Raw genomic sequence first — 461,373 nt, 5'->3', positions numbered from 1 at the left:
TTCGAATAGTGGGACATGAGGCCCACATGCGGCAGGATGGCGGTGCGCGGCACGCTGCCGAGTTCGGCGCGGTCGTCGACCGGGAAACCGCACAGAGCCAGGAAACACTGCGAGGTCGGATCCAGGCCGTGTTCCTCGAAACGCACGAAATGCCGCGACTTCTGCCACATGCCGAAGAGCAGTGAAATGAAGCGATGGTTGAACAGGTCCAGAAGGTCTTCCAGCGAAGACGGGGTCTCGTCCCGCTCGATGATCCGTTCGGTCACGTAGGGCGGCAGCGGCGAGGCGGGGCCGTAGAGCCCGAAGAAGTTTACCCTGACATCGTAGCGATTGTGTTCCGCGTCGAACTCTATGCTGGAGACGTCGCTCGGACCGAAGCTGAGCGACCGTGTGGCGCGGAACCGGAGGACCTCGTTCTCCGGATCGTGGCCCGGGCCCATGTGTCGGATTTCGGGATGCAGCAGGCTGATCAGGTAAAGCGCCTGGAAAAACTGGGTGCGCGCCAGCTTGTCGACGAGCATCGCGTCCGGCACGGGAGGGGCAGCAGATGGGGTGTCTTGCTCGCTCATACCAGGTGGGCATCTCCGGAGGTCGGGCTCCAGCGGTGAATGACATTGGCGTCCGTTCCGATCACCGTCAGCTGGTGCAGGCTGTTGATGCTGGCGTAGGATTTCAGGAACCGGTCAAGCACGGTGCCGAACAGGTAGAGTTCCGCCTCGCCGCCCAGGGCGGTCTCCGCCAGTGACAGGACGATCTCGTAGGCGCGCGTCGGCCGCCCCTGCCGGAAAATGTCGACGGTCCTGCGCTCGAATTTCTGGAAATTCTGCAGCAGCAACTCGCGCTGCAAGGCAGCCTGCTTGTCGATATAGGCCCTGAAATCATATGCGCCGACAACGGTTTTCAGCGCTTCCACATCGATGAGAGAGGCATAGTTGCGCGACAGGTTCGCGATCAATGTCCAAAGAACCTGGTTGTCGAGCGGCGGCGGCACTTCCGACAGTATCGGCGTGATGTTTCGAAATTCCAGCTTGGCCGGCGTGGACGAGGTCGGTTGATTGACGGTGCCGACCCCGAACCGTGCGGCATGGTCGCCATTGGAGCACAAGAGCCGCAGGGAGACCGTTTCTGTCGGCGGCAGACCGTTTTCATTCAGCCGCGTAACGAACGAAATATAGTGATCGACGCCATTGCCGAGCACGGACGGCCGGATCCCGGTGCGGTAATAGAGCTTGTCCTCTTCCTGCGACGCGGCGTCGTGGGAAAAGGACTCGAATGCCTGATAGTTCACCTTCCGGCTCGAGCCCTGCACCCAGCCGGTCACGTCGGAGACATGGTGCACGCTGAACATGGCGCGGTTGCCCGAAGCGCGGACGGGATACTCGGTCCTGTCATGGGCGACGTGCAGCGCCTGGCCTTCCGTTTCGAACAGGTTGATGGCCGGAACCGTGTTGAGGGAAATGGCCTCCCGCGAAATCCGGTCCTGGTTGGCGAATTTCTGCCGGAAATTGAAAATGAGTTCGAATTCGTCGACGGGAAGGTCGGCAAAGGCTTCCAGCCCGTGAAGACGGACATACATGAACTTGTCCGGACAGGCGAAATATTCCTGCATGATCCGGAAACCGTCGAAGGCGCCATCGGGGTAGGGCAGCGTCGCCTGGTCGCGCGCGAAGCCGATCGGTTCGACGCGGATGGCCGAGCGGACCGGTTGCCCCTTGGCGGGCACGAAGTCCACCGAGGTCAGCCGGTTGCACAGCTGCAAATAGAGCTGCCGGGACAGGCTGACATCGTTGCTGGCTCCCAGAAACAGTTGCAGCGGACCCTCGGCGAGCGCCCGGAGATTGTTGCCGGCCGTTCTCCGGAAGCCAAGGGTCAGCTTGGCGCTGTCGCGGCGGTTTTCCAGATCCGATGCCGTCAATTCGATCGGCAGCACTTTCAGGCTGCAGCGGGTCTGGAACCGGACAGCGGTTCCGTCCAGCGGGCTGGTTTGCACGAAGGTCCCGCGCGGCACGTTGGTCGACAGGTCGGAGGATTCCGGGACCGGCTTGAAAACCATGTGGGTAATGGGCGGAACCGGCCGCAGGTAATGCGGCCATATCAGCTTCAGGAGGTTGAGCGAGACCTCCGGCATCTCCGCGTCGAGGCGCTGGCGCAGCCGGCCCACCAGAAACGCGAAACCTTCCATGAGCCGTTCGACATCCGGGTCGATCGGGTCTTCCGACAGGAATTTCGACAGCCGCGGGTTGGCTTTGGCGAACACACGGCCCATTTCCTTCAGGTAGTTCAGTTCGTCGCGATAGTAGGAATTGATCGCCATGCCCGCTATGTGCCCCCGGTTCCGCTCGAGCGTCTTATGCGCTGACCCGGATCTGTCCGCTGTTGTCGAGAATGGAATCGAACCGGATCCGCTTCCTGCTGCCGCCCAGATCCAGTTCCGCCTCCACGTTGAATATGAAATCGAGCGGCCGTTCGGGGTCGTCGACGGCACGCACGATCGGATTGCGCAGCCGGGGCTCGTAGTCCCTGATCTGCCGTTCGATGTTCCGGCAGATTTCGGTGGCCGTGTCCTTGTGCGACCGTGAGATCGAGTTGAAATCGGTCAGCCCGAAATCGGGGCAGGTCTCGCAGCATCCGGCCGTGCTGTTGAGAAGGATGCGCAGGTCCTCCAGCACGCTTTCCAGAACCGCGGCCTCGAATTCATCCACATTCCGGTAGTGGGTGCCGGTTACGTCGTTCTCGAGCCGCTGAAACAAGCTCACAGCCATCCGGAAGAGTTCTCCATCCAACGAGGGTCCTGCCAGACCCCAAAACAGGCACCGGTCCCGGGACGTGTCCCGGGGCGGCACCTGTCAGAGTTTCGTTTCCGTGATCCCGCCGGGATCAGGACTTGTCCAGCTTGCCCTTCAGGGACAGGGTGAAATCCGCCCCCATGTATTTGAAGTGCGGCTGCACCGCCATGGAAACGCTGTACCAGCCCGGTTCGCCCTCGACATCCGACACGTTGATCTCCGCCTTGCGCAACGGCCGGCGGGACCGGACGTCGGCGGAGGGATTGTCCTGGTCGGACACATACTGGCGGATCCACTTGTTGAGCTCGGATTCAAGCTCGCCGCGATCCTTCCAGCTACCGATGTTCTCGCGCTGCAGCACCTTGATGTAGTGCGCCAGGCGGTTGATGATCATCATGTAGGGCAGCTGCGTGCCGAGCTTGTAGTTGAGTTCGGCGTCCTTGCCTTCCGGGGAGTTGCCGAAGAATTTCGGCTTCTGCACGGAATTCGCGGAGAAGAAGGCGGCATTGTCGCTGCCCTTGCGCATGGTCAGCGAGATGAAGCCCTGCTCGGCGAGCTCGTATTCCTTGCGGTCCGATACCAGAACCTCGGTCGGGATCTTGGACTGCAGCTGACCCATGGCCTCGAACGTGTGCACCGGCAGGTCCTCGACGGCGCCGCCGGACTGCGGTCCGATGATGTTCGGGCACCAGCGATACTTGGCGAAGCTGTCGGTCAGCTTGGTCGCCAGCGCGAAGGAAGCGTTGCCCCAAAGGTAGTTGTCGCTGTTGCTGTCGGCCTCCTCTTCGTAGTTGAAGGCCTTGACCGGGGACGTTTCCGGGCCATAGGGCGTGCGCAGCATGAAGCGCGGCATGGCCAGGGCGAAATAGCGGGAATCCTCCGATTCGCGGAAGGAGTTCCATTTGGCGTATTTCGGGCCCTCGAAGATCGATTCCATGTCCTTGAGGTTCGGGATCTCCTCGAAGCTGTCGACACCGAACATGGCGGGCGAGGCGCCGGCGATGAACGGCGCATGCGACATGGAGCCGACGCTGGCGCAATACTGGGCCAGCTTGATGTCCGGAGCATTCGGCCCGAAATCGTAGTTGGAAACGATCGCGCCCACCGGCTGGCCGCCGAACTGACCGTATTCCGCCGTGTAGATATGCTTGTAGAGGCCGGACTTGACGACTTCCGGGCTGTCCTCGAAGTCTTCGAGAAGCTCGTCCTTGGTGACGCTCATCATCTCGACTTTGATGTTCTGGCGGAAGTCCGTCCGGTCGATGACGAATTTCAGGCTGCGCCAGGCCGATTCCATTTTCTTGAAATCGTCGTGGTGCAGGATCTGGTCGACCTGGGTGGAGAGTTTCTGGTCGATTTCCGCGATCATCATGTCGACTGCGGCGCCATTCACCTGGCCGCCTGCCGAAGGTTTCAGAAGTTCGGAAATGAAGGCGGCCACGCCCTTGCGGGCGACGTCGTAACCGTCATCGGCGGGCGTGAGCTTGGTCTCCTGAAGGATCTGGTCCAGAAGAGACGCGTCGAGCTCTTCGGTCTGTGCCGCGGCGTCTTGCTGTGCGTCGGTGTCTGTCATGTTTCAGTCTCGTCAGCTAGAAATGGGATAGGGGTTCGAAGAGGCCGGGCAGGTCACTCGGACTTGTCTTCCGAACCACCGGTCGCATTGGTCAGCTCCGCCAGAAGTTTCTCGCGCGCCGCTTCGTCGCCCAAAACGCCCTGGATTGCCTTGCGGAAGGCCGGGACGTTGCCAAGCGGGCCCTTGAGCGATACCAGGGCTTCACGCAGCTCGAGCAGCTTGTTGAGCTCGGGTGTCTGGCGCACGATCGATTCCGGGGTGAAATCGCTCAGGTTCTGAAACTTCAGGGACACCGCCAGATTGTCCGGTTCCTCGCCTTCCGGCGTGTCGACCAGCTTGTTTTCCGTGGCCAGATCCAGGCTGAGATCATGGCTTTTCATGACCTCGTTGAAATTGTCCTTGTTGATGTTGATGAGCGTCCGGTCTTCGATTGGCGTGTCGTCAGGGCGCTGCGTGTAGTCGCCGAGCATGACCATTTTCAGCGGCAGCTCGATTTCCTCTTTGGCATCACCTGTTGCCGGCTTGTATTTGATGTTCACCCGTTCCTTGGGTGCGACCGAAGCTTCTTTCGACATTTAATGTCCCCCGTGGTCAGACCGGCTGTCGAGCGCTGCAAACAATTCTTCCGGCGCCTTCTTGCCTCGAGATCAGATAATTCCCGTTTGGTTCCTAATGCGACTATGTGTCAGTTCTGTTTAGATGTCTGAGAATTTTGGCGTTTCAACTTAAGGATACGTTAAGATTACTTTCGGCCCGTCAATTCAGCTGCCGTTCCCACGTCCAGCAGCGAGAGTGTTTCCATGACGCTGGTTCGAATCTGGAGAGCTTCAGCGTCCGGCAGAAACTGTTTCACATTCTTGTGCCCGAGGCTCTGCCAGGAGAGCCGTGCGAGAGCGACCGCTAGATCCGGTTCCCAGTGTGCCAGATCACGTTCCGCAGCGATAGTCCGCAAGGAGCTGAGCAGGGCAAAAAGCGGTTGAATCAACTCGAACCGAAGGCAGAAGTCTCCGATCCTGAGCTGTGTCCGGAACCAGTCGCGTCCGGCCCCGCGCGTGGCCAGGTGTTGCTTGAGCGTGGCAAGGCCGGCGGTTGTCTTGCCTGCAATCGCAAGTTGGCACGCCTCGGAGAAGACGCGGTCCAGCTCGGAACTGCCGCCGCCACCGCTGCCTTCACTACCGGCCTGCACGTCCTGCGCGATCCAGTCCCTGGTTTCCACGCCGGCAAAGGCGGTGCCGTCGCTGAAGGTCATGGAGACAAGGTCCGGAAAGCGTTGCAGCAGGCAGGACAGTTCTCCGGTCACCAGTCTGCGGGCGGCCGCGTACGCGTCTCCGGCCTCCTGCATGGCCGTCGCCAGATGAAACTGGGCGTCCAGCCAGAAGGGAGAGGCGATGAACGCGGATTCGGCCGACGCGATCAGGCCTTCGTGGTTGCCGGCGCCTTTCAGGGCCGCGAGCTCGGATATCTTGGTCTTCTGCGGTGGCGGCAGCGCGGTCTTGCCGTCGGTGCTCGGCGGCAGTGTCTCGATCCGGCCCCACAGGGCGAAACGGGCGGCGTAATAGCCGCGCGCGTCGGTCGGCGCCTGGTGCCTGACCGCCGTCGCCGCCTTGGTGGCGGCGTTGAAAACGGCCTGCATCGCCGAGGCGGCACTGGACGTGTCCACCGCGATTTCCGCTGCCGGTGCCGCCGGGGCGGCTGCCGGTTGTGGCGCCGGCCGGGCAGGCGCCGGCGCGGCCTGGTCGGCGGCGGGGGCCGGAGCTGGAGCCGCGGCCTCTGCGGGCGCTTCATCGGCCGGAGCTTCCTCCGGTTCCCGTTCCGGTGCGGCGGCGGCTTCCGCCGCCTTCCTTTCCTCTTCCAGCGCGGCCCTGGCGTCCTTGGCGTAGGGGCGCAGGGCCCGCACCAGCGGACCCAGCGCAACCTGGGACTTGGTCATCTTCTGCTCGAGCGCCGTATCCAGCTCCAGCAGGGCGTCGTTGGCGATGTAGATTTCCCGGTTGAACTGGCCGTCCGGGTTTCTGGCCTCGACCATCGGGGCGAGTTTTTCGGCAAGCCAGTCATAGGCGCCGGCCCGGCCCCGTTCGCGGCGCACGGGCGGGACCATGGTTTCCCAATGGGCCTCGGACATGTCACGCAGGATGACCAGGCCCGTTGCAAGCCCGGGATAGCCTTCCTCCTCGAACAGCCCGAATGCCAGACGGGTCGCCAGGACGAGATCCTTTGACGTCGTCTGCAGCACCTTGATGGTCTCTTCGTTGAGCTGCTTCCACTTGACGGCGTTCGGTCCGCCGGTTTCCATCTTGCGGAATTCGGTTTCCAGTTCCTCGAATTCCGGGGAGTCGCGAAACTCCTCCTGGGCGTCCGGATTGTCCAGCGCGGCGCGGCCCACGCCGGCCCGGGGGTCGTCGAGTGTTGCCAAAGGGTCAGCGTCGGCCATCGGGGCACTCCGGATCAAGGGAACGGACGTTAGAGCATCCGATAACTATACTGATTCGCAATCTCATAGCGTTTCAGGTGCGGCACCTTTATAAAGTGTACAGGTTTGCGGCTCAATTTATGCTCGAACGCAGCGAAACAGGTGAAACACTTATCGCACGGCGCGCTTTGATCCACAGCGGCGCCTGTGCATATCCGGGAACTGGAAATGACCGCAGAAGTCGCAGACATCACGATAGATCATGAAACCGGCGGCGGATTTGCCGTCGTGCGTCCCGCAGGCAAGCTGGACACATTGAGTGCAAAGACGTTCGAAGCCTATCTGAAGAACCTTGTCGACCAGAAGGCGGGAACGCTCCTGGTCGACATGGAAAAGGTCGACTATGTCACCAGCTTCGGTCTGAGGTCCCTTCTCATCATCGCCAAGCTGCTTGCGCCGTCGGGAAGCAAGCTTGTCCTTTTTCAGGTGAACCCTTCGGTTGTCGACGTCCTGAAAATTTCGGGATTTCTGAAAATTCTTGCCGTCGCCGACACGCTGGAGGCAGCGAAGGAGCTTGCCGGACGGCCGGGCTGAAGGACGACCTGGCCGTGAGCGACAGTCGACCGACAGGGCACCAATCAGTGGCACATGTGGAAACAGTAACAGTTCGAAACGACCTGGCGGACCTGCCGGCTGTCTATGCCGCGGTGGAGGCCCTCGCCGCGGGTGCCGACCTGCCGGACGCCGTTCGCCGGACACTGTTGCTGATTGTCGAGGAACTGTTCAGCAACACGGTTGCCTACGGTTATCCGGAAGGCCGCGCGGACGAGATTGCCATTTCCGCCGCCCTGGAAAAAAATCATGTCGAGCTGACACTGACCGACCGCGCGGCGCCCTATGACAATGGCGCGGATCCCTTTGCTCCGGACCTCGCCGGGACAGTCGAACAACGGGACATCGGGGGCCTGGGCCTGTTTCTCGTGCACCAGTTGTCGGACGAGGTGCGCCATGAGCGGGTCGGGGACACCAACCGCACGACCGTCCTCGTTCCGCGCGCCGGTGAGGACTAGGCCGTAGTGACCAATTAACGATTGGCAGCGCCGCCCGAAAATTGGTCACACGGCCTAGCGGCCGCACACTGGAGACGGAGGTCCCGCCGAAACCGCGGTTGCCTAGAAAGAAAACTCCATCATGGAAAAATCATCCGGAAGCGGCGCCTTGTCGTTGAACTCGGCGAGCCAGTCGTAGATCGACCGGGACACCGGGGCATCCGTGGTCCGGATCTTGTCGGCCAGCTGAGCCCAGGTCAGTGTCGTTCCCGTCTCGTCCTCGATCTCGTAGGTGCCGTCGCTGATCACCAGCAGCTTGTCCCCCGGCAGCATCCGGAACGAGCCGCCGTCGAAGGCCATGTCCGGCATGGCGCCGATCACCATGCCGTCCGGTGTGCCCAGGCCGGTCACGTCAAATGTGCCGGAGGCCGGCCTCAGGTGGATGGCGGCGGGATGGCCGCCGGAGGCGTAGGACATGAGCCCGCTCGAGCGCTGGTAGACGCCGTACCAGATCGTGAAGAACATGTTGTTCTGCCGTTCCATCGGAAAGGCGTTGTTGAGTTTTGCCAGGACGTCCGATGGATTGCGAAAATCCGTGCCGACCAGCGCATTGGCCCGCAGCACGTTGATGATGGCGACCGACAGCAGCGCGGCCCCCACCCCGTGGCCGCACACGTCGATCAGGTAGATCGCGAAATGGTCGTCATCCAGATCGTGATAGCCGAACGAATCACCGCCGAGTTCGGTCGACGGCACCAGCAGCCAGTCGGCATGCGGGGACACCGGCCTTTTTTCGGGCAGGATCGAATAGACATAGTTGCCCGCGTCGCGAAGTTCCGATTCGAGCCGTTCCTGGGTTTTGGTCAGCAGGATGTTGTATTCGGCCAGCTGGTCTTCCACGGCTTCGCCATGCTCGATGGTGGCTTCGTAAAGCAGCTTGAGATCGTCGTGTTCGGCGCGCAATTCCTCAAGTTCCTTGCGCAGCAGGGCAAGCTCGTCCGCGGGGTTCGAAGCGGCGGCCTCGGCACCGAATTTGTTGCTAGGGGTCATGATATACCTACGATGCCGTCAGGGAGACGGGGCGGAAACCTTAGATCAAGACTTTGGTTCCATATTAATCAGGCAGAAAACAATGGGGCAATCGCTGTTGATATATCCTTGTTAATGAGCGACACCGTATTGTTAAATACACGAATTATCTATGACACGCGTGATATCGGCCGTAATTTCCGTATTCTTTGTATAACTGTACCGTACCGTGACCAAGGTGCGATGGATTACGCCAACGGGGGAATAACAATGCAGGCACCTTCTGAAGGCTTGTCACAAAATTCCGAATTGCCGCAGATGATTCACCTCGACCTGGATATCAAGGATTTCTGCTCGGATTGGACGCATTGCGATCTCATGTCCGGCTATATCGCCCGCATGGTGAGCCACAACCGGCTCGACTCCCTGCTTTTTTCGAACCTGTATTCCTCTGCGCTCAACGAGTTGCTGGAAGCCGTCTACCGGACGCATGGTGACAGCGGAAAGATGGAATGTGCGGTTCAGCGCCGGGGCAACCTGGACAGGGTCATCCTGACCTTCCCGGCGGACGAGGCGACCTATGATGTCTACAGGGACGTGATCGGGAAAGCCGGAGGCGACGATGCCGAAGCCCTTTACCTGGAAGCCCTGTTTGCGGACGAGGAGCCTGGTGCAAGCCTCGGCCTCCTGGAGTTGAGCGTCGATTACGGTGCCAGGCTTGCCATTGACAGATGTGAAGACGGACGGATGCGTCTGATTGCGGACCTTGCGCTCGAGGACGAAAAAGAATGATCGCAGAGAATATGACGCAGGCGTTCCAGTGGACCTACAACGAGAATGATCAGGAGTTCTCCCTGCACGGCAGCCTGCGTCCGCAACGTGCGGACGAACTGAACCACTGCATCGCGGCGCTTGAACAATCCGTCTCGGGCGTGAACGGGCTGTTCTATGTGAATGTCCGGCGGCTGGTACGCATGAACAACGTCGCGTTCCATGCGCTCGGCTGCAAGATCCTGGACATGGTGCGAAAGCGCAGCGACCTGAAGGTGCATGTCACGACGTCCAGCGTGGTCGGTTGGGCGACCCGGAAATTCGCGGTCCTGGAGACCATGTCGGACAAGATCACGGTCAGTGAATACGACAATGAATTCTATCCGGGCCAGACATTCCTGGAAGAGGGCGGTTTCATTCCGATCCTGCGCACGCAGACCAAGCTGACCTGGCACCATGAGCGTGACCTGCTGGGACGGCATGGTCTGGAACCCGGCATGCAGGTTGCCGACATCTGCTGCGGGATCGGCGATTTCGCCGTTCTCATGCAGAAGGAATACAAGCCTGACCGGATCGTTGCGCTCGATCACAGCCGGTCCAGCCTGGACTACGCGCGCAAGGTGGCCGGCGATTTTGGCGTACGCGGCATCGACTACGTCTTCGGCGACGCCTCGGACATGCTGCTTGAAAGCAACCAGTTCGATTTTGTCACCTGCCGCCATTCCCTGCAGGTGTTCGACCGGCCCGAACTGATCCTCAAGGAACTGCTGCGGATCTGCAAGCCGGGCGGCCGGGTCTACATCACCAATGAGAAGAATTCCCATTGCCTGGGTGAACCGCGGTCCGAATCGATCCAGCGCACCTATTCGGAACTGGCGCGCCTGTGGGCGCATTTCAACATGGATATCGAGCTGGGTCCCAAGAGCCGGCGCTACCTGATGGATGCGGGCTTCGAGGACATCAGGATGGAATCCTTCATGGTGACCAATCTTGACGGCAATCCGCAGGACTTTGCCGACATCATCCAGTCCTGGGAAGATGTCTATGCGGGACAGATGGCCGTGGACCGTGGCGACAGCGAGGAGCAGATCCGCGAGTTCCGGCAGGGCTTCCAGGATCACATTTTTGCCGCGCTGCATCCCAAGGGCTATGCGGGCTGGCCGATTTGGGTGGCCTCTGGACGGAAACCGAAATGAGTGTGACACACGTGACCCAGGAGACCCCGGAAAATCAGGAGCCGGAAGCGATTGGCCGGTTTTCCCGGCACAGCTTCCGGGCGAAATTCATCGCGGTGGTGAGCGCCGCGGTCCTGTTCGATCTGATGCTGGCCGGCGGGGTCGCCATCTGGAACGTGCAGCGCCTGTCGAAGGATGCCACGGAAAAGGTGGAAACGGGTCTGACCGACGCCACCGAGGAATACCTGCGGACATATATCGACACCACGGGCCTGCGCACCGAACTGCTGCTTGACCAGGTGTTTTCCGAAGTCGAAGCGCTGGGCGCCTCGATGCAGACCCTGATCGACAATCACGACACCGGAGCCGAGATCGGCCTTGCCGTGGAAGGCGATCCGGTGCTTGGCGACAAGCTGGTCTACAACAAGGAGGCCGGCTGGGCGCAGAATTCTCCCGGAGAGTCGGTTGTCAGCGTCTGGGGTTATCTGCTTGACGACGAAGGCAATCCACTTCCCGAAGTCGCCGAGGAGATCGCCGACAGCTCCGCCTTCAACCTGATCGCGCCGGGCATGATGAAGACGGGGTCGCCGAAGCTGCAACTCTATTATGTCGGCCCCAAGGACAAGCCGATCATGCGCACCACGCCCTATACGGAGCAGGCGCAGACCTTCGACAAGCTCTACCCGGGACACAACGAAGCCAATTTCTGGGATTTCTTCTTTCCCGGCGTCTATGAAGGCTGGCAGGACTGGCTTGCCGACCCGGCCAACCGGCCGGTACCCCGCGACATAGTCGGCACGGCTCCCTATATCGACGCCATCACCGGTGCCAAGATCGTCAGTTTTTTCTTCCCGCTCTGGAACGCGGAGCGCACGGACGTCGCCGGCATGACCGCGGTCGACATCACGCTCGACCAGTTGTCCAGCCTGGTCGAGAACGTGAAGATCGCCGAGACCGGCTTCGGATTCCTGAGTTCCTCATCCGGCAACATCCTTGCCGTCAGCGAGGCCGGCGCCAAGACCCTTGGACTGGTGTCCGTCGGCGGTGAAGGCCAGGGCGTGACCGGCATCAACCGTTACCTGTCCCAGAGTGAATATCCGGAAGTCGCCAACATGGCGCTGCCGCATGACACCGGCACGGTGCTCGAAACCATCCATCTCGGCGTGGAACAGCATGGCGGGGCCGAGGCCCGCGAAGGCTATCTGGTCGTCCTGAAGGAACTGGCTCCGATCAACCTGTGGGACGGCGAGAAGATCGTCGCGGAAAACCTCACCCTCGGGTTCATGGTCGCCACCGACGAGATCTACGCGCCGCTTGACGAAGTGCGCCAGGAGCTCTCCGACGCGACGCAGCGGATCGTGTCCTGGCAGATCACCGCGTTGCTGTTCAGCCTGCTGGTGGTGACGCTGGCTGTCTACGCCATTTCCGGTCGCATCACGAAGGGCCTGTCCGAACTGGCCGGTGCGGCCAGGGCGCTGCAGAACAAGGACTACTCCGTGCGCGTTGCCATCCCGACCCGGGACGAGGTGGCGGCGGTGGGCCTTGCCTTCAACAACATGGCCGAGGAAATCAGCTACCACACGGAAAATCTCGAAAATCTCGTCGAGGAGCGTACCCGGAAGCTGGAGACTGCCAACAGCGAGATCGTCGCGCTCAACGAGCGCCTGAAATCGGAAAACCTCCGGCTCGGTGCGGAGCTGGACGTTGCCAAGCGGATCCAGGAGATGGTCCTGCCGCGGCGCAGCGAACTGGAAGTCATCCCGCAGATCGAAATCGCCGCCTTCATGGAGCCGGCCGACGAGGTTGGCGGCGACTACTATGACGTCCTGTTCGACGGCGACCACATCAAGGTCGGCATCGGCGACGTCACCGGTCACGGGCTGGAAAGCGGCGTCTTGATGCTGATGGTGCAGTCGGTCGCCCGTGCCCTCCAGGAACAGGGCGACAGGGACCCCGTCGCCTTCCTCGACGTGCTCAACCGGGCCGTCTACAAGAACATCACGCGGACGAATTCGGACAAGCATCTGACCCTTGCCTTTGTCGATTACGAGAACGGCAAGGTGACCCTGTCCGGCCAGCACGAGGAGGTGCTGATCATCCGCGCCAATGGCGACACCGAGCGGATCGACACGATCGATCTCGGTTTCCCGGTCGGCCTCGAAGCGGATATCCTGCCCTTTGTGGCGACCCTCGATCTGGCCTTCGGGCCGGAGGATGTCCTGATCCTGCATACCGACGGCATCACCGAGGCGGAGAACGAGAAGGGCGAAATGTTCGGCCTCGACCGGCTCAGCCAAAGCGCACATGACAACCGCGAAAAATCGGCAAAGGGTATTGCCGAAGCGGTCATAACTGATGTCAAGTCGCATATTGGCAACTACAAGGTATTTGATGACATCACGCTCGTTGTCCTGAAGCATAGGTAAGGCATGGTCGAGGATTTTGGACAGGCCGTCGTATCGAACGGTGGCAATGCAACGCGGTTTTGTCTCACTTTGAGGGCCGAGCCCCTTGAATTGAGCTGGCACCATTGCGGTGTCACATCAGATTTTTTGGGCGAATATTTCAGCCGTTCGTGTGGCCGAGGCATAGATGCTGTCGATGCACGCCACAGCATCAGCTACATGATCAACGAGATCCTGGAAAATGCCGTCAAGTTCCGCCATGGCGGCGACATAGAGATCCGCAGCAGTCTTGAAGAGGACCTGTTCGAAATCCAGATCGTCAATTGCGTTGATCCGGAGACCGCAACAAAATTTCAGACTCATCTTGCAGGTTTGCTCGAACGCGAGCCGGGGGAGCTGTTGTTGGAACGCATTGAAGAAAATGCACTTAACCCGGAATCCTCCGGGTCGGGGCTGGGTCTGCTTACACTGATGAGTGATTACGGAGCCAAAATGGGCTGGTCTTTCGCGTCTGAGCGTGTAAGTGAAGGCGTTGAGCTCACAACCTATGCTTCTTTGCGACTTGCCTGATCGCCGAAATATTCCGAAGGAAGAGACCAAAATGGAAATCAGCACGAACGATTACCGCGTTTGGACTGAAGGATCCGCCATCCACTACGAGGGTACGATGCGGCTTTCCGGCACGGACGCCTATGCTCCTATCCTGGAAATCATGCACGCCGTTCTCGAAGCGAAGCCGGAAGTCATCACGCTGGACCTGACCGGGCTGGAATTCCTGAACAGTTCCGGTATCAACCTGCTCGCGAAGTTCACGATCGAAATCAGGAAACAGCCGGATGTCGGTGTCAGGGTTCTGGGCTCCAAGTCGATCCCCTGGCAGTCCAAGTCGCTCCGCAACCTGCAGCGTCTGCACCCGGCGCTGGAATTGACGATTTCCTGATCTCCAGGAGGAATGGCAAGGCTGCCGCCATGCACATGCAACGGACGTCCAGACCGAGCACCGTGGCCAGTCAGGTTTCGGGCGCGCTTGTTCTCGCCGTGATCCTTTCCGCCTGCCAGTCGTCCAGCAAGAATCCCAAGCTTGAAAGCCAGTATGTCGGCCAGAGTTCCGCGGCGTTTTTTGAGGCCTACGGACCGCCCGACCAGGTGATCGGCCTCAAGCAGAAGATGAAGACCGATTCAACGGGCCGGATCGTCAAGCAGACGGATCCGAAGGAACTCGTCTACTACTGGTCGTCCGCCCGCACGACACCTTCCAAGGTCCCCAAGCCCACCAGCGGCATCTGCAACCTGGCCATCCTCACCAGCGCGGACGGCAAGATCCTGCGGATCGAGGTACAGGACGAAAGCGGAAACATCGAAGCCGTCAAGACCAACTGCGAAGCCCTGATCAAGTAGGGTCCGAGAAGGTTATTATGGCCCGGGTCCCGGCTCCGGGTTACAGTCCGCAACAAGGTTCGGTCCGCGACTGAGCAAAGGGGGCGGCCATGTTCTGGGATTGCATGACACCAGTGATCACGACACGCCTTCAGAGGGCGGTCGACGCGGGCTACAGCCTGTTTGAACCCTACCGGCTGACCGGCACGATCATACATTGCAGCTGTCCCGTCTGCATGACGTCGGAAGTCGCGGAAGAACTGTCGACGCTCCCCCTCAGGGAAATCAGTTCAGAGCTGCTGGCCGAATACACGAACTCCGCCCATGGCAATAACGGGGGCCGGGCCGAACCAGAGTTCAAGCACTTCCTGCCCAGGTATCTCGATCTCATTGCCCAATGCGAACCGCCCTCACCCCTCGGGTTGGAAACCTGTCTGACAAGGCTTCGCGGCTATCGGAAGGCCTGGCCGGAAGCTGAATGTCATGTGCTTGACGAATTCTTCGATGCCTTCGCGGAGGCGAGTGTTCAGCAGTCCGAGTTGCTGGAATGGCCGGTCGGCTATCGGCTCGCGTTCGATCTCGGCGCCGTTCTTGTGATGGTTGTCGAGGCCGGCGGTGATCTGGACCGCGTGCTTGCGACCATCGACGCGGCGGAGTCGCCCCTGACGGCCGTTCATCTGGCAAGCCTGCGCCTGGAGATTCGCGAAAGAGCACGTGGTCCGGTCTACAAGAACGCCTATCTGGAGGACCATCCGAAAGTTGCCGCGAAAATCGGTGCCTGGCTGCGGCGGGAGAGTGTCACGGCGCGTATCTTGAACGCGGCGGGACAGACGGGGGACCAGGCCTATGATGCCATTCTGGACCTCGCTGTCTGAAGCGACATCGTCATCGTTCGCAGGGAACGAAGAAGGCGCTTTGGAGGAATTCGAGGACCGTCTGCTCGCAAACCTCTGGACGCATAACCGGGGCGTGCTGCAGGCGCTCGGCCTGGACCCTCGCCGGTCCGTTCTCTTTGATGACCTTCCGGAGCTTCTGGCGAGGGCCTGCGACCCGCAAAGTCCGGTCATCTACCGCCCGGCGCTCAGGGAATTCGCCCTGGCGGAACTCTCTGGAGGGACTGCCCTGGTGATCCGTCACTGTCCCTGGTCCGGTAAATTGCTTCCTGCCTCCGTCTCGGATGACTGGTTCGATCTTCTCACGGCGGAACTGGGCACCGATGACTGGAGGACGGAGGAAGCCAGGTCCCGGTTGCCGGAAGCCTATTTTGCCGAGGACTGGTGGATTGCCCGCCATCTGTGACGTCACGACCGAAAGCGGATCTGCAAGGTTGCTGACAGGCCTGTCCCGATGCCCGTGACTGCTTCGGCCAACGCGGCAGGCGGTCACAGCAATTCCTCGAGCCGCGCGATCGCCGCCGGTATGGGTTCGATCATGGGAACGGGCAACCCGGTTGCCAGGACCCTCGCGGCGGTGGCCAGCGGGCCGCCTCCCACGACAATCGCCTCGGCGCCGTCCTGCCCGATCGCAAGATCGATTGCCTTTGCCAGCTCTGCCAGCAGATCGTCGGGTCGCGACATCAGGCGAACCGGGTCGCCGCTGGTCAGCCGGACGGAAACAAGTTGGTCGGCTGCTCCATAGATGCGGGCCCGACGCCGAATGGCACCGGCGAGGCGGGGCGTCGTGGTGACGACGGAATACCGCCACCCTTCCACCATCGCTGCACACATGCTTGCTTCGGCAATCCCGACCACCGGCACGGGCAGCAGCCGGCGGATCCGTTCAAGTCCGGGATCGCCGAAAGCCGCCACCACGACACCGGCAACAAGCGGGTCAAGGCGGGTGGCAATCTCTTCGACCGCATGCCCTGCCGTGATCAGCTTTTCCTCGTCCTGGATCAGCGCCGCGCCGAACGGCGCCGTATGCGCTTCTATCCGGAAATTCCGGGTGCTGTCCTGCGCGATCACCCGCATGGCCTCGGTCGTGTCCGTCGAGGTGTTCGGGTTGATCAGGGCGACGCGCGTGGCCGCAGTCCAGGACCCGCTGCCTGGGGCGGGCTCAGTCACCCGGTTTCTCGCGCGCCACATGAAGCCCGGTGGCGGAAGCTGCCAGCGTGCCGTCCTTCACGACGGTTTGCCCCCTCACCATCGTCAGCACCGGCCAGCCCGTCACCTTGAAACCCTCGTAGGGTGTGTAGTCCGCACCGTGATGCAGGATGTCCTGGGAAATCGTCCTTTCCTGTTCGGGATCCCACAAGACGATATCGGCATCCGCGCCGATTGCGATGGTGCCCTTGCGCGGATAAAGGCCGTATTGCCTGGCATGGTTGGTGGATGTCAGCGAGACGAAGCGCTGCAGGCTGATCCGGCCCTTTCCGACGCCTTCGGAAAACAGGATCGGAAGCCGTGTCTCGACCCCCGGAATTCCGTTCGGGATCCAGCGGAAGCTCTGGCGGCCCTTGGGGTGCTTCTTGCCGGACGTGTCTTCATAGCGGAACGGGCAATGGTCCGAGGAGAACAGGTCGAAGATACCCTGTTCGATGCCCTCCCAGCAGGCAACCTGGCTGGCCTTGTCCCGTGGCGGCGGAGAACAGACATTCTTCGCACCTTCCGGAATGTCGAGATCTTCCGCGGTCAGCACGAGATACTGGGGGCAGGTCTCGCCGTAGACCTTCAGCCCACGTGCGCGTGCCCTTGAAATTTCCTCCATGGCCTCGCGGTTCGACACATGAACGATCACCAGCGGAACCCCGGCGATTTCCGCCAGGCTGATGGCGCGGTGGGTGGCTTCCCGCTCAACCGGGATCGGGCGGGTGGTGGCATGGAACCGGGGAGCCGTGTTTCCGGCCATTTCCGCTTGGTCGCGCAGGAAACCGATCGCGTCGTCATTTTCCGCGTGGATCATCGCGCGCGCCCCGGAGCGCTTGGCGGCGGTCATCGTTTCCAGAATTTCCCGGTCCGTCAGCTTCAGGCCTTCGTAGGTCATGAACATCTTGAACGAGGTGTAGCCTTCTTCGGCAAGCGCCGGCAGTTCCTGACCCAGCACATGCGGTGTCGGATCGGAGACGATCAGGTGAAAGCTGACATCGACGTGGCAGTTGCCGTCCGCCAGGCCATGATACCAGGCCAGCGCGTCCCGCAGGCTCTGGCCCTTGTCCTGAAAACAGAACGGCATGACGGTCGTGTTGCCGCCGAAAGCTGCCGAGCGGGTCGCGCTGTCGAAGTCGTCGGCCATGACGACGCCTTCGCCCGAGGGCTGGGAGATGTGGACATGACTGTCGATGCCGCCGGGCATCACCAGCAGGCCGGCCGCGTCGATCGTGTCCGGACAGTCGCCGAGGTCCTCGGCGATGGCAACGATCCGGCCCGCCCGGATGCCGATGTCGGCGTCGAACGTGTCCGAGGCGGTGACGATCGTTCCTGCGCGGATGACGGTATCATAAGGGCTCACGAGGCTGTCTCCTGCGGGTGCATGTGTTCAAGCCAGTGCTGCGCGATCGCGCGCCGCGTGGCAAACCAGGCGCCTCCCTTCCGGGCGGCATGGTCGAGAAAGTCCGACAGTCCCCCGATGCGGGCGGGTCTGCCGATGATCCGCAGGTGAAGACCGATGCTCATCATCCGGGGCGTCTGCGCGCCCTCCTGCCACAGCCAGTCATAGGCCGCGCAAAGATAACGCGCGAACTCGCTTCCGTCCCTGAAACCGTTGGGCAGCTGGAACCGCATGTCATTCGTGTCCAGCGCGTAGGGCATGATCACGTGAGGCCGGCTGGTGCCCTCGATGACGCGCGGCAACTCGTCGTCATAGGCGTCGCTGTCGTACAGGAAGCCGCCATGTTCCACGAGAAGCTCGCGTGTTCGCGGGCTCGCCGCGGTTCGCGTGTGCCAGCCGACAGGGCGCGTGCCGGCGGCTTCTGCGAGAGCCGCGACCGTACGGGCTATTCGGTCGCGCTCCTCTTCCGGGGAAAGGCCCTGGTGGCCTTCCCACCGCCATCCGTGGGCCGCGACTTCGTGGCCCCGGGCGACAGCGTCCCGGAACAGCCAGGGATAGAGCTGCGCGGTCTCACCGGTTGCGCTCAGGGTCGCGGCGACACCGTGCGCCTCGAGGAGTTTCGCGATGCGCCAATAGCCGACCCGGGGACCGAAATCGAAGTGACTTTCCATGGCGATGTCCGGATAGGGGAACGGTTCCGCCGTCATGTCGAAGATGCGGTCGTTGACGGCATCGCCGCGCCGGACCGAAAATTCCGAGCCTTCCTCCACATTGATCACGATGGAGACGGCGACCCTGGCACCGTTCGGCCATTCGACGACCGGCGGATTGGCCCCGTAGCCAAGATAGTCCCTGTGATAGCTTGTCATGCTGCATCCGGCTCAGTTCAGGTCCTGGAAGAGACTGCCCCAGCCTTCGACACGCGCCGGGTCGGCGCCGCAGACCTTCATGGATTTCCAGACCGCCGTCTGGACGGTGTCGTAGATCGGGAGACCGAGGTCCTTCTCGAGTTTCTCGACAACGCCCGCCCCGCGCAGGTTGGTGCAGAAGATGATGATCGCGTCCGGCTTTCCCTCGGCCGCGACCTCTCGCGTCATGGTCTCGATGTCTTCCTCGGACACATCGGAAAAGGAGAAGTTGACCTTGAGGTTCAGGTGACGCTCGGCCGTGCAGGTGAAGCCGGAGCGTGCATAGTTCTCGATGATCTTCTCCTGAACATCGTCCAGATAGGGTGTCACAAGACCGAAGGTCTTGACGCCTGTGCGCTCGAAGATCTCGTTGATGGCGAGAACCGAGGAACACGCCGGCACGCCCGTACGCTCGGTAATCGCGGCACACAGGGCTTCGTCCCGGTCGAATCCCAGCCAGCCGGCGGACGTGCCGTTCCAGCAGATGCACCCGACCAGCGCGTCCGCCAGAAGATCCGAGGCCGCGAGCATCGGCTCGTTCTCGAACTGGCCGAGGGCATTGTCGCCAAGGGAGATTTCCGTCACGCGAAACCGTCCGAAATGGGCTGTGGTGTCATCGATGCCGTCAACCATGGCGGTGGTCAGCGGCTCCAGGACGGTGTTCGAGGACGGGGTAAGCATTCCGAGGAGGTGACGTTTTGCTTTTGTCATTTGGGGTTTCCTGATCAGAAGTCGGCCATGCGGCGTAGGCCGACCAAGCGGTCTGCGATGACGAGAACAATGATGGTGAACAGTATGAGCAGCGAGGAGATCGCCGCGATTGTCGGATCCGGCCGAACCTCCAGATATTCCAGGATCTGGATCGGCAGGGTCTTGTTGCGCGCATCCGTCAGGAAGATCGAGATCGGGTAGTTGTCCATCGAGGCAAGAAAGGCAAACAGGCCGGAGCTCAGATAGGCCGGGCTCAAGACCGGCACGAGCACCTTGAGCAACGCCTTCGGATAACTCAGGCCCAGGGTCCTGGCCGCGTCGATCAGGGAAAAATCGAACAGGCTGAGACTCGCCTGCACCGTGCGCATCACAAACGGCAGGGTCACGATGACATGGCCGAGAATGAGGCCCGTATAGGCGTCGCGATAGCCGATCTCGCGCAGGAACTGCAGCAGCGCGATGCCGATCACAAGACCGGGCATCATCAGCGGAGACACGACAAACGTGGAGATCGTCTCCCTGCCGGGAAACCGGCCGCGGACGACCGCGATGGCGGCCAGGGTGCCCAGCACCAGCGAAATGCCCGTGGAAAACAGGGCGATCTGGACGGACAGGCTGAGCGAGGGCAGGAACCCGCGCTTGTCCGCAAGGCTCTCGTACCAGCGCAATGACCAGCTCGGAGGCGGCAGGTCGAACACGGGCGAAGAGGAGAAGGAAACCGCGATGGTCACGAACAGGGGGGCCATGAGGTAGATGCACACGGCACAGCCGATCACCCAGACGAGGACCCTTGCGATGCGTTCAGTCCAGGTCATGCGTTTGCCCTCACCTTGCCGGCCACCCACTGGCTGGCGACGATCACGATCAGCGAGAACACCAGCAGGACGACCGCGACGGTCGAGCCCAGGGTTTCATTGCGCAGATACAGATAAGACCGGGCGATTTGCTGGGACAGGGTCATGAACCGCTCGCCGACCAGCAGCGTCGGGATCACATACATCGCCAGCGCGAGAGAAAAGACAAACGCAATGCCGGCTATGACGCCAGGAATCGTGAGAGGCACGATGACCTTCCAGAATACGTAGAGCGGGGAACCGCCGAGCGTCCTGGCCGCTTCAGGGAGCCTGGGGTCCATCAGCCGGATGACCGAGTAGATCGGCATGATCATGAAGGGGACGAACACGTTGACGGCACCGAAGACGAGTCCGGTCTCGGTGAAGATGAGCCGCACGGGCTCGTCCGTCAGGCCCAGCATCATCAGTGTCTGGTTCAGGACACCGTCGCTGCGCAACACGATCGTCCACGCGAAGGCCTTGACCACGATGCCGACGGACAATGGCAGGATCAGCGAGATCAGGAACACGACCTGAACCCACCCTTTCGACCAGGCCAGGGCGAAGGCCGCCGGATAGCCGATCAGCAGGCAGATGCCGGAGGTGAGCAAAGCGGTGCGGAGCGTGTTCCAGATGATGTACCAGTTGAACGGGTCGCCGAAAAAATCGACATAGGCGGATACCGTAAAGGCGTCCGGGATCCGGAAACTGGCAAGGAGCAGCAGTCCCAGCGGGAGCGCATAGAGCACCACGAGATAGCCGACACCGGGAACGGCCAGGAGCCAGGTGCGGTCGGCTTTGCCTTTTGCCCCGGTGCCCATCATGCCGCCCCCGGAAAAACGAGCGTCTTGTCCGTCGCCCAGACGGCGGAATAGGTCTGCCCGACATTCAGGTTATCGGCCAGGTCCGGAGAAAGCTCGATTGCGAGTTTTTCTCCGCCCGCGCCTGAAAACAGGGCGTGCGACCGGGCACCGACATAGATCCGGTCCTTCAACGTGACCGGAAAAACGTTCATCCCGTCCGGCGTGGTTCCGTGTTCCGTGATGGACAGGTCCTCCGGCCTCATGGCGACGACAACATCCGCCCCCTTGCGGAAGTGACCGGCAACCCTGACCCGCGTCTCGCCCACGCGAACCGACAGCGTGCCTTCTTCCTGTGCCGCGACCACGCCGGAAAGCTGGGAAGACGCGCCTATGAAATCGAGCACAAACCGCGATTTCGGGTTCTTGTAGATCTCCTTGGGGGCACCGAACTGTTCGATGACGCCCGCATTCATGACCGCGATCCGGTCGGACATGACCAGCGCCTCGTCCTGGTCATGAGTGACGAAAACGGAGGTGATGCCGAGGTCCCTCAAAAGGGACTTCAGCTCGATTTGCATGCCTTCGCGCAGCTTGCGGTCCAGCGCGCTGAAGGGCTCGTCAAGAAGCAGGATGTCCGGATGCGGCGCAAGGGCGCGGGCGACCGCGACACGCTGCTGCTGGCCGCCGGAAAGGGCGGACGGATAACGCCCGGCGATATCCGGCAGCTTGATCAGGTCCAGGAAGCGCGCAACCGTGGTATCGGCCTCCGGTTTGGAAACACCTCTGGCCCTCAGGCCAAAGGCAATGTTCTCCGCCACGGTCAGGTGCGGGAACAGCGCATAGTTCTGGAAGACCACGCCCACGTTGCGCCTGTGCGGCGGCAGGCCGGAAATGACCTTGCCGTCCAGAGTGATCGTACCGCCGTCGACGGGCAGCAGCCCGGCGATCATGCGCAAAAGCGTTGTCTTGCCGCAACCCGATGGCCCCAGCAGGGAAACGAACTCGCCTCTGCCGATCGTCAGGTCCAGATTTTCCAGGACACGTGTGCCCTGGAAGCTCTTCGAGACCGATCTGGCGTCCAGATAACCCGGATCGTCACTCATGGAAGTCATTCGCAGTGTTCCGTTTCGTGGATGCGCCAGGGTCTCAAGCCGCAATCTCGCGGTCGAAACGTTCGATCCAGTCGCGCCGGTTCTTGGACACCGCGCCCCAGTCCGGTGAGAACGCCTTGACGTCCGTCGGCACGCCCTCTCCGGCGGCAACAGAGGTGTTCGTCGGAAGGGCGAAGGTCTCCTTGATCATGGCGCCCTGCAGGTCCGGTCCGAGCATTTCGTTGACAAAGGCCAGTGCCAGCTCTTCTTCCGGACCACCCAGGACCCGGGCGATACCCGACGGCATGGCGCCAATGCCTTCCTTGGGGGCGGCCAGGTCGACGGGAGCGCCTTCGAGCTTGCGCGGGATGGCGATGGAGGAGAACGAGCCTGCAAGAAGGGACGCTTCGCCCTGTTCCAGCAAATTGAAGCTTGGCGGCATCTTGGTATAGATCGTGAGCAGGTTCGATTTCAGTTCCGCGAGTTTGGCAAAGGCGGCGTCGACGTCATACTGGGCTTCCTCGAGCGGTTTGCCGGTTGCCAGATGCGCCGCGAAGAAGAACGTCCAGAGGCCTTCGGTGTTCTGCAGGGACGGGATGATGACCTTGCCCTTGTAGGCCGGATCCCACAGCGCCTCCCACGAGGGAACCTCCTCGACCGAGCCGGTGTTGAAGGCGACGCCGCACCAGGGCTGCTGGTAATTGGCCCACATGCCGTCCATGTGAATCGCGTTGTCCTTGATGGCGCCCAGGTTGCCGATCGAGGACGGATCAAGCTTTTCAATCAGTTGTTCCTCAACGGCCTGGATAAGGACGGGATCGTCCATCATCACCACCGAAAGATAGGGCTTGTCCTTGTTGGACCGCATCTTTTCGAGATTGACCGAGGACTTGGTGCCTTCGAGGATCACCTTGCAATCGTATTTGGCCTCGAACAGCGGCAGGACGGCCTTTTCCATCCAGCCGACATGGCCACCGGCACAGCCGACGATCATTTCCTTGGTCTGTGCGCGTACGATTGCCGGTGTCGCCAGCGTGCCGAGCGCGGCCGCACCGATTTTCAGAGCGCTTCTGCGGGTAAAGGTAGTCTTGCTAATCATGATACTTTCTCCACCATTGGGAAGTCAGGCCAGGTCGGTTATGCAAGGGAAGGGCCAATTGTGCACATTTTTGTTTTTATTATTTTTTTCAGCATGTTAAGTAACCTCTCGGCAGGCAGGAATTCTTGAATCAAATTTTGTGCACATTTTTAGATCTATAATGTGCACAAAATTCAAACAGAAGAAGCGGAAGATCGTGGCAAAAGGTTTGAGACGCGGTGCAAAGGCAACTCCGGATCTCGACGAGACCGTCTACGGGCGCATTTCCTCGGCGCTCATGGAGGGCAAGCTCAAGGCGGGCAGCAAGCTTGCCGAGCACAAGCTTGCGGAGGCGCTGGAAGTCTCGCGCGAACGCGTCAGGAAGGCCCTTCACCGTCTCGCGGCAGAGCGCCGTATCGAGATCATTCCCAACCGGGGGGCGTGGGTGCCGCGCCCGTCCGCGGATGAGATCAAGGCTGTTTACGAAGCTCACAGGGTGCTTGAGTCCGGTGTGCTCATGCGGTTGTGCCAGTCCGTTACCGAGGAGATGCTGGCGAAACTGGAAGCGCATCTCGACCAGGAACGCGATGCGGCGGTGCAGGGGGACCGCCCGCGCTCCGTCCAGTTGTCGGGCCGGTTTCACATCCTTCTGGTGGACATGCTCGGCAACGACGAGCTGTCCCGGTTCATCCGCGACCTGCTGAGCCGGTCGTCGATCATGGTGTCGCTTTACGAACAGGCCAACCAGTCTGCCTGCGGCGTCGACGAGCATGCCGAGATCGTCGAGGCCTTGCGCGCGCGGGATCCCGAAAGGGCGATTGCCCTGTCCCATTCCCACTTTGCCCATGTCGAGCACCGCCTCAGTCTTCAGGACGCCGTCAGCGCGCCGCAGGACTTCGCGTCCATTTTCGCAAGCTAGTTCGCACGCCGGCGGCTCCGCGAGCGCGCGTAACTGGCGCCTGGTCGTCTTGCTGATTTCGATCGCCATTGTTCCTGGTCCACTCGCGGTTTCTTGCATTGCAGGAACAAAGCAACAGCCGGGCCAGTTGCCCGCCATGGCACGACGGCGGAAATCAACCGCCTGAAAACAAACGCCAATTCCGGAGACGATCAGCGCGCGATTGCGAACCGGCCTGTCAGGTTTGTTGTCTGAATTCTGTATACTGTATACAATTTCATCATAAGAGGTTGATATATAGGCATTTCCGTTTTGCCTTTCTGGTGCTTTCTGGCAGAATGAATTTGTATTCAACCCGATTCAAAAAAAATTATGGCACTTGCATCTTCACCACCATTCAGACGCACGCAGCTCCATCAGGACGTGGCCGATCATCTCAGGGCGCTGATCCTCGACGGGCGCCTCAAGGATGGCGAACGGATCGTGGAGACGGCGCTGTGCGAAAAACTGAACGTCTCTCGCACGCCGTTGCGCGAGGCGATCAAGACGCTCATCCACGAAGGGCTGATTGAGCATCAGCCCAACCGGGGCGCACGGGTTTCCAAGGTGACACCCGAGGAACTCAGGCAGCTGTTTGAAGTGATGTCCAGCCTTGAAATGCTGGCGGCCGAAATCACCGCTCGTACGATAAAGCCTTTGGAATTCAAGCGTTTGAAGGCTTTGCACGACAAGATGGCAAAGCATCATGCCGCAGGAGAGAGACATCAGTATTTTGCATTGAACCACCAGATCCACCTTCGGATCGTCGAGCTCTCGGGCAACGCGATCCTGATCGAAACGCACTCCGCGCTGATGATCCGTGCCCGCCATTTCCGCTATCAGGCACTTGCCGGGAATGACCGCTGGGCGGAAGCGATGGAGGAGCACAATCGGATCATGGATGCGCTTGAGGCCGGCGACGCGGAACTCTGCGGCCGGCTGATGAAGCGCCATGTCGGCAGGACCGGCGAGGTTGTCGAGGCGACTTTTCCGGAATAGCGAGCCGGCCGGCGCTGGCCTTCCCGAGCAATTGGCACAGCACTTGCTGAGCACCCTCCGTCACAGAACAAGGAGGGCGTTATGCGTCAACTATTAGCAGCACTCGCGCTGGGCGGCCTGGTGGCCACACCTGTATCGGCTGAAACCATCGAGTTGAAAGTGCTTGGGCAGCCGGGAAGCACCGGACTGATCCAGAAAAACCAGGAAGTTCCGTTCTTCGAGAATTTTGCCGAGGAGACCGGTCTCGACGTGAAGGTGAACTTCCAGCCGCTCGACGCCACCGGCATCAAGGATACCGAAGAACTCCGCGTTCTGAAGAGCGGCCTGTTCAACATCATTTCCCTGCGCATGTCCCAGGTCAGCCGGGACGAGCCGACCATACTGGGTCTCGACCTTGTCGGCCTGAACCCGACCTACGAGGCCGGCAAGAAAACGATGACCGACTTCTCGGAGATCGTCGACAAGCGCCTTCAGGAAAAGTTCAACACCAAGCTCCTCGGCATCTGGCCGTTTGGTCCGCAGGTGCTGTTCTGCAAGCCGGAGATCTCAAAGCTCAGTGACCTGAAGGGTTACAAGGTCCGCGTCTATGACCAGAACCTGGCAAAATTCGTCGAAAGCGTCGGCGGCACTCCGGTTCCGCTCGGGTTCACGGAAGTCCAGCAGTCCCTCGCGCGCGGCGTCGTCGATTGCGCGATCACCGGGCCCAGCTCCGCGAACTCGGCGGCCTGGCCGGAAGTCACCACCCATGTGCTGCCGCTGGCCTTCCAGATCGCACTCAACGGCTACGGCATCAACCTGGACACCTGGAACAAGTTCAGCGCGGAAGACCAGGCCAAGATCGAAGCCGCGTTCGACAAGCTGACGGCCGATATCTGGACCTATTCCGAAGAACTGTTCGACGATGCGATGCGGTGCAATGTCGGCAAGACGCCGTGCGAGCTCAACAAGCCCTATGACCTTGTTGAAGTGCCGATCACCGAGGAAGACCTGGCCATCGTCGAAAACGCCGTCAAGGAACTGTCCTTCCCGGCCTGGGCCGAAGTCTGCGACGCAACCAACCCGACCTGTTCCGACGACTGGAAAGCCACCGTCGGCAAGCGCCTGGGTATGTGATTTCGGAACGGCGCGCCGTTTCCGGCGCGCCGTTTTTCTCCAAGACTGGACGAGCGCTTCATGCAATTCATCATCAGATATGTCAGCTGGACCTTCGGGTTGATGCTCCTTGGGCTGTCATTGTTCGTTTCCCTCGAAACCCTGAGCCGGAAACTTTTCAATTTTTCCTTCCAGGGAGCGGACGAACTTGGCGGTTACGTGCTTGCGATCTGCGGTTCTCTGGCCTTCACCATCGCCTTGGTGGAGCGCGGTCACATCCGGATCGACTTTCTGCATGAAAAACTGCCGGCAAGGGTGCAGGCGGTTTTGAATGTCCTGGCCGCCCTTTGCATGTTTGCCTTCGGCGTGTTTTTCGTCCGCTACTGCTACCCGGTCATCCGCGACACACTGGAATATGGCAGCACGGCAGCGACACCCTGGGCAACGCCCCTGATCTACCCCCAGTCGCTCTGGTTCGCGGCCCTGTGCGCGTTTTTCGTGACCGCGGTCCTGTGGGCGGGCTACGCGCTTTACCTTCTTTTTTCCGGCCAGATTGAAAAGCTGAACGCCAACTTCGGCCCGAAGGGGGTCTCGGAAGAACTGAAGGACGAACTCGCAGATCTCCAGGGCAGATAGACACTCATGGCCGTTTCAACGATTCTCATCGCGTTCTTTCTCATGCTCGCCATCATGCTGGCGGGCATGCCCATCGCTGCCGTCATGGCAATCGCCGGCATCGTCGGCGGCGTGCTCGCCTTCGGCTGGCCGCTGGTGGAAAGCATGGGCGCCGTCGTCTGGGGTGTTCAGAACGAAAACCTGCTCACCGCGATCCCGCTCTTCATCCTGCTTGGCGAGCTGTTGCTGCGCAGCGGCATTGCGGACCGGATGTACGGCACAATGTCACTCTGGCTGGGCGTGCTGCCGGGCGGTCTGCTGCATACCAATATCGGCTGTTGCGCGCTGTTCTCGGCCACGTCCGGGTCTTCGGTGGCAACGGCGGCCACGATCGGTACGGTTGCCATGCCGACACTCGATTCACGCGGATACGACAAGGCCAAGTCGCTGGGCAGTCTTGCCGCCGGCGGAACGCTCGGTATTCTCATTCCGCCGAGTGTCAATCTGCTGGTCTACGGCTCCATGGCGGAGCAGTCGATCGGCCAGTTGTTCGTCGCCGGGATCGTTCCCGGAATGCTGCTGACGCTGTGTTTCATGGCCTATATCGCGTTCAATCACCGCCATGAGAGGGCCCAGGCCGCCGTCACCATACCCTTGTCGGAAAAGATAAGGGCGTCCACCGCGCTGATCCCGCCGATCGTGATCTTCGTGATCGTGATCGGCAGCATCTATGCCGGCATCGCCACCCCGACGGAATCGGCCGCGCTCGGCGTCACGACGGCCCTTGTTTTCGTGGTTCTGCACGGGCGGCTCAGCATCGAGTTCCTGAACCGCTGCTTCATGCAGACGGCCAAGACAACCGGCATGGTCCTGCTGATCGTGACAAGTGCCTTCATGCTGAACGTGACGCTGTCCCTGACCGGCGCGGCGCAGTCGATGACCAGCTGGATCGCTTCGCTCGGGCTATCCGCCTTTGGCCTGCTTCTGGCCCTGGTTGTCTTCTATCTCGTGCTCGGCATGTTCATGGATGTGCTGTCCATGCAGGTGCTCACCATTCCGATTGCCGTGCCCGTCATCACGGCGGCAGGTATAGATCCGATCTGGTTCGGGATATTCGTCGTCCTGATGTGCGAACTCGGCCTGATCACACCACCGGTCGGAATGAACCTTTACGTTGTGCATGGTGTCCGCCTGGACGGCGGTCCCTTCATGGATGTCGTCAGGGGAGCGGTTCCCTATGTCCTGATCATGCTGGCGTTCACGTTCCTGATGATCCTTGTGCCCGACATTGCGCTCTGGTTGCCGAGGTCCATGTTCTGATGACGGATTTCTGGCGAAAACCTCTCGATCAACTGAGCCGCGACCTGGCCGCCGGTGCGACGACGTCCCTCGAACTGGTCCGCGGGTTCCAGGAGCGGTCGAGAAGGCTCCATCCGGTGCTGAATGCCCTGGTCACGGAAAATGCGGAAGCGCTGAACGAGGCGGCTGAAAGCGATCGGCGACGGCAGGCAGGAAAGGTGCTGGGGCCGCTCGATGGCATACCCATCGCCGTCAAGGACAACATCCTGACCAAGGGGCTGCGCACGACCTGGGGCAGCCCGGTCTATTCTGACTACCTTCCCGAAACGGACGAAACACCTGTCGAGCGGCTGAAAGCCGCGGGAATGATCGTGCTGGGCAAGACCAATGTTCCCGAGTTCACGCTCGAAGGCTTCACCAGCAATCCGCTGTTCGGCACGACACCAAATCCCTGGAACCTGGCGGTTACGCCGGGCGGCTCCAGCGGCGGCTCGGTTGCCGGAGTCGCCGCCGGGATCTTCCCGGCCGCGCTCGGAACAGACGGCGGCGGCTCGATCCGGCGCCCGTGCGGTTACACGGGCCTGTTCGGACTGAAGCCGACCATTGGCCGGATCGCGCGCGCACAGACCCTGCCGCAGGTTCTGCTCGACATGGAGGTGGTCGGGCCGATCACCCGCGATGTCACGTCGTCCGCCATGCTTTTTACCGCGATGGAGGGGCCGCACGCTGCGGATCCCAGATCCAGGTTGCCCGAAGAGCCGGATCGTCATGTCGCGCTGGACACCGGTCCCCCTCCGCTCAGGATCCTTTGTGTCGAGCGGCTGGGCGACGCCCCGCTGGATCCGGAAATTGCCGCAAGCACACGGGCCTTCGCGGAGCGTCTGCAGGCCCTGGGCCATCACGTGTCGCAAGGGCCAATGCCGTTTGACCTCTCCGGCCTGAATGCGGGCTGGACCAGGATCGGTCAGGCCGGTCTCGGGTTCCTGGCGCGGACGCTGGGGACCCGTTTCGAAGCCGCCAGCCCGAAATACCGGGAGATCGCGGAGGCGAGCAGGCAGGTCGGCTCGGACGAGCTCTTCGACATTCTGGACGGCATTGCGCGCCTGCGTGAGGAAGCCGCTTGTTTCTTTGAAACCTGCGACGTCATCCTCACTCCCGCCTCCGCGGCAATGCCCTGGCCTGTCGGTTCGGATTTTCCGCCGGAAATCGACGGCAGGCCCGTGGGGCCACGCGGTCACGCCGTCTACACGGGCTGGGTGAATGCCATCGGACATCCGGCCATCGCGTTGCCTGCGTCGCCGTCGGCAAACGGCCTGCCGATCGGCGTTCAGCTTGTCGGCGCGCACAATCGCGACTGGCTCCTGATGAGGCTGGCCAGGCAATACGAGAAGTCTCATTCGTGGCATGCCTCCTGGCCACCTGTCGGGGAAGGGAGCTGAGGCCGTGAACACCACGAAGGAAACGCGGATCGCGAACGCGGTCGACATCCTTGCGGGCCTGCGCGCGCAGCACGCGGCCATGGAACGCCTCCCGGACCATGTCCGTCCGCAAACACCGGCTGAGGCCTACGAGATACAGGCTCGGCTCGCGCGTGCCGCCGCGACGGACGGGATGCACTGGAAGGTTTCCGCCTCGGGCCCGCTCGGTCCCGCCGCCGCGCCGGTGTTCGGCGACCGGATCCTGACCTCGCCCGCGACTGTCGGCACCGCCAACCGGCTGGAAACCGAGATTGCTCTCAAGCTGGGACGGGATCTGCCGTGCCGGCCGGAGAGACCGTATTCACGTCAAGAGGTGCGCGCCTGCGTGGAGGCCTTCGCCATTGCGTTTGAACTCGTCGACTGGCGGCTGACCGCCGGAGACCTGAGCTTTCCGGAGCGCCTCGCGGATTGTTTCGCCAATGACGGCATGGTGATCGGAGATCCGGCCCCGCTGGAAGTCCTGTCCGCTTCGCCGGTCACGCAGACAACGCTTTTCAGGGACGGAGAGCCCGAGCCCTTCACTCCGGTCGACATCGATCCGGTCGGATCCCTGCTGGCCTATGCGAATGCCGGCGGTGACAGGCTTGGCGGCTTCAAGGCGGGACAATGGGTGCTCACGGGCTCCATGACGGGAATGCAGGCCTGCGGTTCCGCGTCAGCCTGGAAAGCCTGTTGGGCGGACATTTCGGAAGTTTGTCTGACCCTGGCGTGACGGGTGACCGGCACTCTGCCGGCTGGAGCGGTGAAACCGGCTCTCCAGGCCCTTATTCCTTGATGAGCTCGTCTTCCCGGTAGGTACCGCATTCAATGACCTTTTCCCGGACCAACCGCTCCACCGCGTCCCGGCTGAAACCCAACTGTTCCTGCAGGATTGTCAGGCTGTCCTCGCCAAGCACGGACGGTGCGCTGGAGGGGGCCTGGGACCGACCGTCAAACAGGACCGGGTTTTTGACCAGACGCAGATCTCCGGCGAGAGGATGTGAAACGGTTTCGACAAGGTCCCGCGCCTTGACATGGTCCTGCTCAAGGGCCTCCGCGACGTCCAGGATCGGCGCATTCGGAACGTCGAAGCGTGTCAGCCTGTCGAGCCAATAGTCGGTCGAGTGCGCGCTCATGCGTGCGTTGATGAGCGGCTCCAGCTCGTTCCTGTTGGTCAGGCGGTCCTGGTAGAGCGCAAAGCGCGGATCTTCGATCAGATGGCCCAGCTCGAGGCAGTTGGCGAAATTTTTCCAGAAACGGTCTGTCAGGCAGGCAACGATAACGTGGCCGTCACGGGTTGCGAACGACCCGTAGGGAACGATGCTCGGATGCTGGGTTCCAACGGGCTGAGGCGCGGAACCGGTGACGAAGTAGATCTGGGACAGGTAGCCCAGCATGGCGATCAGACCGTCAAGCATGGCGACGTCGACACGTTGTCCGAGACCGGTGACGGAGCGCTGGTGGAGGGCGGCCAGGATGCCGAAAACGGAAAAGATGCTGCCCGCCATGTCGCCAAGGGGCAGGCCCAGCTTGTTGGGGGCGGCGCCCGGTTCCCGGTTGATGCTCATGACACCGGACAGGGCCTGCGCGACGATGTCGAAGGCAGGTTTGTCCGCCAGCGGACTTTCCGTGCCGAAGCCGGTAATGGAACAATAGATCAGGCCGGGATTGCCGGCGCGCAAGGTCTCGTAGCCGAGCCCGAGCCGGTCCATCACGCCTGGCCTGAAATTCTCCAGGACAATGTCGCAACCGGCCGCCAGTTGCTTCGCGATTTCAATGCCTTCTTCCGTCTTCAGGTTCAGCGCAAGGCTCTTCTTGCTGCGGTTGAGGGCAATGTAATAGTGGCTGAGCGGGCCTTGGAAAGGCGGGAAGTTCCGCGTCTCGTCCCCCGTTCCGACGGGCTCGACCTTGATCACCTCCGCCCCCATGTCCGCCAGGACCATGCTGGCATAGGGGCCGGACAAGATCCGCGAGAAATCCAGGATCTTCAGACCGGCGAGAGGTCCGGACCGGGGAGCTTGGGTATCTTCTGTCTTGTTCGCGGTCATTGTGTGTCCCTGGAAGCGCCAGAACTGGGGCGGATGATTTTCATGATGGCGGATGCGCTTGCGACTGCCCGGCCTGCGGCTTGGACGTCAGCATCGAGGAACAGCATGGATCCGGTCCGGTGCCGGATGACCGCGCTGGCTTCCAGCCGGTCGCCTTTTCTTGCGGCGCCCAGATACCTGATGTCCATCTGCACGGTTGCCGTCGGCGCGCGTCCGCTTGCCTCCCAGGCGACCATGGCAAAGGCGTGATCGATCAGGCTTGCGGTCACACCGCCGTGGACCAGCCCGATCGGATTGAGGTGCCGGGCATCCGTATCGAGCCCGTATCGCCATTCCTCCTGTGAACGCGTGGCCAGCAGCGGTCCGATACCGTCCATGAAGCCACCGATTTCCAGAGGTTTCCAGCCGGTCACCTCGCCGCACTCATCTTCGCCCGCACCGGTCATTGCCTATCCTCCCAATTCCATCTGGCTTTTCGAGATCTCGTCGCGATAGGCGAGCATTTTCTCCGCGATCCTGTCTGCGCCCGTTGCCTGGATGCGTTCGGAAATACCGATCGCCACCAGGCTACGGAACATCTGGCCCCTTGTGTCGAACATGGGGACCGCAACGACGGTAACACCGGAAATGTAGGTCCCCGAATCGACCGCGTAGCCGTTTTTCCGGGCACTGGTCACTTCTGCCAGCCAGGTCTCGTAAGCCGGCGGATGATCCCAGCTCAGCTCGTCGAAATCCGCGCGCAGTTTCGCATCGTCCACACGGTTGAAGGCGGCAAAACAGCGTCCAGTCGCGCTGATGAGCGCGGGGAAACGGCTGCCCAGGTCCACCTGCAGGCGGAAGGGCATGCTGGACTGGGACATGGCGACCACGACCATGTGCACGGGGTCCGTCAATTGGGTCGCGATTCCGGTCACGCCGAACTCTTCGGACAGCTGGTCGAGATGGGGCTGGACCAGGGTGGTGAAGCTGTTGCGCTGCAAGGCGGAGCGGGCCAGGGGAAGAATGCCCAAGCCTATGGAATACAACTTCTTTTCCGGGTCGAACACGACAAGCCCCTCATCCTGCAGCGCGCGCAGAATATGCAGGCAGGTGCTGGGGATCAGGCCCAGGGAGCGCGCCAGCGGGTTGACGCCCACCGGCTCCGGCTCCCTGGCCAGTTGCCGGAGGATGGCAACCGCGCGCGTGACCGCCGGGACCTGCCGTTTTCGAATGCCCTTTTTTGCGTCCTGCATGTCTTCACCTGTATGACTTGATTTCATTGTCTATATACAATAAAAGAATCATATTGACAATAATCATCTGTCGCCCCTAGCCTTGTCAACGTGGTTGGGACGCTTTGCCGTCCAATCGAAAAAGGTTTGGGAGGAAGCAAGCGCATGACGCGGCTGACGGAGTACACGTCCTATTCAGATGCCATCGGGCATTTCTCGAATGCGGCGCTTTGGGAGCTCTTCGACGGAGACAGGAACCGGCTGAACATTGCGCATGAATGTGTCGACCGGCACGTGGATGGCGACAAGGTCGCGCTTCGTATCGCGCATGCCGAAGGTCACGACGAACTGATCACGTTCGATGAACTCAGCCGCCGGTCCTCGCAGGTCGCGCATTACCTGAAAGGGCGCGGCCTCGAGAAGGGCGACCGGGTCGCGGTCATGATCGAGCCGTCCCTGGCGTTCTATTGCGCCATTTTCGGCGTCATCAAGGCGGGCGCGGTTGCCGTTCCCATGTTCACCCTGTTCGGACCGGAAGGCATCCGGCTTCGGCTGGACGACTGCACACCGGAACTGGTTTTCACCAACGTGGAAAAGGCGGCGGAAGCGGAAGAAGCGGGCGCCAAGGATGTCGTTGTCATCGACGAGGCGTTCCTGGAAGACCTGGCCGCGTTCCCCGAGCACTTCGCGTGGGACACAAGTGGCGAAGACCTCGCTGTCCTGCAATATACGTCCGGCACCACCCGGCTTCTACCGGCAGCCGTACGTCACAATCATCGCTCCATCGTCACACTGATGGTCGCCGCGCTATATGCAACGGGTGTCAGGCCCGGCGACCGGTTCTTCTGCCCGTCATCTCCGGCCTGGGGGCACGGGCTCTGGCACGGCACCCTGGCCCCGCTCGCCCTGGGCGTGGGCACGGGAACGTTCAGCGGTAAATTCGATCCGGTTCGGCTGCTGAAGGCCCTGTCGGATTTCGAAATCACCAATCTCTCCGCGGCCGCCACCCATTACCGGATGATGCGCAATTGCGGGGAGGCGGAAAACCACACCTACGCCTTCAAGAAGCTCTCGTTCACCGGCGAGCCGATCGACAGCGAAACCGCGCGCTACATCGAACGGCTGTTCGGCACCAAGGTGTGCAGCATGTACGGCACCACGGAAATCGGTGTCATCCTCGCCAATTATCCTGGCGCGGAGGATTTCGAGGTCAGGGAAGGGTCTCTCGGCAAGCCGGTTCCGGGCGTGGAAGTCGCGGTTCACGATGCGAACGGCAAGCCGTCGGCGCCGGGCGAAATCGGTGAACTGATGCTGCGGCGGAAGGACGAGTGGTTCCCGACCAAGGATCTCGGCCGCGTCGACGAGGACGGCTATTTCTATCATGCCGGCCGCGCGGACGATGTCATCATTTCCGCGGGCTGGACCATGAGCGCGGTCGAGATCGAAGACACCATCCTGCGCCATCCCGCCGTCGCGGAAGCCGCCGCGATCGGTGTTCCCGACGCGGTGCGCGGACAGGTCGTCAAGGCCTTCATCGTCCTGAAGGGCGCGGAGGCCGGCGACCTGGTTCACGAGATCCAGGATCTCGTTCGCAACAATCTCAGCCGGCACGAATACCCGCGCCAGGTCGAGTTCGTGAAGTCCCTGCCGAAAACCCCGGCAGGCAAGGTCAATCGCAAAATTCTCAGAGATGCAGAGGCCAGGGAAGCGGCGGGTGCCGCCTGACACCGCTGCCTGAAAGTTCACTTGATATGGAGGAAGCCATGAACGAAATCGTGCATTCACGATTCCCGAAAATCACCCCGGAAGGTCTGGAAGACCTTCGTTCCCGCATCGGCGTGAAAATCGAAAACACCGTCGAGCCATGGTGTTACGAGGCGACCCGGGACAACATCCGCCACTATGCGCACGGCATCGGCGATGACAACCCGCTGTGGTGTGACCCGGACTACGCCAAGACCACCAGATACGGCGACGTCATCGCCTTGCCGAGCTTCCTGTTCGCGACGAGCCGGATCATTTCGGGCTATGTCGGCGGTCTGTCCGGCGTGCATGCCATGTGGTCCGGCGCGGACTGGACCTGGCACAAGCCGATCAGTCGCAACACCACGATCCGCACCGAGGCCTATCTGAAAGACCTGATCGAACACGACACGCGGTTTGCCGGTCGTGCGGTCCAGCAGATCTATCACGTGGATTTCTTCGACGCCGACACTGACGAACTGCTGGCAAGCGCCGACAGCTGGTGCTTCCGCACCGATCGCGACCACGCACGCGAAAAGGGCACCAAATACACGGAGGTCCGCTCCCGCGAAGCGCGTGGCTACACAAAGGACGAGCTCGAGAGCTTCTTCAAGTTCTATGAGCAGGAAGAGATCAGGGGTGCCGTCCCCAGATACTGGGAAGATGTCGTGGAAGGGGAAGACCTGCCGACGATGGTCAAGGGACCCATGACCGTGACCGGGTTCATCGCCTACGCCCAGGGCTGGGGCGGTCTCTACATCCGCGCGAACAAGCTCGCCTGGCGCCAGCATGTCAACCATCCCGGCCTTGGCATCGAGAACAAGCGCGGCATTCCCGATTGCCCGGAGCGGGTTCACTGGGAAGAGGACTTTGCCCTGGAAGTGGGCGCGCCCGGCGCCTATGACTACGGCCCCGAGCGCTGCTCCTGGCTCACCCACCAGGTCACCAACTGGATGGGCGACGACGGGTTTCTGCGCCAGTCCAAATGTCAGGTCCGCCGGCACAATCCGGAAGGCGACATCGTCCTGATCAAGGGAACTGTCTTGCGCAAATTTGTCGAGGACGGCCGGCACCTTGTTGAAATTCAGCAACGTGCCGTCAACCAGGATGACGAATTATCCGCAATCGGATCGGCAATCGTGGAGCTGCCGACGCGGTGACGCGTTTCGGGCGGTGATTCAGGCGACTGGGAGGAGAGCTTGAAAAACTTCGGGAGATATCTGGCTCGGGTCGAAGACATCCTGCACTACGCGGGATGCCTGGCCCTGCTGACTGTGGCGGTCCTGCTGAATGCCGACATCCTGTCGCGTCTGGTCTTCGGCATTCCCGTCCAGATCCAGTTCGAAATGACCGAGCTCTATCTCATGCCCGCACTGGCGTGCCTTTCACTGTCCCGGGTGTTCCGGGACGGTGGCCACCTCGCCCTCGACATCGTTCCCGAAGGCGGGGCCGGATCTCCCTGGCGGTTCGTGAGGATCGGCCGAATGCTGCTGGCCGCGGCATTCTTCGCCGTCGTCACCTGGATGTCCGGACAATTTGCCTTCCGGGCCTTTGCCCGGGGGGAAATCGAATTCGGCGTGATCGACTGGCCGCTTGGCTGGGCCTATCTCACCGTCCCTCTTGGGTGCTGCGTCCTGATGGTGCGGCTTGTCTATGAAACAATCAGAGAAGGTGGTCTCAACACCTCGGCTTGAAAGTCTTTCAGACGGGAGGAATAGAAATGAAGATTGCAAAAACGGCATACGGCCTGCTGGCCGGTCTGCTTGCACTCGGCGCTGTCCAGGCAAATGCGGACACGCTCAGGCTCGGTGACTTCCAGTCCACCACCCACATCGTGTCGGTGGAAGGAACCACACGCTGGATGAAGGCCGTCGAGGACGCCACCGGCGGCGAAATCACGTTCGAACATTATCCGTCCGCGCAGGCCGCAAAGGCCGCCGCCCAGCTGGATGCGGTCAAGGCGGGCATTCTCGATGCGGCCCTGATCGGCACGCCCTATCACAGCGAGGTCCTGCCGCTGAATTCGGTGGTCGCCCTGCCGGGTTTCTACAAGTCCGCGGTTCACGGCACCGAAGTCCTCCAGAAAATGCTGGCCGAAGGTCCCCTTCGGGACGAGTTGATCGACGCGGGCGTTGTTCCCATTTTCGGTTTTGTCCTGCCGCCCTACCAGGTGCTGGCGAATGACCGGCTGGGCATGCCGGACACCTGGGCCGGACTCGACATCCGCACCAGCGGCTCGACCCAGGCCATGACCGCGCGCAGCCTCGGCGCCGTGGGGGTCAGCATTCCGGGACCCGAAGTCTATACGGCGGTGGAACGGACCCGCCTTGACGGCGTCCTGTTTCCGCTGGCTTCGGTTCCGGGCTACAACCTCCAGGAAATCGTCAGCCACATTTCCAAGAACGGGTCCTTCGGCGGCTACAGCTTCGTCATGGTTATCCAGAAGGCCCGCTTCGACGCGCTCTCAGAGGGTGCCAGGAAGGCCATGTTTGAAGCAGGGCAGGAGATCGCGCTTCACGTGGCCGCCGCACAGGACGCCTCCATCGAGAAGCTTGTCGAGGAATGGACCGCGAACGAGATCGAAGTCTACGACTTCACCGACGAGGAGCTGGCGAGCCTCAAGGCGGCCATGGCAGAGGTTTCGGCGGATTGGCTGGAGCGTGTCGGCGGTGGAAGTGACACGGCGAAGGCCGTGCTGGAAGAATACGGAAAACTGACGGGTCAATAACGTCAGAGCGTTACCTAACATCACCTGGCGGCCGGAGACCGGCCGCCTCTTTTCCCGCCAAGGTCTGTCAGCGGATGCTCTCCTTCTTCGCACTTCTCGTTATTCTAGCCGGCTTGATGATCCTGCGCATGCCCATCGCCTTTGCCATGGGAATCGCCGGGTCCGTGGGGCTTGCCGTTCAGCTTGGCACACAGCCCGCGCTCTCCGTTCTCGAGCGCACCTTCTTCGACACGGCCTCGTCCTTCGTGCTCGTGGCGATCCCCCTCTTTATCCTGATGGCGGAAATCCTGACCGCAGGCGATGTCACACGCAGGGCCATCGTCGCGTGCCAGGCCTGGGTGGGACACCTGAAAGGTGGTCTTGCCATGGCCACGGTCGGTGCCTCCGTGCTCCTGGCGGCCCTTGTGGGAAGCAGCACCGCCTCGACCGCCGCCATGTCGGCCTCCGCCTTTCCCGAGATGCGGCGGCACAAATACAATGACCGCCTGTCGGCGGCGGTCGTCAGCGTCGGCGGGACATTGGCCGTGGTGGTGCCCCCGAGCATCGTTCTCGTGGTCTATGGCGTCTTGACGGAAACCTCCATCGGCAAGCTCTTCATTGCCGGGGTCGTGCCCGGCCTGCTGACCGCCCTCGGGCTTGCCGCCGTCATCAAGGTCATCGCCCATCGCACGGACTATGCCCCCGAAGGGGAACCGTTCGAATTGCGCAAGGCAACGCGCAGCAGCTTTTACGTCGTGCCGATGGTCCTGCTGATCGCCGCCGTCATCGGCGCGATCTACTGGGGCCTGGCCTCGCCGTCCGAAGCCGCGGCCCTCGGCGTTCTGGGATCGGTCGTCATCTGCCTCGCGCAGGGCACGTTCCGGATCCCTGCTTTCGGCGGGTCCCTGAGCAAGGCGGTCAAGGCAACGGTCATGATTGTCGCGATCGTGGCCTGCTCGGCGATCTTCGCAAATTACCTGACCTTCACACGGGTCACGCAGGCGATCCTGGAAGCCGTCTCGACCACCGAACTGCCCCGCTACGCCATTCTCATGATCATGGTTCTGGTTCTGCTGGTCATGGGCATGTTCATGGATCAGCTCGCGATCCTCTCGCTTGCGATGCCGCTGGCCTTTCCGGCCGCGATGGCGCTGGATTTCGATCCGGTGTGGTTCGGCATCATCGTCACCAAGACGGTGGAGATCGGGCTGTTGACGCCGCCCCTCGGCCTCAATGCCTATGTGGCCTCCGCGCAGACGAGGGTGCCGCTGGCCACCATCTTCCGCGGCCTGATACCGTTCATCCTGGTTGAAATGGCGGTGCTCGGACTGCTGATCGCCTTTCCGCAGATCACCCTCTGGCTGCCGAGCCTGATGTAGGCCGTTTGACCGGATCGCCTGAAAAGATCCCGTTTGGAGAGTGCCGGCTTGCGCCATGCGGATTCAGGACCCGAGGCCATCTGGGCCAGTCACGACCGGACGGCCTCAGGCCTGGTGCCCGGCATCATTCGCACATACAGGACACATCGGGAGCCCACCCTTCGGGCAAAGGGTCCGGCCGGTCAATTCGGACTGAACCGCAATTGAGGTCCCGAACGCCGCGTGCAAAAAGACCCGGAAGTCCGTCGGGGTAGGGCACGAGACCCATCACCTTGCCGTCGGCGCCGAGCCGCCAGGCATTGGCCCGCCCTGCCGCTTCCGGCGCGGGGTCGAGATCGGCCGGTGTCGGGCGCAGGTCATATTGCAGTGCCGTACCGAATTCGCCAGCGTTCTGTTTCAATACGATGCCGTCGAGCGTGACGCCTGAAACCAGACCGGCACGTTCGGCCCAGAGATTGATCGCTCCCGGGGCCCGGCCCGTGATGTCGCGGACCTCGATGTCGCTCACGGCACCTGCCGGGCGGATCCCGGGACGACGGTCGAGCGCGGTGATCGTCAAGGGCTCGCCGGAGCCCCAGAACCCGTCCGGCGTTTCAAAACAGTCCAGCCGGATGCGCGCGAACCGGACCCGGGAGATCGAACCGCCATCGCGCGAAAAAATGCCGAGCGCCCTGTTGGAGGCCTCGACCACACAGTCCTCGAAGCTGATATCGGCGAAATCGGCATGGCTCTCGGTACCTATCTTGAGCGCGCAGGACCGGCTTTCGACGACACAATCGCTGATCCTGATATTCCGGCAGTCACGCGTCGTACCGCCGCCCGCACGCGCCGAAGTCTTCAGCACGATGCCGTCATCGGCCGTGCGAATCTCACAGGCCGTCACGGTCACGTTCTCGCAGCCATCAAGCACCAGCCCGTCGGTATTCGGCATCCGCCGGTCATTTTCCACGCGCGCGCCGGAAATGGTCACGTCGATGCAATCGACAAGATGCAAGGTCCACATGGGAGAATCATGGACGGAGATACCGCGCAGCGTGACCTCGTTGCATTTGTCGAATACCAGAACCCGCGGGCGGAACTGCGCCGGAATGCGCGTGCCCATGCGTTCGTCCTCTCCGGTTGAAAAATGCCCTGCGCCCGAGCACTCGATCCGGCCCTCCCCGCAGATCGTGATCCGTGCCGCCTCCGAGGCCACGATCATGGCCCGGTCCGATTGCTCGGCCTCCACATTGACCGTGGTGCCGCTATAGGCTTCGTAATCCGGCTGGAACGCAAGCACCGCCCCGGCACCGAGTTCCAGCAACGTGTCGGACCACAACCGCACCCCCTTGAGCCGATGCCGTCCCGCACCGAGACATACATGCACAGGCCCCGTGCGCGCGCGGTCGAGCGCCGCTTGTAGCCGCGACGTGCCGTCCCCCTCGATCGCCTCCAGATCGATACGATGCCGTTCCTGGGTCTTCATTCCAAACTCCAATGGAATATTTTTCATACTGAATTCATTCGGAAATTTTGGAAAATCGATGCAGATTTAACATTATTCCCTTGTTATGACTTGTAATATTGGATTAATCGCCACTCGACAATTCTGTAATTTAATGAAAAAATTTCACCTACCAGGGAGACGAAACATGCCAACAATCGCGCAGCTGGACCATCTGGTGGCGACGCTCGAGGCCGAAGCCTGGTGCGAAACCGGGCTTGATGTTCCGCTGCGTTGGGCCGAGGCCGCACCCGCAGACCGGGACCATATGCTCGACGGTCCTCACCACGACTGGCGCAGCGTCGGTCCCGCCACGATCTGGGGCCGCCCGCAAAGCTATTTCTGGTTTTCCGGACGTTTCACGGTGCCCGAAGCTCTCGAGGGTGCCGATCTCTGGCTCCGCATCGACGCGCAATTCGGGCGCGTCATGGGCCGTTCGGATCCGCAATGCCTCGTGCGGATCAACGGCGAAATCGCGCAGGGCGGCGATTATAATCACCGGTTGGTCCGGCTTTCGGACGCTGCCCGGACGGGGGCCCGTTTCGACATCATGATCGAGGCGGGCACGATCGAGGATCGCCACCAGATCGGTTTCGCGCTCACCGTGCTGACCCGTGACGCCGAGATGGAGATGCTTTTTTACGATCTCGCGACACCTCTCGATGTCGCCCGGCACCTGCCTGAAACGGATCACCGGCGTGATCGGATTCTCGGTACGGTCTACGCGGCGCTTAACGTGGTCGATCTGCGCCCCGGTAATCCGGATCGCCGCGCCGGCAGTGTTCGGGCCGCGCGCCAGGTCGCCCGCAGCATCTACGAAACCGCCGACACGGAAGCCGTGCCGACAATCACGGTGACCGGCCATACGCATATCGACGTCGCATGGCTGTGGCGGGTACGCGAAACCCGCCAGAAAATGGCCCGTTCCGTCGCCACGGTCCTGGGGCTCATGGAGGAGTATCCCGACTACATCTTCATGTATAATCAGGGTTTTCTTCTCGATGCGCTGGCACGCGATTACCCTGAGCTCTTTCAACGCCTCAAGGCGCGCCAGGCAGGCGGACAGGTGGAGATAGAAGGGGCCCTGTGGCTGGAGCCGGACGCCAACATGACCGGGGGCGAAAGCCTCGTGCGCCATATCCTCAAAGGTATCCGCTATCATCAGGAAACGTTCGGCATACGTCCGCGCATCGTGTGGCTTCCCGACACATTCGGCTACTCCGCCGCGCTTCCCCAGATCATGGCACTGGCCGGGCTCGACGTGTTCGTCACGCACAAGATGAGCTGGAACGACACCAACCGGATGCCCCACGAGATCTTTTGGTGGGAAGGGCTCGACGGGACCCGCGCGCCTACCTATTTCCTCACGACCCAGCCGGTCGAAAGCACCTCGATCGGAACCACCTACTGCCCCGACCTGCGGCCCAGTCATGTCATGGGGGCCTGGCGCCGCTTCAGCCAGAAGGCGGACCATGACAGGCTCTGGCTGGTCTATGGTCACGGCGACGGCGGCGGCGGTCCGACCCGCGGCATGCTCGAGCAGATTCGCCGGATGGAGAGGGGCATCCCGGGCTGTCCGCGTGTCGAACACGGGCCGATGGGGCCGTTCTTCACCGACCTGGTCGAACGGATGCAGGCCGATCCGGGCGCCTATCCGGCGTGGGTCGGCGAGCTTTACCTGGAATTTCACCGGGGCACGTTCACCTCCGTTGCCGAGGTCAAGCGCAACAACCGGCGCGCCGAGGCGGTCTTGCGCGATCTGGAAGCGCTGGCGGTTCTGGCGATGGTGCGCGCCGGGGTGGACGCTCCCCGGACCGAACTGGCCGCGCTTTGGGACATCGTTCTCCTGAACCAGTTCCACGACATTCTGCCCGGGTCCTCGATTGCGGAGGTCTATGCAGACAGCCGCGCGGATTTCGAGACATTCTTCGCACAGGCCTCTGATCTGGAGGCGCGGCTTGCAGCAGAGCTCGGCGGGGACATCGTGCTCAACGCGCTCGGGGCACCGCGCGGCGGGCTGGTGAGTTTCGATGCCCGGGAGAGCTGCGCACTGGACGGGGCGCCCTCGCAAGTCATCAACCGCGCCGACGGCACCGTCGCCCATATCGCGCCCCTGCCCCCGGTGCCTGTTGCGGGTGCGCGCCGCGTGACGCTTACGCCCGCTCCCGCCGCCACCGGCACGGGTGGGCTTTCGGTCGGCACCGGCCATCTCGAAAATGTCCATCTGCGGGCGGAGTTCGACACCGCCGGCCGTCTGACGTCACTCAGCGACAAGGGGGCGGGCCGCGAGATCCTGGCTGGACCGGCCAATCGGCTTGTGGCCTTTCGCGACCGTCCCGCACAATTCGATGCCTGGGACATCGACCCGACGTATCTGGACCAGATGTGGGAAATCGACGATCTGCAGCGCTGCGAAGTCGTCGAAACCGGCCCTTACCGGGCAGCGCTCCGGCTGGAATGGGCGTATGAGCGCTCGCGTATCGTGCAGGTGATTTCGCTCGGCGCCGAGGCGAGGGAACTCGAGGTCGATTGTTATATCGACTGGGCCGAGCCCCACACACTCGTCAAGGCGGCCTTCCCGCTGGCACTGCGCACAAATGCCTCCGTTGCGGAGACCCAGTTCGGCCATGTGACCCGCGCCAGCCACCGCAACACGAGCTGGGACCAGGCGAAATTCGAACTGCCCATGCTGCGCTGGGTCGCGATGACCGACGGCGATTTCGGCCTGGCGCTCTTCAACGACTGCAAATACGGCTACGACGCGGAAGACGCGACCTTGCGCCTGACGCTGCTGCGGGCGCCGACATGGCCTTGGGACGGTGCCGATATCGGTGTGCATCGCCTGCGCTACGCCATTGCCTTGCACCATGGCATTGCCGAGCTTCCCGCGCGCGCCGAGGCGTTCAATCACCCGCCGAGGCTCTTGCGGGGCGGTGCAGGAGCGATGGCGGATCTGGAGGGGATCGTCTCGCTTGACGGTGATGCGGTGGCGCTCGAGGCAATCAAGCCCGCCGAAGACGGCGATGCCATCGTTCTGCGGCTCTGGGAGCGGCACGGCGCACACACACGGGCGCGCCTCCGCTTCGATGCCTGCATCGCGTCCGTCTCCTTTGCCGATCTGCTGGAGACGCCACAAGCGGAAATCGCACTCGACGGCAAAAACGAGACGGAGATTGAATTTGCCCCGTTCAAGATCGTTACGCTCCGCCTGGAACGGCGGCGGACCCGGGCACAGGACACAGGAGAAAACTAGATGACAGGCAAGAAGGTCGGCATCCGGGAAATTGCCGAAGCGGCCGGCGTGGCGATGTCCACTGTATCCCATGTCCTCAACGGCACGGCGTCGATCTCGGACGAGGTGCGCGACCGGGTGCTTGAGGTGGCGAAGTCCCTGGGCTACCTGGCACGCCGCCAGGCCAAGGGAGCGATCGCCACGATTACCAAGGTGATGCTCGCGGCGCCAGAGGATGCGTTGCCGCACAATGATCTCAACCTGGTTTCCTGGACCATTCTTTCGAGTCTCTCACGTGAGTGCGATGCGCGCGGTATCCACGTCACGCCCTTTGCACTGCACAGCAAGGTCGGTCCGTCCGACCTCGTCGCCGCGGCGCGCGAAGCCGGCGTTGACGGGCTGGTGCTGCTCAACGATGACGACGAGGCACTGCTTTCTGCCGTGGCCTCGAGCGGCATGCCCGCGGTGCTGATCAATGGCGAAGACCCCAACATGCTCATCGACAGCGTAACGCCGGGCAACCGCTTTGCCGCGCAGAAGGCGACGCGCCGGCTCATCACGCGCGGCCACCGCGACATCCGTCACCTGACCTTCGCCGGGCGCAAGACCATGCGGCGCCGGCAGGACGGTTTTCTTGATGCGTTGGAGGAGGCGGGAATCGAGGCGGCGCCGGACGGCGTGCTCGTCGCGCGCAGCTTTGAACCCGCCTGCGGCGAGGAGCGGATCGCAAGGTGGCTTTCGCAGGAGAATGGTCCGGGCACCGCAACGGCGCTTTTTTGCGCTGCCGACAACCTTGCCTTCGGCGCGATCCGGGCGCTGCGTGCGGCGGGCTATCGGGTTCCCGAGGACATCTCGGTCATAGGGTTCGATGGGGTCGCCCTGGGCGAATTCCACGACCCGCCGCTCACAACGGTTGCCGTCCCGATGGACCAGTTTGCCGCGGAAGCCCTCTCTTTGCTGCAGCAGCGAATCCTGGCGGGGCGGGGACAACGTGCCGCCCGCAGGGTTGAGCTGGGTTGCAACGTGATCGAGCGCGCCAGTGTCCGGGATGCGCACGCTGTGAAAAACGATGCCGTCTAATGAAAATTTTTTCAGTTTGATTTTCATGAGCCCGCAATAGTACTTTGCATAAAGACGACGCAACCACGCTATGCAAATGAATATTTTTGCATCAAGAAACAAGTCGATCTGACGGGAGGAAAGGGAATGAAAAAATTTTCGTACACACGCTCGCTACGCCGCGTGACGATCGCAGCCCTTTTTGCAAGCTCGAGCCTGGTCTCGGCAGCTTGGGCATTCAATGAGGCTCCGATACTCGCCGAGCGGGTCGCTGCCGGCGACCTGCCGCCTGTGGAAGAGCGCTTGCCTGTGAAACCCACGGTCGTGACCGCGATGGAGGTTGGGCAGTATGGCGGCAAGTGGCAGCGCGCGTTCAAGGGGCCGGGCGACCGCTGGGGCCCGACCAAGCTCATGGAAGAGCGTGTACTCAAATACGCTACCGACGCTGATGGCAATGTCATCCTGACACCGGCCTATATCGAGAGTTATTCGGTCAATGAGGACAGTTCGGAGTTCACCTTCACCCTGCTTGAAGGGTTGAAGTGGTCGGACGGCCACCCGGTGACCACGGAGGACGTCTCCTTCTGGTACAACGACATCTTCCTCAACAAGGAGCTGACCCCGAATTTCGAAACCTATCTGGCGCCGGGCGGCGAGCCGCTGGAAATCGAGATCGTCGACGGACGCACCTTCAAGGTGAAATTCGGTCAGCCCTACGTCTACTTCCTGAATATCCTGGCGCAGGATTCGACCGGTGGCCCGAGCCTTGACCGGCCGTCCTTCATCGCGCCCGCGCATTATCTCAAGCAGTTCAACAACCATCATGCGACCGCGGAGGAGCTTGCCAAGGCCGCCGCCGACTATCAGGTCGAGGACTGGACCAAGCTCTGGGGATCCAAGGGCAGCGTGACTGCGTGGTGGTTCAACGAGGACCTGCCGGTCATCACCGCGTGGAAAGTGCAGGGCGGCGTCAATGGCGACAAGGTCACCATGGTTCGCAATCCCTACTACTGGGCCGTCGATCAGGAGGGTAACCAGCTGCCATATATCGACGTGATCGAGCATCGTCTGTTCGAGGCGCAGGACGCGTTCAACCTGATGATCGTGCAGGGCCAGATCGACATGCAGCAACGCTATGTCACGGCGAACGATTTCACCTTCTACAAGGAAAACGCCGAAAAGGGCGGCTATGACGTCAAATCCTCGCGTTCCGCCAACGTCTGGTCGCTGGTGCCGAACCTGACGGTGGAGGACGAGGTTCTGCGCGGGCTCTTCGAGACCGCCGAAGTGCGCCAGGCGCTCTCGATCGCGGCTGACCGGGAGACGATCAACGAGCTGGCCTTTTCCGGACTTGGAGAGCCGCGCAGCGCCTCGCCGATCTCCGGTTCGCCCTATTTCGACGCCGAACTCGAAAGCCATTGGACCGAATACGATCCCGATGCCGCCAACGCGCTTCTGGACGCGGCCGGTCTGACCGAGCGCGACGCGGACGGCTATCGCCTGCGCCCGGACGGCGAGCGCTTCACCATCGTGGTGGAGAACAACAATGACGCCTACACCAACGTTCTGGAGATCCTTTCCGAGAACTACGCCGATGTGGGCGTGGAGCTGCTGCCGCGTCTTATCGACCGGACCCAGTGGGACGACAACCGCAAGAACAACAATTTCCAGATGCAGCTGGTGCCGTTCGACCGTCTTTCGATCGTCCCTGCCGATCCGCGGATCATGATGGGCAGCGACTTTTTCGCCAACGAATACTTCACCTGGTATCGGACCGGCGGCGAAAGCGGCATTGAGCCGGCTGCGGATCATCCCATCCGCGACGTCTGGGCGGCATGGGACCGTGCCACCAGCGCTGCCTCGATCGAGGACGCAGATGCGGCGACGATGGAGATGATCTCGGGCTTCGTGGACGCGGGCTGGGTCATCGGCCTTGTCGGCGAAGTGGCGACCCCGGTCATCGTCAAGAACAGCTTCCACAATCTGCGTGACGGCTTCGTCGAGGACAACATCACGCGCGGGATCGGCATTGCCCGCACCCAGCAGATGTGGATTAGCGAATAAGCTTACCCCCAGACTTGCCCCGGACCGGCCATCTGTGCCGGTTCGGGGTTTTCAATTCTGCGTTCGCGGTCCCGTCAATCGGGCATCGCCGGACGTTCCGTTTTCCAACTCGTGAAGATCGGTGCCAGATGTTCGGATTTATCGTCAAGAGGATGCTTTGGGCGCTGCCTGTTCTGGTGGTCGTGTCCTTCGTGTCCTTCCTGATCATCCAGCTTCCTCCGGGCGACTACGTCACCGCCATGGTGGCGGAGATGCGCAACAACGGCGAATTCGTCACGCCGCTTCAAGAAGAGGAAATCCGTACCGCGCTGGGGCTCAACGATCCGATCGTCATCCAGTATTGGCGCTGGATATCGGCGATCCTCCTCAGGGGCGATTTCGGCCAGTCCTTCCACTGGAACGCGCCTGTTTCCGAACTGATCTGGGACCGCCTGGCGATCACGCTCATTCTGTCGACACTGTCGCTGATCTTCACCTGGATCATCGCCATTCCCGTCGGCGTCTATTCCGCCACCCGGCAGTATTCGGTCTTCGACTATGTCTTCACCGTCTTCGGGTTCCTGGGCAAGGGCATCCCCGATTTCCTGCTCGCGCTTGTGCTGATGTGGATGGGCTTCGCCTGGCTCAACATGGATGTGGGCGGCCTCATGTCGCCCCAGTACGAGGGCGCGCCGATGAGCTGGGCCAAGGCTCTCAACATCCTTGGCCATATCTGGATCCCGGTCGTCGTGCTCGCCACGGGTGGTGCCGCGGGGCTGATCCGCGTCATGCGCGCCAACATGCTCGACGAGCTTGGCAAGCCCTATGTCGAGACCGCCTATGCCCAAGGCCTGTCGGAGCGGCAGGTCGTCTGGCGCTACCCGGTGCGCGTGGCGCTCAATCCGTTCATTTCGACTGTCGGCTGGGCGCTGCCGGCGCTGTTTTCGGGTGACGTGATCACGGCGGTGGTGCTCAACCTGCCGACGACAGGCCCGCTGCTGCTGCAGTCGCTCAAGATGCAGGACATGTATCTCGCCGGTTCCTTCATTCTGATACTCAGCGTTTTCACGGTCATCGGCACGATGGTCTCCGACATCCTGCTGGCGTGGTCCGATCCGCGCATCCGCTACGCGTGAGGGCTCCGTCATGACCGATCAGATTCAAGACCCGATCCATTCCGCGCCTGAAACCGAGGAAAACCTCTACACCGCCAACGCCTGGACCCTGATCTGGTGGCGGTTCAAGAAGCACAAGCTGGCCGTCGTCTCGCTGGTCTTCCTCGTCTTCGCCTATCTCACCGCGATCTTCGCCGAGATCGTGGCTCCCTACGCGCCCGGCGAGATCGAGCGGCTTCAAACCTTCGTGCCGCCACAAACCGTTCGCATCTGGCACGACGGCGCGTTCCACCGGCCCTTCGTCTATGAGCTCAAACGCACACGCGACAAGGAAACCGCCCGGGTGACCTATCAGGAAAACCGCGACAAGCCCCTGCCGATCAAGTTCTTCGTCAAGGGCGACCGCTACGAGTTCTGGGGGATCTGGGAGGCCGATCTCCATCTGTTCGGCATCGAGCACCGCAAGCAGAAACTCACCCTCCTGGGCACTGACAGCCTTGGGCGGGATCTGTTCTCGCGGCTCGTCTACGGCGCGCGTGTCACGCTCTCCGCGGGGCTTGTCGGGGTGATTTTCGCCTTTGTGCTGGGGCTCTTTTTCGGCGCGATCTCGGGCTATTTCGGCGGCATTCTCGATGCCTCGATCCAGCGCCTGATGGAGTTCATCCGATCGGTGCCGACGATTCCGCTCTGGATGGGGCTCGCCGCCGCTCTGCCGATCGCATGGGACCCGCTTTTTGTCTATGTCCTCATCACCCTCATCCTCGCCCTGATCGGCTGGACCCATCTGGCACGCGTCGTGCGCGGACGCTTCCTGTCGCTCCGGACCGAGGATTACGTCATGGCTGCGCGACTTGCGGGGGCCAGCGAGTACCGGGTGATCACCAAACACATGCTGCCTGCCATGACGTCCTACATTATCGCGGCCATGACGCTCGCGGTGCCCGAAATGATCCTCGGGGAAACGGCGCTTTCTTTTCTCGGGCTTGGCCTCCGCCCCCCGGTGGTTTCCTGGGGTGTGCTGCTGCAGGACGCCCAGAACCTGCGCTCGATTTCGCTCGCCCCGTGGCTGCTGGCACCCGGTGCCGCGGTGGTTTGCGTGGTGCTGGCGTTCAATTTCCTCGGCGATGGTCTGCGCGACGCGGCCGACCCCTACGGCCATTGAGGAGCGAAACGAGTGAACAACGACATGTCTCTTCCCGCCGAGCGCCTCCTGGACCTGCGCGACGTCAAGATTTCCTTCGACACCCGCGACGGGCGCGTCGATGCGGTCTCGGGGGTCACCTATCACGTGAACCGGGGCGAAGTGCTCGGCATCGTCGGTGAAAGCGGCTCGGGCAAGTCCGTCACCGTTCGTGCGGTGATGCGGCTCCTGGCGCGCAACGCGGTCGAGGGGCCGGGCGGCTCGATCCGATTCTGCCATGACGGCCGCACCGAGGAGCTGTCCGGCCAGCGGCGCGACAGCCGGCTCATGCGGCGGCTGCGCGGCGGCCAGATCGGCATGATCTTTCAGGAGCCGATGACGGCGCTTTCGCCGGTTCATACGGTCGGAACCCAGATCATGCGCACGGTTCAGCTCCATCGCCGCTGTTCCCGGTCGGAGGCGCGCGCCCGCGCCATCGAGCTTCTGGGCAAGGTGCAGCTTCCCCATCCCGAGCGCATGGTCGACCGTTATCCGCACCAGATGTCGGGCGGCATGCGCCAGCGGGCGATGATCGCGCTCGCGCTGTCCTGCGACCCGGCTTTGCTGATCGCCGACGAACCGACGACCGCGCTCGATGTGACGACCGAGGCGCAAATTCTCGACTTGCTGAAGTCGCTGCAGGAAGAGTTCGGCATGGCGATCGTCTTCATCACCCATAATTTCGGTGTCGTCGCCGATATCGCCGACCGCGTTGCGGTGATGTATCTGGGCCGCATCGTCGAAACCGGCGCGGTCGAGGACATCTTCTATGCGCCCAAGCACCCCTATACCCGCGCGCTGCTGCAGTCCATTCCCCGTCTTGGTCAGAAAAAGGTCCGCCGGCTCAAGACGATCCGCGGCTCCGTGCCCGACCCGTACAACATCCCGGCAGGCTGTCCGTTCCACACCCGCTGCGACTTTGCCAGATCAACCCCCTGCGCGACGGGCCTGCCGCCGCAACGCAGCTTCGCGAACGGCCAGAGTGCACTCTGTCACTTCGCCGGAGAGCTGCCGGAGGTGTCCGAATGAGCCACATTCTTCCCCCTGAGGCCCTGCCTGACGACGTCCTGATGAGGGTGCGCGGCCTGACCAAGCATTTCCCCGTGCGCAGCGATGGCAAGTCCCATGTCCTGAAGGCCGTTCAGGATGTGACTTTCGACATCCGCAAGGGGGAAACCTTCGGGCTCGTGGGCGAAAGCGGCTCCGGCAAATCGACCGTGGCCCGGCTCATGTTGCGGGCCTATTCGCTCACCGGCGGACAGGTCCTCTTCCGACGTACCGACGGTTCCGTCGCCGATATTTCGGCACTCGACGACAAGGCCCTTCGCAGCATCCGCCGCGAGATGCAGATGATCTTTCAAGATCCCTATTCCTCGCTCAATCCCCGCATGACACTCCTTGAACTCGTCGGCGAGCCGATGCTCGTGCACGGTTATTCCAGGGACGCCATTGCGGCGCGCGTGGCGCAACTCCTGCGCGCCGTCGGGCTGCGTCCCGAATATGCCGCGCGTTACCCGCACGCCTTTTCCGGCGGCCAGCGCCAGCGCATCGGCATCGCCCGCGCGCTCGCGCTCTCGCCCGCGCTCATCGTTGCGGACGAGGCGGTCTCGGCGCTGGATGTCTCGGTCGCGGCGCAGAACATCAATCTCCTGCAGGACCTGCAGGAAGAAAACGACCTGACCTATCTCTTCATCACGCACGATCTTGGCATGGTCGAACATATCTCCGACCGGATCGCCGTGATGTATCTCGGACAGATTGTCGAGATGGGCGAGACGGAGGCGCTTTTCGAGCGTCCCCGCCATCCCTATACCGAGGCGCTTCTGGGCGCCGTGCCCCAGCCCGATCCGGCCAAGCGCAGGTCGGGCAAACGGGTGGTGGTCAAAGGCGAGGTGCCCGACGCGACAAATCCGCCGCCGGGCTGCGCCTTCCATCCGCGCTGCCCCTATGCGAGCGAGCTTTGCTCACGAACGGAGCCGCCGCTGGCGGAGATCGATGGCCGGCAGGTGCGCTGCCATCACGCGACCGAACTAACCTTGCGCGGGGTGACGGAATGACGCTGTTCTCCGTGTCCTTGCCCGCTTTGACGCGTGCCGGAACGGGCACCGACGCAGAGCTTGCCGCACGTCATGCGCCGCTGCTTCACGTGGACCTGCGCGAGCCCGCGCCGCCGCTTGCAATGGGCTATTCCGTGCACCGCGCGCCCGCGCAGTCACCATCCTCGAAATTTCATCTTCGCCCGCCCGAGGGCGGAACAGTCATCGAATATGCAATCTGGCACGACTGGGACATTCAGCATCTCTACGATCTCGAACATGTCTGGGTCCATCTCGACCGGGAGGGGGAAGTGGTCCGCGTCGAGGGGTCCATGCACGGCTTTCGTGTCTCGCTCGACTACGGATCCGGTCTTCCGGCCATGGAGGGCGCGCGGCCGCATCTTTTCATGGAGCCGGGCAAACATGCGATCTGGGCCGAGGCGCGGCCCATGTCCTTCATCGCCGGTGCGATGATCCGCACACTGTGCGGCGCCGAGGCCGGGCGTGACGGGGTGCATCTTGGCAATCCTTTCGCCGAGGCCGGGGCCTATGCTGCCGATGCGCGCGCGCATCGCCTTGCCCGGCTCGCCATGCGCCGCGCGGCATTCGAGCCGAGCTTCGAATTCGAGCCGGCACCAGAGCCCGCGCTCACCGACTGGGCCACGCTCGCAGCATGGATACCCGCCCGGATGCGGGAGCTGATCTCCGCGCTGCCGTGCAAGGTGCCTCATTTGGAGGGTCTCTTTCTCGATTGCGGCGACACGCTGATCGACGAGACGACCGAGGTCAAGCGCCCCGGCACCGAGGTTGTGCTCGAGGCGGAGGAAATCCCCGGTGCGATGGATGCGGTGCGCGCGCTCGACGCGATGGGCTACCCGCTCGTGCTGGTGGCGGACGGGCCGCGTGAAACCTTCGAGAACCTCCTCAAGCCCCGCGGGATCTGGCACCTGATGCAGGCCCATGTGATTTCAGGCGATGTCGGTGAATTGAAACCCGCGCCGGTCATGTTCGAAACGGCGCTCCAGGGCCTTGGTGTTCAAAGGCGGAGCCGCGTCGTCATGGTCGGGAACAATCTTGAACGCGACATCGCAGGCGCCAACGCCGCGGGCCTTGTGAGCCTCTTCGTCGCCTGGTCGAAAAAGCGGAGCCACGCGCCCGCCTCGCCCGCCGAAACCCCGGATTTCCGGATTGACCGGCTTGAAGAGCTTCCCGGGATGATCGACGCCATCGAACTGGCGCTGGAGACGCTGTCGTGAGTGCCCGTTTTCCCGTCCAGCCCGGCGAAACCGTTACCGCTTTTGCCCTCGGACCGCTGACGGCGCGGCCCTTCGCGGGCACACCCGCGCCGCTCGAGGACCGGGTGGACTACCGGTTCGTCAACGGTTTCGTCGATGTCGGCGACCTGCCCTGCCGGACCGCGACCTGGGACGAGGTGGCGACCCGGCAAATGCCGCCCATGCCCGAGGTTCCCGACACCGACATTTCGCTGCCGGGCTTCAACCGGCGGCTCGATTTCTCGGGGTTCTGGCATCTTCCGCACCGGCTCGCCCGCGGCGCGCGTACCCGGCTGATCCCGTCCGGCGACGGCGCCGCGCCCTTTCGGCTTGCAACCTGTGGCGGGGTCCATGTCTGGGTCGACGGGGCCCATGTCGCCGCGTTCGAGCCCTATCGCCGCAACGAGGTGCAGGAGACCGCGCTCACCTTGCCCCTGCGCCCCGAGGGCAGCGAGGTCGTGCTGCTCATCGAGGAGATGGCCGAGCGCGACACAAGCTATTTTGTCGAGCTGACCTGGGTCGGTGAGGGCACGCTGACCAGCGAGGTGCCGAGCCAGGCAGACCCGGAAACCCTCGATCTGCTGATGGCGCTGGCGCGCGATATCCGCCCGGATGCGGTCGTCTTTTCCGGCGACGCGCCGGTCACCCTTCGCATCGACGCACCGGCGCCGCGCGACGTGGCGGTCCGGGCATCTGTGCCGCCCAGTGTCCATCTCACCCATCAGCCGCCGCTTTTTAAGACCGATCTGGTCCTTGCGCGCGGTGCCGATACGCTCAGCTTCGACACGACCGGACTTGGCGACGGCTATCATCCGCTCGACTTGACCTTCTCCATCGGCCAGACCCGGCTGCATCGCCGGATTGCCTTTGCCCGAATGGCGGATCTCGCCAAAGCCCACCTGCCCGGCACGCTTGCCGCGCGCAAGCGCGCGGCGCTCGCTCATGCCGCCGATCACGGCGAGCCGCGCATCGGCCGCCTGCTTGCCGCCTGCGCGCTCGGACGCGACTGGGACACCACGGCGGAGAGCATAATCGCCGACACGCTCGACGGAATAACCACCCGGCGCGACTGCTCGGACTTTGTCATGGTGCCGTTGCTCTGGCTTCTCCACGACCACGCTTCCGCGCTGCCCGAAACCGTGGCCGACGCCGCCCGCAAGGCCGTTCTGGGCTATCGCTACTGGATGGACGAGCCGGGCAACGACACGATGTGGTTCTGGTCAGAGAACCATGTGCTTTGCTTCCATGTCAGCGAATATCTTGCCGGCCGGCTTTGCCCCGAGGCGGTCTTTCCCAACAGCGGCATGACCGGGGCCCAGCATGCCGTGCTGGCGGCCCGGCGGCTCGGACGCTGGTTGACGTCGGTTGAGGAGCACGGGCTCGCGGAATGGAATTCCGCCGCCTATTACCCGATCGACTTCATCGGACTTCTGGCGCTCGCGCATTTGGCCGAAGGCGATATTCGCAGCCGGGCACGGGCCATTCTCGACAGGCTTTTCACGATGATCGCGCTGCACACGTCCGGCGGCGTGGCGGCCGGTTCCATGGGGCGCGCCTACGACAAGGAACTCAGGGCAGGGCCGCTCACCGAGCTCGCGCCCTTCGCCGCCGTCGCCTTCGGGCAAGGCTGGCTGGGCAAAGGCGTCGCGGCCCTGCCGATGTTCTGCCTGTCTGATTACGCACCGCCCGAAGATCTGGCTGCCCTTGCCGCACCCGCGCCCCGCACGGCCATCGAAACGCGCTACATCCAGGGTTTCGGCGATCAGGGCCGGCTGGCGACCTTCAAGACCGCCGACATGCAACTTTCCGCCGCGATCGACGCCATGCCTGGCGCATCCGGCCATCAGCAGCACCTCATCGACCTGCAAGCTGCCCATCATCCCTTCGCCCGCATCTGGATCAATCACCCGGGCGATGACGATCCCTGGGGCGCCGAAAGGCCCTCCTACTGGGCCGGAAGCGGGATCATGCCGCGTCTCGGCATGGCGGGCGAGACCGCGCTGTTGTTCAGCGATCTCGGCGCGGACCCGAGACTGGCTTTCACCCATGCCTATGCGCCCCTTGCCGCCTTCGACGCCCACGTGGCGGGGCCGGACTACCTTGTGCTAGCCTCGGGGCGTGGCGCAGCCGTCCTCAAGGCCACCGGCCCGATCGAACCGGTCTCCACCGGGCCCGGCGCCGGGCTCGAATGGCGCTGCGCCGGCCGCCGCACCGGCTGGGCACTGTGGATCGCGGCCCATGACGGCGACTCCCTCGATTCACTGGCAGCCTGCGCGGCCGACTGCCGCCTGTCGTTTGTTGAGGGAACCGCCGCCCTTCGACTGACGCGCGCGGGAAGGCCCGACCTGACACTCGACTACGCCACAGGTCTCACCTGCGGCGACACGCCTTGCCCCTTCCCGACACATGCCCGCGCACCCAAGATTTCCACCCGCCGCTTTCCCGAAGCCTGAACGCCAGAGAACGAGGATTTCCATGCATCACAGCCAGGACACTCTCCTTTCCCGATTGACCAGCGTGGCGACTGGGTTGGCGCGGCTGCGGGGCATCAACGACACCGCACCGCTCGACGGCGACGGGTTCCGGCTGCAATTCGACGAATGGGACTGGGAAATTGGCGTCGGCGTCTACGGGCTGTTCCGCCACGCGGAAAGCACGGGGGACAAAGGGCTCATCGCGGTGCTGGCGGACTGGTACGACTGGCAGATCTCGCGCGGCCTGCCGCCGCGCCAGGTCAACTCGACCGCGCCGATGCTGGCGCTGGCCTGTCTGCTCGATCATGTCGACCGCCCCGACTGGGAAGCCCTTGTTGCCGACTGGGCGGACTGGCTCATGACCGGGCTGGCGCGCACCGAGGATGGCGGTTTTCAGCATGTGGTCAAGGAACGGGCCAATGACGGCGAACTTTGGGATGACACGCTCTTCATGACGTGCCTTTTCCTTGCCGTTGCGGGCAAGCGCATGAACCGGCCCGACTGGACCGACGAGGCCGTCTATCAATGCCTCGTGCATGCCCGCTATCTTTCCGATCCGGTCACCGGGCTCTGGTATCACGGCTGGACCTTCAACGGACGGCACAATTTCGCACGGGCCTTCTGGGCGCGGGGCAATTCCTGGATCACCATCGCGATCCCCGAACTGTTCTCGATCCTGCCCGGCATATCGGGCCCCGAACGCCGTTTTCTCACCAACGTACTGCGCGCCCAGGTCACGGCGCTGGCGGCGGCGCAAAATGCCGACGGCTATTTCCATACGCTGCTCGACGACCCCGGTTCCCCGATCGAGGCATCGGCCACGGCCGGGATCGCTTACGGCATTTCGCGGGGGATCGAACAGGGGCTTCTTGCGCCGGAATATTCCACGGTCGTTGCCAGCGCCCGCCGCGCGGTGCTCGACTGTATCGGCGAGGACGGGATCGTCGCCCATGTCTCCGACGGCACGCCCATGGGACACACGCTGCAGTTCTACAAGGACATTCCCAATATCCCGACCCCCTACGGACAGGCGCTGACCATGCTCATGTTGATCGACGCGTTCGGTGAAGGAGCGCGGGCAGCCTAGAACGCCGGGTCGTAGCCGAAGTAGACCGGGCCGGTCAGCGCGACCATCGTGCCGCTCTGGCTGGTGCAGTAAGGTGCCGGGGGAAAGGGGGTCTGCGGTCCCTCGATCTCGGCGCGCAGATAGGCGCGGATGCCCGGTTCCAGCGAAAGCGTCGCCTCGGCCGCACCCGTCACCGGATCGGTCCACAGAAGCGCGACCTCCTTGCGGTTGCAGATGATCCGCACCCGGTAGCGCGCCTCCTCGATCCGGCCTCCCGAAAGCGTTACCCGCACGGTGACGGAGCCGCCCGATGCGGGGGCGATATCGCCCATGAAGAGGGTTCCGTCGCGGTTCGTGACGATCAGTTCGGCGCGCGGAGCGTAGGGATTGGCGCTCACGCTCGTGCGTCCGGCCTCGAGCGCGGCAAGGATCGCCTCCGGGCTGCGATCCTGCGCGAAGACCCATGTCGTCGGCGTACCCGGCGCATTGCCGAGTGCCTCGACGCTTTCCGGCCGGTCCATGTCGCCGTTCTCCGGGACCCCGTGATGGGCATCCGAGCCGCCGCGAGCCGGCATGATCCGTCCCGACAGCAGCACGTCGTCCCAGATCCTAAGACCCGTCACATTGCGCGCCCATTGGCTGGTGTTCCAGATCTCGATGCTGTCGGCGAGATCCCAGGAAAAACTGTAGATGTTGCGCGTGTCGGGATGGTTGGCGGAAAAATGCACGCCGAGTTCGGTCTTCAGCGCCCGGATATCCCAGTCCCGCGCATCGCGCGCGTCGAAAACGCGTTGATGATCGTAAGGCCTGGCTGAAAGGATGTTGGCATGGCCCCGCGCCGCCGTCAGCTCGGCTCCGTAGAAGAGGGTCAGTTGATCGGAGCGAAAGTCCGGATCCGCCCAGGTATGATCGGCAACCGCACCTGCCACATGGACATCGTGATCCGTGATCGCCAGATAGTCGAGCCCGGCTCCCCTGGCAGACGCGATGATGCGTGCGATCCCGTGGTGGGTGCTATCGGTGGAATGGCGCGAATGCATGTGCCAATCGCCCTTGAGCCATATGCCGGTTTCTAGCATCGCTTACCTCTGTGATTCACCGGATAAGCTATAGGTTTCAAGGGTCTGGCGAAAGACCAATTGCTTAAAGTTTCAATGGAAATTTCGCAGATCCGTCTCAAGGCCGGCCGATGCAGACGGCCCGGTTTGAGGAGGTCGCGCCCAGGCCGCTGTGACCGGGCCGCGATCCGCCGCAAGTCCCTTGAGCGCAGCGCTCTGACGGAAACAATCCGACGGGTTGAAGCGGGCCGGATTTGCCGGAACCCGTTTGTCTTGGGGTCTGCGGCAGAGAGCGCCGGCAAACGGGCGGTCCATACCACCCGCTCGGTATTCCGTTTTGGGTCGGGGAGGCAATCGGCAGACCTCTGAAATTCGGCGCGCGCCCGCAGACCGGACGATGCGCTTCGTTGAAGCAAACCACCGCAGCAGGGGGCAACCGAGCTCCGTCCCGTGGTGCGTCCTCCCGTTGATTGCCATGCGGCGTCCGGGGGTAAGAGCAAAGATCACCCGGGTCATTTCAGCCTCCAGACAGTCTTTTGCCGTCCGCTTCCGTTTGAAAACTGGACCGGTCTCCGTTCGGCTCCCGGGAATTTTGCCCGTCATTTCAATGGGTAGGGACGTCCGGCAACAAGTATATCATATATATCTTGTATACTAGTTATTTCGGCGATAGTTTGAGCCGGTCGTTGCTGCCTCCCGGGTTGGCGACCTTTCGATCCAATGGAGGTGGATTGACTGGGCAGGACCCGGGAAAAGGTGGTTTCAAGCAGGCCGTCGCTTTGGTCGCCGGGCTTGGTTCCAACTGCTGAATGCCGGTCGGAATTGACACTCACCGCAACAGGCAGCGCAGCACGACTGTGCAAGGGAGGAAATGCAAATGAAAATAGGCAAGCTTTTTAAATCGATTAAAATCACCATGGCCACGGTCGTTGCCATGGGGTTTGTTTCTCCGGCGCTGGCGGAATATCCGGACCGGCCCATAACCTTCATCGTGCCCTGGGGAGCGGGCGGCGGAACCGACGCCGTCGGACGCATTCTGGCATCGCTTCTGGAAAAAGACCTCGGCCAACCGGTAAATGTCGTCAACCGCACAGGCGGCTCGGGTGTCGTTGGCCACTCGGCCATCGCGACGGCAACACCGGACGGGTATACGATCGGAATGCCGACCGTCGAGATCACCATGATGCACTGGGCCGGGCTGACGGACCTGAGCTACAAGGACTACACGGTGCTTGCTCAGGTCAATCTCGATTCCGGCGGTCTGATGGTGAAGGCCGATTCAAACTTCGAAACGGCCGCGGACTTGCTGGCGGCGATCAAGGACAGCCCGGAGGGGACGTTCAACGGCTCGGGCACCGGGCAGGGCGGCATCTGGCATCTGGGCTATGCCGGTTGGATGCTTTCGGAAGGCGTCGATCCCGCGGTCGCTCCCTGGGTCCCCAGTCAGGGCGCTGCACCCGCGCTCAAGGACATGGTCGCCGGTGGCATTACCTTCGTGACGTCGTCGCTGGCTGAAGGACGCGCCCTGATCGAAGCGGGTGAAGTGCGTGCGCTGGCCACGATGGGCGAGGAGCGCCTGGAGATCATGCCGGACGTGCCGACCCTGAAGGAGGCAACCGGGTCGGACTGGACCGTCGGTGCGTGGCGCATGGTTGCAGGTCCTGCCGGACTGCCGGACGAGGTGACCAGCGTGCTCGTTCCGGCCCTGGAGAGGGCCTACAATTCCGACGAATATCGCGAGTTCATGGAAGGGCGCGGCTTCGGCATGATCTGGCGCCCGGCTGAAGAGGCGGCGGCTTATATGCAGGCAGCGGACGAGAATTTCGGCGTTGTGATGAAAAAAGTCGGGATTGCCAACTGATCCAAACGCGCTCTGTCCCGGTTCCCGACCGGGGCAGAGTTTTCAGGGGGCAGGATCGTGAAAGTAAATGATGCAATATCGGGCGGCTTTTTCGTCCTTTTCGCCGCTCTGGTTTTCTACCTCACCAGGGACTTCCGGGTCATGCCGGGGCAGAACTACGGCGCCGCGTTCTTCCCGCGCACCATTGCGGGGGCAATGGCAGTGCTGGGACTGGTGATGGTGTTTCAGGGCGTGCGGAACAGGGGAACAGAACCCTGGGCAACGGCGTTCGACTGGATTGGATCGCCGCGTCTTGTCGCCAATTTTCTTTTGATTGTCGGCATTCTGGTTTTCTACATCCTGCTGTCGGATTGGCTGGGGTTCCCGATAGCGGGTTTCGTCTGCATCTTCTCGATGTTGATGTGGTTGCGGGGTCCCGGGCACTGGTTGGGGTCGCTGGCACTGTCCATCGCGGTTGTCGTCGCGCTGCAATATGCCTTTGGCGAGGTCCTGCGTGTCCCCCTGCCCTGGGGATTGTTGCAGGACTACAGGTGGTAGGCATGGACCATTTCCTCACTGCCTTGCCGATCGTGCTGGATCCCTATGTTCTGACGGTCATCCTCCTGTCCGGACTGTTCGGGCTTTTCATGGGGGCAATTCCCGGTCTTTCGGCGACAATGGCCACCGCGCTTCTGGTGCCGATCACATTTTTCATCCCGCCCGTTCCGGCCCTTGCCGCCATCGTAACGGCCACGGCCATGGCCATTTTTGCGGGGGACATACCGGGGGCTCTCCTGCGAATTCCGGGCACCCCCGCTTCGGCTGCCTACACGGACGAGGCGTTTGCCCTGACCCGGAAGGGCAAGGCCGAGCTGGCGCTTGGCACCGGCCTGGTCGCCGCGGTCATCGGCGGCATGTTCGGAGCGGTGGCGCTGACGTTTTCAGCGCCCATACTGGCCAAAGTGGCGCTGAAATTCTCTTCCTATGAGTACTTCTGGCTGGCCTGCCTTGGCCTGACCTGTGCAGCGTTCATATCGGGCTCGAACCCGGTGAAAGGGGCGATTTCCCTGTTGATCGGCCTGTTGGTGGCAACTGTCGGGCTTGATCCGATGTCGGGCCAGGCCCGGTTCACATTCGGATCGGTTGAGCTGATGGGCGGGATCAACTTCATTCCCGCGATGATCGGCATGTTCGCGCTGGCCGAAGTCTTGCGCGTCGTCACGGCAACCAGACCACCTGACGCCGTCAGGCAGGCATCGATCGGCAACGTGTTTGCCGGACTGGGCGCGATCATGTCGAAATATCGAATGAACCTGCTGCGCGGGTCGGTGATCGGGACGCTGGTTGGCGCCTTGCCCGGGGCCGGGTCGGACATCGCCGCGTGGATATCCTACGCGGTTTCGAGACGGTTTTCGAAGGAACCGGAAAAATTCGGGACAGGCCATGTCGAAGGGCTGGTGGATGCGGGGTCTTCGAACAATGCGGGGCTGGGCGGAACCTGGGTGCCCGCGCTTGTTTTCGGCATTCCGGGCGATTCGATCACCGCGATCGTGATTGGCGTTCTTTACGTGAAAGGCATGAATCCCGGACCCACCGTGTTCCTGGATCAGCCTGAATTGATCTACGCGGTGTTCATTTCGTTTTTCGTGGCGAATTTGCTGTTGTTGCCGCTCGGTTATCTGGCAATCAAGTCCTCCAAGCAGCTGTTGCGTATCCCGCGCTCGGTGCTGATGCCGATCATCCTGATGTTCTGCATGGTCGGCACGTTTGCGATCAACAATTCGGTATTCGGCATCGTCGTGTTGCTCGTTTTGGGACTTGTTGCCTATCTCATGGAGGAGAACGGCTTTCCCATCGCTCCGGCCATCCTGGGACTGGTTTTGGGGCCGTTGCTGGAGGACGCCTTCATGACCTCGATGATCAAGGCAAACGGTCAGTTCGCGACCTTCTTCGAGCGACCGATCTCAGCCGGGTTGGGGATCGTCACCATCGCAATCTGGCTTTCGCCGCTGGTGCTCGGCCCGGTGCGCCGGCGACGGAAGGCCGCGGCCGCCACGCAACAGCTCGATCCGGAGACCTGACAGCAGGACTGAACGGCTCGGCTGTGCCGGACCGGGGAAAATCCGGCCCGGATCCCGTCAGGCCTTGCTGTAGCGACCATCGAAACTGTTTTCAACTCCTCCCCGTTCCTGCCCCGTCCTTCAGCCGCGCCAGCTCGCTCGTGAGGAAGATCCGCTCCTCGGTGGACGGATGGCAGTCGAGAGCGGCTCTCAGGGCGCGGACGGCATCGGCTCGCCGGCCGGCTTCTTCGGACAGGCCGGCGTATACCGCGTGAAACGGCAGGTAGTCCGCCAGCGTTTCCACCAGTTCCTGCAACTCGGCCAGGGCGCGATCGGGGCCCTGCAGGCGCGACAGGGCGACGAGCCGGTTCAGGCGAACGACCGGCGAGGGCTCCAGCGCTTCCAGAGCCAGGTAGAGACAGTGGATTTCTTTCCAGTCGGTGTCTTCGGCGCGGGCGGCCGCGTTGTGAACAGCCGCGATGGCCGCCTGAACCTGAAACGGGCCGACCTGTCCGCTGCGCAGGGCGTTTTGCAGGTATTGCGCTGCCTGGGCGATCGCGCCGCGGTCCCAGAGCGTCCGGTCCTGATCCGGAAGCGTGACAAGGCTCCCCGCCGCATCCAGCCGGGCGCCCATGCGCGCGGAATGGCCCAGGAACAGTGCCAGCAGTCCAAGGCTTTCCGGTTCGCCCGGGAACAGCGAAACCAGAAGGCGGGCCAGCCGGATCGCCTCGCGGACAAGGAGCGGCTGCAGATGCTGTTCGTCGTGGCTGGCGCCGTAGCCCTTGTTGAACATCAGGTAGAGCGCCTTGCGCACCTGGGCGATGCTTCCGGCCCGCTCGCCGGGCTTGATGTCCGCCTCGCCGGCGCCAAGCCGTGCCTGCGCCCGGGCCCGGGCCCGCGATATCCGGCGCTGCATCGTATCGGCTGACGTGACATGCGCCCGGGCCAGGTCGTTGATCCCGAGCCCCAGCACATGGCGAAGGCAGAGCAGCACCTGATCGCCCGGTTGCAGGCTCGGATGGCAGCACAGAAACAGCAGCCGCAGCACGTCGTCCCTGAAGCGCGCCTTGTCAAGCGCCTCCTCGGCCTGTGGCTGGCTGCCGTCGGCGAGCCTGAAGGCAGCCTCCAGAGGTTCCTCCGCCTGCCTTGCGCGCTGGCGATACACATCACGGGCCGCGTTGCGCGCCACGTGCAGCAGCCAGGCGGTCGGATCCCGCGGGATTCCGTTGGCCGGCCAGTTCTTCGCCGCGCGCAGGGCCGCCGTCTGGAACGCGTCCTCGGCCATCTCGATGTCACGGCACCAGGCCACCAGCGCCGCAACCGCGCGTGGCCGGGCCGCCGCCAGATGCGCGGCGATCGCGGCACGGTCAGCCATCGGTGGTGACGGCCCCCCTGGCCCAGGCGACCGCGCGCACTTCCATTGTTGCAACGCCTGCCGGCAGCTCGCGCGCAGCCTGCTGCGCATAGCCGACATCGTCGCATTCGATCAGATAGAACCCCAGGAACTGTTCCTTGGACTCCGCAAAGGGGCCGTCCAGCAATTCCGTCCCCTTGCCGGCATCGCGCAAATGCGTCGCCGTGGAGGGAGGCATGAGCTGAACCGAACCGCGATATGTGCCCTCGGCCTCCAGCCGGGTCTTCAGGTTGTTGTGTTGCTGTATCAGCGCATCCTGCGCCTCCGGCGAGAGGTTCTCGGTCACGCCTTCCGCGCCGAAGATCAGGATGGAATAGAGCATGGTGGCCTCCTTTTGTCCGATTTCCGAAGCTCCCGCGAGCGGGAACCGCGGTCATGATGCGCGCGGCCTGCAACGCGGATCAAGCCAGCGATGAACCAGGGCCAGAGCCACCCCGAAGAGAACGAATTGTATCGCCAGGTACAGGGTTTCGACCGCGACGAAGGTCGATTTCGGGAGGAAGCCGCATTTCGCCGCGTCGCCGATGACATGCGACGACCAAAGAAAGACGAAGGCCGTGCCGCAAAGCATCGCGATCGCGCGGCCCAGACCGCGGCCCTCGACAACAGACTGAAACAGGACACCCAGAATGATCGCCTGCGTGACAATCGCCACGAAGCCAAGCGGGACATCCGCGTCTTCGGGGCTGGGCCAGTTCAATGAGACGTATAGCGGCGCAAACAGTTTCAGGTGCCAGACAACGGCAAATCCCAACGTCAGCACGACATAGAGAACAGCATCGGCCAGCGCGAGCATGGGGCGTGAAAATGTCATGAGCGTCGTCCTTTGTTTCCGGTTCATCGCGAGGACGACGGCCGGCACCGATTTCGGACCGCTCCGGAAACTTTTTTTCAAGCGCTCTACACGGAGCCCCTGGATCGGCGTGGTTTGCGAGCGGAAGTCATGGGAAGCGGATCACGAAACACGTTTCGGATACGGCCCGCTGAGCGGCTCCCGGACTTGCGAAGCCTGCTTTGCCGATGCCGTGGCAGGCGGTCTTGAGGGAGCAAATAGCGACGCGGAACGCTCAAACACCGACCGCAACAAACAAGAACCGGGACAGTGCCATCGGACGGGTGCCAGTTCGACGGACCTGGTACCAGACCGCCCTTTCGGCACCTGCACGCTGTGGCAAGCCCTTGAAAGCGGACCACGCCCTGGAACCGTCTCCCGGACCAAGGCGTGCCGCAGCAGGACAGATTGCAGTCGAAGGACCAGGTGAACAGGACGTCGCCCTGATCGAGATCGGACAGCAGAACGTTTTCCGGTGCGATCACCGTCCCGCCGAACCCGACAGGCGCACCGGAACCCTCGGCCTCCAGTACCTTGCTCCGAGCAGGCGGAAGCCGAGCTCCCCGATCCAGCCGTTCAAGCGTGGGACCCGTTCACGTTTCTTTCCATTGTTCGGTTTGTGCCGCTACGAATGCGTGTCGGGCACCCTTGTGACAATGCGAATTTGCGGTGGCCGCTTTGCAAAAAAACACATCGCATGCGGCTTATCCAAGTCTTTTGAGGCCCGACCTGAGACATGGGTGACAAAACGTCCGGAGACAAAGGTAACGCTTTCCGTTTTTGGGAGGTGTCTAAAGTGGAGGAAGCCGCACGGCTGCTCGAAACCCATCCTCAGGACGTCAATGCTTGAACCGGGGGCGACCGACGAGACCGAAATTCGCCCGAACTCAGAGTTTGCAACGGAGCCCGTCTGACCGGTGCGCCGCTGTACCGCGTCACCGGCCACGTCAATATCCTCGAGATGAACGGTGACAGCTACCGCCTCACCCAAAGCCGTGCCCGAAAGGCAGGTTGACCCCACCCGGAACGTCGCCGCGCACGCCTGCCCCCCCCGGCTCGGGCTACGCCCTGCCGGCGGTCTCAGGCGTGAGCAGCAAGCCGTTGACTTTTACTCCGCCCATTTTCCTGTTCATGCTTCGCCGTTGACACCGCTCTTTTCGATTTATGGCGCAATGTTCTGAATTGTTACAATGTGAAGTCCGTAAGCGGAGAAATAGTATTTTTTGTTGTTTGAGTTGTGAGTGGCTCGGTAGGTAAAATTTGCTCAATAATTTTACCAAAAGAGGGCCGAGATCGTGACCAGAATATCTCAGCAAACGGAGTTCGAAGTCGCAACCGTGGAGCCGGTTCTGCAAGTTGAAGCGGCTGCCGTTTTCAAAAATATTTGCAAGAACTACAAGCTTGATCGTGTTCTTGTTAACGCGCTTCGTGATGTTTCTTTTACCATTCCAAAGGGCGAGACAACATTCGTCACCGGACCGTCGGGCAGCGGCAAGTCAACCCTCCTGAATATCCTGGGCCTGATCGACCGGCCGACTTCCGGTACGCTGTCCCTGCTGGGGCAAGACGTGACCGGGCTCAGCGATGCCCGGGCCGCCGACTTCCGGTCCCGGCACATCGGTTTCATCTTCCAGTCCTTCAACCTCATCCCGGTGCTGAGTCTCCTTGAGAATGTGGAGTTTCCGCTGCTGCGCCACAGGCTAAGCAGCCGCCAGCGCCGGGAAAGGGCCGCGGACTATCTTGCCGCGGTCGGCCTCGGCGATCTGACAGACCGACGGCCCGGTGAAATCTCCGGCGGACAGCGCCAGCGCACGGCGATCGCCCGTGCCCTGGCCACGGAGCCGGACCTCATTGTGGCCGACGAACCAACGGCGAACCTCGACAGCCGGACATCGCGTGAAATCATCACGCTCCTCGACCGCATGAAATCCGAATTCGACACGTCGGTTGTCATCTGTACCCACGAGACCGATCTGATCACGCCGCAAAGCTGCCGGATCGAAATCGTCGACGGTGAACTCTGCTAGAGGCTGCGTATCATGATCTGGACCATCGCATTTCGGAATCTCGTCAAGAATGCACGCCGGTCAATCATGACCGCGCTGGCCATCGGGGTCGGCGGCCTTGCGGCGTTGCTGTTCGGCGGCTTTGTCACCTCCATCTGGTTCGGGGTTCAGACCTCGATGATCCAGCAACAGGGGCATTTGCAGATCTATCGGAACGGCTACCTGGAATACGGCGCGGCCAATCCTGAAGACTACACGATCGGCGACTGGCCGGAGATTGCCGATCTTCTGCTGGCGGACGTCGTGATCCGCGACAGCGTCGAAGTGATCACGCCGCGGATCGACCTCGCGGGCGTCGCCGGCAACGCGGTTACCGGAAACTCCAAGACCTTCATCGGCCAGGGTGTCTATCCGTCGAAGATCGACAGGATGCGGCAATGGGACGGCTGGCAGATCGGCCAGGCAACCCCGGCCACGGGCCTGAACGACACCGAGAACGGGACCGTTGTCGTCGGCCTCGGCATGGCCCGCATGCTGGGGTTCTGCGACCGGTTGCAGGTCGAAAATTGCCGGGATCGTCCTGAGGCGCCGGCACAGGCCGCGAGCACGCCTGCCGGCACGGATATCGATGCGCTCGTCTCCGGCGACCGGGAACTGGCCGACCTGTCATCCTCCGGCTCGGCGCGGCCGCCGCTCAACCTTATGGCCGCCACGACGGAAGGCGCTCCGAATATTGTCCGCGTCGGCATCGATTCCGCACAGGCGCAGGCCATCCGCGCCGTCGACAACGCCTTCGTGCTCATGCATTTCGAGCAGGCGCAGACGCTGCTTTACGGGGAACGCCCCGAGGCGACCGCGCTCATGCTGCAGGTGAAGGCGCCGGAACTGGTCGATGCGGTCAAGGCCCGTGTCGCGATGCTCCTGCAGGACGCCGGGACGGATCTGACAGTCTATCATTTCACCGAGGTGGATCCGACCTTCAACCGTATCTTCGGCATGTTCTCCTTCATTTTCTTCGTGATCTCCCTGGTCCTGTCGATCGTGATCGTCTTCACCATCGTGAACACGGTTTCCATGACCGTGGTGGAACGCGTGAAGGAAATCGGCACCATTCGCGCCATCGGATTCCGAAAGAGCTTCGTCAAAAAGCTGTTTCTCGCCGAAAGCGCCCTGACCGGCCTGTTCGGCGCGGCTGTCGCGCTGATTCTCGCGGTGGCGGTTTCCAGCTTTGTCAATTCCGCGGGGCTGCAATGGACGCCGCCAAGCAACGCGACGCCGCTCACCGTCCAGTTGATGGTTCTGAAAAATCCCGTGTTTGCCGCTTCGGTCTTCCTTGCACTGATCGTGCTTGCCGTCCTCGCGGCGGTCCTGCCGACCTTCCGCGCAGCCCGCATGAACATTGTCGAAAGCCTGCACCAGTCCTGAGCAGGTCCGCACCAGGAAAGGAGAATCGGAAATGACCTTCAATCGCCGCGAATTCAATCGGCTGCTCCTGACGGCAGCGGCTTCAGCCGGGGCCACGGGACTGACCGTTCCGGCCCTCGCGGCCCCGGATGCCAAGACCATCCTTGGACAGTCGGATGCGATCCGGAATCCGCAGACCTCCTTCGTCGTCGACGTCCATCTGCTGAATTACGAAAACGGCAAGCTGGACGGGCAGACCAAGGTCACCACGCATTCCCGAAAGCAGGGCGGTCAATTCCAGACACTGGTCTACATCACCGCGCCGAGCATCGATCGCGGCAAGATCCTGCTGCGCAATGGCAACATCCTGTGGCTATACGATCCCAAGTCACGGGCATCCGTGCGGATTTCGCCGCGCCAGCGGCTGCTTGGCAATGCCTCCAATGGTGACGTTGTCAGCTCCAACTTGGTCGGCGACTACAATCCGGTGCTGGAGGGTACCGAGACAATCGCCGACGGCGACCGGCAGAACCGCAACTGCTATCGGCTGAAGCTGTCCTCCGCCAGCAGTTCGACGCCCTACAGCGCCGTCACTTTCTGGGTGGATGCGGCGACCTCCAGGCCCATAAAGGGCAAATACTACACGAAAAGCGGCTCTCTCATCAAAGTCGCCTGGTACCGTTCCTGGAAATCGCAGATGGGCGAGGTTCGTCCGACCGAAGTCGTGATTGCAGACGCGTTCGATCCGAAAAAGGTGACGCTGATGCGGATGAACGCCTTCAGGCCGCGCAACCTGCCCCAGTCCTGGTTCCGCAAGGAGTGGCTGCCGCGATTTGAACTGCAGGGCAGTTCCTGATGATGAAGCCCTCGGGTGTTCTATGCGCAGCCGCGGGTCCGTTGCTTCTGAGCACCGGACTGGCATTTGCGCAGGAGTTCGACCTACCTCCCGTCCTGGAAGGCGACAGCGTTGTGGCCGCTCCGGTAATTGAAGACGAAGGCCCTGCCGCCGATGTGGGTGTGGCGTCTCCTGAGCCCGATGACATCCCGCTGCCGGACATTGCGGTCGGGGAAATCCCGCCAATCGAGGACAGTGTCGAGGCCGAGGTGACCGAGGCGGAGACGTCTCCCCCGGTGCTGGCCTCGAAGACCTCGTCGTTGGAACTCGAACTGCGCGGTTTTCGCAATGAGGATCAGCAGGGCGATGACATCTATGCCGGCCGGTTCTCGGCGCACTGGTTCGGCCGGAACAGCCTGAGCGAAAACACGGCGCTCCTGTTCAATCTGCGTGCCCGGGCCGCCAAGATCGAGGCGGAACCTTTCGAGGTCGAGGACGACACGCGCCTCGATGTACAGGAACTGGGATTTGCCTGGGACACGGGCAAGAACCTCTCGCTTGAGGCCGGCCGGATCAACATCCGGAACGGCGTTGCCCTCGGTTTCAATCCGACCGACTGGTTCAAGGCCAACAGCCTGGTCACGATCGACAGCCAGGACCCCGGCGACCGGCGGGAAGAACGGCTGGGCACGGTCGTCGTCAACGGCGCGACCAGCATCGGCAACACGCTCGTGCAGGCAGGCTACCGGCCGGAAATCTCCGCAGCGCAGGACACCGTGATCACGAACGCCGACATCGTCGGACTGAATCTGAACCGGACCAATCCGAGCTATGCAGCCTACGCCAAGGTCTCGCCGGGATTCGGCGGAAACATCTCGTTCACCGGCAATGTGATCGTCGAGGACGACCGGTGGGGCGGCGGCGCCGAAGTCAGCGGCGCGCTCGGCAACAACCTTGTCCTCTACGGGGAAACCTTCATTCAGGACCGAATGAACCTGTCCGCGGAGGCCCTGGAGGACGGATCGGGAAGCGCGGCCTTTCGGCGGGGTATCGGTGCCGACCAGGGGTTCTTCGTGGCCGCCCAACTCGCGGTCGGCGCAACCTGGTCCTTTCCCGAGGTGCTCGCAAAATCCGAGGATATCTCCCTTTCGCTCGAGTACCACTACAACGGTGCCGGCCTCAACAACCGGGAACTCGATGCCCTGGCGGATGCGTCCGGATCCGATCTTGCAGCGGCGGGGGCCGTCCATTCCTTTGCTTCGCGGGAGCAGGAACCGCTTGCGCAGCATCAGCTTTTTGCACGTTTTGCGTGGAACGATTTCTGGAACGACGCCGATTTCACGGCGATAGGCTACTACGTTCCGCACGATCACAGCGGACTGGCGCAGATTGCCGCAAGCTATCCGTTCAACGACAATCTTGAACTCAGCATGCGGGCGTTTTCCGTGTTCGGTAGCGACACGTCGGTCTACGGCTCAAACCCGCTTCAGAACTCAATCCAGCTTGCGGTGAAATACACATTCTGATCGAGGGGCGGGGGCGCGCGAAAGGAAGGCTCGATTTGAAAGTACTGATGATCGATGACGATGTTGAGCTGGGAGACGCCATGAAGCCGGTACTTGAAAAATACGGAATATCGCTCGTGCAGGCTGAGACACCGCAAAAGGGATTGGAAATGCTCGCCAGTTGTGGTCCCGATGTTGTGCTGCTCGACATGATGCTGCCGGAGATGGACGGAATGACCGTCTGTCATGAAATCCGGTCATCGGACTTTCCGAAGCGGGACATTCCCATCATCGCATTGTCCGCGCGTGCCGAACTGACCGACCGGATCGTCGGCCTGGAAAGCGGCGTGGACGACTACATTGCCAAACCCGTCGAACTCAGGGAGTTGGTCGCCCGCATCCGGGCGGTGAAGCGCTGGCCGGCTCCGTCAGGAAAACCGGAGCTCCCGGCCGCGGTCGTCATCGATGAGACCCGGATGGTGGCAAGTCACGACCGTTTCACGGTCGATCTCACAGATCTGGAGATACAGATCCTGAAAGCGCTGTCAGACGCAAAGGGAAACGTTCTCAGCCGGTTGCAGATTCTGGAGCGTATCCGCCATTCCGAATACAGCGATCCGGCGATCATAGATACGATCGTCTACAGGCTGCGCCGGAAGTTCCGGCTGGCAGGGTCCCCGGATGATCTCATCCTCACGGTGCGCGGCCGCGGTTATCGCCTCGTTTACAGCAGGGTCTAGATGAATCACTTGATGGCACGGCTGAGTAAATGGATTGCCTCGCGTTCGGTGTTCAGCTTGCTCCTGATTACGACGGTCGCGTCGACGCTCACGTTGACTTTCGTGCTCATTCTCGCCCTTCAACGCGTCGCGGATGAACATCCGCGGCGGTACCTCGCGCGTGCCCTGTTCCACGCCCTGGTGACGCAATTAAACGAAGCCGGACCGCAACCCCTGTCCGTTAACGGTGTCAAACTCATCCAGATGAGCCCGGAAGAAGCGGGATCGTCCGAGTTCCGAGATCTCTATCTCATGGCGCAGGAGGACCCGGATGGCATCGCCATATCGCCTCACAACGACTACTACGCCGCCGGCGGCATCGAAGGGGACATGTTCATCGTCCTGCCGCGTTTCGGTGCCGCCATCTCGACCTTTGCATTGTTTCTGGTTGGCGTTGTCATCAGCGCGATCGTCGGCGTCATCCTGCTGATCTATTTCCTGATGCGCAGGCTCACACGGCCCTTCATCGTGCTGAGCAACGGTATTTCGAGGGTCGAGGAGGGAGACATGAGTTACCAGATCCCTCTGAACGAGACTTTCGGCGAATTCCGCACGTTTGCGATAGGATTCAACAATATGGTGTCAGAGTTGCAGCGGATCCACGAAGCCCGCCGGCACATGCTGCTGGCCTTGCCGCACGAGCTGCTGACACCGCTGTCCCGCCTGAAGGTCCGCAAGGACCTCGTGGAAGACGAGACCCTTCGGACCAAGATCAACAAGGACATTTCGGTGGTGGAGGAAATACTGGCCTCCATTCTGGCAACGGAACGCCGACATTCGAATGAGGATTCGGCCGAACTGGTCGAAATTCTGACATTTGCCGATGAACAGATCGCGCTGCAGGTGGATGATCGCGACAAGATCAGGGTCGAGAACAATACTGGGTTCGACGTCGCGTTTTTCGACCCCTTCGTTGTCAGCGTCCTGTTGAAGAACTTCGTTTCCAACGCGGTCCGTTACGGCGACGGTAATCCGATCACGGTGCGCTTTGCCCGCGACACGAATGACCCGGCGGCCCTTTGCATTTCGGTCCAGGATCAGGGTATCGGCATCGCGGAAGACCAGTTGAAATACCTGACGGAACCTTTTTGGCGAGTTGACGAGTCCAGGGGGAGGGCATCCGGCGGTTACGGCCTCGGCCTTTACCTGTGCCGAACGATCGCCGAGGGCCTTGGCGGACGCATGTTCATCAAGAGCTCATTGGGCGAGGGGACGACCATTTCCGCCATCATACCCAATGCCATTTGCAAAACGATCGAGGACATGGCCAATGACAAAATCGACTCTTGCAGAAACCTCGTTTTTTGATTTTTCCGCGCCCGAGATATCACGGTTTGTCGAAAACAATGTGAGTGATACCGGTGCGGACAAGCGGACACGTGCCGTCGAGCTTTACTATGCCGTCCGGGACAAGCTGTTCTACGAGATCTACGATGCGGATTTCTCTCAATCCGGCATGAAGGCGAGCGCGATTTTGCGGAAGGGAGCCGGCTTGTGCATACACAAGTCCATTGTATATGCCACGCTGCTTCGCAAGATCGGCATTCCTTCGCGGCTTTGGCTGACTGACGTCCGCAACCACCTTTGTTCCGAACGCCTGTCCCGCATCATGGGAGACACCGTTTTTCATTATCACTGCCTGGTGGCCCTGCAGCTCGATGGAAGATGGATCAAGTCGACACCGGTGTTCAACAAGCGCCTGTGCCAGCTCTTCCGGATGACACCTCTGGAATTCGACGGATATCGCGACAGCCTGCATCATCCCTTCGACGAAAACGGGCATCTCCATATGGAAATCCTGCGGGATCACGGTGAATTCGACGACCTGCCCCACAGCATGATCCTGGAAGGCATGCGGGAAAAACACGGCGAGCTGTTTGCCAGTTCCACGAGGTTCCTGTCCGGATCGCTGAAACAGGATGCGGTCGCGCGGACCGGTTGACACATTTCGTCGATCACCTTGCGGAGGCGGCCCGGCGGGCCGCCTTTTTTGTGTTTCAAAATCCTGTGACGGTCTTGCCCGGTTCGTCACGGGTTTTGCGATTTGATGCGTGCCGGCAATGCTTCTCATGGGGGCGCCGGGTCGGATGTTTCAGACCGGCGTCCATGTCTCACATTTTGTTGCATAGGGAATTTAATTTTACAAAAAAGCAAACTCAAGTGATTTTGATTATTATATACTTTTTAGAGTTCAGGATATTAAGAATAATCTTGAATTGACTACTATAAGGTGAGGTAAATATGATCATTAAATCTATCGATTCGTTGTCGAATACTGATCGTGATGTCGCCTGGGGCAATGGTCAAAGCCGGCGACTGCTGCTTGAATCCGATCGTATGGGGTATTCCCTCACCGATACCATCGTTGAGGCGGGCACGTCTTCGCTGCTTGAATACAGGAACCACCTGGAGGCTTGTTATTGCATCGAGGGCGAGGGCGAGGTCATTGACCAGGTCACCGGGGCGGTTCACCGGATCACTCCCGGGACCATGTATGCGCTGGACAATCACGAAAAGCATGTGCTGAAGGCCGACAAGACCATGCGTCTGGTGTGTGTCTTCAATCCGCCTCTGCAGGGACCTGAAAGACACAGTCTCGGAGCCGAGAGTTCTGCTTACTGATGCAACTCAACTTGCCAGGGGATTGGTCTTGATGAAAGCTTCCATAGTGATTTCAGCAATTGCAATGGATCTTGCAGACGAGAAGAGCCTCCCGCCCGGACTGCAGGCGCCGGACGAGTCCCTTGGCGATTTTTCTTTGATCCGGCTGGATCGCGGTGCCTTCGAGGCACACAGGAAAAGGGAGCGGCAGCGGCATACGCCGGTGTCGTTCCGAATGTCACAGCTTGTGACTAAGCTGTTGTCAAACGCGGCCCTGTCGAAGGAGGCGGCGGCGGGGGCCGCAACGGGCCTGGTGTCCGGGTCCCGGTACGGCTGTTCAATCGTGTTCGACATGCACCGGCGCCTGGCCAGGTACGGTCCAAAGGGAATTGACGCCATCCGGTTTGCGCAGGCAACGCATAATTACCCGGTCTCGTGCTGCGCGATCGAGTTCGGGTTCAAGGGACCATGCACGGCAATGGTCAGTTCCCGGGCCGCAGGCATGGAAGCCTTTCAATGCGCATGCGACTGGTTGCTGGATCGGCGCTGCGACCGTGTGGTCGTGACCGCGTTCGAGGATTTCGGTTCGCCGGTCGACGATCATATCCGCAGGACAGCCACGCAGTCCGGCCCCGTGTTCGAAGCCATGGTCTGCCTAATGCTGGAGCGAAAGGAGCTGGCGGAGGCCCGCGGCCTGACCGCGCTGGCCGACCTCACGGGGACTGCCATCCTCAACCGCGTGTCCGGAAATTGCGGCTCGGTCGGTAAGCGCCTCTTCGGTCGCGATTTGCCGGAGTTCGGATTTGCAGTCAGCCGCAGCCCGGCGGATTTTCGTGACCGGTGCAATCCGGCTTCCAGCCTGGACGCGGGAGAATGTATCGGCGCAAGCGGCCTGGTGGAGCTTGCCCAGCTGCTGGGGGGCGGAAGCCTGCTGCAAGACAAGACAACGCCCCGGCACTGGATGGTCGGGGCCTGCGATCCGCTTACCGGTGGTATCGCCGCCGGTATCAGGCTGCACTAGGCGATGGAGACGAACTTGAAATCCGGCGTCGCCATTACCGGGCTTGGAGTCGTGGTACGTGATGCCATTGGCGTACCGGCATTTACCCGCTGGCTCATGGCCGGCGGCGGACTCCCGAACAGGCCGGTCCATTTCGACACGGAACCCTTCCGGGCCAAGAAGGCCTATGCGACGCATCCGGACGCCGTCCGCGCAGCACTTGCCGGCTGTCTGGACCGGTACGGCCTGCCAATGCTGCCGGAGGCCGAACTGGAATGCGCGGCCAACGGCCTGCTGGCTGCGGCCGAAGCACTGGAAAGCGCCGGTGTGCTCGGAGGAGACACCAGCTCCTGCGGGATCGCGCTGGCGACGACCAGCGGCGGACTGATGGATCTGTTCCTCGACAGTCTTGCGGATGACAGCCGCCTGCAAGAGCAGGACAGCGGTTATCTGGATGCCGCTTTGCCCGCCGCGTCCGCGAGCATCCTGGCACGGACCTTTGGTCTCGACGGCCCATTCGCCAATTTCTCCTGCGCTTGCGCGAGTTCGTCGCTGGCAATCTCCTATGCCTTTTCCCGCGTCAGGAGCGGAGACGCTCCGATGATGCTGGTCGGCGGGTCCGACCGGATGCGGGCGGCAGACTATGCGGGGTTCAATGCCCTCAGGGCAATGGACAAGGAAAGCTGCAGGCCCTTCGACAAGGGGCGGCGTGGCATGGTTATCGGCGACGGCGCAGCGATGCTGCTGCTTGAAGACGAGGCCCACGCCCGAAAGAGGGGCGTCGAGCCGATTGCGTATCTGATCGATGTTGGTCTGAGCATCGATGCGCATCACATCACGCATCCCAGTCCGGACGGACTGTCCCAGGCGATGAGCCAGGCCCTGCAAAGGTCGGGCATCGCGCCCGAAGCCATCGGCTACATCAACTGCCACGGGACCGGTACCCCCGTTAACGACAAGGCCGAGACTGAAGCGCTGAACCGGATTTTCGCAGATTCCAAGAAGCGCCCGGTGATCAGTTCCACCAAGGGGGCAACGGGGCATCTGCTCGGTAGCGCCGGCGCCATCGAGGCGCTGATCACCGTGCTTGCCCTGCGCACCGGAACGGCGCCGGCGATGAAGACCACCGCGACGCCGGAGGAGACAGGGTTTCCGATGCCCGGCCCCGACCGGCCGGAAAAATTCATTGGAAATTTCGCCATGAGCAACTCGCTCGGTTTCGGCGGCATCAACTGCAGCCTTCTCTTCCAGGCACAGGGGCTAGATCTTTCATGACCGTTTTGCTGACCAAAACCGCAAACACGCCCCACAGAACGGACCTGGTCGCGGATCTTTGCGCGGGACTGGAGCGTTGGGCGGAGACGTTGAACCGCGACTGGATCGACGACGACCAGGACGGACGGTTCGATCCGGACCGGTGGCAGGCGTTGTGCGATGCCGGACTGACCGCGCTGACAGTGCCGGAGGACTTTGGCGGCCTGGAGTTGAGCGCCACCGAACTTGCCGAAGTGCTGCTTTGCTTCGGCCGGCTCTGCCCGGACAGTGGTCTCGGGTTCACTCTGGCCAGCCATTTCTGCAGCACCTGTATCCCGATCGCGAAATTCGCCGGCCCGGAGCTTCAGGAAAGGCTTTTGCCGGGGCTTGCCGCGGGCAGCTTGATCGGTGCGCATGCCATCACGGAGCCTGATAGCGGGTCCGATGCCTTCGCCATGAAGACGACGGCAGCCCGGGAAGGGGACAAGTATCTTCTGAAAGGCGAGAAGTGCTTTATCTCCAACGCCCCGATTGCGGATTTCTGCGTTGTTTACGCAAGAACCGATCCGCAAAAGGGCGCCCTGGGAGGGTTCAGCGCACTTCTGGTGAATTGTGCCGCGGACGAGGTCACGATTGGCAAGCCGCGCCGCAAGCTCGGACTCAGAACGGCCCCCATGGCGGACATGCACTTTGACGAGGTCCGGATCGGCGAATCGGACCGTATCGGACGCGAGGGGCAGGGTTACTCGATCCTCGACTACGTCATGAAGTGGGAAATCATCTGCATCTTCGCATTGCAGATCGGAGAGATGCAGACCCAACTGCAGCGGTGCATCGAACATGCGAAATCCCGGCAGCAGTTCGGGAGTTCAATCGGCAGCTATCAGGCGGTCTCGCACCGTATCGCGAATATGCACCTTCGGGTGGAAACCTCGCGCAACTGGCTGCAGCGCGCGGTCGAGGCCATCGGTGGCGGTGGTCGGGCCTCGCTCGATATTGCCGCGGCCAAACTGGCGATTTCCGAAGCAAATGTCGCCAACTCGCTGGATGCGATCACGCTGTTCGGCGGCGCCGGATACATGGCCGAAACGGGCATCGAGGCAGGTCTGCGCAATGCGGTGGGCGGTCTCATCTATTCAGGGACGTCGGATATCCAGCGCAATCGCATCGCCGCGATGCTGGGGCTTTAGGGAGGAGGCCATGTTTCAAGCGGCCACAGCAAATGCGCCCATGACGCCGCAGACCCTGGCCGCACGGCTGATGGACCGTCTCGAGGCCTGGGCACCCGGACGGGTCGAAGGCGCGGCGGACGCTGTGCCCTTTTCCAGGATTCGAGACGAGGCTCTTGCCGTGAGCGCCATGATTGCGGGCACCGCCCCGGGGCCGGTTGCCATTTGCACCCAGAAACAGCCTGCGGCAGTCTCGGCGATACTCGGTGTTCTGCATGCCGGCAGGGCCTACTCCCCCCTTGACCCGACGCATCCCGCGCGTCGCTGGACAGACATTCTCGAAAGACTTCAACCGGCCGCGATCCTTGTCGACATGGCTGCGCGCGACAAGATCGACACCTGGGCCGCGCGCGCGGACGTTCCGCTCCTGCCACTTGTGCCCGCAAACCTTTCCACCGGTTCGGGGTGCGGCCAGGTTGCGGGCGAATGTGCGGCCGTTCTGCACACGTCCGGTTCGACCGGTGTGCCAAAGCAGGTGCGTATCGGCGCGAACGCGATTTCGGTGTTCTGCGACTGGGTCCGTTCCGAATTCAGCCTGACACCTGCGGACGTGTTGCTCAGCCATGCGCCATTGGCCTTCGACCTGTCCTTTCTGGATATCTTTGCCGGCCTGGCGGCGGGAGCGTCCGTGGTTCTGGCAGACGCGGCCGCGGCCCGCAGCGGAGCACGGCTGTGCCGGCTGATCGCCGAAACCCGGGTGACCTTCCTGCATGCGACACCGTCTGCGCTGGGATTGATCGCGGACGCAGCGGGCGGGCGGACGTTTCCACTGGTGCGCTGTGTTCTGTTCGCGGGCGAACCAATGCCGGCATCCCGTCTCAGCTTGCTTGCCCAGGTGTTTCCCAACGCACGGCTGACAAACATCTACGGCTGCACGGAGACGAACGACACTTTCTTCTACGATGTTCCCGCGGCGGGAAGTCCCGATCCGCTGCCGCTCGGCCGGCCGCTGCCCTACACGGACCACGTTGTCATGGCGGACAACGGACATCCGGTTCCCGCGGGAGAGGAGGGGGAGCTATGGGTGCGCTGCCCGACCATGATGATCGGATATTCGGACCCGGACCTGACGGCCCGCGCGACCGGCACCTTCGAGGGGCGGACCTTTTACCGGACCGGTGACCGGGTTCGAACCGGGGAAGACGGTCTTGTCTATATTCTGGGACGCATCGACAGCGTGCGAAAGGTCAACGGCTACCGTATCGACCTTGCCGAAATCGAGGCGTGCCTGTCGCGACATCCGGGCGTGCGCGAAAATGCCGTGTTCGTCGGTCCCAACGGTCAGCTTGCCGCGGTGCTCTCCGGTAACGAGTTGCAGGTGAACAGCGTGGCTCTGCGCCTGCATGCCATGCAGGCGCTGCCCGCCTATGCGATCCCGAAATCCTTTTGCCTCACGCCGGATCCGCTTCCCAAGAATTCCAACGGCAAGATCTGCCGGAAGACTATCGCTGCCTCCTATTTCGAGGCTGCGGTCCAGACCGCCTAACAACGAATATTGGAGACCAAGATGACCAGCCTGACCGTAATCCGCGAGTTCATCACCACAGAATTTGCTCCCGACATCAAACCTGCAGACCTGCCGGACGACCTCGATCTCATCGAAAGCGGCATTATTGACAGTCTCGGCGTGCTGAAACTGGTTGCGTTTCTCGAGGACGAGATGGGCTTGGCGATTGCGCCGGAAGAACTGGACGTGGATCTCTACAAGTCCCTGAGTTCCATCGGTTCGCTGCTGTCGGCAAAAGTCCAGACAGCGCCTGCCTGATCCGGCAACCGGGAGGGAGACATGTCCCAAGACGCGATTGCTGCCGCGCTTGTCGCCGGCCAAACACCCGGGATCGACGCCATGGTGGACTATTGGCGCGAAACCGATGGGGGGCTGCGGCCGAAACAGGAAACCATTGCCGTTCTTGCCGCGCTCTCGGCCGCCCCGTTCACCTTTGAAAGGGTGCTTGCGTTCGTTCGCTATCTCGACGTGGCCTATCCCCGGATCGACCTGCCGGTGTCGCACAAGGCGGTGAACATCGTTGGCACCGGCGGCGGTCCCGCCACATTCAACATTTCCACGACGGCGGCATTTGTCGCGGCGGCATGCGGGGCTACGGTTCTGAAGTCCGGGTCCCCCGCCTACTCCAGCCGGGTCGGTTCGTCCGACGTTCTGAAGGCGCTGGGGCTCGGCAAGGCGCACTCGCACGATGCTTTGGCGGAAGATCTTGAGACGATCGGGATCGGCTTTGCCGACGCATCGGTCTATGCGCCGCTCTGCCGGAGGCTTGCGGTGGCGGCGATGCCGCTGCCCTTCAAGATGATCGGCCGTTTCGTCAATGCCCTCGGACCGTTGATCTGCCCCTACAGGACGCGGGGAGCCGTGGTGGGAACCTCTTCACCGGATCTTTTCGACATTGTCCGCCGGACAGCGGCGGAGACGGACCGGGTCGTTTTGACGGCGCACGCCCTGTGCGGGGTCGACGAACTCGTGTCGGTCGGACCGGTGCGGCTCGCCTGGCCGGGGAAAAGCGAGCCTGACCTTCTGGACCCGCGAGACCTCGGCCTGCCGCCCGGGCGCGTCGGGATGCTCGCCGGCGGGGAGCTTGAACACAATGCGGCGCTGCTTCAGGCGGTTCTCGCAAACGAAGGCCCCGCGGAAGCGACGGCGACCGTTGCGCTCAATGCGGCTGCGGTTCTTTGCATCGGCGGCGAGGCGGGAACGCTGCGGGAAGGGCTCGATCTGGCGCAGGAAGCCCTCAGAAGTGGATCGGCGCTGCGGAAACTCGCCGACGCACGAGACCTTGTGCAGGCCCGAACCGGAACCGGGAGGCATGTCGCTTGAAACTTGAATTTGCCGCAGCGCTGGCTCGCGCCGAGGCGCCGTTGATCGCGGAAATAAAACCTGCCTCACCGAAGGATGGCGACCTTCTGAGGCAGATGCAGGTCGGCGAAATCGCGCGGGATTATGCCCGTGCGGGTGTCGCGTGCCTGTCGGTCACGACCGGCAGGTGGCACAACGGCTCCGTCGGCATGATCAGGGAAATCGCCGAAACCGGATTGCCGGTTCTGCGCAAGGATTTCATCGTGTCCGCCCGGCATCTGCGGGACAGCCTTCAGGCCGGTGCGTCGGCCGTTCTGCTCACCTGTTCGCTGCTGCGCAACAAGGATGTTGTCCGGCTCGCTGCAATGGCTCTGGATCTTGGCCTGACACCTTTTGTCGAGGCCGCGAACGAAACCGAGCTTGACGGGCTGGACTTGCCGGGCGGATCGGTGTTGGCGATCAACAACCGGAACATCCGCGTCCGGGAAACCGACGATGGCGGCGTTGAACACAGCCTTGCGCTCTACCGCAGCGCCAGGGCCCGGCATGCCGGGCTTTTGGTCAGCGCGAGCGGATTCCGGACCCCGGCGGATGCCCGGAAAGCCTGCATGTGCGGTTTTGACGGCATTCTGGTCGGCACCGCATTCATGAATGGCGACAACGGTCCGGGCAATACCGCAGGACTGTTCATGGATGCCATGGCGCAGGCCAGAGCACCGGCTTCATGAGCTCCATTCCCCACCGGCCGAAGATCGGCACGGAGCTTATTGCCATCGCGGTAAACGCGCCGTCGGATTGCACGACCCTGCGATCCTCGCTGGAAACGCGGGGATACATCGTGTTTCAGAAACGGGGGCTGAAGGACGTTGCCGACATGGTGCGCAACGCCACCGCGACAGCCGTGCTCATCTCGGAAACGGTTTCCTTTGAACACAGTTCCGCGATCTGCCGCACCGTGCGCCGGATCAGCCAGGTCATTCCAATCATCATTTTGCATCGGGGGCTGGACCTCGAGCAGCGATTGGAACTGTTTGCGGCAGGCGCCGATCACTGTGCCCAGCTGCCGGTCCCCGTCGATACGATCCTCACCACGATCCAGGTGGTGTCCCGTCACTTTTGCAGGATTTCGGATGTGCTGCGGTTGCCCGGAGCAACCGGAGCATAGGATTGAAGAAGCCGGTGCCGCAGTCTGAGGCGGCCTTGTCCGGGCTGGCGAACCGGAACAGCGCCATCAGATGAGATGCCGGTTGTCGTGCGTGTCAGTCACCGATCTGGGAACGCGCATTGACGCCCAGCCGCCGCACCCAGATCGCGAGCAGTGCGACAACCAGACCTCCGGCGAGAATACCTGCAGAAATCGCGAAGGGGACGGTGTTTCCCCAGCTTGCGGCGCTCGTGGCGAGGACAACCGCAAAGACCTGTCCGCAGTAGATTGCCGACGCAACCCAGCCCGATTTTGCTTCCCGGTCGGGGGCCCCGGTCCGGCCCATCACAACAAGGATGGCGAGCGGCAGGATCAGGCCAAACCCGCTGCCGACAAGAACGGCCGCCAGCGTCGCGGCCAGCGGGCCGTCCGCCAGGGTCATCAACAGATTGCCGAGCGCCATGGCACCAGCGCCGGATGCCATCATGTTCCTGCGGCCGAGAAGCCGTGACAGTTTCGGGGCCAGCATCGCACATGGGGCGCTCGCCAGCGTTCCGCCGGCAATTGCAAGTGCGGCCTCGGCCGGGCCCGCCAGGACACCTTGAAGAAAGGGCACCTGGGTGGGCAATAGGTAAAAACACCCCATTGCGAGCACGATCATGCCGAGCATCGGCAGATCGTCTTGAATTCCGGCGCCGCCATGCTGCTTGGCCGGAGCCTCAAGGACATCACCCCAGTCCAGGCGCCAGGCAAGAATTGCGACAGGCACGGCTAACAGGTAGATCGCGAAGGCCAATCGCCAGCTCAGCGTTGCCAGAAGCCCGCCGCAGACAATGAAAACCACCCCGGAGAGCGTATTGCAGGCGGTCTGCGCGGACATCATGCGGCCTCTGGCCGGCCCCTCGAAGAAGCGGACGATGGCGGCGGTTGCCGAACAGAGCACGATCGCCGTCGCCACGCCGAGCAGGCCGCGCGTGACCAAGAGCCAGCCGTAGGAATTCGCCAGGCCACCCAGGGCGCCGGCAACCGCAAGCAGCGCCAACCTGAAGCACAGAACGATGCGGGGTGAAATCCAGGAGGACATCCGGCCGATCAGCGGGCCCGCGAACAGAACGACGATCGCCGGCAGGATCAGAACGAACCTGTCGATCCCCTTTCCGCCTCCAGACGTCAGGGCGAGGTGCAGTTCGCCAAGAGCCGGGGCGATCGCCGCACCGCTCATCACCGTCATCGCGCCCGCCGCCAGGATCAAGGGTGCGCGCAGCCCGGAAGCCGCGGCGGACATCATGCGGCCTCCCGCTTGGGTTCTTCCAGGTTGAAGCGCTGCACCGCAAGGTCCGCGGATGTCAGGCAGCCTTCCATGGTGTGCCCCTCGAGATAGTCGCCGGCGATTTCCAGGCCCTGTATCGTTTCGATCCCCCTCAGGAGATCCCGCTTCACCCGGCTGAAATGCGGGGCATAGCCGCAAATTCCGCCCTCGTGGCGAGTAACGAGGCACTTTGTCCTGTTGGCCCGGATCGGCAGGCGGCGCGAGAACTCCGCCTCGGCAAGGTCGAGCAGGGCGTCGTCGTCCTGGTCCAGCACGTCACGGGCCGCCCGGCCGGACAGGGTGAAGCGGACGTGATAGGGCTGGTGCAGCCGGTTTGCGGAGCAATGTCCAAGCGGCGAACCGGCGTCAAACATGATCGAGTGGATATTGTCGCGAAACACATCCTGATCGTAGACCGCGTTGATCAGAGCCAGGGGATGATACCGCACGGCGTCCGCCGCGACACGGGCATAGGCCGGCAGGCAAACGATCCGTTTCAGGACGTGAAGGGGCGCGCAGGACAGAACGCGCGTCGCGGTGACCCTGCTGCGCTGCCCGGTCTGCGAAACGAGCTCGAGTCCGGCAACCTGGCCGTTTTCCGTGACGATGCGTTCGACCCGCTCGCCGAACTGGATCGACTTGCCTTGTGCAAGGCAATCGTGCAGCCGTCCGATGCCGCCGCGTATCGCGCGGTGCTCGCCTTTGCCGAAACCCGAGGCAAACAGCATCAGCAGCGAGGGGTAGAGTTCATCGGGTTCCGCCGCACCCATGATGATCGAGAACAGTCTGAGCGGACCGTCGCTGAGGGTCCGGGTGAAGTGGTTGTCGATGGTTGAATGATCCCAACGACGCTCGATTTCCTCGATCAGGCCGGACGTGTAGTTGAGCCGGTCCGCATTGGCGCGGGCCTTGGCGAGGAAGCTCCTGAACTGGAGCGCGGATTTCAATCCAAGGCGGGCTGCCAGACGCAGGTCACCCGAAAGGGTCTTGCTCTTTTCCAGTGCGATCAGCCTGTTTTTCAGGACAATGTGGAAACCGGGGTGCTGCGGTTCAAAATCATTCAGGCCGAATTCGGTCAACAGGGCGGTAAATCGTGGCCAGGCTGTTGAGAAATTCTTGCCGCCGACCTCGAAAGCATGGCCGCCGCTGCGGATGCAGCCGGCGCGGCCGCCAATGCTGTGTCCGGCCTCGTGGATGACCGATGGAATGCCCTTGCGGGAGAGGTAGTGGGCCGCGCCAAGTCCCGAAATGCCGGCGCCAATAATGTGTACAGGTTCCATAATCCTGGTTCCTATCTGTTCAGGCGGATTTGCGGCGCATCCCGGTCCGGGCGGTGAGGATGCTGCAGTGCGCGAAGGTGCTGCCGCAGACGGCAATGTTCGCTGTCCGTGAAGCTCTTCCATTTTGGGAAAACATGAAATCGGCGGTGCCCTCGACCGTCATCGGCAGCGAACTGTCCCGAACGGGCAGGATCTGCGAAAACGTGACACCCGTGAGGATGTCACGCATGCGGCCAGGATCCGGGTGCTGCGCGTTGAGGTAGCGCTGAACCTGCATGAAACACTCCAGCATGAACAGCGGGTGGACTGTGCAGATGCTGTCGGTCAGCAGGCAGTTTCCGGATGCGGACAGGATGTGCGCCCTGACACTGGAGGCCGTCACCTGCGGTTCGGAAATCAGGACATTCTCAGGGTTCGACTTGTTCAAGGGACCCGGCGGACAGGGGTGCACCTCGGCCCGCCGAGCGCATCTGCCGGCAAAGTCGCGGTCGAAATCTACCAGTTCCACGCTGACATGCGCACGGGTCCTTCCATCTTGGGCCAGCGCGACGTCGTACCGCGTGCGGCCGCTCGCCTCTGTCCTGTCGGCGCTCAGGTCAATCGTTTCGTTGAACAGGGCGTATTTCTCGAACCGGGCGGTGACGGAACCGACGAATTGGGGGCGTCGCGCATCCGACTGCGCGAGCTGTGTCGCGCCCTCAAGGAGCAGCAGCCCCGGGACGTGGTCGAGCGGGTGATCGAAGAAAAACGGATGCTGGCGGTCCACGACCAGTTCGGCCGTCAGCCGCCGGTCGGTGGCAAGGTTTCTCAGGACATGGTTGCGCGGGTCCTGTCGCCGGTCGAGAGCCGTCATGCCGGGACGCCCGCGTTCAGGGCTTCCATGAGTTCCCGTGCCGGGCGCACCGGGTCGCCGGTCCGGATTCCGCTTTCGACCGCGGCCGATACCGCGCTTCCGACGATCGCTATGTCGCAGCCCATCGAGAAGGCGTCCGAGACGTTGGCGGGGGTCTTGAGGCCGAAGCCGAGCGCGATCGGCAGGCGCGTCCGCAGCTTGAGGTCGGTGATCCGCAGGCGAAGGCCGGCGTCGGGCCCTGCCTGCCCTCCCGACCGGCCATAGGCCGAAACCAGATAGATGAAGGCGCTGCTGTGCGCGAGAACCTTGCGGCAGACATCGTCTGCGGAATTTACATAGAGGGTTCCCACAACCGGGATCATTCCGTTGGCGGCGCTGATGAATTCCGGTGCGAGGCGGGGCGGAAGACCGTGCGGAAGGATAGCGGCGGCACCAGCCTCGCGTGCTTTTTCGCATACCGGTGCAAAGCCGTTGGGCAGGAGCGTGTGCGAACAGTCGGCGAGCAGGACGATATCCATGTTGTGGCTGAAATCGCGGATGACGGCCAGGACGGCTTCCAGGTCCGTTCCGGCGGCAAGGCCCCTGGCATGCGCACGCTGCAAGGTCGGACCATCCGTAAAAGCTCTGTGAAAGGGGACGCAGAGTTCGACCATGCCGATGCGCAGATCGACGCATGCCTGCAGCAGGGAACGGGTTGTCTGCAGATCAGGATCACCAGCCATGATCAGCGGGCACAGACTGCGCGTTTCGGGGTCCGGCCGTTTGAGAAGCTGCGCCATGGCGGTCATGCCGTTTCCTTGAACAGGCCGGCCGGCCGAGAGGCGGTGACGAGCAGGCGGCTCGCCTTGCGGGCAATCTTGCCGAGGTGCCGCGCGGCAGTGTCGATGTCCGCTGTTTCGACCCGGCCACCTTCCGACAGCAGGGAGACGCGTTCGACATTCAGGCCGCCCGCCAGCCAGATGCGGTGTCCGGCGAGGCGACCCATCCATTTTTCGGCAACGGAGTCCGGCAGAGGCTGGCCCGTGCTGCCGATCCTGGACGGATCCTGGTACCTGTCCGCCAGGAAAATATCTGTGCCGAGCTTCGCGTAGGCCTCGATCCAGCGTTCCTCAAGACAGGATCCGTCATCCTTCAGGTGAAGTGTCTTGATTACCGTGTAGCCGGCTTGCTTGAGAAGGGCCACATCCCTGGGCGCGTTGAAACCGTGAAGCTGGACATGTCGAACCCGGGTCTCCTTAAGGAGGTTGACCAGCCCGGCGACAGGCTTGCGAACGCACACGGCCACCGGAATGATGCGCCGGCAACGATCCGCGAGCGTGTGGAACAGAGTGTCGTCCAGATTGTAACGGTGACCGTCGATACCGGTCCAGAGACCCGTGTAGCGGGCACCTTCCTGTTGCAGAAGCTCAATCTCTTCCAAAGTCGTCGCGCCGCAGATCTTGATATCCATTGAACAAATCCAGAGGTATGAACGATTGGCAATAATGCCGGTGCCAGTTCTTTGAACGCGGAAAAATCTAGCGAAATCAGCGACAATGCGGTGTCGAAATTTTTGGAAATGTATTTTTGGAAAACGTCATATAAGGCGACACAAAATCATATTTACGAATTTTGCGGTGTCTTTCTGGAGGAAATCTGACTGAAGGCCCGGAAAGTATTGATTTTATTTCTTTGGTCGTCTTCTCTTTCGTTTGTGACGCAGTAAACATGATATGACAATTTGAAAAATCGTGTGATTTTGCGGCAAGTATTTGTGCATTACAGGTTTTTATTTCCAGCAAGCTTTGCCGCAGTGTGTCTCCCGTGATCGAGCGCCCACAGAGCGTTCAGTTATTGTCATCGGGGGAATTCAGATGAAACTTCTTGCCAAGTCACTTTCCATGGCGGGCGCTCTGCTTTGCCTTTCCATGTCGGCACCGGTTCTGGCGGATGATCAGAAGCCGCTGGTCGAGCCGGCCGTTCCGACATCACCTGTTCTGACCGATTGCCGCCAGGTGCTTGAGGGTGTCCAGAACCGGTATAACGGCTACGACAGCTGGCGTATCGTCCACATGAAGATCACGGACGAGACCGGTGCCGTGAAAACCCGCAGGATCGCTGCGGCGCACAAGAATTACGGCATCAACCGGCGTTTGCGCTCCATCGTGTTCGATCCGCCTGAATTGCGAGATGTCGAATCCTACGTCCACGACAACTTCGTTCCGGGCCTGGCCGACAAGGTCTGGGTATGGCTGCCCTCCTCCCAGAAAGTCGTTGACGTGAAGTCCGAAGACCTGAGCCAGCGTCTTTACGGATCCGATCTTGCGGTCGGGGAGATGCTGATCCGCCAGGCGCGCGACTATGACTGCAAGATGCTGGGAACAGGCGTCTACAACGGATATCCAGTTTACAAGGTCTACGTGAACCCGCGCAACGAACAGGAGGTCATACGGCTGGGCCTGCGCGACGGTGAGCTGTGGGCGGACACCGAAACCTTCATGCCTATGTATTCCAGCTTCAACGCCGATGCTCCCAACGAGCAGCGCATCCTTGAAACCTTGGACATGCGCTGGGTCAACGGCGTGTTCGCACCGGCGCGTTACCGCGTGTCCACCATCAAGGAAGGCCGCGTGATCTCGTTTTCGGATTTCAAGACCGAAGGCGAAGTGTTCAATGTCGGCCTGCCGGACGCATTTTTCGAGCTGGAAGACATGGGGTCCGCCGCGAGCGCTTTCCGCCACTTCCGCAGTGAAGCCGTTACCAACTGATCTTTCCGGACCCGGGGCGCGGCGGTTTCGGCCGGCCGCCCCCGGTGCCCAGCCGAGGGGGTGTTCCCATGCGCGTGTTTGCAGCCATCGAAGCCGCGGTCTCCTGGATCCTTTGCGGTATCTACAATCATCGTCTCAAGGTGCTCCCGCTCGCACTTCTTCTGATCGCGGGTTTCATTGCAGCAAACCTGCCGAACATCCAGAAGGACGGGCGCGTGGAAGCCTTCATGCACAAGAACGATCCCGCGCTGGCGACTTATTACGAGATGCGGCGGGAATTCGGGCAAGACAACCGCCTGATTGTTTCCGTATCGGCGCCGGATGTGTTCGATACGGCCTTCCTGACCAGGTTTTCCGAGCTTCACAACGAGATCGCGGACGGTGTGCCGCATGTCTCGGAGATCTTCAGTCCCTACAACATTCCGTTCATCGAGTACGAGAACGGCGGCGTCTATCTGGAGGAGCTCGTTCGCAACATGCTCGTGCGCGGGCGTGACCCGCGGGAGTTGCGCGAACGCATCGTGGAAACGCCGCTCTACCGCAACTTCATCATTTCGGAAGATGGCGGAACGGTTTCCATTGTCATCGAACCCTATCGCTATGCCCCGGATGCCTCCGACTGCACGCCGGATCCGGCGAACGGCGTGACCTGCAGCGTAAGCTTTACGCCACTTGCGGAGCGAACGTTGCTCGGTGCGCCGCAATATGCGGAGATGACGGCCGCAGCCCGGGAGATCGTGTCCCGCTATCAAGGTGAGGATTTCATCGTCAATATCGCCGGCGCTCCCGTGGTCAGCACGGAAATCGTCCGCATGATGGAGCGGGACATGCCGCGCTTTACGCTGGCCTGCCTGATCATCACGGTTCTGACCATGCTGGTTCTGCACCGCAGCCTCCTGATCGGCTTCGGCGCTTTCGTGAATTTTCTGACCGGCATTCTCACGACGCTTGCCACCGTTTCGGCGTTCGGGGTTTCCGTCACGCCGCCTGTGCAGCTGCTCATTCCGATGACGCTGGTTGTCGGCCTGTGTACCTATGTCCATTTCACGGCCGCCTTGCTGAAGGCGCGGGCGCAGGAGAAAACGGGTCCCGCAGCCATCCGGCGCGCCGTCGGGAACAGCAACACGCCGATCCTGTTCACCGCGCTGACGACGGCGGGCGGCCTTGCCGGCCTGATTGCCTCTCCGTTGGCCCCCATCACCGATCTCGGGCTGTTCGGACTGGTGTCCGTAGCGGTGTCCTACCTGTTGTCGCTCTTCTGGGTGACCATCATTTTCCGGACCTTGCCCAAACGCTTTCTGGACCGCCAGCAGGCTGCACCGGGACCGGTGCCGCGATTGATGGCCCGCATCGCGGCAATGAGCGCGACGCGTCCCTATCATGTCCTGGCGGCTTCTGCGGTCGTACTGGCCGTTGCCGTGGCGGGAATCATGCGGCTCGACTATTCCCACAATTCGCTGCTGTGGCTGCCGGAAAGCAACCCCGCGCGCACCGCGACCGAATATATCGACGAGCGCTATCACGGTACTGTCAATCTGGAGATGGTCGTCTCTCCGAAAGGAGGGCGGGATTTCCGGGACGAGACGATCCTGAAGACGGTGGACGAGACCGCGAGAGCGGTCTACGCGGCCGTCGATGTTCCGATCGGGCGCCACACGAGCATCATTTCCTTCATCGAGGAAACCAATCAGGCGATCCATGACGGCGACCCGGCGGCACTCCGCCTTCCCGGTCAGGACGAGATCTGGGATCAGATCCTGCTGCTCGAAGGTCAGGGAATCGACGACATGAAGCGCTATGTCAGCATGGACTACAGCACCGGCCGCGTCTCCTTCCAGACCCCTTGGCTGGAAGCCAAGCGCTACTCGGAATTGGTGGCAACGATCGAATCACGCTTCCAGACCGCACTTGGCGATACGGCGGACGTGGAGGCGACGGGGCTTATCGTTCTGCTTGCACAGACGTCCAAGGCCGTGCTTGACAGCATGTCGCTCAGCTACTTCATCGCCATGGTTTTCGTGACCGCGTTCATGGCGCTTGCATTCCAGTCCTCCGGGCTCGGTCTGCTGAGTATTGTGCCGAATGTCGCGCCTTTCGTGATCCTTCTCGGTATCATGGGTTTTCTGGGATTGCCGCTGGACACATTCACTGTTCTGATCGGCGGCATCATCACCGGCCTGATCGTGGATGACACGCTTCACTTCTTCCACGCCCTGCGCCAGAAATTGCCGGAGCAGGACGATGTTGTCGAAGCCGTGCGCGCGTCCGTCCACGACATTGGCGGGGCGCTGTTTGCGACAACGCTGGTGGTCATGTTGAGTTTCGCGGTGTTCGGATTGTCCACCATGTCGAACATACAGACCTTCGGGGCGCTGATGGTGATGGGCTCCGCAATCGCGCTGGTTGCGGAAATGACGGTCGGGCCAGCAATACTGTCGCTCTATTTGAAATCCCGTCAGCCCGACCGAATGCCGGTTGCGGGTTACGAAGCGTCCGATGCGACGACCTGACGGACGCAACCCCGCGAAGACCTGGCCGGACAGGTTCGTAAAGACGGGGGAACCATGGGTTCGACATGGTTTCCCCGCCGGATAGGGCGGCCGCCGGCCTTGTCGAATATTTCCGCCCGCTGGTCTCGCAGCACGATGCCGGCCGATTCTTTTCGACGGGATTTCAACAGGCACTGCAGAAGGCGGGTGGTGTGCCTCTGTCCGCGAACCGCATGCTGATCTTCGGCCGCGGGCGGCCCGGCGGGTGGATGCTTCCGAGCCGCCGGCTGCGCGCACTGGCAGCGGCGGAGCACGAGAACGGCCGGTCCTTGCCTGTTTCCATCAATATCGGGCGGCCGCCGGACACCGGCAGCTGCGATGCCTCGCGGGAAGCACTCGCGAAATTCGCCGATGAGCTGATGCGCATTTGCCCTTCATCAAGACGGTTGTTTTCGTCGGCAATGAAGTCCATCTGGAAATTGACGAAGACGTCTTGTGGGCTATGACGACGCGGCTGCAATTTTTACAGGACTGCCACTTCCGTCGATCACATGCCGCTCGCAACGGACCTGTTCCGGACACCTGAATGGACCGCAAGGCGAGGCGTGGCGGCGTTCAAGCCTTTTGTCAACGCCATCGTTCCCGCCGGTTTGGAGCACCAGGACCGGCGTTCCCTTCCAAACCAGGTCAAGCAGACGCCGGGCCCGTGAGGTCAGGTGATCATGCCGGCCGGACGGCCAACCAGCGAATAGCCGCGTCCACGAACGGTGCGAATGAAATCAACATCCGAGCCGGCATCCCGGATCTTGTTCCGGAGCCTGTAGATCAGCGCGTCGATGCTGCGCGTGTAAATGACGCTCGACCCGTGAACCCGCTCCAGAAGATGGTCACGGCTGAGGATCTCACAGGGTTGTTCGACAAGGGCGGCGATCAGCTCGAATTCCATGGACGTGATCGACAGCTTGTTGCCGTTGACGAGCAACTGCGCCCGTTGCGGGTCGATAGTCAGGACATTGTTGTCCAGATGAAGCTGGATCTGACTGTCGGTTCCCGGCGAATTGGCCGGATACGCGGCCGCGCTGGCCTGGGATCTAGGTTCCGAACGTTCCGCGCGCCGGAGAACCGAATTGATCCTGGCAACCAGTTCCCGGGGCTCGAACGGTTTCTTGATATAGTCATCCGCACCTGTTTCGAGCCCGACCACCATATCGGTGAGTTCGGTTCTGGCTGTCACCATGATGATGGAAACATCCTTGTAGGGTTTTCCACTGTAGCGAATTTCCTGACAAAGTTGTAAGCCGTTCACGCGGGGCAACATAATATCCAGGAGAACAACATCGTAGCGATTGGTATCGAGTTCTTTCAATCCTTCTTCGGATGTATGTACCGCGTGAAGTTCGATGCTGTAGTTTGCCAGAACCTCCCGCATGATATCTGCCAATTCGATATCGTCATCCACCAAAAGCACTTGAACCATCTTCGCCTTCGTACTCCTCTTGCCATGTAGAGGGTATGTAATCCAGAGAGTAATTTCGTTCAGTATTTATCAACATCGATCTATTTTTCAAGGGTAAATTGTGGCATATGCATAAAAAATATAATATAGTCCCGTAAGGAGTATTAAGTTTACTAAATTTTCAACCATGTTAACGGTGTTGCGTGAATTGTGAGATTTAATTAATATGAGAACTCTTCGTAAGGACGCTAAAATAGATGATTTTATAGGAAAAATTTATTTTCACGATAGCTTGGAGCATGGTCTGGTTGAAATTCAGGAGAAATACCACATAAACGTTGTGTTTCTGCTCTTCGTGGCCTGGTTGTGTCACCACGGTCGCGGCGCCTCGGCCCGGGAAATCGCAATGCTTTGGCGGAAATGCGCTCCCTGGTGCGCGGAAGTGATCCGGCCCCTGCAGGCCGTGCGGCGGCGCCTTGCCAGTGGCCCGGCACCGGCCCCCGGGGGCGACGCGGAATCCTTACGGCAGTCGGTAAAGGCTTCCGAATTGGACGCCGAGTTGATCCTGCTGGATTATCTTCAGGCCGAACTGAGCTTGTCTGTGACCGGGTGCAGTCTCGATCTGCGGTCGGCGCTTCGCACAGGATTTGCCTGCTGTGCGGCTTCGGACCCGCCGGAAGATGCCGAGCGGGTCTTGAGCGCGATAGAATCGGCCGTCGCCGGTTCCTCCTCCTCCATGTCCTGAAGCCAGCGCCTGACATCCGGCAGGTCAAACCCCAACAGGTCCAGTGCGCGCCCGACGGTCTGGGTGACCAAGTCGTCTATGGTTTGCGGTTGGGTGTAAAACGCGGGAACGGGGGGCATAACGATCGCCCCGCTGCGCGTGACCTGATCCATCAGCGCGATATGACCGGCATGAAACGGCGTTTCACGGAGCATCAGGACCAGTGGGCGGCGCTCCTTGAGGCAGACATCGGCAGCGCGGATGATTAGATTGTCATCATAGCAGTTGGCGATGCCGCTCATCGTCTTGACGGAGCAGGGGGCGATCAGCATGCCGCAGCCGCGCACGGAGCCGGACGCCAGACTGGCACCAATGTCGCGATGGCTGTGGGCATGGTCTGCAAGAGCGCGGATCTGCTCCGCGCACATGCCTGTCTCCAATTGCGCCGTGCGCAGGCCGGCCGGCGATACGATCACGTGGGTTTCCACGTCGGCAAGGCCCCTCAACAGCTCGAGCGCGCGAATGCCGTAGATCGAGCCGGACGCTCCCGTCATGGCAATCGTCAAGTGGCGCATGCTGTTTCCTCTTCTTGTTTCGGGTGCCGTCCCACGCCGGTGCCATCAGTTCACGGAGCTGCTCAGCGCAAGCGGAATCATGACGATCGCAGCGGCCAGGAAGGCGGCAGCCATTCGCACGTGATTGAAGAGGGTCCAGTCCGTCTGGTACCGGCTCCAGTAGGCCATGCTTTCCGCAAGTCCGGCCGGCATGGTGGCGAGCTCGCGGTTCATCGGAACGTTGGCGGCAGCAGTGACCGCGAAAACGCCTGCCAGATAGACCAGGCAGCCGAGAAACAGAAACGGCCAGCCGGGCTGGCGCCTGATCGGCGAGAGCAGCGCCCCTGCCGCGGCCAGGGCCAGTGCAACCCAGAATCCGGCCGCAAACATGGCGTTGCGAACCGCTATGTTGATTTCCTGCATGGCGATCATGCCGGGGTCCGGGGCGGACAGCGACAGTCCCGGCATCACCGTTGAGGAAAATGCAAAAAAGAAACCGGCCATCAATGCAAACCAGAGCGTGCTGGCTGCGGAAATCAGTTTCATCGCCCAACTCCGAAATGCCGTTAACATCCGATAGCGTTTCCTCAGAGTACGGCAATGCGGTTTGTGTGCGTGTGCAGTTATCTGACGAAATGAAAAAACGTGTCACAGTGGCTCACAGAAACCTGGCCGGAGCAAAAACGGGTCTCCTCAGCCGTGTAGGTTATTTCCTGCTTGTGAACGGATGTGCCCTTTTCCGGAATTTTGGCGTCGTGCAAGGCGCTCGAATGTGGGGCATCCGAGGGAAGTCATCTCGTTGAGAACCGTCCGTTCGATCCCGATCCCGGATTGCCTGACGGGTGATCCGCTGGTTTGCGCGGCATGTATAACCGCCCCTGTTCACGAGGTTTCGTCAGAGCTGATTTTGGCGCGTCATCGGGGGCGATGATGCATAAATCGGGTTGTAGGCTAAGTGTGGGCTCTAGACAGGCTGTTCACTCACGTTGATGTCTTGAGACGGCTCCGTTGTAAGTTTCCAGCGGCATTGCGGCAAGGTGGCACTTCCTGAAGAGTCACTGATTTTATGAGTGTTTTCAAAGGCCGTCATCTTTAACTTTTCAATCGATGGTCTCAGTGAGGCCCGCATTGTCGAGAGGGCCTTCGGCATCGGTCCGCGTGCCCCCGCCGAAGCGGTGACGAAACTCGAGAACCATCTTCGGGATGTCAAAGTCCAGGCAGGCATCCCGGTACGGGCCGGAATCTGTCCCAACTCAAAATTGCAACAGAGCCGTCGGCTGCACATTGAGAACGCGCGGCAGAAAACATCCAAATGCCAGCATTTCGTCCAGGACGGGGCAAATGCGAAATGAGCGAAGCTCGCGGCATGGCATTCTGGAAATCCGTTGGATCCGGAGCCCTCCTGGCCAAGCTGGCCTCATATGTTCCTGAGGTGGATTTCTTGTCTCCATCATCTGAGGTCCATCCCAAACGCCGACATCAAGAGATCATCAAACCAAGAGGAAAAACCGTCTCGTCGCGACGACAGCCGATTTTTGCAACAGCGCCACATGCCCGCTCACAGTTCTTCAGCCGGGATCACAATACGTCATATAATAGCAGAATACGTGTATTGCACTCAAAACTTGTAGATGATACTTAAAAAGACAGCAGTACTAAAGATGGAAATCAGTATCAATATTGAGAACCTACCCATCATTAATAGCTGTTTTAATGATGAAATCGAACTTCAACTTGAATTGTATTTGTTTCATCTCGGGAGAATGGGCTTGATCAAGGTTTCGATCGATACCGTGCAGCTAGACACCGCAACGCCGGATATCTTTTCCGCATATATCCTGGCCGCGCAGAAACTGACCCCGGACGAGGTGTTCCTGCTCGAGTCCTGTGCGGGGCCCGATGTCGACTGCCGGGAATCCATCCTGGGAATCGGATCGCTCGCGACCATCGCTGTCTTCCGGGACCGCGTGGAGATAGACGCGCCTTTGCCCCTGCGTGCGGCCATGGAAGACCATCTCAACCACCACGTCGGCACGCGATGCTTCAGTGGGGGCACCGCCCCACTCGCTGAGGGTGACGACGTTTGGGGATGGATCCGGGCGGTCAGTTCCATGTTCGAGGTGACGGGCGGTGCCGGCGATACGTTCGACTTCGGATTCTTGACCTGCCTGTCCTACGATGCGGCCTCGCTCATCGAGGTGCTGCCCCGGAAAATCGGCGGTGAGGAGTTTCCCCTCGTCTTCCTGCGCCTCTACCAGTCGTTCCTGACAGTGTCCCGTACCGGCGGAGCCCGGGTCAGCGTCGCCCGTTCGCCCCTGTTTCCCGAACCGGCGGTGGATGTCGAAGCCGAGCTTCTGCCGAAATTTCCGCTGTCGGACCGGGGTGAGGTCGCAGGCGAGTCCGATGCCGAGGTTCGCTTTTCGGTGTCCAGGGAAGACTACCTGAAGCGCGCCGAAACGGCACTCGAACACATCCGCAGAGGCGACATCTATCAGGTGCAGATAGGTCACGAGATCCAGGTGTCATCACCGCTGGCTCCAATCACGCTCTACCGCCGATTGCGGGACCTCAACCCGTCGCCCTACATGTTCCTGTGCCGTGTCTTCGACCGTGAGCTGATCGGTGCGAGCCCGGAGAACTACATCCGGCTGGAAGACCGGCATATTTCCATGCGGCCGATCGCCGGCACAATCGGCAAGGGCAGCCTCCGGGACCACGGCGAGTTGGTCGAGGAACTGATGTCGAGCCCGAAGGAGCGCGCGGAGCACACGATGCTCGTAGACCTGTGCCGCAATGACATCTCCCATGTGGCCCGGGCCAACTCGCTCAATGTCGACAACCTGATGGCGGTGGAAGAGTTTTCGCACCTGTTTCACCTGGTCTCCACTGTCACCGGCGAGATCGACGACGGCTACGACGTGATCGACCTGGTCCGGGCGACCTTTCCCGCCGGAACAATGACGGGTGCCCCGAAGATCCGCGCGATGGAGATCATCGAAGACCTTGAGACCTCTCGACGCGACGCCTACGCCGGAGCGGTCGGGCTGATGGGCCCGGGCAATTTCGCGAACCTGGCGTTGTGCATCCGGATGGCCACCTACAGGGACGGCATCTACAGCCTGCGCGCAAGCGCGGGCATCGTTGCCGATTCCTCACCCGAAAACGAGTGGCGCGAAACCATCGTCAAGATGAGCGCCATATACAAGGCCCTCACCGACCGGGAGTTGGCAGCATGAAGGTTCTACTCGTCGACGCCTATGACAGCTTCGTCTACATCATCGAGCAGTATCTGAAGTCGCTCGAACTCGAGACCGTGACGCTGCGCTGCGACGACCCGTGCCTTGCGGGCGCCCTGGCAAGCGCGGATACGGACTTCGTGCTCCTGGGACCGGGCCCCGGTCGGCCGGAAGAGGCCGGATACCCGGACCTCATCCGCCACCTGAACGGCACCAAGCCGATCCTTGGTGTCTGCCTCGGGCACCAGGCTGTCGGTCTGGCCTTCGGAGGCAGGGTTGTGCGCGCGGACAACATCATGCACGGCAAGGCCTGTCTGATCGACAATGACGGGCGCGGCGTGTTCGCCCATACCGGCCGCAAGCCGTTCATCGCCTGCCGCTACCATTCGCTGATCGTGGACCGGCTGGATCTGCCCCGCGACCTGGTCGTGACCGCGACGGCGCATGACGACGGCTACATCATGGGCCTCAGGCACCGGACCATGCCCATCGAGGGCATCCAGTTTCATCCCGAAAGCATCGCCACCGAAAACGGGCTGAAACTCCTCGACAGTTTCGTCAGAAGCTATCTCGACAACACCTTCAAACGCGCCGCGGCCAACTGACACGCGGTCAACCACGATTGCCAGGAGAGGACCCATGTCCGAAACGAGCTACGATCCCGTCACCCTTTCGCTTGAAGACACGCCATGGGCGACCTGGTCCAAGCCGGGTGCCGACGGGCGGGTAAAGCTGTTCAAGTCCAACGGCAAGCGTATCCGCCTGCTGGAGCTGCCGCCGGGCTTCGAAGAGGAAAACTGGTGCCTTGCGGGCCATCAGGGCTACGTCCTGAAGGGCAACTTTACCATCATCTTCGACGACCAGTCCTTCGAATGCCGGCCCGACATGGCCTTTTCGATTCCCGACGGCGTCCGGCACAGGTCCCGCGGAAGCACTGACAGCGAGACTCTGGTCTTCGTCGTAGACGACGTCACCGGCTGACCGTCCGGCCCGCCTTTCCCCGTCCCCGCAACACCGAACAGGAATTGTCATGAACGCTCTTTCTCCATTCATCCGCCCGAATGATTACGGTTTTTTCGGCGATTATGGTGGGCCCATCGAGAACAACCAGCTCCAGGTGATCATGAAGGACATTGAGAATGCCTTCCGCACCGCCATGAAAGACCCGGAATACCTTGAGGAAATCGAACGCCTCAGGAAGACCTATGTGGGCCGGCCCAGTCCCGTCTACCACGCCCGGCGCCTGTCGCCGAAGGACGGGGCCCGGATCTATCTCAAGCGCGAGGATCTCAACCATACCGGCGCGCACAAGATCAATCATTGCATTTGCGAGGTCCTGCTCGCCAAGCGGATGGGCAAGAAGAAAGTCCTTGCCGAAACCGGTGCCGGCCAGCACGGCGTCGCGCTCGCGACGGCCTGTGCCCTTATGGACATGGAGTGCGAGATCCACATGGGTGTCGTCGACATGAAGAAGGAGCATCCCAACGTATCGCGGATGAAGATCCTGGGCTGCACGCTGATACCGGTGAGCGAGGGGGCCGGCACCCTGAAGGAAGCCGTGGACAGCGCCTTCGGCTCCTACATGAAGGACCCGGAAAACAACTTCTTCGCCATTGGGTCCGTTGTCGGCCCGGCCCCTTACCCGGACATGGTCGCGACCTTCCAGTCCGTCGTCGGCCGGGAGGCGCGCGAGCAGTTCCTCGAGGCGACCGGTGGGCTGCCGACGGAAGTGGCCGCCTGCGTCGGCGGCGGTTCCAACGCGATCGGGCTGTTCAATGGCTTCCTGGACGATGAATCGGTCGAGATCGTCGGCGTCGAACCGGCCGGCGAGGGCCTGGAGGGGCACCGGCACGCGGCCACGCTGACCCTCGGCAAGCCTGGCTACCTGCACGGCTTCCGCTGCTACTATCTGCAGGACGACGCAGGCAATCCGTCGCCTGTTCACTCCATCGCCTCCGGCCTCGACTATCCCGGTGTCGGTCCCCAGCACTGCCACTTGAAGGATATCGGTCGGGCGCGCTACGAGGTCGCCACGGACACGGAATGCCTCGACGCTTTCTTGAAACTGTCTCGCTTGGAAGGCATCATCCCCGCCTTCGAAAGCGCGCACGCGATTGCCTATGCCCTGCGCAGGGCCCCCGACCTGACACCCGACAAGAGCATCCTGGTCAATCTGTCGGGAAGGGGCGACAAGGACATCGACTTCGCGATCGACCGGCTCGCGCTATGACAGGGCTCGTCGGTAAGCGCACCGGCGCTGATCTGCGCTCCGCGCTGCGGGCCCTGGAAAGGTGGGGCGAAACTCCGGTCGTCGTCGAGGACAGCCTGGATCCGAAGCTGGAGATCGCCAGGCACTACATGGACAATTTCGCGACCTCGCCCGCCCATCCCCGCCCCGGCGGGGAGCCGATGGTGCTCTATGCTAACCCGGTCGGGTACGACATGCCGGTGCTGATGGGGGTGTTCGGCACGCGCGCGCGCTGCGAAACGCTCCTGGGTGCCGGCGCGGGCGGTGCCGCCGGAAAGATCGCGAACGATCTCGCGGCACGCCTCCCTGTGCGTGACCTGGGTACGGCCGGACCGGCGCAGGCCCGGACCCTGCCCGGAATGCTTGCCGACCTGCCCTTGCTGACGGTAACCGGGCGCGATGCGGGTCCCTATCTCACCTCGGGGCTCGTCGTCGCCCGTGACCCGATGTCGGGCGTGGTAAACGTTTCAATCCATCGCATGCGCATGCTCAGCCCCGACCGGCTGACGATCTGGATGCTGCCGGGCCGGGATCTCGAATTGCTTTACCGCCGGGCTATGGAGGCTGGAAAGAGCCTGCCGGTCTCCATCAATATCGGCGCCCCTCCAGCGGTCTACCTGACCAGCTCGATTTCCTCTCCCTTCCTGCGCACCGACGAGAGCGAACTCGAACTGGCCGGTGCGGTTGCCGGGCATCCGATCAGCGTGTGCAGATGCACCAGCCAGGATGCCTGGTGTCTCGCCGACAGTGAAATCGTCATCGAGGGCGAAATAACCGCAGAATGCCGGGACGAGTACGATGATGCCGGTGCCCCCTTCGGGATGCCTGAATTCCTCGGCTACATGGGCATGGGCAAAGCCGGACTGCCCGTCGTGTCGGTTACTCGTGTGACAACCCGGCCCGAGCCCTATTACCAGACCTTCCTGGGCCCCGGAAAGGAACAGTCCGAACTGCTTGCCATTCCGACGGAAGCGGGAATGCTGGCCCGGCTCGGGCCGCTGCTTCAGGACCATGGCAGCATTCGTGGCGCCCACTACCTGCCGGCCGCCGGCGGCCAGCTCGTTCTCGCGCTGCAGGTGGAAAAACGGACCGACACGGCCGAATTTCCGCGGCAGGTGCTTGAAGCGGCCATGGGCTGCCATGCGTTGCTGAAGGCGGTCATCCTTGTGGACGCCGATGTTGACATCCATTCGGAAAGCGACCTGTTCTGGGCTCTGGCCACCCGATTCCAGCCGTCCCGGGATCTGACCGTCCTGTCCGGCCGGAAGGGGTTCCCGCTCGACCCGTCCCAGGCCGCCGGATATCTCGCGGGATCTTCGGAGCCCACAACCGACAAGTACCTGATGGACCTGACGGTACCGGTCGCGGACCGGGACCGCTTCCGCCGCGTCTCCGAACTCGTGTGAAGGAAAAGGCCAGGGAATGAACCTTCAGATGGACCCGCCCCGCATTCGCTTTGAAATCATCACCGGCTCGAGCAGGGCGAGGGGCAATTCAGAACGCGTCGCCGACCACATTGTCGAAACACTTTCCGGGCAGGGTGTCGACGCGTCGATTCTCCGCCTTCGGGAGTTCGACATCGCGGCCTGCGGCGCCTGCGGCGAGTGCAACACCCGCGAAACGCCCTGCGCCCAGCGGGACGACATGCCCATCATTATCGAGCGGCTGGTGGCGGCGAATGCCATCATCTATGTCGCGCCGGTGCACGGATACGGCCTCGCGCACCCGATGCAAATCTTCATCGAGCGCGCCGGCGTCGGCTATCTCCGTTTCAACCGGCCACTCGCCAACAAGGTGGCCGGATGTGTCATAACCGGGAGGCGCTATGGCCACGTTTCGGTCTTCAACCAGATCACCAACAACATCCTGCTCAACCGGATGATCCTGGTCGGGAGCGGCTACCCGACCGTGCTGCTGGGCGGCGCACCGGGGAAGGCGCTGGAGGACGCCGAAGGACTGCAGTCCGTTCACAGTCTTGTCGCTCGCATGGTTGGCATGGCGCGGCTGCTCCGCATGGTGCCGAAGGCCGCCATGGAATCCTGTCTCACGCCGCTGAGCGAGAATGAACGCCTGATGGCCGCTGCACAACGACCGGATGCTGCCCGCGGCGATGCCCGGTCCGACACACCCTGAAAACACGAGGAGTGAACCGAAATGTCAATTCCCCCCGAACTTACCGAAATCCGGGAGAACATCGACCGCCTAGACGACAGGATCGTTCCGCTGCTGGTGGAGCGGATCGACCTGGCCCTGCGCGCAAGCGACTACAAGAACACCGTCCAGGAGGTGAAGGGCGCCGATCGGGTCCGGGCGGTCCTTGACAAGGTGGCCCGGCGGGCCGAGAACGCCGGCGGACACGAGGACGTGGTGCGGAAAATCTATTCCGCCGTGATCACTGAACTGACCGAGCTCCAGCTTCGCAAGAAAGGGATTTGAGTCTCAAATGGCAGTGTTCAACTATGCAGACAGCCTGGCGGCGGACTTTCCGCACCTGTGCGTCTCGGTCGTCAGGATCGAGGGTATCACCGGCGATGCGCGGGTCGATGCCGTGGTGGAGCGCAATCTGGAATATGCCAGGCGGGCGCTCGAGACGGCCGGAAACGAAAGCCGGCTTGTGCCGGTCAGCGCGTGGCGGTCCGCCTACAGCGCAACCGGCACCAACCCGACAAAGTACCGGATGGCCGCGGAATCCATCCTGCGCAGGTTGAGGACCCGGAACGACTTTCCGTGCCTGCATCCGCTGATCAACCTGTGCAACTCGCTTTCGGCCCGGTTCGCGATCCCGATCGCCGCCCTGGACGCAGACCGGATCTCCGGCAACCTCACCGTCCGCAAAGCTGCGGGAGGCGAGCCCTATCACGGTTTCGACGGGTCCGTGACCGGGATGCCGGAAGGCGAGGTGACTTTCTTGGATGGCGCGGGTGTGGCGCATGCCCGGCGATGGTCGCACAGGCAGAGCGGGCTGTCGGCCGTATCGGGTGAAACGGGAACCGCGGTGATCTTTGCCGAAGCCCTGCACGAGGACGCGAAGACGGACCTTGGACGACTTGAGGGCCTGCTTCTCGAAGATCTCGCCGCCGTCTGGCCGGACGCCGTGATGTCGCACGCCCTGCTGCACGGTCCCGCGCTCCGATCCGGCTTCGAGATCGGCTCCGCCCGCGCAGCTGTCACCGGCCCAGCCGGTGATCGCCTCTCCGTGGGCTGATCGGCGGGCCCGTGTTGGCGGTGTTGGACCGGAGCACATTCGAGTTAAGGATGGCGGGAAATTTTTCTGCTACCTTGGATTGCAATGAGGCGGCGCATTGGTTAGACCAGATAGGCTGGGCAGTCCGTTCCGGTGATCCGGGGCCCGCTATACGGACCACCGGGTATCTAAACGGCGCCCGGGATTTCCCGGCAAAAGGCCGAAGGAAAACAGATGAGCATAGAAGAATTCGTATTGTACTGTGTTGCGATTTTCGCCGTGTCCATCATACCGGGGCCCAGCATGGCCCTGGCGTTCTCCGAGGGAACGAAAGGCGGCATGACCGCCACTGTCCCGGCCGCCCTGGGCAACGTTGCCGCGTCGCTCGGACAGGGAACGATCGCGTATCTCGTGTTCCGGTCGATCATTTCCCTGGAGCCGCAGATCCTGCAGGGGGTGCAGGCCGTGGGGGCCCTTTACATCGCTTATGTCGGCTCGGTCTTCATCCGCCACGGCAACCGCTTCTACCTGGAAGCCGACCGGCCCGGGGACAGTCCCTTGCTGCACGCCGCGCGTTTTCGGATGGGCTTCCTGGTGGCGTTCTTCAATCCGAAGGCAATCCTGTTCTTCGTCGCCCTGTTCCCCCAATTCGTTCAGAGCACGGCCGTCTCCAGCCCCGGATACCTCGGCGCGGTCTTCGCACCCATCGCCTTTATCGCGCTGGTCTGCTTTCTGGCCTACGGATATCTCGGACAGATTTCCCTGCGGATCTTCGAAAAGGGCAAGATGTCCCGATGGATCATTCCCGGCCTCGGCATTTGCCTGATGCTGACCGCGCTCCTGGGCCTGATCGAATCCGCCGGCGCACTGCTAAGGATATGAAGGCTCTGCTTCAGATTTTCGAGCATGGTCATCTGAAAAGGCTTTTGGCTCTTCATGACCTGTTCTCTCTTGCGGAGAAGTTCACCGCAGCTCGTACAGGCTGAATAGGCGCTTCACGCTCGTTGGACTTGGCCCCCTGGCTTCAAGCGGGTCTCGAAAACCATTCACCTCGGTGCGCTTATAGGCATCGACCGGCCGATCACCCGCGAAGCTGAAGCATGTAGCTGAGCGTCCGCTTTGCCGTTAGCTCAAAAGTGCTCGGCTGTCGTGACAAATTAACGACTGGCATCGATGGGGTCGGGATCGTTTCTGAACAGGTGGACAGCGCAAGAAAGCGCAGCGCATTTTCGGGCATTTCCAACGCCTGGAGGGACGATCCCGGACCAACCCCGAAAGGGCCGTCCGAAAATTGGGTCATTTCCGCGTCGTCTGTCGTCGAACATGCCCCGCATCTCCGTCCTCCATGCTCCCTGAAATGACCCGATTTTCGGGCGGCGCTGCCAATCGTCAATTAGTCATTACAGCCTGGAGCGGTCCTCCCTTTGTCTCAAGGTAGATAGTGATCGCTTCTGAGAGGAGAGGGGCTCCGGAGGGCTCAGCGACTGCGGAGGCACCTTGATGCAAAAACTCTGCAAAAGGGATATCAGACGACTTCCAGCGAAGTGTCAGCCAATCGTCTTCGGGCTTTAGGGCGAGGGATTTTGCCCGTTTTTGGGCGGGATCCGTGATGTCATCTTGAGTGAAATGACAATTCTGTCTCGATTGCAGTGATTTCTGAGATCAGTAGGCACACGCCTGGAGAAATAAGAGACACCACGTTTGGTGAAAATGCAGGTGGTCTCCTTGCTCAACCGCATGGTCCACCCTCCGCAGGAACTCCGGCAGGAAACCGCTGGAAATCGTGCAGTGACCGCGAGTTGACCTTTTGCCCGACCTGAGACATAGGTGACAAAACGTTCCGGACACATAGGTAACACTTTCCGTTTTTCGGGAGGTGTCGATGCCGTGGCAAGAGGTGTCCAAAGTGGAGGAACGTCTTCGTTTCATCGCCCGTCTGTTGGATGGCGAGGGCATGAGTGCGGTTTGCCGTGAGTTCGGCATCTCGCGCAAGACTGGTTACAAGATCTGGAACCGTTATCGACGCGATGGGATGGAAGCGTTGTGCGACCGGTCGCGCCGGCCGGTTCGCTACGCCAACCAGCTTCCCGAGCAGGTTGAGCGCCTGATTGTCTCGACACGGCAGGAGAAGCCGCACTGGGGCGCGCGCAAGATCCGGGAGGTGCTGGTCAGGAAGCTGGCCGGCGATGTGCGTATCCCGGCACAAAGCACGGTGCATGCGGTTCTTGACCGGCACGGCCTTGTCAGCAGAGCCCGCAAGAGGCGGCGCGCCAACAAGGCCGCAGGCACGCCTCTTTCGGCTGGTCTTGCCCCCAACGATCTCTGGGCAGCGGATTTCAAGGGAGAGTTCAAGCTGGGCAACCGGCACTACTGTTACCCTTTGACGGTCACCGACCACGCGTCCCGTTTTCTGCTGAGCTGCGAGGCCTTTGACTCAACGAAGGAAACGCCGGTCATAGACGCCTTCCTCGCCCTGTTCAAAGAGCGCGGCTTGCCGTCGGCGATCCGCACGGACAACGGCTTGCCGTTCGCATCGCCAAACGGGCTCTACAACTTGTCAAAGCTGTCGGTGTGGTGGCTGCGTCTGGGGATCGGCATCGAGCGTATCAAGCCAGGCCACCCGACCGCCAGGCATGAACAGCCTTCAGCAGCAGGCCAAGTTCGATGCCTTCATGAAGGAATTCAACGAGGAACGACCTCATGAAGCGCTCAGAATGAAGACACCGGCGGAAGTCTACACAGCCTCATCAAGGCAATATCAGGGCCTGCCGGACCTGGACTACCCCTTCCATGACAGGGACGCCCTGGTCACCGCATGCGGACGAATCTGCATGCATCGCAAGAAGATCAACGTCTCGACCGTTCTGGCCGGTCAGAAACTCGGGATCAAGGAAGTGGAAGAGGGAATTTGGCTGATCAGCTTCATGAGCTATGATCTGGGATACATCGACCTGGAGCAGAGAACACTACAGACAATCGACAACCCGTTCGGCGCGAGGTTGTAACCCATGTCTCCGGTACAAACTGTTACCTATGTCTCCGGATCGGACATTTGTGAATCTGGCGCACCCGACAGGATTCGAACCTGTGACCTCTGCCTTCGGAGGGTGGTCATCATCTGGTTATTCCTTATTGTTTATCAAATAGTTATCAGAGGTCCGCTGTTGAGCCTGTGCGCGTCCTGTACTGAGGCCATGTTGGACCTTGCTCTCGGCATCTTCTGCATGACCGTATGTTTCAAAGAGCAATCTCGTGTCCGCCCAACGGCCCTGCTTTGCGACGGAGTGGGGATCGATCCCCTGTCGATTCAACATCTCGGTTGCAAAGCCATGGCGGCCAGCTGCATGAGGCATGCGGACATCGATCTTGGCGGCGTTGCACACCCTCTTCCAGCGCTTGTAGACGCTCCCGCGTGAAGCGTAGCCAAAAAGCAGAACGGGACGCTCCTGGTCCGGGTCGCCGGTTCTTCTGGGGCGCCGAGGTTTTAGCTCCATCAATTCGGCGGCGAGCTCTTTCGAAAGCTTGACAGGCGTCCTGGGAAAGCCTTTCGCCGGCGGCATTGAAACGAGGCAATTCTTCAAGTCGAGATCATCTGGGGTGATCGCCAATGCCTGGCTAATCCTGGCAGCGGTTTCGAACATGAACTGCGCAAGTAGCCCAAATCTAAGGTCTGTGTGTTTTCGGAACTCGAGGATCCAAGTCCAGTCCCCCGGAACTTTCTCGGGTCGGCTTTGTTTGCCGCGAAGTTGGTCTTGTTTGTCTCGTTCCTGATTGGAATATCCTTTGATCTTCAGTGCATCGCATTTTCCGAGATCATGAGCGTGGTTTATGACAGCTCGCACGGGATTGATGATCTGCTTGCGCCATGTGTCTGTTGAATTGCGTGGAGAAATGATTGGTCCGAGATCGCGAACCAACGTCCCGGTTATTTCGCGAACTGGAACGTTCTCCAAAAACGGCATGACTTTCAGTAGGTATCCAGCAAATTCGGGTGTCGGATTGTAAAGCTCTACAGCGTCGGCAAACAGGAACGGCCTTTCAGCCTGGGGCAGATCCGAAGCGTAAAAGGCTCTGATCTCCTGTTGTTTGAACCAAGCTAAGTACGTTTCTGCATCAGCCTTTCGAGTTTTTCCCGTGCTCTTACGGATGTACTGACAGTTCGGAATTTCTTCGATGCGGCCTCGGATGTGCCATACGTCGGAATCTTTTCGTCTAATGAGTTCGAGTGGCATTGTTCTGTCTGGTTTAAAATCTGTTCTATGTGGTCTGGATGCAGGAGCATTGGCCGCGTGCAGGAATAAAATGCACCCAATCTGCGAGCTCTTGCCGTGAGCTGGCGCGCGGAGATCCGGATACCCTTTTCAGCGAATATGGATACCCATTCCACGGCTGTTTTGGCTTCAGTGAGAGCTTTTGGGAGGACAACTGGTGAGTTCAAAAGAGGGCTCCCTTAGCGAGGGGGCCGAGAAGACTCGGATGTTGAGCGTGTCGACCTGCCGAGCTCCTCCATTCGATGCCGGATGCATCGCACGATTTCGCTGTTCAACGAGGAGGCGTTCTTCTGGGTTTCTAGTTCCAAAAATCGTTTGGTCTCAACAGGCAGGCGCAGGAGGACCCTTGGCCAGTTTTGTTTATTCATTTGATACACTCCAAATTAGTAGCATTGTGCTATCTATAGGCGCACCATATGCCAAAAAGATCGCATTGTGCTAGTATTTTCTGTATAGCACTTTGCGAGTATCAACAGGCCATGACGAGCCAGACCAAAGCCAAAGATAAAGATCAATTTGTCGTTCGCCTGCCGGACGGCATGCGCGATCAAATCGCCGAGGCAGCAAAACTCAGCAACCGTTCCATGAACGCCGAAATCGTTGCCCGGTTAGAAGAGACGTTTTTGTCCAGCGTTTCCGCCAGGTACAAATGGGCGCTTGCGCAGATTAATGATGCGGGCGATGCGAAGATATCTGTCTCGAAGGTCGCTGAGGCTGTGTCGGAAGAGACGGCAGAGCAGTTAGAACGAGTCTTTGGAGGGAGCGCCTATCCACCTTTTGAGCTCTCCGATCGTGTCGCCAAATATCTGAATGTGCGGCCGGACTGGCTCAAGCATGGTGAAGGGCACCCTTTTGAGGTGCATGACCTGTACTCTTATGGAGTGAAACTAGCGGAAACGCTCGCGAAGCAGCGCCCGAAGAGAATTGCATTTATCCGAAGCATGGCGAGAGAGGGCAACGTGGCGATTGTCACGATGCATGATGGGTTCATCTGCCAAATCTTCAAAACGACGTTGAACCTAAGCGAAGTGGTCGGCGGCTCAGGCGAATATGATCAAGCCAGTTTTTCGAACACATGCAGAAAGCTAAGCTCGGACTATAGGCAGCTAGATTCTTCGGGGTACCTTTTGGAGCCGGAGCCATTTGTTCAGCTCATACACGGAGACCTTAATCCGCTTCTTGCAGTCAAGCAGGCCCGTTCGTCATCCTGGTTTTCAGATTGGTGGCAACCGTCCAGCTTTGAAAAGCAGGTAAATGACCATGGCTACTGGGCCGGCTATCAGGACCTTTGCAAAAGGGTCTATCGCAATCTCGAGCTCAGCGAGGCCTTGCGATCAGAGCGTGACAAGATTTTGTGTGAGTAGCTGCAGCGGAATTCAATCCAATCAAACTCCTCGAGTGCGATCCGCGTCAGCCAGGTGATGGATTGCCCTTTCACAGAGCGTTATTTTCGCCAATTTAATTAGCGGCGGCTCTTAATTAACGAAATCGCCATTTCCTTAATTAACGGACCCCGTTGTTTAAATCTCCGTACCTAACGCAGGTAGCCATTGTATTGCCCGAAACCAGCGAACTTGATGGACCTTTAGGAAAGTTTGTTGATGCGTTTGAGCTGAGTTTCCCAACCACTTCACGCGTTGATAACGCCGAGGGGGCTTCGAGCTAACGCTTCAATTGCACTGGCGCTTGGGGGACGCCTCACTCTTGAACTTGAATTGTGCGTCTAATAGACGTACATTCCGGCATGAGGTTGCCCATTGAACCACGCAAGCAAAGGAGGCGAATATGTTGGGAGCAACTGACCTAGCTTCTTCTCTGACAGAGAAAAGCGATGCCAGGCTGAACATCCGCACGAAAGCCTCGATAAAGGCGGCCATTGAAAAGGCCGCTGAACTTTCGGGCATGGATCTCACCACATTTACGACCAATGCGGCATTGCTGCGGGCACAGGATGTGATTGCAGCCCATGAACGAACGGTACTAGCACCAGTTGACCATGCGGCGTTCTTTGAGGCTCTTGAACGTCCGGCCGCTCCGACAGAGAAGCTGTTGGCCGCGGCGAAGCTGCACAAGGAGATGGTTGCCGACAGTGAGTGACATATCGCGGCCTCTCAAATTCGAGCCGTTCGATCCAGACAAACATGATCGAACGGCTTTTTCATGTGGTGTCGATCAGGTCGACAATTATTTCAGGAAAACAGCAAACAAGCTCCAGAAAGCCGGAAATGTTCGGGTGTCTGTGCTGCTCGATGCGGACGAGCAATTGCTGGGCTTCTACGCTGTCAACGCCCATTCAGTCGATTATGCTGAGTTGCCAAAAAAGTATGCTCGAACGCGGCCGAGCCACGGGTCAATTCCAGCTGCCTTTATTTCGATGATTGGTGTTGATCAGAGATTTCAAGGGCGTGGACTGGGTGGGGTTCTGCTCGTTGAGGCGCTTAAGAATCTTGCCCGTGCTTCTGAGGCACTCGGCATTGCTGTGGTGCTTATGGATGTCCTGAACTGCGGAGATGAGGAGACAACCAACCGGCGGTTAGCGCTTTACTTGGGCTATGGGTTCTCACAGCTAGAGAACGCAGCACTTCGCGTCTTTATGCCCATTCAAGATGCGCGAGCCCTACTCGAACAACGCACCAAACCCTAGCCATTGAACTCCTAAGGTAGCTGCAAGAATCTCTTCGTCTGCCAACTGGAGTGTAGTAACTTCTTACCTGAGTATGCGTATCTAGATTTCGTCCCAAAAACATTGCACGGGTATCATGCCAGGCAAAGGAGGAGATAATAGTATGTTTTTTTCAGAGGAAATATTTACAGAAGGGTCCTCAGACGCAGCATTCCGACGCGTATTGCTCGAAATTTTGAAGGCACCAAAAGTGGAAGCTGTAACTACCGGAGCTGAAAAGGTTCGGGACTCAGATACCACGGAACAGCTTGCATATAGGTTTGAAATATCAAATCCCAGGCATCGCATAGTTGCTAATGAAGTTTTCTCGCTCAATCTGCCGGTAGCGGTCGCGCGTTTCGTTTGGATGATTTCTGGCAACAATCGACTCGCTGACATTGCGTTCTACGAACCCCGCGTGAGACAATTTACTGATGACGAGATTATCGTGCCGGGGTCGTCGTACGGTGCAAGAATTAGACAGGCGCATCCAGGAATAGACCAGTTGCAGGGAGTTATAGCGCGTCTAAAAGAGGATAAGAACTCTCGCAGAGCTGCTATTGCAATCTATCAGCCGACAGATACTGTCCGAAATTCAAATGACATCCCATGCGCATTTGGGATGTTCTTTCATATTCGCAATGAAAAACTTCATACCCAAGTGATAATGAGGTCGAACAACGCAACCACATTGTTACCATTTAACATTTTTGAGTTTTCCCTATTAGCGGAAGTCGTTGCAGCGGAATGCAATGTGGATATGGCGCAACTGAGCCACTATGCGGCCTCAATGCACGTCTACGAGAAAATGCGCGAGCTATCTGAAAAGATTGTATCCGCAGGTGGAGAAACGAAGTCCGTCGAAATGCCCCAAATGCCTTCTGATCCAGCACCTCTGGATGAGATACGGCGATTGGTGCACTTCGAGGCAGATATGCGCCACAGATCTGAAGCCATTTCGGATGGAACCATCGAAGAAGAAGTTGAAAAGATTAGAGCTGAATTCAGTACTTACTGGCAACAGATGGCTTTTTTGTTGCTGGCAACAGTTGTAAATCAAAGATGCTCTAAAGAGGGGGCAAATTCTCTTAAGGCGGCGATGGATCCAAATCTGGCTAAGTTAGTGAAATGGTCTTCAAGTGGCGAAAGTGAAGGCACCTTCGAGTCTTCTGACCTTCCTTTGCTTGATGTGATGCAGAAAACTGACAACATCGTGACGTTACATCGAACCAAAACAGGTGCATCATTTCGACAGCGAGCCGTAGAATACGAACAAGCGGCCGGCGAGCGATTTTCTGCGGATGAACTGTTAGAAATGCAAGAACGTATTGTTTCTCGTCTCGCGGCGAGAGGCTTGGAGGTCGAGGTTAGTAAGTCCGATTTTGCTGCAATTCTTGCAGATGTTCGAGATAAGAAATGACTTCTGTAGCTTCGCAAGGAGTGAGCACAGCAATAACCGAGATAGAAGCAAGGCTACGTAAAGCAACGGGAGCCCCTGATGCGCAAACAGCTATGCGTCGCCTTTGTTCAACCGTAATAAAAGCGTCTAAACAGAAAGAACCACCCTACAAAATCAAGCCTCTCCTCGATGTGCTAGGAGTCTCATTTGAATATGAAGATACGAACTCTGGCGCGGCGGAGGCATCTGTTAGCTTGCGTAAGGACAAGCTTGTACTCGAAGTTCCCAAGGTGAATTTCCGTGGGCGTAGTGGTATGTATAGACGGTGGAGATTTTCTATTGCGCATGAATTTGCACACATTGTTCTCCTTAGAACATTAGGTGCGAGAATAGTTGAGCTTACTTATCAAGATGAAGCGTCTTATCGATACGTTGAAGATCTATGTGATTATACTGCCTCTCATTTGCTGTTACCTCGCACGCGGCTTACTGAAGTACTTCGAAATGAAGGATTTTCTCAAGGCACAATTCGACGTATTGCGGATCGTTTTGATACCTCGGAGATGGCCGTTTTGAGGGCTACAAATGATCTGTTGCCTGGTGGAGCGATTTTTACCATTCGGAACCACCGTCGCCATAGTCGTGAAAAATGCGAGCCTAGAGTTTTTTTCTGTTCATCGTACTATTCAAATGAAGGTAACAGGCCGTGGTTGCCGCGTGGCTGTACCATGAAGCACATAAAGCTGAGCGGAAACGGAGACTTTGAGAATGTTTCTATTTCGCTAGGCGAAAAGAGGTGGGCGCTTGAAGGCAGGTCGATGCCCTGGATATTCGGCCCGCGTCAGAAAGATATGTTCCACGCCTCCGAACCAAAAGTTGGAGAGATCCTAGGAGGAGTAGATATTGGAACTGCCATCGTCTGTGCTGCTAAAGGCAAATTCGATAGAGCTTTATTTCAGAGCCAGGAGGCGTAGAAGTGAAGTATTACATTTCGGGTGCTCTGCAGGCGACGGCTGATCTAGAAGCAGCCCGCCAGCTTTACGATGAAACAGCTTTGCTATTGGAAAAGAAAGGCGTCTCAGCCTACTTACCTCATCGTCAGACAGATCCAGTTTGGGCCGCTCATATGTCGAGTGATGAAGTTTTTTTACGTGACTTAAATGCAATAAAGCATTGTACTGGCGTTGTAGTATTTCTCAATGAACCATCCCATGGGGTCGGGGCTGAAGTTGCTATGTGCCTCGAATGGACGAAGCCAATTCTTCCATTGCTTCAAAACGCGAAGAGCTGCTCTCGCTTTCTAGAAGGATTGCTCCGCTCGCATGGGTACGAAGTTGTTCGGTATCAAAATACCGCAGATCTTGATAAAATCCTAAGTCGATTTCTTGAGACGCATCTGGGGCAGGACTTCGTCCAACACCAACTTAGTTCTCATATCAACAGATCCTGAGATTATCTTAGGGCTTATGCCAAAATTTATATAGAGTTCGTCGATTTTTTTGTCTATTTTTTGTTGAAAGTTCAGATCAGATTCTCTTACACCATCGTCTTTTACTTGAAACTCAATAGGTACTTTGAAGATTAGGTCGTAGGTCGTCATCCACTGCTCTATCATTTTGTGAATTGGTTTGTATTCTGGCTCATTCTGGAATTCAGGGAATAGATCCAGCATATACGCGAGATGATCTATAATTGTTCTGTCAGAAATTAGAATTTCTGCTTCAAGGCCTTTAAAATGATCCTCGAGTATCTGATACAGAAAAACTATACATTGCCTAAGTGGGGTGTTATTTCCGCGCCTAAAGAATTCATCCTGCCCGACCGCTTCAATTATTACTCTCGGGACCTCACGGCAAACCTTCGTATTGTAGGACTCTGATAGTGACTTGTGCAAAGTATCGGTTAGTGTCGTTTTGCCTGTTCCATGAGCGCCTGTAAGTGCAATTTTCATAATTGCCTCTCTATTTTTAAGGGCCTATTGTATTTTAAGTCGTTTATTGGAGATATTCAGCAATATCTCATTTATTACTTGTAATAGGTTCTTCCATTTTATTCATTTTCACTTCGAGGATATCGAAATCGTCTTAAAGTTGCAACGAAGAGCGACTTCACTGAAAACTGATCATTGAATAGGAGTCACCAGTTGATACGAAGTCGCATCTAATGTGAGATTGCTAACTGTAAGTATTTCTTCTTTTACTACCAATTCCTGCTGCAAGTGGAGGCTCTACATCTGGCTGGTAAAAGCGTTGGGAATGTTTTTAAGCTAACGGATGGATTTGCTGCTAATCGCTTCCAAAAGTGTTCCATGCCTCAAATGAGATTTCTTCAGTGGACACAATTCTCAGTTTTGCATCAAGCGGATAATTGTCACCGAATATCATCAGATTGGCACAGTTCCAGCGTGCCGAAGGAGCAATCAAACCATCCAGCTCCAGGAAATTTATGACTGCCCCTACAAGCTGCGTCTTTTCGTAATTCCTCTTGTTGTAGCTGCTCGCATCAATGCCAAGCTTTGAGAAGTCACCGATTGCGAGCCGGAGTGTTTTTTGGGGCGCAACTTCTAAGGTATGAAGTGCCAGTGATTTTTGGGGAACTGGTGTGAGCAGCGATAAGTAAGACGCAACTTCAGCCAGCGCGCCATTTCGTTCCAAACTCGTGTAAAGAATGGAGCACCCCCCATTGTTTCCATCAGGAGGAGCCCATCTACCACCATTTGTCGAGAAGGCTGTGGGGTCGGACTTTAAACCCGTCGTCCTAAACACCTGCCCGTCAAAACGTTCGCATGGAAGGCTTTGAATATGTTCAATAAGTTCTGGATCGTAGATCATAGTGCCTCAGATTACATGTAAACAGCATCCCGAAGCTGATTCACAAATTTCATCACTTCTTCGATTCTGCCGTTCTGAATCATTGAGGCCGGAGACTCTCCTTCTAGTAGTTTTTGGCGCGAAAACAGCCATTGCCGCGCTTCATTCGGTTCGTACAAGTCAGAAAGCTGATCAACAATATACTCTAGCTCAAGAAGTTGCTTTTCCGTCGTTCGGTGCGGATAAGCATGCCCTTTGTTCCACCTCGAGACTGTTTCCGGTCTTTGGTGCAAAAGCTGAGCAACATCAACGTTCTTAAGCGATGCTTTCTCTTTTATAGATTCGAGTTTTCGGGCTACGGCGGTCATTGTTTACCCAATTGCTGTTTGAGTTCCTTTTCGTTTACTTTATTTGTATTGTTAATCGCGTTCACTTCGTAACTTTGGCCTCCTGGCGACGGTTTCAGGCGCATCTGCTTCAGCAAAATGCGCAAAGGTTTGGCGGTAGCGTCCTAATGTTTTCTGTTTCTTGTTGAGGGCGGTTTTGAGTTGATCGCTTATTGTTTTAAGTCCAGCTGCTGCTGAAACGTCATCGGAAATAGGGCGGACGTATCTATCAAGGTACTCTTGAACTCTGACAGACTCCGGAATGCCCGCAATTGATGACATCTGTTCCGACTTTTGGTGCACAAAATGTCTGGTGGGATTTCCCAACATGTCACTAATGCCACCTGGGCAGCAATGTGTATCGGTGCACCCAAACCGCCCACGTGTTCTCGTCGAGCTTCTCAGGAATGCATCTGCGTCAGTCTTTTTTAGATGAACATCAAGACGCGGGATATAGACCCTTGTTGCCGGCGTTGCCCCCCCCGACTTCTGCGGTCTGCGCCAATGATTTGCCTTGAACGTTTCTAGTAGCGTTATTCCATGAGATAAGCCTCCCACGCTTCCTGAGGCGACTAAGCCAAGACCGCAAAGCCCACCAACGTGATCAGCAACTATAGGGATGCCGAGTGCGTGAAAATCCCGCGCGGCCTCTATATAGGCCACTGTTTTCTCTCCTGTAGCATCCATGCCAAAGTTTTCTACGCGCAGCCAAAGCGCATCCATTGGAGCGTCAGAAATCGCGGCTATTAAAGCTCTCCGTTCAGCAAAATTTCTGAGAACCCGCATCGATACGGCCAGAGGATATATGAGCTCAATATTGGTAGAGCTGTTTTGAAGGTGATACTTCAGTGCTGCCATATTGCCGATGTCATGACGGAGCCAAGGGTCATTGGGCCCACTAAGCAAATGAGTTGGTCCCAAAATTTGCGTAAAGTTATGCTCTTGAGCAAACTCCGAAATACGGTGAGCCACCTGACGGCCCGCATCTCCTGCGAAGTCTCTAATATTGTGGTGTCTCTCCAGACCCCATGGCAAATTCGTCATACTTGAAGAAAAGCCACCTGGCAGTGCCATGGCATGTGTTTTGGGATCAAGAGCCACATCGAGACCCTCTTTGAGGGCGCGACTTAGTAAATCGCCGTGCCTCTTGACGTTTCCCGCATCAATCACCAAGCCGTGAAAATTTCGCTCTCCAGAAGATAAAACGTCGAGCAAATCCCTGTGCTGGTTTCTGCCAACACGAAGATACAACCCGAGCGGTTCCATTTCAGGGCGCGTTGATTGTGGACGAGGAAGCTGAATTACATTGTCGGCCATTTCCAAACCTCCATGGATTGACCTTATCATATATTTTTTAATTGCGCAATTAATTGACTTTTCGCATGGCGTTTCAGGTGCGTCTGCGTCGTCCTCTAACCACAAGCCCTCTTTGAAACGCCAATGTTAAAAGCGTCTACAAAGTTGAAATGTTCCTAAATATGTATTGTTGGATGTGTGAGTAGTTCCCATCTAAGTAGGTGCGATTAATAGGAGTAAATCATGCCTAAAAATAAGAAAGTAACTTCGTCGAATGTGGCTTCGCAAGCTGCAGAAATTCTCCGCGATCCAACTTCATCAGCAATTGCAAGGAAACTTGCAGGTTCAGCATTGGCTCAGTCTGGAACGGGTAAGCAGACCGGAGCTGATCTTGAAGAAATCGCGTCGCGTGTTCTTTCCAGCGATAAATATAGTGACAAAACGAAACAGCTTGCCGGGTCTGTGCTTTCTCAGTCCAATAAGACGCGCTAAGCGATCCAGGACCGACACGAAATGGACTAGCTACCTCTCCAATTCGGTTGGGCGTCTGGTTCTCGTCTTTTTCTCTGGTTCAACGTGCCTTGAAGCGGTTTGAGTTCGTCCACAGCCCTGCAAAGCTCTTCCACCGATCTGCCTGAGGATTCCGGTGCACTGAGCAAGTCGAGCAAGGCCTCGTTGAAAGCTCGTTGCGAGCTGATGGATCTGTCTAGCAGTGTCTCGAGTTCGGTCAGCCGCTTTTCCAGCAAGCCGGTCGAGCGTTTTTCCAAATGCTCCAGCTGAGCGGTCGAATTTTCGAAGGCGTTGGTCAAGCGTTCGACCAAGCTCAGCAACCCGCGCTCGAGCGGCGTCAGGGTTTGTTGGCGCGATAGGTTCGGTGAGGGAAGGCTGGTGTCTGTCATAAGTCTCTATTCCGTCGGTTGGCAGGCGAATTGTCCGGCTGCGTCCCGGCAACGCTGGTAGGAGCCGGTTTGGGTTTCGAAGATCAGGATGGGATAGTCCGTGTAGGTCGTCTGATTGAAGGCTGAGGTGATCAGGGCCCATCTCAGCTGATTGTTCAGGAACAAGACCCCGCCGAGCGTCAGGACGGCCGAGACCAGGACCGCTGATGACAATTTCAACAGGCGGTTCTTCGCGGCCAATCTCTCGTTTTCCGCCATGCTTATTTTCAGCTGATGGATCTGTTCCTCGCTCGACCTCAAGTGCCTTTCTAAGGTCGCGTTCAGCTGCTCCTGGGACAAGCGGATATCTTTGCTGACTGTAGAGCCTGCGCTTTTCAACATGCGCGTAATATTCGTCTCGGAGGTCTGAAAGGCTTCGAGCAGCGAGGCGTTCTGATCCTGGTGTATCTGCTCGATGTTCTCGCTCAGCCGCTCTCTGAGCGGTCTTCTCTCTGGTCCAATCTGCATGGAAAATGTCTCCCTTGAGCCGCCAGCGTGTATCGCTGTCCGGGTCCTTGACTGTGAGATAGGTTTTGCCCTGTCGGGGCAGCTCGAAGCCGGCGCCCTCGAGCGCCGCCACGATGTCCGGCCGAGATGAGATGCGGCCGGCTACGATCAGGTCTTCCAGCCAGTTCTGGATGTCCTCGCGCCCCTGGGCACGAAGCTTCTTTTCCGGAAGCTGCTTGATGTCCTGCGACCTGGCTGGATCTTGCGGATCGGCCCAGCCATGCTCTTTGTTGAGCATGTCTCGCAGGGCATCCATGGCCTTCTGGTAGCCAGGCGGGGCGATGTTGAGGCTCTTGCCTGACGTGAGCTCCATACGCGGTGTGCAGAAATGCAGTTCCACGCGGCCTTCGTGGCTGTGCCGCACCCAGAGCATGTCGACCTGGTCGCGATCCAGACCAGCAAAGGCGAGTTCGTCGAAGGCGTCCATGACGGCCTGCTGCTGCTCTTCGGTCGGGTGGTCGTCCTTGTCGAAGCTGATCACGCCCGCCCGGTACGTCCAGGCGTGGGGGCAGGCATCGATCAGGGCACGGGTATGATCCGGATCGCCTGCCAGCACCTCCGGCAACGGATCACGGCTCTTCATCAGCGGGACGCCAGCGTCGTCACGGATGAGATCGCGATTGCCGTCATAGGCGAGCACATGAGAGGCGATCAGATAATCGACCGGTGCCGAGCCGCCGCCCTTGCCACTGCGGAACAGTTTAATCAGCATGGCCCGCATCCTGCTGGGTGTGGCTGGCAAGAAGCGCCGACATCTGGCGCTCGATGCCGATCAGCTCAGCAAGCAGTTGCAGGCCGTCGATCTGGCGCATCTCGCCAGCCGCCTGGGCGGAGTTCACGGCGCGGGCGATCTGGTTCAGGTTGGTGCCGATGCGACTGAGCGCGGTCACAAGCTTCGGATCGACCTGGGACGTGGCACGGCGGCGAGAGGCTTTGATCTGCCCCAACGCCCCGCGCAACAGCTCCGAGACGGAGATTTTGTCCGCGGCGGCGCGGCGCTTGAGATGTTTCTTTTCCTCCGTCGTACAGCGCATAACAACCGTCTCGGCGAGACGGGCCGTTTGCGGTCCGGAGGGGTTCGAAGGGGAGGCCTGCCGCCCCTCGCAAGGTCCCGTGTCGTATGACATGGGTCGCCTTGCTCTTGTCAGATCCGCCGCAGTCATGCCACCTGCCTATAGGCCGTCTGAGAGGCCATTTGGTGTGCGATCGCTGGCAGTCTGTTCAGGAAATACGACAGGCAGTCTTGTTCTTTGTCCGAGCCATCTTCCGGTGGCCATCGCCCTGGAAGTTGGTATCCGGACGAGCCGTTCACGCTGGTTGCGAGATCGAACCGCGCCAGGTCAGGCAGGGTCTTTTCGGCAAGCCAGGCGTTCCATTCATCGACCTGTCTGGTCTGGGCAGTTGGTAGGACGACGACGGGAATGGAACGGCGGGGAGCCGACTTCGCGTGCGCCTCACGCGCGTTAGGTTTTTTATTTATTTCTTTCTCTAAGTTTGGTGGACAAATTTGACCGCCTTTGCCGGACACATCTGACCGCCTTTCGGGACAGATCTGTCCGCCTTCAGAAGAGGCAAGGGGGACAGATTTGTCCGTCTTTTCTCGAAGCTCGCAGGCCTTTAGAATCGAGGCGTCGGTAGGGCAATACTCCGTATTGTGCCCGACGCCATTCCCGCGTTGAACGCTGAGCCATTCACCGATTTCCAGATCTCGGATGGCGCGTTGGACGGATTTGATGCTCTTGCCGGTTGCTTCGGCAATGGTCTTGTAGGACGGCCACGCCTTCTCGGTGTGGCCGTTCACATGTGCGGTCACGATGTAGAGCGCGACGCACTTGGCATTGTCATTGATATTGGCATCACAGCTAAGCAGGCGCAGCCACTGAAGCTTCACTTCCCGGAACGGACGACGCTCGCTCATGCGTGCCTCCCTGCCGAAATGCAGGCAAGGCGCGTGCTCATGCCGCCCCAAACTTCAGAAAGGCCCTGTACGGGATTTGTACGAGCACAACTCGAAAATCGACAGAAAATACTCGCAAAAATTTGCAGTGTCAGAGCGTCACTTTTTGAGTGCGTTCCGTAACTTGCTGAAATTGTTGCGATTCTTGGCGCACCCGACAGGATTCGAACCTGTGACCTCTGCCTTCGGAGGGCAGCGCTCTATCCAGCTGAGCTACGGGTGCTCTTCGCGCGTGGACTGTCACGGGCGTGGATAGAGCGTCCTGATACTAGATCCCGCTGAAAGGGGCAATGGCTTTCTGAGATTTTGGACAAGATATGAAAGGCCGCCAGCCCCGGCAGGCGAGCCCCCAAGAAAATTTCCGATCCGAAGTGATAGGAAAGCGGCCGGCCTGCGTAGGAAGGGCACTGTTGCAACACCCCTGGGGCCTCATGACCGACCGATCCCGGTGCCGAAATCTCGTTCTTGTCCTTGGAGACCAGCTGACGCCCGGCCTGTCGAGCCTCAAGCGGGCGGACCCGGCGCGTGACCGGGTGCTGATGGTCGAGGTGGTGGAGGAGGCGACCTATGTGCGCCACCACAAGAAGAAGATCGCCTTCCTGTTCTCCGCCATGCGCCACTTTGCCGGGGAGCTGCGCGCGGCCGGCTGGCAGGTGGACTATGTGCGGCTGGACGAGGACGGCAACACCGGCAGTTTCCGGAGCGAGGTGGTGCGCGCCGCCCGGCGCCTGACCCCGGATCGGATCGTGGTCACCGAGCCCGGCGAATGGCGGGTTCTGGAGGACATGCGCGGCTGGTCGGAGCCCCTGGGCGTTCCGGTGGACATTGTCACCGACACGCGCTTCCTGTGCGACCTGACCGCGTTCCGGGCCTGGGCCTCCGGGCGCAGGCAGTTGCGGATGGAGCATTTCTACCGAGACATGCGCCGCAGGACCGGCCTGTTGATGGAGGATGGCAAACCCGCCGGCGGTAAGTGGAATTTCGATGCCGACAACCGCAGGCCGGCAAAGCCGGACCTGTTCATGCCCACGCCCGCGCGGTTCGAACCCGACCGGACCACGCAAGAGGTGCTGGATCTGGTCGGGCGGCGTTTTGCCGATCACATCGGCGACCTGGAGCCGTTCCGGTTCGCGGTCACGCGTGCCCAGGCCGAGACGGCGTTCGACCATTTTCTGGAATCGTCCCTGGCCGATTTCGGCACCTACCAGGACGCCATGCTGCGCGGTGAGAAATTCCTGTATCACTCTGTGCTGTCGGCCTATCTGAATGCCGGCCTGCTCGATCCGATGGCGCTGTGCCGCAAGGTCGAGGCCGCCTATCAGGAGGGCCGGGCGCCGATCAACGCCGCGGAAGGCTTTATTCGCCAGATCCTGGGATGGCGCGAATATGTGCGTGGCATCTACTGGCTGAAGATGCCGGGCTACGCCGGTGAAAACGCCTTGGACGCGACGGCGCCTCTGCCCGGCTTCTACTGGACCGGCAACACCCGGATGCGTTGCATGGCCGAGGCGATAACCCAGACCGTCGAGGAAGCCTATGCCCATCATATCCAGCGGTTGATGATCACCGGCAATTTTGCCCTGCTCGCCGGCGTCGACCCGCATGAGGTTCATGAATGGTACCTGGCGGTCTATGCCGATGCCTATGAATGGGTTGAGTTGCCGAACACGCTCGGCATGAGCCAGTTTGCGGATGGGGGCCTGCTCGGCTCGAAGCCCTACATGTCCGGCGGCAACTACATCAACAAGATGTCGGACTATTGCGGCGCATGTGCCTATGACGTCCGGCAGCGGACCGGTGACCGGGCATGCCCCTTCAATGCACTCTATTGGGATTTTCTCGATCGCAACGCGCATGTGCTGCGTGCCAATCCGCGTCTCGGCCGCGCATACGCGTCCTGGTCGAGGATGGATGCGGACCAACAGGCAGCCTGCAGGAGGCATGCGGCCGGTTTCCGCGAGCGGCTTGCTGCCGGTGAAACGGTCTGACGGTAAAACAGTCTGGCGGCGGCAGGTGCGACGCCGGGCGGCCCTTCCTGAGGGACAGGTTTGCGGCGGCCCGGAACGGCTTTCTGAAGCCTCAAAAAAAACGCGCAGCCGATTAAGACTGCGCGAATAAAGTTACTGTGCACGTGGCCCCATCGACCACGGCGGCAACTCTAGCGGCATCTTTTGCGATTGTCATTACCGTAAAATATTTTATTTTTTGATTCACTGTAATGCGACTGATCGTTATTCATACTGAGTTGTTTTCGAAAGAAAGCGGTATGAAAATTTGCTTATTAATTTCAGCATCTTAAATTTGTCATAAAGGATATGAGTGCCTGTTCAGGTTCTCCGGACCGCTGCTCTTGCCGGTTATTTATTGGCAATTTTGCTTATGCTTCTGGCCAGACTTGGTGCTTCCATCGGATACCTTCACGCGAGTGATGCCCTTGCGCACGAAGCCGAGCTCCCTCGCGGCGGCCCAGGTGACATCGATCACCCGCCCTTTCGCAAAAGGCCCGCGGTCGTTGATCCGCACGGTGACGGACTTGCCGTTGGCGAGATTGGTGACGCTGACCAGCGTGCCGAACGGCAACGTCCGGTGCGCCGCAGTCAAGCCGTTCGGATTGGCCTTCTCTCCGCTGGCCGTTTTGCCGCCAAGCTTGTACCAGGACGCTTTTCCGCATTGCTGGAACGGCGCTGCCTGCGCGGGTGCGGCAGCACCGGCGAAGAACGGAACGAGGACGCAAACCGCGGCAAGCAAGGGCTGTTTTGCGATAACAAAACTCTTCATGGGTGTATTTCCGGAGCTTATTACAAAAATTTGACCGAGACTGGCGGCCAAGTCAGGGGCATCCCCTAACATTCCGTAGCGGCGGCTTTACGTCGATGTCGTGATCAAAATATGGCGTGTTTGCAAAGGTGAATCTGAATTAGTATAAAACTAAGATAAAATTTAATATAATTTTGAATATATTGCGTAAATATCCTGTTTACTATAAAAATTCTAAGAGTTGTGGGTAATTTTTCTGTTTCAGTTTTGGGAACCGGACTGTGTTAATTGTTTTTCGCAGGGGCGGCGCAATGTGTATTTGAGTATGCGCCAATTAAACGGCAATTTTGAAAGGGCGGTCTGGTGCAAGTCAGCCAACGGTTCATTGATGACCGGCTGGATCAATCCGGTCGTGCAGACAAGAAGACGCTCAAGGGGTTTCACTCGTCTTTGCTTGAAGTGCTTCCGCATGCCGCGGCTTATGTCGGGCAGGACGGTCGCATTCTTGTTCACAACAAACACATGAAAACGAACTGCGCCGCAAAGGGTGTGGTTCCGGTACCCGGCAGCCTGCAGGAGCTGTTGACTGAAGGCAGCTGGAAACGCTGTGAAGCGGTTCTGTCGGCGGCGTTCAGCGGCGTGCCGGCCCAGGCAAGCGGCACGATCCTCATGCGTTCGGGCACCGCATTCTGCAACCACATGATCTGCACCTCCTTCGTCTCCCTGTCGGGAGAACATCAGGCAGTGCTGGTCCAGTTCGAAATGGAAGATACCGCGCAGGAAGAGGTTGCCAGGATCGCCTCACCCGTGACGGCGCCGAACAGGCCGTCCAAGGGAGACGGAGAGGTCGGCATCCTGGAACATTTTCCGGATGATGTCCTGATCTTTCAAGGTTCCGAGAGCACCGCGCAGAAGGCAGCCAGACTGCTGGAAATCATCGGCGGCGCGCATGATGCCGACCTGCTGACGGAAGCGCTCGACGGTCTGGACGCCGACCGTGCGCAATGCCTTTACATTCCGGAAAGCCGCAGCTTCGAAACAGCCGGCAGCACGGGGGATCGGCAAATGTGCGAGTTGCGCATCGTGCCCATTCCAGGACCGGCGACCGGCGCAAACGGTGCGCGTGCCTCGATGGTCATCATCCGGCGCAATGTCGATTGTCCGCAGGAGATTGCCGAAAACAGGCGGCTGGCCTATCTCGATCCCTTGACGGGGCTGGAAAACCGCCGGGCGTTCACCCGGGCGCTGAAGCGTGAATTGTGCCGGCTGGCCGCCGATCGCGAAACCGGTCTGGCTATTTTCTATATCGATCTGGACGAGTTCAAGAAGGTCAACGATCTCGGCGGCCATGACGCCGGTGACGACATGTTGCTGCGCGTGGCGGCTTGCCTGCGTCTCACACTCGGCGAATTCGGCACGGCCGCGCGTATCGGCGGGGATGAATTCGCCGGCATGGTTCCGGCGGCGAACGAGGAAGCCGCGCTGGATGTTGCCGAAAAGATCCTGGACGGTTTCGATCGCATCCGCCTGGAAGTCGGCGACCGCGTGTTCACCATCGGCGGTTCCATCGGTGTTGCCTTTGTCGACAGCGCGCTTTCGCTGCGCGAATCCGATGCCACGGTTCTGCTGGGACTTGCCGACCGGGCCTGCCTGCGCGGCAAGCGTTTCGGCGGCCGTTCGGTGGAGATCCATTGCGTGGAGGCCTCCGAGTGCCAGTCATCCGGCATCGAGCTGGTCGATCTGCCCGAGCCCGGCAGCTTCCGGGGCAATGAGCTGACCCTCTATGCGATGCCGATCATGTGCCTGGAGAAGAACCGGATCTGCGGTTCGGAGATCCTTCTGCGCCTGCAGGGAGACCGGGCAAGGGGGCTGTCGTCCAGGGCTTGGATTTCCGCGGCGGAACGGTCGGGGTTCATAGCCCAGGTTGACGGCTGGACCCTGGACAAGGTTCTGGATGCTGCCGAACGCAATCCGGGACGGTCGATCCTGACGATGAACGTCTCGGCCGAGTCGGCCAGGGATCCCAGTTTCCGCGATGGACTTTACAACCGGCTGTCGGTCAATCCGCTGCTGGCATCGAAGCTCTGCCTGGAGATCGCGGAAAAGGACTTTCTGCGCGAGCCGGCCACGGTGGAGGCCTTCTTCAAGTTTGTCAGCGAACTCGGGTGCCAGACCGCGATCGACGATTTCGCCGGTCACTGGCCTGTCCTGTCGCGGCTGACGAGCCTGCGTGTGGAGTGGCTCAAGCTGGAATCGAGCCTGACCCAGCAGGTTGTCGACGAACCGGCCAAGGCGGCGATCCTCAACGGCCTTGTGCGGGCCGCGCACGAGCTTGGCATCAAGGTGATCGCCAAGCATGTGGAAACGGCCGAGGAGGCCGCTCTTTTGCGCGACCTGGACATCGAGGCCGCCCAGGGCTTCTACTTCGGCCGTCCGGAGCCCTGGCCCGGCGGTTAAGCTGCCAAGGGATCTGAAAGAGAGAGCGGCGGGTGAGCCGCTCTTTTGTCTTTGACCTTTGACCTTTGACGTTTCAGGCTCATGTGGACAGCCCGACAGCGTTTCAAGAGCGGATGGCTGTTCCCTGAGGTCGAATGGCTTCGTAGACCTTGCCCGCGAGCCCTCACATCACCTCCGATGCTAAGGTCCAGACCGGTCGGGACCATGCGATCAAAAGGCCTGTGCCCCAGGTGCCGGTCAGTCCAGGCTTATGCCGCATTCCAGAAAGTAAAACACGTGGAATTGCGGACGGACGTAAGAAGACCCTGTGCTAGCGTGGGTTCATCGTGTGAAAGCAGGTGGGGTTACATATGAACGTCCTGATTGTCTATGCAACCACTGAAGGACAGACGCAAAAGATCGCCAAATTCATCGGCGGCATCTTATCCGCTGGCGGCCATCAGGTTCGACTTCACAACGTAAGCGATCCTTCCGGCGGGCTCTCGCTTAGCGACTATGACAAGGTGATCGTGGCGGGATCCGTGCATTCGGGAGCGCACCAGTCCGACCTTCAGCTGTTTGTGTTCGCGCACCGGGACCAGCTTGGTGGGTTGCCCGGTATGCTGGTGTCCGTCAGTCTCGCGGCGGCATTTCCCGATACCGCGGAGGAGGCCAAGAAATATGTCGGCACGTTTCTGGAAGCCGCGCAGTGGCAGCCGGCGCAAATTGTCATGGTCGCCGGTGCGGTGAAACCGGGCATCTATGACTGGTTTCAGCAATCGGCTTTGCGCGACGGCGATCTGGCGTCGCACCTGGCAAAAGACCTTCAAGGCACGAAGGAATTTACGGACTGGGACGACCTGACGCGGAAAATCACGGCGTTTGCCGGCACCTGATTACAGCGTTTTCCGGTCACTTTGACTCATTCGACCGGAAAACGTCTCTGCCATCTTGCAAACCGAAACACGTCGGGCGCAGACCTGCCATCGCAATGTAAAGACCGGACAAGACTGTCACGATCCAGAGCCGGGCCGGTTTTTCAGGCAGGTTGATCCGGGAGCCGGGACGATCTGAAGGGCGCTCGTTCGCGCCGTCTCGCAATGCCTGGAACGACCAGTCTGTTGAAAGCTCACATCTAGATGTCCAGGTTGGCCACCGCCAGCGCGTTGTCCTGGATGAATTCCCGGCGTGGATCGACTTCGTCGCCCATCAGCTTGGTGAAGATGTCGTCGGCATCGTCGGCTTCCTTGACCTTCACCTGCAGCAGCGAGCGGACGTTCGGGTCCAGCGTGGTCTCCCAGAGCTGCTCCGGGTTCATCTCGCCGAGCCCCTTGTAGCGCTGCAGGGAAATGCCTTTTTGCCCCAGAGCATAGACATTGGCCAGAAGCGCGCGCGGGCCGCGGATCTCCGTCGGCACGTCCTTGCGGCGCAACAGGGCAGCCTTGCCATAGACTTCGTTCAGGTGGGCGGCATGGGCGGCAAGACGGCGGGCATCGGTCGAGCCGAGCAGCGCCGCGTCGATCATGGCCGCTTCTTCCACACCGCGGACGGTGCGTTTGAACACCAGGCTGCCGTCGTCCCGGGCTTCGCCGGTCCAGCCACGCTCGAACTCGTCCGCCAGGATGTCCATGCGGCGGGCGATATAGGCGGCGGCCTCTTCCGCCTTGCCGCGGTCGTCCAGGATCTCGGTGTTGAGCGCGCCGGCAATGGCGGCCTGTTCGACCACATCCCGGTTGTAGCGCGAATGCAGGCCGTCGAAGATGTCGGAAATGGTCCTGGCGGTTTCGACGACGGTCAGAAGATCCTGGCCGGTTCGAACCTCGCCGTTTGCAAGCTCGAGCGTGGTATCGCCGAGTCCTTGCGCGATCAGGTAGTCCTCCAGCGCCAGCTGGTCCTTCAGGTATTGCTCGGACTGGCCGCGCTTGACCTTGTAGAGCGGCGGCTGGGCAATATAGACATAGCCGTTTTCGATCAGCTCCGGCATCTGCCGGAAGAAGAAGGTCAACAGCAGGGTCCGGATGTGGGCGCCGTCGACGTCCGCATCGGTCATGATGATGATCTTGTGATAGCGCAGCTTCTCGATGTTGAATTCTTCCTTGCCGATCCCCGTGCCGAGCGCGGTGATCAGCGTGCCGATCTCGTTGGAAGACAGCATCTTGTCGAAGCGGGCGCGTTCGACGTTGAGGATCTTGCCGCGCAGCGGCAGAACGGCCTGGTTCTCCCGGTGCCGGCCCTGTTTGGCCGAGCCGCCCGCGGAATCACCCTCCACCAGGAAGAGTTCGGCCTTGGAGGCATCGCGTTCCTGGCAGTCCGCCAGTTTGCCCGGCAGCGAGGCGACGTCGAGAGCACCCTTGCGCCGTGTCAGTTCGCGCGCCTTGCGCGCCGCCTCACGGGCGGAAGCGGCTTCCACCACCTTGGAGACGATCGCCTTGGCAGGCGCCGGGTTTTCCTCAAGCCACTCGCTCAGGGTCTGGGAGATCAGGTTCTCGACGACCGGGCGCACCTCGGAGGAGACCAGCTTGTCCTTGGTCTGCGACGAGAACTTGGGATCCGGCACCTTGACGGAGAGCACGCAGGTCAGCCCTTCGCGGCAGTCATCACCGGACAGGTTCACCTTTTCCTTTTTCATCAGGCCGGTAGCTTCCGCGTAACCGGTGACCTGGCGGGTCAGAGCGGCGCGGAAACCGGCGAGGTGCGTGCCGCCGTCGCGCTGCGGGATGTTGTTGGTGAAGCACAGCACGTGTTCGTGATAGCTGTCGTTCCACCACATCGCCGCTTCGACGGTGATGCCGTCCTTCTCGGCGCTCATGGTGACGGGGTCTTCGATCAAGGGGTGCTTGGCGCGGTCCAGGTACCGGACGAAGGCTTCCAGGCCGCCGTCATAGTAGAGCTCCTCGACCGTATCCTCCACACCGCGCTTGTCGGTCAGAATGATGCGCACGCCGGAATTCAGGAAGGCGAGCTCGCGCAGGCGGTGCTCAAGCGTCGAGAAGTCGAACTCGGTCTTGCTGAAGGTCTCGGGAGACGGCAGGAACGTGACCTCCGTGCCCTTCTTGCCATTGGCCGGTCCGACCACCTTGAGCGGCCCCTGGGCATCTCCGTGGGCGAAGGTCATCAGGTGTTCCTGGTCGTTGCGCCAGATGCGCAGGTCCAGCCGGGTCGACAGGGCATTCACGACAGAGACGCCCACGCCGTGCAGGCCGCCGGAGACCTTGTAGGAATTCTGGTCGAATTTCCCGCCCGCATGCAGCTGGGTCATGATGACCTCTGCCGCGGAGACCCCTTCTTCGGGGTGCAGATCCGTCGGAATGCCGCGGCCGTTGTCGGAGACGGTCACCGACCCGTCCGGGTTCAGCGTCACCGTGACGTGATCGGCGTGACCGGCCAGGGCCTCGTCGATGGCGTTGTCCACCACCTCGTAGACCATGTGGTGCAGGCCGGAGCCGTCATCTGTGTCGCCGATATACATGCCGGGGCGCTTGCGGACGGCGTCGAGACCCTTCAGGACCTTGATGCTGTCGGCGCCATATTCGGCACCGCCTTCGTTTTCCGGGGTCGGAATTGGCTCGGACGTGGACGTGTCGCTCATGCGAATCAATCACCAATCGTTTTGTCTTTTCTACCCCCGTTATACGGGGTTCCGGCGGGGGTTCAACCGCGCCGGGGCCGCTGGCAAGCCAGCGAAGGGATAATGGTGGAAAACCATAAGATTCTGGCGGATTTAAGTGGGATGAGGCCCCTTCAGGCGGTGACTTTGATGGTCGCGGATCTCGAACACTTCCGCGTCGTCCGGAAGGGCCTCGAACAGGGCTTCGTCCGTGCCGGTCATGAACACCTGTCCGCCCAGTGCGTTCAGCTTCGAAAACAGGGCGGAGCGGCGGGCGGGATCGAGATGCGCGGCGACTTCGTCGAGCAGCAGGACCGGGGTCATGCCGGAGACTTTCGCGGTGAGTTCGGCATGGGCGAGCACAAGCCCGATCAGCAACGCCTTCTGTTCACCGGTCGAGGACTGGCCGGCCGGCATGGCCTTGGCCGCATGCATGACCTTCAGGTCGCTCAGATGCGGGCCGCTCAGCGTGCGCCCAGCGGCCCGGTCGCGCGGGCGCCCGTCCCGGAGCATCCGGCGGTAATGGTCCTCCCGGTCGGCGGCGCTGAGGCCGAGGGTTTCCGCCTCGAACGCCCCTTCCAGGGCGACCGCCGCATGTGGAAAGGGCAGGTCCTGGGACACCTGATCGGCGATCATGCGTGCAAGCAGACCGACCGTGTCACCCCGGGCGATCGAGACGGCGGTCCCCAGTTCGGCAACCTGCTGTTCGAGCGCGCTCAGATAGGCATCGGTTCCGCCCTGGTCGAGCAGCCGGTTGCGTTGGCGCAGGGCATTTTCGAAATCGGAGACCCGGCGGCCGTGGGCCGGGTCGATGGCCAGCGTCAGCCGGTCGAGAAACCGGCGCCGGTCCGAGGCCGGGCCGGTGAACAGGCCGTCCATGGACGGCACCAGCCAAAGCACGCGCATGTAGTCCAGCAGGCTTTCCGAACCGCGCACGTCTTCGCCGTCGATGCGCACCTTGCGGCCCGGAACACCGGCGGCAAGGCCCGTTCCGATCCTGGTTTCCAGGCCATCGAGCCGGACGGTGGCGGCCACGCTCCAGCTGCCGTCACCATCTTTTTGGGCAATGTCCGAAAGGGTTGCCCTGCGCAGGCCGCGGCCGGCGGTCAGAAACGAAATGGCTTCCAGGATGTTGGTCTTGCCGGCGCCGTTGGCGCCGACGAAGGCCACCAATCTGGCCGACAGGTCCAGCGACAGGGTGGCATAGTTGCGAAAGCCGGTCAGGGACAGACGGGTCAGCTGCGCCGTCCGGAATTCTGTCATGACCCTGCTTCCGCGTTAAGTATGTTGCCGTTCCGGATCAGACCCGCATCGGCATCAGCACGAACAGGCAGTCGTCGACGGTGTTGTCCTGAATGAGGGTCGGCGAGCCGCTGTCGGCGAGCCTGAACAGGGCCGTGTCGCTGGACAGCTGGTTGGCGATGTCGAGCAGGTAGCGCGAGTTGAAGCCGATTTCCAGGTCTTCCGCATCATATTCGACGGCCAGTTCTTCTGTGGCGCTGCCGGAGTCCGGGTTGTTCACGGTCAGCACCATGCGGCCCTCGGTCAGCGCCAGCTTGACGGCACGCCCGCGCTCCGAGGAGATCGTCGAGACGCGGTCGACGGCTTCCTTGAACTCGTCCCGGTCGACGCGCATTTCCTTGTCGTTCCCCTGCGGGATCACCCGGCCGTAATCCGGGAAGGTGCCGTCGATCAGCTTGCTTGTCAGGATCACCGAGCCCGTGGTCAGGCGGATCTTGGTGTCGGACAGCTCGATCTGGACATTGGCTTCCGGGTCTTCCAGCAGTTTCTGGATCTCGCCGACCGTCTTGCGCGGCACGATGATGCCCGGCATGCCGGCTGAGCCGGACGGCGCGGGCACCTCGGCCTGGGCCAGCCGGTGGCCGTCGGTGGCGACGGCCCGGAACTGCTGGCCGTTGGCGGCATCGACAGCGTGAAGGTAGATACCGTTCAGATAGTAGCGGGTCTCCTCGGTGGAGATCGCGAACTGGGTGGTATCGATCAGCTTGCGGACGTCGGCTGCCGTCAGGGCGAAACCGTGGCTGAAATCTCCCGCCGTAAGGTCGGGGAAGTCGGCTTCCGGTAGCATCTGAAGCGTGAATTTCGAGCGGCCGGCCCGGATTTCCAGGGTGGCGTTGTCCCCGGTCGTCTCCAGGACGACCTGCGAGCCTTCGGGCAGCTTGCGCACGATGTCATAGAACATGTGTGCCGGCACCGTGGTCGCGCCCGGCATTTCGACCATGGCCGGTACGGTCTCGACGATTTCAAGGTCAAGGTCGGTTGCCTTGAGATTGATCGCGCCGCCATCGGCACGCAAGAGGACATTGGACAGGATGGGAATGGTGTTCCGGCGCTCGACCACCCGGTGAACATGGGTCAGGGACTTGAGGAGGTCGGTCCGCTCGAGAGTCGCTTTCATACACTCGTTCCGTACTCATGAAAGGCCGGACGGAAGGTCCGGCAAAACTGGACATTTTGCTCCGGTGAGGAGCGGGGGGACGACACTGCCCTTAACTCGGCGCAAAAGCAAGGGGGCGTTCCGCCGGAACGCCCCCAAAACTGGTCGAAAATCGTGCATATTTGTCCCGAGGGCATATCGTGTCCGGCCGAAGCCGCACAGGGGCTCCAACACGCTGGGAACGATCGCTTTTCCCGCTTTCGTGCAACAGGCACCAAAGCGGGAAGGCCTCAGGCGTCGAGCATGCGCTTGAGCAGTTCCAGCTCCTGCGCGAGAGCGTAGTCGGCGCGCGCCATTTCCTCGATCTTGCGCACCGCGTGCAGGACCGTTGTGTGGTCCCTGTTGCCGAACCGCCGGCCGATTTCCGGCAGCGAGCGCGGCGTCATCACCTTGGCCAGATACATGGCGATCTGGCGCGGACGCACGATCGTGCGGGTGCGGCGGGCGGAGAGCAGGTCCGCCTTGGTGACGTTGTAATGCTTGGAGACCACCCGCTGGATGTCCTCGATCTTGACCCGGCGGGGCTCGCTGGAGCGCACCAGATCGCGCAGGGTCATTTCCGCCATTTCCTGGGTGATCGGCTGATTGGTCAGCTGATTGTGGGCGATCAGGCGGTTGAGAGCGCCTTCCAGGTCACGTCCGGAAGAGGCCACGTGACGGGCAACATAGTCGAGCACGCCATCCGGCACGTCGAACTGGGGGTAGGATTTGCGGGCCGTCTCCACGCGGGACTGGAGGATGTTCCGCCTGAGCACGAAGTCGGGCTCCTGGATGCCGACCACAAGACCGCCGGAGAGACGCGAGCGGACCCGGTCGTCAAGCGTGTCGAGTTCGGAGGGAGCCCGGTCTGCGGCCACGATCACCTGGCGGGCACCGTCGATCAGGGCATTCAGCGTATGACAGAATTCCTGCTGCACCTGCTTGCCGTGAAGAAACTGCATGTCGTCGATCAGCAACAGGTCGATGGTGCGCAGGTTTTCCTTGAAGGCCAGCGCCGACTGGGACTTCAGGGCGGTCACGAACTTGTACATGAAATGCTCTGCCGTCAGGTAGAGCACCTTGCGGCCGCCGGACCTGGCCTTGGCCGCGACAGCCTGCATGAGATGGGTCTTGCCGAGGCCGACGGACGCATGCAGGTAAAGCGGGTTGAAGGTGACCGCGCCACCCGCGGCAACCTGGCGGGCCGCCGCCAGCGCAAGATTGTTGGACTCGCCTTCGACAAAGGTCTCGAACGTGTATTTCGGATCGAGCGCCGCGCCCTGGAGCACGTCACGGGCGGTGTCAGTGCCGCTGTCGCCCCGGCCGAGAGCCACGGCAGCGGTGGCTGCCTGTGCGCGGGTGACCTGAGCAGCGTCGGAAAGGGTTTCCGCGCGGTTCTCGGTTACAGCGGCCTGGGCACCCTGCGGGCCGGTGAGACCCGGTTTGGTCACCGGAGTCTGGCGCGGCCGGATCGCACCGCGGACCGTCAGTTCGATACGGTGAACGTTGTCGCATTCACGCTGCCAAAGACCCATCAGCTGATCGTTGTAATTGTTCTGAATCCACTGTTTCAGAAAACGGGTCGGAACGGACAGACGGACAGTGCCGTCCTGGTGTTCCTCCAGGTCTACTCGCGCAAACCAGCTGGTAAAAACATCATCGCCCAATTCCGCGCGAAGCTGTTTTTTGACCCTTTTCCAATGTTCGGAGCCGCCTGCCTCCTGAACCTGCATGTCATCTGCCTCCTGTACATGTGAAGAACAGTCCGCCACAGCCGCTCTTCGACGCCTTGCTGCTTTTGCAGCATTATAATGTCCCTTTTGGGACGGTTATTCATTTGGCGAGGGGATCGACCCCATCGCCTTCCCCGGTTTGAAGCGGGGGACCTAGCTCTGAGACCAGGGCAGTCCGGCGGCCTTCCAGCCGGACTGAACTCCACGGTGGCCCGCCTGGTCCAGGGGGCCTTCGAAACCGTCGGAAATATTGAAACAGTGCGTGTAACCGGCTTGCGTCAGGGCGATCGCAGCGGCCTGGCTCCGTGCTCCGGAGCGGCACAAGAAATAGATTGGCGCGCTTTGGTCAAGTCCTTTTTTGACCATCAGGTCCGAAACAGACTTTGCGAAGTCGGGATTGGGGCCGGAGGACGGAAAACTCTGCCATTCCACCAGCATCGGTTCCTTGCTGATCGGACGCAGGTCCGGAAGGCCGACAAAGGCCCATTCAGCCTGGGTCCGGACATCCACCAGGACCGCATTCTCCTGCGCGGAAAGCTCGTCAAAAGCCTCCTGCGCGGTTACATTACCTGCATATCCACCGTCAAATTGCACAGCCGCCCCCCTCAATAGCAAAATGCTATTGATGAAAAGTATTTCATAAGAATTTTGGGAAGAATGTTTAGTTTAGGTCAGCGCTAGGCGCCGCTGGGAATGAATACATTGTCGTATTCGTCCCGGGGCCTGGACGCCATGTGCTCAGCGATATATCGACTAGACTTGTTCATTGTTGTTCCAAGCACCGTTTTTTGAGTTATCCGCTGGTCTTTCCCGCCAGCCGTATTGTTAATATACAGACCGCGCCGAACGGAGCAACCGCGTCTTTTCCCTGATGCGGGAATGAGCCGGTTTCGACCCCTGTTTCGGGGATAAAAGCCGTCCTTCCGGGGAGCGAACTAATGCTTTTTGCAGCAATGACTTTTTGCAATACAGCGTGGTGTCACAATCAAAAAACTGCGATTTTAAAAAAAAAATCGGAACGGACTGCTTGACTCGTATCGAATCCGGTTCGATCGGCGCCGGTCACGGGTACATGTGTAGAAGTTATTGAAAAATATACGGTTTCCTTGACAGCATAATACTCGGTAGAAATTGCAATATTGCCCGTTCTGGTTGCTGTTTCCGGTCGTCCACAAAATTGCATGGCTAAAAAAAACCCGGCACGCTGGCCGGGTCTTTTTAACGCTCGTGTGACGAAGCTTTTATGCGCCGAGTGCCTTGATGCGGGCATTGAGGCGGGAAACTTTCCGCGACGCCGTGTTGGCATGCATCACACCCTTGGATGCGGCACGCATGATTTCCGGCTGAGCGGCCTTGAAGGCTTCGTTCGCAACGCTCTGGTCGCCGGAGGCAATTGCCTCTTCAACCTTGCGCAGGTAAGTGCGCACGCGGCTGCGGCGATCTTTGTTCGTGGCCGTCCGGCGGGCAATCTTGCGGGCCGCCTTCTTGGCCGATGGTGTGTTGGCCATGGGCTCAATCCTGATCGGTAATTGGGACTAGTGTCCGGTGGCGATCGGGACCAAGGCGCGGAGGCAGCAAGACCCGATCAAAAAACAACGGCGGCGGAAGACCGCCACCGATTGGGCGCTGCTTATAATCTCGCTGGCGCCCGCCGTCAACGGCTTTATGTTTGTTTCGTTGATATTATTTGTTCCGGAAATCCGGTGAGCGCTTCTCGCTGAAGGCCGTCATTCCCTCGTTCTGGTCCTCGAGCGCAAACAGCGCCTGGAACACCCGCCGTTCGAACCTGACACCCTCTGCCAGGGTTGTCTCATAGGCCCGGTCGACGCTTTCCTTGGCCATCATCACCACCGGCAGCGAGAAATCGGCAATCTTGTCGGCGGCCTTCATGGCTTCTTCCAGAAGATCGTCCGCCGGGACGATCCGGCTGACCAGGCCGCTGCGCTCGGCTTCCTCGGCATCCATCATTCGGCCGGTGAGCACCATTTCCATGGCCTTGGACTTGCCGACGAAGCGTGTCAGGCGCTGGGTGCCGCCCGCGCCGGGAATAACCCCGAGCGTGATTTCCGGCTGGCCGAACTTGGCGGTATCCGCGGCGATGATGAAGTCGCACAGCATGGCCAGCTCGCAGCCGCCGCCAAGCGCGTAACCGGCAACGGCGGCGATGATCGGCTTGCGGTTCCGGGACACCCGGTCGAACGGCGTGATCAGGTCGGTCTGATAGGCCGAGGCGAAATTGTGCGGCTGCATCTCCTTGATGTCGGCACCCGCCGCAAAGGCCTTCTCCGAGCCGGTGATGACGACGCAGCCGATCCGCTCGTCGGCGTCAAATCCGTCCAGGGCGGTGCCGAGCTCGGCAATCAGTGCCGAATTGAGCGCGTTCAGCGCCTTCGGCCTGTCCAGCGTGATCAGTCCAACCTTGCCGCGTTTCTCGACACGGATGTTTTCATATCCCATTTGCCCGCTCCCAATGTTGGCACCTGCCGCGATACCGGTCCGGACGATCGAAGATCGGCCCGGAGCTCCGCAGGTCCCGGAAATCTGAAATCAACGGTCATGCCTAGCCGACCGATGACGGGTCTGCAAGCTTGGCCGAAGGATCAGGTCTGGCAGACGGGACAATGGAATGTCGACCGGTTCGACTGGACGAGGCGCGTGATCGTGCCGGTGCAGCCGGGGGTCCGGCAGGCGCATCCTTCCCGGTCATAGACAGCGAACGAGTGCTGGAAATATCCGAGCGTGCCGTCCGCCTGTGTGTGGTCCCGCAGGGAGGACCCGCCCGCGCGAATGGCGTCCTGCAGCGTTTCGCGGATGTTTTCGGCCAGGGCGTCCGCCTTGCGGGTCGGCCGGCCCGTTCGGGTGACCAGGGTGCCGGCGGCACGTTCCGGGCTCAGGCCTGTGCGCCACAGGGCCTCGCACACATATATGTTGCCGAGACCGGCAATCAGTTTCTGGTTGAGCAGGGCCGCCTTGAGGCTGGTCTTGCGCCCCGCGAACAGGCGGGCCAGCGTGTTGCCGCTCAGGTCGTTGCCGAGCGGCTCCAGGCCCAGATCCCTGAAATAGGGATGGTCCGGGAGAGCCTGCCGGTGAACAAGGTCCATGAAGCCGAAGCGGCGCGGGTCATTATAGATGATGCGCGCGGTTCCACCCTCCGCCGTCTTCAGATGGAACACCACGTGATCGTGCCTGGGGTCCTTGCCGCGCGCATGGGCAAACTGGCCCGGCGTTTGCGCCGGTCCATCGTTTTCGATGCGAAACGAGCCCGACATTCCCAGATGCATGATCAGCACATCGCCCGTGTCCATGTCTGCGAGCAGGTATTTGGAACGGCGCGACAGAGCCGTCAGCCGGCAGCCGGCCAGCCGCCCGGCAAAACCGTCGGGGAAAGGGAAGCGCAGGTCGGGCCGGTTCTGGTCGACCTTGACGATCAGGGCATGTTCGAAGGTCGGCGCGAGGCCGCGTCTGACAGTTTCGACTTCCGGCAATTCGGGCATGTGAGGTCTGGCATCCGGGATTGTGACAGGTTATAGGCCTGCGGCATATGGGTGTTGGCGAGCCGCAAAGATAGCGCTTGGACGAGGCTTGTACTATGGTCCGGCCACTTTGCAGACAAGTAATGTTGACGATCTGCTCTCGTCTATGGGAGGGCGTCCGATCTTGGAGACTGAATTCATGACGCAGCAGGCACAGGGGCAATCCGGGGCTGCCGGCCGGTCACCGGAAGACATGCCGACCAGCTTCGGCTTCACCAGGGTTGCCGAAGGTCAGAAGCAGGCTCTGGTGGATGATGTGTTTCACAAGGTCGCGCAACGCTACGACCTGATGAACGACATGATGTCCGGCGGTTTCCACCGCGTCTGGAAAGATGCGATGGTCTCCTTCCTGGCCCCGCCCAAGAGGCCCAATTCCGGCTGGCGTCTGCTGGACGTGGCCGGCGGCACCGGCGACATCGCCACGCGGGTGGTGCGGCGGTCCGGCGACACCGTCAAGGCGACGGTCTGCGACATCAACGAGTCCATGCTCCAGGTGGGGCGCGACCGTGCCGAGAAGGCGCAGCTGTCCGACCTGATCACCTTCTCGCAGGGCAATGCCGAGGAGCTGCCCTTTCCGGACAAGAGCTTCGATGCCTATACGATCGCCTTCGGCATTCGCAACGTGCCGGATATTCCCAAGGCCCTGCGCGAAGCGCACCGGGTGCTGAAGCGCGGCGGCCGGTTCCTGTGCCTGGAATTTTCCGAGGTGGACATCCCGGTTCTCGACAAGGTCTACGACGCGTTTTCCTTCAATGCCATTCCGGCGATGGGCCGCTGGGTGACGGGCGACGGCGACCCCTATCAGTATCTCGTGGAATCGATCCGGAAGTTTCCGAACCAGGAACGCTTTGCCGACATGATCCGCGAGGCCGGCTTCGAGAAGGTCGGCTACAGGAACTATTCCGGCGGCATCGCGGCCCTCCATTACGGTTGGAAACTCTGACCGATGGCACTTCCGGTAATGCCTTTCCTCCGCCTGGTGCGGGCGGGCTTTGTGATGGCGCGCGAAGGCGTGTTCGGCCTTGTCTCCCTGCCGGACCTGCCCGCGGGGCCTCGCTTCGCGCTGGCGCTCGCGCGGCTTCTGGAGCGGCGGGCCGTGCGCAACAAGAGCGCGGAACTCCGGCTGTCGGATGCTTTGAACAAGCTGGGGCCGTCCTATGTGAAGCTGGGCCAGTTCCTGGCAACGCGTGCCGATGTCGTCGGCAAGGATGCGGCCAGGGAGCTGGCCTCGTTGCAGGACCGTCTGCCCGCCTTCGATCACGACGAGGCCAGGGCGACGATTGCCGAGCAGCTCGACAGGCCTGTTGACGAGATCTTTTCCGAGTTCGGCGAAGCGGTGGCCGCGGCTTCCATCGCCCAGGTTCATCCCGCGCTCGTTCGGGACAAGGACGGCGGTGAGCGCAAGGTGGCGGTCAAGGTGTTGCGCCCCGGTGTCGCCCGCCGGTTCCAGCGGGACCTGCAAAGCTACTATCTGGTCGCCCGCCTCGCCGAGCGGTTCCATCCGCCGTCCCGGCGTTTGCGGCCTGTCGCGGTGGTTGACACGCTGGCCCAGTCGGTTGCCATCGAGATGGACTTCAGGCTCGAGGCGGCTGCCCTGTCGGAAATGGGCGAGAACATCACCGGGGATCCGGGCTTCCGGGTGCCCGCGGTGGATTGGCTGCGTACGTCCAAGGGCGTCCTGACCATGGAATGGATCGAAGGCCGCAAGATGTCCGATGTCGACGGGCTCGCGGCCGACGGCCATGACCTGGAAGCGCTCGGCGACGCGGTCATCCAGAGCTTCCTGCGGCACACGCTTCGCGATGGCTTCTTTCACGCCGACATGCACCAGGGCAACCTGTTCGTCGAACCGGATGGAACGCTTGTCGCCGTCGATTTCGGAATCACGGGCCGTCTCACCGTCCGCGAGCGCCGGTTCCTCGCCGAGATCCTGTTCGGCTTCATCACCCGCAACTACAAGCGGGTCGCCGAAGTGCATTTCGAGGCAGGCTATGTTCCGGCGGACCAGGATGTCGACATGTTTGCCCAGGCCATCCGGGCGATCGGTGAACCGATCCATGGCCACGACGCCAGCGAGATCTCCATGGCGCGTCTCCTGACGCAGCTCTTTGAGGTCACCGAGCTGTTCGACATGCGCACGCAGACACGGCTGATCATGCTGCAGAAAACCATGGTGGTGGTGGAAGGCGTGGCGCGCTCGCTCAATCCGAACCTGGACATGTGGCGGACGGCGGAGCCGGTCGTCGGCAGCTGGATCCGGGACAATCTCGGACCGGCGGGCAAGTTGCGGGACGCGGGCGATGCGCTTGGTGCCCTTGCCCGGATTGCGAACGACCTGCCGTTCTTTGCCGACCGGATCGGCCGGATGTCGGAAGAGCTCGAAAAGATGACCATGTCCGGACTGAGGTTCGACGCGCAAACCGCGGAGGCAATCGGCCGGGCGGAAGCCCGTCACAGCCGGTCCGGCCGCGTGGCGCTCTGGGTCATAGCCGCCTGCGCGGTGGTTTCGCTTTACCTGTTTGCCTGACGTTCCTGGGAATGCTCCGGGAAAGGTTCGCCTGGCCGGTTGCGGAGAAGGCCTGTCCGGCCGCTTTCAGGGCGTTGTCGTGACGGCGGTTTGACCGCCGTTTCCCGAAGGTAGCGCCGACAAAAGGGTCTGCCGCGCGTTCTCGATATGCCGTTGCAGCAGATCGCAGGCTACGTCCACCGTGCCTTCACGGCAGGCCGCGGCAAGGTGTTGATGGTCATCGAGCCACGCGCCCGTACGCGAGGGCAGGACGCCGTAGCCGGAAATGTGTATCCGGCAGGTCCGCCTGAGATCCTCGATCATCGCCAGGTGCCGGGGGCGGCCGGCGGGCAGGTAGAGCGCGCGGTGAAAGTCCCAGTCGCCTTGTGCCCAGCGGTCTCCGGATGCGTCAATCGTCGAATGGGCCAGCGCGGTGTCGATGTGCGCGAGATCGGACGTGGTCATGCAGGGGATCGCCTGCCGCAGACAATCGGTTTCCAGGAGAATCCGAAGGTCGAAGACCTCGTCGATCTCCTCTGCCGAGAGGCGGATGATGCGCGCCCGCCGGTTGGGGGCGTTTTCGATGAAGCCGCGCGCCGCCAGGAGTTGCAGGGCATCGCGGACCGGAATCCGGCTCACGGAGAACCGTGCGGCAATCTCGCCCTGCTTCAATTCCTCGCCGGGCCGGTAGACACCCCCCAGAATGTCGGCCTCGAGCCTGGCTGCAATCGTGTCGGCTGACATCCGGTCTCCCGCAGTCGCATCATGTGGTCCAGCTCATCCGGCTATAGGCCCCTTGACAGGGCAGCGCAAATGAAAAATGTATAAATGTATACATTTTGAGAGGCGCCATGAGTACCGAGCACAGCTACACTTCCATGATCACCTGGACGGGAAACCGCGGTGAAGGCACGAGAACCTATCGCGGCTATGACCGGACCTGGGAAATCCGGACCCCTGGAAAGGCAACGGTTTCCTGCTCGAACGACCCGCTCCTCGGCGGCGATCCGTCCCTGCACAATCCGGAAGACCTTCTGCTGTCGTCGCTCGCGAGCTGTCACATGCTCTGGTATCTGCACCTCGCCAGCAGCGCAGGGATAACGGTCCTCGCCTACGAGGACTGCCCGGAGGCTGTCGGCGAGACGGAACCCTCGGGCGCTGGGCGGTTCCTGAAAGCGGTGCTGAAGCCGAGGATCACGGTTACCGCCGGTACGGACCTCGACAAGGCCGACGCGATCCATCACGAGATCCACAAGGTCTGCTACATCGCCCGGTCGGTGAATTTCCCGGTGAGCTTCGAGGCAACTTACCAGTTCGCCTAAGCCGCCGTCACGCGCCTCAGGGTCAGGTTGATCCGTCCGCCGTTCTTCAGAAGCGTCGACGTTCCGGCGAGGATCCGGTCGATGCCGTGATGGGCGAGCCGGGCGTCACCTCCCAGAACCACCACGTCGCCCGAGGCAAGGCGGAAGGACCTGGTCGGGTCCTTGCGGGAAGTGCCGCCGACTCGGAACGTGGCCGTGTCGCCCAGAGAGACCGAGATCACCGGGGCGTCGAACATGTCCTCGTCCCGGTCCTGGTGCAGTCCCATGCGAGCCCCCGGCTCGTAGAAGTTGATCAGGCAGGCTTCGGGCGGCGGCGCCTCCGGGGCGAGCCTGTCCCACAATTCGGTCAGCGCCGCGGGCATGGCCGGCCAGGGCCTTCCGGTGTCCGGATGGGCCGGCTGGTAGCGGTAGCCGTTGATATCCGAGACCCAGCCAAGCGGGCCGCAATTGCTCATCTTCACCGAGAACGGCTTGCCGGTCCGCGGCATCACCGGCTGAAACAGCGGCGCCTCTGCGACAATGGCACGGATTTCTGCCAGCAGCGCGTCCTGCGCGCCCCAGTCGAAATAGTCAGGGTAATAGGCAAGACCGGTCAGGGCGTGGATGGGCGAAGTTTTCATTCCCGCCTTTTAGCCGATTGCGTCAGTCGCCACCACCGCAGCCGCCGCAACCGGACCCGCCGCTGTCGCTGCCGCAGCTGGAATCATTGCCCGAAGTGCTGCACCCGGAGGAGTCGCGACGGGATCTCCTGCGGGAGGATCTGCCGGAGGACTTTCCGAAAACGACCCAAACCACGAACCCGATCACGATGAGACTGAACACGAATTCGAACTCGTGCTGGGAGGCCCAGTGTCCGATCATGTTTCGGGTTCTTTCAAGGAAGGTATCGCCTTCCGGACTGCCGTGGGCCAGGGCGATCCCGGTGCCCAGTGCGAAAGACAGCAGCACGAGCAGCGTTCCCCAGGCCTGTGACGGCATCCGGGCCAGCCGCCGCATGCAGGATTTCACGAAGTCCGGGCAGGAGGGCTTCCGGATCAGCCAGACCTCCTGGGCATTGACACGCCTGAAATGCGGTGCCCGGCCGAAGCGGATCTCCTCCGGCGGCCAGATATCCGCAGGCGGTTCGCCGAATTCGGCCCGGTAGAGATCAAGGGTTTTCGCGTAGGTGTCCCTGAAGAGTGCGCCCTGGTCAGCCCCGCCCTTGGTCGGCATGTGGTGCAGAGCGGCGCCAAGAGCGGCCTTGAACGGTCCCCAGTAGTGCCTTGTATAGGTCAGATGCAGGTGCCAGGCCTGGTCGACCTCGTCGCTCGGCGTCACCATGCCTTTTCCGAGCCGGCTCAGATAGGCGAAACGCTGGTATTCCAGGATGACCCGCTGCGCAAAGTCCTCCGGCCAGTCGTTGTCGCGGGCCAGGCGTCCGGAAAACGGCAAATCTGCTTCGACATCGTCAGGGTGGCAGTCACGGATCCTGGTCCACAGGTCTGGGTCTCTCATGTCATTCCTCTTTGGCCTCTTTGGCCTCTTTGGCCTCTTCGGGCGTAGTCTATCTGTAGCCGCAAGACTATCCGGCATGCCTTTCGAAAATACCTGATCAGGGCATTTACACACGGGTCGAGCCAATGACGCCGGGCATTCGGCGGGTAACCAAATGAGAAGATCTTGAGAAGAAACTCCCCAATCGGGCCTTGTCAGCGGACAGATGTCTTGCAGGCAAAGTTTCATCCACCTATATAGCGGTCAAGCTTCGTGCCAAATCCCGAGTGCAAACTCCGGCGCGATGTCCGGGAAACTCCCGGAACCCAAGTGAGAGGAGCCGGAATGACGCCTTCATGGGTCTTTCCGGTTTGCTAGAAAGAGAGGCAGATATGGCAAAGGTCATTGGTATCGACCTCGGCACGACGAACTCGTGCGTCGCCGTCATGGACGGCAAGGATTCCAAAGTTATCGAAAACGCAGAAGGCGCCCGGACCACCCCTTCCATGGTGGCATTCTCCGATGATGGCGAGCGTCTTGTTGGCCAGCCGGCGAAGCGCCAGGCGGTCACGAACCCGACCAACACCCTTTTTGCAGTCAAGCGCCTGATCGGCCGCCGGTTCGACGACCCGACCGTCGCCAAGGATCAGAAGCTGGTTCCGTTCGAGATCGTCAAGGCGGACAACGGCGATGCATGGGTGGAAGCCAACGGCGAGAAATACTCCCCGTCGCAGGTCTCCGCGTTCATCCTTCAGAAGATGAAGGAAACGGCCGAGAGCTATCTCGGTGAAAAGGTGACCCAGGCGGTCATCACCGTTCCGGCCTACTTCAACGACGCGCAGCGCCAGGCCACCAAGGATGCCGGCAAGATCGCGGGTCTCGAAGTCCTGCGCATCATCAACGAGCCGACCGCGGCGGCACTCGCCTACGGCCTCGACAAGAACGACGGCAAGACGATCGCGGTCTACGACCTCGGCGGCGGTACCTTCGACGTCTCCATCCTGGAAATCGGCGACGGTGTCTTCGAAGTGAAGTCCACCAACGGCGATACCTTCCTCGGCGGTGAAGACTTCGACATGGTCCTGGTCGACTACCTGGCCTCCGAGTTCAAGAAGGACCAGGGCATCGACCTGAAGAACGACAAGCTGGCCCTGCAGCGCCTGAAAGAGGCTGCGGAAAAGGCGAAGATCGAGCTTTCGTCCTCGTCGCAGACCGAGATCAACCTGCCGTTCATCACGGCGGATGCGTCCGGTCCGAAGCACCTGACCCTGAAGCTGACCCGTGCGAAGTTCGAATCCCTGGTCGACGACCTGGTCAAGCGCACCATCGATCCGATGAAGGCCGCTCTGAAGGATGCCGGCATCGCCGCCGGCGAGATCGACGAAGTGGTTCTGGTCGGCGGCATGACCCGCATGCCAAAGATCCAGGAAACCGTGAACAACTTCTTCGGCAAGGAGCCGCACAAGGGTGTGAACCCGGACGAAGTCGTGGCCATGGGCGCCGCGATCCAGGCCGGCGTTCTGCAGGGTGACGTCAAGGACGTTCTCCTGCTCGACGTCACGCCGCTGTCGCTCGGCATCGAGACGCTTGGCGGTGTCTTCACCCGCCTGATCGACCGCAACACCACCATCCCGACCAAGAAGGGTCAGGTGTTCTCGACCGCTGAGGACAATCAGACGGCCGTGACCATCCGGGTCTTCCAGGGTGAGCGCGAAATGGCTGCGGACAACAAGATCCTCGGTCAGTTCGACCTGGTGGGCCTGCCGCCCGCACCGCGTGGCGTGCCGCAGATCGAGGTCACCTTCGACATCGACGCCAACGGCATTGTCAACGTGTCCGCCAAGGACAAGGGCACCGGCAAGGAACAGCAGATCCGGATCCAGGCCTCCGGTGGTCTCAGCGACAGCGACATCGACCAGATGATCAAGGACGCTGAATCCCACGCCGACGAGGACAAGAAGCGCAAGGAACTGGTGGAAGCCAGGAACCAGGGCGAATCCCTGGTCCACTCCACCGAGAAGTCGCTGAAGGATTACGGCGACAAGGTTTCCGAGGACGACAAGTCCGCGATCGAAACCGCTCTTGCGGATCTGAAGTCTTCGCTGGAAGGCGAGGACCTGGAAGACATCAAGGCCAAGACCCAGGCCCTGGCCGAAGCGTCCATGAAGCTCGGTGAAGCCATGTATCAGGCGGCACAGGCAGACGCTGAAGCCGAAGGTGAAGGTGGCGAGGAAGCCGGCGAAAAGGCCGACGATGATGTCGTCGACGCGGATTTCGAGGAAGTCAAAGACGAAGACGACAAGAAGTCCGCATAACACCCTGTCAGCCAGCCGGTTTCCGGCTGGCTGTTTCTTTCCCGGCGCCGGATGCCTGACAGCCTGATGACAAGGGCGCTTGTGCCCGGCGCCTTCGCCGTAATTGGCGCCCGCTTCGGCGAGGCAGCCAGCGGTGCAACAACAAGACCGAGAGATCTTGATGTCGAAACGCGATTTCTACGAGGTGCTGGGCGTCGCACGCGATGCGGACGACAAGGTACTGAAAAGCGCCTACCGCAAGATGGCAATGCAGTACCACCCGGACCGAAATCCCGGCGACGAGGACGCCGAAGCCAGGTTCAAGGAAGTCAACGAAGCCTACGACACGCTCAAGGACGGCCAGAAGCGGGCCGCCTATGACCGGTTCGGCCATGCCGCCTTTGAAAATGGCGGCTTCGGCGGTGGCGGCGGTGCGGGCGCACACGATTTTTCCTCCACCATGTCCGACATCTTCGAGGAATTCTTCGGCATGGGCGGCGGACGCCGGTCCGGTGGCCGCGAACGCGGCGCCGACCTGCGTTACAATCTCGACATCACGCTGGAAGATGCCTTCTCGGGCAAGACGGTGGAAATCGAGGTGCCGACCAGCGTCACCTGCGACGATTGCACCGGATCGGGGGCCAAACCCGGCACCAGCCCGAGCACCTGCCGGACCTGCGGCGGCGCCGGCCGCGTGCGCGCAGCCCAGGGGTTCTTCACGCTGGAACGCACCTGTCCGAGCTGTCAGGGCCGCGGCCAGGTCATCACCGACCCTTGTGAAAGCTGTGGCGGCTCGGGCCGCAAGACCCAGGAACGCTCGCTTTCGGTCAACATTCCCGCCGGCATCGAGGACGGCACCCGCATCCGCCTGGCCGGCGAAGGCGAGGCCGGGGTCCGTGGCGGCCCGTCCGGCGACTTGTATATTTTCCTGTCGATCAAGCCGCATGACCTGTTTCAGCGCGATGGCGCCGATCTCTACTGCCGCGTGCCGATTTCCATGTCGACAGCCACGCTCGGCGGCCAGTTCGACGTTCCGACCGTCGAAGGCGCCACGAGCCGGGTCAAGGTGCCGGAAGGCACCCAGACCGGCAAGCAGTTCCGTCTGCGCGGCAAGGGCATGCCGGTCATGCGCTCCAGCCAGCATGGCGACATGTATATCCAGGTGACGGTGGAAACGCCCACCAACCTGACGCGCCGCCAGCGCGAACTGCTGGCGGAGTTCGAAAAGGAATCCTCCGGCGAAAACCATCCCGCGTCGGCCGGTTTCTTCACCAAGGTCAAGGATTTCATCGACAACCTGGGTGCATGAGGTGGGGCGACCCAACGGAGATAGGCCGGGAAAAAGCATGCAACCTGTGCGCTTTGCCATGGCATCTTGTTGCAATCATTCCTATATTCGCGTCATTGGGGGTGAGTGAGGGACGATGCTGAAGCGCATTTCAAGCCGGCGGGACGCTATTCGGGAAAAAATCGGAAAAGCCAGCGCGGTCCGGGCCAAGGTCCTGGACGAGGTCAAGTTCATACGTTCCTGGGCGCAGAACCCGCTTCGGACCGGAGCCGTCGCGCCGTCGGGCCCGGAACTGGCCGCCAAGATGGCTTCCTACCTGACCCCGCGGCCGCATGCCCGGGTGGTGGAACTGGGACCCGGCACCGGTGTCGTCACCAAGGCGCTGTTCGACCGCGGCCTGTCGCATTCACAGCTCAGCCTGATCGAATACTGCTCCGATTTCTGCGAACTGTTGTCACTTCGCTATCCTGGCCTGACCGTGGTGCAGGGCGATGCCTACGCCTTGCGCCAGACCCTTCTGGCAGCGGACTGCCTGCCCGAAGACAGCGCAGGAGGCCAGCATGTGCTGGACGGCATCGTTTCCTCGCTGCCGCTGCTGACCCGGCCGGAATCCGCCCGCAAGGCGCTGCTGGAAGAGGCGCTGGAGCTTTTGAAGCCCGGCGCGCCGTTCATCCAGTTTTCCTACGGCCTCGTCGCACCGGTCAAACCGGACAGCCGGGGCATCTCGGTCTACAGCTCCGACTGGGTCTGGAAGAACCTGCCGCCGGCCAGGGTCTGGGTCTATCGCAAGGGGCATTAGCGCTTAGGTGGGTTTTCACCGGGCGCGTCCTGCAAATCCTGTCAAAATGCACTCGTTTGACCCGAGGTGCCGTGCCGGGATTGCCCGGCATGTCCGGATCGTGGAAACCGTCAAGGGAACCTGTTTATGCGCAATCCGAAAATTCTCGTCCTGTCCGGCTCCAGCCGGGGCGGATCCTTTAACGGCAAGCTTGCCTCGCTCGCGGCCAAGAAGCTCGCCATCCTGGACGCGGACGTGACGCACCTGTCGTTGAAAGACTACCCGTTGCCGATCTATGACGGCGATCTGGAACAGACCGGCGGTGTGCCGGATAACGCGAACAAGCTGCACCGGCACTTCCAGGGCCAGGACGGCATCTTCCTGGCCTGTCCGGAATACAATGCCGGCATCACGCCGCTTTTGAAGAACACGCTCGACTGGATCAGCCGGGTGAAGGAACCGGGCGAGGCCTACAAGTCGAAGGTGTTTGCCCTTGGGGCCGCCTCACCCGGCGCTTTCGGCGGCATGCGCGGGCTGATCGGCATGCGCACGATCCTGGAAGTCGGCCTGGGCGCGATGGTTCTGCCCCAGATGGTGTCGGTCGCCAGGGCCGCGAGTGCCTTTGACGATCGCGGCGAGCTGACGGACGAGCGGGCGGGCGGGCAGCTCGACAAGCTGGTGGATGCGCTTTTGAGGGCGACGCGGATCGAAATGTCACACTGAACCGTCGAAGCGGTCGGGCCGGGCAGGGCCGAAGCGGACCGGTCCGCGATTTCGATGACTGCTTGGAAATGCCGTGATTGCCGCCTACATAGGGCGGCAGAACAGAAAGACTCAAGAGGATTGCATGAGCGAAACGCGCGAACCGGCACAATGGCACGGAACGACGATCATGATGGTGCGCAAGGGCGGCAAGGTTGTGATTGCCGGCGATGGCCAGGTGTCGCTCGGTCAGACCGTGATCAAGCACTCCGCCCGCAAGGTCCGCCCGCTGGCCAAGGGCGAGGTCATCGCCGGGTTTGCCGGTGCCACGGCCGACGCCTTCACCCTGTTCGAACGCCTGGAAGCCAAGCTGGAACAATATCCGGGCCAGCTGATGCGCGCCTGTGTGGAACTGGCCAAGGACTGGCGCACGGACCGCTATCTGCGGCGTCTGGAAGCGATGATGCTGGTTGCCGACAAGAATGTTTCCCTGGTGCTGACCGGCACCGGCGATGTCCTGGAGCCGGAAGGCGGCGTGATGGGCATTGGCTCCGGCGGCAATTATGCGCTGGCCGCGGGCCGCGCGCTCGCCGACACGGATCTCGATGCCGAGACCATCGCCCGCAAGGCCATGGCGGTTGCAGCGGAAATCTGCGTCTACACCAACGCCAGCGTAACGGTGGAGTCGCTGGACACGGCCGAGTGATCGATCATGATCTCCTTTCGTCCCGTTACGCCTAAGGACCTGCCGATGCTCCTTGACTGGATGCGGCGGCCGCATTGGCGGGAATGGTGGGGCGAGCCGGAGGAAGAGCTCGGAAAGATCCGCAAGAAGGTCGAGGGCCGGGACACGACGCGGCCCTTCATCTTTCAGGTCGACGGCAGGGACAAGGGCTATATTCAGGTCTGGTATGTGAAGGACCAGCAGGAAGCTGATGTCGTCGCAGAATATCCTTGGGTGACGCTTCTTCCGAAAGACGCCGTTGGCATCGATCTGTCGATCGCCGACGAGGGAGAGTTGTCCAGGGGGCTTGGAACAAAGGTATTGCAGGCATTTGTCCGCAAATTGCGGCAGGATGGCTGTCGAAGGATCCTCATCGATCCCGACCCGGCCAACCAGCGCGCCGTGAAGGCCTACCGCAAGGCCGGGTTCCGGGAGATGGAAGATCTCCTGGGCCGCACGGGGGACAGCCTGCTGATGGAACACGAAAATACGGAAGGCATGTTTTAAAAAATGTCCGATTTTTCTCCGCGCGAGATCGTTTCAGAACTCGACCGCTACATTGTTGGCCAGAAGGATGCCAAGCGCGCGGTCGCCATTGCACTGCGGAACCGCTGGCGCCGCCAACAGCTTCAGGGACAGATGCGTGAGGAGGTTCTGCCCAAGAATATTCTCATGATCGGTCCGACCGGTGTCGGCAAGACAGAGATCGCCCGCCGCCTGGCCCGGCTGGCAAACGCACCTTTCACCAAGGTGGAAGCGACCAAGTTCACCGAGGTCGGCTATGTCGGCCGCGATGTGGAGCAGATCGTCCGTGATCTGGTGGAAGCCGGCATCACGCTTGTGCGGGACCAGAAGCGCGAAGCGGTCAAGGCCAAGGCGCATGTCCTCGCCGAGGAGCGGGTGCTGGATGCCCTGGTCGGCAAGAACGCCAGCCCGGCCACCCGGGAAAGTTTCCGCGCCAAGTTGCGCAATGGCGAAATGGACGAGAAGGAAATCGAGGTCGAGGTTCGTGCCCAGGCCCAGATGCCGAGCTTCGATCTGCCGGGCATGCCCGGCGCCAGCGTTGGCGTGATGAACGTGTCAGATCTGCTCGGCAAGGCCTTTGGCGGTCAGACCAAGACCAAGCGCACCACGGTGAGCGACAGCTACGGTCTCCTGATCAACGAGGAATCCGACAAGCTGCTGGATGAGGACAAGGTCGTCGAGGAGGCGATTTCCCTGGTCGAGAACTCGGGCATCGTTTTCCTGGATGAGATCGACAAGATCTGCGCCCGCGAAGGCAGGGCCGGAGGCGACGTCTCGCGCGAAGGCGTTCAGCGCGACCTGCTGCCCCTGATCGAGGGCACGGTCGTCTCCACCAAGCACGGCCCGGTCAAGACCGACCACATCCTGTTCATCGCTTCGGGGGCGTTTCACGTCGCCAAGCCGTCCGATCTGCTGCCCGAGCTTCAGGGCCGACTGCCGATCCGGGTGGAACTCAGGGCGCTCAACAAGGAGGATTTCCAGGCCATTTTGACCGAGCCGGAAGCCAGCCTGATCAAGCAGTATGTCGCGCTGATGGAAACGGAAAAGCTGACGCTCAAGTTCACCGACGACGCGATTGAGGAAATCGCCTCCGTCGCAGTCGATCTCAACGGGTCCGTCGAGAATATCGGGGCCCGGCGCCTGCAGACAGTGATGGAGCGCATCCTGGACGAGATTTCGTTCACCGCGCCCGACAGGGCCGGTGAGGAAGTCGAGATCAGCGCGGATTTTGTGCGCGAGAATATCGGCGACCTGGCCAAGAACGTCGATCTTTCGAAGTTCATTCTTTAGGGCCGTATCTCCCGCCTTCAGGCCGGCCTGGAGGCGGGGTGGCGGCTGCTGAGTTTGACCCGGTCCCGGCCGCTGCGCTTGGCGAAATAGAGCTGCTCGTCCGCCTGTCTGTAAAGCTCCTGGAACGTCGGGCAATCATCGAATATGACACCACCGATGCTGATTGTGAGCCGGTGGTTGGAGCCGTCGGGCGCGAACGCGATGTCGCGTACGCAAAGGCGCATCTGTTCGGCCGTGGCAGCGACGCGCTCAGGCGTTTTCGTGGTCAGAAACACACCGAACTCCTCGCCGCCCAGTCGTCCCGCCAGATCGGGCTCCTTAAGACCGGCGCAGATCGCGTCGGCAATCTGTTTCAGGGCCTCGTCACCGATATCATGGCCGAAATGGTCGTTGATTGCCTTGAAATGGTCGACATCGATGACCAGCAACGCGTCGGTTTGCCGCTTGCTGCTCGCCGCCATTTTCTGGATGTAGCCTTCGACGACTTCGGTGAAGGCGCGCCGGTTGAGCAGCGACGTCAGGCTGTCGGTTGCGGCAAGATGCGCAAGCTCATGATGGGCAATGGACAATTGCCGCATCTTGTTCAAGAGCAGATAGAAGAAGAGCGGGGCCAGCAGCAGCGGAATGATGACATTGTTGTGCGGGTCGCTGCCCCACCGCCAGGTCCAGGTTTCAAAGGAAAAACTGTCAACGACGAAGGCAACCGCGATGCAGACCGCAGTGCCCAGAACCGTCAGGGCGTAAACGCGCGCACGCCCTCTTGCCGACCAGTCGAGTTTGCGCATGTCCCAGTGTCCGACGACCCGCTTAATGCAGCCTTAAACCTATCACAGAACTGAAGGGGCCGGGCCGGGGCCGCACTGCCACGGGAGACAAATTCGCCGCTTGCGGAGTGCGCGGGCCGGTGGCAGCATGCGTCCCATGGTAGCCATTCGAAAAAGCAACGAGGAAGGCCACCGCCGGAAGTTTCTGGTCGTGGTCGACGAAACGCCTGAATGTGATCGGGCGATCGTTTATGCGGCAAAACGGGCGGCGCGCACGGGAGGTGTGGTGACACTGGTCTTCGTGATCGCGCCCGGAGATTTCCAGCATTGGCTGGGGGTCGAGGACATCATGCGGGCGGAAGCCCGGGAGGAGGCGGAGGCCGCTCTCGCAAAGGCGGCTGAGCGGGTCCGTTCCGTGGCCCGCACCGAACCGGAGACGGTGATCCGGGAGGGAACGAATTCCGAGGAAATCCTGGAGTTGATCGAGGCCGATGCCGACATCGCAATCCTGATCCTGGCCGCGAGCACCGGCTCGGAAGGCCCGGGACCCCTTGTCTCCTCCATTGCGGGCAAATCTGCGGGGACCTTCCCGATTCCCGTCACGATCGTGCCCGGCAATCTGGACGACGACAGCATCGATGCCCTGGCATAGGCGGGCGCCGGGCGGAAGCTGTTCCGGCATGCCGGCTTGACCGGACGCGAACCGCACCTATCTAGTTTTTAACGGTTCCAAACTGCGGTGGAATGGGGTAGAAGAACCCATCGGTGTTTTGCGATTTGTGGAGAGGCGCAAAGCACGGCCGACAGACAACTGGGCGCGAACAAGCGCAAGGACAAGACACATGTTTATTCAGACGGAAGCCACACCGAACCCGGCCACGCTGAAATTCCTGCCGGGACGGGTTGTCCTGCCGGAAGGCACCTATGATTTCCGTTCCAGGGCCGATGCCGGCGTGTCGCCGCTCGCAGAAAAACTGTTCGATGTGCCCGGCGTGGTGGCCGTGTTCTTCGGTCATGACTTCGTGACCGTCACCAAGGACGACACCGACTGGCAGCACATGAAGCCGGCCATTCTCGGTGTCATCATGGAACAGTTCATGTCCGGCCAGCCGGTCATGTCGGCGGGACAGTCGGAAGATATCGAGGAAGGTGAATTCTTCGAGGCGGGCGACCAGCAGACGGTCGATACCATCAAGGAACTGCTCGAGACCCGGGTTCGTCCGGCGGTTGCCCAGGACGGCGGCGACATCACGTTCAAGGGCTTCAAGGAAGGCGTGGTCTACCTGTCCATGCGCGGCGCCTGCGCCGGCTGTCCGTCCTCCACGGCCACCCTCCAGCACGGCATCCAGAACCTGCTGCGCCATTTCGTGCCGGAAGTCGAGGAAGTCCGCCCGATTTGATCGGCAACTTCTTCAAGAATTTCAAAGGCCCGGCCATGTTGCCGGGCCTTTTATATTTTCGACTCCCATTCCCTGTGGAAGGCAAGCCCCCCTTTGGACTTAGGTCCAAAGCCCCGCTCGACACATGCGGCGTCGCGGGGTAGTGGCAGTGTGGAGAAAAACCCTAGAGCCAAACCGGAATGCGCGTCCTAGCCATAGACACTGCCCTTGCCAATTGCGCCGCCGCCGTTTTCGACGACGGTGCCGAGACCGCCTGCTACGAGGCCTGTGGCGAGGAAATCGGACGCGGTCACGCCGAACGCCTGATGGACATGATCGGCGAGGTCATGGCCGAAAGCTCAACCGCCTTTTCCGAACTCGACCGGGTCGCGGTCACGGTGGGGCCGGGCAGTTTCACCGGTCTGCGCGTCGGCCTCTCGGTTGCCCGCGGCTTTGGCCTGGTGCTGGGAAAACCGGTCGTCGGCGTGACCACGCTGGCCGCGATCGCGCATGCCGCGGCGCCCAGGGATGCCGACGGGCCGGTGCTGGTCGCCCTGCCGGGCAAGGGCGACGAGGTCTATTGCCAGATGTTCGACGCCAACGGTGCACCTGCCGGAGAGGCAGGTGTGCGCACCCTTTCCGACCTTGCGGCAACCCTTCCCGGCACAATAAGATTGGCGGGATCGGCAGCGGAGAAAGTTGCCAGGGAATGCGGCTTCGAGGAGGCGCGGATCTTGTCCCGTAGCGGCTTCCCCTGTATTCGGGATGTCGCGGAACTCGGGATCACCGCCGATCCGGCAAGGTCTTCCCCTTCTCCGCTCTATCTGCGGCCACCCGACGCGACGCCGCAGACCAAGGGAAGGATTGAACGGCAATGAGCTTTTGGTGGTTCTGGACCCAGCCGCCCGTGATTGAAGAGGCGCTGGACGAGGATCTGCCGAAGATAGCCGAAATCCACGACGCGTCTTTCAAGCATAACTGGAACATCGAGGAATTCGCGCGCATGAAGGCGCAGGACGGCACCACCATCCTGGTGGCGCGCCGGTCCAGTCCCTATGGTACGCGCGCTCCGTTGGGGTTTCTCATTACCAGAACAGCGGCGGATGAGGCCGAGGTGATCACGATTGCCGTCCATCCGCGCCAGCGCGGCCGGGGCATCGGAAAGAAGCTGATGGAGGCTGCCTTGTTCCGCCTTTACGGTGAGCGCTGCCGGTCCCTGTTCCTTGAAGTCGATGCGGCCAACGAGTCCGCGCTGCTGCTCTATCGCAGCCTTGGCTTCAAGGAAGTGGGCAAGCGCAAGGGCTATTACGGCGACAGTGGCGGAGACGGCACGGCGCTTGTCATGCGGATCGATCTTCGCTAAGCGCTTAGCGGCGGACACGAACCAGGCTACGGACGACTGACAGATGACGGAAGAAAAGCAAACGTCGCTAACGGACATGTGCATTGCCAAGGGCATGCGCATGACCGAACAGCGCCGGGTCATTGCCTCCGTCATCGAGGAAGCCTCCGATGAGCACCCCGATGTCGAGGAGCTCTACCGCCGGTCCGTTGCCATCGATCCGGGAATCTCGATTTCCACCGTCTACCGCACGGTGAAACTGTTCGAGGATGCCGGCATGATAGAGCGGCACGATTTTCGCGACGGCCGCTCCCGCTACGAAACCGTACCGGACGAGCATCACGATCATCTCATAGACCTCAGGTCGGGACAGGTGATCGAATTCCGCAACGAGGAAATCGAAGCCCTGCAGGATTTCATCGCCCGCAAGCTGGGCTACAAGCTGGTCGATCACCGGCTTGAACTCTATGGAGTTCCCCTGGATCCGGCGAAGGACGAAAAGGGCGATGGCTAACCTCAAGGCCGGAGTGCTTGTTTTTGTCCTGACGCTGGTCTCGCTGGTGCTGATCCCGTTGCAGTGGGTCGCGGTCAAGCTGAAGCTTCCCGTCCAGCGGCATCTGCCGCTTATCTGGCACCGCATCGCCACCCGGCTGGTCGGTATCAAGATCCGCCAGATCGGCAATCCCGCGGCCGACCGGCCTCTTCTGATTGCCTCCAATCATGCCTCCTGGGTGGACATCACCGTAGTCGGTTCGCTGATGCCGCTGTCCTTTATCGCCAAGTCGGAAGTCTCCGGCTGGCCGGTCTTCGGCCTGTTCGCGAAACTGCAGCGCACGGTGTTCGTCAACCGGACACGGCGCACCGAAACCGCGCAGGTCGCCGACACGATCGCGCAGCGCATGGCGGTCGGCGATGCCATGGTTTTGTTCGCCGAAGGCACGTCCAACGACGGCAATTGCGTGTTGCCGTTCCGCTCCGCGCTTTTGGGCGCGGCAACCCGGGCCGTGGGCGGTCAGGAGACCGGCCAGGTCTGGGTCCAGCCGCTGTCCGTGGCCTATCAGGGGTTCTACGGCCTGCCCATGGGACGGGCGCACCGCCCGCATGTGGCCTGGTATGGCGACATGGAGTTGGCAGGTCACCTGTGGGGCATCTTCAGCCGGGGCGCACTCGATGTCGTCGTGCGCTGGGGAGAGCCGGTCCTGGTCGGCAGCGGTACGGACCGCAAGGCCCTCACGCGCCGGCTCGAGGCCGATGTCCGCGCCATGACGATCGCCTCGTTGATGCAAAAGACCGTCGAAAGCCAAGAAATCAGCGATTTAGAGCCGTTCGAGTTCTTCTCAAACGCTGAAAAAACCGCTAAAGCTGGCGCCTGAATTTTCAAGGTGCCTGCCGCCGGACCCGCAGAGGCGGGTGTCAAGGCGGTTGGTGGACAGGAGAAACTCCGTCCGCGGCCCAAAGACCCAGGACATGCCGGCCGACAGAAGGCCACGAGGAGCGAATGACAAGCCGCCCGGAACAGGAACAACAAACGATCCCGTCAGCTGACGCCACAGCAGAACCGTCGGGCGCCAAGGGCAATCTGCGCAAGGTGTTCGTGCGCACCTATGGCTGCCAGATGAATGTCTATGACAGCGAGCGCATGACCGACGTGCTTGCACCCGAAGGTTTCGAGGCCACCGAGGACCTCGACGATGCGGACCTTGTCATCCTGAACACCTGCCATATCCGGGAAAAGGCTGCGGAGAAGGTCTATTCCGAGCTCGGCCGCATCCGCAAGGTCAAGCAGGAGCGGGCGAAGTCCGGCAGGGACATGATGGTCGGCGTTGCCGGCTGCGTCGCGCAGGCCGAGGGCGAGGAAATCTCGCGCCGCGCGCCCATCGTCGACCTGGTCGTCGGGCCGCAGAGCTATCACCAGCTGCCCTCGCTGCTGGAAAAGGCGCGTCAGGGCAAGAAGGTCGTCGAGACCGAATTCGACATCGACGCGAAATTCGATCATCTGTCCGAAAGGGCTGAAAAGCCGGCGATGAAGCGTGCACCGTCCGCGTTTCTGACCGTCCAGGAGGGCTGCGACAAGTTCTGCACCTTCTGTGTGGTGCCCTATACCCGTGGTGCGGAAGTCTCCCGCCCGGTGTCCCAGATCGTCGAGGAAGCCGGGCGTATGGCCGCCGCCGGCGTGCGCGAGGTCACGCTGCTCGGCCAAAACGTCAATGCCTATCACGGCGAAGCGGCCGACGGCGCGACCTGGGGCCTTGGCCGGCTGTTGCGCCGCCTTGCCGAAATCGACGGGCTCGACCGGTTGCGCTACACCACCAGCCACCCGCGCGACATGGATGACGACCTGATCGCCGCGCATGCGGAACTGAAGAGCCTAATGCCCTATCTGCACCTGCCGGTGCAGTCGGGCTCGGACAAGATCCTCAAGGCGATGAACCGGCGTCACACACGTGAAGACTACTTCCGTCTGATCGACCGTATCCGGGCGGCCGCGCCGGACATTGCCCTGTCCGGCGACTTCATTGTCGGCTTTCCGGGCGAGACCGACCGGGATTTCGAAGACACGATGGACCTGATCCGCCGGGTCGAATACGGCTCGGCCTTTTCCTTCAAGTACAGCCAGCGCCCGGGCACGCCGGGGGCAACCATGGACGACCAGGTGCCCGAAGACGTGAAATCGGCCCGGCTCGCCCAGCTTCAGGCGCTCGTCAGCGACCAGCAGAAAGCCTTCAACGCGTCCCGGCGCGGCATGACCTGCGACGTCCTTCTGGAAAAGAAGGGCCGCAATCCCGGCCAGCTGGTCGGCAAGTCGCCCTGGTTGCAGCCCGTGCAGCTGGATGCGCCGGAAAGCCTGATCGGCAGCATACAAGCGGTGGAAATCGTTGACATCGGGTCCAATTCGCTGTTCGGGCGGCTGATTGCGGGGCAAGATAATCCCCAGATGGCCGGAGCCGCGCCGGTTCCGGCACACCAGGCCGGTTGACCACAGGAGACGTCATTTGACGCGCGACAGCCAATCTTCTTCCCGCAAGCCTTCGGACACCTCTTCTGCCGCCAATTCGGCCACCGACCTGACCCATATTGTGCTTGCTTTTGAAGACAACAGGCTGATCGGCGACCTTTTCGGCCAGTTCGACCAGAACCTGGCGCTGATCGAGCAGCGGCTCGGGGTCGATGCGATCGCGCGCGGCAACCAGGTCACCCTGAAAGGCAGCCAGGCCGCCTGCGCCCAGGCGCGCACGGCGCTCGAGGCCATGTACCAGCGGCTGTTGCAGGGTCAGGAAATCCATCCCGGCGATGTCGACGGAGCCCTGCGCATGGCGGCCGCGGCCGAAGCGCAGCTTCCGCTGCCGACCCTCGAACCGAAATCGCGGCTGGCCTTTGCCCAGATCGCCACACGGCGCAAGACGATCGTCGCGCGCACGCCGACCCAGGACGCCTATATCCGCTCGATGGACCGGGCAGACCTGATTTTCGGCACCGGACCGGCGGGGACCGGAAAGACCTTCCTGGCGGTGGCCTATGCCGCGGCACTTCTGGAACGCGGTGATGTCGCGCGGCTGATCCTGTCGCGCCCGGCTGTCGAGGCCGGCGAGAGGCTCGGCTTTCTTCCGGGGGAGATGAAGGACAAGGTCGATCCGTACCTGCGGCCGATCTACGATGCGCTTTACGAAATGATGCCGGCGGAAAAGGTCGATCGCGGCCTGCAATCCGGCATGATCGAGGTGGCGCCGCTGGCCTTCATGCGCGGCCGCACCCTGTCCAACGCCGTGGTCCTGCTCGACGAGGCGCAGAACACCACTTCCATGCAGATGAAGATGTTCCTGACCCGTCTCGGCGAAGGCTCCAAGATGATCGTGACCGGCGACCCGAGCCAGATCGACCTGCCGTCCGGCCAGAAGTCGGGCCTGCGGGAGGCGCTCGGCCTGCTGACGGACATTCAGGATGTCGCTCATATCCGTTTCAACGAGACCGACGTTGTCCGCCATGAGCTGGTTGGCCGGATCGTGACCGCCTATGACAATGCCTCGCGCGAGGAGGCCGTCGCCCGTGAACGGCGCTTCAACGAGCGTCAGCGCGGCGCGGATCTGGATGACACGCCGCCGCGGCCACGCGAAAGGGCTGTTTCGTGAAGCGGACCGGTTGCCATGCCTGACATCTTGCCGGACGGTTTCCAGATCGACCTGTCGATCGAGGCAGGCGCCTGGGACGAGGCCGTTCTCGTGATTTTGGCGGAACGCGCCATTTCCGCGGCCTTTTCGGTCGCCGAGCTGGAAGTGCTCGACAACACCGAGGTGTCGCTGCTGTTCACCGACGACGCGGCGATCCGCAAGCTGAACCGGGAATGGCGGGAAAAGGACAAGCCGACGAATGTGCTTTCCTTCCCGGGAAGCGATCCCCAGGGGGATGTCTATGGTCCCTTGCTCGGCGATATCGTGTTTGCCCACGAAACCGTTCTCCGGGAGGCGGAGGAAATGGGAATTGAATTCTCTGATCACGTTTCCCATCTGATTGTTCATGGTTTGCTTCATCTTTTTGACTATGATCATCAGGATAATGATGAGGCAGAACTGATGGAGAGCCTTGAGAAAGCCATATTGGCCTCTATAGGCATAGACGACCCTTACGCGGACAGGCCACTTGTGGCGGACGGCCGTTAAGTGGCATCATGTGACAAGACCTTCTTGATTGATGGATAATGAACGCAGTTGAACCGCAAAGTCCGGCAAGTGGCGAAAAGGCCGCTTCCTCCGGGCAGTCTCAGGACGGGGAAGACCCGCAACAGATGAAGCCGCAGCGGTCTGCGGCCTTTCTCAATCAGCTCAAACGCATGTTGCGCTTGGGACGCCAGTCCTCGAGCCTGCGCGAGAATCTGGAAGACGAACTCGCCCGTGAAGGCGGCGATGCCGCCTTTTCTCCGGAAGAGCGCATGTTGCTCGGCAACATCCTGCGCCTGCGGGAGCTCAGGGTCGACGATGTCATGATCCCGCGCGCGGATATCGACGCGGTCGACCTGGCGACCAGCCTCAGCCGGGTCATGGAGCTGTTCCAGAACAGCGGTCATTCGCGCATGCCGGTCTACGAGGAAACCCTCGACGACCCGCGCGGCATGGTTCACATCAAGGATCTGATGGCCTATATCGCCGCGCAAGGTGCGTCCGGGCGGAATACAACTTCTGTGGATAAGAGTTCGGAAACGGACACCCCGCAACCCGTCTCCCACAACGGTGTGGCCCGCAATGGCCACAACATGCCCGATCTCGACCTGTCATGCGTTGACCTGTCGATCACACTCAAGGAAACGGATCTGGTCAGGGATCTCCTGTTCGTGCCGCCGTCCATGCCGGCGACGGACCTGATGGCGAAGATGCAGGCCGACCGGATCCAGATGGCATTGGTCATCGACGAATACGGCGGCACCGATGGTCTCGTGTCGCTGGAAGACCTTGTCGAGGAAGTCGTCGGCGACATCGAGGACGAGCACGACGAGGACGAAGAGGCCATGCTGGTTGCCGCGGGCGAAGGGGTCTGGATCGCCGATCCGCGCCTGCCGCTCGAGGACCTCGATACCGTGCTCGGCACCAGTCTCAATGACGGCGAGATCTCCGAGGACGTCGACACGCTCGGCGGACTGCTTTACGTCTCGGTCGGCCGTGTGCCCGTGCGCGGCGAATTGCTTCTGGTGCCCGAAGAGGTGCCCGGATTCGAATTCGAGGTGACGGACGCGGATCCCAGGCGCATAAAGCGTTTGAAGATCCGGCGCCGGCGCACCGAAGTCCGGACACCGGACCTGCGCAGACGGCCGAAACGGCCGGAAACCGGCCAGCAGGGAGACGCCGGGCAGGAAACGGAGACCACGCAGGTGAAGGCCGCCGCGTCTCGCGGAAACGGCTGATTTGAGCGTTTGCGAAATCCGTGAAACAACTTTCGCCTTGACCGCCCTGCCGCGAGCCGACAAACCTCCTGACCGCGAATAGCTCCGGAACAGGGAAGTCTCTTGCATGCGCTGGATGTCTCACCGCCTAACGGCTCTGCCAAACAGCTTTCTTTTGGCATGGGGCTGGCGGCGCCGGCTTTTGTGCGTGTCGTGTGGGGCGCTGGCCGCCTTTGCGCTGCCGCCCTATGACCTGTCCCCGGTCCTTTTCCTGAGCTTTCCCGGCCTTGTCTGGCTGATCGACGGTGCCATCGAGCCCGGCCGGGGCAGCCGGCTGGCCAAGCTGCGGACCGGCTTCGCACTCGGCTGGCTGTTCGGTTTCGGCTATTTCCTGTCCGGCCTGTGGTGGATCGGAACCGCCTTCCTTGTCGAGGCGGAGCGTTTCGCCTTGCTGATGCCGTTCGCCGTCCTTGCCATGCCGGCGGGGCTTGCACTGTTCACAGGCCTCGGCGTTGCCGTGGCGGCGCTGTTCTGGTCGGAGCGCTTCCGGCGCGTCCTGCTGCTGGCTGCCTGCCTGACCCTGTCCGACTGGCTGCGCGGACAGGTCCTGACGGGCTTTCCGTGGAACGCCTTCGGCTACGGCGTTTCCGGGTCGCTGGTCCTGTCGCAGGCGGCCAGCCTGATAGGTGTTTTCGGCCTGACGCTGATGACGGTCGCAATCGCGTCCGCGCCGGCTCTCTTGGTGGATGTCAGGCCGCTTGGCGACCGCCTGAAGGCGGTGCTGTCGGCCGCCTGCATGCTGCTTGCCGTCGCCGCCTTCGGGACGGTCCGCCTCTGGCCGACGGCGCCGGCGGCAACCGACCTCGATATCCGAATTGTTCAACCGTCCATCGATCAGCGGGACAAGTGGCGGCCGGAACTGCGCGAGGAGATTTTCCAGACGTTCCTCGACATGTCCGAGGCGCCGCTCGGCGGTGCCGCGCGGGTCGGTCAGCAGCGGCTGGTGATCTGGCCGGAATCGGCTGTTCCGTTCCTGCTGACGCAGGAAGCCGGAGCCCTTTTCAGGATCGGTCAGGTTCTTGGCGCATCCACCGAACTGGTGACCGGAGCGATCAGGGCCGAACCGGGGGCCAACGGCCCGGACTACTACAACAGCGTCTATCTCATCGGTGGCGACGGTACCGTCAACGGTATCTATGACAAGGTTCGTCTGGTTCCGTTCGGCGAGTATGTTCCGTTTAAACCCTTGCTGGAAAAGCTTGGACTGACCAACCTGGCGGGCCCACTTGAAGGCTTTGAGGCCGGTTATCAGCCGCGTGTGCTGACCACCTCCGAAAGTTTTAGTTTTCTACCCATGATTTGCTATGAGGCAATCTTTCCGGGTGTTCCGGGCGGCGTCTCGGGCACGCCGGCTTTTCTGTTGAATGTGACAAACGACGCCTGGTTCGGCCGCTCGCCCGGACCCTACCAGCATTTTGCTCAGGCGCGGATGAGGTCGATCGAAACCGGATTGCCGCTGATTCGTGCCGCGAATACGGGCATTTCAGCGATCGTCGACGCCAGAGGCACAGTTGTTGAAAAACTCGGAATCTTTGAGGCCGGCCTGATCGATGGCAGGCTTCCGCAGAGGTTAGGCAATACTCTCTACGGCATTTTTGGCGACGCACCGGTGCTGGTTTTCTCGATCATCATCGTAGTATTTGCCGGCATTCGGCAATACAACCGCGATTCGCGTGTAAATTGATTATTTTTGTTTGAGTTGAGTGAAGGAAATGTGATACAACCGTGAAATAGCCGATTGAAGGCTGTTTCATGTACAAGTGAAAGGTTGCGGGCAAATTTCAATCTTCTGAGTCTGTGGGGAATTTCAGGGGAGCTTGTGCAAACGAAAACGAGCGGACTTTCGCCGCCACAAAAAGAAAGAGCGACGCAGATGCCCAGTAAGAAGTCTCCCAACCCTATCGACATTCATGTTGGCAGCCGCGTGCGGCTAAGACGCATGATGCTCGGAATGAGCCAGGAAAAGCTTGGCGAAGCTCTTGGCATCACCTTCCAGCAGATCCAGAAATACGAAAAAGGCACCAACCGCATCGGCGCCAGCCGCTTGCAGCATATCGCCACGGTGCTCAAGGTGCCGGTTTCCTTCTTCTTCGAAGATGCTCCGGGAACCCCGGAAGAGGCCGAAGGCTTCGGCGAAACCCAGCCCACCTCTTATGTGGTCGATTTCCTGTCGTCCTCCGAAGGCCTGTCCCTGAACAAGGCGTTCGTGCGTATCGAGGACCCCAAGGTGCGCCGCCGGATCGTCGATCTCGTGCGTTCTTTGGCCGGAGACGACTGAAAAAGAGCGTCCCGCGCTTGACGTGGCGAAAAACTTCTAAGATTGATGCAATGGGAGCGGCGATGACATTCGCCGCTTCTGTCATATTCATTCCCAGAAGGACGATCGCCAATGGCACGTCAGAATTACCTGTTTACTTCCGAGTCCGTATCCGAAGGGCATCCGGACAAAGTCTGCGACCGCATTTCCGATGCGGTGGTCGACGCCTACCTCAAGGAGATGCCGGAAGCGCGTGTTGCCTGTGAAACACTGGCAACAACCAACCGCATCGTCATTGCCGGCGAAACCAGAGGCCCGGCAACCATCACCAACGAATACCTCGCCCATCTCGCCCGCATGGCCATCAAGGACATCGGTTACGAGCAGGATGGCTTCCATTGGGAAAACTGCGACATCGCCGTTCACCTGCATGCCCAGTCCGCCCACATTGCCCAGGGCGTGGACGCCGGCGGCAACAAGGATGAAGGCGCGGGCGACCAGGGCATCATGTTCGGCTACGCGTGCCGTGAGACCGATGAGCTGATGCCGGCGCCGATCCACTATTCGCACAAGATCCTGCGCCTGCTGGCCGAAGCCCGCAAATCCGGCAAGGAGCCGGCGCTCGGCCCGGACGCGAAAAGCCAGGTCACCGTGCGCTATGAAAACGGCAAGCCGGTCGCCGCGACCTCGATCGTCCTGTCGACGCAGCACCTGGATCCGTCCCTGACCTCCGAGGACGTCCGCAAGATCGTCGATCCCTATTTCTACCAGGCCCTTCCGGAAGGCTGGATCACGGACGAAACCGTGTGGCACGTCAATCCGACCGGCGCCTTCGTGATCGGCGGTCCAGACGGCGACGCGGGTCTGACGGGACGCAAGATCATCGTCGACACCTATGGCGGTGCGGCCCCTCATGGCGGCGGAGCCTTCTCCGGCAAGGACCCGACCAAGGTGGACCGGTCCGCGGCTTATGCGGCACGCTATCTCGCCAAGAACGTGGTCGCTGCCGACCTGGCGGACCGTTGCACCATCCAGCTGTCCTACGCCATCGGCGTTTCCGAGCCGCTGTCGGTCTATGTCGACCTGCACGGCACCGGCCGCTGTGACGAGGCCAAGCTGGAAAGCGCTCTGCGCGACGTGATGGGTCTCAGCCCGCGCGGCATCCGCCAGCACCTGAAGCTCAACAATCCGATCTATGAGCGCACAGCCGCCTATGGCCATTTCGGCCGCGAGCCGGATGCTGAAGGCGGGTTTACCTGGGAAAAGACCGATCTGGTTGACGAGCTGCGCCCGCTTGCGGGATAAGGCCGTTCCGGGACACCGAACGAGCGAAAAGAAACAGATCGCCGGTTCCGGACCGGCGATCTTTTGTTTTGTTTTGTGTTGAAGTTGCACGACCCGTGCAGAACGAACGACCGTTGCGAAAGATGAACGACCGTTACGAAGGTTCCTTTTACGGCCGCCGCAAGGGCAAGCCGCTGAGCCCGCGCCGCGAGGCGCTGATGGAAGCCGAGCTGCCACGCCTGGCGCTTGACCTGGACGCACCCGCGCCGGCCGACCTGAAGGACCTGTTCCAGGCGGATGTCGCCACGATCTGTCTTGAAGTCGGCTTTGGCGGCGGCGAACACCTGCTGCACCGGGCCCGGACGAACCCCGGAACGGGATTTATCGGCGTTGAACCCTTTGTCGGCAGCATGGCAAAGGCGGTGACGGCGATCGTCGAAGAGGGGTTGGAGAATATCCGCCTTTACGACGACGATGCCGTCGAGGTGCTGGACTGGCTGCCGGAGGCAAGCCTCGACCTGGCCTATCAGCTCTATCCGGACCCCTGGCCGAAAAAACGCCATTGGAAACGGCGGTTCATCAACGAGCAGAATCTCGACCGCTATGCCCGCGTGATCCGGCCGGGAGGCGAGTTCCGCTTCGCCAGCGATATCGATACCTACATAGACTGGACGCTGCGCCATTGCCGTGACCATTCCGGTTTCGACTGGACCGCCGAAACGGCATCCGACTGGAAGACACCCTGGACCGGCTGGCCGGGCACGCGGTATGAGGCCAAGGCGATCCGCGAGGGCCGGATCGGCAGGTATCTGACCTTCCGCCGGTCGGCCTGATACCCGGTCTGCTGCCGGTCTGATGTCGATCCGGGGCGCCTTCGTGCACGCAGGCAATTTCTTTTCAAGGGAATCGGGTGCGGGCACTTGCCTTTTTGGCCGCTTTGGCGTTATACAGCCCGTGTTTCACCTCATACGGCTTACTGAGCAGTTGAGAGTGGGCCCACCGGGGACCCGCTCTTTTTTGTTTAACTATAGGCCGGAGACAGACGACCTTGAGCAGGATTGCCCTATGTAAATTGTTGATCAGGCACATCTGATGCTCAAAAGCCGGCAACGGCTTTCAACAGGAGCCAAGTGTGAGCGCACACGAACCGAGAATTGTGACGGAACAGGGCCTCGATGCCCGTGTTGCCGCGATTGTTGAGCCGGTGGTGGAAGACCTCGGCTACCGGCTTGTGCGCACCAGGATCAGCGCGGCGAACGGCTGCACCCTGCAGATCATGGCGGAACGTCCCGACGGCACCATGACCGTCGAGGACTGTGAAACGATCTCCCGCGCGGTCTCCCCGGCGCTCGACGTCGAGGATCCGATCAACCGGGCCTATCATCTGGAAGTTTCATCTCCCGGGATCGACCGGCCGTTGGTGCGCGCGGGCGATTTCAATCGCTGGGCCGGCCATGAGCTGAAGGTCGAGATGGCCGTCATGCAGGACGGCCGCAAGCGATTCCGTGGAACCCTGCTTGGTGCCGAGGACGGCGTGGCGACCATTCGCCTGCCCGACGCCAAGGACGGGGATCCCGATACCGTGAACCTGCCGCTGTCGGATATCGGCGAGGCCAAGCTGGTTCTGACGGACGATTTGATTACGGCGGCTCTACAGGCGGAAAAGGCGGCATTGGCCGCCCGCGAGGCAACGGACGAGCTGTCACAGGACAACAAGCCCAACTAAGCACGCGGCTTAGCGGCACCAGAAGAAACGCGCCACGAACGACCCGAGATGACCGTTGGCGCAAGAGGAGTGGAATATGGCAATCAGCGCGAACCGGCTGGAACTGCTGCAAATCGCTGACGCGGTCGCACGGGAAAAATCCATCGACCGGATGATCGTCATCAACGCAATGGAAGACGCGATCCAGAAGGCGGCCCGCTCCCGCTATGGCACGGAGACGGAAGTCCGTGCCGAGATCAATCCGAAAACCGGTGAAATCCGTCTCCAGCGGCTGCTGCAGGTGGTCGAGACCGTCGAAAACATTTCCACCGAGATTTCCCTGGCCGATGCGCAGGCGCGCAACCCGGAAGCCAGCCTCGGCGATTTTATTGCCGAGCCGCTGCCGCCGCTCGATTTCGGCCGCATCGCCGCCCAGTCCGCCAAGCAGGTGATCGTGCAGAAGGTGCGCGAGGCCGAGCGCGACCGTCAGTATGACGAATTCAAGGATCGTGTCGGCGAAGTCATCAACGGTGTCGTCAAGCGCGCCGAGTACGGCAATGTCATTGTCGATCTTGGCCGCGGCGAAGGCATCGTGCGCCGGGACGAACTCATCCCGCGCGAGATCTTCCGCACCGGCGACCGGATCCGGGCTTTCATCTACGACGTGCGCCGTGAGCAGCGCGGCCCGCAGATTTTCCTGTCGCGCACGCATCCGCAGTTCATGGCCAAGCTGTTCGCGCAGGAAGTGCCGGAAATCTATGACGGCGTGATCGAGATCAAGTCGGTTGCGCGCGATCCCGGGTCCCGTGCGAAAATCGCGGTGATCTCCAAGGACAGCTCCATCGACCCCGTCGGTGCCTGTGTAGGCATGCGCGGCAGCCGCGTTCAGGCGGTTGTCGGCGAGTTGCAGGGCGAGAAGATCGACATTATTCCGTGGAACGAGGAACCGGCGACCTTCATCGTCAACGCCTTGCAGCCGGCCGAGGTTGCCAAGGTCGTTTTGGACGAGGACGCGGAACGTATTGAAGTTGTCGTCCCGGATGACCAACTGTCTCTTGCGATCGGCCGCCGCGGTCAGAATGTGCGTCTGGCGTCCCAGCTGACCGGCTGGGCCATCGACATCATGACCGAACAGGAAGAATCCGAGCGCCGCCAGAAGGAATTCCAGGACCGGTCCAACCTGTTCATGGAAGCTCTCAACGTGGACGAGATGGTCGGCCAGCTGCTGGCGACCGAAGGCTTCACCTCCGTCGAGGAAGTCGCTTATGTCGAGCTCGATGAGATCGCCATGATCGAGGGCTTCGACGACGACACGGCCGTCGAGATCCAGGCCCGCGCCCGCGACTACCTGAGCGAACTGGAGGCCAAGCTTGACGAGGAACGCATCGAACTTGGCGTTTCCGATGAACTTCGCTCGATTGACGGCCTGACAACGGCTATGCTGGTGGCTCTCGGCAAGGATGACATCAAGTCGATGGAAGACCTGGCGGGCTGCGCGGCAGACGACCTGATCGGCTGGACCGAGCGCAAGGACGGCGAGACCAAGCGGTTCGAGGGATCCCTGTCCGGCTTCGATCTTTCCCGCGCGGAAGCAGAGAACATCGTCATGGCAGCGCGCCTGGCGGCCGGCTGGATCACCGAGGAAGAGCTTGCGGCCCAGGAAGCGGAGCTTGAAGAAGGCGATGAAGACGATGTCGAAATCGTTGAAGTGGCCGAGGAAGACGTGCCGGCCGGTGGTGCGATCCTGAACGGATAACGGGGAGGCGAAAGTCTCCGGGGGCAGGCCGCTGTTCTGAACGGCGGCCAATACGGCCCGAAGGACGAAGTCGACCAGCCATGCGGTCATCATGCGAAACCGCCTGATGGCGGGCTGGTCCAGAGGAGTGGCAGCGTGCCCAGGAAGAATGAGCCGACCGAACGGCAATGTGCCGTCACCCGGGAGGTTCTGCCCGTCAGCTCGCTGATCCGGTTCGTGCTTGATCCCGAGGGTCAGGTGGTTCCGGATCTCAAGCGGGTGCTTCCCGGGCGCGGTGTCTGGGTAACGGCCGTGAACGATGTCGTGGCCGTTGCCGAGAAGGACCGGAAGAAGGTGTTCGGCAGAGGGTTCAAGACGGAGGCCCGTGTCGAACCCGGACTGGCGGAGCGGGTTGATGCGCTTATGGAAAGATCGGCGCTGCAGGCGCTCTCCATGACGCGCAAGGCCGGTGAACTGGTCACCGGCTACGCCAAGGTTGAAGCGGCCTTGCGGCGGGATACCGTCGCCGGGCTGGTCCACGCCGCGGATGCCGCGGAGGACGGGGTGAGGAAGCTCGCGGCGGTGGCCGCGGCAAGAGAGGAACCGGCAAACGGGTGCCAATTTGTTCGTTTATTCGATTCGGACCAATTGGATTTGGCATTGGGCCGGTCAAATGTGATACATGCTGCACTGCTTGCGGGGCAGGCGAGCGAAAACTTTCTGGCACGGGCACGTGAACTGGAGCGTTTTCGCGGCTTATCCGGAGCACACGGCGACAATGGCAGCGCCTGACAAGGGCGGTTGCGCAGGACTGAAGGCAATATGAGCGATACGAAAAATCCAGGCGACAAGACAATCAGCGTTGAGCGTGGCAAAACGCTTGGCCTCAAGCGCGGCGGTGGCGATCAGGGAACTGTTCGGCAATCGTTCTCGCATGGCCGGTCGAAAAACGTCGTCGTGGAAAAGAAAAGGCGCCGTGTCGTAACTCCGGGGCAGGAAGGGAAACCGGACGCCCCCGCACCGACGACGCAGCGTCTCGACCGGCCCGCCGAAGCACCGCGCAAACCGCAGCCCGCGGATCCGCAGGCTGCCAAGCAGGCACGCCGTTCCGCGTCCGGCCAGCGCCAGAAGGGCAATGGCAACGTTCTCAGGACCCTGACCAAGGAAGAGGCCGCCGCACGCGCGGTGGCCCTCCAGATGGCCAAGGAGCGTGAGGTCGAGGAGCGCAAGCGCCGCGAGGAAGACGAGAAACGCCGCGCCGCCGAAGCCGTGCAGCGTCAGGCCGAGGAAGAGGCCCGCGCCAAGCAGGAAGCCGAGGACCGCGCCAAGCGTGAAGCCGAGGAAGCAAAGGCTGCTGCGGAACAGGCCAAGGCCGCGCCCGCCGACGAGGCGCCGGCCGCTCCTGCCGCGGAGGCACCCGCCGCCCGGGCCGACGCTCCGGCAAGAACGGACGCCAGAAAACCCGCCATGCGCAAACCGGCGCACGCCGATGGCGGCAAACCGCCGAGCCTCGACGATATGGGCAAGCGCAAGGAACCGGCCGCGGCCCGTCCGAAGCCGGCCCGCGAGGAAGGCGGCGAAGACGACCGCAACAAGAGCCTTCGCGCCGTCAAGCGGCCCAAGCAGGCCCCGGCACCGACCACGCGTCCGCGCGGTGGTGACGACCGCCGCCGCTCCAAGCTGACGATTTCCGCGGCCACCGGTGGTGACGACGGCCAGAGGGCCCGTTCGCTCGCCTCCATGCGCCGGCGTCAGGAAAAGGCCAAGCGGGGCCAGCAGCAGGTGGTGCGCGAGAAGATTTCCCGCGAAGTCACCCTGCCGGAAGCGATCACCATCCAGGAACTCGCCAACCGCATGGCCGAGCGCGCCGTCGACGTGATCAAGCTGCTGATGAAGCAGGGCCAGATGCTCAAGATCAACGACGTCATCGACGCCGATACGGCCGAGCTGATCGCAGAGGAAATGGGCCACACGGTCCGGCGCGTCTCCGAAGCGGACGTCGAAGAAGGCCTGTTCACGACGGAAGACGACGCCGGCACTCTGAAGCCGCGGCCTCCGGTCGTGACCATCATGGGCCATGTCGACCACGGCAAGACCTCGCTGCTCGACGCGATCCGCAAGTCCAAGGTGGTCACCGGTGAAGCCGGCGGCATCACCCAGCATATCGGCGCCTATCAGGTCGATCAGGATGGTCAGAAGATCACCTTCATCGATACGCCGGGCCACGCGGCCTTCTCGCAGATGCGGGCCCGCGGTGCCAAGTCGACCGACATCGTCATCCTGGTCGTGGCCGCCGATGACGGCGTCATGCCGCAGACCAAGGAAGCGATCGCGCACGCCAAAGCGGCCGAAGCGCCGATCATTGTCGCGATCAACAAGATCGACAAGCCGGGTGCCGACCCGAACCGTGTCCGCACGGAACTCCTGAGCGAGGAACTCGTGGTCGAATCCATGGGCGGCGACATCATCGATGTCGAAGTCTCGGCCCTGAACGGCACCAACCTGGACAAGCTGCTGGAAATGATCCTGCTGCAGTCCGAGGTGCTGGAGCTTCAGGCGAACCCGGACCGCACCGCGGAAGGCGTTGTCATCGAAGCCCAGCTCGACCGCGGCCGGGGTCCGGTCGCCACCGTTCTGGTGCAGAAGGGCACGCTCAAGCCGGGAGACATCCTGGTGGCCGGTTCCGAATGGGGCCGTGTGCGCGCCATGCTCGACGAGAACGGCGAACAGGTGAAGGAAGCCGGTCCGTCCAAGCCGGTCGAGGTTCTGGGCTTCCAGGGCACACCGGCCGCGGGTGACATGGTCGCCGTCGTGGAAAACGAGGGCCGCGCCCGCGAGATCACCGACTATCGCCAGCGTCAGATCCGCGAGAAGGCTTCGGTGGTTGCTTCGGCAGCCCGCGGATCCCTCGAGCAGATGATGATGAGTGCGCAGAAAACCGGCCGGAAGGAATTCCCGCTGGTTCTGAAAGCGGACGTGCAGGGCTCGGCGGAAGCCATCGCCCATGCGCTCAACGAACTCGGCAACGAGGAAGTCGGCGCGCGCATCCTGCTGTCGGGCGTCGGTGGCATTACCGAAAGCGACATCACCCTGGCGTCGGCGTCCAACGCGCCGATCCTCGGCTTCAACGTGCGTGCCAACAAGCAGGCCCGCGAAGCGGCAAGCCGCGACGGCATCGAGATCCGTTACTACAACGTGATCTACGACCTCGTCGACGACATCAAGTCGGCCATGTCCGGCCTGCTGTCTCCGGAGCGTCGCGAGACCTTCCTCGGCAACGCGGAGATCAAGGAAATCTTCCACATCTCCAAGGTCGGCAAGGTTGCGGGCTGTCTGGTCACAGAAGGTGTCGTCGAACGTGGCGCCAATGTCCGCCTCATCCGCGACGACGTCGTCATTCACGAAGGCGAACTGGGCACGCTCAAGCGCTTCAAGGACGAGGTCAAGTCGGTCGAGTCCGGTCAGGAATGCGGCATGAACTTCGTGAAGTACCAGGACATGCGTCCGGGCGACATCATCGAGTGTTTCCGCGTCGAGCAGATCGCGCGCACGCTCTAAGGGGCGTCAAACAAATTGAAATTGAGGTCAGCGGCTTATTCAGGTGAGCCGCTGACGCTGTATTTGGTCATGGACTTCTTCGTCATGCCATGGCTTGACCATGGCATCCATGCCCTTGCGCCGGACAGATCGGAGATCTGGTTTAAGGCAAGGCAACCGCATGGATTGCTGGATCAGGTCCGGCAGGGACGATGCCCGTTTTCGGGCAAGCCGTTTGGCCAGCGAGGCAAGGACAACAACAATGGCAAGACAACACGGAAACGACAGCCGTGGCCCGTCGCAGCGCCAGCTCAAGGTCGGCGAGACGGTGCGCAAGGAACTGTCCGACATTCTGACACGCGGCCGCTTTTCCGATCCGGATCTGGACGGCGTGATCATCACCATCCCGGAAGTGCGCATGACGCCCGACCTCAGGCTCGCCACCTGCCTGGTGATGCCGCTTGGCGGCAAGGACGCGGAGAAGGTCGAAAAAGCGCTCAACCGCAGTGCCAAGTACTTGCGCGGCCAGGTCTCCCGCCGGCTGACCATGAAATACATGCCCGACCTGCGTTTCGTGCTCGATACCCGTTTCGACGACGACGACCGCATCGGCACGCTGCTGCATTCCCCCGATGTCGCGCGGGATCTCGGCGCGGACGAAGAGGAATAGGCGCGCAACCAACCGTGCGCGAATATTTCATTGACGTCATCTCATGGCTTGACCACGGGATCCATGCCTGAGCGTTTCCGTTCGATAAGCCTTGGCTTTAGGCGAGGAAACGGCATGGATTGCCGGATCAGGTCCGGCAATGACGAAGCCTAGGAAGCACATCGCTTCCAGATGCCAAACTTTCGACAGATCTATACGGACCCGACATGGCACGGCAGAAGCAGGTCAAAAGAAAAAAGAACGCCATCAACGGCTGGCTGGTGCTCGACAAGCCCTACGGCATCACCTCCAACGAGGCACTCGGGCGTATCAAGCGGATCTTCTCGCCGCAGAAGGTTGGCCACGCCGGCACGCTCGACCCGCGCGCTTCCGGCCTGTTGCCGGTCGCCTTCGGCGAAGCCACCAAGACCGTGCCGTTTGTCATGGACGGCCGCAAGGTCTACCGCTTCGAGGTGACCTGGGGCACGGAGACCAACACCGACGATACCGAAGGCGAGGTCATCGCGACCTCCGATGTGCGTCCGGATGCCCCGGCCATTTCGGAAGTGCTCGGTGAGTTTGTCGGCACGATCCTGCAGGTGCCGCCCAAATTCTCCGCCATCAAGGTGGCCGGCGAACGCGCCTATGATCTCGCCCGTGACGGCGAGGACGTCGAGCTTGAGGCCCGCCCGATCGATGTGCACCGGCTGGATCTCGTGGAATGCCCGGACGTGAACCGGGCCGTTTTCGAGGCCGAATGCGGCAAGGGCACCTATGTGCGGGCGCTCGCCCGCGACCTCGGCCGCCGTCTCGGCACGTGCGGCCATGTCACAGAACTGCGCCGCCTGCTGGTCGGCCCGTTCGGCGAGGAAGATCTGGTGGCCTTCGACGAACTGCTCGAAGCTGCGGAAGAGCAGGACGAAGGCGAAGGCATCGATGCGCTGGTGGAGGAATTTGTCCTGCCTGTGCGCGAGGCCATGGATGCCCTGCTCGAGATTCCGGTCTCGCTCGACGATGCCGCCAAGATCCGCAAGGGCATGGCCGTGCTGCTCAGGGGACGCGAGGCGCCGCTCAACACCGGGGTCGCCTTCGCCAGCCACGCCAATGTGCCCGTCGCCATCGGTTCAATTGACAAGGGCCGTTTCCAGCCGACGAGGGTATTCCATTTGTGAGTTTCGGGCATGGTTCGAAAGCTTGAGAAACTGCTGGATTTTCTCGCTGTTTTCTGCCATATACCGCCGCCATTGGGCACTGATGTCCAATTCGTCCGGAAAGACCCTTTGCTGAACGACATCTCGGCTCTGGAGACATCCGGATCAGGCCTTCGGGCAGTTCAACGTGTCCGGTCAACGGACCCCACTCTTTGAAAGGAAAGAGCGATGTCGATTACTGCAGAGCGTAAAGCTGAGCTCATCAAGGAATTCGCGACCAGCGAAGGCGACACCGGTTCCCCGGAAGTCCAGATCGCCATCCTGACCGAGCGCATCAACAACCTGACCGAACACTTCAAGGGCCATGGCAAGGACAACCACTCCCGCCGCGGTCTCCTGAAGATGGTTGCGCAGCGCCGGTCCCTGCTGGACTACACGCGCGGCAAGAGCGAAGAGCGTTACAAGTCGCTCCTCGAGCGTCTTGGCATTCGCCGCTAAGACCGCAGACGTTTGAAGACGCGGTGGGCCCCAGGGCCCGCCGCGTTTTTCTATGCAGGCGATACAGGTGAAGCCGGTCAAGGTCTTCGCTTATGAATTCGCTGATTGAGCGTTTCCATTTGACTGCAAACGCTCTATAGAAACCTCGTGACATGTCATGGGGCAGGATTGCCGGCTCCTTTCCGCAAAAAGCGTCGAAAGCAGCCCGTTGTCTTGCCCGTGACCTGTCCGCCGGTAACCGGCCCATCCGGGGCCGACCGGGAATGTGCCTGGATCCATGTGCTGTACCGAAAGCAGCCGGGCCGGGCAGAAAGCTGTAAGGACAGATGATGTTCAACATTCATCGTGTAGAAGTCGAGTGGGGCGGACGTCCGCTCGTGCTCGAAACGGGCAAGGTTGCCCGTCAGGCTGACGGCGCCGTGATGGCGACCTATGGCGAAACCAAGGTCCTGGCGACCGTCGTGTCCGCCAAGGAACCCCGGCCGGGCCAGGATTTCTTCCCGCTCACCGTGAACTACCAGGAAAAGGCCTATGCGGCCGGCAAGATCCCTGGTGGCTTCTTCAAGCGCGAAGGCCGTCCGTCCGAGCACGAGACCCTGACCTCCCGCCTGATCGACCGTCCGATCCGTCCGCTGTTCGCCGACGGCTACAAGAACGACACCCAGGTGGTCATCACCGTGCTGTCGCACGATCTGGAAAATGCGCCGGACATCCTGGCGATGGTCGCGTCCTCCGCGGCCCTGACGATTTCCGGTGTGCCGTTCATGGGCCCGATCGGCGGTGCCCGCGTCGGCTACATCAACGGCGAATACGTTCTCAACCCGCTGGTTGACGACATGCCCGAGTCCTCGCTGGACCTGGTCGTTGCCGGAACCGGCGACGCCGTCCTGATGGTGGAATCGGAAGCCAAGGAACTGGACGAAGACACCATGCTCGGCGCGGTGATGTTCGGTCACCGAGGTTTCCAGCCGGTGATCGATGCGATCATCAAGCTGGCAGAGACCGCTGCCAAGGAACCGCGCGAACTGTCCCTGCCGGATCATTCCGAGCTGTTCGCCAAGATCAAGTCCATGGCTGCCGGTGAAGTCGCCGAAGCCTACAAGATCACCTCGAAGACCGAGCGCAAGAATGCGGTGGACGCCGCCAAGGCGAAGGTCGTCGAGGCCCTGATCACCAACGCCGCCGAAGGCGAGGCGGTCGAAGCCAACGTGCTCGGCGACCAGTTCAAGAAGCTGGAAGCGGAAATCGTTCGTGGCAACATCCTGGACACCGGTTCGCGCATCGACGGCCGTGACCTGTCCACGGTCCGAGCGATCACGTCGGAAGTCGGCATCCTGCCGCGCGCCCACGGTTCGTCGCTGTTCACCCGCGGTGAAACCCAGGGCCTGGTCGTTTCCACCCTCGGCACCGGCGAAGACGAGCAGTTCGTCGACCTGCTGGAAGGCACCATCAAGGCGCACTTCATGCTGCACTACAACTTCCCGCCCTATTCGGTCGGTGAAACCGGCCGTATGGGCTCCCCGGGGCGCCGCGAAATCGGTCACGGCAAGCTGGCTTGGCGTGCGATCAACCCGATGATGCCGGCGCATCACGAGTTCCCGTACACTGTCCGTGTCGTCTCCGAGATCACCGAGTCCAACGGCTCGTCCTCCATGGCAACCGTCTGCGGCACCTCGCTGGCGCTGATGGATGCAGGCGTTCCGCTGAAGTCCCCGGTGGCCGGCATCGCCATGGGCCTGATCAAGGAAGGCGACCGGTTTGCTGTCCTGTCCGACATTCTCGGTGACGAGGATCATCTCGGCGACATGGACTTCAAGGTGGCCGGTTCCGAGAACGGCATCACCGCGCTGCAGATGGACATCAAGATCGACGGCATCACCGAAGAGATCATGAAGGTCGCTCTGGGCCAGGCCAAGGACGGCCGCATCCATATCCTGGGTGAGATGTCCAACGCCATCACCGAGGCCCGTGCCGAGCTCGGCGAGCATGCACCGCGTATCGAAGTGATGAAGATTCCGGTCGACAAGATCCGTGAAGTCATCGGTTCCGGCGGCAAGGTCATCCGCGAGATCGTCGAGAAGACCGGTGCCAAGGTCAACATCGAGGACGACGGCACCGTCAAGATCGCCTCCGCGGACGGCAAGGCCATCAAGGCTGCCGTCAACTGGATCAACTCCATTGCCGCCGAGCCGGAAGTGGGCGTGATCTACGAGGGCACCGTCGTGAAATGCGTCGATTTCGGCGCCTTCGTGAACTTCTTTGGTGCCAAGGACGGTCTGGTTCACATCTCCCAGCTGGCTCCGAAGAAAGTCGCCAAGGTCACCGACGTGGTCAAGGAAGGCGACAAGGTCTGGGTCAAGCTGATGGGCTTCGACGAGCGTGGCAAGGTTCGCCTGTCCATGAAGGTCGTCGACCAGGAGACCGGCAAGGAAATCGAGAAGAAAGAACGCGAAGACGCGGAATAAGCGTCTTCTGCATGACTTCCGGAAACGGGGACCTTCGGGTCCCCGTTTTTTGTTGTTCCTACCCGGCCCGCACCGCCACGGATTTGATGCCGTTCGTTTCTGCGAGGAAACGCTGGAAGTCGACACCGGGCATGGGCCTTGCGAGGCTGTAACCCTGGATATAGGAGCAGCCGAAGGACTGGATCAGGTCACATTGTTCCTGCGTTTCAGCACCTTCGCAGACCACTTCGATGCCGAGCGAATGCGCCATCGAAATGATTGCCTGAACCAGGGCCTGCCCGTCCTTGTCCCGTTCCAGCCCCATGATGAAGGACCTGTCGATCTTGAGCGTGTCGATCGGCAGCCGCTTCAGGTAGTTCAGGGACGAAAACCCGGTTCCGAAATCGTCGAGCGAGATCTTGATGCCGAGTTCGCTGATGGATTCGAGGATTTCGATCGGATTGACGCGCTGGTCGTCAAACATCACGTTTTCGGTGATTTCGAGCTGAAGGCGGGCAGGATCCATTTCCATGTCCGCGAGAATTGCCTTCAGCCGCTCGAGGAAGCCGGCATCCCGGCACTGGCGGGGCGAGATGTTGACGCTTATGGCGTCCAGCTGGAGGCCGTTGCGGTTGCAGGCATGGTAAAAGCCGCAGGCCTCCCGCAGCACCCATTCGCCGAGCGGAATAATGAGCCCGCATTCTTCCGCAATCTTGATGAATTCGGCCGGGGTCACGGTTCCCAGTTGAGGATCGTTCCAGCGCGCCAGGCACTCGCAGCTCACAACCCGGTTCTTCGAATAGTCGACAATCGGCTGGTAGTTCAGGTGCAACGCACCTTTTTCGAGGGCCTGGCGCAGGGAGATTTCGATCTGGCCAGCCCGGGCGGTCTGTTCATTCATCCGGGTGGCAAAGAAGCGATAACTGGAGCCGCTGTCGGTTTTCGCCTGGAACATGCTTGTATCGGCCTGTAGCAGCAGGGCTTCGTCGTCCGTTCCGTCATTGGGGGTCAACGTGATGCCCAGGCTGCCGTCCATGACGATCCTGGCTCCGTTGTCCAGGGTGATGGGCTCGGCAATCACGGCCAGGATATCCTTGGCACATTGTTCGATCTGCCAGCGGTCCTCGGGATTGGACAGGATGATCGCGAATTCGTCGCCACCCATGCGGGCGACCGTCTGGTCGGCACCGAGCGTTTCCGTCAGTCTGGCGGCGATCGCCTCGATCACGCAGTCCCCGGCTTTCGGCCCATAGGTGTCGTTCACGGTCTTGAACCGGTCCAGATCGAGGATCATCAACGCGGTCAGCTCCCCGAAATGCTTGCTGCGCTGGATGGCCTGACGGAGCCTGTCCATCAGGAGGCGCCGGTTCGGCAAGCCGGTCAGGATGTCGAAATTCGCGTTCTTGGTGGCCAGTTCCTCCTGGCGCTTGCGCTCGCTGATATCGGAGATCGTTGCATAAAAGGCGTTCTCGCCGCGCCATTCGGTGATCCGGACATGCTGCTCCAGCCAGACGGTCGTGCCGTCTTTTCGCAATCCCTTCACCTCGTAGGCCCTGGGCGCGCCTCCCTTGTCACGCAAATTGTAGTAGCTGTTCAGCCGGTCACGCTCCTCGGGGGCATAGATGGCAAGCGTGGGCGCGCCGACGAGCTGGCTCGGGTCGCCGGACTGGTATCCCAGCGTTTGCAAAAGCGCGTCGTTGACGTAGAGGATCCGGTGATTGGCATGCACAAGCACACCGTGAAGGGATCCGTCGATCATGTCCTTGAACTGGGCATCGCGTTCGCGCATTGCCTCAAACGCGGCCTGGAACATGGAGGCCAGCTTGTTGAACTCCGTGATGAAACCTTGCGAGGGCGGCGAAACCAGGCGGTCTTGCCGCAGGCTCATGGCATAGGATAGCAACCGGCCAAGGCCGGCGCTGGTAATCCGGTTCACCAGGAACGCCGCGCCGATTGCCAGGATGGCGGTATAGAGCAGGAAAGGCGTGAACAGCTTGCTGTAGGTTTCCTCCACCTTCTGGAGCGTGTCGACGGGCTGCTTCACGACCGCGGCCATCATGTGGCCGTCCAGGCTCTGCATAAGCGGCGCGTAGACGTAGAGGTGGTCTTCCTTCAGCATATAGGAAACGCTGTCAGGCGTTTGCAGGAGCGTCGGCGGAAGATCTTCCGTTGTCAGGTCGCCGAGCCCGGCGACCACATGATTGTCATGATAGAGAGCCAGGTCCTCGACCTTCAGGATCTTCGCAAGGACGCCGGGAAGGGAGAAGGAATCCGTTACCGTCGTGCCGCCATAGATCTTTCCGAGTGCCAGGCCGGTTACCGGATCCAGGACAGGTGTCGACATGGCCGCGGTCACCTCCACAGGATTGCCCGAATGGTTGGCGTAGGTGACCCAGATATCCGGCGGCATGGCGGCGCGTATGCCTGAAGGCAACTGGTTGCGGATGTCGATCAGGCCCAGGCTGCCGTTAACCCATCCGGGTTCCTCGGAATGATCGATCAGCAGAATGTCGAGCACGGCGCTGGTCAGCCCCTCCGAGGCTCTTTCGACGATCTGCTTTGCCGTGACCTTGTCGTTGGCCTTCAAGGCCGCTCGAATATCCGGATTGGCCGCGATCGTGCGGATTTGCGTTTCGAGCTGGTCAAGATGCTGTGTGAAAACGAGCCTGGCCAGGGTCGCCTTTGACTTGGCGCTGCGGGCTATCTCGTGTTCCGCGATCGAAAGACTGCCGAGATGCGTTATCCAGAACAGGGCGATTGCCGTCCCAATCAGACCGAACGCAAACAGGGCCATGACGAGTCGGCTGAACGGTATGGAAAAACGGGCTTTCAATGAAGCACTCCCGAGCAGTCCGTTTGCATGTCCGTGGCCTTGGGCAGGTTTAATGCCATTTCGATCAAATTAATGAGTCCTGACCCTAGCTCCAATTGTCCAAGAGCAAACCAGACTGTACCGGACCGTGTGATTTCGATCATGCTATCATGAAATCTTGATCGTGGCTCGCAATTGTAAGATTAGGAAAGTTTCATCTCTAGGCTAACTGCACGAAGTTTATCTTTCATGAATTGATTGGATGAAAGTCGACCCGATAGAGGTTTGAATCAACTTGAGTTCAGCCATGAACTGCGCAAATGGACATGGTAATATTTTACAGTAATATCTAATCCTTCCATTGCCACCCGGAGGCAGAACAGGCGTTTGCCTCCACCGGTGAAACTGGTATACCCCCAACCGGTGATTAGACGAGGGGAAGCCGATGGGGCAGATGCGCTTGGTTATCGTGGGAGCTGGTGGCCGGATGGGCCGGGCCTTGACCCGCGCCGTGACCGAAGTGCCGGGTGCCGGCGTAGTTGCGGCCATTGAACGGGAAGGGTCGGATCTTCTCGGTCAGGATGCCGGTGAGCTGGCCGGTGTCGGCGCGCTCGGTGTGTCCCTGACCGACGACCCCTTGACGGCCTTTGCACAGGCCGACGGTGTTCTCGATTTCACGACGCCCGCAGCCAGCCTCTGGTTTGCGGAACTGGCCGCGCAGGCCCGGATCGTGCATGTCATCGGCACGACCGGCTGGGGCGCGGGCGAAGACGAACCGCTGAAGGCGGCAGCTCGCCATGCGCGTATCGTCAAATCCGGAAACATGAGCCTCGGTGTGAATTTGCTGGCCAGCCTGGTGCGGCGGGCCGCCGCCGCGCTGGACGCGGACTTCGACATCGAAGTTCTGGAAATGCACCACAAGCACAAGGTCGATGCGCCGTCCGGAACGGCTCTTCTCCTCGGCGAGGCCGCGGCCGAAGGGCGCGGCATCGACCTGGCGGCACATTCCGTACGGGTCCGGGACGGCATTTCCGATCCGCGCAGAAGCGGTGACATCGGCTTTGCCACGCTGCGCGGCGGTTCGGTGATCGGCGAGCATTCCGTCATTCTCGCCGGAGAGGGCGAGCGTCTCGAACTGACCCACCGGGCCGAGGACCGGCAACTGTTTGCACGGGGGGCGGTCAAGGCAGCCCTGTGGGGCTTCGACCAGAAGCCGGGATTGTATTCGATGGCCGACGTGCTCGGCCTGGATTGATATCGTTGCGTGTTTAGATTGAGGAGAATGGCATGGACCGCCTTCTTGTGCTTGTCCGTCACGGACAAAGCGACTGGAATTTGAAGAACCTGTTCACGGGCTGGAAGGATCCGGACCTGACGGAACAGGGTGTGGCGGAAGCCCACAAGGCCGGAGAGCAGCTCAGGGATCTGAAACTGACCTTCGACATTGCCTTTACGTCAGTGCTGTCCCGCGCGCAGAAGACACTCGACATCATTCTGGATGAACTCGGCCAGACGGGGCTGGAGACGGTCAAGGACCAGGCCCTGAACGAACGTGACTACGGTGATCTTACCGGAATGAACAAGGACGAGGCGCGCGCGCAGTTCGGCGAAGAGCAGGTGCATATCTGGCGCCGCTCCTTCGACGTGCCGCCTCCCGGCGGGGAGAGCCTGAAAATGACCGCGGAGCGGGTGCTGCCCTACTACAAGGCCGAGATCCTGCCCAAGGTTCTGGCGGGCAAGCGCACCATTGTTGCTGCGCATGGCAATTCGCTGAGGTCGTTGATCATGGAGCTGGAAAACCTCTCTCCCGAGGAAATCCTGAAACGTGAACTGGGGACCGGTACGCCGATCATCTACCGGCTGGACGAGAATGGCGCCATTCTGAGTGTTCAGGATCTGGCCGACTGATCCCGATGGGCGTTCAAAGCCGGAACAGATGTCATCGAGCCGGGGCGGCAGCCGCCCCGGCTTTTGTTATTGTGGGCAAGTCATTCTATTGCGCGACTGACGGGAATGGGGCCGACAGGTGCCGGCCCGGATTTGGGTAACAATTCGCGACGAGCGACGGCTCAAGGCAGACAGGGTCGGAAGCCCGGACGGCCAAGTTGGGGACGCGAGGCGGTTGGTCGTGCAGATTGCAGCGAAGGCCTGCTTTAAGCCCGCTTCGGCCAAGGCTCACGAGATCTCCCGATCCAATCGGAAACGATACGCTCTAATTGGGGATGGAGCCCGCGATGAGCCTGGCGGTCTCGGCCCGCTGTTCCGCCGTATAGATGGCTCCCGGCGTGATCGAGAAGCTGGGAGCGAGGCCCAGACGCGCTACAAACGCCTCGACCGCGACGTCGGCCACCTCCCGGGCGGGTGTGAGTCCGCTGGGGCGACCATCTGCGACGGGTGCATCGGAGGACAGGGTGGTCGCGGATAGGGCATGCAGGACCTCAGGCGCATCGATCAAGGGCAAGGCCTTGAGCATGAATACGAGGCTGTCAGGGTCGGCCTGGGGGATTTGTGTCAGCAGACTGGTCCGCGCTTGACTGTCACCCAATGCCGAGAGCGCTAGCCGCGCTGCCAGGGCTGCCGGGGCTGTGGGCTCCTGTGGTTGTGCCTTGACCAGGCGGGTGCCGGACAGGTGACTCGAGAGCACGTCCTCCGATCCGGGCACCAATGCCCCCAAGAGCAATACGCCCCCTTCCGCGTCTGGTGCCTGGAGAGCTTCCCTTACCGCTGTTCGAAGCTGCGCGGCAACGGGGCCGGCTGGTGGGCCATAGGCCAACACGGATTTCAGCGCTGTGGCGCTGGCGCGAGCACGCAGATCAGGATCAGGGTCGCCGATATAGGGCAATACGGGCGCCAAGACCTCCGCACCGCCGACGGCTGCCAACAGGGCCACCAGGTGCGATTTCGCGTCGGCGGTCTCCGCAGCGGCCAGGCGCGCAGCCAGGGGGGGCACGGCTGCCGCGCCTGCTTCTACCAGAGCCTTCGAGGAGCCTCCAGCCAACGCGGTTGCGATCTCTGCCTCAAGGTTCATGTCGTCTGCCATAGTGCTTCCTGCGAGCCAGGTGAACAGAAACGCCCATGCGATGTATCTGGCCAAGTTGCGGTGTCGAGACATTATGTGCCCGACGGATTGATAATGTTGGCCTGAGCGCGCGAAATGAGCTGCCCCGTTCGCACCGCTCCGCTTGCGATCAGGTGCGTTGCAGTGCCGCTGTGCGGACCGATGCCACGCAGGTGAATGGTCTCGTGCGCCAGGGTTTCAGCATGGGTTGAGCCAGTGATAACGTCTTGCATCAGGCAGTTCTTTTCGCCCGCCAAGGTTCCGGCACGGGTGTTGTTGATCGCAGGCGTCGCATCTTGCTCATACTGCCATACAAAGAAGACATTGAAGTCTGCTGCAGCGTCAGCGAAGCTTGTGACATCGTCCCATTCATGTTCAGCGGCTGCCACGCCCGGCAGGTGGCTGGAAAACCGCACCGTGGCGCCAAGGTTCTGTGGAACCGTTACAATGCGTGCGCTCTTTCTGTACATCCGCACGTTGGCCTGGGTGTCCAGCAAACGATTGACGCCCTGTATCAGGGTGTTGAGGTCGCCCATGTTGCGGTTTGTTTTGTGGCCGGCATTGTCTTTGACATAGTGGAATGCCGTATTGATCTTGACCTCGGTCTTCACCGAGATTTCGAGTATGTCGCTGTTGGGGACGGGGCCGGCAAATCCGGCGTTCGGCACAAAGCGGATAAATCCCTTGCCGGCCTTGAGTCCCTTGATCGTCAAATGATGATCGGCGCCGACACGGCCATAGGTAACCCTGGCAATGTCGTTGGGAGTTAGTTCAGGTACCAGGGCTCCGGCCCCCCGCACGACAAGCGTGCGCTCCCACCCCCTCGGGACCATTTGCCACTTGGGTGATGCTGAGGCGTCGAAGCCGAACATGGGTATACGAGGGGCGAAGACAATTGGCATACGTCAAGTTCCAAATCGACTATGGTGCTTTCAGCGGGCATATTTTCGTTTGTTTTGCAGCGCACAAGAAATAGGGCGTTGCAGGACTATGCATGAAAAATAATTACTGTGAATAGTGGATCAGGAATCCCGATAATGCAAGAGTTGCCTCTAGGGCATTTAAGAGGGTGCGCACAACGCATCAAGTAAATTTGCAGCCTGAAAGGGGGGCATTTCTTGAGCTTGCGAATGACTGCAAAGTCAGCAATTCCGCAATTTGCTCTGATCGCAAAGAACGTCAGCTTTCGGGATCGTGCCGCGAAACACCGAACGTGCAATTGGCGACACGAAGGAGCCATTCGGCTCAACCGCAACGAAATTCGGCTCTGTCAACCCGACGCAGACACCAGCGCGTCATCGATTTCGCGCGCCCGGACCGCCGCGGGGCGCGCCGTCAGGCGCTCGGCGTATTCTGCAAACCCGGGCCGGTCAGGCAAGGTGCCGAGCATCCTTCCCCAGAGAATTTGCGAGCCCACATAGACATCCGCGGCGCTGAATGCCGCTCCGGTCACATAGTCCCGCCCGTCCGACAGCATCGCGGCGAGCGCGTCGGCGACCGTCTCCAGAGAGCCGTAACCGGACCGCCCCCGCGCCTGCGGGTCGTCGGGCAGCTCGAAACCGAAATGGGCGTTGGTGATCGCCGCCTCGCCCGGTCCGGCAGCGAAGAACATCCAGCGCAAATAGGCCGCACTCTCGGGGGGGCCCGGCGCCGGGGCGAGACCAGCTTCGGGAAAGGCGAAGGCGAGGTAGGCGCAGCAGGCGGCGGCTTCGGTCACCACGGCGTCTCCGTGCAGCACGGCCGGCACCTTGCCCATGGGGTTGATCGCCAGATAGTCGGGCGATTTCATCTGCGGTCCATAGTCCATCACCCGCGTCTCGTAAGGCTGACCCAGTTCCTCGAGCATCCAGCGCACGATGCGTCCGCGTGACATGGGGTTTGTGTAGAAGATGATCCCGGACATGGGCGGGGCCTCCCTGTTTGCCGTTCGCGCGGTGATGTTCCACCATCGCGCGCGGGCATGACAAGACGAAAACGGGTGGCAGTGCATTGCCGGACCGGCTGAACGCTTGCATCTGCCGGTCGCCGATCTGCGAAACTCTGTTTGAATGATGACAGCCAATCAATGCCGTTTTCGCAAAGTGACGCTGGATGAACTCGGATTGCGCGCGCAATGGCAATCACCGTCGATAGGAACCGGGTTGCGAGCCCTATGGCTCAACTCGGGAAACACGGTGGGGCTTGATCTTGCCAATGGTGGCCAAGAATGGTGCGGCGCGCAGGCAAGGGCAGCAAGGTCCACCCTGCTGACCCCGGAAGTTTAAGACCACAGTGTCCGCCTTCGGGGAGCGCATCTGTAGATGTGAGCGACCGAACAGAGGACGCGAAGCCGGTTGCCGGCTTTCAACCGCATGCAAAACGGGCGACCGATTGGCCGCCCGTCCTGTTTTTTCAGAGGGAGTAGCCGTTCTGGGCAGCCAGGTTTTTCAAAGGCCGCTCCGGACGGGCGCCGACATGGCTGATCACGCTGGCGGCGCACAGGCAACCAAGCTCGGCCGCTTCGGAGAGCTTGAGATCCCGTGCCAGGCCGAACAGGAAACCGGAGGCGAAGAGATCGCCCGCACCGGTCAGATCGACGACATTGTCAACCTCCTGGGCAGACACCCGGAAGGTTTCCTCCCTGTTGAAGACCATGGCGCCGTCCTTGCCGAGGGTCAGTGCGGCAAGGGCACCGGTCTCGCGGGTGGCCGCGATGGCGGTATCCAGGTCCGAGGTTTCATAAAGCGCGCGCAGCTCGTGTTCGTTGGCGAACAGGAGATCGACGACCCCATCGGTGAGCAGGGACTGGAATTCGCTGCGATAGCGGTCCACGCAGAAGGAATCGGACAGGGTGATTGCGACTTTCCTGCCGTTGGCATGTGCAATCTCGGCGGCCTTCAGGAAAGCCTTCTTGGCCTCTTCCGGATCCCACAGGTACCCTTCCATGTAGGTGACGGCGGAGGCGGCAACGACATCCTCGTCCACGTCGGCGGGACCGAACTCCGTGCAGGCGCCCAGATAGGTGTTCATGGTGCGCTCGCCATCCGGCGTGATCAGGATCATCGAGCGCGCGGTGGGCTTCCATTCGCGCAGCCGGGGCGTGTTGAAATAGACCCCGGTGCCGTTCATGTCGTGATAGTAGCTGTCGCCCAGTTCGTCCTCGGCCACTTTACCGAAATAGGCTGGCCGCCCACCGAGCGACGCAATGCCGGCCGCGGTGTTGCCGGCGCTGCCGCCTGAAACGCGGACGGTCTGCCCCATCTTGTCGAACAGCCGGACGGCTTCATCCGTTTCAATCAGGCGCATGGAGCCCTTGATCAGGTTTTCCTGAAGCAGGAAATCCTCTTCGACATGTGCAAAGACATCGCAGATGGCGTTGCCGATGCATAGGGCGTCAAATCTGGTTTCAGTCATGAAATCCTCTGGTTTGGCCAGGTGGGTTTGGGCGGCGTCAGGAATGTGGATTCGGCCGCAGGGCGCGATTGGCTTCCGGTTCCTTGATCTTGTCCCGGAAGGGGCTCGCCCGGTAAACGCCGAGCAGGTTCAGCTCGGCGCAGAAAAAGGCAAGTTCCTCGAGAGCGAGGGCAACACCGGGATCCTCCGGGTGACCTTCGACATCGGCGTAGAACATAGAGGCAAAGAACTGACCTTCCAACTGGTAGGATTCCAGTTTTGTCATGTTGACGCCGTTGGTCGCGAAGCCCCCGAGCGCCTTGTAGAGCGCTGCCGGGACGTTGCGGACCCGGAAGACGAACGTGGTGATGACCGGCTGGCCGTTATGGGCGGCTTCCAACTTGTCACGCGAGAGAATAACGAAACGTGTGGTGTTGTGCGCGGCGTCCTCGACGTCCCGCCGCAAAATGTCGAGATTGTAGATTTCCGCGGCCATTTCAGGCGCGAGTGCACCGACACTCGGGTCGCCGAGCTCGGCGATCTGACGGGCGGATCCGGCGGTATCGCCGCCAACCACCGCGGCAAGGCCGAGCTCGCGGATGACATTGCGGCACTGGCCGAGCGCATGGATGTGGCTCTGGACCTTTTTCAGCCCTTCCACGGTCGCGCCCTTCGGTGCCATCAGCTGAAACCGGATCGGCATGAAATACTCGCCGATGATATGAAGGTTCGACTTGGGCAGCAGATGGTGGATGTCGGCGACGCGTCCGGCGACCGAATTCTCGATCGGGATCATGGCCAGATCGGCCGTGCCGTCGTCCATGGCCGAGAAACAGTCTTCGAATGTCGCGCAGGGAATGGCCTCATAGTCCGGGTAAACGCTCCGGCAGGCCATGTGGGAATTGGCGCCGGTCTCTCCCTGAAACACTATTCTCTTTCTGTCGTTCATTGGTCTTTCGCATTCCATCTTGGTGACGGCCTGATGCGGTTCCTGCTCAGGTGGTCTGGTAGGCCGCGCGGGCCCGGTCGAGGTCTTCTTGCGTATTCACGTCCATCGGGGCGCTGTCAATGATCGAGACATCAATGCGCATGCCTGCTTCCAGGGCGCGCAACTGCTCGAGCTTTTCCCGCATTTCCAGGGGCGAGGGCGGCAGCTGGACGAACCGCGCCAGGGCGTTTCGCCGGTAGGCGTAGATCCCCAGATGCTGATAGAGCGGTCCGTCGCCGCTCGGCGCGGTCGCGCGGGTAAAATACAGCGCCCGGTGATGGCCGTGTCCGTTCGGGGTGGTCACCGCCTTCACGAAATTCGGGTTGTCGCGATAGGCTGGATCGGTAATCTCGGTCATGATCGTGCCGACGGCGACGTCGGAAACCGCCAGAGGCGCGAAGGCTGCGCGAATCGCCGCAGGCTCGATCAGAGGCACGTCACCCTGCACGTTCAGGATCACGTCGTGCTTTTTGTCGGGATCGAGCAAGCCGGCGGCCTCGAAAATCCGGTCGGAGCCGGAAGCATGATCGGTCCTGGTCATGACGGCCTTGCCGCCGTGATCCTGGACCGCCTCGAAAACGTCCTTGTCGTCGCAAGCCACCGCGACCTCGCCGATATCGGCGTTTCTCGCCTGCTCCAAAACCCGCACGATCATCGGTTTTCCGCAAATATCGGCAAGTGGCTTGCGCGGCAGGCGGGTGGCCGCGAGACGCGCCGGAATGATGACAAGTGCTGCTGTCAAGAGGGTCTCCCTGTGGCCCGATGCAAGCGCCGGAAAGCAAAAAAATACGGGCCGCGTCCGTTTGTCGTATCAGATGCCCTTTTAAAGCTATGGACAGCAAGGTCAAAAAATTTGTAGGTTCCGGCAAAATTCGAAAAGCTGATAGGGGTCGCAGTGGCGCTGCGGGCCCGGACGCGTATGAGCTTGGAGCCGGAGAGAATGGATTCCTTCACGTTGAACAAGGTCGCTGGTGCGGTCCTAGGGGTTCTTATTTTGACGATGGGTGTCGGGATTGTGTCCGACATCATTTTCCATCCGACGATCCCCGGCAAACCGGGATATGAGATCGTCGTTGCTTCCGCCGAGGATTCCACGTCTGAAGTGGAAGCTGTGCCGGAAGTCGCCCCGATCTCCGAGCGTATCGTCGAGGCCTCCGCCGAGGATGGCGAAAAGGTTGCCAAGAAGTGTGCGGCCTGCCACGACTTCACGCAGGGCGGCGCCAACAAGGTCGGACCAGCCCTGTGGGGTGTGATCGGACGCAAGCCGGGTGGACATGAGGGCTTTGGCTATTCCTCGGCCATGGTGGCGTTCGGCGAAGCAAACGCCGAATGGACCTACGAAGAACTTGATCACTTCCTCGAGGCGCCGAAGAAATACGTTGACGGTACGTCCATGAGCTTTAACGGCCTTCGTAAACCTGAAGATCGTGCCGACCTGATTGCTTATCTTCGTGAGCAGTCGGATTCGCCGGCACCGTTGCCGACCGAGTAATCGTCAAAAGCAGCTTGCGCCGCAACGCTGTACTTTAGAGAAGCCGGGTCAGTGACCCGGCTTTTTTATTTGAATTATATGAAAAATTAACAAATCTTACGTTACGTAGTATATTCGCGCTGGCTAGGTCGAGCAGGGACCGAATGGGCATCAATCTGACGCGGAATATTTTTTCGAGGTCCGGTGGAACGTGGGTTGCGTCCCTCGTTGCCGCCGTCTGCTTTCTTGCAGGGATCGCGGTCACCGCCCATGTCGGCCAGCTCGTTCGCAACGAACTGATCTCCCATCACAAACGGCAGGCTGTCGCCAGTCTTTCCGAAGCGCGCGCCCGGCTTGAGGGCGAAATCGGCCGGACGGTCGCTTACGGCCTCGGCATCCGGTCCTATGTGACCCAATTTGTCGACCAGCCTTTCGACTTGGAGGACTATCGCGAAATCGGGGTCGAGCTCCTTGAGGAAAACCCGTCGATCCGCTCCATCGGACTGGCGCCCAACAACATCCTGCGTGCGGTCTTTCCGTTTGAACCGAACCGGTCGGCGATCGGCCTGAACTACCGGATGAACACGGCGCAATGGCCTGCGATCCGCAAGGCCATGATGACAAGGGAAGTCGTGATCGCGGGACCGTTGGAGCTGGTCCAGGGCGGCACGGCCCTGTTGATCCGCATTCCCGTGTTCCCGGCGGCCTTCCCCGGCCAGCCCCTGGAAGAGCGCAGCTACTGGGGGGTTGCGACGCTTGCCCTTGATCAGCAGGGCCTGATGGCGGCGGCGGGGATCAAGGATGTCGTCAACGGGATCCGCATCGGGGTGGTCAACCGGGCAACCGTTGAAAACAACAAGATGATCGTCGGCAGCCCGTCCCTGTTCGAAAAGGACACCGTGTCCTTGCCGCTGCACCTGCCTGGCGGGCTCGAATGGGAAATGGTCGGGTACCCGGAGGCGGGATGGTCCAGCTCCGGCAACCAGGTCTGGATCACGCAGCTCGTGGGCAGCCTGATTTCGCTGGTCTTCGGTGCGATGGCCTTCCTGCTGATCAGTGAAGTCTACAAGGTCCGGTCGATGGCGCTGCACGATCCGTTGACCGGACTTGCCAACCGCCGGCTGCTGGAAGACCGCATGCATCAGCTTGCGGCCATGTGCGAGCGGTCCGGAGCGGGGTTCGAGATTTTCTATGTGGACCTGGATGCCTTCAAGCCGGTCAACGACAATTACGGTCATGCCGTGGGGGACCAGCTCCTGATCGAGGTCGGCCAGCGGCTGCAGAACCAGATCCGGCAGACCGATACGGTCGCGCGGGTCGGCGGTGACGAGTTCATCGTGCTGACGCCCGGCAACATGCGGCGCGAGGAAAAGAAGACGTTCCTGCATCGTTTGGGCGAGAAGGTCGCGCAGGTCTTCGAGTATTCGGGCGCCCTTATCGATGTCAGGGCCAGCATTGGATCGGCAAGCTATCCGGGAGACGCTGCCACCGTGGAAGACCTGCTCAGGGTCGCCGACGGCAGGATGTACGCGCAAAAGGCAAAATCCAAGCAGGGATCCGAGGAGTTCCCGCCCAAGGGCCTTCCCCAGACAGGTTAAATTTCTGTCATCTCGGCAACCAGCAGGTGACGCAAGGCCTGCTCGTCCCTACACTAAATCCATGAACCCGTTGATTTGGGTGTCAGGTACCGGAAGGGACGGAGAAGCCGATGGTGTTCACGTGGCGATTTTTCAAACAGGCTGCAGCAGGTCTCGCGCTGGCTGGCGCCGTTTCGGTCTCGGGACTCGGGAACGGCGCGGTGCAGGCCCAGGAGCCCGAGTGGCAACATGGATCGGCGCTTAACGGAACACCGAAATACGCTGCCGATGTCGAGCATTTCGACTACGTCAATCCTGAGGCCCCCAAAGGCGGCACCGTGCGGCTGGCCGCAAGCGGCAGTTTCGACACGTTCAATATTCTCGCTCAGAAGGGCAACCTCGCACCGGGTGTCGCCCTGATCTACGAAAGCCTGATGGAACCGTCCCTCGACGAAGAGGACATCAGCGCCCAATACGGGGTCCTTGCCGAAGCCGTCCGCTTTCCGGATGACTATTCCTGGGTGGAGTACCGGCTGAACCCCGACGCGCGCTGGCATGACGGCGAGCCGGTCACCGCCGAAGACGTTGTCTGGTCGTTTAAGAAGGCGATCGAGCTGGACCCCCAGCGCAAGTTCTACTACCAGAACGTCGAAAAGACCGAGATAGTCGACGAGCGCACGATCCGGTTCTCCTTCGATGTGAGCGGCAACCGGGAACTGCCCAAGATCATGGGTCAGCTGACGATCCTGCCGAAGCACTGGTGGGAGGGAACCGACGACAAGGGCGAGGCCCGTGACATCTCACGCTCGACGCTCGAACCGCCCCTGGGGTCGGGCCCGTACCGGATCAAGGATTTTTCCCCGAGCCGTCAGGTCATCCTCGAACGGGTCGATGACTATTGGGGCGAGGATCTGCCGATCCGGGTCGGCGCCAACAATTTCGGCGAGATCCGCTATATCTCGTTCCTGGACGACTCCGTGCAGTTCGAGGCGTTCAAGGGCGACCAGTATGACTATCATGTCGAGCGCAGCTCCAGCCAGTGGGCCAAGCGCTACGATTTTCCGGCCGTCAAGGACGGGCGCGTGGTCAAGGAGATCTTTCCGGACAAGTCGCGGGGCGTCATGCAGGGGTTCTTCTTGAACCTGCGCCGGGAAAAGTTTCAGGATCCCCGGGTCCGCCGGGCTCTCAACTTTGCCTATGATTTCGAAACCACGAACGAGATCGTCTCCGCCAATCTGTTGAAGCGGGTGAATTCCTATTTCGCCGGAACGGAGCTGGCGTCTTCGGGTCTTCCGGAGGGCAAGGAGCTGGAGATCCTGGAAGAGGTGCGCGACCTGGTGCCGCCGGAGGTCTTCACCGAGGAATACACCAATCCGGTCGGAGGGTCGCCCGACAAAGTGCGCGCCAATCTGCGCGAGGCGGTCAAGTTGTTGCGGGAAGCGGGTTACGAGCTCAAGGACCGCAAGATGATCGATCCGGCGACCGGCGAGCAGCTTTCCATCGAGTTCCTTTACAGGGACAAGGCCAGCGAGCGGTCCCTGTTGCCCTATTCCAAGAACCTGGAAGCGATCGGCATCAAGCCGATCCTGCGTCTGGTCGACACATCGCAATTCATCAACCGGATCCGCGGGCGGGATTTCGACACGACCGTCCTGGCAATCGGACAGTCGCTGTCACCTGGCAACGAACAGCGTGAATACTGGGGCTCCGAGGCTGCCGACAACGACAGCTCCGCCAATTATGCCGGCATCAGGAACCCCGCCGTCGACAAGCTGATCGACAAGGTGATCTTTGCACAAGACAGGGAAACGCTGGTGGCCGCCACCCGCGCGCTTGACCGGGTCTTGCTCTGGAACCATTACGTCGTGCCCCAGTTCTACGTCGATGAAACCCGCACGGCGCGCTGGAACCGGTTCGCTCATCCCGAGAGCATGCCGGAATACAGCACCGGCTTTCCGACGATCTGGTGGTATGACGAGGCGCTTGCCGCGAAGACGGAGGCCCTGAAATGAATGATCGCCTCACTCCCTCGCGCCGGCAGGTTCTGCACCTGGGCGGCGCGGCCGCGCTCGCCGCGTCGGTTCCCTGGTCGCCGGTGCCGGTACGGGCCCAGGAGGCGCCGGACGCCCGCCACGGCCTGTCGGTCTTCGGCGACCTGAAATACCCTGCCGATTTCGCCCATTTCGATTACGTCAATCCCGATGCCCCCAGGGGAGGCACCTTTTCGTTTCAGGCGCCCTACTGGTACTTCAACCAGAATGTCCAGACCTACAACACCTTCAATTCCTTCGTCCTGAAGGGAGACGCGCCGCCGCGCATGGAGCTTTGCTTCGACACGCTGATGGTGCGCGCCTGGGACGAGCCCGATGCGGTCTACGGCCTGGTCGCCGAAACGGTCGAAGTGTCGGAAGACGGCAATGTCTTCACATTCAACCTGCGCCCGGAAGCCAGGTTTCATGACGGCTCCAAGCTGACGGCCGAGGATGTCGCCTATTCGATCATGCTGGTCAAGGCGGACGGTCATCCGATGCTGAGCCAGCCCCTGGCCGTGCTCAAGGATGCCGTGGTTCTGGGCGAGTACAGGGTCGCGCTGCATTTTGACGGCAACCAGGCGCGCAATTTTCCGCTGACCGTTGCCGCCGACTATCCGATTTTCTCCAAGCGCTATTACACTGCCTACGATTTCAAGCAGTCGACACTGACCCCGCCGCTGTCCTCCGGACCATACAAGGTCGGCAAACACGCGATCGGCCGTTATGTGGAGTACCACCGGGTCGAGAAATACTGGGCGAGGGACCTTCCCGTCGCCAGGGGACAGTTCAACTTCGCCACGATCAGGACCGAGTTCTTCCGCGAACGGCAAGTGGCCTTCGAGTCCTTCAAGAAGGGCAACGTGTATTACCGGGAGGAATTCTCGTCGAAGAACTGGGCGACGGAATACAATTTCCCAGCCTTCGAAGACGGTCAGGTCGTGCGGCGGGAATTCCCAGATGGCCAGATTGCCGGGGCGCAGGGCTGGTTCATCAACACGCGCCTGGAGAAGTTCAAGGACCCTAGGGTGCGCGAGGCACTCGGGTTTGCCTTCGATTTCGAATGGTCCAACAAGAACCTCTTCTACGGACTGTATCAGCGGACCCAGTCCTTCTTTGAAAACTCGGCGATGAAGGCCGAAGGCACACCTTCCCCCGAAGAGCTCGCGCTATTGGAGCCCTACCGCGACCGGTTGCCCGAAGCGGTCTTCGGGGAGGCGGTCGTGCCACCGGTCAGCGACGGGTCCGGTTTCGACCGCAACCTGCTGCGCAAGGCGAGCGATCTGCTGGCCGAGGCCGGCTTTGAGCGCCAGGGATCCGATCTCATCGGCCCTGACGGCAAGCCGTTCACGATCGAGTTCCTGAACAACACCAAGGCCTTCGAGCGGATCGTCAATCCGTTCATCCAGAACCTGGAAAAGCTTGGTATCCGGGCAAACCTGCGCATCGTCGATCCCGCGCAATACCAGTCGCGGCTCAATGACTATGATTTCGATATCGCCAGCCGCAGGTTCAGCCTGTCGACGACGCTGTCGGACAGCATTCGCGATATCTGGGGATCAAAGGCGGCCGCGACGCCGGGCACCTACAATGTGGCGGGGATCGCCGATCCTGTTGTCGATGCCCTGCTCGACAAGGCGGTCGCCGCGCAAAGCCGCGAGGAAATGAACACGGCCGCGCGCGCGCTCGACCGGGTTCTGAGGGCCGGCCATTACTGGATTCCCCAATGGCACAAGAACATCCACACTGTCGCCATGTGGGATGTCTATGGATACCCGGAGGAAACGCCGCGTTATTTCTTCCCGGTGGAAGAACTCTGGTGGATAGACGCCGAAAAGGCGGAAAAACTCGGCAAAGCCGGATAATCTTCTAACAGCGACACCTTCGGCCCGTTTCAGAAGGCCAGACCAAAAAGGGAATGCACACACTCCATGGGCGCCTATATCCTTCGCCGCTTGCTTTTGATGATACCGACGCTGGTCGGGATCATGGCAATCAACTTCCTGATCGTCCAGTTCGCGCCGGGCGGTCCGGTGGAAAGGGTCATCGCCCAGCTCCAGGGCACGGATGTCTCGGCAACCTCGCGGATAAGCGGCGGCGGCGGTGACATGCTCGGCGCTGGCAATGATGCCTCCGGCGGCAGCGGGTCTGCGTCCGGAGACAGCGTCACGTCCAAGTATCGCGGCGCCCAGGGCCTGGATCCCGAATTCATCAAGCAGCTCGAGGCCCAGTTCGGGTTCGACAAACCGCCTCTGGAGCGCTTTTTGAAGATGCTGGGCGACTATGCCCGTTTCGACTTCGGTGAAAGCTATTTCCGGGACATCAAGATCTGGGAGCTGATCAAGGAAAAACTGCCGGTTTCAGTCTCGCTCGGCCTCTGGATGACCCTGATCTCCTACGCTGTTTCGATCCCGCTTGGAATTCGCAAGGCGGTCTCGGACGGCTCGAGGTTCGATATCTGGACTTCGGGGATCATCGTGGTGGCCTATGCCATCCCCGGTTTCCTGTTCGCCGTGTTGCTGATCGTGCTGTTCGCGGGCGGATCCTTCTGGGACATTTTCCCGCTGCGCGGCCTGGTCTCGGACAATTGGGAGGAACTGTCCTGGCCAGCGCGGATCCTGGATTACTTCTGGCACCTCGCCCTGCCGCTGACCGCCATGGCCCTGTCCGCCTTTGCAACCACGACGCTGCTGACCAAGAACTCGTTCCTTGACGAGATCCGCAAGCAATACGTGACCACGGCCAGGGCAAAGGGGCTCGGCGAGCGCCAGGTTCTCTACGGCCATGTGTTCCGCAATGCGATGCTCATCGTTGTCGCGGGCTTCCCGGGCGCCTTCATCTCCTCCTTCTTCGCCGGGGCGCTCCTGATCGAGACGATTTTCTCGCTCGACGGACTTGGCCTGCTCGGTTTCGAATCGGTGATCAACCGGGATTACGCCGTCGTCTTCGCGACCGTCTACATATTCGGCCTGATGGGGCTTCTGGTGAGTCTCATCTCCGACCTCACCTATACCTGGATCGATCCCCGGATCGATTTCGAAAGCCGGGAGGTCTGACACATGGATTCCCGCCTCGACAAGGACATGGAAGACGCCGGCTACGACGTGCTCAATCCGCTGCCGGAGGAAACCGCGCCGCCGCCGCAGAAGATGCGGCTGTCGCCCATCAACCGGCGCCGGCTGGCCAACTTCAAGGCCAACCGGCGGGGCCACTGGTCGCTCTGGATCTTCCTGGTGCTGTTCACCTTGGCGCTGTTCGCTGAATTCATCGCAAACGACCGGCCGATCCTCGTGTCGTACAAGGGCGAGCTCCTGGTTCCGGTGCTGGTCGATTACCCGGAAGACAGGTTCGGCGGGTTCCTGGCGGTGACCAATTACAAGGACAGCTTCATCCGGGATGAAATCAACGCGAACGGCTGGATGCTGTGGCCGCCGATACGGTACTCCTACGATTCACGCAATCTGAACCCGCCTGTCCCGGTCCCGGCACCGCCGTCCTGGACGATGGACAAGGAAGAACGCTGCGCGAAATACCCGGAAGGCGCGAACGATCCCGGCTGCATCGTCGGCAACTGGAACTGGCTCGGGACCGACGACCAGGCCCGCGATGTCTTTGCGCGGCTGCTGTACGGCTTCCGGATCTCCGTTCTGTTCGGACTGGCCCTGACACTGGCGTCGTCCGTGATCGGCATCGCCGCAGGCGCGGTCCAGGGCTATTATGGCGGCTGGACCGACCTCCTGTTCCAGAGGTTCATCGAAATCTGGACGGCGGTGCCGACGCTCTACCTGATCCTGATCGTGTCCTCGTTCCTGGTGCCGGGGTTCTGGACCCTGTTCACGATCCTGCTTGCCTTCAGCTGGGTGGCGCTGGTCGGCGTGGTCCGGGCGGAGTTCCTGCGCGGCCGGAACTTCGAGTATATCTCGGCGGCCCGGGCGCTGGGCGTGTCCAATCCCGTGATCATGTGGCGGCATCTGCTGCCGAACGCCATGGTGGCAACGCTGACCTTCATGCCTTTCATCCTGAACGGCTCGATCTCGACGCTGACGGCGCTCGACTTCCTCGGTTTCGGCCTGCCGCCCGGATCTGCCTCGCTCGGCGAGCTGCTTGCGCAGGGCAAGAACAACCTCCAGGCGCCCTGGCTCGGGATCACCGGCTTCATCGTGATCTCGCTGATGCTCAGTCTGCTGATCTTCATCGGCGAGGCCGTGCGCGATGCCTTCGATCCGCGCAAGAGCCTCGGCTAAGGAGACGACAATGACAAAAGAAACGCTCCTTTCCATCGAAGACCTGTCGGTTGCCTTCACCCAGGGCGGCAACGAGACGCTGGCCGTCGACCGGATCTCCTTCGACATCAACAAGGGCGAGACCGTTGCCCTTGTCGGCGAGAGCGGGTCCGGCAAGTCGGTTTCCGCGCTGTCGATCCTCAAACTCCTGCCCTATCCGGCGGCCTCGCACCCGTCGGGCCGGATCCTGATGAACGGCAAGGATCTTCTGACCGCCAGCGACAACGAGATGCGCAAGGTGCGCGGCAACGACGTCTCGATGATTTTCCAGGAACCGATGACCTCGCTCAACCCGTTGCACACGGTGGAAAAGCAGATCGCCGAAATCCTGACGATTCACCGGGGCATGAGCGAGACCCAGGCCCGCGCCAGGGTGCTGGAGCTGTTGAACCAGGTCGGTATCCACGATCCTGAAAAGCGCCTGAATTCCTATCCGCACCAGCTTTCGGGCGGGCAGCGCCAGCGCGTCATGATCGCCATGACGCTTGCAAACGAGCCGGACCTGCTGATCGCGGACGAGCCGACCACGGCGCTTGATGTCACGGTACAGGCGCAGATCCTGCACCTGTTGAAAGACCTTCAACGCAGCCACGGCATGGCCATGCTGTTCATCACCCACGACCTGGGGATCGTGCGCAAGTTCGCCGACCGGGTCTGCGTGATGACCGACGGCAAGATCGTCGAGCACGGGCCTGTCGCGGAGATTTTCGACAATCCGCAGCACAGCTACACAAGGCATCTTCTGGCGGCCGAACCAAAGGGGGACCCGCCGGCGACCGACAAGCAGAAGCCGATCGTGGTGCAGGCGGATGATCTGAAGGTCTGGTTTCCGGTCAAGCGGGGCCTGCTGCGCCGGACCGTCGACCACATCAAGGCGGTCGACGGGATCGACGTTGAAGTCCGGGAAGGCCAGACGCTCGGCATCGTCGGGGAGAGCGGTTCGGGCAAGACAACCCTTGGCCTCGCCATACTGCGCATGATCTCCTCAACCGGGCGGATCGCCTTCAACGGCTCGGAAATCCAGGAGAATTCCTGGAAGGAGATGCGTCCGCTGCGGCGGGACATGCAGATCGTTTTCCAGGACCCGTACGGCGCCTTGTCACCGCGCATGTCGGTGGCCGACATCGTCGGTGAAGGACTGCAAGTGCATTTCCCGGGGATCTCGGCGGGGGAGCGGGATCGCAAGGTCGCCAAGGCACTGGAGGAAGTTGGCCTTGATGCGTCCACCCGGCACCGCTATCCGCACGAGTTTTCCGGAGGCCAGCGTCAACGCATCTCGATCGCCCGCGCCATGGTTCTGGAGCCGAAATTCGTCATGCTGGACGAGCCCACATCGGCGCTCGACATGAGCGTCCAGGCCCAGGTGGTCGACCTCCTGCGCGAGCTGCAGAAGGCCCATGGCCTCGCCTATCTGTTCATCTCTCACGATCTGAAGGTGGTGCGGGCGCTCGCAAACGAAGTCATTGTCATGCGCCAGGGCAAGGTGGTGGAACAGGGCCCGGCGGAGCAGATCTTCGATGCGCCGCAGACCGATTACACCAAAGCCCTGATGGCAGCGGCTTTCCGGCTCGAGACGGCGCCGGAGGGCGTGGTGAACGTCTGACGTCGCTGCGCGGAGCGTTTCAGCGTTCGGATTCAGCGTTCGGGCATCGACCAGTCTTCGGGCGGTTTGCCGCGGTCGCGCAGGCGCAGCGCAAGGCCGATGGCAACGCCGACACCGATGGCTACCGTCAGGTCGACCAGCACGGTCAGGATGAGCGTTGTTGCGAGCAGCAGCCGGTCTGAAATCGATGTGGCCAGGTAGCCTTTCCACTTGTGCGGCTCGCTCATGGCCCAGGCCGTCAGCATCAGCAGCGCCGCCATTGCCGGCAGCGCCAGATATCCGGCCAGCGGGGCCGCCACCAGCATCACCAGCAGGATCGTGACGGCATGGACCAGCCCGGCGACCGGCGTCTTGCCGCCGGCGCGGATATTGGTGGCCGTGCGGGCGATGGCACCGGTTGCCGGCAGGCCGCCGAACAGCGAGGAGGCGAGGTTGGCCGTGCCCTGGGCGAGCATCTCGGCATTCGGCCGGTGTTTTCCCTCGATGATCCGGTCGGCAACCATGGCCGACAGCAGGGATTCGACCCCGGCCAGGAAGGCGATCACCAGGGCGGAGGGAAACAGTTCGACGACCCGGTCGACAGAAATCTCGGGCAGGGACGGCACGGGCAGACTGTTCGGCAATGCGCCGAAGCGTGAAGAGATGGTCTCCACGGGCAGCTGCAACAGGACAACGGTCAGGGACGCCGCGCCCACGGCTATGATCAGTCCGGGAAACTTCGGAAACAGCCGCCGCAGCAGGACAATCAGCAGCAGCGTGGCAAGCCCGAGGCCAAATGCCGCCAGCGTGGCGGTATCCCGGGCACCCCACAGGGCGGGAAGCTTGTCGAGGAAGTCGGCCGGCACGTCGGCGAGCCGCAGGCCGAAAAAGTCCTTGATCTGGCTGGAAGCGATGATGACGGCGATGCCGATGGTGAAACCGTTGACGACCGGTTCGGGCACGTAACGGATCAGGTTGCCGATCCGGAAATATCCGGCCACCAGAAGCATCAGCCCCGCCATGAAGGTGGCGAGCACCAGCCCGTCGTAACCGTAGTCGGCGATGACGCCGTAGACCACCACGATGAAGGCGCCGGTCGGCCCGCCGATCTGGACGCGGCTGCCGCCGAGGAGCGAAATGAAAAATCCGCCGACAATGGCCGTCACGAGGCCCGTGGCGGGATCGGCACCCGATGCAATGGCGATCGCCAGGCTTAGTGGCAACGCCACCATGGCAACGGTGATCCCGGCGGTAAAATCCGCCCAGAACAGGCGCAGGGAATAGTCCTGCAAGGTGGTGACAATCTTGGGGAGACGCATGGAGGCATCACTGGAGAGACATGGAAGAAACCAGTCTTTCGCAGTGAACGGCCGGATGCAATGGGAAAGTGGCGAGACCGAATGCCGCGTCACCCCACCCAGCAGGTGGCGAAGAAGCCGTTCTTTTCCTGGTCCTTGCCGATGGACCGGCGGGTCTTGAAGCCGATCAGGCCGTCGGCGCCGCCGACATCGTGGCCGAGGCCTTCCAGGCGCAGCTGCAGATTGCGTACCGCGCCGCGGGTGGTTTCCTTCATCGGTTTCCACGCGCCGGCAAAGCCTGTGTTGCTGCCGTAGCGGTCCGCCAGGTGGCCGACAAACAGCGCATAGGCGTCGCTCTCGTTGTATTCCTTGATGACGTAGAAATTTTCCGTGGCGATGAAGGCCGGGCCGTAGCGTCCTGCCGGCAGCAGGATATTGCCCGGCCGGTTGATCTCGTAATCCGGAAACGGTTTTCCGCTGACGCGTTTCACGCCCTCGTGCACGAAGTCCGAGATCTTCTGGCGGTTGTCCGGGCCTTCACGTGTGCAGGAAACCGTGTCGGGCAGATAGACCTCGTACCCCCAGTCGCGTCCCTTCTGCCAGCCGTGTTCGGAAAGATAATGCGCGATAGAGGCCATGGTATCGGCCTGGGACGTCCAGATATTGCGCTTGCCGTCGCCGTCGAAATCGATCGCATATTTGAGATAGGAGGACGGCAGGAACTGGGGCTGTCCCATCGCGCCGCCCCAGGAGCTTTTCATGGCGCGGCGCGACACGTCGCCGTTCTGCAGGATCTGCAGCGCGGCAACGACCTCGCCCTTGAAGAAATCCGGCCGCTGGCCCATGAAGGCCTGGGTCGCGACCACCCGCAGGGCATCGTAGGGGATCTTGGCGCCGCCATAGCCCGATTCCCGCGCCCAGATCGCCAGGATGATGCGGCCGGGCACGCCATAGCGGGCCTCGATCCGTTTCAGCGTGCCGGCATGTTTCTGCATCAGGCTGCGTCCGCGCGGCACCAGCGCGTTGAACTGGCTGGCGCGGAAATAGCGCTCCGGCGAACGGAACTCGGCCTGGAAATTGACCTTCGGCGGCGTGCCCTTGCCGCCCGGACCGACAAGGCCCGGAAGGGACGTGTCCGGCGTCAGGCCGTTCAGCTCCCGGTCGATCACGGCCTGGCTGACCCCGGCGCGGCGCGCGGCCGGCGCAATTTCAGAGGTCAGGAACTGGCGGAACTGGGCGTCGTATTTCCCGGCCTCGGCGGGAGAGCCGAGCAGTGCGGCGGCGGTGAGAGTTCCCAGAAAAAGTCTTGAAAGGCAGCGGATCACAACGGTCTCCAGAGGCAGATCTTCTGGGCAAAACCTAGCATGAACGAATGAGAGAGGGGACCTCGGTGCGCGGGCTTCCTTGAGATCTCCAAGAAAGTTTTGCGACCTTGAGGTTTGTTTCCTTTGTTTTATGGGGCTTTGAAACATTTGTCAGGCCAAGCTCCCTCTCCCATTGGGAGAGGGCTGGGGTGAGGGGGCAAAACTCCTCGCATCCTCGAGACGTTTGCTCCCTCACCCGGTCCTGCGGACCGACCTCTCCCACCGGGAGAGGTGACTGGAGTACCTGGCCGGTATCATGCCTTGAACAATTTGCTCAGAGCTCTGTCCAAGCCAGATTGCGGCCGGCCTGCGTCGTCAGCCAGGCCTTGTCGAACCGGTACCAGCTGCCGCCGCGCGCCTGGTCGTGAATGCGCGAGATCGGCGCGGCCATGAGGTGGCACATCAGGAGCGTGCCAACGGCACCATGACCGGCAAACAGCACGGGGGCCTCTTCCGGAATATGACGCAAGGCACTCTTGATGCCGGTGACGACCCTGTCCTGGGCATCGATTGCCCGTTCCCAGCCCCGGATGGAGTCGTACGGGTTGGCAAAGAACGCGTCGGCGGTTTTCTCGAATTCCGGCGGCGGCAGGAAACCTGTGGCGCTGCGGTCGTTTTCATGCAGGAACTGCAGGGCGCGTTGAAACACGCCCCTGCGGCCGCAAAACACCTGCGCGGTCTCGACCGCCTTGCGCTCGGCGCTTGAAATCACCTGGCGGATGTCGCCGGCAAAGGGCAGGGTCGCGGCCCTGGCAGCCCGTTCCCTGCCAATATCGGACAAGCCCCATTCGGGAACGGGGACGTCCGGATCGACCCTGACCTCCGGATGGGTGAGGTAGACACACCAGGACATCAAAGGTGCCCCTCGAGCCAGCCGGTGATCAGTTCATGGGCAATGGAAATCGACGGCGGGATCAGGTGGCCTTCCGGATGGCTGTGGCCCACCATCTGCCGGACCTCGTCCCGGTCGCACCATTTGCAGGCTTCCAGCTCGTCGTCCTCGATCTCGATGTCGAACGAAGTCGCGGTGCCGATACAGCCGAGCATCAGGTTGGCCGGAAACGGCCAGGGCTGGTTGGAAATCAGCCGGACCTCGCCGACGGTGATGCCCGACTCCTCCAGCGTTTCACGGCGGACCGCCTGTTCGATGGTCTCGCCCGGTTCCATGAACCCGGCCAGGGTGGTGTAGATGCCTTCCGGCAGGCGCGCCGGCCGGCCGAGCAGGGCGCGGTCACCTGTCTCGTCGGTGATCAGCATGATCACACATGGGTCCGTACGCGGAAAATGGTTGCTCTCGCAGGACGGGCAGTCGCGCCGGTAGCCGGCCTCCGCCATGACGGTCTTTTCACCGCAGCGTGAGCAGAACCGGTGGGTGCGGTGCCAGTGGATCAGCGCCCGGGCCTGGGCGAGGGCGCCCATGTCCTCCGGCGACAGGGCGTTCTGCAAGGCCAGGGTTCGCAGGTCGATCAACTGCAGATCGGCGCGTGCGTCCAGCTCCTCGTCGTCCTGGGCCAAAGTCGTCGCAAACAGGGCCCGGCCGCTTTCCTCGCGAAGCCCCAGAAAGACCATTTCAACCGGATCGGCACCGAGAGCCTTGGCCGCGTCCAGTCTATGGCCGAGTTCGAGGCGGTCGCCGGAGGAAAAGACCAGCGTGCGTGCCGTGGACAGGACGATTTCCGTGTCCGGCCTGTTGAGCAAGTCGGCGAGATAGGCCTTGTCGCCACGTTTCGTCGACTGCCGGTCCAGCGTGTTGCCGAGAAAGCTCATCTCCATGGGCTGGAGATCGGCAGCAGTGGCGAGCATGGGAAATATCCTTGGAATCTGCGGGGCGAGAGAGTGATGGCACCGGACCCTAGGGTACGGACTCATTAAATTGTGCTTTCAGGCGTCATTCGGGCACAGAAAAGCAAGGAAAAGCCTGCAGAGCTATGCTTGCGCATAGGTCAAAGGCTTTGACGTTGCTTTTCAATGCCCGATTGGCGTCCTTCGGATCGCTCAGGAAATGACTGTCTCCCGCGTTGCGAAACCTTGAAAACCATCCAGGTTTCCTGCGATTTCGCGCCTTGTATACAGTCTTTTCCTGAGCGACTTGAACGTACAATTTAATGGGTCCGTACCCTAGTTCAAGCCGTCCCGGAGGAAAAGCACCAGGGATGATCCGGTGCGATCAACTCTGAATGCAAATTGAGACAAGCGGTGGTCAATCCCTCTCCTGCGCCAGGCCGTCCCGGAGCTGTTCGATCAGGTTTTCCGCCTTGTCCGGGTCGTAGGCAAGCGGGGGGACCACGCCCCAGACCGGCCCGGGCCAGGCGGCATCCTCGCGGAAGCGGGCGATCACGTGCACATGAAGCTGCGAGACCTGGTTTCCGAGTGCGCCCACATTCAGCTTCTCGCAGTCGGTGACCCGCCTGAGACAGGTGCTTGCCTGTGCGATCTCGCGCATCAATTGTTGCTGGTCGGCCTCGTCCAGGTCGATCAGCTCCACCATGTCGGACCTGCGCGGCACCAGAAGCAGCCAGGGATAGTTGGCGTCCTTCATCAGCCGGACGGTGCAAAGCGGCAGGTCGGCGACGAAATAGCTGTCGCCTTCAAGGCGGGGATTGAGATCGAAAAACGACATGTCGGCATCCAGACAGTGAGAGGCGGCGCGGTCGCGGCCGCGGATTGCTTTTGCCCACCATATGGCTAGAGTCGGCTCGAAGTGAACCTTTATTCACACCTGCCTTCACGTGCCACATCACACTCCGGGTGCTCTTTCATGTCCCTCGAAACGGTATTGAGTTTTGTGCTTGTCGCCAGCCTGCTCGTCATGTCGCCCGGTCCCAACGGCGTTCTGATCGCCAAGACCGTGCCGACGTCCGGCCGGCTGGCCGCCTTTGCCAATATCGGTGGCTTCGTGACCGCCTTCATTCTCCATGGCACGCTGTCGATCCTCGGAATTTCCGTGATTCTGGTGCATTCGGCCGAGGCCTTCTTCGTGGTCAAGTTGCTGGGGGCCGCCTATCTGTTCTGGATTGGCCTGAAGGCGCTCCGCGAAGCCCTGTCACGCAAGACGCTGGCCCCGGATGTCTTGCCGGCGCGGCGAAAACGCACTTTGGCAAAGGCTTTCGGCGAAGGGTTCCTGACCAATGCCCTCAATCCGAAAGTGTCGATGTTCTACCTGGCGGCGTTTCCGCAGTTCATCCCGGCGGGCGAGGGCGCCGTCTCGTCGGCGATGTCGCTGGTCGCGCTGCATTCCCTGATCAATGCGCTCTGGTTCGCGGCCATGATCGTGCTTCTGGCCCGGATCAGCAGGGCGGCCCGGGATCCGTCGTTCCAGCGCTGGCTGAAGGGCGTCACCGGCCTGGTCTTCATGGGTTTCGGTCTGAAACTGGCGTCCCTGCGTCCTTGAGGAACAGCGTTTTTCCGGCAAACAAAAAACCAGAGCCGCCCTCTTGCCAAACCCCCGGGGGCATCTGATATAAGGCGCTCGGGAGGTTGGTGGTGGACGAGCCACTCGCCAACCGGGTCAGGTCCGGAAGGAAGCAGCCCTAACGAGCCTCGGCACGGGTCGCCGTGCCAGCCTCCCACCCAATTCAAAAGCCTCGAAGCTTTGCTGGAAGCACCGCCGGATCACCGCGGTGCTTTTTTGTTTTTTCGGCCGCAAAATGCCTCGGCGTCACCCCGGACGACCGAAGGGAGATCCGGGGCCCACTCATTTCCAGAGAAGTCGTTCTGAATTCTCCAAGCATGCGTTTTGCTGCCGTGGCCCCTTCAGCCGCTTCGACAAGCAGATCTGCGAGTAGGCCCCGGATCTGCGCTGCGCTTGTCCGGGGTGACACCTGCAAGCGCCTCTGCCGCCCAATGCATGTGCTTCCGCTTCCATGTTGACAGCATGTTATCTTGGTACCAATATACCAAAATGACGAAAACGATTGAACGTGTTCAGACCGGGGTCCGTGTTGAAAAACGGCTCCTGAAAGTGCTCAAGGGGCTTGCGGAGCATCTCGACATGTCACTCGGCGATCTTATCGAGGGCCTGGCGTTGCACGCCTTTGAAAACAAGCGGCCCTTCTCGGAGGAAACGCTCGGCAAGATCGCACAGCTGAAGAGTGTCTATGACCTCGACCTGACCGCTTCGGACAGTCACAAGCTCAAGGACGGAACGGATGACGGATCTTAGGAACTATGCGGAAATGACCGACCGTTTCGAGGCCGGAGTGCTCGAGGCAAGGGGCTTCACCCATGTCGATCATATCGGTGTCGCCTGCCAGATGTTGCAGCGCTATGAATTCCTCGATGCGGCGCAGCGCTACGGCCGCGCGTTGCAGGACGTCGCCGCGAGAGCGGGCGTACCGGACAAGTTCAATGTCACGATCACGCTGGCCTTTCTCGGTCTGCTGTCGGAACGCATGGCCGAAACGGCGCACGAAACCTTTGCCGAATTTCTGGAGAAGAACCCGGATCTGACCTCGAGATCGCTGATGGCGACCTGGTATTCGGACAGCCGGATGGCCTCGCCGCGGGCACGGCAGCAGTTCCTGATGCCGGACCGGTTTCAGGCATGAGGCGGGAAATCCTCTCCGGTCCGCACGCGTGAGCAAACCAACCACAGAAAAACTTTCAAAGGACCGTCCCACTTTGCAAAAAAATGGGTATGGTGCGGCTCATGGACGAGACTGGTTTTCCGGATGAGAGCGGCGCCGAGGCGCCCGGACTGATGAGCGGCGGCGGCGCGGCGGCGCCCGCGCCGAGCGATGGCGCCTACCGTGTGCTGGCGCGCAAGTACCGGCCCAAGACCTTCGAGGACCTGGTCGGCCAGGAGCCGATGGTCCAGACCCTGGAAAACGCGTTCGACACCGGCCGCATCGCACAGGCCTGGATGCTGACCGGTGTGCGCGGGGTCGGCAAGACAACGACGGCCCGCATTCTTGCCCGCGGCCTCAATTACGAGGTGCCGGGCGGTGCCGACAAGCCCACGGTCAAGCTGACCGAGGAAGGCACCCACTGCAAGGCGATCATGGAAGGCCGCCATGTCGATGTCATCGAGATGGACGCCGCCTCCCATACCGGCATCAACGACATTCGCGAGATCATCGACGCGGCCCGCTACCGTCCGGCGACGGCGCGCTACAAGGTCTATATCATCGACGAAGTGCACATGCTGTCGAACGCGGCCTTCAACGGTCTTCTGAAGACCCTGGAAGAGCCGCCGGAACATGTGAAATTCATCTTCGCCACCACCGAAATCCGCAAGGTGCCGATCACGGTCCTGTCGCGCTGCCAGCGTTTCGACCTGCGCCGGATCGACCAGGCCAAGCTGACCGGCCTGTTGCGCCGGATCTCGGACGCGGAAGGCATCCAGATCACCGACGAGGCCTTGATGCTGATCGCGCGGGCCGGCGAGGGTTCTGCGCGCGATTCGCTGTCCCTGCTGGACCAGGCCATGGCCCATGGTTCGGGGGCCATCGGGGCGGAAGATTTGCGCCAGATGCTTGGCCTTGCCGACCGGGCCCGGGTGATCGATCTCTTCGGCCACGTCATGGCCGGCCGCATCGAGGAGGCCCTCGGTGAATTGCAGGCGCAATACGAGGTCGGTGCCGATCCGGCGATCGTGCTGACGGACCTGGCCGATTTCACCCACCTGGTCACGCGCATGAAAGTGGCGCCGAAATCCGCGGACGAATCGTCGGTGACGGAAGCCGAACGCGCCCGTGGGCGCGAATATGCCGATCAGCTTTCCGTACGGCTCCTGTCCCGCGCCTGGCAGATCCTGCTGAAAGGCGTTCAGGAAGTCCATGCTGCCTCGAAGCCGCTGGCCGCCGCCGACATGGTGCTGGTACGCCTCGCCTATGCCGCCGACCTGCCGGATCCGGGCGAGCTGATGGCGCAGATCCGGAACGGGCAGACGCCGCAGGCAGGCGGCGCGCCTTCAGGTGGCGGTGCGGCGCCCTCCGGTGGTGGTGGCGGCCAGGCCATGGCGGTCGGCATGTCCCATACTTCCGGCGGTTCCGGCAGCGGTCCCAGCATGCAGGCCTCGGCCCGTCCGCAGCTCTCCGCCATCCAGGGAGGGTTGCCGGCGCCGCAGGCCTCGCCTCAGGCGGCGCCGCAGCCCGAAGCGCCGGCCGCGCCCGCCTACAACCTGAAAAACCTGCATGACTGCTCCGCGCTGGCTTCGGAAAAGCGCGACATCCCGATGAAGGTGGCGATCCAGCGGCAGATGCGGCTGGTGAAATTCGAGCCGGGCAAGATCGAGATCCAGCCGACAGAGGATGCGCCCGCCGACATTGCCGGCGAGTTCGGCCGCAAGCTCACCGAGTGGACCGGCCAGCGCTGGTTCGTCGTGGTTTCCCGGACCCAGGGCCGGCCGACCATCCACGAGGAGAATGAAGCCAACCAGCAGCAGCTTCTCTCCGATGCCAAGTCGCATCCGACGGTGGCCTCCCTGCTCGCGGCGTTCCCCGGGGCGAAGGTTGTCGATGTTACTGTCAAGGTCACGGAAGAGGACGAGGCGGCGATGGTGGATCCCATGGTCAGTGATCCGCTGCTGAGCGAAGCGCTCGGCGATGACGAAGACGATTGATCGGAACACCTTGTTCTTCTAAATGCAGTTCCCAGATGGGGTTTGACGCGCGGCAGGGCGCCGCTGCGGACGAGTAAAGGAGAGATCCGATGGATTTCCTGAAAATGATGAAGCAGGCCAAGCAGATGCAGGAGCAGATGGGCTCGCTTCAGGAACAGATTGTCGACATCGAAGTCGAGGGCAGTGCCGGCGCCGGCCTGGTCACCGTGACGCTCAACGGCAAGGGCGACATGAAGAGCCTTGCCATCGATCCGTCCCTGATGAAAGAGGACGAAAAGGAAATCCTTGAAGACCTGATCATTGCCGCGCACACGGAAGCACGCGCCAAGGTCGAACAGGCAATCCAGGAAAAGACCCAGGACCTGATGGGCGGCCTCGGCCTTCCCGCCGACATGAAACTGCCGTTCTGAGGTCAGGTGCTGCGGGAAATTGCCGGCTTTTGCCCCTCATCCGGCCCAGCTGGCCACTTTCTCCCGACGCGGAGAAGGGACCGGAGCGTGCCGCAAATCCGCAAAAATGTAGCCTCTCCCAATGGGAGAGGTCGGGCCGCAGGCCCGGGTGAGGGGATAGACCCCTCCTGATTGTGAAAGCTCTTTTGAAGAGAAACATATGGCGCAAAAACAAGTTGCGGGACCGGAAATCGAGCGGTTGATCCAGCTCCTGGCTAAGCTGCCGGGGCTCGGGCCGCGCTCGGCCCGCCGCGCCGCGCTGCATCTCATCAAGAAGAAGGATCAGCTGCTGGTGCCGCTGGCCGAGGCCATGGGTGTCGCGGTCCGCGACATCGGCATCTGTTCCACCTGCGGCACCGTCGACACCTGCGACCCCTGCACCATCTGCGCCGACCCGAAACGGGATCCGGGCGTGCTGGTCGTGGTCGAGGATGTCGCCGACCTGTGGGCGCTGGAACGGGCCGGGGCGATCAACGCCCGCTACCATGTGCTCGGCGGCACCCTGTCGCCGCTCGACGGCGTCGGCCCGGAAGACCTCAACCTTGCCTCCCTGATCGAGCGCTGCGGCGCCGAGGATCTCAACGAGGTCATCCTGGCGATCAACGCCACGGTCGAAGGCCAGACGACGGCCCACTACATCATGGACCAGCTGTCCCACCTTGATGTCAACGTCACCCGCCTTGCCCATGGCGTGCCGGTCGGCGGCGAGCTGGATTACCTGGACGAAGGCACGCTGGCGCAAGCGCTGAGAGCGCGCACGCGGGTTTGAGGGCCCTACTTCTGAAAAAGTCGCGCCTACCGGGGCTTTGTTGACGTCCTAAACCACCCCGGCGGTCATCCCGGCCTTGAGCCGGGACCCAATCCACATCGCTTCCCGGAAAGAGGTCTGGATTTGAGCGCTGTCAGCCGGCAATGCTGTGCCTCTTCCATTGCCTCTGGAAACCAATGGGTCCCCGATTGCGCTTCGCTTGTCGGGGATGACACAGGAGAGAAGTTCAGCGTTTCACTTTGTTCCTACCGTTCGAACAGAAACGCCGAACAGAACAGATCCCCGGGAAAGCGGAACAGCTCCTGGACGCGGCTGAAGCCTGCCTGTTCCCCCATGGCAATCCAGTCTTCCGGCGGTTCGGGATAGTCGCAGGTGCGGATGTGATTCCAGAGATGGGCGTATTCGGTGTCCGTCAGGATTGAGAACCTGCGGCGCAGTTCGCTTTCCCAGCGCTTGGTAAAGTCTGCACGTGTTTCGCCCGTCCGGCAGATCGGCTCGGCACACACGAAGATCCCGCCCGGCTTCAGCGCCTCGTGAAGGCTCGCCAGCATCTCCCGCTTCCGGTCGCGCCGAAGATGGTGGATGGAAAACCCGCACCAGATGATGTCGCAGCTTTGCGGCCTCTGCAGAACCGCGTCGTGTATGTCCTCTTCCGACAGGGTCACCGCGTAGGAAACACCCGCCATGACATCGGCGGCGCACTCCAGTGCCGGCCGGGACAGGTCGATGCCGTCATACCGCGTCACCTTGCTGCCCTTGAGAACGCAGCGGGCGAGGCTGGCGTCGCCGCAGGCGAGGTCGAGAAAGGTGAATGGCCGGTCGAAGCGGGTCTCGATCAGCCGGCGCAGGATCTGGCCGAGTTCCCGGTGATGCATCCCGTTGGCGCGCACCAGCTTCTGGTAGATGCCCCATTCATACTGGAACATGTCGAGCGCTTCTGAGGCGTGGGCAGGAGCGGCGGTGCCATCGGCATGCGTATGAAGTTGTGTCATGTGGGCTCCGGGGCAAGAGAGCAAAAGAAACCGGCAGGACAAGATACAACCAAACTGGTGTTCTTCGAGAACGTATACAACGAATAGTTGATAACGGTTTACCTTCCACTTCACAATTCAACGTTCCCCAGGGTCTTGCTTCATCCGCGGTGTCACCCCGGGCGAGCGAAGCGAGACCCGGGGCCCACTCATTTCCAGAGAGCTGCTGGTGCGTTTCCGCTCTCGGAAATCCTTCCGATTGCTTCAGCAAGCGGTTATGCGAGTAGGCCCCGGCTCGCGCTTCGCTTGGCCGGGGTGACAGCCGCGATAGTCGAAAGTCCAGGTGGCGATCGCTCAACACCCCGGCAGATCTAACGCCCACCCTTGCGCCGATCCACTCCGCCCCCTATGTCGGGGCGGTCGCAATCCAAATCACGAAGGTGTCATGTTCCAAGCCGCTGCCCGTGCCATGTCCGAGGTGTTCGAGCCGCCGTTCCGCGCGATTTTCTGGAAGATGCTCGGGTTCACGCTCGGCATCCTGGTGGTGATCTGGATCGTGCTGCAATGGCTGGTCACCCACTTTCTCGGTGTGGCGGCGACCGAATATGGCAATGGCGCCGGCTGGGTCGGCTGGATCGAGTGGTCGATCTCGATCCTGACCGGCATCGGCGCCGTCTTCGCCCTCGGTTTCCTGATCGCGCCGATTTCGGCGCTGTTCGCGGGCCTGTTCCAGGACGAAATCGCGGATATCGTCGATCGGAAGGATTATCCGGGCGACCGTCCCGGCACGGCGCTGCCGTTTTCGCAGGCGGTAATGCAGACGATCAAGTTCACCGGTGTTGTCATTCTCGGCAACCTGTTCGCGCTTATCCTGCTGCTGGTCCCGGGCATCAACCTGGTCGCGTTTTTCCTGGTGAACGGCTATCTGCTCGGACGTGAATTCTTTGAATTCGCGGCCATGCGCTTCCTGCCCCCGGCCGAGGCGAAGGCCTTCCGCAAGGCGCGCGGCGGCACCGTGTTTCTGGCCGGCCTGATCATCGCCTGCCTTCTGGCCGTGCCGATCCTCAACCTGGTCACGCCGATCTTCGCGACAATCTTCATGCTGCATCTCTTCAAGATGCTTGCCGCCGAGCGGCAAAGACAGGCAAGGGTATAACCGGTTAGTTAGCAACTTATAAGGGTGTCTGTGATAACCCGGCTGCGTCTGAAAAAAGGCTGCTGCCATGACAAAGCTGGTTGTTACAAGTTTTCTCCAAACCTTTTCCGTTGCCGGCCTGGACGCCATCTTGCGTGCGCTTGGATGGGTGATTGCCGGCCTTTTGGGAATTCTGGTGCTTTCGTCGCTCACCAGCGCCTATTTCCTCAGCACGTTCCTGGAAGAATTTATCCTGTTGGCGATCGCCTTCGCCCTGCAGGCTCTTCCTGCCTTGGTGCTGCTTGTTTTCTCAAGCTACATTTTGGCTCCGACTTCGGTGGTCTATGGCCTGGCGTTCCAGTCAACGGTCGCGAAAGCGGTGGAGACCCGCAACTATCGTGACGATCTTCCGGGGCAGCAGGTGATCGGCGCAAAGCCATTTCTGCGCGCGGTCCGCACCCTGATCTTGTTGGTGCTGATAAGTTTGTTCAGTGTGGTGGCAACAAATCTCGGCGGCTTTTTCAGCGGGTTGTTGTTTTATTGGCTTGCTACGGGACGGCTGCTCGGCCGCGATCAATTCCTGTCAACGGCGCGCCGCTATCTCTCGGACGGGCGCGCAGAGGATTTATGCCGCCAAAATGCCTGGCCGGTGTTCTTTGCCGGACTGGCCATGAGTGGCTTCATGCTCGTGCCGGTCCTCAATCTTGCCACCCCCGTCTTTTCAACAATCCTGACGATACATCTTTTCAAGCGCTTGCATCGGCGACCGCAATCTGACCAAGTGCCCCTCCGTTAGGGAGGAATGCATGCAGGACCTGCTGACCGAGATCGCAGAGGCGGCGGCCGCCAGTCCGGACAAGGGCGATGTCGCGACCTATATTCCGGAGCTGGCCGGCATCAATCCGAACCAGTTCGGTATCGCCATCGCCATGGCCGACGGCCGCGTCTTTACCGCGGGCGACGCGGATGTGCCGTTTTCGATCCAGTCGGTGTCCAAGGTGTTCGCGCTGGCGCTGGCGCTCGGCCGGGTCGGCGACCAGATCTGGAACCGGGTCGGACGGGAGCCCTCCGGCCTGTCGTTTGATTCGGTCCTGCTTCTGGAGCGCGAAAACGGCATTCCGCGCAATCCCTTCATCAATGCCGGAGCCCTTGTTACCACCGACACCTACCTGTCGGGATCGAGCCCGCGCGAGGCCCTGGGCGAGCTGCTCCGCTTCATCCGGGCCGCGGCCGATGACGACAGCATCCACATGAACGAGAAGGTGGCCAAGTCGGAAATCGCGACCGGCCACCGCAATTTCTCGCTGGCGCACTATCTGGCTTCTTGCGGCAACCTGCGGGCAACCGTCGACAAGGTGCTCGGCACTTACTGCCACCAATGCGCGGTGGAAATGACCTGCCGCCAGCTGGCGCTGGCCGGGCGCTTCCTGGTCGATGCCCCGTCCATGCCCGGGCTGGTCTCGGTCGAGCGCCGCCGCCGGATCAACGCGCTGATGATGACCTGCGGCCATTACGACGGCTCCGGCGATTTTGCCTTCCGGGTCGGCATGCCCGGAAAGAGCGGCGTCGGCGGCGGCATCCTGGTAATTTCACCCAGCCGGGCCGCCATTGCCGTGTGGTCGCCGGGGCTGAACCGCTACGGAAATTCAAAGCTCGGCACGGAAGCCATGGAGCTGTTCGCCCGCAAGACCGGCTGGTCCGTTTTCGGCGTGCCCCATGGCGGGGAAATCACGCTCTAATCGTTGTGAAGCAATCACTTTGCCTAAAGCTATGGGTCTATAATGGTCACACAAACTGCTAGCCATCGCAGCGGCCGAAGAAGATCTCTTCGACCTGAAGAAGCCCGGCTCTGTGAACAACTGTCCCATTGGATGCTCAAGGATATGGTTGCGCGTCTCTCAGCTCTTTCGCCTGCACCTGACCTGCTGTGTGACGAAGGGCAAAGCAATTTCGAACTTTGTTGTGACGCGCTGGCAAGGTTGGGCTTGTTGACGTGGGAAAACACTTATTGGCGCGTCTTGAGGCAACCGGAAGACCTTCCCAACCTGCCGGACACTGTTTGTCGGGCGGATTTGGATGCTCTCCTGGATGGTTTTGCATGTCACGCGGAATACGTGGATGTTTTGGCGCCCTTAGGGACAAATGTTGTTTCCAGCGATCCAGCTCTACGCCGTGTTTGTGAAGCAATGTCCGCATGCGGATATATGGAAAAGCACGAAGACAAGAAGTTCTCTCGCAGAGAAGTTTGGTGTTGGGCGCCGCGCTTTCTTCCTTGGCTAATTTGCCATGGAGGCGCCGCGTTGATGGATATCGAACCGGTATCCGATGAAACACTCGAGGCAGCTGTTGCCGACATGGGTGAGAGCTTTCGGGACAATCTGAGCTCAAACCATTTTTCCGACCAACCTTCTTTCATACGCTTCTGTCTGTGCCGTCGCCGTGACGGGGTGTGGTTGACCGACAAGGAATTGAGCAACACGCAAGACCGAGATCTGCCAAGCGAAGATTGGGACCTACCGCTGGCAGCTGCTCTTTATCGCCGGTTTCACGATAAGGCAGGATGAGAATAGAAAAGAACCGCTTCTTCTGGCGATGTTTCTCTTTCAACGAAGACACTACGGATCGTCCCGTTTAGGTCACTTTTCATCACCAGGTGAATTTAAAACGATATAGAAGTGGTTGCAGGCCACTTTGGCCTATAGGATATTTTGACGTTTGCGAGCGTTGGCGCTAGAACCCCTCTAGACAACGCTTTGATTTACTTACGTTTGCGTAAACGTAAGCCGGAGCGAAATGCGCTAAGGATGCGTCGTTTGAAATCGGCTCTCCGCCGTGCCGCCAGGCACGACAGGTCAATGAAAACGGTGCGTTTTTTGCTCTTTTCGATCCAGCGTCGTACGGGAGAGGAATTCCATGTCGAACGCCGATATGCGGGGCAATCGCCCCCTGTCGCCCCATCTTCAGATTTACAAACCGATTCTGACGATGGTCATGTCCATCCTGCACCGCATCACCGGCGCAGCTCTTTATTTCGGCACCATCCTTCTGGCCTGGTGGCTGATCGCCGCGGCCGCCGGTCCCGGCTACTTCGAATTTGTCGACGGCATCTACGGCTCCTTCATCGGCCGACTGATCCTGTTCGGCTTCACCTGGGCCCTGGTGCATCACATGCTCGGCGGCCTGCGCCACTTCATCTGGGACATGGGCGCCGGTTTCGGCAAGGAGGCCCGCGAGTGGCTCGCCAAGGCGACCATCATCGGCTCCGTTGTCCTGACGCTGATCCTCTGGATCATCGGCTACATGGTTCGCTGAAGGAGAGTGTCATGAGTGATATGCGCACACCCCTCAACAAGGTTCGCGGGCTGGGCTCCGCCAAGGAAGGCACCGACCATTTCTGGAAACAGCGCCTGACGGCCGTTGCCAACGTCTTCCTGATCTCGTTCTTCGTGATCCTGGTCATCGCGATCCAGGGTTCCAGCCACGCCGAACTGGTCGACACCCTGAAGAACCCCCTCGTTTCCATCATCCTGCTCCTGGTGATCCTCTCCGGCGTCTATCACATGAAGCTCGGCATGCAGGTGATCATCGAGGACTACGTGCACGGCGAAGGCCTCAAGTTCCTCACGCTGATGGCGAACACCTTCTTCTGTGCCTTTATCGGTTTCGGCTGCGTCTTCGCAGTGCTCAAGATTGGCTTTGGAGGCTAACCCGGATGGCCAAGACGTATGAATTTGTCGACCACCACTATGATGTTGTCGTGGTCGGTGCCGGCGGCGCGGGTCTGCGCGCCACCCTCGGCATGGCCGAACAGGGACTTCGAACCGCCTGCATCTCCAAGGTGTTTCCGACAAGGTCCCACACCGTGGCCGCCCAGGGCGGCATCGCCGCGTCCCTCGTCAACATGACGCCGGACAGCTGGCAATGGCACATGTATGACACGGTCAAGGGGTCCGACTGGCTCGGCGACACCGACGCCATGGAATATCTCGCCCGCGAGGCCCCGAAAGCCATCTACGAGCTGGAACACTACGGTGTGCCGTTCTCGCGCACCGAGGAAGGCAAGATCTACCAGCGCCCCTTCGGCGGCCACATGCAGAATTTCGGCGAGGGCCCGCCCGTGCAGCGCACCTGTGCCGCGGCCGACCGGACCGGTCATGCCATCCTGCACACGCTCTACGGCCAGTCCCTGCGCAACAACGCCGAATTCTACATCGAGTATTTCGCGCTGGACCTGATCATGTCCGAGGACGGCGTCTGCCAGGGGGTGATTGCCTGGAACCTCGATGACGGCACCATCCACCGCTTCGCGGCCAAGACGGTCGTGCTGGCGACCGGTGGTTACGGCAGGGCCTTTTTCTCCTGTACCTCCGCCCACACCTGCACCGGTGACGGCGGCGGCATGGTGGCCCGTGCGGGCCTGCCCCTGCAGGACATGGAATTCGTCCAGTTCCACCCGACCGGCATCTATGGTGCGGGCTGCCTGATCACCGAGGGCGCGCGCGGCGAAGGCGGCTACCTGACCAACTCCGAAGGCGAGCGCTTCATGGAGCGCTACGCACCGTCGGCGAAGGACCTTGCCTCCCGTGACGTGGTTTCCCGCTGCATGACCATCGAGATCCGCGAAGGCCGCGGTGTCGGTCCGAAGAAGGACCACATCTATCTGCACCTGGATCACCTCGATCCGGCGCTGCTGGCCGAGCGCCTTCCGGGCATTTCGGAAAGCGCGCGCATCTTTGCGGGTGTCGATCTGACCAAGGAGCCGATTCCGGTCCTGCCGACCGTCCACTACAACATGGGCGGCATTCCGACCAACTACTGGGGCGAGGTGCTTAACGCGGACGCCGACAATCCGACCCGTATCCAGCCAGGCCTGATGGCCGTCGGCGAAGCGGCCTGTGCCTCCGTTCACGGCGCCAACCGCCTCGGTTCGAACTCCCTGACCGACCTTGTCGTGTTCGGCCGCGCCGCCGCGCTCCGGGCCGGCGAGGTGATCGACCGGAACGCTGCCATTCCGACGCCCGACGAAGCCTCCTGCGAGGCCATCATGGACCGCTTCGACCGGCTCAGGAACGCCAATGGCAAGACCCCTACCGCGGAGCTGCGCGAGAAGATGCAGCGGGCCATGCAGGAAGACGCCGCTGTTTTCCGCACCCAGGAAAGCCTCGAGCAGGGCTGCAAGCGCGTCACCGAGGTCTGGGGGGAACTCAAGGATCTGAAGGTTACCGACCGCTCGATGATCTGGAATTCCGATCTTGTGGAAACACTGGAACTGGAAAACCTGATGGCCAATGCCATTACCACGGTCTATGGCGCGGAAGCCCGCAAGGAAAGCCGCGGTGCCCATGCGCGCGAGGACTACAAGGACGGCCCGCTCTCCGGCCGCAACGACGAGGAATGGCGCAAGCACACGCTCGCCCGGGTGGACGAGGCCGGCAACGTCAAGCTGGACTACCGGCCGGTGATCGTGGATCCGCTGACGCCGCTCGAAGAAGGCGGCATCGACCCGAAAAAGATCGCGCCGAAGGCGCGGGTCTACTAGGGAGCGGCTTGTGAGTCAGGCGGCAACCCTTCCCGATACCAGAAGCCCGTTCGGCACCTATCCTGCCGAGCGGCTGGTGCGGGCTGCCTGGCGCCTGGCCGACCGGCACGACCTGTCGCGCGGCCTGCGCAAGCGCATCCGTGCCCTGGTCGCGCGGCTGTTCAAGGGGCCGTACGATCTGGAAGCGGAAGGCCTGAAGTTCCGGATCTACCCGGGCGAGAACTATGACGACCGCAAGATCCTGGCCAAGGGCCGCCTGCCGGAACGGCAAGAGCACAGGCTGCTCGAACCGCATCTGGGCGAGGGCAAGGTCTTTGTCGATGTCGGCGCCAATATCGGCTCCTATTCGATCTTTGCAGCCAGGTCCGGCGCCGATGTGCTTGCCATCGAGGCCAATCCGCAAACGGCGACAAAGCTCGGCTTCAACGTCCAGGCCAACGGCCTCGCAAACGTCAAGATCGTCAATTCGGCGGTCGGCCCGCGCGAGGACACGCTGCCCCTGTGGCAGGAGCCCAGCAATTGCGGTTTCGCCACCTTTGTCGAGGACCTGACCACGGGTGAATGGGCCGGCGACTGGTCGCCGACCTTCGTCAAGGTGCGCCCGCTCACCGGCATCGCCCATGACCAGGGGCTCAACCGGATCGACGTTCTGAAAGTGGATGTGGAAGGCTTCGAGGACCGGGTCCTGCTTCCCTTCCTGCGTCACGCGGAAAGGGACCTCTGGCCCCGCGTGATCCTTCTTGAAACCAATTGCCGGCCCTATTGGACCGAGGATTGCCTGCCCGAGCTGGCAAACCGGGACTATCGGATCACCGGCCAGACGAATGACAACATGATTTTCGAGCTCGCTGCCTGAGTTCGATCATTTTTGGCCCCTATTGCCTTGAACGGCGCGAAAACGGGGCCCAACGCGGAGCATGTACAAATGGTTCAGCTGACGCTACCCAGGAACTCCACGGTGACCGAGGGCAAGGTGTGGGACAAGCCGGAAGGCGCCACCAACCTGCGCGAATACCGGATCTACCGCTGGAACCCGGACGACGGCCGCAACCCGCGGGTCGACACCTATTTCGTCGATGCGGACGATTGCGGGCCGATGGTGCTCGACGGTCTCATCTATATCAAGAACAAGATCGACCCGACGCTGACCTTCCGCCGTTCCTGCCGCGAAGGCATCTGCGGCTCCTGCGCCATGAACATCGACGGTACAAACACGCTGGCCTGCACCAAGGGCACCGACGAGATCGCCGGCGACGTCGTCAAGATCTATCCCCTGCCGCACATGGCCGTGGTCAAGGACCTCGTGCCGGACATGACCAACTTCTACGCCCAGCACCGCTCCATCGAGCCCTGGCTGAAGACGGTCTCGCCGGCCCCGGAAAAGGAATGGCGCCAGTCCCACGAGGACCGGGTCAAGCTGGACGGCCTCTACGAGTGTATCCTGTGCGCCTGCTGCTCGACCTCCTGCCCGAGCTACTGGTGGAATGGCGACCGCTACCTCGGCCCGGCCATCCTGCTGCAGGCCTATCGCTGGCTGATCGACAGCCGCGACGAGGCCACCGGCGAGCGCCTGGACAACCTGGAAGATCCGTTCCGGCTTTACCGCTGCCACACCATCATGAACTGCTCCCAGGCCTGCCCGAAAGGCCTCAACCCGGCCAAGGCAATTGCCGAGATCAAGAAGATGATGGTCGAACGCCGGGTGTAACCTGCGCAGCGCCGAACAGTCCGAAAGGCCGTCCCACGGGGCGGCCTTTGTGTTTTGACCAGCATGATGTGAAGTGAAGGAAATGGTCTTCTTGAACCGAAGCGTGCATAGGTGCATAAAATGCCTTTGCACTCGTTGTTAGGTTTAGAAATGAAGTATACTCGAAATAAGAAATCTATTCCTCACTGGTGCAGTTGGGCGTTGGCATTGCTTTTCTGCTGCGTCTCCAGAAATGTAAACGCTAAAGATGTAAGAATTCATCTGAATGAAAATGTGTTGAAGTGTTTTCCTGGTGCTTACGTAGGTGAAACCGTTAGTAGCTCCTTGTACCCCTATACCGATCTTCGTGACCTTTCTTTTAATCTTATCTTCACGCGGAGCGCTGAATTGTTTCAGGAAGCTCGATACAAGAACCAGTGCGACTTGTATGCGGATCTGGACCGAGAATTGTGGACAGAAAAAGAAGAGCTGGTGCAAGAAATAGAAAACTCTGGTGAGCAGGAACGGGGCGTCTTCAGTCAAGAATTGCGGGATCTTGCTTTAAAAAAATCCCTCTCATCTCAAGAAATACATATCCGACTGAATATTGCTGTGGCCGATGAGGCTGCGCGACTTGAGGAGTGGGCTATCGCGTCTGCAGCCTATCTCAGCTTGGTCGATACCTATGTAAAGATTTCCCAATTGAAGCAAATACCGGTTGCTGTTCCCAAAGTGTATCCTGACGACTATCTGTTGGGCCTGGCGATAAAAGGATTCGAGATCACGCGCCCACTAGCAGTGAAGGAGCAAGGGAGAGAAGAAGACAGCATGACCGACTACTTCAACGAATTGAAGACGAAAGTTGATGAGATCCTGACAGGCAAAGGCGGCTAGTCTCACCGTCGAGCGGCTGCCGCCACACTTCCCCAAAGGCCTCAACCGGGCCAAGGCAATCGCCGAGATCAAGAAGATGATGGTCGAACGCCGGGTTTGATCTCTTCTGTTTGGGCGTTTGAAAGGCCGTCCCCCGGGGCGGCCTTCTTGGTTTGACTTCTCCGTCCGTCATTCCGGACAAGCGCAGCACAGCTGCGTGCTGATCCGGAACCCAGCGCATACTTCGCGCCGTAGGCGCGTCCTAATAAAGTCAGATGTTTGATTGGTATTGTGCTCGCTTTCGCTCGCGCTGATACGCTGGGTTCCGGATCGGCGTGCAGCGACGCTGCACTTGTCCGGAATGACAGTTGGAGGGTTTGTCATCAGGCCGAAACGCGCTTTCGCGCGAAATATGTCCGGGTCTGGGATGTCCATTGCACTGTGTCGAGGAAGACTTGGTCATGCGATTGCTTGAGGTTTCAACTTCAATGTCACGCGTGATACAGTTGCTGCCTATTTCAATGTCCGGAGTATTAAGTCAAAATGATTGTTAGAAGCGTTCTGGTGTTTCTTCTATTGTTGTTCGTTCAGAGTAATACGCACGCACAGGATTGCGCGGAGCCAGTGAGGTTCGAGGAAACGAAAGACTATTCGCAGTTTGAAGCGCTCGAAGCAGAGTCCAAGTCCGAAGACGAGGTTTTCGAGAAATTTGCCGAAGTGAGCAAACTGGGCGAAGCCATTCTTGAGTATAAGGACTTTGTCTCAAAAGAGGAATTTGAGTTATTTAACGACATCGAGAAAATTCGTCGAAAGTGGCGTGAAGGAGAAGGTTTTATTGCGCAACATTTGTTATTGTCTTTTGTCTATACTGAGGCTGAGTACCTCCAAGAAAATGATTATATCGATTTTTTGGAAGAGTTTTTGAATGCAAACGAAGAATTCTGTTGGCTGGAGACAGACAACCAATACTTCGATTTTTTGAAATACAAGCTCCGGGAGGCGCAAACGTATCCACAGGGGCTTGAGCTTGAAGAACTGATTGCATTCTTTAGAAACGCAATATGGCGTTCAGGTGACGAAAACTTCCTTCAAGACTACTTTGATTTGATGCGCTTGGGTGGACTGGGATTGGTTAAAGAGGAATTGGGGATTTGGAGTGAAAGAAATTCTTCCAATGATTTTTGTAGCGGTGTCGCGCATTGTATCGAGCGGATAAGAATCGAATTCGAAAAAACAAAAGCAGAAAGCAGGAATAATTGGCAGCGAAAGGAGAAAAAGTTCGACTGCGAAGGCGTGTACGCAAATTCTTCCGGGAAATTCATCAAGGTCGATTTGTGTTGATGGATGCTGTCATTCCTGCTTGGGGCCAGCCTTTTTGTCTTCTGTCCGGGAGGGCGATGGAGAGGTGGTGGATAACCATCCTCACCCTTTCGCCCGGCACACCAGCAGCGAACTGTTGCACCAGCCGCGAAAGCCCGGCAGGCGGCCGAGGGTTCGTGTGAGGCCTTTTTCCATGGGTTTCAGTGGTCCCCATTCAAACGTCTTGCCACGCAGGTGATGGAACAACCTGCCGTGGCGGTTGTGCTCCTCGTACCAGGGGCTCAGCATCGGCAGGTAGGGCAGGCAGGAGAGATAGCCGATGCCGTGCACGGCTTCGATGGTGACCGCCCGGCCGACGATGTCCGACCATTCCTTGAGCGTCATGCGCACATGGTGTTCCGGGTAGTGCAGGTGGCGAAGCTTGAGCCGGTCGAGCCGGTAGAGCTGCGGTACGACGGCCAGAATCAGGCCGCCCGGCGCGACGACCTCGCCGCATTGGCGCATCACCGCTTCGATCGCCGGTCCCTGGCCGGGCAGGTGCTCCAGAACGTCGAGCAGCGTGATCACGTCCGGGCGCCAGGGCAGCTCGTCCCGGTGCTCGGACAATCGGGTGGCGTCGAGCACGATGTCCGGCTCGAAGGCGGCCTCATAGTCGGCGCCGCAATAGTCGAACGCGAGGCCGGTATCGGCGAGATAGTCCCGGGAGATGGAGGTCGAGCAGCCGATGTCGAGGATCCGGGGCGGCCGGTCGAGGTCGCACGCCCAAGCGCGGATCCGCCGCGACACGACATCGAACTTCACCGTGCCGTAGAGATTGCGTTCGGCATTTGAAAGTTTCCTGACAAGGTATTCGGAATGAACGGTGTGCCCTGAGGGCGTGTCCGTCACATCCTGTCTCTCTGTTCGATCCAGAGCTGGGTGCACGTTGCCTCTCCTTCCGGTTCCAGGCGGTGGATGCCGGGTTCGTAAGTGCTGGTGGTCAGGTCGGCCATCAGCACGATCAGCTCTCCGAGGATCAGTTCGACGATCTCGTCGGCGACGCTGCCCGAGCCCGGAATGAAGTTGGCCGGATAGCCGTCATTGACCAGGCAGATCTGGCGGCTGTCCTGCGTGCCCGAAGCCGGCAGTTGAAAGGCCCGGATCGATGGATGGATCTCGTGGGACGGCGCGGTTTCCAGATAACCGACATCGATCTCGATCCGGCGCGAACTCGCGCTCGCCACCAGGCAGCCGCTGCGCAATTGCCCGAGCACGTCGGCGGTGATGGACAGGGCGCCGGCCGCGCCGATAACAAGGTCGCAGCGGCCAAGGTCGCCTGGTGTGAGGCCGGCATCGAAACCATTGAGGCGGGCCTCGGCCACTTTCAACGGATTGACGTCGATCAGCGCGGGGATCATGTCCAGCCGCCGCAGACCCTGCGCCACACCGAAGCCGATCCAGCCGGCCCCGAACACCGCGGCCCGCCGTCCGGCCAGGCTGTTGCCGAGGTCGCGCATGAGACCGTCCAGACAGCGGGCAATGGTCTCGCCGCAGCGGGTCGCCTCCAGGCGCTTCAGCTCGCTGTCCGCGCAATGCAGCACGGGAAACCTGAGATCCGTTCGCGCCGCCCGCCAGACCCCCTGCTTGGTGATCTCGACCACGCCTTCGACAAGGTCGAGCTGGTCCTGGAACTGCTCATGCAGCAGTTCGACCACATAGCCGCCGACCTCCTGGACGACCAGTTTCCGGCCGGAGCTGCGGCAGGCCCGGAAACTCCTTTCCAGCACGGCCGTCAGCACCTGCCGGAATTCGATTTCCGTCTTCGGGCAGTGAACCCTGTCGCCATACCGGGCCTGCCATTTCAGGCGCGTGGCCTCGCTGCCCGAGGAATAGGGCACGCCGATAACGGCGTCGAACTCCATGACCCCAGACAGCGCATCGATCATGCGCATGGTGTCGTCGAAGAGATGGGCCACCAGCAGGTAACGATGCGCGTCGCCCCGTCCAAGATTCAGCCGCTGGACCAGCGCCGGCAAATAATCGGCGCGGCGGGCAAAGCCGGGAGCTGTCTGAAAAGGGGGCTCTTGCAATGTATTCATTGTTATATTTCACGATGACATTTCTATTCTTGCATTTAACTTGCTTCACAGACAAGCGCAGGTTGAGGATCGGTCGGAGAAATCACCGGAAAATTCGGTGGGAGCCCGTCTGCACGGTTTTTGCTGAAACACTGCTCGGCAGGTCCGCAAAACCGGCCCGTTCTGGTCGTGTTTCCTCCGGAAGGTCTGTCGAGAGGGCGCCGTGACGGCGCCCGTTGGCAGAGGAAAGATTGCATGACAAACGAGACCGACAGCGCCGCTGGACCGGGGCCGCGCGAGGGGGGCCGGCCGCCAATCAGGCCGCGGGCCTTGCTGATGTCTCCAGGCGTCAAATTCGTTCTGATCGGCATTCTCACAGTGATGCTGGTGGTGCCCAGCCTGTTCGTCTGGGTCCTGGTCGAGGAGCGCGCGGAGCGTGCGCGGGAGGTGGCGCGCGACATTGCCGGCTCCTGGGGCGGGACCCAACAGGTCAACGGACCCTATCTGGTCGTGCCCTTCAGCGAGACCGTGACGCGGGGAACGGGAGAAAAAGGCAAGACCGAAGTCTATTGGCGCACGGCGGTCCTGTTTCCGGAAAGGCTCGACGTGACTGGCGAAATCCAGGTCGAGGAACGCCGCAAGTCGATCTATTCGCTCCCCGTCTACTCAGGGGATCTCGCCCTGGAAGGCCGGTTTGCCGTGCCGCCGCGGGACATGTTTGACCCTGAAATGGGCGGAACGATCGATATCGCCGCGGACAAGGCTCATCTGGTGGTCGGAATTGGCGACGTCCGTGCGTTGAAAAGCGAAGTCGTGCTGACCGTTGACGGTGAAACCGCCATACCCTTCGAGCCGGGCGCGGGACCGTTGAACATCGCCGGCGGGCAAGGCGCGGTGGGCGCGGCCGGTTCCTCCGGCATCAATGCAGCAATCACACCGCTGAAATGGCGCAAGGGGTTTTCCTTCCGCATTCCGCTGAACCTCAACGGCTCGACAGCCGTCTTCGTGGCACCCGCGGGCCAGAGCACGTCGGTGGCGCTCACCTCGAACTGGCCGCATCCCGGGTTTACCGGGGCCTTTCTGCCGGACAGCCACGAAATTACCGAGGCCGGGTTCAGGGCCGCCTGGAGCATCCCCTATCTCGCACGCGGGATCCCGAAGAGCCTGGTGACCGGCCAGCTTCCCCTGCAGGGCATGCAACTGGGTGTGAGATTCGTCGAACCGGTGAATTTCTACCAGACCATCGCCCGATCCCTGAAATACGCCGTCGGCTTCATCAGCCTGACCTTCCTGGCGGTGTTCGTTCTGGAAATGCGGTCCGGCTGGCGCTTCCACTGGATCCAGTACGGCCTTGTCGGCCTGGCGCTGATCATCTTCTACGTGATGCTGCTGGCCCTTGCCGAACATGTCGGCTACGGCCTCGCCTATCTTGCGGCGGCGGGCGCCGCGACGGTGCTGAATGCCGTCTATGTCGGCACGTCGCTGAAAAGCCGGTCTGCCGGTTTGGTGATGTTGTGTGTCCTGGCAATGATCTTCGGCGTGTTGTTCGCCCTGATGCGCGAGCAGGACTATGCGCTCCTGATCGGCTCGCTCATTGCCTTCCTGTCATTGGCCGTGACCATGTTCGTCACCCAGAAGATCGACTGGTCCGGGCAGGGCGAACCGGTGCGGCAACCGGAGGGAACATCCGCCTGAGGCAGACGGAAATCTCGATTGTCGACAAGGCGGGCCTTGCGGTCCGCCTTGTTTTGTTCGATGTTTGTTCCTGGTTGAGCGTTATATGGAGAGAATGATGCACAAGAGCCGGCTGGGAGACCTGGTCATTGATTGCCAGGGAGGTGATATCGATGCGCATGCCGCTTTCTGGGCGGGCGCGCTTGGGCGAACCGTCGAGGCAGAACCGAAAAGCCCGCGCTATCGCCGCCTGTTCGGCCGCGACGACGAGATCGGCATTCTGCTTCAGGCGGTCGATCACCCCTCCCGTGTGCATCTCGATATCGAGACCGACGATCCGGACAAGGAAGTTGCCCGTCTGCAGGGGCTCGGCGCCCGCATCGTACAGCGGTTCGACCGCTGGACGGTGATGGAAGCCACCAGCGGGCACCGTTTCTGCGTTGTCGCTCCGCAGCTGCCCGGGTTCGAGGAGGCCGCAAGGACCTGGGAAGACTGACAGTCACGGAAAATGTCACGTCCGCCTCACGGGGTTGTGCGGGCAGAAGCGCCCGAGTTGAATTGCCACTTCGCCGCGATGCGTTACCTCTGTCAGCAACGACTGGAGGACCTATCATGAAGCGCAAGTTGCCGCTCACTTTCGCCGCCATCCTTGCTGTTGCTGCTCCTGTGACGGGCGTTCAGGCAGAAACCGCCATCCTGGCAGGTGGCTGTTTCTGGTGTGTGGAATCGGATCTGGAACAGCTTCCCGGTGTCCGGGACGTGGTCTCGGGCTATGCCGGTGGCACAACGCAGAACCCGACATACAAGTCCTATGAGCGCGGCGGCCACCGCGAGGTGGTCAAGGTCGAGTTCGACGAGAGCAGGATCAGCTACGGCGAGCTGCTTGGCATCTTCCTGAGAACGATTGATGTCACCGATCCGGGCGGCCAGTTCTGCGACCGCGGTTATTCCTATTCGACGGCCATCTACCCGCTTGACGACGCCCAGGCGAAACAGGCGAAGGCGGAGATCGCCAAGGCCGACAAGCTGCTGGACGGCAAGGTGGTGACGCCTGTCGAGAGCCCCGCGGTGTTCTGGCCGGCGGAGGAATATCACCAAGGCTATTACAAGAGCCCCGTCCGCACACTCACCCGGTTCGGCTATGTCAGCCGCGCGGATGCCTACAAGGGGTATCGCAAGGGCTGTGGCCGGGACGCACGGGTCCGGTCCGTGTGGGGAAGCGAAGCCTACAAGGGCCTGCCGAAAGCCGGTTCCTGAAAGACCAGCCAGAACGTGTTTTGAATCACGAAACGAAGCCTCGGAAAGGATTATCCTGATCACGATTGCCGAAACGTAACTTCTGCACTACATTTTTGTGTAGGCTCGCGTTTCATGAGGCCGGTGCCATGCTAAGTTTGTTTGGAAGTCGTGCACGAACGGAGCCGGAATTCATTTCCGAACTGAGAGCTGTCGAGACGGAGGACCGCCTCCGAAAAAAACTGGCCGGCATGCTGGACGCGGTCGGCCTGGAGATTTGTGACACCAACACACCGACGGAATTCGCCGCGTCCGCGACCGTCGCGATCATGAAACTCGTGCTGAAGACCATCGGCCGGGACTTCGAGGAGCTTTCCTTCGAGAACAGGTTCGTAACCGGTCTGTTCGGGTTCCTGGTGGCGCACAAACTCAGCCGCAGAACCAACGCCGACCTGGGTGTCGTTCTCGGGATTGCCGGCCTCGACCTGTTTTCCCGGGAGGAAATCGACCAGATCTACAAGCTGGGATCTTCCTACCGGCGCCTGCGCCAGCACCGGCAGATGCACATGGCCCTTGGTGAGATCATCGAACAGTTTCTGGCCCACCCGGACGAAGACACGCTCGTCGATCTCGCGGGGCTCTACCGGTTGTGTCTCAAGCCGGAAGGGTGAGGCCGGGCGTCAGACGCCCGCCTCGAAGGCCTCGACGAGATCGAGGAAGGTTTCACCGTATTTCTCAAGCTTCGACTGGCCGACACCCGAAACCGCCAGCAGCGCATCGGCCGTGACCGGCCGCGCCGCGGCGATGCCGGCAAGGGTCGCATCGGGAAAGACCACATAGGGCGGCACGTTCTGGTCGCGCGCAATCTGCGTTCTAAGCCGGCGCAAGCGCTCGAACAGGAGCTTGTCGTCGTGATCCAGTTCGTCCGCGATCGACGCGGTCCGCGAGGTGCGCGTCTTCTTGAGGCCGGCTGCGCTGCGGTCCTTGCGCAAGGCCAGCTTTTCGTCGCCGCGCAACACGCCCCGCGCCTTCTCCGTGAGCACCAGCGCCCCGAAATGGGCGTGGTCGACATCGACGTAACCGGCGGCGACCAGCTGCCGGGCGATCGATTGCCAGGTCTTCAGCGCGAGGTCCTGGCCGATGCCGAAGACGGACAGGTTGTCGTGACCAAAGCGGACGGTCTTTTCATTGGACTTGCCGAGCAGCACGTCGATCACGTGCCCTGAACCGAAGCGCTGGCCGGTCCGGTAGATCGCGGACATCAGCTTCTGGGCGGCTTCCGTACCGTCCCAGGTCTCGACCGGTGACAGGCAGGTGTCGCAATTGCCGCAAGGCTCCGGATAGGTCTCGCCGAAATGGGCGAGCAGCGCCTGGCGGCGGCAGCCCGAGGTTTCGCAGATCCCGAGAAGCGCGTTCAGCTTGGCGTTTTCCGCCCGCTTGACCTCGTCCGGCGCATCGCCCTCGGCGATCATGCGCCGCCGCTGGACCAGGTCCGCCATGCCATAGGCCATGAAGGCCTCCGACGGCGCACCGTCCCGCCCGGCCCGGCCGGTTTCCTGGTAATAGGCCTCGACGGAGGACGGCAGGTCCAGATGGGCGACATAGCGCACATCCGGCTTGTCGATGCCCATTCCGAAGGCGACCGTTGCCACAAGGCACAGGCCTTCCTCAAGCAGGAACGCGTCCTGGTTGGCAGCGCGCCGGTCCGCCGGCAGGCCGGCGTGATAGGGCAATGCCCTGACCCCCTTCGAGGTCAGCCATTCGGCGATGTCCTCGACCTTGGCCCGGGACAGGCAATAGACGATGCCGCTCTCGCCTTCGTGTTTCTTCAGGAAATCCAGAAGCTGCTGGCGCTGGTTGGTGCGCTCGACGATCTCGTAACGGATGTTCGGCCGGTCGAAACTGGTGGAGAAGACCTCGGCGTCCTCCAGCTGCAGCCGTGCCAGAATGTCCTTTTGCGTGTGCGGGTCCGCAGTCGCGGTCAGCGCGACCCGGGGCACGCCGGGATAGCGTTCGCGCAGGCATGACAGCGACATGTATTCGGGCCGGAAATCGTGGCCCCACTGGCTGACGCAATGGGCTTCGTCGATGGCAAAAAGCGCGATCTCGAGCGTGTCCAGGAACCGGCGGAAGCTCTCGGTGCCAAGCCGCTCGGGCGTCACGTAGAGCAGGTCGACCTCTCCCTGGCGCAGTGCGGCCCGCACCGCGTCCTGCTCTTCGGGAGACAGGGTCGAGTTCAGGGCGGCTGCATTGACCCCGGCGGCCTTCAGGGCGCCGACCTGGTCCTTCATGAGGGCGATCAGCGGTGACACGACGATGCCGACGCCGCGCCGGCACAGGGCCGGTATCTGGAAGCACAGCGACTTGCCGGCGCCGGTGGGAAACAGCACGACCGCGTCGCCGCCATCGACCAGCGTATCGATCACCGCCTGCTGCTTGCCGCGGAAGTTGCTGTAGCCGAAGACTTTTTGCAGAACGGCCAGCGGTTTCGGCTCCGGACGTACGGTCGGAGCGGGCGGCGCTTGCGCGGGAATGGCCTCTTCCGCGGCAATCGCGGGCGAAACGGACATGGGGCAGACGGTTCCTTTGATTCTTCCGCACCATGTCCTATTCGCGGAGGAAGGGCAATGAAGCCGGATTTGCGCCTGTGGATGACGCGGTCCGTGGCGCGGATCAGAACTCGGCGTCCGGATCCTCCGCCAGTGTCTCTGCGCAGTGTACGCGCATCTGCTCCGTCAGCTCGCCCAGGTCGCCTTCAAGCCGTTCCGGCCGGATCGGCTTGCCGAAATGGACGTTGAACCTGGCGTTCTTCTTGTTGAGCAATTCATTGAACACCGTCATGTCACGCAATTCGGTGGACACGCGGGCCAGGAAATAGAACAGGCCGGAATTGCGGCCGCCCATATGCATGGGAATGATCGGAGCCTTGTTCTTGCGCGCGAGCGCCAGTGCGGAACTCATCCAGGGACGTTCGGTGAGCTTGCCGTCATGCCAGTAGGCCAGCCGTCCGGAAGGGAACAGCACCACCACACGTTCCTTCGAAAAGGCGGACGAGGCCAGTTTGAGCGTTTCCTTGGACTTCTGCCGGCTCTTGAAGTCGGCACGCCATTCGACCGGCACGATCATGTCGGCCAGGCGCGGATTGATCCGGATGGCATCGCGATTGGCAAAGATGGACAGGTCGTCGCGCCGTGGCTTGATGGCGTCGTAGAGCACGACACCGTCGGCGATGCCGGTCGGATGGTTGGAGACCAGCACCACCGGTCCTGTTTCCGGCACCCGTTCCAGGCCAAGCGTGGTGACGTTCAGTGTCAGGAGGTCGCTCAGATGGGCAAAGACGTCCAGCGCTTCCATGGATGCGATCGTGTCCGCCATGTCCACCGCGGACCTGTAGCGAAGAATCTTGTGAGCGAAGGGTTTGATGACCGGCCACCAGGGGCTCGCCATCACAAGCTTGCCGCGTTCCGCAATCAGGGTATCAACTATATGGTGTTCGGCAATCTGCCGTTGGGACGCCGTCTGACGGCGCGCCGGCAAGGTGTCTGTCGTCTGGTCGGTTGTCCGCACAATGCACCTCTGCCCTTCGGGAACTTGCGATACTCCCTTGCATCGTTAACGAAATCAGCCGCTTGGTGCAAATGCTCGTTGAACAATTTTCCGGCCCCGGGACCGGTGCTGCAGGAGTCAGCTCCACAGGGAACTGGTAAACAGGGCCACGCAAGTCAGGAATGCGGCACCCCAGGCGATTGAGCGGGGCGAGGACCTGTCCGTCCAGTAGCAAAACACGTAAATCAGTCTCAGCAAAACAAAAAGGATCGCCAGCCTGTCGATCCATTCCGGATCGCCTCCCTGGCTCAGGGCCACGAACACCGAGACCGCAAACAAGGGAAACGCCTCGAAGCCGTTGGCCTGGGCCCATTGGGCACGGGCCCGGAAGCCTTCGCGCCAGTAGTCCGGATCGCGCGGCCGGGAATTGTCGTAGGAACGGTTCATCTTGGCGGGCAGGGCCGACAGCATCGGCAGGATTGCGGCCACGAGAACACACCAGAGGGCAATTGGCATCGATAACTCCTTTTGTCGCTGACGGGGCAGGGGCAGGTCGGGATGGACATGCTGCGCCGTTTTAGCAGGAGAGATGAAGATATCCTCATGATTTTCCAAAGCGGCGCTTCCTTGCCTGAGCGTTTTTCCTTTACGGGATCAGGGCAAGCCGCCGGATGGCGGCAATGGTCCGGCGACGGGACGTGTGCCAGGGCCGGTTGACATATTTTTGATACGGCCTGCGGAAATCCAGGTCGGAGGGTCCACCTGCCCGCCCTCGTGCAGGCCGGGCCACGACCCCGGTGGATGCGGTCGGGACCGGATGTTGGCGGAAGGGCACCGGAAATCGGACATTCTTGCAAGGTTTCGGCACTTGCACGGAAGAGTTCGGCGGGATTTGAAATGCCTTGGACCGGCTGCCGGCGCCATGTTGTTCCAGGGCCGGACAGACGGCTCCAAGGGGCCTCGGGACCGTAGAGGAGACTGAATTGGGCTGTATTTTGGATTTTCGACAAATTGTAGGCTAAGAGATGCTCCCATAATGGGACGAAGATGAGGGATTGATTCGTCATGATGCGCGCGGGAAAATTGGTATCGGTTGTCCTCCTGTTGGTTCTGGCCGCTGGCTGTCAGCGTTTTTCCAGGGGCCCCAACTATGCGGCGCCGTTGCCGGCAACTCCGACCACGCCGGTCGATTCCGGAGCGTTGAACCCGCTTGATCCGAATGCACCTCCGGGTTCGGATCCCAACAATCCGTTGGCGCAACCGGCCGACCTGGCGAGCAATCCCGTTGCCGCGCCTGCCGGCGCCAAGGAAGTTGGCCGTACCGATCTTCTGGGTGGCTGGAAAGTGTCTTCGGCCGGGGACAACTGCATGGCCTTCATGACCCTGACAACGTGGTCCGGCGGCTACCGGGCAAATACCAGAGGTTGTGCCAGCCCGACCCTGTCCGGCATCTCCGCCTGGGATCTCAACGGCAATCAGGTGGTCCTCAAGGACGGCTCCGGCGTGATCGTGGCGCAGCTTTATTCCAGCGCTCCCGGGCAGTTTAACGGTCAAACATCGACCGGCGTGCCGATCTCGCTCTACCGTTAAACGGTCTCCGTATTTTTGCTGGACACGACACGTTATAGGTGTATATTTGCACAGCTACCGGAAAGGCTGTGTGAATGTCAAAATATGAACCTTTACGCGAACACTTGGCCCGGCGCGACGATGTCGTCTGGGCTGCCAAGCTGAATGAAGTGGAAGAGATCATCGGGTCCACGCTTCCCAAGAGTGCCCGGGAGCACCGGACCTGGTGGGCGAATTCCGGCGGCAGCCTGGTGCATCAGAATGCCTGGCTCGATGCCGGGTGGCGGGTGGAACGCACCGACCTGATGCGCGACGTCATTGTCTTCCGCCGGCTGCGGATTGGCGGAACCGTCGCAGGTACCGCCAGCCGGGTGGAGCGGACAGCCCGGTCGCCCCAGAAGGTCGCCGAGAAACGGCTCGCCAAGGAAATGCTGTCCCTGCGCCAGCCGGCAACCGTGACGCTGCGTTCCGAATGGACCACGCTCGGAGATGTTCAGCGGACCCCCTGTTCCAACGCCGCGATTCCCCAGGAAGGCGGAGTGCTCAGGTTCGCCTCGCTGAATGATGACGAGGTCGTCACCGTCATTGTTGCGACCTTGGCCGTGCAGAAGGCCTATCGCAGCCTGCGCATGGAAATGAAGGGCCTGGAAAACGACACCGACAGCCCGGTCGGGCGGGACTTGTGCCAAAAGACCGGCATTGATCCCAAGGCGCCGATCGAGTGCGACGTGGTCAAATCCGGTAACGCCTGGCTCCTGACGGACGGACGTGGCCGCAAGGCGAACCTGGACGACCAGTCCGAATGTTATCTGGTGGCCCAGCTTCTTTATCTTCAGGAGGTACAGAGCGGCCGCAAGGCGACCTTGCTGCTGCGCTAGGGCTTCCAGCATCTGCTTCGATGCGAAAAAGGGAGCTTGGCCGGTTGTTCAACTGGTTCCTCCCGCACGGGTCATGCCCCCGTGCCCGGCACCCGCAGTTCCACCAGGCTGCGGGTGTTGGTTTTGAAAGGCCCGGTGTCGTTCAAGATACGGTGTCATTCAAGATTTGATATCAGCAAGACATGTTGTCAGCGCGCCCCGGCGAGCACGGCTTCGATGAAAGCCGTTTTTCCGGACGTGTAGTGATCCCAGTCCGGTGGAGTTCCGGCCTCTTCCGCCAGCCTTAGTTTCAGTTCCTGGTATTGCCAAGCGAGTTCCGGGGATGCCAGCAGCGCATCACGGAACCGGCGGCGGCGTGGCGCGGCCTTGGCGGTGGCGGTGCACAGGCACAGCCGGTGAGACCTGATGGCCGACGGAGACCGCGCGGACGGCCCGCCGCGCGGACAGGCTGTCGGCCGGGTCATCTGGATCTCGTCATTGCTGAAACGGTGGCCGTGATCGACATATCCGAAGGGCTGCAACCGGGCGCGCAGCCGCTCCGGCGGGATGCCGGTCTTTGCGACAACGTCGATGTGCAACTTGGGTTTTGCCGCCAGTGCGGGAACGGCGGTGGAGCCGACATGGTCAAGCCGCAGGACATCCGGCGCGAGCAGTTCGGACAGCGTGTCGATGAGTTCGCCGGCTTGCCGGATCCAGCCGGGCTCATGCGCAATTAGTATGAGGGCCATTTTCCTGAAATCCATATTTTTCAAACGGTTAAAATGAATTTCCGTGACGGCGTGTGTCAAAATCCGTGCACATCGTGACTTGCATCTGCGACGTTTTGACCTTAAGCCCCCGCCAAGATCACGTCCACGACCCCATGAAGTCTCATGGAGGGAGCAGCACCTTTGAAGATGGAACTGCCGGTCAACCGCGCGCTCAACGCCCGCTACGATGCCCTTGTAGACTCCGGCGAGATTTCGGAAGACCCCGTTCAACGGGAGGCGGTGCGCCAGCTCGATCTCCTCAACACCCGCCTGGCCGAAACGCGGCTTGCGTCGAAGAAGAGTTCGCTTGGCTGGCTGTTTGCCAACAAGAAGAACCAGCTCTGGGCCTCCGTGCAGGGGCTCTACATGTGGGGCGGTGTCGGGCGCGGCAAGACCATGCTGATGGACCTCTTCTACGAGGTCACGGTCATCCGCCGCAAACGACGGGTCCATTTTCACGAATTCATGACCGATGTGCACGAGCGCATCCACCAGCACCGCCAGGCGCACAAGCGGGGCGAGGTCAAGGGCGACGACCCGATCCCGCCGGTGGCCGCCCAGCTCGCCGACGAAACCAGGCTGCTGCTGTTCGACGAGTTTTCCGTCACCGACATTGCCGACGCGATGATCCTCGGGCGGCTGTTCACTCAACTGTTCGATCGCGGCGTGATCGTCGTCGCGACGTCCAATGTCGAGCCGTCCCGGCTCTACAAGGACGGTCTCAACAGGCAGCTGTTCCTGCCCTTTGTCGACATGCTGAAATCGAAGGTCGAGATCCTGCACCTGGATTCGCCGACCGACTACCGGCTTGAGAAGCTGGCCGGTGCGCCGGTCTACGTCACGCCGCTGGGTGCCCAGGCCGACAGCCAGATGGATAGGCTGTTTGCCAAGCTGACCCATGGCATGAAACCGCACTCCGAAGAGCTGGAAAACAAGGGGCGCAAGATCGTCGTGCCGGTGGTCGCCTCCGGAGCGGCCCGGTTCACCTTCGACGATCTGTGCATGCAGCCGTTGGGGGCGAGCGATTACCTGCGCATTGCCCATGCCTACGGAACCGTGTTCCTGGACAATGTCCCGGTCCTGTCGAAGGCGCGGCGCAACGAAGCCAAGCGCTTCATCAACCTGATCGACACGCTTTACGATAACGGCATCAAGCTGGTTGTCTCGGCCGAGGCCGAGCCGCAGGATCTTTATGTCGGCGAGGACGGCACCGAAGCCTTCGAGTTCGACCGCACGGCGTCCCGGTTGATCGAGATGCGGTCGGAGGCGTACCTTGCGGGAGAAAGACGGCAAGCACACGCATAGGTCTGCATTCCCTATAGGTGAATTATGCAGACGGGAAGAAATGAGAAATTTTGCCCGGTATTGCGCAATATTCTTTTGGCGAGGTTGCGCGCCCGCGGCAAAGGGGGTAGTGCCATCCTCAGTCATCAGAGGATGGCATGGAGTTCCATCTTACGTAAAGGGAAACTTTCGAAATGGCGCGGAACAAGATTGCCTTGATCGGCTCAGGTCAGATCGGCGGCACGCTCGCTCATCTGGCAGGTTTGAAGGAACTGGGAGACATCGTACTCTTCGACATCGCGGAAGGCATGCCCCAGGGCAAGGCGCTCGATCTCGCCGAGTCCTCCCCGGTCGACGGCTTTGACGCCAAACTGGCGGGTGCCAACAGCTACGAAGCCATCGAAGGTTCCGATGTTGTCATCGTCACCGCCGGTGTGCCGCGCAAGCCTGGCATGAGCCGCGACGACCTTCTGGAAATCAACCTGAAGGTCATGGAGCAGGTCGGCGCCGGCATCGCGAAATACGCCCCGAACGCCTTTGTCATCTGCATCACCAACCCGCTCGACGCTATGGTCTGGGCGCTGCAGAAATTCTCCGGCCTGCCGAAGAACAAGGTCGTCGGCATGGCCGGCGTGCTCGACAGCGCCCGCTTCCGCTACTTCCTGGCCGATGAATTCAACGTCTCCGTTGAAGACGTCACCGCCTTCGTTCTGGGCGGCCACGGCGACACCATGGTGCCGCTGATCCGCTACTCCACCGTTGCAGGCATCCCGCTGCCGGATCTGGTCAAGATGGGCTGGTGCACCGCCGAGCGCCTGGAAGAGATCGTCCAGCGCACCCGTGACGGCGGCGCCGAGATCGTCGGCCTCCTGAAGACCGGCTCCGCGTTCTATGCCCCGGCCTCCTCCGCCATCGCCATGGCCGAGAGCTACCTGAAGGACAAGAAGCGCGTCGTGCCCTGTGCCGCCGCTCTCGACGGCCAATACGGCCTCAAGGACACCTATGTCGGCGTGCCGGTCGTGATCGGCGCCGACGGCGTCGAACGCGTCATCGAGATCGATCTCCAGGGCGAGGAAAAGACCAATTTCGACAAGTCGGTCGCATCGGTCGACGGTCTCGTCGAGGCCTGCAAGAAGATCCAGCCGGCGCTGGCTTAAGCGCCTGCCCGTGAATAAGCGGCCGTCCTTCGAAACGTCTCGAAGGACGGTCCTCCGACCAGGGGGAACCACATGAACATTCATGAATACCAGGCCAAGGCAGTGCTGAAGGAATTCGGCGCTCCGGTCGCAGAAGGTGTCGCCATTTTCTCGGCCGACGAAGCCGAAGCGGCAGCCAAGAAACTTCCCGGACCGCTCTGGGTCGTCAAGTCCCAGATCCATGCGGGCGGCCGCGGCAAGGGCAAGTTCAAGGAACTGTCCGAAGACGCCAAGGGCGGTGTCCGCCTCGCTTTCTCCCTCGAGGAAGTCGTCGCCAACGCCAAGGAAATGCTCGGCAACACGCTGGTGACCAAGCAGACCGGTGCGGCCGGCAAGACCGTCAACCGTCTCTATATCGAAGACGGCGCCGACATCGAGCGTGAGCTTTATCTCTCCATCCTGGTCGACCGCACAGTCGGACGTCCGGCCTTCGTCGTTTCCACCGAGGGCGGCATGGACATCGAGGCGGTTGCCGAAGAGACCCCCGAGAAAATCATCACCCTGCCGATCGACCCGGAGACCGGTGTCACGGCAGCCGATGCCGGCACGCTCTGCGACGCCCTGGAACTGACCGGTGCGGCCCGCGAAGACGGCATGACCCTGTTCCCGATCCTGCACAAGGCCTTTGTCGAAAAAGACATGAGCCTCCTGGAAGTGAACCCGCTGATCGTCATGAAGGACGGCCACCTGCGCGTTCTCGACGCCAAGGTCTCCTTCGACGGCAACGCGCTGTTCCGTCATCCGGACATCATGGAACTGCGCGACGTCACCGAGGAAGACGACAAGGAAATCGAGGCGTCCAAGCACGATCTCGCCTATGTCGCCCTCGACGGTGACATCGGCTGCATGGTCAACGGCGCGGGCCTTGCCATGGCGACCATGGACATCATCAAGCTCTACGGCGCCGAGCCGGCCAACTTCCTCGATGTGGGCGGCGGCGCTTCCAAGGAGAAGGTGACGGCCGCGTTCAAGATCATCACCTCCGATCCGAACGTGAAGGGCATCCTGGTCAACATCTTCGGCGGCATCATGCGCTGCGACGTGATCGCGGAAGGCGTGGTCGCGGCCGTCAAGGAAGTCGGCCTGCAGGTTCCGCTCGTTGTCCGCCTGGAAGGCACCAACGTGGAACTCGGCAAGACGATCATCAACGAAAGCGGTCTCAACGTGATCGCCGCCGATGATCTCGACGACGCCGCCCAGAAAATCGTGAAAGCCGTGAAGGGGGGCGCGTAAATGTCCATCCTCGTCAATAAAGACACGAAAATCATCGTTCAGGGCCTGACCGGCAAGACCGGCACGTTCCACACGGAACAGGCGCTTGAATATTACGGCACCAAGATGGTCGCCGGTGTTCACCCGAAAAAGGGTGGCGAGACCTGGGGCAGCGTCGAAAGCGCTGCCCAGCTTCCGATCTTTGCCTCCGTCGGCGAGGCCAAGGAAGCCACAGGCGCGGACGCGTCCGTGATCTACGTCCCGCCGGCAGGCGCGGGCGCCGCGATCATCGAGGCGATCGAGGCGGAAGTGCCGTTCATCGTCTGCATCACCGAGGGCATTCCGGTGGCCGACATGGTCAAGGTCAAGGCCAAGCTGGACAAGTCCAAGTCGCGCCTGCTCGGTCCGAACTGCCCGGGCATCCTGACCCCGGAAGAGTGCAAGATCGGCATCATGCCGGGCTCCATCTTCAAGAAGGGCTCCGTCGGCGTGGTCTCCCGCTCCGGCACGCTGACCTATGAAGCGGTCTACCAGACCACTGTCGCCGGCCTCGGCCAGACGACCGCTGTCGGCATCGGCGGCGACCCGGTCAAGGGCACCGAGTTCATCGACGTCCTGGAAATGTTCCTGGCAGACGACGCGACCGAGTCGATCATCATGATCGGCGAGATCGGCGGTTCGGCGGAAGAAGAGGCCGCGCAGTTCCTCAAGGACGAAGCCAGGAAGGGCCGCAAGAAGCCGATGGCCGGTTTCATTGCCGGCCGCACGGCGCCTCCGGGCCGCACCATGGGCCATGCCGGTGCCGTGATTTCCGGCGGCAAGGGCGGCGCGGAAGACAAGATCGCCGCCATGGAAGATGCCGGCATCAAGGTGTCGCCGTCGCCTGCGAAGCTCGGCGAGACCCTTCTTGAGGTCCTGAAGGGCTAAAACGCCAAGAATATTTGCGGCAGGGGACGGAAACTGTTTACGTTTCCTGCTGCATGGTGAAAGGATGGGTTCCGGCGCGGTTTCCGTGCCGTAACCATTTTTCGAGGGGCTGGTGTGACGGGGTTACCCTGGCACCGGCCATTGTGGGGAACCGGCCGCGGGTCATATTTTCGGCCCGCCTAAACATAAAGGGCGGAGCAGCCCTCCGCTAAAGGACATGGCACGGCAGGAAGCGAACAACGTATTCGCACTGACGTCGTTGCTTTACGGCGCCAACGCAGCCTATATCGAAGACCTCTACGCTCAGTACAAGACGGATCCGAATTCGGTCGATGCCGAGTGGCGGGACTTCTTTGCCGCCTTCCAGGACGAGAAGGAAGCCGTCCTGAAGGAAGCGCGCGGGGCGACCTGGAAACGCAAGGACTGGCCGATCGAGGCCAATGGCGACCTGGTCAACGCCTTCGACGGCAACTGGGGGCCGATCGAGCAGAAGATCGGCGACAAGCTGAAGAAGAAGGCGGAAGCCAAGGGCACGCCGCTGTCGGAACCGGAAGTGCACCAGGCGACCCGCGACTCCGTGCGCGCGCTGATGATGATCCGCGCCTACCGCATGCGCGGCCACCTGCACGCCGATCTCGACCCGCTCGGCCTTGCCGGCAAGGGCGACCATGAAGAACTGCACCCGTCCTCCTACGGCTTTGTCGAAGCCGACTGGGACCGCAAGATCTTCATCGATCACGTGCTCGGTCTCGAATACGCCACCATCCGCGAGATGCTGGAAATCCTGAAGCGGACCTATTGTTCGACCCTCGGCGTCGAGTTCATGCATATTTCCGACCCGGCTGCGAAGGCCTGGCTTCAGGAACGCATCGAGGGCCCGGACAAGCAGGTGGCCTTCACGGCCGAAGGCAAGAAGGCGATCCTGAACAAGCTGATCGAATCCGAAGGCTTCGAGAAGTTCCTGGATGTCAAATACACCGGCACCAAGCGTTTCGGCCTGGACGGCGGTGAAGCGCTGATCCCGGCGCTCGAACAGATCATCAAGCGCGGCGGCCAGATGGGCCTCAAGGAAATCGTGTTCGGCATGGCGCACCGCGGCCGCCTGAACGTGCTTTCCCAGGTGATGGCCAAGCCGCACCGCGCCATCTTTCACGAATTCAAGGGCGGCTCCTACGCGCCGGACGACGTGGAAGGGTCGGGCGACGTCAAGTATCACCTCGGAGCCTCTTCGGACCGGACCTTCGACGGCAACGACGTCCACCTGTCGCTGACGGCGAACCCGTCGCACCTGGAAATCGTCAACCCCGTGGTGCTCGGCAAGGCCCGCGCCAAGCAGGATCAGCTTGCCGCCAACGACAAGGGCAACTTTATCGAGACCACGGAAGTCGATCGCGGCACCGTGCTGCCGCTCCTGCTCCATGGCGATGCGGCATTTGCCGGCCAGGGCGTGGTCGCCGAGTGTTTCGGCCTGTCGGCCCTGCGCGGGCACCGCACCGGCGGCTCGGTCCATGTGATCATCAACAACCAGATCGGCTTCACCACCAACCCGCGGTTCTCGCGCTCCTCGCCGTATCCCTCCGACATGGCGAAGGTGATCGAGGCACCGATCTTCCACGTGAATGCCGATGATCCGGAAGCCGTCGTGTTCGCGGCCAAGATCGCCATCGAGTTCCGCCAGACCTTCCATCGGCCTGTCGTCATCGACATGATCTGCTATCGCCGCTTCGGCCACAACGAGGGCGACGAGCCGGCGTTCACGCAGCCGATCATGTACCGCAAGATCCGCAAGCACGCGACGACCCTGCAGCTCTATTCGGACCGCCTGATCAAGGAAGGTGTCCTGAGCCAGGAGGAAGTCGACAAGATGAAGGCCGACTGGCGCAAGCATCTGGACGACGAGTTCGACGCGGGCCAGGCCTTCAAGCCGAACAAGGCCGACTGGCTGGACGGCAAATGGGCCGGCATGAAGCGGGCCGACGACGAGGACGATCCGCGTCGCGGTGAAACCGGCCTGCCGATGGAGGAACTGAAGGACATCGGACGCGCGCTGACCCACGTGCCGGAAGGCTTCAACATCCACCGGACCATTGCCCGGTTCATGAAACATCGCGAGCGCATGATCGAGACCGGTGAGGGCATCGACTGGGCGACCGCCGAAGCGCTTGCCTTCGCATCGCTTCTGAAGGAGGGGCATCCGGTTCGCCTGTCCGGTCAGGACTGCGAGCGTGGCACGTTCTCCCAGCGTCATTCGGTGCTGTACGACCAGGAAGACGAAAGCCGCTACATTCCGCTGAACCACATTTCGCCCGACCAGCAGCGCTACGAGGTCATCAACTCGATGCTGTCGGAAGAGGCGGTGCTCGGCTTCGAATACGGCTATTCGCTGACCGAGCCGCGTGCGCTGACCATGTGGGAAGCCCAGTTCGGCGACTTCGCCAACGGTGCGCAGGTCCTGTTCGACCAGTTCATCTCTTCCGGCGAACGCAAGTGGCTGCGCATGTCCGGCCTGGTCTGCCTGCTGCCGCATGGCTATGAAGGCCAGGGGCCGGAACACTCTTCCGCCCGCCTGGAGCGCTTCCTCCAGCTCTGCGCCGAAGACAACATGCAGGTGGCGAACTGCTCGACACCGGCCAACTACTTCCACATCCTGCGCCGCCAACTGCGCCGCGATATCCGCAAGCCGCTGGTTCTGATGACGCCGAAATCGCTTCTGCGCCACAAGAAGGCGGTGTCGGCCCTCTCAGAACTCGGACCGAACTCCACCTTCCACCGCCTGCTGTGGGACGACTGGGGTCCGAACCTCAACGAGGAAAGCAAGCTTGTTCCCGACGACAAGATCAAGCGGGTCGTCATGTGCTCGGGCAAGGTCTACTACGACCTGTTCGAGGAGCGCGAGAAACGCGGCATCAACGATGTCTACCTCCTGCGCGTCGAGCAGCTGTATCCGTTCCCGAAGAAGGCGCTGATGATGGAACTGGCGCGCTTCCCGCAGGCCGAGATGGTCTGGTGCCAGGAAGAGCCCAAGAACATGGGTGGCTGGTTCTTTGTCGAGCCCTATATCGAATGGGTTCTGGGACAGATCGACGCCAAGCACCAGCGTCCGCGCTATGCCGGCCGCAACGCGATGGCCTCGACCGCGACCGGTCTGATGTCCGCGCATCTGGCGCAGCTGCAGGCGTTCCTCGAAGAGGCGCTCGGAGACTAATCCTTGAGAGGGCTTTCGGGCCCTCTTTTCAAAATTTGGCCAGGTAATTTTAAGAGAAGGCGACCATGGCAACCGAAATTCGCGTGCCCACGCTGGGTGAATCCGTTTCCGAAGCAACCATTGCGCAGTGGTTCAAAAAACCGGGCGACGCTATTGCCCAGGACGAACCGCTGGTGGAGCTTGAAACCGACAAGGTGACGGTCGAGGTTCCGGCCCCGGCGGCAGGGACCCTGGAAAGCATCGTCGTCAAGGAAGGCGACACCGTCGAGGTCGGCGCGCTTCTCGGCCAGATCGCCGAAGGTGCGGGCGCGGCTCCGGCCGCATCCGCCAAGCAGGACAACAAGCCCCAGGGCAAATCGTCCGGCAAGGCCGACCTGGTTGACGTCGTGACACCGAGCGCCGGTGAATCGGTCACCGAGGCCGAAGTCGGCGAGTGGAGCGTCAAGGTCGGTGACACGGTCAAGGCCGACGACACGCTGGTCGAGCTGGAAACAGACAAGGCGGCCCAGGAAGTTCCGGCTCCGGTCGCCGGCACGGTCGTCAAGATCGCCGCGGAAACCGGTACCACGGTCGAGCCGGGCGTGCTGCTGTGCCAGATCGATCCGTCCGGCGAGGGCGTTGCCGCCGCACCGGCCGCTGCCGCCCCGGCGCCGTCCGCTCCGGCCGCCAGCACCGGTTCGTCCATGCCGCCGGCGCCGTCCGCCCAGAAGATGATGGCCGAGAACAACCTGTCCGCCGATCAGGTCTCCGGGTCCGGCAAGCGCGGCCAGGTGCTGAAGGAAGATGTCATCAACGCGCTGTCCTCGAGCGCGACCTCCGCGTCCGCCCCGGCACCGGCCGCCGTTGCCCGCGGTCCGGTCAACGCCTCGGACGAGGCCCGCGAGGAACGCGTGCGCATGACCAAGCTGCGCCAGACCATCGCGCGCCGGCTGAAGGATGCCCAGAACACGGCAGCCATGCTGACCACCTACAACGAGGTCGACATGGGCCCGGTCATGGAGCTGCGCAAGCAGTACAAGGACCTCTTCGAGAAGAAACACGGCGTCAAGCTCGGCTTCATGGGCTTCTTCACCAAGGCGGTGACCCATGCGCTGAAGGAAGTTCCCGCGGTCAATGCCGAGATCGACGGCACCGACATCATCTACAAGAACTTCTGCCATGTCGGCGTCGCCGTGGGCACCGACAAGGGCCTGGTGGTTCCGGTGGTGCGGGACGCCGACCAGATGTCCATCGCCGAGGTCGAGAAGGAAATCGGCAATCTCGGCCGCAAGGCCCGGGACGGCAAGCTGGGCATGGCTGATATGTCCGGCGGCACCTTCACCATCTCCAATGGCGGGGTGTATGGTTCGCTCATGTCGTCGCCGATCCTCAACGCGCCGCAGTCGGGCATTCTGGGAATGCACAAGATCCAGGAACGTCCGATGGCCGTGAACGGCCAGGTGGTGATCCGCCCGATGATGTATCTGGCGCTCTCCTACGACCACCGGATCGTCGACGGCAAGGAAGCCGTCACCTTCCTGGTCCGCGTCAAGGAAAGCCTGGAAGACCCGCAGCGCCTGGTTCTGGATCTCTGATCCGGAACCGCCATCCGCAACGACCCTGAAGGACCCGCATCATGAGCCTGGAATTTCTGATCACAGCCCTGATCGTGGTGCTGGTTCCCGGAACCGGGGTCGTCTACACGGTGGCGGTCGGGCTCGGCAAGGGGCGGCAGGCATCGGTCGCCGCCGCCTTCGGCTGCACGCTCGGTATCATTCCGGCGATCCTCGCCTCCGTGATCGGGCTGGCCGCGCTGATGCATACCAGCGCGCTGGTGTTCCAGGCGGTCAAGTATGCCGGGGTTGCCTATCTTCTCTATCTCGCCTGGCAGACGCTGAAGGACAGCGGTCCGCTGGAGCTGAAAGCCGACAGGAGCGCGCGCAAGAGCTTTGTCGCGACCGCGCGCACCGGCTTTCTGATCAACATTCTCAATCCCAAGCTGACGGTGTTCTTTCTGGCATTCCTGCCGCAATTCGTCAGCCCCGCCGCCGCCAGTCCGACGCTCGATATGCTGCTGATGGGCGGGGTCTTCATGGCGATGACCTTCGGGGTCTTCGTCGTCTACGGTCTCTTTGCCGCCCTGATCGGCGAGAAAGTCCTGAAAAGCGATCGTGTCATGGTCTGGATGCGCCGGACGGTAGCGGCGACCTTCGCCGGGTTCGGCCTGCGGCTGGCCCTGGCGGAACAGTAACAACAGCCACGCCGGGATAGGGCACAAGCATCGGGAGGGCACGGGAATGAGCAGGTTGTTGCGTCATCTTCTGGCGATTGTTTTCCTGGTCGGAACTCTGGTCGTTCAACACGCAGCCGCGCAGGCCGAGCAGCCGCGCACGGCGCTTGTCATCGGCAATGCCGCCTACGACTATGCGCCGCTTGCCAATCCCGTGAACGATGCCGTTGCCATTACGAGGGCGCTCAAGGCCGCCGGTTTCGAGGTCATTCTGCAGACCGATGCCGGCAGGCCCGCAATGGACGAGGCGATCCGGGCCTTTGGCGACAAGCTCCGGCAAAGAGGTGGTGTAGGCCTGTTCTACTATGCCGGTCACGGCATCCAGAAGGACGGCGAGAACTACCTGCTGCCTGTCGGTGGTAACATTGCCGAAAGGGAAGCATTGCTCGACGATGCCTTCGCCGTGAGCGAGGCGGTCGACGTGATGACATCGGCCCATGAGGGCTTGAACATCGTCGTGCTCGATGCCTGCCGCAACAACCCGCTGACCGGATCCACCCGGGGCCTGACCCGCATCGACAGTTCCGCGCGCCTGTTTGTGTCCTATTCGACCTCGCCCGGCGGCGTGGCGCTGGATGGCGAGGGCAACAACAGCCCCTATACCAAGCATCTGGCCAGCGCGATCGAAACGCCCGCGCTCAACCTGGAACAGACCTTCAAACGCACGCTGAAGGGGGTCTTCCAGGAAACGGACGGCCGGCAGACGCCGTGGATCTCCTCGTCCTTCTTCGGCGATTTCACCTTCGTCCCGCAGGCCGGGGACACCACGGCGACCACCAAGGTGGCGGCCGTTTCCTCTCTCGGCAAGGCGCTGCAGGACAGTCTCGCGCGCTCGGGGCCGGCACGCCGGATCTCGGGCATCTACCGGGTCCAGGGCACCAATCCGAACGGCACGGTCTATGACGGCATGATGGCGATCACGCCGGAAGAGGGGCCGGACGCGGGAAAGGTCCGTTTCACCTGGTGGATCGGCAAGGACATTTTCACCGGGGTCGGTGAATTCGCCGGCCGCATGCTGGTGGTCAACTGGGGCGCCAAGCACCCCGTCGTCTACACGTTCAGCGGCAACGACAACCTGGACGGTGAATGGGCCGACGGGTCGGCGACGGAACAGCTGTCTCTCTACGCGCGCGCGGCCCAGAGTTCCCTGGTCCTGGCGGAAGGCACCTATGCCGTCTCCGGCCGCAATCCCAATGGCTCCACCTACACCGGCACCGTGGCACTGTCGCGTCAGGGCAGCAAATACACGCTGGTCTGGAAAGTCGGTGCATCGGGCTATCGCGGTGTTGGAGAGCTGGACGGCAATGTGCTCCGGGTCGACTGGGGTGACGACACGCCTGTTGTCTATGCCCTGTCGGACGACGGCCGGCTGAAAGGCCTTTGGGGCGGTGGCCGCGGCGCCGAGGAACTGACCCTGATGAAAGGGCAATAGGAACCCGTGGTGACGATTGATGGCTGACAAAGTTGTTTTGGTAACGGGCGGAAGCCGCGGGATCGGTGCCGCCGTCTGCCGGAAAGTTGCAGACCTGGGACATACGGTGATCGTCAACTATGCGCAGAACGCCTTTGCGGCGGACACGCTTGTTGCGGAGATTGTCGAGGCCGGCGGCAAGGCCGTTGCCATTCAGGGAGATGTCCAGAACGAGGCCGATGTGCTGCACCTGTTTGCGGAAGCCGACAGGCTCGGCACGCTGGTGGCGCTCGTCAACAATGCGGGTGTCGTCGACCTGTCGCAGCGGGTTGATGAAATGACGGTCGAACGTCTCACCCGGATGTTCTCCATCAACGTGATCGGTGCGTTCCTGTGTGCCCGCGAGGCGGTGAAACGCATGTCGACGAAACACGGCGGCGCGGGCGGCGTCATCGTCAATCTCGGCTCGGCGGCGTCCAAGCTCGGTGCGCCCAACCAGTATGTCGACTATGCGGCGGCCAAGGGCGCCATCGACACGATGACGGTGGGGCTCGCGCTGGAAGTGGCCGACGAGGGCATCAGGGTGAATGGCATTCGCCCCGGCATCATCGACACGGAAATTCATGCGTCCGGCGGTGCCCCCGACCGTGTTGCCCAGCTCCGGTCCAGGCTGCCGATGAAACGCGCGGGATCCGCCGATGAGGTGGCCGACGCGATCCTGTGGCTTTTATCCGACCAGTCCAGCTACACGACCGGGGCCATCCTCGATGTCTCCGGCGGGCGGGCTATCCTTCCCTAACCATCTTGTTGAACCTGAATTGAAAGAGGCAAAGGCGACCCAAAATGTCCCAATATGATCTTGTCGTCATCGGAACCGGCCCCGGCGGATATGTCTGCGCGATCAAGGCCGCGCAGCTCGGCCTGAAGACAGCCGTTGTCGAGAAACGGGCGACGCTCGGCGGCACCTGCCTCAACATCGGCTGCATTCCCTCCAAGGCGCTGCTGCATGCCTCGGAGATGTTCGAGGAAGCCGGGCACGGTTTCGAGAAAATCGGCATCAAGGTGAACAAGCCGAAGCTCGACCTGCCGTCGATGATGAAGCACAAGTCCGACGTGGTCGACGCCAATGTGAACGGCATCTCCTTCCTCATGAAGAAGAACAAGATCGACGTCCACGCGGGCACCGGCAAGATCCTTGCCGCCGGGAAGGTTGAGGTCACGGCCGAGGACGGCAAGGCGAATGTCCTTGAAACGAAGAACATCGTCATTGCCACCGGCTCCGACGTGATGCCGCTGCCGGGCGTGGAGATCGACGAGAAGCAGGTCGTGTCCTCCACCGGTGCGCTGGAACTGGAAAAGGTGCCGGGCAAGCTCGTCGTCGTCGGAGGCGGCGTGATCGGCCTGGAACTCGGTTCCGTCTGGAACCGCCTTGGGTCCAAGGTCACCGTGGTCGAATTCATGGACAAGATTCTCGGGCCGATGGACGGCGATGTCTCCAAGAACTTCCAGCGCATGCTGAAAAAGCAGGGCATGGAGTTCAAGCTGTCCTCCAAGGTCACCGGCGTCGAGAAGAAGGGCAAGGGCCTCGCTGTCACGGTCGAGCCGGCCAAGGGCGGCGATGCGGAAACCATTGACGCGGATATCGTGCTGGTCGCCATCGGCCGCCGGCCCTATTCCGAGGGGCTTGGCCTCGATGGCGCGGGTGTTGCGCTGGACGACCGGGGCCGTGTCCAGATCGATGGCCATTACAAGACCAATGTCGACGGCATCTACGCCATCGGCGACGTGGTCGCCGGTCCGATGCTGGCCCACAAGGCCGAGGACGAGGGTGTTGCCGTTGCCGAAATCCTGGCAGGCCAGGCCGGTCACGTGAATTACGACGTCATTCCGGGTGTGGTCTACACCCAGCCGGAAGTCGCTTCCGTCGGCAAGACGGAGGAAGAGCTGAAGGCGGCCGGTGTCGAGTACAAGACCGGCAAGTTCGTCTTCTCGGCCAACGGCCGGGCACGCGCGATGAACAAGACCGACGGCTTCGCCAAGGTTCTGGCCGATGCCAAGACCGATCGGGTCCTGGGTGTGCACATTGTCGGCTTCGGCGCCGGCGAGATGATCCACGAGGCCGCCGTCCTGATGGAGTTCGGCGGCTCTTCGGAAGATCTGGCACGCACCTGCCACGCGCATCCGACCATGTCGGAAGCCGTGAAGGAGGCCGCGCTCGGCGCCTTCGCGAAGTCGATCCACTCGTAACCGGCCTGGCCGTGCGTTTCGGGCGGCTTGCACGAAAACAGGTTGGAAGCCGGAGGCTCTTGGGAGATAAGAGCCTCCGGCTTTTCTTTTTCTTCGGATCAGGTGTCGCTTGGAACGGGAACACATCACGCGGACCGGAATGTCGGCCTCTTCAACAGGAGGGCTGTTGCTCGTTGCGGGTCTCGTCCTGCCGGTCCTGTGCGGACTGGTCTTTTTCTGGCCGGAGGGGACGATCCCCAATGTGGACGACCTCTTTTTCGTCCCCTGGGCAATGGAAGTCGCCGAGACCGGCCGCCACTGGAATTCCCTGCTGGCGGTGCAGTTCCCGGGGCTTGAAAACTATCACCTTCAGCCGCGTCTGCATCTGATCCTGTCCGGTTGGTTCTTTGCCGGGGTGGGGGCGGAGACGGCAACACTCGTTCTTTACGAGTTCCTCTGTTACGCGTTGACCAGCCTGGCCTTCGTGCTCGTCTGCCTCAAGCTGAACCTGCGCCTGGCGGCCCTGTTCACGCCGCTCCTGTTCGCGCCGATGTATACGGTCGCAGGTTTCCGGCTGGAACTGACCGGGTCGCTGATCTTCATGGTCGCGCTCCTGGTCTCGGTGCCGCTCTTGATCAGGGCAGTCATAGGCGTCCGCTTCGGAACGTCTTTGGAGACCGCCGGCAGCATATTCGGCAAGGCCCTTTTCGGCATTGCGCCTCTGGCGGCCCCCGCCCTGTTTGCCTGGAGCCTCGGGACAATCGCGGTGATCGAGATCTGGCGGCTTGCCTCCCGCCAGGCCTCTCTTGTCCGGGTGATGGCGGAGGGCGTGGCAGCGCTCGTCATCGCGCTTGCCGTCTTCGCGGTGTCCGCTGATTTTGAATTCACCGAGTTTCTGGAGCAGTTCACGTATCACGCCAGCCGCTCAACCGGCGGTGGCATCAACGATGAAGCCCTGGTCCGGGCGATTGCCTTTGCGGCGGTGTCCGGCGTTCTGGTCTGGCGAAAGGCCCGCGTTCCCGCCGCACTGTGCCTGGCGCTGGCCGCCGGGCAGGCCATCGGCGCTTTCCTGCACGACAAGGCCCTGATCCGGAACCTGGCCGCCTCGATGGTGTTCCTGGTCGCCATGGATGCTGTTCTGGCGAGGCGCTGGAACAGGCTGAAGGCGGCGGCCGCATTGCTGCTGGTGCTTGTCCTTTCCGTCAATTTCATCAGTTTCCGGATCTTCTCCGAAGATGCCGGCAACCTCGATGCGGTCCTGTCCACCTACCGGCAGGACCTTGAGAGCGGTGGGCGGGTCTTCATAGACGAGGTCATGGCGCAGCACTATCTCGACCAGCAGACCGACGGTGCCCTCGCCTGGACCTGGGGCGGGACCTTTCCGAAAGGACGGCCCACCGGCATCAACGACATCAAGGACGGCGACGTCTGGTATGTGAGCGAATACACGCTTCTCGGTTACCTGAAGGGCCGGCACGACATTGCCGAGCGGGTCTGGCCGGAACCGGACTACCGCCATGTACCTCAGATCCCCTGCCTACTCGGCCGCCAGTCCTGCAACCTGCCGCAAAGGCGCTGGACCATGCTGCGGCTGGAGCGAAACGGGGACAACGTGATGGTTGAAGACCTGGGCGCGGAGAATTCTCGACGGCCCGTTCCGACGCACTGATATGCGCTCTTGGTCAGGCCTTCCGTGCCGAAATCACGAAATGGGTGATCGAGAAGAAGAAACGGCCCGCGTCCGAAAGCGCTTGCTGTTCCTCGGCCCATGCCCTGGCCTCCTCGGCCGGAACCTGGTCCTTCTTCACGACATAGGGTTCTATCAGGTGGATCAGCATGTTGGCGAGACCGTCCGGGTGGAGCCCGGTGGCGCTGAAGGGAACGGGCAGGACGTCGTCGATGACAAAGCCGCCGTCGCGCAGGACCGGCGGCAGCACCGCCGGAATGCAGCGCTCGACCAGATGTCCGTCCCAGGCCACGATCATCCGGCGCATGCGTTCCGGATCGTCGCTGAACCAGGTGATCGTGTCCCAGTGCATGTCGCCGACGACCAGCCGGCCACCGGGTTTCAGGATGCGCCGGGCTTCGGCGACGGCCCCCGGGAGGTCGTCGAGATACTCGAACACCTGCAGGGACACCGCTTTGTCGACCGAGCCGCTTTCAAGGGGCATTGTTGTGGCCGTGCCGTCGTGAAAGGCTGTGTTGGACCAGTCCGCGCAGCGCTCGATTGCGGCGGTGCGCATGTCCTCGCTCGGATCGATGCCGATGACGCGTCCTTCTTCCCCGAGTGCGCGCGCAAGTTCCAGGGTCAGCATGCCGTTGCCGCAGCCGATATCGGCGATGGTCTCGCCCGGCCGAGGATTGAGGGCGTCGAAGGACGCCCGGCGGCGGCGGCTGAAGTCGGCGCCCTGATAGGCGTTCTCAAGGAGTTTTGTCGTACGCGCGTTGAATGTCAGCATGGTTCGCCTTTCCGCGATGTCGTCGGCGCCGGTTGACCGGGACAGGGCCGGGTCCGGGGCCGGGGTGAAGCGCGTCAGTGATCCTCGCAGCACAGGCTGTGATCGCCGAAGGCTTTCAGAACGTTGCACTCCGTCACCGTGTGTTCACCGCGGCAGCTTGTGGCGATGCGTTTGAGTTCCGCTTCCAGTTTCTTCAAATGCCGGATGCGCCGGCGCACCGCCTGCAATTGATCCGCTGCGATCCGGTTGGCTTGCTCGCAAGGTTGGTCCGGGTGCAGGCTGAGCTCGATCAGGTCGCGGATGGCCGGCATCGGCAAGCCCAGATCGCGGCAATGCTTGATGAAGCCGAGCCGCTCCAGGTCGCTCTGAAGATAACGCCGCTGATTGCCTTCCGTCCGGATCGGCGCGTTCAGAAGCCTCTCCTTCTCGTAGTATCGGATGGTGGGCACCTTCACACCGGTCCGCTTCGACAATTCGCCGATGGAAAAATCCATGAAACCCTCTTGAACCTCTAGTCACTATAGGAATTACAAGAGACTTAACCGACAAAATCAAGATCCCAGGTCCACGGAGATTTACATGGGTGCCTGTTGTGGCCATTCCGGTTCCGCCTTTGACGGCATGTCAAAGGACTACCGCCGCCGGCTCTGGCTGGTCATTGCGCTGAACGCCGGCATGTTCGCCGTCGAGATGGTGGCAGGCCAGGCGGCCGGTTCGAGGGCCCTCCAGGCCGATGCGCTGGATTTCTTTGGTGATGCCGTCACCTACGGCATTTCGCTGGCGGTGATCGGGGCGTCCCTGAAAACACGCGCCCTGGCGGCCCTGGCCAAGGGATGCAGCCTGCTCCTAATGGGAACCTGGGTGGCTGCGGCCACGCTCTATCAGGTCTTTGTCCTGGGGGTTCCGCAAGCCGCGGTGATGGGATCGGTCGGTTTTCTGGCTCTTGCCGTCAACCTGACGAGCGTGCTGCTGCTGGTCCGCTACAAGGACGGCGACGCCAATGTCCGTTCCGTCTGGCTGTGCTCGCGCAATGACGCCATCGGCAATGTCGCGGTGATGTTCGCGGCCCTCGGTGTCTGGGGCACCGCGACCGCGTGGCCGGACCTGATCGTCGCCGGTCTGATGGCGGCGCTCTTTGTCAATTCCGCAGTGCAGATCCTCACCCAGGCAATCCGGGAATACCGCCACAAGACGGACCATGCCGTGGCGGGAGAATAGTCACCCGCCGAAACGGGGTCAGGCGGTCGGTGTTTCGCCGGTCCCGCCCAGATGCCCCCCCAGATGCACCATTGTTATTTCCGGTGGCACGCCGAAGCGTACCGGCAGGATCGAGCAGCCGAGGCCACCGGAGACGATCAGGTGCCGCGGCTCGGTGGCAAGGCGCAGATGCCGCATCAGGGTCGAGCCTTCGGTCTCGACGATGTGGCCATAGGCATAGCTGCGGCCATGCTTCTTCGGAAAGGCCGGCAGGTAGCCGAAACAGTTGACCTGGCCGCCATGGGTGTGCCCGCTTAACGTCAGGCTGACCCGGGAGGGGACCTTGCCGATAATGTCCGGCTCGTGGGCCATCAGGAGGATCGGGGCGTCGTCGCTCACCTGGGCGAGCGTGCCGGCGAGATCGTCCCGGCCCTGCCAGCGGCGGCGTTTGTGTTTCCGGGAGGGCGTCAGCGCGATCTGGTCGTCGAGACCGGCCAGCCAGAAAGCCCTGCCGGCTTTTTCAAGGCGCACGGCCCGATTCTGGTAGAGCGGGATGCCCGCCCGGATCAGGGCCCGTCCGTATCGGGTCGGGCCCTTGCCACTGCGCTGGGCTTGCGGATCGTCCCACCAGTCGTGATTGCCGAGAATGGCGTGGGTGCCGAGCGGGGCAGACAGGTCTGCGAATATGTCGGCCCATGCCTGCGGCGGGATCGGGGCATGCTGCCACTTGTGGCTGGCGACATAGTCGCCGAGCATCAGGATGATATCGGGCTTGAGCGCATTGGTCTGGGCGACGATTGACCGGACCCGGTCGAGGCCCATCCAGGGATCGCAAATATGCGGATCGGCAATCAGCGCGGCACGCAGGTCCAGGTCCGCGGGCCAGCGTGGCGGCGTCAGGCGGTAGCGCTGGATGCGCAGGCGGAACGGCTCGATGCCCACGGCATAGGCGGGGGCAGACAGGACACCCAGCGCGGCGCACCCGATACCCTGCAGAAAACGGCGTCTGGAAATCATGGAAACTGAAAACCCGAATACGATACGTGGACAACCGCTCCAGTTCTGGATGACGGCTGCGGCATGAAAGAGGCGGGTTTCAGCAGAAACTGTGCAGCAATCCTGCAAAAAAAGAGCCCGCTGCGGGACAGCGGGCCAAAACTTGGAGCATTGCAGTGGTCTGGATTATTCCGCCGGCGTTTCCCCGGGCTCCGGCAGAATGATCTGTTCCTTCAGCACCTCGTCGCTCAGATCGTTGGTCGCGATCGAGACATCGGTGTCGAGTTGCGGAACGGTTGCCGTGTCCGCAACGGTCATCTTGTCTTCGGCTTTGGCGGTCTTGCCCCAGGAACAGGCCTGTGCCGGTACGACCGCGAATGCGGTCAGGGCGAGAGCTGTGACGCCACTGGTCAAAAGACGCATGGTACCCCTCCGTCCGTGTCGCTGCGCGGCATACGCAGTATCACGTAAGGTAAGGCAATTCCGTCCACGGGCAAGGAAAAAGCGCGATTGGATTTTGTCAGGGTTAAGAGAACAACTCTATTTGCGCTGAAGATTGTAGGTCTGGTCGGTGCGCGGTTCCGACAAGTCATTGACGATGTTCACGACATGGGTGTCGAGCATGTCCCCGAAAGCCTTCAGGGTGATCTGCTTGCTGCTCAGGAAGCCGATCAGCAAAACCTGGATTGCGCCGTCGGAACGCAATTCGCCCTTGGTCCAGCCCCATTTGCAGTCGCGCGGGATGCAGGACGTGAAAGCACGCACCCGGACATGGACCTGGTCGTCGACGCAGCGGCTTTCCACCTCGACCCTGGAGACTTCCTTCGGAGCGGCACCGGGATTGACCCAGACACCATCTTCCGGGATCGGGCAATAGACACGCTGCGCCAGCGTGGGGGCCGCGGAAGCGAGCAGAAAACCGGCTGCGATCAGGATCAGGCGCATTCGCGATCTCCCAGAGAAGCGGACCCTGGCAAGGTCCTGGTTCAGGCGACAACCTACCTGATTGGCGTTCGGGCGGCTACCGCGAGATGACGCTGCCAAATCCTGCGGACAAGAATTCCTCCATGCGGCCGGAGGCTTGTCGATCGTGTTGTGGTCCCGATCGCGCGGATTGCAGGGATCCCGGCCGTCGAGACGGCGTCAGGTCTCGTCACACGCGTATTTCGATTTCGCCATGATCAGTTTGTCGCCGTACTTGTAGCCGATCTCGTTGCAGACGACCGTATAGCCGTATTCGCGGGAATAGGCTTCCGCCCTTTCGAGATACCCGCCGGCGAAAACGACCTGCTGCAGCGACAGCAAACCGCTTAAGGTGGCTCCGAAAAAAAGGCATTCCTTGAAGCCCATCTTTGGAAACTGCGGACCTGACGACCTGCGGAAAGCTTCAGGCCAGATCGCATAATAAATCAATGCAGGAAGGCATACGATCCAGACAAGCATCAGCTTGGTGTCGCGGCCATCGAAAACGACCATAGCCGGACCGTCCGGCACGGACAGCCACGCCATGATGGCGAGATAGGTCTTGAAGACGACAAATCCGAAGACAAGCAGAAGAAACACGGATGCCAGGAACAGGGTGATGGGATTACGCATGGGACACCGGTCACGGTAAGGGGCAAGAGGAAGGTGCAGCTCAGGATTGAATTCCTCGCCCACTACACCACGCTTGCATTGCTTGCAGGTTAATACCAACCGCACTTAATAGGAACCCATCTGACCGCGTTTGGAGACTGTTCGGCAAGGAGCAGATTGCAGGGCGATACGGGGTATCGTCCAAAATCTGCGACGCGGCAGAACAGCCTCCAAACGCGGCCTTCGGTGGCCTGTTCCGGCCCGCCGGACGGCGTTGCGCCGCTTGAACGGCCAACTAGGCCGTCCTGCGCAACGCGCCTTGCCGGCAAACCGGAACAACGACATCAGATCGGTTCCTATTAAGTGCGGTTGGTATTACTCCCGACAGGAATTCCGAATGCGATTGCCGTATCCGGACTCAGCGCCGCGGGTGGGCCTTGTCATAGGCGGCCAGAAGGTGGGCGGCATCGACCTCCGTGTAGACCTGGGTCGACGCCAGGCTGGCATGGCCGAGCAGTTCCTGGATGGTGCGGAGGTCGCCGCCGCCGGCCAGGAGATGGGTGGCGAAGGAATGGCGCAGCGCGTGCGGTGTCGCACTGTCCGGCAGGCCGAGCGCGCCGCGCAGCCTCGCCATGGCCAGCTGGATCATGCGCGGGTTCAGCGCCCCGCCCCGCGCGCCCAGAAACAGCGGGCCGTCCGCGCTGATTGCGTAGGGGCACCGGCCCAGATAGAGCTCAACGGCCTCGCTGACGGCCGGCAGGATCGGCACGATCCTTTCCTTGCCGCCCTTGCCCCTGATGCGCAGCGTTCTGGTGCCGGCCTTTGGCGCCATGGCGCCTGTGAGGGACAGGGCTTCCGAGATCCGCAGGCCGCAACCATAGAGCAGCGTCAGGACAGCGGCGTTGCGCGCCTCGATCCAGGCTTCGGTTTCCATGGCCAGGTCACCGCTGGAAATATCCAGGGCGTCACGGGCGGAAACAGGTTTGGGCAGGGATCGTGCCTGTCGTGGCGGCCTGACGGCGGCAGACGCCGCCGCATTGACCTCGCCGCGGCGTTCCAGGAACTTCAGGAAAGACCGGATGCCGGCAAGTCCACGCGCCAGTGACCGGCTCTGGACACCCTGGCGGCGGCGGCTGGCGAGAAAGCCCCGAAAATCGGCGGGCCTGAGACCGGCGATCTCCTTGAGGCCAGGTGCGCCTCCCAGATGCATGGTCAGGAATCTCAGGAACTGGTGCAGGTCCCGCTCATAGGCCAGCAGCGTCTTGTCGGACAGGCGGCGCTCATCCGACAGGTGGTCGAGCCATTGATCCACGCGCTGGTTCAGCTCGGGGCGGGCAGTTTGAAGCAGGGAATCAGTGTCGGTCGGTACGGCGCACATGCGGGCAGTCTGCACACTTAGCTGCAACGGTTCCGTTAACAGGGGGCGGATTGTGCATTTCCGTGTGCCGAAAACCTTCCGTGAACAGGATTCCGGCCTCTGAAAAAGGTCGGCAGGGTGTCCGTGACCTGGCCGGAACCGCATTTTGTGATGTTCGTCACACTTGCACTGCGCATGTTTGTTCGCACCGCTGGGGAGACTGTGCAGATTTCTGCACAGTTGTACATGTTAACACTTTCGCGTTGATCCTGTTTTCATCAGCAATTTCAATGAATTGAGAAAATTTCAGCGAGTTGGCACAGCCGTTGCAATTCACTTGGCATCGGCACCGGACATCACGGCGCCCCGGAATTCGGAAGACAGACTGCACTCAGTCACGGACACAAACCCAGACTCAAGGAGCACTCAAATGTCCAACATCGCATACATCACCGTCAAGGGCGCAACCCAGGGCGACATCACCTCCGACGCAACCACCGCCGACAGCATCGGCAACCTGTGGCAGGAAGGCCATGAGGGCGAATCCCTGGTTTATGCCTTCGAACAGAACGCCGTCGTGCCGCGGGATCCGCAGTCCGGCTCCATCATCGCCACCCGCCGCCACATGCCGACCACCTTCATGAAGCCGGTCGACAAGGCCACCCCGCTGTTGTGGCAGGCATTGGCCACCGGCGAGACCATGGAAATCGAAGTCCAGTTCTGGCGCACCTCGACCTCCGGCGTGCAGGAACACTACTTCACCGTCAAGTTCACCGACGCGGTCATGGTCGAAGGCAAGACGATCCTGCCGGACGTCAATGACGAAGCCAATGCGTCCCGCGGGGATTGCGACAAGTGGTCCTTCACCTACCGCAAGGTCGACTGGACCCACGAAAAGGCCGGCACCAGCGCTTCCGACGACTACCGCGCTCCGGTCACCTGATCACACCAACGCCTATGGGCTGCGTCCTGCAACGCAGCTCAAAGGCCATACCCTCACAAAATTGGCTGAATTGGTAGGAATGAATTTGTTTGCATTCAAGGCGCGAAGTTGCTGGAAACCAACTGGTTTTCAAAACTTCGCAACGATGTAGGCGCGCAAATTCATCCTATCCTGCAGGGACGAGCAAACGGCTTCGAGCAACCGCGTTAAATCTTTCAACCGGGTCAAAACCCGCTTTTCAAGATTTGCCTCGCTGCTCAGTGCCGTTTGCACGCCAATTCAGCCAATTTTGCGAGGGTATGGCCTCAGCCGGAAGGATGCCCCTCCCGACGGCTGGAACCGCCCGGTCCCACCACCGGGCGGTTCTTTTTGTGTCCGGCGCTCGCGGCAAGGGCCGCGCAAAACAAAACGGCCCGGGAGAGCCCGGGCCGTTCGCATGTCCGAAACCGGAAATTTCAGAGAATGCTCTGGCCGGTCTTGGCCCAATCGTTCAGGAACGCGTCAAGGCCCTTGTCGGTCAGCGGATGCTTGACCAGAGCCTTCAGGGTCGCCGGCGGCACGGTGGCGACATCGGCGCCGATGATGGCGCAGTCCTTGACGTGGTTCGGCGTGCGGATCGACGCCGCCAGGATTTCCGTGTCGAAGCCGTAATTGTCGTAGATCACCCGGATTTCCCGGATCAGCTCAAGGCCGTCGGCATGGATGTCGTCGAGACGGCCGATGAACGGGGAAATGTAGGTGGCGCCGGCCTTGGCGGCGAGCAGGGCCTGGTTGGCCGAGAAGCACAGGGTGACGTTGGTCTTGGTGCCTTCCTCGGTCAGTTGCTTGCAGGCCTTCAGGCCGTCGAAGGTCAGCGGCAGCTTGATCACCACGTTGTTGGCAATCGCACGCAGGATATGGGCTTCCTTGATCATGGTGTCGAAATCGGTTGCGGCGACTTCGGCAGAGACATCCCCGTCGGTGATGGCGCAGATCTCGGCGATCACGTCCTTGAAGTCCCGTCCGGACTTGGCGATGAGTGACGGATTGGTGGTGACCCCGTCCAGCAGGCCGGTCGATTCCAGTTCCTTGATCTCGGCTGTGTCGGCTGTGTCGACGAAGAATTTCATGAGTTCCTACTCCCTGTGGGGCGCCCCGCTTCCCGTTTCATGACGGTCGCCGGATGTGAATGTCCGCGTTCGGGGCAAAACGATTGAATGGTCAGCCGCGCCCTCTTTACCCTAGGATGATGACAAGAAGAACCCCTGATTCTCCGGTGGACGAATTTTTTGTGGTACGTACCTCAAATCCGGCCGCCCTTGAACGCGTGCGCCGGACGGGCAAAGTCGTTCAACGGCCCGAGGGACTGTCCTGTGTCCGCGTCGGGCATTGGCCGAGACGGTGAGGATCCGATTCGAAGTGCTGTTTGACGACCCAGATTTCCAGGAGACGATTGCCAGCGTGCTGGTGCCGGTCGCGGTGCCCCGCGCTTATACCTACAAGGTGCCGCCCGGCAAATCCGTCGTGCCGGGAACCATCGTCAAGGTGCCGCTCGGCCCCAGGGAGGTGATCGGGGCCGTCTGGGACATCGAGCCTGACGCGGCGATCAACCCGAAGAAACTGAAGACCATCTCGCGGGTCTATGACGCAACGCCGCCGCTGGACGCGGATCTGCGCCGTTTCGTCGACTGGGTCGCGAGCTGGACGCTCGGCGCGCCCGGAATGGTGCTGCGCATGGTGCTGCGCTCCGAGGAAGCTCTTGAGCCGGAGGCCCCTGTTCCGGGAGTGCGCCGGATCGAGGGCGCGGAACCAGACCGGTTGACACCGGCCAGAGGGCGTGTGCTGGCGACGATGGAAGACGGCTTTGCCTGGACGAAGAGCGGTCTCGCCCATGCGGCGGGCGTGTCCGCCTCCGTGATAGACGGTCTTCTCAAACAGGAAGTCCTGGAGACAGTGATGCTGCCGGCGTCACCGCCACCGCCCAAACCGCAGCTCGACCATGCGCAGAAGCAATTGACCCCGGCCCAGCAGGCGGCCGCGGAAGGCCTGGTTTCCTGTTTCGACAAGGGCGGCAGTGTCGCGCTGATCGACGGCGTTACCGGCTCCGGCAAGACGGAGGTCTATTTCGAGGCGATCGCGGAAGCGCTGAGGCGCGGCCGGCAGGCACTGGTGCTGCTGCCCGAAATCGCGTTGACCGAACAGTTCCTGCGCCGCTTCGAGCAGCGCTTCGGTGTCTACCCGGCCGAATGGCATTCGCAGATCACGGTCAAGAACCGCGCCCGCGTCTGGCGGGGTGTTGCCAGCGGCGATGTGCGTGTGGTGATTGGCGCGCGCTCGTCGCTGTTCCTGCCCTTCAAGGAACTCGGCCTGATCATCGTCGACGAGGAGCATGATGCCGCCTTCAAGCAGGATGACCGGGTGCCCTACAGCGCCCGCGACATGGCGGTCGTGCGCGGGCACCTGTCCGGCTTTCCGGTCGTGCTTGCCTCCGCGACCCCGTCCGTGGAAAGCATGGTCAACGCGGAAACGGGCCGCTACCGGCTGTTCGAGCTGCCGGAACGGGCGTCCGGCGCCGCCCTTCCGGACCTCAGTGCCGTCGACATGCGCCAGGACGGGCCTGAGCGCGGCCGCTGGCTGGCGCCCGAACTGGTCCATGCCATCAAGGACACGTTCGAGGACGGCGGCCAGTCGCTCCTGTTCCTGAACCGGCGCGGCTACGCCCCGCTGACCCTCTGCCGTACCTGCGGCCACCGGTTCCAGTGTGCCCATTGCAGCGCCTGGCTGGTGGAGCACCGGTTCCAGAAGAAACTCGTCTGCCATCATTGCGGCCATGTCGAGCCGGTGCCGCAGGCCTGCCCGTCCTGCCAGAGCACGGACAGCCTGGTCGCCTGCGGGCCGGGGGTCGAGCGAATCGCCGAGGAAGTCTCGGACCTGTTCCCGCAGGCGCGGGTGCTGGTGCTGTCTTCCGACATGGCCGGCGGCCCGGAGCGGCTGAAGCGCGAGATGAAGATCGTCGAGGAGGGCGGCGCCGACATCGTCATCGGTACCCAGCTGGTCGCCAAGGGACACAACTTCCCGAAAATGAAGCTGGTCGGCGTGGTCGATGCCGATCTCGGCCTTGCCCATGGCGATCCGCGTGCGGCGGAAAAGACGTTTCAACTGCTGGCCCAGGTAACGGGCCGCGCCGGCCGCGTCACCGGCGGCGGCCGGGGCATCCTTCAGAGCTACAATCCCGATCATCCGGTGATCCGGGCGCTGCTGGCCAGCGACAAGACCGCGTTCTACCAGGCCGAAATCGACGCCCGCCGGGCCGCGGGCCTGCCACCCTTCGGCCGGCTGGCCGCGGTGATCGTGTCGGGCCCCGACAGGGCATTTGCGGAAGGCTATGCCCGCGCGCTCGCGCGCGCCGCACCCGAGGACACGGCGGTGACACTGCTCGGGCCGGCGGAGGCTGCGCTTGCCATGGTGCGCGGCCGCTACCGGTTCCGCCTGCTCGCCATGGCGCCGCGGCAATATGATCTGCAGACATATTTGCGCAACTGGCTCAATGCCGGCCCGAAGCCGACCAAGGGACTGCGCCTCCAGGTCGACATCGACCCCCAGCATTTCCTGTGAGGGTCCTTTCCGCGGTTGCTTCAGAGCGTGAACCATACAGCGTCGTCATCCCATGGCTTGACCCACTGCTGTCCGGTTAAGCAGGAACCTCTGACCACAATCAGGCTATGCCGCTTGTTCCAGTCTCCCCCCTGGAGGGGGAGATGTCTCCGATAGGAGACAGAGGGGGGGCTCAACCTCTCAGCATACAAGGCCTTTTCCGAATACGAGGAACCGCTGCGCCCCCCCTCTGTCCGGTTCCCGGACATCTCCCCTCCAGGGGGGAGAGGGGTGCAAGTGGTAAGGCACTGCGTGTCCCGGACGAGGAGAAGCGTAAATATCAACAATGAATCAATGACCTGTTGTAACTGAGCCGAGTTAAACCGGACAGCAGTGGGTCAAGCCCAGCAATGACGAGGGAAAACTTTCACAAAAGCCGGAACCCCACCGCACCTGAAAAGGCTTTGCGTCCAGACTATTTCGATTGCGCTGCCGCGTTGCCCTCAACCCTGCCCTGTGGCACGCTCGTGGTGCCCGTCACCTGGGAGGGGAAGACGATGACATATGTGCAGGGGTTCCTGGCGCCGGTGAAGACGGCGAAAAAGGATGACTACAGGGAGATCGCGGAGCGGTCCTGGGCCCTGTTCAGGGAATATGGCGCACTCAGCTGCTGTGAAGGATGGGGCACCGACGTGCCGGATGGCGAGGTGACATCTTTTCCCATCGCGGTCAGGAAGGAACCGGACGAGACGGTGGTCTTCTCCTGGATTGTCTGGCCGGACAAGGAGACGGCGGACGCATGCATGGCGACGATGGAGAGCGATCCGCGCTGGCAAGAGGCCATGCCGAATGCCGGCGAGGTCTTCAGTTTGAAGCGCATGATCTTCGGAGGTTTCGAGCCGCTCATACAATACTGACGGCTGGCGAAGGGGCGAAAACGGCTTATACGGTCCGTTTTGGCCGCTTCGGGCAAAACCGTCTAAAGGTTAAGACCGGTGCTGAAACATTGATTGGAAACGCTTTTTACGGGCGCCCCGCAAAAAACACCGAGGAATCGGCAAGAACAGTCTTTAGGTGAAGTTGCACACTGGGAAACCCTGTGCTAATTGAGGCGCGGCTTTGGGGGCAGCGGTTTAACCGTCATACCTTCTGACCTTGAAATCATTCATTTTTTCAATGCTTTGCGGACGCTGGCCGTCTTGCGGGCATGAAAAAAGTCAGAGAGCACGGACCTGGTGACTGACAACGTATCTCTCGTATCCGGCGTGGCACAGCGTTATGCGGCCGCCCTTCTCGACCTCGCAGAGGCCGAAGGTGCAACGGCTGATGTGGAACGGGATCTGACAGCTTTCGAAGGCATGCTTGCCGAGAGCGAAGATCTCGTCCGTCTGGTGAAAAGCCCGGTATTCAGTGTGGAGGAGCAGCTTGCAGCGCTTTCCGCACTTCTCGACAAGGCTGGCATCAAAGGCCTTGCCGCAAATTTCGTGAAGCTGGCCGCCCGCAACCGGCGCCTCTTCGTTCTTCCCGGCATGATCAAGGCGTTCCGGGCCCTGCTGGCTGAAAAGCGGGGCGAGGAAACGGCTGAGGTAACCTCCGCAGCCGCCCTGTCCGACGAACATGTCGCCGCCCTGAAAGAAGCGCTTGCCGCTTCCACGGGCAAATCCGTAAACATCGTAGCGAATGTCGATCCTGCCCTGATCGGTGGCCTCGTGGTCAAGGTCGGGTCCCGCATGATCGACACCTCGCTGCGTACCAAGCTCAATTCACTCAAGTTCGCGATGAAAGAGGTCGGCTGATGGATATTCGGGCCGCGGAAATCTCCGCAATCCTCAAGGACCAGATCAAGAGCTTTGGCCAGGAAGCCGAAGTTTCTGAAGTCGGTCAGGTGCTCTCCGTCGGTGACGGTATCGCCCGTGTGTATGGTCTGGACAAGGTCCAGGCCGGTGAAATGGTCGAATTCCCGGGTGGTATCAAGGGCATGGCCCTGAACCTGGAATCCGACAACGTCGGTGTCGTTATCTTCGGCTCCGACCGTGACATCAAAGAGGGCGACACCGTCAAGCGGACCGGCGCCATCGTGGAAGTCCCGGTCGGCAAGGGCCTGCTCGGCCGCGTTGTCGACCCGCTCGGCAATCCGCTGGACGGCAAGGGCCCGATCGAGGCCACCGAAAAGCGCCGCGTCGACGTGAAGGCACCGGGCATTCTGCCGCGCAAGTCCGTGCACGAGCCGATGTCGACCGGCCTCAAGGCGATTGACGCCCTGATCCCGGTGGGCCGCGGCCAGCGCGAACTCGTCATCGGCGACCGCCAGACCGGCAAGACCGCGATCATCCTGGACACGTTCCTGAACCAGAAGCCGCTGCATTCCGGTGACGACGAAGACGCCAAGCTGTACTGCATCTATGTTGCGGTCGGCCAGAAGCGCTCCACCGTTGCCCAGTTCGTGAAGACCCTGGAAGACGCCGGCGCGCTGGAATATTCCATCGTTGTCGCCGCGACGGCTTCCGATGCTGCTCCGCTGCAGTTCCTGGCACCGTTTGCCGGCTGCGCCATGGGCGAGTTCTTCCGCGACAATTCCATGCACGCCGTGATCGGCTATGACGATCTGACCAAGCAGGCCGTGGCCTACCGTCAGATGTCCCTGCTTCTGCGCCGTCCGCCGGGACGTGAAGCATTCCCGGGCGACGTCTTCTACCTGCACTCCCGTCTGCTGGAACGCGCGGCGAAGCTGAACGAAGACAACGGCCGTGGCTCCCTGACCGCTCTGCCGGTTATCGAGACTCAGGGCAACGACGTGTCCGCCTTCATTCCGACCAACGTGATCTCGATCACCGACGGTCAGATCTTCCTGGAAACGGACCTGTTCTACCAGGGTATCCGCCCGGCCGTGAACGTCGGCCTGTCGGTGTCCCGCGTGGGCTCTTCCGCGCAGATCAAGGCGATGAAGCAGGTTGCCGGCCCGATCAAGGGTGAACTGGCCCAGTACCGCGAAATGGCGGCCTTTGCCCAGTTCGGCTCCGACCTCGATGCCACCACCCAGCGTCTTCTGAACCGCGGCGCGCGCCTGACCGAGCTGCTCAAGCAGCCGCAGTTCTCGCCGCTGAAGACCGAAGAACAGGTTGCGGTCATCTATGCCGGCGTGAACGGCTATCTGGATGCGCATCCGGTCAACCGGGTGAAGGACTTCGAAGAAGGCCTGCTGCTGTTCCTGCGTGGTGAGCACCAGGATCTGCTGGATGCGATCTGGGAAAAGAAGGCTCTCGACGACGAGCTCTCCGGCAAGCTGAAGGCTGCCGTTGACGCGTTCGCCAAGAACTTCGCTTAAGACCACACGCTGGGATAAGGAGCAGGGGCGGCCATGCCGAGCCTGAAGGACTTACGAAACCGCATCGCTTCCGTGAAGGCGACGCAGAAAATCACCAAGGCCATGCAGATGGTGGCCGCGGCGAAACTGCGTCGTGCTCAGGAAGCCGCGGAAGCCGCACGTCCCTATGCGGAACGCATGGGTGCGGTGCTGGCCAATCTCGCGGTCGCCTTCGAGGGGCGCGACGACGCGCCGAAGCTCATGTCCGGTACGGGCAACGACCAGGTACATCTCCTGCTCGTTGCCACCGCCGAACGCGGGCTGTGCGGGGGCTTCAACACAAACATTGCCAAGCTGGCGCGTGAAAAGGCTCGCAGCCTGATCAAGCAGGGCAAGACGGTCAAGATCATCTGTGTCGGCAAGAAGGGCTATGATGCGCTGAAGCGCGAGCTCGGCCAGCACATTATCGAGACGATCGATCTGCGCAGCGTCAAGAATGTCGGCTTCAACAACGCGGACGAAATCGGGCGCAAGGTCATGTCGATGTTCGACGATGGCGAGTTCGATGTCTGCACGCTGTATTATTCGACCTTCAAGTCGGTGATCGCACAGGAGCCGACCGAGCAGCAGCTGATCCCGGCCCAGTTCGAGACCACGGAAGAAGACGCCGGAGCCGGCGCCAACGCGGTCTATGAATACGAGCCGGAAGAAACCGAGATCCTTGCGGATCTGCTGCCACGTAACATCTCCGTTCAGATTTTCCGGGCGCTTCTGGAAAATGCTGCATCTGAGCAGGGCGCGCGTATGTCCGCCATGGACAACGCAACCCGCAACGCCGGCGAGATGATCGACAAGCTGACGATCAACTACAACCGCCAGCGCCAGGCTCAGATTACGACGGAACTGATTGAAATTATCTCTGGCGCTGAAGCGCTCTAGGGTGATTTGCGCCCGTCAGGGCGCAAGTCACATGACCAGTATTAATGTCGATCAACTTTTCTGCTTTCCTCAGGACGAAAGCAGGTTGATCTAACGGGATCGAGACGAGGATTAGGGATATGGCTGACAAAAAGGTCGGACGGATCACCCAGGTCATCGGCGCCGTTGTCGACGTCAAGTTCGATGACCACCTGCCGTTGATCCTGAACGCTCTTGAAGTGGACAACCAGGGCACGCGCCTGGTGCTCGAGGTTGCACAGCACCTTGGCGAAAACACCGTGCGCACCATCGCCATGGACTCCACCGAGGGTCTGGTTCGCGGTCAGGAAGTCGTCGACACCGACGCTCCGATCGTGGTGCCGGTCGGCGACGGTACGCTCGGCCGCATCATGAACGTGATCGGCGAGCCGGTTGACGAAGCCGGTGACATTCCGCACGAAAGCAAGCGTGCGATTCACCAGGACGCTCCGGAATTCATCGAGCAGTCCACGGAAGCCGAGATCCTCGTGACGGGCATCAAGGTCGTCGACCTGCTGGCACCGTACGCGAAGGGCGGCAAGATCGGCCTGTTCGGCGGCGCCGGCGTGGGCAAGACCGTTCTCATCATGGAACTGATCAACAACGTCGCCAAGGCGCACGGCGGTTACTCCGTGTTTGCCGGTGTCGGCGAGCGTACCCGTGAGGGCAACGACCTTTACTGGGAAATGATCGAATCCGGCGTGAACAAGGAAGGCGGCGGCGAAGGCTCCAAGGCAGCCCTGGTTTACGGCCAGATGAACGAGCCTCCCGGAGCCCGCGCACGTGTTGCCCTGACCGGTCTGACCGTTGCGGAACATTTCCGTGACCAGGGCCAGGACGTTCTGTTCTTCGTCGACAACATCTTCCGCTTCACCCAGGCCGGTTCCGAGGTGTCCGCACTTCTCGGCCGTATCCCGTCCGCTGTGGGCTACCAGCCGACGCTGGCCACCGACATGGGCGGCATGCAGGAGCGCATCACCACCACCAACAAGGGCTCGATCACGTCCGTGCAGGCCGTGTACGTCCCGGCCGATGACTTGACCGACCCGGCGCCGGCATCGACCTTTGCCCACCTGGACGCGACCACGGTTCTGAACCGTGCGATCGCCGAGAAGGGCATCTACCCGGCCGTGGATCCGCTGGACTCCACCTCGCGCATGCTGGACGCCCGCATCATCGGTGAAGAGCACTACGAGACGGCCCGTGCGGTTCAGGTGACCCTGCAGCGCTACAAGGCCCTGCAGGACATCATCGCCATCCTGGGCATGGACGAACTGTCCGAAGAAGACAAGCTGACCGTGGCACGTGCCCGCAAGATCGAGCGCTTCCTGTCGCAGCCGTTCTTCGTGGCCGAGGTCTTCACCGGTTCCCCGGGCAAGCTGGTCGCTCTCGAAGACACCATCAAGGGCTTCAAGGGCCTGGTGGACGGCGAGTACGATCACCTGCCGGAAGCTGCTTTCTACATGGTCGGCTCCATTGACGAAGCCATCGAGAAGGCTCAGAAGCTGGCTGCCGAAGCCGCCTGATCTGCCGGAACAGGCCGGGCGCCTTCTTGAGGCGCCCGGTGTTCTGCAAGTTTGATGGCCCTGCCATCAGAGTTTTGACTGACAAGGAAGACGCCAAATGGCTGAACTTTTCCAGTTTGAGTTGGTCTCGCCGGAGCGCCAGCTGCTCTCCGAACAGGTTTCCGAGGTCGTTGTACCCGGCGCCGAAGGCGAGTTTGGCGTTCTGAAAGACCATGCCCCGTTCATCTCCACGATCCTTCCGGGAATCCTGAAGGTGCGCCGGGATGCTTCCAGCTGGGACGAATATTTCGTCCGCGGCGGATTTGCAGACATCGCATCGGGTGGTCTGACGGTTCTGGCCGAACAGGCTGTTCCGGTTGGCGAGATCAGCCAGGAACAGCTGCAACAGGCGATCCAGGATGCCGAGGAAGACGTGGCCGACGCCAAGGACGACGAAACCAAGCAAAAGGCGGAAATGACCCTGTCTCAGCTGAAGGATGTCGTAGAGGCTCTCGGCAAGGTCTGACCGGGTCGCACTGGACTTATCGAATTTTGAAACGCGGTCCGGAAACGGGCCGCGTTTTCTTTTGCCCGCGGCGGAATAGCAGCCTAGAGCATGTCGCGACTATTTGGGTTCATTTGATGGCGCAAAACGGTTCACTCGGCAAGGCGCGTCGCGCAGCGCGATGCAATGCATCGGGCAAGCGGCGCAACGCTGACGATGGGCCGTTTCACGCCACCCGGATAGGTGCGAAACTCTTGGTGTTGGCCCTAGAATGGGCCGGACAATTTTGGCCACCTGCGTCGTTGGCTTGCCCTTGTGGTGGGCGACACCACGGTGCGCAAACCGCCTCGCCGGTGACCAAAATTGTCTCGGTCAAATGAACTCAAATAAACGCGACATGCTCTAGGCCTGCGCCTTCTTCGGTAAGGTCTCTTCCTCGTAGAACTTGTAGCCGTTTCGGCCGCTGTGCTTGACAGCATAGAGGGCGAGGTCGGCACGCTTGATGATCGAGCCGGGATCGATCACATCCCCGGTGATCGGTGAAATGCCGACGCTGACACCAATCGTGATCAGGTGGTCCTGGATCGGGAAGGGGGTTTTCAGCTTCCGGACGATACGTTCCGCAACTTCGGCGGTGCCCGCATTCGTCGATCCTGTGGCGCCGAGGATAATCCCGAATTCGTCACCGCCGAGACGTGCGACCAGATCGGACGACCGCACGCATTCGCGCAACCGCTCCGAGACCAACTTGAGCAACTCGTCGCCAATATCGTGACCATATGTGTCATTGACGGGTTTGAACTTGTCGAGGTCGAGCAGCATAAGGTCGCCGCAGGTGTTGCTGCTTGCGGCCTTCTCGAGAACGTCGTCGAGTTTGGCGTTGAACTGTGTCCGGTTGGCAAGTCCCGTTAGCGTGTCGTGCAGGGCGGCATATTCTATCTTTTCGGCTGCCTGTTCCCGCAATGTGACGTCTTCATGCGTGCCGATCCAGCCGCCGGCAGGCAGGGGTGCGTGCACCGCGCTGATGATCTTGCCGTTCGGATGCTTGAACTTGGAGCGGACGACCTCGCCAGCGGAAAGCTGAAGGACGAGGTCGGCGACATGTTCGTGCACATCACCTTCGAATTCGCCACGTGCCTTTTCCGCCTCGATCAACTCGATCAGTGACGCTCCCTTTTTGACCTCACCCTCGGGCTTGCCGAAAATGTCGATATACTGCTTGTTCCAAAGGACCAGGCGTCCATCCTTGTCGAACACGCTGACGCCCTGCCGCATGTTGGCGAGGATGGCTTCCAGTTCTTCGGATTTCAGACGGGACTGCCGTTCGTTTTCGGCAAGCTGCTCTTCCAGCTGCTTGCGTTCGGTGATGTCGTAGAAGTTATGGATCGCCCCGCCCGACGGCATCGGCGTGCTGCGCGTCTCGATGTAGTGCCCTTCGGCGGTGCGGCGCTCGAAAACCTGAGGCCGGCTGAGGTCGTACATCTTGTAGCGCTTTTGCGCCAGGTCGTCCGGGTCGCCGGGACCATAGTCGCCGCGCTTGGCATTGAAGCGGAAGAAGTCGTAAAGGTAAGGCTTGCCGGCAACGAAATCCTCCGGGTAATCCAGCAGACGCCGGAACTCCTCGTTGGCCGATGCGACGCGGAGGTTTTCGTCGTAGTGGACAATGCCGCCCGGAAAGTTTTCGAAAATCGTTTGCAGCGTATCGGCCTGCTGTTTCGTTTCGGTGATGTCCGTGAGCGAGACAACCACGCCGTCAAGATCGATTTCCCGGTCCTCGTCGATCGGCTGAGCGCTCAGTCTGATCCAGCGCATGCGCCGGCCATCCGTCGGTGTCATCTTCGCCACGACATTCCGCAGGCTGTGCGGATCTCTCGCCGCAAGTTCAAGCGGTGTTTCGCAGCGGCCAATCCCTTCGATCTCACATTCAACGGCAACATTGATCTCGGCGACGTTGCTGCCGATTGCGTTGCAGTCCGAAAGGCCGAGCAATGTGATTGCGGCAGGGTTGGCCGAGAGGATTTCCCCGGAGTGCGAGAGCAGAAGGATGCCCTCGCTGAGGGCCTCCAGCGTCGTACGGTGCACGGCTTCGGATTGCCGAATGGATTGTTCGATCCGCTTGCGCTCCGAAATGTCGAAGAAATTTGCAATAAGACCGCCGTTGGGGAGCGGAATACCGCGAACTTCAAGGAACCTGCCGTCGGACGTTGTGCGTTCATAGACATGCGGCTTGGTGTCGTTGAAGAGCTTGAACCTCTCCTCCACCAATTTGTCCGGATTTCCCGGTCCATAGTCTCCGCGCCGTGCCAGAAAGGTAGCTACCTCCAGCAATTCGGCCTTTCGGTCGTAGAAGTCCTGCGGAAGATTGAGGAGGTCCCTGAAATCCCTGTTGCAAACGGTCAGTTCGCGTTCGCCATTGTAGTAGACGAGACCTCCCGGCAGGTTGTCGAAAATGACCTGCAGTGTCTCTGCCTGCCGTTTGGTCTCGGAAATGTCGGCCAGGGATATCACCACGGCATCAACACTTGTTCGGCCCGAGTTGCTTGTGGAATTGGCGTCAATGCGCAGCCAGACCGGTTGTGTCTCGTCCTGCCTGAAAAGCTTCACGACGTGGTTGTTGACCTTGTCCGGCGCGTTTGTCGCACGAAGGAAAAGATCCGGGTCCGCTGCACCGTTTTCTGTCTGACACTGGATGGCCAGGTCCTGAACGGACTTACCCTTCAGCTCAGCCGGGGTAAAGCCGAGCAGGGTCGCGGCGGCGGCGTTGAAGGACTGAATGCGGCCCGCCCGATTCAGGACAAGAATGCCTTCCCGCAGGGTCTGAAGGGTTGTGCGTTGAACGGCTTCGGTCTGGCGCAGAAGCTGCTCGGAGTGCTTCCGCTCGGTGATGTCCTGAAAAGCCCCGACCAGGCGTGTCGTCTTGCCGTTCTCGCTGACCGGCCGGCCCGCGGTGCGCACCCATATCTCGCGTCCCTTGGCGGTTATGAATGGCAGTTCGAGGTCCCAGGCGGCCTGATCCTTGATGGCCTTGACCACCGCATCGAAAATTTGTCGCCGGCATTCGGGCGCGTAGAAAGACACCGCCATGTCGACAGTTGGCTCGAAATCATCATCGACCTCGTGGATCTCCCGGGTCTTGTCGGCCCAGATGACCTTGTCGGAATCGATGTGATATTCCCAGCCGCCAACGCCGGAAACCTGGGTGACTTCCTCGAGCAAGGCACTTTCGCGCTGCGCGATCTGACGCTGTAAGTCGGCTTCCTGAAGGGCGGCTTCGGTCTGACGCTGCGCCCGGTAGGATTTCAACAGCCCCACAACGACGGTCCCGAGCCGGCGCAGATGGTCGAGTTGTTCGGTGCTCACGTCTCTCGGACGGGTATCGACAACACACAGCGTGCCAAGCACATGTTCGCCATCGAGTGACAGGGGATACCCGGCATAGAAGCGCGTTTTCGGTCCGGTAACAACAAGACGGCTTGTCCGAAAGCGGTCGTCTTTAAGGGCGTCGGCGACAACGGTCACGTCGTGCGCTAGGATCGCCTGGTCGCAAAAACACCCGTCGCGCGGTGTTTTCTCGGCAGTGACGCCGTACCGGGCCTTGAACCAGAGTTCGTCCTTGTCCACGAAGGACAGGAACGCCATCGGGGCGTCAAACAGGAGCGCGAGCGTCGTGACGAGCGCTTCGATTTCGGGCATGCTTTCAGCCTCGAGAATTCGAAGGTCATGCAGCGCTTTCAGACGGTCTTTTTCTTTTTTCCCCTGCGCTCTTCCCATGCCGCGCCATGTCTCCTGGATGGGCTTCGCCCTGGCAATCCCCCGGTTTACTTGGCGAGCCTATCTCCAGAACCGAAACAAATAATTAATATCAACAAGTTGAAGAAAATTTTCTATAAAGGGGAGATTGTTCCTTTTGGGAAGGTAACTGTTTTTAAGGGAGAATTTTTCTCTCGTAAGAAACACGGATTATTTGTTTCCCCGATGCGAGTAAATGGCCGCGAGTGTTTGTTCCCCCGGACTGCTTCACCCGTTCGGTACGCGGCCGCACCATTGGCGGGGAACGTGCCTGGAATTTGCATTTGGACAACAAAAAACCCGGTCGTTTGACCGGGTTTGAAGGTACGCGGACTGACCGCGAGGAACTGCTTTTGTTCCTGGGTCAGGACTCATTAATTTGGTTGGAATGGCGCAGAAAACGGCAATGAGCTGCACGGAAAAGCGCGACAAGCGGGCTTCCTGCCCGGTGGAGCGGTTTGACGAAGCAGATCGAAGCCGTTTTTGCGTCCCTCCGGGATAGGGTGAATTTGCCCGGCAACGTCGTTGCAAAGTTTTGGAAACCGGACGGTTTCCAGCAACTTTGCGCCTCGTATCCGATCAAATTCATTCCTACCATTTCATCCAAATTAGTGGGTCCTGACCCATAGCAGCTTGAAATCTTTATGCCGCGCGGCGGAAGGACAGGCTCATGCCGCCACCGGAACGGTTGCGACGGCGCTCTTCCGGCGGAATGTAGACGATGGCGCTATGATCGGTGCAGTAGGACACGCCCGGTTCGACGCGGGTGTTGCACGGGAAGATGTAGTTGCCCGCATCACCTTCTGCCCATTTGCAGCAGCCCGGACGCGGAAGAGACAAGTCAGCCATGATCATTTCCTTTATTCTTCTAACCAAGCGGCAAAAGCGCTCGAGCATCCTCGGGAGGAGAGGATCCGAACAGCTTTTGTCAAAATCGGATGTAAGCGGCGCCCGGGACGTCATCCGTTGTCCACCCTAAGGGTGCTCTGCAGCAAGCGCAGGCATTACATAAGCGGCATGTCACAAAAATGCAATAGAATAGCTGGCATTTCCGGCCTGCACTGGACGCATATCGAGTTAATGCAAAGTTATCGTGCAAGCCGTCTGGCGGGCTAACCTTTGAGAGTCAATTGGTTACGTTGACGAAGTGGGCAATTTGCCGCCTGCAGCCTTGAGTGCTTCCGGTGTGTCCAGATCGAGCCTTGCCACAGGGCCGATTTCAACTTCTGTCACGAAACCGGGATTTTCCGCAATAATATGACGCGCGCCGACATCGCCGCTCAGGTTTTTCAGGGCGTCGAAAAAGTGCCGGTCCCAAAGAACCGGGTTGCCGCGCTTGCCGTCCGCGGTTGCCGTCACGATCAGGCTGGTCTCGTTGCCGCGATAGGCGGTGATCAGCTTGCCGAGCACGGCCGCGTCAATCCGGGGCATGTCGCCTAGGAGAATGATCACGGCGTCCGTATCGGAAGACAGCGCGTTCATGCCGGCGCGGATCGATCCGGCCATGCCGTCGGCGAAATCCGGATTGTCGACCAGAGCGATGTCCAGGTCGGAGACCTGTGCACAGACGTCCTCGCCAAGGTGGCCCGTGACCAGAACGATTTCGGAGAGGTCCGCGGCACAGGCGGCCTCCGCGACATGCCGGATCAGGCTTTTGCCGTCAAGCGTGGCAAGGAGCTTGTTCGGACCGCCCATGCGCGAGGACCTGCCGGCCCCGAGAATGAGCGCGGCGATCTTCGAGGAGGTCCCCTGGCGCCGGGTTTCGCGCGGCTGTGGCCGCGTTCCGATTTCCATCAGCAAACCTCCGACGCCCATGGCCGTAATATGGTCCGGGGTGACGTCAAGTCCGGCCAGAAGGCGGTCAAGAACCCAGTCGAACCCGTTTTCCCGCGGGCTGCGGGCACAGCCCGGCGCCCCGAGCGTCGGCACACCCGCGAGATCGCCGAGCATCAGGAGGTTGCCCGGGTCGACCGGCATCCCGAGATGGTGCACCTGGCCCCCAGCGAGATCCAGCGCCGCCGGCAGCACGTCCTGCCGGTCGACCACCGCAGATGCACCGAACAGGATCAGGAAATCGGCGCCCTCGCCCACAAGCTCCGCCATTGCCGCGGCGACGGCAGCCGCATCGTGTGCCACGCGCCGCTCCGCCAGCAGCGTGCTGCCCGACGGCCGCAACCGGTCTTCCAGCACCCGTCGGGTCTTGTCCATGGTGGCCGGTTTCAGGTGCGGCAGCGTGGTCGCGACCAGGCCGACCTTGCGCGGCGAAAAGGCCGCGACCCGAACGGCCTGCTTCAGGGCGGCCTCGGCCTTGTCGACAAGGTCTCCGGCGAGGGCGAAGGAAATGATCTTGGCCGTCGCCACCATGCGGCCGGCCGCGACCTTTTTGAAATTGGGCAGCGTGGCAAATGTGATCGACGGGTCGATGCGGTTGGCGGTGGTGACGGCCTCAGCGTCGACGACCAGGACGCCGTCATCGTCCGCGTAAAGGTTCATGCGTCCGGTAAAGGCCTCGTCGTGCCCAAGGCCGGGGCCCATGGCCGACAGGGCCAGACGGCTTGCTGCCGCATCCTCACCGACATCGTCCGGATCGAGCCGGGCCACAACAAGACTGTCAATTCCAAGGGCCGTCAGGTCCGCGCAGTCGCCGTCCTTGAGCACGTGTCCCTTCTTCAGGACGCGCCCGGGCAATCTGGTCTTGTGCGCCAGAATGCAGCCGGCCGCTTCCGTCGTCGGACAGGCGCCGAACTTCATCCCCCCGCTCCCGGGGCCTTGCGCAAGGCGGCAATCACGGCACCAAGCACCGCGACGGCGATTTCTTCCGGGGAAGCGGCGCCGATATCCAGGCCGATGGGGGCGTCGATCCGCTCGAACAGGGCCGGGTCAAGACCGGCTTCGGCAAAGCGTTCCAGCCGCTTGCCATGGGTCTTGCGGCTGCCGAGCGCACCGACATAGAAGCAGCCGGTTTTCAGGGCCTCTATAAGCGGATAGTCGTCGATTTTCGGATCATGCGTCACCGCCGCGACGGCGGTGAAGGCGTCCAGCGGAGCCTCTTTCAGGACATCCTGCGGCCAGTCCGCCTTGAGTGAGCCGCCCGGAAACCGGTCTTCGGTGGCAAAGGCCGTGCGCGGATCGATCACGGTGACGTCCAGGCCGGCGATCTCTGCCATGGGCACAAGCGCCTGGCTGATATGCACGGCGCCGATGATGACAAGGCGTGGCGCGGGCAGGGAAACGTTCAGGAACGCTTCGCCGGTATCGAGAGACACCATGCCGGACTTGCCGGAGCGGAACCGTTTTTCGAGTTCTCCTGAAAGGGGATCGGCGGAATAATCGTCGGTCTTGCGGATCAGCCGCTGCGGCCCGTCCGGCATCTCGGTCACCAGGATGGCCGCACGACGCTCGGCGCGGTCGGCATTCAGGGCTTTCAGAAGGGCGAGGTCCATGGCTCAGGCGCGGTCCGTTGCGAGTTTCAGGCCAAGCCCGACCAGCAGGGAACCGCCGAGCCAGCGGGTCAGATCCTGGAAACGCGTGGCACGTGTCAGCCGCTTCTTGACTTCCGTTGCAAACAGCACGGTCACGAGATCCGCCGAGGTGAAGGCACAATTGACGATCGTGCCGAGGACCAGGAACTGCGCCCAGATCGGCAGGCCCGCCTCCGGGCTGACGAATTGCGGCAGGAAGGCAATGAAGAAGATCGCCACTTTCGGATTGAGCACCTCGACCAGGACGCTGTCCATAAACGCCCTGCGCGTGGACTTCTGCGGCAGGTCCGGCGCGGGACCGGCGGCAACGCGGGTCCGGATCATCTGCACGCCGAGAAAGACCAGGTAGGCGCCGCCGACCAGCTTGAGTGCGAAATAGAGCGTCGGAACCACGGAAAACAGCGCCGAAAGGCCGAAAGCGGCCGCCAGTACATGGACATAGCAGCCCAGGTGAATGCCCGCTGCGGCCATGAAACCGGCGCGCCGGCCGCGCGCTATGGTCTGCGCGGCGGTGTAAAGCAGCGCGGGGCCCGGCATGTAGGCGAACAGGGCTGTCGCGGCGAGAAAGGCGAGGAAGGTCTCTGTCGTCATTTTGGCTCGGTCCGGATCAGGTGACGGGTTCGACGTAGACGCGGATGCGGCCGCCGCAGGACAGGCCCACCTGCCACGCGGTCTCGTCGGCGACGCCGAACTCCAGCGTGGCGGGTTTCCCGGTGTCAATGACATCGACGGCTTCGGCGACAACGGCACCTTCGACGCAGCCGCCCGAAACGGACCCCTCGAAATTGCCGTCGGCATCAATCACCAGATGCGATCCGACCGGGCGCGGCGCGGAGCCCCAGGTTTCGATCACGGTCGCCAGAGCAACCGCACGGCCGGAGCCGCGCCAGTCCTCGGCGGTTTTCAGAACATCGGCGATGGAAGACGTTTCGGTGGCAGGCATGTGCATCCCCTCAGCTCAAGCCCTCAACTCAGGCGTTCAATATAAGTCTTTCCGCGGAGGATGAAAGAGAACTGAAAAAGAAACGGCATCTGCCTGGTGCAGATGCCGCTGAAGTCTGTGTGGGATGTTATCGGGCTTTTATTCGGCGGCCATCCGGCAGGACGGTGCGGCGCTTTTCACGGCGACGTCGACATGGTCCTCGAAGGCTTCGAAATTGCTGACGAACATGTCCACCAGCTTGGCGGCCTGAACGTCATAGGCATCCTTGTCCGCCCACGTGTCGCGCGGGGTCAGGATCCCGGTGTCGACACCTTCGACCGAGACCGGGACCTCGAAGCCGAAATTGGAGTCCGTGCGGAAGTCGGCATCCTTCAGGCTTCCGGTCAGCGCCGCGGTGAGCAGCGTGCGGGTGGCCTTGATCGGCATGCGGTTGCCGGTGCCGTAGGCGCCGCCGGTCCAGCCGGTGTTGACCAGCCAGCAGTCGACATTGTGCTTGGCGATCAGGTCCTTCAGCAGGTTGCCGTATTCGGACGGGTGCCTCGGCAGGAACGGCGCGCCGAAACAGGTCGAGAAGGTCGCCTGCGGCTCGGTGACGCCTTTTTCCGTGCCGGCCACCTTGGCGGTGTAGCCGGACAGGAAGTGATACATTGCCTGCGCCGGGGTCAGCCGGGCGATCGGCGGCATCACGCCGAACGCGTCGGCGGTCAGCATGATGATCGTCTTCGGCATCGGCGCGCAGCCGGTGGCGCTGGCATTGGAAATGAAGTGGATCGGATAGGCGGCACGGGTGTTCTCGGTCTTGGTGCCGTCATCGAAATCCGGAACGCGGGCGTCGTCCAGGACGACGTTTTCCAGAACGGTTCCGAAGCGCTGGGTCGTCGAAAAGATCTCCGGCTCCGCTTCCGCGGAGAGCTTGATTGTCTTTGCGTAGCAGCCACCTTCGAAATTGAATACGCCGCTTTCGCTCCAGCCATGCTCGTCGTCACCGACCAGGGTGCGTGCCGGGTCGGCGGACAGCGTGGTCTTGCCCGTGCCGGACAGACCGAAGAAGACGGCGGTGTCGCCGTCGTCGCCGACATTCGCGGAGCAATGCATGGACATCACGCCCTTGGCCGGGAGCAGATGGTTCAGCATGGTGAAGACGGATTTCTTCATCTCGCCGGCATAGGAGGTGCCGCCGATGAGAACGATCTTGCGCGTCAGGTCGACTGCAATCACGGTTTCCGTCCGGCACCCATGCCTTTCCGGGTCCGCCTTGAAGCTGGGCAGGTCGATGATGGTCATGTCCGGTGCGAAGCTGTCGAGTTCGCTCAACTCCGGCCGCAGAAGAAGGTTGCGGATGAACAGGGAATGCCATGCATACTCGGTGTAGACCCGGACCGGAAGCCGATGTGTCGTGTCGGCGCCGCCGTAAAGGTCCTGGGCGAAAAGCTCCATGCCTTCCGTGTGGGCGAGGAAATCGGCCAGAAGAAGGTCGAACTTGTCCTTCTGCATCTGGGCGTTGTTGTCCCACCAGACGCTGTCCCGGGTCTCGTCGTCGAGGACCACGAACTTGTCCTTCGGGGAGCGGCCCGTGTGGACGCCGGTCTCCGCGACCAGCGCACCGCCTGCTGCCAGCTGGGTTTCGCCGCGGGAGAGGGAATACTCGTACAGCGCAGGCTCGTTCTGGTTCCAATAGAGCGCCTTCAGGCCCTTGAAGCCGAAGGGTTCGCAGCCAATGGAGGAATTCCTGACACCTACTTCTTGCATTTTCCCGCAGTCCTTGTGATGTGGGCATGGTCCGTTGCCGCCGGAGAAAGTTAAGAAAGGCTGAATCCGGCGATAAGGGCTGCGAACGTAGTGGAATGACCATGGGGCAGCAAGACTACCAAAGGTGCCATGTCTTTGTTTAATCGATTAAAAATCTTCATTAAATTCTCGATGATTAATTTGGAAACCAAACTAAAAACCGAAACCTTCGGAATGTTCGCTCTGTCGGATCAAGCGAAAGAAAACGCATTTATTTCGCGCATGCGAAAGGGACTCACAACGAGGACCCCTTTTGTCGGCGAAACAAACGGCGCCGCCAGGGACAGGCCTTTCAGCGTTTCATCCAGACGAATGGGGCCCGACCCCGGCCCGACCCCAGATGATCTCTTGAAATTGGCCACGCAGATCCCCATCAATGCTGCCGACTGGAAGGTCTTTGCGCACCGCAAGTGTCTGAACGGGCTGTTTGCCTTAATTTATGCGCATTTAGAAGGCCAAAGGCAGTGTGTTACATTAATGCTGAAAAACCGAAGCGCGCCGTTCGTGCGTAGCCGGAAATGGAAAACAAAGCATGCCGACAATTGCACTGGTCGATGACGACCGTAATATTCTGACTTCGGTCTCGATCGCCCTGGAAGCGGAAGGATACCGTGTCCAGACCTATACGGACGGCACTTCGGCGCTGGACGGTTTGCAGAGCGATCCGCCGGAACTGGCGATCTTCGACATCAAGATGCCGCGCATGGATGGCATGGAACTGTTGCGCCGGCTGCGCCAGGGCTCCGACCTTCCGGTGATTTTCCTGACTTCGAAGGACGATGAAATCGACGAATTGTTCGGTCTGAAAATGGGTGCGGACGACTTCATCCGCAAACCGTTTTCCCAGCGCCTTCTGGTCGAGCGCGTGCGCGCCGTGCTGCGCCGGGCGCAGCCAAAGGACGCTTCGGCGCCGCGCGACGATGCCGACAAGCTGCTGGAGCGCGGTCAGCTGGTAATGGACCAGGAACGCCACACCTGCACCTGGAACAACAAGCCGGTGACGCTGACCGTGACCGAATTCCTGATCCTCTCGGCCCTCGCGCAGCGCCCCGGCGTGGTCAAGAGCCGGAACGCCCTCATGGACGCGGCCTATGACGACCAGGTCTATGTCGACGATCGCACCATCGACAGCCACATCAAGCGGCTGCGCAAGAAGTTCAAGGTGGTTGACGACGACTTCGACATGATCGAAACCCTTTATGGTGTCGGTTACCGGTTCCGAGAGGTCTGAAGCGCCGTAAATGGCGGTTGACAGCGAGCACGCAGAAGAGGTTGCCGCCTCCGAGCCCCAGAACGGTTCGGAGCGCTCCCGGTTGCGCCGCCTCGGCAACAAGCGCATCCGGCGCCGCCTGCTCAGCCAGCTTGGCCGGATCTTCGGCACCTATGTGCTGTCCTCGCTGACACGCCGGATCATTGCCATCAACCTGGTCGGCCTGCTCGCCCTCGTGATCGGCATTCTCTATCTCAACCAGTTCCGCGCCGGACTGATCGATGCCCGTGTGCAGAGCCTGCTGACCCAGGGCGAGATCATCGCCGGCGCGATCGCGGCGTCGGCAACCGTCGATACGGGCACGATTACCGTTGACCCGGAACGCCTGCTGCAGCTGCAGGCGGGCGAGAGCATCACCCCGACCCAGGAAGACCTCGACAGCCTCGACTTCCCGATCAATCCGGAGCGTGTCGGACCTGTGCTGCGCCGTCTGATCTCGCCGACCAAGACACGCGCCAGGATCTACGATCCGGAGGGCATCCTGATCCTGGACAGCCGCCATCTTTACACCAGTGCCCAGATCCTGCGTTTCGACCTGCCGCCGCCCAATGCGGAGGAAGAGGGCTTCTGGGGAAGCCTGTGGCAATGGACCAAGCGCTGGCTGCGCCAGGGCGACCTGCCGGTCTATCAGGAAGTCGGAGGTGGTGACGGCCGCGCCTATCCGGAAGTGGAGGCCGCCCTGGCGGGGTCGCCTGCCAGCGTCACCCGCATCTCCCAGCGCGGTGAGCTGATCGTCTCCGTTGCCGTGCCGATCCAGCGGTTTCGCGCGGTGTTGGGGTCCTTGCTGCTCTCCACCCAGGGCGGGGACATCGACGCCATCGTGCGCGCCGAACGCATCGCGATTATCCGGGTCTTCCTGTTCGCCGCGACGGTGACCATCCTGTTGTCGATCCTCCTTGCCGGTGCGATTGCCGGGCCCGTCAGAAGGCTGGCCGCCGCGGCCGACCGGGTTCGCCGGGGATCGACCTCGCGCGAGGAAATTCCGGACTTCTCCGATCGTCAGGACGAGATCGGCCATCTGGCCCGTTCGTTCCGCGAAATGACCCATGCGCTCTACAACAAGATCGACGCCATCGAGCAGTTCGCCGCCGACGTTGCGCATGAACTGAAAAACCCGCTGACCTCCTTGCGCAGCGCGGTCGAAACCCTGCCGCTGGCGCGGTCCAAGGAGTCCCAGGACCGGCTCATGGAAGTGATCCAGCACGACGTCCGAAGGCTGGATCGCCTGATCAGCGACATTTCCGATGCGTCGCGGCTCGACGCGGAACTGGCGCGCATCCAGGCCGAACCGATCGATCTCGCCGAATTGCTGCGCAACATGGCCGTGGCCGCCAACCAGCGCTCGGGTACGAAGGAGGCCGATGTCAAGCTGACCGTTGCCGACGCGCAAGGGACAAAACCCTACGTGATGCCCGGGCATGACATTCGCCTTGGCCAGGTGATCAGCAACCTTCTGGACAATGCCCGTTCCTTCTCGCCGCCCCACGGCACCGTCAGGGTCGACCTCAGCCGGGAAGGCCGGTCGATCAAGATCACCGTCGACGACAGCGGCCCGGGGATCCGCGCGGAGAACACCGAACGTATCTTCGAACGTTTTTACACGGACCGGCCGGACGGCGAAGGCTTCGGCAACAATTCCGGTCTGGGCCTGTCGATCTCCCGTCAGATCATCGAGGCGCATGGCGGCACGATCACAGCCACCAACCGGCTCGAGACGCAAGCTGACGGCACGGAGAAAGTGGCCGGCGCGCGCTTCACCATCCACCTGCCCGTCGGGGCGGCCAAGTGACCCGGCCGGCCGTTCATGCCAATTGCGTGTTGCTTGGAACCGTTGGTCTTCTGATCCGCGGCGATGCCGGCAGCGGCAAGTCCTCGCTTTCGGATGAGCTTATCCATGCCGCCGGGCGCAGGGGCAATCTTGGCCTGCTCGTCGGTGACGACTATGTCCACGTCGAAAACCGGGACGGGCGGTTGCTGGCCGAGGTCCCGGACGCGATCCGCGGCAGGATGGAAGTGCGCGGGTTCGGCGTCGTGACCACCTCTTTCACACCGGTGGCTGACATCTGTGTTGTTGTTGATCTGACAGACCCGGACCGGCTCGAGCGGTTGCCGGACACACCTCTCGACGAGGTCTGCCTTGAAGGTGTGCAGGTGCCCCGCCTGCACTGCCTGAAAAATGACACCGGCGGGGCGCTTCGGCTCATCCGCTGGGCTTTGCGCTGCCTGCGGCCGGAAGGACCGGATTATATTTAGAGCATGTCGGGTGTTTTTTGCTTGCAACTGAGGAAACGGTTGAAGAGAGTGCATCAGACTGATAAACGCCCGGCTCCGTCCGGATCCCCCTCGGGGTCCAGAGCTCACCGCACTCGATAATCAGGCTAAACGACGCATGATCGGACTTGTACTTGTGACCCACGGACGCCTCGCTGAAGAATTCAAGGCGGCGCTGGAACATGTTGTCGGTCCCCAGGAACAGGTCGAAACCATTTCCATCGGTCCGGATGACGACATGGAGCAGCGGCGCCAGGATATCCTGGCGGCCGTGGAAGCCGCGAATTCCGGCAAGGGCGTCGTGCTGCTGACGGACATGTTCGGTGGCACGCCTTCCAACCTCGCGATCTCGGTCATGGACAGCAAGTCGGTGGAAGTGGTCGCGGGCGTCAACCTGCCCATGCTGATCAAACTGGCAAGCGTCCGTTCCGACCGCGATCTGGCGGACGCGGTCGATGAAGCCCGGCAGGCGGGGCAGAAATACATCTCCGTGGCCAGCCAGGTGCTGTCGGGACAGAACTAACAAGAAGAATGACAGCCCAGACCGTTTTCGAAAAAGACCTCACCATCGTCAACCGGCGCGGACTGCATGCCAGGGCATCCGCGAAACTCGTCAAGCTTGTCGAGACCTTCCAGGCCGATGTTCAGGTGTCGAAGGACGGTCAGACCGTTGGCGGAACCTCGATCATGGGCCTGATGATGCTGGCGGCCAGTCCCGGCTGCTGCATCAGGGTTAGCGTCAGCGGTTCCGAAGCCGACGCGGCGCTGGCCGCGATTGCGGCTCTGGTCGAAAACGGCTTTGGCGAAGAAGATTGATTTTGATGAACCTCATCGCCACGATGCGGCGCTCATCGAATGCCGCCTGCGGCCGGCGTTTCTCCTTGCCGTCGATACCATTTTGTCATGAGGCCGTGATCTGATGCCGAGCCATCCCGAGGACCGACTGATTTCCGCTGCGCGCCAGGCGCTGGCGCATATCCACGAGGCTCTTGAACTCGAATTCGCGTTCGAACTGTGGGACGGGTCGCGTGTTCCGGCGGACGCGCCCGTGGACGGATTGAGACTGGCCTTGTCGGAGACCGCCCTGACCCGGCTGTTGCGGCGCCCCAAGATCAAGACCGTGATCGATCTCTACGCGGCCGGCGATCTCGACCCGCGCGGTGGCAGCATCTTCGACTTTGCGGAAAAGCGCCCGGCCATCAAGGGGCGGGAAATTCGCAGGCGTCTGAACAAGGGCCTGCTCCTGAAGAGCGCCCTGCCGCTGCTGTGGGGCGGCAAGGGCAAACCCGCCAACCGGGCGGCCGAGGGACTTGACGCGGGCGAGGCGGCCGACCGCAGCTCGGGCAGCCGCAAGGACGACATCGCCTTTCACTACGATGTCTCCAACGAGTTCTACCGGCGCTTTCTCGACCCGGAGATGGTCTATACCTGCGCCTATTTCTCCGACTGGTCGAACGACCTGGCGACGGCCCAGAAAGACAAGCTGGACATGATCTGCCGCAAGCTGCGCCTCAAGCCCGGCGAGCGCATGCTCGATATCGGCTGCGGCTGGGGCGCACTGATCTGCCATGCCGCCGAGCATTACGGCGTCACCGCCGTCGGTGTGACGCTGGCCGAGGAACAGCTGAAGCTGGCAAGGGAACGGATTGCGGAGCGCGGCCTTGAGGACAAGGTTTCCGTGGAACTGATCGACTACCGCGACATGAAGGGCAAGTTCGACAAGATCTCGTCGATCGGCATGTTCGAGGCGGTCGGTCTCGACAATTACGACAATTACTTCCAGAGCGTGAACCGCCTGCTCAAGCCGCGCGGCATCTATCTCCACCATGCCATCACCCGGCGGGGCAAGAAGGACCTGAAAGCCTTCCGCCGCAAGAAGCCGGAATACCAGGCACTGGTCCGCTACATCTTCCCCGGCGGCGAGGTCGATCATATCGGCTGGACCCTGACCAACCTGGAAGCGCACGGCTTCGAGGTCCATGATGTCGAGGCCTGGCGCGAGCACTACGCCCGCACCACCCGGCTGTGGGCGGAGAACCTGATGGCGGTGAAGGACGAGGCCGTCGCCGAGATCGGCGAACACAAGTACCGCCTCTGGCTCGCCTATCTGATCGGCGTCTCGCTCGGGTTCGAGCGCGGCTCGATCGGCATTTTCCAGACAGTGGCGACCCGGCGCACCAAGGGGCCGTCCAGCATGCCGCCGTCCCGCGCGGATCTGTACAGCTGACCGGGCGGGATCCCGGGGCGCGAGACCTGCCTTTCCGCCTGCTTGCCTGACCGGGCCGGACCAACGGGAAAGGAATGCCTGATGCCGCCGTTGCTTGCTCCCCTCCTGATGGTGTGGTTGGCGGTCATGGCGGCGGTGGTCCTGCCGGCCGCGCCGCGGGCGGGGGAGGTCGGCGAATTTCTCAATGATTTCGCCTCCGCTGACTGTCCCGCCGACGGACCCGCCAAGGTTCTCTTTCTGGATATCGCCGGAGAAACCGCGGGACTTGCCTGCGGACGGGCGCGCATGGGCGGCCCGGTGGCCAATGTGGAAGACCGCTTCCTGATCGCGTCCGTCTCGAAACTCTATCTGGCGGTTGCCCTCATGCAGCTGGACGAGGCGGGCCGTCTCGACATTGATGACCCGGCGCCGAACTGGCTTCCGCCCGAGGTCGTGACCGGCCTCAAGGGACTTGAGGGCATTTCCATTGCGATGCTGCTGACCATGACGAGCGGCATACCGGACTATCTCGATGATGCCTACTTCCTTTCGAGCATCGCCGATGCACATGCGGGTGTTGCCGCCCGGGACATTCTGACAAAGGCCATTCTCAGCGTCGCTGACGCGCCGCGCCTGTTCGAACCGGGCACCGGATTCGACTATTCCAACACCAACTACCTGCTTGCGCAGCTCGTTCTTGAAAAAGCGGCGGCAGCCCCGATGCTCCAGGTGTTCACTGAACGGCTCCTTGAACCGGCAGGGCTGAACCGCACCGGGCTCCTGGGCTATGGCGTCGGTCCCCGTGACTTCGTGCAGGGCTTTGAGGATTTCGGCAAGGGACCGGAGCCGGTGGATGCTTATCTGACGGGCTACGGCTTCGGCGATGGCGGGCTCGTGACGACGGCCGCGGAAGTTGCCGGCTTCTACAAGGCGCTCTTCGTGGACGGTGCTCTCCTGGACGACGACAGCCTCGACCGGCTCCTTGAGGATCCTTCAGGCGAAGGCTACGGCATGGGCATCGAAATCGGGACACTCGCCGGTCTTGGCGAGGTCCTGGGTCACTCGGGCAGCGATACCGGATTCTCGGCCGACATCCGCTATTTGCCGGAGCAGGCCGTTACGGTGGTCTATCTGTCCGCACAGGCGGAGGGCGATCTTTCCGTGACATGGGAGTTGCTGGAAGAGCTTCCTTAACCCTGATAGGTATCGACGTTCAAATGATATAAAGAATTCTTTATATCTTTATTGCGTCATGTGCCCGGCGGCGTTATAACGCGCCACAGGATTTCCGGAGCAGTCTTCGGAAATCGGCTTGCGGCCGCCGGGACGCCCCATTCGGGAGGCGCATCGCCCGGGCGGCCACCTCTCATGATCTGGCATTCAAGGCTGGTTCAAACAGCAGGACACTTTCATGACCGACTACATTATCAAAGACATCGGGCTCGCAGACTGGGGCCGTACCGAAATCGAGATTGCCGAGCATGAAATGCCGGGTCTGATGGCCTGCCGCGAAGAATTCGGTGCATCCAAGCCGCTCAAGGGCGCCCGCATCGCCGGCTCCCTGCACATGACCATCCAGACGGCCGTGCTGATCGAGACCCTGGTTGCGCTGGGCGCGGAAGTCCGCTGGGCATCGTGCAACATCTATTCCACCCAGGACCAGGCCGCCGCGGCCATCGCGGCTTCCGGCGTTCCGGTCTTCGCCGTCAAGGGCGAGACCCTGGAGGAGTACTGGGACTACGCCGACAAGATCTTCGATTTCCCGGACGGCGCCAACATGATCCTCGACGACGGCGGCGACGCGACGCTGTACATCCTCATGGGTGCGCGCGTGGAAGCCGGTGAAACCGACATCATCGAGAACCCGGCCTCCGAGGAAGAAGAGTGCCTGTTCGCGCAGATCAAGAAGCGCATGGCCGCCAACCCGGGCTGGTTCACCAAGCAGAAAGAGCTGATCCAGGGTGTTTCGGAAGAAACCACCACCGGCGTTCTGCGTCTTTATGAAATGCAGAAGAAGGGCGCGCTGCCGTTCCCGGCGATCAACGTCAACGACAGTGTCACCAAGTCCAAGTTCGACAACCGCTACGGTTGCCGTGAATCGCTGGTCGACGGCATCCGCCGCGGCACCGACGTGATGATGTCGGGCAAGGTCGCCGTCGTCTGCGGTTACGGCGATGTCGGCAAGGGCTCCGCCCAGTCGCTGGCCGGTGCCGGCGCCCGCGTGATCGTGACGGAAATCGATCCGATCTGTGCCCTGCAGGCCTCCATGGACGGCTTCGAGGTCAAGACCATGGAACAGGTCCTGCCCGAGGGCGACATCTATGTCACCGCGACGGGCAACAAGGACATCATCACCTTCGACCACATGCGTGGCATGAAGGATATGGCGATCGTCTGCAACATTGGCCACTTCGACAACGAGATCCAGGTTGCCGCCCTGAAGAACACCAAGTTGCGCCCGGTCAAGGACCAGGTCGACATGTACGAGTTCCCGGACGGCAAGCGCATGATCCTCTTGTCCCAGGGCCGCCTCGTGAACCTCGGCAACGCCACCGGCCACCCGAGCTTCGTGATGTCCGCCAGCTTCACCAACCAGGTTCTGGCGCAGATCGAACTCTTCACCAAGGGCGACCAGTACAAGAACGAGGTCTACGTGCTGCCGAAGCATCTTGATGAGAAGGTTGCCCGCCTGCATCTGGAGAAGCTGGGCGTGACGTTAACCGAATTGACGGACGCACAATCTCAATATCTGGGGATTAACAAGACCGGTCCGTTCAAGCCGGAACACTACAAATACTGATTTTGAAGAGGGGTGCTACTAGATGTGGTAAGCGCCCCGATTCGGGTATGTGAACAAAAAAATGCAGGACCCTTGAATTTTAAGGGTCCTGTTAACTTTTCAGTTACGGACTCTTCTGCGTGATTCTCAAAAAGGTTATGGTTTAGACGAATCAAAGGCCAGGAGGCGGATGTCTTTGATTTGCTCCCAGAAACCGGGGGCTGCAGCCCGCGAAAGCGGGGAAAGCGGCGTAAGGGGATCACAATATGCCGAAAGGCAGCACGGACGGCGCGCGGCCACGCGCGACGTGGCGAGAATGGAGTCTGAAATCGGTCAAGCTGAGCGGCACCGCGCTGGCAGGCGCGAGTCTGTTCGCCGGACCGGCGGCAGCCGATATGCTTGCCGATACAACCGCTGCCATCTCTCCCGATACCATGATTCTTTTCGGTTCGTTAGGCGGTATGTGCGCCTTTGCCGTCACGGCGGCTGTCGCCCTGGTCCGGCTGCGCAATCACTCTGCACAGCAGACCGGCGCCCTGGAAAAGGAAAAGGGCGACCTGAAATTCCGCGTTGACCGGCTGGAAGCGATGCTCAACACCGATGAGCAGCGCGTGATCGTATGGACGGGCAATGGCGCCATGCCGCAGATCTGGGGCGTGCTCCCGGAAAAGTCGGGCGTTCCGCGTCCGCCGGCACAACTGCTGGCCTTCGGCAGCTGGTTGACGGCCAAATGCGCCGGTGACCTGGAGCGGTATCTGGACACGCTGTTCCGTACCGGCGAAACCTTTACCACCACCTTGAAGACCCGCACCGGCAGCTATGTGGAAGCGCTTGGCCGCACCACGGGCGGCGCCGTGGTGCTGCGCCTGCGGGACCTGACCGGTGAACGGCAGATGCAGGCGGAACTCGCCGCCCGCAACGCCAAGATTTCCGGCGAGTTGCACATGCTGCATGCTCTGCTTGACGCCATGCCCGCGCCCGCCTGGCAAAGGGACGCGGAAGGCAACCTGATCTGGGCGAACCAGGCCTATGCCGAAGCTGTCGAAATGCCGGATGCCGAAACCGCGATCAAGGAGGGTGCGACGTTCCTCGATGCGGCGGCCCGTACGGCGATGGCCGTGCAGCGCGACGAGGACGGCTGTTTCAACGCCCGTATCCCGATCGTCGCGTCCGGCGAGCGCTGCGTGTTCGAGGTCACCGATGTCAACGCCAATGTCGGCGGTGCCGGCCTTGCCGTGGACATCAGCGAACTGGAACAGGCGAAGAAGGAACTCGGCAGGGCCGAGGATTTCCATGGCCGTACGCTCGACCAGCTGGCTGCGGCGGTTGCCATCTACAGTTCCGACCGCAAGCTGCAATTCTACAATGCGGCCTTCAAGCAGCTCTGGGATCTGGACCCGGCCTTCCTGGAAAGCCGTCCGGAAGACGGAGCCGTGCTCGACGCGCTCAGGGCGGCGCGCAAGCTGCCCGAGCAGGCCGACTACCGGGTCTGGCGCAACAAGATGCTGGACAGCTACCAGTCGGTCGAGGCGCGGGAAAGCTGGTGGCACCTGCCGGACGGCCGCACCCTGCGTGTCATTGCCAACCCGCATCCGCAGGGCGGCGTCACCTATATCTACGAGAACGTCACCGAACAGCTCGACCTCGAAAGCCGCTACAATGCGCTGACACGGGTCCAGGGCGAAACGCTCGACAATCTGTCCGAAGCCGTTGCCGTGTTCGGCTCCGACGGGCGGTTGCGCCTGTGGAATCCCGCCTTTGGCCGGATCTGGGACCTGGAAGAGGACCGGCTTGCTGAGCTGCCGCATGTCAAGGAAGTGGTTTCCGCCTGCACGCTCAGCGAAACGGAGCGCGAGGCCTGGGAACGGCTCGCCGGCAATGTCACCGGTCTGCTCGACAACCGCACCCAGAATGTGAATCGCCTGGAACGCCACAATGGCGATGTCCTGGACTATGCCACTGTCCCGCTGCCGGATGGCGGCACGCTGGTGACCTTTGTCGACGTGTCCGACAGCGTCAACGTGGAACGGGCCCTTCTGGAAAAGAACGAGGCACTGGAACAGGCCGACCAGATCAAGAACGCCTTCATCCAGCATGTCTCCTACGAGCTGCGTTCGCCGCTGACCAACATCATCGGCTTCGCGCAATTGCTGGCGGATCCGAAATTCGGCGAGCTGTCGGACAAACAGAGCGAATATGCGGACTATATCCAGTCCTCGTCCTCGGCGCTGCTGGCCATTATCAACGATATCCTGGACCTTGCGACGCTGGATGCCGGCATCATGGAGCTCGACCTCGGCGAGGTCGACGTAGCCGCCACGGTCGAGGCCGCGGTCGAAGGGCTGAAGGACCGGATCGCCGAGACCCGGATCAACCTGCGCACCCACGTGCCCGACGATATCGGCGTGATGGTTGCCGACGAAAAACGCCTGCGCCAGGTCCTGTTCAACCTGATTGCCAATGCGGTGCGCTATTCGGAAGCCGACGGCGTCGTCGATGTCAGCTGCAGCCGCGAGGACGGCAACGTGACCTTCGTCGTCAAGGATCACGGCTACGGTATTCCGGCCGAGATCCTGACCCAGGTCTTCAACCGCTTTGTCGGTCATGATACCGGCGCGCGGCGCCAGGGCGCCGGCCTCGGCCTTGCCATCGTCAAGAGCTTTGTCGAACTCCATGGCGGCACGGTCGACATTCAGTCCGCCGAAGGAAAAGGCACGACGGTGACCTGCGCATTTCCCGCGCGGCCCGAGCTGGCGGACACCGCCGCCGCGGAATAAGGTGCCGGATGGCAGACCACGACCTGAGGCCCTTGCCGGCGGCATTCCTGACCCTGAACATTTCCGACGAGGCGGAAACACGTCTCCTTGCCAACGATGTGGCGCTGATCCTGCGGCCCGGCGACGTCATCTGCCTGTCCGGAGATCTCGGTGCGGGCAAGTCGACCTTCACGCGGGCTCTGTTACGCGCCTTTTCCGGAGAACCGGACCTCGAGGTCCCCAGCCCGACCTTCACACTTGTTCAGACCTATGCGTTCGACCGGTTCGACCTGTCGCATTTCGATCTCTATCGCCTGGAAGAGCCGGAGGAGATCGAGGAGCTCGGGCTGGACGATCTTCTGGAGACCGGGGCGGCACTGATCGAATGGCCGGAAAAGGCGGCGGACCTGCTGCCGGCCGATGCGCTCTGGATCCAGATTTCCCAACCGTCGGACGAGGCCGACAGCCGGGTCTTCCGTTTCTTCTCGGATCGGTCGGACTGGCAGGACCGCGTCGGCGAGACCCTTGCGACCCGGGCCTTCCTGCGTTCCGCAGGCCATGGCGGGGCCGGTCGCCGGTTTCTGGCGGGGGACGCGTCCCTGCGCACCTTCGAGACGGTCGACACGGGCGCGCAGGGGGCTGTGCTCATGCGCTGGCCCTTCAAGGGGACGTCCGTGCCGGAGCCGGTGCGCGCCTATATGCGCAAGGTTCACCTGGCGCAGGACTGCCGGGCGGTGGTCGCGATCGGTTCCGAGCTGCGCCGCCGCGGTTTCCTCGCGCCGGAGATCTATGCCGCGGACCTGGAGGCGGGCTTCATCCTGTCGCAGGACCTGGGCCGTGAAACCATCGTGGAGGACGGCAAGCCGGTGCCCGGGCGCTATCATGCCGCCGTGGACCTTCTGGCCGGCCTGCATGCACAGGACTGGCCGCAAGCGGTGCCGCTTGCGGACGGAAGTTCCTATACGGTTCCCGCCTATTCCCATGATGCGTTGATCGCCGAGGCATCGCTGTTTCTGGACTGGTATGTGCCGCATGTGACCGGCAAGGCGGCGGAAGACGCCGCCAGGCGCGATTTCGAACTGTTGTGGCGGGCTGCGCTCGCCGTGATTGGCTCCGCCCAGACCGGCTGGGTGCTGCGCGACTTCCACTCGCCCAACCTGCTCTGGCAGGACGGCGCGTCCGGCACCGGCCGGATCGGCCTGATCGATTTCCAGGATACGGTGATCGGACCTGTCGCCTATGATGTTGCTTCTCTGCTTCTGGATGCCCGCACCGACATCCCGAAGGATCTGGAATCGGACCTCTTCGATGCCTATGTCTCGGCGAGGAAAAGGCAGTCTTCCGATTTCGATCAGGAGCGGTTTTCTGAGGCCTATGCGGTGATGGCCGCGCAACGGATCACCAAGATCCTCGGGATCTTCGTCCGCTTGGCAATGCGTGATGGCAAGCCGGCATATTTGAGCCATTTGCCGCGCATGCTAGGCTATCTCGACCGGGTGCTTGACAGGCCGGTCCTGTCGGATTTGAAAGACTGGTACGCACGCTTCCGGCCCTGAACCCTGCTCAGTCAGCCGACGGCCCCACATTTGAGAAAAACGATGACACATTCGCGGTTCCGTCCTTCCAAAGCCATGATTCTGGCTGCCGGCTTCGGCAAGCGCATGCGCCCGCTGACGGCGACCACGCCGAAGCCGCTTATCGAGGTCAACGGCCAGGCCCTGATCGACCATGGCATGGACCGGCTGGCAGCCGCTGGCGTGACATCCTGCGTCGTCAACGTGCATTACCTGGCCGATCTCGTGGAGGTCCATGTCCGGCACCGGAAGGATATGGACATCGTGGTTTCGGACGAACGGGACGAGTTGCTTGATACCGGGGGCGGAATCAAGAAGGCACTGCCGTTGCTGGGCGACCAGCCGTTCTTCCAGCTCAACGCCGATACCTGCTATTGGATCGAGGGCGTCAAGCCGAACCTGGAACACATGATCGATGCCTGGGACGATACCCGCATGGATGCCTTGCTGCTGATTGCCGAGACGGTGAAGTCGATAGGCTATTCCGGACGGGGCGATTTCGACATGGCTCGGGACGGGGGGCTCACCCGCAGACCGGAAAAAGGGGTCACGCCCTTTGCCTATGCCGGTGCGGCCATCCTTCATCCACGCCTGTTCGACGGCGCACCGGACGGACCCTTCTCCATGAACGGGCTGTTCGACAAGGCGATCGAGAACGGCCGTCTGTTCGGCGTCCAGATGGAAGGCCTCTGGCTGCATATCGGAACCCCTGATGCCATTCGGGCGGCGGAATACGCCGTGCGCGAGAGTGCTGCCTGAGAATGGCGGATGCAACGCGTCTCTGGTCCGTCCCGCCCTCGGTTCCCTTTCTGAAAACCCTCGTCGACACGCTGGTCGATGGTACCCTGGTGCCGGGTTTCCGGCCGCTTGACGACCCGCTGCTTCTGGCGGATGCTACGCTCTACCTGCCGACCCGCCGGGCAGCGCGCCTGTTGCCGGAGCTGTTCCAGCAGCGCTTTGGCGGCCGTCCCGTGCTCCTGCCGGCAATCCGCCCGGTTGGCGATGCGGACGAGGACCTGCAGGGCCTGACCGGCGATGCCGACCTGGAACCCCTGCCGCCGGCGATGCCGCTGCTGGAACGGCACCTGGCCATGACACGGCTGGTCAAGGCGTGGAAGGGCATGCTGCGCCGGGAGGCTCTCAGCCTGCGATCCGACGAACCGCTGGGGCTGCCCGCCTCCACGGCGGATGCCGCGTGGCTGGCCGGGGACCTCCTGGCCCTGATGGACGAAGTCGAGACCGAAGAAGCCGACTGGACCGACCTGGCCGGTCTGGTGCCCGACGACTACGCCCGCTATTGGCAGATCACCCTCGACTTCCTGCAGATCGTGCGAGAGGCCTGGCCGGCGCATCTGGCCGAACGCGGCCAGATGGACCCGAAGGCCCGACGCTCGGCGCTGATCCGGCGCGAGGCACGGCGCCTGGGCGAAACACCGCAGCGCGGACCCGTGATCGTCGCCGGTGTCACCGGTTCCGTGCCCGCGACGGCGGAGCTTCTGAAGGTGGTTGCCGCGCTGCCGCACGGTGCCATCGTCCTTCCCGGGCTGGACAGGTTCATGGATACCCGTTCCTGGACAGTGCTCGGGCAGCGTGGCGAAAAGGCCCGGTCCACCCGTGGAACCGGTGCCCCCGCCGAGCTCACCCTGCCGTCCCATCCGCAATATTCAATGAAGCAGCTTCTGGCCCGGCTGGGCGCCGCAAGGGAAGCGGTCGGTGTGCTCGGACCCGCGCCGGACACCGCCCTGCTGCTGCGTGAGGAGCTGGTTTCGGAGGCGCTCCGTCCGGCAGAGACTTCGGACGGCTGGACCGGATTTCTGGACCGGCGGCCGCAGGACGAGCGTGCCAAGGCTCTTGAAGGCGTCTCGATCATGACGGCGCGCAACGAGGCGGACGAAGCCCTGAGCATTGCCATCGCCCTGCGCGAGGCGATCGAATTGGGCGAAGCGGCCGCGCTCGTGTCGGCGGACCGGATGCTGACCCGCCGCGTTGCCGCCGAGCTTGCCCGCTGGACCATCCAGGTCGACGACAGCGCCGGCCGGCCGCTTGACCAGACGGCTCCCGCGATCCTGGCCATCCTGAGCGCCAAGCTGGCGCTGAACGGCTGTGAGCCGATCGATCTTCTTTCCTTGCTGAAACACCCGTTGACGCGGCTCGGGCTGCCGGTCAAGGACATCCGCTCCGCGGCCCGGGCGCTGGAGCGCGGTGTCATTCGCGGACCGCGTGCCCGGTCCGGAACCGGCGGGTTGAAACAGGCCGTGGCGGCCAGCCGCGAGAGCGCCGAAACGGCGCACACCCCGCGCTGGAAGAAGATCCACGAGGCCGACTGGGACGTGATTTCGGAGCTTGTCGAGCGCCTTGCGGCGGCGCTGTCGCCGCTGGAAGAGCTGGCCGCGGACAACGAGCCGGTCGACCTGTCGGAGCTGAGCCGCCGTCTTGTCGAGGTGGTTGAAGCGGTCACGGTCGATGAGACCGGATCCTCGGCGGAACTTTACGCGGCCGAGGCCGGGGAGGCGCTGGCGCAATTCCTGACCGGGCTTCTGGAGGCCGGGGAAAGCGGTCTGGAAATTCCGCCCGGCGAGTGGCCGTCCGTGCTGCCCGCCCTGATGGCCGGCCAGGCGGTACGCCGCCGGCTGCCGGGCGACACCAGGGTCCAGATCCTCGGACCGATGGAAGCGCGGCTCCAGAATTTCGACTTCATGATCCTGGGCGGTCTCAATGAAGGGGTCTGGCCGCAGCGCACGCGCAACGACCCCTGGCTGAACCGGCCGATGAAACGGGACATGGGCCTGGAGCCTCCGGAGCGCCGGCTTGGTGCGGCCGCCCACGATTTCGCACAGGGACTTGGCGCGAAGCGGGTGCTGCTGTCGCGCACGGCGCGCGCGGATGGCGCACCAACCGTTGCCTCGCGCTGGCTGCAGCGTCTGACAACACTGGCCGGACCCGAACTGACCGGGGAGCTGGAACGGCGCGGCGCGGTCTATACGCGGCTTGCGGCGCAGCTCGACCGCGCCGAGGGACCGGTCCGTCCCGCCGTGAGACCGGCCCCCCGCCCGCCGCTGGCCGCCCGCCCGCACTCTCTGTCGATCACCGAGATCGAGCGGCTGATCCGTGACCCTTATGCGATCTATGCCCGCCACGTGCTCGAGTTGCAGCCGGTGGATCCGATTGGCGGTGAACCCGGCGCCGCAGACAAGGGCAACCTCATCCATGAGGCGCTGGCCAGGTTCCTGATGACCTGGACAGGCCCTTTCGACGACAGCGCTGTCCAGGCGTTGATCGGGATCGGCGAAGAGCTGTTCGTGCCCCTGGACGCGTTTCCCGCGATCCGTGCCCTGTGGTGGCCCCGGTTCCAGAAGATCGCCGCCGGGTTCGTCGCCTATGAGGCGAGGCGGTCGAAAGCGGTTGCCGAGAGGTATCTCGAGATCGGTGGCGGCGTCGCGCTTGCCTTGCCCGGCTTCGACTTCCGCCTGCGCGGCCGGGCCGACCGAATCGACCTGCTGAACGACGGCGGCCTGTCGGTGATCGACTACAAGACCGGCCAGGTGCCGTCGCAGAAGCAGGTCGATGCGCTGCTGTCGCCCCAGCTGTCGCTGGAAGCGGCCATGGTCAAGCGCTTCGGTTTCAAGGACGTGCCCGCGGACATCGCCGTCACCGAACTCCTGTATCTGCAGCTCAAGGGCGGTGTCGAGCCGGTCATCGAGGTTGCACGCAACCCCAAGGAAACGGCGTTGGAAGACCTGATCGAGGATGCCTGGGCCCGGCTGGAGCAGCTGATCGCGCACTATGCCAGGGAGGAGACCGGCTACCTGTCCCGCGCCCGTGTCATGCGCGAGCGGCAGATGGACGGCGACTACGATCACCTGGCGCGGACCCAGGAATGGGCTCTCGGTTCGGAGGAAGGTGCATGAGCGGCTTCCAGATCCCGCAGCTGACCCGCGAGCGCCAGGACCTCGCCTCGCGTCCGCGGGCCTCCGCCTGGGTGAGCGCCAATGCCGGATCCGGCAAGACCTTCGTATTGTCGCGCCGGGTCGTGCGGCTCCTGCTCGACGGCACCGATCCGAGCCGCATTCTCGCCCTCACATTCACCAAGGCCGCCGCGGCGGAAATGGCGACCCGCGTCTTTCGCATTCTCGGCGACTGGGTGACCAGGGACGATGAGGCCCTGTCGAAAGAGCTTGAGGACATCGAGGGACTGAGGCCGGACGCGGCCCGTCTCGCCATGGCAAGGCGCCTGTTTGCCCGGGCGCTGGAAACGCCGGGCGGCCTGAAGATCCAGACCATCCACGGCTTCTGTGAAGCCCTGCTGCACCAGTTTCCGCTGGAGGCGAATGTCGCAGGCCATTTTGCGGTGCTGGACGACCGGGTGGCCGCGGAACTGATGGCAGAATCCCGCGCCACGGTTCTGCACGCCGCGGAAACGGATCCGGACAGTGCCTATGGCCGCGGGCTGGCCTCGGTGATCGAGCTGATGAGCGACGGCGGTGCCCAGAAGGCGCTGGACGAACTGATCCAGAGCCGGGACGCCTTCCGCCGCTGGACCAATGATGCCGACGGGCTGGAGGCTGCGCTCGATGAACTGGCCGGTCTGCTGGAGGTGGATCCGTCGCTCCGGCTTTCGGAATTCGATCGGCGTTTCAAGGACGACTGCCCGCTGGACATGGGCATCTGCCGCGCCTATGCGGAAGCGCTGAACCTGGGAACGAAGACGGATCAGGCGCGGGGCCAGGCGCTGGTGGATGCAGCTGCCCTGTCGGACCCCACCGCGTTCCGGGAAGCCTGGCTGGCGATTTTCCTGACCGCCAAGCTGGAGCCGCGCAAGGCGCTGGCCACCAAGAAACTTGCCGCCGATTTTCCGCAGATGGTCGAGGCGCTGGAAGCCGAGCAGGGGCGTCTGCTCACCCTTCTGGACGCGCGCCGCAAGGTCGTCACCTATGAAGGCACTGCGTCGCTGCTGCGCCTTGCCGACGCGGTCATCCGCCATTACGAGCGGGCCAAGACCGCCCGCGGTTATCTCGACTTCGAAGACCTGGTGGTCAAGACCGCGACACTCCTGCAGAAATCCGATGCCGCGCTGTGGGTGCAGTACAAGCTGGACCAGGGGCTCGACCACATCCTGGTGGACGAAGCCCAGGACACCAGCCCGCGCCAATGGGACGTGGTGACTGCTCTGGCCGCCGAATTCTTCACCGGCGAGGGTGCGCACCAGCGGGTGCGCACCCTGTTTGCGGTCGGTGACGAGAAACAGTCGATCTATTCATTCCAGGGTGCCGTTCCGGCCTATTTCGATGCCATGCGCCGGGAGTTCGAGCAGAAGGCGGGCGAGGCGAAGCGGGAATTCCATTCCGTCAACCTGCAGCTGTCCTTCCGTTCGACACCGGACGTGCTCGGCGCCGTCGACAAGGTGTTCGAGGATGCCAGTGCCCACACGGGCCTTTCCCAGGACGTGCGGGCGCCGGTGCACGAGGCGATCCGCCGGGACGCCGGCATCGTCGACCTGTGGCCGCTGGAGGCGGAAGCCGAAATCGAGGAGCCGGATGACTGGCGCGAGCCGATCGATCACGTCGGCACGGGCAGCCCGATGCTCAAGGTCGCGAAGCGGATTGCCTCCGAGATCGGGCAGTGGATGCGGGAGGGCACGGCGGACCCGGGTGATGTCATGATCCTGGTGCGCAAGCGCGGCCCCTTTGTCGAGGCGCTCAACCGGGAACTCAAGGAGCTGGACATTCCGGCCGCCGGCAGCGACCGGCTGGTGCTGACCGACCATGTTGCCGTCAAGGACCTGGCGGCGCTCGGCCGGTTCCTGCTGCTGCCCGAAGACGACCTGTCGCTCGCCTGCGTCCTGAAGAGCCCGCTCTTCGGCCTGAACGATGACGACCTCTTCGACATTGCGCGCGAGACACCGGACAAGATCCGGCCGGGCACGCTCTGGCAGATGCTGGTCAGGCGCTCCGAGACATCCGGCCTGTGGCGCGGTGTCAGATCGACACTGGAAGACTGGCGTTCCCGCGCCGACTTCGTGCCGCCTTATGAATTCTATGCCAGGCTGCTTGGTGCAGATGGCGGCCGCCGGGCCTTCCGGGCAAGGCTCGGGGTCGAGGTCGACGACGTGCTCGACGAATTTCTTGCGCTGACGATCGCCTATGAGCAGGCGGGCACGCCGGGCCTGGAAGGGTTCCTCGCCTGGATGGCGGCGGCGCCCACCGAGATCAAGCGCGAACTGACCAACACCAAGGGCATGGTCCGGATCATGACTGTGCACGGCTCGAAGGGGCTGGAAGCGCGGATCGTGATCCTGGTCGACCCGGGCGCGCCGCCGGTGAGTGCCATCCACGATCCGGCGTTTCTGCCGCGCCAGCGCCTTGACAACGATCTGCTGCCGCCCGCGCTGGTCTGGCTGCCGCCCAAGACCGACCGCTTGCCCTGGCATGACGACGCGGTCGACGGGCTGCGCACCACCCAGCAGGAGGAGTACAGGCGGCTGCTCTACGTGGCGCTGACGCGCGCCGAGGATCGCCTTGTGGTCTGCGGCTGGGAGCCGAAGCGCGGCGCCCATGAAGACTGCTGGTACTCGATGGTTTCCCGCGCGCTGAAACCGGAAGCGCGCGAACTCACCGGACCGGATGGCGAGGTCACCGCCTGGCGCTGGCACAAGGATCCCGAACATGCTGACAGCGGGGCGGCGGAAGGTGGTCATGCGGCGCCGGTCGTGCCGGACAGCGCCGGGCCGCTGCCGGCATGGCTGACGGAACCCGTGCGTTCGCTGCCGAAGAAAAAGCGATTGCAGCCATCAAGGGCCTTCGAGGCCATGGAGGAAAAAGACGGGATCGAACCTGTTCCGGCCGTGTCGCGCCTGCAGGCCGGCAGGGACGCGGCTTCCTGGCCGCTCGAACGCGGACGGCTGGTCCACCGCCTGCTTGAGCTCCTGCCGGACCGGCCTGCAGCGGACAGGAGGACTGCTTCCGAAGCCTTTCTTGTCCAGGCGCTGAAGCCTGAATTTCAAGACCGCCGTTCGCGGCTTCTGGACGAGGTAACCGCGATTCTGGAAAGGCCCGACTTCGCCGCCCTGTTTTCCGCAAGGGCCCGTGCCGAAGTGCCGCTGGTCGGGACGATTCGGGCAAATGACGGCACCGAGGTGGAGATTTCCGGTCAGGTCGACCGTCTTCTTGTGGAGGATGACCGGGTTGTGATCGTGGACTACAAGACCAATCTTCAACCGCCGGCCGAGGTCGAGGGCGTGCCGCTGGAATACCGCGCGCAGCTTTGTGTCTACAGGGAAATGCTGAAGCGGATTTACCCGGGCAGGGAGATTTGCGCGGCCCTTCTGTGGACCGCGGGACCTTCGCTGATGGAAATCCCGGCGGAACTGCTCGACGAGACCTTCGCAGGGTTGCGGCCTGACGGCACAGCCGCTTGACGGGGCGCCTCTCGCTTCCTACGTTCGTGCCAACTGACGCGCTTGCATCGGGTAGGCGCGCACACAAAAACTACGAGATCCTGTTATGGCAACCACGCAAGTCACCGACGCTTCCTTTGAAGCGGAAGTCCTGAAATCCGACAGCCCGGTCGTCGTCGACTTCTGGGCCGAATGGTGCGGTCCCTGTAAGATGATTGCGCCGGCGCTTGAAGAAATCTCCGAGGAGATGGGCAGCCAGGTGAAAATCACCAAGCTCAACATCGACGAGAATCAGGACATGGCCATGAAATACGGCGTCCGGTCGATCCCGATGCTGATCCTGTTCAAGGACGGCGAGCCGATGGCCACCCAGATCGGTGCCGCACCGAAAGGCAAGCTGTCCGACTGGATCAAGAGCGCCCTCTGATCGCATGTCTGCCTGCGGCCGACCGGTGGCAGACCATATGAGCGCGTCCGGCGGATAAGCGAAAGCCTGTCCGCCGATCCGCTTTGAAAAGGCCTGCAATTGGTATAAAGCAGCCGCAAAGAGATTGAGCCAAACGGAACATTCATGAGTGACGACAACAAAACCCCGGAAGAACAGCCGGCGGATGTGACGCCGGAAACCGAAGCGGCTGACGGCCAGGGCGATGCTGGCGAAGCTGCCGTCGATCCGGTTGAGGCGCTGCAGGCCGAGAATGCCGATCTGAAGGATCGCGCCCTGCGCACCATGGCGGAGATGGAAAACCTACGCCGCCGCACCGAGAAGGAAATCAAGGACGCCCGCCAGTACGCGGTGTCCAGCTTTGCGCGCGACATGCTGACGGTGTCGGACAACCTGCGCCGGGCACTGGAAGCCCTGCCGGAAGACGACCGCAAGAACGCCGACGCCGGTGTTGCCTCCCTGATCGAGGGCGTTGAGATGATCGAGCGCGATCTCCTCAACCAGCTGGAAAAGAACGGCGTCAAGAAACTGGACCCTGAGGGCCATAAGTTCGACCCGAATTTCCACCAGGCCATGTTCGAGGTTCCCAACACCGAGGTGCCGAACAACACGGTGGTCCAGGTGGTGCAGGCCGGTTACGTGATCGGCGAGCGCGTGCTGCGTCCGGCCATGGTCGGCGTTTCCAAGGGCGGCCCGAAGGACGTCGCCCAGGCGGCTCCGGCAGGCGACGCCGGCCAGACGGTCGACAAAAGCGCCTGACGGCTGACCAGCCACATATTTTGAAAAAGCCACTCTCGTCAGATGCGGGGGTGGCCTTTTTATTTGTACTGACCCGACAACCGTTGGACGCCAAAGCCATCTCGATTTGTCGTCCCGGTCTTGACGCTGACGCGTCAAACCGGGATGACAATCGGTGAGGCAGGTTATTCCGGCTAAAGGGCGGAAAAAAACGGGGGCACCATGCTGCTGCAGATGCTGGACTATCTTGGCGTGGCCATCTTTGCAGTAACCGGCGGCATCGTGGCCTCGCGCAAGCAGCTGGATATCATCGCCTTTCTGTTTTTTGCCACCCTGACAGGCATTGGCGGCGGAACGCTCCGGGATCTGCTGCTCGGCGTGCCGGTGTTCTGGGTCGCCAACGAGGCCTACCTTCAGGTCTGTCTGGTCGTCAGCGTCCTGGTCTGGTTCTTTGCCGACTGGATCGAGACCTTGAGCAAACCGCTCCGCTGGGCTGATGCAATCGGCATTGCCGCCTATTCGGTCATGGGCGCGGCCAAGGCCTTGACGGTCGGCGACACCATCCTGGTTGCGGTCCTGATGGGCGTATCGACGGCGACTTTCGGCGGAGTCCTTAGGGATACGATCGCCGGTGAACCGACCTCCATTGTCAAATCCGAGATCTATGTCAGCGCGGCCTTTGCCGGCGCGGGCAGCTACGTGCTGCTGGTACAGCTTGGGCTGCCGCAGATCCTGTGCATGGTCGCGGCCGGTGGCGTGGCGCTGGTGCTGCGCGGCGGGGCGATCCAGCGCGGCTGGACGCTGCCGGGCTATCGGGGCCGCAAATCCTGAACCGGACTGAACCCTTGATATTTGTCACAGGTCTGTCCCGCGGGCGGCGCTAAGATACTGTTGCTCGAAAAAAAATCGGCAGGGAGATGGAAATGGCCGAACACGGGATTTTCTACTGGAACGAATTGATGACCCGGGACACGCAGAAGGCGCGTGACTTCTACGGCAAGACGCTTGGCTGGTCCTTTACCGAAATGCCGATGGAAGAGGGCACCTATGTGGTGGCCAATCTGGGCGACAAGCCGGTGGGAGGCCTCTTCCCCATGGCCGGCCCGCAATTCGAAGGCGTTCCCGAGCACTGGATATCCTATATCGCCGTCGACAATGTCGACGAGCGCCTTGATCTGGCCAAGGCCCATGGCGGCGAGGTGATCCGCCCGCCCTTTGACGTGCCGGGCATCGGCCGGATTGCGATCCTGAAGGATGTCGGCGGCGCCGTTCAGGGGTGGATGACCCCGGCCGCGGAAGCGGGCTGAGCCGGAAACGCTCGCTGCTTTTGGCAAGCAAAAAGCCGGTTCGAGAGAACCGGCTTTTATCATTTTATTCGTTGTTGAGCCTTCCGGGCCCAACGGTCAAAGAACGTTGATCTCGACACTGTCGGCAAGCGTGTTGGCGATGAAGCAGTAGCGATGCGCGCGCTCCTGCATCTGGTCCAGCTTCTCGGTGTCGACTGCAAAGCCGGTGTCGAAGTGCACAACGGGATTCAGGTCGATCCGCGTCACGGACATCTGCCCCTTTTCGTTCTTGCCGAGATGGGCAACCGCGCGGTCGTGATAGCTCGCGACCGGCCAGCCCGCCTTTGCCGACAGGGCCAGAAACGTCATCATGTGGCAACTGGACAGGGCTGCTGCGAGCGCCTGTTCGGGATTGGTGTGCTCGGGATCGCCGCCCCAATCGGGGGCGGCGTCCACCTGGACTTCATGACCGGCATTGTACTGCACCAGATGTGCATTGGAGTATTCGCCGGCCTTTAGATTGGCCTCGGTGCGCTGCCAATGCAGCGCGATCGAAAGATCTGACACGTTCTCAGCCTCCTTGCTGGGTCCTGCCCGGTTTCACAAGTTCAGGCGGCTGCGAGCTTTTTTCTGGGGTCGAAGAATGGCCGCTCTGCCACAGTGGCACCTGTCACGCCGAAAGGCATTTCAACCTCGAGCGGTGTGCCGATATCGGCGCAGTCGACCGACACCATGGCCAGAGCGATGTTTTTCTCCAGGCGCGGCGAGTAGACGGCCGAGGTCACCTTGCCGACACATTGCCCGTCCCGATGAATGACCCAGAAGGCGGTGTTCGGACCTGGCAGTGGTGCGCCGTCCATAATCAGGCCGACCTGCCTGCGGGTCACGCCGTTGTCCCGGATGCGCTGCAGCGCGAATTTGCCGATGAACTCCGCATCAGTGTCCAGATTGACGAGCCGGTCCAATCCCAGTTCGAATGGGTTGGTGTTGATATCGGCGTCCGCGTGATAGGAAAGCATGCCGCCTTCAATGCGGCGAATGGTCGAGGTATGTCCCGGCTTCAGGCCGAGCGGGCCGCCGACCGCCATGATCCGTTCCCAGAGAATGTCGCCATAGGCGCTGTCGCGCAGGTAGATTTCATAGCCGAGTTCGCTGGACCAGCCCGTGCGCGACACGATCAGCGGGATGCCGTCCAGGTCCAGCTCGCGCAGCCAGTAATAGCGCAGGTCCATGATCGCGTCGCCGAACAGGGCGCGCATGATTTCACCCGATTTAGGGCCCTGCAATTGCAGGGGCGAGACATCCGGCTCGGTGATGGTGACATCAAGGCCGGAATGCACGGCAACGCCCTGCGCCCACAGCAGGATGTCGCTGTCGGCGAGCGACAGCCAGAAATGGTTCTCGCCGAGGCGCAGCAGGATCGGGTCGTTGAGGATGCCGCCATAGGCGTTGGTGATCAGCACGTATTTGCACTGTCCGACGGCCATGGTCGACAGATCGCGCGGGGTCAGCAGCTGCGTGAACTTGGCGGCATCGGGCCCGGTGATCTCGACCTGGCGCTCCACCGCGACATCGCACAGGATGGCGTCGTTCACCAGGTTCCAGAAATTCTGCTCCGGATTGCCGAAATCCCGCGGGATATACATATGATTATAGACCGAAAATCCCTGTGCGCCCCAACGTATGGTCGCGTCGAAATAGGGAGATTTCCGGACTTGGGTTCCAAAGCCGAACTCACGAGCTTGCATCATTTTCCTCCACCCATTTGATCATTGGGCATGGCCCGCAGCGGTGTTGCTGATGCACTAGGAAATAGGGCTTTTGGTCTGAACGTGTGGCCTGAAAATTGGCGTTTTGTCAGACCGAGCAGACTGTTTTCAGGGCTGATCTCAGCCCAATCAGACATGCTCTAGGCTATCGTGACAAATAAACGACTGGCAGCGCCGCCCGAAAATCGGGTCATTTCCGCGTCGCATGTCGTCGAATATGCTCCGCATGTCCGTCACCTAGCGTTTGGGCGGTGATACGAGCTTGCCAAGGTTGGGCTGCACGGCCTTGATCAGGCGCGTGGCGAAATAGGTCACGTATCTGTCGATGCCCAGATCCGCTGCAAGAAGATCATCCATGAGCTCCTGGAAGCTGGCCAGGTTGGGGGTGACAACCGTCATGACATAGTCGGTGCCGCCGCCGGTCGCGACGCAATTGATGATCGCGTCGACAGTCCTGATATGGTTTTCAAACCGGTCGAAATCTGATTTTCGGTGATGTTCCAGGGACACGGTCACGACAACCCGTGTCACGTCGACAACGCGCTCGAGGGCGATGTCGGCATGGTAGCCGCGGATAAAACCTTCTGCGCGCAGGCGGGTCAACCGTGCCCAGCACGGTGTCGCTGACAGGTTCACGATTTCGGCCAGCTTCGTCTTGCTCAGCTGCCCGTATTTCTGGACCGCGCCGAGGATGCGGATATCCGTCGCATCGAGACCAGTTCGAATTCTCATTGGACCGTGCCTAGCTCCCTGTCAGAAAAGCGATGCCATCGTAGACTTGCCAACTCCCGAAGCTCAAGGATCGAATATGGGACCAAGTCTGCGCTGACGGGTATGATTTTGCGACAGCAACATGAGCGGCTGCGTCAACATTGGAGGTACGGTGCCCCTTCACGCTACGGGCCTCCCGGCGCGGGCGGGTCCGGGGCCGGATTCAGGCGTGCGGAGGCCCGTCGAACAGCTGCCGGAATGAAAAACGCCGGCTCATGGTAGCCGGCGTTTTCGTTTCCCGTGGAGCCGCGGAGGTCTCCGAAGAGGCACCCTGGCGTGGCACGTTAATAGACAAGCCCGGTGGTCGCCGACACGCAGTAGATCAGCCCGATCGCGATCGCCGGAAGGCTTGCCGAGTAAGCAAGTGTCGTCAGCATGACGTTTTCCTTTGCAAAACGGCTTTTTTCGAAAACAGGCGCGTCACTCCGGTGCCGGTGTATGGCCCTTGTTCGACGTGCGCGTTTTCGGCGCAACCCCCTGTCGCCGCTATGTGGTGTCTTGCGCAGCAAGTTCCAGAGGTCAGGTTCTCAAAAAAATGTGTGCGGCAAGGGCGTGGTCGGCAAGGCCCGTGCCGGGGCCGGGGAGAAACAATGTTCTCTGGCCGTAATACCGGCGGCCTGCCTTGTTGCCATGGGTCAGTTCCCTCAGGTCTGCCGCCCATTCGAGCTCGCTCCGCGGCGGTGCCGAGAGATCCGAGGTGAACAGGCGAGCCTCTTCCAGGAGGTCTGTCGGCAGCTGTGCCGTCGGATCGATCACATCGACGTGACAGCCTGCGGGCGGGTCGAGATAGGTCAGTGCGTGGTGGGTTCCGGACCCGCTTTCCGGCCCGGCGATGCAGATGAGGTCGGCTCCTTCCTGCGCGGCGTGGATCTCGCTCGTCACGCCGACATGAACATCCTTGAGCCCGGGCAGGCCGGCAATGCGTTTCTGGGTTTCCGGGGCTGTCCCGGCGAGCAGGATCGAGGTCAGGTTCCGGACATCGGCATAGGCGGAGACGAGGCGCGGCAGGCGCGGGTCGTCGCCGATGACCAGCAGCCGGGCAGTGTCTTCCCGCGACAGGTAACTTGCCGCGAGCGCGTGCAGAGCCGAGGTTCGCCAGACCGTCAGACGCATGCCGTCAAGAAGGGCGATCGGCTGGCCGGTGGAGCCGGAAAAAAGAACATAGAGACTGGCCGCCGGACCCGGTCTTTCCGGAAGGTCGAGCGCCAGTGCGCAACCGATATAGCCACGGCTGACATCTCCCTGGGCGGCGAAATCGGTCCAGGCCGGTTGCAGCGACAGGGCTCCGCTAAGGCCACCGAGCCGGGTGAGCGGCATGGGTGCGGTCCGGGGCACGACGGTGTTGGACCGGTACGCCCGGCGCAGGGTCTCGAGCACGGACCTGTCGTCGAGGCAGGCATCGATCTCATCGCTGGAGATAATCCGCATGGTATCGGCCGGTCAGGCAGCCGAGCGGTTGCCTGGCCCTGTCAGTCCCTTGACGCCGCCCGCCGGCTGGGCGGACGTCTGCATCTCGCGCAGCTGGTCGGCTTCCTTGTGCCACTTGGCGGCTTCACGGCGTTTCACGCGGGCTTCCTTGCGCCAGCGGCCCTGCCTGGCCCAGGCTCCCAGTCCACCGACGACGATGCCGACGCCAAGACTGGCGAAAATGATCCAGAACAACGGGATGTCGGTAACGGTCAGGCGCGGATCGGCCGGATCAAACGGGTTCAGGGACAACGACACCGTGTGCCGGTTGGCCACGGACAGAGGGACCAGGACCACCGCGACTGCGAACAAAATCATGCTCTTGATGAAACGGGTCACTGCATTCTCCCGGAACTTGTCAGATCACGGCGTCATTCTAGATGGGATCGCTCGGCAGGTGCAATCAGTCGTCGCCGTGATCCACACCATCGTTCAAACGGATGCGCATTTCCTTGCCGGTCTTGAAGAACGGCACGAATTTCTCATCCACTTCCACCTTCTGACCGGTGCGCGGATTGCGTCCGATACGGGCGGGGCGGTTCTTTACGGAGAACGCGCCGAAGCCTCGAAGTTCGACACGGTCGCCGCGCATGAGCGCCTCAGTGATCTCATCCAAGATGGCGTTGACGATGTTTTCAACGTCCCGCTGATAGAGATGCGGATTTTGTTCGGCAATATGCTGAACAAGCTCAGATTTGATCATGAAGAGCCCCCTCGCCTAGTGATTATTGTCTGCCGCGTCAGAAGCCTGCCAAACGGATACGAGCCCGTCAAGCGTAAGACCTCGTGGAATCAGCCCCTTAGCGTCATTAATCGGGTCCAGAAGGACAGATCCGATACCTTTTCCGAATTCTCGGGAGACACGGGAGGAGAATGGAAGCTCCTCGAGGTTCTCGTTTGTCGACCAGGTCACGACGGGAAGGTCCTTGGCCACGCCCCGCTCGCTCTCGAGCCAGGCGATCGCGGCCTCCTCACCGCCGATGCCGTCGACGAGCTTTTCCGACAGGGCGTCGTGCCCGGTCAGGATGCGGCCGTTGGCCAGTTCACGGGCCTTCGCCGGCTCGAGAGCGCGGCGCTCCGCGACAAGGCCGACGAACCAGTCATAGGAGTCCTCGACCAGGCTCTGGAGCATTGCCCGTGCCTCCGGGCTCGTCTGGGAATAGAAGTCGGGTTCGGCCTTGAGCGGAGCGCTCTTGACGGCTTCCATCTCGACACCGACGGTGTCCAGCAGTTTCTGGATGTTGCCGAACTGGAACAGGACACCGATCGACCCGGTGATCGAGTTGTAGCGGGCGACAATGTGGTCGGCGGCAAGGGCGACCATGTAGCCGGCGGACGTGCCGACGGTGCGGATTTCCGCCACGACCGGCTTTTTCTCCGACAGGCCGCGCAGCGCCTCGTAGAGCGCTTCACCGCCCGTGGTGCTGCCGCCGGGGGAATTGATCGAGATGACGACGCCCTTGACCGCGTCGGACTTGGCGATCTTCTCGATCATCTTGAGCGCCTTGCGGTCCTCGATGATGACACCCTCGACCGGGATGCGGGCCACATGGGCCGTGCGCTTGGACAATTCCGATGCGCCGGACGCATAAAGGATGCCGGCGACAAGCGCGATGGCGATGACAACAAAGGTGGCGATCCGCCAGAAAGTCACCTTGCGCCTCAGCCGCCGTCTATCCACGAGCGCATCGATATCTACAGACATGAATTACGTGTCCCCGGACAAGAGCATTGAAAACCAACAACCTACATAGGGTGACCATTGCCGGAAATGCAATCGGCATGTGAAACTTTCGCATCAGAATACGGCAGTTTCAGGCAAGCCGGGCCCGATCGGTGACAGAAAGCGCAAATTTTGGGCTGTACCCTAGTCGCCGAGCGGTTGCGGACCTGTCCGGCCGTGAAAGGCGGTGAGGGAGGCCCGGATGCGGCGCAGGTTTTCGGTGGTTGTGGCGGTGCGTGCCTGGGCGACGGACATGGCGATGGCGTCGACGATGATCAGATGGGCGTAACGCGACGCCGTCGGCTTGTAGATGTCCGGGTCCTCGGGCAGGTCGACCAGGATCGCGGTCCTGCAGATCTGCGCGAGCCTGGATCCCTTGGGAGCGATGGCGATGGTCGTCGCACCATAGCCGCCGGCGATCTCGGCGGCGCTGACAAGTTCCTCCGCCTCGCCACTCGCCGAGACGCACAGCAGCACGTCGTCCGGGCCGAGCGTCGCCGCCCGCATCTGCAGCAGGTAGCTGTCCTCCAGGGCGACGGAGGGAATGCCGAGCCGGAAGAACCGGTTGGCCGCCTCGTTCGCAACCATCGACGATCCGCCGCCGATGCCGGCCGCCACCAGCTGCCTGCACTCGGAAATCCCGGCAACGGCCTGTTCGAGAACGCCGGGGTCCACCTGGCCGCGCATCACGTTGGCCGTGGCGTAAAGCGCGCCCAGAACCCGGTCGATGGCGGTGTCGCTTGCCACCTGTTCGCTGTTCGTCGGGGCGGAAATATATTGCAGGCTGACGGCGAGATTCTGTGCCAGGCGCAGTTTGAACTCGCGAAACCCGTCGCAGCCGAGCGTGCGGCAGAAGCGGACCACGGTCGGCGTGCTGACGCCGGCGGCCTTGGCCAGTTGGGCGATGGTCATGTCGGAGATGTCGGACAGGTGTTCCTGGACGTAGTCCGCCACCTTCTGTTCCCGGGCCGGGAAGCGGCCGTCATGGTCGCGGAGAGCCGAGATGAGGTCTATGGCGGCCTGGCCGCTCGAACTGTCGCCGGATGGCGTTCTGATTTTCGCCTGCACGCGGGTCTCCCTGATTGCGGCATTTGTAATTTGATTACAGATTTTCGTCAACGCAGGTCTGAAAATAGCTCAAACCACGGTTGAAATGTAACTTAAAAACAAAAATGGCTTGACGAAAAGCGATTTCTCCTCTGAAAATGTAATTAAGATACATTTTGCAGGTGGGGGATACATGCGCGACTGGGCCGCCAATTCCAGCATGAAACTGAACAGGGGCGTTGAAGCCGTTGTGGCCGTGCTGATGGCTTTGCTGGTGCTAGATGTCTGGCTGGGCGTCGTTGATCGCTATTTCTTTCACTGGCAATTGCCCTGGCCGGAAATCATCGCGCGGTATCTGATGATCTGGGCGGCGATGCTGGCGGTCTCCTCGGGCATCGCCCGCCGCGACCATATCGGGCTGACCGCCGCGATCATGCGCGTGCCGCTTGGGCTGCGCAGACCGGTCCTGATTGCGATCGATCTCTGTATCCTGGCCCTGTTTCTCTATGTCTTCTGGTTTGGCCTGGGCTTTGCCGAAAGTGGTGCCAGGCGCCAGGCGATGATCTTCGGCGTCAGCCTGCAGCCTTTCTACGCGGCCATCCCGGTGGCAGCGGCACTGGCCAGCATCCAGACCGTGCTCGCCATGATCCGCGACGCGGGCACACATCTCGACACACCTCCGTTCGGGGAGGCCTCCGCATGATCGTCGCAGCTGTTTTCATCGGCTTTGTTCTTCTGGGCATGCCCATCGGCTTTGCCATCGGTGCGGCCGGGGTGATCGGTCTGATCGACATGGGGGGCGGCCAGTTCCTCGCGATCGGTCCGAGCCGGATTTTCAACGGGCTCAATATCTTCCCGTTCCTGGCGATGCCGTTCTTTATCCTGGCCGGCGAGATCATGAACCAGACCGGCATCACCGACCGCCTGGTGCGTCTCGCCCAGGTGCTGGTGGGTCATTTCCGGGGCGGTCTTGCGCATACCAACATGCTGGCCTCGGTGTTTTTCGCCGGCCTGACCGGCTCGGCGACCGCGGATGCCGCCGCCTTCGGGCGCACCCTGGTGCCCGCCATGGTCAAGGAAGGCTATCGCCGCGACTATGCCTGCGCGGTGACCGCCGCCGGCTCGATCATCGGCCCGACCATTCCACCCTCCGGGCTGATGGTTGTCTACGGCTCGCTGATGGGGGTCTCGATCGGCGGGTTGTTCGCGGCGGGCATCCTGCCGGGCCTGATCATCTGCGGCGTCTGCATGGCGGTGATTGCCCTCGGCGCCACGCGCAACAGCCTGCCCAAGGCAGAGCGCCGGGCGAACCTGAGAGAAATCCGCCAGGTTTTCGTGTCCTCGCTCACCGCCCTCCTGATGCCGGTGATCATCCTCGGCGGCATTCTGGGCGGTGTCGTGACGCCGACCGAAGCGGCCTCGATTGCCGTTGCCTATGCGCTCTTCATCGGCGCCTTCGTCTACCGGACGCTGACCATGAAGGCGCTTTACAGCATGCTGGTGCGCACGGCCCGGATCACCGGCGTGATCTTCGTCATCATCGCCTTTGCCGGCATTCTCGGCTGGTGGATGAGTTTCGAGCGCATCCCGCAGATGCTGGCCGAGACCATCCTGGGGATGGCCGACAACCGCTACCTGGTGATCGCGATCATCATCGGCTTCCTGCTGATTGTCGGCATGGTCATGGATATCACCGCCATCCTGATCATCCTTGCCCCGGTGCTGGTGCCGCTCACCGCGCAGGTCGGGCTGGAGCCTATTCACGCGGGCATCATCTTCGTGCTGGCCCTCAACATCTCCCTGATGACACCGCCGGTCGGCGCCTGCCTGTTCGTTCTTTCATCGGTCACCGGAGAAAAGCTGGAACGGATCGCCATCAAGCTGGGGCCGTTCCTGGCCGCGGAAGTGGCCGTTCTGTTCCTGTTTGCCTTCTGGGAAAGCGCGGCACTGTTTCTGCCGCGCGCCTTCGGGTTCGTCCCGTAACACCTCAAAACCAAAAACCTGACAGAGGAAGTGGAGAGAGACATGAAAACCATCGCCAAGGGACTGGCCGCGGGCCTCGTCGCATCGCTGATGGCCGGAAGCGCGCTTGCCGACGGCAAGGTGCTCAAGTTCGGGCACGACAACAAGACCGATCCGTTCGAGAATCCGGCTCACGCCTGTACGGCCGTGTTCTCCAACATCGTCGAGGCCGACACCAATGGCGCCGTCGACGTGGAAGTGTTCGGGTCCAACCAGCTCGGCTCCGCCGCCGAACACGTCCAGCATGTCCGCGACGGCGTGCTTCAGGCCACGCTGACCTCGACCGGCGCGTTGGCCAGCTATTACCCGCGCATCGACGTTCTCAACCTGCCCTTCGCCTTCGCAGACAACGCGGCGACCTATGAAGTCTTCGACGGCGCCTTCGGCAAGGCGCTTGCTGCAGACATCGAGGCGACGCTCGAAGATGTCGTCGTGCTCGGCTTTCCGGACACGGGTGGCTTCTTCGCGGTGACCAACTCCAAGCAGCCGATCGCTTCGGTCGAGGATTTCGACGGCATTCGCATCCGTACCATGACACTGCCGTCTCACCAGACCATCGTCCAGGCGCTCGGCGCCCAGGCCTACCCGCTCTCCTGGGGCGAGGTCTATTCCGGCCTGCAGACCGGCGTGATCGACGGCCAGATGAACCCGGTGCCGATCATCTCCTTCGCCAAGTTTTCGGAAGTGCAGAAATACCTGACGCTGACCAACCACCTGTTCTCGCCCTACACTTTCATGGTCAACCGGGACTTTTATGAAGGCCTCACCGAAGACCAGCAGAAGACCCTGCGCTACGCGGCCGAGAGCTGCGTCTCGGCAAGCCGCGGCCTGTCGCGCATCATTGAAGCGTCCGACCGCGGCCTTGCCGGGCTGATGGACAAGATGGAAGTGACGGCGCTCTCCGCCGACCAGCGCGCTGCAATGGCCGCCGCTGCCCAGCCGGCCTTCGAGACCCATGTCGCGGAAAATCTCGACCCGAAGGCCAACGAACTGCTGGCAAGCTTCAAGGCGGAAGTCGAGAAGGCCAATGGCAGCATCTACATGGACTGACGCCCGCCGCGGCCAGGGCTGAACCTGCTTGCCGTGCATGCAAGAAAAAAGGCCCCGCAGGTGAATGCGGGGCCTTTGTCATTGCGCTCCAACCGGATCAGCTGATCCCGGTCAGCTGAATGGCGAAGGTCAGGGCCTTGCCGGCCAGCGGGTGATTGGCGTCCAGGACCACTTCGTTTTCGGCGATTTCGGCGACAACGACGGTCATCATCTGGCCGTTTTCGGTCTGGGCCTGGAGCTGCATGCCGACTTCGAGCGGTACGTTGTCCGGAATGTTCGACCGCGGCACGGCCTGGCGTGCTGCCGGGTTGTGGGCCCCGTAGGCTTCGTCCGCCTCGATCCGGACGGTCTTTTCGTCGCCGACCTTCATGCCCGGAATGGCCTTGTCGAGACCCGGAATGATCTGTCCGGAGCCGACTGTGAATTCAAGCGGGTCCCGTCCTTCGGAACTGTCAAAGACGGAGCCGTCGTCCAGCGTGCCCTTGTAATGAAGTTGAACCGTGTCGCCGGCTTTGGCTTCGGTCATGGTGCCTATCGCAATTCTGTCTTGTGGGTGAGTTTTGAGGCCGCGTCTATGCAGGTGCTCGTCGTGCCGTCCAGCCTAAAGAAGTGGCCGCAAATGTCAAAGGGCGGCGGGCAAGGCCCCGACCAGCGTGTGGAGGCGCTCAGTCTTTCGGCGGCAGCCCGCGCAGCGGCGCCCTGCTGAGGTCGTTCACGGCTTCCATGGCCTTTCGCAGCAGTCGCATGAATTCGCCGGCCTCGGTGTCGTCAAGACCACGCAGCATTACCGACTGCGCTTTTTTCACGGCCGGGGTCAGCACGTTCAGGGCGTGTTCGCCCGCGCCCGTCAGGTGCAGGACCTTGGCCCGGCGGTCCTTCGCACTGACTTCTCGTGTCAGGAAGCCTTTCTGCACCAGCCTGTCGACCACGCCGGCAATGGTGGTTCGATCATAGGCGATCAGGCCCGCAAGGGTCACCTGGTCGATGCCCGGATTCCCCGCGACCCTCACGAGAGCCGCATATTGCACCGGCGTGATATCGATGCCGGTCTCTTCCACTTCCGCATGAAACACGGCGACGGCAATCTGCTGCATCCGGCGGATCAAGTGGCCCGGCATGTCCTTGAGGTCTGTCACTGTGCGCTCCCGGCAATTAAAAAGGAAGTATGCTGATTATATTTGACAGCATACTGATCATCAGTATACTGCATAATTATCCGCTGTCGATGCCTGTTCGTGCATCGAAGGCGGAAAGCCGAAAGCGGGAAGCCGATACCGGCGGCAAAGACCGGCACCTTTTCGCGTGGCCCCATCAAGAAAACGGGTCGTCGTTCCGAGGCGGACGTACGGCCACCAACCACATGAAACGGCTGACGGACCGCCTGCCCGGCAGGCGGGCGGTCCGTGGGACCGGGCGAGGAGACGGCGCGATGCAATTCCACCTCAACGGCTTTCAGACCGGCGATCCGGTGATCTTCGAGGAAACCCGGAACCCGGCCGCGCGTGCCGATACGGACACGCTCCCGGAGGAGGTGGACGTTCTGATCGTCGGTTGCGGCCCGGCCGGGCTGACCCTTGCGGCGCAGCTCTCGGCCTTTCCGGACATCCGCACGCGGATCGTCGAACAGAAACCCGGCCCGCTGGAACTGGGCCAGGCGGACGGGGTCGCCTGCCGCACCATGGAAATGTTCCATGCCTTCGGATTCGCGGACAGGCTGGAAAAGGAAGCCTACCAGGTCAACGAGGTCACCTTCTGGAAGCCGGACCCGGACAATCCGCAGGTGATTGCCCGCAGCGGCCGGGTCCAGGATGTCGAGGACGGGCTGTCCGAATGCCCGCATGTGATCCTGAACCAGGCCCGGGTGCACGATTTCTACCTGGAGATCATGCGCAATTCGCCCAACCGGCTGGAACCCAACTATTCCCGCCGTCTTGCAGGGCTGGAAATCGACGCGGCCGCGCCCGTGGGCGACACCGCCGTCACGGTCCGGCTCGAGCGCACCGATGCCGGTCATGAGGGTGAAGTGGAAACCGTCCGGGCAAGATATGTCGTCGGCTGCGACGGCGCACGCAGCACGGTGCGCAAGTCTCTCGGCCGGGAGCTCAAGGGCGACAGCGCCAACCAGGCCTGGGGTGTGATGGACGTGCTCGCCGTCACCGACTTTCCCGATATCCGGTTCAAGTCGCTGGTGCAGTCGTCAGGCGAGGGCAGCATCCTGATCATCCCGCGCGAGGGTGGTTATCTCGTGCGCATCTACGTGGAACTGGACAAGCTCAACCCGGACGAGCGGGTTTCCAGCCGCAACATCACCGTTGACCATCTGATCGATGCCGCAAGGCGGATCCTCCATCCGCACTCGCTCGATGTGAAGGAAGTTGCCTGGTGGTCGGTCTATGAGATCGGCCAACGGATTTGCGACAAGTTCGACGACGTTTCGGACGGGGAGACCGGCACGCGCCTGCCGCGGGTCTTCATCGCGGGCGATGCCTGCCACACCCACAGTCCCAAGGCCGGGCAGGGCATGAATGTCTCCATGCAGGACACGTTCAATCTCGGCTGGAAGCTGGCCCATGTCCTGACCGGGCGCAGCGCGCCGCAGCTGCTGGCAAGCTATTCTGCCGAGCGCCAGGCGATTGCACAGAACCTGATCGATTTCGACCGGGACTGGTCGCGCATGGTCAGCGCCCCGGTGAAATCCGCCGAGCATCCGGACGGAGTCGAGCCGGCACAAGTGCAGGAATATTTCGTCCAGCACGGCCGCTACACCGCGGGCACCGCCACGCGCTACCAGCCGTCGCTGCTGACCGGAACAGGAACATACCAGCACCTTGCCACGGGTTTCCCCATCGGCATGCGGTTCCAGTCGGCACCGGTGGTCCGCCTCGCCGACGGCAAGCCGCTGCAGCTCGGCCACACAGTCAGTGCTGATGGCCGCTGGCGCCTCTATGCCTTTGCCGGTGCCGGAGATCCGGCGGACAAGAGCTCGGCAATCCACGGTCTGTGCGACTTTCTGCAAACCGCGCCGGCGTCACCGGTCCTCAGACACACAAAGCCGGGAGAGGACCCGGATTCGATCATCGATCTGCGCGCAGTCTTCCAGCAGGGCTTTCGCGATCTCTCCCCTGAGGACATGCATCCGGCCCTCTTGCCGGCCAAGGGCCGCTACGGTCTGCGCGACTACGAGAAGATGTTCTGCCCGGACCTCAAAAACGGCCCCGACATCTTCGACCTGCGCTGCATCGACCGCCAGGCCGGCTGCCTGGTGATCGTGCGGCCGGACCAGTATGTCGCCGACGTGCTGCCGCTTGACGCCCATGGAGAACTTGCGGACTTCTTCGAGCCGATCCTTTTGCCTCAGACCTGAACCTGCATCGGGGCGGCGCCCGCGAAGCCGAGGCGACCACCGCCCGGTCCGGGCCTGCAGCGACCTGTCCCCGCTGCCGCGCTAAAGTAGATTTTTCCGACCAGACAATTACAGGTCGAATTTCCCAGGCGTGTACATTAGGCTTCCCCGGGCTGGAGAGGTGCGACCCTCGTGACGAGCACTGTCCGTCCAGGATCTGGTTTTCCGGGGAGGTGCAATAATGGGCAGTGTTTACACGATTAATGTCAAAAACAACGAGGCTCGGACAAATTATTTTACGATCTTCCAACAGCCGCCTGTTTTCTCTGGAAGCCCTGTGGTTTACAGCAACAGCCTCTACAGTCAGGCCTTGGGAAGCTATGCAGAGACCGGGTCGATTCTGACCTTCCAGATCGATGCGCAGTTTTATGCCGGGCTCCAGGAAGCAACCAGCTCACCCGTTATCGGGGCTGCCTCGGGATTCGCCTCGGCAAGCCGGCCGATCGAACTTTCGGGCGGCTCGGGGTCTTCCCTGGACACAACGAAAGCGAGCGTGACGCCGCTCGGACTGTCTCTGCCAACCGCCGGGTTCGATGTGCAGCGAGGCGCCTTCCGGATCACGATGCCCGCCTTCGCACCGCCCAAGATCTACAACATCGGCACCGCGGTCAATGTCAACGGAGGCGTCACGCTCTCGAACTTCGTCCACGCAATGCCGAACAGCGTCACCGAGTGTCAGCCTTTGCACAAATACTATGTGGCAACGGGGAACACGCTTCCCGGCTCGGTGCTGGAATTTGCCAGCTCCAGCGTCGCCGCCGCTTTGTGTGATTTCTCGAGCGGGTATTCGGTTATCGATGTGACATTGAACGCCGACGGGACCTGGACGACCCAGGTCGTCAAGTGAGCCCCGGAGCATGCCGGGCCGCCGTTCCAGGAATTTCGGCCGGCTCATGTGCGCAGGCCCGCGCGTTCGGGCGCAATCAACAAAAGCCCGGCAGAAATGCCGGGCTTGCTGGTTGCGGGATTGACGAGCGCGTGGCGCGTCGCCCAACTGCGGTTGCGGGATCAGCGCGCGGGCAGCGGGATCCATTCGGCGACGGAAACGTCCGCGTGCTGGAACTGAGGCATCTTCTTGCCGAGGTCGTCCATGTTCCTGACATCCTGCTCGTTCAGGAACGCCTGCGTGATCAGGGTCGGCGGCACCACCACCTGCTTGCCCGGGTCGCCGCCGGCCAGCATCAGGGCGAGCGTGCGCACGCAGACCTCGCCGACAACTGCCGGGTTGGTCGCGACCGTGGCCTTCCAGGCGGAATCGGGTTCGCGCATCGCGGAGATATCGGCGGTCGACACATCCGCGGAATAGATCGAGATGTCCTGGTTGAGGCCGGCCTCGTCGACGGCGATTTTCACGCCCTTGGCGAATTCGTCATAAGGCGCGAACACGACATTGATGGTCGGGTTAGCCTGCAGGACGGACCGGGCCTGGTTGGCGACCGAGTTGGCGATCGGGTTGTCGAGCGTGCCGAACATGGCCGCTTCGGTGATGCCCGAATTGGCTTCCTTGACTTCCTTCCAGGCGACGTCGCGGCGGTCGAGCGGCGCAATCCCCGGCACGTAGACATAGCCGGCGGTGAAGCTGTCGCCATTGTCCTTGATGGCCTGTTCCAGGGCCAGCTTGCCGAGCAGGTAGTCGGACTGCTCGACCTGTGGAACCGCTTCGTTCTCGACATTGACGTCGAAGGCGACGACCTTGATGCCGGCATCGACAGCGCGCTGGGCCGCGGCTTTCATGGATTCCGTCAGGCCGTGCTGGATGATGATCCCGTCGACCCCGAGCGCGATCGCCTGGTCGACCATGTCGGCCTGCAGCGCGGCATCCTGGCGGCTGTCCAGAACGCGCAGGTCGACCCCGAGGGCCTCCGCCTGGCGTTCGACGCCGGAAAGATAGGACTGGAAGAAATCGCCGGTCGACAGGTAGCGCACCAGCGCGATCTTGACGTCTTCCGGCTTGTCGAACGGTGCCGGCATGTCGGCCGCGAGCGCGACGTTGCCCCCGGACAGTCCCAGCCCGGCGGCGACCGCGAGCTTCATGAATTCACGTCTCAACATGTTGCTTCCTCCCATTCTGAGTGGCGCTCTTTCGGCGTCACGCTGTTCGCCTGCCGCCGCGGCGCGAAGACAGGTAAAATGTGAAAACGAGGGCGGCGACGAGCACGGCGCCCTTGACGAAATCCTGCATGTAGTAAGGGGCATTCATCATCGTGAGCCCCTGGAGAAGAATGCCGACGAACAGCGCGCCCGCTGCCGTGCCGAACGCGTTCGGGCGGGCAGCGCCCAGAACGGCAAAGCCGATCAGGGCAGCAGCGACGCTGTCGAGCAGCAGGTTGTTGCCGGAGGCAATGTCGCCCCGGCCGAGCCGCGCGGCCAGCAGGATGCCGCCGACGGAGGCGAGCATGCCTGAGATCATGTAGGCAATGATCTTGTAGCGCTGGACATTGGTGCCGACGAGGCCCGCCGCGCGTTCGTTGGACCCGATGGCATACATCAACCGGCCGTGGCGGGTGTAGCCCAGGAACAGCCAGACGATCAGGGCGATCAGCAGGAAGACCACGACCGGGACCGGGAGAAGCCGGTCCAGGAACAGGTCGAACCGGTGCCGTCCGAGCCAGAGAAAGGCCGCCGAGAACGTGCCTTCGGCAACGGAGCCGTCGGGCAGGCTCATGCCGGTGGCAATGGAATTGCCCTGGGTCGGGATACGCTGCAGACCGATCAGCAGGAACATCATGCCGAGCGTTGCCAGGAGATCGGGCACGCGCATCTTCACGATAAGCAGCCCGTTGACGAGGCCGACAAACGCCCCCATCGCCAGGCACAGAACCACCGCGACGAAGGCGGACTGCTCCAGGATCACCATGGAATAGGCGGACAGCATCAGGGCGGAGGTCGCCACGGAGCCGATCGACAGGTCGAAACCGCCGACCACCAGCGTGCAGGTGACGCCGAGCGCCAGGATGCCGGTGATGGCGACCGACTGGAAGATGAAGACGGCCGAGCGCGGGCTGGCAAAGCCGCTGGCATAGAGGCTGAAGAAGACGGCCAGCCCGAACAGCAGGACGAGGAAACCGTATCGGATGGCGAGTTCGAGTGCGTTCTTGTTCATCTGGTGCTGTTATCCCGCCATGACCTGCGTTTGTGCCTGATCCGGGTCCGCGCCGTTGGTCTGGGGCCGGCCGGGACCGGAGACATCGGCGACAAGGCTGTTCAGGTCGACATTTCGGTTGATGTATTCGCCGGCAATCTCGGCCTCGTTCAGGACGATGATCCGGTCGGCGATTTCGAGCGCTTCGTCGATTTCCGCGACGAAGACGAGCGTGGTGCGCCCCGCGGCGCTCTGGCGAATGTACTGGCCGATGTCGCGGCGCGCGCCGATATCGACCCCCTGGAAGGGCTCGTCCAGCAGCAGCACACGCGAGGCCTTGAGCAGCCACCGGCCGATCATCACCTTCTGCTGGTTGCCGCCGGACAGGGTGCCGATGCCGTCCCGGTCGCTCTGGCAGACAACCCCGATCCTGTCGATCATGTCGCTGGCCGCCTGCCGTTGCGCGCGCTCGCTCAGGAAGGAGAACCGGCTGAAGGCCTTCAGGAAGGGCAGGGTCATGTTGTTGGCGATGTCGAAATCCGCCACCACCGCGTTCACCGCGCGGTCCTTTGGCGACATGAAGACGCCCCTGGCAACGGCATCGGATGCACCGGAGGGACTGTAGGGCGTGCCGTCGAGCCGCATGCTGCCGCCGGCGGGCGCGGCGAGGCCGAAAATGATCTCGGCAAGTTCGGTGGTGCCGCTGCCCAGAAGCCCGGTCACCGCGATCACCTCACCCTCGCGGGCAGCCAGACTGATGGCCGGGCTGTCCTCGAACAGTCGCAGGCCGTCCAGTTCCAGGACGGCCTTGCCGCCGCTCACCGGGTCGATATCGACCTCGGTCATCTGGTGGCCGAGCATGGCATTGACCGCGCCGACATAGTCGAGCGGTTCCGTCTCGAAGAGACCGGAGATCGCGCCGTCGCGCATGGAGACGATCCGGTCCGCAACCCGGCGGATGTCGGACATGCGGTGGGAAATGTAGAGAATGGCGACGCCTTCCGCCCTGAGCCGGTCGATCAGCGCGAACAGGCGCTCGGCCTCGGAGGCGGACAGGGAAGAGGTCGGTTCGTCCAGAATGAGCAGCTTTGGTGCGCGCGCCATGGCCCGTGCGATCGCGATCATCTGGCGGTCGGCGACGTCGAGATCCGCAACCCGTGTGCGCACGTCCATGGTCAGGCCCATGCCCTGCGCCACCTCGCTGGCCTGCCGGCGCAGCTTGCGGTCGTTCACGAAGAGACCGGCGCCGGGTTCGGTCAGCCTGTCCAGCGTCAGGTTGGTGGCCACGTCCAGGTCGGGAATGACGCCGTCGTCGATGGACTGGTGCACGGTGACGACACCCTTGGAAATGGCATCGGCGGCATCGGCCGGCTCATAGGGCGCACCGCCAAGCGTGAGCGCTCCGGCATCGGCGAAATGGTAGCCGCACAGGATCTTCACCAGCGTCGACTTGCCAGCGCCGTTGGCGCCCATCAGTGCCGTAACCTCGCCCGCACGCAGCTCCAGATCGATGCCGCGCAGAACGTGATTCCGCCCGAAGGACTTCTCCAGCCCGCTCAGTTTGCAGGTGACCTCTACCACCTTTCCTCCCAGTTCCGGACGAGTTTTTCTCTCGCTTGAAATCCGTTACAACATGCAAAATAGTCATTTGTCAACAGTGTTGACTTTTGAATAAGGTTGCATTTTATTCGGGGCAAATCGGGAGGAAAGAACAACAGGATGGATAATCCAGACCAGTACCGGCCGTTGACGCCGGAGGAACTCGGCGGACGTCTTTCAACGGTTCCCGCCATTGCCGAACGCATCGGATCCGACCCTTCGCAGTGGCAGGTGAGGGAAGTCGGCGACGGCAACCTGAACCTGGTGTTTATCGTCGAGGGGCCGAAGGGCGCGGTCATCGTCAAGCAGGCCCTGCCCTATGTCCGGCTGGTCGGCGACAGCTGGCCCTTGCCGCTCTACCGGGCCTTCTACGAGAACAACGCGCTGGTGCGCCAGGCGCAGCGCGACCCGGGTGCCGTGCCGGAGGTCCATCATTTCGATGAGGCGCAGGCGCTGATCGTGATGGAGTTCCTGTCGCCCCACAGGATCCTGCGCCGCAAGCTGATCGATGGCGAGCGTGTGGACGGGCTTGGGAGTTTCCTCGGCCGGTTCTGCGCCCGCACCGCCTTTCGCGGCTCCGAACTGTCCATGAAAAGCGCGGACAAGAAAAAGGATGTCGGCCTGTTTTCCGGCAATGTCGAGATCCCGGCGATCACCGAGGCCCTGGTCTTCACCGATCCCTATTACGATGCGGAGATGAACCATCACACCGAGGGGCTCGATCCGGTGGTGGACGGGCTGCGCGGTGATGCAAAGCTCAAGGCGCGCGTCCAGCACCTGCTGATGAAATTCGCCTCGAACACGGAAACCATGGTCCACGGCGACCTTCACAGCGGCTCGATCATGTCGACGGACAGAGAGAGCAAGGTCATCGACCCGGAATTCGTGCAATACGGCCCGATGGGGTTCGATCTCGGCATGCTGGTGGCCAATTTCCTGATGGCCTATTTCAGCCAGCCGGCGCACCGGAGCGCGGCGGAGCTTGCCGGATACCAGGATTGGATCCTGTCGGTGATCGACGAGGTGTTCGCCACGTTCGAGGCCGAGTTCCGGCACCTGTGGGCAACGGAGCGCACCGGCATGCTCTACCCGGCGGCCCTGTTCGAGGACCAGGGACAGTCGTCGGAAGCGGCATGCCTGGCCCTTCTTGCCGAAATCCGGGCCGAAGCCTACGGCTTTTGCGGCATCGAGATGCACCGGCGCACCCTGTCGCTCGCCCACAATGCCGATTTCGAGGACATCCGGGACACGGATCTGAAACGCCGCCTGGAAGCGCGCAATCTCGCGATGGGCGCCGAACTCGTTCACACGTCGGAAGCGCTCGGCAGTCCCGAAAGACTTCTCGATCTTGCCCGCCGCTTTAACGCAAAGGACATCCCATGAAGGTCAACGGCACGCATTACCGCTCCCTCTGGTGGGATGACGGCAAAAAGGCGTTGCAGATCATCGATCAGCGCTGGCTCCCGCACGACTTCCGCGTCCAGCAGGTGGACACGTTGCAGGATTTCGCCGACGCGATCGTCGAGATGCGTGTGCGCGGCGCACCGCTGATCGGCGCGACGGCCGCTTACGGCATGGCCCTGGCCGCCCGGCTCGATCCGTCGGACGCCCATCTTGATGAAGCGTTTGCCTTTCTCGACAAGACCCGCCCGACGGCCATCAACCTGCGTTGGGCACTCAGCCGCTGCCGGGCCCACCTGAAGGCATTGTCCGAATCCGACCGTGCCGCGGCGGCCCTGAAGCTTGCCCACGAAATCTCGGACGAGGATGTCGAGATCAATCGCAGCATCGGCCGGAACGGCCTGGAGATCATTCGTGAAATTGCAGCCGGGAAGAAGGACGGCGAACCGGTGCGCATCCTGACCCATTGCAACGCGGGCTGGATCGCGACGGTCGACTGGGGCACGGCCACCAGCCCGATGTACCAGGCCCATGATGCCGGAATCCCGATCCATGTCTGGGTGGACGAGACCCGGCCCCGGAACCAGGGGGCCCTGACATCCTGGGAGCTGGGCAGCCACGGCATCCCGCACACCTACATCACCGACAATGCCGGCGGCCACCTGATGCAGCACGGCCAGGTCGACCTGGTGATCGTCGGAACCGACCGCACCACCCGCCGCGGCGATGTCTGCAACAAGATCGGCACCTATCTGAAGGCCCTGGCGGCGCACGCCAACAACGTGCCCTTCTATGTCGCGCTGCCGTCGCCGACCATCGACTGGGCGGTCGACAACGGTGTCGCCGAAATCCCGATCGAGGAACGGCTTGAACGGGAAGTGACCCACATTCAGGGCCTGACGGAAACCGGCGCCATCGGCCAGGTGCAGGTGACGCCCGCCGGAACGCCCGGCGGCAACCCGGCCTTCGACGTGACGCCCAATCACCTGGTCACCGGCCTGATCACGGAACGCGGCGTCTGCGAGGCGAGCGCCGACGGTCTGGCCGGTCTTTTCCCGGACCTCAGCAAGCTTGCCGAGAGCGCATGACGGGCGGCTCCGGCAAGTTCCGGCCGCCGGAAGGCAAGGCGGCCATGCGCGCCCGCTCGCAGGACGAGGCGATCATCGAAGTCACCTGGTGCTACTACCAGGAAGGCATGAACCAGAACGAGATTGCCGAGCGTCTCGGCATTTCGCGGGCGACGGTCGTCAACTACCTCTCCGAGGCGCGCCGGCGCGACTACGTGCGCATCAGCCTGGACAGCGACATCTTCCGCAACCAGGATCTGGCCCGGCGGCTTGTCGAACGTTTCGGACTGCAGGATGCCATCGTCGTTCCGTCCGCGCCGGGCGGATCGGACCCCTCGCTCGACCGGGTGACCCGCGTGGTGGCCGACTGGCTGCCCAGCCTGCTCGAACCCGGCGACCGTCTCGGGGTTGCCTGGGGGGAGACCGTCTACAGGGTCGCGGAAGCGGCCCCGAGGATCACGGTTGACGACCTGACCGTCGTGCAGCTTGTCGGGTCGCGGCCCGCCGCGCTCGGCTTCGCGGCGGAGACCTGCTCCGCGACCCTTGCGCGCCGCTACGGGGCGCACTGCGTCAACCTGCATGTGCCCCTGCTGCTGTCGGACCGGGATCTCGTCGACCGTCTCAAGCAGGAGCCGGTGATCCGCATGCAGCTCGAGGCCGTTGCCGACTGCAACAAGACCCTGTTTGCCTGCGGCACCTGCACCGAGGACAGCCATGTGGTCCATACCGGGCTGCTCGACCCCTCGGAAGTCGGCGCCTGCGCGGAACGGGGCGCCACCGGCGTCATCTGCGGCCGCCTGATCGATCAGGACGGCAACGGTCTCAACCGCGAGATCGAGGACCGCATGATCGCCGTCACCCTGGACCAGATGCGCGGCAAGGACATGGGCCTTCTGGTCGGATCCGGTGAAAACCGGGCCAGGCCGATGCTGGCCGCCATCCGCGGCGGCTACGCCACCCATGTCGCCACCTGTTCCGAAACCGCCGCTGAAATGCTCAACCTCGCGTGACAACAATGCTCAAACCGCCCTACCGCGACACGCCCGACCTCCGTCAGGCGATCATCGACACCTGCCTGGACATGAACCGCCGTGGCATCAACCAGGGCACGTCCGGAAATGTTTCGGCCCGTGCCGGCGACCGCATGGTGATCACGCCCTCCGGCATCCCCTATGACCGGATGACGCCGGACATGCTCGCGTCCCTGCCGCTCGACGGAGACGGAGACCCGGAAGGACCTTATCCCCCCTCGACCGAGTGGCAGTTCCACCTGGCCCTGCTGCGGGCCAAGCCGGAGATGCATGTCGTGGTCCATGCGCATCCGGTTCATTGCACGGCGCTGTCGATCAACCGGGAAGAAATCCCGGCCTGTCACTACATGATCGCGCTGTTCGGCGGAAACACCGTGCCGCTGGCGGGCTATTCGCTGTTCGGCAGCGAGGAGCTTGCCGCGGAAGTGGTGGCCGCGATGGCGCAGCGCAGCGGTTGCCTGATGGCCAACCACGGGGCGGTCGTCACCGGAGAGACCCTTGAAAAGGGCCTCTGGCGTCTGGAGGAGCTGGAGGTGCTTGCGCGCGCCTATATCCTCAGCCGCACCATCGGCAAGCCGCACATTCTGTCGGACGGCGAGATCAGTGACGTGCTCGGCGCGGTGAAAAATTACGGCCTCAAGACCGCTTAGAAGCGGCTGTGCTTTCCATGGCGCTGCCGGCAGGTGCCGGCACAAAAAAAGCCCGGCGTTCCCGCCGGGCTTTCTCGTTTCAGCTCTCTTGAAGAGAGGCCGAAATCTTACTCGTCGCCACCCTGCTTGTTCAGCGCGGCACCCAGGATGTCGCCAAGGGAAGCGCCGCTGTCGGAAGAGCCGTACTGTGCGACAGCTTCCTTCTCTTCGGCAATTTCCAGGGCCTTGATCGACACGGTGACCCGGCGGGTCTTCTTGTCGAACTGGGTGATGCGGGCGTCGAACTTGTCGCCGACCGAGTACCGCTCCGGACGCTGTTCTTCGCGGTCGCGGGAAAGGTCTGCACGGCGGATGAACGCGGTCAGGTCGCTGTCCGCGATCTTGACGTCCAGGCCGCTGTCCTTGACTTCGATGACTTCGCAGGTCACGACGGCGTTCTTGCGCAGTTCGCCGGCAGCGCCGGAATCCATCGGGTCGCCGGAGAGCTGCTTGATGCCGAGGGAGATACGCTCCTTGTCGACGTCAACGTCCAGAACGACGGCCTTGACCATGTCGCCCTTCTTGAACTCTTCGATGACCTGCTCGCCCGGACGGTTCCAGTCGAGGTCGGACAGGTGGACCATGCCGTCCACGTCGCCGTCGAGGCCGATGAACAGGCCGAATTCGGTCTTGTTCTTGACTTCGCCTTCGACTTCGGTGCCGATCGGGAACTGTTCTGCGAACGCATCCCACGGATTCTGCAGGGTCTGCTTGAGGCCCAGCGAAATGCGGCGCTTGACCGGGTCGACTTCCAGGATCATCACTTCGACTTCCTGGGAGGTGGACACGATCTTGCCCGGATGGACGTTCTTCTTGGTCCAGGACATTTCGGAAACGTGGATCAGGCCTTCGATGCCCGGCTCCAGCTCGACAAACGCACCGTAGTCGGTGATGTTGGTCACGCGGCCGGTGAACTTGGCTTCGATCGGGTACTTGGCTTCGATGCCATCCCACGGATCGGTCTCAAGCTGCTTCATGCCGAGGCTGATACGGTGGGTTTCCTGGTTGACGCGGATGATCTGCACCTTGACGGTCTGGCCGATGGTGAGAACTTCCGACGGATGGTTGATGCGGCGCCACGCGATGTCGGTGACGTGCAGCAGGCCATCGATGCCGCCGAGGTCGACGAACGCACCGTAATCGGTGATGTTCTTGACCACACCTTCCACGGTATGACCTTCTTCCAGGCTCTGGACCAGTTCCGAACGCTGTTCGGCGCGGGTTTCTTCCAGAACGACACGGCGGGACACGACGATGTTGCCGCGGCGCTTGTCCATCTTCAGGATCTGGAACGGCTGCGGGGTGTGCATCAGCGGGGTCACGTCGCGCACCGGGCGGATGTCCACCTGGGAACGCGGCAGGAAGGCCACGGCGCCGTCCAGATCGACGGTGAAGCCGCCCTTGACCTGGTTGAAGATCTGGCCGTTGACTTTTTCGTTGGCTTCGAAAGCAACTTCGAGGCGAACCCAGCTTTCTTCGCGGCGTGCTTTTTCGCGCGACAGAACAGCTTCGCCGAGAGCGTTTTCGACACGCTCCAGGTAAACTTCAACTTCGTCGCCGACACCCATTTCGCCGTCGCGGCCCTTGGCGCCGAATTCCTTCAGCGGCACGCGGCCTTCGACCTTCAGGCCGACGTCGATGACGGCGAGGTCTTTTTCGATGGCAACGACGGTGCCTTTGACAACAGCACCTTCGTAAAGGTCGTTCTGGACGAAGGACTCTTCGAGAAGAGCCGCAAAATCCTCGGTGGAGGGATTAAAATCAGTCAAGTCTTTCTCCTGGCGCCTTCAGGCGCGCCGCCGGCGGGTTGGTGTTGCACTCCGGATTGTTCAGTCTCCCGGGATCGCGTTCTCGCTGATCCTTCCGCTCAAAAAGCGGGCCGGCGGGGCGGGAGCCGGAAAATCCGGTCTCGTCACAGGGCGCAAGTTGTGGTGCGTCCTGCCGAAATTCGGTTTCGTTCTTGAACAAGAACTGCCGGCCTCGGCCGGTATTGCTCCGGATGCGCGAACAGGGGCACACCAGGGGTGAGCCCCACGTCCTTCAGCTATCCCCGGCGCGGGAAACGATGTCCACGGCCGTCTGGAACGCGGTTTCTATATCCATTTCTGTCGTATCAAGCAAGACCGCATCGTCCGCTTGTTTCATCGGAGCCACGGTTCTTTGGCTGTCGCGCTCGTCCCGGCGCTTCAGATCCTCCAGAACGGAGGCGTAAACGGCCTCCTGTCCCTTGGAGATCATCTCGTCTGTGCGGCGCCGTGCCCGGGCTTCCGGAGACGCCGTCACGAACAGCTTGACGGTGGCGTGCGGGCAGACCACCGTGCCGATGTCCCGGCCATCCAGAACGGCGCCGGGAGGCGTTTCGGCAAAGCGCCGCTGCAGCTCGACAAGTTCCTTGCGCAGGCCGCCGAGCACCGCGATGCGCGAGGCAGCCTCGCCGATCTCGTGGGCCGACAGAACGGACTTGTCCATCTGCGCCAGATCGAGATTGTGGGCCACCTCGATGGCGACCGTCTCGTCGCCGAGCGGCTTGCCGTTGGCCAGCAGGGAGGCTGCCACCGCGCGATAGGTCAGGCCGGTGTCCAGGTGGCGCAGGCCGAAATGGTCCGCCAGCCGCCGTGACAAGGTGCCTTTTCCGGACGCGGCCGGGCCGTCGATTGCGATGATCATGCGGCCTCGCTCGGTTTGGCGGTAAGCGTTGCACCGAGACCGGCGAACAAGGGCGTGAAGCTCGGGAAACTGGTGGCGATCACGGCACCGTCGTCGACAGTCACCGGGTTCGCCGCCGCCATGCCGAGCACCAGGAACGCCATGGCGATGCGGTGATCCAGATGTGTCACCACGGTGCCGCCACCGATATTGTTGGCGCCGCCGGTGACGGTCAGCGTGTCCTCGGTTTCCACGCACGGAATGCCGTTGGCTTCCAGTCCCCGGGCGACGGCGGCCAGACGGTCGCTTTCCTTGACCCGGAGCTCGTCCAGGCCGGGCATGAAGGTGTCGCCTTCCGCAAAGGCCGCGGCGATCGCCAGGACGGGGTATTCGTCGATCATCGAAGGAGCGCGGCTTGCAGGCACGGTAATGCCCTTGAGCTTGCTGGCCCTGACGCGCAGGTCGCCAACCTCTTCGCCGCCGGTTTCGCGGCGGTTAACGATCTCGATGTCGCCGCCCATTTCGATCAAGGTGGTGATCAGGCCGGTGCGGTGTTCATTGAGGAGCACGTTCTCGATGGTGACATCGGAGCCCGGAACGATCAGGGCCGCCACCAGCGGGAAACCGGCCGACGACGGATCGCCCGGCACGTCGATGTCCTGCGGTTTCAGTTCCGGCTGGCCCTGCAGTCTGATGACACGTTCGCCGGCTTCGTTCAGCGAGACGGAAATGTCCGCGCCGAAACCCTTGAGCATCTTTTCGGTATGATCGCGGGTCGGGATCGGCTCGATCACGGTGGTTTCGCCCGGCGCGTTGAGCCCCGCCAGCAGCACGGCGGACTTCACCTGGGCCGAGGGCATCGGCACGCGATAGGTCAGCGGCAGGGCCTGTTCGGGCCCGCGGATCGAGGCGGGCAGGCGGTCGCCTTCCCGGGCGATCACGTTGGTGCCCATGTCACGCAGCGGGTTCAGCACACGGCCCATCGGCCGTTTGGACAGCGATGCGTCGCCGACAAAGGTCGCGGCGATGTTGTGGCTGCCGAATATACCCATGGTCAGGCGCACGCCGGTGCCGGCATTGCCGAAATCGATGACATGCTCTGGCTCAAGCAGGCTGCCGAGACCGATGCCGTCGACGGTGTAGCTGCCGTCGGCCTGCTTCTCGATCGTGGCACCGACCGCCCGCATGGCGTCGGCGGTGGCCAGGACATCTTCGGACTCGAGCAGGCCCTTGACGGTGCTGCGGCCGATGGCCAGCGCGCCGAACATCAGCGACCGGTGGGAAATGGACTTGTCGCCCGGGACCCGGATGGTGCCGGTCAGGGGGCTGCCCAGGCTCGCGGTCAGGGGAGTGGGCGCAGTTTCGTGTGACATTGTCGAATGTCCGCAAGTTCAGGGTCAGGACCTGACCCTCGTCGGTTGTCAAAAGGTGTCACGTCCTATCACGCTGATCCGGCTTCGTCATCTGCTCCGGGTGCATTTCTCGCCCCCGGGAGATCCGGAGCGCCCGTCGGGTCTTTTGGGATAAACCTGTCTGGTGCTTGAAATTTAACCCGCAACATGCAGAACAATGGGGCAAGCAACGAATTTGCCCTGATTTGCCTTTGACAGGGAAACCTCTTGAGGCTATGGGGCTGCCCACGAATTCAAGTCGTCCAACAACTACGAAGGGTGAGCACAGTGGCAAAACCTGAACTTGGCACAAAGCGGCTGTGCCCGAGCTGCGGCGCCAAATACTACGATCTCAACCGCGAACCGATCACCTGCCCGAAATGCGGCACCGTGTTCGAGGCGGTCATGACCTCCCGCGCGGCCAAGGCGGCCAAGGTGGAAGAGGCCCCCGAGGAAGATGAAGAAGAGGACGACGCCGCTGCTCCGGAAATCGTCACCCTGGAAGAGGCCGACGCGGAAGCCGAAGGCGGCGACGACGTGCCGGACCTGGAAGATGACGACGTCGAGCTCGAGGATGACGACGACAGCTCGGACGACGACGTCTTTATCGACGAAGACGATGAGGATGAAGACAAGGTTCCGGGCATCCGCGTTGAAATCGACGAGGACTCGGATCAGTAAGATATTGATCGGGCAGGGGTTTTTCCCTGTCCGGCGTTTTCCACAAGGCGCGCGGAATTTGGTGAGATTTTCTGCTTGATCTTGTGAGGAGGTGTGACTATGTTCCGCCTCCATCGACGCCGGGGACCCAAACCGGCGCTCATACGGAACGTGGGGCCATAGCTCAGTTGGGAGAGCGCTACAATGGCATTGTAGAGGTCAGGGGTTCGATTCCCCTTGGCTCCACCATTCCGCACTTTATTAAACTAAATTCCGCTAACACCTTGAATGGAAAGGCGGTTTCTACGGTTCGATAACCCTTTTCTCGGCTATATCGTAGCGGCTCCGCAAAAGCTAATTTCAGCACCGTTCTTTTCAGCGCAAACTCGCCTTTTTCGTATATAGTCCAAGGGCTTGCCAGAAATGTCAGGGCGTGTTCGATAAATTCGTTCAGGTGTCCCTTCGACGGGATGCAGTTTTCGGCCTGTTCAGTCAGCCGGATTTTCTGACGCTCCAGCTTCTCAATTCGTGCTTCGTACGCTTTGATCATCGTCTTACTCGATGTATCGACAATCCGCTCCAGTACGGTTTCAATTTCGCGCTCTGTGTCGATAATTTGAGTTCTAAGCGCCTCACGCCCGCGTTCGGCTTCAGCCAAGAGTATCTTGCGGCCATCCTCAAACATCGTTCTGGCGAGCTTAAACAGCCTTCTTGTGGGCTGTAGCTGGCGGAGAATTTCTTCTGCGCCTTCCTCGATCTTAGCGCGGGGAATGGATTTGCGTTTTGAAGGGCAATCCGGCGTATCACACAAGTAATATGCGTAATGCTTCTTTCGCCCCTTACTCCAACAAGACGTCATTGGCTCCCCGCAATCATCGCATAGAACGAAACCGCGCAGAGGGAAATCCATGTTGATGTCTTTGCGCGCAGGAGCGACAGCGATGCTTTTGAGTCGCGCCTGAATACGCTCATAGGTCTGGAAGCTAATAAGGGGCTCATGATGCCCTTTGCGCAGCGCGATCGCCCAATTCGGCGATTCTACATAACCTGCGTAAGTTGGCCTCTGAAGCATCTCGGTGATTTTTGTGATCCGAACAATGCCTGTGACTGTGCTTTTCGGAAAGTCGGGCTTGGATTCAAGAAAACGTTTGATCTCGGTTTGAGAACTAAAGCGCCCACTCGCATACCCTTCGAGGGCTTCGGCGACGATTGAAGCAACCGGTTCATCGGGTACAAGAATTTTTCCGTGAACTCTGTCTTTGCCGTATTTGTAGCCGACAGGAGGGCAGAAAACGTAATAGCCCTTCTCGACACGTGCTTTCATTTTTTGAAGAACCTGACGCCGGTTCTGTTCGCGTTCTAACTGTCCTTGGGCGGCTATGACAGTCTCAATGAAACGACCTTCAGGGGTGTTCTCAAAATTGAAATTCAAACATTCGATTGCGGCATCCCGCTCATCAAACTCACGGCGAAGCCGGATATGAAACTCGGTGTCGCGGGCAAAGCGTTTCAGATCATCGAAGATCACGACATAGGACTTGTCTTCCTGCGCGTCGAGATAGGCGAGCATCGCCCGCATACCGGGGCGCTGCATGAAATTGCCACCACCTGACACGTCATCAGGGAAGACCATTTCGACGTTGTAGCCCTTGCTTTCAGCATATTGTCGGCAGCGGTGTTCCTGGCTCTCTAGGCCGGAGCCATCAGTTTTTTGCTTAGTCGAAGATACACGGCAGTAAATTAGAGCGGGTTTTCCCTCATTTTTCTGAAGCGCTACTTTCTGCATGTCTCACTCTTTCCGGTCTTTGCCGATCCTCTTCGGCTGGGACCCTCTACATTTCTTTTTGCATTAACTGATTTTAGCTCAGGCGAATCAAGAATTCGCGCCAAATCAAGCTCATTTTCAACTTGTCCACATGCCTGCTGAACAGGATCAATATTGAATCCTAGCCGGAGAAAACTGGTAACAATAGACCAAAGCGCCAAAATGATTTGTTCCGACTGATCCTCAGTTAGCTCCGGGTCATCAAGGATAGCTGCGTATCGGTCGAAATCGATTTCGATGGTGCGAAGTGTCGGCAGCCTTTCTCGGTTCTTCTCTATTGCTCCATCAAGCTCAGGAATGGTTGGGGCTTGTATATCGCTCACCTCTAGCTCTCCTCATTGTTGATGTGGACTGCCTAGCCGTGAATTGCTTCAGGCAAACTCCACCTGTCTCAGCTACGCGGTGCGTGCTGACCAGCTACTTCAATTTTTCAATTGAGACGTGCCCCCAAAGACGTTTTGCGTCCCGGCTTAGGCTGATTTCACTATGTAAAATACAACCATAAGTATAGTATATCCCGAAATTGATCAGGAGCGCAAATTCATGATCAATTTCAATCGCTTACTACTGCAGGGCAGCATATAGGCTCACTGCGGAGCACGCACTAAAGTCATCACGGGGTTTCCTCGTGGTTTTGCGACTGTCCGCGTGCGGTCCTTCGCGTTCGGGCGCGTTCTTTCAGACTATCGATGTCTCGGCTGTCTGATTGGGACCGCGCCTGCCTTTGCTCCAGCTCCCATGACTGCATCCGTTCAATGGCTTGCGGAACGAGGGTGTGCAGTTTCAGCAGATCATTGCGGTTGAAGTTATTCGCTCGCTTGTAGTCCTCACCCTCTTTGTAGATCTTGCTGACTTGAGCGTTCAGCCAGGGGCCGTTCTCGCTCTCCTGTTCGAACAGCGAGATTTCCGCAGGGAACTCCTGAAACTTTGCAATCGGTCTGTTGGTCATGGATTAATCCTCCTCGCCTGTTTCATCGGAAAGATCGAGCAGCAAAACCCGATAGCTCTGAGCGGGGTCTTCAGGATGCTCGACCTCTTTGGCGAGGGTTTCATCCTCATAGGCTTTGATCATCCAGATGATGGGGAAGGACTTGTCCTTGCTCCGATATTCAAATGTACCGCGATCATGGAGCGGGAACTCCTCAAAGTCCGCATATTCGCGGACCTTTTTCTTGATCGCAGCCTTTGTCGGACCGGGAAGTTCCTCTATATCATCTCCTAAGATCCATCGACCTTTGATTTCGTCATCGGCGGTTGACTGGTTCTGACGGAAACGGTCATTCAGGGCTGAGATCTTGCCGGATACATCCCCTGTTTGATCGTTTCCACTTTCCGATCCTGCCTCATCATTTGAGACGGAATTACCGAGCTGATCTGTCAAATCGTCGGGCAGAACCGGCGAGTCCATTCCGCCCGTGAAGCGGGCTTCGATAACGCTCAACGACGTATCCAGGTCGTCAAACAGTCTCTTCATCATGTCGTCCATGATTATCTCTCCTTACCAGATGTCGAATGAAGCTTCGGGAAGATCGCCGAGCGTGGAGACGCGTTTCGCGCCCTTGTCCGCTTTGGCTTTCATGATTTTTGCCCATCTCTCAGAGGACTTTTTCTTAGCCTCATCAGACCTGCTAACGTCCAGCAACTGATCGACCCGTTCGGAGCCGAGTGTTTTAATCTGATCATCGCGCACGCTGTACCAGACCTCGACGCGGGTTGCGCCGCAGTGCTCGAACAGCCCATCTACATAGGCACGAACAGCCTGCATCGTGTCGGCGATGGAGTCCGTTGTTCCGAACTGGTTGATTTTTTCAGGATCGAAAAACTCACCCATCGATTCAACGAGGGCGGTGTGGCGCTTCCAATCAAAACAGAGCTTTGCACCCGCGATGGGTTCATCAGCCTTGAATACGACCAGATAGTAGAACTCGATAAGTTCCATGCGGAGCATCACGTCGATGCGTTCAAGATACCAATCGCAATCCTTGCCGTGATCCGCCGCGATCTCGAAAAATCGCCGCGCCACGCCCTGCAGTAACTGATTTCTTGTTAGGTTCCATACTCGCGCTTTTGTTTGCACCATTGCCATGGGGCTTCTCCTTTCAGTTAAATTTTCACGGGAGGGATGTGCGGCTGCGGCAGTTCCTCATTTGCAGGATGAAGCGCGCCGTTGCCGTAGTTGTGGAAGCCTTCCTGCCCGATGAGCGAATTGGCGTCCTCTTGAACCGGCTTCGCCTGGTTCACAAAGTTGGTGTTCCGTGATTGCGCAGCCAGCTTTTCACCGGCAGCCACTAGCTGCGGATACGTGGCACCGTTTGAGGCATCAACAATCGAAGCTGCTGCGTGCTTCCAATCAACGCTGAGGAAATCAAAGCTCGCATCACGAGCGCAGTTCATTGCCGCCTGTTTTGCGAGGTCGTTGACCAATTCGGCAAAGAACGCGACCGATTTATCAGGAAACTTGTTCACCAATTGTCCGGCCTGACGAACGGACAGCTTGGGAAACATACCGGCAATCACTCTTTGTAGATCGGCACCTCTTGGATCAAGGGTGCATAGCGCGGCACGTCCCTCACGTACCAGTGGGGAATGAAGTGCCGAGATGTTGTTAACGATCATAATAAGAGCAGGAGGGCGCTTAAGCCTGATCGTTCGCCTTGTCCCCGTATCGGATTCGACAAGCAACTCTCTGGGGTTGTTCGCAAATTGCATGAGCCAACCGGACGAGGCGTTGTTGTTCACTGTGCCGGTAAAGCGCTCATCGACGCGAAGGCCACCCATTTCGGCATCGTCCAGCAGGACAACAGGCTGAAACGGGCTTGGGTCGTTGGCGGCTTCTATGATTTTTCGTTCAAGTGCTTTGGTGCCTTGGCCCTCCCATTGCGAAACCATGTCCTTGCCGTGAAGTTCGTACAGGGGCGCACAGATATGGTTACAAAGATGCCGGATTGTGGACGTCTTGCCGGAGCCGGCCGGCCCTTGCATGATTAATATCGCAGGTCCTTTGATGTTTGGGTTCTCTGCTATCGATCTGAACAGCGATAGATGTGCCAAAAGATCATAGGCAACTGTCGGCGGAATATAGCGACCAGAATTAAGTTTCATTTTATTTCTCCTTTCAAGTTTCAGGGTGGCGGCTTGCCGCTACCGAGCGAGCAAGCGCTTCGAGCTTGGCCGTCCCGGTGAGCGGAAGTGGAATGTCGGTGATAGGTTCAGGGCGTTCAGCACACCGCGCCGTGAAGTCTTCCCAGACCTTTCGAAACCAAGCACGGGCACGTGTTTCACGATGGTCGCGGCTGGGGTCGATCATCCAGACCGGTAACACTCTGTAGCTGAGGGCTGTTTTAACCATCATGGAGCGCTTGCCATTGCGAAGAACAATGGCGTTGTTCCGTCCCGCCTCTAGAAACCGCCGAACCTGATCCGGAGTGATGACGGGGATTTCTTTGCTGCTAACCGTCCAAAGAAATGGGATTCTCCATTTCTTCCGTTTGACGGTCTTCTGCCCAAAGACGTGGTTGGCGATGTACTCGTAAGTTTCATGGTCATTCGTCGCCATGAAAATCACGTGCTGCGCGTTCCCGATCATGGATTTGTAGTCTTTTGGGAAGGCTTTCCGCAGACCTGGCAAGTCTTGACCTACGGCTGTCAAAGAGACGCCTTGGCCAGCCATGAGAGGAAAGGCTTCGCCCACGCCCTGCAACGCGTCTTCACCAAGAGCCTGAATCTCTTCAATCACAAACCGTGTCTTGGTTTTTAGGTCACCGGGAATCCATTCCATGACCGCGAGCGACAAAGAAATGATGCCGCCCACCCAGGGCCTCAGGGTCGTGCGCATTTCCCCGACAGTGACAGGCAGGGAAACTATGAGATTTTTGTCGGGGTCTTTGAGGTCGCAAAGATTGACATCATTGGATCGGGAAACCGATTTGACCTGTTCGTGGTCCCAAAACGCCGTTTTACTGCGGATCGTCGCGAGGACATTCTCACGTGTACGTTCGTCCATCGCAATCATCTGCGCAGCAAAAGACGACACGTGACCGTCATAGGCATCGCAAGCCAGCATCGCCTCCCAGAGCAATGCCATTGCAAGCACGGGATCACCGTCAGCATCCTCAATGAAGCCGACCAAGACCAGACGGCGTGCATCCAGCATGGCTGCATTTTTGTTGGTGATTTTCGCGAAAAGGATAATTCGCGCCCATCCCTCGCGTCCCATATCGCGAAAGAATGGCTTCTCGTTGCTACTTTCAGGGAAGGACAGGTTTGCAATACGGTCGCACAATATCGTTGTCCGGTCTTGGCCAAGCCGTGCGTTGATCAGATCGATTTGGGCGATGAAATTGATGGATTGAGATGGGCGGTCCAGTAATCCCAACGGGTCTAGTGCACAGAGCTCATGTCCGCGCCGTTCAAGTGGGATAAGGACTTGATTTGTATGGTTGGCAGTCGGGTCAACGATCAGTGCGCATGCGTCTTGCGGCATATGGGCAAGTTCAGTTTGAACCTGCAACGATTTCCCCGACCGCGAAGACGCGATATAGAGCTTATGCCGTTCCGATTTCTCGCCGATTAGGCTGTAATGGGGAATGCCAAGCGGCAAGCGTACGCGCCCAATCAGGCTGTTGCCTTCCTCGTATCGCAAGGCGAGTTGAGTTAATGCTCCGGATTTTCCAGCGCTGGCTTTGCCTTGCTTGAAATTCTCTTCTTTCCATTCCTGGAAACGAATCCAGAGGCGCAGGTATGGCCATCTCCAAGGCAGGCGGGGCCACTTTTTGTCCCATCGCGGATCGAATGCGCCAAAAATTCGCAGTGTAGTGAAAACCACCGTGCGCAGGGCAATATTTGCGGTTCCGCCAATTACAATGGTTTCGGCAACGGGGACGCCGATATCGATGACTTGCTGGACGAACTGCGCCATATCAGCCGTCCTTGCTCATGGAAATATGAGGAGTAATGCTAGCAAGTATGTTGAGGTAGTCTTGCATACACGTCTCCCGTTGACCGCCGCGATAGCGCGAGCGACATTGATGTCCCGTTAGGGAAGTCTGTAACTTTGTTAGTTGGTTGGCCTGTCGCAGCCATCACCGTTACAACGACGGATCATGAGTTTGAGAAAACCTTAGGAATACGGCTCCCGCAATCACCGTCGCACTAATATTCCCCCGATATCACTAAAGATGTATCGTATGCTTATTCGCTTACGAAATTCTGCCCCAAACACGTTTTTCTTGCCCCAAAATCACTCAGATTGCCCCAATTTCTGAAACTAATAATGCCCCAGTGATAAATTCTCGCACTGTCTTTCCCCGAAATTCTCTGATATGGGGGATGCTGATAAACTTGGTCAGTGCACATGGTTCGCAATTACCGAATTCGCAATCGCTACTACAAAGGCTCGAAACTGTCCGAAGCGCAGTTTCTCAAACTCATTTTTCCGATTTTGATGGGAGCGTCATACGCGTCTATCGCAGAAGAAACAGGACTGTCCGAATATCGAATTCGTACAATTGCCCATTCCCTGCGCATGCGGTTCGTCAATGATTCAATTTGGATGCAGCATATCTACACGCTGTTGCATGAGCGTTTTGTTTTGCTGAGAAAAAAAGACGCCAATGTGAGACAACCAGGCGCTCTACATGTCGCCAATGTCATACACACAATATATAATAGCTATTGGGTCGCTCACATTTCCACGCCCGACCTGAGGAAAAAGCAGAAAAATTTCAGTCGCGATATTAGACTTGAAAATCAGCAGACAGAGTCTGCGCAGAGACTTTCCTACAATTTTGATCTTATCCATGCTTGTTTGACGCGATGCCCTATCGGCCCCTCAGTACGTGAGACGAAGAGAGAATACGGCTCCGTAGATGTGCTGGCGCTCAATCGTGCATTTAAAAAAGACAATTATGAAACCATGTACATAGAACCCTATAGACCATGGATTCACGATGAGGTTATTACAAAATACATCAAGCGTCCCATGGAAGGGCTGGATAGTCGCATAGAGACCAGATTCAAGACTTGTGATACATGTCCGGCAAAAGTACTTTCGGCGCTTTCGACAATGGATTGGTTACTGTTCTCAAACTACTGCGATTTCTACCGGAACAATACAATGCCGGCGGATGTGGCTATGGGCTACTATTTTCAAGCCCTAATCGCACCCGCTTACTTCGATCTTTTCACCTTAATGCATCGAACCTGTAGATATCTCGATGTGGAAGCAACGAGTGAAGACCTGAAACAATATAATAAGAGTTGGATTAAAGAGTTTCGTGAAACTATGCAGGAGTTGGAAAACGCCATAATCACCGCAACTGCAAAGGCTCTATTTCTTGAGCCGCTTCAAAATACAGGAAAGTCTAGAGCCTAATCCGGCTCTACGCGGTAATGTTCTCTCGCATATTCATCGCAAATGCTTTCTCTGACTTCCTCAGCGCGTAGCTGAATGAGCCTTTCCCGAGGCGTTTGTTCTTCATTGGGAAGTGGGGCAGAGATTGAAGGTTTCCAAGCATCTAATATGATTTGCTTCTCGTCAGGAGATAAATTCTCAATAGGGAGCTGCAATAAATAATCTAAATCGGATCTCTGAATTTGGCCTGCCAAATAGTCGGCAATTTCAACTTTTTCAGCTTGGCTCAAACTATCGATGAGCTTCTTTGCATCAGATAACGATTGATTATCTAGATCTCCATTGAATACACTAAGCGGGCTTACGTAATCTTCCACATTATTATTATAATATATTTCATAATAAAATTAGAAGAAATTTGTGAAAGAACTTCCTTATGCATAGATAATTCTGTCTTCTCAAAGTAAAAATATGAATATGAACATAACGTAATGCTAGAAAAAAGACAGCTCTCTGGTGGGAGCTGCCTTTAGTTTTTTCGTGTATATTGTGCGAAGGGGATTGCCACCGCACAAGGTAATCATAGTACCCATAATGTAATATATGGTTAAAAATAGATAAAATTTTATCTTTTCCATAATAAATATTAACTATTTCCTTCTATATTTACTATCAGCACACCAAGCGCGCCCATTTTAACGAGGTTGCGGGGATGTGTGGGGAAATATTATGAAGGAATTAGGGGAACAAGGTTCGCTCACAGAGCGCTTTGGTTCGGTCATAGCCGAAGACGTGGCGCACGCCCTTATTCAAGCTGCCCGAACGCGCAAGGAAGCTGATGACATCCAGCACGGTCAGAAAAGCGGCTCCATCGAAAGCGTTCAGCTAGGGACTGCTGCCGCATCGAAAAAGGCGCAGGGCTCCGCACAGGAAAAAGCCGAAAAAGAAGCGAAAGAGCGGGCTGAGGATCAGATGTTCCTCGCGCTGCTACAACAGCAAATTGATGCATTAAACAAAGAGATTGATCGCACCAACGACCAAATCAAAGCCCTGGAAGCGAAGATTGATGTTCTGAGTGATGCCATTGATGCCTTGCAAAATGGCACAGCCAGCGTCGATGACCTTCTTGAAAACCCTGAAGTGGTTGACGCGATCAAGGCGTGGGAAGCGAAAACAGGCCGTAAATTTGACCCGAAAGACGACGACGCGGAAGAAATCTTGACCGCGATCATGGAAGAGCGTGTTGATCAATTCGGTAATGACGTTGCAACATTGGAGCACATAAAAGGTGAATTAGAAGACCAAAAAGAGCGTTTGGTTGAGCAAGCTAATGTTGCGAAGTCAGAATTTGCGGAAACAGGTGCAATAAGCGCGTCTACCCGCGAAGCTGCCACCGCCTCGGTTGAGGGCGCAATCGCCCTCATTCGAGAGTCGAAGGATGTAATGCAAGTTGATCAGCTAGGTTCAGGCGGACGGGATGATCTACAAGACAATGACTTCGACAGCGATAGCAGAGTAACTCGAAGTGAAGATGCATTAAGCGGACTTCTCGGAGAACTGGAGGGAGAGGCTGTGGATCAATTCCAGACTGCCGCCGCACCGCCATCCGAACAACCGACACCACAGCCGGAACAAAGCCCGGTGATTAAACCGGAAATGGCGGGATAATTATCCGCCCGGTTGTGGCGCGGTACCAAGGTCAAGCGCTTGCTCGTTACTAGCGACTTTTTCTTCCCAGATTAGATTCAACAAACCTGCCGCTTCAGGCATGGCGGCGAGAGCTTCTTTGAGGTCCATATCGACCCTGCTTTCAACCGCGCCATACATAAACTCGCCGAGATGATAGTTGATGGCGGTTGCGCGGGCATCGTTCTGTCTGAGGAAATATTGGGCGTCAGTGCCGTATTCCTTTTTGAATTTGCTGACTAGGATTTGACCTAATTTATCAGCAGTAAGGTCGCCATACGGAAGATCCTGGCCGACATGAATAAGAATGCCAACGCCGTGGTGGCTTTCGGCATATTCGCTCGCGGCATGTGTAGCGCATGACAAATCGGCAGTTTCGGAGTTCCAGCCGTCTTTCGCGAGATATGTCCTGTCATCGTGGCACAGAACCGTGTCGACGGTTTCGAGACTATTGACCGGCGTAGCGTCCTGCGCAGTTGCGGCCATAGGTGAAAACGCAGCCGAGAGCGCAAGACCAGCGCCCAGCAATTTTCCAGCTATTCTATTTTCTTTGGCTTGTGCCATTTGTGTCCTCGCATCAATAATTGCGTCAGACACACCCTCGACATTTCTTTTTTGTTTATTATTTGCCAGAACATTAGAGCATTTAACAACAAAATGCAAACTTTTAGCAATTTTATTACTTGTCCTATCGAGAGGTAATGCTTTATCTGTCGCAGTAATAGGTGTAGTCAAAACTGATGGATTTTGACTATGCTGCATTTATGTAAATTTTGGAAAAGAAACACTTTAGAAAGAGCCCTGTTTTTCGGGCTTTTTATCCGCCGTTGCGGCCTCCGGAGACATCACCATGACGGACCTGCAAAACCGATCGGTTTTGCTAGGCCCGAAAGGAAATTTCCATGAAACACTGGCACCCATCGACATTGCCAAATGCGCAAAGTGGCAGGTTGATCGGCTATGCGCGCGTTTCGACCTACGAGCAAAAGCTGGATATTCAGCTCAACGCGCTGAAACAGGCAGGTTGCAAAAGCATATTTCAGGATCGCGGCCTTTCGGGAGCATTGGCCGAGAGGCCCGGTCTCGATAAGGCGCTGCACGCATTAGCGGCAGGGGATACCCTGGTCGTCTATAAGCTGGATCGATTGGGGCGTTCGGTGTTGCACCTTGCCGATCTTATCACGCGGCTTGACGCGAACGGGGTCCAGTTTTGCTCCCTGACGGAAGGGATCGATACGACAACATCCGGAGGAAAGCTCGTCTTTCATGTCTTCGCTGCCGTTGCCGAATTCTCCCGCAATCTCATCCGGGAAAACACCCGTGCTGGCTTAATGGCGGCACGTGAACGGGGTGCTCAAATCGGAAGGCCAAGATGCTTGACGGATGAGCAGGTTCTTGAAGCGCAATCCTATATGCAGGAGAGAGGCAAATCGCCGGATGAAGCTGCGGCGCGTTTCGGAGTGTCAGCCAGTACCTTGCGGCGCAGCATACACCGAATCGGTGCTAATGCCGTAGAATAGGGTGTACTTGTCCTTTATGGTCTGTTTTCGCGGGAAATTCCGTTATCTCTCAGTCGCAAGATGTGCGGGGTAGTACCCCGCCGATCTTGCCAGGGAGACGCTGCGCTCTCCCGTGGACCCTCTAGCCTTGGCTCTTCCAGGGTATTGAACCCGTTTCAGAGCCATCCAACCCGTATCGCCGGATTGAGCCACTCGCGGGAAACTTCGCTTTCCCTGCACCCATCGACTTGGGCGGCGTTCCTGTACCCAAGACCCCAGACCATTTCATGGAGACGATTTCATCGAGAGCAAAGGGCGTTCCTGCCCTTATGCAATCCTGACCAGGAAGGGAGCATTCGTGCTGCCCTTCCTTGGAACCGTCCCATCGACCAATGAGCCTTCGTGCCCTTTGGAAACCTGACCAACCTTCCGCAGATTGGATGCCGTCAGCGTATCGACGCTGAACCCGATCAAAGGGCTATCGCGCCCCTTGAAACCACTCACAGGGCTTGGAGATATGTCTCTCCACTTGCGCCGAACCGTGCAAATCAATGATAGCGGAATAAATTAGATCAATCCTGTTGGACGAAAATCGGCGCAGGTGCATCTTGTCCAAAAAGCTTTTTTTCACGTTCCTTGCTTCTTTTTTCATATCGATGCTTCAAGTCGCTGCCAACGCCGGCACTGAACAATGAAATCATCTTACCAGATTGTTCAAACTCGTCTCTCCACACTCCAAATCTACCATCAGCACATTGCGTGAACAGGACGCCAGCCTGCCAAAAATCGGCTGGATCGTCAGTCTTGCACATGGCTTCGAACCAGTGACGCGCCCAGACATTGCGGCGATACGCGGCACCAGCCACTGCATATGCCCTGCCAGGGAGCCCGGCGCTGTCTTCAAACTTGGCTAGTATCTGATCATTGCGATGGCTTTGATCACTGTATCCGACAATCATAATCGCCCGCGCAATTTCTGCCGGTTCGGCGCGTGCGAGCTGTTCATCAACATACTTCTCCAGAAAGTTACCTTGTCCGCATTGCAAGGCAGACAAAGCCTCCACTGCGATGGCCTGATCAGTAGCTGCGCTGTCGAGCCGCTTTCGGCGCATTGCGTCAAGGGCTGGGGAACTGTCACACGACCATGCGCTTTTTGAACCCAGATCGACGCCGTTCTTGCCGTAGGTGAATCTTACCAACGGACGACTATGAGCTATTCGCTCTAGCAGCGCTGCGCCTTTTTCGGGATCGGAATTGCCGATTGCTCCGGCCAGCAGCAAAATCAGGTTGTGTACCGCCGGTAACTTGGCATCGTTCAGATCCATAAATAGGTTGAACCACCGCTGGGCAACGGTGGGATCAGCTTCAATAATCGCTGCGAACTCTTCGGGTGTGAGGCGATCAAGGACAATATGGGCTTTGGCCGCCGTGAGTTCCTCTCTGAAGGCGATAAAGGCATCATAATTTCTATTTTGCCGCTCGCGAAATTCCTCATTGCTTTCAGAAACTCTCTTGAAAAAGTCCTGCGGGGTTGCCGAGGGGTGCTCTTTCTCTGAAATAGAAAAACGCACTGGTTCCTCGCGCCTGGATTCTTCAGCCTCAAGTTCTATTTCGGGAGCAATCAGCGCCTCGGGCAGACCCGCCGCACAACGGATAGAAGCATCAACGAGACGGACAATTTCTTGCGCGACTTGTCCCTTCAGAATGATCGCTGCACGTCCATACAATCTGGGCGATATCCGGTCTAGAATCTCAGTGCTGTCGATCAAACCTGCTTCTGCCGCCTTGAGTAAGGCGAGAGAACCATACCAAGCTTCGAAATTGTCCTTTTCCTCAGAAGGACCGCTCGTCCAATCGCTCTTTGCGACAGCATTGAGAAGATCGGAATTTTCAGAGCGGGCAGCGAGGCCAATTGCGCTAGCCCGAAGTCGATCGTTCTTTGAAGAGATTAGGGAACACGCAAAACTGCACATCTCATTCGAGATTTCTGTGCCAGTAGCTGCAACGATTTCCAGAAGGAGGTGCTGCTTGTGTGCCGAGCCAGACGCACGGGCTTCAGTCAATTGAGAGTCGATAGTGTCGGTATCCAGGGACTTGATTTCATCAAGAACGTCCAAAAGTAGTGGCTGATCCTCTCGCGTATCCAGTAGGATTTCCAGTTGCTCGGCAGCTTCAAGAAAGGGGAACGCGACAAGCAATTCATACTGAACTAGGATTGCATCGTCCTTCGACAATCCCTGCGTTTCGCCATGTGTTTGAGCTTCTTTCCATTTGGCAATTAGCTTGCGCGCTTGCTCGGGCTTGAGGATTACGTTGTGCTTGCGCAGCTCCAACAAACCTTGTCGCAACGGAAATCCAGTCCGACCAAGAACATCGTCTGCCAATTCTCTATGTTTTTCGATGGCAGCATCCAGCGCAAAGCGGGCGACAACCGGCCTGTCATCGACCAGTGTGTGGTCCTGTGCCGTTTGTCCCATCTGTTGGCGCAGCAGTGCTACATCCAGGTCTTGATAGCGCTGCACAACTTCATCAAGTTTTGCGGGTGCATGTGCACCTGGATCGCAGGGCTCAGCGATGTCATCGGAGTTTTCAAAAACAAAATGGTGCGACCAGTCTTTTCGAAGCTCTTTCCAAAGCTCTTCAGCCAATTGGTCATCATCGGAAGCGCCTGTTGAACGCAAAATCTTGAGCCGTGCCCATTTTCCTGCTTTTGAGGCGCCATCGCCGGCCAAATCTTCACTCGCTTTCAGCAGTTCGGCGCGCGTCTCGGACCAATCGCAACGGTTAAATCCGACAAGGGCGAGAAAGTCTTTTGTGGGTACCTGATAGGAACTGTTGATTGCGTTGGCAAAGCTCCAATCGGAAAGGGCGTCAGCGAACTGTGCCAGTTTTTTGCCTGCCAAAACGAGAAACGCCGTCTGGGACAGCGTGTCTAAATCTCCCGCCGACTCTACTAGGCGCTCGAAGCGTTTTTGCTCCGCGGGTGTAAATGACGCAATCGCACCTTCGATTTCTGCCTGACGTTTTTCCCTTTCTTGCGCAACTTTTTCGGCTGGATCGCGACTGGGATGAGCGTGCATTCGGCGTTCCGGATCGCGCGAATACATCCGCAGCCACCGCCGAACTTCGTCCGCAACCAGGACAAAAACGTCGTCAGATTTTGCTGCTTCAACCAAGGAAGCTTGTATCCAATCGAAGTTGGATTGATGTCCGCCTTGCAAACAAAGATCCCGCGTTGTCTCGGCAAACGTCAAAGGTCTTGCCTTGGCAAAACTGACAAGGGCTGCCAGCGTTTCCGAAGGAGGGTTTTGCAACTCCGAGAAGCCTTGAATGAGAGCTTTTGCAATCTCAGGCGAGTATTCGTCATCGTCTGCCGCGCACACTGTGATCGCAGCAGCAACCGCAGCGGCGGTCTTGTCCAGAGCCTCGATAGGTTCAAGAATCTCTTTTAGAGCATCATGCAGATCTCGGTTGTTACGTTCCGCCCGCCGCAGATTTTCGATGATCGAAAGCCCGAGGGCCAGCGTCAGGCCATTTTCGCTTAGCTCATACTTTCTTGGCTCGCCTTTCACTGGACTGAAGAAGCGACCATCAGCGACCGCAGGAACATGAGATTCAAAAATGTGAAGGTCATCCCTGATCTGACTTTTTACCCGCTCCATCAGGGTTTTCGCGTGGGCTCGCAAATGCTCAAAGAACTCGACAGGATCGTTCCCGAAGTCCAGCTTCACGCCCGCCATAATGTGTTCAAGAAGAAGCCTTTCGATACTCAACTCCTCAAAAGCCGTAACATCTTTGCCGAACACATCGAGTGCGATCGACAAGATGCGGGGGTTTCTAAGAAACTCGGCAACAGATGGGCTAAGCGTATTTATCGGGACGTTGTTTTGCTTGAGTATGTCGTCCCGCTCGGATGCACTCCATTTGGGAACCAGAATACCCTTGAACACGCTGGTCAGCGCTTTCCTGACTCGGCTTTCTAAGTAGTGCGTGCGTGTCGTGAACATAACGCACCCGCCGTGCAAGTTTGCATAGGTGGCGACGCTGTCGATAATTCTGCCCCATAACCGTTTGGGGCGTTGATTTATTCCGTCGATAACGAGCACGAAGCGTGGCCGAGCAGGCTTATCAGCGTTTTTCCAACCCTTGAACCGTTGGCCCCATCTGGTCGCGCTTGCATCAACTTTGTCGTCGCCGGTTTGGGTCTGAAGCTTTGCGATCAGGAGCTTTTGAATCTCATCTTGCGTGGCCGTGTCTGAAAATTCATCCGGTGTGGCAAATGCCAAGAGAGGTTTGTCGGTCTGCGCCAGCCAGGATTGGATTACTGTCCATGATTTGCCGCAGCCTTCTTCGCCATGAATGCAAACAACGCTCTCTCCCGGGAATCCCTTGAAATACGGGTCGAGTGCTTTGATAAGGTTGGGCCGATCCAAAACCGTGATGGCATTGTCATTGGGAGCAAGCGGCTGGCCAAGTTCACTGCGCGCTAGGGCTTTGCTGGAGGAAGCATCTTTAAACCACCTTGCGTTGGCTTTTTCGGCTTTGGCTGTGGCAACACCCGGCGCATCCAGACTTTTGCGGATGATGTCTGCGGCAAGGTCAAAACGAGCACTAGCGCGGATTGCGTCAAGTGCTGCCGATGCTTCCTTTTTGGCTTTAGGTGTTTTCAGATTGGTCTTGAGAAAATCATCAACATTGTCACCGCCCATTGCCAGTGCGACAGACAGGCGCGGAAAATCAGATGGCACCCAGTCCAAAACTAACGCGGTGATACCTTCTTTCTCTGCATCGTCGTTCAGATCGTCTGCCAACTGGCTCGGAACTGTACAAGTTGCGCCAAGAACCCAAACAAGATCTGCGTATTCGTTGTGGCGCACAAAGTCTGGAATCTTCGAGAGAACATCAGCTCTAGGCAGGTCATTCGTGTAAAGCTTTGCTTCAAACACGACCGCGCCTTCAAATGTGGATTTGCCATCCACTCCGCGCTGGTAACCACTATTGGCTAGCCGAAAGGGAATGCCTGTGATCGTTTCGAGAGTGACGGCAATTAGACCCTCGAAACCATTTTTCCCTGTCGCCTTCAGCTCGTTTAGAGATGTTTTCAGTTTGTCGATTTGAGTTTGAAGGGAAGCAGCCATTCTCAGTCTTCTTGTTTGTATCTATTCGCCAATGCCGTCAGTTTTTCCGTTCCACAGAGAGGGGAATTCGGTCGTGGTAAAGAGAGGCCGCAACGCCCAAGTTCTCTCAAGCACGATATGACGCTTCCCTATTTGCATCCCGCCTGCGCTCTTCTGTGATCTGTTGTTCCATCCGTGTCGTCGTTCTATCAACCCATCGATGGACATGCGGATTTGTTGAAATGCTCCGAAGTTCCAGCAACAAATCGCGTTCAGCTTCAAGCTTATTGGCGAACGAGCCTGCCCACATACCTGAGGTCAATCTGGAACGAAGTGTATCTAACCTCTCCGGTCGATCCACATGGGCATCAGCAAATGATATAAATGCCGGACTCCATTTGCGCGCGCTCTTCGCCCCGTCAAAGAGCTGAATCCAATCCAGAATGAACGGCATTCGCTCTTCTTTGTCTGTCAGCATCCACGGTACATATATTTCAGCCGGAATGTCATTGAGAACGCCGGGGTTTGATGGCTCTCCAATATTCGCATCGAATAAGCTTGGAAGTCGGTATACAGCTCGACCATCTGCGGCAGCTCGCGCCTCGTGGTACTTCTCCCAAACCAGGCTTGGAGAGTTGGCTATTATGCGCCGAAGTATTTTTTGCGCGTAATCATCAAATGCGAGTTGAACACGGTATTCTTCAACAGAGGTCACACTTATGATGAAATCTACCAATTCACTACTGAAGTGATCATCGACATGGCCGCCATTGAAGAGCTTTTCGACAAGCTCGCACCAATGATACCAGTCCATGTTTGAATATTGCTGTTTGTCAAATAAGGCACCATTGGTTACCGATACTTTCAAAGCTTGCAACAACCGTCCTTCTTTCGGGTCAGAGCGATACAAGACATGTGCTAGGAAATCGACAGCCGCCCACGCCCCGCGCTCTTGCTTAGTCAGCAATGTGTTGACCAGCAGTTCAATTAAATCCTCATCAACGGTCTGAAATATATCACTGAAGGCAATAGCTGAGACCTGACGCGGTTCGACCGTATCGTTTTGTACAAACTCGATTGCGCGTTGCATGAGCGCGTTATCTAGCCCGGCTGCAGTAAGAAATTCGATTGACGATGCGCTCAGGCTGGGAACGCCAAGTGCGAGCTCAAGGCATTCCAGGCCCTTGTTTTTGTCGGTTTGCGCTGCGCCGGAAATGACATTGCGTACAAGACTCGACACGGCGGGGATTTCGCTGTTCGCAGTCATGTTGTCTAAAAGATGCTGCAGCAGATGTTCGGGATCACCGACATGCTTTGCAATACGGACGACAGCAATCCACCCCGAGTTTGTCGCTTTTTCCAAAAGCATGTCCAAAAACGGCAGGAAATACGCGGATTCTTTAGGCGAGGCATCGACCAGCTCGTATATCTTGTTTTCGGCATAGTGATGATCGTTATCACCCTCGCGGTCATAGCATACGTCCGGATCATGAATATCCGTGGCCCAACCGCTACTGTAGTAGTGGATCTGCTCCAGCGGATCGGTGGGTATTAGTTCATCGTAATATGCACGAAGCTTTTGCTGGTAAGCTTCATCCGCTTCCTTTCGATCAAAATACAGCCAGTCATTGACCCCGAGTGCAGCCTTGTGCCATCCCGGATGGGCGTCGCGCAGGCGCGCTATCATGGCCTGAATTTCTTCGAGCAAATTGACATTGGCAAAGAGGCTTCTGAGGTGCGAGCCGATAGTATTGAGCGCGGTCCGACAGTTCGGATCACCGGGATCGAGGGCGATTTTCTCAAGACGTGACAAGGCTGCGCGATAAAAATCGAAAATCTGACCGTAGGTTTCGGGCCGCCAGTCCTCCAACGCTTCTCCGGCACCTATATGTTCCGAGCCGCCGGATCTGGAGAAATGCCAATTTTCGAGCATGCGATTTAAGGCTTCGACGCAAAGCTTACGCACCCGCTCGTCGGGATCGGCCAAGCCATCATCCAGCACAACGAGCTTTTCTTCCGGCGTGGCTTCCGTTCCTGACAGATAAAGCTGGTAGAGGCCGGTGAATTGACCGGATGCATTATTCGACCAGTCTTCGTTTTCTGCTGCGCCAAGCTTCAGGAGCAACCTGGCTGCCGCATCAAAGGTCTGACGACGGAACACCAGCTTTTCCAAAGCCCAAATGGTATAGCGTCTGCCTGTATCAAAGGACGCCAGTTCATCGACTGTTTTCCCTGAAAGCAGTCTGTCTAGGTGCTCCATCGTTGCATCGGGGGCGAGGTGAACGAAGCGGTCCAACAATTTTGAACCGAATTCGCTGTCGAGCGCGGCCTCATCAGGCAAGGCTTCTGCTAGCAGGGCTCTACCGAAACTTGAAACCTTATCTGACCACGACACCCAGCGAAGGCGCCCAACCATTCTCAGCTTCATCTCTTCGCTAAGAGAACGGAACAAGTCCGCCAACGTCCCCGCAGGGTTGCTTTCGAGCCATTGGTTTGACAAGCGCATCGCAAGCGGAAGCGGTTGCGCCTCGCCAAAATCTCCCTGACGGAACAGAACACCACGCTCGGCAAAGCGTCTTAATTCACCGAACATTTGGCGTCCGGTTTTGCCGCAATAAGCCGCTATTTCTTCGAGTTCTTTCGCAGGCTCGTTTTCCATTCCAACGATTGTAAAAAGGCTTAAAAGTTGCAGGCTTTCAAACGCCGATTGGTCGATTTCATGCTCGCCCCAAACGATCCGCGAAATAAGGGTCTCGACAGAGCTAAGTTCTTCGTCTCCGCCTTCCAACGCTCTCGAGGCGAAGACTGCCATTCTCGGGAAACCTTGCGACAAATCTTGGATGAGGGATGCGTTTCGCTCACTGACTTTTTTGTTGGTCGCCTCGGCAATATGGCCGATCAATTCATTTGACGCGGCATTGAGTTCAACGATCAGGTTGCGGCGCATACCATGCGCTTTTGTTTCCACGCCTATCGTTACGAGATGGCAGCGGGAACCGGCCCGATGGACGGTTTCGCTCAGCTTTGTGTGAACAGGGTCTGGGCAATCATCAACGATCAGCAATGCACGTGAACCGGTGTCGGCAATTTCCCGCGCAATGTTCAAAAGCCGGTCTTTAACGTCCTCGTAGAGACAGTAGATAATCTGGCTCTCGCTCAAGATATCTTGAGGTAATGCGGTCCGACTCGCGATTAGTTGATGGACGAGACGTGTTTTACCGTATCCCGAGGGACCGATTACACGAACGGCATTGCCTCTTGTGGCAAGAAAGGCGGATATAATCTCTCGAATTTCATCAAAGGACTTTTCTTGCAAAATCGAGGCATCTTCGTTTTGCCAAGTCTGTATTTCCGATCCTTTGACGACAAATCGCGTATCGCCATTTTGTTGAAATTCGACCTCAGAAATTTCCGATGACCGCCCCCAGTCTTCAAAGGTTTGAAAGCCGCCGAGATAGACATCTCGCAGTAATGCGTTGAGCCAGAGCGCCACGGACGGATGCGTATTCGTCCAAGCAGCAAGCCTATTGCAATCGTAAATCTGGATCGAGGTCAGCAGGGATGGATCGTTGCCGGTATCGGTGATCCCTTCCTTAATACCGGAAATGCGGCGATCGACGTTTGTTCCGACAACCGGCGTGGGCGTAACGATGACATATGCGCCACTTTGCGAAATAGCCTCCTCAAGAGCCTCGTTCAGTTTCGGGGCATTTGTGCCTTGTGTGGATTTGGTCTGGGTTTCAGCCTTCAGTCCTGCCGGAGAGGTTGCTCCCTTTTTGCTCTGAAAAATCGTGAAACGGCTGGGAAGCCAATCTGTTTCATTCGGGCTACCTGACCATGAAACCCTGGCATCGTCGCCGCCGTCAGCAATGGTGATTTGTGCGGGAGCAGTTCCGGATCGCAAAGGAATGGAATTCTTATTAAGTTCCGCGCTGATAAGACGGCGAAGCAGGTCTACAACTTGATTTTCATCCAGCCGTTCAATCTGGTCGGCGCTGACCTCAAAAATCATCACATTCTCGTTTCGATTGCTCATACAATAAAGTTTTTAGATTGCAGAAGTTATTGTTACATAGGGTGAAATAGCTGTCATGCAATATTTGATTGCAGGACATAACTGCACACAATCGGACGCACACGCTGTGAATTGGGGTGCTGTACAAAACGTGTGCACCAACAACTCTACTATTTAAGATTTTACTTTTTCAATTTTGAATCTACACTTGCGAACCGTAGGGCGAATTACGAAGGGGCGGAGCAATGGAGCTTGAAAGTTCCACGCCAACCGAAGAAGACAATGCGCGGGGGCAAGTTCCAACCGCTTGGGGTGCCCCTGTCGTGCAGTTCTGGCAATGGCTGCGAAATGCTGACGGCAGATCGAGTACACCATTTTGGCTGTCCACCTTGGCGGTCATCTTCGGCCTTGTTGGAGGCGCCCTGGGTCTTTTCTCCTACTTTCAAAATGGACAAATTGCCAAAGATACGCAGGACATTGGCATTGTTGAGTCGAGAGTTGTTGCTTGCTTTAACCTGTCGGCTCACCATTTGGCGCAAGATTTGCGAGACGAAGAACTACGTTCAAAGTTGAATTCCACTCCACCGGAAATGCCATTGCTTATCATCACGAACGGCGAAGTTGGTGAAGAAAGGCGGTTAAGCTCGAACTTCCAACGATACGTTGCGTCCGTTAAAATGGGGCGCGAATTGAATTTGTGCTTGGCGTTGAAAGAAAATGTAGACGACATGCGTGCGTGCGTAGATAGAGCTACCCTTCGCCAACCCGGAAAGCAAGTATTTGACGCGTTGGGTGAAGAAGATGAGCAAGGACGGTCTCTCGGTGTAAGAAGTCCAGCTTGTTGAGATGGAAAGTGCGGATTAACTCAGGCGCCGAGGTTTTCAATGTTTAATTTTGCGGCTCTCTTGGGCTTAATTACCTTATTTTCCTTTTTAGCCGAGGCAGGTGGCAAGCTGCTGCCAAAGAGTGATACGAGCCGCTTTTTTAACTATATTTCTTCTCTATTAAGACCAACGGGCAGCACGGCAAGGGCATTAGACATATTCAACGCATTGTTCGGCCACCGATTTTTCGGACTTCGGGCAATAATATTTTCTATTTTTCTGACGACAGTCTTTGTGACCTTAGCTTCAATCACTGCCATTGCGACTAGTCGGAACCTATTTTCTGATTATTTTGATCAGCTTTCATCGGTTGGTCCATTAGGTTTCATTTGTATAGCAATCGCATTGCTGGGAACTTATGTCGCCGACTTTGTTTCGTATACAAAAACCAGAATTTTGCTTGGCGCCATGAATACATATAAAAATTTCGGGGTGACAGTCATACTTTTGTTATCAGATCTATTTTCGACAATACTAATATTCAGTTTAATATTCGCAGTTGCACGAACAATTATTTACGTTGCTCTTATGAGTACGATGGCCCAGCCGGTTGGTGGCGCATTCCTAATGGCCCCCAACATAATGTCTGGGGCAGCAAGGGAGCTCGGGATAGCCGTTCCTGAAGTTGTCAGTGGGGACAACGAAACGAGTCGAAGACTTCGACTGCTACGTGAAATTAACAACTACAGTCAAAATGAAGATGACGCTTCAAAAGAATTGGCTTCCGCGTATTTTAACGAAAAGAACTTGTACAAAAAATGGGATTTTTTTGAAATTAGTTACAAAAATATATGCTTAGAAGAACTTGAACCTCAAGATGTAAAGAAGTTTCTTCAAAATGATTATTTCTCATATGGCGCTAAATTTTTCATAGACTACTACGATGACCTGTCGAAAGAAGTCGAAGCTTCGAAATTCATAGAAAAGAAAAACGAACTTGAAAGCGGTGATGTCCGCTCAATTCTTGCTGCACTTCACAATTCTATACATAAACGTGTTACATCAGGGCCGCCGGACTGTACCATACGCCTTTTAGCGCTTTTCGAGAGCTACGACCTGACGAAGATGCGTAAGTGGCTCACGCCGCTTGATATCTATGCTAGTGCTTTCGCGACAACATTCGGCGGAGTCACGGATTCCGCAATCAACAAGTTTGGTTTGTTCATTATCACCGACGCACTAGCTGAATTACCTCGCGTCCTTTCAAATGCATGGGTTTTTCATGCGGTGAATTTCTTGGGAACGCACCCTGCAGACCGAGCCTCTTTATCGGTCGCAAGCAGTCTAGCCCAAGGGAGTTGGTACGTTGGCACGGCCAGCGTTCCCTTGCCGTTTACCTCATTTGCTGCTTCCTCGCTTGGAGCAACATTTATTCTATGGATTTTGTTGAGTGCCGAGGCCTTGGGAGTCGTTGCGTATAGACTGCGAGATTTTGCCTACTTGTGCTTCAAGTCAGAGCGAGTTCAGAATTTTCCGCTAACTTTCTTGGCATTGTCAGTTGTTCTTGTTTTGGGAGTCTTCCTCATCATGCAGTTTATCGTCGCTCAAAGCTGGCAAATGTTTTTGTGACATCAGACAGTTAGAATTTGACGGTCTTCGACTGATTTGTTGTGGGGCATGGCGGCGCCAGGCGCCGGCTTTATCCCGCGTGTGTCACACGCTCTTGGAACCCGTATTCCAGCTTAAACCGTCCCATCCCGCCTGATCCAATAGCCCTGATCTGCGTCTGCCCGCTCCATTCGATACGGCTGCGTCGTATCTCCCATGTTGCCGAGATCGCCTTTGGCGTCGCAAGCGACAGGACTTTGGGGCGCTCTGTTTGACGGTACTCCCGTCCTCTTGATCGTCGCCGTCCGCCGGTGCGGATCGGCGGCTTTGTCTAAATATCATTTATCATTGCGCGTGATCGCGACCCCAGAGGCCAGCATGACTTTTCTGGAAGAGCCTGCCACGACTACATATCGGTGAGAGATTGTCATGCGTAAGTATTAAACGTTAAAGTAGATTTCCGAGGTGTTGACTATTTGATAGGAGATCTTGATTGGAGACGCTGGGGCAAATTTTGAAACAAAAAAATACCAAGGCACTTTTGATTGGTAACGGAATAAACCGCTATCAAAACAACACTCAATCCTCGTCATGGGAAAGCTTACTTCAGCAAATCGCCAGTGCACAAAGCCTGCGTTTCACCAAACAACAACTACAAGAGATGTCAAACACCGAGTTTTTTGACATTCTCGACCTTGCTCAACCCGAAGAAGATAGAAGAAATTTACAACAAAAATTCTGCGAGTTGATGAGCGGATGGGAGCCGCAAAGCCATCACGCTAAAATTATAGGCTGGGCGCGCAATCGCTCTGCACCTGTCGTGACTGTTAATTTCGATGAAAACCTCTCCAAATCTGTTGGTGCCAAATATTTTGGCCCTGGAACCAGAAAGGGGTTTACCGATTACTATCCTTGGAGTTCCTATTTTTCAGACGAACCAATCGGAAATCCGAGAACAAGTTTCGCGATTTATCACGCCCATGGAATGAGGCGATATTCGCGCAGCATACGCCTCGGCCTCACCCACTATATGGGAGCTGTGCAGCGCGCGCGTAGTTGGGTCTACGGGAAACGCGGCATCCGGATGAATGCGAAAGAAATGCGGACGGACTGGCCTGGTTCTAACACCTGGTTGGAACCTATTCTTTTCTCGCCGCTGATAATTCTGGGGTTTGGTTTTGGAAAGGACGAGACTTTTTTACGTTGGTTATTTCTGGAGCGTGCAAGACTGCACAAGATGAAACCTGATTGGAAGCAAAAGGCTTGGTATGTAACAAACAAGCAGAGCGGAAACAGCGATAGAGCCCCATTTTTCAAGGCATTAGGCATCAACTTGATTGAAACTGAGAGCTACGAAGAAATTTATGAAAACCCGGAGTGGAATCCATAATTGGAACTTTTAAAACAGCATTAGTGGGCCATGATGATTGATATCGATGAAATACGTGATCCCCAAATTCGGATGTTCGGACTGACGGGGGCAGATGCCGTTTACACGTTTTACCATGATGAGACGAACAACATCCGAAAGCTTCATATCGATGAGCAGGGGCTAAACGTCCCCGAGCTGAAAACATTTGTTCTCGGCGGCGTTGTTCATGAAGGACCGCAGCGCCCATTGGATCTTTCATCGCTTCGCCAGGCTATGCGCATTCAGCCTTCCGCAAATGAGATCAAGCTTAAACATGTCGCGAAGGGTGAATTTCTCGACATCCTTAAATCAAGCAAGCTGACCACTTTTTTGCAGTGGATCGCAGACAACGACCTGATGCTGCACTATCACGAGCTTGATCCCTTGTACTGGTCGGTTGTCGATGTGATCGACTCCATCCTACCGGAACTCGGGAACCCGATGCTGAATCAGTATCGCGAGCTCTTGAAAAGCGATTTCGCGGCAATCGTCAGGCACGAACTGCCGTTTGTGGTCGATCTGTTCCGCAGGTACGACTATCCCGACCTTGCACCACAGGACCGCGAGCCGTTTCTGAACGAGCTGATTGATCTTGTTGAGCGAAACGAGGGCCTTCTTCATGAAGAGATGAATGCAATGATGCTCAAGGGCGTCTTGCAAGCAGGCCGGGCGCTGGACGAGCTTGCGTTTATTGAAGAGTTTTCCGCGCGTAAACTGATTGAAGATTTCAGCGCCTTTTATCGCAACCGTGTTGCCGTATTCAAAAACGCTGAACACATCATGGACATGGAAACAGAAATCCGTGATGCCTTCGAGGATGATCATCTTTCTTGTCAGGGAGAACCTGTCACCAATTACCGCTTTGCCGATTCACACTCAGAAGCGGGCATCCAGCTCTCGGACATCATTGTCGGCGTGATTGGCAAGATGCATACTTATCTGTCCCAACCATCGTCGGAAGAGGTCGATAGAGACCGAGCCGCCTTGACCGGAGCTGCTCTAAAAAATGCCGAATTGCTTCGCGACCTGATCGATAGTTCGAATGCCGCCAATCAGGCATTCCTACATCATGTTGCCAGCCTGCATGACCTCGATAAGTTGGACAGGTTTCTTCGGTTTTCCGACGGGAGATACGCTTAAAAAGGCAGCAGGCCGAAGTGGCCTGCCGCGTGATGGTTAGCCAAAGGGCGAGCGCATCTCCAATTCAGCCTCGATATTCTCAATTGAAACCAAAGCATTGCGGCGATCTGCCGATCCGCGCGGTGCGGATGCGAATGCATTGAATGCCTCGCGGTAGAGAGCGTTGAGTTCGGCTGTGTTACGGGACGCAGCTTCAAAGCGGGAGATGAGTTTCATTGTTTCCTCCTTTGTTTCAAGGAGGCCCCGAACCATTCAGGGCCTTTCGGCCCGTTCCCAGCATCATTGGCTCAGCAAAGGCCTGATGGTTCGCGGGGTGACGCCCGATCAACGAGAAGGAGAAACGCTGTAAACGCATACTTGCGCGCTGAGTGCGCGTTTAGTTGACGTTGTACGCGCAAATGTGAGAAAATGGACATGTGAGATAGGAGAAGCGCCATGGCGAATATGCACGACACGAAAATGATCAAACGGCTGAATACCACGCTGCCTGACCCGCTGGCGCTGTACGTTGGCGAAATCACCGGCAAGGGCTCATTGTACGAGACACCGAGCGAGTTCATCCGCGATCTGGTGCGCAGGCACATGGAAAAAACGCTAGAGCAGGAACGCGGCGATATTCGCACATTGCTCGCTCAATCCTTGCGTGAGAACGACTATTCCGATCTGACAGATGACGACTTTGCCGATGCACGCAAAGCAGCGACCGAATAGGCGCCTATGTCCAGGATTATTCGCAGCGCACTGTTCAAACGCCAGCTTATTGAAATTGCGACCGGTTACCGCAACCGCGCGGGATCGGAGATTGCTCTAAGATTTGTCGACCAAATCGAGGAAAGTGTTCGCTTTATTGGAGCTAAACCCTTGGCCTGCGCGGTTTATACGCGGCTTGAGGGTAAAGAATTCCGAAAATGGGGCGTGCAGGATTTTCCTGTTTCAATTTTCTTCCGGCTTGAGGGCGATGACACCATCATTCTTGAAACCCTTTATGCCCACCGTATGAATATCGCGGCGCGTTTGCCGAAGGATGTTGAATAATTTGTCCGGCTTGCAGGATCATAGCGGACCCCGCAATTCACTTGTTTTCTGGTGTTTTCCAAGCGTTTTCAGACGGTGAGCGTGCTTTGTCATGCCGAGAAAACCTGTATTCGTTAGCCTCTTTGAATTCTCTAAGGCAGATACGCACGATTTCGGATTGGGACCTGTTGATATCCTTTGCTGCAACGGAAACCCATTCCTGAATATCATCATCAAGTGTGATCGTAATTCTAGTTTTTGTCATCACGATCTCTCATCAGCCCTGCGATTGTGGTAATCGCAACAGAAATCCCAAGAACGACGCCCATTTCGGCAATAGCGCTACCTCCTAGTGGCAAGAAATGCAACTCTAGGGGAAACACTGCCTTTGCCACCGTGAGCAGCATCAAAATAGCGCCACCAAATATGATCGTCTTCATACGAGCCTCCTGATTCTAGGACGCCCTCGTTGATAGCCGGAACTAGTTAATAAACTATTTATACTGCATCACATTGGTGGGGCAGATTGCTCATGTGATGCGGGCGATAGCGGAAGACCACGCAATTATGGCTCCAACTCGGGACCGCGATCACGGATGCGCAGGGAGCGGCCTTCGCGTAGAGCTTTGAGACGCTCTTCAGGCGTTTGCGGTTTGCGGGTTTGCACGGGCTTTCGCCGGACTTCCGGTTTTTGCACTTCCTGTGGTCTTTGTTGTTGCGTCTTTTCCCGCAAGGCTTCGAGCCGTTCGAATGAAGGTTTCGCTTTGGGTTTTGGCGCTTCGCCGCGCTTCATCAAGCGGTAATTGGCCGTATCGGAATGCAGACCGAGCAGGGCTTGCGCATGCCTGCTGCGGGTGGCCGTGATTTCAGCTTGCAGGTTTTGCCGTTCTTGCATCTGGGAGGCGATAACCGCATGTCGCTGCTCACGATCACGCTGCAAAGCCCATAGGGCTTCCATCTCGTTTTGCTTTTCAAGCTTGGCACGCTTGCCCGTCAGCTTATCCCATAACCCCAGCACGCCGTTACGGAGGCGATCAGCACGGCTACGCGATTCCTCTTCGAAGCGCTGTTTCTGTCCGGCATCAAGTTTGGCACGCTCTTCAGCGTGCTTTTCAGTCATCACACTGCGCCGAGAGTTCAAAGCACCTGTTTCAAGGCGAGCTTTGCCGCGCGCTTCATCGAGGTGGGATTTCATGCGTGGCAGGATGTCTTCCGCAATCCGCTGCCTGGTTTCTTCGATGCTGCGCAACTCCTCAGCTTTTCCCAGACGTTCCCGAACATCCTTTGTCTTTTTCCCGATGGCGCGGGGAATCGCGATGACTTCGCCCTCGAAGGTTACGGCGGTGTAAGCGCGTCGATCACCACGAGCGAGATAAAAACCTCGCTCTTCCAATGCATGAGAGAAGGATTGCTTCGTGTCAGAGATCGCCCAGGCTTCCTGTATCAGCCCCTTGACCTCACCCGCATGGCGTCCGGCGCGTTTGGCTTGTTGCCATTCGGCGAGCTTGAAGTTGCGCGGATCGCGGTTTTGTTTGTCGATCAGCCCACGTGGCATTTGCCAGCCGTTTTCGAGATAGAGCTGCTTGGAGACTTCCTGAAGCTTGTTCTTGAAGAAGGGAAGCGGTTTCGCCGTCATCGTCTCGGCGTCAATGCGGCTCCATACAGCATGGCAATGCCGACGCCCTTCCTTTTCATGAAAGACGACGACACGCGGCTGACCACTCAGACCGTTCTTTTCTTCGATAGCCTCGATAGCTTTCTCGAATGCACCAATACGCACCGTTTCGTTCTGTGGTGGATTGAGAGAGACGGAAAACATGCTCTGTCTGCATTTCGTGCCTTTGGCGATTGCATCCACTTCGGAAAGCGCACCCGCGACATCATCAGATATAAAGCCTCGGACTTCATGAACTTCGATATGCTCGTTTTCTCCCATAGTGAGAAGATATCGACCGAGTTGACGTCCATCGCCGCGAGGTTTTGCCTTGAGGATCATGACGGCTCCGAGTCCGTACGATGACCGAGCGCGCGCAACAATTCCCGTCGCATCAATGCGATATCTGCACAAGCGCGGCGAATATCGCGCTCCGTATCGGGCATGACGGGCAATGTGCCCATATGCGCAGATTTGGCGAGTTGATTGAGATTATTCGCAAGACGCGACTGGCCTAACTGTGCCAGCACATAGGCGAGCTTTTTTTCGTCTTCGATAGGGCGGCGCACCCGCGAGCGTGCCCGTTTTCTGCCGGTTCCCTTGCCGTCGAAGACTTTGCGCTTGATGTAGGAGCCAAGCGGCTCATCTCCAGCAAGTTCTTCAAGCCTTGCCCGTTCTTCAAACGTCAGACGGAGTGAAAAAGGTGGGTCTTTCTTACTTTTCTTGGTATTATCTAACTTATTGTTATTGCTTTCGTATTTTTTCATTTTCGCACCCCAGATCATTAAGATCATGTTGTGCGAGATGGGATTCCCAATCTTCCAATATCTGAAAGAAGCGGTTCAATTCTTCTCCCCTCGGGTCCACCATTCCTTCTCCTCCCGAAAATCGTGTGTTGTTCCGAGAACACTTCCGTGCCCGGCGCGGCGCCGGTTGCCGTCAAGTGTAACGGTCAGCCTGTAGCACGTCCCTCACTCACATATGTGTGAACGGCAGAAGACGGTTTCGGAGCCCGACCCGGTCTGTGACATTATCGCGTTGGAGACCATATCCGGGGCGAGGCATGAGCGCGGACCAGACACGGCGGGACCTGATATCGGCGGAACTGAAACGCGTTGACGGCGCCTCTCCGCAGGTGCGCCCGGTGCTCGACAAACACGCCAAGATGGTCTTGTCGCCGTTCCGGTTCCTGCGCGGTGCCGCGCAGATTTTCTATGCCGACCTGGCGTCCGGGGTCCTTTCTCTGCCAGAACCGCTGTTGAAGGCGCCGCTGACGCGGATCGTCGGCGATTGTCATCTCGCCAACTTCGGGTTCTTTTCCGAGCAAGGCAGTTATGGCGACACGGTGATCTGGGCACCCAACGATTACGACGATGCCGCCGAAGGTCCCGCGGGTTTCGACCTTGCCCGATTTTGCATCTCGCTGTTTCTTGCAGCCGACTATCTGGAAGGTCTTGTCGCCGGCCGTTACAGCAGCGAAGAGGGCTTCAGGACCAACACGCCGCCGGACGGCAAGGATGCTGCCAAGGCCGCCAGAAGCTTTCTCAAGGCCTACCGAAAGACCCTGGTGCGGATCGCCCGTGACCCGGAAGAACGCGACGGTGCGCTCAAGGGTTTTGACAAGGGCCATTTTCTGAAGAAACCGCTCGAGAAAGCCCGGGCACGCGCGCCGGGGGGGCGGAAATTCGAGAAAAAATCCTCGGTGGCCAAACTGACGGAACGCACCAGATCCGGGTTCCGCTTCGATCCGGCGGCGGACAAGCTCGATCCGGTCGACCTGGCGCTGGCAGACGAACTTGAAGACATCTTCCGTCCGCATCTGGATGACAGCATTCTGGATGTCGCCCGCCGTGTCGGCGCGGGCACCGGCTCGCTCGGTGTCGATCGCTTCTTTTTTCTCGTCGGTCCCGACGAGGCGCCGACGGCGGAAAGTTTCCGGGAAACCCACGTGGTGGAGGTCAAGCAGCAACGCCCCGCTGCCCTGACATACCATTTCCCGAAGCTGTCGCCGGTCAACCGGATGACCTCGGCCCACCTGACCGTAGATTGCCAGCGCCGCATGATGCGCCGGCCGGACCTGGTCCTGGACGAGGTCGCCTGGAAGGGCACGACCTGGCTGGTCCGTTCACGCCATCACACCTGGCTGACCATCGATCCGGAAGAGTTCCTTGAGGAGACGGACCCTGCAAGGGCGCTGAAGGATTATGCCAAGGCCTGCGGCACAGCGCTGGCGCGGACCCACGCCCGGGGTGATCGCCGCTCTGTCCGGTTCGAAAAGGTCATGGCGGCTGCCGTGGACAGGTGCGGCGCGGAGCTGGTTGCGTGTGCATCGGACTATGCCGGTCTCGTGCGGTCAGACCATGGTCTGTTGGTGGGGATGGTAACGAGGCCGGGTGAGACGCTGCACGCCTGAGGCGGGCTAGCCCGCGTTTCTGGCCGGTCCGGTGCTGTTACCGTACAGACCGGCGCGTACCCGGGAAACTATTGTCAGATTCGCCGATTAACTGCATTGCAACACTTGAGAACTAGGGTAAGCCCGTAAGTTGTATTGGGCGCGGGCCGCTGTCGAAATCTTCCTGATATTCTCAAGATGCAAACGGGATCTTCCAATGCCGGCACTGCAGACACGTTGGATCGACAACGTTCATCCTGTTGCCCGGAAGTCTTGAACGGGCCGGGATGAAGATGTCTGGAGATCCAGCCGATACGCTCATGCGCCGTGACGGCCCGAAGCCGGGGGCAACCCTTTTGAAACAGCATCACGCACTGGCAAGGCGCTTCTCGGGATTTGCGGTCATCTCCGGGATCGGCTGGTGTCTCGATTTCATGACCATGGCGACGCTGACCTATAGCGGCATTCCGGTTTTCTGGGCCAATTTCATCGGCGCCTTCTGTGGCGTGACCTTCGTGTTTTTCGTGGCCGGAAAACGCATTTTCCGCAAGGCGCACAACCGGTCCATGGCAACCCTGCTCCTGCTTTACTGGATCTGGCAGCTCGTGGCGGTGACCGCAGCATCCGCCCTGACCGCCGGTGTGAGCTGGCTGCTGATTGTCCTGCTGGAGCAGTCGGGCGGCACGCAGATCCTCATGGATGCCGGGGCCGATATCGTTACCCTGTGCGGTGTCACGGCGAAGATGCTCGTGACGCCGTTCACGCTGATCGCCAATTTCTTTTTCATGCGGTTTCTGCTTGAAACCCCAAAGTCGGAATGAGGAGCCTCATGGACGGCCGCGTTCTTGTGTTCATACCCGCCTATAATTGCGAGGCACAGATTTCCCGCGTGCTCAGGCAGCTGGAAACGGACGAGGTTCGAGCCGTGATCGACGGTGTTCTGTGCGTCGACAACCGGTCGACCGACGGCACCCGCGATGCGGCAAAGGCAGGTCTGAACCAGTTGGACTATGCCGAAACGGCGCTGCTGCACAATGACGACAATTACGGCCTCGGGGGCTCGCACAAGGTCGCCATCGATTTCGCGCGTGACAACGGTTACGACTATCTGGTGGTACTGCATGGCGACGACCAGGGGTCGATAACGGATCTTGTTCCGCATCTCCGGGAAGGGCGTCACAAGACCCTCGACTTTCTCATGGGCGCGCGTTTCATGTCCGGGTCGAGGCTCGAAGGCTATTCCCTGTTGCGGACAGCCGCCAACCATGTCTTCAACCTGATCTTTTCAGCGATCAGCGGCCAGCGTCTCCATGACCTGGGATCGGGCCTGAACCTGTTCCGGACAGCTGCCTTCGAGGATGGGTTTCATCTGAAATATGCCGACGATCTGACCTTCAACTACTACCTGATCCTGGGCATCGTTCGAAAACGCTTCCGGCTGGACTTCTTTCCGCTGACCTGGCGGGAGGACGATCAGGTCTCCAACGCCAAGCTGGGCCGCATGGGCTTCCAGTTGCTGCGCATCATCGGTTTTCGCCTGTTCCTGCCGGGGCAGTTCTTTGCCGCCGATCACCGGCGGACCCCGCGTCAAAGTTACCCTTCGACGCGGATTGCATGACATGCAGCAGTTCTTGTCCCCCCTCAAGGTCAGACAGGCCACAGCCGCCGCCGCGCTGGGACTGCATTACGCGGTTCTTTTCGTGCCGTTTGCTTTCGTGGTCTGGTGGCTGGCGTCGGGCGGCCTTGAGGAGCTTGCGGACAGGCCCTTGATCGCGCTGGCCCTGGCCGGCGTCGTTTATCTCGCGTCCCACTGTGTCAGGGCCGTGCGCCTGGCGGTGATGGCATCCCGACTGCTCGGTATTTCGGCCCGGTCAAGCGCGCTGCTGCACATGGTGACCGCTTCAAGCGCCATGATCATCCCGTTCAAGCTCGGCGAAGTGCTGCGTCTGCACCAGTTGTGGTATCTCGGCCGGAGCTTTGCCGGCGCCCTGATCATCATCCTCCTGGAACGGTTCTTTGACGGCCTGATGATCCTGATCCTCTTGGGCGTCGTCTATGCCTATCATGGCCCGCTCGGCCTGGGCCCGATGCTGTTGCTGGCCGTCACCAGCCTTGCCGTGCTGGCGGGCCTGGTCGTGTTCGTGCTGGGGCCGGGGATCCTCAGGGCCGTTCAGCAGTATGTGGTTTTGAACCATCGCAATCCGAAATCCCTGCGCCATCTCGGCCAGCTCGACGGCCTGCGCCAGGTCACCACGCGCGGCGCCGATCTGTTCCGCGCCCAGGGGGCCGTGCTGCTGGTCATGTCGCTGGTCATCTGGGGACTGGAAGCGCTCGCCGCGACCGTCCTTGCGTTCACCTATGCGGGGTTCACCGAAACGAGCGGGATCGTTGTTCTGGCGGAGCGTGTCTTCGAGGGACCGGTCGGTGCCCTTCAGGGGGCCGTCGGCGCCTGGAGCAGCCTGTGCCTGCTGTCCCTCGCTCTCGCCTGGCCGGTCGCCATGTGGATCTACCTGCCGCGCGTGAAGAACGAACCTCTTCGCGCCCAGAACAGGACAGGTGTCTTATGACAAAAACCCTTTCCGTTATCCTCGACGACCGCGATCCGCCCGCTGAAAGCGTCCGGGCGGCGCTGGGTGAAGTCAGGTTCTCGAACATCATGCGGCGGCGGCGGACGCTGGCAACGGAACTTGCCGAGATGTCGCGTGCCGCGGGTGCCGACGCCGTCGAGCACCTGACAACACCGGAAAGCGGCCTGGACCTTGCCGACCGGATCCGCGACCGCGGCGATGCCGCGATCTATCTGCGGCTGCCGCTCTGTCTGCCGCCGCTCGATCCGGAAGGATTTGCGGTTCTGGTGCGGAAGGCCGGCTTTGCGCTGAAGACGATGCTGGCCAGTCCGGTCATCGACGACGAGGCCGTCGCGGTGCTGTATCATGATGACGCGGCGTCCCTGTTATGCGCCGAAACGCCGGAAGCCCGCCGCCTGATCCTGCTGGCGCTGCGCGACCGGACCGAGATCATCACCGATCACGCCCGCTTCGTGGACATCCGCCATCCCCGCAACCTGATGCTGTTCCTGTCCGGGGCCACGGAACTGCGCCACTTCAATTCCGCGCATGCGGAGGGCAACGTCTTCCACAAGCAGTCGCGGGACGTCGGGAAGATGCGCGCCGAGCACGGTTTCTTCCATGCAGCGCCGGCGGAACTGCAGCGGTTCCTGCTGCCGACTTTCGGCTTCTGGGAGGACGGCAAGACGGCCGGCTACCAGATGGAACACCTGGCGGTGCCGGATGCAGCGCTGCAATGGGTGCACCACGCCTTCACGGAGAGCGATTTCAAGGTTCTGCTCGACCAGATTTTCAGTTACCTGAAGGCCCGGCCCGCGGGACCGGGAAACAGCACACGCGCCGAGGAACAGATTCTCGGAAAGCTTGAGGCGCGGGTAAAGGCATTCCTTGAAACGGATGTCGGCCGGCAGACGAACAGGATCCTCGAAGATGCCGGTCCGCGCGGCGGGCTTCCGGCGATGCTGGAGCAGGCGAAACCGCATGTCCGGCAGGCCGTTGCCAGTTCGGACCGGCTGGTGTTCTCCCATGGCGATCCGTGTTTTTCCAACATCCTGTTCGACAGACGGATCGGCATGATGCGGCTGGTCGATCCGCGCGGCGCCCTGGCCGCGGACGAGGCCATGATGCATCCGCTCTACGATGCCGCCAAGATCAGCCACTCCATTCTCGGCGGTTACGACTACGTCAACAACGGTCTGTTCCGTGTCTGCCTGGGCAGGGAGCTGAGCCTGGAACTGGACTGGACCATCGCGCCGCCCGCGGACTGGGCCGCGCGCCTCTTCCGTGACAGGCTGGAAGCGGCGGGCTACGAGATCGCGCATGTCCGCGCCGTCGAACTGTCCCTGTTCCTGTCGATGCTGCCACTGCATACCGACCATCCCGACAAGCTGGTCGGATTTGCCCTGATCGCGGCGGCGATCCTCGACGATCTCGAAAACGGACCAGGAAGGAAGCGTGCGGGATGAGCGGTGTGGTTGCGATTACGATGGCCGGTCTCGGCAGCCGGTTCGCCAAGGCCGGCTACGACAGGCCGAAATATGAAATCGAGGCTCTGGGCCGCCCGCTGTTCGACTGGTCGATGCTGTCCATGGAGGCGTATCGTCTTGCCGGATGGTCCTTCCGGTTCGCGGTGCGCAGCGGCCTGAACGCGCCCGGCTACCTGACGGCGCGCTGCAAGGCGCTCGGCATTCAGGTCGATGAAATCGTCGAACTCGAGGGCTTGACCGACGGGCAGGCGACGACGGCGCTGCAACTGATCGCTTCGGCCCGGGAAGACCTGCCGGTCGCGATCTTCAACATCGACACCTATGTCGCACCCGGGGCCATGCGCCCGCCCGATCCCGCTACCTGCGCCGGTCATGTGCCGTGTTTTCCCGGACCGGGCAACGGCTGGTCCTTTGCGCGCACGGATGCGGACGGCCGCGTCGTCGAACTGCGCGAAAAGGAACGGATATCGGATCACGCCACGGTCGGGCTCTACTGGTTCGACAGCGTCGCCCGATACCGGCAGGTTTATGAAACCTATTTCCGCAGCGCCGGAGAGGAGAAGGGCGAGCGCTACATCGCGCCCATGTACAACCAGATCATCGCGGACGGGGACCGGGTCAGTATCAGTCAGCTGGCCTTCGAGGATGTCGGCATGCTGGGCACGCCGGAACAACTGGACAGCTTTGTCGCGTCGCCGCCGCCTTCGGCCCTGGAGTGGATGCCGAAACCATGACGGTGCTGTCAACCTATGTCATGGCCGCGGCGCTCAGCCCGATACTCTTCGCCGCGCTCTTTCTGAAAACGCCGCTGTCCTCCAGGACCATTGGTGTCTTCAGCCTCCTCGCAGCCATCGCCCTGATTGTGCTGAGCGCTGTCTTGCCGCAGCTCATATTCGACCACGAGCGGTATCTCCATGACTTGTGGACCGCGTTCGAAACGGCGAACAAGGCGGCGTCGGGACTGGCTTCGAGCACCGACTATTTCAGTCCCATCGGCCCGGTCTATGACTGGATCTTCCGGATCGCGGTGGCGGTCAGGCCGCTGAGCGCAACGACGGTACCCCTTGCAAGTGCGATCTTCGCGCTTGCCGTACTCCTGCTGTCGGTGGCACTGCTCGGGCGGCAACTGAGTTTGGGCGCCCTCGGCCTGGTCGCACTGATCGCCGTTGCAACGATCGTTTCCCCGCGCGAGCCGGACATGATCTTCGCACAGACAACCATGAGCTGGCTTGCGCCCTACAATCGCTGGGCCGCGGGACTCGCAGCCGTCGTGACTGTCGCTCTCTGCTGTCCTCCCGGCCGCAGGGGGATGCCGGAAGCGGTGTTGCTGGGCGTCTGCATTGCTCTTGTCCTGCTGACCAAAGTGACGTTCGGAGCGGCACTGATAGGTTTGCTTGTCGCGGCCGTGGTGTTCCGGAACGTGTCCTGGAAACAGGCAGCCCTTGCGGGTGTGAGCACCGTTGCGGTTCTGGCCGCGGCGGAACTGGTGACCGGTCAGGTCAGCGCCAACCTGGCGGACATCGCCACGGTTGCGGGCTTTGCCGGCGAAGGCTGGCGCCTGATCAAGCTTCTCAGCCAGATGGGCGAGGCGGTGCTCTGGGCGGTCGGCGCCTCGGCGCTCTACCTGCTGCTGTGCGAGCAGCTGGGCTCCGGAAAACGGGTCACGCCAATTCTGCTGATGGCAACGGCCGCCGCGATGGCCTGCGTGATCCTGATGCAGAACCACTGGGTGTCCGAGAGCCCGGTCTATGCCATCCTGCCCGTCGCGGCGGCGGAATGGGCTGGACTGTTCCGGCGGCAGGACCTTTCGGACGGGGTGTCTGCCCGCTCGACCACGGTGAGCGGAAGGATCCTAGCCGGCCTGGCCGTGCTGCTGGCGTTGATCTATCCCGCGAGGGACGGTGGTACGCTGATCGCGCAGGTCGCGCGTGGTCTGCAATATCCGGCAAATGCCGACCTAGCCGACACGGGGCAGGCCGGATTCCAAGTGTATCCCAGGTGGTTTTCCGAACCGGACAGCAAGGTGGTCGTCGATTACAACCGCATGCTGGACGGCCTGGACCTGTTGCGCCGCGAGGGTGCAGGCCAACCGGAGGCCGGGCCGGTGCTGGCCCTGAACTTCGCAAATCCGTTTCCGGCGCTGTTGAAAAGGCCGTCGCCGGCACAGGCCCCGATCTGGTTCCAGAAGGGCCGGATCTTCTCCGAAGACGTGCACCAGCCGGCGGAGGTCCTGTTTTCCGACGCCGATTACGTGATGCGCGCGCACGGCGATCCGGCAGGCGAGGATCTCTGGGACATCTACGGTCCCTATGTGAGCGAGACCTATTCGAAGCTTGCGGAAACCCCCTACTGGACCCTTTACCGCAAAACGCCCTGACGGACGCCAGGATCAGCTCTTGGGGGCCTAGGGTACGGATCCATAAAATTGTGCATTCAGGCGCCTGTCGGGCGCAGAAAAGCAAGGAAAAGCCTGCAGAACCATGCCGGTGCATGGTGCAAAGGTTTTGACGTGGCTGTTCTAAGCCCGATTGGCGTCCTTCGGATCACTCGGGGAAGAACCGCCTCCTACGTTGAGAAAGCTTGGAAACCAGCCAGGTTTCCTTCACTTTCCCGCCTTGGATACGGTCCTTCCCCGAGCGACCTGAACGGACAACTTTATGGGTCCGTACCCTGGGCCAGCAACGCGTCGATTTCCGGCTTGGACATGCGAACAAACTCGTCGGGCCGGATCGCGCGATCATCGACATAGAACCCTTCGTGGCCGCACCAGGGTTTGCCGACGAAGATCTCGTCATAGGGAATGTCGTGCTTCTGTAGCCATTCGATGATGATCGGCACCGTGTGAGCGGTTATCTTGCCGACGTTGTTTTCATGAGTGCGCATGTTGCGCGCCGTCTGGATGATGATCTCGAATCCTTGCGCTTTGTACTCCCTGAGCTTTTCGACCAGCGGCCAGTTCGGGCTCACGTTCCGGTAATCGGACGTGTCTGCAAGGGTCAGCGTTCCGTCCAAATCGATAACAAGGCGTTTTATCGGCTCAACTCCCCGGTCGCCCGGACACTGCGGAGGCAGGCCGGAAAAGATCTCTGAGACAGAAGCCAATAGCCAAAAATTCTCAAGGTTGCGTAAAGCCGGGGATCATCTCGACGGAGTCCGGGGACAGTCTCCGTCCCAAGGAAGTCGACGACGGAGATGGCGGTTTCCGTCAACCAGATCCGGTTCCGGGAAACGAATGCCAAGGAGATGGGGTCCATGTCCGCGGCGCTCGCGGCGGCCGATTCCGCCGGAGCCAAATAGAGCCGTCAGAGCGAAGTCGCCTGTGTTCGAAAACGGCCCCGGGACGTCAGAGAAACAGGTTCAGCAGAAACTCGATGGCGTGCGGCAACAGCGAATAGAGCGTATAGATCAGCGATCCCCAGAGCACGGTGATCAGCAACAGGTTGTTGAATGTGATCACCGGGCGGCGCGCCCGTTCGCTTTTGAGCCGGTCCGGGCTGCGGCGTTCGCGTCCGAACAGGACCACCAGAAAATATCCGAACAGGCTGAGCCGGATGTCCGCCGCATGCCGTTGGTTTCCGCGCCGCCTGATGGCGTCCAGGATGGCATCCTTCTGGTGCGTGTTGAGGTCCGTGACGACCGACGGGTCGACATCGTTCCAGAATGCCACGGTCTCGTCTGTTTCAGCCTGTTTCAGCATGCGTGTCTCCTTGAGCCAGGTTGGGAGGGCGCACTATTTTGTTGCGCTGAGGACCGGTGCGGTCCTGTCCACGTTGATTTGCATTGTCGAGATGTCTGCAAAAGGCAGAATGATCTCGAAGGGAATTCCGACGGAAATCCGGATGTGTTCTATGCCGGACACCGTGACCGGCGTGGCCGTGACCGTGAGCGTTGCCGCATCGACATCCGTCAGGTAGCCGCGCATGGCCGTTGTGATCTGGTCCGGCGTCGTGCTCGCGTCGAGGTTCATCAGCCGGACGGCGCGTCCGAGGGCGTTATGTACCTCGTTCCAGGTCCGAAGGGCCTGCCCGATTTCGACGATTCCGAGAACGATCATGATGAAGACGGGGAAGACCAGCGCCAGCTCCACGGCCGATGCGCCTGCTTCGTCCCGGACCAGGCCGGGCTTCCTTCTGACGCGTCGTGCCAGCCTACCGGATTTGAACATGTGTCTGCGATTCCAGATTGAAGGGAGGCAACAGGAAGCCCGTGTGCTGCTTGATGGCGCTGATGTTCAAGAACACCGAGGGCGGCACATTTGCCGAGCACCAGTTGGAGCAATCCACCTGCGTGCTGCCGCAACTGCATGTCTTTTCAACCGAGATGGTCACGTTCTCGGGTTCGCTCGCCGATGCCAGGACGACGTTGGAGATCTCGGAAGTCTCGTTGATATTTGCCATGACGGCCTGAGCACCGACCCGGGTGCTGTGGTCGAGGTTGAGCCGTTCCTTCACGGCGACACCGACATCCAGCATCAGCAGCAATCCGAGGATCAGGAAGGGAGAAATCAGGGTCATCTCCACGGCGGCCACGCCGTGTTGATCCGTGTTCAGGCGTATGAGGCAATTTCGGCCGAAGCGGATCATGGCACGCACCCTATTCAACGAGCTGCACCAGCTGTGAGTTGAGAATGTCGTTGAAGCCGAGGTCAGTGCAGTCGCTGCCGATCCCGGCCTCCCCCGTGATCTCCACGGTGTTGGCGACGATCTGGGTGCAGCCGCCCCCAACGGAACTGGTGCCCGCAAATTCGACATGTCCGGACGCCGCATAGATGGCGCCGTTCAGCGACGACGTGGAAGAGCCGTTGAAAATATGCGTCGCGTTGGGGTCGCTCCGGTCGACAAAGATCAGGATGCCCTGGTAGTCGCCGGATGTCGGGGCGCTCAGGGTCACGTCCGCAGTCCCGGCAATGCTGATGGTTGCCCCGTCCGTCAGATAGAACGTCACGCCCGCACCGTCGACGATGCTGGTTGAACTCAGTTCGAGCGTGCCGCCGTCAATGACGTAGACCCCCGGGTTCATTATGACCGTCCGCTTGATGGAAAGTCCTCCGCAATACCGGCCTTCTGAGATCGTGTAGGTCGTGGACGGCGGGCCGTCGAAGACGTTCTGGGGTTCACAAGGGGCACTTGTGGAGGGCTCGGGAACGTTCGCAAAGGGGTCTCCGATCGCTTCGGCATATTCGATCGGCGAGGCGCATTCGCTCATGTCCAGTCCGCTCGTGGCATCCACTTCGCCGACGGAGGAGACGCAGGGTGTGGACACCTTTCCACTGCCGGTGACCACAACGGCGTCATCGGCTGCGGAGTTTGCATGAACGTTGCAGCCCTCCAGCGTCGCGTCGGAGGAGCCGGTGAAGGTGACCGCACCCGGACTGCTCTGGTCAAGCGCAAGGATGCAGGTGGGGAAACCCTGCCGGAGCTGGGCCACGGCCCGTCCGGCAAGCGCCACGTCGCCGGACGAGAATATGGCCGTGAACAGTCTTGGGTGGTCTTCCCTCAGGGCGATTTCCACCGCGTTGGTGTCACCGGCAAAGCTGCCGGCCGAAGGGGGCCAGCTGACCGTCAGCGTGCCGAGTGACGTGCTGTATCCGGTCTTCACCGCTGCCGCCGTGGCGGCGTCCGTTACGCTGGTTTCGTCCCGGTTGGTTCTCAGCTGGGCCGCGGCGGCATAGGCGGCGACATCGGCCGCATTCTGCAGCTTGCGTTGCTCGAAATACCAGTAGGAGGCCTCCGCTCCCAGCCCGAACCCGCCGATGGCGATCGGCATGAGCAGCGCGGTGAACACAGCAATGGTTCCATTCCGGCAATTGGCAAACGCCTGGAAAAGCGTCTTTTTCATTTTGATTGCGCCTCAAGGTGACTGAAGTCTTGCCGAGGCTACCGGGAATATGTTTCAGAGAAAAAAAGAGAATATTTAGAGTTTTGACTTAAATTTAGAATTATCAATTCTTGTATTGATCTTACATTTTTCCACCTTGAATTGCAAGACATATGTCAAATCTGACGATATTCGCCGGTTTTCATCACCGCGGGGAGATCTTCCGAAGGCCGGGTTGAGAGGCCGCCTGACATCGCGGCCGGCTGAGCCGCGTTTCAGGCCGAACAGGTTGCTTGTGCGCCCCACTTCAGCGTCACGGCCAGGCTGGCGAGAATGATCAGGACGAGCCCTGCTACCTGGCCCGGTCCGATCAGGTGACCATAGGCGAGGGCATCGACGACGACGGCGCTGGCAGGGTAGAGAAACAGCAGCACGGCGATCACCGGTGTGGTCAGTTTTGGCAGGGCCTTGTAGAGGACAACGTAAACGCCTGCGGTATGGACAAGCCCGATGATGCCCAGCCAGCCCCATTGCGCTCCGGTAACGGCGAGGGGACTGATCGGCGAGAACGCGGCCAGCAGCAGCGAACCGGTCAGGAACTGGATCGTTGCCAGTTGCGGTGCCGTGAGTCCGGTCAGGCCCTTGGCGATCACGGTCACGCCTGCATAGAGAAACGCGGCCGCGAGCGTCGCGCCGAGCCCGAGCAGATAGGACCGGTCGGCGGACAGCTGCGCGCCTGTCAGCCCGGTCGACAGGGCTAGGCCGATCAGCGCCAGCGCGATCCACATCAGCGTGACGCCATGGAGGCGCTCGCGGAAAACGACAGCGCCCAGCAGCACCACGAGGAAAGGCTGGATATGAAAGGTGATCGTGGCAACGGCGATCCCCGTCTGCCGGATGCCCTCGAAGAAAAGCACCCAGTTGCCAGCCATCAGAACGCCGCTGCTCGCGGCAAGCAGAAACACCCTGCCCGGCAATCTGAAAATGCCGGTGAGGTCCCGGCGCCAGAGACAGTAGAGCCCCAGCGCGATGCCGCCGATCAGACAGCGGTAGAAGGCGACGCTGACCGGATCCGCCCCGCTTTCCAGGGCGCAGAGCCCGATTGTGCCGAGCAGGGTCTGCGCGGCGATCACGCCGATCATGCCTTCCATCTGTCTGGTCATCTTACGTCCTCGAAGGGGTGCCGTGCACGGGCTGGTGCGGGGACAGGATGAGGCGGGTTTCTTTGTTCGGTCAAACGATATAGTTTGAAGAAACTGTTCAGGAAAATTGAAGAATAATGCAGCTCGACCATACGCTCCTTCGAACATTCCTCGCCTGCGTCGATGCAATGAGTTTCAGCCGCGCGGCGACGCGCGTGCACAAGTCTCCGGCGACGGTGTCGATGCAGATCCAGCGCCTGGAAGAGCGTATCGGCAAGCCCCTGTTCCTGCGCGACACGCGCAATCTGGCCCTCACGAATGCGGGCGAGGAGTTGGAGGGCTATGCCCGGCGGATCCTGCGGCTGCATGACGAGGCGGTTGCGGCGTTCCGCCGGCCGGAGATGGAAGGAACCGTCACGATCGGCGCGCCGGACGACTACATTGCCGCCATGCTGCCCGACGTGCTCCGGCGCTTCGGCGACCTGTTTCCCAGGGTGGAACTCAACGTGGTCTGTGCCCAGACAACGGTGCTTCTGCCGCAGGTCGGGGCGGGCGATATCGATCTGGCCATCGTCACCCGCACCGGCGGAACGGAGGGACGGCTGATCCGGCGCGAGCCGATGGTCTGGATCCGTTCGAAGGACGGCAGGGCCCTGGAGCGCAATCCGCTGCCGGTCGCGCTTTACGAGCCCGGCAGCCAGGCACGCACCGTGGCGCTGGCCGCGCTTCATCGCAGCGGTCTTGCCTATCGCTCGGCCTATTCCAGCTTCAGCCACTCCGCCCTGGTTACACTGGTCGAGGCGGGCCTTGCGGTCGCCGCGGTCGCCCGGATGGCTGTGCCGCCGAGCGTTGACCGTGTCGGCAGCGATCAGGGCCTGCCGCAGGTCGAGCCCCTGGACATCATCCTGGTGCGCAGCAAGGCTGCGACAAGCACGCCGTGCGAGGCGTTGGCAGAGGCGCTGCTGGAGGATGCGGGGGGATCGTAGGCAGTTCGTTTTCCGCGCGGACGCTCCGGGAACGGGTTTTTTGTGGCGGTCCGCGTCCTTATCTACGAAGGAAGGGTTCTTCGGGAGGACGACATGCCGGATCAGCAAAGCAAATTTGAGCACCTGCGCGCGCTTCACCAGCGTGACCGGGCCTTTGTCATCGCCAATCCCTGGGACGCGGGCTCGGCGCGGCTGCTGGCCAATCTCGGTTTCGAGGCGCTTGCCACCACGAGCGCCGGGTATGCCTTTTCCAAGGGCAAGCGGGATTCCTTCGCCGGGCTTTCGCGGCAGGAAATCCTGGAGAATGCCGCCGAGATCGTCGCGGCAACGGAACTTCCGGTGATTGCGGATCTGGAGGATGGTTTCGGCACGGCACCTGAGGTCTGCGCCGACACCATTCGTCTGGCATCTGAGACCGGTCTGGTCGGCGGATCCATCGAGGATGCCACCGGCGATCCGCAAGCGCCGATCCATGACTTCGACCTGGCCGTGGAACGTGTCCAGGCGGCGGCCGAAGCCGCGCGTGGTCTGCCGTTTCTGTTGACGGCAAGAGCTGAAAACTTCCTCTGGCAGCGTCCCGATCTCGAGGACACGATCCGGCGGCTGCAGGCTTTCTCTGAAGCCGGCGCGGACGTGCTTTACGCGCCGGGCCTGCCGGATCTGGACGCCGTCCGGACCGTGTGCGCTTCGGTCGACAAGCCCGTGAATGTGGTCATGGGCCTGACGGGCCTGCAGGTCTCGGTGGAGGCGTTGTCCAAGGCCGGTGTGCGCCGCATCAGCGTCGGCGGTTCTTTCGCCCGCGCTGCGCTTGGCGGCCTGCTGCGCGCGGCCCGGGAAGTCCGGGCGACGGGAACGTTCAGCTATGCCACCGACGCGGTTCCCGATGCGGAGATCAGTCGGCTCATGTCCCAGGAGAAATCCGGACGCCGCGCATAGCGGTACCGTGTTTCAGTCCTCGCCGCCAAGACCGTCATAGGCTGCCAGGGCCTCGGCGCCGTAGATCATCGACGGGCCGCCGCCCATATAGACCGAGACACCGATCACCTCGAGGATCTCGTCCCGGCTGGCACCGAGTTTTGCCGCGGCGCGGGCGTGATAGGCAAGGCAACCGTCGCAGCGCGCGGTGATGCCGATGGCGAGCGCAATCAGTTCCTTGGTCTTGGCGTCGAGTGCCCCGGGGGCGGTTGCCGCCTTGGCCAGGGCACCAAAGCCCTTGGCGACATCCGGAATGCCCTTGCGGACCGCGGCCATGCGCTGGTCGGTCTGCGCCACGAAATCTTCCCAGTCGGATACGGCCATGCTCACGGCTCCTTGCAATTGAGGCAATGATCGCAGGAGCGTAATCCGCCGCGCGGGGGGCGGCGTTGACGTGGCTCAAAACGGGCGGTTCAGCTTCCGGGCAGGCCGTCCAGAATCTGCTCGATTGCCCCGGTGACCTTTTTCGAGGTCGGCGACGTCGAGGTTGCGAACCAGGCTTCGATCCGCCCGTCCGGACCGATCAGGTACTTGTGAAAGTTCCAGTAGGGGCGGGCCGCGGTTCCGAGCGTGTCGGCGGCCCATCGGTAGAACGGGTGCGCGGCCTTGCCGCGAACGGAGGTCTTGGCGACAAGGGGAAAGGTCGCGCCGTATTTGGCTTCGCAGAATTTGGCGATGTCACCGTCCTGCCGCGGTTCCTGGCCACCGAAATCGTTCGACGGCACACCGAGCACGACAAGGCCCCGGCCGGCATAGGTCTCGTGCAGTTGCTGCAGTCCGGCAAGCTGGCCGCTGAAGCCGCATTCCGTCGCGGTGTTGACGATCAGCACGGCCTTGCCGCTGAAATCCTTCAGCGCCAGCGGATCGCCATACGGCATGTCGAAGGTGAAGTCATGGGCCGACGTTGTGGCGGCATCATCCGCCACCGCCTGTTCCGCGCCAAACGCGCCTGCCAGCAAGAGAAGGACGGCTGCAATCCGGATCATGACAACGGCTCCATGTTTTCACCGATATACGCGCGATAATGTGCTTCCGGTTCACCAGACGCAAATGCGGACGCAACAGCGGAGGGCCTTATGCAATCACCAGCTCAAACTCCGAAAATCCGAAATCCTTCCCGTTGATCCTGAGGCTGACTGCCTGCGTGCCGCCATAGTAGACCCGGGTCGTGATCGGCCGTATGGCGTGGTCTCGGGTGAGCGACACCGTTTCCCCCGGCTCTACTGTCAGCTTGGTCCATTTGAACACTTTCGGCGCTAGCGACCCGTTGGCCTTCCTGAAATGCACCAGATAGTCGAGCACCAGCTCCTGGGGGGCCTTGCCGGTGGAGGTCAGGTCGATCCGGAAGCCGAGTGCCGAGCCATACTCGACCCTTTCGGTCGTGACGACGGGCCCCTCGACATTGATCTCCGGCGGGTTCAGCCCGAAGGCGGCAAGCGTTGCCGGATGACCCTGCTTGATCAGCGAGCGGCAGGCATGGCGGACGAGCTTCTCCCGGTTCCTGTCCGCATCTTTCAGCCAGCGCGCGGCGATCTCCGCGACGAGGTTCGGATGGTCCTTGGCAATGTCATTCAGGTGATTGGCGACCGAGCGGCGGACATAGTCTGACCTGTCGTCCTTCAGCGCTTCCAGAAGCGGCAGGGTCGGCGAGGGGTCGGCCACCAGCTTTTTCAGCCGCAGTCCCCAGGGCAGGCGCGGCCGCGTGCCTTCCGAGACCAGCCGGCGCACATGGACGCTGTCGTCCTTCACCCAGGGCGCCATGATGGCAAGGGCCTTGTCCTGGTCGGTGTCCAGAAACGGCCGCACGTCGAACTCGGCGGTGGCCCGTCTGGTCATCTCCTTCAACAGTGCGAAGGACGCCTCGAAATCCTCAAGACCGCTTCTGGAAACCACCATGCCGAGCGCCATCATGCCCCAGCCGCGGATGCCGTCCGCATCGCTGCCCCGGTCGAAGGCCACTTCCGTCACCGGGTGCAGCATCTTTTCAAGAATGGCGAAGCGGTGAGGCAGTTCCTGCGGCAGGTGCCGGTCCAGACCATCGGCAATCAGCGTCGCCCGTTGTTTCAGCTCCAGGGCGTCCAGCCCGGCCAGGATCTCCGCCTCGAACGCGGTGCGGTCGAACCCGTCCAGGTGCCTGTCGACATGGAAGCCGATGCAACGCACGAGGTCGGGCGAAATGTTGTTCTTGAACGGCTCCACGCGGTGCTCCTGTTTCGGCTTTCAAAGCGGTGTGCCAGAGGCGGGAGCGCTTATCCAGAGCCCTGCTGACAGGTTCCTGACAAGCACCGTCAGGAGAGGCTGCCTTATACCAACCGCAATTAATAGGAACCCATCTGACCGCGTTTGGAGGCTGTTCGGCAAGGAGCAGATTGCAGGGCGATACGGGGTATCGTCCAAAATCTGCGACGCGGCAGAACAGCCTCCAAACGCGGCCTTCGGTGGCCTGTTCCGGCCCGCCGGACGGCGTTGCGCCGCTTGAACGGCCAACCAGGCCGTCCTGCGCAACGCGCCTTGCCGGCAAACCGGAACAACGACATCAGATCAGTTCCTATTAAGTGCGGTTGGTATTAGTAACCTGCCAATTCCAGAGCGTCATCCTGAGGAGCCGCGACAGCGGCGTCTCGAAGGATCAGCCACTTGTTCGAGGAATTTGCAGCCGGTCCTTCGAGACGGGCCTTCCGGCCCTCCTCAGGATGACGCTGTGGTTGTGGTTAGGAAGGTGTGTTTCCCCCAAACAAAAAGGCCACCCCGGTTGCCCGGGGTGGCTGTTCGGGTCCGGCGGCCCCTCGTTACGACCGCCTCGCCTGAATGGCTTGGCTCAGTCGACCCGGCGGCCGGTGTCCGCATCGAAATAATGCGCATTTTCCGGGGCCACCCTCAGGAACAGCTTTTCACCCGGCTCGTGGCGGGCGTGGCTGGAAACGCGCACGACGATTTCCGGGCCGCCATCCACGAGGCTGGCATAGATGTAGCTTTCCGCGCCGACCGGCTCCAGGACATTCACGACAGCTTCCAGGTGAACGCCGTCGCCGTCCAGCGGGCCGGCGACCTCTTCCATGTGTTCCGGACGGATCCCGAGCGTGTAGCGGTCCTTGCCTTTCGCATTGGCGCCGGAAAGTCCGGCACCGCTCGCCAGGGAAAGTCCGTTGCCGTCGGCCTTCACGTCCAGGAGGTTCATGGCCGGCGATCCGATGAAACTGGCGACGAAGGTCGAGGCCGGCTTGTCGTAGACATCGATCGGCGCGCCGATCTGCTCGATATTGCCGCCGTTCAGCACCACGAGCCGGTCGGCCAGGGTCATGGCCTCGAGCTGGTCGTGGGTGACATAGACGCTTGTCGTGCCGAGCGCGCGTTGCAGGCGCTTGATCTCGACGCGCATCTGCACGCGCAGCTTGGCGTCCAGGTTCGACAGCGGTTCGTCGAACAGGAAGGCGGCCGGTTCGCGCACGATGGCACGGCCCATGGCGACTCGCTGGCGCTGGCCGCCCGAGAGCTGGCGCGGCTTGCGGTCGAGATAATCGCCGATTTCCAGGATGCGCGCGGCTTCCTTCACGCGGCGGTCGATCTCGGCCTTGTCCATGCCGCGGTTCTTCAGGCCGTAGGCCAGGTTGTTGTAGACCGACATATGCGGGTAAAGCGCATAGTTCTGGAACACCATGGCGATGTCGCGGTCGGCCGGGTCGACATTGTTGACCACCCGTTCGCCGATCCTGATCTCGCCGGTGGTGATTTCCTCCAGGCCCGCAATCATGCGCAGCAGCGTGGACTTGCCGCAGCCCGACGGCCCCACCAGGACGATGAATTCACCGTCCGAGATGTCGATGGAAACGCCTTTGACCGCCTCCACCTTGCCCGCATAGACCTTTCGGACCGTGTCGAGAGTAATCGTTGACATTCAATACCTCACTTATCGCTCTCGACGAGCCCTTTGACGAACCAGCTCTGGAAGACCACCACGATCAGCACCGGGGGCACGATGGCGAGGATCGCCAGCGCCATGGCCTGGTTGAAGTCCGGGATCTGTGCGCCCACCCAGACCTGGAGGATCTGCTTGATGCCGCGCACCAGGGTGAACAGGCTTTCGTCGGTGGTGATCAGTGTCGGCCAGAGATACTGGTTCCATCCATAGACGAACATGATGATGAAGATCGCCGCGATCATTGTCTGCGACAGCGGCACCAGGATGTCCTTGAAGAATTTCCAGGGGCCTGCGCCATCGATGCGGGCGGCTTCCAGTAGTTCGTCCGGTACGGACATGAAGAACTGCCGGAAGAAGAAGGTGCCCGTTGCCGAGGCAATCAGCGGCACGATCAGGCCGGAATAGGTGTTCACCATGCCAAGCGACTGCACGATCTCGTAGGAGGGCAGGATGCGCACCTCGAGCGGCAGCAGCAGCGTGGCGAAGATCACCCAGAAGCAGAGCGTGGCCATCGGGAACCGGAAATAGACAATCGCGTAGGCCGCCAGCATCGAGATGATGATCTTGCCGATCGCAAAGCCGAGGCCGAGGATCAGCGAGTTCTTCAGCATCACGAAGCCGTCGACTTCCTTGGTGAAGCCGCCCGCCTGGAACAGCACCGTTTCGTAGTTTTCGAGGAACTGGCCGCCCGGAGTGAACTGGATGCCTTCCTTGTAGATCGTGATCGCGTCATGGGTACTGGTCAGGAAGGCCAGGACCACGGGCGTGACCATGAAGAAGACGCCGAGAAGCAGGATCACGTGATCCCAGATCTGTGTTTTTCTCATCACCGCCTCCTTACGTGTAATGCACGCGCCGCTCGATCAGGCGGAACTGGATGATTGTCAGGACGAACACCATGGCCATCAGGATCACCGACTGGGCGGAGGAGCCGCCGAGATCGTTGCCGCGGAAACCGTCCAGGTAGACCTTGTAGACCAGGGTCACAGGGTTGTTTCCGGGCTCGTTCTTCACGATGACATCGATGATGCCGAACGTGTCGAAGAAGGCGTAGGTGATGTTGATGATCAGGAGGAAGAACCCCGTCGGCGCCAGCAGCGGGAAGGTCACGGTCCAGAACCGGCGCAGGCCTGAGCGGCAGTCGATGCTGGCCGCTTCCTGAACCGACTTGGAAATCCCCTGCAGGCCTGACAGGAAGAAGATGAAATTGACCGGAATCTGCTTCCACACGGCGGTCGTGATCATCGCGAAACTGGTGTCGAAATAGTCCACGCCGATCTGCATCTGCCAGCCGAACAGGGCGAAGAAATCGACCATCGGGCCGACATGCTGGTCGAACAGGAGAACGCCGATCAGGCCGGCAACAGGAGGGGCAACCGCGTAGACCCACATCAGCAGGGTCTTGTAGGTCGACGCGCCGCGCAGGACCTTGTCAGCCTTGACCGCCAGAAGCAGCGCGATGCCGAGCGACAGGAACGTCACGAACACGGTGAAGACGGTAGTGAAACGCGCCACGCGGCCATAGTCGGACGAGGTCAGCGTGTCCTTGAAATTGTCGAGGCCGACAAAGGTCGAACCGAAACCAAACGGGTCTTCCAGGTAAAAGGACGACCGCACCGCCTCGGCTGCCGGCCAGAGAAAGAAGATCGTGACAATGGCCAGCTGCGGCAGAAGCAGCAGGTAGGGCAGCCACGGAGACTGGAACTGGACTTTTTTCATATGATGTTTCTCGACCACCGGGAACGGGCAAAGCGAGCCGCCAGTTTACCGGCAGGCCCGCTTTCCTTGCAAAGGACAGGGGCGCAGGACGCCCCCATCCGTGTCAGGTCAGAGCCCGGCTCAGTTGCCGGCGGTCTTTGCGAAACGCTCCAGGAGCTTGTTGCCTTCTTCTTCAATCGTGTTGAAGGCGTCTTCGACGGAGGTTTCACCGGTCAGCAGCTTGCCGTATTCGCGGTTCATGACGTCGCGGATCTGGACGTAGAACCCCATGCGGTAGCCCTTGGTCCATTCGCCGCCCGGCAGGGTCAGCTGCTTGATGCCGATTTCGGCGGCCGGGTTGCGGTCATAGTGACCGTCCTTCTTGGCCAGTTCGTAGGCGGCATTGGTGATCGGCACGTAACCGGTTTCCTTGTGCCACATGTACTGGACTTCCGGGGAGGTCAGGTACTGGAAGAAGGACGCGGAGCACTTGTTCTCCTCGTCCGGCTTGCCGGACATTGCGAACAGGGCCGCGCCACCGATGAAGGTGCCGGTGCCTGCGCCGTCAACCGCATCCCAGTAAGGCAGGTAGGTTGCGGAGAACGGGAATTCGACGGTCTTGGAAATGCCGCCGAAGGAGCCCGAGGATCCGAGCCACATGGCAACCTTGCCTTCGTTGAACGGGGTCTGGTTGTCGCCCCAGCCGGTGCCGTAGTAGCCGAACAGGCCATCGTCCAGCCAGCCCTTGACGGCGGTGAAGTGGTTCTTGATCGGCTCGCCGAACACCAGCTTGGTGTCTTTCGCGCCGTCATAGCCGTTGTTGTTGGTGGCGAACTGCAGGTTATGGCGGGACTTGAAGTTCTCGGTGAAGATCCACGGCAGGTGGGACTGTGCCAGCGGCACGTAACCGGCGTCCTTCAGCTTCGGCGCGATTTCCTGGAACTCTTCCCAGGTCTTCGGCGCTTCGACACCGGCTTTTTCCAGGGCTTCCTCGTTGGTGTAGAGGATCGGCGTGGAAGAGTTGAACGGCATGCCGATCATCTTGCCGTCGCTGTCGGCGTAGAAGTAGCGGACACCGTCGATATAGTCTTCGATGTTGAACGCGACGCCGGCGCCTTCCAGGATGTCCTGGGCCGGGATGACGGCGCCCTTGGCACCGATGATGGTGGCGGCACCGGCATCGAACACCTGCAGGATGTTCGGCTGTTCGCCGGCACGGAACGCCGCGATACCGGCGGTCAGGGTCTCTTCATACGTACCCTTGAACACCGGGGTGATCTGGCAGGCGTCCTGGGATTCATTGTAGCCGTTGGCAATGTCGACGACGACTTCGCCCAGTCGGCCGCCCATTGCGTGCCACCAGCTGATGTCGGTTGCCGCATAGGACGCGGAGGATGTGCCCAGAAGGGCCGCCGCAGCCACGAGGCTGGCGACAGTCTTGCGATAAGCCATGTTCATTTGCTCCCATCTAGCGGGGCTTGAGCGCCCCGGTCAGCAGTTGGTCCTTCGCGGTGCCGAAATGGCTTCATCGGCACCAGAAACGATAACGCCTGCGTTTCGTATTGTTTTCATATGAACGTTATATGACGCTCATATGAACATTAAAAGACGCCTTGCCCGCGTCTGCAAGGGGGAATGGAATAAAATTGCAGTGTGTTGGCCGGCTGTCGCACAAAGATGGACGTTTTCCGCAAGGCCGCGCGCCTCGAATGTCCGCAGGCGCGTGTCTCCGGCCATGCCTTTTACGGGCGCGCGGCCGGCCGCCGGTCGCCTCGAAGACGGTTAGCCGACTTTCGTCAGGCTTCGGAATCGTTCAAATGAACCTGAACCGGTTGCGGTGGTGCCTGCAAAATTTCGGGGAAGGTCAAGGCTTTGGCCGGCCTGCGCCGGCGCGGCCCGAATTGGCTGTGCGGTCGTTCAGGCGTCCTGGCCGAAGATCCGGCGCTTGGTGCTGGCATCCGAATGCAGCAGCTTGTTGTGAAGATAGTGCTTGGCGCGCTTTTCCAGAAAGCGCAGCCCGTATTCCAGCTTGCCCGCAAGGCTGCGGCGCGGTTTCTCGCCGGGGGTCAGGTGACGGACAATGCGGCCGTCTTCAACGAGTTGCTGGACCCATTCCTTTTCCGCGCTCCAGTCATGGGTATGCTGCTTGCCCTGATGGGTGAAACCGAACAGGTGGATCTTCACCTCTGGTGCCACGTCCAGCAGCTCGGCGATGATCGAGGCGCCGGAGGTCGGCTGGCTGGTATCGAACGGATCGTATTGCTTGAGGTGTTTCCGCGCCTTGTCCTTGGGACCGAAACCCAGGTAACGCGGTTTGCATTCCCGCGTGAACAGCCAGTCGACCTGGCCGTTCTCCCTGATGTCGTTGACCCAGACCTCCGGCGCGCGGTGCAGCGCCAGCGGATTGATTCGCTTGGCCATGTAGACCCGCGCCCGGTTGAGCATCAGGATGTCGACCCGCTGGCCGGCGGCTCCCAGCGCCGGCGCGCTGTTGAAACGCAGCACCAGGTCGCACCTGTCGATCTCAGGCGCATCGGCGGCCGACACGGGGCCGTTGCCGACAATGGCGATGGTCTTGATCTCGCGACCGCCGAAAAGGCTGCTCGTCATTTTGTTGTCCCACCTGTTGTGCCGGGCGTATAGCAACCCGGCCGGTCTCCGGCAACGGCTGTTTGGGGGAGGGAGGCTCTAATCCCTTCAGAAGAAAACCGGAGGAGAGGCCTTGAAACCCACCTCATCGTCATTGCCGGACTTGATCCGGCAATCCATGCCGTGACGTTGCTGCAAGCAGGGCTTTGCCGCGTGTTCCAGTCTCCTCCTCTATGGGGAGTGCAATCGCATTTGACCGAGACCTGTCCGCAATCGCCAAAGTTACCTCTCCCATTGGGAGAGGTCGGACCGGAGGTCCGGGTGAGGGGGCAGACTTTTCCGTATCCCTCCGGCGTCTGATCCCTCACCCCAACCCTCTCCCACTGGGAGAGGGAGCCAAGCTCTGCCATATCCGATCGCCCTCCCCACACTGGAGAGGCGCGCAAGTGGTAAGGGTCTGCTCATTTCGGGGCGGGAGCCAACCCCGGTTCCGCAAGCGTCCTTCATCAGCTAGGCTTCTTTTCAGAATCGAATGCAGCCAGCGATCCCGTGCATGTCCCTGACCTTCTCGTCCGTCTATCCGCTGAAAGACGCCCGCGCCCACGAGATCTGCGGCGACGGCGCGCTGGCCTTTGCCGCGATTGCGGCGGGGGCTGCGAAAGGCGCCGTTGTCTGGATCTCCGAAAGCTGGAAGCCGACGGTCAACCCGGAGGGCCTTGCGCCCTATTGCGATCCCGGACGTTTGCTCCTGACCCGCGCCGGCGACCAGCTCACCGTTCTGGCCAGTGCGGAAACCGCCCTCAGGTCCGGTGCGGCCGGGCTGGTGGTGGCCGAGGTCTCCGGCGCGATCGGGCTGACGGAGGGGCGCCGCCTGCAGCTCGCCGCCGAGGCCGGCGGCACCACCGCGCTGCTGCTGATTCCGGAAGGCGCGGGCAGCAACGCGGCCGAAACCCGCTGGCGCTGTTCCGGCGCTCCGGCCCCGTCTTCCGGGCCTCGTCAAAACAGCCATGACTCGACTCACTGGCGCTGGTCGCTTATAAAGAACAAAATAGGAACATTATCGGAATGGATCGTCCGTTGGGATGCAGCGTCGCATCGTGTCATTGTGGTTTCCGAGGCTGGCAGCTGAGCGCTCCTTGCGCGCCCGGCCCGTCGACGCGCCTTTCGCCCTGAGCCTGTTCGACCGCAATTCCGAACGCCTTTACGACCTGTGCCCGCGGGCCGAGGGCTTCGGCCTCAACCGGGGCATGACCCTGGTCCACGCGCGCAGTTTCTGCCCCGGTCTTCTGACCCGTCCGGCGGATCCCACCGCCGACCAGCGCTTCCTGCGCCTGCTGGCCCGCTGGGCGACCCGCTACTGCCCCTGGGTCGGTCTCGACGGCAGCGACGGCCTCTTTCTCGACATCACCGGGTCGGCCCATCTGATGGGCGGAGAGGAACCGCTCATCGACGACATCCGCGCGCGTCTCGCCCGGGCCGGTCTCACCGCCCGGCTGGGCCTTGCCGACACGCCCGGCACCGCCTGGGCGCTCGCCCGCTTTTCCGAGGGCATTGCCGCGCCCGGCGAGACGCTGGCAAAGATCGGCGCCCTGCCGCTCAGCGCCCTGCGCCTGGCCGACCAGACCTGCACCAGCCTGGAGCGGCTCGGCATCGCCACCGTCTCCCAGCTCCACAACCTGCCCCGGGCCACCGTCGCCCGGCGCTATGACCGCGAGGTGCTGGCCCGCCTCGACCAGGCGCTGGGAGACCTGCCCGAACAGATCTCGCCGCTCGGCGAGGAGCAGAGTTTCGCCGTGCGCATGACCCTGCCCGAGCCGATCGGGCTCGTCGACGATGTCATGGCCGCCGCCCGCCGCCTTACCTCGCATCTGTGCCGCCGGCTCGACCAGGCGCAGAAGGGCGCGCGCGCGCTGAAACTGACGTTCCGCCGGGTCGACCAGGAAAGCCAGGCGGTGGAACTGAAGCTCGCCCGGCCGATGCGCGACGGCGAACGCATCGTGGTGCTGTTCGAGCGCGGCGTCAGCTCGGTCGATGCCGGCTACGGCATCGACATGATCCGCCTGGAGGCGCTGGAGGTGGAACCGCTCGGCCTGCGCCAGCTGGACCGTTCCGAGGGGCTGGCCAAGGACAGTCTCGACGACCTCATCACCCAGCTCGGCAACCGGGTTGGCCTCGACAACATCCAGCGCTTCCAGCCGGTCGACAGCCATATCCCCGAGCGCAGCTTCAAGCTGGTGCCGGCCGCCTACAGCCGGGCTGTGCCCGACTGGCCGTGCCGCCGCCCGCGTCCGATCCGCCTGTTCGCTCCCGAACCGATCCCGGGCAGCGGCTTCGAGCCGCCGCGCCGCTTCCGCTGGCGCGGCCGCATGCTCACCGTGCTGGAGGCCGAGGGACCGGAGCGGATCACGCCGGCCTGGTGGGAACAGGACGACAGCTGGGCCAAGGGCCTGCGCGACTACTGGCGCATCGGCACCGGCGAAGGCCAGCGCCTGTGGCTGTTCCACACGCCGCAGCACCCGGCCTGGTTCGTGCAAGGGGAGTTCGGCTGATGGTTTGTTGGTTTTGCCCACCGCCCCCCATCCTCTTCGTCGCCTTCCCGGTCCCGTATCTCTGCTGCGCTGCGTCCGGGATGACGCTGGAGGGGCGAGCGCGCGCTTCTCACGTCTGCAAGTGTTCTGAACCTTTCCCCTTGCGCCCCCTCTCCCCCCTTGCGGGGGAGATGTCTCCGTCAGGAGACAGAGGGGGGGCGCGGTCTCTCGGCAGGAACCGCCCCCTCCGTTCTTCGCGGCACCGCCCAGCCCCCCCTCTGTCCGGTTCCCGGACATCTCCCCCTCCAGGGGGGAGAGGGGCGCAAGGGGAAGCGCTGTGCCGGTTCCAGGAGTTAGTTTCTCAGCACCTAACTGATCTGACCGTGGAGGGAAGGCCTCTCCTCCTCCCCGTGTCACCCCGGACGAGCCTTGCGAGATCCGGGGCCCACGCGTTTCCAGAGCTGTGCGGTCATGGCCATCGCGTTCGCTTCGGCAAGCGGCGAGGCGAGTGGGTCCCGGGTCTGCGCTGGCGCTTGGCCGGGATGACCCCGGAAGATGCGTCTGGCTCTTGTTTCTCTGATGGATCTGAGCCTTGCCGCTTGTTCCCCCTCTCCCTCTTGCGGGCAGGGCAATCGCATTTGACTGACGTCCTGTCCGCAGTCGCCAAATTGACCTCTCCCACCGGGAGAGGTCGGACCGAAGGTCCGGGTGAGGGGGCAGACTTTTCTGCAGGTCTCAGGCGTTTGTTCCCTCACCCCAACCCTCTCCCACAGGGAGAGGGAGCCATACTCTGCCAAATGCGATTGCCCTGCCCTCCAGGGGGGAGAGGGGCGCAAGGGGGTGGGTCGTGCCGGTTCCGGGAGTTGGTTTCTCAGCACCTACCCGATCTGACCGGGGAGGGACGGTCTTTCCTCCTCTCCGTGTCACCCCGGACGAGCGCAGCGAGATCCGGGGCCTACTCGTTTCCAGAGCGGTGCGGTCATGGGCATCACATTCGCTTCGGCAAGCGGCGAGGCGAGTGGGTCCCGGGTCTGCGCATCCGCTCCGCCCGGGATGACACCGGGGGATACGGGATCGCGGCAAGAAAAAGCCGGGAGCTCCGCCCATGAGCCGTGAGCCATCCTCCGACAGTTTCCGCCTGGAGCCCGCCCGCTATGCGGAGCTGGCGGTGACCTCGAATTTCTCGTTTCTCACCGGCGCGTCCCATCCGGAGGAGCTGGTGACGCGCGCCGCCGCGCTCGGGCTCGATGCGATCGCGATCACCGACCGCAATTCGCTCGCCGGCGTGGTCAGGGCCTATTCGGCGCTGAAGGAGATCAAACGCGCCGCCACTGAGGAAGGCGTGCAGATCCGCTCCCATTCGCAGATCGACTCATCCTCGCGCCGGGAGACCAACACCAGTCCGCCGCTGGTCCTGCCGGACACCTTGAAACTGCCGCGGCTGATCGTCGGCGCGCGGCTGGTGCTTATTGACAGTCCGGTCGACTGGATCGCGCTGCCCACCGACCGCGCCGCCTATGAGCGGCTCAGCCAGCTCCTGACCCTCGGCAAGCGCCGGGCGGAAAAGGGCGACTGCCAGCTCACCTTCGACGATCTCCTGAAGGCGGCGAAGGGCCTGATCCTGATCGCCCTGCCGCAGGACGTGAACACGGAAACCGGACTTTGTGAGGTGGCTAAAGATCACATCCGCCGACTGCGCCAGGAGATGCCCGGCCATGTTTTTTTGGGCGCAGCGCCGCGCTATGACGGCACCGACCAGGCCTGGTTCCGCACCTGCGCCCAGGCGGCGCACTCCCTGGCCGCGCCGATGGTCGCGGTCGGCGACGTGATGATGCATCACGCCGGCCGGCGCCGGCTCGCCGATGTGCTGACCTGCCTGCGCGAGGGCTGCACCATCGACGCAATCGGCACACGGGCCCTGCCCAATGGCGAGCGCCGGCTGAAGGCGCCCGACGACATGGCGCGGCTCTACCGCCATCACCCGGCCGCGTTCCGCCGCACGCTGGAAATCGCCACCCGCTGCAGCTTCGATCTCTCCGAGCTGTCTTACGAATATCCGGACGAGATCATGGGCGGCGTGCCGCCCCAGGAGCGGCTGGAACGGCTCACCTACGAGGGCCTCGAAAACCGCTATCCGGCGGGCGTGCCGGAGCACGCGCTGAAGCTGGCGGAAAAGGAACTGAAGCTGATCGCCAAGCTGAAATTCGCCGCCTATTTTCTGACCGTGCATGACATCATCGGCTTTGCCCGCAGCCGCAACATCCTGTGCCAGGGACGCGGCTCGGCGGCCAATTCGATCATCTGTTACGCGCTCGGCATCACGGATGTCGGGCCGGAAACCATCACCATGGTCTCCGAGCGCTTCATCTCCGAACATCGCGGCGAGCCGCCCGACATCGATGTCGATTTCGAGCATGAGCGGCGCGAGGAGGTGATCCAGTATGTCTATGAAAAATACGGCCGCCACCGCGCCGGGCTCTGCGCCACGGTGATCCATTTCCGCACCCGCGCCGCGATCCGCGAGGTCGGCAAGGTGATGGGCCTGAACGCCGATGTCACCGCCGCGCTCGCCGGCCAGATCTGGGGCAGCTCCAACAAGGGGCCGGAGGAAACGCGGGTCCGGGAACTCGGCCTCGACCTCTCCAATCCGCGCGTGCAGCAGACCATCGAGCTGATCCAGGAGATCATCGGTTTCCCGCGGCACCTGAGCCAGCATGTCGGCGGCTTTGTCATCACGCAAGGACGGCTCGACGCGCTCTGCCCGATCGAGAACGCGGCCATGGAAAACCGCACGGTCATCGAATGGGACAAGGACGACATCGACGCGCTGGGTATTCTGAAAGTCGATCTGCTCAGCCTCGGCATGCTCACCTGCATCCGCAAGTGTTTCGGCCTGATCGACCAGCATCATGGGCAGCAGCTGACGCTCGGCACGGTGCCCCAGGCGGATAAAAAGACCTATGACATGCTGTGCGTGGCCGATGCCATCGGCGTCTTCCAGGTGGAAAGCCGGGCGCAGATGAACTTCCTGCCGCGCATGCGCCCGCGCGAATTCTACGATCTCGTCATCGAGGTGGCGATCGTGCGCCCCGGCCCGATCCAGGGCGGCATGGTGCATCCTTATATCAACCGCCGCCAGGGCAAGGAGAAGGTCACCTTCCCCTCAAGGGAACTGGAGGAGGTGCTCGGCAAGACGCTCGGCGTGCCGCTCTTCCAGGAACAGGCAATGCAGATCGCCGTCGTGGCCGCCGGCTTTTCCCCCTCGGAGGCGGATAAACTCCGCCGCTCCATGGCGACCTTCCGGCGCATGGGCACGATCGGCCAGCTCAAGGAGAAATTCATCTCCGGCATGCTGGCGCGCGGCTACGAGCTGGAGTTTGCCCAGAACTGTTTCGGCCAGATCGAGGGCTTCGGCGAATACGGCTTTCCGGAAAGCCACGCCGCCGCCTTTGCCATGCTCGCCTATGTCTCGGCCTACCTCAAATGCCATTACCCGGCCGAATTCGCCTGCGCGCTTTTGAACGCCCAGCCGATGGGCTTCTATGCCCCGGCGCAGATCGTGCGTGATGCGCGCGAGCACCAGGTCGAGGTCCGCCCGGTCTGCGTCAACACCAGCGAATGGGACAATATCCTGGAGCGGCGCAGCGACGGTGCGCTGGCGCTCCGGCTCGGCTTCCGCCAGATCAAGGGCCTGCGCGAGGAGGATGCCGCCTGGATCCAAGCTGCCCGCGGCAACGGCTATCCGGACACCGAGACCCTCTGGCTCAGGACCGGCGTGCCGCCGGCGACCCTGGAGCGGCTCGCCGAGGCCGATGCCTTTGCCGGCATGGGGCTGAGCCGCCGCGCCGCGCTCTGGCAGGTCAAGACCATCCGCAGCCCCAAGCCCCTGCCGCTTTTCAACGACCCGATCGACGGCGAGGCGATCTTCGAGCCGGATGTCATGCTGCCGGCAATGCATCTCGGCCAGGAGGTGGTCGAGGATTACCTCGCCACCCGCCTCACCCTGCGCGCCCACCCGATGGAGCTGCTCCGCCCGCATATCCCGCAGCTGACGCCGCACGACCGCCTCGCCGCGCTCACCCCGCGCGAAGCCCGCCGGGTCTCCGTCTGCGGCCTCGTCATCACCCGCCAGCGCCCGGGCACCGCCTCCGGCGTCATCTTCCTGACGCTGGAAGACGAGACCGGGGTCTCCAACGTGGTCGTCTGGCCGAAAATCTACGAAAAATTCCGCCCCGCCGTGCTCGGCGGCCGGCTCCTGAAGGTCACCGGCCGGCTGGAGCGCGAGGGCCAGGTGGTGCATCTCATCGCCGACCACATCGAGGACCGCTCCCGCGACCTCTCCCTGCTCGGCCACCCGAGCGACGATGTGCTCGGCCAGATGGGGCCGAAAACCGACGACGTGCCGGTGCACCTGAAATCGGACGCCCGGAAGACACGGGCGATGCATCCGCGCGAGCAGGCCAAGCGGCTGTTCCCAAGTAGGGATTTTCATTGAGGGGGGCGGAGCGGGCGGAGACTCGCCTATTTTCAACCGCAACCGTGGGCGGGAAAGAAACCTGAACGTCAGCCCCATATCGCATCCAGGATCAGAAATTCCCTGGCGACAGAGTGGACGCAGACCGGGGGTGCTTGTTTTTCAAGTCGATTACTATGCGTCGCTCAGCACGTCCTGCGGAAATCGGCGGGCAAGATGGTCGATGAACAATCGCACAGCTGGCGGGAGCCCACGCCGCGTCGTGAAGACGAGATGAACGATCCCTTTCTGACCACGCCACTCCGGGAGGATGCGCACGAGATCCCCGGCTGCGAGTTCCGCGCCGCAGACATGATCGGGCAACAACGCGACACCAAGCCCGCTTTTCGCTGCCGTTCGCACTGCCGAAAAGTCGGCGCAGCCCATCCGGGCCTGTTTTCGAAATGTGCGGGTTACTCCCTTGTCGGTCTCGATGTGCCATTCGACTTCATCCGCGCTGTCGCTGGTCGACAGCAAGGGGATTTGGTCCAGGTCGTCGACCTCAAGAACGGTCTGCGCAAGCCTTGGATTCGCGACCAGAATTCTGATTGAGGTGCCGATCGTACGCATGGTCAGCGAAGCATCGCTGTTCAATGCTGCACGTACGCGCAAGGCGAGGTCAATTCGTTCCGGGATCAGGTCGAGCGCCCGATCGGCAGCTATGAGCTGCAGCCTCACCTTGGGATGACGAGACAGGAACTCGGTTATCAGCGGCGCCACGACCTCGACGAGGCCGGTCGGGCATCCGAAGCGGATCAGCCCGTGCGGCTCGGCCCTGGCTTCCGCGACCAGGGCGTGGGCCTGCTCGGCTTCCGACTGCATGCTACGGCACCGCTCATAGAATTGCTGCCCGATGTCGGTGACCCGAAATCGCCGGCTCGACCGCTCGATCAGCCGCACGCCCAGACGGTCTTCCAGAGCCGCGATACGCCGGCTGAGCTTTGACTTGGGAACGCCGATCGCCCGGCCGGCCGGTGCAAATCCACGATAGGCCACCACCTCTGCGAAATAGGCCAGGTCATTCAGATCTTGCTGCATCGATCGTTCCTTTCATGGAACGCTGAGTGTCGAAATTGCCTACTACAGGAAAGATCGTTCCATATGCATCTTCATGTCAACGGCAATCGTGCCGTCAGACAGGAGAATGAAATGACACAAAATTTCGAGAACAAGGTCGTAGTCATCACCGGTGGAACCAGTGGCATCGGTCTCGCAACGGCAAAGGCATTCGCGTCCGCGGGGGCGTCCGTCTTCGTCACCGGCCGCCGCCAGGCGGCGCTTGACGAAGCGGTCAAGTCCATTGGCGGGCGTGTGACCGGCGTGCGGGGGGACATGTCCGTGCTGGCAGATATCGATCGGCTGTATGACGCGGTCCAGCAGCAGCACGGCCAGATCGACGTGCTCTTCGCCAATGCCGGCGGAGGCAGCTTTGCCCCGCTCGGCGAGATCAGCGAAGAGCACTATCAGCAGACATTCGATACCAATGTGAAAGGTGTCCTCTTCACCGTGCAAAAGGCGCTGCCGCTGCTGCGGGACGGGGCCTCGATCATCCTGACCTCTTCGACAACAGGTACCGCGGGGACGCCGAACTTCAGCGTCTATTCGGCGACCAAGGCCGCAGTGCGCAATTTCGCCCGCAGCTGGATCCTCGATCTGAAGGACCGCAATATCCGGGTCAATGCCATCAGCCCCGGATTGACCGAGACCGCCGGCCTGAACGATCTCTTCGGTGGCGGCGAACAGGCCGAAGGTGTCAAGGAACATGTCCTTGGCAATATTCCCTCGGGCCGGATCGGTCAGCCCGAGGACATCGGTAACGCGGTGCTCTTCCTCGCCTCCGGGGATTCGAGCTTCGTCAACGGGATCGAACTGTTCGTCGATGGCGGCATGAACCAGGTCTGAGCCCCCCGGTCGGCAGACGGTCCGAGCCGAAATCCGGCTTGGCCGTCTGGCCGAAAATCGACGAAAAATTCCGCCCCGCCGTTCTCGGCGGCCGGCTCCTGAAGGTCACCGGCCGGCTGGAGCGCGAAGGCATGGTGGTGCACCTCATCGCCGACCACATCGAGGACCGCTCCCGCGACCTCTCCCTCCTCGGCCACCCGAGCGACAATGTGCTCGGCCAGATGGCCCCCAAGACCGACGACGTGCCGGTGCACCTGAAATCGGACGCCCGGAAGACACGGGCGATGCATCCGAGAGAGCAGGCGAAGCGGCTGTTCCCGAGTAGGGATTTTCATTGAGGGGGGAAGGGGGAATGGGTTAGAGCGCGCGGGTAGCGGGCATTGGCTGCGTTTCGGGCCAGCGGCAAAATTGTGGAGGAAGTGACCTTTCGTCAAGGGCCGATTTTCAATGCATGTCCGGTAGCTGGAAAAACGTGCCCTGGCCGCCTTGAGGAAGCTCAATGTCGGACACCAGGTCCATTTTCGGTCTTGCGGAAGTGGAATTGGCAGGAGATGGGACAAATCTGACGGCCAGTTTCATCGCAGATGCATCGCTTCCATCGCAGCCGCCATAGCTAGGACCTTTCTGTCTTTGCCCGGCAGTCCGTCAATCTCCACTCCCACCGGTACGCCCTGGACGCTGTTGGCCGCCGGGAACGTCAAACCTGGGGCGCCATAGAACGAAGCGGGCACCGTGTTCCTCATTGTCCGCCAGACAGAAACAGCCTGATTATCCACCAGGACATCGCCCTCCTCTCCCAATGCTGTCGCTACGATCGGCGTCGTCGGAAAGATAATCGCGTCGAGTTCGAACTCTTTGAAATGATCGAGGTACTTCTGACGGAACCTGGGCAATGCAACGCACACCACATGCCTATATCGTTCGGCGAGGTCCTCGGCATTTGCTTCTCGCAGCGCCGCTGCGAATTCCTCGCGAACGTAGGGACCAGCGATACCGGCGATCAGGGCATCAAAACCAATCCCGGCACCGGAAGTCTCAAGATAGTCCGCAAGGCTTCGAGGAAGTTCCCAGGCGCGGATAGGGCCCGACAACTCGTGGAGGGATCGCGCCAGATCGGGCAAGTAGGCGTCCACGATGGTTACGCCACAAGATTTCAGTTGTGCCAACATGTCCTCGAACGCTGCAGTGACGCCGGTTTCGAGCTCGTCCAGGAAATACGGCCCCGGCAACCCAAGCCTCAGACTTGGCAGATCGATGGAAGGTGCGCTGCCGTCACCACTCAGAACGGCGTCCAATAGTTGAAGGTCCCCCACGGATCGGGTCATGAGTCCGGGAACGTCACGCGTCGGGAACAGGGGCATCACTCCGGTACTGTCATACCGTCCGCTGGACGAACGAAAACCGAATATGCCGCAGTTGGACGCGGGAATCCGAACCGAGCCCGCCGTATCTGTCCCGATCGCGCCGGGAACAAACCCGGCTGCAACCGCCGCGGCTGATCCGCTGCTGCTTCCCCCTGCCGACCGTGTGAGATCGTGCGGGTTTTTCACCGGCCCGGCAAATGCGTTGTTGCTCGTGATCCCGAAGGCCAACTCGTACATATTGGTCTTGCCGAAAACGATAGCGCCCGCATCCTCCAGTTTCTGGACCAGAGGTGCCGTTCGGTTGACCACATGGCCTTGTAGAGCCGGTGTCCCGCCGGTCGTGGCCAGTCCGGCCACGTCGATACAATCCTTGATCGCCAGCGGGATGCCGTGCAACGGTCCGAGGGCGCCGCCAGCCGCAAGGTTCTGGTCAGCGTGCCGTGCGGCTGCGTGGACGCTCCCGGGTTCGAAATGGGTGAATGCATTAAGATCGGCATGATGCTCTGCCCGCTCAATCAATGCCCCCACATATTCTTCGCACGAGAGTTTGCCGGTGCGCATCATCTCGGCAGCAAGCGTAATCGTGAGTTGCGGATGGTCCACGTGCGCAGCCCCCCATTTGGTCGGCAAGGAGCATGCCACATCCGGGGTGAACCGCAAGACGACCGGGCAAACGTGACGGGTTGACGAACGAGAATACAGGGCCCCGTTCGGCTCTGTGCTGCCCGTCGAAGGAATGCCGGCAAAGGGCCGCTGGAAGTCGTTTCCTCCTCACCCTAACCCAGCCAGAAATCTGATCGCCTTCAGCGCTACATGAGCGTGCATCCGCGGGCTTCAGCTTAAGGTCACCGGCCGGCTGGAGCGCGAGGGCCAGGTGGTGCACCTCATCGCCGACCACATCGAGGACCGCTCCCGCGACCTCTCCCTGCTCGGCCACCCGAGCGACGACGTGCTCGGCCAGATGGGCCCCAAGACCGACGACGTGCCGGTGCATCTGAAATCGGACGCGCAGAAGACCCGGGCGATGCACCCGCGCGAGCCAGGCCAAGCGGCTGTTTCCGAGTCGGGATTTTCACTAGAGGGGGTAAGGGGCGGGGAGTGGGCTTTTGGCAGTACGGCGCAGCGACAGCAACAACCTTGAACAACCGATATTCGGGTATGCTGTCGGATCTAGCTCACGGCAGTCGCAGTTCGCGCCCTCATGGATGCTGCAATCTGAAACCTGAATAAGCATGACACCTCATAAGTGTGATATACTCTCATCAGTTGAGAATGGGGGGTGTATTAATGGTTTATCGGTACGTTCCAATTGTGCGCACAAAAGCAGGTGAAGCAGATGCACTCGGAAATCTAAGTGCCGCAGCAAAAGCGCGCGTTTTTCCAGTCATCAGAATGACTAATGCTGTTCCAGCTACTTTTCAGGCAAAAATGGTTCAGCAGGTGGTCAATATGCCATTCGCACTGGACGGCGCTAACAACTTTGATGCTACCGGCAGCGTCGGTGCATTCGTTGCGCTCTTTAATGGCCTCGGAACCGGCGGTCTACCAGTAATCCCGGCAATTCCTTTTGGAGCCGATCAAGCATACATCGCCGCCGCGTCCGGACTGCTCGGCTCTTTTGCGCCAGGATTGGTTCTGCAATGCTCGCTAGCCGACTTGCCTGGCATTCAAAATTGGGCATCGCACACTCAAGGCTGGAATCTGGGCGAAGTCGACCTCATCATTGACGTGGGCGGCGTTGGCGAACACAACCCTGCACAATACGCCAACTACATCTCACACACTATCAACCAAGCCAACTTGGCAAACCACCCTTGGCGATCTGTCGCCCTGCATTTGTGGAGTGCACCGAGGGATCATGGCTCTTTAAGCTATGGCAGGAATATGGTTCAGCGCAAAGACTGGCTCACTTGGCAAGGGGTCTACCCCAATGTTCCCTTCGATCTAGATTTTTCGGATTCAGGACACGTGCACCCCTCACTTGAAGAAGTGCCCGGTTACGCGATGGCCAATGCGACCGTTAGCGTTAGATATACAATCGACGATGCATGGATCATTCATAAGGGCGTTGCAACCACCGGACCAAACGGCATTGACATGGGCACCCAATACCGTGGACACGCACAAACGCTGATTGCGGATCAAGATTTTAATCAAATTCCCAACTGTTGGGGAGATGACCGAATTAGAGCATATGCCGCAGCGCCAGCGGGCGGAAGTGCTGGAGGGCGACCTCAATGGGCAGCAATACTATTGAATAGGCACATTTCGCTGGTAGCCGATAGGCTGCCCTAACCACCCATCTCGGGATTTCAGAGCCGCGCGCACTTCAAATGTCAGTGTTTCAAGTGGCAATTCGTGAGCCATTCGCTGGTGTATAACGCGCGCTGCCTTACTTCGAAAACCCTTCGCCAAATTGTAGCGATCCAAGACGGCGATAGCCTCTTCTTTCCACAAAAGCTGCGCCACGAGAAACGGGTCTATCTCTTTATTAAGTTCGGGTTCCTGTAGATTTTCGAGAATTATTTGCCCGTTATTTTCTCTTGCGGAAATAATTCCCCACCATTTCGGAACTATTTTTTTTGCTTTTTCAATATGTTTACTTCCACAAACCAGAGTCAATCTATCAAAAACAAGGCCGTAATACTTAGCTTGTGTTGGTAGCCGCTCTAACGTGTCGCGGTCACTTTTCAGCTCAAAACCAGATAGTTCACCATTTATCGTTGCAACGTCGATCCGGACGGTTCCGGACCAAATGCCCATTTCTTGGACAATGCGCGTAGTAGGATCGTGCAAATGCGCGGCCTGTAGGTCACGAACGACCACGTCACGCACATCGCGATCCCTCATTTGCAATCTCCACAAAGCTTATAAAATGAATCTTGAGTGTAATCCGTAAAATAAGAATAATCGATAGGTCAACAAAATTGACCTATTTTCACCATTTTTCTTTTCGCTTTAGGTGGCAGACTTTTCGTAATCGGTGTCTGCGGCCCACAAGTTTTTTCTTGACGATGTTAAGTTCCATGGCAGGAGGATCATCGATCCGGCTTTTCGGACACCCGTGCAGCGTCAGGGGGGCTTAGCTTGACCGAGATTCTTTGTGGACTGACGTTGAACTCCAAGCCTTGGATGGCAGCTTTCTTCGGCACTGCCGCCTCTGCTCTGCGAAAATGCTGACCGTTTGACAAAAGGCAGGAACGCGAAAGCTGCACCGCAGTGCGAGGATGAGCGGAAACGTCCGCCCTGGGCAGATTTGTGCCAAACAGGCATCAGTCAGGGGCAGGGTTGGCACACCGCGCTGCCGCGGGGCGGCTTAGAGCCCAATGTGGACGTCACTGCCAAGTTGATATGATTGCAGTACTTATTATTTTGTTTTTCTATACAAACTCGAATACACGTAATCGTTGTGGTCCAAAGGTGAAGGTCAGTGGCTGATTTTCCAATACACAGTTTTGAAGACTGCCTGAAGATGGCCGGAGCCAGGAAACACATCCTTCTTGGCAACGGTTTTAGCATTGCTTTGAAGCCAGACATCTTCAGTTACGGTTCGCTCTACGGCAAAGCTGATTTCTCCACCGTCCCACATGCTGCAGAGGTGTTTGAGGCCCTAGAAACGCAGGACTTCGAAGCCGTAATCCGCCTGCTCGTGGACATGGTGAAAGTCTTGAAATGCTATAAGGCCTCCTCACCGGAACTGGTTGCTCAGATCGAAGTGGATGCTGCCACGATCAAGACAATCCTCGCCGAGGCCATCGCGCGAAATCACCCAGACCGGCCCTATGACATTACGAACGCGCAATATGCTGCATGTCGTGCATTTCTATTCAACTTTGGGCATATCTACACACTGAACTACGACGTGCTACTCTACTGGGCGCTCATGCATGACGAGGTCGATGAACTGCGCATCAGGTGCGATGATGGTTTCCGCCACCCGGAGGGAAATGAGGACGCCCCCTATGTTTCCTGGCAGGACAGCAATTCACCAACCGTGCATTTCCTTCACGGAGCTTTGCATATCTTCGATGCCGGGCATGAGATCACGAAATATACGTGGTCGAAGACGGACATCCCGATTGTCGAGCAGGTTCGTTCTGCCCTCGACGAAGAGAAGTATCCCCTTTTCGTCGCGGAAGGACATAGTCATGACAAGCTCGACAAGATCATGCACAGCGCCTACCTGCACAAGGCGCTTCGTAGCTTTTCCAGCATAAGTGGATCGTTGTTTATTTTCGGACACTCGTTCGATGACAACGACGATCACGTCCTGAAGAAGATCCCCGAAGGAAAGGTTACCGATCTTTTCGTCGGTCTATATGGAGATCCCAACTCGGACAACAACAAGCGGATTATCGCAAAGGCATTCAGCTTCGTCGACTTCCGGGCTGAAACTGGAAGGCGGAACAAGCTCAAAATCCACTTTTTTGATGTTGGCACGGCGAAGGTTTGGGGATGATGATTCGATCAGCCCGTGTGACTGGGTAAACTCCGAATGACAGCCTCGTCCGCACAGTCGCCGTCTTACGACAATGGTCTTCGACGGCGGAACGAAAGGTGGCCTCGACGGACTGCACCGCAGCAGTATTTCAGCAAGTGAATGTCCACCCCAGCCTGAAACTGCCAATCCGCACCCACCCTCAACCGAAGTTCCAGTTGATTTGTACCATCGGAGCAGATCTCATGGTCTCCTCGGCAAACCCCAAATTCACCAGCCGCAGGAACCGCGGCTGACTGGAGCCACCATGCGCCTGCTTGCTTTCACCCTTGCCCTGTTTCTTGTTTGCGGCCCGGCTCTGGCCGGTGTGGAAGACAAGGTCGCGGCCACGGCGCCGTCGGGGGTCGTGCTCGTGCTGGATGGCGCGGGCAACGAGCTGGTGGCGCAAAACGCCAGCCGGTCCTTCGTCCCGGCGTCCGTCGCCAAACTCGTCACCGCCTGGTTGGCGCTGGAGGTTCTGGGGGGCGATTACCGGTTCAAGACAAACTTTTACCTGGACAGCGACAGGGTGCTTTATGTGCGCGGCGGCGGCGATCCCTTCCTTGTCTCCGAGGAGCTCGCGCTGCTCGCGCCCGAGCTTGTCGCCGCGATCGGCAAGGAGCCGTTCGCGGGCCTTGTTCTGGACGCAAGCTATTACCCGGCAAGTCTTCGTATCCCCGGTATCGAAGACACCGGTGCGGCCTATGACGCCCTGAACGCGGCGCTTGCGGTCAATTTCAACACGATCCATGCCGTCAGAAAGGGAAACACCGTCCGCTCCGCGGAAGAGCAGACCCCGATCACCCCCCTGGCGGTGAGCCAGTTCCGCAAGCGCGGTCCCAACGGGCGCGGCCGCATCAGCCTGGCCCAGGAAGACCCTGAAGTGGGCGTGCGCTATGCCGGCGAGCTTCTCGCCGCCTTTATCGAGCGGGCCGGAGGCAGCGTTGACGGCGACATCTCGACCGGATCCGTGCCGGCGGGCCTGGAGCCTGTCCATGTGCACCGCCAGTCCCGCCCCCTTTCGGAGATCCTGACCCAGTTGATGATCGGCTCGAACAACTACATTGCCAACCAGATCTTTCTGGAGATTGGCGCCCACCGTCTCGGCGGGCCGGTCAGCCTTGAAAAGTCGCAGCAAGTCGCAAAGGAGATCCTGGCCGCGCACGGCATTACCGAGGGCATCGAGCTCAGGGAAGGCTCGGGCATCAGCCCCGACAACCGGTTCTCCCCCCAAAGCCTCGCCAGGGTGCTGCAGCAGTTTGCGCCGCACGCTGACCTGCTCCCCAAGACCCGGGCCGGATCACGCTACAAGACGGGCACGATCCCGGGCGTGAAGGCCCTGGCGGGATACGTCAAAACCTCAAACCACGGCCTGGTGCCCTTCGTGATCTCGCTCAAAGGCAACACGGGTAAGACCCGGTTCCGCCTGCTCCGGACGCTTGAGCTCGGTCTCTAGGGTCTGTGGACATTTAGGATTTGGCCTTGGTTTGAGCGCAAATTGCTCCGCTTCAAGAAGCGAAGGCACGGGAAGGGTGACCCCTTTCAAGCCTTTGCGACGCCGAAGGGGGCAATTTGCGCCAAATCCCTTCGGGACGCGGCGGATTTCGGTCTAGGGAGCGTCGGAAAGTCCTTGTGGTGGGAGGCACCACTGCGGACTTTCCTCCTCCCCGGGACCGAAATCCGACACGCGCCAAGGCCGAAACCTAATTGTCCACAGACCCTAGCAGGAGGCCGGAGGCCAGTGCGGCCGGCTATGGGGCGATGTCCTTAAAAAGGACCCCAGCCAGCGCACGTCAATTCAATCCGTTCCAATAACCTGACGCAGAACCGCTTCCGGACATGGAGAAAAAGACGCCGTTGTCGCGCTCAGCGCTGTTCGGCTTCTGCCGGACCCTGTTCCTCAGAGCCTCTGCGGTAATAGAGACGCCAACCTCAAGGTTCGAATGGTGTTCACCGAGGCTCGGATCAATCAGGCCATGCTGGTAACGATCGACAAGCGCTTTAGGGAGATCGACCAGCCAGAAGTTTTCATCGGAACGGCAGGACAGAAGGATCGTATAGGGGGCAATCCCGTGTTCCTTGATTATTGCCTCGATCAGAACCATGCCGTCATCAAGCGATAGGCCCACCTCTTTACGAATGGCCTGGGGGGCTGCTGTGTATCTGTAGGCAGGTGGCGCCCTGCGCGGCAGTCGAAAGAACAATGTTGGCTTTTCAAGCAAGCTGGGGCAGAGAGCGCCAATTTTTTCGATGAAGACCTTTCCGATGCCGAAATCATCTCCATGAAAGGCAATCATGTGTTCGACGGACTTGTAGGCAATGTGTTCGTGCCCAGCGAATTCGGCGGAATTCACATCACCGATCCAGACGTCGTTCTGGTAATCGACATCCAAAAGCTTGAATTCACATCCGGTGATCCCGATGCTGAAATTCCATTGGTGCTCAAAAAGACGATTTACGTCTCCCGGATTGCGCATGAGGATCTTGATCCCGATGACGCCGAATGGCGCTTCGCGAGAGATCATCTTTTCGACGGCGCCGTCCTGAATATCAAAGACCGTGGAGGTGTTCCACAAGTCGATAAGATGCGCCTGAAACTCTGCGCCTATTGCATCGATCAGTCTTTCAACGCGCCCCTTGCTTGGTGACACATCAGTCTCCGGTCTCTGTTTGGTCACTCGGTCTTCCAAACGAATATATGTCATCCGGGCTTTGCCAGGTACTCCCCGCCTTCTAAAAAACGCCCCGGAAGAGGTTGAGTGGCTCCGGCACATCAGACTTTCAGCACCCAGGACAATGCCTTAAGAATGACCCCTTGAGCTTTTCCTGCGCGTAGAGGGGTCACATGGAAAAACGCAGATTGGGGGCCGGCGGTCCGGAAGTGGGCGCCATCGGCTATGGCGCGATGTCCTTTTCCGACATGTACGGGCCGACGAACGAAACCGAAAGCCACGCCGTCCTGAATGCCTGCCGGGATCTGGGCGTCACGCATCTGGATACGGCCAATGTCTACGGCATGGGCAAATCGGAAAGTGCCATCGGCACCTATCTGAAAGCCAACCCGGGCGCGCGGGACGCGTTCGTCATCGCGACAAAGGCAACGATCACCCGCGACGCGGACGGCAACCGCAGCTTCGACAATTCGGCGGAGCACCTTGAAGCCGAGCTGGACAAGTCCTTGCTGCGGCTCGGCCTGGACTGCGTGGATCTCTTCTACGCCCATCGCCGCGATCCGCGCTTCACCCCAGAAGAAACGGCGGCCAATCTCGGCCGGCTGGTCGAAAAGGGCAAGACCCGCGCGATCGGCCTGTCGGAAGTCGCACCGTCCACCCTGCGCCGTGCCATCAAGGTCTTCCCCGTCGCCGCCGTTCAATCGGAATATTCGCTTTCGACGCGCGCGCCCGATCTCGGGCTGGTGCAGGCCTGCGCCGAGCTTGGCGTCGCCATGGTGGCCTTCTCGCCCGTGGGCCGCTCGCTGCTGACGGACCACCCGATCCCGCGCGAGCGGATCCCCGACCTGCCGTTCCTTGCCACGAACCCGCGGTTCATGGAGCCGAACCTGACCGAAAACCTGCGCATCATGGAAGGCTTTAAAAAACTCGCGGCAGAGATGGGCACGAGCGCGGCGGGGCTGGCGAATGCCTGGCTGCTGACCCGCGGACCGCATGTGATCCCGATCCCGGGAACACGGTCGGTGGATCACCTGCGTGAATGCGTCTCGGGCGCGGCCCTGACCCTGACGGCTGCGGATCTGGAGCGAATCGAGGCCGTGCTGCCCGTCGGCTGGGCGCATGGCGACCGCTACTCGGAGGCACAATCGGTCGGACCCGAGCGTTATTGCTGACACAAACCGGGCAACAAACCGGGCATTGGCCGAATGGCCGCCCCGGGGCCGGCTCCTCCCGACCCGGCGCCCCGGAATTGAGCAAGGTCAACGTGGGGCACGCGCAAATGCGCTAGGGTACATACCCTGTGAGACCACCGCTTCAGGTGGACGGGAGCCGCCGGTGCCAGGGCACAAAGGCCGGCCAGGGAGGCTCCTTCAGCAACACCGGAAACCGGGGGCAAGGGAGGTTCAGATGATCAATCATGTACTTGTTGCAACAGACGGATCCGACAGTTCGATCCGGGCCGTCGACACGGCGGCCGGGATCGCCCTGAAATTCGGCGCGCGGCTGACGGTTCTGCACGTGATGCTGCATGGCAGCCGCGCCGAGGAAGCCAGCAGGATGGCGGAAGCCGAACATCTCGTGCGCCATGCATCGGCAAGCGCCCTGCCGGACCTGGAAAACGTGCCGGGATCGATGACGGACCTGTTCCGGGCGTCCCGGAACAACGAGGAGACGGCACGGGTCCTCTCCGCGATCGGCGACCGCATCGTCGAGGACGCCGCGGAACGGGCCCGCAAGGCCGGGGTCGGCGAGGTCGCCACCCTGGTCGAGGCGGGAGACTATGCCGAGACCATCCTGAAAGCCGCGCAAACAGGCGGCGCGGACATGATCGTGCTGGGCAGCCGGGGGCTCGGCAGCCTGGAAGGCATGCTGCTTGGCAGCGTGTCCGACAAGGTCGCCCGGCACGCGGCCTGCAGTGTCCTGACGGTGCGCTGAGCCGGCGGTCCGACGGGCGCGGGCACCGGGCCTTGAACGCGGGCAGGGCGCATGTTTTTCCGGCCTGCCCGAAGTCTTTCCTTCCCAAGACAGCTCTTTGCGGTCACGGTGCGGCCATGAGTGCATTGTTTGAAGAACTGGACTACGCCCCGACCCCCATCGGGGCGATTTCCCTGCGCCGGCGCCATATCCTGGCGCTGAAGACCGACGTCTTTGAAATCCTGCTCGGCGAGGAACACCTGATGTCGAGCCTGTTCACCGCGTCGGAAGTCGCGCTGGCGGACAAGGGGCTGGCCGCGCTCCCGGGCACCGGGCTGGACGTCCTGGTGGGCGGTCTCGGTCTCGGCTACACCGCGAAGGCCGTTCTGGCGCATGACGGTGTTGCAGCTCTCGACGTTGTCGATATGCTGGAGCCGGTGATCCGCTGGCACAGGGACGGGCTGGTGCCGATGAAGACCGAACTGGCCGACGACCTGCGCTGCCGGCTGGTCCAGGGGGATTTTTTCGCCCTGGCGGCCTCGGACCAGGGCTTCGATGTCGAGCGGCCCGGCCGGCAATATGACGCCCTCCTGATCGACATCGACCACACGCCCGAACGCCTGCTGCATGGCGGCTCGAAAGGCTTCTATACGCCGGAAGGGCTGAAGGCCGTGCAGCGTTTCGTCAAACCCGGCGGCGTCGTCGGGCTGTGGTCCGACGAGGCGCCGGACGATGCCATCACGGCACTGCTGGCCTCGGCCTTTGACGAAGCCTGGGCGGAGCCGGTGGTGTTTGAAAATCCGCTGCAGGACGGGCGCGAGGTCACCCAGGCCGTTTATCTCGGCCGCAAGGGCTGATCCGCTGCGGCGTATCTCTCCCGCTCGGCGTCCATCGCCGCCCGCCAGCGTTTCTTGAGCGCTGCGGGCGTCTCCGGATAGCGCTCCTCGAGCCGCCGGGCAAAGGTCATGCGGTCGGTGCGGAAATAGCGGAAGCCATCCCGCAGCTCGCACCAGGCCGCCAGGATCCGGCCTTCGTCGCGATAGCCCAGCAGGATCGGCCAGACGATGCGTTCGCTCTCCCGCCCGTTCTGATCGCGATAGCCGAGGGATATTTTCCTGCCGTCCAGAATGGCCTGGCGAAGCATAGCGGCATCGACCAGGTCCTCTGATGCGGCAGCCACGGGCCGCACACTCATGGCCGTGCCCTCGATGTGACGGCGCAGCGGTTCCGGCGTGATCGCCTCGATCTTGGCCAGAAGGTTTTCCGCCGCCCGGGCAAGCTCCGGTTCGGCGCGGGTCGACACCCAGAGTGCGCCCAGGACGGCGGCGTCGATCTCCTCGGCGGTCAGCATCAGCGGCGGCATGTCGAAGCCGTCCTCCAGAACATAACCGACACCCGCTTCGCCGCGGATCGGCACGCGCTGCGCGGTCAGCGTGGCGATGTCGCGATAGACCGAGCGTTTCGACACTTCCAGCTCGTCCGCGATCGCCTGGGCCGAGACCGGCCGGCGCACCCGCCTCAGGATCTGGATGATTTCGAACAGCCTGTCCGCGCGCCGCATGGGGTCCCGTTCCGTGATGATGCTGCCAACACGTTGTCAGCAGGGCGCCTTTATAGGACCGCAAGCGCCCCGTTGAAAGCGCCCCGTTGAACGCGCAACGCCACCACGTGACGAGCCATGACAAGACAGCTGACGACCTTCATCGCCTTTTTCCTTTTCACAACCGCAACCGCGCTGAACGCGCAGGAGACCGACATGAGCAAGACCGGACCGGCCGCCTTCGAGAGACTTGGGATCTATGTTCTTTCCTCCGATCTTGAGCGCTCGGAGGCCTTCTACCGGGCACTCTTCGGCAAGGGCCCGGGCGTTCAGACCGAGGTCTTCATGGGCTTCGACATTGCCGGCGGCCTGTTCGCGGTCGTCTCGAAGGAGACATTTGCACCGGAGGCAAAACTGGGCGGCAACGCCATTCCCTATCTCAAGGTTCCGGACCTGGCGGCGGCCCATGATCACGTGCGGCAGGTCGCCCCTGACGCCCTGATGGCACCCGGCGTGATCCGCGAAGGCCCGATCAGCCTGTTCAAGTTTACCGATCCCGACGGCAACATCCTGGAGTATTTTGCGCTGAGCGTGCCGGTCGAGGGGCTGTGACGACCGGCGTCACGCGCTATGCCGTCTCGGTTGCACGGTCGTCGAGCGTTGCGCGGCCCTTGGGGGTGAGGCCATAGACGCCGCGCTCGACCCGCTCGAACCAGCCATAGTGATCGTCGGCCATCATGCGGGTGGCGCGGCCGACGCCGGTCGCCTTTGCCACCTCAGCGCCGCGGCAGGGACCGTTCTCCGCCAGATGCTGCGCGCAGCGGATGGCGTCCTGGCGATAGGCGGTCACCAGGGTCACGCGGGTCGAGCCGCCGGTATTGGGATCGCCGACCCGGCGGGAAAACTCCCGCAGAAGCCGGTCCTTGCGCGGCTTGGACTTGCGCGGCGTGAACGGTCCGGGGTCGAGATGCACCTCGACGAACCCGTCCGACAGCCGCACGGTGATCACGCCGATCCCGAGCCGCCGGGCAAGCTTGAGATTGTTTTTCAGCGCCGCGAGAAAGCGTTTCCCCGGTCCGCGCGCGACCGCCACATAGACCGCGTCGGTGACCGCCTGTCGCTCCACCGCCTGGTGAAACAGGCTGAGCGTGAAGCCGGTCTTCAGCTCGACGATCACCGGGTCCTCGTCGCCGCGGCAGGCGACGAGATCGGCGGCGCCGACCTCGGCCTTCACTTCGTAGCCCTGGCCTTCCAGGTATGCCTTGACCGGCTGGTAGAGTTCGGTTTCCAGAATGCGCCCCATGCGGCAAGTTTAGGCGGGGCGCAAAACCCGGGCAATCGGCGGGAGAACACTGGTCCAAGTGGTCCACCGTTTCCGGGTGGTTGCACGGTCCTGAACAAGCGTCACAACCCGCTCTGCGTCATCCTGAGGAGGACCGAAGGTCCGTCTCGAAGGATCCGCTGCCCACTCCGGAACAAGTGGCCGCTCCTTCGAGACGCCGCTGTCGCGGCTCCTCAGGATGACGCTTTTGGGTGTGGCGGTGTTGTGCCGGGAGCGTCTCGAAACACATTGCCGTTCACTTCACCCCGTCACCACCCACTCCTCGTCATCCTGAGGAAGGCCGAGAGGCCCGTCTCGAAGGACAGGCTGCCCACTCCGGAACAAGTGGCCGCTCCTTCGAGACGCCGCTGTCGCGGCTCCTCAGGATGACGCCTGTGGGTGCGGGGATGCAGTGCCGGAAGCGTCTTGAAACACACCGGCGTCATTCCGGCCTTGAGGTACAGCCGGAGACATAGCTAACAGGTGTTCGGAGACATGTTTGACACTTCAGCACGGTCTTCACCCCCCCCTCCCCCGCGTCATCTTGAGGAGGACCGTGAGGTCCGTCTCGAAGGATCCGCTGCACACTCTGGAACAAGCGGCCGCTCCTTCGAGACGCCGCTGGCGCGGCTCCTCAGGATAACGCTTGTGGGTGTGGAGATGTTTTGGCGAGCAGTGCTACAGTTACAACGTGGGTGGTGGAATGGAGGAAACCCGTCATTCCAGCCCCGGCCAGTTTGCGTCCGCCTTGGAAATGTAGCCTGGAATGTCCCGGCTCCAGGTGCGCTGCACGGAGCGGGAATAGTTCAGGTAAAGCTTGCCCGACACCACCTTGTAGGCGAGCGGATCGACGCCGACCTTGTAGCCGCGCGAGACGCCGTAGGCGCAGTAGCCGTCATATTGCGGGGCGAAGCGAGCCGGGTCCTTCTTGAAGGCATCCCGGTTGCGGGCGTTGGCGAAACGGTAGGTGAGACCGTTGTGCCGGGCGGTGAAGTCGGCTGTGCCTTTTGCGGGTGTGTTGCCGGTGAAATAACTCACCGGATCGTAGCCGGTCAGGGCCAGCGGGTCCTTGGCAAGGGCGGGCACCGCGTAACCGGCGGCGGCCGCCATGCCGGCGGCTCCCAGCATCAGCCCGAGAAATGCTCTGCGTGTGATCATGTCCCTCTCCCGGCAAGCAACCAAGCCGGGTCAAAATGTCGGCAACCCCGATGACATGCAATCGACAATCCCGTGAGGCGGGAGGGAGCGGCCGCAGCCCCAAAGGACCGCGGCCGTACGCCGTCAAAGGGCAGGGATGCGCAGCACCTGGCCCGGGTAGATCTTGTCCGGATCGGACAGCATCGGCTTGTTCGCCTCGAAGATCGCCTGATACTTGGAGCCGTTGCCATAGGCCTTCTCGGCGACCTTCCACAGCGTGTCGCCCTTTTCGACCGTGTGGAAGCTTGCTTCCGGCTCGGCGGAGGCGACGGAGATTTCCTCTTCGACCTTGGCGACCCCGAGCACGTTGCCCGCGGCCAGAATCAGTTTCTCGCGCGCTTCCTGTGTCGGCGCCGCGCCCGCGATCTTGACCGTGTCGCCGCTGACCTCGACCTTGACGTCGCCTTCCAGGCCGAGATCGGCAACTTCCTTTTCGATCGCCTCGGCGCTTGCTTCCGGTGCCTCGTCGTCGCCAAACAGCGACTTGCCCGCGTCTTTCACAAAATCAAAGAAACCCATGTCAATCTTCCTTCAAGAACTCATCAGGTGGATTCGACGCCCCTCGCGAAGTCGGCAAATTCACGCAAGGGTATCCTATTGCAAAAGAAGACGGTGAGTGGAAGCGCAATTCTGCCCGGCCCGGCGGCAAAGGTCCCGGCGAACGCTGGAGGTTCCTCACGCAAGCGTGAGCGCATGACAGGGCCGGCATGCGGTCTCCGCCTCGGAATTGCCGGCAATCGCCCTATACTTCGTCCCGAACAGTGCCGGCCTGGAGGCAGGCGGGCCTTGCAACGTTCGACAGGAGAGCTCTTGATGACCCATGACCTCATCTCCCGCCGCACACTTCTTGCCGCCGGTGCCGCCGGCACCGCCGCCCTGGCAACCGCGCGGGCGGGTCTGATCGTTCCCGCGCAGGCCAGGGGCCTTGCGCCGACACGCTCGATGCGCGGCGGCTCCAACAATTACCGGCCCGGTGCGCCGATCGTGGACAGGATCGGCGGCGGCGGCTTCTGGATGTCGGGCACCGTCCGCCGCGCCGGCGACGGCGCACCGCTTCCCGGCCAGCGCATCCAGATCTGGGCCCACACCACCGAAGGCCACGAGCGCGACCAGCGCAGCCACGGCGCGACGCTGACCGACGAAAACGGCGTCTTCCGCCTGGAGATGCCGCAGATCGTGCCGGCGTTCGGCCAGCCGCACGGGCACCTGGCCTATGACAGCGGCGCGTTCGAAACGGTGTTCCTGCGTCCGGTGATGTCAAGCTCCAGCGACACCAGCCTGGAGGCACATTTCGTGCTGCAGCCGGCCTGATCCGGACAATGCCTGAAGCGAGCCGCCGCCTGCCTGCGCTCCCTGTCCGCGCTGGCCTGATCTGGACGGGCCTCGCCGCCGCGATCCTGCTGCCGGTGGCGCTCGCCGCCGCCAGCCCGCTGCTGCAATGGCGCCAGCCGGTCTATATCACCGCCGGCTTCGCCGGCATCATCGCGATGTCCCTGCTGCTGCTCCAACCTCTTCTGGCCGGTGGTTTGCTGCCGGGCCTCAGGGGCCCGCGCGGCCGCAAGCTGCATCGCCGGACCGGCGCCCTGCTGGTCAGTGCTGTCATCCTGCATGTCGCCGGCCTCTGGATCACCAGTCCTCCGGACGTGATCGATGCGCTCCTGTTCCGCTCGCCGACACCCTTCTCCGCCTGGGGGGTGATCGCCATGGCAGCGGTGTTCGCGGCCGGGCTCCTCGCCTTGTTCCGCGGCCGTCTCCGCTTGAGTCCCCGCGCATGGCGGCGCGCGCATGTCGGCCTGGTGCTGGTTATCGTTGCCGGCAGCGTCGTGCACGCGCTGCTGATCGAGGGCACGATGGAGTGGGTCTCGAAAGTGGTGCTGTGCGTGGCGGTTGTCCTGGTGACCGGGCAGGAGGTCGGAAAGCTCAAGCTGCGCGGGCGCGGCAGGTGAGACGACACGAAGGAGCCCCGATCCGGAACGGGCAACGCGCCTCCAGGTGTGCACAAGACGCTTTTTTGGCTTCCCGGAAAGCAGCGGCAGGGTTCCGGAGCTTTTGGCAGTCGTCTTAACTAAGTAGAAAAAGCAATATTTACACGCTTTGCGCGATGCGGGACCTTGCTCTTGGGGCAGGCACTCAACACACACGCAATAGCGAGGGCGAATGCGGATCCTGAGATTGTTGCTTGCAGGTTTGGTCATCGCAGCCGCGGTTTTTGTCATAGCAGGCGAACAATTGTCGGGGACGAGCGCGGATGCCGTCATCAATGCGCGCCTGACCACGGTACGTGCACCGACTGCGGGCCTGCTGTCACTGCCGCACAGGCTGTTGGGGTCTGCTGTCGACAAGGGCGAGCGGCTCGGGTCGATCGATGATCCATTGGTGGACAATATCCACCTCAATGACATGTTTCGCGAAAAGGCGACCGTGTCGGCGGAAATCGTTCGCCTGACCGATGTTGTTGCCGCATTGGATAGCTCTGTTGCGGACTTGAAGGCCAGGTCGCAGCGGTATCAGAAGCAGCGTGTTCGCCAGCTTGAGGCTGAACTTCGAGCCCTGAAATCGGAAATCGGTGCTGCCGAAGCCAGGGGTGACGAGGCACGCGCTGCATTCAAACGGTCCAAGCAACTGACGGACCGTGGACTGGAGGCGTCTGCCTCTTTCGAGCGTATCCGCGCAGCACAGCGGGTTGCGGAACAGGAACTGGAGAATGCACGTCAACGCGCGGCTGTCATCGGGATCGAGCTGCAGGCCGCCCAGAACGGAACCTTTCTCGGAGACGGTTACAATGATGCGCCCTATTCCGAACAGAGAATTTCGGAGCTGCAGCTGGAACTGTCCGAATACAGGGCATTGCTGGAGGCCGAAAAGGCGAAGGCAGCTGCGCTGGACAGTCGCATCAACATCGAACGCGTGCGTGTGAACAGGCTGGCCTCTTCGGTATTGCTCTCGAATGTCGACGGGTCGGTTTGGGACGTGCTCACCGCTGACGGTGAAACCGTTGTGCGGGGAGAACCCCTGATGCGACTCGTCAATTGCAACTCGGCAATCGTGACGCTCAGTGTCGCGGAATCGGTCTACAATCGCCTGAAAATCGGCGATCTTGCCAAGTTTCGCGTGAATTCAGGGGACCGGACGTTTGACGGCACAATAACGCGACTCGCCGGATCCGGAGCCGAAACGATTTATCGCTATCTTGCCGTCGCTCCCAGCGAACGGCACCTGCAGCGCTTCGATGTGACCCTTGTTGTTCCTGCCCTTCGCGACGACCCTGCACTGTCTTGTGCGATCGGCCGGACCGGGCGCGTGTTCTTCGAAGCGCGGCCGCTCGACTTCTTGCGCAACCTGTGGCTATGAGATGTTCCCTTTTGTTTATCTCAGCGATACCGTTTCCAGCATCGTGCAAATCAACTTGGTGCTTGCCGTCGGTGTCCTGGTGCCGCTCCTGTTTTCGCGCGAGAAGAACTGGCACCGGATGCTGCTGTTCGGCATTTGCGGTGTCCTGACGATCAGGTATCTCCACTGGCGTTCTGCATTTACACTGGCCCCCGCGGGTCTGACCTGGGACTGTTTTGCAAGCTGGTCGTTCTTCGCAATCGAGTGCGCTGCATGCCTGTCTTCGCTCAGCGCGTTTCTGATCCTGTCGCGGGTCAAGGACCGAAAGGAGCAGGCCGACCGGCAGACGGACTGGTGGCTGCCGCAGACTGCCCCTTGGGTTGCCGTTCTCATTCCGACCTACAATGAGGAAAGGCAGGTGCTCGAAAGAACGATCGTCGGCGCACTTGCGCTTGATTATCCGAATTTCAGCGTGCACGTGCTGGATGACAACCGGCGGGACTGGCTGAAGGATTACTGCCGCGCCCTGAACGTGACCTACATCTGTCGCTCCGACAATGCCGGAGCCAAGGCGGGCAACATGAACCATGCCTTGCGACGCATGGCGGCAGAACAGGAAACGCCCGATTTCGTCGCGGTCCTCGACGCAGACTTTGTTCCTCACGGCAATTTCCTCAAGCGCACGATGGCGCTGTTGAAAGACGACACCATCGGTCTGGTCCAGACGCCGCAGCATTTTTTCAATTCGGATCCGATCCAGCACAATCTCGGCCTGAGCCGGTCTTATCCGGATGAACAACGCTTCTTCTTCGATTACATGCAGCCTTCACGCGACGCTTGGGGCATCGCGTTTTGTTGCGGTACGTCTTCCGTCATCCGTTGGAGTGCGATCAGGGAAATCGGCTGGTTCCCGACAGAAAGTGTCACCGAGGATTTTTTGCTGACGCTCAGCCTGAAAAATGTCGGTTACCGGACAGTTTATCTGAGCGAAGCGCTCACGGAAGGCCTCGCGCCTGAAGGGCTCAAGGAATATATCAGCCAACGGGCCAGGTGGTGCCTGGGCATGATGCAGATCGCTCGCAGCAGCCTCGGGCCCTTCGCGCGTAACCGGCTTGGCCTCGCGGATCGCTGGAGTGTCGTGGACAGCGTCCTCTACTGGACAACAAATTTTCCCTTCCGGATCGCCATCCTCCTCTACCCGTTGCTTTACTGGTACTTCAACATTCTGGTTGTCGACGCGAGGCTGCAGGATGTGCTCCGCTATTTCGGGACCTATTACCTCTGGATCCTGATTACCCTGAACTTTGTTTCCGGCGGTCTGGTCGTGCCCATCGTGAACGACATCAGCCAGTTGCTTGGGGCCGTTCCGATATCCCGCGCGGCCTGGACCGGACTCTTTTTTCCCAAGGGCCATCCGTTTTCGGTCACCGCAAAAGGTGGAGACCGCAGCCGGGTCGTTGTTCAATGGGGCCTGATCGCCTTGTTCGGCACGCTTTTTGTTCTGACCCTGCTCGGAATGCTGCTCGGGATTGTGATGGACAGTTTTGCCTATAACGACTCGGGCGACGGCAAAATCGTGATCATTTTCTGGACCTTCTACAATCTCCTCGTTCTCGGTGTGACCATGATCGTCTGTATCGAACTGCCGAGGCGGGAGATCCATCTCGGAGACAAGCCCGAACGTGCCGTGCTGCATCTGCAGAACGGCAAGGTCCGTGTCTGGATTGTCGGGCTGACCCAGAATTCGGTGCGTATCAGGGGGGCGGCGATACCTGACGACATGCCGGTCAGCATCGAGATCGAAACGATCGGACGCATACCGGCCGTCGTGACAATGCCCACCGACGACGGAGCCCGTTTGTTGCTGGAACCGGCTCCCGAGCAACATGAGGCGCTGTTGCGCCGCTTCTATACGACCGGCGATGCACCGGGTGTGACAAAGACCCGATACCGAGCTCTGGTTCGCGACCTGGTCCGGCGGCTTTCGGTCCCGGAGACCTGACACCTCATGGCTGTATCTTGTTCTGCAGCCGCGCTATCGCCGCACTCAGAATACGTGCTTCGGATGTTGTGCGCGATTCGTAGGGATAGATCTCTTCGCCGCGCATCACCGCCTTGGCGCAATCCGCCAGTTTGCGGAACGGCTGAATGAAGATCACGATGAACAGTCCGGTAAGCGCGGCCAGGACAATTCCGAGTACCGAGAAATAGGTGACAAACAGGCCGGAAAAGTCTGTAAGCGGGTGTGCCTCGTTGTTGATGCGCGCGATCAAACTCCAGCCGAATGAAGGAAGATCCTGATATCCGAGTGCCGGAATGACGGTCGAGAAATAGGTCCTGCCGTCGGGCCACCTTTCGGTGCCAGTCTGCGGGGCTCCTGTCATGGCGGAGCGAAAACTCTGCAGGTTTTCGATCGGGCTCTCCAGTCCGTCGGTCCTGACGACAACATGTCCGGTCCGGTCGATGATATAGACGTCCAGACCCACCACATGTGCCGTTTCCCGCAGATACTGCTCAACCCAATGGTGGTTGATATGGAAGCCGAGAACGCCCTGGACCGCCCCGGTCTCGTCAAGGACAGGTGTTGCCATATCAAGAAAGCGTCTTGGTTCGTTGTTTATCGGGGGGAGCAAATCCGCCAGGAGGACAGCCGGGTGGACTTCGCCTGCGAAGTCGCCATGAAGACCGTTCCTGAACCATGGACGGGAAGACACATCTGTTCCTTCCAGCATGCCGGCGGAGGCATTGGAAACTGTCGCGTCAACCGAAGCAATACCCGCCCAGGAAACTTTCTCCGTATCACCGACAACCAGGTCGAGAGATGCTCTGATCGAAGGGTCGTCACGGCCCGTCATCTCTTCCGCGATGAGTTTCAGTGTGCGCCATTTCTGCTGGAGTTCCCGGGAAAAGTTCTGTTCGATGCCCTTGGCGCGCACCGCGACGGCTTCCATGAGCGCGGCATCGCGGTACTCACCAAGCCTCTGGCCGACAAAGGTCCAGGCACTCGCCGCCGCAATGATGGCGCCGATTGCAACAAATCCGCAAACAGCCAGAACCAAGGGTAGGGAACCGCGACCTGCATGCATTCCTGCCATTGGTTACTCCTCCTCAAGGTTCCTGGAAAACAGTCAGGGCGAATAGGGAAATTTATATGACACAAGGCGTGACAAGACGGTGCGCAAGCACTCAAGTGCGACAGATTCGATAGACGAGGTAAACGCCGGTCTATCAATCCTCCCGGATCGGTCGGACAGCACTTCTGTCATTCAATGCCGGTTGTCCGGCAGCACATTCCCCGGCCGGTTCAAGAGGGCTCCGATCCCCGCTGTGTTCCGGAACCTCTGGCGGGAGAGCGGACCAAGCTGGGAGGGCTTTGCTCGGCCCCTGGTGTCAGTTCTCTGCAGACACGGATCCCGTGCGGACGGAACGCGGACATGGCCACGCCACGCATGCGGTCAAGGGTCGGTTCAAGCCAGGTCCGAGCCTATTTGCAACCTTGGATCACACCGCGATGTGCACTGCCGGCGACATTCATGCAGGTCAAGAGCGCTGTGAGTCTCACACCGGCCTTCCCTACGGTCGAGGCAATGGCAGCATTCCGGGTATCTGCCATAGCCTGGCTCGACGCCTTGTTGGCGAGGGAAAGATCGCCGACACATTCGTAAGGAGTGAACTCCTCTGCGTCGATCTGTTCGAACAGCGCCGTGCTCTCACGAGTGCACTGCGCCTCAGGGCCCCTTTTCGAGTCCAGGCAAAAGCATGTGGTGTCGGCGTTTGCGGTGGCGAGGGCCAAAGTCAGGAGTGTGAACGCCCAAAGGCAAGTCTTCATGTCATCAGTTCTTCATCCGGTGTCTCGCTGAACACTCTGTTCAGCGGAACAGTCCGGTGAAAGACGGCAGCGACCTTTGAGGCGTTCTGTCCGACCAGCAAGGACTGGCCCCGCACAAGCCTGGACACACTGCGCCCATTGGCAGGGCGACAGGGGGCAGGGTCCGCCCGGATCCGTGTCGCGCGCTGTGACGGCCGGCACAGGTGCGGGCGGATCGGGGCGGGCATACTGCACCGGTACATCACATCCAGAGCCGCCGCTTTCTGGGGGACAGCGTCGCGGACCGGAAAAGTTATTGAAAGGCAAGCGAAGTGGGACAGAATTCCAGGAACCGCCGGAAGGCAAGGGAACTCGGTGCGCCGGAAGCGGAAACGCTCATTGCCACGGTTCCCAAACTGGCGCGCCTGCTGTCCGGGGATCAGGTCGCGCAGGTGCAACGGGTACTCGATGCGGCGGTTCTCAATCCCGTCTACGAAGACGCCTACAAGAAGGCCATGAAGGCCGCGGTGATCTCGCGCGCGGGCAATCTCGTGCTGCGCGACCGGGCGAAGGAACGGAAGGCCCGCCGGATACTCGACAAGCGGGTGCGCGTGTCGAAGAGCGACGGTTACATCAGGGTCGATCACAACAAGATGCTGACGGCGGACGCGCTCGTGCCGCGCACCAACAATCCGGATGAGGCCGACTATCTCGTGCGCGTGCGCCGGACCCTCGATTCACAGGGGATCTGGCTGCGGCTCGGCCAGCCCTGGGAGGCGCAGGGGCGCGACCCGACCAAATGGGAATTCTGGTTCTCGCTCGGTTACAACGGCGACACCATCGCGACCGATGATGCGACCATCGACCGGGAGGAGCTGCTTGACACGACGATGCTGGGCGCCGGCTATTACAGGTCCGTGTTGACGGGCCATGTCCAGACCAAGCTCAAGCGCGCCTTCGAAAGGTTCGACACCCAGTATGACAACGGCTGGTCCCTGCACACGCAGTTGATGAGGGACCGTCACAGCGCGGCGCCCGGGATTGCGAAAATCTCGGACTGGCTGGGCGGAGCCGATTTTCCCGGCACGTCGATCTGGAACCGTCCGCACAAGCTGCGGATGAAGGCCTGGGAGGCAAATGCCGGTGGGGATGTGGTCAAGGCGCAGATCTACCTGCTGGCCGCCGCGCACGCGGTTGAATACAACGCGCAACTGCTGGCGGATTACCTCAGCGCCACCATCGATGGCGCCGAATCCGCGGTCAAGATTCTGAAGGTTGCCAAGACCACCGGCCAGGTGGCGGAGGCGGTGCTACTGGTCGTCGGTGTCGGCGCCGGCATCAAGGCTCTGCGCGTTGCCGGCAGCAGGGCGATCAGCCAGGAAGTCCGCTATGAAGCCGCCGAACAGCTGGCCCTCAGATATGCCCGGAAGGAAGGCATTTCCGAGGCCGAGCTGAAGATGGTCCGCTATGTCCCGCAACCGAGGGGAACCGTGCTCGGCAATGTCCGCGGCGGCCACAGCGCCGGCCACGGCACCGGGTCCCACAGGTGGCCGTGATGGCCGAACAGGTGTCTGGACACTCGTGTTCGGCCACCGGCTTGGGCCCTCAATACCAGAACCCCTCCCGCCGCCAGATCGTGAAATGGCCGCGCACCGGCGGGTTCGGGGTGCCGCCGAGGATGGTGAATTCGCGGCCGCCGTGGAGGCCCTTTCCGCCGGTCTCCTTCAGGGTGACATATTCGTTGCATTGCGGGCCGCCGCTGGAACTCTGGCACATGTCGATCTGGGCACTCTTGTCGTCGATCAGCTTCCAGACCCAGTCGACCAGCGCCACATGGCCGTTCCAGACCATGAAGTCGAGCGGCCTGACCTCCTTGATGTCGTCGATGTTGATCTTGGCGACATGCTTCGGATAGTTCTTCGGCGCGACGCCGTGATACTTGTCCCACTCGCCGGTGTGGATCAGGAAATTGGCGACGAAGCCGATACAGTCCATGCCGAAAAAACGGTCCTGGACCATCGCCTGCAGCGCGGCGCAGTCGGACATCTTGTCGAAATAGATCTGCTTGATCTTGCCCTTTTGCTCCAGATCCTTGGAGCCGTCCTTCTTGGCGCGGCCGCAGACCTCGACCTTGTATTTGTCGAGCAGGTCCTTGTTCTTCAGCATGAAGTTCCAGATCTTCACGAAGGTCTTGTCGTTGCCCTGGCCCTTTAGCGCCAGGTCGATGGCGCGGCCGCCGACATGCTGGTTCAGCGTGATGCCGTCCTTGTCCTTGATCCAGCGGAAGTTCTTGAAAAAGCTGTGCGCGCTGTCATTGCCGCCATTGCCGCGGTCCTTGCACAGATACTGGTTCAGCTTGACCGGCCCGGCACTGGTGGGCAGGCCCGGGTTGATGAGCAGGTCGACATACTCATAGGGCAGGAAAAACGACTCGGCCAAATTCACTCTCCTTCAAAAGGCCCCCGTAACTGCCCCTTGATTGACGCATGTACCGGCGGTGCCGTCGGCAATTGGCGGTGCCGGCACCCTGAGGCAAATACGGGGAGCGTGTCTGTCGTCTGGATCACAAAAGTGTCGTCGGGGATCCCTGAAAGACCGGGCTGCCGAACGCCGTGATCCCTTCCGGCTTGGCTGTGCATGCGGGGGGCAGGCTGCCGCGCCTCAAGACGGAACACGCTCAGTTCCAAACCCGGCGATTGCTGGCCGGAACAGGATTGCCTAAGCTTCCATCATCGGCTTTGGTCCAAAGGGGAAGCAATTCCTGGTTGAGGCCGGTCTGGGGCGGTCGGCAAGACCGGGATGGGGCGACTTGAGGGAGATACTATCGTGAGGAAGTTTGAAATCGAGGAACTCTCGTTCGACGAATTTGACGAGCAGATCAACCCGCCGCCCGCCGAGACGGAATTCGACAGGGTGGTGGACGAGGCCTTGTCCAGGCGTGGCTTCCTGGGCGGGGTGATGGCCTTTGGCGCGGGGTCCTTCGTGCTCGGCACAGGCGTCCTTGCACCCGATGAGGCCGCTGCGCAGGGATCGCGCCTGGGCTTCAGGCAGGTGGCCGCCAACACCCTGGACGAGATCACGGTGCCGGAAGGCTATTCCAGCCAGGTGGTGGTGCGCTGGGGCGATCCGATGTTCTCCGGCGTGGCCGACTTCGATCCGGCGACGCGCGGTACCGGCGAGAGCCAGGCCGGTGCCTATGGCGACAACATCGACGGCATGGCCCTGTTCGAACTGGGCGACGCGACCGTTCTTGTCAACAACAACGAATACACCAATCGCAAGATCATCTGGGGCAACCGGCCCGACGGCGCGGCCGAGACCGATGACGATGTGCTCAAGGGCATGATGGCCCACGGGGTCTCCATCGTTGAAATCGCGAGGGGCGACAACGGTTGGGAGATGGTCAAGGACGGCAAGTACAATCGCCGGATCACCCCGGACACGGAGATGGAGATCACCGGTCCCGCCGCCGGCCATGCCCTCATGCAAACCGCGGCAGATCCTTCAGGCACGTCGAGCAAGGGCACCTGGAACAATTGCGGCAACGGCCGCACGCCCTGGGGCACCTACCTCGCCTGCGAGGAGAATTTCAACGGCTACTATTCCTCGTCCGATCCGGACATCGAACGGACAGACGCCCAGAAGCGCTACGGCATCAATGTCGAGGACTGGGGCTACGGCTGGGCCAGGATCGACGAACGGTTCGACATTGCCAGGCATCCGAACGAAGCCAACCGCAACGGCTGGGTGGTCGAAATCGATCCGGCAGATCCAACCTCCACCCCGAAGAAGCGAACGGCGCTCGGGCGCTTCAAGCATGAAAATGCCGAGGTCGTGGTCAATGGCGACGGGCATATCGTGGTCTATATGGGCGACGACGAACGCGGCGAGTTCCTGTACCGGTTCATTTCCGATGGTGTTTATGCCGAGGGCGCCGACAATTCGGACCTTCTCGCCGACGGAACGCTCTATGCGGCCAGGTTCCACCCGGACGGCACAGGTGAATGGCTTGCCCTGACGCCGGAGACCACCGGCATGGCGTCTGCCGCCGAGGTGGCGATCCATGCCCGGATGGCGGGGTCCGCGGTCGGCGCCACGACCATGGACCGGCCGGAATGGGTCGCCGCCAATCCGAAGAAGGCGGAAGTTTACTGCTCCCTGACCAACAACAAGAACCGCGCGATCAAGCCGAATGCGGGCGGCGATGCCACTCCGGCGATGGGGCCGAACCCGCGCGCGGAGAACAATTACGGTCAGGTCGTCCGCTGGTGGCCCGCCGGCGGCAACCACACCAGCGACAGCTTCACCTGGGACCTGTTCGCGCTGGCCGGAAACCCGACGGTTCATGAGGATGCCTATGGCGGCTCGGTGAACATCAATGACGGCAACATGTTCAATTCGCCCGACGGGCTTTTCTTCGACACCAAGGGACTGCTCTGGATCCAGACCGACGGCAACTACTCCAACGAGGAGGACTTTGCCGGCCAGGGCAACAACCAGATGCTGGTCGGTGATCCGGCCACCGGCGAGATCAAGCGCTTTCTGGTCGGCCCGAACGAATGCGAAGTGACGGGCGCGGCCATGTCGTCCGACGGCAAGACGCTGTTTGTCGGGATCCAGCATCCGGGCGAACGCGGCAATTCGCACTGGCCGGAAGGCGGTGACAGCGTCCCGCGCTCCGCGGTCATCGCGATCACGCGGGACGACGGACTGCCGCTCGGCTGATCAAGGCAACAGTGCTGGCGCGGAGCAGGCCGCGCCGGCGCGATGCTTGTCAGATGCGCATGCGCGGCACGTCGTTCGGGTCGAGACGGAGTTCGATCAGGAGGGGAGCGTCCCGGGTCTCGATGGCCTCGATCGCGGTTTCCAGGTCTGCCGCGGACGTGACGGTAAGGCCCTTGCCGCCAAGCGCGGTGGCGACTGCGGCAAAGGAGGGCCAGTCGAACATGGCCAGGCCCGGATCCATCGCCCGGTCGAGAAACTGGATATGCTCCGCGCCGTAGGCGCTGTCATTGGCAACGATGACGATCAGGTCCTGTTTCAGCCGGACCGCCGTGTTGAACTCGTTGATGCCGCCCATCATGAAACCGCCATCGCCGGTGAACAGCACGACAGGCCGGTCCGGTGCCGCAAAGCCGGCTCCGAGCGCCTCCTGCAGGCCAAGTCCGATGGAACCGAAATTGGCGGTGACCAGGAAACTCCTGGGGTCGGGAGCGGAAACCCGGCACCAGACCTCGGTCATGAAGCGGCCGCCATCCGTTGCCAGGATCCGGTTTTTGGGCAGCACCTGTTCCAGCCGGTCGAGGGCGTGCACATAGTTGACATAGCCCTCTTTCGTGGCCTCCGCCTTTGCCGGCGGATGGGCGGTCAGCTCCGTCCCGTCGAGTTCCCTCGTGAAGCCGCTCGGCGGGATCTCGGCTTCGTCCAGCCAAAAGAGGAAATTGTCCGCCGTCAGCCCGGCATCGGCGACCAGCGCCGCGTCGGCGTGATAGTTCTTGCTGACCTCGGCGACAGTGTCATTGACCTGCACAACGCGCTTGCCCCGCATCAGCGCGCCCCGGTCGGTGGTGAAATGATGCAGGCTGGCACCGAAACAGACGATGCAGTCGGCCTTGTCGATGGCGTCATAGGCGGCGGGCGTGCTCAGCGTGCCGAAAATGTCCATGTTGTAGGCATGGCCGTTGAACAGGCCTTTTGCCTTGAGTGTTGTCGCCAGCGGTGCCTCCAGCCGGTCTGCCAGTTCGATCAGCTTGTCGCGGGCATCGATGGCGCCGCCGCCGGCCAGGATCACCGGCCGCTTCGCGGACGCGACCATGCCGACCGCCGCGTCGAGATCGTCTCCCTCCGGCACATAGGCCGGCGCGCTGAAGGCCTTGAAGACGGTGGTCTCGTGGGCAACCTCCTGCCACATGAAGTCGGCGGGCATGTTGAGCACGATCGGCCGTTTTTCCACCTGTGCGCGGTAGAAGGCGTGGGCGACGTCCCGGGCGGCGGTCTCCGGCGCGCGCAACTGCTCGAAACCCGCACCGGTCACCTTGACCAGCTCGCGCTGGTCTATGTTCTGGAGGTTCTGCGGGTTCATCACCGGCGTGTCACCGGCCAGCAGCACCATCGGGACATGACCGCGCGCACCTTCCGTCAGCGCGGTAACGCAATTGGTCAGGGCCGGACCATGGGTCACCGTGGCAACGCCCATCCTGCCGGACACATGCGAATAGGCCAAAGCCATCAGCACAGCGCTGCCTTCGAACGACACCGGCACGAAGGTGCCCTTGCCGGCACGCACATAGTGGTCGACCATGAACAGGTTGGCATCGCCCATCAGGCCGAACATCGTGTCGATGCCCTGGTCCAGAACGGACTGTGCAATCGACTGATAGGTGTAGCTCTTGTCGGACATGTCCTTGTTTCTCCCGGCCTGCCTCGGTCTCGCACGCTCGCGAGCGCGTCGGAAAACAGAAATAAGTTACATTTGCAACTTTCTCTATTCGAGATCGGGACCCAGTTCAATCGCTTTGCGGGATGCGTTCAAACGAGTACGGTGTCAGCCCGGACAAGCGCGGCGCAGAACCGGGGCCTGCTCGCAAGGCTGTTTGTCGAAGTAGATGATTTTGTCCGTGTGAGCCGGTGCTCTGGAAATGAACGGACCCCGGGTCTCGCTACGCTCGCACGGGGTGACACTGGAGCGGAGCAATGCTTCTGCGTATCGGACCAGCGAATATTTTAGGTTCCGGTTTGCCGCGCCACTTCCATTAGTCCCGGCAGAACCTGTTCCACCAGCGCCGCCGCGGACCCGTGCGGGTCATAGACGGCGAAGCGGTCGATGTCGAAGGTTTCGGCGCCGGCCACCTCGTATAGCTCCCCGCCGGCAAGGGCTTCGGCCACCAGGTGCCGGGGGCAATAGGCCATGCCGCCGCGTCGCTTCAGATAGGCGATCCCCATCGTGGCATTGCTGAGGAAAAAATGCCCGGAGCGGTCGCCAAGCAGATCCGCCGTTGCGGCATCATATTGGGGGCCGAGCTGGAAATTCAGGAACATCGGCAGGTCCGGGTCGCTTGCCCGGCAGGGCCGGTCGGCCACAAGAACCATCTTTTCCGGTGACAGCGGCACGGTTTCCAGTTTCGAACCGTGGGCTTTTTCGTGGGTGATCGTCAGGTCGAGAACCTGCCGGCGCACGAGGTCGATGGCGTTGCTGTCATGATCGAAATTCAGCGTCAGCGGCAACTTGCCCAGGTTGGTTTCGGCCCAGACCGTCAGCTCGACCAGGAGCGGGTCCCAGATCGAGAGCTGGCAACCGATCCGAAGCGCCAGCCGGTTGGCGAAGCGGCGTCCGATACTGCCGGAAATCTGTTGCCAGTTGGCCAGCATCTGCTCGCTCAACGGGCGCAGGTATTCCCCCGCTTCGCTCAGCCTGGTTCCACCGGCGCCGCGCACGAACAGTTCCACGTCAAGTTCCTCTTCCAGCGCGCGGATGCGGCTGGAAACGGCTGCCTGCGTGATGTTCAGCCGGCTCGCCGCCCGGTGAAAGCTCTCCGCCTCTGCGACGGCCAGGAAGGTTTTCAGGTGTTTCATATCCATGACGAGCAATATTTTCTTTCGGATCGAAAAGAACAATCGATTTTTCCGATCAACTGGAAAGAAGCTGCCTGGGATGTTTGAGGTGCCTGAACCAGGCTTCGGCAAGGTGTGCCGGCTGGCTGCCGGGACCGGCCTGAGGCCGGTTCCGGTCGCGGTCCCCGCTGGTCACAGGCCCGGAAAATCGTCCCCGAGCCTGTCGGCGTAGCAGCCCTCGAAAACATGTGTTCCGGCATGGCGGACCGTGGTTTTGCTGTCCAGCCAGATCGTCCCGCCGCAGCCTTCGACCCAGCGCATGCTGAAACTCTGGTCGTTGTGCAGGAACTGCCGTTCGTCGGGCGGTGTCAGGTGGCCGAAGAAGTCGTACCACTCCAGGTCCCTGTGCCCCGGGATCAGCGCCATGTCGGGATATTTCTTGACCACGCCCCGTTCCACCATTGTCTCGGGAACCTTGCGGCTCACGAGGGCAAGCCCCTGCCCCGCGGCGGGGATCGACAGGAAACCGTTGCGAAGCTCCGGCCGCCAGGGTCTGTTGTGGAAGTCGCGGAGCTGGTGATTGTAGGTCATGCTGCGGGACACGAGCGTCTCGACCGGGGTTCGCACGGCTTCCGGCAATCCGCTCTCCGCCTCAATCAGGCGCCTCAACTCGGCCCAGTTGTAGTATTTCTGGGGGTAGGCCGTGCAGGCAAAATCGGCGCCGAGTGCGATCAGCCTCCAGACCGCGTCCGGCGTGAACTCCATGTCGGAATCGAGCATCAGCATATGGCTGTAGACAGGGTTGGTCAGGAACTTGCTCATCAGGTGATTGCGGTTGATCACCTGGTCGGCCGTGTCATAGGTGTCGAACGAAAAAGGCAGCCCGTGCCCCTGAAATTCCTGGGTCAGCGCAAGCAGCGATTTGACCGTTGCAAGGGCGACCTGCGTATGCGCGGGCATCGCGATCATGATGACGAGCGGTGTCGGTTCGTCCGCTTCACTTTCCATAGATCTTGACCTCGACGGAGCCGGTCACCTCCAGGGCTTCGTCGATTGCCGCCTTCAGTCTGCACCGCTGCTTGTTGAGCAGCTGGACCTTGCGGGCAAGGGCGATGTAGCTGTCATCGAAGGTCTCGCGGCATTCGGCGGCATGAAGGGCGTCCTCCACCTCCCAAAGGTCCCTGTTGACCTCGGCCAGGTCGGTTTCCAGCCGGGCGGTCACCGCGTCGAACGGAAGTCCGCTTCTCAAGCTTTTCAACCGGTCGAGCGTCTCGCCGATGGACGCGGCAAGTCTGCCCCGTTTCACGTGTTCCGCTTTCAGGGACAGAATGGACAACCGGTCACACAGTTCGCCCGGGCCGATTTCGATCAGGATCGGGGTCATCGGGGACGCTCCTTGGGCGTCACCAGCCGGCCGGGCCGAATTTTCTCAGCCTCCTTGAACAGGGAAAAGGTCTGGTTGACGTAGTTCACCACACCCTGGATTTCGCGCAGGTAGGCTTCCAGCTCGGGCGTACGTTCCGCCTCGACCAGCTGGACGGCGCGCGAATGCGGGTAGACCTCGAACATCAGGTAGAACAGCGGCTCCCCGCGCCGCAGCGAGAGCGGTCTGCCGGTGTCGTGCCATTCGAAGGCCCAGGTGAGCGTGCGTGGCCACACATTGATGGGAAACCGCCCCGGCACCATGACGCCGGGGGGCGGTGTGCTTGTGTAATGCAGGAAGGGCGGCAGCTGGGACATGTAGACCGGCTCATCCGCAACGAAGACATACGGAAGACGCAGTTGCATCATCGGCCGGTCCGGATGACGCCATTCCTCCCGGGGATGAAGGTGAACCAGGTGCACAAGCGCATCGTCGCGGACCGGGGACAGTGCGCCGTCGCGGTTTCTGACCGCCGGTTCCCCGAAGTCCGTCTCGCACAGCTCGAGGGTCAGATCCACCGGGCACACCACCTCGAACAGGCGGTTTTCAAGCCCGAGCACCGCCGGACAGGCGGAGACGGACTTGGCATGGGATCGAGGACCGGACGCGGACTTGAGCCGGCGCGGGGGCTTGAAGACAAGCTGCGAGTCTGGCGGGTCGAGAAGCCAGCCGACGGTCGCGGGACCCTCCCTGGCCGCGTCTCCCGTGTCGACTTCCAGCGCGACACTGAAACGCGCGTTGGCTCCGGCGACGTGCCCGGCATCACCGCCGTTATCGCCGGAACTGGGCACTGATCCAGGGCGGAGCTGGGAGCCAGCGATTCAGGCTCTGGTCGAGATAAAGACCCGTCATCTGATTATAGGTAATGGTAACCGGTTGCCGGGTCGACGGATGCGTGATGTTGCGTGTGACGATCTGCGGGACGCCCCTGTTGTGCGGTCCGCCGGGGTTGGGCCTGCTGAACGCACCGCCCGCATAGACGGTGTTCATCACGCCCCTGCCGCCGGCGTAGATCGTGTCCATGATGCCCCTGCCGCCGGCGTATACGGTGTTCATGACGCCCCTGCCGCCGGCATAGACGGTGTTCATGACACCCCTGCCACCGGCATAGACGGTATTCATGATACCCCTGCCGCCGGCATAGACGGTGTTCATGACACCTCTGCCGCCGCCATAGACGGTGTTCATGAAACCCCTGCCACCACCGTAAACGGTATTCATTGCGCCTGATTTTCCTGGAAAGAAGGTGTTTCCATGCGCGTGTCGAGGGGGCGCGTGGCCTGCTACAAGCGTGTTCGAGTGCATCTGTCCCGGCCGGCTGCCCATTTCCCAGTCGTTCACCGACCGGCGTCCACCGCCGAGCTTCGAAATATCCTGGTCAATGCCTGGTCTCTTGCGGTAAACCAAAGCGTCAATCCTTTAACAAGTATCGTAAAAATTATAGCTGCGCTCCGGGGGGAGTCAACTTGAGCGGTGCTGTGAGATTACGCAGGGTTCATCTGAGAATTTGACAAGTTCATCGCTGACCCGGGCCATGACATCCTGCCACTGGCGTGGCCGGCTCTGCCGGAAAAACCGCATGGACGGATACCAGTCCGACAGGCTGCCCTCGAAGCCGTGGTACCAGTGCGCGAATGTATCCAGCAGAACCCAGACAGGGGTGCCGAGCGCGCCGGCTATGTGCGCCACGGCGCTGTCGGTCATGATGATCAGGTCGAGAGCCTCGATCAGTGCGGCGGTTTCTGCAAAGTCGTAATCGTCGCAATCGATGATCAGGTCGCCGAAACCACCCTCGATCAGTTCCCGCTGGGGCGGTCCCTTCTGAAGACTGTAGAGCTGGACGAAAGGCAGCTCGGCAAGTGGCAGAAAATCGCGCAGGCCGGCTGCCCTGTCTGCGTTGCCGCCATAGTCGACATTTCCGGACCAGAGAATGCCGACGCGAAAGGGGGCCTTTGCACGGGCGAGCAGGGCATCCAGGCGCCCGTCCGGTGCCGGGATGCTGCGCAGTTTCGGAGGCGAATGGTGCGCGGGATCGCTCACGACGAGCCGTGCCGGCAGGGACAGGATCGGGATCCAGTAATCGTAATCGCACTGGCTGTCCGCCTCCCCGACCCAGTGATCGACACCGTCCAGATCGGCAAGCAGACTTGTGAGCGCAGGCCGGGTCTTCACGTGTACCTCGCCTCCCGCGGCCTTGATCCCGGGAAGAAAGCGCGCGGCCCAGATGATGTCTCCATGTCCTCCCTCGGGGAGCACCAGAACCGTCTTGCCTTCGAGGGGCTCCCCCGTCCACATGGCGGTTCCTTCAGGTGCGCCGGGGAAAGGATCCGGCATCGGACGTTGCTCCCAGAGCGGCCAGCCTTCGCCGAATTGTCTCTCGCCCAGCAGCAGCCAGGCGGCTTCGACCGCCGCGCTCCGGTCCCTTGCATCGGCGGCCAGGAGTTCCCGGAACGCCACAAGCGCTTCTGTTCTTTTGCCGGCCCGGGAAAGAGCAACGGCGAGAAGATAATGGGCTTCGCGATCACTCGGCCGGATTGCCAGCAGGCGTCGGGCGGACACTGTGGCATCGACGGGGCGCCCGGCCTGAAGGTAAAGCCCGGTCAGACGATACAGCGCATCGACGGCTGTCGGTCCGATCTGCGCGGCTCGGACGAGGCAGGCTATCGCCGCCGTCTCTCTTTCCGCGTAAAGGTGGGTCTCCGCCTGAAGCAGCCATGCCTCGCCATGGTCCGGACAGATCTCCAAGCAGGCATCGGCAAGGGATCTCGCCGTTTCGGTCTGCTCCCGGCCAAAGGACCGCAGCGCCATCTGATACAATCGGTCGGCCAGGAAATGATTGTCCTTCCCGGTCATGTTCTTCTCCAGGCAGAGGCGGCGCAATAAATCTCGTCCGTTCCGATGAACTCGGTGACTGCGTAGCCTTTGCCGGCCATGAAGCGGGCAATGTCCGGATTTCCGGTGTTGTTCTCGATGCTCCAGGCGGTCACTGGCACGCTTTCGAAGGGGAATGCCTCGAGAACCGCGCGTTCACCGCCTTCCACATCGAGCGAGACATAGTCGATCCGCTCGATCCCGGCATCCCGAAGCAATTCACCGATCGTGCGAACCTCGACGCGGACCTGCTGCTCGCTATGCTCCGGATGCCGGCGGACAACCTCGAGCATCTCCTGGTCGTAGCTGGTTTCCAGCCCGCTCATCTGGGTATAGCCGGACAGCACCTCGATGAAGGCGGCGGTCGTCGTGCCATCACCCGCCGCGACCCGGCGGCAAGCACAGGTTCGGCTCCTGCTGGCTATTGCGAAGGGGAGGGAGGCAGGCTCCACGAGCAGACCGTTCCAGCCGAGAGACCGTTCGAAAAACAGTGTGTTCGACCCCGTGACGCCGTCATAGCCGCCAATGTCGACAAAGGTTCCGCCCGTCCTGTTTGTGAAGAACTCCTCATGCACGAACCTGTCCTGACCGGACTGGCTGTGGAACGGGGCATGCAGGCCGAGGCATTTTTCGACGATCCAGAGATCGTGCCGAAGGGCGCCTCTTTCCGGGCCGAACACCCGGGTGAGAGCGGCTGCAAGCGCTGACTGTTGCCTTTTCAGGTCGTCGACAGACCAGCCATCGGACGAAGGGGAGATGCTCATATCCAGACCCGCAATTCCGTCATCGCCTTCCGGCGCACCGGCTCAAGTTGCCCCGGGGGCAGATGCAGGAGACCACAGCTGAACGAAAAACACCATCTGCGGCTCCCGTCCACGGCTGCCTGCTGGCTTCACCCGTGTTGACATTCTGCCGGACGAACCCGGTTCCTTTCGAACGATTTTTTCTATCATATCGATAAAAACAATCAGTTTTTACGATCACGTGCGCTCTGCTAGCGTGTCGCCAAACGATCACTGGAGGCCCGCATGCTCGACAAGACCCGCAAACCTGAATGGACGCGAATGGAAGATGCCAGCAAGGAGGACTTTCTGGCGGTCATGGAATACGACGAGGACTTCAACGCCGGTCTTGTCGACCGCATCATCTCGATGCTGAAGTCGTTGGACGAGGACTGGACGCCCTATCCGATCAACCGCTACCAGCATTCCCTGCAATCGGCGACCCGTGCCCATGAGGACGGCGCCGCGGAAGAGATCGTCGTCGCCGCGCTGATCCATGATATCGGTGACATCCTGTCTCCCTACAATCACGGCGAACTGGCCGCGGCCATGGTGCGCCCCTACGTCTCCGAAAGGACCCGCTGGATCCTCGAGCATCACTGCGTCTTCCAGGGCTATTACTACAATCATCATCTGGGTGGAGACCGCAACGCCCGCGAGAAATACAGGGACAGTCCCTATTACGAGGACTGCAGGTATTTCTGCCACACTTACGACCAGGCGTCCTTCGATCCGGACTATCCGTCGAAACCGCTGGAGTTCTTCGAACCGATGCTGCGCCGTGTCTTCTCCAACAGGAAGGGGCACCTGGAGCTGAACGAACGCGCGGACGACTGACGGTCTAGGCCTGGATTCTCGCCGCCAAGAGCCCGAAAGCCGGTTGTTTCAGCAATCCGGCCGTAGCCGACGCTGAAACCCATTTCCGGGTCCGGTGGTTTTCTTCCCAATCCGCGCCGTCCAGCACCTTGCGGACCTCCATCGGGTAGACCGTCACCTCGCAGGTGGCGCCCCATTTTTCATAGGAGAAACTGCCGAGCGGGACGTGTCCGACGGTGCCTTCGACACCTGCCTCCTCCCGCGCCTCGATCCGTGCGGAGGCTGCGGGGGAGAGGCCCGGCTCGACGATGCCCTTGGGCATTGTCCAGTGACGGCCGCTGGACGAGCCGACGATCAGCACCTCCGTGCCTTGGGATGTGCGCCGGAAGGGGATGACGGCGGACTGGCGGTAATAGTAGGCCGGACGCGGACGGCGCTCCGGCCCGTCCGGCGCGGGATAGGGAAAGAGATCAGGCAGGTCCCCGGCGGCAACCAGGGCGATCAGGTCGGCGGGATCCGGTGTCGCGTCAAGGCGAAACAGCACACCGGGGCCCGTCTCCATTTCGAGCCCGAGGCCTCTCAGGAGCCGTTTCACCTCTTCGGGCAAGGCCACGAGCAACGGCCTGCGGCAGCCCGCAAGTTCGGGCAGGCCACCGCTGGCGAGTGCGGCCGACGGCTTCAGGCCGCGCGTGGTCCAGCCAGCGGCCTTGAGCGCCTTCTCGGCGCTGATGCGGGCCCGCGTCGCCGGGCTTGCCAGCACACGATCCGGACGCAGGCGCCGTTCCCCGAGATACGCACCGATCTTCTGGACCTGCCGTTTGCCCTTGCTGCGCAGGGGGCAGTCGGCAGGCGCGCCGTGCCAGTCCTTTTCGCCGAGGCCGGCACAGAGGATCATCAGTTCCATGATGGTCTCCTTTGGGGGCAGTCTAGCGGGGTCTCCCGAGGCTGTCACAGGAAGGCCGGAAGGCAAGGAGCGTCAAACCCGATTGAATGTGTCGGGCCCCGGCATCGTCGGGTTCCGAATATCGGCATACTGGTCTGCCGGGAGAGAACTTGTTGGAACTCTTTGCCTGTTCATCCGTTGAGTCCGTGGATCCAAAACCAACAACGGAGGATCGAATGACTGTTGAATTGAACGTGCTCAGCCCGAAATACCGCAAGGAAGCCGAGGCGGAAGCGAAGAAGATCCGCAAGGTGGCAGAGAAGACCAATGCGGGCGGCCAGCTGGGTGGAACGTTTTTCGGTCAGGAGCCGGATGACGGCATGGCGCCGCCGAAATCCGTACGCGCTTCACGAGGCTGATCGGAACCGCCGCTGAGGGCGGACTTTGATGAGCCGGGATCTTCCCGGCTCATTGCATTTTGAGTTTGAGCATTCCCAGAATTCCCAGTGCCGGCCCGACGGCCATCACAGCGAACACGCCCGGCCAGCCGATCAACTCGGCGCCGAAGGGTGTCAGTTGAACCGTGGCGAAGGTCAGGGCAAACCCGAGCGCGGTCTGAAATGTCATCAGGCTGCCGGCCTGGTCCGGCGGCGCGAAATCCGCAACCAGTGCCGAAAACTGTGCGGAATCCGGCAGGATCGCGGCCCCCCAGACCAGGACGCAGACAATCGTCAGCCAGGCCGGTCCACCGAAGGTGAGTGCGGAGGCGAGTGCCGCAGTGCCGCTGATGGCCATTGCGAGGATGGCAATATTGGCCTTTCCGACGCGGTCGGCGGCAAGTCCTGCGACGATGCAGGCCGCACCGCCCGCCGCAATCGACAGGAAGGCGATCAGGCGGGACAGCGGGACGGCCTCGTCTTCGGGCATTTGCGCGCCGAAGGACGCGGCCAGCGCCACGCCGATCCAGGCCCACATGGCATAAAGCTCCCACATATGGCCGAGATATCCGGCATAGGCGTAGCGGATCTTCCTGTTCGTCCAGGCGGTGAGGATCGCGCCCATCTTCATCCGCGGCGCCTTGGCGTGAAAGGGGCCGAGACCTACGAACAGGCACAGGACACCACCCGCGGCGGCGGCAATCGAGGCGACGGACAGGCTCCAGCGCCAGTCCGCGCCGCCCAGAAGGGCCAGCAGGTGCGGTGCCGCCGAGCCGAAGGTCAGGGCCCCGACGAGTGTGCCGACCAGCAGGCCGCGATCCTTCTGTCCCCAGCCGACAGCGATTTTCATGCCGACCGGATAGACCCCCGCCAGCAGTGCGCCGGTGGCGAAGCGTGCGAAGATCGTGATGGCCCCTCCCGGCTCAAACACAAGCAGGCTGGCGTTGAAAACGGCAGCGGTGATGGCGCTGAACGCAAAAAAGCGCCTCGGGTCGATCCGGTCGGCCAGGCCTAGCAGCGCCGAGGTGACGGCACCGACCACGAAACCGATCTGGACGGCGCTGGACAGCGCCGCCTGGGCGAATTCGGCAATGTCGAATTCACGGGTCAGGTCCGGCAGGATCGCGGCGGACATGAACCACAGGCTCATGCCGGCAATCTCGGCCAGCATCAGGAGGCCGAGCGAGCGCCACTTTCCGGCAAATTCACCCGGCAAGGCCGAGCTCCTTCTGCTGCTTCCTGGTCAGCTTGGCCGCGATGATCTTGTGCGCGGCGACGATATAGGCCTTCAGGTCCTCGTCCGGGAGGGCGCCTTCCTTTTCCAGCTGCACCCACTTGGCCCGCGCAAGATAGGGGGCCGGGATCAGCCCGTCCTGCTGGGTCAGGAGCGCATATGAGATGTCCGAACACTTGAAGCTGAACCGCGGCAGGTCGCCTTCGCCCCAGCCTGAGCAGATTGCGAAGATCTTTCCACCGACTTTCCAGACCGACGCATTGCCCCACTGGATCACGTGGCTGGTCGCCGGCAAGGACTTGCAAAAGGCGTCGAATTCGTCACGGGTCATTGAAAGGCTCTGTGGCAGAAACTGGAAGGCGCGCCAAGATGGCCTGCCGTGCCGAATTGCGCAAGAACACGCCGGCTCAAAAAAACTTGTCACACATTCCGCTCCGCCTGCCTCTAACTTCATGAAGCGACAAACAACGGATGCACAAGATGACTGTAATCTCCGTATCGGCAGACGAGGTGAAGGCGGCCCAGGACGGCGACCGGCGGGCATTGGAAGGGGTTCTTTCCGGTGTTCAGGACCAGGTTCATCACCTGGCGCGGCGTATCCTGGTCAACCCGGAGGACGCCAGTGAGGCCACCCAGGAAATCCTGATCCTTGTCCTGACAAAGCTGTCGACCTTTCGTGGTGACAGTGCCTTTTCCACCTGGGTCTACAGGGTGGCGGTCCGCTATCTTCTGGGCGCGAGGAAGATCCGCGACAGGGAACTCGGGCTGACTTTCGATGTGTTCGCGGCCGACCTGGAAACCGGACTGGTCGCCGACCCGCCGCACGCCCCGGACCAGGCGCTGCTTTACAACGAGCTGCGGGTATCCTGCACCATGGCCATGCTCTTGTGCCTCACCATGGATCTCCGCCTGGCCTATGTGCTTGGCGACATCTTCGAGCTCGACCATGGCGAAGCATCGGAAATCCTCGAGCTGACCCCGGCAGCCTATCGCAAGCGGCTGTCGCGCGCACGGCGCGAGGTGATGGACTTCACCTCCAGCCATTGCGGTCTTGTCAGCGGACAGGCGAAATGCCGCTGTCCGCGCCGTCTTCCCGCCGCGGTTGCCGCCGGCCGGATCAACCCGGACCAGACGCCCAATTCGGCCGGCTCGACGGAGAGTTACAGCGAGGTCAGCCACCGTATCAGCTCGGTAATCGACAGCCTGAAGTCGTTCGAACTGCAGCGGGCGGTTCCCCAGCAGCGCTGTCCGGTCGAGATCCGCACCCAGCTCACAGAAATCCTGTCGCCGCCGCTCTAGGGCCTGTGGGAATCCTAAATCCCCACCGGCCCTAGGCCACGAGACGGATCTGCCAGAAATTCACTTCTTCAACCAGCCAGGCGACGGGCGGGACTGGCACCGCCGTGCCTGAAACAGGAACCAATCCGATGTCCCGAAAAATCCGGACCTCGCTTGCAGCCGCCACGGCGGCAATCCTTTCCATTTCCACACCGCTCCAGGCAGAAGGAACCCGTGACATGACGGCGGATGAGAAAAACGTGCTTGCCCTGATCCAGTCCATGACCAGCTCGTTTGAAAAGGGCGACATAGAGGCGGTCATGCAGACCTACGAACCGAAGCAGAGCATTGCCTTCCAGCCCGGCGAACCTGTCTCCGACAGCACATTGTCCCGGCAAATGTTCGAGCAGTTCCGCGCGATCTCGCCGGAATTCTCCTATTCGGGCCACGAGGTCATCGTGGAAGGCGACATTGCAGTCCATGTCGCGCCCTGGCAGATGACCGGAACCGATCCCGAGGGCAAGGCGGTGACCGGATCGGGGCTTTCCATTGCCGTCCTGCGCCGCCAGTCCGACGGCAGCTGGAAAATGGTCATCGACAATCCCCATGGCAGCCGGCTGCTGCTGCCGGCGGCACACTGACGCCCGCCGGCCGCGGTTCCTTCAGGAGCGCGGCCGGTACAAGGCGCGGCGGCCGGGCATGACGGAACTCGGGACACTGGGCCAAGCCACTGGGCCCGTCCTGCTGCCTTGTCCCGTGGTCGGCATCTTGGCCCCCGCGGCCGCGACGCCGGCCGCGAGACCGGCCAAGGCACCATCGCAGGCATTTCAATACGAACAGCCGCCGCCGCTTGCGGACCCGTCGCAGATGCCTCTGCAGCATCAGGTGATGTTCGGGAATGTCTGCCGGCCAGAACTCCGCATGGTGCGGATAAAGGGACCTGACGGGATCATCCCAGCGGCGCGCACGGTTGGGCTTGCCGGATTTTTTCCGGGGCAAGGAATAGGGAAAGAGCATCTGCCGCTCCCTTCGATTTCGTTTGAAATTTGAGATTATATGAGAATAATTTCATATCTTGAGGCTAGTCTCATGTTTTCTATGTGAAAATAAAGTTGCAGAAATGAAACGAAATCTCGACTGGGAAGATCTCCGCCTGTTTCTTGCCGTTGCGAAGGCTGGTGGCCTTGCCGGCGCCGCCCAAGCAACCGGCGTGAGTCCGGCGACCCTGGGCCGGCGCGTGACGGCCCTCGAAAAGAGCCTGAATGTCCGCCTGGTCGAGCGCGAGGCGCGGGGATACCGGTTGACCGGGGCGGGACACGAACTGCTGATCCAGCTCGACGCCATGGACCAGTCCGCGCGGGCAATCGACCTCTGGCGGCAGGGGGGCGGCACACGCCGCAGGGTCCGGATTTCCGCGGGAGACTGGACCATGCGCCTTCTGCTGGATCATCTGGATAGCTTCTGGTCGCCGGAGCTTGACTGGCGCCCCGAATTCCTGGCCGACCCGCGTGACCGGGATATTGCAAGGCGGCGGATCGACATCGGGGTGCGGAACCGGCGTCCCGAGCAGGAGTGGCTTGCCGGACGGAAGGTCGGCACGGTCGAATTTGCGGTCTATCAGGCGACGGGCGTGCCGCCGGGACAGGACATCGGCTGGGTGGGGCTGGTGGAGGAAGAGGCCGGTTTCCCGACAGCCACCTGGATCCGGGAACACCACGGTGAGGACGTGATCGTGACTCTCAACAAGGCGACCTATGCTCTGGCATTGGTGCGCAAGGGACAGGTGCGCATGGTGCTGCCCTGTTTTGTCGGTGACGGTTTTGACGACCTCAAACGCGTTTCCGAACCGATCGAGGAGCTGAAAACGGACCGCTGGCTGGTCATGCACCAGGACGAGCGTCATGAGCCCGAGCTGCGCCAGGCCATTTCCGCGTTGGCGAAACTGTTGAAACAAAACCCGATTTTAACTTCGGGCGCATGAACAATTCACAGAAGGTTGACAGAAGAACCGCTGTAATACCCGGTGCCTTGAATCAATTTTAACGAAGCTCCATATTTAATAGTGAACGGAACCGGTTGGTTCCGGTCCGGATGCCTTTGAAAAGGGTCCGGGCGCAAGGTCGCTTCGACAAGGACTTTGAGGATGTCACGCATGTCAGCGTTTTCTAGCCCGTTCATGCTCGGGTTTGACGATATCGAGCGCGTGCTTGATCGCGTCTCCAAGGCAGCCAATGACGGCTACCCGCCGTATAATATCGAAAGACTCCCGAAATCCGAGGGTCAGGGAGATATTATCCGGATCACTTTGGCGGTGGCCGGGTTCACGCGAGACCAGCTTGATGTCTCCGTGGAAGAGAGCCAGCTGGTGATCCGAGGCCGGCAGGTCGATGACAAGACCCGCCAGTACCTGCATCGCGGCATAGCCGCCCGCCAGTTTCAGCGGGCCTTTGTCCTGGCCGAAGGGATCGAGATCCTTGGAGCCGACCTGAAGGATGGACTGCTGTCCATCGATCTGGCACGTCCCGAACCTGAACGTGTCATAAAAAAAATAGAAATCTCCAACGGCGAATAGACCCTCGTCGGCCAACAGATGGAGAAAGCTGATGCACGACCCCAATAGCCCCTCGTGGGCAGACATGACCGACCTGACCGAAATCATGACGGCCGATGAACTGACCGAACTTGGTACGGGCGATATCGCTTATATCAAGCCGATCAAGGCGCGGGACCTGCGCGAAATGTTCCCGGACGTCCCGCCGCTTCACGACAACATGACGCTCTATGCGCTGTTGAATGCCGACGGCACGCCGATCCTCCTGGCGGACAGCCGGGAAGCGGCCGTTGCAAATGCCTTCGAAGCCGATCTCGAAATGGCCTCGCTGCACTGAGCAACAGTCAGAACCTGAACAAAAGACACCGGCCAAACGGCCGGTGTTTTTTTGTGCGCTCGTTGCGAACAGACTGCTGCTCTCCGTCGGACTGATCGGCACGATGCCGAGGTCGCCGTACTGAATTCCACGCCAGGCTGTTTCGGGCAACCGGAAGCGCCCAACTTTCCCCGCTCGACCGATCTGAAGAATGGTCTCGTGTTGTCCGTGCACCTTCCGGATCGGGCTGATTGCAACGGCAGCTTGTAATTGTTCAACCTTATACAATCAAACAACCTGAATTACGTTGCGTTCGCATAGGTATTTTCATGTATATGCATCCTATTTAGGCATTTTTTTATTCTTTTACGTTCAGATTCGTATCGAGCCTGCCAAAAGCGGCCGATTCCTGAAGGTAAGGTAAGTAACGGATGTCAAATTTACATAAGAGCGCATCGAGCCGGTTCAAATTCAGAATCGCCCACAAGCTTGTGGCATTGCTGCTGGTCTTCAGCCTGGTCCCCGCGGCGACGATCTTCCTGTTCTATAAATTTGAGGGAAGCGAGTTCAGGCAAGCGTTCAGAAAGCCCGTCGAACAACTGGCCGTGGCGATCGGCGATGTGATCGACCGGAATTTGTTCGAGCGGTATGGCGACGTTCAGGCTTTCGCACTGAATGCTTCCGTCAAGGACACCTCAAACTGGGGAAGCACCGGCGCGGACAACCCGCTCATCCAGTCGATGAACGGATATACGACCGGTTACGGGATCTACAGGTTGATGCTGGTTCTGGATCTCGACGGCAACGTGGTCGCCGCGAATACAGTGACCGCGACGGGCAAACCGCTGGATACCGCGCCGATGATCGGCAAGAATTTCGGCAAGCAGACCTGGTTTGCCAAGGCGCGCGATCACGAGTTTCTTGTCGGCCCGAATGGCATGACCGGAACGGCCGTTGAGCAACCCGAGCGGATCGACATCGTCGCGAATTTGTACAAGGACGATGGCTATGTGATCCCGTTCTCCGCACCTATCTCCGGAACGGACGGAAAGCCCATTGGCGTCTGGGTCAACTTCGCGGATTTCGGTCTGGTCGAAGAAATCGTGGGCACTTTCTACAACGGGCTTGCCAATGAAGGCAAAAAGAGCGCGGAGATAACCGTGCTCGACCCGGAAGGTAAGATTATCGTCGATTACGATCCCGTCGGGCAAGGCTGGACCACTTACCGGCGCAATCCGGATATTATCGGGAAATTCAATCTTGCGGAAAAGGTTGAAGCCGCGCAAAAAGCCGTTGCCGGTGAAACGGGCAGCATGGACGCTGTTCATGCGCGCAAGAAAGTCGAGCAGGCAGCCGGATACGCACATTCGGACGGTGCCTACGATTACCCGGGTCTCAAATGGTCCGTTCTGGTTCGCATACCGGTCGACGAAGCCTATACCATCATCAACAAGGTCAACGAGGTGATGGTGATCGTCCTTGCTGCGGCGGTGGTCTTGATCGCCGGTCTCGGCCTGTTCGTCGGACGGGCGGCAGCCAAACCCATTCAGAAGATGACGTCTGCCATGGTCGAACTCGCCAGCGGAAGTCAGGAAGCGCTGGAGACCGTCGAGGTTCCCTCGAGCGATCGTAGCGACGAACTGGGCGACATGGCCGCGGCGGTGCAGATCTTCAAGGAAAACGCCCTGGAGCGCGTCCGCATGCGCACCGAACGCGAAGCGGAACAGGAAGCCAGGGCGGCCCGCCAGCAACGTGTCGAAGAGCTCATCTCTTCCTTCCGTGGCACCGTGCAGGACGTCCTGCAGGTGGTGGCGGCGAACACTGGCCAGATGGAAACATCCGCGGCCTCCCTGCTCGACACAGCGAACGAAACCAGCTCGCGTGCAAACAACGTTTCCGCTGCATCCGAACAGGCTTCCGCCAACGTACAGTCGGTCGCCAGTGCTTCCGAAGAAATGGCTTCGTCGATCAACGAGATCGCCCGCCAGATCAGCCAGACCAAGGCGACGGTCGAAAAGGCAAACGCGGCGACGGATGAAACCAATGCCAAGATAGGCGGACTGGCCGAGGCCGCGATGAAAATCGGCGAGGTCGTCTCGCTTATCCAGGACATTGCCGAGCAGACCAATCTTCTTGCCTTGAATGCAACGATAGAGGCTGCGCGGGCTGGTGAAGCAGGCAGAGGGTTCGCCGTCGTGGCTGCCGAGGTCAAGGAGCTGGCAACGCAGACGGCAAAAGCGACAGAGGCGATTTCGGGCCAGATCAACGGCATTCAGAGCGAAACCGAGAGCTCGGTCCAGGCAATTGCCGTGATCGCTGAAACCATGCGGGAAATCTTTGCTGCGACAGAGGCCATTGCGGCGTCGGTCGAAGAACAGAGCGCATCGACCTCTGAAATTTCGGAAAACGTTCAGCAGGCCGCCAAAGGCGCGAGCGAGGTTTCGGAGAACATCGTCGGCGTAAGCAACTCTACCGTCGAAAGCCAAAATTCCGCGGAGAAAATGCTAACGGCGACGCGTGAGGTCACCTCCAATGCGGAAAGAATGCAGCAGGTTGTCGATGCGTTCATTGCTGACGTGACCGCGGCCTGATCCAACCGTGAGCCGCTCTCGCTGAAGCTGCGGCAGGCGAGCAACCGGATGTTCTCCGTTCGCGGCGGGACTGCCGTTCTCAATGAAACGCCCGGAGAAGCCGTCTTCTCCGGGCGTGTCGTTTCGCTCTGCCGCAGGTCGCGGTGCCTGACCGGTGATCGGCCTGGTTTCAGGTCAGCGCGGGTTCCCGAACGCCGGCCTTCGACCTTGCAAGCTGGCCGGAATCGTCGTCCGGCAGCGATTTCGGCCGGTCTGGTTTTCCACCTTTTGGCGCCGCAGGCGGCTTGCGCCAGGGCTGGCTCTTGTACCAGCCGGCGACATAGGCAACCGCGATCAGGGCGAGGAAACCGAGCAGGTTGGACAGGATCTGCGGGATCCAGTCGCCCCGGCCCCAGACCATGTCGCGCAACAGGCCGGCCGCCTGGGCAATGACGAGGCTGGCCATGAAGACCGGCAGCGACTGCTGGCCGACCTTCTGGACGATCTTGACGAAGCGTCCCCACAGCGCGCCATGCCCGAGCAGGCGCTTGCCGTGCTCTCCGGCAGCCACCCAGGCAACATAGGCCAGCGCCAGGAAATGGAGATAGCGGAACAGGCCGAACTCGGTCTTGATCCACAGAGGCCGGATTGCTTCACGGATCTCGCGCGCCCAGACCCAGTCCAGGTGGTATTCGCCGTAGACCCGGAAATAGGCGAACGGGATCGTGACCAGAACCACGGCGATGCAGACGAGCACGAGGGTCCGGTTCACGGGCGGTGCCGGGATCCAGCCGCGCATGAAGGCGAAGCCGGTGAAGAACAGCATCTGCCAGGCGAATGGATTGAAGAACCACTCCCGGTCCGACCAGGGTTCCGCCGGAAGGCTGAGAAGATCGAACTGGGACGCGAGCCAGAGACCGATGGACACGGCGAAAGCGGCTTTGACCGAATACCGTGCCGCCAGCATGATCACCGGGATCAGCGCCAGGATGACCACATACATCGGCAGGATGTCGAAATAGTTCGGCACCCAGGTGAGTGTCAGAAGGCCCGGCAAGGACACTTCGGTCTTGTCGTAGAGGTGCCACAGGTTGAGCGACGCCACGTAATCCTGGGTCAGGCCGCAGCAGTCGTTCAGGAAGTTGCTTTCATGCAGCATCACCAGGCCGACGGCAATCACCAGGAACTGGCCGATATGGGCCCAGTAGACCTGCCACATGCGATGCAGGATCCGGGCCGCCCCCATGCCCCAGCCGTGAATGTCGAAGATCTTGCCGAAGGCAATCGCCGACGCCATTCCGGAGCAGAAGACGAAGATTTCCGTGGCATCGGAAAAACCGAACCGGGCGGGAATCCAGAGCGTCCACCAGTTGTTGGGCAGATGAGCAACATAGATGATGAACATTCCCAGCCCGCGGAAAAAATCCAGGCGCGGGTCGCGGGGGCGTTTCGTGTGTGTGTGCGCGTTCACGTCGTTTCCAAAAAAAAGAGCTTACCGGGCGAGGGTGTCAGGCTGAAAAATTGGCCCGCAGCTTTTTGTCTTCCATCACCCCTTGAGCACGGTGCATCTTCTCGCACGTCTCGAGACGCTGTTCGGCGAACCGGTCGAGAGCGCCGCGCTTGTGGGTGCGGCTCTTGATAAGCCTTTCCGCGTCACCGGGCAATCCGGCCCGCAGGGCCGCGTCTATGGTGATCCGCTCGAAGACATCGCGCTGGGCGTGCGACCCGCCGATGAGGTAAAGGTCGTCCCGGGCGGAGGTCAGGAGCGTGAAGGCGGAGGCATAATTGCCTTTCCGGTACTGTTCCAGGCCCAGGCCCGTGGGCAGGCCGGCTTCGGCGCAGATGTGGCCGATATCCGTTTCGCTCTTGGCCCGCTGTTTCAGCCCGGCCAGCAGCCGGTCCGCGCCCATGCGGCGGCCGCCATTGAGCAGGGCAAGCAGGTAATGAAGGTCGGCAAAGACGTTGCAGCCGTCTTCCGCCCGCTTGTCGGAGAGGAGCGCGAGCTCGTCCCAGCGGGCGCCTGTGTCGACACCCTCCAGTTCCAGCCGCACCAGCAGGGAGGCGGCATTCGAGATGTCGCGGTAGTCGTCGGTCTTGTCCTTGCGAATGTCCGTGTCGTAGAGCGCCAGAGCCCTGTCCGCTTCGCCCTGGTCCAGATACATCAGGGCCAGGTGCCACCAGACGTGATAGCCGAAGTTGTTGCAATGGGCCCAGCCGTCCGGGTGGTTCTCCAGCCAGCCGGCGCCTTCTTCGGAGCGCCCGGTCATGTCATGCACGTGGGCGACCGCGTGCAGCCCCCAGGCGTCGTCGCGGGCATATTCCAGGCCGCGCCGCCCCGAGGCTTCCGCGAGCCTGTAGTCGCCGGTTTCCTCCAGCGAGAAGGCGCGGCACCCCATCAGGTAGCCATAGGCGGGATGGTTTTCGTCATAGGCGGAGAAAACGCGTTCGATGGATTGGCGCATGCCGGTCGAGTCACCGAGCACGAAGCGGATGGCATGCACCAGCTTCATCGTGAGGGCATCCTCGGGAACCTTGACCAGCGACGCGTCCAGAATGTCCGCGGACCGGCTGGGAAACCCCTGCAGCCAGGCGTCGAGCGCGTCGACGACCGCCGTCTCCCGGTCGGTCAGGCCGGTCTGCATCGCGGAGGCGCGGGCAATCGACAGGCATTCGCGGGCGGTGGCATAGAGTTCCTTGCGTCCGAGCAGCAGGCAGAACAATCCGCGCGCCGCGTGGCCGAGGGCGAAGTCCGGCGCAAGGCCCAGGCAGGTTTCAAGATGCTGTGGAGTTGTCTTGCCATGGGCCAGGAACGCCCTGACGGTTTCATTCCAGGCCGCGAGCGCGTCCTTGTCAGACAGTGTTAGGTCATACCCGAATTGATCACTCAGACGCATAACTGGCCTTTTCGTTTCCCGGGCCGGAGTGCCGGAATCCGCATCTTCGCGGGATTCGACAGGTTTCAGGCCGATGAATTTCTAACGCTAAAATTCCGCAGGCTGCACTTGAACTGCAAAACACAAAAAGGTGTTGGCAATGTGTAGGCGATCAAAGGGTAGTTTCGTTGCGAAATTATGGCCGTCCGAGGGCAGGGCCGCGTGCGCGTTCCCTTGATCGCGACAGGCTCCCGTTCCATAAGGTCGGTCGATGGCCGGCAAACACGTTCGCGCGGACCCCAGGATGACCATGACCATTCAGAAATCGCAGCTTGTTGTCGCCGCTATTGCCTGCAGCCTGCTCGGCCTGGTTGCCCTCGGCGCCTATGGCGAGGCCGGGGCGCGTCAGGCGGCGGCAACCCTGATCGGCGGGCTGGCGGGCCTGTCCCTTTATCATGCCAGTTTCGGGTTCACGGCGGCCTGGCGGCGGATCGTCACGGAAAAACGCGGCGCGGGCCTGCGCGCGCAGTTTGTCCTGATCCTGCTCACCAGCGTGGTGTCCTTTCCGCTGATCGCCTGGGGCAGCGGCTTCGGCTGGCCCACCGGCGGCTTCGTTTTCCCTTTCGGCATTGCCGCGGCGCTGGGAGCGTTCATGTTCGGTCTCGGCATGCAGCTGGGCGGCGGCTGCGGGTCCGGCACGCTGTTCACCGCCGGTGGCGGTTCCACGCGGATGATGATCACCCTTGCGGCCTTTGTCCTGGGATCGGTCGTCGCGACGGCCCATTTGCATCTGTGGGGCCGCCTGCCGAAACTCCCGGCGGTCTCCCTGATCAAGGAGTTCGGTCCTCATGGCGCCTTTCTTTTGACCGCCCTGGTTCTGGGCGGGTTTGCGTTGCTGACGGTATGGATTGAGCGAAGGGAACACGGCGAGATCGCTGCGCCGCGCCCGACCCAATCGTTGCTCAGGGGGCCCTGGTCGCCGATGCTGGGGGCGATCATGCTCGCCATCGTCGGCATCGCGACATTCGTGGTGGTCGGGCGGCCCTGGGGCATTACCTCCGCGTTCGCGCTCTGGGGCGCCAAGACCTTCCAGACGATCGGAATCCCGGTTGAGAACTGGCCCTACTGGACCTGGCAGCCCGCCGCGCTGGAAAATTCCGTATTGCGCGACACCACTTCCGTCATGGATTTCGGCGTGATCCTCGGCGCCATGGCAGCCGCGGCGCTGGCGGGACGTTTCGCGCCGGTCTGGCACCTGAACCGCCGCGATGTCCTGACCGCGCTCGCCGGCGGTCTTTTGATGGGCTACGGCGCCCGTCTCGCCTATGGCTGCAATATCGGCGCCTATCTTGGCGGTCTTGTGTCCGGGTCCCTGCATGGCTGGCTGTGGCTCGCGTTCGGTTTTCTCGGCAGCCTGGCCGGCACCCGTTTGCGCCTGAAGCTGGGGATGGGCTGAAGCTGGCGATAGGCTGACAGCAGCGCACACCGCATTGTGAGCCGCCCGTGAGCAGAAGGCCGCTAGGGTTCCCGCAATCGTCTTACTGTTAGCGGGAGTTGGAAGCATGCGCTTGTTGATCTTGTATGTCGTGATGGCCCTGACGACCACCGGGATCTCCCGGGCCGAGGGACTTTCCGAACGGGAAGGCTGGCGGGTCGTACCGACCGACAAGGCCTTCGAGACGCTGGTCGAAGACCTGAAGACGGCCATCAAGGCGGACAAGATGGGCCTGATCACCCAGGCAAGCGCTTCGGCGGGAGCCAAGGGGCGCGGCATCAGCATTCCCGGCAACCGGGTCATCGGCGTCTATCGCAACGATTATGCGGTGCGCATGCTGGAGGCATCCGTCGCGGCAGGCATCGAGGCGCCGATCCGGTTCTATGTCACCGAGAACAGTGACGGTACGGCGACCCTGTCCTGGAAAACGCCGAGTTTCGTGTTCGCGCCTTACATGGACGAGGGGGGAGAGGCTTTGGCGGCGCTGGCCGCCGAGCTGGATCTTGTCTTCCGGTCCATCGCCGACGGGGCTGTGGCGTCGAGGTAACAGGTGACCCGCTTGCGCATCTGTTGGGCAGACGAGAACGGATTTTGGGCTTGTGCAACCGCATTTGCGGCCTCACATTAATCATGTCGTCAACAACTGAAAGGAGGTGTGCCCATGTCTAATGAGTATCGGAACGTGGCCCATGTGTCTGGGCGGAATGGAACGATGCCAGAGCAGCCTCTGGTATTGAACGGTTTCGCTGGGATTTGATCCGGACTTTGTGTCACGTCGATCTCATGGGAGGGCCGCTTCGCGGCCCTCTTTTGATTCCGAAGTCCGGTCGGTAAGGTGGCTGCCGGTGAATTTTTCCACCTTGTAAAAATTTTTTCAGTTGTAGATTTTATTTAGAAAACCTTAAGTCGCATTACGTATGCGTAATTTTGACAGATCAAAAAACCTCCATTTCTCCAGCCGCTTGGAGGGAACGGTTGCGCCGCCGAACAGTGGCGATTGTTGAGCTTTTCTGATTATTTCACGGCTAAAGCATTATTTTTCCAGCTAAATTTCGCTTGTCCATGTGGTCAAATGTCAGAAGACTGACACAAAGTTGACATGGGGCATGGACTACCTACCGCCCCAGATCCGCATCGGCAGTTTGGGGAAAATCTATCATGAGCTGGCATTTCCGTTTTGGCCTCATCCTTGGCAACCGTCATCCGAATTTTCTGGAAGGCACCGACTGGTCCGACCTCATTCTAGGTTTCGGTGGAGATGACGTGATCGAGGCCGGCGGCGGCAACGACACCGTCCTCGCGGGCCGTGGCGATGACTGGATCCATGGTGGTGCCGGCAACGATTACCTTGACGGCGGCCGCGGCTTCGACACAGCGGCGTTTGACGGCTCGATCTTCGACTACGACATCAACCTGTGCCGCGGCTGGTTTTCCTCGACGGCCCTCGTCACCCGCTTCGGCGACGATGGCCGCCCGGTGGAGGTCGACTACCTGAAACGCGTCGAGGCACTGCATTTCGCTGAGGAAGACTACACGCTTTACCTGGATGGACGGAACAACGCGGTGCTGGCGCTGGACGACGCTGCCGCCACGGATGAAGACACGGCGCTGACCCTGACCTTCGACGATCTTCTGGCAAACGACACCGACTTTGACGGGGACACGTTGACCGTCACGCAGGTTGACGCCTTGAGTGGCCTGGGCGCGGTGATCTCGGTTGTCGACGGCAAGGTGATCTACAGCCCCGCCGGCGTGTTCGATGCGCTCAAGGAAGGGGAAACCGTCACGGACAGCTTCAGCTACACGGTGGATGACGGCCATGGCGGCAGCTCCACGGCAACCGTGAGCGTGACCGTGACCGGTACCAACGATGCCCCGGAACTTGAGCTGGTCCCAAGCGTTGAGTTTGCCGAGAACGGCTCGGACGTGGTGGCGACCGCCACTGCCAGCGATGTCGACAGTGACGGTGTCGGATTTTCCCTGTCCGGCGACGACGCGGCGCTGTTCACCATAGATGAAACCACCGGCGAGATCCGGTTTGTCGCGGCACCGGATTTCGAAATGCCGGCCGACGCCGATGGCGACAATGCCTATGAGCTTGTTGTCACCGCGACGGACACGGAAGGCGCCACCGATGCGCAGGCGGTCACCGTCAATGTCACCGACGTGGTGGAAGTCCCGGAGGTCGATGCCCGCATCAACGAGTTCCACTACGACAACGCCGGCACCGACACCGGAGAATTCGTCGAGATCCGCACGGCGGCCGGCGATGACGTCTCGTTTCTGGAAATCGTCCTGATCAATGGCAACAACGGGTCGCAATATAATCGCATCGGTGTTTCCGGCCTCACAATGACCAGTGACGGCACCCATGACTATTACGTCTGGGAGCTGCCCACGAACGGCATGCAGAATGGGGCACCGGACGGGCTGGCGCTGGTCAATGGCGGTTCGGTCCTGGAGTTTCTGAGCTACGAGGGCGAGATCGAGACAACGATCGACGGCCAGTCCGTGACCTCGACCGATATCGGTGTTGCCGAGACCGGCGGGACGGAGATCGGCCAGTCCCTGCAGCGCAACGACGATGACAGCTGGAACGAGGCCGCCGCCGAAACGAGGGGCGCGGCCAACGAGGCACCGGGCATCGAACTCAACGCCCGGATCAACGAATTCCATTACGACAATGCCGGCACCGACACGGGCGAATTCGTCGAGATCCGGGTGAATGCGGGAGCCGATGTCTCGGCCCTCGATGTGCGCCTGATCAACGGCAATGGGGGAGCGCAATACAATCTTGCCGCTGTTTCCGGCCTGACCATGACCAGCGACGGCACCTTCGACTATTACGTCTGGGACCTGCCTTCGAACGGCCTCCAGAACGGGGCGCCGGACGGCATCGCCTTGGTGAATGACGGCGAAGTGGTCGAGTTTCTCACCTATGAAGGGGTCATCACCACAACGATCGAAGGCGTCGAGGTGACCTCGACGGATGTCGGTGTCGCCGAAAGCAGCGACACGGCGGCGGGAGAGTCCCTGCAGCGCAACGAGGACGGCTCCTGGAGCGAAGCCGCCCCGGAGACAAAAGGCGCTGAAAACGCAGGTGGGACCGGTCCGCTCATTGAGGCACGCATCAACGAAATCCACTACGACAATGACGGTACCGACACCGGCGAATTCGTGGAGATCCGGGTCAATGCCGACGCCGATGTCGGCGGCCTCCAGGTGCAGCTGATCAACGGCAATGGCGGGGCCAGCTACAACAGCGTCGATGTTTCGACGCTCACCATGACCAGCGACGGCACCTATGACTATTACGTCTGGGACCTTCCCTCGAACGGCATCCAGAACGGGGCGCCGGACGGGGTTGCCCTGGTCAACGGCACGGACGTGGTCGAGTTCCTCTCCTACGAGGGAGAGATGACGGCAACCATCGCCGGCACGGAAGTCACTTCCACCGACATCGGTGTGTCCGAAAGCAACGCGACACCGGCCGGCCAGTCCCTGCAGCGCAACGAGGACGGCTCCTGGAATGCCCCAGCGGCGGAAACCAGGGGAGAAGCCAATGACGGCGGCACCGGCGGCGAACCGACGGCCCGCTTCATTTCGGAGATCCAGGGCACCGGTTCCGCGAGCCTGCTGGTCGGTGACTATGTGCTGGTCTCGGCCGTGGTCACCTACACCACCGCCAACGGCTTCTTCCTTCAGGAGGAGGATGCCGATGCCGACGGCGACATCCTGACGTCGGAAGGCATTTTCGTTTTCACCGGCGGCGAGCCGTCCGTCGTGGTCGGCGACACGGTCGATGTTGCCGGCACCGTCGAGGAATTCTTCGGCATGACCCAGCTGGGCAGCGCCGAGGTGACGAAAACCGGCACGACCACGCTGCCGACGGCTGCGGCCATCCAGCTGTCCCAGGTTGCCACCAATTACGAACAGTATGAGGGCATGCGCATCTCGGTCACCTCCGGTATCGAGAACGAGCGCGTGACCATCATCGAAAACTTCAACTTCGACCGCTTCGGCGACATCACCGTCAGCGCCGGCACACAAACCCAGGCAACCCAGCTCTATGATGCCCAGACTGAAGCCGACGAAATCGCGGCCCATGTCGACGGCAACATGAACAACCGTCTGGTGATTACGGACGGCACATCCAGCCAGAACCCGGACAGCTACGGCTACGTCGCCAACAACACCGCCGGCGACGACGGCGACGGCATTCTGAGTGCCGGGGATGATTTCTCCGCCGGGGGGCCGACGCTCCGTCTCGGGGCGGAAATGAACTCGGCGATCGAAGGGGTGCTTACCTACGAGTTCGGCGAGTACAAGGTCCTGGTCGACGGCACGCTCGACATCGACGAAGCCACCAATTCCGGCGCCCGCCAGGACATGCCGGACGATGTCGGCGGCGAGATCCAGGTGGCCAGCTTCAACGTGCTGAACTATTTCACCACCTTCTCCGGCGGCACCGGCCCGAACGGCGATCTCAGCCCGCGCGGCGCCGACAGCCAGGCCGAATTCGATCGGCAGACCGCCAAGATCGTCGACGCGATGATCAAGACCGGCGCGGAGGTTTTCGCGCTGCAGGAGATCGAAAACAACGGGTTCAGCGATGCGTCCGCCATTGCCGCGCTGGTCGACGCACTCAATGCCAGGGCCCTGGTGGATGGCACCGGAGCTGTCTATGACTACGCCAACCCGCTCGGCGGCGACGGCTTCCTCGGCACGGATGCGATCATGACCGGGATCGTCTACGACACCACGCAGTTGACGCTTGTCCATGCAGAAGGCCTGGTGTTCGGGGAGACCTCCGCAGCGGACACCTATGCCATTGCCGAGTTCCTGAACACCTATGTCTCCTCAAGCGATCAGGTCGGCGATTTCCAACGCAACCGGCCGAGCACGATCGCGACCTTCCGGGATGCCAATGGCGAGGTCTTCACCATCGCCTCCAGCCACTTCAAGTCCAAGGGCGACAGCAACCTGCAGGATCTGGCCGACGGTGTGCAGGCGGCCCTGGATGGCGGCTCGGTGCCGGCAGGCGAGGTCGCGGCCGTGCAGGCTGCGCTGGACGCGCTGACCGCCGATCCGAATTTCGACCAGGGCAACGGCCAGGGGTTCTGGAACCAGGTCCGCGCGGACGCGGCCGGTGAACTGGCCGCCTATCTGGAGGGGGGCTATGCCGACGCTCTGGCGGGTCTCGGCATTGCCGACCCGGACTATCTGCTGATGGGCGATTTCAACGCCTATGCCGAGGAAGATCCGGTCCAGGCCGTGCGCGACGATGCCGGCTACACCGACCTGATCGACCAATTCCTCGGCCAGGACGAGGCCTACAGCTACGTCTTCGACGGCCAGCAGGGCACGCTCGACCAGGCCCTGGCCTCCGAGTCGCTCGCCAACCAGGTGACCGACCTGACCGAATGGCACATCAACGCCGACGAGCCGGATCTCCTCAACTACGACCAGGATTTCAACGATCCGGGCTTCTACAACGAAGACCCTTTCGCGGCCTCCGACCACGACCCGGTCATCCTGGGCCTCAATCTCGGTGCTCAGGGCGACGCACTGCTGGCCTGATCACAAGCCGTTGGAGACATGAACGGCGGCCACTGGCCGCCGTTTTGGTTGCATGTTCAATCCCAGTCGTCGTCATCCAGGCTCAAAAATGGTCTGCTTCACGAAGCAGGCAAACCAGGTGGCGAGACGGAGGGGCTCACACAAGTCCGACCGATTTGCGCACATCCTCGTCACGCAGGGAGCAGTCGACGCCGCGATAAGCGTCGCCGGCATCCGTGCACAGCCAGGAGATCGCTTCGCCGACCCATTCGGCAGGGATGTGGACGGAGGGATCGAGCTGGCTGACCGGGTTGATCCCGGACGCCTTGATGTCGACCTGCATCCGGGTCGCAACCGTGCCCGGGCTGAGGCCGACCACGCGCAGGCCCTGGTCTCCGAATTCCTTGTCGGCGCAGCGTGTCAGCGACAGCGCGGCAGCCTTGGAGGCGCAATACTGGCTCCAGCCTTCAAGCGCGCCGGTGGCCGCGCCCGAACTGATGTTGACGATGGTCCCGGCGCCCTTTTCCAGCATGTGCGGGGCGACCGCGCGGATGCCGTGATAGACGCCCTTGACGTTGATATCGATGACCTGGCCCCAGGCTTCCGGATCGGACGCTTCGATGCGGGCGATCGGCTCGATCACGCCGGCATTGTTGACCAGGATGTCGATGCCGCCGAAGGTTTCGATGCAGAACCGGACGGCCTTGTCGACGTCGTCATAGCTGGCGACATCGCAGGTAACCGCCGTAGCCTCGGCGCCGCTTTCCCGGATCTCGGCGGCAATGCGCTCGATGTCCTTGGCCGAGCGGGCGGCCAGAACGACCTTGGCGCCGTATTTCGCCAGGCTGCGGGCGGCGGCTTCGCCGATGCCCCTGCTGGCGCCGGTAACCAGGGCAACTTGCCCCGACAAATCAAACATGTAACGTCCCCTGCTTGGTCCGGCACTCTTGGCCGGTTTTGATCTTCTGCGGACCATAATGCGGCGGTCGCCAGGAATAAACAGCCTGATTGCAACATGCTCCTGCAGCATTTGCACGAATGCCGTCCGCGATCCGACTGGATAATTGACTTTTGCGGCGCGCTCGAGTGGTTTGAACGCAAGGCGTGAAAAAGCGAACGAAGGGGCTGACCTGATGGCAGCGGAAAAATCGGCGGTCCAGACCTTCCTGCGGCAGATGTATTTCGGCCATGGGATCAAGCCACGGCTGTTTCGCTATGCCTTGCTTGCCTTCGACCTGATCACGATCGGCTATTTCATCGTGTCGTCGGTCTACGATCCGGCGCGTCTGCACCATGAGCTGGACTACGTCATTGCCGCGGTTCTGCTGCTCGATTACCTGGCGCGGCTGGTGGCCTCGTCGCGGCCGAGCCGGTATCTCTTCACATTCACCTCGCTGGCCGATGTCGTGGTCATCGCCTCTCTGATCGCGCCGGCCTTCCTGGAGAATTTCGCCTTCCTGCGCGTGGTGCGCATGCTCCGGCTGATGCGCTCCTATCACCTCCTGAAGGAACTGCGCCAGTCTTCGAAATGGTTCCGTCGCAACGAGGACATTCTCCAGTCGGCGATCAACCTGATGGTGTTCATCTTCGTGGTGACCGCCATCGTCTTCGTGATCGAGGATGACCGGAACCCGAACATCAACAATTATCTCGATGCGCTCTATTTCACGGTCACCACCCTGACCACGACCGGTTTCGGCGACATCACCATGACCGACAGCGTCGGCCGGCTGATGACCGTGATGATCATGATCTTCGGCGTCGCCCTGTTCCTGCGGCTGGTGCAGACCATCTTCCGGCCGACCAAGGTGAATTATGCCTGCCCGGACTGCGGCCTCAACCGCCACGATCCGGACGCCGTCCACTGCAAGCATTGCGGCCGCACGATAAACATTCCGACGGAGGGAGCCTGGGAGTAGCGGACCGGCCTCTCGCCGATTTGTGATGACAGGCCGCTGGACAATCTTCCGGCGAGGTCCATCCTTGTGTGCGATCCCGGAGACATCCGGTCGGAGCCAAGAGGCCAGTCAGAGCCAAGAGGCCAGTCAGAGCCAAGAGGATTGTCGATGCCTACGGAAACCGCGTCTAACTGGAAAACGTGCCTGTGTGCCGGTCTTGCGCTGCTCATGTCCGGCACCGCCCATGCCGCCGGGGATACGGCCTGCGGTGAGGAGATGCCCTGCGTGCTGGAGAACGGCGAGTATTACATCCACTTGCCCGACAACCTGCCGGCGGATCAGCCGCTCGGCGCGATCTTTTATCTCCATGGCCATCGTGGCAAGGCGGTCAACGCGATCCGCAACAAGAACTTTCAGAAGATGGCCGACGAGCTCGGCGTGGCATTCGTTGCGGTCCAGGGTGTCAACGGCACCTGGTCCTTCCCGACCGCGCCGCGCAACCTGCGTGACGAGACGGTCTTCTTCGAGGACGTTCTGCAGGATCTTGAAACCCGCTTCAAGGTCGACCGTGACCGGACGCTGCTCTCCGGCTTCTCCTCCGGCGGCTTCATGACCTGGTACCTGGCTTGCGAGAACTCCGACCGCTTTGCCGGCTACGCCCCGATTGCCGGCGCCTTCTGGGAACCGTTGCCACAGGACTGCCCGACCAGGCCGCCCTATCTCTTCCACACGCACGGCACCTCCGACACGGTGGTACCACTGGAAGGCCGCTGGCTTGGCGGCGGCAGGTGGAAACAGGGCGATGTCCACGAGAGCTTCGCCATCTGGCGCCGCCAGAACGGCCTCGGTGACACCGCGCCGCAAACCTTCACCGACGGCAAGCTGACCTGCGAACGCTGGCAGCCGAAGACCGGCCTGCTTGAACTCTGCCTGCACAATGGCGGCCACAGTGTCGAAGCCGGTTTCATCCGCCGCGTCTGGCATGAGCTTGGTGAAATGAAGGGCTGGACGAACAAGGGGTAGAACGTCGCCTCACACAAGAGATCATTCCCTGTGCCCCGGCGGCGCCTCCTCACCGTGGTCATCCCGGCCTTGAGCCGGGACCCACTCGTTGCCAGAGCGTTGCTTGTTTGGCGCGGGCCGCTCGGCAAATGGCGGTTGCTTTCGCAAGCGACACGGCGAGTAGGCCCCGGCTCAGGGCCGGGGTGACGCTGCGGGTGTGGCTGCATGGCACCAGAGGCAAAATGCCTGAGACTCCACTTTCCGTCAGCGCCCCCTAACCAAAATTTGAGCCGCCGTGTCCGGCTGCGCGGAACGCCGCGGTTGACGTTGCTCCGCGCCTGTGTCCATTTCCCGCCAGAACCATTCCCGATTGCCAGGTACGCCCTTGTCCCAGAAAGACCCCGGTCCCGGCGCCCTTGCCGGCCTCGTTGTCCTTGACCTTTCCCGCATTCTCGCCGGGCCGACCTGCACCCAGATTCTCGGTGATCTCGGCGCCGAGGTGATCAAGATCGAGCGACCCGGCCGCGGCGACGACACACGAGGCTGGGGGCCACCGTTCCTGCGGGACGAGAAGGGCAACGAAACCGCGGAAAGCGCCTATTACCTCTCTTCCAACCGAAACAAGGCGTCGGTTGCCATCGACCTCGCCAGCGAAGACGGCCAGCGGCTGATCGCGGATCTGGCGGCGAAGGCCGATATCCTGGTGGAGAATTTCAAGGTCGGCGACCTGAAGCGGCGTGGGCTCGATTATGCCACGCTGAAGGCGATCAACCCGAAGCTGATCTATTGCTCGATTTCCGGTTTCGGCCAGACCGGGCCTTATGCGCACAGGGCAGGCTATGATTTCCTGATCCAGGGCATGGGCGGCATCATGTCCCTGACCGGCTTTCCGGACGAGGAGGGCGGCACGGAGACCAAATGCGGCGTCGGCATCGCCGATGTCATGTGCGGCATGTATGCCACCGTGTCGATCCTGGCCGCGCTCAACCACCGTCACGCCACGGGCGAGGGCCAGCAGATCGACATCTCGCTGCTGGACGCCCAGGTCTCCTGGCTGATCAACCAGGGTGCAGGGTATCTCGTTTCCGGCAAGGTGCCGGGCCGCCTCGGCAACGGCCATCCGACCATCGTGCCCTACGAGACCTTTCCGGGTGCCGACCAGTCCTTCATCCTGGCCGTCGGCAATGACAGCCAGTTCCGGAAATTCTGCGCTGTCGCCGGCGCGCCGGAGCTTGCCGAGGATCCACGCTTTGCCAAGAACGCCGACCGGGTGCGCAACCGCAAGGAGCTGATCCCGATCATTCGCCGGCTCACCATCGAGAAGGACGCCGCCGACTGGATCGCCGAGCTGGAAGCCGCCGGCGTGCCCTGCGGTCCGGTCAACGATCTTGGCCAGGTGTTCGACGATCCGCAGGTGAAGTCCCGCGGGATGCGGATCACCCTGCCGCATCCCCTGAGCGGCACCGTCGATCTCATCGGCTCGCCGATCAACCTGGAAAAGACCCCGGTCAGCTATCGCACCGCGCCGCCGCTGCTCGGTGCGGACACGGCCAATGTGCTTGCCCGGCATCTGGGCCTCACACCTGAAACCCTTGCAGACTTTGCCGAACGCGGCATTCTCGGTCTGAAATCGCCTACAGAAGAAGAGAACAACGCATGACCACCGGCGCGGACATCATTGCGGGCAAATTGCATTCGGCGGGCTGCCGTCATGCCTTCGGCATTCCGGGCGGCGAGGTTCTGGCGCTGATGCAGGCGCTGGACCAGGCCGGGCTGAACTTCGTGCTGGTCAAACATGAAAACGCCGGCGGTTTCATGGCCGAGGGCGGCTGGCATGCGGATGGCGCTCCGGGCGTGTTACTGGCAACGCTCGGTCCCGGCGCGGCCAACGCGATCAACGTCGTCGCCAACGCCTGGCAGGACCGGGTGCCGCTGATCTTCCTGACCGGTTGCGTCGACCAGGCGGAGGCCGAAAGCTACACCCACCAGGTGTTCGATCATCAGCAGCTCCTGCGCCCGATCGTGAAGGCGAGTTTTTCCGCCCGGCTCGGCGCGCTCGACGTCATGATGGAAAAGGCGCTGGCGATCGCCCTCGACGGCCAGCCCGGCCCAGTCCATATCGACGTGCCGATCAAGGTCGCCGAGACCGAAACGCCCGAGCCCTGGAGCCGGGCCTTCCAGGCGGCTCCCGTCGCCACCCAGCCGCTGCCCGGCAGCGATCTCGACACGGCGCTGGAGCTGATCGCAAAAGCCGAACGGCCGATCGCGATTGCCGGGGTCGACGCGGTCAATGAAGGCGCGTCGGCAGCGATCACGCAATTCTGCGAGACCTACCGGGTGCCGCTGGTGACAAGCTACAAGGGCAAGGGACTTCTGGACGAGACCCATCCTCTGGCGCTCGGCGGCGCGGGCCTGTCACCCAAGGCCGACGGCCATCTCCTGCCGCTGATCAACAAGAGCGACTGTATCCTGCTGCTCGGCTACGACCCGATCGAGATGCGCATCAACTGGCGCAATCCGTGGGCCGCGGACGCGCCGGTGATCGACATCACCCCGGTGCTGCGCACCCACGGCATGCATTCGGTCGCCGCAACGCTGAGAGGCGCCGTCGCACCGGTGCTGAAACGGATGGGCGAGGTTCGCGACCCGGCCACGCCCTCCTGGGCAAATGGCGAACCCGCACAGGTCCGTGCCGATCTCGAAGCGGCCTTCGCGCCGGAAGCCTCCGGCTGGGGCCCGGGCACGGTCTTCCACACCCTGCGCGACGCGATGCCGGACGACACGGTGGCCACGGCCGACAGCGGCGCCCACCGCATTCTCGTCAGCCAGATCTGGCGCTGCCCGCTGCCGCGCCAGCTGCTGCAATCCTCCGCGCTCTGCACCATGGGCTGCGCCGTGCCGCTGGCCATGGGCCACCGCCTGGTCGAGGGCCAGTCCCCGGTGATCGCTTTCGTCGGTGATGCGGGCCTTGAAATGTGCCTCGGCGAACTTTCCACCCTGCGCGATCTGAAAATCCCGGTGATCATCTGCGTCCTGGTCGACACGAGCCTCGCCCTGATCGAACTGAAACAGCGCGGCAGCCAGCGGCCGAATGTCGGCGTCGATTTCGGCGAAACGGATTTCCCGGCGGTCGCCAGGGCCTATGGCGGCCACGGTGTCTGGGTCGAGGATGCGGACACCCTCAGGAGCGAAGCCGAGGACGCCTTGAAACGCGACGGCTTCACGCTGCTCGCCTGCCGGATCGAGCGGCGGGCCTATGACGGGGGGTTTTAGGGCGATGCCATTGTGGTCCGATCTCTGTCCACTGAGGCTTCGCCGCTTGCGGCCCCGCCCTGGAGGACAGGGCCATCGCAATTGAAGAAGACACCCCACAAACACCGGTGTCACCCCGGGCGAACGAAGTGAGACCCGGGGCCCACTCGTTTGCACAGTGCAGGAGCAAAAGCACCGTTCGAAAACGCACCGTATGCTTTGGTATGCGGATCTGAGAGTGGGTCCCGGCTCGCGCTGCGCTTGGCCGGGATGACTCCAAAGGTGACGTATTTGCCAAGGGCTTTGACGAGGAATTGCAAATGCAATTGTCCTGCCCCGCTGGCGAACAAGCGGCAAGGCCTGTTTGTTTACGGAAGATCTCGTTTCACCTTGCCCCCGTGAACCCTTCCCGTGAACCCTTCCCGTGAAGGCAATCTTACCTTCACGGGAAGCTTTCTCATTCACGCCACGGCCGCCGGGTCCAGGAACCCGCCGGACTGCCTGTTCCAGAGCTGGGCATAGACCCCGCCCTTTTGCAGCAAGCTCTGGTGTGAGCCTTCTTCGATGATCCGGCCCTGATCCATGATGATCAGCCGGTCCATCGCGGCGATGGTCGACAGGCGGTGGGCAATGGCAATCACCGTTTTGCCCTTCATCAGATCGAACAGGCTCTCCTGGATGGCGGCCTCGACTTCGGAATCGAGCGCCGACGTCGCCTCGTCCAGAACCAGGATCGGTGCATCTTTCAGGAGCACCCGGGCAATGGCAATCCGCTGGCGCTGCCCGCCGGACAGCTTGACGCCGCGCTCGCCGACATGGGCGTCGAGACCGCGCCGTCCCCTGAAATCCTGAAGATCGGGAATGAAGGACATGGCATGGGCCTTTTCGGCTGCCCGCATTGCCTCCTCCCGGCTCGCGCCGGAGCGGCCATAGACGATGTTGTCCAGCACCGAGCGGTGCAGCAGCGACGTGTCCTGGGTGACCATGCCGATCTGCGCCCTCAGGCTGTCCTGTGTGACGGCGCCGATGTCCTGACCGTCGATCAGAATGCGCCCGCCCTCAAGATCATAAAAGCGCAGCATCAGATTGACGAGGGTCGACTTGCCGGCCCCGGAGCGCCCGACCAGGCCCACTTTCTCGCCCGGCGCGATCCGAAGCGACAGGTCCTCGATGACGCCCTTGTCCTGGCCGTAATGGAACCGGATCCGGTCAAAGACGATCTCGCCCCTGGAGACATCGAGCGGCTTGGCGCCCGCGCGGTCCACCAGCGTGTGGGGCTGGGAGATCGTTTGCATGCCTTCCTGAACCGTTCCGACATTTTCGAAAATGTCGGTCGTGATCCACATGATCCAGGCGGACATGTTGACGATGCGCACCGACAGGGTGATCGCCAGCGTCAGCGAGCCGACCGTGACGAGACCGCCCTGCCACAGGCTGATGCCGAGCGCGCTCAAGGACGCAATGAAAAGGCCGTTGACGATCCAGAGCAGGATGACCATTTGCGACAGCGGCCGCAGGATGTCGTAAAACTTCCTGGTATGGTCCTCCAGCGACTCGCGGGTATAGGCCTCCTCTTTCCGGCCCGCCGCGAACAGCTTGACGGTCAGGATGTTGGTGTAGCTGTCGACGATCCGCCCGGTAAGGCTCGAGCGTGCTTCGGACATGATCGCCGAGCGCTCCTTGATCTGCGGAACAAAGAAGACGAGCAGCGCAACGTAAATCACCAGCCAGCCGGCCAGCGGCAGGACCAGCCAGGCGTCGACCCCGAGAAACAGGTAAATGGCTGCCACGACATAGATCAGCACGAACCAGATCGCATCGATCAGGGAGACAACGGATCCGCGCAAGGACGGCCCCGTCTGGATGATCTTGTTGGCGATCCGTCCGGCAAAGTCGTTGTTGAAGAAAGACAGTGACTGCCCCAGAACGTGTTTGTGCGTTTGCCAGCGAATGAGGTTGGTCATGGCCGGCTCGATGATCTGGAACTTGATCATCGTGTGCCCTGCGCCAAAAATCGGGCGCAACACGGCCACCACCACCAGCATCCAGATCAGTTCGCCACCGTGATCCGACAGAAGTTGATCGGGACCGGTCGTGTTCAGGTAGTCGACGATCCGTCCGAGATAATCGAACAGGGCGACCTCGATGATCGAGACCACAAAGCCGAACGCCATCAGCCAGGCGAGCGGCTTCCAGATCTGGCGGATGAAATGCCAGTAGAACGCGCTCAGGTCGGAAGGCGGCGGCGTTCCGTCATGATGTTTGAAAGGAGAAACAAGGTTTTCAAGATAAGAGAAGACCGTGTTCATCGGTCCGGTGCTCCGTATTTGGGTCAAGATTCATGGAGGGAATCGTACCGGCACGGAGAGGCTCAAAGAGAGATTCGGGTCGCGGGCGGTACGGAAGAAAGGCTGATACCGACACGGGAACCGAATATGGTCTGCGTGTCGGTCTAGTTTGGACCGAGATTTCGCATGTGGCTCTCTAGGGTTGTGATGGCTCTGAAACATGAAAACGGCCGCACACGCGCAAATGCGCCTGTGGACCGAGCCCACCCTAGCGGCTGGTTCGGGCAGATCAAGCTGAAAGCGCCAGGGCGGCGTTAACAGGGGATGCACGTGTGAATTGTGCCACACTTGCGATACAAGACTGTTCCCGGACGGGCCGCATCTGCCCCAAAACCGATGAGCGGTCCCCGTCGCAGGCGCATGATTGGCTTTGAAGGGATCAGATCAGGTCCTATTTGTTGTGGTTGGAACAAGGGAAAGACCGGAACATGGGAGTGGCAATGCGGCGGATCCTGACCTGGGGTGCAGGCTTTGTGCTGTTCAATCTGGGGCTCAGCCTTTTCGTGGTGTTCGGGGGCGTTCACACGGCCTCCGGCCATTGGAGCAGTGCCAGCCGGGCGCCCCTCGGAATAGCGCCTGATCCACGGATTGAACGGCAAGCCATCATTCAGGTCTATGCCGCGAGGGCTGTCAGCTGGCGCGGCTATTTCGGCGTCCATAGCTGGGTCTCCATCAAGGCGTCGGAGGCAGATCATTTCACCACCTACGAGGTCATGGGCTGGCGGGTCCGACATGGCGGGAAAGCCGTTTCCGCCTCGCGCCGAGCTCCTGACAGCCGATGGTTCGGCTCGGAGCCCCGATTGATCGCGGATTTCCGCGGAAAGCGCGCCGAAGCCGCGATTCCAAAGCTGCTCGGGGCGATCCGCGACTATCGCCACAATGACGAATACACGATCTGGCCGGGCCCCAACTCGAACACCTTCACCGCCCATCTCGGCCGCGTTGTCCCCGAGCTCAGACTGGACCTCCCGCCGACGGCGGTCGGCAAGGATTTTCTCCCCTCCGGCTTCTGGGCAAAGGCCCCGAGCGGCACCGGCTACCAGCTCTCGCTGTCCGGTCTTCTGGGCATTCTGATCGCCTGGGAGGAGGGCCTCGAGGTCAATCTGCTCGGATTGACCTATGGCGTTGATGTCAAGGATCTGTCGATCAAGCTGCCGATGGTGGGGCGGGTCGGGTTTTAGCCGGCAACATGTGGCGGAACCGAAGATGCCGGTCCTCTTTTGGGTCGGGGTCGATACCGGCCTGGCGCTGTTCGGACTGGGGAGGCAGTTGAAATACTGCTCTCGTGCAGGGGGGCGGATTTGCATGGCATTTTCCGGTTTGTCCGGAAACCCGGACATCGCCGTCCAGGGATGCGCGTGCTAGGTTGACAACCAACACATGTTCGAAAGGTCACCCGCTCAATGGTATTAGACGCGCGCGCCCCACGCCTCGCAGTGCTGATCGACGCCGACAACGCGTCGGCCAGGATTGTTGACGGGCTCTTTGACGAGATCGCGAAGATCGGCGAGGCAAGCGTTCGGCGCATTTACGGCGACTTTTCCAGCCCGAGGTCAAAAGCGTGGATCGACGTGCTGGCCCGGCATGCCATCATTCCGCACCAGCAGTTCGCCTACACGACCGGCAAGAACGCCTCCGACATCACGCTGGTCATTGACGCGATGGACCTCTTGCTGAGCGGACGCTTCGACGGCTTTTGCCTGGTGTCCTCCGACAGCGACTTTACGCGGCTCGCTGCCCGTATTCGGGAACAGGGCGTCGATGTCTTCGGCTTCGGCGAGCAGAAGACGCCTGAGAGCTTCCGGCAGGCTTGCCGGCGGTTCACCTACACCGAGAACCTGCTCCCCGATGCCCCTGCCAACGCGGAGACCACGGGCAGCACATCAAAGCCGCTTCAATCGCCGAGCGCGGCCACGCCCATTATCCGGCGCGTTCTCGATCAGATGGAGACAGAAGACGGCTGGGCGCCGCTTGGCGCTGTTGGAACGCAGCTGGCCAATCTGTCATCGGATTTCGATCCGCGCAATTTCGGTTTCCGCAAGCTCAGCGATCTTGTCCGCAAGACCAACGCCTTCGAGATCGAGCATCCGGAAGGGCGATCCATCCGCATCCGCGAGAAGCCATCCCCTAAGAAAGCCTCGGCAAGACGGAAATCTTAACCGGCCTCTCGGTTGGATGGATCGTGAAGGCTGTCCGTAATGGCAGCACTTGACTGGGAAAGGAGGGGCGGATCGCTCGCCGGGCGGACGCCCTATGCATGAACGACCGGCGACTCCCGGACGATGATCAGGACTCCGGCAGATTGGCCGGGTCGAAATCACACATCTCCGCCGCTTTGGCGAGGCTGTCGCTGAAACCGATGGGCGAGAAGCGGCCATAGAGCCAGGTCTCGCCCAGGCTTTCCCGTTCGACGGAAATATCGATATGTGTCTGTGCATTCGCCACAGCGGCGATCATGTCTTTCACGAAACCGCCGGTCATCGAAAGACTGTGCGGATCCGACGGGCCGACGGGGAACATCTCGCCGCCCAGCCAGTGGTCTTCTCCGTCAATGGTGATCTCGACGAGGTCGGTCTCGGCCCAGGGATCTTCTTCATTGTCCGTGTAAGGCGCGTATTCGTAGCTGAACCCCGCATTGAAGCCCTTGACGTCGAACCTGAACTGCAGGGATCCGGACGTGTCGCGCGCCGCGGCATTGGTGTAGACAAGGCAGGTCCCGCCGATCCTGGCGGTTTCCCAGTCGCCGCTTGAAAACGGGGCGGCGGCCACGGGTGCCGCCGGCAGCAGGGCCAGCGTTGCGGCAATCAGTCTGAAATTCATTCGAAGGGTCTCCACAAACTGTCTGAATGGCGCGGCCTGATCCCTGCAGGCCAGCGAATGCGGCCCGCAGGCGGAAAAGCACCGACACGCTCCGCGCGCATGCTGATTGTTGACTGGTTTCAATTTGGTGTAAGTACAAGCGGCAGATTGATATCCTTGTCGCTCAAAGGCTGGTTGCGGCGCCTGCCGCAGCTGGCTGGCGCCGCACCGGTTTTACCCGATCCGAAAGTCGTGCGGGCGCCGTCAGTTGACACTGATGCAGTGAGCCCTCGCTTCGCGATACTCGTTGGGATACGCGTCGGCGAGCCTGGTCATCGCCGCCAGACTCATGACGCTCAAGCCTTCCTGCTCAAGCATGATGCTGACCACGCAGGCGCAGGCTCCAAGGTTAAGCCCTTCACTCTTGCACACGTTGACCACACCACTGTCCAGATCGATTGTCTCGCCCGTGTCGAGTTTTACTTCGATCGCATTGGCAATACTATAGGAGACCATATTCAAGCCCACGCAGGCAAGCGCGGCGCATGCAAACGTCGCCAGGGGCTTCAAGCGCTTGTTCTTCATTACATTTCTCCATGCAATGGTTGATGTGTGCGCCTCTGCGAGCCTGATATCCCGGTTCGAAATAAGCGCAGAGAATGATTACGTTACCATGTGGTTTCTGACAATATGCAAAAGTATTTTTGAAGGATTTACTTGTGTTGAGTTCGCATGCGACTGGCACACCTTGCCGATGTATCGATGAAGGCAAGTTCGTGTGGGGACCCGGCAGCTTGGAGCGCGCTGTTTCCCTTCCAGGCTGCCGTTCCAGGTTGGTTCTTCGGTAAACCGAGCATCCTGTTTGCGGGGACATGATGAAAGTCCGGATACTCACGGCGGGTGGGAAGGTCCGGAAGGTCTGCACTTTCGCCAATGCAAGCAAGGCAAACGTGTGCCACCCGCCTTCTTGACCACTGGACTTTCCGCGCGTCCTCATTATGCTGCACCCGCGAAAAGAACGGCCGGTGCGGGAACAACGGCCGCGGGAGGACGAGGAAACATGAAGATCTGCCGGACCAGGGCGGAGTTGCGCGACGTCGTGCGCGGCTGGAAGCGCGCGGGCGAGACGGTCGGGCTGGTGCCGACCATGGGGTATCTCCACGAAGGCCATCTCGGCCTGGTACGCCTGGCGCGCGAAAAAGCCGACCGCGTGATCACCACCATCTTCGTCAATCCGACCCAGTTCGGCCCGAACGAGGATCTCGACACCTATCCGCGCGACGAGGCCCGCGACCTTGCGCTGCTCGAAGCGGAAAGGGTCGACGCGGTGTTCATGCCCGATGTTGCCGAGATGTACGGCGCCGGCGGCGACACCTTTGTCGAGGTGCCGGGACTGTCCGGCATCCTTCAGGGGGCGCTCAGGCCCGGTCATTTCCGCGGGGTCGCCACCGTGGTCACCAAGCTCTTCAACATCGCGACACCGGATTTTGCCGTTTTCGGCGAGAAGGACTACCAGCAGCTCACCATGATCCGCCAGATGGTCCGCGATCTCGACATGCCTTTGGAGATCCTCGCCCATCCGACCGTGCGCGAAGCCGACGGGCTGGCCATGTCGTCGCGCAATGTCCGCCTCAACCCGGAGCAGCGCCGGCAGGCCGTCGCGCTGAGCCGGGCACTGGCGGCTGCCGAGACCTTGGCCAGGGCCGCCCCGGAGATCGCCGAGCTTGAAGAGGCGGTCCAGGCAGTCCTTGCCGAGGCAAAAGACGGCGACGTGCAGAGCGTCGACATCCGCGACGCGGAAACCCTTGCCGAGTTGTCCGGCCCGCTGAGCCGACCGGCGGTCGTGCTGCTCGCCGTGCGCTTCGGCCCCGTTCTCCTGATCGACCAGCGGGTGATCACACCCGCCGCCTGATTGTCCGATGACAAGACCTGTTCGAAAGGATGCCAAATGAGCAGCCAGAAACCCGTCCGCCGCATCACGGCGCCGCAGATCACCAAGAAGAAGGGCGGCGAGCCCATCGTGTCGCTGACTTCCTATCACGCCCACACGGCGGCGATCGTCGACAAATATGCCGATTTCATCCTGGTCGGCGACAGTCTCGGCATGGTCATGCACGGCATGGAATCCACCGTCGGCGTGTCGCTCGACCTGATGATCATGCACGGCAAGGCCGTGGTGCGCGGCACCGAGCGCGCGCTGGTCGTTGTCGACATGCCTTTCGGCACATACGAGGAAAGCCCGTCGGAAGCCTTCCGCAACGCCGCCCGGGTGATGAAGGAAACCCAGTGCGGCGCGGTCAAGCTGGAAGGCGGCGCGCGCATGGCCGAGACCATCCGCTTCCTGACCGAGCGCGGCGTGCCGGTGATGGCCCATATCGGCCTGACACCGCAATCGGTCCATGTCATGGGTGGTTTCAAGACGCAAGGGCGTGAGACAAGTGACTGGGAGCAGCATTTCGAGGACGCAAGGGCGGTGACGGAAGCCGGTGCCTTCGCCGTCGTGCTGGAAGGCATGGTCGAGCCGCTGGCGGCCCAGGTGACCAAGGAAATCCCGATCCCGACCATCGGCATCGGCGCCTCGGCGGAATGCGATGGCCAGATCCTGGTGCTGGAGGACATGCTCGGCCTCAACCCAACCCCGCCGAAATTCGTCAAGGTCTACGGCAATCTCGGCGGCCAGATCGAGGCCGCGGTGAAAGCCTATGCGGACGACGTCAAGGACCGCAGCTTCCCGGGGGAGGGGCAGGTCTACCGGTAGGGGTAATCAGGCGGCTGCGGCATTGCATGTCTTCTGGTTGTCCCGAGCGTGTGCGGTCCGGAATAGACGCCCGAATTTCGGCTGCGGAGGGCATGAAACAGGCGTAACCTGCCGCCCATGCTGATGACACGACCTTCCTTCGACACCCTTTACGATGCGCTTCTCAGGCGCGATCCGTCCTACGACGGGCGCATGTTCGTCTGCGTGGCTTCCACCGGTATCTTCTGCCGTCTGACCTGCCCGGCGCGCAAGCCGAAGCCGGAGAATTGCAGTTTTCACGAGACGGTTGCCGAATGCATCGAGGCCGGGTTCCGGCCATGCAAGCGCTGCCGGCCGACAACGCCGGAGGCAAGCGCCGATCCGGTGGTGAAGCCGCTGATCGAGGCGCTGGAAAAGCGGCCGGGATACCGCTGGCGCGAGCCGGATCTGGTGCGCATGGGCTTCGACCCGTCGACGGTGCGCCGTGCCTTTAAGCGCCATTTCGGCATGACCTTCCTGGAAATGGCGCGTCAGCGCCGCCTGCAGGAGGGCTTTTCGACCCTGGCCGGCGGCGGCAAGGTTATCGATGCGCAAATTACCGCGGGCTTCGAGTCGCCAAGTGCCTTCCGGGAGGCCTTTGCCCGTATCCTGGGGCAGGCGCCGGGTACGTTTTCCGCGCGGCCGCTGCTTCATGCCGACTGGGTCGCTTCGCCGCTCGGGCCGCTGGTGGCGGTCACCGACAGGACACAGCTTCACCTGCTGGAGTTCCTCGACCGCAAGGCGCTGCCGGCGGAATTCCGCAAGCTGCAGGGCTTTGCCAAGGGCAAGATCGGCTTCGGCCGCACCGAAATAACCGACCAGATCCAGTCGGAACTGGACCGGTTCTTCGCCGGCACGGGCGGTTCGTTCGAAACGAAGCTGGCGCTTCACGGCAGCGCCTTCACCCGGAACGTCTGGCGCGAGCTGCTGGAGATCCCGCCCGGGGAAACCCGCAGCTATTCGGACCTTGCCAAACGCCTCGGCCGGCCGGAAGCGGTGCGGGCGGTGGCGCGCGCCAACGGCGCCAACCAGCTGGCGCTGGTGGTGCCGTGCCACCGGGTGATCGGTTCGGACGGCTCGCTCACCGGCTATGGCGGCGGGTTGTGGCGCAAACAGCGCCTGATCGAGCTGGAGCGCAGCTACCGGACAAAGACCGCCGGGTGACATTCAGGGTCCGGACCCCGGACGCATTCTCGCGAGTGTCCGGCCAAAGGATATCCTCGGCTTGTTTCCTGATCGGACCACTTGCATCTCTCTGCCCATGTTGCCAGCGCAATCGCATTTGACCGGAGTCCTGTTGGCGGTTGCCGTAGTTACCTCTCCCGGTGGGAGAGGTCGGACCGGAGGTCCGGGTGAGGGGGCGGACCGCGCCGTATTTTTCAGGCATTTGTTCCCTCACCCCAACCCTCTCCCACCGGGAGAGGGAGCTGGCTTCCGCCAAGGACGATTGCCCTGCCTCATGCGGGGGAGACGGCAACAAGGGGAGATGTCAATTCATGGCCGGCAGGCACGAACCTGCTGAGTGCCAAAAGATCCCGATCGCGCAGGATAGGTGTGAAACGCCATACCGGTCACCGGAGGCTCATTCCCGGTTGGGCACGTGAATGGTGCCGTTGGCGGCATTGTAGCCCCAGCAGGACGGATAGCGTTTCTGCCAGCTGATCGTGCCCTGCGGGTCGTAGGACAGCACCAGGCCTTCGTAGCTGTCCATCTGGCCGCGCGGATAGGTCTGCCGGTTGCTGCCCTGGATCTCCGTCGGCGCCACCACGTAGCAGCCGGTGAGGCGTGCGAAATCCCGGATGAATTCATGACCGTTGCCGCTGGTCGCGCCGAGCGACTGCAGAGCGCCATGGTCGCCGTGGGAGGACGTGTCCTGGTCGGCGATGCGGGCGACCAGGCAGCCGCGGAACCAGATCTTGAAGACCTTGCCCTTGACGTTTTCCCAGGGCGCCATCGAGTTGGAATTGAGCCCGGTGCCGATCTGGAATGATCCCGGAAAGCCGTGGGCCGTCAGCACCAGGTTGTCGATCCGTCCGCCGCGGACGGACCCGGCGGCGGCTAGCACACGGTCGACCATGGCCTGCTGGGTGTCGGTCGTGCGCACGGTGCGGGTGACATCCATGGTGTAGTTGACGGCGGCGCGGCTGTCGTTGAGGCACATGGAAGGCGACGTAATCGTGATCATCGGCGGGTCCTTTCCAGGTCGCGGTAATACGTTCAGCCCACTGGAACAGGTTGGCGTGCGCACGGCGCCGCCATTCTTGACCTGCGTGCAGGTTACCCGCCGCCGGTCGGGGCCCCAGTGACCTCGATCACAGATCGTCGGAGTTCAGCGGGGACCGGAAAAGTTTTCTGCATCGCCTTGCTGACACCGGCCTTGAGACGCTATCTGTCGCACCCGGGGCCGGTTCGGCGCGTATTTTGACGTATGCGGCTGTGTGGCCCGGCACTGGCACCGGGGCAGGGCGGTCGGCATCCGCGACCGGTGCCCTAAATTGGTTTCACGCGTGCGGGTCCCCGTGGCCGGCACCTACTTGGCAGCGGCGTTGAACTGACATGATCCAGACACCCTATTACCTGATCGACAAGGCCGGACTGCGCCGCAATCTGGAGAAGATCGCCTATGTGCGTGAACGCTCGGGTGCGAAAGCTCTGCTGGCGCTGAAGTGCTTTGCCACCTGGTGCGTCTTCGATTTCATGCGGGACTACATGGACGGAACGACGTCGTCGTCGCTGAACGAGGTGCGCCTTGGACATGAACGTTTCGGCAAGGAGACACACGCCTATTCGGTCGCCTATGCGGATTACGAGATCGACGAGGTGATCTCCCACGCGGACAAGATCATCTTCAACTCGATCGGCCAGCTCGAGCGTTTTGCCGACAAGTCGGCGGGGATCGTGCGCGGTCTGCGTCTCAATCCGCAGGTCAGCTCGTCCAGCTTCGATCTCGCCGATCCGGCGCGCCCATACTCCCGGCTGGGCGAGTGGGACGTTACAAGGGTCGAAAAGGTGATGGACCGCATCAGCGGCTTCATGATCCACAACAACTGCGAGAATGCCGATTTCGCGCTGTTCGACCGGATGCTGGGCGACATCGAGGAGAAGTTCGGCGCCCTGTTGAAGCGGGCGGACTGGGTCAGTCTCGGCGGCGGCATTCATTTCACCGGCGACAACTATCCGCTGGACCTGTTTGCCGACCGGCTGAAGGCCTTTTCGGAAAAATATGGCGTGCAGGTCTATCTGGAGCCGGGCGAAGCCTCGATCACCAATTCGACCACGCTCGAGACAACGGTGCTCGACACGCTGTTCAACGGCAAGAACCTGGCGATCGTCGACGCCTCCATCGAAGCGCACATGCTCGATTTGCTCATTTACCGGGAAAGCGCCAAGGTGGCGCCGAACGAAGGTGACCATTCCTACATGATCTGCGGCAAGTCCTGTCTTGCCGGGGACATCTTCGGCGAGTTCCGCTTTCCCGCGGAACTCAGGACAGGTGACCGGGTCTCGATCCAGGACGCGGCCGGCTACACGATGGTCAAGAAAAACTGGTTCAACGGCGTGAAGATGCCGGCCATCGCGATGAAGGAACTGGACGGCACGATCACGCTCGTCCGCGACTTCACCTACCAGGACTACGAACAAGCACTGTCCTGAAACTTGAACTCCGAACACCCCTCAAGTTCCAAGGAAGGTATGGGATTCCATGAGAAAGAATGTCCTCATCATCGGCGCCGGCGGTGTCGCCCAGGTGGTCGCGCACAAATGCGCGCAGAACAACGATGTGCTTGGCGATATTCACATCGCCTCGCGCACGAAATCCAAATGCGACAAGATCATCGAAACCGTGCATGAAAAAAACGCGCTGAAGCAGCCGGGCGTTCTGGAAGGACATCAGCTCGATGCCCTCGACATCGACGCGACAGCGGACCTGATCCGGAAGACCGGTTCCGAAATCGTCATCAATGTCGGCACGGCCTTCCTGAACATGTCGGTGCTCAGCGCCTGCATCAAGACCGGGGCGGCCTATATCGATACGGCCATCCACGAGGAGCCCGGCAAGATCTGCGAAACCCCGCCCTGGTATGGCAATTACGAGTGGAAACGGGCCGGCGAATGCGAACAGGCCGGCGTCACCGCCATCCTGGGCGCCGGCTTCGACCCCGGTGTGGTCAACGCCTTCGCCCGTCTTGCCAAGGACGACTATCTCGACAAGGTCACCGAGGTCGACATCGTCGACATCAATGCCGGCAGCCACAAGCAGTATTTTGCCACCAATTTCGATCCGGAAATCAATTTCCGCGAGTTCACCGGCACGGTCTATTCCTGGCAGAAGGGTGAATGGCAGGAAAACCGGATGTTCGAGATCGGCAAGGAATACGATCTGCCGGTGGTCGGCAAGCGCATGGCCTATCTGTGCGGCCATGACGAGGTGCATTCCCTGGCAAAGAACATGGACGGCGCGGATGTGCGTTTCTGGATGGGCTTCGGCGAGCATTACATCAATGTCTTCACCGTGCTGAAGAACATCGGTCTCCTGTCCGAACATCCGGTCACCACGGCGGAAGGTCTTGAGGTCGTGCCGCTGAAAGTGGTCAAGGCCTGCCTGCCCGATCCGTCCTCGCTGGCTCCCGAGTACGAAGGCAAGACCTGCATCGGCGACTTCGTCAAGGGCATCAAGGACGGCAAGGAGCACGAGGTGTTCATCTACAACGTCGCCGACCATGCTGAGGCCTACAGGGAAGTCGGCAGCCAGGGCATTTCCTATACGGCTGGCGTGCCGCCCGTCGCGGCCGCGATGCTGATCGCCACCGGCGAGTGGGACGTGAAGAAGATGGTCAACGTCGAGGAACTGCCGCCGCATCCGTTCCTCGGCATCCTGAACCGGATCGGCCTGCCGACCCGTATCAAGGATTCAGACGGCGACCGGGCGATCGAGTTCTAGACGCGACACGGTTTTTGCAAGGCGATACCCGGCGGCCGGTCCCCACCGAGCCGCCGGTTTCTTTTTGTGACTGCCGCAGTTCGGAACAGGATTTTTTGCCAGCGCGGAAAATGTCCTCTGGTCGGTTTGAAGCTTGCTGTTGACGGCGGCGAAAAAAATATGAATATATAACTCAGCTTTTAAGGGCGGCCCGGTTGGGGACGCCGAACGGCAGCGAAATTGCCAGGGCACGGGTCCGCCTCAACACGGGGACGCACTTGGCCCCAGCCTTGAAAACACTCCAGCACTCATGAAACCGCGCGACCAATCCGGTGGCAGACGTCAACGCTGTTGGCCTGACGAGTGTCTGCGCCCATCGCGGCAATGCTCCTGAGGGGAAAGTGAAGGGATGAAAGCATCACTGGTTCCGGCGTTGGTGGCACTGACCTGCCTGTCCCCGGTCCCGTCCGCGGCCGGGCCGGCGGAAACAATCACGGTACAGCTCAATGAAACGGCCACAATTGGGGAGGCCTGCCGGCTGACCTTCGTCATCCGCAACGATCTGCCGGACGCCGTTGTGGCGCTTGGCCTCGATCTGGTCATGTTCGACAAGTCCGAGGGCGTGTCCGGATACGCGGCTGTCGATTTTGGCGAGCTTCCTCCCGGCAAGACCCGTGTCCGCCAATATGACGTTGCCAAGGGAGGCTGCGCCGGCATTTCCCGCATCCTGCTGAACGATGTCAGGGCCTGCGAAATCGAGCGCGGTGCCGGCAGGGACTGCCTGCCACTGCTTGATATCTCCTCGCGGTCCGAAATTGATTTGATCCTGTAAAATCCGACGTTTGTGGTGATATGACATGCCTGATTCACTTGTGGCGGCGATGCCGCGGTTCCTGTCTCCTCTTGCCGGCCTTGTCGACCAGGGCGGACCGGTGGTCCTGTTGCTCCTGATCCTGTCGCTGGTCGCCGTTGCGCTGATTTGCGCCAAGGTCCTTCAGTTCGCATTTCTGGGTGTCGGCCGTTTCGGATCCGCGCGCGAGGCATTGGCACGGTGGCTGGAAGGCCGCCCGCAAGAGGCGGCCACCATCGCCGCAGCCGGCAAGTCCATCGCCGCCGACCTGATGCTCAAGCTGATCCAGGCAACTGGCCGGGCCGACGGCAACACGGCACTTCTGAAAGAGGATGTGGAACGTATTTGCGTCGGTAAGATCAACACCTTGCGCGCCTACATGCGGCCATTGGACATGATCGCTCAGACCGCACCGCTGATCGGACTTCTCGGAACCGTACTCGGCATGATCGAGGCCTTCCGGGCCATGCAGGGCGCCGGAGCCGCCGTTGATCCGTCGGTTCTGGCCGGGGGGATCTGGGTCGCGCTGCTGACGACGGCGGTCGGCCTGTCGATTGCCATCCCGGTTTCCGCGGCCGTCGGCTGGCTGGACAGCCGCATCGAGACGGAACAGTCGGAAATGGAAGCGCTGGTCACGGCGTTCTTCACTGGCGCGGTCGCCGAACGTGGCGGCGCCCGGGTCCTGCCCTTTGAGGCTACGGAGCCGAGGCATGCGGTTTAGACCCGGAAACAGGCGCCGTGCAGTCGGTCTCACCTCGCTGATCGATGTCATTTTCCTGCTGCTCCTGTTTTTCATGCTGGCTTCCAGTTTCACCCGCTACCAGTCACTCGACGTCTCGAGCGGCAACTTAGGTGGTGGTGTGGATGCAAGGCCGGCCTACCTGCGCATTCATGCGGCCGACAAGCTGGACCTGAATGGCCTGCCCCTGGTCAAGGCGGATCTGCCGCACCGCCTGTCGGACCTGGATGCGGATACCGTTGTTGCGATCTGGTCAGGGCCGCGGGCAAGCGTGCAGGACGTTGTCGACGTCATGTCCGCTGCGCGCCGGACCGGCCTCGGAACCGTTCTGGTTACGGGAAAGTAGAAAGATGCGTTTGAAACCGCCCCGGCACCGGGAACCGCAGGAAAACACGGTCCCCTTGATCAATGTCGTCTTCCTGATGCTGATCTTCTTCCTGTTCGCGGGGTCGCTCGCCCGGGACGACGCCCGCCGGATCGCACCACCCCTGAACATTCTGGAAGACGAAACCATCCGCTCGACCGGCGCGCTCGTCATTGACGGCCAGGGCCGGACCTTCGCCGGTGACGCGGAGATCCCGGTCGTGGACTGGCTGGCTCGGAAAGAGGACGAGGGACCGGTCAAGATTGCCGCCGACGGCGATCTCAAGGCCGACGCGCTGGAAAAGGTCCTCGGCGACCTGAAGGCGGCGGGCCGGCGTGAAATCGTCCTGATCACGAGGCGAGGCGAGCCGTGAGGTTTCCGCGTTACCTGGCTGCCGGAGCCATCGTCTCCGTGGTGCTGCACGGCTCCGGCGCGGCGTATTTCGCCAAGGTACCGGACGAGGCTTCGATCGCCGCGTCCGAAGGTGGCGGTGTTTCCGTGATCGGCTCGATCGAGGACCTTGTCGCAGGGGCACAGGCAGACGTGGTCGCGGACACCAGCCCGTTGCAGCCGGTCGAGCCGGCCAATGACCCGCTCGAACCGGTCAGGGAGGTGGACGAACCGTCCGAGATCGCGCCCGGCAAGCAGGTGACATACGTGAAGGCCATGCCGGTTCAACCGGTCGCGGCGCAAGTTCCGATCAAGACCTCTGCGTCCATTGCGGAAGTTCCTGTCAAAGAAGGCGTGACCGGGAGCGAACCGGTCACCGCGGCAGAGCCTGTCCAGCCCCTCCTGCCTGAAGCCCTGAAACCTGTCCCGACAACCCCATCGGTTGAAACGGCCCGACTTGAGGGATCGGTGGCGCCTGAGCCCGCCAGGCCTGTCGAACAGCGACCGGTTCAGGCGCCGACCGCGATTGCCCGGGTGAACCCGGAGATGATCGCCAAACCGGTCCCGCAGGAGACGGAAGCGGGGCCGTCGGCCGAGGATCCGCTGGCAGAGGTGACACATACGCCACGGACGAAGCCAAAGCCGCCTGTGCGCAAGACCGGGCCAGGCAAGACGCCGGACAAGAAACTCTGGACCGCCCGGAGAAAAGGCGCGGAAGCCAGTACCCGCAAAGGCGGGGAGCAGGTGAACAGCAAAACCGCCCGCTCCAATGCCAACGGCCGCAAGACGGCCAAATCCAGAGATGGCGGCAGCGCGGCAGCGTCGGATTACAAGGGCAAGGTGGTGGTCAGGTTGCGCCGTGCGAAGCGCTACCCGCGCCAGGCGCGTCGCAACAATCTCGAGGGCACCGCACATGTCGCCTTCACCATTTCCCGCAGCGGGTCCGTGTCGGCGATCCGCCTCACCAGATCTTCAGGACATGCCGTTCTCGATCAGGCTGCGTTGGACATGGTGCGCCGTGCGTCGCCCATGCCGAAATTTCCGGGCGACCTTTCCGTTTCAAGAATGAGCCTGCAGGTGCCGGTGCGGTTCAGCCGGTAGAGCGGCCCTGGATGCCGGCTTTATTCGTCCCACCTTGCCACACGCGTCATCTCGGCATCTTGCGCCTGCAGGTCACCGCTCACTGCCAGGGCGATGCGCCCGCCCGTGCCGGTTCTGCAAAGACGAAAGGAAAAGGAGGGCTGTCGCAGATTCGGCGGAAAGTCTGCCGTGATGCGGTCATCGGTCCCGATGCCGAACCCGACCGCGGCCAGATCGGTGGCAACGCCGATGCCCGTTGCTTTCAGAAAGGCTTCCTTCAGGGTCCAGAAATCGAGAAACCGCGCCGTGCGGCCCCGGGCGGCCATGCCGGCCAGCGCGCGCTGTTCCGATGGCGAACAGACCTCGCCCGCCAACAGGTCGACGTCGACCGCCCGCTGTTCCGTTTCGGCGTCGATCCCGACCTGGCCCGCATTGGTGACGGCGCAGGCCACCAGCCCTCTCGCATGTGTCAGGCTGAAGTCCAGGTTGGGCCGCCCGCTGATCCGCGGTTTGCCGGTGCCGTCGGCGTCAAACTGCCAGGATTGTGCATCCGTCGCAGGCTCAAGCAGGTTCAGGGTCCGCCGCAGCAGGGCATGGGCAAGCGCATAGTCCCTGCGATCCTCGGCGAAATGGAACTTCCTGTAGCGATCGAGCTCTTCCGCGGACAGGACGGTCAACGCCGCATCGACATCGCCTGAGCCGCATCGGTCGGTCTGAAGAATGGTCACCTTGACGTATTGCACGTCGCCTCGCAGGGAGCTGCCCGGAACCGTGTAAGTCAGGCTTCGGTCTCCGCCGGTTTGGAAACCTTGCTGATCTTGCCTTCCTCCATCCAGACGATCTTGTCCGCAATGTCGAAATACCGGTCATCATGGGTGATCGCGATAACGGTTCGACCCTCTTTCTTGAGCCGCTCCAGGAACTCCATGTAGAACCAGCGGCGATATTCCGGGTCCTGATCGGCGGCCCATTCGTCGAAGACGTAAATGTCTCTTTCTTCCAGCAGCGCGACCACCATCGCGAGCCGCTTGCGCTGTCCGGTGGACAGGTTCGTCGTGCTGAAGCGGTTGTTGCGATAGTAGACCTTCTCGTCAAGCTGCATGTCTTCCAGGAGGTCGTACAGCTTCTGCTCGTCCGACAGGTCCACGCCGTAGAGCCGGTCGAACAGGTGGAAGTCCGAAAAGATGACGGCGAACAGGCTGCGATACTGGTCGATGTTCTCGGGTTTCACGACCTTGCCGTCCCAGGACAGCTGCCCGCTCTTCGGTTCGTAGAGGCCGGTCAGGATCTTGGCGAGCGTGGACTTGCCGCTGCCGTTGCCGCCGACAATGAACACCATCTCACCGGAAGTGATGTCCAGGTCGCAGGGACCGATTGAAAACGGGCGATCCTCGTTCTCGCTATGATAGGTGTAGGCGATCTTCTTCAGGGACAGGGACTGTTTCAGCTTGGCCTGCTTGACCTCGAGGCGGCCCTCGGCGGCTTCTGCATGGTCTTCCAGAAGCGCCTCCAGCGTCCCGATGTTCGACACCGCGAGATTGGCCCGCGACACCACGGGCAGCATGCGGATGATCGACGTGATTGCTCCGCTGGCAAAGACGATCACGGTGACGATCTTGCCCGGGATCGACAGGTCGGTGACATAGAACGGAATCGCGAAGACCAGGGTTCCCATCAGCGTATAGAAAAAGACGTCGCTCACGGACTGGCCGTAATTGAAGGACCTGCCGGATTCCACCCGCAGTTCTTCCACCTTTTCGGAGCGCGGCACCACGTAGTGATGGAACAGATCGTCGCTGCGCTGCGCGTTCAGCTTCACTTCCTTGAAGCCGCTCAGGATGTTCTCGAAACTGTTCTGGAAGGCCTGCTCGCTCAGGCTCGCCTGGCGCAACAACTCCTCCGCGTCCCGGTAGCTCTTGCGGTAGAAGAAGACGGCGCCGGCCAGGAAGGCGATGGTGACGGCGAAGGCCAGCGGTGACAGGTAGAGGATATAGAGCGCGGACATCACCAGCTGCATCACGAAATAGATCAGCCCTACCAGGGCCGGCGCCGTTTCCTCGATGGTCTGGTGGTCCCGTCCGACCGCGGCCCGGATCCGGTTGAGACCGATCTCCTCGAGGGCGGCAAGGTTCAGGTTGCGCACCTGCGCGGTGACCTTGATCCGCAGGCGGCAGAGATAGTCGGCGATGATCGCCGTGGCCATGTTGAGCGCACGGTTCATCGTGAACAGGACGGTCGTGCAGCCAAGCACGAACAGGCCGAGATATTGCCACTGAAGGCCGCCGGTCTGCTGGTAATTGGTTGTGGCGTTGATAACCGCGATCACAAGCCCCATGACCAGGCCCGGGACCAGCGACAAAAGCAGGAAGATGCGTCTGCTGTCGCCCGCTTCACGATACAAGAGACGAAAGAATTTCATCGAAAACCAGGCGCTCCAGGTGGTCCGTCACCGCTTGTGTGGAAAGGTCAGTCGCCGGCGGCGTCCTTCAGGCTTTTCGGTCTGATGTCGGTCCAGTGCGCATTGACATAGTCGATACAGTCCTGGCGCTTGCCGGGACCGAACACCGACTTCCAGCCTTCGGGAACGGCGACGAATTCGGGCCACAGGGAATGCTGTTCCTCGTCATTCACCAGCACGTGGAAGGTGCCGTCCGGATCATCGAATGGATTGGTCATTGCCGTCTCTCCCTGCCGCGTGTGTCAATCTTTCCATGCGGCATTGCACCAGCCGAATTCATCATAGTCTTCAAGACACTGGTCAACAAGCGACAGCATCTGCTCCATCGTGCCGTCGCGCCGGGCGATCGAGGGCAACTGCAGCTTGACCTCTTCATGGTTGCCCGCGTAGTTGCGCTCGTAAAGCTCGTGCCGTCCGGCGAACTCGGAGCCCGTGGCGTCCCACAACAGTTTCATCAGCTTGATGCGGTCCTTGTGGCCGATGTCGTTGGAGCCGCGCACATACCGTTCCAGGTAGGCGTTGATCTCCGGGTTCTGGAGATCCTTCGCCGAGGACGGCAGGTAGATCAGCGCGGAGGCCACGATCTTCTGGACGATTTCCTTGACCCTGCCATAGGCGTCGGGCGCGAGGGCGCGATAGGCCTGTGCGGCGGTCAGGCCGGGCAGGAATGCGCCGTCGGCAAAAGGTTCCGGTGTTCTCGCCATGGCGTCCGACAGCGACCAGAACAGGTGCCTGAGGGCGATGACCTCGCCCTGCAGCACCTGGTTGCCGCGGAATTCGTCGCCGCTGGTGATGTGCAGCGCCTTTGTCAGAAGACCTGCGAGAAAATCGAGTTTGACCGCAAAGCGGGTGCAGCCGTGAAAGCAGGTTCCCTGCAGGTAGCCGGTGTCCATCAGGAAGTTGATCGGCTTGTGTGCCGGGCCATAGACCAGGACGTTCTCCCAGGGCACGAAGACGTTGTCGAGGATCAGAATGGCGTCGTTTTCGTCGAACCTCGAGGCCAGCGGACTGTCGAACGGTGACGAGGACTGATGCGCGGCGAACTCATAGGAGTTGCGGCAGATCAGCTTGATGCCCGGTGTCGACATATCGAGAAAGAACATGAAGGCGGTCGGCGGTTCGTTGGTGTCGGAGACCGCGTGGTGGCTCAGAAAGTTGTAATGGGTGAGCGCGGCGGAGGTGGCAACGACCTTTGCGCCGGAAAGATAAAGCCCGGCATCGGTCTCCCGGACCACATGCACCAGCACGTCCTTGGCCTCGCTGATCGGCTTGGCCCGGTCGATCGGCGGATTGGCGACCGCGTGGTTCATGAAATAGGTCCGCTCCTGGGCCAGGTGGTACCAGCGCCGGGCGTTGTCCGCGAAGGGGCCGTAATAGGCCGCGTTGGCGTCGAGCGTGTTGACGATGGCGGCCTTGTAGTCCGGCGACCGCCCCATCCAGCCATAGCTGAGCTTTGCCCATTCGGCGATCGCCTTCTGCTGGCCGAGCAGGTCCCCGGCGGAGCGGGCCACCTTGAAATAGCGGTGGGTGTAGCCCTCCGGATCGGCATCGGCGGCGGCTGTCAGAACGCCGGTGCCGCTGTCATGATCCTGGTGCAGGGCGTCATAGAGGCGTGCCAGCGAGCGTACCGAATTGCGGAAGGCGGGATGGTCGGTGAGCCCCTGGACCCTCTCGCCGTTGAAATAGACGCAGCGCTGGTCCTGAAGACTGTCGATGAACTCGGCGCCGGTCATGGGGGTCGCGGTGGCGGCCGCCTCCGCGGGCTCTGCTGGATTGAGGATATCAACCGACATTCTTCAGTCTCCCTTCGGACGCATCCTGCCGGCGCGGCAGGGGCCCCTGGTTCATCCATTCGGAAAGTGCCTTGCCGATGTCGGCAAGTGCGATTTGCGACGTCATTTCATGATGCGTACACGCAAGTGTACGTGTTTCGAACCGGCCGCCTGTCAGGGGCTGCCAGGGATCGGTCTCAAGCGCCATCATGCGCCAGGATTGCCCGGAGACGAAATGCAGCAGCGGACAGGTCAGGCCCTGTGGTCGCCAGTCATGCGCCAGCCGCGCATTGTTGCGTGCGATCCGGAGCATGTTGCCGAAATCGCCGCTGCCGAGGTCCGCGAGGGGGTGCGACCGGTCTTCCAGGAACCGGCGCACCTCTTCGAAGGTCACATCGTCCGGAGACCTGCCTTGCGGATCGAACCCGACCATTTCGAAAAAGGCACCGCGCGCACCCCGGTCCGAAAGATCCGGCAGCGGGTCTCCTGCCTTCATGGGATAGCTGTCCAGCAGCGACAGGAACTCGACCTCGCGCCCGGCGGCCTCGAAACGGTGCGCCATTTCATAGGCGGCCAAGCCGCCGAAGGACCAGCCGAGCAAGCGGACAGGCCCTTTCGGCCAAAGCCGGACGACACTGTCCATGTAGTCGGCCGCCATGTCGCCGATGGAGGCCGGCAAGGCGGCTTCGTCGGCATAGCCGCGTGCCTGGAGTGCGATCACGGGCACGTCGGGCGGCAGCACGGAAACCAGACCCGCATAGGTCCAGCCAAGGCCGAAACCCGGATGAACGCAGAACAGCGGTGGCTGGCTTCCGGCGGGACGGATCTGCAGGACCGGTTCGAGCAGGCAGGTCTTGCGGTCGCGCCCGGTAGACAAGAGCCCCCGGACGGTTGGCGTTTCAAAGATGTCGCGCAAGCTGACATCAAGCCCCATGCGATCCCTCATCAAGGATTTGAGGCGCGCGGCCTGCAGGGAGTGACCGCCCATTTCGAAGAAGCTGTCCTGCGGACCCGGCATCGCGCCCTGCAGCACTTCTGCGAACAGGGTGCAAAGCAGGGTTTCCTGCAATGTCATCGCTTCCGTGGATCGCCGTACCCGAACGGGTTCCGGCAAGGCCAGCCGGTTGAGCTTGCCGTTGGGCGTCAGCGGCATTTCGTCAAGAACAACGAAGTCGCCCGGCACCATGTAGTCCGGCAGGGACTGCTGGAGACAGGTGCGTATGGCCTCGGGCTTCAGGCGCGCACCCGGCTCCGGCACAACATACGCAACGAGAGACGGTTCAGGCCCGGCGCCCTGCCGTTCGATCACGGCAGCCCGGGCAACATTTGTCATCGAGGCAATGACGGTTTCGATTTCTCCCGGCTCGATCCGGTGTCCGCGGATCTTGAGCTGCGCATCGCCCCGGCCGAGGAAAACCATCGTGCCGTCTGCGTTGCGGTAAACGATGTCTCCGGTCCGGTACATGCGCGCACCACCACCCGCGAACGGGTCGGCGACGAACCGTTCGCTCGTGAGGTCCGGTCTGCCGTGATAGCCGCGCGCGAGCCCGGTGCCGCCGATATAGAGTTCGCCAGCCACACCGTCCGCGACAGGTTGCAGGGCCGCGTCGAGCACATGGGCCTGCGTGTTCCACATCGGCAGGCCGATGCCGGGCCGGTTCGAGGCGGCTTGGTCGATGTTCTGGCGCAGGGACCAGATGGTCGTTTCGGTCGGGCCATAGAGATTGGTCACCGGACCGGCCGACCGCAACCGCTCTGCCAGCACTCCGTCGAGCGCCTCGCCCCCCACCAGCACCTTCAGGTTGGGGAGCGGTCCGGTTTCGGCGAGCGCGCGCCACAGCGACGGGGTTGCCTGCATCACCGTCGGATGTTCCAGGGCGATCCAGTCCGACAGGCGATCCGTTTCCCGCTGGCTCGCGGCAAACAGCAGAACTGTTCCCCCGGTCAGAAGCGGACCGTAGAGTTCCAGACCGGCGATGTCGAAACCGATCGTCGTCGCGCTCAGCATCCGGTCCCGGTCCGTCAGTTCAAGGTCTTGGGTCAGGCCGCACAGGAAGTTCTTGAGCCCCGCTCTCGTGACGACAACGCCCTTCGGCTTGCCGGTCGATCCGGATGTGTAGATGACATAGGCGGGGTGGTTCGGGTGGATCGGGGTCCGCCGGTCTGTGTCTTGCGGGACATGCGCGGGGGCGTTGTCCAGGTCCGCGGCGGTCTCTCCTGCGTCGAGCACAAGCAGGTCGAGACCATGCAGCCCGTCCTTGAGCGCGGCCTTGGTCTTTTCCGTGGTGATCACCAGTTTCGGCGCCGCGTCCTCCAGCATCATCGCGATCCGGGCCGGCGGGTAGTCCGGGTCGAGCGGCAGGTATGCTCCTCCGGTCTTCAGCACCGCCAGCAGCGCCACCACCATGTCGGCGGAGCGCGGCAGCGCGATTGCGACCCGGTCCTCGGCGCCGATGCCGTGCCGGAGCAACACATGAGCCAGCCGGTTGGCCCGCTCCTCGAGCTGCCGGTAGCTCAGCCGCTCCTCGCCGCTGACCACCGCCTCGCGTTCCCCATGCCGGGCGGCGGTGGCCGAGATCAGCTCGACCAGATCGCCTTCGGGCAGGGCGTGACGGGTATCGTTCCACCGCTCCTGAACCGCCTGTGTTTGCGCCGGACCGAGCGTTGCAAGGGAGCCGAGGGCCGCGTCCGGCTGCAAGGCCATCTGCTCCAGCAGGTGACAGAGCTGCTCCAGGAGGCTGCGGCCGAGCTCTGACCCGATCCGGTCTTCCCGGCAGTCCAGCCGCAACATCAGTTGGTCGCCCGGAACCACCATCAGGCTGGCCGGGTAGTGGGTCCGGTCATGCACCTCGAGGCCGTCGATCCGGAGACCGGTTTCACCGGCTCTGCCCATGTCCTCTGCGTCGGGATAGTTCTCGAACACGACCAGCGTGTCGAACAGGTCGCCCAGTCCCGCGCCCGCCTGGATCTCCGGCAGGCCGAGATGCTGATGGGGCAGGAGCGACGCCTGCATGCCCTGAAGGCCCTTCAGGAAGGCCTCGACCGTCTGCCCCGGCAGGGGCCGCGCCCGCACGGGCACGGTGTTGATGAAGAGCCCGGCCATGGTCTCCACACCGGTGATCTCGGGGGGACGTCCGGAAACGGTCGTGCCGAAGACCAGGTCGTCACGGCCGCAGACCCGGCCGAGCAGCACCGCCCACGCCCCCTGCAGGACCGTGTTCAGGG

417 protein-coding genes, 2 tRNA genes, 1 other RNA gene and 4 pseudogenes (2 of these 424 cut by a window edge) are annotated in these 461,373 nt (G+C 61.1%); 256 read left to right on the top strand and 168 right to left on the bottom strand.

Annotated elements, in window-relative coordinates:
- From tssG to tssA, 6 genes are all read right to left on the bottom strand, one after another.
- Positions 1-569 carry the 5' portion of a type VI secretion system baseplate subunit TssG gene (gene tssG / locus O6760_RS05735; RefSeq protein ID WP_269584525.1) on the bottom strand. 559 nt of this gene lie to the left of the window's left edge, so the window shows 569 of its 1,128 coding nt (coding positions 1-569); the start codon lies at positions 567-569; its stop codon lies beyond the left edge, outside the window.
- A complete protein-coding gene (gene tssF / locus O6760_RS05730; protein WP_269584524.1) occupies positions 566-2,314 on the bottom strand; it encodes a type VI secretion system baseplate subunit TssF in 1,749 nt (582 codons plus the stop codon). Before tssF ends, tssG begins: the two co-directional genes overlap by 4 nt.
- A 34-nt stretch (positions 2,315-2,348) precedes the next feature.
- Positions 2,349-2,762 carry a type VI secretion system baseplate subunit TssE gene (gene tssE, locus O6760_RS05725; protein ID WP_269584523.1) on the bottom strand — a complete coding sequence of 138 codons (414 nt, stop codon included), beginning with the start codon at positions 2,760-2,762 and terminating at the stop codon, positions 2,349-2,351.
- A gap of 115 nt (positions 2,763-2,877) precedes the next feature.
- A complete protein-coding gene (gene tssC / locus O6760_RS05720) occupies positions 2,878-4,359 on the bottom strand; it encodes a type VI secretion system contractile sheath large subunit (protein WP_269584522.1) in 1,482 nt (493 codons plus the stop codon).
- A 53-nt stretch (positions 4,360-4,412) separates the two neighbouring features.
- Entirely contained in the window at positions 4,413-4,934 is a 522-nt protein-coding gene (gene tssB, locus O6760_RS05715) for a type VI secretion system contractile sheath small subunit (protein ID WP_269584521.1), read from the bottom strand.
- Positions 4,935-5,101: 167 nt separating this feature from the next.
- Positions 5,102-6,790, bottom strand: a complete 1,689-nt coding sequence (gene tssA / locus O6760_RS05710) for a type VI secretion system protein TssA (protein ID WP_269584520.1) — start codon at positions 6,788-6,790, stop codon at positions 5,102-5,104.
- A gap of 207 nt (positions 6,791-6,997) precedes the next feature.
- Between tssA and O6760_RS05705 the strand changes: the two genes are divergently transcribed.
- Together O6760_RS05705 and O6760_RS05700 are read left to right on the top strand one after the other, a co-directional pair.
- Positions 6,998-7,363 (top strand): STAS domain-containing protein, encoded by a 366-nt coding sequence (locus tag O6760_RS05705; protein ID WP_269584519.1) that lies wholly within the window; start codon positions 6,998-7,000, stop codon positions 7,361-7,363.
- A 56-nt stretch (positions 7,364-7,419) separates the two neighbouring features.
- Positions 7,420-7,839 (top strand): ATP-binding protein, encoded by a 420-nt coding sequence (locus O6760_RS05700; protein WP_269584518.1) that lies wholly within the window; start codon positions 7,420-7,422, stop codon positions 7,837-7,839.
- A 102-nt stretch (positions 7,840-7,941) separates the two neighbouring features.
- On the opposite strand, the gene O6760_RS05695 is transcribed toward O6760_RS05700, so the two are convergent.
- The gene (locus O6760_RS05695; protein ID WP_269584517.1) at positions 7,942-8,868 is read right to left on the bottom strand and encodes a PP2C family protein-serine/threonine phosphatase; all 927 of its coding nucleotides are present in this window, start codon (positions 8,866-8,868) and stop codon (positions 7,942-7,944) included.
- A 297-nt stretch (positions 8,869-9,165) separates the two neighbouring features.
- Between O6760_RS05695 and O6760_RS05690 the strand changes: the two genes are divergently transcribed.
- The 8 genes from O6760_RS05690 to O6760_RS05655 all read left to right on the top strand — a co-directional run bounded on the left by O6760_RS05690 (position 9,166) and on the right by O6760_RS05655 (position 15,874).
- The gene (locus O6760_RS05690) at positions 9,166-9,639 is read left to right on the top strand and encodes a ubiquinone biosynthesis methyltransferase UbiE (protein WP_269584516.1); all 474 of its coding nucleotides are present in this window, start codon (positions 9,166-9,168) and stop codon (positions 9,637-9,639) included.
- Positions 9,636-10,814: a class I SAM-dependent methyltransferase gene (locus tag O6760_RS05685; RefSeq protein ID WP_269584515.1), complete on the top strand. Its 1,179-nt coding sequence runs from the start codon at positions 9,636-9,638 to the stop codon at positions 10,812-10,814. The genes O6760_RS05690 and O6760_RS05685 overlap by 4 nt, the downstream gene beginning before the upstream one ends.
- A complete protein-coding gene (locus tag O6760_RS05680; protein ID WP_269584514.1) occupies positions 10,811-13,219 on the top strand; it encodes a SpoIIE family protein phosphatase in 2,409 nt (802 codons plus the stop codon). Before O6760_RS05685 ends, O6760_RS05680 begins: the two co-directional genes overlap by 4 nt.
- 3 nt (positions 13,220-13,222) lie before the next feature.
- Positions 13,223-13,768, top strand: a complete 546-nt coding sequence (locus tag O6760_RS05675) for a slr1658 superfamily regulator (RefSeq protein ID WP_269584513.1) — start codon at positions 13,223-13,225, stop codon at positions 13,766-13,768.
- A 31-nt stretch (positions 13,769-13,799) separates the two neighbouring features.
- Positions 13,800-14,138, top strand: coding sequence for a slr1659 superfamily regulator (locus O6760_RS05670; protein ID WP_269584512.1), 339 nt, complete (start codon positions 13,800-13,802; stop codon positions 14,136-14,138).
- Between the two features lie 29 nt (positions 14,139-14,167).
- Positions 14,168-14,596 carry a hypothetical protein gene (locus tag O6760_RS05665; protein WP_269584511.1) on the top strand — a complete coding sequence of 143 codons (429 nt, stop codon included), beginning with the start codon at positions 14,168-14,170 and terminating at the stop codon, positions 14,594-14,596.
- Between the two features lie 89 nt (positions 14,597-14,685).
- A complete protein-coding gene (locus O6760_RS05660; protein ID WP_269584510.1) occupies positions 14,686-15,450 on the top strand; it encodes a hypothetical protein in 765 nt (254 codons plus the stop codon).
- On the top strand, positions 15,422-15,874 hold the full coding sequence (locus O6760_RS05655) for a DUF6980 family protein (RefSeq protein WP_269584509.1): 453 nt from the start codon (positions 15,422-15,424) through the stop codon (positions 15,872-15,874). Before O6760_RS05660 ends, O6760_RS05655 begins: the two co-directional genes overlap by 29 nt.
- Before the next feature lie 83 nt (positions 15,875-15,957).
- Here the strand turns inward: O6760_RS05655 and O6760_RS05650 are convergent, their stop codons facing one another.
- The 8 genes from O6760_RS05650 to O6760_RS05615 are packed head-to-tail and all read right to left on the bottom strand — an operon-like array spanning position 15,958 to position 23,506.
- Positions 15,958-16,638, bottom strand: a complete 681-nt coding sequence (locus O6760_RS05650) for an aspartate/glutamate racemase family protein (protein ID WP_269584508.1) — start codon at positions 16,636-16,638, stop codon at positions 15,958-15,960.
- Positions 16,631-18,022, bottom strand: coding sequence for a dihydropyrimidinase (gene hydA / locus O6760_RS05645; RefSeq protein ID WP_269584507.1), 1,392 nt, complete (start codon positions 18,020-18,022; stop codon positions 16,631-16,633). The genes O6760_RS05650 and hydA overlap by 8 nt, the downstream gene beginning before the upstream one ends.
- Positions 18,019-18,930, bottom strand: a complete 912-nt coding sequence (locus O6760_RS05640) for a polysaccharide deacetylase family protein (protein WP_269584506.1) — start codon at positions 18,928-18,930, stop codon at positions 18,019-18,021. Before O6760_RS05640 ends, hydA begins: the two co-directional genes overlap by 4 nt.
- 12 nt (positions 18,931-18,942) lie before the next feature.
- Positions 18,943-19,680 carry a maleate cis-trans isomerase family protein gene (locus tag O6760_RS05635; protein ID WP_269584505.1) on the bottom strand — a complete coding sequence of 246 codons (738 nt, stop codon included), beginning with the start codon at positions 19,678-19,680 and terminating at the stop codon, positions 18,943-18,945.
- Positions 19,681-19,694: 14 nt separating this feature from the next.
- Entirely contained in the window at positions 19,695-20,495 is an 801-nt protein-coding gene (locus tag O6760_RS05630) for an ABC transporter permease (protein ID WP_269584504.1), read from the bottom strand.
- A complete protein-coding gene (locus O6760_RS05625; RefSeq protein WP_269584503.1) occupies positions 20,492-21,337 on the bottom strand; it encodes an ABC transporter permease in 846 nt (281 codons plus the stop codon). Before O6760_RS05625 ends, O6760_RS05630 begins: the two co-directional genes overlap by 4 nt.
- The gene (locus tag O6760_RS05620; RefSeq protein WP_269584502.1) at positions 21,334-22,428 is read right to left on the bottom strand and encodes an ABC transporter ATP-binding protein; all 1,095 of its coding nucleotides are present in this window, start codon (positions 22,426-22,428) and stop codon (positions 21,334-21,336) included. The genes O6760_RS05625 and O6760_RS05620 overlap by 4 nt, the downstream gene beginning before the upstream one ends.
- 34 nt (positions 22,429-22,462) lie before the next feature.
- The gene (locus O6760_RS05615; protein WP_269584501.1) at positions 22,463-23,506 is read right to left on the bottom strand and encodes an extracellular solute-binding protein; all 1,044 of its coding nucleotides are present in this window, start codon (positions 23,504-23,506) and stop codon (positions 22,463-22,465) included.
- A gap of 196 nt (positions 23,507-23,702) precedes the next feature.
- Between O6760_RS05615 and O6760_RS05610 the strand changes: the two genes are divergently transcribed.
- The 7 genes from O6760_RS05610 to O6760_RS05580 all read left to right on the top strand — a co-directional run bounded on the left by O6760_RS05610 (position 23,703) and on the right by O6760_RS05580 (position 30,617).
- Positions 23,703-24,404 carry a GntR family transcriptional regulator gene (locus O6760_RS05610; RefSeq protein ID WP_269584500.1) on the top strand — a complete coding sequence of 234 codons (702 nt, stop codon included), beginning with the start codon at positions 23,703-23,705 and terminating at the stop codon, positions 24,402-24,404.
- 351 nt (positions 24,405-24,755) lie between these two features.
- Positions 24,756-25,421 carry a GntR family transcriptional regulator gene (locus O6760_RS05605; RefSeq protein ID WP_269584499.1) on the top strand — a complete coding sequence of 222 codons (666 nt, stop codon included), beginning with the start codon at positions 24,756-24,758 and terminating at the stop codon, positions 25,419-25,421.
- 81 nt (positions 25,422-25,502) lie between these two features.
- Entirely contained in the window at positions 25,503-26,534 is a 1,032-nt protein-coding gene (locus O6760_RS05600) for a TRAP transporter substrate-binding protein (RefSeq protein WP_269584498.1), read from the top strand.
- A gap of 60 nt (positions 26,535-26,594) precedes the next feature.
- Positions 26,595-27,149, top strand: coding sequence for a TRAP transporter small permease subunit (locus tag O6760_RS05595; RefSeq protein ID WP_269584497.1), 555 nt, complete (start codon positions 26,595-26,597; stop codon positions 27,147-27,149).
- Positions 27,150-27,155: 6 nt separating this feature from the next.
- Positions 27,156-28,448: a TRAP transporter large permease gene (locus tag O6760_RS05590; RefSeq protein WP_269584496.1), complete on the top strand. Its 1,293-nt coding sequence runs from the start codon at positions 27,156-27,158 to the stop codon at positions 28,446-28,448.
- On the top strand, positions 28,448-29,866 hold the full coding sequence (locus tag O6760_RS05585; RefSeq protein ID WP_269584495.1) for an amidase: 1,419 nt from the start codon (positions 28,448-28,450) through the stop codon (positions 29,864-29,866). Before O6760_RS05590 ends, O6760_RS05585 begins: the two co-directional genes overlap by 1 nt.
- Positions 29,867-29,870: 4 nt before the next feature.
- Positions 29,871-30,617 carry a hypothetical protein gene (locus tag O6760_RS05580; protein ID WP_269584494.1) on the top strand — a complete coding sequence of 249 codons (747 nt, stop codon included), beginning with the start codon at positions 29,871-29,873 and terminating at the stop codon, positions 30,615-30,617.
- A gap of 52 nt (positions 30,618-30,669) precedes the next feature.
- On the opposite strand, the gene O6760_RS05575 is transcribed toward O6760_RS05580, so the two are convergent.
- The 3 genes from O6760_RS05575 to O6760_RS05565 are packed head-to-tail and all read right to left on the bottom strand — an operon-like array spanning position 30,670 to position 33,164.
- A complete protein-coding gene (locus tag O6760_RS05575) occupies positions 30,670-31,932 on the bottom strand; it encodes a CaiB/BaiF CoA transferase family protein (protein ID WP_269584493.1) in 1,263 nt (420 codons plus the stop codon).
- Positions 31,929-32,378, bottom strand: coding sequence for a PaaI family thioesterase (locus O6760_RS05570; protein WP_269584492.1), 450 nt, complete (start codon positions 32,376-32,378; stop codon positions 31,929-31,931). The genes O6760_RS05575 and O6760_RS05570 overlap by 4 nt, the downstream gene beginning before the upstream one ends.
- A 3-nt stretch (positions 32,379-32,381) precedes the next feature.
- Positions 32,382-33,164 carry an IclR family transcriptional regulator gene (locus tag O6760_RS05565; RefSeq protein ID WP_269584491.1) on the bottom strand — a complete coding sequence of 261 codons (783 nt, stop codon included), beginning with the start codon at positions 33,162-33,164 and terminating at the stop codon, positions 32,382-32,384.
- A 144-nt stretch (positions 33,165-33,308) separates the two neighbouring features.
- Here O6760_RS05565 and O6760_RS05560 point away from each other — a divergent pair, with 144 nt between their 5' ends.
- From O6760_RS05560 to O6760_RS05540, 5 genes are all read left to right on the top strand, one after another.
- Positions 33,309-34,868: an acyl-CoA synthetase gene (locus O6760_RS05560; protein WP_269584490.1), complete on the top strand. Its 1,560-nt coding sequence runs from the start codon at positions 33,309-33,311 to the stop codon at positions 34,866-34,868.
- Positions 34,869-34,906: 38 nt separating this feature from the next.
- Positions 34,907-36,046: an FAS1-like dehydratase domain-containing protein gene (locus O6760_RS05555; protein ID WP_269584489.1), complete on the top strand. Its 1,140-nt coding sequence runs from the start codon at positions 34,907-34,909 to the stop codon at positions 36,044-36,046.
- A gap of 39 nt (positions 36,047-36,085) precedes the next feature.
- Positions 36,086-36,580: a TRAP transporter small permease gene (locus tag O6760_RS05550; RefSeq protein WP_269584488.1), complete on the top strand. Its 495-nt coding sequence runs from the start codon at positions 36,086-36,088 to the stop codon at positions 36,578-36,580.
- Between the two features lie 26 nt (positions 36,581-36,606).
- Positions 36,607-37,614, top strand: coding sequence for a TRAP transporter substrate-binding protein (locus tag O6760_RS05545; RefSeq protein WP_269584487.1), 1,008 nt, complete (start codon positions 36,607-36,609; stop codon positions 37,612-37,614).
- Positions 37,615-37,688: 74 nt separating this feature from the next.
- On the top strand, positions 37,689-38,972 hold the full coding sequence (locus O6760_RS05540; RefSeq protein WP_269584486.1) for a TRAP transporter large permease: 1,284 nt from the start codon (positions 37,689-37,691) through the stop codon (positions 38,970-38,972).
- Positions 38,973-39,096: 124 nt separating this feature from the next.
- On the opposite strand, the gene pglB is transcribed toward O6760_RS05540, so the two are convergent.
- Positions 39,097-40,437, bottom strand: a complete 1,341-nt coding sequence (pglB, locus tag O6760_RS05535; RefSeq protein WP_269584485.1) for a polygalacturonase PglB — start codon at positions 40,435-40,437, stop codon at positions 39,097-39,099.
- 166 nt (positions 40,438-40,603) lie between these two features.
- Between pglB and O6760_RS05530 the strand changes: the two genes are divergently transcribed.
- The 10 genes from O6760_RS05530 to bglB all read left to right on the top strand — a co-directional run bounded on the left by O6760_RS05530 (position 40,604) and on the right by bglB (position 55,955).
- Positions 40,604-43,708, top strand: a complete 3,105-nt coding sequence (locus O6760_RS05530) for an alpha-mannosidase (protein WP_269584484.1) — start codon at positions 40,604-40,606, stop codon at positions 43,706-43,708.
- Positions 43,709-44,767 carry a LacI family DNA-binding transcriptional regulator gene (locus O6760_RS05525; RefSeq protein WP_269584483.1) on the top strand — a complete coding sequence of 353 codons (1,059 nt, stop codon included), beginning with the start codon at positions 43,709-43,711 and terminating at the stop codon, positions 44,765-44,767.
- 126 nt (positions 44,768-44,893) lie between these two features.
- Entirely contained in the window at positions 44,894-46,810 is a 1,917-nt protein-coding gene (locus tag O6760_RS05520; protein WP_269584482.1) for an ABC transporter substrate-binding protein, read from the top strand.
- Between the two features lie 128 nt (positions 46,811-46,938).
- A complete protein-coding gene (locus O6760_RS05515; protein WP_269584481.1) occupies positions 46,939-47,925 on the top strand; it encodes an ABC transporter permease in 987 nt (328 codons plus the stop codon).
- A gap of 10 nt (positions 47,926-47,935) precedes the next feature.
- Positions 47,936-49,066, top strand: a complete 1,131-nt coding sequence (locus tag O6760_RS05510) for an ABC transporter permease (protein ID WP_269584480.1) — start codon at positions 47,936-47,938, stop codon at positions 49,064-49,066.
- A 24-nt stretch (positions 49,067-49,090) separates the two neighbouring features.
- Entirely contained in the window at positions 49,091-50,113 is a 1,023-nt protein-coding gene (locus O6760_RS05505; RefSeq protein WP_442969918.1) for an ABC transporter ATP-binding protein, read from the top strand.
- Complete coding sequence (locus O6760_RS05500) at positions 50,110-51,141, top strand: ABC transporter ATP-binding protein (protein ID WP_269584478.1); 1,032 nt, start codon at positions 50,110-50,112, stop codon at positions 51,139-51,141. Before O6760_RS05505 ends, O6760_RS05500 begins: the two co-directional genes overlap by 4 nt.
- On the top strand, positions 51,138-52,376 hold the full coding sequence (locus O6760_RS05495; RefSeq protein WP_269584477.1) for an HAD family hydrolase: 1,239 nt from the start codon (positions 51,138-51,140) through the stop codon (positions 52,374-52,376). Before O6760_RS05500 ends, O6760_RS05495 begins: the two co-directional genes overlap by 4 nt.
- On the top strand, positions 52,373-54,847 hold the full coding sequence (locus O6760_RS05490; protein WP_269584476.1) for a hypothetical protein: 2,475 nt from the start codon (positions 52,373-52,375) through the stop codon (positions 54,845-54,847). The genes O6760_RS05495 and O6760_RS05490 overlap by 4 nt, the downstream gene beginning before the upstream one ends.
- A 22-nt stretch (positions 54,848-54,869) precedes the next feature.
- Entirely contained in the window at positions 54,870-55,955 is a 1,086-nt protein-coding gene (gene bglB, locus O6760_RS05485; protein ID WP_269584475.1) for a beta-galactosidase BglB, read from the top strand.
- Here the strand turns inward: bglB and O6760_RS05480 are convergent.
- On the bottom strand, positions 55,952-57,013 hold the full coding sequence (locus O6760_RS05480; protein WP_269584474.1) for a CehA/McbA family metallohydrolase: 1,062 nt from the start codon (positions 57,011-57,013) through the stop codon (positions 55,952-55,954). The two genes, bglB and O6760_RS05480, sit on opposite strands and share 4 nt — an antisense overlap.
- A gap of 856 nt (positions 57,014-57,869) precedes the next feature.
- On the opposite strand from O6760_RS05480, the gene O6760_RS05475 reads away from it, so the two are divergent.
- From O6760_RS05475 to O6760_RS05465, 3 genes are read left to right on the top strand one after another with little or no spacing between them, the layout of a single operon-like run.
- Positions 57,870-58,853 (top strand): tripartite tricarboxylate transporter substrate binding protein, encoded by a 984-nt coding sequence (locus O6760_RS05475; protein WP_269584473.1) that lies wholly within the window; start codon positions 57,870-57,872, stop codon positions 58,851-58,853.
- Between the two features lie 57 nt (positions 58,854-58,910).
- Positions 58,911-59,390 carry a tripartite tricarboxylate transporter TctB family protein gene (locus O6760_RS05470; RefSeq protein ID WP_269584472.1) on the top strand — a complete coding sequence of 160 codons (480 nt, stop codon included), beginning with the start codon at positions 58,911-58,913 and terminating at the stop codon, positions 59,388-59,390.
- Between the two features lie 2 nt (positions 59,391-59,392).
- Positions 59,393-60,913 carry a tripartite tricarboxylate transporter permease gene (locus O6760_RS05465; RefSeq protein WP_269584471.1) on the top strand — a complete coding sequence of 507 codons (1,521 nt, stop codon included), beginning with the start codon at positions 59,393-59,395 and terminating at the stop codon, positions 60,911-60,913.
- Positions 60,914-61,004: 91 nt separating this feature from the next.
- On the opposite strand, the gene O6760_RS05460 is transcribed toward O6760_RS05465, so the two are convergent.
- From O6760_RS05460 to O6760_RS05450, 3 genes are read right to left on the bottom strand one after another with little or no spacing between them, the layout of a single operon-like run.
- Positions 61,005-62,267, bottom strand: a complete 1,263-nt coding sequence (locus O6760_RS05460) for an RNA polymerase sigma factor (RefSeq protein ID WP_269584470.1) — start codon at positions 62,265-62,267, stop codon at positions 61,005-61,007.
- Positions 62,260-62,628, bottom strand: a complete 369-nt coding sequence (locus O6760_RS05455; RefSeq protein WP_269584469.1) for a YciI family protein — start codon at positions 62,626-62,628, stop codon at positions 62,260-62,262. The genes O6760_RS05460 and O6760_RS05455 overlap by 8 nt, the downstream gene beginning before the upstream one ends.
- A gap of 51 nt (positions 62,629-62,679) precedes the next feature.
- Entirely contained in the window at positions 62,680-63,120 is a 441-nt protein-coding gene (locus O6760_RS05450) for a hypothetical protein (RefSeq protein WP_269584468.1), read from the bottom strand.
- A 925-nt stretch (positions 63,121-64,045) separates the two neighbouring features.
- Here O6760_RS05450 and O6760_RS05445 point away from each other — a divergent pair.
- The 17 genes and pseudogenes from O6760_RS05445 to O6760_RS05365 all read left to right on the top strand — a co-directional run.
- Positions 64,046-64,153: pseudogene (locus O6760_RS05445) on the top strand (AAA family ATPase); the annotation flags it as partial.
- Between the two features lie 280 nt (positions 64,154-64,433).
- The gene (locus O6760_RS05440) at positions 64,434-65,165 is read left to right on the top strand and encodes an ABC transporter ATP-binding protein (RefSeq protein WP_269584467.1); all 732 of its coding nucleotides are present in this window, start codon (positions 64,434-64,436) and stop codon (positions 65,163-65,165) included.
- 12 nt (positions 65,166-65,177) lie between these two features.
- Complete coding sequence (locus O6760_RS05435; protein WP_269584466.1) at positions 65,178-66,569, top strand: ABC transporter permease; 1,392 nt, start codon at positions 65,178-65,180, stop codon at positions 66,567-66,569.
- A gap of 31 nt (positions 66,570-66,600) precedes the next feature.
- Positions 66,601-67,404, top strand: a complete 804-nt coding sequence (locus O6760_RS05430; RefSeq protein WP_269584465.1) for an outer membrane lipoprotein-sorting protein — start codon at positions 66,601-66,603, stop codon at positions 67,402-67,404.
- Positions 67,404-68,909 carry a hypothetical protein gene (locus O6760_RS05425; RefSeq protein WP_269584464.1) on the top strand — a complete coding sequence of 502 codons (1,506 nt, stop codon included), beginning with the start codon at positions 67,404-67,406 and terminating at the stop codon, positions 68,907-68,909. The genes O6760_RS05430 and O6760_RS05425 overlap by 1 nt, the downstream gene beginning before the upstream one ends.
- 35 nt (positions 68,910-68,944) lie before the next feature.
- Positions 68,945-69,628 carry a response regulator transcription factor gene (locus O6760_RS05420; RefSeq protein WP_269584463.1) on the top strand — a complete coding sequence of 228 codons (684 nt, stop codon included), beginning with the start codon at positions 68,945-68,947 and terminating at the stop codon, positions 69,626-69,628.
- Between the two features lie 12 nt (positions 69,629-69,640).
- Complete coding sequence (locus tag O6760_RS05415; RefSeq protein WP_269584462.1) at positions 69,641-70,975, top strand: sensor histidine kinase; 1,335 nt, start codon at positions 69,641-69,643, stop codon at positions 70,973-70,975.
- Positions 70,938-71,609: a transglutaminase-like domain-containing protein gene (locus O6760_RS05410; protein WP_269584461.1), complete on the top strand. Its 672-nt coding sequence runs from the start codon at positions 70,938-70,940 to the stop codon at positions 71,607-71,609. The genes O6760_RS05415 and O6760_RS05410 overlap by 38 nt, the downstream gene beginning before the upstream one ends.
- A 299-nt stretch (positions 71,610-71,908) precedes the next feature.
- Positions 71,909-72,289 (top strand): ectoine synthase, encoded by a 381-nt coding sequence (locus O6760_RS05405; RefSeq protein WP_269584460.1) that lies wholly within the window; start codon positions 71,909-71,911, stop codon positions 72,287-72,289.
- 31 nt (positions 72,290-72,320) lie between these two features.
- Positions 72,321-73,289, top strand: coding sequence for a beta-ketoacyl synthase N-terminal-like domain-containing protein (locus tag O6760_RS05400; protein ID WP_269584459.1), 969 nt, complete (start codon positions 72,321-72,323; stop codon positions 73,287-73,289).
- Positions 73,290-73,304: 15 nt separating this feature from the next.
- Entirely contained in the window at positions 73,305-74,543 is a 1,239-nt protein-coding gene (locus O6760_RS05395) for a beta-ketoacyl-[acyl-carrier-protein] synthase family protein (protein ID WP_269584458.1), read from the top strand.
- On the top strand, positions 74,540-75,712 hold the full coding sequence (locus O6760_RS05390; protein WP_269584457.1) for an acyl-CoA dehydrogenase family protein: 1,173 nt from the start codon (positions 74,540-74,542) through the stop codon (positions 75,710-75,712). Before O6760_RS05395 ends, O6760_RS05390 begins: the two co-directional genes overlap by 4 nt.
- A 10-nt stretch (positions 75,713-75,722) precedes the next feature.
- Positions 75,723-77,237: an AMP-binding protein gene (locus O6760_RS05385; protein ID WP_269584456.1), complete on the top strand. Its 1,515-nt coding sequence runs from the start codon at positions 75,723-75,725 to the stop codon at positions 77,235-77,237.
- Between the two features lie 21 nt (positions 77,238-77,258).
- On the top strand, positions 77,259-77,516 hold the full coding sequence (locus tag O6760_RS05380; RefSeq protein ID WP_269584455.1) for an acyl carrier protein: 258 nt from the start codon (positions 77,259-77,261) through the stop codon (positions 77,514-77,516).
- Positions 77,517-77,537: 21 nt separating this feature from the next.
- Positions 77,538-78,581, top strand: coding sequence for an anthranilate phosphoribosyltransferase (locus tag O6760_RS05375; protein ID WP_269584454.1), 1,044 nt, complete (start codon positions 77,538-77,540; stop codon positions 78,579-78,581).
- Positions 78,578-79,288, top strand: coding sequence for a hypothetical protein (locus O6760_RS05370; RefSeq protein ID WP_269584453.1), 711 nt, complete (start codon positions 78,578-78,580; stop codon positions 79,286-79,288). Before O6760_RS05375 ends, O6760_RS05370 begins: the two co-directional genes overlap by 4 nt.
- Entirely contained in the window at positions 79,285-79,725 is a 441-nt protein-coding gene (locus O6760_RS05365) for a hypothetical protein (protein WP_269584452.1), read from the top strand. Before O6760_RS05370 ends, O6760_RS05365 begins: the two co-directional genes overlap by 4 nt.
- A 94-nt stretch (positions 79,726-79,819) precedes the next feature.
- Here O6760_RS05365 and O6760_RS05360 read toward each other — a convergent pair whose 3' ends face one another.
- Genes O6760_RS05360 through O6760_RS05340 form a run of 5 tightly spaced genes read right to left on the bottom strand, consistent with a single transcriptional unit; the run spans position 79,820 to position 84,596 of the window.
- Complete coding sequence (locus O6760_RS05360) at positions 79,820-80,992, bottom strand: MFS transporter (RefSeq protein ID WP_269584451.1); 1,173 nt, start codon at positions 80,990-80,992, stop codon at positions 79,820-79,822.
- Positions 80,989-82,293, bottom strand: a complete 1,305-nt coding sequence (locus tag O6760_RS05355) for a protoporphyrinogen/coproporphyrinogen oxidase (RefSeq protein ID WP_269584450.1) — start codon at positions 82,291-82,293, stop codon at positions 80,989-80,991. Before O6760_RS05355 ends, O6760_RS05360 begins: the two co-directional genes overlap by 4 nt.
- 19 nt (positions 82,294-82,312) lie before the next feature.
- The gene (locus O6760_RS05350; protein ID WP_269584449.1) at positions 82,313-83,146 is read right to left on the bottom strand and encodes an AfsA-related hotdog domain-containing protein; all 834 of its coding nucleotides are present in this window, start codon (positions 83,144-83,146) and stop codon (positions 82,313-82,315) included.
- The gene (gene trpA / locus O6760_RS05345; RefSeq protein WP_269584448.1) at positions 83,143-83,934 is read right to left on the bottom strand and encodes a tryptophan synthase subunit alpha; all 792 of its coding nucleotides are present in this window, start codon (positions 83,932-83,934) and stop codon (positions 83,143-83,145) included. Before trpA ends, O6760_RS05350 begins: the two co-directional genes overlap by 4 nt.
- Positions 83,931-84,596: a hypothetical protein gene (locus O6760_RS05340; RefSeq protein WP_269584447.1), complete on the bottom strand. Its 666-nt coding sequence runs from the start codon at positions 84,594-84,596 to the stop codon at positions 83,931-83,933. Before O6760_RS05340 ends, trpA begins: the two co-directional genes overlap by 4 nt.
- A 403-nt stretch (positions 84,597-84,999) precedes the next feature.
- Here O6760_RS05340 and O6760_RS05335 point away from each other — a divergent pair, with 403 nt between their 5' ends.
- From O6760_RS05335 to O6760_RS33435, 4 genes are all read left to right on the top strand, one after another.
- On the top strand, positions 85,000-85,893 hold the full coding sequence (locus tag O6760_RS05335) for an outer membrane lipoprotein-sorting protein (RefSeq protein ID WP_269584446.1): 894 nt from the start codon (positions 85,000-85,002) through the stop codon (positions 85,891-85,893).
- 68 nt (positions 85,894-85,961) lie between these two features.
- Positions 85,962-88,403, top strand: coding sequence for an efflux RND transporter permease subunit (locus O6760_RS05330; RefSeq protein WP_269584445.1), 2,442 nt, complete (start codon positions 85,962-85,964; stop codon positions 88,401-88,403).
- A 65-nt stretch (positions 88,404-88,468) separates the two neighbouring features.
- A complete protein-coding gene (locus O6760_RS05325) occupies positions 88,469-88,888 on the top strand; it encodes a UbiD family decarboxylase domain-containing protein (protein ID WP_269584444.1) in 420 nt (139 codons plus the stop codon).
- A complete protein-coding gene (locus O6760_RS33435; RefSeq protein WP_442969917.1) occupies positions 88,819-88,968 on the top strand; it encodes a hypothetical protein in 150 nt (49 codons plus the stop codon). Before O6760_RS05325 ends, O6760_RS33435 begins: the two co-directional genes overlap by 70 nt.
- 126 nt (positions 88,969-89,094) lie before the next feature.
- On the opposite strand, the gene O6760_RS05320 is transcribed toward O6760_RS33435, so the two are convergent.
- A complete protein-coding gene (locus O6760_RS05320) occupies positions 89,095-89,859 on the bottom strand; it encodes a response regulator transcription factor (protein ID WP_269584443.1) in 765 nt (254 codons plus the stop codon).
- 205 nt (positions 89,860-90,064) lie between these two features.
- On the opposite strand from O6760_RS05320, the gene O6760_RS33430 reads away from it, so the two are divergent.
- Positions 90,065-90,583, top strand: coding sequence for a TIGR02444 family protein (locus O6760_RS33430; RefSeq protein WP_442969858.1), 519 nt, complete (start codon positions 90,065-90,067; stop codon positions 90,581-90,583).
- On the opposite strand, the pseudogene O6760_RS05315 reads toward O6760_RS33430, so the two are convergent.
- Positions 90,577-91,137: pseudogene (locus O6760_RS05315) on the bottom strand (UbiX family flavin prenyltransferase); the annotation flags it as partial. The gene O6760_RS33430 and the pseudogene O6760_RS05315 overlap by 7 nt on opposite strands.
- Positions 91,138-91,182: 45 nt before the next feature.
- Positions 91,183-91,662 carry an anthrone oxygenase family protein gene (locus tag O6760_RS05310; protein ID WP_269584442.1) on the bottom strand — a complete coding sequence of 160 codons (480 nt, stop codon included), beginning with the start codon at positions 91,660-91,662 and terminating at the stop codon, positions 91,183-91,185.
- Between the two features lie 533 nt (positions 91,663-92,195).
- Between O6760_RS05310 and O6760_RS05305 the strand changes: the two are divergent.
- The 10 genes and pseudogenes from O6760_RS05305 to O6760_RS05260 form a co-directional block, all read left to right on the top strand.
- Positions 92,196-92,327 (top strand): annotated as a pseudogene (locus O6760_RS05305) (IS6 family transposase); the annotation flags it as partial.
- Between the two features lie 558 nt (positions 92,328-92,885).
- The gene (locus tag O6760_RS05300; RefSeq protein WP_269584441.1) at positions 92,886-94,352 is read left to right on the top strand and encodes an anthranilate synthase component I family protein; all 1,467 of its coding nucleotides are present in this window, start codon (positions 92,886-92,888) and stop codon (positions 94,350-94,352) included.
- Positions 94,349-94,957: an anthranilate synthase component II gene (locus O6760_RS05295; protein WP_269584440.1), complete on the top strand. Its 609-nt coding sequence runs from the start codon at positions 94,349-94,351 to the stop codon at positions 94,955-94,957. Before O6760_RS05300 ends, O6760_RS05295 begins: the two co-directional genes overlap by 4 nt.
- A gap of 34 nt (positions 94,958-94,991) precedes the next feature.
- Positions 94,992-95,333: a cupin domain-containing protein gene (locus tag O6760_RS05290; protein ID WP_269584439.1), complete on the top strand. Its 342-nt coding sequence runs from the start codon at positions 94,992-94,994 to the stop codon at positions 95,331-95,333.
- Positions 95,334-95,382: 49 nt separating this feature from the next.
- Positions 95,383-96,582 carry a tryptophan synthase subunit beta gene (trpB, locus tag O6760_RS05285; protein WP_269584438.1) on the top strand — a complete coding sequence of 400 codons (1,200 nt, stop codon included), beginning with the start codon at positions 95,383-95,385 and terminating at the stop codon, positions 96,580-96,582.
- Positions 96,579-98,006, top strand: a complete 1,428-nt coding sequence (locus O6760_RS05280; protein WP_269584437.1) for a UbiD family decarboxylase — start codon at positions 96,579-96,581, stop codon at positions 98,004-98,006. Before trpB ends, O6760_RS05280 begins: the two co-directional genes overlap by 4 nt.
- Before the next feature lie 16 nt (positions 98,007-98,022).
- Positions 98,023-98,733 (top strand): flavodoxin family protein, encoded by a 711-nt coding sequence (locus tag O6760_RS05275; RefSeq protein ID WP_269584436.1) that lies wholly within the window; start codon positions 98,023-98,025, stop codon positions 98,731-98,733.
- A 21-nt stretch (positions 98,734-98,754) separates the two neighbouring features.
- On the top strand, positions 98,755-99,036 hold the full coding sequence (locus tag O6760_RS05270; RefSeq protein ID WP_269584435.1) for a chorismate mutase: 282 nt from the start codon (positions 98,755-98,757) through the stop codon (positions 99,034-99,036).
- 7 nt (positions 99,037-99,043) lie between these two features.
- Positions 99,044-99,805 (top strand): B3/B4 domain-containing protein, encoded by a 762-nt coding sequence (locus O6760_RS05265; protein ID WP_269584434.1) that lies wholly within the window; start codon positions 99,044-99,046, stop codon positions 99,803-99,805.
- A gap of 213 nt (positions 99,806-100,018) precedes the next feature.
- On the top strand, positions 100,019-100,666 hold the full coding sequence (locus O6760_RS05260; protein ID WP_269584433.1) for a LysE family translocator: 648 nt from the start codon (positions 100,019-100,021) through the stop codon (positions 100,664-100,666).
- A 686-nt stretch (positions 100,667-101,352) separates the two neighbouring features.
- On the opposite strand, the gene O6760_RS33425 is transcribed toward O6760_RS05260, so the two are convergent.
- Positions 101,353-101,523 carry a DUF6538 domain-containing protein gene (locus O6760_RS33425; protein WP_442969857.1) on the bottom strand — a complete coding sequence of 57 codons (171 nt, stop codon included), beginning with the start codon at positions 101,521-101,523 and terminating at the stop codon, positions 101,353-101,355.
- Between the two features lie 143 nt (positions 101,524-101,666).
- Here O6760_RS33425 and O6760_RS05255 point away from each other — a divergent pair.
- Positions 101,667-102,789, top strand: a pseudogene (locus O6760_RS05255) (helix-turn-helix domain-containing protein).
- A 117-nt stretch (positions 102,790-102,906) separates the two neighbouring features.
- Here the strand turns inward: O6760_RS05255 and O6760_RS05250 are convergent.
- Positions 102,907-104,016 (bottom strand): tyrosine-type recombinase/integrase, encoded by a 1,110-nt coding sequence (locus O6760_RS05250; protein WP_269584432.1) that lies wholly within the window; start codon positions 104,014-104,016, stop codon positions 102,907-102,909.
- A gap of 518 nt (positions 104,017-104,534) precedes the next feature.
- On the opposite strand from O6760_RS05250, the gene O6760_RS05245 reads away from it, so the two are divergent.
- From O6760_RS05245 to O6760_RS33420, 6 genes are all read left to right on the top strand, one after another.
- Positions 104,535-105,419 carry an Arc family DNA-binding protein gene (locus tag O6760_RS05245; protein ID WP_269584431.1) on the top strand — a complete coding sequence of 295 codons (885 nt, stop codon included), beginning with the start codon at positions 104,535-104,537 and terminating at the stop codon, positions 105,417-105,419.
- Positions 105,420-105,840: 421 nt separating this feature from the next.
- Positions 105,841-106,152: a type II toxin-antitoxin system TacA family antitoxin gene (locus O6760_RS05240; RefSeq protein WP_269584430.1), complete on the top strand. Its 312-nt coding sequence runs from the start codon at positions 105,841-105,843 to the stop codon at positions 106,150-106,152.
- Positions 106,145-106,699, top strand: coding sequence for a GNAT family N-acetyltransferase (locus O6760_RS05235; protein WP_332306215.1), 555 nt, complete (start codon positions 106,145-106,147; stop codon positions 106,697-106,699). Before O6760_RS05240 ends, O6760_RS05235 begins: the two co-directional genes overlap by 8 nt.
- A 142-nt stretch (positions 106,700-106,841) precedes the next feature.
- Positions 106,842-108,137, top strand: coding sequence for a thymidylate synthase (locus O6760_RS05230; RefSeq protein ID WP_269584428.1), 1,296 nt, complete (start codon positions 106,842-106,844; stop codon positions 108,135-108,137).
- The gene (locus tag O6760_RS05225; RefSeq protein ID WP_269584427.1) at positions 108,134-109,090 is read left to right on the top strand and encodes an ImmA/IrrE family metallo-endopeptidase; all 957 of its coding nucleotides are present in this window, start codon (positions 108,134-108,136) and stop codon (positions 109,088-109,090) included. Before O6760_RS05230 ends, O6760_RS05225 begins: the two co-directional genes overlap by 4 nt.
- Positions 109,091-109,092: 2 nt before the next feature.
- Complete coding sequence (locus tag O6760_RS33420) at positions 109,093-109,566, top strand: nucleoside 2-deoxyribosyltransferase (protein WP_442969856.1); 474 nt, start codon at positions 109,093-109,095, stop codon at positions 109,564-109,566.
- Here O6760_RS33420 and O6760_RS05220 read toward each other — a convergent pair.
- The 4 genes from O6760_RS05220 to O6760_RS05205 form a co-directional block, all read right to left on the bottom strand.
- The gene (locus tag O6760_RS05220) at positions 109,489-110,067 is read right to left on the bottom strand and encodes an ATP/GTP-binding protein (protein ID WP_269584426.1); all 579 of its coding nucleotides are present in this window, start codon (positions 110,065-110,067) and stop codon (positions 109,489-109,491) included. The two genes, O6760_RS33420 and O6760_RS05220, sit on opposite strands and share 78 nt — an antisense overlap.
- A gap of 334 nt (positions 110,068-110,401) precedes the next feature.
- The gene (locus O6760_RS05215; protein WP_269584425.1) at positions 110,402-110,947 is read right to left on the bottom strand and encodes an RES family NAD+ phosphorylase; all 546 of its coding nucleotides are present in this window, start codon (positions 110,945-110,947) and stop codon (positions 110,402-110,404) included.
- Positions 110,948-110,958: 11 nt separating this feature from the next.
- Complete coding sequence (locus O6760_RS05210; protein ID WP_269584424.1) at positions 110,959-111,294, bottom strand: hypothetical protein; 336 nt, start codon at positions 111,292-111,294, stop codon at positions 110,959-110,961.
- Between the two features lie 51 nt (positions 111,295-111,345).
- On the bottom strand, positions 111,346-112,629 hold the full coding sequence (locus tag O6760_RS05205; protein ID WP_269584423.1) for a hypothetical protein: 1,284 nt from the start codon (positions 112,627-112,629) through the stop codon (positions 111,346-111,348).
- Between the two features lie 222 nt (positions 112,630-112,851).
- Between O6760_RS05205 and O6760_RS05200 the strand changes: the two genes are divergently transcribed.
- Positions 112,852-113,100 carry a hypothetical protein gene (locus O6760_RS05200; RefSeq protein ID WP_269584422.1) on the top strand — a complete coding sequence of 83 codons (249 nt, stop codon included), beginning with the start codon at positions 112,852-112,854 and terminating at the stop codon, positions 113,098-113,100.
- Positions 113,101-113,130: 30 nt separating this feature from the next.
- Here O6760_RS05200 and O6760_RS05195 read toward each other — a convergent pair whose 3' ends face one another.
- The 4 genes from O6760_RS05195 to O6760_RS05180 all read right to left on the bottom strand — a co-directional run bounded on the left by O6760_RS05195 (position 113,131) and on the right by O6760_RS05180 (position 116,233).
- Positions 113,131-114,765 (bottom strand): relaxase/mobilization nuclease domain-containing protein, encoded by a 1,635-nt coding sequence (locus O6760_RS05195; RefSeq protein ID WP_269584421.1) that lies wholly within the window; start codon positions 114,763-114,765, stop codon positions 113,131-113,133.
- Positions 114,755-115,087: a plasmid mobilization protein gene (locus O6760_RS05190; protein WP_269584420.1), complete on the bottom strand. Its 333-nt coding sequence runs from the start codon at positions 115,085-115,087 to the stop codon at positions 114,755-114,757. Before O6760_RS05190 ends, O6760_RS05195 begins: the two co-directional genes overlap by 11 nt.
- A 125-nt stretch (positions 115,088-115,212) precedes the next feature.
- Positions 115,213-115,971, bottom strand: coding sequence for a helix-turn-helix domain-containing protein (locus O6760_RS05185; RefSeq protein ID WP_269584419.1), 759 nt, complete (start codon positions 115,969-115,971; stop codon positions 115,213-115,215).
- A gap of 185 nt (positions 115,972-116,156) precedes the next feature.
- A tRNA-Arg gene (locus O6760_RS05180) sits at positions 116,157-116,233 on the bottom strand.
- A gap of 208 nt (positions 116,234-116,441) precedes the next feature.
- On the opposite strand from O6760_RS05180, the gene O6760_RS05175 reads away from it, so the two are divergent.
- Positions 116,442-117,998, top strand: a complete 1,557-nt coding sequence (locus O6760_RS05175) for a cryptochrome/photolyase family protein (RefSeq protein WP_269584418.1) — start codon at positions 116,442-116,444, stop codon at positions 117,996-117,998.
- Between the two features lie 373 nt (positions 117,999-118,371).
- On the opposite strand, the gene O6760_RS05170 is transcribed toward O6760_RS05175, so the two are convergent.
- Positions 118,372-118,788 (bottom strand): septal ring lytic transglycosylase RlpA family protein, encoded by a 417-nt coding sequence (locus tag O6760_RS05170; RefSeq protein ID WP_442969916.1) that lies wholly within the window; start codon positions 118,786-118,788, stop codon positions 118,372-118,374.
- Between the two features lie 501 nt (positions 118,789-119,289).
- On the opposite strand from O6760_RS05170, the gene O6760_RS05165 reads away from it, so the two are divergent.
- Complete coding sequence (locus O6760_RS05165) at positions 119,290-121,224, top strand: GGDEF and EAL domain-containing protein (RefSeq protein ID WP_269584416.1); 1,935 nt, start codon at positions 119,290-119,292, stop codon at positions 121,222-121,224.
- Between the two features lie 350 nt (positions 121,225-121,574).
- Positions 121,575-122,099 carry a flavodoxin domain-containing protein gene (locus tag O6760_RS05160; RefSeq protein WP_269584415.1) on the top strand — a complete coding sequence of 175 codons (525 nt, stop codon included), beginning with the start codon at positions 121,575-121,577 and terminating at the stop codon, positions 122,097-122,099.
- A 239-nt stretch (positions 122,100-122,338) separates the two neighbouring features.
- Here O6760_RS05160 and gyrB read toward each other — a convergent pair whose 3' ends face one another.
- From gyrB to mutM, 8 genes are all read right to left on the bottom strand, one after another.
- Positions 122,339-124,792 (bottom strand): DNA topoisomerase (ATP-hydrolyzing) subunit B, encoded by a 2,454-nt coding sequence (gyrB, locus tag O6760_RS05155; RefSeq protein WP_269584414.1) that lies wholly within the window; start codon positions 124,790-124,792, stop codon positions 122,339-122,341.
- 132 nt (positions 124,793-124,924) lie between these two features.
- A complete protein-coding gene (recF, locus tag O6760_RS05150; RefSeq protein ID WP_269584413.1) occupies positions 124,925-126,073 on the bottom strand; it encodes a DNA replication/repair protein RecF in 1,149 nt (382 codons plus the stop codon).
- Between the two features lie 37 nt (positions 126,074-126,110).
- Positions 126,111-127,229, bottom strand: coding sequence for a DNA polymerase III subunit beta (gene dnaN, locus O6760_RS05145; RefSeq protein WP_269584412.1), 1,119 nt, complete (start codon positions 127,227-127,229; stop codon positions 126,111-126,113).
- A gap of 269 nt (positions 127,230-127,498) precedes the next feature.
- Positions 127,499-128,980, bottom strand: a complete 1,482-nt coding sequence (gene dnaA, locus O6760_RS05140) for a chromosomal replication initiator protein DnaA (RefSeq protein ID WP_269584411.1) — start codon at positions 128,978-128,980, stop codon at positions 127,499-127,501.
- Between the two features lie 153 nt (positions 128,981-129,133).
- Positions 129,134-129,574: a rhodanese-like domain-containing protein gene (locus O6760_RS05135; protein ID WP_269584410.1), complete on the bottom strand. Its 441-nt coding sequence runs from the start codon at positions 129,572-129,574 to the stop codon at positions 129,134-129,136.
- A gap of 647 nt (positions 129,575-130,221) precedes the next feature.
- Entirely contained in the window at positions 130,222-130,488 is a 267-nt protein-coding gene (gene rpsT, locus O6760_RS05130) for a 30S ribosomal protein S20 (protein WP_269584409.1), read from the bottom strand.
- A gap of 175 nt (positions 130,489-130,663) precedes the next feature.
- Positions 130,664-131,437, bottom strand: coding sequence for an enoyl-CoA hydratase (locus tag O6760_RS05125; RefSeq protein ID WP_269584408.1), 774 nt, complete (start codon positions 131,435-131,437; stop codon positions 130,664-130,666).
- A 143-nt stretch (positions 131,438-131,580) separates the two neighbouring features.
- Positions 131,581-132,474, bottom strand: a complete 894-nt coding sequence (gene mutM, locus O6760_RS05120; protein ID WP_269584407.1) for a bifunctional DNA-formamidopyrimidine glycosylase/DNA-(apurinic or apyrimidinic site) lyase — start codon at positions 132,472-132,474, stop codon at positions 131,581-131,583.
- A gap of 178 nt (positions 132,475-132,652) precedes the next feature.
- On the opposite strand from mutM, the gene ubiE reads away from it, so the two are divergent.
- Entirely contained in the window at positions 132,653-133,456 is an 804-nt protein-coding gene (gene ubiE, locus O6760_RS05115; RefSeq protein ID WP_442969855.1) for a bifunctional demethylmenaquinone methyltransferase/2-methoxy-6-polyprenyl-1,4-benzoquinol methylase UbiE, read from the top strand.
- 3 nt (positions 133,457-133,459) lie between these two features.
- Positions 133,460-135,040 carry a 2-polyprenylphenol 6-hydroxylase gene (ubiB, locus tag O6760_RS05110; protein ID WP_269584406.1) on the top strand — a complete coding sequence of 527 codons (1,581 nt, stop codon included), beginning with the start codon at positions 133,460-133,462 and terminating at the stop codon, positions 135,038-135,040.
- 66 nt (positions 135,041-135,106) lie between these two features.
- Here the strand turns inward: ubiB and O6760_RS05105 are convergent, their stop codons facing one another.
- Positions 135,107-135,763 (bottom strand): GntR family transcriptional regulator, encoded by a 657-nt coding sequence (locus O6760_RS05105; protein WP_269584405.1) that lies wholly within the window; start codon positions 135,761-135,763, stop codon positions 135,107-135,109.
- A gap of 107 nt (positions 135,764-135,870) precedes the next feature.
- Between O6760_RS05105 and O6760_RS05100 the strand changes: the two genes are divergently transcribed.
- Positions 135,871-136,341, top strand: a complete 471-nt coding sequence (locus tag O6760_RS05100) for an OsmC family protein (protein WP_269584404.1) — start codon at positions 135,871-135,873, stop codon at positions 136,339-136,341.
- Here the strand turns inward: O6760_RS05100 and O6760_RS05095 are convergent.
- Positions 136,338-136,961 (bottom strand): alpha-ketoglutarate-dependent dioxygenase AlkB family protein, encoded by a 624-nt coding sequence (locus tag O6760_RS05095; RefSeq protein WP_269584403.1) that lies wholly within the window; start codon positions 136,959-136,961, stop codon positions 136,338-136,340. The two genes, O6760_RS05100 and O6760_RS05095, sit on opposite strands and share 4 nt — an antisense overlap.
- Positions 136,962-136,983: 22 nt before the next feature.
- Positions 136,984-137,835: a glycine-rich domain-containing protein gene (locus O6760_RS05090; RefSeq protein WP_269584402.1), complete on the bottom strand. Its 852-nt coding sequence runs from the start codon at positions 137,833-137,835 to the stop codon at positions 136,984-136,986.
- A gap of 371 nt (positions 137,836-138,206) precedes the next feature.
- Here O6760_RS05090 and dnaK point away from each other — a divergent pair, with 371 nt between their 5' ends.
- The 7 genes from dnaK (at position 138,207) to hslU (ending at position 145,415) form a co-directional block, all read left to right on the top strand.
- On the top strand, positions 138,207-140,129 hold the full coding sequence (dnaK, locus tag O6760_RS05085) for a molecular chaperone DnaK (RefSeq protein ID WP_269584401.1): 1,923 nt from the start codon (positions 138,207-138,209) through the stop codon (positions 140,127-140,129).
- Between the two features lie 160 nt (positions 140,130-140,289).
- Positions 140,290-141,417, top strand: a complete 1,128-nt coding sequence (gene dnaJ / locus O6760_RS05080) for a molecular chaperone DnaJ (protein ID WP_269584400.1) — start codon at positions 140,290-140,292, stop codon at positions 141,415-141,417.
- A 115-nt stretch (positions 141,418-141,532) separates the two neighbouring features.
- On the top strand, positions 141,533-142,195 hold the full coding sequence (locus tag O6760_RS05075; RefSeq protein WP_269584399.1) for a class I SAM-dependent methyltransferase: 663 nt from the start codon (positions 141,533-141,535) through the stop codon (positions 142,193-142,195).
- Between the two features lie 126 nt (positions 142,196-142,321).
- A complete protein-coding gene (locus O6760_RS05070; protein ID WP_269584398.1) occupies positions 142,322-142,897 on the top strand; it encodes an NADPH-dependent FMN reductase in 576 nt (191 codons plus the stop codon).
- Positions 142,898-143,021: 124 nt separating this feature from the next.
- Positions 143,022-143,582 (top strand): ATP-dependent protease subunit HslV, encoded by a 561-nt coding sequence (hslV, locus tag O6760_RS05065; protein WP_269584397.1) that lies wholly within the window; start codon positions 143,022-143,024, stop codon positions 143,580-143,582.
- Positions 143,583-143,627: 45 nt separating this feature from the next.
- Positions 143,628-144,107: a GNAT family N-acetyltransferase gene (locus O6760_RS05060; RefSeq protein ID WP_269584396.1), complete on the top strand. Its 480-nt coding sequence runs from the start codon at positions 143,628-143,630 to the stop codon at positions 144,105-144,107.
- 3 nt (positions 144,108-144,110) lie between these two features.
- Positions 144,111-145,415 (top strand): ATP-dependent protease ATPase subunit HslU, encoded by a 1,305-nt coding sequence (gene hslU / locus O6760_RS05055; protein WP_269584395.1) that lies wholly within the window; start codon positions 144,111-144,113, stop codon positions 145,413-145,415.
- A gap of 17 nt (positions 145,416-145,432) precedes the next feature.
- Here the strand turns inward: hslU and O6760_RS05050 are convergent, their stop codons facing one another.
- A complete protein-coding gene (locus tag O6760_RS05050) occupies positions 145,433-146,200 on the bottom strand; it encodes a GGDEF domain-containing protein (RefSeq protein ID WP_269584394.1) in 768 nt (255 codons plus the stop codon).
- A 136-nt stretch (positions 146,201-146,336) separates the two neighbouring features.
- Between O6760_RS05050 and O6760_RS05045 the strand changes: the two genes are divergently transcribed.
- From O6760_RS05045 to pnp, 22 genes are all read left to right on the top strand, one after another.
- Complete coding sequence (locus tag O6760_RS05045; RefSeq protein WP_269586218.1) at positions 146,337-146,831, top strand: universal stress protein; 495 nt, start codon at positions 146,337-146,339, stop codon at positions 146,829-146,831.
- A gap of 190 nt (positions 146,832-147,021) precedes the next feature.
- Positions 147,022-147,579 carry a NifU family protein gene (locus O6760_RS05040; protein WP_269584393.1) on the top strand — a complete coding sequence of 186 codons (558 nt, stop codon included), beginning with the start codon at positions 147,022-147,024 and terminating at the stop codon, positions 147,577-147,579.
- Positions 147,580-147,758: 179 nt separating this feature from the next.
- A complete protein-coding gene (gene tsaB, locus O6760_RS05035; RefSeq protein WP_269584392.1) occupies positions 147,759-148,436 on the top strand; it encodes a tRNA (adenosine(37)-N6)-threonylcarbamoyltransferase complex dimerization subunit type 1 TsaB in 678 nt (225 codons plus the stop codon).
- Positions 148,433-148,921, top strand: coding sequence for a ribosomal protein S18-alanine N-acetyltransferase (rimI, locus tag O6760_RS05030; protein ID WP_269584391.1), 489 nt, complete (start codon positions 148,433-148,435; stop codon positions 148,919-148,921). The genes tsaB and rimI overlap by 4 nt, the downstream gene beginning before the upstream one ends.
- A gap of 43 nt (positions 148,922-148,964) precedes the next feature.
- Entirely contained in the window at positions 148,965-149,414 is a 450-nt protein-coding gene (locus tag O6760_RS05025; protein ID WP_269584390.1) for a Fur family transcriptional regulator, read from the top strand.
- Entirely contained in the window at positions 149,407-150,273 is an 867-nt protein-coding gene (locus O6760_RS05020) for a lysophospholipid acyltransferase family protein (protein ID WP_269584389.1), read from the top strand. The genes O6760_RS05025 and O6760_RS05020 overlap by 8 nt, the downstream gene beginning before the upstream one ends.
- 125 nt (positions 150,274-150,398) lie before the next feature.
- Positions 150,399-151,877 carry a tRNA (N6-isopentenyl adenosine(37)-C2)-methylthiotransferase MiaB gene (gene miaB / locus O6760_RS05015; protein ID WP_269584388.1) on the top strand — a complete coding sequence of 493 codons (1,479 nt, stop codon included), beginning with the start codon at positions 150,399-150,401 and terminating at the stop codon, positions 151,875-151,877.
- Positions 151,878-151,893: 16 nt separating this feature from the next.
- The gene (locus tag O6760_RS05010) at positions 151,894-153,027 is read left to right on the top strand and encodes a PhoH family protein (protein WP_442969854.1); all 1,134 of its coding nucleotides are present in this window, start codon (positions 151,894-151,896) and stop codon (positions 153,025-153,027) included.
- Positions 153,028-153,042: 15 nt separating this feature from the next.
- Entirely contained in the window at positions 153,043-153,555 is a 513-nt protein-coding gene (gene ybeY / locus O6760_RS05005) for an rRNA maturation RNase YbeY (RefSeq protein ID WP_269584387.1), read from the top strand.
- Positions 153,556-153,590: 35 nt separating this feature from the next.
- Positions 153,591-154,790 (top strand): transporter associated domain-containing protein, encoded by a 1,200-nt coding sequence (locus O6760_RS05000; protein WP_442969915.1) that lies wholly within the window; start codon positions 153,591-153,593, stop codon positions 154,788-154,790.
- Between the two features lie 187 nt (positions 154,791-154,977).
- Positions 154,978-156,513, top strand: coding sequence for an apolipoprotein N-acyltransferase (gene lnt, locus O6760_RS04995; RefSeq protein ID WP_269584385.1), 1,536 nt, complete (start codon positions 154,978-154,980; stop codon positions 156,511-156,513).
- A gap of 189 nt (positions 156,514-156,702) precedes the next feature.
- Positions 156,703-157,107 (top strand): helix-turn-helix domain-containing protein, encoded by a 405-nt coding sequence (locus tag O6760_RS04990; RefSeq protein ID WP_248155085.1) that lies wholly within the window; start codon positions 156,703-156,705, stop codon positions 157,105-157,107.
- Between the two features lie 111 nt (positions 157,108-157,218).
- Positions 157,219-158,391, top strand: coding sequence for a methionine adenosyltransferase (gene metK / locus O6760_RS04985; protein WP_269584384.1), 1,173 nt, complete (start codon positions 157,219-157,221; stop codon positions 158,389-158,391).
- 122 nt (positions 158,392-158,513) lie between these two features.
- Positions 158,514-159,203, top strand: coding sequence for a tRNA (guanosine(46)-N7)-methyltransferase TrmB (gene trmB / locus O6760_RS04980; protein ID WP_269584383.1), 690 nt, complete (start codon positions 158,514-158,516; stop codon positions 159,201-159,203).
- A 299-nt stretch (positions 159,204-159,502) separates the two neighbouring features.
- The gene (rimP, locus tag O6760_RS04975; RefSeq protein WP_269584382.1) at positions 159,503-160,096 is read left to right on the top strand and encodes a ribosome maturation factor RimP; all 594 of its coding nucleotides are present in this window, start codon (positions 159,503-159,505) and stop codon (positions 160,094-160,096) included.
- Positions 160,097-160,172: 76 nt separating this feature from the next.
- Positions 160,173-161,831 carry a transcription termination factor NusA gene (nusA, locus tag O6760_RS04970; protein ID WP_269584381.1) on the top strand — a complete coding sequence of 553 codons (1,659 nt, stop codon included), beginning with the start codon at positions 160,173-160,175 and terminating at the stop codon, positions 161,829-161,831.
- A gap of 135 nt (positions 161,832-161,966) precedes the next feature.
- Positions 161,967-162,602 (top strand): RNA-binding protein, encoded by a 636-nt coding sequence (locus O6760_RS04965; RefSeq protein ID WP_269584380.1) that lies wholly within the window; start codon positions 161,967-161,969, stop codon positions 162,600-162,602.
- Positions 162,603-162,632: 30 nt separating this feature from the next.
- Positions 162,633-165,368, top strand: coding sequence for a translation initiation factor IF-2 (infB, locus tag O6760_RS04960; protein ID WP_269584379.1), 2,736 nt, complete (start codon positions 162,633-162,635; stop codon positions 165,366-165,368).
- Positions 165,369-165,609: 241 nt separating this feature from the next.
- The gene (gene rbfA, locus O6760_RS04955) at positions 165,610-166,017 is read left to right on the top strand and encodes a 30S ribosome-binding factor RbfA (RefSeq protein WP_269584378.1); all 408 of its coding nucleotides are present in this window, start codon (positions 165,610-165,612) and stop codon (positions 166,015-166,017) included.
- 206 nt (positions 166,018-166,223) lie between these two features.
- Entirely contained in the window at positions 166,224-167,168 is a 945-nt protein-coding gene (gene truB / locus O6760_RS04950) for a tRNA pseudouridine(55) synthase TruB (RefSeq protein WP_269584377.1), read from the top strand.
- Between the two features lie 207 nt (positions 167,169-167,375).
- Positions 167,376-167,645: a 30S ribosomal protein S15 gene (gene rpsO / locus O6760_RS04945; protein WP_269584376.1), complete on the top strand. Its 270-nt coding sequence runs from the start codon at positions 167,376-167,378 to the stop codon at positions 167,643-167,645.
- Between the two features lie 329 nt (positions 167,646-167,974).
- The gene (gene pnp, locus O6760_RS04940) at positions 167,975-170,110 is read left to right on the top strand and encodes a polyribonucleotide nucleotidyltransferase (RefSeq protein ID WP_269584375.1); all 2,136 of its coding nucleotides are present in this window, start codon (positions 167,975-167,977) and stop codon (positions 170,108-170,110) included.
- Between the two features lie 58 nt (positions 170,111-170,168).
- On the opposite strand, the gene O6760_RS04935 is transcribed toward pnp, so the two are convergent.
- Positions 170,169-172,922 (bottom strand): putative bifunctional diguanylate cyclase/phosphodiesterase, encoded by a 2,754-nt coding sequence (locus tag O6760_RS04935; RefSeq protein ID WP_269584374.1) that lies wholly within the window; start codon positions 172,920-172,922, stop codon positions 170,169-170,171.
- A gap of 424 nt (positions 172,923-173,346) precedes the next feature.
- On the opposite strand from O6760_RS04935, the gene dapB reads away from it, so the two are divergent.
- Positions 173,347-174,156, top strand: a complete 810-nt coding sequence (dapB, locus tag O6760_RS04930) for a 4-hydroxy-tetrahydrodipicolinate reductase (protein WP_269584373.1) — start codon at positions 173,347-173,349, stop codon at positions 174,154-174,156.
- A gap of 32 nt (positions 174,157-174,188) precedes the next feature.
- Complete coding sequence (locus O6760_RS04925) at positions 174,189-174,809, top strand: 2,3-bisphosphoglycerate-dependent phosphoglycerate mutase (RefSeq protein WP_269584372.1); 621 nt, start codon at positions 174,189-174,191, stop codon at positions 174,807-174,809.
- Between the two features lie 304 nt (positions 174,810-175,113).
- Here O6760_RS04925 and O6760_RS04920 read toward each other — a convergent pair whose 3' ends face one another.
- From O6760_RS04920 to O6760_RS04895, 6 genes are all read right to left on the bottom strand, one after another.
- Complete coding sequence (locus O6760_RS04920; protein WP_269584371.1) at positions 175,114-175,941, bottom strand: hypothetical protein; 828 nt, start codon at positions 175,939-175,941, stop codon at positions 175,114-175,116.
- 71 nt (positions 175,942-176,012) lie between these two features.
- On the bottom strand, positions 176,013-176,861 hold the full coding sequence (locus O6760_RS04915; protein ID WP_269584370.1) for a hypothetical protein: 849 nt from the start codon (positions 176,859-176,861) through the stop codon (positions 176,013-176,015).
- Positions 176,862-177,229: 368 nt separating this feature from the next.
- On the bottom strand, positions 177,230-177,862 hold the full coding sequence (locus O6760_RS04910) for a glutathione S-transferase family protein (protein ID WP_269584369.1): 633 nt from the start codon (positions 177,860-177,862) through the stop codon (positions 177,230-177,232).
- Between the two features lie 488 nt (positions 177,863-178,350).
- Positions 178,351-179,352, bottom strand: coding sequence for an adenosine kinase (locus tag O6760_RS04905; RefSeq protein ID WP_269584368.1), 1,002 nt, complete (start codon positions 179,350-179,352; stop codon positions 178,351-178,353).
- A 37-nt stretch (positions 179,353-179,389) separates the two neighbouring features.
- Positions 179,390-180,280, bottom strand: a complete 891-nt coding sequence (locus tag O6760_RS04900; RefSeq protein WP_269584367.1) for a prephenate dehydratase — start codon at positions 180,278-180,280, stop codon at positions 179,390-179,392.
- A gap of 46 nt (positions 180,281-180,326) precedes the next feature.
- The gene (locus O6760_RS04895; RefSeq protein ID WP_269584366.1) at positions 180,327-181,061 is read right to left on the bottom strand and encodes a 3-deoxy-manno-octulosonate cytidylyltransferase; all 735 of its coding nucleotides are present in this window, start codon (positions 181,059-181,061) and stop codon (positions 180,327-180,329) included.
- A gap of 198 nt (positions 181,062-181,259) precedes the next feature.
- On the opposite strand from O6760_RS04895, the gene O6760_RS04890 reads away from it, so the two are divergent.
- The 7 genes from O6760_RS04890 to O6760_RS04860 all read left to right on the top strand — a co-directional run bounded on the left by O6760_RS04890 (position 181,260) and on the right by O6760_RS04860 (position 191,283).
- The gene (locus O6760_RS04890; protein ID WP_269584365.1) at positions 181,260-181,811 is read left to right on the top strand and encodes a c-type cytochrome; all 552 of its coding nucleotides are present in this window, start codon (positions 181,260-181,262) and stop codon (positions 181,809-181,811) included.
- Between the two features lie 143 nt (positions 181,812-181,954).
- A complete protein-coding gene (locus O6760_RS04885; protein ID WP_269584364.1) occupies positions 181,955-183,388 on the top strand; it encodes a diguanylate cyclase in 1,434 nt (477 codons plus the stop codon).
- 110 nt (positions 183,389-183,498) lie between these two features.
- Complete coding sequence (locus O6760_RS04880) at positions 183,499-185,379, top strand: extracellular solute-binding protein (RefSeq protein ID WP_269584363.1); 1,881 nt, start codon at positions 183,499-183,501, stop codon at positions 185,377-185,379.
- Positions 185,376-187,262: an extracellular solute-binding protein gene (locus tag O6760_RS04875; protein ID WP_269584362.1), complete on the top strand. Its 1,887-nt coding sequence runs from the start codon at positions 185,376-185,378 to the stop codon at positions 187,260-187,262. Before O6760_RS04880 ends, O6760_RS04875 begins: the two co-directional genes overlap by 4 nt.
- A 66-nt stretch (positions 187,263-187,328) precedes the next feature.
- On the top strand, positions 187,329-188,453 hold the full coding sequence (locus O6760_RS04870; protein ID WP_269584361.1) for a microcin C ABC transporter permease YejB: 1,125 nt from the start codon (positions 187,329-187,331) through the stop codon (positions 188,451-188,453).
- Between the two features lie 3 nt (positions 188,454-188,456).
- Positions 188,457-189,641 carry an ABC transporter permease gene (locus tag O6760_RS04865; RefSeq protein WP_269584360.1) on the top strand — a complete coding sequence of 395 codons (1,185 nt, stop codon included), beginning with the start codon at positions 188,457-188,459 and terminating at the stop codon, positions 189,639-189,641.
- Between the two features lie 10 nt (positions 189,642-189,651).
- Entirely contained in the window at positions 189,652-191,283 is a 1,632-nt protein-coding gene (locus O6760_RS04860) for an ABC transporter ATP-binding protein (RefSeq protein ID WP_269584359.1), read from the top strand.
- 32 nt (positions 191,284-191,315) lie between these two features.
- Here O6760_RS04860 and O6760_RS04855 read toward each other — a convergent pair whose 3' ends face one another.
- From O6760_RS04855 to O6760_RS04835, 5 genes are all read right to left on the bottom strand, one after another.
- Positions 191,316-192,581, bottom strand: coding sequence for a SulP family inorganic anion transporter (locus tag O6760_RS04855; protein WP_269584358.1), 1,266 nt, complete (start codon positions 192,579-192,581; stop codon positions 191,316-191,318).
- A gap of 89 nt (positions 192,582-192,670) precedes the next feature.
- Entirely contained in the window at positions 192,671-193,882 is a 1,212-nt protein-coding gene (locus tag O6760_RS04850) for a lytic murein transglycosylase (RefSeq protein ID WP_442969914.1), read from the bottom strand.
- 316 nt (positions 193,883-194,198) lie between these two features.
- Positions 194,199-194,777: a histidine phosphatase family protein gene (locus tag O6760_RS04845; protein WP_269584356.1), complete on the bottom strand. Its 579-nt coding sequence runs from the start codon at positions 194,775-194,777 to the stop codon at positions 194,199-194,201.
- Positions 194,777-195,727 carry an NAD(+) diphosphatase gene (gene nudC / locus O6760_RS04840; protein ID WP_269584355.1) on the bottom strand — a complete coding sequence of 317 codons (951 nt, stop codon included), beginning with the start codon at positions 195,725-195,727 and terminating at the stop codon, positions 194,777-194,779. Before nudC ends, O6760_RS04845 begins: the two co-directional genes overlap by 1 nt.
- A 397-nt stretch (positions 195,728-196,124) precedes the next feature.
- Positions 196,125-196,544, bottom strand: a complete 420-nt coding sequence (locus tag O6760_RS04835) for an HIT domain-containing protein (protein WP_269584354.1) — start codon at positions 196,542-196,544, stop codon at positions 196,125-196,127.
- A 138-nt stretch (positions 196,545-196,682) separates the two neighbouring features.
- On the opposite strand from O6760_RS04835, the gene O6760_RS04830 reads away from it, so the two are divergent.
- The 7 genes from O6760_RS04830 (at position 196,683) to recR (ending at position 201,704) form a co-directional block, all read left to right on the top strand.
- Positions 196,683-197,315 carry a LysE family translocator gene (locus O6760_RS04830; RefSeq protein WP_269584353.1) on the top strand — a complete coding sequence of 211 codons (633 nt, stop codon included), beginning with the start codon at positions 196,683-196,685 and terminating at the stop codon, positions 197,313-197,315.
- 81 nt (positions 197,316-197,396) lie between these two features.
- Positions 197,397-197,494: signal recognition particle sRNA small type (gene ffs / locus O6760_RS04825), an RNA gene on the top strand.
- A gap of 331 nt (positions 197,495-197,825) precedes the next feature.
- On the top strand, positions 197,826-198,086 hold the full coding sequence (locus tag O6760_RS04820; protein ID WP_269584352.1) for a hypothetical protein: 261 nt from the start codon (positions 197,826-197,828) through the stop codon (positions 198,084-198,086).
- On the top strand, positions 198,073-198,471 hold the full coding sequence (locus tag O6760_RS04815; RefSeq protein ID WP_269584351.1) for a hypothetical protein: 399 nt from the start codon (positions 198,073-198,075) through the stop codon (positions 198,469-198,471). Before O6760_RS04820 ends, O6760_RS04815 begins: the two co-directional genes overlap by 14 nt.
- A 101-nt stretch (positions 198,472-198,572) precedes the next feature.
- On the top strand, positions 198,573-200,486 hold the full coding sequence (locus O6760_RS04810) for a DNA polymerase III subunit gamma/tau (protein ID WP_269584350.1): 1,914 nt from the start codon (positions 198,573-198,575) through the stop codon (positions 200,484-200,486).
- A gap of 89 nt (positions 200,487-200,575) precedes the next feature.
- Positions 200,576-200,896 (top strand): YbaB/EbfC family nucleoid-associated protein, encoded by a 321-nt coding sequence (locus O6760_RS04805; RefSeq protein ID WP_269584349.1) that lies wholly within the window; start codon positions 200,576-200,578, stop codon positions 200,894-200,896.
- 199 nt (positions 200,897-201,095) lie between these two features.
- Positions 201,096-201,704 carry a recombination mediator RecR gene (gene recR / locus O6760_RS04800; RefSeq protein ID WP_269584348.1) on the top strand — a complete coding sequence of 203 codons (609 nt, stop codon included), beginning with the start codon at positions 201,096-201,098 and terminating at the stop codon, positions 201,702-201,704.
- 245 nt (positions 201,705-201,949) lie between these two features.
- On the opposite strand, the gene O6760_RS04795 is transcribed toward recR, so the two are convergent.
- On the bottom strand, positions 201,950-202,696 hold the full coding sequence (locus O6760_RS04795; protein WP_269584347.1) for a class I SAM-dependent methyltransferase: 747 nt from the start codon (positions 202,694-202,696) through the stop codon (positions 201,950-201,952).
- A 424-nt stretch (positions 202,697-203,120) separates the two neighbouring features.
- Here O6760_RS04795 and O6760_RS04790 point away from each other — a divergent pair, with 424 nt between their 5' ends.
- The 11 genes from O6760_RS04790 to O6760_RS04740 all read left to right on the top strand — a co-directional run bounded on the left by O6760_RS04790 (position 203,121) and on the right by O6760_RS04740 (position 213,250).
- Entirely contained in the window at positions 203,121-203,831 is a 711-nt protein-coding gene (locus O6760_RS04790) for a sulfate transporter family protein (RefSeq protein ID WP_269584346.1), read from the top strand.
- A 67-nt stretch (positions 203,832-203,898) separates the two neighbouring features.
- Positions 203,899-204,606 (top strand): EI24 domain-containing protein, encoded by a 708-nt coding sequence (locus O6760_RS04785; protein ID WP_269584345.1) that lies wholly within the window; start codon positions 203,899-203,901, stop codon positions 204,604-204,606.
- Between the two features lie 10 nt (positions 204,607-204,616).
- Entirely contained in the window at positions 204,617-205,549 is a 933-nt protein-coding gene (locus O6760_RS04780; protein ID WP_269584344.1) for a glutaminase, read from the top strand.
- 42 nt (positions 205,550-205,591) lie between these two features.
- A complete protein-coding gene (locus tag O6760_RS04775; RefSeq protein ID WP_269584343.1) occupies positions 205,592-206,374 on the top strand; it encodes a hypothetical protein in 783 nt (260 codons plus the stop codon).
- Positions 206,375-206,723: 349 nt separating this feature from the next.
- Positions 206,724-207,122, top strand: a complete 399-nt coding sequence (gene sdhC, locus O6760_RS04770; RefSeq protein WP_269584342.1) for a succinate dehydrogenase, cytochrome b556 subunit — start codon at positions 206,724-206,726, stop codon at positions 207,120-207,122.
- A gap of 11 nt (positions 207,123-207,133) precedes the next feature.
- Positions 207,134-207,517: a succinate dehydrogenase, hydrophobic membrane anchor protein gene (gene sdhD / locus O6760_RS04765; protein WP_269584341.1), complete on the top strand. Its 384-nt coding sequence runs from the start codon at positions 207,134-207,136 to the stop codon at positions 207,515-207,517.
- A 5-nt stretch (positions 207,518-207,522) separates the two neighbouring features.
- Positions 207,523-209,349, top strand: coding sequence for a succinate dehydrogenase flavoprotein subunit (gene sdhA, locus O6760_RS04760; protein WP_269584340.1), 1,827 nt, complete (start codon positions 207,523-207,525; stop codon positions 209,347-209,349).
- A 10-nt stretch (positions 209,350-209,359) separates the two neighbouring features.
- Complete coding sequence (locus O6760_RS04755) at positions 209,360-210,205, top strand: FkbM family methyltransferase (protein WP_269584339.1); 846 nt, start codon at positions 209,360-209,362, stop codon at positions 210,203-210,205.
- A 69-nt stretch (positions 210,206-210,274) separates the two neighbouring features.
- Positions 210,275-211,057 carry a succinate dehydrogenase iron-sulfur subunit gene (locus O6760_RS04750; RefSeq protein WP_269584338.1) on the top strand — a complete coding sequence of 261 codons (783 nt, stop codon included), beginning with the start codon at positions 210,275-210,277 and terminating at the stop codon, positions 211,055-211,057.
- Positions 211,058-211,177: 120 nt separating this feature from the next.
- On the top strand, positions 211,178-211,930 hold the full coding sequence (locus O6760_RS04745) for a hypothetical protein (RefSeq protein WP_269584337.1): 753 nt from the start codon (positions 211,178-211,180) through the stop codon (positions 211,928-211,930).
- A gap of 543 nt (positions 211,931-212,473) precedes the next feature.
- Positions 212,474-213,250, top strand: coding sequence for a hypothetical protein (locus O6760_RS04740; RefSeq protein WP_269584336.1), 777 nt, complete (start codon positions 212,474-212,476; stop codon positions 213,248-213,250).
- An 81-nt stretch (positions 213,251-213,331) separates the two neighbouring features.
- Here O6760_RS04740 and O6760_RS04735 read toward each other — a convergent pair whose 3' ends face one another.
- Complete coding sequence (locus tag O6760_RS04735) at positions 213,332-214,117, bottom strand: class I SAM-dependent methyltransferase (protein WP_269584335.1); 786 nt, start codon at positions 214,115-214,117, stop codon at positions 213,332-213,334.
- A complete protein-coding gene (locus tag O6760_RS04730; protein ID WP_269584334.1) occupies positions 214,114-215,307 on the bottom strand; it encodes an S-adenosylhomocysteine hydrolase in 1,194 nt (397 codons plus the stop codon). Before O6760_RS04730 ends, O6760_RS04735 begins: the two co-directional genes overlap by 4 nt.
- Positions 215,308-215,541: 234 nt before the next feature.
- Between O6760_RS04730 and creD the strand changes: the two genes are divergently transcribed.
- The 4 genes from creD to O6760_RS04710 all read left to right on the top strand — a co-directional run bounded on the left by creD (position 215,542) and on the right by O6760_RS04710 (position 218,867).
- A complete protein-coding gene (gene creD, locus O6760_RS04725) occupies positions 215,542-216,981 on the top strand; it encodes a cell envelope integrity protein CreD (RefSeq protein WP_269584333.1) in 1,440 nt (479 codons plus the stop codon).
- A 94-nt stretch (positions 216,982-217,075) separates the two neighbouring features.
- On the top strand, positions 217,076-217,456 hold the full coding sequence (locus tag O6760_RS04720) for a VOC family protein (protein ID WP_269584332.1): 381 nt from the start codon (positions 217,076-217,078) through the stop codon (positions 217,454-217,456).
- A gap of 116 nt (positions 217,457-217,572) precedes the next feature.
- Positions 217,573-218,217 (top strand): peptide-methionine (S)-S-oxide reductase MsrA, encoded by a 645-nt coding sequence (gene msrA, locus O6760_RS04715; RefSeq protein ID WP_269584331.1) that lies wholly within the window; start codon positions 217,573-217,575, stop codon positions 218,215-218,217.
- A gap of 128 nt (positions 218,218-218,345) precedes the next feature.
- On the top strand, positions 218,346-218,867 hold the full coding sequence (locus tag O6760_RS04710; protein ID WP_269584330.1) for a hypothetical protein: 522 nt from the start codon (positions 218,346-218,348) through the stop codon (positions 218,865-218,867).
- 9 nt (positions 218,868-218,876) lie between these two features.
- Here O6760_RS04710 and recQ read toward each other — a convergent pair whose 3' ends face one another.
- The 3 genes from recQ to O6760_RS04695 form a co-directional block, all read right to left on the bottom strand.
- Positions 218,877-220,766, bottom strand: coding sequence for a DNA helicase RecQ (gene recQ, locus O6760_RS04705; RefSeq protein ID WP_269584329.1), 1,890 nt, complete (start codon positions 220,764-220,766; stop codon positions 218,877-218,879).
- 103 nt (positions 220,767-220,869) lie between these two features.
- The gene (locus tag O6760_RS04700) at positions 220,870-221,763 is read right to left on the bottom strand and encodes a GNAT family N-acetyltransferase (protein WP_269584328.1); all 894 of its coding nucleotides are present in this window, start codon (positions 221,761-221,763) and stop codon (positions 220,870-220,872) included.
- A gap of 117 nt (positions 221,764-221,880) precedes the next feature.
- Positions 221,881-222,258 carry an MAPEG family protein gene (locus tag O6760_RS04695; RefSeq protein WP_269584327.1) on the bottom strand — a complete coding sequence of 126 codons (378 nt, stop codon included), beginning with the start codon at positions 222,256-222,258 and terminating at the stop codon, positions 221,881-221,883.
- Between the two features lie 549 nt (positions 222,259-222,807).
- Here O6760_RS04695 and O6760_RS04690 point away from each other — a divergent pair.
- Both O6760_RS04690 and O6760_RS04685 read left to right on the top strand, forming a co-directional pair.
- The gene (locus O6760_RS04690; protein WP_269584326.1) at positions 222,808-223,332 is read left to right on the top strand and encodes a protease inhibitor Inh/omp19 family protein; all 525 of its coding nucleotides are present in this window, start codon (positions 222,808-222,810) and stop codon (positions 223,330-223,332) included.
- 74 nt (positions 223,333-223,406) lie between these two features.
- Positions 223,407-224,189: a DUF7662 domain-containing protein gene (locus O6760_RS04685; protein ID WP_269584325.1), complete on the top strand. Its 783-nt coding sequence runs from the start codon at positions 223,407-223,409 to the stop codon at positions 224,187-224,189.
- Positions 224,190-224,377: 188 nt separating this feature from the next.
- On the opposite strand, the gene O6760_RS04680 is transcribed toward O6760_RS04685, so the two are convergent.
- Positions 224,378-224,917, bottom strand: coding sequence for a GrpB family protein (locus O6760_RS04680; RefSeq protein ID WP_269584324.1), 540 nt, complete (start codon positions 224,915-224,917; stop codon positions 224,378-224,380).
- Positions 224,918-225,085: 168 nt separating this feature from the next.
- Between O6760_RS04680 and zapE the strand changes: the two genes are divergently transcribed.
- The 11 genes from zapE to O6760_RS04625 all read left to right on the top strand — a co-directional run bounded on the left by zapE (position 225,086) and on the right by O6760_RS04625 (position 240,337).
- Positions 225,086-226,243, top strand: a complete 1,158-nt coding sequence (gene zapE, locus O6760_RS04675; protein ID WP_269586216.1) for a cell division protein ZapE — start codon at positions 225,086-225,088, stop codon at positions 226,241-226,243.
- 173 nt (positions 226,244-226,416) lie between these two features.
- Positions 226,417-227,379: a malate dehydrogenase gene (mdh, locus tag O6760_RS04670; RefSeq protein WP_269584323.1), complete on the top strand. Its 963-nt coding sequence runs from the start codon at positions 226,417-226,419 to the stop codon at positions 227,377-227,379.
- A 72-nt stretch (positions 227,380-227,451) separates the two neighbouring features.
- Positions 227,452-228,651, top strand: coding sequence for an ADP-forming succinate--CoA ligase subunit beta (gene sucC / locus O6760_RS04665; RefSeq protein WP_269584322.1), 1,200 nt, complete (start codon positions 227,452-227,454; stop codon positions 228,649-228,651).
- A complete protein-coding gene (sucD, locus tag O6760_RS04660) occupies positions 228,652-229,557 on the top strand; it encodes a succinate--CoA ligase subunit alpha (protein WP_269584321.1) in 906 nt (301 codons plus the stop codon).
- Between the two features lie 217 nt (positions 229,558-229,774).
- A complete protein-coding gene (locus O6760_RS04655) occupies positions 229,775-232,762 on the top strand; it encodes a 2-oxoglutarate dehydrogenase E1 component (protein ID WP_269584320.1) in 2,988 nt (995 codons plus the stop codon).
- Between the two features lie 65 nt (positions 232,763-232,827).
- Positions 232,828-234,336, top strand: coding sequence for a 2-oxoglutarate dehydrogenase complex dihydrolipoyllysine-residue succinyltransferase (gene odhB / locus O6760_RS04650; RefSeq protein WP_269584319.1), 1,509 nt, complete (start codon positions 232,828-232,830; stop codon positions 234,334-234,336).
- A gap of 41 nt (positions 234,337-234,377) precedes the next feature.
- The gene (locus O6760_RS04645; RefSeq protein ID WP_269584318.1) at positions 234,378-234,992 is read left to right on the top strand and encodes a LysE family translocator; all 615 of its coding nucleotides are present in this window, start codon (positions 234,378-234,380) and stop codon (positions 234,990-234,992) included.
- A gap of 46 nt (positions 234,993-235,038) precedes the next feature.
- Positions 235,039-236,463: a caspase family protein gene (locus O6760_RS04640; RefSeq protein ID WP_269584317.1), complete on the top strand. Its 1,425-nt coding sequence runs from the start codon at positions 235,039-235,041 to the stop codon at positions 236,461-236,463.
- A 19-nt stretch (positions 236,464-236,482) separates the two neighbouring features.
- Complete coding sequence (locus tag O6760_RS04635; protein ID WP_269584316.1) at positions 236,483-237,241, top strand: SDR family oxidoreductase; 759 nt, start codon at positions 236,483-236,485, stop codon at positions 237,239-237,241.
- Between the two features lie 44 nt (positions 237,242-237,285).
- Positions 237,286-238,689 (top strand): dihydrolipoyl dehydrogenase, encoded by a 1,404-nt coding sequence (gene lpdA, locus O6760_RS04630; RefSeq protein ID WP_269584315.1) that lies wholly within the window; start codon positions 237,286-237,288, stop codon positions 238,687-238,689.
- 166 nt (positions 238,690-238,855) lie between these two features.
- The gene (locus O6760_RS04625) at positions 238,856-240,337 is read left to right on the top strand and encodes a hypothetical protein (RefSeq protein ID WP_269584314.1); all 1,482 of its coding nucleotides are present in this window, start codon (positions 238,856-238,858) and stop codon (positions 240,335-240,337) included.
- Positions 240,338-240,350: 13 nt separating this feature from the next.
- Here O6760_RS04625 and O6760_RS04620 read toward each other — a convergent pair whose 3' ends face one another.
- Complete coding sequence (locus O6760_RS04620; protein ID WP_269584313.1) at positions 240,351-241,127, bottom strand: methyltransferase domain-containing protein; 777 nt, start codon at positions 241,125-241,127, stop codon at positions 240,351-240,353.
- A 74-nt stretch (positions 241,128-241,201) separates the two neighbouring features.
- Positions 241,202-241,621: a MerR family transcriptional regulator gene (locus O6760_RS04615; RefSeq protein WP_269584312.1), complete on the bottom strand. Its 420-nt coding sequence runs from the start codon at positions 241,619-241,621 to the stop codon at positions 241,202-241,204.
- Between the two features lie 85 nt (positions 241,622-241,706).
- Here O6760_RS04615 and O6760_RS04610 point away from each other — a divergent pair, with 85 nt between their 5' ends.
- A complete protein-coding gene (locus O6760_RS04610) occupies positions 241,707-242,345 on the top strand; it encodes a cation transporter (protein WP_269584311.1) in 639 nt (212 codons plus the stop codon).
- 18 nt (positions 242,346-242,363) lie between these two features.
- Here O6760_RS04610 and O6760_RS04605 read toward each other — a convergent pair whose 3' ends face one another.
- The 5 genes from O6760_RS04605 to O6760_RS04585 all read right to left on the bottom strand — a co-directional run bounded on the left by O6760_RS04605 (position 242,364) and on the right by O6760_RS04585 (position 246,273).
- Positions 242,364-243,341, bottom strand: a complete 978-nt coding sequence (locus O6760_RS04605) for a metallophosphoesterase (protein WP_269584310.1) — start codon at positions 243,339-243,341, stop codon at positions 242,364-242,366.
- A gap of 165 nt (positions 243,342-243,506) precedes the next feature.
- Complete coding sequence (locus O6760_RS04600) at positions 243,507-243,743, bottom strand: hypothetical protein (protein WP_269584309.1); 237 nt, start codon at positions 243,741-243,743, stop codon at positions 243,507-243,509.
- Positions 243,744-243,860: 117 nt separating this feature from the next.
- Positions 243,861-244,265: a serine/threonine protein kinase gene (locus O6760_RS04595; RefSeq protein ID WP_269584308.1), complete on the bottom strand. Its 405-nt coding sequence runs from the start codon at positions 244,263-244,265 to the stop codon at positions 243,861-243,863.
- A gap of 198 nt (positions 244,266-244,463) precedes the next feature.
- Positions 244,464-244,916, bottom strand: coding sequence for a hypothetical protein (locus O6760_RS04590; protein WP_269584307.1), 453 nt, complete (start codon positions 244,914-244,916; stop codon positions 244,464-244,466).
- Positions 244,917-245,313: 397 nt separating this feature from the next.
- Complete coding sequence (locus O6760_RS04585) at positions 245,314-246,273, bottom strand: tyrosine recombinase XerC (protein ID WP_269584306.1); 960 nt, start codon at positions 246,271-246,273, stop codon at positions 245,314-245,316.
- 409 nt (positions 246,274-246,682) lie between these two features.
- On the opposite strand from O6760_RS04585, the gene O6760_RS04580 reads away from it, so the two are divergent.
- Complete coding sequence (locus O6760_RS04580; protein ID WP_269582832.1) at positions 246,683-247,195, top strand: Hcp family type VI secretion system effector; 513 nt, start codon at positions 246,683-246,685, stop codon at positions 247,193-247,195.
- 455 nt (positions 247,196-247,650) lie between these two features.
- Here the strand turns inward: O6760_RS04580 and fsa are convergent, their stop codons facing one another.
- Positions 247,651-248,304 carry a fructose-6-phosphate aldolase gene (gene fsa / locus O6760_RS04575; protein ID WP_269584305.1) on the bottom strand — a complete coding sequence of 218 codons (654 nt, stop codon included), beginning with the start codon at positions 248,302-248,304 and terminating at the stop codon, positions 247,651-247,653.
- A gap of 289 nt (positions 248,305-248,593) precedes the next feature.
- On the opposite strand from fsa, the gene O6760_RS04570 reads away from it, so the two are divergent.
- From O6760_RS04570 to O6760_RS04540, 7 genes are all read left to right on the top strand, one after another.
- On the top strand, positions 248,594-250,789 hold the full coding sequence (locus O6760_RS04570) for a primosomal protein N' (protein ID WP_269584304.1): 2,196 nt from the start codon (positions 248,594-248,596) through the stop codon (positions 250,787-250,789).
- Positions 250,790-251,325: 536 nt separating this feature from the next.
- Positions 251,326-251,685, top strand: a complete 360-nt coding sequence (locus O6760_RS04565; RefSeq protein WP_269584303.1) for a DUF1428 domain-containing protein — start codon at positions 251,326-251,328, stop codon at positions 251,683-251,685.
- Between the two features lie 318 nt (positions 251,686-252,003).
- Positions 252,004-252,564: a F0F1 ATP synthase subunit delta gene (locus O6760_RS04560; protein ID WP_269584302.1), complete on the top strand. Its 561-nt coding sequence runs from the start codon at positions 252,004-252,006 to the stop codon at positions 252,562-252,564.
- Positions 252,564-254,093, top strand: coding sequence for a F0F1 ATP synthase subunit alpha (gene atpA, locus O6760_RS04555; protein WP_269584301.1), 1,530 nt, complete (start codon positions 252,564-252,566; stop codon positions 254,091-254,093). Before O6760_RS04560 ends, atpA begins: the two co-directional genes overlap by 1 nt.
- A gap of 33 nt (positions 254,094-254,126) precedes the next feature.
- Positions 254,127-255,011: a F0F1 ATP synthase subunit gamma gene (locus tag O6760_RS04550; protein ID WP_269584300.1), complete on the top strand. Its 885-nt coding sequence runs from the start codon at positions 254,127-254,129 to the stop codon at positions 255,009-255,011.
- 119 nt (positions 255,012-255,130) lie between these two features.
- Positions 255,131-256,555 carry a F0F1 ATP synthase subunit beta gene (gene atpD, locus O6760_RS04545; protein WP_442969852.1) on the top strand — a complete coding sequence of 475 codons (1,425 nt, stop codon included), beginning with the start codon at positions 255,131-255,133 and terminating at the stop codon, positions 256,553-256,555.
- 97 nt (positions 256,556-256,652) lie between these two features.
- Positions 256,653-257,060, top strand: coding sequence for a F0F1 ATP synthase subunit epsilon (locus O6760_RS04540; RefSeq protein WP_269584299.1), 408 nt, complete (start codon positions 256,653-256,655; stop codon positions 257,058-257,060).
- A 381-nt stretch (positions 257,061-257,441) separates the two neighbouring features.
- Here the strand turns inward: O6760_RS04540 and O6760_RS04535 are convergent, their stop codons facing one another.
- From O6760_RS04535 to O6760_RS04505, 7 genes are all read right to left on the bottom strand, one after another.
- The gene (locus O6760_RS04535) at positions 257,442-260,810 is read right to left on the bottom strand and encodes a PAS-domain containing protein (RefSeq protein WP_269584298.1); all 3,369 of its coding nucleotides are present in this window, start codon (positions 260,808-260,810) and stop codon (positions 257,442-257,444) included.
- Positions 260,811-261,470: 660 nt separating this feature from the next.
- Entirely contained in the window at positions 261,471-261,677 is a 207-nt protein-coding gene (locus O6760_RS04530) for a hypothetical protein (protein ID WP_269584297.1), read from the bottom strand.
- Between the two features lie 285 nt (positions 261,678-261,962).
- Complete coding sequence (locus O6760_RS04525; protein WP_269584296.1) at positions 261,963-263,579, bottom strand: molybdopterin-binding/glycosyltransferase family 2 protein; 1,617 nt, start codon at positions 263,577-263,579, stop codon at positions 261,963-261,965.
- Positions 263,576-264,271, bottom strand: coding sequence for an XdhC family protein (locus O6760_RS04520; protein WP_269584295.1), 696 nt, complete (start codon positions 264,269-264,271; stop codon positions 263,576-263,578). The genes O6760_RS04525 and O6760_RS04520 overlap by 4 nt, the downstream gene beginning before the upstream one ends.
- 3 nt (positions 264,272-264,274) lie before the next feature.
- Positions 264,275-264,901 carry a LysE family translocator gene (locus O6760_RS04515; RefSeq protein WP_269584294.1) on the bottom strand — a complete coding sequence of 209 codons (627 nt, stop codon included), beginning with the start codon at positions 264,899-264,901 and terminating at the stop codon, positions 264,275-264,277.
- A 16-nt stretch (positions 264,902-264,917) separates the two neighbouring features.
- Complete coding sequence (locus tag O6760_RS04510; protein ID WP_269584293.1) at positions 264,918-265,253, bottom strand: XdhC family protein; 336 nt, start codon at positions 265,251-265,253, stop codon at positions 264,918-264,920.
- A 138-nt stretch (positions 265,254-265,391) separates the two neighbouring features.
- Positions 265,392-267,002: a phosphoenolpyruvate carboxykinase gene (locus tag O6760_RS04505; RefSeq protein WP_269584292.1), complete on the bottom strand. Its 1,611-nt coding sequence runs from the start codon at positions 267,000-267,002 to the stop codon at positions 265,392-265,394.
- A gap of 129 nt (positions 267,003-267,131) precedes the next feature.
- Between O6760_RS04505 and O6760_RS04500 the strand changes: the two genes are divergently transcribed.
- From O6760_RS04500 to O6760_RS04415, 18 genes are all read left to right on the top strand, one after another.
- On the top strand, positions 267,132-267,599 hold the full coding sequence (locus O6760_RS04500) for a hypothetical protein (RefSeq protein ID WP_269584291.1): 468 nt from the start codon (positions 267,132-267,134) through the stop codon (positions 267,597-267,599).
- Positions 267,574-268,272 carry a response regulator transcription factor gene (locus O6760_RS04495; protein WP_269584290.1) on the top strand — a complete coding sequence of 233 codons (699 nt, stop codon included), beginning with the start codon at positions 267,574-267,576 and terminating at the stop codon, positions 268,270-268,272. The genes O6760_RS04500 and O6760_RS04495 overlap by 26 nt, the downstream gene beginning before the upstream one ends.
- 10 nt (positions 268,273-268,282) lie before the next feature.
- A complete protein-coding gene (locus O6760_RS04490) occupies positions 268,283-270,100 on the top strand; it encodes a sensor histidine kinase (RefSeq protein ID WP_269584289.1) in 1,818 nt (605 codons plus the stop codon).
- Complete coding sequence (locus O6760_RS04485; protein ID WP_269584288.1) at positions 270,097-270,564, top strand: HPr kinase/phosphorylase; 468 nt, start codon at positions 270,097-270,099, stop codon at positions 270,562-270,564. The genes O6760_RS04490 and O6760_RS04485 overlap by 4 nt, the downstream gene beginning before the upstream one ends.
- 136 nt (positions 270,565-270,700) lie before the next feature.
- The gene (locus O6760_RS04480) at positions 270,701-271,105 is read left to right on the top strand and encodes a PTS sugar transporter subunit IIA (RefSeq protein ID WP_248155288.1); all 405 of its coding nucleotides are present in this window, start codon (positions 270,701-270,703) and stop codon (positions 271,103-271,105) included.
- A gap of 8 nt (positions 271,106-271,113) precedes the next feature.
- Entirely contained in the window at positions 271,114-271,398 is a 285-nt protein-coding gene (locus O6760_RS04475) for an HPr family phosphocarrier protein (protein WP_269584287.1), read from the top strand.
- A 103-nt stretch (positions 271,399-271,501) separates the two neighbouring features.
- Positions 271,502-272,809, top strand: a complete 1,308-nt coding sequence (locus O6760_RS04470) for an SAM-dependent methyltransferase (protein WP_269584286.1) — start codon at positions 271,502-271,504, stop codon at positions 272,807-272,809.
- A gap of 81 nt (positions 272,810-272,890) precedes the next feature.
- Positions 272,891-273,982, top strand: a complete 1,092-nt coding sequence (locus tag O6760_RS04465; protein ID WP_269584285.1) for a serine hydrolase domain-containing protein — start codon at positions 272,891-272,893, stop codon at positions 273,980-273,982.
- Between the two features lie 217 nt (positions 273,983-274,199).
- Positions 274,200-275,588 (top strand): adenosylhomocysteinase, encoded by a 1,389-nt coding sequence (gene ahcY / locus O6760_RS04460; protein WP_269584284.1) that lies wholly within the window; start codon positions 274,200-274,202, stop codon positions 275,586-275,588.
- 245 nt (positions 275,589-275,833) lie between these two features.
- The gene (locus O6760_RS04455; protein ID WP_269584283.1) at positions 275,834-278,344 is read left to right on the top strand and encodes a PAS domain-containing sensor histidine kinase; all 2,511 of its coding nucleotides are present in this window, start codon (positions 275,834-275,836) and stop codon (positions 278,342-278,344) included.
- A gap of 8 nt (positions 278,345-278,352) precedes the next feature.
- On the top strand, positions 278,353-279,879 hold the full coding sequence (gene tsaE / locus O6760_RS04450) for a tRNA (adenosine(37)-N6)-threonylcarbamoyltransferase complex ATPase subunit type 1 TsaE (protein ID WP_269584282.1): 1,527 nt from the start codon (positions 278,353-278,355) through the stop codon (positions 279,877-279,879).
- A gap of 42 nt (positions 279,880-279,921) precedes the next feature.
- Complete coding sequence (locus O6760_RS04445; protein ID WP_269584281.1) at positions 279,922-280,656, top strand: nucleotidyltransferase family protein; 735 nt, start codon at positions 279,922-279,924, stop codon at positions 280,654-280,656.
- 2 nt (positions 280,657-280,658) lie between these two features.
- Positions 280,659-283,805, top strand: a complete 3,147-nt coding sequence (gene addB / locus O6760_RS04440) for a double-strand break repair protein AddB (RefSeq protein WP_269584280.1) — start codon at positions 280,659-280,661, stop codon at positions 283,803-283,805.
- Complete coding sequence (gene addA, locus O6760_RS04435) at positions 283,802-287,311, top strand: double-strand break repair helicase AddA (RefSeq protein ID WP_269584279.1); 3,510 nt, start codon at positions 283,802-283,804, stop codon at positions 287,309-287,311. The genes addB and addA overlap by 4 nt, the downstream gene beginning before the upstream one ends.
- An 85-nt stretch (positions 287,312-287,396) precedes the next feature.
- The gene (gene trxA / locus O6760_RS04430; RefSeq protein ID WP_269584278.1) at positions 287,397-287,717 is read left to right on the top strand and encodes a thioredoxin; all 321 of its coding nucleotides are present in this window, start codon (positions 287,397-287,399) and stop codon (positions 287,715-287,717) included.
- 144 nt (positions 287,718-287,861) lie between these two features.
- Positions 287,862-288,494, top strand: coding sequence for a nucleotide exchange factor GrpE (gene grpE / locus O6760_RS04425; protein WP_269584277.1), 633 nt, complete (start codon positions 287,862-287,864; stop codon positions 288,492-288,494).
- Positions 288,495-288,695: 201 nt separating this feature from the next.
- Entirely contained in the window at positions 288,696-289,304 is a 609-nt protein-coding gene (locus tag O6760_RS04420) for a trimeric intracellular cation channel family protein (protein ID WP_269584276.1), read from the top strand.
- A 92-nt stretch (positions 289,305-289,396) separates the two neighbouring features.
- Positions 289,397-289,780, top strand: coding sequence for a VOC family protein (locus tag O6760_RS04415; RefSeq protein WP_269584275.1), 384 nt, complete (start codon positions 289,397-289,399; stop codon positions 289,778-289,780).
- Positions 289,781-289,876: 96 nt separating this feature from the next.
- Here O6760_RS04415 and O6760_RS04410 read toward each other — a convergent pair whose 3' ends face one another.
- The 8 genes from O6760_RS04410 to O6760_RS04375 all read right to left on the bottom strand — a co-directional run bounded on the left by O6760_RS04410 (position 289,877) and on the right by O6760_RS04375 (position 296,557).
- Entirely contained in the window at positions 289,877-290,326 is a 450-nt protein-coding gene (locus tag O6760_RS04410) for an OsmC family protein (protein ID WP_269584274.1), read from the bottom strand.
- A gap of 41 nt (positions 290,327-290,367) precedes the next feature.
- Positions 290,368-291,510, bottom strand: a complete 1,143-nt coding sequence (locus tag O6760_RS04405) for a glycine cleavage T C-terminal barrel domain-containing protein (RefSeq protein WP_269584273.1) — start codon at positions 291,508-291,510, stop codon at positions 290,368-290,370.
- A 255-nt stretch (positions 291,511-291,765) separates the two neighbouring features.
- Positions 291,766-292,260, bottom strand: coding sequence for an Lrp/AsnC family transcriptional regulator (locus O6760_RS04400; protein ID WP_269584272.1), 495 nt, complete (start codon positions 292,258-292,260; stop codon positions 291,766-291,768).
- A gap of 558 nt (positions 292,261-292,818) precedes the next feature.
- Positions 292,819-293,727 carry an ornithine cyclodeaminase gene (locus O6760_RS04395; RefSeq protein WP_269584271.1) on the bottom strand — a complete coding sequence of 303 codons (909 nt, stop codon included), beginning with the start codon at positions 293,725-293,727 and terminating at the stop codon, positions 292,819-292,821.
- Positions 293,728-293,739: 12 nt separating this feature from the next.
- Entirely contained in the window at positions 293,740-294,105 is a 366-nt protein-coding gene (locus tag O6760_RS04390) for a lipopolysaccharide assembly protein LapA domain-containing protein (RefSeq protein WP_269584270.1), read from the bottom strand.
- Between the two features lie 64 nt (positions 294,106-294,169).
- The gene (gene ihfB, locus O6760_RS04385) at positions 294,170-294,469 is read right to left on the bottom strand and encodes an integration host factor subunit beta (protein ID WP_269584269.1); all 300 of its coding nucleotides are present in this window, start codon (positions 294,467-294,469) and stop codon (positions 294,170-294,172) included.
- A gap of 15 nt (positions 294,470-294,484) precedes the next feature.
- Complete coding sequence (gene sppA, locus O6760_RS04380) at positions 294,485-295,471, bottom strand: signal peptide peptidase SppA (RefSeq protein WP_269584268.1); 987 nt, start codon at positions 295,469-295,471, stop codon at positions 294,485-294,487.
- Positions 295,472-295,633: 162 nt separating this feature from the next.
- The gene (locus O6760_RS04375) at positions 295,634-296,557 is read right to left on the bottom strand and encodes a MurR/RpiR family transcriptional regulator (RefSeq protein WP_269584267.1); all 924 of its coding nucleotides are present in this window, start codon (positions 296,555-296,557) and stop codon (positions 295,634-295,636) included.
- Between the two features lie 172 nt (positions 296,558-296,729).
- Here O6760_RS04375 and O6760_RS04370 point away from each other — a divergent pair, with 172 nt between their 5' ends.
- From O6760_RS04370 to O6760_RS04360, 3 genes are read left to right on the top strand one after another with little or no spacing between them, the layout of a single operon-like run.
- Positions 296,730-297,239 (top strand): TRAP transporter small permease, encoded by a 510-nt coding sequence (locus tag O6760_RS04370; protein ID WP_269584266.1) that lies wholly within the window; start codon positions 296,730-296,732, stop codon positions 297,237-297,239.
- A complete protein-coding gene (locus tag O6760_RS04365; RefSeq protein WP_269584265.1) occupies positions 297,236-298,519 on the top strand; it encodes a TRAP transporter large permease in 1,284 nt (427 codons plus the stop codon). Before O6760_RS04370 ends, O6760_RS04365 begins: the two co-directional genes overlap by 4 nt.
- 42 nt (positions 298,520-298,561) lie before the next feature.
- On the top strand, positions 298,562-299,608 hold the full coding sequence (locus tag O6760_RS04360) for a TRAP transporter substrate-binding protein (protein ID WP_269584264.1): 1,047 nt from the start codon (positions 298,562-298,564) through the stop codon (positions 299,606-299,608).
- A 97-nt stretch (positions 299,609-299,705) separates the two neighbouring features.
- Here the strand turns inward: O6760_RS04360 and O6760_RS04355 are convergent, their stop codons facing one another.
- On the bottom strand, positions 299,706-300,134 hold the full coding sequence (locus O6760_RS04355; RefSeq protein WP_269584263.1) for an FKBP-type peptidyl-prolyl cis-trans isomerase: 429 nt from the start codon (positions 300,132-300,134) through the stop codon (positions 299,706-299,708).
- Positions 300,135-300,273: 139 nt separating this feature from the next.
- Positions 300,274-300,744 (bottom strand): MarR family winged helix-turn-helix transcriptional regulator, encoded by a 471-nt coding sequence (locus O6760_RS04350; RefSeq protein ID WP_269584262.1) that lies wholly within the window; start codon positions 300,742-300,744, stop codon positions 300,274-300,276.
- A 293-nt stretch (positions 300,745-301,037) separates the two neighbouring features.
- Here O6760_RS04350 and O6760_RS04345 point away from each other — a divergent pair, with 293 nt between their 5' ends.
- Positions 301,038-302,972, top strand: a complete 1,935-nt coding sequence (locus tag O6760_RS04345; protein ID WP_269584261.1) for an FAD-binding monooxygenase — start codon at positions 301,038-301,040, stop codon at positions 302,970-302,972.
- A gap of 220 nt (positions 302,973-303,192) precedes the next feature.
- The gene (locus O6760_RS04340; RefSeq protein WP_269584260.1) at positions 303,193-303,858 is read left to right on the top strand and encodes a hypothetical protein; all 666 of its coding nucleotides are present in this window, start codon (positions 303,193-303,195) and stop codon (positions 303,856-303,858) included.
- 161 nt (positions 303,859-304,019) lie between these two features.
- Here the strand turns inward: O6760_RS04340 and O6760_RS04335 are convergent, their stop codons facing one another.
- Genes O6760_RS04335 through O6760_RS04325 form a run of 3 tightly spaced genes read right to left on the bottom strand, consistent with a single transcriptional unit; the run spans position 304,020 to position 307,674 of the window.
- Positions 304,020-305,045 carry a substrate-binding domain-containing protein gene (locus O6760_RS04335; protein ID WP_269586214.1) on the bottom strand — a complete coding sequence of 342 codons (1,026 nt, stop codon included), beginning with the start codon at positions 305,043-305,045 and terminating at the stop codon, positions 304,020-304,022.
- Between the two features lie 55 nt (positions 305,046-305,100).
- Positions 305,101-306,114 (bottom strand): ABC transporter permease, encoded by a 1,014-nt coding sequence (locus tag O6760_RS04330; protein WP_269584259.1) that lies wholly within the window; start codon positions 306,112-306,114, stop codon positions 305,101-305,103.
- 9 nt (positions 306,115-306,123) lie between these two features.
- The gene (locus tag O6760_RS04325; protein WP_269584258.1) at positions 306,124-307,674 is read right to left on the bottom strand and encodes a sugar ABC transporter ATP-binding protein; all 1,551 of its coding nucleotides are present in this window, start codon (positions 307,672-307,674) and stop codon (positions 306,124-306,126) included.
- A 138-nt stretch (positions 307,675-307,812) separates the two neighbouring features.
- Between O6760_RS04325 and mtnK the strand changes: the two genes are divergently transcribed.
- The 4 genes from mtnK to O6760_RS04305 are packed head-to-tail and all read left to right on the top strand — an operon-like array spanning position 307,813 to position 311,841.
- Positions 307,813-309,075, top strand: coding sequence for an S-methyl-5-thioribose kinase (mtnK, locus tag O6760_RS04320; RefSeq protein WP_269584257.1), 1,263 nt, complete (start codon positions 307,813-307,815; stop codon positions 309,073-309,075).
- Positions 309,072-310,181, top strand: a complete 1,110-nt coding sequence (mtnA, locus tag O6760_RS04315; RefSeq protein ID WP_269584256.1) for an S-methyl-5-thioribose-1-phosphate isomerase — start codon at positions 309,072-309,074, stop codon at positions 310,179-310,181. Before mtnK ends, mtnA begins: the two co-directional genes overlap by 4 nt.
- Positions 310,178-311,170, top strand: coding sequence for a sugar-binding transcriptional regulator (locus O6760_RS04310; protein ID WP_269584255.1), 993 nt, complete (start codon positions 310,178-310,180; stop codon positions 311,168-311,170). Before mtnA ends, O6760_RS04310 begins: the two co-directional genes overlap by 4 nt.
- A gap of 5 nt (positions 311,171-311,175) precedes the next feature.
- Positions 311,176-311,841, top strand: a complete 666-nt coding sequence (locus tag O6760_RS04305; RefSeq protein WP_269584254.1) for a class II aldolase/adducin family protein — start codon at positions 311,176-311,178, stop codon at positions 311,839-311,841.
- A gap of 107 nt (positions 311,842-311,948) precedes the next feature.
- On the opposite strand, the gene rpsA is transcribed toward O6760_RS04305, so the two are convergent.
- The 3 genes from rpsA to aroA form a co-directional block, all read right to left on the bottom strand.
- Positions 311,949-313,649 carry a 30S ribosomal protein S1 gene (gene rpsA, locus O6760_RS04300; protein WP_269584253.1) on the bottom strand — a complete coding sequence of 567 codons (1,701 nt, stop codon included), beginning with the start codon at positions 313,647-313,649 and terminating at the stop codon, positions 311,949-311,951.
- 271 nt (positions 313,650-313,920) lie between these two features.
- Positions 313,921-314,547, bottom strand: coding sequence for a (d)CMP kinase (cmk, locus tag O6760_RS04295; protein ID WP_269584252.1), 627 nt, complete (start codon positions 314,545-314,547; stop codon positions 313,921-313,923).
- The gene (gene aroA, locus O6760_RS04290) at positions 314,544-315,899 is read right to left on the bottom strand and encodes a 3-phosphoshikimate 1-carboxyvinyltransferase (protein WP_269584251.1); all 1,356 of its coding nucleotides are present in this window, start codon (positions 315,897-315,899) and stop codon (positions 314,544-314,546) included. The genes cmk and aroA overlap by 4 nt, the downstream gene beginning before the upstream one ends.
- A 306-nt stretch (positions 315,900-316,205) precedes the next feature.
- Between aroA and O6760_RS04285 the strand changes: the two genes are divergently transcribed.
- Both O6760_RS04285 and O6760_RS04280 read left to right on the top strand, forming a co-directional pair.
- On the top strand, positions 316,206-316,598 hold the full coding sequence (locus O6760_RS04285) for a TIGR02300 family protein (protein ID WP_269584250.1): 393 nt from the start codon (positions 316,206-316,208) through the stop codon (positions 316,596-316,598).
- Between the two features lie 152 nt (positions 316,599-316,750).
- Positions 316,751-316,826, top strand: a tRNA-Ala gene (locus O6760_RS04280).
- Here the strand turns inward: O6760_RS04280 and O6760_RS33415 are convergent.
- The 7 genes from O6760_RS33415 to O6760_RS04245 all read right to left on the bottom strand — a co-directional run bounded on the left by O6760_RS33415 (position 316,777) and on the right by O6760_RS04245 (position 323,320).
- Entirely contained in the window at positions 316,777-318,363 is a 1,587-nt protein-coding gene (locus O6760_RS33415; RefSeq protein ID WP_442969913.1) for a recombinase family protein, read from the bottom strand. The genes O6760_RS04280 and O6760_RS33415 overlap by 50 nt on opposite strands.
- Positions 318,351-318,725 carry a hypothetical protein gene (locus tag O6760_RS04270; protein WP_269584248.1) on the bottom strand — a complete coding sequence of 125 codons (375 nt, stop codon included), beginning with the start codon at positions 318,723-318,725 and terminating at the stop codon, positions 318,351-318,353. Before O6760_RS04270 ends, O6760_RS33415 begins: the two co-directional genes overlap by 13 nt.
- A gap of 290 nt (positions 318,726-319,015) precedes the next feature.
- A complete protein-coding gene (locus tag O6760_RS04265) occupies positions 319,016-319,351 on the bottom strand; it encodes a hypothetical protein (protein WP_269584247.1) in 336 nt (111 codons plus the stop codon).
- A 3-nt stretch (positions 319,352-319,354) separates the two neighbouring features.
- Entirely contained in the window at positions 319,355-319,888 is a 534-nt protein-coding gene (locus tag O6760_RS04260; protein ID WP_269584246.1) for a hypothetical protein, read from the bottom strand.
- A 12-nt stretch (positions 319,889-319,900) separates the two neighbouring features.
- Complete coding sequence (locus tag O6760_RS04255; protein WP_269584245.1) at positions 319,901-320,488, bottom strand: hypothetical protein; 588 nt, start codon at positions 320,486-320,488, stop codon at positions 319,901-319,903.
- 17 nt (positions 320,489-320,505) lie between these two features.
- Positions 320,506-321,504, bottom strand: a complete 999-nt coding sequence (locus tag O6760_RS04250; RefSeq protein WP_269584244.1) for an AAA family ATPase — start codon at positions 321,502-321,504, stop codon at positions 320,506-320,508.
- Between the two features lie 13 nt (positions 321,505-321,517).
- Positions 321,518-323,320 (bottom strand): type IV secretory system conjugative DNA transfer family protein, encoded by a 1,803-nt coding sequence (locus O6760_RS04245; protein ID WP_269584243.1) that lies wholly within the window; start codon positions 323,318-323,320, stop codon positions 321,518-321,520.
- Positions 323,321-323,755: 435 nt separating this feature from the next.
- Between O6760_RS04245 and O6760_RS04240 the strand changes: the two genes are divergently transcribed.
- Positions 323,756-324,775, top strand: coding sequence for a hypothetical protein (locus tag O6760_RS04240; protein WP_269584242.1), 1,020 nt, complete (start codon positions 323,756-323,758; stop codon positions 324,773-324,775).
- On the opposite strand, the gene O6760_RS04235 is transcribed toward O6760_RS04240, so the two are convergent.
- Positions 324,772-325,131 carry a hypothetical protein gene (locus tag O6760_RS04235; protein ID WP_269584241.1) on the bottom strand — a complete coding sequence of 120 codons (360 nt, stop codon included), beginning with the start codon at positions 325,129-325,131 and terminating at the stop codon, positions 324,772-324,774. The two genes, O6760_RS04240 and O6760_RS04235, sit on opposite strands and share 4 nt — an antisense overlap.
- Positions 325,132-325,483: 352 nt before the next feature.
- On the opposite strand from O6760_RS04235, the gene O6760_RS04230 reads away from it, so the two are divergent.
- A complete protein-coding gene (locus O6760_RS04230) occupies positions 325,484-326,422 on the top strand; it encodes a hypothetical protein (protein WP_269584240.1) in 939 nt (312 codons plus the stop codon).
- Here O6760_RS04230 and O6760_RS04225 read toward each other — a convergent pair whose 3' ends face one another.
- Positions 326,423-327,202 (bottom strand): hypothetical protein, encoded by a 780-nt coding sequence (locus tag O6760_RS04225; RefSeq protein WP_269584239.1) that lies wholly within the window; start codon positions 327,200-327,202, stop codon positions 326,423-326,425.
- A gap of 140 nt (positions 327,203-327,342) precedes the next feature.
- On the opposite strand from O6760_RS04225, the gene O6760_RS04220 reads away from it, so the two are divergent.
- Positions 327,343-327,960, top strand: coding sequence for a recombinase family protein (locus O6760_RS04220; protein WP_269584238.1), 618 nt, complete (start codon positions 327,343-327,345; stop codon positions 327,958-327,960).
- A 551-nt stretch (positions 327,961-328,511) separates the two neighbouring features.
- Here O6760_RS04220 and O6760_RS04215 read toward each other — a convergent pair.
- Positions 328,512-333,077, bottom strand: a complete 4,566-nt coding sequence (locus tag O6760_RS04215) for a hypothetical protein (RefSeq protein WP_269584237.1) — start codon at positions 333,075-333,077, stop codon at positions 328,512-328,514.
- Between the two features lie 106 nt (positions 333,078-333,183).
- Positions 333,184-337,068, bottom strand: a complete 3,885-nt coding sequence (locus O6760_RS04210) for a hypothetical protein (RefSeq protein ID WP_269584236.1) — start codon at positions 337,066-337,068, stop codon at positions 333,184-333,186.
- Between the two features lie 248 nt (positions 337,069-337,316).
- Between O6760_RS04210 and O6760_RS04205 the strand changes: the two genes are divergently transcribed.
- The 4 genes from O6760_RS04205 (at position 337,317) to O6760_RS04190 (ending at position 342,054) form a co-directional block, all read left to right on the top strand.
- Positions 337,317-337,916 (top strand): hypothetical protein, encoded by a 600-nt coding sequence (locus tag O6760_RS04205; RefSeq protein WP_269584235.1) that lies wholly within the window; start codon positions 337,317-337,319, stop codon positions 337,914-337,916.
- A gap of 39 nt (positions 337,917-337,955) precedes the next feature.
- Positions 337,956-339,524: a hypothetical protein gene (locus O6760_RS04200; RefSeq protein WP_269584234.1), complete on the top strand. Its 1,569-nt coding sequence runs from the start codon at positions 337,956-337,958 to the stop codon at positions 339,522-339,524.
- 472 nt (positions 339,525-339,996) lie between these two features.
- The gene (locus O6760_RS04195) at positions 339,997-340,893 is read left to right on the top strand and encodes a hypothetical protein (protein ID WP_269584233.1); all 897 of its coding nucleotides are present in this window, start codon (positions 339,997-339,999) and stop codon (positions 340,891-340,893) included.
- Between the two features lie 30 nt (positions 340,894-340,923).
- Entirely contained in the window at positions 340,924-342,054 is a 1,131-nt protein-coding gene (locus O6760_RS04190; RefSeq protein WP_269584232.1) for a DUF3800 domain-containing protein, read from the top strand.
- Positions 342,055-342,090: 36 nt separating this feature from the next.
- Here the strand turns inward: O6760_RS04190 and O6760_RS04185 are convergent, their stop codons facing one another.
- Positions 342,091-342,270 carry a hypothetical protein gene (locus tag O6760_RS04185; protein ID WP_269584231.1) on the bottom strand — a complete coding sequence of 60 codons (180 nt, stop codon included), beginning with the start codon at positions 342,268-342,270 and terminating at the stop codon, positions 342,091-342,093.
- 219 nt (positions 342,271-342,489) lie between these two features.
- On the opposite strand from O6760_RS04185, the gene O6760_RS04180 reads away from it, so the two are divergent.
- Together O6760_RS04180 and O6760_RS04175 are read left to right on the top strand one after the other, a co-directional pair.
- Positions 342,490-342,765 carry a ribbon-helix-helix domain-containing protein gene (locus tag O6760_RS04180; protein WP_269584230.1) on the top strand — a complete coding sequence of 92 codons (276 nt, stop codon included), beginning with the start codon at positions 342,490-342,492 and terminating at the stop codon, positions 342,763-342,765.
- 6 nt (positions 342,766-342,771) lie between these two features.
- A complete protein-coding gene (locus O6760_RS04175) occupies positions 342,772-343,089 on the top strand; it encodes a type II toxin-antitoxin system RelE/ParE family toxin (protein WP_269584229.1) in 318 nt (105 codons plus the stop codon).
- 37 nt (positions 343,090-343,126) lie between these two features.
- On the opposite strand, the gene O6760_RS33410 is transcribed toward O6760_RS04175, so the two are convergent.
- The 4 genes from O6760_RS33410 to O6760_RS04160 all read right to left on the bottom strand — a co-directional run bounded on the left by O6760_RS33410 (position 343,127) and on the right by O6760_RS04160 (position 345,489).
- On the bottom strand, positions 343,127-343,333 hold the full coding sequence (locus O6760_RS33410; protein WP_442969850.1) for a CopG family transcriptional regulator: 207 nt from the start codon (positions 343,331-343,333) through the stop codon (positions 343,127-343,129).
- Positions 343,320-343,508: a hypothetical protein gene (locus O6760_RS04170; protein WP_269584228.1), complete on the bottom strand. Its 189-nt coding sequence runs from the start codon at positions 343,506-343,508 to the stop codon at positions 343,320-343,322. Before O6760_RS04170 ends, O6760_RS33410 begins: the two co-directional genes overlap by 14 nt.
- Positions 343,509-343,633: 125 nt before the next feature.
- Positions 343,634-345,064 (bottom strand): relaxase/mobilization nuclease domain-containing protein, encoded by a 1,431-nt coding sequence (locus O6760_RS04165; protein ID WP_269584227.1) that lies wholly within the window; start codon positions 345,062-345,064, stop codon positions 343,634-343,636.
- The gene (locus O6760_RS04160) at positions 345,061-345,489 is read right to left on the bottom strand and encodes a hypothetical protein (protein ID WP_269584226.1); all 429 of its coding nucleotides are present in this window, start codon (positions 345,487-345,489) and stop codon (positions 345,061-345,063) included. The genes O6760_RS04165 and O6760_RS04160 overlap by 4 nt, the downstream gene beginning before the upstream one ends.
- A gap of 296 nt (positions 345,490-345,785) precedes the next feature.
- Here O6760_RS04160 and O6760_RS04155 point away from each other — a divergent pair, with 296 nt between their 5' ends.
- The 7 genes from O6760_RS04155 (at position 345,786) to O6760_RS04125 (ending at position 353,545) form a co-directional block, all read left to right on the top strand.
- The gene (locus O6760_RS04155) at positions 345,786-347,135 is read left to right on the top strand and encodes a DUF2252 family protein (protein ID WP_269584225.1); all 1,350 of its coding nucleotides are present in this window, start codon (positions 345,786-345,788) and stop codon (positions 347,133-347,135) included.
- Positions 347,136-347,407: 272 nt separating this feature from the next.
- A complete protein-coding gene (locus O6760_RS04150; RefSeq protein ID WP_269584224.1) occupies positions 347,408-347,935 on the top strand; it encodes a GtrA family protein in 528 nt (175 codons plus the stop codon).
- An 8-nt stretch (positions 347,936-347,943) separates the two neighbouring features.
- Positions 347,944-348,732, top strand: coding sequence for a glycosyltransferase family 2 protein (locus O6760_RS04145; protein ID WP_269584223.1), 789 nt, complete (start codon positions 347,944-347,946; stop codon positions 348,730-348,732).
- 1 nt (position 348,733) lies between these two features.
- Positions 348,734-349,681 (top strand): lysylphosphatidylglycerol synthase domain-containing protein, encoded by a 948-nt coding sequence (locus O6760_RS04140; protein WP_269584222.1) that lies wholly within the window; start codon positions 348,734-348,736, stop codon positions 349,679-349,681.
- On the top strand, positions 349,678-351,147 hold the full coding sequence (locus tag O6760_RS04135) for a hypothetical protein (protein WP_269584221.1): 1,470 nt from the start codon (positions 349,678-349,680) through the stop codon (positions 351,145-351,147). The genes O6760_RS04140 and O6760_RS04135 overlap by 4 nt, the downstream gene beginning before the upstream one ends.
- A complete protein-coding gene (locus O6760_RS04130) occupies positions 351,144-351,902 on the top strand; it encodes a glycosyltransferase family 2 protein (protein WP_269584220.1) in 759 nt (252 codons plus the stop codon). Before O6760_RS04135 ends, O6760_RS04130 begins: the two co-directional genes overlap by 4 nt.
- Positions 351,899-353,545 carry a hypothetical protein gene (locus O6760_RS04125; protein ID WP_269584219.1) on the top strand — a complete coding sequence of 549 codons (1,647 nt, stop codon included), beginning with the start codon at positions 351,899-351,901 and terminating at the stop codon, positions 353,543-353,545. Before O6760_RS04130 ends, O6760_RS04125 begins: the two co-directional genes overlap by 4 nt.
- Positions 353,546-353,823: 278 nt before the next feature.
- Here O6760_RS04125 and O6760_RS04120 read toward each other — a convergent pair whose 3' ends face one another.
- The 6 genes from O6760_RS04120 to O6760_RS04095 form a co-directional block, all read right to left on the bottom strand.
- Positions 353,824-354,270: a hypothetical protein gene (locus O6760_RS04120; RefSeq protein ID WP_269584218.1), complete on the bottom strand. Its 447-nt coding sequence runs from the start codon at positions 354,268-354,270 to the stop codon at positions 353,824-353,826.
- A 241-nt stretch (positions 354,271-354,511) separates the two neighbouring features.
- A complete protein-coding gene (locus tag O6760_RS04115) occupies positions 354,512-354,865 on the bottom strand; it encodes a hypothetical protein (RefSeq protein WP_269584217.1) in 354 nt (117 codons plus the stop codon).
- Between the two features lie 33 nt (positions 354,866-354,898).
- Positions 354,899-355,333: a TadE/TadG family type IV pilus assembly protein gene (locus tag O6760_RS04110; RefSeq protein WP_269584216.1), complete on the bottom strand. Its 435-nt coding sequence runs from the start codon at positions 355,331-355,333 to the stop codon at positions 354,899-354,901.
- Positions 355,317-355,751 carry a TadE/TadG family type IV pilus assembly protein gene (locus tag O6760_RS04105; protein ID WP_269584215.1) on the bottom strand — a complete coding sequence of 145 codons (435 nt, stop codon included), beginning with the start codon at positions 355,749-355,751 and terminating at the stop codon, positions 355,317-355,319. Before O6760_RS04105 ends, O6760_RS04110 begins: the two co-directional genes overlap by 17 nt.
- Before the next feature lie 10 nt (positions 355,752-355,761).
- The gene (locus O6760_RS04100; RefSeq protein ID WP_269584214.1) at positions 355,762-357,006 is read right to left on the bottom strand and encodes a pilus assembly protein TadG-related protein; all 1,245 of its coding nucleotides are present in this window, start codon (positions 357,004-357,006) and stop codon (positions 355,762-355,764) included.
- A gap of 254 nt (positions 357,007-357,260) precedes the next feature.
- On the bottom strand, positions 357,261-358,148 hold the full coding sequence (locus tag O6760_RS04095) for a DMT family transporter (RefSeq protein ID WP_269584213.1): 888 nt from the start codon (positions 358,146-358,148) through the stop codon (positions 357,261-357,263).
- A gap of 116 nt (positions 358,149-358,264) precedes the next feature.
- Here O6760_RS04095 and O6760_RS04090 point away from each other — a divergent pair, with 116 nt between their 5' ends.
- Both O6760_RS04090 and O6760_RS04085 read left to right on the top strand, forming a co-directional pair.
- Entirely contained in the window at positions 358,265-359,113 is an 849-nt protein-coding gene (locus O6760_RS04090) for a LysR substrate-binding domain-containing protein (RefSeq protein ID WP_269584212.1), read from the top strand.
- A gap of 93 nt (positions 359,114-359,206) precedes the next feature.
- Positions 359,207-360,049, top strand: a complete 843-nt coding sequence (locus tag O6760_RS04085) for an isocitrate lyase/PEP mutase family protein (protein ID WP_269584211.1) — start codon at positions 359,207-359,209, stop codon at positions 360,047-360,049.
- A 12-nt stretch (positions 360,050-360,061) separates the two neighbouring features.
- On the opposite strand, the gene O6760_RS04080 is transcribed toward O6760_RS04085, so the two are convergent.
- The 8 genes from O6760_RS04080 to O6760_RS04045 all read right to left on the bottom strand — a co-directional run bounded on the left by O6760_RS04080 (position 360,062) and on the right by O6760_RS04045 (position 368,315).
- A complete protein-coding gene (locus O6760_RS04080; RefSeq protein WP_269584210.1) occupies positions 360,062-360,412 on the bottom strand; it encodes a carboxymuconolactone decarboxylase family protein in 351 nt (116 codons plus the stop codon).
- 89 nt (positions 360,413-360,501) lie between these two features.
- On the bottom strand, positions 360,502-361,074 hold the full coding sequence (locus O6760_RS04075; protein ID WP_269584209.1) for a glutathione peroxidase: 573 nt from the start codon (positions 361,072-361,074) through the stop codon (positions 360,502-360,504).
- A gap of 88 nt (positions 361,075-361,162) precedes the next feature.
- Positions 361,163-362,287, bottom strand: coding sequence for a DNA alkylation repair protein (locus O6760_RS04070; RefSeq protein WP_269584208.1), 1,125 nt, complete (start codon positions 362,285-362,287; stop codon positions 361,163-361,165).
- 619 nt (positions 362,288-362,906) lie between these two features.
- Positions 362,907-363,983: a sn-glycerol-3-phosphate import ATP-binding protein UgpC gene (locus O6760_RS04065; RefSeq protein ID WP_269584207.1), complete on the bottom strand. Its 1,077-nt coding sequence runs from the start codon at positions 363,981-363,983 to the stop codon at positions 362,907-362,909.
- 8 nt (positions 363,984-363,991) lie between these two features.
- Positions 363,992-364,834, bottom strand: a complete 843-nt coding sequence (gene ugpE, locus O6760_RS04060) for a sn-glycerol-3-phosphate ABC transporter permease UgpE (protein WP_269584206.1) — start codon at positions 364,832-364,834, stop codon at positions 363,992-363,994.
- Between the two features lie 10 nt (positions 364,835-364,844).
- A complete protein-coding gene (locus O6760_RS04055) occupies positions 364,845-365,726 on the bottom strand; it encodes an ABC transporter permease subunit (protein ID WP_269584205.1) in 882 nt (293 codons plus the stop codon).
- A gap of 120 nt (positions 365,727-365,846) precedes the next feature.
- The gene (locus O6760_RS04050; RefSeq protein WP_269584204.1) at positions 365,847-367,157 is read right to left on the bottom strand and encodes an extracellular solute-binding protein; all 1,311 of its coding nucleotides are present in this window, start codon (positions 367,155-367,157) and stop codon (positions 365,847-365,849) included.
- Between the two features lie 465 nt (positions 367,158-367,622).
- Positions 367,623-368,315 carry a hypothetical protein gene (locus O6760_RS04045; RefSeq protein WP_269584203.1) on the bottom strand — a complete coding sequence of 231 codons (693 nt, stop codon included), beginning with the start codon at positions 368,313-368,315 and terminating at the stop codon, positions 367,623-367,625.
- A gap of 532 nt (positions 368,316-368,847) precedes the next feature.
- Here O6760_RS04045 and O6760_RS04040 point away from each other — a divergent pair.
- From O6760_RS04040 to O6760_RS04030, 3 genes are all read left to right on the top strand, one after another.
- On the top strand, positions 368,848-369,423 hold the full coding sequence (locus O6760_RS04040; RefSeq protein WP_269584202.1) for an ImuA family protein: 576 nt from the start codon (positions 368,848-368,850) through the stop codon (positions 369,421-369,423).
- On the top strand, positions 369,392-370,843 hold the full coding sequence (locus tag O6760_RS04035; protein WP_269584201.1) for a Y-family DNA polymerase: 1,452 nt from the start codon (positions 369,392-369,394) through the stop codon (positions 370,841-370,843). Before O6760_RS04040 ends, O6760_RS04035 begins: the two co-directional genes overlap by 32 nt.
- A gap of 1,084 nt (positions 370,844-371,927) precedes the next feature.
- Positions 371,928-375,317, top strand: coding sequence for an error-prone DNA polymerase (locus O6760_RS04030; RefSeq protein ID WP_269584200.1), 3,390 nt, complete (start codon positions 371,928-371,930; stop codon positions 375,315-375,317).
- A gap of 153 nt (positions 375,318-375,470) precedes the next feature.
- On the opposite strand, the gene O6760_RS04025 is transcribed toward O6760_RS04030, so the two are convergent.
- Positions 375,471-376,373: a LysR substrate-binding domain-containing protein gene (locus O6760_RS04025; RefSeq protein WP_269584199.1), complete on the bottom strand. Its 903-nt coding sequence runs from the start codon at positions 376,371-376,373 to the stop codon at positions 375,471-375,473.
- Between the two features lie 111 nt (positions 376,374-376,484).
- Here O6760_RS04025 and O6760_RS04020 point away from each other — a divergent pair, with 111 nt between their 5' ends.
- Together O6760_RS04020 and O6760_RS04015 are read left to right on the top strand one after the other, a co-directional pair.
- Positions 376,485-377,237: an SDR family NAD(P)-dependent oxidoreductase gene (locus tag O6760_RS04020; RefSeq protein ID WP_269584198.1), complete on the top strand. Its 753-nt coding sequence runs from the start codon at positions 376,485-376,487 to the stop codon at positions 377,235-377,237.
- A gap of 38 nt (positions 377,238-377,275) precedes the next feature.
- Entirely contained in the window at positions 377,276-377,575 is a 300-nt protein-coding gene (locus O6760_RS04015) for a hypothetical protein (protein ID WP_269584197.1), read from the top strand.
- 237 nt (positions 377,576-377,812) lie between these two features.
- Here the strand turns inward: O6760_RS04015 and O6760_RS04010 are convergent, their stop codons facing one another.
- Complete coding sequence (locus O6760_RS04010) at positions 377,813-379,204, bottom strand: amidase family protein (protein WP_269584196.1); 1,392 nt, start codon at positions 379,202-379,204, stop codon at positions 377,813-377,815.
- Between the two features lie 271 nt (positions 379,205-379,475).
- Between O6760_RS04010 and O6760_RS04005 the strand changes: the two genes are divergently transcribed.
- Complete coding sequence (locus tag O6760_RS04005; protein ID WP_269584195.1) at positions 379,476-379,742, top strand: hypothetical protein; 267 nt, start codon at positions 379,476-379,478, stop codon at positions 379,740-379,742.
- A 146-nt stretch (positions 379,743-379,888) separates the two neighbouring features.
- Positions 379,889-380,896 (top strand): beta family protein, encoded by a 1,008-nt coding sequence (locus O6760_RS04000; RefSeq protein ID WP_269584194.1) that lies wholly within the window; start codon positions 379,889-379,891, stop codon positions 380,894-380,896.
- On the opposite strand, the gene O6760_RS03995 is transcribed toward O6760_RS04000, so the two are convergent.
- Positions 380,852-381,451, bottom strand: a complete 600-nt coding sequence (locus tag O6760_RS03995) for a sce7726 family protein (protein ID WP_269584193.1) — start codon at positions 381,449-381,451, stop codon at positions 380,852-380,854. The two genes, O6760_RS04000 and O6760_RS03995, sit on opposite strands and share 45 nt — an antisense overlap.
- A gap of 580 nt (positions 381,452-382,031) precedes the next feature.
- Here O6760_RS03995 and O6760_RS03990 point away from each other — a divergent pair.
- Together O6760_RS03990 and O6760_RS03985 are read left to right on the top strand one after the other, a co-directional pair.
- Positions 382,032-383,060, top strand: coding sequence for a DUF4917 family protein (locus tag O6760_RS03990; protein WP_269584192.1), 1,029 nt, complete (start codon positions 382,032-382,034; stop codon positions 383,058-383,060).
- Between the two features lie 286 nt (positions 383,061-383,346).
- Positions 383,347-384,534, top strand: a complete 1,188-nt coding sequence (locus O6760_RS03985) for a D-alanyl-D-alanine carboxypeptidase/D-alanyl-D-alanine-endopeptidase (protein WP_269584191.1) — start codon at positions 383,347-383,349, stop codon at positions 384,532-384,534.
- 337 nt (positions 384,535-384,871) lie between these two features.
- Here the strand turns inward: O6760_RS03985 and O6760_RS03980 are convergent, their stop codons facing one another.
- Complete coding sequence (locus O6760_RS03980) at positions 384,872-385,756, bottom strand: hypothetical protein (RefSeq protein ID WP_269584190.1); 885 nt, start codon at positions 385,754-385,756, stop codon at positions 384,872-384,874.
- A gap of 167 nt (positions 385,757-385,923) precedes the next feature.
- Between O6760_RS03980 and O6760_RS03975 the strand changes: the two genes are divergently transcribed.
- The 3 genes from O6760_RS03975 to O6760_RS03965 all read left to right on the top strand — a co-directional run bounded on the left by O6760_RS03975 (position 385,924) and on the right by O6760_RS03965 (position 388,521).
- Complete coding sequence (locus tag O6760_RS03975) at positions 385,924-386,922, top strand: aldo/keto reductase (protein WP_269584189.1); 999 nt, start codon at positions 385,924-385,926, stop codon at positions 386,920-386,922.
- 235 nt (positions 386,923-387,157) lie between these two features.
- Positions 387,158-387,685, top strand: coding sequence for a universal stress protein (locus O6760_RS03970; RefSeq protein WP_269584188.1), 528 nt, complete (start codon positions 387,158-387,160; stop codon positions 387,683-387,685).
- A gap of 116 nt (positions 387,686-387,801) precedes the next feature.
- The gene (locus O6760_RS03965; protein WP_269584187.1) at positions 387,802-388,521 is read left to right on the top strand and encodes a spermidine synthase; all 720 of its coding nucleotides are present in this window, start codon (positions 387,802-387,804) and stop codon (positions 388,519-388,521) included.
- On the opposite strand, the gene O6760_RS03960 is transcribed toward O6760_RS03965, so the two are convergent.
- Positions 388,500-389,225: a helix-turn-helix transcriptional regulator gene (locus O6760_RS03960; RefSeq protein ID WP_269584186.1), complete on the bottom strand. Its 726-nt coding sequence runs from the start codon at positions 389,223-389,225 to the stop codon at positions 388,500-388,502. The genes O6760_RS03965 and O6760_RS03960 overlap by 22 nt on opposite strands.
- Before the next feature lie 117 nt (positions 389,226-389,342).
- Between O6760_RS03960 and O6760_RS03955 the strand changes: the two genes are divergently transcribed.
- A complete protein-coding gene (locus O6760_RS03955; protein ID WP_269584185.1) occupies positions 389,343-389,816 on the top strand; it encodes a VOC family protein in 474 nt (157 codons plus the stop codon).
- A 16-nt stretch (positions 389,817-389,832) separates the two neighbouring features.
- Here O6760_RS03955 and O6760_RS03950 read toward each other — a convergent pair whose 3' ends face one another.
- The 3 genes from O6760_RS03950 to lysM all read right to left on the bottom strand — a co-directional run bounded on the left by O6760_RS03950 (position 389,833) and on the right by lysM (position 392,241).
- Positions 389,833-390,507: a DUF2161 domain-containing phosphodiesterase gene (locus O6760_RS03950; RefSeq protein WP_269584184.1), complete on the bottom strand. Its 675-nt coding sequence runs from the start codon at positions 390,505-390,507 to the stop codon at positions 389,833-389,835.
- A gap of 735 nt (positions 390,508-391,242) precedes the next feature.
- On the bottom strand, positions 391,243-391,683 hold the full coding sequence (locus O6760_RS03945) for a YHS domain-containing (seleno)protein (protein WP_269584183.1): 441 nt from the start codon (positions 391,681-391,683) through the stop codon (positions 391,243-391,245).
- A gap of 123 nt (positions 391,684-391,806) precedes the next feature.
- Positions 391,807-392,241 (bottom strand): peptidoglycan-binding protein LysM, encoded by a 435-nt coding sequence (lysM, locus tag O6760_RS03940; protein ID WP_269584182.1) that lies wholly within the window; start codon positions 392,239-392,241, stop codon positions 391,807-391,809.
- Between the two features lie 294 nt (positions 392,242-392,535).
- On the opposite strand from lysM, the gene O6760_RS03935 reads away from it, so the two are divergent.
- The 4 genes from O6760_RS03935 to O6760_RS03920 all read left to right on the top strand — a co-directional run bounded on the left by O6760_RS03935 (position 392,536) and on the right by O6760_RS03920 (position 397,054).
- The gene (locus O6760_RS03935; protein ID WP_269584181.1) at positions 392,536-393,033 is read left to right on the top strand and encodes a twin-arginine translocation pathway signal; all 498 of its coding nucleotides are present in this window, start codon (positions 392,536-392,538) and stop codon (positions 393,031-393,033) included.
- 8 nt (positions 393,034-393,041) lie between these two features.
- Positions 393,042-393,668 carry a ferric reductase-like transmembrane domain-containing protein gene (locus O6760_RS03930; RefSeq protein WP_269584180.1) on the top strand — a complete coding sequence of 209 codons (627 nt, stop codon included), beginning with the start codon at positions 393,042-393,044 and terminating at the stop codon, positions 393,666-393,668.
- A 283-nt stretch (positions 393,669-393,951) separates the two neighbouring features.
- Positions 393,952-395,073: an HlyD family secretion protein gene (locus O6760_RS03925; protein WP_269584179.1), complete on the top strand. Its 1,122-nt coding sequence runs from the start codon at positions 393,952-393,954 to the stop codon at positions 395,071-395,073.
- Between the two features lies 1 nt (position 395,074).
- Positions 395,075-397,054: a glycosyltransferase family 2 protein gene (locus tag O6760_RS03920; RefSeq protein WP_269584178.1), complete on the top strand. Its 1,980-nt coding sequence runs from the start codon at positions 395,075-395,077 to the stop codon at positions 397,052-397,054.
- Positions 397,055-397,058: 4 nt separating this feature from the next.
- On the opposite strand, the gene O6760_RS03915 is transcribed toward O6760_RS03920, so the two are convergent.
- Complete coding sequence (locus O6760_RS03915; RefSeq protein ID WP_269584177.1) at positions 397,059-398,147, bottom strand: cache domain-containing protein; 1,089 nt, start codon at positions 398,145-398,147, stop codon at positions 397,059-397,061.
- Between the two features lie 1,045 nt (positions 398,148-399,192).
- On the opposite strand from O6760_RS03915, the gene O6760_RS03910 reads away from it, so the two are divergent.
- Positions 399,193-400,416 (top strand): hypothetical protein, encoded by a 1,224-nt coding sequence (locus tag O6760_RS03910; protein WP_269584176.1) that lies wholly within the window; start codon positions 399,193-399,195, stop codon positions 400,414-400,416.
- A 49-nt stretch (positions 400,417-400,465) separates the two neighbouring features.
- Here O6760_RS03910 and O6760_RS03905 read toward each other — a convergent pair whose 3' ends face one another.
- Positions 400,466-401,299, bottom strand: coding sequence for a hypothetical protein (locus tag O6760_RS03905; protein WP_269584175.1), 834 nt, complete (start codon positions 401,297-401,299; stop codon positions 400,466-400,468).
- 387 nt (positions 401,300-401,686) lie between these two features.
- Here O6760_RS03905 and O6760_RS03900 point away from each other — a divergent pair, with 387 nt between their 5' ends.
- The gene (locus O6760_RS03900; RefSeq protein WP_269584174.1) at positions 401,687-403,585 is read left to right on the top strand and encodes a PhoX family protein; all 1,899 of its coding nucleotides are present in this window, start codon (positions 401,687-401,689) and stop codon (positions 403,583-403,585) included.
- Positions 403,586-403,634: 49 nt separating this feature from the next.
- Here O6760_RS03900 and O6760_RS03895 read toward each other — a convergent pair whose 3' ends face one another.
- The 8 genes from O6760_RS03895 to O6760_RS03860 all read right to left on the bottom strand — a co-directional run bounded on the left by O6760_RS03895 (position 403,635) and on the right by O6760_RS03860 (position 411,469).
- The gene (locus O6760_RS03895) at positions 403,635-405,260 is read right to left on the bottom strand and encodes a thiamine pyrophosphate-binding protein (protein WP_269584173.1); all 1,626 of its coding nucleotides are present in this window, start codon (positions 405,258-405,260) and stop codon (positions 403,635-403,637) included.
- A 323-nt stretch (positions 405,261-405,583) separates the two neighbouring features.
- The gene (locus O6760_RS03890) at positions 405,584-406,438 is read right to left on the bottom strand and encodes a LysR family transcriptional regulator (protein ID WP_269584172.1); all 855 of its coding nucleotides are present in this window, start codon (positions 406,436-406,438) and stop codon (positions 405,584-405,586) included.
- 165 nt (positions 406,439-406,603) lie between these two features.
- The gene (locus tag O6760_RS03885) at positions 406,604-407,419 is read right to left on the bottom strand and encodes a hypothetical protein (RefSeq protein ID WP_269584171.1); all 816 of its coding nucleotides are present in this window, start codon (positions 407,417-407,419) and stop codon (positions 406,604-406,606) included.
- Positions 407,409-407,795, bottom strand: coding sequence for a DUF6165 family protein (locus O6760_RS03880; protein ID WP_269584170.1), 387 nt, complete (start codon positions 407,793-407,795; stop codon positions 407,409-407,411). The genes O6760_RS03885 and O6760_RS03880 overlap by 11 nt, the downstream gene beginning before the upstream one ends.
- Entirely contained in the window at positions 407,792-408,625 is an 834-nt protein-coding gene (locus O6760_RS03875) for a hypothetical protein (protein ID WP_269584169.1), read from the bottom strand. Before O6760_RS03875 ends, O6760_RS03880 begins: the two co-directional genes overlap by 4 nt.
- Positions 408,606-409,055 (bottom strand): hypothetical protein, encoded by a 450-nt coding sequence (locus O6760_RS03870; RefSeq protein ID WP_269584168.1) that lies wholly within the window; start codon positions 409,053-409,055, stop codon positions 408,606-408,608. Before O6760_RS03870 ends, O6760_RS03875 begins: the two co-directional genes overlap by 20 nt.
- Positions 409,056-409,295: 240 nt before the next feature.
- Positions 409,296-410,687, bottom strand: a complete 1,392-nt coding sequence (locus O6760_RS03865) for a glycosyltransferase family 9 protein (RefSeq protein ID WP_269584167.1) — start codon at positions 410,685-410,687, stop codon at positions 409,296-409,298.
- Positions 410,684-411,469 (bottom strand): FkbM family methyltransferase, encoded by a 786-nt coding sequence (locus O6760_RS03860; RefSeq protein WP_269584166.1) that lies wholly within the window; start codon positions 411,467-411,469, stop codon positions 410,684-410,686. The genes O6760_RS03865 and O6760_RS03860 overlap by 4 nt, the downstream gene beginning before the upstream one ends.
- Before the next feature lie 264 nt (positions 411,470-411,733).
- Here O6760_RS03860 and O6760_RS03855 point away from each other — a divergent pair, with 264 nt between their 5' ends.
- Positions 411,734-412,324 carry an HD domain-containing protein gene (locus O6760_RS03855; RefSeq protein WP_269584165.1) on the top strand — a complete coding sequence of 197 codons (591 nt, stop codon included), beginning with the start codon at positions 411,734-411,736 and terminating at the stop codon, positions 412,322-412,324.
- 4 nt (positions 412,325-412,328) lie between these two features.
- Here O6760_RS03855 and O6760_RS03850 read toward each other — a convergent pair whose 3' ends face one another.
- Positions 412,329-413,207 carry an NUDIX hydrolase gene (locus O6760_RS03850; protein WP_269584164.1) on the bottom strand — a complete coding sequence of 293 codons (879 nt, stop codon included), beginning with the start codon at positions 413,205-413,207 and terminating at the stop codon, positions 412,329-412,331.
- Positions 413,208-413,422: 215 nt separating this feature from the next.
- Between O6760_RS03850 and O6760_RS03845 the strand changes: the two genes are divergently transcribed.
- Positions 413,423-413,605 carry a hypothetical protein gene (locus tag O6760_RS03845; protein WP_269584163.1) on the top strand — a complete coding sequence of 61 codons (183 nt, stop codon included), beginning with the start codon at positions 413,423-413,425 and terminating at the stop codon, positions 413,603-413,605.
- Positions 413,606-413,654: 49 nt separating this feature from the next.
- Here the strand turns inward: O6760_RS03845 and O6760_RS03840 are convergent, their stop codons facing one another.
- Positions 413,655-414,839, bottom strand: coding sequence for an MFS transporter (locus O6760_RS03840; RefSeq protein WP_269584162.1), 1,185 nt, complete (start codon positions 414,837-414,839; stop codon positions 413,655-413,657).
- Positions 414,829-415,188: an MmcQ/YjbR family DNA-binding protein gene (locus O6760_RS03835; protein WP_269584161.1), complete on the bottom strand. Its 360-nt coding sequence runs from the start codon at positions 415,186-415,188 to the stop codon at positions 414,829-414,831. The genes O6760_RS03840 and O6760_RS03835 overlap by 11 nt, the downstream gene beginning before the upstream one ends.
- Before the next feature lie 149 nt (positions 415,189-415,337).
- On the opposite strand from O6760_RS03835, the gene O6760_RS03830 reads away from it, so the two are divergent.
- From O6760_RS03830 to O6760_RS03820, 3 genes are all read left to right on the top strand, one after another.
- Positions 415,338-416,156: an RNA polymerase sigma factor gene (locus O6760_RS03830; protein ID WP_269584160.1), complete on the top strand. Its 819-nt coding sequence runs from the start codon at positions 415,338-415,340 to the stop codon at positions 416,154-416,156.
- A 128-nt stretch (positions 416,157-416,284) separates the two neighbouring features.
- Positions 416,285-416,776, top strand: a complete 492-nt coding sequence (locus O6760_RS03825; protein ID WP_269584159.1) for a YybH family protein — start codon at positions 416,285-416,287, stop codon at positions 416,774-416,776.
- Between the two features lie 479 nt (positions 416,777-417,255).
- Positions 417,256-418,116: a LysR family transcriptional regulator gene (locus O6760_RS03820; protein WP_269584158.1), complete on the top strand. Its 861-nt coding sequence runs from the start codon at positions 417,256-417,258 to the stop codon at positions 418,114-418,116.
- 5 nt (positions 418,117-418,121) lie between these two features.
- On the opposite strand, the gene O6760_RS03815 is transcribed toward O6760_RS03820, so the two are convergent.
- Complete coding sequence (locus O6760_RS03815; protein WP_269586391.1) at positions 418,122-418,289, bottom strand: hypothetical protein; 168 nt, start codon at positions 418,287-418,289, stop codon at positions 418,122-418,124.
- Here O6760_RS03815 and O6760_RS03810 point away from each other — a divergent pair.
- The 3 genes from O6760_RS03810 to O6760_RS03800 all read left to right on the top strand — a co-directional run bounded on the left by O6760_RS03810 (position 418,279) and on the right by O6760_RS03800 (position 421,593).
- Complete coding sequence (locus O6760_RS03810) at positions 418,279-418,707, top strand: Hsp20 family protein (protein ID WP_269584157.1); 429 nt, start codon at positions 418,279-418,281, stop codon at positions 418,705-418,707. The genes O6760_RS03815 and O6760_RS03810 overlap by 11 nt on opposite strands.
- A 31-nt stretch (positions 418,708-418,738) precedes the next feature.
- On the top strand, positions 418,739-419,023 hold the full coding sequence (locus O6760_RS03805) for a DUF1150 domain-containing protein (RefSeq protein WP_269584156.1): 285 nt from the start codon (positions 418,739-418,741) through the stop codon (positions 419,021-419,023).
- A gap of 410 nt (positions 419,024-419,433) precedes the next feature.
- A complete protein-coding gene (locus tag O6760_RS03800) occupies positions 419,434-421,593 on the top strand; it encodes a methyl-accepting chemotaxis protein (RefSeq protein ID WP_269584155.1) in 2,160 nt (719 codons plus the stop codon).
- Positions 421,594-421,762: 169 nt separating this feature from the next.
- Here the strand turns inward: O6760_RS03800 and O6760_RS03795 are convergent, their stop codons facing one another.
- Both O6760_RS03795 and O6760_RS03790 read right to left on the bottom strand, forming a co-directional pair.
- Positions 421,763-422,977, bottom strand: coding sequence for an OpgC domain-containing protein (locus O6760_RS03795; RefSeq protein ID WP_269586213.1), 1,215 nt, complete (start codon positions 422,975-422,977; stop codon positions 421,763-421,765).
- 103 nt (positions 422,978-423,080) lie between these two features.
- A complete protein-coding gene (locus O6760_RS03790; RefSeq protein WP_269584154.1) occupies positions 423,081-424,466 on the bottom strand; it encodes a tetratricopeptide repeat protein in 1,386 nt (461 codons plus the stop codon).
- A gap of 283 nt (positions 424,467-424,749) precedes the next feature.
- Here O6760_RS03790 and O6760_RS03785 point away from each other — a divergent pair, with 283 nt between their 5' ends.
- The 3 genes from O6760_RS03785 to O6760_RS03775 all read left to right on the top strand — a co-directional run bounded on the left by O6760_RS03785 (position 424,750) and on the right by O6760_RS03775 (position 431,520).
- Positions 424,750-425,901, top strand: a complete 1,152-nt coding sequence (locus O6760_RS03785) for a YeeE/YedE family protein (RefSeq protein ID WP_269584153.1) — start codon at positions 424,750-424,752, stop codon at positions 425,899-425,901.
- Between the two features lie 106 nt (positions 425,902-426,007).
- Positions 426,008-426,487, top strand: coding sequence for a DUF302 domain-containing protein (locus O6760_RS03780; protein ID WP_269584152.1), 480 nt, complete (start codon positions 426,008-426,010; stop codon positions 426,485-426,487).
- 611 nt (positions 426,488-427,098) lie between these two features.
- Positions 427,099-431,520: an ExeM/NucH family extracellular endonuclease gene (locus O6760_RS03775; RefSeq protein WP_269584151.1), complete on the top strand. Its 4,422-nt coding sequence runs from the start codon at positions 427,099-427,101 to the stop codon at positions 431,518-431,520.
- 136 nt (positions 431,521-431,656) lie between these two features.
- On the opposite strand, the gene O6760_RS03770 is transcribed toward O6760_RS03775, so the two are convergent.
- Entirely contained in the window at positions 431,657-432,418 is a 762-nt protein-coding gene (locus O6760_RS03770) for an SDR family oxidoreductase (protein WP_269584150.1), read from the bottom strand.
- A gap of 214 nt (positions 432,419-432,632) precedes the next feature.
- Between O6760_RS03770 and O6760_RS03765 the strand changes: the two genes are divergently transcribed.
- From O6760_RS03765 to O6760_RS03750, 4 genes are all read left to right on the top strand, one after another.
- Positions 432,633-433,418: an ion transporter gene (locus O6760_RS03765; protein WP_269584149.1), complete on the top strand. Its 786-nt coding sequence runs from the start codon at positions 432,633-432,635 to the stop codon at positions 433,416-433,418.
- Positions 433,419-433,565: 147 nt separating this feature from the next.
- Entirely contained in the window at positions 433,566-434,420 is an 855-nt protein-coding gene (locus tag O6760_RS03760) for an alpha/beta hydrolase family esterase (protein ID WP_269584148.1), read from the top strand.
- A 364-nt stretch (positions 434,421-434,784) separates the two neighbouring features.
- Positions 434,785-436,059, top strand: coding sequence for a CaiB/BaiF CoA transferase family protein (locus tag O6760_RS03755; protein WP_269584147.1), 1,275 nt, complete (start codon positions 434,785-434,787; stop codon positions 436,057-436,059).
- The gene (locus O6760_RS03750) at positions 436,056-437,672 is read left to right on the top strand and encodes a thiamine pyrophosphate-binding protein (protein WP_269584146.1); all 1,617 of its coding nucleotides are present in this window, start codon (positions 436,056-436,058) and stop codon (positions 437,670-437,672) included. Before O6760_RS03755 ends, O6760_RS03750 begins: the two co-directional genes overlap by 4 nt.
- Before the next feature lie 440 nt (positions 437,673-438,112).
- On the opposite strand, the gene O6760_RS03745 is transcribed toward O6760_RS03750, so the two are convergent.
- Positions 438,113-439,960 carry an ABC transporter ATP-binding protein gene (locus O6760_RS03745; protein WP_269584145.1) on the bottom strand — a complete coding sequence of 616 codons (1,848 nt, stop codon included), beginning with the start codon at positions 439,958-439,960 and terminating at the stop codon, positions 438,113-438,115.
- A gap of 467 nt (positions 439,961-440,427) precedes the next feature.
- On the opposite strand from O6760_RS03745, the gene O6760_RS03740 reads away from it, so the two are divergent.
- Both O6760_RS03740 and O6760_RS03735 read left to right on the top strand, forming a co-directional pair.
- A complete protein-coding gene (locus tag O6760_RS03740) occupies positions 440,428-441,180 on the top strand; it encodes a DUF3750 domain-containing protein (RefSeq protein WP_269584144.1) in 753 nt (250 codons plus the stop codon).
- 222 nt (positions 441,181-441,402) lie between these two features.
- A complete protein-coding gene (locus O6760_RS03735) occupies positions 441,403-442,158 on the top strand; it encodes an NYN domain-containing protein (protein WP_269584143.1) in 756 nt (251 codons plus the stop codon).
- Between the two features lie 127 nt (positions 442,159-442,285).
- Here O6760_RS03735 and O6760_RS03730 read toward each other — a convergent pair whose 3' ends face one another.
- Positions 442,286-442,819: a hypothetical protein gene (locus O6760_RS03730; RefSeq protein ID WP_269584142.1), complete on the bottom strand. Its 534-nt coding sequence runs from the start codon at positions 442,817-442,819 to the stop codon at positions 442,286-442,288.
- 243 nt (positions 442,820-443,062) lie between these two features.
- Positions 443,063-443,383, bottom strand: a complete 321-nt coding sequence (locus O6760_RS03725; protein WP_269584141.1) for a hypothetical protein — start codon at positions 443,381-443,383, stop codon at positions 443,063-443,065.
- A 475-nt stretch (positions 443,384-443,858) separates the two neighbouring features.
- Between O6760_RS03725 and panC the strand changes: the two genes are divergently transcribed.
- The 3 genes from panC to O6760_RS03710 all read left to right on the top strand — a co-directional run bounded on the left by panC (position 443,859) and on the right by O6760_RS03710 (position 446,738).
- Complete coding sequence (gene panC / locus O6760_RS03720) at positions 443,859-444,710, top strand: pantoate--beta-alanine ligase (RefSeq protein ID WP_269584140.1); 852 nt, start codon at positions 443,859-443,861, stop codon at positions 444,708-444,710.
- Positions 444,711-444,746: 36 nt separating this feature from the next.
- Positions 444,747-445,556 carry a 3-methyl-2-oxobutanoate hydroxymethyltransferase gene (panB, locus tag O6760_RS03715; RefSeq protein ID WP_269584139.1) on the top strand — a complete coding sequence of 270 codons (810 nt, stop codon included), beginning with the start codon at positions 444,747-444,749 and terminating at the stop codon, positions 445,554-445,556.
- 117 nt (positions 445,557-445,673) lie between these two features.
- Positions 445,674-446,738: a bifunctional transcriptional activator/DNA repair enzyme AdaA gene (locus O6760_RS03710; protein WP_269584138.1), complete on the top strand. Its 1,065-nt coding sequence runs from the start codon at positions 445,674-445,676 to the stop codon at positions 446,736-446,738.
- A gap of 418 nt (positions 446,739-447,156) precedes the next feature.
- Here O6760_RS03710 and O6760_RS03705 read toward each other — a convergent pair whose 3' ends face one another.
- A complete protein-coding gene (locus O6760_RS03705; protein WP_269584137.1) occupies positions 447,157-447,759 on the bottom strand; it encodes a hypothetical protein in 603 nt (200 codons plus the stop codon).
- Positions 447,760-448,130: 371 nt separating this feature from the next.
- Between O6760_RS03705 and nspC the strand changes: the two genes are divergently transcribed.
- The 7 genes from nspC (at position 448,131) to O6760_RS03670 (ending at position 453,939) form a co-directional block, all read left to right on the top strand.
- Positions 448,131-449,228, top strand: a complete 1,098-nt coding sequence (gene nspC, locus O6760_RS03700) for a carboxynorspermidine decarboxylase (protein ID WP_269584136.1) — start codon at positions 448,131-448,133, stop codon at positions 449,226-449,228.
- Between the two features lie 49 nt (positions 449,229-449,277).
- The gene (locus O6760_RS03695) at positions 449,278-450,516 is read left to right on the top strand and encodes a saccharopine dehydrogenase family protein (RefSeq protein ID WP_269584135.1); all 1,239 of its coding nucleotides are present in this window, start codon (positions 449,278-449,280) and stop codon (positions 450,514-450,516) included.
- A 388-nt stretch (positions 450,517-450,904) separates the two neighbouring features.
- The gene (locus tag O6760_RS03690) at positions 450,905-451,327 is read left to right on the top strand and encodes a hypothetical protein (RefSeq protein WP_269584134.1); all 423 of its coding nucleotides are present in this window, start codon (positions 450,905-450,907) and stop codon (positions 451,325-451,327) included.
- A gap of 25 nt (positions 451,328-451,352) precedes the next feature.
- Entirely contained in the window at positions 451,353-452,066 is a 714-nt protein-coding gene (locus tag O6760_RS03685; protein WP_269584133.1) for a MotA/TolQ/ExbB proton channel family protein, read from the top strand.
- Positions 452,056-452,430: an ExbD/TolR family protein gene (locus O6760_RS03680; RefSeq protein WP_269584132.1), complete on the top strand. Its 375-nt coding sequence runs from the start codon at positions 452,056-452,058 to the stop codon at positions 452,428-452,430. The genes O6760_RS03685 and O6760_RS03680 overlap by 11 nt, the downstream gene beginning before the upstream one ends.
- Before the next feature lie 4 nt (positions 452,431-452,434).
- Positions 452,435-452,821, top strand: coding sequence for an ExbD/TolR family protein (locus O6760_RS03675; protein ID WP_269584131.1), 387 nt, complete (start codon positions 452,435-452,437; stop codon positions 452,819-452,821).
- Entirely contained in the window at positions 452,818-453,939 is a 1,122-nt protein-coding gene (locus tag O6760_RS03670; RefSeq protein ID WP_269584130.1) for an energy transducer TonB, read from the top strand. The genes O6760_RS03675 and O6760_RS03670 overlap by 4 nt, the downstream gene beginning before the upstream one ends.
- Positions 453,940-453,959: 20 nt before the next feature.
- On the opposite strand, the gene O6760_RS03665 is transcribed toward O6760_RS03670, so the two are convergent.
- The 5 genes in view from O6760_RS03665 to O6760_RS03645 are tightly spaced (at most 47 nt apart) and all read right to left on the bottom strand, a layout consistent with a single transcriptional unit that may run on beyond the window.
- Positions 453,960-454,661: a 4'-phosphopantetheinyl transferase family protein gene (locus O6760_RS03665; RefSeq protein ID WP_269584129.1), complete on the bottom strand. Its 702-nt coding sequence runs from the start codon at positions 454,659-454,661 to the stop codon at positions 453,960-453,962.
- Positions 454,662-454,696: 35 nt separating this feature from the next.
- The gene (locus tag O6760_RS03660; RefSeq protein WP_269584128.1) at positions 454,697-456,337 is read right to left on the bottom strand and encodes a cyclic peptide export ABC transporter; all 1,641 of its coding nucleotides are present in this window, start codon (positions 456,335-456,337) and stop codon (positions 454,697-454,699) included.
- Positions 456,338-456,384: 47 nt separating this feature from the next.
- A complete protein-coding gene (locus O6760_RS03655) occupies positions 456,385-456,594 on the bottom strand; it encodes an MbtH family protein (protein ID WP_269584127.1) in 210 nt (69 codons plus the stop codon).
- Between the two features lie 24 nt (positions 456,595-456,618).
- A complete protein-coding gene (locus O6760_RS03650) occupies positions 456,619-458,169 on the bottom strand; it encodes a 4-hydroxyphenylacetate 3-hydroxylase N-terminal domain-containing protein (RefSeq protein ID WP_269584126.1) in 1,551 nt (516 codons plus the stop codon).
- Positions 458,159-461,373, bottom strand: the final stretch of a protein-coding gene (locus O6760_RS03645; RefSeq protein ID WP_269584125.1) for a non-ribosomal peptide synthetase. 10,462 nt of this gene lie beyond the right edge of the window; the window shows 3,215 of its 13,677 coding nt (coding positions 10,463-13,677); its start codon lies beyond the right edge, outside the window — the gene reads right to left on this strand; it ends in the stop codon at positions 458,159-458,161. Before O6760_RS03645 ends, O6760_RS03650 begins: the two co-directional genes overlap by 11 nt.

Source organism: Roseibium sp. Sym1, assembly GCF_027359675.1.
Lineage (GTDB): Bacteria > Pseudomonadota > Alphaproteobacteria > Rhizobiales > Stappiaceae > Roseibium.
This window is presented reverse-complemented; position numbering and strand designations above follow the sequence as displayed.

Coding starts and splice junctions, on each gene's coding strand:
- O6760_RS05195 (WP_269584421.1), bottom strand. CDS start 114,765: ATGCTGATTAAACTGTTCCGCAGTGGCAAGGGCGGCGGCTCGGCACCG.
- O6760_RS04045 (WP_269584203.1), bottom strand. CDS start 368,315: ATGACGAGCAGCCTTTTCGGCGGTCGCGAGATCAAGACCATCGCCATT.
- O6760_RS05190 (WP_269584420.1), bottom strand. CDS start 115,087: ATGCGCTGTACGACGGAGGAAAAGAAACATCTCAAGCGCCGCGCCGCC.
- sucC (WP_269584322.1), top strand. CDS start 227,452: ATGAACATTCATGAATACCAGGCCAAGGCAGTGCTGAAGGAATTCGGC.
- addA (WP_269584279.1), top strand. CDS start 283,802: ATGAGCGGCTTCCAGATCCCGCAGCTGACCCGCGAGCGCCAGGACCTC.
- O6760_RS05090 (WP_269584402.1), bottom strand. CDS start 137,835: ATGAGAGACCCAGACCTGTGGACCAGGATCCGTGACTGCCACCCTGAC.
- O6760_RS04515 (WP_269584294.1), bottom strand. CDS start 264,901: ATGACGACAGAGACCTTCCTCGCCTTTCTCGCCGCGACAGCCCTGTTC.
- O6760_RS04215 (WP_269584237.1), bottom strand. CDS start 333,077: ATGGCTGCTTCCCTTCAAACTCAAATCGACAAACTGAAAACATCTCTA.
- O6760_RS04140 (WP_269584222.1), top strand. CDS start 348,734: ATGCAGCAGTTCTTGTCCCCCCTCAAGGTCAGACAGGCCACAGCCGCC.
- O6760_RS04395 (WP_269584271.1), bottom strand. CDS start 293,727: ATGCGGATTATCTCCAGCGATGAGATCGATGCCTGCCTCGACGACAGG.
- O6760_RS04160 (WP_269584226.1), bottom strand. CDS start 345,489: ATGAAAAAATACGAAAGCAATAACAATAAGTTAGATAATACCAAGAAA.
- gyrB (WP_269584414.1), bottom strand. CDS start 124,792: ATGAGCGACACGTCCACGTCCGAGCCAATTCCGACCCCGGAAAACGAA.
- O6760_RS05165 (WP_269584416.1), top strand. CDS start 119,290: ATGAAAACGAACTGCGCCGCAAAGGGTGTGGTTCCGGTACCCGGCAGC.
- O6760_RS05560 (WP_269584490.1), top strand. CDS start 33,309: ATGACGCGGCTGACGGAGTACACGTCCTATTCAGATGCCATCGGGCAT.
- recF (WP_269584413.1), bottom strand. CDS start 126,073: ATGACAGAATTCCGGACGGCGCAGCTGACCCGTCTGTCCCTGACCGGC.
- O6760_RS04645 (WP_269584318.1), top strand. CDS start 234,378: ATGAGCCTGGAATTTCTGATCACAGCCCTGATCGTGGTGCTGGTTCCC.
- O6760_RS05595 (WP_269584497.1), top strand. CDS start 26,595: ATGCAATTCATCATCAGATATGTCAGCTGGACCTTCGGGTTGATGCTC.
- tsaE (WP_269584282.1), top strand. CDS start 278,353: ATGGCAGACCACGACCTGAGGCCCTTGCCGGCGGCATTCCTGACCCTG.
- O6760_RS03680 (WP_269584132.1), top strand. CDS start 452,056: ATGCGGTTTAGACCCGGAAACAGGCGCCGTGCAGTCGGTCTCACCTCG.
- O6760_RS04905 (WP_269584368.1), bottom strand. CDS start 179,352: ATGACTGAAACCAGATTTGACGCCCTATGCATCGGCAACGCCATCTGC.
- O6760_RS05585 (WP_269584495.1), top strand. CDS start 28,448: ATGACGGATTTCTGGCGAAAACCTCTCGATCAACTGAGCCGCGACCTG.
- O6760_RS04355 (WP_269584263.1), bottom strand. CDS start 300,134: ATGACCGAAGCCAAAGCCGGCGACACGGTTCAACTTCATTACAAGGGC.
- tssC (WP_269584522.1), bottom strand. CDS start 4,359: ATGACAGACACCGACGCACAGCAAGACGCCGCGGCACAGACCGAAGAG.
- O6760_RS05215 (WP_269584425.1), bottom strand. CDS start 110,947: ATGATCTACGATCCAGAACTTATTGAACATATTCAAAGCCTTCCATGC.
- O6760_RS04615 (WP_269584312.1), bottom strand. CDS start 241,621: ATGGATTTTTCCATCGGCGAATTGTCGAAGCGGACCGGTGTGAAGGTG.
- O6760_RS03820 (WP_269584158.1), top strand. CDS start 417,256: ATGAAACGAAATCTCGACTGGGAAGATCTCCGCCTGTTTCTTGCCGTT.
- O6760_RS03795 (WP_269586213.1), bottom strand. CDS start 422,977: ATGTTCATCATCTATGTTGCTCATCTGCCCAACAACTGGTGGACGCTC.
- O6760_RS33415 (WP_442969913.1), bottom strand. CDS start 318,363: ATGCAGAAAGTAGCGCTTCAGAAAAATGAGGGAAAACCCGCTCTAATT.
- O6760_RS05600 (WP_269584498.1), top strand. CDS start 25,503: ATGCGTCAACTATTAGCAGCACTCGCGCTGGGCGGCCTGGTGGCCACA.
- O6760_RS04745 (WP_269584337.1), top strand. CDS start 211,178: ATGCCTTTGCACTCGTTGTTAGGTTTAGAAATGAAGTATACTCGAAAT.
- O6760_RS03950 (WP_269584184.1), bottom strand. CDS start 390,507: ATGGGGCGCATTCTGGAAACCGAACTCTACCAGCCGGTCAAGGCATAC.
- O6760_RS03890 (WP_269584172.1), bottom strand. CDS start 406,438: ATGGATATGAAACACCTGAAAACCTTCCTGGCCGTCGCAGAGGCGGAG.
- O6760_RS05680 (WP_269584514.1), top strand. CDS start 10,811: ATGAGTGTGACACACGTGACCCAGGAGACCCCGGAAAATCAGGAGCCG.
- O6760_RS05365 (WP_269584452.1), top strand. CDS start 79,285: ATGAGCTCCATTCCCCACCGGCCGAAGATCGGCACGGAGCTTATTGCC.
- O6760_RS05480 (WP_269584474.1), bottom strand. CDS start 57,013: ATGCTAGAAACCGGCATATGGCTCAAGGGCGATTGGCACATGCATTCG.
- trpA (WP_269584448.1), bottom strand. CDS start 83,934: ATGACCGCCATGGCGCAGCTTCTCAAACGGCCGGACCCCGAAACGCGC.
- cmk (WP_269584252.1), bottom strand. CDS start 314,547: ATGATCATCGCAATCGACGGCCCGGCCGCGTCCGGAAAAGGCACCTTG.
- dnaN (WP_269584412.1), bottom strand. CDS start 127,229: ATGAAAGCGACTCTCGAGCGGACCGACCTCCTCAAGTCCCTGACCCAT.
- O6760_RS04265 (WP_269584247.1), bottom strand. CDS start 319,351: ATGACCAACAGACCGATTGCAAAGTTTCAGGAGTTCCCTGCGGAAATC.
- mutM (WP_269584407.1), bottom strand. CDS start 132,474: ATGCCCGAATTGCCGGAAGTCGAAACTGTCAGACGCGGCCTCGCGCCG.
- O6760_RS05310 (WP_269584442.1), bottom strand. CDS start 91,662: ATGAAACTGATTTCCGCAGCCAGCACGCTCTGGTTTGCATTGATGGCC.
- O6760_RS04520 (WP_269584295.1), bottom strand. CDS start 264,271: ATGGACCTCGCCCTTCTGAAAGCCCTGAATGCCGACCGCGCCGAGCGT.
- O6760_RS04145 (WP_269584223.1), top strand. CDS start 347,944: ATGGACGGCCGCGTTCTTGTGTTCATACCCGCCTATAATTGCGAGGCA.
- O6760_RS05510 (WP_269584480.1), top strand. CDS start 47,936: ATGACCGATCAGATTCAAGACCCGATCCATTCCGCGCCTGAAACCGAG.
- O6760_RS04115 (WP_269584217.1), bottom strand. CDS start 354,865: ATGCTGAAACAGGCTGAAACAGACGAGACCGTGGCATTCTGGAACGAT.
- O6760_RS05430 (WP_269584465.1), top strand. CDS start 66,601: ATGACCTTCAATCGCCGCGAATTCAATCGGCTGCTCCTGACGGCAGCG.
- O6760_RS04245 (WP_269584243.1), bottom strand. CDS start 323,320: ATGGCGCAGTTCGTCCAGCAAGTCATCGATATCGGCGTCCCCGTTGCC.
- O6760_RS03790 (WP_269584154.1), bottom strand. CDS start 424,466: ATGCGTCTGAGTGATCAATTCGGGTATGACCTAACACTGTCTGACAAG.
- O6760_RS04055 (WP_269584205.1), bottom strand. CDS start 365,726: ATGAAAAAAGTCCAGTTCCAGTCTCCGTGGCTGCCCTACCTGCTGCTT.
- O6760_RS05040 (WP_269584393.1), top strand. CDS start 147,022: ATGTTTATTCAGACGGAAGCCACACCGAACCCGGCCACGCTGAAATTC.
- O6760_RS05245 (WP_269584431.1), top strand. CDS start 104,535: ATGACGAGCCAGACCAAAGCCAAAGATAAAGATCAATTTGTCGTTCGC.
- O6760_RS04180 (WP_269584230.1), top strand. CDS start 342,490: ATGGCGAATATGCACGACACGAAAATGATCAAACGGCTGAATACCACG.
- O6760_RS05270 (WP_269584435.1), top strand. CDS start 98,755: ATGTCAATTCCCCCCGAACTTACCGAAATCCGGGAGAACATCGACCGC.
- O6760_RS04360 (WP_269584264.1), top strand. CDS start 298,562: ATGAAAACCATCGCCAAGGGACTGGCCGCGGGCCTCGTCGCATCGCTG.
- O6760_RS05290 (WP_269584439.1), top strand. CDS start 94,992: ATGTCCGAAACGAGCTACGATCCCGTCACCCTTTCGCTTGAAGACACG.
- O6760_RS03880 (WP_269584170.1), bottom strand. CDS start 407,795: ATGACCCCGATCCTGATCGAAATCGGCCCGGGCGAACTGTGTGACCGG.
- panB (WP_269584139.1), top strand. CDS start 444,747: ATGAGCAGCCAGAAACCCGTCCGCCGCATCACGGCGCCGCAGATCACC.
- O6760_RS03985 (WP_269584191.1), top strand. CDS start 383,347: ATGCGCCTGCTTGCTTTCACCCTTGCCCTGTTTCTTGTTTGCGGCCCG.
- lysM (WP_269584182.1), bottom strand. CDS start 392,241: ATGGGTTTCTTTGATTTTGTGAAAGACGCGGGCAAGTCGCTGTTTGGC.
- O6760_RS05160 (WP_269584415.1), top strand. CDS start 121,575: ATGAACGTCCTGATTGTCTATGCAACCACTGAAGGACAGACGCAAAAG.
- O6760_RS04225 (WP_269584239.1), bottom strand. CDS start 327,202: ATGCAGCATAGTCAAAATCCATCAGTTTTGACTACACCTATTACTGCG.
- O6760_RS05045 (WP_269586218.1), top strand. CDS start 146,337: ATGGTAGCCATTCGAAAAAGCAACGAGGAAGGCCACCGCCGGAAGTTT.
- ugpE (WP_269584206.1), bottom strand. CDS start 364,834: ATGAGAAAAACACAGATCTGGGATCACGTGATCCTGCTTCTCGGCGTC.
- zapE (WP_269586216.1), top strand. CDS start 225,086: ATGGAACTGCCGGTCAACCGCGCGCTCAACGCCCGCTACGATGCCCTT.
- O6760_RS03675 (WP_269584131.1), top strand. CDS start 452,435: ATGCGTTTGAAACCGCCCCGGCACCGGGAACCGCAGGAAAACACGGTC.
- O6760_RS04540 (WP_269584299.1), top strand. CDS start 256,653: ATGGCTGAACTTTTCCAGTTTGAGTTGGTCTCGCCGGAGCGCCAGCTG.
- ybeY (WP_269584387.1), top strand. CDS start 153,043: ATGCCTGACATCTTGCCGGACGGTTTCCAGATCGACCTGTCGATCGAG.
- O6760_RS05605 (WP_269584499.1), top strand. CDS start 24,756: ATGGCACTTGCATCTTCACCACCATTCAGACGCACGCAGCTCCATCAG.
- O6760_RS04925 (WP_269584372.1), top strand. CDS start 174,189: ATGGACCGCCTTCTTGTGCTTGTCCGTCACGGACAAAGCGACTGGAAT.
- atpA (WP_269584301.1), top strand. CDS start 252,564: ATGGATATTCGGGCCGCGGAAATCTCCGCAATCCTCAAGGACCAGATC.
- O6760_RS04900 (WP_269584367.1), bottom strand. CDS start 180,280: ATGAACGACAGAAAGAGAATAGTGTTTCAGGGAGAGACCGGCGCCAAT.
- O6760_RS04695 (WP_269584327.1), bottom strand. CDS start 222,258: ATGCCAATTGCCCTCTGGTGTGTTCTCGTGGCCGCAATCCTGCCGATG.
- O6760_RS04830 (WP_269584353.1), top strand. CDS start 196,683: ATGTCCCTCGAAACGGTATTGAGTTTTGTGCTTGTCGCCAGCCTGCTC.
- O6760_RS05260 (WP_269584433.1), top strand. CDS start 100,019: ATGAGCATAGAAGAATTCGTATTGTACTGTGTTGCGATTTTCGCCGTG.
- O6760_RS04585 (WP_269584306.1), bottom strand. CDS start 246,273: ATGTGCGCCGTACCGACCGACACTGATTCCCTGCTTCAAACTGCCCGC.
- O6760_RS03975 (WP_269584189.1), top strand. CDS start 385,924: ATGGAAAAACGCAGATTGGGGGCCGGCGGTCCGGAAGTGGGCGCCATC.
- O6760_RS04525 (WP_269584296.1), bottom strand. CDS start 263,579: ATGAAGTTCGGCGCCTGTCCGACGACGGAAGCGGCCGGCTGCATTCTG.
- O6760_RS04020 (WP_269584198.1), top strand. CDS start 376,485: ATGACACAAAATTTCGAGAACAAGGTCGTAGTCATCACCGGTGGAACC.
- dapB (WP_269584373.1), top strand. CDS start 173,347: ATGGGGCAGATGCGCTTGGTTATCGTGGGAGCTGGTGGCCGGATGGGC.
- O6760_RS04455 (WP_269584283.1), top strand. CDS start 275,834: ATGCCGAAAGGCAGCACGGACGGCGCGCGGCCACGCGCGACGTGGCGA.
- O6760_RS03850 (WP_269584164.1), bottom strand. CDS start 413,207: ATGGAACTGATGATCCTCTGTGCCGGCCTCGGCGAAAAGGACTGGCAC.
- O6760_RS03725 (WP_269584141.1), bottom strand. CDS start 443,383: ATGAAGAACAAGCGCTTGAAGCCCCTGGCGACGTTTGCATGCGCCGCG.
- O6760_RS04510 (WP_269584293.1), bottom strand. CDS start 265,253: ATGCCTGCCACCGAAACGTCTTCCATCGCCGATGTTCTGAAAACCGCC.
- O6760_RS04505 (WP_269584292.1), bottom strand. CDS start 267,002: ATGCAAGAAGTAGGTGTCAGGAATTCCTCCATTGGCTGCGAACCCTTC.
- O6760_RS05475 (WP_269584473.1), top strand. CDS start 57,870: ATGAAAATAGGCAAGCTTTTTAAATCGATTAAAATCACCATGGCCACG.
- dnaA (WP_269584411.1), bottom strand. CDS start 128,980: ATGCAGGTTCAGGAGGCAGGCGGCTCCGAACATTGGAAAAGGGTCAAA.
- O6760_RS05705 (WP_269584519.1), top strand. CDS start 6,998: ATGACCGCAGAAGTCGCAGACATCACGATAGATCATGAAACCGGCGGC.
- truB (WP_269584377.1), top strand. CDS start 166,224: ATGGCACGGCAGAAGCAGGTCAAAAGAAAAAAGAACGCCATCAACGGC.
- infB (WP_269584379.1), top strand. CDS start 162,633: ATGAGCGATACGAAAAATCCAGGCGACAAGACAATCAGCGTTGAGCGT.
- O6760_RS03705 (WP_269584137.1), bottom strand. CDS start 447,759: ATGATCACGATTACGTCGCCTTCCATGTGCCTCAACGACAGCCGCGCC.
- O6760_RS04620 (WP_269584313.1), bottom strand. CDS start 241,127: ATGCTGACATTCAACGCGCGTACGACAAAACTCCTTGAGAACGCCTAT.
- O6760_RS03730 (WP_269584142.1), bottom strand. CDS start 442,819: ATGAATTTCAGACTGATTGCCGCAACGCTGGCCCTGCTGCCGGCGGCA.
- O6760_RS03810 (WP_269584157.1), top strand. CDS start 418,279: ATGTCACGCATGTCAGCGTTTTCTAGCCCGTTCATGCTCGGGTTTGAC.
- creD (WP_269584333.1), top strand. CDS start 215,542: ATGACAAACGAGACCGACAGCGCCGCTGGACCGGGGCCGCGCGAGGGG.
- O6760_RS05455 (WP_269584469.1), bottom strand. CDS start 62,628: ATGCTCTATTCCATCCTGATCTTCGGCGCGGAAGGCGTGACCGAGAAC.
- pglB (WP_269584485.1), bottom strand. CDS start 40,437: ATGAAGACCCAGGAACGGCATCGTATCGATCTGGAGGCGATCGAGGGG.
- O6760_RS05565 (WP_269584491.1), bottom strand. CDS start 33,164: ATGCAGGACGCAAAAAAGGGCATTCGAAAACGGCAGGTCCCGGCGGTC.
- nudC (WP_269584355.1), bottom strand. CDS start 195,727: ATGCTCGCCACTGCTGCCGATCTCCAGCCCATGGAGATGAGCTTTCTC.
- O6760_RS05295 (WP_269584440.1), top strand. CDS start 94,349: ATGAAGGTTCTACTCGTCGACGCCTATGACAGCTTCGTCTACATCATC.
- nspC (WP_269584136.1), top strand. CDS start 448,131: ATGATCCAGACACCCTATTACCTGATCGACAAGGCCGGACTGCGCCGC.
- O6760_RS05400 (WP_269584459.1), top strand. CDS start 72,321: ATGAAAGCTTCCATAGTGATTTCAGCAATTGCAATGGATCTTGCAGAC.
- O6760_RS04535 (WP_269584298.1), bottom strand. CDS start 260,810: ATGGGAAGAGCGCAGGGGAAAAAAGAAAAAGACCGTCTGAAAGCGCTG.
- trxA (WP_269584278.1), top strand. CDS start 287,397: ATGGCAACCACGCAAGTCACCGACGCTTCCTTTGAAGCGGAAGTCCTG.
- O6760_RS03855 (WP_269584165.1), top strand. CDS start 411,734: ATGCTCGACAAGACCCGCAAACCTGAATGGACGCGAATGGAAGATGCC.
- trmB (WP_269584383.1), top strand. CDS start 158,514: ATGAACGACCGTTACGAAGGTTCCTTTTACGGCCGCCGCAAGGGCAAG.
- O6760_RS04080 (WP_269584210.1), bottom strand. CDS start 360,412: ATGGCCGTATCCGACTGGGAAGATTTCGTGGCGCAGACCGACCAGCGC.
- O6760_RS04610 (WP_269584311.1), top strand. CDS start 241,707: ATGGGTGCCTGTTGTGGCCATTCCGGTTCCGCCTTTGACGGCATGTCA.
- O6760_RS05350 (WP_269584449.1), bottom strand. CDS start 83,146: ATGACGGCTCTCGACCGGCGACAGGACCCGCGCAACCATGTCCTGAGA.
- tsaB (WP_269584392.1), top strand. CDS start 147,759: ATGCGCGTCCTAGCCATAGACACTGCCCTTGCCAATTGCGCCGCCGCC.
- O6760_RS04880 (WP_269584363.1), top strand. CDS start 183,499: ATGGTGTTCACGTGGCGATTTTTCAAACAGGCTGCAGCAGGTCTCGCG.
- O6760_RS05185 (WP_269584419.1), bottom strand. CDS start 115,971: ATGAGCGAGCGTCGTCCGTTCCGGGAAGTGAAGCTTCAGTGGCTGCGC.
- O6760_RS05060 (WP_269584396.1), top strand. CDS start 143,628: ATGCTCCTTGACTGGATGCGGCGGCCGCATTGGCGGGAATGGTGGGGC.
- O6760_RS05355 (WP_269584450.1), bottom strand. CDS start 82,293: ATGGAACCTGTACACATTATTGGCGCCGGCATTTCGGGACTTGGCGCG.
- O6760_RS05655 (WP_269584509.1), top strand. CDS start 15,422: ATGATGCCATTCTGGACCTCGCTGTCTGAAGCGACATCGTCATCGTTC.
- O6760_RS04590 (WP_269584307.1), bottom strand. CDS start 244,916: ATGCGTAATCCCATCACCCTGTTCCTGGCATCCGTGTTTCTTCTGCTT.
- aroA (WP_269584251.1), bottom strand. CDS start 315,899: ATGTCACACGAAACTGCGCCCACTCCCCTGACCGCGAGCCTGGGCAGC.
- rimI (WP_269584391.1), top strand. CDS start 148,433: ATGAGCTTTTGGTGGTTCTGGACCCAGCCGCCCGTGATTGAAGAGGCG.
- trpB (WP_269584438.1), top strand. CDS start 95,383: ATGAACGCTCTTTCTCCATTCATCCGCCCGAATGATTACGGTTTTTTC.
- ahcY (WP_269584284.1), top strand. CDS start 274,200: ATGACCGACTACATTATCAAAGACATCGGGCTCGCAGACTGGGGCCGT.
- O6760_RS03960 (WP_269584186.1), bottom strand. CDS start 389,225: ATGCGGCGCGCGGACAGGCTGTTCGAAATCATCCAGATCCTGAGGCGG.
- O6760_RS03835 (WP_269584161.1), bottom strand. CDS start 415,188: ATGACCCGTGACGAATTCGACGCCTTTTGCAAGTCCTTGCCGGCGACC.
- O6760_RS03845 (WP_269584163.1), top strand. CDS start 413,423: ATGACTGTTGAATTGAACGTGCTCAGCCCGAAATACCGCAAGGAAGCC.
- O6760_RS03760 (WP_269584148.1), top strand. CDS start 433,566: ATGCCTACGGAAACCGCGTCTAACTGGAAAACGTGCCTGTGTGCCGGT.
- O6760_RS03750 (WP_269584146.1), top strand. CDS start 436,056: ATGACCACCGGCGCGGACATCATTGCGGGCAAATTGCATTCGGCGGGC.
- O6760_RS05575 (WP_269584493.1), bottom strand. CDS start 31,932: ATGACCGCGAACAAGACAGAAGATACCCAAGCTCCCCGGTCCGGACCT.
- O6760_RS05265 (WP_269584434.1), top strand. CDS start 99,044: ATGGCAGTGTTCAACTATGCAGACAGCCTGGCGGCGGACTTTCCGCAC.
- O6760_RS03815 (WP_269586391.1), bottom strand. CDS start 418,289: ATGCGTGACATCCTCAAAGTCCTTGTCGAAGCGACCTTGCGCCCGGAC.
- O6760_RS03885 (WP_269584171.1), bottom strand. CDS start 407,419: ATGGAAAGTGAAGCGGACGAACCGACACCGCTCGTCATCATGATCGCG.
- O6760_RS04095 (WP_269584213.1), bottom strand. CDS start 358,148: ATGACCAGACAGATGGAAGGCATGATCGGCGTGATCGCCGCGCAGACC.
- O6760_RS03685 (WP_269584133.1), top strand. CDS start 451,353: ATGCCTGATTCACTTGTGGCGGCGATGCCGCGGTTCCTGTCTCCTCTT.
- O6760_RS04710 (WP_269584330.1), top strand. CDS start 218,346: ATGCTAAGTTTGTTTGGAAGTCGTGCACGAACGGAGCCGGAATTCATT.
- ubiB (WP_269584406.1), top strand. CDS start 133,460: ATGGCACTTCCGGTAATGCCTTTCCTCCGCCTGGTGCGGGCGGGCTTT.
- O6760_RS05670 (WP_269584512.1), top strand. CDS start 13,800: ATGGAAATCAGCACGAACGATTACCGCGTTTGGACTGAAGGATCCGCC.
- O6760_RS04110 (WP_269584216.1), bottom strand. CDS start 355,333: ATGTTCAAATCCGGTAGGCTGGCACGACGCGTCAGAAGGAAGCCCGGC.
- O6760_RS04685 (WP_269584325.1), top strand. CDS start 223,407: ATGTCAAAATATGAACCTTTACGCGAACACTTGGCCCGGCGCGACGAT.
- O6760_RS03775 (WP_269584151.1), top strand. CDS start 427,099: ATGAGCTGGCATTTCCGTTTTGGCCTCATCCTTGGCAACCGTCATCCG.
- O6760_RS05250 (WP_269584432.1), bottom strand. CDS start 104,016: ATGCCACTCGAACTCATTAGACGAAAAGATTCCGACGTATGGCACATC.
- O6760_RS03860 (WP_269584166.1), bottom strand. CDS start 411,469: ATGAGCATCTCCCCTTCGTCCGATGGCTGGTCTGTCGACGACCTGAAA.
- O6760_RS05375 (WP_269584454.1), top strand. CDS start 77,538: ATGTCCCAAGACGCGATTGCTGCCGCGCTTGTCGCCGGCCAAACACCC.
- O6760_RS05275 (WP_269584436.1), top strand. CDS start 98,023: ATGAACCTTCAGATGGACCCGCCCCGCATTCGCTTTGAAATCATCACC.
- O6760_RS33410 (WP_442969850.1), bottom strand. CDS start 343,333: ATGACAAAAACTAGAATTACGATCACACTTGATGATGATATTCAGGAA.
- O6760_RS03735 (WP_269584143.1), top strand. CDS start 441,403: ATGGTATTAGACGCGCGCGCCCCACGCCTCGCAGTGCTGATCGACGCC.
- O6760_RS04130 (WP_269584220.1), top strand. CDS start 351,144: ATGAGCGGTGTGGTTGCGATTACGATGGCCGGTCTCGGCAGCCGGTTC.
- hslV (WP_269584397.1), top strand. CDS start 143,022: ATGAGCGAAACGCGCGAACCGGCACAATGGCACGGAACGACGATCATG.
- O6760_RS05360 (WP_269584451.1), bottom strand. CDS start 80,992: ATGATGTCCGCCGCGGCTTCCGGGCTGCGCGCACCCTTGATCCTGGCG.
- O6760_RS03800 (WP_269584155.1), top strand. CDS start 419,434: ATGTCAAATTTACATAAGAGCGCATCGAGCCGGTTCAAATTCAGAATC.
- O6760_RS03830 (WP_269584160.1), top strand. CDS start 415,338: ATGACTGTAATCTCCGTATCGGCAGACGAGGTGAAGGCGGCCCAGGAC.
- O6760_RS04260 (WP_269584246.1), bottom strand. CDS start 319,888: ATGGACGACATGATGAAGAGACTGTTTGACGACCTGGATACGTCGTTG.
- O6760_RS04075 (WP_269584209.1), bottom strand. CDS start 361,074: ATGATCCGGATTGCAGCCGTCCTTCTCTTGCTGGCAGGCGCGTTTGGC.
- O6760_RS04790 (WP_269584346.1), top strand. CDS start 203,121: ATGTTCCAAGCCGCTGCCCGTGCCATGTCCGAGGTGTTCGAGCCGCCG.
- O6760_RS05530 (WP_269584484.1), top strand. CDS start 40,604: ATGCCAACAATCGCGCAGCTGGACCATCTGGTGGCGACGCTCGAGGCC.
- O6760_RS03995 (WP_269584193.1), bottom strand. CDS start 381,451: ATGAGGGATCGCGATGTGCGTGACGTGGTCGTTCGTGACCTACAGGCC.
- O6760_RS05320 (WP_269584443.1), bottom strand. CDS start 89,859: ATGGTTCAAGTGCTTTTGGTGGATGACGATATCGAATTGGCAGATATC.
- bglB (WP_269584475.1), top strand. CDS start 54,870: ATGCATCACAGCCAGGACACTCTCCTTTCCCGATTGACCAGCGTGGCG.
- O6760_RS05505 (WP_442969918.1), top strand. CDS start 49,091: ATGTCTCTTCCCGCCGAGCGCCTCCTGGACCTGCGCGACGTCAAGATT.
- O6760_RS04775 (WP_269584343.1), top strand. CDS start 205,592: ATGGTCACACAAACTGCTAGCCATCGCAGCGGCCGAAGAAGATCTCTT.
- O6760_RS05520 (WP_269584482.1), top strand. CDS start 44,894: ATGAAAAAATTTTCGTACACACGCTCGCTACGCCGCGTGACGATCGCA.
- metK (WP_269584384.1), top strand. CDS start 157,219: ATGGCACGTCAGAATTACCTGTTTACTTCCGAGTCCGTATCCGAAGGG.
- O6760_RS04580 (WP_269582832.1), top strand. CDS start 246,683: ATGTCCAACATCGCATACATCACCGTCAAGGGCGCAACCCAGGGCGAC.
- O6760_RS03935 (WP_269584181.1), top strand. CDS start 392,536: ATGACCCATGACCTCATCTCCCGCCGCACACTTCTTGCCGCCGGTGCC.
- O6760_RS04150 (WP_269584224.1), top strand. CDS start 347,408: ATGTCTGGAGATCCAGCCGATACGCTCATGCGCCGTGACGGCCCGAAG.
- O6760_RS03660 (WP_269584128.1), bottom strand. CDS start 456,337: ATGAAATTCTTTCGTCTCTTGTATCGTGAAGCGGGCGACAGCAGACGC.
- O6760_RS05625 (WP_269584503.1), bottom strand. CDS start 21,337: ATGATGGGCACCGGGGCAAAAGGCAAAGCCGACCGCACCTGGCTCCTG.
- mtnA (WP_269584256.1), top strand. CDS start 309,072: ATGAAGGTCAACGGCACGCATTACCGCTCCCTCTGGTGGGATGACGGC.
- O6760_RS04635 (WP_269584316.1), top strand. CDS start 236,483: ATGGCTGACAAAGTTGTTTTGGTAACGGGCGGAAGCCGCGGGATCGGT.
- O6760_RS05385 (WP_269584456.1), top strand. CDS start 75,723: ATGTTTCAAGCGGCCACAGCAAATGCGCCCATGACGCCGCAGACCCTG.
- pnp (WP_269584375.1), top strand. CDS start 167,975: ATGTTCAACATTCATCGTGTAGAAGTCGAGTGGGGCGGACGTCCGCTC.
- O6760_RS04420 (WP_269584276.1), top strand. CDS start 288,696: ATGCTGCTGCAGATGCTGGACTATCTTGGCGTGGCCATCTTTGCAGTA.
- rpsO (WP_269584376.1), top strand. CDS start 167,376: ATGTCGATTACTGCAGAGCGTAAAGCTGAGCTCATCAAGGAATTCGCG.
- mtnK (WP_269584257.1), top strand. CDS start 307,813: ATGGATAATCCAGACCAGTACCGGCCGTTGACGCCGGAGGAACTCGGC.
- O6760_RS04835 (WP_269584354.1), bottom strand. CDS start 196,544: ATGTCGTTTTTCGATCTCAATCCCCGCCTTGAAGGCGACAGCTATTTC.
- O6760_RS04910 (WP_269584369.1), bottom strand. CDS start 177,862: ATGTCCGGGATCATCTTCTACACAAACCCCATGTCACGCGGACGCATC.
- dnaJ (WP_269584400.1), top strand. CDS start 140,290: ATGTCGAAACGCGATTTCTACGAGGTGCTGGGCGTCGCACGCGATGCG.
- lpdA (WP_269584315.1), top strand. CDS start 237,286: ATGTCCCAATATGATCTTGTCGTCATCGGAACCGGCCCCGGCGGATAT.
- O6760_RS03805 (WP_269584156.1), top strand. CDS start 418,739: ATGCACGACCCCAATAGCCCCTCGTGGGCAGACATGACCGACCTGACC.
- O6760_RS04170 (WP_269584228.1), bottom strand. CDS start 343,508: ATGAAGACGATCATATTTGGTGGCGCTATTTTGATGCTGCTCACGGTG.
- O6760_RS03865 (WP_269584167.1), bottom strand. CDS start 410,687: ATGACCGGGAAGGACAATCATTTCCTGGCCGACCGATTGTATCAGATG.
- O6760_RS05225 (WP_269584427.1), top strand. CDS start 108,134: ATGACTTCTGTAGCTTCGCAAGGAGTGAGCACAGCAATAACCGAGATA.
- O6760_RS04690 (WP_269584326.1), top strand. CDS start 222,808: ATGATGCGCGCGGGAAAATTGGTATCGGTTGTCCTCCTGTTGGTTCTG.
- O6760_RS04230 (WP_269584240.1), top strand. CDS start 325,484: ATGAAGGAATTAGGGGAACAAGGTTCGCTCACAGAGCGCTTTGGTTCG.
- O6760_RS05380 (WP_269584455.1), top strand. CDS start 77,259: ATGACCAGCCTGACCGTAATCCGCGAGTTCATCACCACAGAATTTGCT.
- O6760_RS04875 (WP_269584362.1), top strand. CDS start 185,376: ATGAATGATCGCCTCACTCCCTCGCGCCGGCAGGTTCTGCACCTGGGC.
- O6760_RS05640 (WP_269584506.1), bottom strand. CDS start 18,930: ATGACAAGCTATCACAGGGACTATCTTGGCTACGGGGCCAATCCGCCG.
- O6760_RS05175 (WP_269584418.1), top strand. CDS start 116,442: ATGACCGACCGATCCCGGTGCCGAAATCTCGTTCTTGTCCTTGGAGAC.
- panC (WP_269584140.1), top strand. CDS start 443,859: ATGAAGATCTGCCGGACCAGGGCGGAGTTGCGCGACGTCGTGCGCGGC.
- O6760_RS04655 (WP_269584320.1), top strand. CDS start 229,775: ATGGCACGGCAGGAAGCGAACAACGTATTCGCACTGACGTCGTTGCTT.
- O6760_RS04785 (WP_269584345.1), top strand. CDS start 203,899: ATGACAAAGCTGGTTGTTACAAGTTTTCTCCAAACCTTTTCCGTTGCC.
- O6760_RS05280 (WP_269584437.1), top strand. CDS start 96,579: ATGACAGGGCTCGTCGGTAAGCGCACCGGCGCTGATCTGCGCTCCGCG.
- O6760_RS05050 (WP_269584394.1), bottom strand. CDS start 146,200: ATGCGCAAACTCGACTGGTCGGCAAGAGGGCGTGCGCGCGTTTACGCC.
- O6760_RS03695 (WP_269584135.1), top strand. CDS start 449,278: ATGAGAAAGAATGTCCTCATCATCGGCGCCGGCGGTGTCGCCCAGGTG.
- O6760_RS03655 (WP_269584127.1), bottom strand. CDS start 456,594: ATGACCAATCCATTCGATGATCCGGACGGCACCTTCCACGTGCTGGTG.
- O6760_RS04490 (WP_269584289.1), top strand. CDS start 268,283: ATGGCGGTTGACAGCGAGCACGCAGAAGAGGTTGCCGCCTCCGAGCCC.
- O6760_RS05435 (WP_269584466.1), top strand. CDS start 65,178: ATGATCTGGACCATCGCATTTCGGAATCTCGTCAAGAATGCACGCCGG.
- O6760_RS03785 (WP_269584153.1), top strand. CDS start 424,750: ATGACCATGACCATTCAGAAATCGCAGCTTGTTGTCGCCGCTATTGCC.
- O6760_RS05460 (WP_269584470.1), bottom strand. CDS start 62,267: ATGGCTGACCGTGCCGCGATCGCCGCGCATCTGGCGGCGGCCCGGCCA.
- O6760_RS04365 (WP_269584265.1), top strand. CDS start 297,236: ATGATCGTCGCAGCTGTTTTCATCGGCTTTGTTCTTCTGGGCATGCCC.
- O6760_RS05405 (WP_269584460.1), top strand. CDS start 71,909: ATGATCATTAAATCTATCGATTCGTTGTCGAATACTGATCGTGATGTC.
- O6760_RS03740 (WP_269584144.1), top strand. CDS start 440,428: ATGGGAGTGGCAATGCGGCGGATCCTGACCTGGGGTGCAGGCTTTGTG.
- O6760_RS03945 (WP_269584183.1), bottom strand. CDS start 391,683: ATGATCACACGCAGAGCATTTCTCGGGCTGATGCTGGGAGCCGCCGGC.
- O6760_RS04480 (WP_248155288.1), top strand. CDS start 270,701: ATGATCGGACTTGTACTTGTGACCCACGGACGCCTCGCTGAAGAATTC.
- O6760_RS03690 (WP_269584134.1), top strand. CDS start 450,905: ATGAAAGCATCACTGGTTCCGGCGTTGGTGGCACTGACCTGCCTGTCC.
- O6760_RS05675 (WP_269584513.1), top strand. CDS start 13,223: ATGGTCGAGGATTTTGGACAGGCCGTCGTATCGAACGGTGGCAATGCA.
- O6760_RS04200 (WP_269584234.1), top strand. CDS start 337,956: ATGTTTAATTTTGCGGCTCTCTTGGGCTTAATTACCTTATTTTCCTTT.
- mdh (WP_269584323.1), top strand. CDS start 226,417: ATGGCGCGGAACAAGATTGCCTTGATCGGCTCAGGTCAGATCGGCGGC.
- O6760_RS04030 (WP_269584200.1), top strand. CDS start 371,928: ATGAGCCGTGAGCCATCCTCCGACAGTTTCCGCCTGGAGCCCGCCCGC.
- O6760_RS05615 (WP_269584501.1), bottom strand. CDS start 23,506: ATGATTAGCAAGACTACCTTTACCCGCAGAAGCGCTCTGAAAATCGGT.
- O6760_RS04795 (WP_269584347.1), bottom strand. CDS start 202,696: ATGACACAACTTCATACGCATGCCGATGGCACCGCCGCTCCTGCCCAC.
- O6760_RS05540 (WP_269584486.1), top strand. CDS start 37,689: ATGCTCTCCTTCTTCGCACTTCTCGTTATTCTAGCCGGCTTGATGATC.
- O6760_RS05335 (WP_269584446.1), top strand. CDS start 85,000: ATGAAACTTCTTGCCAAGTCACTTTCCATGGCGGGCGCTCTGCTTTGC.
- O6760_RS04155 (WP_269584225.1), top strand. CDS start 345,786: ATGAGCGCGGACCAGACACGGCGGGACCTGATATCGGCGGAACTGAAA.
- O6760_RS04595 (WP_269584308.1), bottom strand. CDS start 244,265: ATGCGCCTGATCCTGATCGCAGCCGGTTTTCTGCTCGCTTCCGCGGCC.
- O6760_RS04780 (WP_269584344.1), top strand. CDS start 204,617: ATGCAGGACCTGCTGACCGAGATCGCAGAGGCGGCGGCCGCCAGTCCG.
- O6760_RS04190 (WP_269584232.1), top strand. CDS start 340,924: ATGATGATTGATATCGATGAAATACGTGATCCCCAAATTCGGATGTTC.
- O6760_RS05590 (WP_269584496.1), top strand. CDS start 27,156: ATGGCCGTTTCAACGATTCTCATCGCGTTCTTTCTCATGCTCGCCATC.
- sppA (WP_269584268.1), bottom strand. CDS start 295,471: ATGTCTGTAGATATCGATGCGCTCGTGGATAGACGGCGGCTGAGGCGC.
- O6760_RS04250 (WP_269584244.1), bottom strand. CDS start 321,504: ATGAAACTTAATTCTGGTCGCTATATTCCGCCGACAGTTGCCTATGAT.
- O6760_RS04415 (WP_269584275.1), top strand. CDS start 289,397: ATGGCCGAACACGGGATTTTCTACTGGAACGAATTGATGACCCGGGAC.
- tssF (WP_269584524.1), bottom strand. CDS start 2,314: ATGGCGATCAATTCCTACTATCGCGACGAACTGAACTACCTGAAGGAA.
- sucD (WP_269584321.1), top strand. CDS start 228,652: ATGTCCATCCTCGTCAATAAAGACACGAAAATCATCGTTCAGGGCCTG.
- O6760_RS05620 (WP_269584502.1), bottom strand. CDS start 22,428: ATGACTTCCATGAGTGACGATCCGGGTTATCTGGACGCCAGATCGGTC.
- rbfA (WP_269584378.1), top strand. CDS start 165,610: ATGGCAAGACAACACGGAAACGACAGCCGTGGCCCGTCGCAGCGCCAG.
- O6760_RS04125 (WP_269584219.1), top strand. CDS start 351,899: ATGACGGTGCTGTCAACCTATGTCATGGCCGCGGCGCTCAGCCCGATA.
- O6760_RS04810 (WP_269584350.1), top strand. CDS start 198,573: ATGGACGAGACTGGTTTTCCGGATGAGAGCGGCGCCGAGGCGCCCGGA.
- O6760_RS04640 (WP_269584317.1), top strand. CDS start 235,039: ATGAGCAGGTTGTTGCGTCATCTTCTGGCGATTGTTTTCCTGGTCGGA.
- hslU (WP_269584395.1), top strand. CDS start 144,111: ATGTCCGATTTTTCTCCGCGCGAGATCGTTTCAGAACTCGACCGCTAC.
- O6760_RS05390 (WP_269584457.1), top strand. CDS start 74,540: ATGACCGTTTTGCTGACCAAAACCGCAAACACGCCCCACAGAACGGAC.
- O6760_RS04210 (WP_269584236.1), bottom strand. CDS start 337,068: ATGATTTTTGAGGTCAGCGCCGACCAGATTGAACGGCTGGATGAAAAT.
- O6760_RS04805 (WP_269584349.1), top strand. CDS start 200,576: ATGGATTTCCTGAAAATGATGAAGCAGGCCAAGCAGATGCAGGAGCAG.
- O6760_RS03955 (WP_269584185.1), top strand. CDS start 389,343: ATGACAAGACAGCTGACGACCTTCATCGCCTTTTTCCTTTTCACAACC.
- O6760_RS05170 (WP_442969916.1), bottom strand. CDS start 118,788: ATGAAGAGTTTTGTTATCGCAAAACAGCCCTTGCTTGCCGCGGTTTGC.
- O6760_RS04605 (WP_269584310.1), bottom strand. CDS start 243,341: ATGATTTCCAGACGCCGTTTTCTGCAGGGTATCGGGTGCGCCGCGCTG.
- tssB (WP_269584521.1), bottom strand. CDS start 4,934: ATGTCGAAAGAAGCTTCGGTCGCACCCAAGGAACGGGTGAACATCAAA.
- O6760_RS04845 (WP_269584356.1), bottom strand. CDS start 194,777: ATGTCCTGGTGTGTCTACCTCACCCATCCGGAGGTCAGGGTCGATCCG.
- O6760_RS04345 (WP_269584261.1), top strand. CDS start 301,038: ATGCAATTCCACCTCAACGGCTTTCAGACCGGCGATCCGGTGATCTTC.
- O6760_RS05105 (WP_269584405.1), bottom strand. CDS start 135,763: ATGTCAGCCGACACGATTGCAGCCAGGCTCGAGGCCGACATTCTGGGG.
- addB (WP_269584280.1), top strand. CDS start 280,659: ATGGCGGATGCAACGCGTCTCTGGTCCGTCCCGCCCTCGGTTCCCTTT.
- O6760_RS05545 (WP_269584487.1), top strand. CDS start 36,607: ATGAAGATTGCAAAAACGGCATACGGCCTGCTGGCCGGTCTGCTTGCA.
- O6760_RS04305 (WP_269584254.1), top strand. CDS start 311,176: ATGCTCAAACCGCCCTACCGCGACACGCCCGACCTCCGTCAGGCGATC.
- O6760_RS05125 (WP_269584408.1), bottom strand. CDS start 131,437: ATGGGATATGAAAACATCCGTGTCGAGAAACGCGGCAAGGTTGGACTG.
- O6760_RS03710 (WP_269584138.1), top strand. CDS start 445,674: ATGCTGATGACACGACCTTCCTTCGACACCCTTTACGATGCGCTTCTC.
- O6760_RS05525 (WP_269584483.1), top strand. CDS start 43,709: ATGACAGGCAAGAAGGTCGGCATCCGGGAAATTGCCGAAGCGGCCGGC.
- O6760_RS04465 (WP_269584285.1), top strand. CDS start 272,891: ATGCCGCCGTTGCTTGCTCCCCTCCTGATGGTGTGGTTGGCGGTCATG.
- O6760_RS05025 (WP_269584390.1), top strand. CDS start 148,965: ATGACGGAAGAAAAGCAAACGTCGCTAACGGACATGTGCATTGCCAAG.
- O6760_RS05220 (WP_269584426.1), bottom strand. CDS start 110,067: ATGAAAATTGCACTTACAGGCGCTCATGGAACAGGCAAAACGACACTA.
- O6760_RS04920 (WP_269584371.1), bottom strand. CDS start 175,941: ATGGCAGACGACATGAACCTTGAGGCAGAGATCGCAACCGCGTTGGCT.
- O6760_RS04820 (WP_269584352.1), top strand. CDS start 197,826: ATGACGAAAACGATTGAACGTGTTCAGACCGGGGTCCGTGTTGAAAAA.
- O6760_RS04370 (WP_269584266.1), top strand. CDS start 296,730: ATGCGCGACTGGGCCGCCAATTCCAGCATGAAACTGAACAGGGGCGTT.
- O6760_RS04815 (WP_269584351.1), top strand. CDS start 198,073: ATGACGGATCTTAGGAACTATGCGGAAATGACCGACCGTTTCGAGGCC.
- O6760_RS04445 (WP_269584281.1), top strand. CDS start 279,922: ATGACACATTCGCGGTTCCGTCCTTCCAAAGCCATGATTCTGGCTGCC.
- tssE (WP_269584523.1), bottom strand. CDS start 2,762: ATGGCTGTGAGCTTGTTTCAGCGGCTCGAGAACGACGTAACCGGCACC.
- O6760_RS04090 (WP_269584212.1), top strand. CDS start 358,265: ATGCAGCTCGACCATACGCTCCTTCGAACATTCCTCGCCTGCGTCGAT.
- O6760_RS03650 (WP_269584126.1), bottom strand. CDS start 458,169: ATGTCGGTTGATATCCTCAATCCAGCAGAGCCCGCGGAGGCGGCCGCC.
- O6760_RS04165 (WP_269584227.1), bottom strand. CDS start 345,064: ATGATCCTCAAGGCAAAACCTCGCGGCGATGGACGTCAACTCGGTCGA.
- O6760_RS03765 (WP_269584149.1), top strand. CDS start 432,633: ATGGCAGCGGAAAAATCGGCGGTCCAGACCTTCCTGCGGCAGATGTAT.
- O6760_RS04340 (WP_269584260.1), top strand. CDS start 303,193: ATGGGCAGTGTTTACACGATTAATGTCAAAAACAACGAGGCTCGGACA.
- O6760_RS05070 (WP_269584398.1), top strand. CDS start 142,322: ATGCGCAATCCGAAAATTCTCGTCCTGTCCGGCTCCAGCCGGGGCGGA.
- O6760_RS04860 (WP_269584359.1), top strand. CDS start 189,652: ATGACAAAAGAAACGCTCCTTTCCATCGAAGACCTGTCGGTTGCCTTC.
- O6760_RS05635 (WP_269584505.1), bottom strand. CDS start 19,680: ATGACAAAAGCAAAACGTCACCTCCTCGGAATGCTTACCCCGTCCTCG.
- O6760_RS05415 (WP_269584462.1), top strand. CDS start 69,641: ATGGCACGGCTGAGTAAATGGATTGCCTCGCGTTCGGTGTTCAGCTTG.
- O6760_RS04600 (WP_269584309.1), bottom strand. CDS start 243,743: ATGCGTCTTTTGACCAGTGGCGTCACAGCTCTCGCCCTGACCGCATTC.
- O6760_RS04000 (WP_269584194.1), top strand. CDS start 379,889: ATGGTTTATCGGTACGTTCCAATTGTGCGCACAAAAGCAGGTGAAGCA.
- O6760_RS04470 (WP_269584286.1), top strand. CDS start 271,502: ATGCCGAGCCATCCCGAGGACCGACTGATTTCCGCTGCGCGCCAGGCG.
- O6760_RS04565 (WP_269584303.1), top strand. CDS start 251,326: ATGACATATGTGCAGGGGTTCCTGGCGCCGGTGAAGACGGCGAAAAAG.
- O6760_RS05630 (WP_269584504.1), bottom strand. CDS start 20,495: ATGACCTGGACTGAACGCATCGCAAGGGTCCTCGTCTGGGTGATCGGC.
- O6760_RS04100 (WP_269584214.1), bottom strand. CDS start 357,006: ATGAAAAAGACGCTTTTCCAGGCGTTTGCCAATTGCCGGAATGGAACC.
- O6760_RS04220 (WP_269584238.1), top strand. CDS start 327,343: ATGAAACACTGGCACCCATCGACATTGCCAAATGCGCAAAGTGGCAGG.
- O6760_RS04890 (WP_269584365.1), top strand. CDS start 181,260: ATGGATTCCTTCACGTTGAACAAGGTCGCTGGTGCGGTCCTAGGGGTT.
- O6760_RS04915 (WP_269584370.1), bottom strand. CDS start 176,861: ATGCCAATTGTCTTCGCCCCTCGTATACCCATGTTCGGCTTCGACGCC.
- recQ (WP_269584329.1), bottom strand. CDS start 220,766: ATGTCCGTTTCGCCCGCGATTGCCGCGGAAGAGGCCATTCCCGCGCAA.
- O6760_RS05660 (WP_269584510.1), top strand. CDS start 14,686: ATGTTCTGGGATTGCATGACACCAGTGATCACGACACGCCTTCAGAGG.
- O6760_RS33430 (WP_442969858.1), top strand. CDS start 90,065: ATGAGAACTCTTCGTAAGGACGCTAAAATAGATGATTTTATAGGAAAA.
- O6760_RS04990 (WP_248155085.1), top strand. CDS start 156,703: ATGCCCAGTAAGAAGTCTCCCAACCCTATCGACATTCATGTTGGCAGC.
- O6760_RS04750 (WP_269584338.1), top strand. CDS start 210,275: ATGGTTCAGCTGACGCTACCCAGGAACTCCACGGTGACCGAGGGCAAG.
- O6760_RS03970 (WP_269584188.1), top strand. CDS start 387,158: ATGATCAATCATGTACTTGTTGCAACAGACGGATCCGACAGTTCGATC.
- recR (WP_269584348.1), top strand. CDS start 201,096: ATGGCGCAAAAACAAGTTGCGGGACCGGAAATCGAGCGGTTGATCCAG.
- odhB (WP_269584319.1), top strand. CDS start 232,828: ATGGCAACCGAAATTCGCGTGCCCACGCTGGGTGAATCCGTTTCCGAA.
- O6760_RS03965 (WP_269584187.1), top strand. CDS start 387,802: ATGAGTGCATTGTTTGAAGAACTGGACTACGCCCCGACCCCCATCGGG.
- O6760_RS05410 (WP_269584461.1), top strand. CDS start 70,938: ATGACAAAATCGACTCTTGCAGAAACCTCGTTTTTTGATTTTTCCGCG.
- O6760_RS04175 (WP_269584229.1), top strand. CDS start 342,772: ATGTCCAGGATTATTCGCAGCGCACTGTTCAAACGCCAGCTTATTGAA.
- O6760_RS04135 (WP_269584221.1), top strand. CDS start 349,678: ATGACAAAAACCCTTTCCGTTATCCTCGACGACCGCGATCCGCCCGCT.
- O6760_RS04065 (WP_269584207.1), bottom strand. CDS start 363,983: ATGTCAACGATTACTCTCGACACGGTCCGAAAGGTCTATGCGGGCAAG.
- rpsT (WP_269584409.1), bottom strand. CDS start 130,488: ATGGCCAACACACCATCGGCCAAGAAGGCGGCCCGCAAGATTGCCCGC.
- O6760_RS04870 (WP_269584361.1), top strand. CDS start 187,329: ATGGGCGCCTATATCCTTCGCCGCTTGCTTTTGATGATACCGACGCTG.
- O6760_RS04680 (WP_269584324.1), bottom strand. CDS start 224,917: ATGGCCCTCATACTAATTGCGCATGAGCCCGGCTGGATCCGGCAAGCC.
- O6760_RS04105 (WP_269584215.1), bottom strand. CDS start 355,751: ATGATCCGCTTCGGCCGAAATTGCCTCATACGCCTGAACACGGATCAA.
- O6760_RS04720 (WP_269584332.1), top strand. CDS start 217,076: ATGATGCACAAGAGCCGGCTGGGAGACCTGGTCATTGATTGCCAGGGA.
- O6760_RS04475 (WP_269584287.1), top strand. CDS start 271,114: ATGACAGCCCAGACCGTTTTCGAAAAAGACCTCACCATCGTCAACCGG.
- O6760_RS03870 (WP_269584168.1), bottom strand. CDS start 409,055: ATGAATACCGTTTACGGTGGTGGCAGGGGTTTCATGAACACCGTCTAT.
- O6760_RS03825 (WP_269584159.1), top strand. CDS start 416,285: ATGTCCCGAAAAATCCGGACCTCGCTTGCAGCCGCCACGGCGGCAATC.
- dnaK (WP_269584401.1), top strand. CDS start 138,207: ATGGCAAAGGTCATTGGTATCGACCTCGGCACGACGAACTCGTGCGTC.
- O6760_RS04085 (WP_269584211.1), top strand. CDS start 359,207: ATGCCGGATCAGCAAAGCAAATTTGAGCACCTGCGCGCGCTTCACCAG.
- O6760_RS05495 (WP_269584477.1), top strand. CDS start 51,138: ATGACGCTGTTCTCCGTGTCCTTGCCCGCTTTGACGCGTGCCGGAACG.
- O6760_RS05100 (WP_269584404.1), top strand. CDS start 135,871: ATGAGTACCGAGCACAGCTACACTTCCATGATCACCTGGACGGGAAAC.
- O6760_RS03920 (WP_269584178.1), top strand. CDS start 395,075: ATGTTCCCTTTTGTTTATCTCAGCGATACCGTTTCCAGCATCGTGCAA.
- tssA (WP_269584520.1), bottom strand. CDS start 6,790: ATGGCCGACGCTGACCCTTTGGCAACACTCGACGACCCCCGGGCCGGC.
- O6760_RS04530 (WP_269584297.1), bottom strand. CDS start 261,677: ATGGCTGACTTGTCTCTTCCGCGTCCGGGCTGCTGCAAATGGGCAGAA.
- O6760_RS05020 (WP_269584389.1), top strand. CDS start 149,407: ATGGCTAACCTCAAGGCCGGAGTGCTTGTTTTTGTCCTGACGCTGGTC.
- sdhD (WP_269584341.1), top strand. CDS start 207,134: ATGAGTGATATGCGCACACCCCTCAACAAGGTTCGCGGGCTGGGCTCC.
- O6760_RS03930 (WP_269584180.1), top strand. CDS start 393,042: ATGCCTGAAGCGAGCCGCCGCCTGCCTGCGCTCCCTGTCCGCGCTGGC.
- O6760_RS04730 (WP_269584334.1), bottom strand. CDS start 215,307: ATGAATACATTGCAAGAGCCCCCTTTTCAGACAGCTCCCGGCTTTGCC.
- O6760_RS05425 (WP_269584464.1), top strand. CDS start 67,404: ATGATGAAGCCCTCGGGTGTTCTATGCGCAGCCGCGGGTCCGTTGCTT.
- O6760_RS04330 (WP_269584259.1), bottom strand. CDS start 306,114: ATGAACAAGAACGCACTCGAACTCGCCATCCGATACGGTTTCCTCGTC.
- O6760_RS05665 (WP_269584511.1), top strand. CDS start 14,168: ATGCACATGCAACGGACGTCCAGACCGAGCACCGTGGCCAGTCAGGTT.
- O6760_RS05340 (WP_269584447.1), bottom strand. CDS start 84,596: ATGGATATCAAGATCTGCGGCGCGACGACTTTGGAAGAGATTGAGCTT.
- O6760_RS05690 (WP_269584516.1), top strand. CDS start 9,166: ATGATTCACCTCGACCTGGATATCAAGGATTTCTGCTCGGATTGGACG.
- fsa (WP_269584305.1), bottom strand. CDS start 248,304: ATGAAATTCTTCGTCGACACAGCCGACACAGCCGAGATCAAGGAACTG.
- O6760_RS03915 (WP_269584177.1), bottom strand. CDS start 398,147: ATGGCAGGAATGCATGCAGGTCGCGGTTCCCTACCCTTGGTTCTGGCT.
- O6760_RS04255 (WP_269584245.1), bottom strand. CDS start 320,488: ATGGCAATGGTGCAAACAAAAGCGCGAGTATGGAACCTAACAAGAAAT.
- O6760_RS04185 (WP_269584231.1), bottom strand. CDS start 342,270: ATGAAACTCATCTCCCGCTTTGAAGCTGCGTCCCGTAACACAGCCGAA.
- O6760_RS04040 (WP_269584202.1), top strand. CDS start 368,848: ATGTCCCTGACCTTCTCGTCCGTCTATCCGCTGAAAGACGCCCGCGCC.
- O6760_RS04400 (WP_269584272.1), bottom strand. CDS start 292,260: ATGAGAATTCGAACTGGTCTCGATGCGACGGATATCCGCATCCTCGGC.
- O6760_RS04205 (WP_269584235.1), top strand. CDS start 337,317: ATGGAGCTTGAAAGTTCCACGCCAACCGAAGAAGACAATGCGCGGGGG.
- O6760_RS05695 (WP_269584517.1), bottom strand. CDS start 8,868: ATGACCCCTAGCAACAAATTCGGTGCCGAGGCCGCCGCTTCGAACCCC.
- O6760_RS33425 (WP_442969857.1), bottom strand. CDS start 101,523: ATGCGGTTGAGCAAGGAGACCACCTGCATTTTCACCAAACGTGGTGTC.
- sdhC (WP_269584342.1), top strand. CDS start 206,724: ATGTCGAACGCCGATATGCGGGGCAATCGCCCCCTGTCGCCCCATCTT.
- atpD (WP_442969852.1), top strand. CDS start 255,131: ATGGCTGACAAAAAGGTCGGACGGATCACCCAGGTCATCGGCGCCGTT.
- O6760_RS04335 (WP_269586214.1), bottom strand. CDS start 305,045: ATGAAGCTCGCGGTCGCCGCCGGGCTGGGACTGTCCGGGGGCAACGTC.
- O6760_RS05210 (WP_269584424.1), bottom strand. CDS start 111,294: ATGACCGCCGTAGCCCGAAAACTCGAATCTATAAAAGAGAAAGCATCG.
- O6760_RS03770 (WP_269584150.1), bottom strand. CDS start 432,418: ATGTTTGATTTGTCGGGGCAAGTTGCCCTGGTTACCGGCGCCAGCAGG.
- O6760_RS04885 (WP_269584364.1), top strand. CDS start 181,955: ATGGGCATCAATCTGACGCGGAATATTTTTTCGAGGTCCGGTGGAACG.
- O6760_RS05330 (WP_269584445.1), top strand. CDS start 85,962: ATGCGCGTGTTTGCAGCCATCGAAGCCGCGGTCTCCTGGATCCTTTGC.
- msrA (WP_269584331.1), top strand. CDS start 217,573: ATGAAGCGCAAGTTGCCGCTCACTTTCGCCGCCATCCTTGCTGTTGCT.
- O6760_RS04865 (WP_269584360.1), top strand. CDS start 188,457: ATGGATTCCCGCCTCGACAAGGACATGGAAGACGCCGGCTACGACGTG.
- O6760_RS05230 (WP_269584428.1), top strand. CDS start 106,842: ATGTTTTTTTCAGAGGAAATATTTACAGAAGGGTCCTCAGACGCAGCA.
- O6760_RS05570 (WP_269584492.1), bottom strand. CDS start 32,378: ATGACCGGTGCGGGCGAAGATGAGTGCGGCGAGGTGACCGGCTGGAAA.
- O6760_RS05555 (WP_269584489.1), top strand. CDS start 34,907: ATGAACGAAATCGTGCATTCACGATTCCCGAAAATCACCCCGGAAGGT.
- O6760_RS04500 (WP_269584291.1), top strand. CDS start 267,132: ATGTCTTTGTTTAATCGATTAAAAATCTTCATTAAATTCTCGATGATT.
- O6760_RS04240 (WP_269584242.1), top strand. CDS start 323,756: ATGGTTCGCAATTACCGAATTCGCAATCGCTACTACAAAGGCTCGAAA.
- O6760_RS05465 (WP_269584471.1), top strand. CDS start 59,393: ATGGACCATTTCCTCACTGCCTTGCCGATCGTGCTGGATCCCTATGTT.
- O6760_RS05095 (WP_269584403.1), bottom strand. CDS start 136,961: ATGAAAACTTCGCCCATCCACGCCCTGACCGGTCTTGCCTATTACCCT.
- O6760_RS04050 (WP_269584204.1), bottom strand. CDS start 367,157: ATGGCTTATCGCAAGACTGTCGCCAGCCTCGTGGCTGCGGCGGCCCTT.
- O6760_RS04855 (WP_269584358.1), bottom strand. CDS start 192,581: ATGCGTCTCCCCAAGATTGTCACCACCTTGCAGGACTATTCCCTGCGC.
- grpE (WP_269584277.1), top strand. CDS start 287,862: ATGAGTGACGACAACAAAACCCCGGAAGAACAGCCGGCGGATGTGACG.
- O6760_RS05200 (WP_269584422.1), top strand. CDS start 112,852: ATGCCTAAAAATAAGAAAGTAACTTCGTCGAATGTGGCTTCGCAAGCT.
- O6760_RS04405 (WP_269584273.1), bottom strand. CDS start 291,510: ATGATGCAAGCTCGTGAGTTCGGCTTTGGAACCCAAGTCCGGAAATCT.
- O6760_RS05500 (WP_269584478.1), top strand. CDS start 50,110: ATGAGCCACATTCTTCCCCCTGAGGCCCTGCCTGACGACGTCCTGATG.
- miaB (WP_269584388.1), top strand. CDS start 150,399: ATGACAAGCCGCCCGGAACAGGAACAACAAACGATCCCGTCAGCTGAC.
- O6760_RS03780 (WP_269584152.1), top strand. CDS start 426,008: ATGCGCTTGTTGATCTTGTATGTCGTGATGGCCCTGACGACCACCGGG.
- O6760_RS04495 (WP_269584290.1), top strand. CDS start 267,574: ATGCCGACAATTGCACTGGTCGATGACGACCGTAATATTCTGACTTCG.
- O6760_RS05450 (WP_269584468.1), bottom strand. CDS start 63,120: ATGACATTTTCACGCCCCATGCTCGCGCTGGCCGATGCTGTTCTCTAT.
- ubiE (WP_442969855.1), top strand. CDS start 132,653: ATGACGCAGCAGGCACAGGGGCAATCCGGGGCTGCCGGCCGGTCACCG.
- sdhA (WP_269584340.1), top strand. CDS start 207,523: ATGGCCAAGACGTATGAATTTGTCGACCACCACTATGATGTTGTCGTG.
- O6760_RS04310 (WP_269584255.1), top strand. CDS start 310,178: ATGACGGGCGGCTCCGGCAAGTTCCGGCCGCCGGAAGGCAAGGCGGCC.
- O6760_RS05205 (WP_269584423.1), bottom strand. CDS start 112,629: ATGGCCGACAATGTAATTCAGCTTCCTCGTCCACAATCAACGCGCCCT.
- O6760_RS05515 (WP_269584481.1), top strand. CDS start 46,939: ATGTTCGGATTTATCGTCAAGAGGATGCTTTGGGCGCTGCCTGTTCTG.
- O6760_RS05685 (WP_269584515.1), top strand. CDS start 9,636: ATGATCGCAGAGAATATGACGCAGGCGTTCCAGTGGACCTACAACGAG.
- O6760_RS05240 (WP_269584430.1), top strand. CDS start 105,841: ATGTTGGGAGCAACTGACCTAGCTTCTTCTCTGACAGAGAAAAGCGAT.
- O6760_RS04550 (WP_269584300.1), top strand. CDS start 254,127: ATGCCGAGCCTGAAGGACTTACGAAACCGCATCGCTTCCGTGAAGGCG.
- ihfB (WP_269584269.1), bottom strand. CDS start 294,469: ATGATCAAATCTGAGCTTGTTCAGCATATTGCCGAACAAAATCCGCAT.
- O6760_RS03895 (WP_269584173.1), bottom strand. CDS start 405,260: ATGTCCGACAAGAGCTACACCTATCAGTCGATTGCACAGTCCGTTCTG.
- O6760_RS03745 (WP_269584145.1), bottom strand. CDS start 439,960: ATGAACACGGTCTTCTCTTATCTTGAAAACCTTGTTTCTCCTTTCAAA.
- O6760_RS05325 (WP_269584444.1), top strand. CDS start 88,469: ATGGTTTCCCCGCCGGATAGGGCGGCCGCCGGCCTTGTCGAATATTTC.
- nusA (WP_269584381.1), top strand. CDS start 160,173: ATGGCAATCAGCGCGAACCGGCTGGAACTGCTGCAAATCGCTGACGCG.
- O6760_RS04025 (WP_269584199.1), bottom strand. CDS start 376,373: ATGCAGCAAGATCTGAATGACCTGGCCTATTTCGCAGAGGTGGTGGCC.
- O6760_RS05075 (WP_269584399.1), top strand. CDS start 141,533: ATGCTGAAGCGCATTTCAAGCCGGCGGGACGCTATTCGGGAAAAAATC.